The organism is Halosegnis longus (assembly GCF_009663395.1).
GTDB classification, from domain to species: Archaea; Halobacteriota; Halobacteria; order Halobacteriales; family Haloarculaceae; genus Halosegnis; species Halosegnis longus.
On record NZ_QKNW01000001.1, the window covers coordinates 1,545,052 to 1,986,289 of the forward strand.

Annotated in this window: 466 protein-coding genes, 8 tRNA genes and 7 pseudogenes (2 of these 481 running past the window's edge); 260 read left to right on the plus strand and 221 right to left on the minus strand. The window is 65.8% G+C overall.

From position 1 onward, the window contains the following. On the plus strand, positions 1-669 hold the 3' portion of the coding sequence (locus tag DM818_RS08390) for an NAD-dependent epimerase/dehydratase family protein (protein ID WP_153952541.1). It extends 210 nt beyond the left edge of the window; 669 of the gene's 879 nt are visible here — the last part of the coding sequence; its start codon lies off the left edge, out of view; the stop codon is at positions 667-669. Between the two features lie 909 nt (positions 670-1,578). Here the strand turns inward: DM818_RS08390 and DM818_RS08400 are convergent. Both DM818_RS08400 and DM818_RS08405 read right to left on the minus strand, forming a co-directional pair. Further along, positions 1,579-1,650 (minus strand) — tRNA-Thr (locus DM818_RS08400). Between the two features lie 27 nt (positions 1,651-1,677). Next, complete coding sequence (locus DM818_RS08405) at positions 1,678-2,316, minus strand: DUF7114 family protein (RefSeq protein ID WP_075937181.1); 639 nt, start codon at positions 2,314-2,316, stop codon at positions 1,678-1,680. 59 nt (positions 2,317-2,375) lie between these two features. On the opposite strand from DM818_RS08405, the gene DM818_RS08410 reads away from it, so the two are divergent. Genes DM818_RS08410 through DM818_RS08425 form a run of 4 tightly spaced genes read left to right on the plus strand, consistent with a single transcriptional unit; the run spans position 2,376 to position 4,889 of the window. Next, the gene (locus tag DM818_RS08410) at positions 2,376-3,083 is read left to right on the plus strand and encodes an enoyl-CoA hydratase/isomerase family protein (RefSeq protein ID WP_075937180.1); all 708 of its coding nucleotides are present in this window, start codon (positions 2,376-2,378) and stop codon (positions 3,081-3,083) included. Between the two features lie 24 nt (positions 3,084-3,107). Continuing rightward, the gene (locus DM818_RS08415) at positions 3,108-3,740 is read left to right on the plus strand and encodes a hypothetical protein (RefSeq protein WP_075937179.1); all 633 of its coding nucleotides are present in this window, start codon (positions 3,108-3,110) and stop codon (positions 3,738-3,740) included. A gap of 38 nt (positions 3,741-3,778) precedes the next feature. Beyond that, entirely contained in the window at positions 3,779-4,336 is a 558-nt protein-coding gene (locus tag DM818_RS08420; protein ID WP_075937178.1) for a hypothetical protein, read from the plus strand. A gap of 37 nt (positions 4,337-4,373) precedes the next feature. Beyond that, entirely contained in the window at positions 4,374-4,889 is a 516-nt protein-coding gene (locus DM818_RS08425; protein WP_075937177.1) for a DUF5812 family protein, read from the plus strand. Here the strand turns inward: DM818_RS08425 and DM818_RS08430 are convergent. Next, positions 4,867-5,673, minus strand: a complete 807-nt coding sequence (locus DM818_RS08430; protein ID WP_075937176.1) for an MOSC domain-containing protein — start codon at positions 5,671-5,673, stop codon at positions 4,867-4,869. The genes DM818_RS08425 and DM818_RS08430 overlap by 23 nt on opposite strands. Before the next feature lie 79 nt (positions 5,674-5,752). Here DM818_RS08430 and secF point away from each other — a divergent pair, with 79 nt between their 5' ends. Both secF and DM818_RS08440 read left to right on the plus strand, forming a co-directional pair. After that, a complete protein-coding gene (gene secF / locus DM818_RS08435) occupies positions 5,753-6,613 on the plus strand; it encodes a protein translocase subunit SecF (RefSeq protein ID WP_075937175.1) in 861 nt (286 codons plus the stop codon). After that, positions 6,610-8,145: an MMPL family transporter gene (locus tag DM818_RS08440; protein WP_075937174.1), complete on the plus strand. Its 1,536-nt coding sequence runs from the start codon at positions 6,610-6,612 to the stop codon at positions 8,143-8,145. The genes secF and DM818_RS08440 overlap by 4 nt, the downstream gene beginning before the upstream one ends. Here the strand turns inward: DM818_RS08440 and rnhB are convergent. The 3 genes from rnhB to DM818_RS08455 form a co-directional block, all read right to left on the minus strand. Further along, positions 8,142-8,771 carry a ribonuclease HII gene (gene rnhB, locus DM818_RS08445; RefSeq protein ID WP_075937173.1) on the minus strand — a complete coding sequence of 210 codons (630 nt, stop codon included), beginning with the start codon at positions 8,769-8,771 and terminating at the stop codon, positions 8,142-8,144. The genes DM818_RS08440 and rnhB overlap by 4 nt on opposite strands. Before the next feature lie 97 nt (positions 8,772-8,868). Next, positions 8,869-9,054 carry a hypothetical protein gene (locus DM818_RS08450; RefSeq protein ID WP_075937172.1) on the minus strand — a complete coding sequence of 62 codons (186 nt, stop codon included), beginning with the start codon at positions 9,052-9,054 and terminating at the stop codon, positions 8,869-8,871. Between the two features lie 58 nt (positions 9,055-9,112). Further along, the gene (locus DM818_RS08455; RefSeq protein WP_075937171.1) at positions 9,113-10,399 is read right to left on the minus strand and encodes a tRNA pseudouridine(54/55) synthase Pus10; all 1,287 of its coding nucleotides are present in this window, start codon (positions 10,397-10,399) and stop codon (positions 9,113-9,115) included. 88 nt (positions 10,400-10,487) lie between these two features. Here DM818_RS08455 and DM818_RS08460 point away from each other — a divergent pair, with 88 nt between their 5' ends. The 4 genes from DM818_RS08460 to glmS all read left to right on the plus strand — a co-directional run bounded on the left by DM818_RS08460 (position 10,488) and on the right by glmS (position 14,581). Beyond that, the gene (locus DM818_RS08460) at positions 10,488-11,282 is read left to right on the plus strand and encodes an undecaprenyl-diphosphate phosphatase (RefSeq protein ID WP_075937170.1); all 795 of its coding nucleotides are present in this window, start codon (positions 10,488-10,490) and stop codon (positions 11,280-11,282) included. A gap of 63 nt (positions 11,283-11,345) precedes the next feature. Then, on the plus strand, positions 11,346-11,570 hold the full coding sequence (locus tag DM818_RS08465; protein ID WP_075937169.1) for a hypothetical protein: 225 nt from the start codon (positions 11,346-11,348) through the stop codon (positions 11,568-11,570). A 39-nt stretch (positions 11,571-11,609) separates the two neighbouring features. Next, a complete protein-coding gene (locus tag DM818_RS08470) occupies positions 11,610-12,797 on the plus strand; it encodes a sugar phosphate nucleotidyltransferase (RefSeq protein WP_075937168.1) in 1,188 nt (395 codons plus the stop codon). Continuing rightward, positions 12,797-14,581: a glutamine--fructose-6-phosphate transaminase (isomerizing) gene (gene glmS, locus DM818_RS08475; protein ID WP_153952542.1), complete on the plus strand. Its 1,785-nt coding sequence runs from the start codon at positions 12,797-12,799 to the stop codon at positions 14,579-14,581. Before DM818_RS08470 ends, glmS begins: the two co-directional genes overlap by 1 nt. Before the next feature lie 19 nt (positions 14,582-14,600). Here the strand turns inward: glmS and DM818_RS08480 are convergent, their stop codons facing one another. Continuing rightward, positions 14,601-14,852 carry a UPF0058 family protein gene (locus DM818_RS08480; RefSeq protein WP_075937166.1) on the minus strand — a complete coding sequence of 84 codons (252 nt, stop codon included), beginning with the start codon at positions 14,850-14,852 and terminating at the stop codon, positions 14,601-14,603. A 285-nt stretch (positions 14,853-15,137) separates the two neighbouring features. On the opposite strand from DM818_RS08480, the gene DM818_RS08485 reads away from it, so the two are divergent. Beyond that, positions 15,138-15,380 (plus strand): hypothetical protein, encoded by a 243-nt coding sequence (locus tag DM818_RS08485; RefSeq protein WP_075937165.1) that lies wholly within the window; start codon positions 15,138-15,140, stop codon positions 15,378-15,380. Here the strand turns inward: DM818_RS08485 and DM818_RS08490 are convergent. Beyond that, positions 15,377-15,676: a hypothetical protein gene (locus DM818_RS08490; RefSeq protein ID WP_153952543.1), complete on the minus strand. Its 300-nt coding sequence runs from the start codon at positions 15,674-15,676 to the stop codon at positions 15,377-15,379. The genes DM818_RS08485 and DM818_RS08490 overlap by 4 nt on opposite strands. 143 nt (positions 15,677-15,819) lie before the next feature. Then, positions 15,820-16,557 carry a DUF4330 family protein gene (locus DM818_RS08495; RefSeq protein WP_153952544.1) on the minus strand — a complete coding sequence of 246 codons (738 nt, stop codon included), beginning with the start codon at positions 16,555-16,557 and terminating at the stop codon, positions 15,820-15,822. A gap of 88 nt (positions 16,558-16,645) precedes the next feature. Here DM818_RS08495 and DM818_RS08500 point away from each other — a divergent pair, with 88 nt between their 5' ends. The 4 genes from DM818_RS08500 to DM818_RS08515 are packed head-to-tail and all read left to right on the plus strand — an operon-like array spanning position 16,646 to position 20,178. Continuing rightward, positions 16,646-17,803, plus strand: coding sequence for an NAD-dependent epimerase/dehydratase family protein (locus DM818_RS08500; RefSeq protein ID WP_153952545.1), 1,158 nt, complete (start codon positions 16,646-16,648; stop codon positions 17,801-17,803). 45 nt (positions 17,804-17,848) lie between these two features. Beyond that, positions 17,849-18,202, plus strand: coding sequence for a hypothetical protein (locus tag DM818_RS08505; RefSeq protein WP_143823798.1), 354 nt, complete (start codon positions 17,849-17,851; stop codon positions 18,200-18,202). A 36-nt stretch (positions 18,203-18,238) separates the two neighbouring features. Further along, complete coding sequence (locus DM818_RS08510; RefSeq protein WP_153952546.1) at positions 18,239-19,180, plus strand: NAD-dependent epimerase/dehydratase family protein; 942 nt, start codon at positions 18,239-18,241, stop codon at positions 19,178-19,180. Between the two features lie 29 nt (positions 19,181-19,209). After that, positions 19,210-20,178, plus strand: coding sequence for an NAD-dependent epimerase/dehydratase family protein (locus DM818_RS08515; protein ID WP_153952547.1), 969 nt, complete (start codon positions 19,210-19,212; stop codon positions 20,176-20,178). A gap of 21 nt (positions 20,179-20,199) precedes the next feature. Here DM818_RS08515 and DM818_RS08520 read toward each other — a convergent pair whose 3' ends face one another. Together DM818_RS08520 and DM818_RS08525 are read right to left on the minus strand one after the other, a co-directional pair. Continuing rightward, entirely contained in the window at positions 20,200-20,466 is a 267-nt protein-coding gene (locus tag DM818_RS08520) for a hypothetical protein (protein ID WP_075937159.1), read from the minus strand. Positions 20,467-20,506: 40 nt separating this feature from the next. Then, positions 20,507-21,202 carry a CAP domain-containing protein gene (locus tag DM818_RS08525; protein WP_153952548.1) on the minus strand — a complete coding sequence of 232 codons (696 nt, stop codon included), beginning with the start codon at positions 21,200-21,202 and terminating at the stop codon, positions 20,507-20,509. A 142-nt stretch (positions 21,203-21,344) separates the two neighbouring features. Between DM818_RS08525 and DM818_RS08530 the strand changes: the two genes are divergently transcribed. Continuing rightward, on the plus strand, positions 21,345-21,962 hold the full coding sequence (locus DM818_RS08530) for a hypothetical protein (RefSeq protein ID WP_153952549.1): 618 nt from the start codon (positions 21,345-21,347) through the stop codon (positions 21,960-21,962). Between the two features lie 5 nt (positions 21,963-21,967). Here DM818_RS08530 and DM818_RS08535 read toward each other — a convergent pair whose 3' ends face one another. From DM818_RS08535 to DM818_RS14955, 3 genes are all read right to left on the minus strand, one after another. Beyond that, the gene (locus DM818_RS08535; RefSeq protein ID WP_153952550.1) at positions 21,968-22,420 is read right to left on the minus strand and encodes a hypothetical protein; all 453 of its coding nucleotides are present in this window, start codon (positions 22,418-22,420) and stop codon (positions 21,968-21,970) included. Positions 22,421-22,459: 39 nt separating this feature from the next. Then, positions 22,460-23,260, minus strand: a complete 801-nt coding sequence (locus DM818_RS08540) for an aldo/keto reductase (RefSeq protein ID WP_153952551.1) — start codon at positions 23,258-23,260, stop codon at positions 22,460-22,462. Between the two features lie 650 nt (positions 23,261-23,910). Continuing rightward, positions 23,911-24,543 (minus strand): hypothetical protein, encoded by a 633-nt coding sequence (locus tag DM818_RS14955; RefSeq protein WP_172977304.1) that lies wholly within the window; start codon positions 24,541-24,543, stop codon positions 23,911-23,913. Here DM818_RS14955 and DM818_RS14960 point away from each other — a divergent pair. Next, positions 24,512-25,000 (plus strand): hypothetical protein, encoded by a 489-nt coding sequence (locus DM818_RS14960; protein WP_172977305.1) that lies wholly within the window; start codon positions 24,512-24,514, stop codon positions 24,998-25,000. The two genes, DM818_RS14955 and DM818_RS14960, sit on opposite strands and share 32 nt — an antisense overlap. A gap of 278 nt (positions 25,001-25,278) precedes the next feature. Beyond that, entirely contained in the window at positions 25,279-25,950 is a 672-nt protein-coding gene (locus DM818_RS08550) for a hypothetical protein (RefSeq protein ID WP_172977306.1), read from the plus strand. Between the two features lie 270 nt (positions 25,951-26,220). Here the strand turns inward: DM818_RS08550 and DM818_RS08555 are convergent, their stop codons facing one another. After that, entirely contained in the window at positions 26,221-28,848 is a 2,628-nt protein-coding gene (locus DM818_RS08555; protein ID WP_153952553.1) for a BGTF surface domain-containing protein, read from the minus strand. A 434-nt stretch (positions 28,849-29,282) separates the two neighbouring features. Here DM818_RS08555 and DM818_RS08560 point away from each other — a divergent pair, with 434 nt between their 5' ends. The 5 genes from DM818_RS08560 to DM818_RS08580 all read left to right on the plus strand — a co-directional run bounded on the left by DM818_RS08560 (position 29,283) and on the right by DM818_RS08580 (position 34,625). After that, positions 29,283-30,521 carry a hypothetical protein gene (locus tag DM818_RS08560; RefSeq protein ID WP_153952554.1) on the plus strand — a complete coding sequence of 413 codons (1,239 nt, stop codon included), beginning with the start codon at positions 29,283-29,285 and terminating at the stop codon, positions 30,519-30,521. A gap of 571 nt (positions 30,522-31,092) precedes the next feature. Further along, positions 31,093-32,307: a Cdc6/Cdc18 family protein gene (locus DM818_RS08565; RefSeq protein WP_153952698.1), complete on the plus strand. Its 1,215-nt coding sequence runs from the start codon at positions 31,093-31,095 to the stop codon at positions 32,305-32,307. A 146-nt stretch (positions 32,308-32,453) separates the two neighbouring features. Beyond that, positions 32,454-32,711, plus strand: a complete 258-nt coding sequence (locus DM818_RS08570; protein ID WP_152133905.1) for a hypothetical protein — start codon at positions 32,454-32,456, stop codon at positions 32,709-32,711. Then, complete coding sequence (locus tag DM818_RS08575) at positions 32,708-32,977, plus strand: hypothetical protein (protein ID WP_153952555.1); 270 nt, start codon at positions 32,708-32,710, stop codon at positions 32,975-32,977. The genes DM818_RS08570 and DM818_RS08575 overlap by 4 nt, the downstream gene beginning before the upstream one ends. A gap of 187 nt (positions 32,978-33,164) precedes the next feature. Then, positions 33,165-34,625 carry a hypothetical protein gene (locus DM818_RS08580; RefSeq protein ID WP_197738615.1) on the plus strand — a complete coding sequence of 487 codons (1,461 nt, stop codon included), beginning with the start codon at positions 33,165-33,167 and terminating at the stop codon, positions 34,623-34,625. 127 nt (positions 34,626-34,752) lie between these two features. Here DM818_RS08580 and DM818_RS15375 read toward each other — a convergent pair whose 3' ends face one another. Next, a complete protein-coding gene (locus DM818_RS15375) occupies positions 34,753-34,965 on the minus strand; it encodes a MarR family transcriptional regulator (RefSeq protein ID WP_153952556.1) in 213 nt (70 codons plus the stop codon). A gap of 724 nt (positions 34,966-35,689) precedes the next feature. On the opposite strand from DM818_RS15375, the gene DM818_RS08590 reads away from it, so the two are divergent. Next, the gene (locus DM818_RS08590; RefSeq protein ID WP_153952557.1) at positions 35,690-36,298 is read left to right on the plus strand and encodes a hypothetical protein; all 609 of its coding nucleotides are present in this window, start codon (positions 35,690-35,692) and stop codon (positions 36,296-36,298) included. Positions 36,299-37,090: 792 nt separating this feature from the next. Here the strand turns inward: DM818_RS08590 and DM818_RS08595 are convergent. Beyond that, positions 37,091-37,952 (minus strand): annotated as a pseudogene (locus DM818_RS08595) (IS1595 family transposase). A 132-nt stretch (positions 37,953-38,084) separates the two neighbouring features. On the opposite strand from DM818_RS08595, the gene DM818_RS08600 reads away from it, so the two are divergent. The 6 genes from DM818_RS08600 to DM818_RS08630 all read left to right on the plus strand — a co-directional run bounded on the left by DM818_RS08600 (position 38,085) and on the right by DM818_RS08630 (position 48,710). Next, positions 38,085-39,071: an SDR family oxidoreductase gene (locus DM818_RS08600; RefSeq protein ID WP_153952558.1), complete on the plus strand. Its 987-nt coding sequence runs from the start codon at positions 38,085-38,087 to the stop codon at positions 39,069-39,071. Between the two features lie 262 nt (positions 39,072-39,333). After that, complete coding sequence (locus DM818_RS08605) at positions 39,334-41,139, plus strand: ABC transporter ATP-binding protein (RefSeq protein ID WP_153952559.1); 1,806 nt, start codon at positions 39,334-39,336, stop codon at positions 41,137-41,139. Between the two features lie 1,213 nt (positions 41,140-42,352). Then, on the plus strand, positions 42,353-43,195 hold the full coding sequence (locus tag DM818_RS08610) for an FkbM family methyltransferase (RefSeq protein ID WP_153952560.1): 843 nt from the start codon (positions 42,353-42,355) through the stop codon (positions 43,193-43,195). Between the two features lie 27 nt (positions 43,196-43,222). Continuing rightward, a complete protein-coding gene (locus tag DM818_RS08615) occupies positions 43,223-44,077 on the plus strand; it encodes a hypothetical protein (protein WP_153952561.1) in 855 nt (284 codons plus the stop codon). Positions 44,078-44,543: 466 nt separating this feature from the next. Further along, positions 44,544-45,251 (plus strand): O-antigen ligase family protein, encoded by a 708-nt coding sequence (locus DM818_RS15380; protein WP_394351343.1) that lies wholly within the window; start codon positions 44,544-44,546, stop codon positions 45,249-45,251. A 2,379-nt stretch (positions 45,252-47,630) separates the two neighbouring features. Further along, a complete protein-coding gene (locus tag DM818_RS08630; protein ID WP_153952563.1) occupies positions 47,631-48,710 on the plus strand; it encodes a hypothetical protein in 1,080 nt (359 codons plus the stop codon). Positions 48,711-49,407: 697 nt separating this feature from the next. Here DM818_RS08630 and DM818_RS08635 read toward each other — a convergent pair. From DM818_RS08635 to DM818_RS08655, 5 genes are read right to left on the minus strand one after another with little or no spacing between them, the layout of a single operon-like run. Beyond that, a complete protein-coding gene (locus DM818_RS08635) occupies positions 49,408-50,625 on the minus strand; it encodes a glycosyltransferase family 4 protein (protein ID WP_153952564.1) in 1,218 nt (405 codons plus the stop codon). A gap of 3 nt (positions 50,626-50,628) precedes the next feature. Then, entirely contained in the window at positions 50,629-51,552 is a 924-nt protein-coding gene (locus tag DM818_RS08640; protein ID WP_153952565.1) for a hypothetical protein, read from the minus strand. A 31-nt stretch (positions 51,553-51,583) separates the two neighbouring features. Continuing rightward, a complete protein-coding gene (locus tag DM818_RS08645; protein WP_153952566.1) occupies positions 51,584-52,756 on the minus strand; it encodes a glycosyltransferase family 4 protein in 1,173 nt (390 codons plus the stop codon). A 3-nt stretch (positions 52,757-52,759) separates the two neighbouring features. Next, the gene (locus DM818_RS08650) at positions 52,760-53,659 is read right to left on the minus strand and encodes a hypothetical protein (protein ID WP_153952567.1); all 900 of its coding nucleotides are present in this window, start codon (positions 53,657-53,659) and stop codon (positions 52,760-52,762) included. 50 nt (positions 53,660-53,709) lie between these two features. Further along, positions 53,710-54,516 (minus strand): glycosyltransferase, encoded by an 807-nt coding sequence (locus tag DM818_RS08655; RefSeq protein ID WP_153952568.1) that lies wholly within the window; start codon positions 54,514-54,516, stop codon positions 53,710-53,712. 229 nt (positions 54,517-54,745) lie between these two features. Here DM818_RS08655 and DM818_RS15175 point away from each other — a divergent pair. Next, a pseudogene (locus DM818_RS15175) lies at positions 54,746-55,161 on the plus strand (IS5/IS1182 family transposase); the annotation flags it as partial. Between the two features lie 81 nt (positions 55,162-55,242). Here DM818_RS15175 and DM818_RS15385 read toward each other — a convergent pair. The 5 genes and pseudogenes from DM818_RS15385 to DM818_RS08685 all read right to left on the minus strand — a co-directional run bounded on the left by DM818_RS15385 (position 55,243) and on the right by DM818_RS08685 (position 62,073). Further along, positions 55,243-56,097 (minus strand): annotated as a pseudogene (locus DM818_RS15385) (AAA family ATPase). 981 nt (positions 56,098-57,078) lie between these two features. Next, positions 57,079-57,470 (minus strand): annotated as a pseudogene (locus DM818_RS08670) (IS66 family transposase); the annotation flags it as partial. Between the two features lie 4 nt (positions 57,471-57,474). Next, positions 57,475-58,908 carry a sugar transferase gene (locus tag DM818_RS08675; protein ID WP_153952570.1) on the minus strand — a complete coding sequence of 478 codons (1,434 nt, stop codon included), beginning with the start codon at positions 58,906-58,908 and terminating at the stop codon, positions 57,475-57,477. 107 nt (positions 58,909-59,015) lie between these two features. After that, complete coding sequence (gene aglF / locus DM818_RS08680; protein ID WP_153952571.1) at positions 59,016-59,765, minus strand: UTP--glucose-1-phosphate uridylyltransferase AglF; 750 nt, start codon at positions 59,763-59,765, stop codon at positions 59,016-59,018. Between the two features lie 52 nt (positions 59,766-59,817). Then, the gene (locus tag DM818_RS08685; RefSeq protein ID WP_153952572.1) at positions 59,818-62,073 is read right to left on the minus strand and encodes an STT3 domain-containing protein; all 2,256 of its coding nucleotides are present in this window, start codon (positions 62,071-62,073) and stop codon (positions 59,818-59,820) included. Positions 62,074-62,160: 87 nt separating this feature from the next. Between DM818_RS08685 and DM818_RS15090 the strand changes: the two genes are divergently transcribed. Both DM818_RS15090 and DM818_RS08695 read left to right on the plus strand, forming a co-directional pair. Beyond that, positions 62,161-63,057, plus strand: a complete 897-nt coding sequence (locus DM818_RS15090; protein WP_153952573.1) for a hypothetical protein — start codon at positions 62,161-62,163, stop codon at positions 63,055-63,057. A gap of 118 nt (positions 63,058-63,175) precedes the next feature. Continuing rightward, positions 63,176-63,736: a TATA-box-binding protein gene (locus DM818_RS08695; RefSeq protein WP_075937142.1), complete on the plus strand. Its 561-nt coding sequence runs from the start codon at positions 63,176-63,178 to the stop codon at positions 63,734-63,736. On the opposite strand, the gene DM818_RS08700 is transcribed toward DM818_RS08695, so the two are convergent. From DM818_RS08700 to DM818_RS08710, 4 genes are all read right to left on the minus strand, one after another. After that, on the minus strand, positions 63,733-64,122 hold the full coding sequence (locus tag DM818_RS08700) for a VanZ family protein (protein WP_153952574.1): 390 nt from the start codon (positions 64,120-64,122) through the stop codon (positions 63,733-63,735). The genes DM818_RS08695 and DM818_RS08700 overlap by 4 nt on opposite strands. A 98-nt stretch (positions 64,123-64,220) precedes the next feature. Beyond that, on the minus strand, positions 64,221-64,355 hold the full coding sequence (locus tag DM818_RS15300; protein ID WP_268891822.1) for a hypothetical protein: 135 nt from the start codon (positions 64,353-64,355) through the stop codon (positions 64,221-64,223). Positions 64,356-64,393: 38 nt separating this feature from the next. Continuing rightward, the gene (locus DM818_RS08705) at positions 64,394-64,648 is read right to left on the minus strand and encodes an AbrB/MazE/SpoVT family DNA-binding domain-containing protein (RefSeq protein WP_153952575.1); all 255 of its coding nucleotides are present in this window, start codon (positions 64,646-64,648) and stop codon (positions 64,394-64,396) included. Between the two features lie 125 nt (positions 64,649-64,773). Further along, a complete protein-coding gene (locus DM818_RS08710; RefSeq protein ID WP_153952576.1) occupies positions 64,774-65,058 on the minus strand; it encodes an AbrB/MazE/SpoVT family DNA-binding domain-containing protein in 285 nt (94 codons plus the stop codon). Positions 65,059-65,356: 298 nt separating this feature from the next. On the opposite strand from DM818_RS08710, the gene DM818_RS08715 reads away from it, so the two are divergent. From DM818_RS08715 to DM818_RS08735, 5 genes are all read left to right on the plus strand, one after another. Continuing rightward, entirely contained in the window at positions 65,357-66,100 is a 744-nt protein-coding gene (locus DM818_RS08715) for an ABC transporter ATP-binding protein (protein ID WP_172977309.1), read from the plus strand. Continuing rightward, a complete protein-coding gene (locus DM818_RS08720; RefSeq protein ID WP_153952578.1) occupies positions 66,100-67,824 on the plus strand; it encodes a hypothetical protein in 1,725 nt (574 codons plus the stop codon). The genes DM818_RS08715 and DM818_RS08720 overlap by 1 nt, the downstream gene beginning before the upstream one ends. A 49-nt stretch (positions 67,825-67,873) precedes the next feature. Continuing rightward, a tRNA-Pro gene (locus DM818_RS08725) sits at positions 67,874-67,946 on the plus strand. A gap of 102 nt (positions 67,947-68,048) precedes the next feature. Beyond that, entirely contained in the window at positions 68,049-69,188 is a 1,140-nt protein-coding gene (locus DM818_RS08730) for a thiolase family protein (RefSeq protein ID WP_153952579.1), read from the plus strand. A gap of 121 nt (positions 69,189-69,309) precedes the next feature. Further along, complete coding sequence (locus tag DM818_RS08735; RefSeq protein WP_075937136.1) at positions 69,310-69,576, plus strand: AbrB/MazE/SpoVT family DNA-binding domain-containing protein; 267 nt, start codon at positions 69,310-69,312, stop codon at positions 69,574-69,576. A gap of 109 nt (positions 69,577-69,685) precedes the next feature. Here DM818_RS08735 and DM818_RS08740 read toward each other — a convergent pair whose 3' ends face one another. Together DM818_RS08740 and DM818_RS08745 are read right to left on the minus strand one after the other, a co-directional pair. Then, the gene (locus DM818_RS08740; RefSeq protein WP_075937135.1) at positions 69,686-70,210 is read right to left on the minus strand and encodes a carboxymuconolactone decarboxylase family protein; all 525 of its coding nucleotides are present in this window, start codon (positions 70,208-70,210) and stop codon (positions 69,686-69,688) included. A gap of 36 nt (positions 70,211-70,246) precedes the next feature. Next, the gene (locus DM818_RS08745) at positions 70,247-71,599 is read right to left on the minus strand and encodes an NAD(P)/FAD-dependent oxidoreductase (protein ID WP_153952580.1); all 1,353 of its coding nucleotides are present in this window, start codon (positions 71,597-71,599) and stop codon (positions 70,247-70,249) included. A 235-nt stretch (positions 71,600-71,834) separates the two neighbouring features. Between DM818_RS08745 and DM818_RS08750 the strand changes: the two genes are divergently transcribed. Further along, positions 71,835-72,554 carry a hypothetical protein gene (locus tag DM818_RS08750; protein WP_153952581.1) on the plus strand — a complete coding sequence of 240 codons (720 nt, stop codon included), beginning with the start codon at positions 71,835-71,837 and terminating at the stop codon, positions 72,552-72,554. Here the strand turns inward: DM818_RS08750 and DM818_RS08755 are convergent. Beyond that, the gene (locus DM818_RS08755) at positions 72,551-72,742 is read right to left on the minus strand and encodes a hypothetical protein (RefSeq protein WP_075937133.1); all 192 of its coding nucleotides are present in this window, start codon (positions 72,740-72,742) and stop codon (positions 72,551-72,553) included. The two genes, DM818_RS08750 and DM818_RS08755, sit on opposite strands and share 4 nt — an antisense overlap. Positions 72,743-72,785: 43 nt before the next feature. After that, positions 72,786-74,447, minus strand: coding sequence for a DUF3604 domain-containing protein (locus DM818_RS08760; protein WP_153952582.1), 1,662 nt, complete (start codon positions 74,445-74,447; stop codon positions 72,786-72,788). A gap of 74 nt (positions 74,448-74,521) precedes the next feature. Between DM818_RS08760 and DM818_RS08765 the strand changes: the two genes are divergently transcribed. The 8 genes from DM818_RS08765 (at position 74,522) to DM818_RS08800 (ending at position 80,665) form a co-directional block, all read left to right on the plus strand. Further along, positions 74,522-75,064, plus strand: coding sequence for an NUDIX hydrolase (locus tag DM818_RS08765; protein ID WP_153952583.1), 543 nt, complete (start codon positions 74,522-74,524; stop codon positions 75,062-75,064). A gap of 51 nt (positions 75,065-75,115) precedes the next feature. Beyond that, the gene (locus DM818_RS08770; RefSeq protein ID WP_153952584.1) at positions 75,116-75,628 is read left to right on the plus strand and encodes a hypothetical protein; all 513 of its coding nucleotides are present in this window, start codon (positions 75,116-75,118) and stop codon (positions 75,626-75,628) included. Next, positions 75,625-77,526, plus strand: a complete 1,902-nt coding sequence (locus DM818_RS08775) for a hypothetical protein (protein WP_153952585.1) — start codon at positions 75,625-75,627, stop codon at positions 77,524-77,526. The genes DM818_RS08770 and DM818_RS08775 overlap by 4 nt, the downstream gene beginning before the upstream one ends. Positions 77,527-77,592: 66 nt before the next feature. After that, positions 77,593-77,886 carry a DUF433 domain-containing protein gene (locus tag DM818_RS08780; RefSeq protein ID WP_153952586.1) on the plus strand — a complete coding sequence of 98 codons (294 nt, stop codon included), beginning with the start codon at positions 77,593-77,595 and terminating at the stop codon, positions 77,884-77,886. A gap of 1 nt (position 77,887) precedes the next feature. Then, a complete protein-coding gene (locus DM818_RS08785) occupies positions 77,888-78,232 on the plus strand; it encodes a DUF5615 family PIN-like protein (RefSeq protein ID WP_153952587.1) in 345 nt (114 codons plus the stop codon). A 48-nt stretch (positions 78,233-78,280) separates the two neighbouring features. Beyond that, the gene (gene trmY / locus DM818_RS08790) at positions 78,281-78,868 is read left to right on the plus strand and encodes a tRNA (pseudouridine(54)-N(1))-methyltransferase TrmY (RefSeq protein ID WP_152118906.1); all 588 of its coding nucleotides are present in this window, start codon (positions 78,281-78,283) and stop codon (positions 78,866-78,868) included. A gap of 49 nt (positions 78,869-78,917) precedes the next feature. Next, on the plus strand, positions 78,918-79,859 hold the full coding sequence (locus DM818_RS08795) for a glycosyltransferase family 2 protein (RefSeq protein WP_075937128.1): 942 nt from the start codon (positions 78,918-78,920) through the stop codon (positions 79,857-79,859). Between the two features lie 23 nt (positions 79,860-79,882). Then, positions 79,883-80,665, plus strand: a complete 783-nt coding sequence (locus DM818_RS08800; protein WP_075937127.1) for a formyltransferase family protein — start codon at positions 79,883-79,885, stop codon at positions 80,663-80,665. Here DM818_RS08800 and DM818_RS08805 read toward each other — a convergent pair. Beyond that, on the minus strand, positions 80,631-81,632 hold the full coding sequence (locus DM818_RS08805; protein WP_153952589.1) for a Gfo/Idh/MocA family protein: 1,002 nt from the start codon (positions 81,630-81,632) through the stop codon (positions 80,631-80,633). The genes DM818_RS08800 and DM818_RS08805 overlap by 35 nt on opposite strands. Further along, complete coding sequence (locus DM818_RS08810) at positions 81,629-82,741, minus strand: DegT/DnrJ/EryC1/StrS family aminotransferase (RefSeq protein WP_075937125.1); 1,113 nt, start codon at positions 82,739-82,741, stop codon at positions 81,629-81,631. The genes DM818_RS08805 and DM818_RS08810 overlap by 4 nt, the downstream gene beginning before the upstream one ends. A gap of 82 nt (positions 82,742-82,823) precedes the next feature. On the opposite strand from DM818_RS08810, the gene DM818_RS08815 reads away from it, so the two are divergent. Genes DM818_RS08815 through DM818_RS08830 form a run of 4 tightly spaced genes read left to right on the plus strand, consistent with a single transcriptional unit; the run spans position 82,824 to position 87,469 of the window. Next, positions 82,824-83,762: a glycosyltransferase family 2 protein gene (locus tag DM818_RS08815; RefSeq protein ID WP_075937124.1), complete on the plus strand. Its 939-nt coding sequence runs from the start codon at positions 82,824-82,826 to the stop codon at positions 83,760-83,762. Then, entirely contained in the window at positions 83,759-84,988 is a 1,230-nt protein-coding gene (locus DM818_RS08820; RefSeq protein ID WP_153952590.1) for a nucleotide sugar dehydrogenase, read from the plus strand. Before DM818_RS08815 ends, DM818_RS08820 begins: the two co-directional genes overlap by 4 nt. 26 nt (positions 84,989-85,014) lie before the next feature. Next, positions 85,015-86,031, plus strand: coding sequence for a hypothetical protein (locus tag DM818_RS08825; RefSeq protein WP_153952591.1), 1,017 nt, complete (start codon positions 85,015-85,017; stop codon positions 86,029-86,031). Continuing rightward, a complete protein-coding gene (locus DM818_RS08830; protein ID WP_158601447.1) occupies positions 86,024-87,469 on the plus strand; it encodes a lipopolysaccharide biosynthesis protein in 1,446 nt (481 codons plus the stop codon). The genes DM818_RS08825 and DM818_RS08830 overlap by 8 nt, the downstream gene beginning before the upstream one ends. On the opposite strand, the gene DM818_RS08835 is transcribed toward DM818_RS08830, so the two are convergent. Both DM818_RS08835 and DM818_RS08840 read right to left on the minus strand, forming a co-directional pair. Beyond that, entirely contained in the window at positions 87,462-88,625 is a 1,164-nt protein-coding gene (locus tag DM818_RS08835; protein WP_123124353.1) for a glycosyltransferase family 4 protein, read from the minus strand. The two genes, DM818_RS08830 and DM818_RS08835, sit on opposite strands and share 8 nt — an antisense overlap. A 119-nt stretch (positions 88,626-88,744) precedes the next feature. Beyond that, complete coding sequence (locus tag DM818_RS08840) at positions 88,745-89,623, minus strand: glycosyltransferase family 2 protein (RefSeq protein ID WP_153952592.1); 879 nt, start codon at positions 89,621-89,623, stop codon at positions 88,745-88,747. A gap of 81 nt (positions 89,624-89,704) precedes the next feature. Between DM818_RS08840 and DM818_RS08845 the strand changes: the two genes are divergently transcribed. After that, a complete protein-coding gene (locus DM818_RS08845; RefSeq protein ID WP_172977310.1) occupies positions 89,705-91,447 on the plus strand; it encodes a class I SAM-dependent methyltransferase in 1,743 nt (580 codons plus the stop codon). Here the strand turns inward: DM818_RS08845 and DM818_RS08850 are convergent. From DM818_RS08850 to DM818_RS08865, 4 genes are read right to left on the minus strand one after another with little or no spacing between them, the layout of a single operon-like run. Beyond that, positions 91,434-92,636: a glycosyltransferase family 4 protein gene (locus tag DM818_RS08850; protein ID WP_123124352.1), complete on the minus strand. Its 1,203-nt coding sequence runs from the start codon at positions 92,634-92,636 to the stop codon at positions 91,434-91,436. The genes DM818_RS08845 and DM818_RS08850 overlap by 14 nt on opposite strands. Next, positions 92,633-93,727 (minus strand): non-hydrolyzing UDP-N-acetylglucosamine 2-epimerase, encoded by a 1,095-nt coding sequence (wecB, locus tag DM818_RS08855; protein ID WP_233571969.1) that lies wholly within the window; start codon positions 93,725-93,727, stop codon positions 92,633-92,635. Before wecB ends, DM818_RS08850 begins: the two co-directional genes overlap by 4 nt. After that, positions 93,721-96,411 (minus strand): nucleotide sugar dehydrogenase, encoded by a 2,691-nt coding sequence (locus tag DM818_RS08860; RefSeq protein ID WP_153952594.1) that lies wholly within the window; start codon positions 96,409-96,411, stop codon positions 93,721-93,723. Before DM818_RS08860 ends, wecB begins: the two co-directional genes overlap by 7 nt. Positions 96,412-96,447: 36 nt before the next feature. Then, positions 96,448-96,906, minus strand: a complete 459-nt coding sequence (locus DM818_RS08865; RefSeq protein WP_123124350.1) for a CopG family ribbon-helix-helix protein — start codon at positions 96,904-96,906, stop codon at positions 96,448-96,450. A gap of 87 nt (positions 96,907-96,993) precedes the next feature. Here DM818_RS08865 and DM818_RS08870 point away from each other — a divergent pair, with 87 nt between their 5' ends. After that, positions 96,994-98,184, plus strand: a complete 1,191-nt coding sequence (locus tag DM818_RS08870; RefSeq protein ID WP_123124349.1) for a threonine synthase — start codon at positions 96,994-96,996, stop codon at positions 98,182-98,184. Continuing rightward, positions 98,181-98,357: a hypothetical protein gene (locus tag DM818_RS08875; RefSeq protein WP_153952595.1), complete on the plus strand. Its 177-nt coding sequence runs from the start codon at positions 98,181-98,183 to the stop codon at positions 98,355-98,357. Before DM818_RS08870 ends, DM818_RS08875 begins: the two co-directional genes overlap by 4 nt. Here DM818_RS08875 and DM818_RS08880 read toward each other — a convergent pair. Further along, the gene (locus DM818_RS08880; protein ID WP_123124348.1) at positions 98,347-99,423 is read right to left on the minus strand and encodes an archaeosine biosynthesis radical SAM protein RaSEA; all 1,077 of its coding nucleotides are present in this window, start codon (positions 99,421-99,423) and stop codon (positions 98,347-98,349) included. The genes DM818_RS08875 and DM818_RS08880 overlap by 11 nt on opposite strands. An 87-nt stretch (positions 99,424-99,510) precedes the next feature. On the opposite strand from DM818_RS08880, the gene DM818_RS08885 reads away from it, so the two are divergent. Beyond that, positions 99,511-100,014 (plus strand): CoxG family protein, encoded by a 504-nt coding sequence (locus DM818_RS08885; protein WP_075937113.1) that lies wholly within the window; start codon positions 99,511-99,513, stop codon positions 100,012-100,014. Here the strand turns inward: DM818_RS08885 and DM818_RS08890 are convergent. From DM818_RS08890 to DM818_RS08900, 3 genes are read right to left on the minus strand one after another with little or no spacing between them, the layout of a single operon-like run. After that, a complete protein-coding gene (locus DM818_RS08890) occupies positions 99,995-100,354 on the minus strand; it encodes a VanZ family protein (protein ID WP_123124347.1) in 360 nt (119 codons plus the stop codon). The two genes, DM818_RS08885 and DM818_RS08890, sit on opposite strands and share 20 nt — an antisense overlap. After that, complete coding sequence (locus DM818_RS08895; protein WP_075937111.1) at positions 100,351-100,875, minus strand: CinA family protein; 525 nt, start codon at positions 100,873-100,875, stop codon at positions 100,351-100,353. Before DM818_RS08895 ends, DM818_RS08890 begins: the two co-directional genes overlap by 4 nt. A 31-nt stretch (positions 100,876-100,906) precedes the next feature. Continuing rightward, the gene (locus DM818_RS08900; RefSeq protein ID WP_075937110.1) at positions 100,907-101,263 is read right to left on the minus strand and encodes a nuclear transport factor 2 family protein; all 357 of its coding nucleotides are present in this window, start codon (positions 101,261-101,263) and stop codon (positions 100,907-100,909) included. Positions 101,264-101,343: 80 nt separating this feature from the next. Between DM818_RS08900 and DM818_RS08905 the strand changes: the two genes are divergently transcribed. The 5 genes from DM818_RS08905 to DM818_RS08925 are packed head-to-tail and all read left to right on the plus strand — an operon-like array spanning position 101,344 to position 106,527. Next, the gene (locus DM818_RS08905) at positions 101,344-102,444 is read left to right on the plus strand and encodes a pyridoxal phosphate-dependent aminotransferase (protein ID WP_075937109.1); all 1,101 of its coding nucleotides are present in this window, start codon (positions 101,344-101,346) and stop codon (positions 102,442-102,444) included. Positions 102,445-102,482: 38 nt separating this feature from the next. Beyond that, complete coding sequence (locus DM818_RS08910; RefSeq protein WP_075937108.1) at positions 102,483-102,815, plus strand: hypothetical protein; 333 nt, start codon at positions 102,483-102,485, stop codon at positions 102,813-102,815. A gap of 39 nt (positions 102,816-102,854) precedes the next feature. Further along, positions 102,855-104,333 carry a tRNA guanosine(15) transglycosylase TgtA gene (gene tgtA / locus DM818_RS08915; protein WP_123124346.1) on the plus strand — a complete coding sequence of 493 codons (1,479 nt, stop codon included), beginning with the start codon at positions 102,855-102,857 and terminating at the stop codon, positions 104,331-104,333. 33 nt (positions 104,334-104,366) lie between these two features. Continuing rightward, a complete protein-coding gene (gene arcS / locus DM818_RS08920; protein ID WP_153952596.1) occupies positions 104,367-106,121 on the plus strand; it encodes an archaeosine synthase subunit alpha in 1,755 nt (584 codons plus the stop codon). Between the two features lie 40 nt (positions 106,122-106,161). Further along, entirely contained in the window at positions 106,162-106,527 is a 366-nt protein-coding gene (locus DM818_RS08925) for a hypothetical protein (RefSeq protein WP_153952597.1), read from the plus strand. Here DM818_RS08925 and DM818_RS08930 read toward each other — a convergent pair. From DM818_RS08930 to DM818_RS08940, 3 genes are read right to left on the minus strand one after another with little or no spacing between them, the layout of a single operon-like run. After that, a complete protein-coding gene (locus DM818_RS08930; protein ID WP_153952598.1) occupies positions 106,517-107,737 on the minus strand; it encodes an ABC transporter ATP-binding protein in 1,221 nt (406 codons plus the stop codon). The two genes, DM818_RS08925 and DM818_RS08930, sit on opposite strands and share 11 nt — an antisense overlap. Then, the gene (locus DM818_RS08935) at positions 107,730-108,722 is read right to left on the minus strand and encodes an ABC transporter ATP-binding protein (RefSeq protein ID WP_123124344.1); all 993 of its coding nucleotides are present in this window, start codon (positions 108,720-108,722) and stop codon (positions 107,730-107,732) included. The genes DM818_RS08930 and DM818_RS08935 overlap by 8 nt, the downstream gene beginning before the upstream one ends. Then, positions 108,719-109,933, minus strand: a complete 1,215-nt coding sequence (locus DM818_RS08940) for an ABC transporter permease (protein ID WP_075937102.1) — start codon at positions 109,931-109,933, stop codon at positions 108,719-108,721. The genes DM818_RS08935 and DM818_RS08940 overlap by 4 nt, the downstream gene beginning before the upstream one ends. A 91-nt stretch (positions 109,934-110,024) precedes the next feature. On the opposite strand from DM818_RS08940, the gene DM818_RS08945 reads away from it, so the two are divergent. Beyond that, complete coding sequence (locus tag DM818_RS08945) at positions 110,025-110,942, plus strand: ABC transporter permease (RefSeq protein ID WP_075937101.1); 918 nt, start codon at positions 110,025-110,027, stop codon at positions 110,940-110,942. A 28-nt stretch (positions 110,943-110,970) separates the two neighbouring features. Here DM818_RS08945 and DM818_RS08950 read toward each other — a convergent pair whose 3' ends face one another. Further along, positions 110,971-111,771, minus strand: a complete 801-nt coding sequence (locus tag DM818_RS08950) for an N-acyl homoserine lactonase family protein (protein WP_075937100.1) — start codon at positions 111,769-111,771, stop codon at positions 110,971-110,973. A 73-nt stretch (positions 111,772-111,844) separates the two neighbouring features. On the opposite strand from DM818_RS08950, the gene DM818_RS08955 reads away from it, so the two are divergent. Continuing rightward, positions 111,845-112,636: a hypothetical protein gene (locus tag DM818_RS08955; protein WP_075937099.1), complete on the plus strand. Its 792-nt coding sequence runs from the start codon at positions 111,845-111,847 to the stop codon at positions 112,634-112,636. On the opposite strand, the gene DM818_RS08960 is transcribed toward DM818_RS08955, so the two are convergent. Together DM818_RS08960 and DM818_RS08965 are read right to left on the minus strand one after the other, a co-directional pair. Next, positions 112,628-113,515 (minus strand): alpha/beta fold hydrolase, encoded by an 888-nt coding sequence (locus tag DM818_RS08960; RefSeq protein WP_075937098.1) that lies wholly within the window; start codon positions 113,513-113,515, stop codon positions 112,628-112,630. The two genes, DM818_RS08955 and DM818_RS08960, sit on opposite strands and share 9 nt — an antisense overlap. Beyond that, positions 113,512-114,570, minus strand: coding sequence for a CNNM domain-containing protein (locus tag DM818_RS08965; RefSeq protein ID WP_075937097.1), 1,059 nt, complete (start codon positions 114,568-114,570; stop codon positions 113,512-113,514). Before DM818_RS08965 ends, DM818_RS08960 begins: the two co-directional genes overlap by 4 nt. 349 nt (positions 114,571-114,919) lie before the next feature. Here DM818_RS08965 and DM818_RS08970 point away from each other — a divergent pair, with 349 nt between their 5' ends. Continuing rightward, positions 114,920-115,432, plus strand: a complete 513-nt coding sequence (locus tag DM818_RS08970; RefSeq protein ID WP_075937096.1) for a metal-dependent hydrolase — start codon at positions 114,920-114,922, stop codon at positions 115,430-115,432. On the opposite strand, the gene DM818_RS08975 is transcribed toward DM818_RS08970, so the two are convergent. After that, a complete protein-coding gene (locus DM818_RS08975; protein ID WP_075937095.1) occupies positions 115,426-116,175 on the minus strand; it encodes a PHP-associated domain-containing protein in 750 nt (249 codons plus the stop codon). The two genes, DM818_RS08970 and DM818_RS08975, sit on opposite strands and share 7 nt — an antisense overlap. An 87-nt stretch (positions 116,176-116,262) precedes the next feature. On the opposite strand from DM818_RS08975, the gene DM818_RS08980 reads away from it, so the two are divergent. Then, positions 116,263-116,571 (plus strand): DUF7565 family protein, encoded by a 309-nt coding sequence (locus DM818_RS08980; protein ID WP_075937094.1) that lies wholly within the window; start codon positions 116,263-116,265, stop codon positions 116,569-116,571. A gap of 7 nt (positions 116,572-116,578) precedes the next feature. On the opposite strand, the gene DM818_RS08985 is transcribed toward DM818_RS08980, so the two are convergent. The 5 genes from DM818_RS08985 to DM818_RS09005 form a co-directional block, all read right to left on the minus strand. Further along, positions 116,579-117,763, minus strand: coding sequence for an MFS transporter (locus DM818_RS08985; RefSeq protein ID WP_123124343.1), 1,185 nt, complete (start codon positions 117,761-117,763; stop codon positions 116,579-116,581). Positions 117,764-118,068: 305 nt separating this feature from the next. Beyond that, positions 118,069-118,506 carry a transcription elongation factor Spt5 gene (locus tag DM818_RS08990; RefSeq protein WP_075937092.1) on the minus strand — a complete coding sequence of 146 codons (438 nt, stop codon included), beginning with the start codon at positions 118,504-118,506 and terminating at the stop codon, positions 118,069-118,071. Further along, entirely contained in the window at positions 118,506-118,682 is a 177-nt protein-coding gene (locus tag DM818_RS08995) for a protein translocase SEC61 complex subunit gamma (RefSeq protein ID WP_075937091.1), read from the minus strand. Before DM818_RS08995 ends, DM818_RS08990 begins: the two co-directional genes overlap by 1 nt. Positions 118,683-118,750: 68 nt before the next feature. Beyond that, positions 118,751-119,977, minus strand: coding sequence for a cell division protein FtsZ (gene ftsZ, locus DM818_RS09000; protein ID WP_079988886.1), 1,227 nt, complete (start codon positions 119,975-119,977; stop codon positions 118,751-118,753). 198 nt (positions 119,978-120,175) lie between these two features. Then, entirely contained in the window at positions 120,176-120,943 is a 768-nt protein-coding gene (locus tag DM818_RS09005; RefSeq protein WP_075937090.1) for an SDR family NAD(P)-dependent oxidoreductase, read from the minus strand. A gap of 290 nt (positions 120,944-121,233) precedes the next feature. Between DM818_RS09005 and DM818_RS09010 the strand changes: the two genes are divergently transcribed. Then, positions 121,234-122,520 carry an MFS transporter gene (locus tag DM818_RS09010; protein ID WP_075937089.1) on the plus strand — a complete coding sequence of 429 codons (1,287 nt, stop codon included), beginning with the start codon at positions 121,234-121,236 and terminating at the stop codon, positions 122,518-122,520. On the opposite strand, the gene DM818_RS09015 is transcribed toward DM818_RS09010, so the two are convergent. From DM818_RS09015 to DM818_RS09035, 5 genes are all read right to left on the minus strand, one after another. Then, the gene (locus DM818_RS09015; RefSeq protein WP_123124342.1) at positions 122,515-123,843 is read right to left on the minus strand and encodes a D-aminoacyl-tRNA deacylase; all 1,329 of its coding nucleotides are present in this window, start codon (positions 123,841-123,843) and stop codon (positions 122,515-122,517) included. The genes DM818_RS09010 and DM818_RS09015 overlap by 6 nt on opposite strands. Before the next feature lie 101 nt (positions 123,844-123,944). Continuing rightward, a complete protein-coding gene (locus DM818_RS09020; protein WP_123124341.1) occupies positions 123,945-124,313 on the minus strand; it encodes a hypothetical protein in 369 nt (122 codons plus the stop codon). A 93-nt stretch (positions 124,314-124,406) separates the two neighbouring features. After that, the gene (locus DM818_RS09025; RefSeq protein WP_153952599.1) at positions 124,407-125,555 is read right to left on the minus strand and encodes an ABC transporter permease; all 1,149 of its coding nucleotides are present in this window, start codon (positions 125,553-125,555) and stop codon (positions 124,407-124,409) included. Further along, complete coding sequence (locus DM818_RS09030) at positions 125,548-126,228, minus strand: ABC transporter ATP-binding protein (protein WP_123124340.1); 681 nt, start codon at positions 126,226-126,228, stop codon at positions 125,548-125,550. Before DM818_RS09030 ends, DM818_RS09025 begins: the two co-directional genes overlap by 8 nt. Continuing rightward, the gene (locus DM818_RS09035; RefSeq protein WP_153952600.1) at positions 126,225-127,790 is read right to left on the minus strand and encodes a hypothetical protein; all 1,566 of its coding nucleotides are present in this window, start codon (positions 127,788-127,790) and stop codon (positions 126,225-126,227) included. The genes DM818_RS09030 and DM818_RS09035 overlap by 4 nt, the downstream gene beginning before the upstream one ends. Positions 127,791-128,015: 225 nt before the next feature. On the opposite strand from DM818_RS09035, the gene DM818_RS09040 reads away from it, so the two are divergent. The 3 genes from DM818_RS09040 to DM818_RS09050 are packed head-to-tail and all read left to right on the plus strand — an operon-like array spanning position 128,016 to position 130,647. Then, positions 128,016-128,462, plus strand: coding sequence for a DUF5788 family protein (locus DM818_RS09040; RefSeq protein WP_123124339.1), 447 nt, complete (start codon positions 128,016-128,018; stop codon positions 128,460-128,462). Next, entirely contained in the window at positions 128,459-130,195 is a 1,737-nt protein-coding gene (locus DM818_RS09045) for a helix-hairpin-helix domain-containing protein (protein WP_153952601.1), read from the plus strand. Before DM818_RS09040 ends, DM818_RS09045 begins: the two co-directional genes overlap by 4 nt. Continuing rightward, entirely contained in the window at positions 130,192-130,647 is a 456-nt protein-coding gene (locus DM818_RS09050; RefSeq protein ID WP_233571966.1) for a Mut7-C RNAse domain-containing protein, read from the plus strand. The genes DM818_RS09045 and DM818_RS09050 overlap by 4 nt, the downstream gene beginning before the upstream one ends. Here DM818_RS09050 and DM818_RS09055 read toward each other — a convergent pair. After that, entirely contained in the window at positions 130,644-131,543 is a 900-nt protein-coding gene (locus DM818_RS09055) for a DUF7139 domain-containing protein (protein WP_075937081.1), read from the minus strand. The two genes, DM818_RS09050 and DM818_RS09055, sit on opposite strands and share 4 nt — an antisense overlap. Before the next feature lie 107 nt (positions 131,544-131,650). Here DM818_RS09055 and DM818_RS09060 point away from each other — a divergent pair, with 107 nt between their 5' ends. Next, positions 131,651-132,616, plus strand: a complete 966-nt coding sequence (locus tag DM818_RS09060; protein WP_075937080.1) for a sugar phosphate nucleotidyltransferase — start codon at positions 131,651-131,653, stop codon at positions 132,614-132,616. 144 nt (positions 132,617-132,760) lie between these two features. Here the strand turns inward: DM818_RS09060 and DM818_RS09065 are convergent, their stop codons facing one another. The 4 genes from DM818_RS09065 to DM818_RS09080 all read right to left on the minus strand — a co-directional run bounded on the left by DM818_RS09065 (position 132,761) and on the right by DM818_RS09080 (position 136,630). After that, the gene (locus tag DM818_RS09065; protein ID WP_075937079.1) at positions 132,761-133,480 is read right to left on the minus strand and encodes a diphthine--ammonia ligase; all 720 of its coding nucleotides are present in this window, start codon (positions 133,478-133,480) and stop codon (positions 132,761-132,763) included. A 31-nt stretch (positions 133,481-133,511) separates the two neighbouring features. Continuing rightward, positions 133,512-134,627: a DUF373 family protein gene (locus tag DM818_RS09070; protein ID WP_075937078.1), complete on the minus strand. Its 1,116-nt coding sequence runs from the start codon at positions 134,625-134,627 to the stop codon at positions 133,512-133,514. Positions 134,628-134,665: 38 nt separating this feature from the next. Next, on the minus strand, positions 134,666-135,658 hold the full coding sequence (sppA, locus tag DM818_RS09075) for a signal peptide peptidase SppA (RefSeq protein ID WP_075937077.1): 993 nt from the start codon (positions 135,656-135,658) through the stop codon (positions 134,666-134,668). Positions 135,659-135,739: 81 nt separating this feature from the next. Continuing rightward, positions 135,740-136,630 carry a coiled-coil protein gene (locus DM818_RS09080; protein WP_075938413.1) on the minus strand — a complete coding sequence of 297 codons (891 nt, stop codon included), beginning with the start codon at positions 136,628-136,630 and terminating at the stop codon, positions 135,740-135,742. Positions 136,631-136,925: 295 nt separating this feature from the next. On the opposite strand from DM818_RS09080, the gene DM818_RS09085 reads away from it, so the two are divergent. Beyond that, positions 136,926-137,345 (plus strand): DUF371 domain-containing protein, encoded by a 420-nt coding sequence (locus DM818_RS09085; RefSeq protein ID WP_075937076.1) that lies wholly within the window; start codon positions 136,926-136,928, stop codon positions 137,343-137,345. A 188-nt stretch (positions 137,346-137,533) separates the two neighbouring features. On the opposite strand, the gene DM818_RS09090 is transcribed toward DM818_RS09085, so the two are convergent. Next, the gene (locus tag DM818_RS09090) at positions 137,534-139,450 is read right to left on the minus strand and encodes a beta-CASP ribonuclease aCPSF1 (protein WP_153952602.1); all 1,917 of its coding nucleotides are present in this window, start codon (positions 139,448-139,450) and stop codon (positions 137,534-137,536) included. A gap of 233 nt (positions 139,451-139,683) precedes the next feature. On the opposite strand from DM818_RS09090, the gene DM818_RS09095 reads away from it, so the two are divergent. From DM818_RS09095 to DM818_RS09135, 10 genes are all read left to right on the plus strand, one after another. After that, positions 139,684-140,373, plus strand: coding sequence for an AzlC family ABC transporter permease (locus DM818_RS09095; RefSeq protein WP_123124338.1), 690 nt, complete (start codon positions 139,684-139,686; stop codon positions 140,371-140,373). Then, positions 140,370-140,732, plus strand: a complete 363-nt coding sequence (locus tag DM818_RS09100; protein ID WP_123124337.1) for an AzlD domain-containing protein — start codon at positions 140,370-140,372, stop codon at positions 140,730-140,732. The genes DM818_RS09095 and DM818_RS09100 overlap by 4 nt, the downstream gene beginning before the upstream one ends. A gap of 36 nt (positions 140,733-140,768) precedes the next feature. Then, positions 140,769-140,996: a DUF2061 domain-containing protein gene (locus DM818_RS09105; protein WP_123124336.1), complete on the plus strand. Its 228-nt coding sequence runs from the start codon at positions 140,769-140,771 to the stop codon at positions 140,994-140,996. 50 nt (positions 140,997-141,046) lie between these two features. Next, complete coding sequence (gene proS, locus DM818_RS09110) at positions 141,047-142,519, plus strand: proline--tRNA ligase (RefSeq protein ID WP_123124335.1); 1,473 nt, start codon at positions 141,047-141,049, stop codon at positions 142,517-142,519. Between the two features lie 275 nt (positions 142,520-142,794). Continuing rightward, on the plus strand, positions 142,795-143,022 hold the full coding sequence (locus DM818_RS09115; protein ID WP_075937070.1) for a hypothetical protein: 228 nt from the start codon (positions 142,795-142,797) through the stop codon (positions 143,020-143,022). After that, positions 143,015-143,887 (plus strand): hypothetical protein, encoded by an 873-nt coding sequence (locus tag DM818_RS09120; RefSeq protein ID WP_075937069.1) that lies wholly within the window; start codon positions 143,015-143,017, stop codon positions 143,885-143,887. The genes DM818_RS09115 and DM818_RS09120 overlap by 8 nt, the downstream gene beginning before the upstream one ends. Positions 143,888-143,925: 38 nt before the next feature. Beyond that, complete coding sequence (locus DM818_RS09125) at positions 143,926-144,342, plus strand: NUDIX domain-containing protein (RefSeq protein WP_075937068.1); 417 nt, start codon at positions 143,926-143,928, stop codon at positions 144,340-144,342. Positions 144,343-144,441: 99 nt separating this feature from the next. Beyond that, entirely contained in the window at positions 144,442-148,989 is a 4,548-nt protein-coding gene (gltB, locus tag DM818_RS09130) for a glutamate synthase large subunit (RefSeq protein WP_449272346.1), read from the plus strand. Between the two features lie 37 nt (positions 148,990-149,026). Continuing rightward, positions 149,027-149,194, plus strand: coding sequence for a hypothetical protein (locus DM818_RS14975; protein WP_172977311.1), 168 nt, complete (start codon positions 149,027-149,029; stop codon positions 149,192-149,194). Positions 149,195-149,229: 35 nt separating this feature from the next. Beyond that, entirely contained in the window at positions 149,230-150,222 is a 993-nt protein-coding gene (locus tag DM818_RS09135; RefSeq protein WP_075937066.1) for an NAD-dependent epimerase/dehydratase family protein, read from the plus strand. Here the strand turns inward: DM818_RS09135 and DM818_RS09140 are convergent. After that, positions 150,219-151,049, minus strand: coding sequence for an alpha/beta fold hydrolase (locus tag DM818_RS09140; protein WP_172977312.1), 831 nt, complete (start codon positions 151,047-151,049; stop codon positions 150,219-150,221). The two genes, DM818_RS09135 and DM818_RS09140, sit on opposite strands and share 4 nt — an antisense overlap. 79 nt (positions 151,050-151,128) lie before the next feature. On the opposite strand from DM818_RS09140, the gene DM818_RS09145 reads away from it, so the two are divergent. Next, positions 151,129-152,187, plus strand: a complete 1,059-nt coding sequence (locus tag DM818_RS09145) for an NAD(P)-dependent glycerol-1-phosphate dehydrogenase (protein ID WP_075937065.1) — start codon at positions 151,129-151,131, stop codon at positions 152,185-152,187. On the opposite strand, the gene DM818_RS09150 is transcribed toward DM818_RS09145, so the two are convergent. Next, entirely contained in the window at positions 152,184-152,624 is a 441-nt protein-coding gene (locus tag DM818_RS09150) for a hypothetical protein (RefSeq protein WP_075937064.1), read from the minus strand. The two genes, DM818_RS09145 and DM818_RS09150, sit on opposite strands and share 4 nt — an antisense overlap. Before the next feature lie 107 nt (positions 152,625-152,731). Next, on the minus strand, positions 152,732-154,510 hold the full coding sequence (locus DM818_RS09155; RefSeq protein ID WP_153952604.1) for a S9 family peptidase: 1,779 nt from the start codon (positions 154,508-154,510) through the stop codon (positions 152,732-152,734). Between the two features lie 71 nt (positions 154,511-154,581). On the opposite strand from DM818_RS09155, the gene grpE reads away from it, so the two are divergent. The 3 genes from grpE to DM818_RS09170 all read left to right on the plus strand — a co-directional run bounded on the left by grpE (position 154,582) and on the right by DM818_RS09170 (position 157,567). Continuing rightward, positions 154,582-155,142, plus strand: a complete 561-nt coding sequence (grpE, locus tag DM818_RS09160) for a nucleotide exchange factor GrpE (protein WP_075937062.1) — start codon at positions 154,582-154,584, stop codon at positions 155,140-155,142. A gap of 136 nt (positions 155,143-155,278) precedes the next feature. Then, the gene (gene dnaK / locus DM818_RS09165; RefSeq protein ID WP_123124332.1) at positions 155,279-157,192 is read left to right on the plus strand and encodes a molecular chaperone DnaK; all 1,914 of its coding nucleotides are present in this window, start codon (positions 155,279-155,281) and stop codon (positions 157,190-157,192) included. Positions 157,193-157,249: 57 nt separating this feature from the next. After that, the gene (locus DM818_RS09170) at positions 157,250-157,567 is read left to right on the plus strand and encodes a nucleoside triphosphate pyrophosphohydrolase (protein WP_123124331.1); all 318 of its coding nucleotides are present in this window, start codon (positions 157,250-157,252) and stop codon (positions 157,565-157,567) included. Between the two features lie 36 nt (positions 157,568-157,603). On the opposite strand, the gene DM818_RS14980 is transcribed toward DM818_RS09170, so the two are convergent. Beyond that, positions 157,604-157,753, minus strand: coding sequence for a DUF7557 family protein (locus DM818_RS14980; RefSeq protein WP_172967041.1), 150 nt, complete (start codon positions 157,751-157,753; stop codon positions 157,604-157,606). A 91-nt stretch (positions 157,754-157,844) separates the two neighbouring features. On the opposite strand from DM818_RS14980, the gene dnaJ reads away from it, so the two are divergent. From dnaJ to DM818_RS09185, 3 genes are all read left to right on the plus strand, one after another. Then, complete coding sequence (gene dnaJ, locus DM818_RS09175; RefSeq protein ID WP_075937059.1) at positions 157,845-158,999, plus strand: molecular chaperone DnaJ; 1,155 nt, start codon at positions 157,845-157,847, stop codon at positions 158,997-158,999. Positions 159,000-159,200: 201 nt separating this feature from the next. Further along, entirely contained in the window at positions 159,201-159,914 is a 714-nt protein-coding gene (locus DM818_RS09180; protein WP_123124330.1) for an acetyl-CoA synthetase, read from the plus strand. Between the two features lie 39 nt (positions 159,915-159,953). Further along, complete coding sequence (locus tag DM818_RS09185; RefSeq protein ID WP_123124329.1) at positions 159,954-161,180, plus strand: MFS transporter; 1,227 nt, start codon at positions 159,954-159,956, stop codon at positions 161,178-161,180. Here DM818_RS09185 and DM818_RS09190 read toward each other — a convergent pair. Next, a complete protein-coding gene (locus DM818_RS09190) occupies positions 161,177-163,183 on the minus strand; it encodes an AMP-binding protein (RefSeq protein ID WP_075937057.1) in 2,007 nt (668 codons plus the stop codon). The two genes, DM818_RS09185 and DM818_RS09190, sit on opposite strands and share 4 nt — an antisense overlap. A gap of 128 nt (positions 163,184-163,311) precedes the next feature. Between DM818_RS09190 and gatB the strand changes: the two genes are divergently transcribed. After that, entirely contained in the window at positions 163,312-164,796 is a 1,485-nt protein-coding gene (gene gatB / locus DM818_RS09195; protein WP_075937056.1) for an Asp-tRNA(Asn)/Glu-tRNA(Gln) amidotransferase subunit GatB, read from the plus strand. On the opposite strand, the gene DM818_RS09200 is transcribed toward gatB, so the two are convergent. Further along, on the minus strand, positions 164,797-165,387 hold the full coding sequence (locus DM818_RS09200) for a hypothetical protein (protein WP_075937055.1): 591 nt from the start codon (positions 165,385-165,387) through the stop codon (positions 164,797-164,799). A 186-nt stretch (positions 165,388-165,573) separates the two neighbouring features. On the opposite strand from DM818_RS09200, the gene DM818_RS15305 reads away from it, so the two are divergent. Together DM818_RS15305 and DM818_RS09205 are read left to right on the plus strand one after the other, a co-directional pair. Further along, positions 165,574-165,699: a hypothetical protein gene (locus tag DM818_RS15305; RefSeq protein WP_268891826.1), complete on the plus strand. Its 126-nt coding sequence runs from the start codon at positions 165,574-165,576 to the stop codon at positions 165,697-165,699. 114 nt (positions 165,700-165,813) lie between these two features. After that, positions 165,814-167,157, plus strand: a complete 1,344-nt coding sequence (locus DM818_RS09205) for an alkaline phosphatase family protein (RefSeq protein ID WP_075937054.1) — start codon at positions 165,814-165,816, stop codon at positions 167,155-167,157. Between the two features lie 162 nt (positions 167,158-167,319). On the opposite strand, the gene DM818_RS09210 is transcribed toward DM818_RS09205, so the two are convergent. The 3 genes from DM818_RS09210 to DM818_RS09220 form a co-directional block, all read right to left on the minus strand. Then, a complete protein-coding gene (locus DM818_RS09210) occupies positions 167,320-168,393 on the minus strand; it encodes a tubulin/FtsZ family protein (protein ID WP_075937053.1) in 1,074 nt (357 codons plus the stop codon). Positions 168,394-168,455: 62 nt separating this feature from the next. Beyond that, positions 168,456-168,845, minus strand: coding sequence for a hypothetical protein (locus DM818_RS09215; protein WP_075937052.1), 390 nt, complete (start codon positions 168,843-168,845; stop codon positions 168,456-168,458). Between the two features lie 198 nt (positions 168,846-169,043). Further along, on the minus strand, positions 169,044-169,781 hold the full coding sequence (locus DM818_RS09220) for a glycerophosphodiester phosphodiesterase (protein ID WP_079988882.1): 738 nt from the start codon (positions 169,779-169,781) through the stop codon (positions 169,044-169,046). Positions 169,782-169,987: 206 nt separating this feature from the next. Here DM818_RS09220 and DM818_RS09225 point away from each other — a divergent pair, with 206 nt between their 5' ends. From DM818_RS09225 to DM818_RS09295, 15 genes are all read left to right on the plus strand, one after another. Next, on the plus strand, positions 169,988-171,115 hold the full coding sequence (locus DM818_RS09225; protein WP_153952605.1) for an ABC transporter ATP-binding protein: 1,128 nt from the start codon (positions 169,988-169,990) through the stop codon (positions 171,113-171,115). Between the two features lie 117 nt (positions 171,116-171,232). Continuing rightward, positions 171,233-172,642: an extracellular solute-binding protein gene (locus DM818_RS09230; RefSeq protein WP_123124326.1), complete on the plus strand. Its 1,410-nt coding sequence runs from the start codon at positions 171,233-171,235 to the stop codon at positions 172,640-172,642. Continuing rightward, entirely contained in the window at positions 172,643-173,545 is a 903-nt protein-coding gene (locus DM818_RS09235) for a carbohydrate ABC transporter permease (protein WP_075937048.1), read from the plus strand. A gap of 1 nt (position 173,546) precedes the next feature. After that, positions 173,547-174,404, plus strand: a complete 858-nt coding sequence (locus DM818_RS09240; protein ID WP_233571965.1) for a carbohydrate ABC transporter permease — start codon at positions 173,547-173,549, stop codon at positions 174,402-174,404. A gap of 349 nt (positions 174,405-174,753) precedes the next feature. After that, positions 174,754-175,107 carry a DUF7310 family coiled-coil domain-containing protein gene (locus DM818_RS09245; RefSeq protein WP_075937047.1) on the plus strand — a complete coding sequence of 118 codons (354 nt, stop codon included), beginning with the start codon at positions 174,754-174,756 and terminating at the stop codon, positions 175,105-175,107. Next, positions 175,104-175,538 (plus strand): DUF7311 family protein, encoded by a 435-nt coding sequence (locus tag DM818_RS09250; RefSeq protein ID WP_123124325.1) that lies wholly within the window; start codon positions 175,104-175,106, stop codon positions 175,536-175,538. The genes DM818_RS09245 and DM818_RS09250 overlap by 4 nt, the downstream gene beginning before the upstream one ends. A gap of 1 nt (position 175,539) precedes the next feature. Next, positions 175,540-177,297: an ATPase, T2SS/T4P/T4SS family gene (locus tag DM818_RS09255; RefSeq protein ID WP_153952607.1), complete on the plus strand. Its 1,758-nt coding sequence runs from the start codon at positions 175,540-175,542 to the stop codon at positions 177,295-177,297. Beyond that, the gene (locus tag DM818_RS09260; RefSeq protein WP_075937044.1) at positions 177,294-178,991 is read left to right on the plus strand and encodes a hypothetical protein; all 1,698 of its coding nucleotides are present in this window, start codon (positions 177,294-177,296) and stop codon (positions 178,989-178,991) included. Before DM818_RS09255 ends, DM818_RS09260 begins: the two co-directional genes overlap by 4 nt. Before the next feature lie 49 nt (positions 178,992-179,040). Continuing rightward, positions 179,041-179,502 (plus strand): DUF7283 family protein, encoded by a 462-nt coding sequence (locus DM818_RS09265; protein WP_075937043.1) that lies wholly within the window; start codon positions 179,041-179,043, stop codon positions 179,500-179,502. Then, a complete protein-coding gene (locus DM818_RS09270; RefSeq protein WP_079988879.1) occupies positions 179,483-179,854 on the plus strand; it encodes a DUF7285 family protein in 372 nt (123 codons plus the stop codon). The genes DM818_RS09265 and DM818_RS09270 overlap by 20 nt, the downstream gene beginning before the upstream one ends. Further along, complete coding sequence (locus DM818_RS09275) at positions 179,851-180,690, plus strand: DUF7284 family protein (RefSeq protein WP_123124321.1); 840 nt, start codon at positions 179,851-179,853, stop codon at positions 180,688-180,690. The genes DM818_RS09270 and DM818_RS09275 overlap by 4 nt, the downstream gene beginning before the upstream one ends. Further along, the gene (locus DM818_RS09280) at positions 180,678-183,632 is read left to right on the plus strand and encodes a DUF7286 family protein (protein WP_153952608.1); all 2,955 of its coding nucleotides are present in this window, start codon (positions 180,678-180,680) and stop codon (positions 183,630-183,632) included. Before DM818_RS09275 ends, DM818_RS09280 begins: the two co-directional genes overlap by 13 nt. 30 nt (positions 183,633-183,662) lie before the next feature. Beyond that, positions 183,663-183,866, plus strand: coding sequence for a hypothetical protein (locus DM818_RS09285; protein ID WP_075937039.1), 204 nt, complete (start codon positions 183,663-183,665; stop codon positions 183,864-183,866). A gap of 42 nt (positions 183,867-183,908) precedes the next feature. Continuing rightward, positions 183,909-184,334: a DUF5791 family protein gene (locus tag DM818_RS09290; protein ID WP_123124319.1), complete on the plus strand. Its 426-nt coding sequence runs from the start codon at positions 183,909-183,911 to the stop codon at positions 184,332-184,334. Between the two features lie 192 nt (positions 184,335-184,526). Continuing rightward, the gene (locus DM818_RS09295) at positions 184,527-184,721 is read left to right on the plus strand and encodes a hypothetical protein (RefSeq protein WP_075937037.1); all 195 of its coding nucleotides are present in this window, start codon (positions 184,527-184,529) and stop codon (positions 184,719-184,721) included. 122 nt (positions 184,722-184,843) lie between these two features. Here DM818_RS09295 and DM818_RS09300 read toward each other — a convergent pair whose 3' ends face one another. Then, positions 184,844-185,314 (minus strand): hypothetical protein, encoded by a 471-nt coding sequence (locus DM818_RS09300; RefSeq protein WP_075937036.1) that lies wholly within the window; start codon positions 185,312-185,314, stop codon positions 184,844-184,846. 90 nt (positions 185,315-185,404) lie between these two features. After that, positions 185,405-185,629: a hypothetical protein gene (locus tag DM818_RS09305; protein WP_075937035.1), complete on the minus strand. Its 225-nt coding sequence runs from the start codon at positions 185,627-185,629 to the stop codon at positions 185,405-185,407. 96 nt (positions 185,630-185,725) lie between these two features. Here DM818_RS09305 and DM818_RS09310 point away from each other — a divergent pair, with 96 nt between their 5' ends. Together DM818_RS09310 and DM818_RS09315 are read left to right on the plus strand one after the other, a co-directional pair. Further along, positions 185,726-186,607 (plus strand): SDR family oxidoreductase, encoded by an 882-nt coding sequence (locus DM818_RS09310; RefSeq protein WP_075937034.1) that lies wholly within the window; start codon positions 185,726-185,728, stop codon positions 186,605-186,607. 24 nt (positions 186,608-186,631) lie between these two features. Next, positions 186,632-187,702 (plus strand): aldo/keto reductase, encoded by a 1,071-nt coding sequence (locus tag DM818_RS09315; protein WP_075937033.1) that lies wholly within the window; start codon positions 186,632-186,634, stop codon positions 187,700-187,702. On the opposite strand, the gene DM818_RS09320 is transcribed toward DM818_RS09315, so the two are convergent. Further along, positions 187,703-188,605: a DMT family transporter gene (locus tag DM818_RS09320; protein WP_075937032.1), complete on the minus strand. Its 903-nt coding sequence runs from the start codon at positions 188,603-188,605 to the stop codon at positions 187,703-187,705. Positions 188,606-188,689: 84 nt separating this feature from the next. Beyond that, positions 188,690-188,857 carry an HVO_0758 family zinc finger protein gene (locus tag DM818_RS14985; RefSeq protein WP_172967042.1) on the minus strand — a complete coding sequence of 56 codons (168 nt, stop codon included), beginning with the start codon at positions 188,855-188,857 and terminating at the stop codon, positions 188,690-188,692. A gap of 80 nt (positions 188,858-188,937) precedes the next feature. Here DM818_RS14985 and DM818_RS09325 point away from each other — a divergent pair, with 80 nt between their 5' ends. From DM818_RS09325 to DM818_RS09335, 3 genes are read left to right on the plus strand one after another with little or no spacing between them, the layout of a single operon-like run. Beyond that, positions 188,938-190,125: an MFS transporter gene (locus DM818_RS09325; protein ID WP_075937031.1), complete on the plus strand. Its 1,188-nt coding sequence runs from the start codon at positions 188,938-188,940 to the stop codon at positions 190,123-190,125. A 26-nt stretch (positions 190,126-190,151) separates the two neighbouring features. Next, positions 190,152-191,243, plus strand: a complete 1,092-nt coding sequence (locus DM818_RS09330) for a glycosyl transferase family 2 (RefSeq protein ID WP_075937030.1) — start codon at positions 190,152-190,154, stop codon at positions 191,241-191,243. Next, the gene (locus tag DM818_RS09335; RefSeq protein ID WP_075937029.1) at positions 191,240-191,692 is read left to right on the plus strand and encodes a DUF7109 family protein; all 453 of its coding nucleotides are present in this window, start codon (positions 191,240-191,242) and stop codon (positions 191,690-191,692) included. Before DM818_RS09330 ends, DM818_RS09335 begins: the two co-directional genes overlap by 4 nt. On the opposite strand, the gene DM818_RS09340 is transcribed toward DM818_RS09335, so the two are convergent. Further along, positions 191,682-191,942: a winged helix-turn-helix domain-containing protein gene (locus tag DM818_RS09340; RefSeq protein ID WP_075937028.1), complete on the minus strand. Its 261-nt coding sequence runs from the start codon at positions 191,940-191,942 to the stop codon at positions 191,682-191,684. The genes DM818_RS09335 and DM818_RS09340 overlap by 11 nt on opposite strands. Before the next feature lie 165 nt (positions 191,943-192,107). On the opposite strand from DM818_RS09340, the gene pan1 reads away from it, so the two are divergent. Then, positions 192,108-193,322: a proteasome-activating nucleotidase Pan1 gene (gene pan1 / locus DM818_RS09345; RefSeq protein WP_075937027.1), complete on the plus strand. Its 1,215-nt coding sequence runs from the start codon at positions 192,108-192,110 to the stop codon at positions 193,320-193,322. A 412-nt stretch (positions 193,323-193,734) separates the two neighbouring features. Here pan1 and DM818_RS14990 read toward each other — a convergent pair whose 3' ends face one another. Both DM818_RS14990 and DM818_RS09350 read right to left on the minus strand, forming a co-directional pair. After that, positions 193,735-193,872: a hypothetical protein gene (locus DM818_RS14990; RefSeq protein WP_172977313.1), complete on the minus strand. Its 138-nt coding sequence runs from the start codon at positions 193,870-193,872 to the stop codon at positions 193,735-193,737. A 37-nt stretch (positions 193,873-193,909) separates the two neighbouring features. Next, complete coding sequence (locus DM818_RS09350) at positions 193,910-194,107, minus strand: DUF5800 family protein (protein ID WP_075937026.1); 198 nt, start codon at positions 194,105-194,107, stop codon at positions 193,910-193,912. Positions 194,108-194,210: 103 nt separating this feature from the next. Here DM818_RS09350 and DM818_RS09355 point away from each other — a divergent pair, with 103 nt between their 5' ends. Together DM818_RS09355 and DM818_RS09360 are read left to right on the plus strand one after the other, a co-directional pair. After that, positions 194,211-195,332, plus strand: coding sequence for a polymer-forming cytoskeletal protein (locus DM818_RS09355; RefSeq protein ID WP_075937025.1), 1,122 nt, complete (start codon positions 194,211-194,213; stop codon positions 195,330-195,332). 30 nt (positions 195,333-195,362) lie between these two features. Next, positions 195,363-196,547, plus strand: a complete 1,185-nt coding sequence (locus DM818_RS09360; RefSeq protein ID WP_075937024.1) for a redox-regulated ATPase YchF — start codon at positions 195,363-195,365, stop codon at positions 196,545-196,547. On the opposite strand, the gene DM818_RS09365 is transcribed toward DM818_RS09360, so the two are convergent. Genes DM818_RS09365 through DM818_RS09370 form a run of 3 tightly spaced genes read right to left on the minus strand, consistent with a single transcriptional unit; the run spans position 196,544 to position 198,574 of the window. Beyond that, positions 196,544-197,659, minus strand: coding sequence for a pyridoxal phosphate-dependent aminotransferase (locus tag DM818_RS09365; RefSeq protein ID WP_123124318.1), 1,116 nt, complete (start codon positions 197,657-197,659; stop codon positions 196,544-196,546). The genes DM818_RS09360 and DM818_RS09365 overlap by 4 nt on opposite strands. Before the next feature lie 37 nt (positions 197,660-197,696). Next, positions 197,697-197,840: a hypothetical protein gene (locus tag DM818_RS14995; RefSeq protein ID WP_172977314.1), complete on the minus strand. Its 144-nt coding sequence runs from the start codon at positions 197,838-197,840 to the stop codon at positions 197,697-197,699. Continuing rightward, positions 197,840-198,574, minus strand: coding sequence for a proteasome assembly chaperone family protein (locus DM818_RS09370; RefSeq protein ID WP_075937022.1), 735 nt, complete (start codon positions 198,572-198,574; stop codon positions 197,840-197,842). The genes DM818_RS14995 and DM818_RS09370 overlap by 1 nt, the downstream gene beginning before the upstream one ends. A gap of 84 nt (positions 198,575-198,658) precedes the next feature. Between DM818_RS09370 and DM818_RS09375 the strand changes: the two genes are divergently transcribed. The 10 genes from DM818_RS09375 to DM818_RS09420 all read left to right on the plus strand — a co-directional run bounded on the left by DM818_RS09375 (position 198,659) and on the right by DM818_RS09420 (position 210,837). Further along, the gene (locus DM818_RS09375) at positions 198,659-199,369 is read left to right on the plus strand and encodes a class I SAM-dependent methyltransferase (RefSeq protein ID WP_075937021.1); all 711 of its coding nucleotides are present in this window, start codon (positions 198,659-198,661) and stop codon (positions 199,367-199,369) included. A gap of 46 nt (positions 199,370-199,415) precedes the next feature. Further along, positions 199,416-200,333, plus strand: coding sequence for a glycosyltransferase family 2 protein (locus tag DM818_RS09380; RefSeq protein WP_075937020.1), 918 nt, complete (start codon positions 199,416-199,418; stop codon positions 200,331-200,333). Between the two features lie 117 nt (positions 200,334-200,450). Further along, on the plus strand, positions 200,451-202,010 hold the full coding sequence (gene thsA, locus DM818_RS09385) for a thermosome subunit alpha (RefSeq protein ID WP_075938410.1): 1,560 nt from the start codon (positions 200,451-200,453) through the stop codon (positions 202,008-202,010). Positions 202,011-202,091: 81 nt separating this feature from the next. Then, entirely contained in the window at positions 202,092-202,553 is a 462-nt protein-coding gene (locus tag DM818_RS09390) for a nucleoside deaminase (RefSeq protein WP_075937019.1), read from the plus strand. Positions 202,554-202,593: 40 nt separating this feature from the next. After that, positions 202,594-203,496 (plus strand): PhzF family phenazine biosynthesis protein, encoded by a 903-nt coding sequence (locus DM818_RS09395; protein ID WP_075937018.1) that lies wholly within the window; start codon positions 202,594-202,596, stop codon positions 203,494-203,496. A 52-nt stretch (positions 203,497-203,548) separates the two neighbouring features. After that, entirely contained in the window at positions 203,549-205,825 is a 2,277-nt protein-coding gene (gene ppsA / locus DM818_RS09400; protein ID WP_075937017.1) for a phosphoenolpyruvate synthase, read from the plus strand. A 48-nt stretch (positions 205,826-205,873) separates the two neighbouring features. Further along, positions 205,874-206,134: a DUF7518 family protein gene (locus DM818_RS09405; protein WP_075937016.1), complete on the plus strand. Its 261-nt coding sequence runs from the start codon at positions 205,874-205,876 to the stop codon at positions 206,132-206,134. Between the two features lie 18 nt (positions 206,135-206,152). Then, positions 206,153-209,728, plus strand: coding sequence for a chromosome segregation protein SMC (gene smc, locus DM818_RS09410; RefSeq protein WP_123124317.1), 3,576 nt, complete (start codon positions 206,153-206,155; stop codon positions 209,726-209,728). After that, on the plus strand, positions 209,728-210,606 hold the full coding sequence (locus DM818_RS09415) for a segregation/condensation protein A (protein WP_075937014.1): 879 nt from the start codon (positions 209,728-209,730) through the stop codon (positions 210,604-210,606). Before smc ends, DM818_RS09415 begins: the two co-directional genes overlap by 1 nt. A gap of 45 nt (positions 210,607-210,651) precedes the next feature. Next, positions 210,652-210,837 carry a hypothetical protein gene (locus DM818_RS09420; protein ID WP_075937013.1) on the plus strand — a complete coding sequence of 62 codons (186 nt, stop codon included), beginning with the start codon at positions 210,652-210,654 and terminating at the stop codon, positions 210,835-210,837. On the opposite strand, the gene mtnP is transcribed toward DM818_RS09420, so the two are convergent. Further along, positions 210,828-211,679: an S-methyl-5'-thioadenosine phosphorylase gene (mtnP, locus tag DM818_RS09425; RefSeq protein WP_075937012.1), complete on the minus strand. Its 852-nt coding sequence runs from the start codon at positions 211,677-211,679 to the stop codon at positions 210,828-210,830. The two genes, DM818_RS09420 and mtnP, sit on opposite strands and share 10 nt — an antisense overlap. A gap of 79 nt (positions 211,680-211,758) precedes the next feature. Here mtnP and DM818_RS09430 point away from each other — a divergent pair, with 79 nt between their 5' ends. Next, positions 211,759-212,340 carry a hypothetical protein gene (locus DM818_RS09430; RefSeq protein WP_075937011.1) on the plus strand — a complete coding sequence of 194 codons (582 nt, stop codon included), beginning with the start codon at positions 211,759-211,761 and terminating at the stop codon, positions 212,338-212,340. A 1-nt stretch (position 212,341) separates the two neighbouring features. Here DM818_RS09430 and DM818_RS09435 read toward each other — a convergent pair whose 3' ends face one another. Then, a complete protein-coding gene (locus tag DM818_RS09435) occupies positions 212,342-213,034 on the minus strand; it encodes a phosphoribosyltransferase (protein WP_075937010.1) in 693 nt (230 codons plus the stop codon). Positions 213,035-213,117: 83 nt separating this feature from the next. On the opposite strand from DM818_RS09435, the pseudogene surE reads away from it, so the two are divergent. Both surE and DM818_RS09445 read left to right on the plus strand, forming a co-directional pair. Continuing rightward, positions 213,118-213,903: pseudogene (surE, locus tag DM818_RS09440) on the plus strand (5'/3'-nucleotidase SurE). A gap of 26 nt (positions 213,904-213,929) precedes the next feature. Continuing rightward, positions 213,930-215,243 (plus strand): APC family permease, encoded by a 1,314-nt coding sequence (locus tag DM818_RS09445; protein WP_123124314.1) that lies wholly within the window; start codon positions 213,930-213,932, stop codon positions 215,241-215,243. Here DM818_RS09445 and DM818_RS09450 read toward each other — a convergent pair. Further along, positions 215,240-215,998 (minus strand): SAM hydrolase/SAM-dependent halogenase family protein, encoded by a 759-nt coding sequence (locus tag DM818_RS09450; protein ID WP_123124313.1) that lies wholly within the window; start codon positions 215,996-215,998, stop codon positions 215,240-215,242. The two genes, DM818_RS09445 and DM818_RS09450, sit on opposite strands and share 4 nt — an antisense overlap. After that, complete coding sequence (locus tag DM818_RS09455) at positions 215,995-216,504, minus strand: nicotinamide-nucleotide adenylyltransferase (RefSeq protein ID WP_075937007.1); 510 nt, start codon at positions 216,502-216,504, stop codon at positions 215,995-215,997. Before DM818_RS09455 ends, DM818_RS09450 begins: the two co-directional genes overlap by 4 nt. A gap of 166 nt (positions 216,505-216,670) precedes the next feature. Between DM818_RS09455 and lonB the strand changes: the two genes are divergently transcribed. Further along, positions 216,671-218,755 (plus strand): ATP-dependent protease LonB, encoded by a 2,085-nt coding sequence (gene lonB / locus DM818_RS09460; protein ID WP_075937006.1) that lies wholly within the window; start codon positions 216,671-216,673, stop codon positions 218,753-218,755. 1 nt (position 218,756) lies between these two features. After that, positions 218,757-219,551 carry a CPBP family intramembrane glutamic endopeptidase gene (locus DM818_RS09465; RefSeq protein WP_075937005.1) on the plus strand — a complete coding sequence of 265 codons (795 nt, stop codon included), beginning with the start codon at positions 218,757-218,759 and terminating at the stop codon, positions 219,549-219,551. A gap of 62 nt (positions 219,552-219,613) precedes the next feature. On the opposite strand, the gene DM818_RS09470 is transcribed toward DM818_RS09465, so the two are convergent. Further along, the gene (locus tag DM818_RS09470; protein ID WP_075937004.1) at positions 219,614-220,072 is read right to left on the minus strand and encodes an MGMT family protein; all 459 of its coding nucleotides are present in this window, start codon (positions 220,070-220,072) and stop codon (positions 219,614-219,616) included. An 87-nt stretch (positions 220,073-220,159) separates the two neighbouring features. On the opposite strand from DM818_RS09470, the pseudogene DM818_RS09475 reads away from it, so the two are divergent. Both DM818_RS09475 and DM818_RS09480 read left to right on the plus strand, forming a co-directional pair. Then, positions 220,160-220,597 (plus strand): annotated as a pseudogene (locus DM818_RS09475) (bis(5'-nucleosyl)-tetraphosphatase); the annotation flags it as partial. 131 nt (positions 220,598-220,728) lie between these two features. Then, the gene (locus DM818_RS09480; RefSeq protein WP_075937003.1) at positions 220,729-221,745 is read left to right on the plus strand and encodes a DUF5787 family protein; all 1,017 of its coding nucleotides are present in this window, start codon (positions 220,729-220,731) and stop codon (positions 221,743-221,745) included. Here the strand turns inward: DM818_RS09480 and DM818_RS09485 are convergent. After that, positions 221,742-222,257, minus strand: a complete 516-nt coding sequence (locus tag DM818_RS09485; RefSeq protein WP_075937002.1) for a DUF5797 family protein — start codon at positions 222,255-222,257, stop codon at positions 221,742-221,744. The two genes, DM818_RS09480 and DM818_RS09485, sit on opposite strands and share 4 nt — an antisense overlap. Before the next feature lie 104 nt (positions 222,258-222,361). Here DM818_RS09485 and ribH point away from each other — a divergent pair, with 104 nt between their 5' ends. Together ribH and DM818_RS09495 are read left to right on the plus strand one after the other, a co-directional pair. Continuing rightward, entirely contained in the window at positions 222,362-222,778 is a 417-nt protein-coding gene (gene ribH, locus DM818_RS09490) for a 6,7-dimethyl-8-ribityllumazine synthase (RefSeq protein ID WP_075937001.1), read from the plus strand. After that, a complete protein-coding gene (locus DM818_RS09495) occupies positions 222,775-223,923 on the plus strand; it encodes a pyridoxal phosphate-dependent aminotransferase (RefSeq protein ID WP_075937000.1) in 1,149 nt (382 codons plus the stop codon). Before ribH ends, DM818_RS09495 begins: the two co-directional genes overlap by 4 nt. Here DM818_RS09495 and DM818_RS09500 read toward each other — a convergent pair. Both DM818_RS09500 and DM818_RS09505 read right to left on the minus strand, forming a co-directional pair. Next, the gene (locus DM818_RS09500; protein ID WP_158601442.1) at positions 223,920-225,458 is read right to left on the minus strand and encodes a bacterio-opsin activator domain-containing protein; all 1,539 of its coding nucleotides are present in this window, start codon (positions 225,456-225,458) and stop codon (positions 223,920-223,922) included. The genes DM818_RS09495 and DM818_RS09500 overlap by 4 nt on opposite strands. A 52-nt stretch (positions 225,459-225,510) precedes the next feature. Then, on the minus strand, positions 225,511-227,409 hold the full coding sequence (locus tag DM818_RS09505) for a DHH family phosphoesterase (RefSeq protein WP_123124311.1): 1,899 nt from the start codon (positions 227,407-227,409) through the stop codon (positions 225,511-225,513). Between the two features lie 107 nt (positions 227,410-227,516). On the opposite strand from DM818_RS09505, the gene DM818_RS09510 reads away from it, so the two are divergent. Both DM818_RS09510 and DM818_RS09515 read left to right on the plus strand, forming a co-directional pair. Continuing rightward, entirely contained in the window at positions 227,517-228,002 is a 486-nt protein-coding gene (locus DM818_RS09510; protein WP_075936997.1) for a Mov34/MPN/PAD-1 family protein, read from the plus strand. Next, positions 227,999-228,424: an adenylyltransferase/cytidyltransferase family protein gene (locus DM818_RS09515; RefSeq protein ID WP_123124310.1), complete on the plus strand. Its 426-nt coding sequence runs from the start codon at positions 227,999-228,001 to the stop codon at positions 228,422-228,424. Before DM818_RS09510 ends, DM818_RS09515 begins: the two co-directional genes overlap by 4 nt. A gap of 1 nt (position 228,425) precedes the next feature. On the opposite strand, the gene DM818_RS09520 is transcribed toward DM818_RS09515, so the two are convergent. Genes DM818_RS09520 through DM818_RS09530 form a run of 3 tightly spaced genes read right to left on the minus strand, consistent with a single transcriptional unit; the run spans position 228,426 to position 232,094 of the window. Continuing rightward, positions 228,426-230,027: a phospholipase D-like domain-containing protein gene (locus DM818_RS09520; RefSeq protein ID WP_153952609.1), complete on the minus strand. Its 1,602-nt coding sequence runs from the start codon at positions 230,025-230,027 to the stop codon at positions 228,426-228,428. A gap of 30 nt (positions 230,028-230,057) precedes the next feature. Next, positions 230,058-231,347 (minus strand): HEAT repeat domain-containing protein, encoded by a 1,290-nt coding sequence (locus tag DM818_RS09525; protein WP_123124309.1) that lies wholly within the window; start codon positions 231,345-231,347, stop codon positions 230,058-230,060. Between the two features lie 39 nt (positions 231,348-231,386). After that, positions 231,387-232,094, minus strand: a complete 708-nt coding sequence (locus tag DM818_RS09530; protein ID WP_075936993.1) for a protein sorting system archaetidylserine synthase — start codon at positions 232,092-232,094, stop codon at positions 231,387-231,389. A gap of 89 nt (positions 232,095-232,183) precedes the next feature. Between DM818_RS09530 and DM818_RS09535 the strand changes: the two genes are divergently transcribed. Continuing rightward, the gene (locus DM818_RS09535) at positions 232,184-232,594 is read left to right on the plus strand and encodes a plastocyanin/azurin family copper-binding protein (RefSeq protein WP_075936992.1); all 411 of its coding nucleotides are present in this window, start codon (positions 232,184-232,186) and stop codon (positions 232,592-232,594) included. A gap of 17 nt (positions 232,595-232,611) precedes the next feature. Here DM818_RS09535 and DM818_RS09540 read toward each other — a convergent pair whose 3' ends face one another. Genes DM818_RS09540 through DM818_RS09555 form a run of 4 tightly spaced genes read right to left on the minus strand, consistent with a single transcriptional unit; the run spans position 232,612 to position 235,059 of the window. Then, complete coding sequence (locus DM818_RS09540) at positions 232,612-233,250, minus strand: 30S ribosomal protein S3ae (RefSeq protein WP_075936991.1); 639 nt, start codon at positions 233,248-233,250, stop codon at positions 232,612-232,614. Beyond that, a complete protein-coding gene (locus tag DM818_RS09545; RefSeq protein WP_123124308.1) occupies positions 233,243-233,470 on the minus strand; it encodes a KEOPS complex subunit Pcc1 in 228 nt (75 codons plus the stop codon). Before DM818_RS09545 ends, DM818_RS09540 begins: the two co-directional genes overlap by 8 nt. Next, on the minus strand, positions 233,467-234,594 hold the full coding sequence (locus DM818_RS09550) for a hypothetical protein (RefSeq protein ID WP_123124307.1): 1,128 nt from the start codon (positions 234,592-234,594) through the stop codon (positions 233,467-233,469). The genes DM818_RS09545 and DM818_RS09550 overlap by 4 nt, the downstream gene beginning before the upstream one ends. Next, positions 234,595-235,059: a 30S ribosomal protein S15 gene (locus DM818_RS09555; protein WP_075936988.1), complete on the minus strand. Its 465-nt coding sequence runs from the start codon at positions 235,057-235,059 to the stop codon at positions 234,595-234,597. 204 nt (positions 235,060-235,263) lie between these two features. Here DM818_RS09555 and DM818_RS09560 point away from each other — a divergent pair. Beyond that, a tRNA-Ala gene (locus DM818_RS09560) sits at positions 235,264-235,335 on the plus strand. 40 nt (positions 235,336-235,375) lie between these two features. On the opposite strand, the gene DM818_RS09565 is transcribed toward DM818_RS09560, so the two are convergent. From DM818_RS09565 to DM818_RS09585, 5 genes are all read right to left on the minus strand, one after another. Next, on the minus strand, positions 235,376-236,710 hold the full coding sequence (locus tag DM818_RS09565) for an aminotransferase family protein (RefSeq protein ID WP_075936987.1): 1,335 nt from the start codon (positions 236,708-236,710) through the stop codon (positions 235,376-235,378). A gap of 66 nt (positions 236,711-236,776) precedes the next feature. Continuing rightward, positions 236,777-237,580: an alpha/beta fold hydrolase gene (locus tag DM818_RS09570; protein ID WP_123124306.1), complete on the minus strand. Its 804-nt coding sequence runs from the start codon at positions 237,578-237,580 to the stop codon at positions 236,777-236,779. A gap of 2 nt (positions 237,581-237,582) precedes the next feature. Beyond that, positions 237,583-237,825 (minus strand): DUF7120 family protein, encoded by a 243-nt coding sequence (locus DM818_RS09575; protein ID WP_075936985.1) that lies wholly within the window; start codon positions 237,823-237,825, stop codon positions 237,583-237,585. A 233-nt stretch (positions 237,826-238,058) separates the two neighbouring features. Continuing rightward, the gene (locus DM818_RS09580) at positions 238,059-239,210 is read right to left on the minus strand and encodes a pyridoxal phosphate-dependent aminotransferase (protein WP_075936984.1); all 1,152 of its coding nucleotides are present in this window, start codon (positions 239,208-239,210) and stop codon (positions 238,059-238,061) included. After that, a complete protein-coding gene (locus DM818_RS09585) occupies positions 239,207-239,695 on the minus strand; it encodes an Lrp/AsnC family transcriptional regulator (RefSeq protein ID WP_075936983.1) in 489 nt (162 codons plus the stop codon). Before DM818_RS09585 ends, DM818_RS09580 begins: the two co-directional genes overlap by 4 nt. A gap of 160 nt (positions 239,696-239,855) precedes the next feature. On the opposite strand from DM818_RS09585, the gene DM818_RS09590 reads away from it, so the two are divergent. Then, entirely contained in the window at positions 239,856-240,044 is a 189-nt protein-coding gene (locus DM818_RS09590) for a hypothetical protein (protein ID WP_075936982.1), read from the plus strand. An 82-nt stretch (positions 240,045-240,126) separates the two neighbouring features. Here DM818_RS09590 and DM818_RS09595 read toward each other — a convergent pair whose 3' ends face one another. Then, positions 240,127-241,938 carry an LEA type 2 family protein gene (locus DM818_RS09595; protein WP_158601441.1) on the minus strand — a complete coding sequence of 604 codons (1,812 nt, stop codon included), beginning with the start codon at positions 241,936-241,938 and terminating at the stop codon, positions 240,127-240,129. A 104-nt stretch (positions 241,939-242,042) separates the two neighbouring features. Here DM818_RS09595 and DM818_RS09600 point away from each other — a divergent pair, with 104 nt between their 5' ends. Further along, a complete protein-coding gene (locus tag DM818_RS09600) occupies positions 242,043-242,615 on the plus strand; it encodes a thioredoxin family protein (protein ID WP_123124617.1) in 573 nt (190 codons plus the stop codon). Here the strand turns inward: DM818_RS09600 and DM818_RS09605 are convergent, their stop codons facing one another. Next, on the minus strand, positions 242,616-242,798 hold the full coding sequence (locus DM818_RS09605; protein ID WP_075936979.1) for a hypothetical protein: 183 nt from the start codon (positions 242,796-242,798) through the stop codon (positions 242,616-242,618). It lies immediately after the preceding gene. 63 nt (positions 242,799-242,861) lie between these two features. Then, positions 242,862-244,370: a uracil-xanthine permease family protein gene (locus tag DM818_RS09610; protein ID WP_075936978.1), complete on the minus strand. Its 1,509-nt coding sequence runs from the start codon at positions 244,368-244,370 to the stop codon at positions 242,862-242,864. Between the two features lie 96 nt (positions 244,371-244,466). Between DM818_RS09610 and DM818_RS09615 the strand changes: the two genes are divergently transcribed. After that, on the plus strand, positions 244,467-246,710 hold the full coding sequence (locus DM818_RS09615) for a DUF7527 domain-containing protein (RefSeq protein WP_123124304.1): 2,244 nt from the start codon (positions 244,467-244,469) through the stop codon (positions 246,708-246,710). Here DM818_RS09615 and DM818_RS09620 read toward each other — a convergent pair. Beyond that, a complete protein-coding gene (locus DM818_RS09620) occupies positions 246,707-247,012 on the minus strand; it encodes a hypothetical protein (RefSeq protein WP_075936976.1) in 306 nt (101 codons plus the stop codon). The genes DM818_RS09615 and DM818_RS09620 overlap by 4 nt on opposite strands. Positions 247,013-247,183: 171 nt before the next feature. On the opposite strand from DM818_RS09620, the gene DM818_RS09625 reads away from it, so the two are divergent. The 3 genes from DM818_RS09625 to DM818_RS09635 are packed head-to-tail and all read left to right on the plus strand — an operon-like array spanning position 247,184 to position 249,375. After that, on the plus strand, positions 247,184-248,554 hold the full coding sequence (locus DM818_RS09625; protein WP_123124303.1) for an adenylosuccinate synthase: 1,371 nt from the start codon (positions 247,184-247,186) through the stop codon (positions 248,552-248,554). A gap of 39 nt (positions 248,555-248,593) precedes the next feature. Next, positions 248,594-248,779, plus strand: a complete 186-nt coding sequence (locus DM818_RS09630) for a methytransferase partner Trm112 (RefSeq protein WP_075936974.1) — start codon at positions 248,594-248,596, stop codon at positions 248,777-248,779. Between the two features lie 41 nt (positions 248,780-248,820). Beyond that, positions 248,821-249,375 (plus strand): DUF7524 family protein, encoded by a 555-nt coding sequence (locus DM818_RS09635; protein WP_123124302.1) that lies wholly within the window; start codon positions 248,821-248,823, stop codon positions 249,373-249,375. On the opposite strand, the gene DM818_RS09640 is transcribed toward DM818_RS09635, so the two are convergent. Then, positions 249,365-250,444 (minus strand): DR2241 family protein, encoded by a 1,080-nt coding sequence (locus DM818_RS09640; protein WP_075936972.1) that lies wholly within the window; start codon positions 250,442-250,444, stop codon positions 249,365-249,367. The two genes, DM818_RS09635 and DM818_RS09640, sit on opposite strands and share 11 nt — an antisense overlap. 35 nt (positions 250,445-250,479) lie before the next feature. Further along, positions 250,480-251,346: a CbiX/SirB N-terminal domain-containing protein gene (locus tag DM818_RS09645; protein ID WP_075936971.1), complete on the minus strand. Its 867-nt coding sequence runs from the start codon at positions 251,344-251,346 to the stop codon at positions 250,480-250,482. A gap of 84 nt (positions 251,347-251,430) precedes the next feature. On the opposite strand from DM818_RS09645, the gene DM818_RS09650 reads away from it, so the two are divergent. The 3 genes from DM818_RS09650 to DM818_RS09660 are packed head-to-tail and all read left to right on the plus strand — an operon-like array spanning position 251,431 to position 254,131. After that, a complete protein-coding gene (locus DM818_RS09650) occupies positions 251,431-251,910 on the plus strand; it encodes a DUF7523 family protein (RefSeq protein WP_075936970.1) in 480 nt (159 codons plus the stop codon). A gap of 44 nt (positions 251,911-251,954) precedes the next feature. Further along, on the plus strand, positions 251,955-253,436 hold the full coding sequence (gene cysS / locus DM818_RS09655; protein ID WP_123124301.1) for a cysteine--tRNA ligase: 1,482 nt from the start codon (positions 251,955-251,957) through the stop codon (positions 253,434-253,436). Positions 253,437-253,477: 41 nt separating this feature from the next. After that, positions 253,478-254,131: a DUF6517 family protein gene (locus DM818_RS09660; RefSeq protein WP_075936968.1), complete on the plus strand. Its 654-nt coding sequence runs from the start codon at positions 253,478-253,480 to the stop codon at positions 254,129-254,131. 10 nt (positions 254,132-254,141) lie between these two features. On the opposite strand, the gene DM818_RS09665 is transcribed toward DM818_RS09660, so the two are convergent. The 8 genes from DM818_RS09665 to DM818_RS09700 all read right to left on the minus strand — a co-directional run bounded on the left by DM818_RS09665 (position 254,142) and on the right by DM818_RS09700 (position 259,778). After that, a complete protein-coding gene (locus tag DM818_RS09665) occupies positions 254,142-255,377 on the minus strand; it encodes a tripartite tricarboxylate transporter permease (protein WP_075936967.1) in 1,236 nt (411 codons plus the stop codon). 75 nt (positions 255,378-255,452) lie between these two features. Continuing rightward, positions 255,453-255,785 (minus strand): 50S ribosomal protein P1, encoded by a 333-nt coding sequence (rpl12p, locus tag DM818_RS09670; RefSeq protein ID WP_075936966.1) that lies wholly within the window; start codon positions 255,783-255,785, stop codon positions 255,453-255,455. Positions 255,786-255,792: 7 nt separating this feature from the next. Continuing rightward, positions 255,793-256,827 carry a 50S ribosomal protein L10 gene (locus tag DM818_RS09675; RefSeq protein ID WP_075936965.1) on the minus strand — a complete coding sequence of 345 codons (1,035 nt, stop codon included), beginning with the start codon at positions 256,825-256,827 and terminating at the stop codon, positions 255,793-255,795. 1 nt (position 256,828) lies between these two features. Further along, complete coding sequence (locus tag DM818_RS09680; protein ID WP_075936964.1) at positions 256,829-257,467, minus strand: 50S ribosomal protein L1; 639 nt, start codon at positions 257,465-257,467, stop codon at positions 256,829-256,831. A 111-nt stretch (positions 257,468-257,578) separates the two neighbouring features. Beyond that, entirely contained in the window at positions 257,579-258,799 is a 1,221-nt protein-coding gene (locus DM818_RS09685) for a glycosyltransferase family 87 protein (RefSeq protein WP_158601439.1), read from the minus strand. Positions 258,800-258,842: 43 nt separating this feature from the next. Continuing rightward, positions 258,843-259,319, minus strand: coding sequence for a 50S ribosomal protein L11 (locus DM818_RS09690; RefSeq protein ID WP_123124299.1), 477 nt, complete (start codon positions 259,317-259,319; stop codon positions 258,843-258,845). Positions 259,320-259,365: 46 nt separating this feature from the next. Beyond that, complete coding sequence (locus DM818_RS09695) at positions 259,366-259,566, minus strand: VNG_1110C family protein (protein ID WP_075936961.1); 201 nt, start codon at positions 259,564-259,566, stop codon at positions 259,366-259,368. Positions 259,567-259,613: 47 nt separating this feature from the next. Continuing rightward, positions 259,614-259,778, minus strand: a complete 165-nt coding sequence (locus DM818_RS09700) for a hypothetical protein (protein ID WP_153952611.1) — start codon at positions 259,776-259,778, stop codon at positions 259,614-259,616. 111 nt (positions 259,779-259,889) lie between these two features. On the opposite strand from DM818_RS09700, the gene DM818_RS09705 reads away from it, so the two are divergent. The 6 genes and pseudogenes from DM818_RS09705 (at position 259,890) to artA (ending at position 266,717) form a co-directional block, all read left to right on the plus strand. After that, entirely contained in the window at positions 259,890-261,002 is a 1,113-nt protein-coding gene (locus DM818_RS09705; RefSeq protein ID WP_075936960.1) for an OBG GTPase family GTP-binding protein, read from the plus strand. Further along, positions 261,002-261,463 carry a TIGR04206 family protein gene (locus tag DM818_RS09710; RefSeq protein WP_123124298.1) on the plus strand — a complete coding sequence of 154 codons (462 nt, stop codon included), beginning with the start codon at positions 261,002-261,004 and terminating at the stop codon, positions 261,461-261,463. Before DM818_RS09705 ends, DM818_RS09710 begins: the two co-directional genes overlap by 1 nt. A 150-nt stretch (positions 261,464-261,613) precedes the next feature. Then, positions 261,614-262,387: a VOC family protein gene (locus tag DM818_RS09715; RefSeq protein WP_153952612.1), complete on the plus strand. Its 774-nt coding sequence runs from the start codon at positions 261,614-261,616 to the stop codon at positions 262,385-262,387. A 249-nt stretch (positions 262,388-262,636) separates the two neighbouring features. Beyond that, a pseudogene (locus DM818_RS15390) lies at positions 262,637-262,732 on the plus strand (surface glycoprotein); the annotation flags it as partial. Positions 262,733-263,134: 402 nt separating this feature from the next. Beyond that, positions 263,135-265,660 carry a BGTF surface domain-containing protein gene (locus DM818_RS09720; protein ID WP_199710284.1) on the plus strand — a complete coding sequence of 842 codons (2,526 nt, stop codon included), beginning with the start codon at positions 263,135-263,137 and terminating at the stop codon, positions 265,658-265,660. A gap of 133 nt (positions 265,661-265,793) precedes the next feature. Beyond that, a complete protein-coding gene (gene artA, locus DM818_RS09725) occupies positions 265,794-266,717 on the plus strand; it encodes an archaeosortase A (protein ID WP_123124296.1) in 924 nt (307 codons plus the stop codon). On the opposite strand, the gene dph5 is transcribed toward artA, so the two are convergent. Continuing rightward, positions 266,718-267,491 carry a diphthine synthase gene (dph5, locus tag DM818_RS09730; RefSeq protein WP_123124295.1) on the minus strand — a complete coding sequence of 258 codons (774 nt, stop codon included), beginning with the start codon at positions 267,489-267,491 and terminating at the stop codon, positions 266,718-266,720. 88 nt (positions 267,492-267,579) lie between these two features. Here dph5 and DM818_RS09735 point away from each other — a divergent pair, with 88 nt between their 5' ends. From DM818_RS09735 to DM818_RS15000, 5 genes are all read left to right on the plus strand, one after another. Further along, positions 267,580-268,563 carry a class I SAM-dependent methyltransferase gene (locus tag DM818_RS09735; RefSeq protein ID WP_123124294.1) on the plus strand — a complete coding sequence of 328 codons (984 nt, stop codon included), beginning with the start codon at positions 267,580-267,582 and terminating at the stop codon, positions 268,561-268,563. A gap of 49 nt (positions 268,564-268,612) precedes the next feature. Continuing rightward, positions 268,613-268,685, plus strand: a tRNA-Thr gene (locus DM818_RS09740). 108 nt (positions 268,686-268,793) lie between these two features. Then, entirely contained in the window at positions 268,794-270,131 is a 1,338-nt protein-coding gene (locus DM818_RS09745) for an FAD-dependent oxidoreductase (RefSeq protein ID WP_123124293.1), read from the plus strand. A 39-nt stretch (positions 270,132-270,170) separates the two neighbouring features. Then, positions 270,171-270,656: a cupin domain-containing protein gene (locus tag DM818_RS09750; protein ID WP_075936952.1), complete on the plus strand. Its 486-nt coding sequence runs from the start codon at positions 270,171-270,173 to the stop codon at positions 270,654-270,656. A 40-nt stretch (positions 270,657-270,696) separates the two neighbouring features. Further along, on the plus strand, positions 270,697-270,852 hold the full coding sequence (locus DM818_RS15000; protein ID WP_172977315.1) for a DUF7563 family protein: 156 nt from the start codon (positions 270,697-270,699) through the stop codon (positions 270,850-270,852). On the opposite strand, the gene DM818_RS09755 is transcribed toward DM818_RS15000, so the two are convergent. Then, a complete protein-coding gene (locus DM818_RS09755; RefSeq protein ID WP_079988873.1) occupies positions 270,849-271,634 on the minus strand; it encodes a heme ABC transporter ATP-binding protein in 786 nt (261 codons plus the stop codon). The genes DM818_RS15000 and DM818_RS09755 overlap by 4 nt on opposite strands. Next, positions 271,631-272,716 carry a vitamin B12 ABC transporter permease BtuC gene (btuC, locus tag DM818_RS09760; protein WP_075936950.1) on the minus strand — a complete coding sequence of 362 codons (1,086 nt, stop codon included), beginning with the start codon at positions 272,714-272,716 and terminating at the stop codon, positions 271,631-271,633. The genes DM818_RS09755 and btuC overlap by 4 nt, the downstream gene beginning before the upstream one ends. A gap of 59 nt (positions 272,717-272,775) precedes the next feature. Between btuC and DM818_RS09765 the strand changes: the two genes are divergently transcribed. From DM818_RS09765 to DM818_RS09775, 3 genes are read left to right on the plus strand one after another with little or no spacing between them, the layout of a single operon-like run. After that, positions 272,776-273,882: a PGF-CTERM-anchored ABC transporter substrate-binding protein gene (locus tag DM818_RS09765; RefSeq protein WP_123124292.1), complete on the plus strand. Its 1,107-nt coding sequence runs from the start codon at positions 272,776-272,778 to the stop codon at positions 273,880-273,882. 43 nt (positions 273,883-273,925) lie between these two features. Beyond that, a complete protein-coding gene (srp19, locus tag DM818_RS09770) occupies positions 273,926-274,204 on the plus strand; it encodes a signal recognition particle subunit SRP19 (protein ID WP_075936948.1) in 279 nt (92 codons plus the stop codon). Further along, a complete protein-coding gene (locus DM818_RS09775; RefSeq protein WP_123124291.1) occupies positions 274,201-274,425 on the plus strand; it encodes an H/ACA ribonucleoprotein complex subunit GAR1 in 225 nt (74 codons plus the stop codon). The genes srp19 and DM818_RS09775 overlap by 4 nt, the downstream gene beginning before the upstream one ends. Positions 274,426-274,432: 7 nt before the next feature. Here DM818_RS09775 and DM818_RS09780 read toward each other — a convergent pair whose 3' ends face one another. Next, a complete protein-coding gene (locus tag DM818_RS09780; protein WP_123124290.1) occupies positions 274,433-275,215 on the minus strand; it encodes a creatininase family protein in 783 nt (260 codons plus the stop codon). 86 nt (positions 275,216-275,301) lie between these two features. Between DM818_RS09780 and DM818_RS09785 the strand changes: the two genes are divergently transcribed. Further along, entirely contained in the window at positions 275,302-276,327 is a 1,026-nt protein-coding gene (locus DM818_RS09785; protein ID WP_123124289.1) for a Gfo/Idh/MocA family protein, read from the plus strand. 151 nt (positions 276,328-276,478) lie between these two features. Here the strand turns inward: DM818_RS09785 and DM818_RS09790 are convergent, their stop codons facing one another. Genes DM818_RS09790 through DM818_RS09805 form a run of 4 tightly spaced genes read right to left on the minus strand, consistent with a single transcriptional unit; the run spans position 276,479 to position 278,199 of the window. Beyond that, positions 276,479-277,273, minus strand: a complete 795-nt coding sequence (locus DM818_RS09790; RefSeq protein WP_075936944.1) for a carbon-nitrogen family hydrolase — start codon at positions 277,271-277,273, stop codon at positions 276,479-276,481. Beyond that, entirely contained in the window at positions 277,270-277,692 is a 423-nt protein-coding gene (locus DM818_RS09795) for an SRPBCC family protein (RefSeq protein WP_075936943.1), read from the minus strand. The genes DM818_RS09790 and DM818_RS09795 overlap by 4 nt, the downstream gene beginning before the upstream one ends. 34 nt (positions 277,693-277,726) lie before the next feature. Further along, positions 277,727-277,966, minus strand: a complete 240-nt coding sequence (locus DM818_RS09800; RefSeq protein ID WP_075936942.1) for a DUF7123 family protein — start codon at positions 277,964-277,966, stop codon at positions 277,727-277,729. Between the two features lie 44 nt (positions 277,967-278,010). Then, a complete protein-coding gene (locus DM818_RS09805; RefSeq protein WP_075936941.1) occupies positions 278,011-278,199 on the minus strand; it encodes a DUF7525 family protein in 189 nt (62 codons plus the stop codon). A gap of 85 nt (positions 278,200-278,284) precedes the next feature. Between DM818_RS09805 and DM818_RS09810 the strand changes: the two genes are divergently transcribed. Beyond that, positions 278,285-279,400, plus strand: a complete 1,116-nt coding sequence (locus DM818_RS09810; RefSeq protein ID WP_123124288.1) for an LEA type 2 family protein — start codon at positions 278,285-278,287, stop codon at positions 279,398-279,400. On the opposite strand, the gene DM818_RS09815 is transcribed toward DM818_RS09810, so the two are convergent. After that, positions 279,401-280,435, minus strand: a complete 1,035-nt coding sequence (locus DM818_RS09815) for a phosphate signaling complex PhoU family protein (RefSeq protein WP_123124287.1) — start codon at positions 280,433-280,435, stop codon at positions 279,401-279,403. It abuts the gene before it with no gap. Between the two features lie 68 nt (positions 280,436-280,503). Continuing rightward, positions 280,504-281,574: an ATP-NAD kinase family protein gene (locus tag DM818_RS09820; protein ID WP_123124286.1), complete on the minus strand. Its 1,071-nt coding sequence runs from the start codon at positions 281,572-281,574 to the stop codon at positions 280,504-280,506. An 84-nt stretch (positions 281,575-281,658) separates the two neighbouring features. Here DM818_RS09820 and DM818_RS09825 point away from each other — a divergent pair, with 84 nt between their 5' ends. From DM818_RS09825 to DM818_RS09910, 18 genes are all read left to right on the plus strand, one after another. Then, entirely contained in the window at positions 281,659-283,473 is a 1,815-nt protein-coding gene (locus DM818_RS09825; protein WP_123124285.1) for a flippase activity-associated protein Agl23, read from the plus strand. Between the two features lie 25 nt (positions 283,474-283,498). Then, positions 283,499-284,662 (plus strand): 5-(carboxyamino)imidazole ribonucleotide synthase, encoded by a 1,164-nt coding sequence (locus tag DM818_RS09830; protein ID WP_075936936.1) that lies wholly within the window; start codon positions 283,499-283,501, stop codon positions 284,660-284,662. A 39-nt stretch (positions 284,663-284,701) separates the two neighbouring features. After that, positions 284,702-285,319, plus strand: a complete 618-nt coding sequence (purE, locus tag DM818_RS09835) for a 5-(carboxyamino)imidazole ribonucleotide mutase (RefSeq protein WP_075936935.1) — start codon at positions 284,702-284,704, stop codon at positions 285,317-285,319. Between the two features lie 72 nt (positions 285,320-285,391). Beyond that, positions 285,392-285,799, plus strand: coding sequence for an NADH-quinone oxidoreductase subunit A (locus tag DM818_RS09840; protein WP_123124284.1), 408 nt, complete (start codon positions 285,392-285,394; stop codon positions 285,797-285,799). Positions 285,800-285,804: 5 nt separating this feature from the next. Next, positions 285,805-286,494, plus strand: coding sequence for an NADH-quinone oxidoreductase subunit B (locus tag DM818_RS09845; RefSeq protein ID WP_075936933.1), 690 nt, complete (start codon positions 285,805-285,807; stop codon positions 286,492-286,494). Then, positions 286,491-288,170, plus strand: a complete 1,680-nt coding sequence (locus DM818_RS09850) for an NADH-quinone oxidoreductase subunit D (protein ID WP_123124283.1) — start codon at positions 286,491-286,493, stop codon at positions 288,168-288,170. The genes DM818_RS09845 and DM818_RS09850 overlap by 4 nt, the downstream gene beginning before the upstream one ends. Continuing rightward, positions 288,167-289,213, plus strand: coding sequence for a complex I subunit 1/NuoH family protein (locus DM818_RS09855; RefSeq protein ID WP_075936931.1), 1,047 nt, complete (start codon positions 288,167-288,169; stop codon positions 289,211-289,213). The genes DM818_RS09850 and DM818_RS09855 overlap by 4 nt, the downstream gene beginning before the upstream one ends. A gap of 4 nt (positions 289,214-289,217) precedes the next feature. Continuing rightward, a complete protein-coding gene (locus DM818_RS09860) occupies positions 289,218-289,679 on the plus strand; it encodes a NuoI/complex I 23 kDa subunit family protein (protein ID WP_075936930.1) in 462 nt (153 codons plus the stop codon). Between the two features lie 111 nt (positions 289,680-289,790). Next, a complete protein-coding gene (locus DM818_RS09865; protein WP_075936929.1) occupies positions 289,791-290,066 on the plus strand; it encodes an NADH-quinone oxidoreductase subunit J in 276 nt (91 codons plus the stop codon). After that, positions 290,063-290,368, plus strand: a complete 306-nt coding sequence (locus DM818_RS09870; protein ID WP_123124282.1) for a hypothetical protein — start codon at positions 290,063-290,065, stop codon at positions 290,366-290,368. The genes DM818_RS09865 and DM818_RS09870 overlap by 4 nt, the downstream gene beginning before the upstream one ends. Then, complete coding sequence (nuoK, locus tag DM818_RS09875; RefSeq protein WP_075936927.1) at positions 290,368-290,673, plus strand: NADH-quinone oxidoreductase subunit NuoK; 306 nt, start codon at positions 290,368-290,370, stop codon at positions 290,671-290,673. The genes DM818_RS09870 and nuoK overlap by 1 nt, the downstream gene beginning before the upstream one ends. Before the next feature lie 4 nt (positions 290,674-290,677). Further along, positions 290,678-292,735 carry an NADH-quinone oxidoreductase subunit L gene (nuoL, locus tag DM818_RS09880; RefSeq protein WP_075936926.1) on the plus strand — a complete coding sequence of 686 codons (2,058 nt, stop codon included), beginning with the start codon at positions 290,678-290,680 and terminating at the stop codon, positions 292,733-292,735. Continuing rightward, positions 292,732-294,279 (plus strand): complex I subunit 4 family protein, encoded by a 1,548-nt coding sequence (locus tag DM818_RS09885; protein ID WP_075936925.1) that lies wholly within the window; start codon positions 292,732-292,734, stop codon positions 294,277-294,279. Before nuoL ends, DM818_RS09885 begins: the two co-directional genes overlap by 4 nt. Beyond that, positions 294,279-295,766, plus strand: a complete 1,488-nt coding sequence (locus DM818_RS09890) for an NADH-quinone oxidoreductase subunit N (RefSeq protein WP_075936924.1) — start codon at positions 294,279-294,281, stop codon at positions 295,764-295,766. Before DM818_RS09885 ends, DM818_RS09890 begins: the two co-directional genes overlap by 1 nt. A gap of 42 nt (positions 295,767-295,808) precedes the next feature. Then, positions 295,809-297,287, plus strand: a complete 1,479-nt coding sequence (locus DM818_RS09895) for a DHH family phosphoesterase (RefSeq protein ID WP_075936923.1) — start codon at positions 295,809-295,811, stop codon at positions 297,285-297,287. 39 nt (positions 297,288-297,326) lie between these two features. Next, positions 297,327-298,136 (plus strand): CBS pair associated ParBc domain-containing protein, encoded by an 810-nt coding sequence (locus DM818_RS09900; protein ID WP_075936922.1) that lies wholly within the window; start codon positions 297,327-297,329, stop codon positions 298,134-298,136. 70 nt (positions 298,137-298,206) lie between these two features. Then, positions 298,207-298,830 (plus strand): O-antigen ligase family protein, encoded by a 624-nt coding sequence (locus DM818_RS09905; protein ID WP_075936921.1) that lies wholly within the window; start codon positions 298,207-298,209, stop codon positions 298,828-298,830. Positions 298,831-298,891: 61 nt separating this feature from the next. Then, entirely contained in the window at positions 298,892-300,589 is a 1,698-nt protein-coding gene (locus tag DM818_RS09910) for an acyl-CoA mutase large subunit family protein (protein WP_123124281.1), read from the plus strand. On the opposite strand, the gene DM818_RS09915 is transcribed toward DM818_RS09910, so the two are convergent. The 11 genes from DM818_RS09915 to DM818_RS09965 form a co-directional block, all read right to left on the minus strand. Further along, complete coding sequence (locus DM818_RS09915; RefSeq protein WP_075936919.1) at positions 300,586-300,864, minus strand: DUF7520 family protein; 279 nt, start codon at positions 300,862-300,864, stop codon at positions 300,586-300,588. The genes DM818_RS09910 and DM818_RS09915 overlap by 4 nt on opposite strands. Before the next feature lie 165 nt (positions 300,865-301,029). Further along, on the minus strand, positions 301,030-302,805 hold the full coding sequence (locus DM818_RS09920) for a cbb3-type cytochrome c oxidase subunit I (RefSeq protein WP_075936918.1): 1,776 nt from the start codon (positions 302,803-302,805) through the stop codon (positions 301,030-301,032). Positions 302,806-302,866: 61 nt separating this feature from the next. Then, positions 302,867-303,271 (minus strand): DUF6684 family protein, encoded by a 405-nt coding sequence (locus tag DM818_RS09925; RefSeq protein WP_123124280.1) that lies wholly within the window; start codon positions 303,269-303,271, stop codon positions 302,867-302,869. A gap of 39 nt (positions 303,272-303,310) precedes the next feature. Next, positions 303,311-303,724, minus strand: coding sequence for a DUF7541 family protein (locus DM818_RS15185; protein WP_233571962.1), 414 nt, complete (start codon positions 303,722-303,724; stop codon positions 303,311-303,313). A 37-nt stretch (positions 303,725-303,761) separates the two neighbouring features. Continuing rightward, entirely contained in the window at positions 303,762-306,581 is a 2,820-nt protein-coding gene (locus tag DM818_RS09935; RefSeq protein ID WP_123124279.1) for a DEAD/DEAH box helicase, read from the minus strand. A gap of 49 nt (positions 306,582-306,630) precedes the next feature. After that, positions 306,631-307,371 (minus strand): metallophosphoesterase, encoded by a 741-nt coding sequence (locus DM818_RS09940; protein ID WP_123124278.1) that lies wholly within the window; start codon positions 307,369-307,371, stop codon positions 306,631-306,633. Position 307,372: 1 nt separating this feature from the next. Then, the gene (locus DM818_RS09945) at positions 307,373-308,947 is read right to left on the minus strand and encodes a hypothetical protein (protein ID WP_123124277.1); all 1,575 of its coding nucleotides are present in this window, start codon (positions 308,945-308,947) and stop codon (positions 307,373-307,375) included. Further along, positions 308,944-310,218 carry a Single-stranded DNA binding protein gene (locus tag DM818_RS09950; protein ID WP_123124276.1) on the minus strand — a complete coding sequence of 425 codons (1,275 nt, stop codon included), beginning with the start codon at positions 310,216-310,218 and terminating at the stop codon, positions 308,944-308,946. The genes DM818_RS09945 and DM818_RS09950 overlap by 4 nt, the downstream gene beginning before the upstream one ends. A 43-nt stretch (positions 310,219-310,261) precedes the next feature. Then, on the minus strand, positions 310,262-311,062 hold the full coding sequence (locus tag DM818_RS09955; protein ID WP_075936911.1) for a hypothetical protein: 801 nt from the start codon (positions 311,060-311,062) through the stop codon (positions 310,262-310,264). Further along, entirely contained in the window at positions 311,059-311,847 is a 789-nt protein-coding gene (locus tag DM818_RS09960) for an ABC transporter permease subunit (RefSeq protein ID WP_075936910.1), read from the minus strand. Before DM818_RS09960 ends, DM818_RS09955 begins: the two co-directional genes overlap by 4 nt. After that, positions 311,840-312,778 (minus strand): ABC transporter ATP-binding protein, encoded by a 939-nt coding sequence (locus DM818_RS09965; RefSeq protein ID WP_075936909.1) that lies wholly within the window; start codon positions 312,776-312,778, stop codon positions 311,840-311,842. Before DM818_RS09965 ends, DM818_RS09960 begins: the two co-directional genes overlap by 8 nt. A gap of 85 nt (positions 312,779-312,863) precedes the next feature. Here DM818_RS09965 and DM818_RS09970 point away from each other — a divergent pair, with 85 nt between their 5' ends. Next, complete coding sequence (locus DM818_RS09970; RefSeq protein WP_123124275.1) at positions 312,864-313,499, plus strand: 2,5-diamino-6-(ribosylamino)-4(3H)-pyrimidinone 5'-phosphate reductase; 636 nt, start codon at positions 312,864-312,866, stop codon at positions 313,497-313,499. Position 313,500: 1 nt separating this feature from the next. Here the strand turns inward: DM818_RS09970 and DM818_RS09975 are convergent, their stop codons facing one another. Continuing rightward, positions 313,501-313,770 carry a DUF7111 family protein gene (locus DM818_RS09975; RefSeq protein WP_075936907.1) on the minus strand — a complete coding sequence of 90 codons (270 nt, stop codon included), beginning with the start codon at positions 313,768-313,770 and terminating at the stop codon, positions 313,501-313,503. Between the two features lie 261 nt (positions 313,771-314,031). On the opposite strand from DM818_RS09975, the gene DM818_RS09980 reads away from it, so the two are divergent. Continuing rightward, positions 314,032-314,301 carry a multidrug DMT transporter permease gene (locus DM818_RS09980; RefSeq protein ID WP_075936906.1) on the plus strand — a complete coding sequence of 90 codons (270 nt, stop codon included), beginning with the start codon at positions 314,032-314,034 and terminating at the stop codon, positions 314,299-314,301. Positions 314,302-314,307: 6 nt separating this feature from the next. On the opposite strand, the gene DM818_RS09985 is transcribed toward DM818_RS09980, so the two are convergent. The 3 genes from DM818_RS09985 to DM818_RS09995 form a co-directional block, all read right to left on the minus strand. Next, positions 314,308-315,450 (minus strand): acyl-CoA dehydrogenase family protein, encoded by a 1,143-nt coding sequence (locus DM818_RS09985; protein WP_123124274.1) that lies wholly within the window; start codon positions 315,448-315,450, stop codon positions 314,308-314,310. Between the two features lie 138 nt (positions 315,451-315,588). Continuing rightward, a complete protein-coding gene (locus DM818_RS09990) occupies positions 315,589-316,449 on the minus strand; it encodes a 3-hydroxyacyl-CoA dehydrogenase family protein (RefSeq protein WP_075936904.1) in 861 nt (286 codons plus the stop codon). A 39-nt stretch (positions 316,450-316,488) separates the two neighbouring features. Then, positions 316,489-317,388, minus strand: coding sequence for an alpha/beta hydrolase (locus DM818_RS09995; RefSeq protein ID WP_075936903.1), 900 nt, complete (start codon positions 317,386-317,388; stop codon positions 316,489-316,491). 101 nt (positions 317,389-317,489) lie between these two features. Here DM818_RS09995 and DM818_RS10000 point away from each other — a divergent pair, with 101 nt between their 5' ends. From DM818_RS10000 to DM818_RS10020, 5 genes are read left to right on the plus strand one after another with little or no spacing between them, the layout of a single operon-like run. Next, positions 317,490-318,284: a class I fructose-bisphosphate aldolase gene (locus tag DM818_RS10000; protein WP_075936902.1), complete on the plus strand. Its 795-nt coding sequence runs from the start codon at positions 317,490-317,492 to the stop codon at positions 318,282-318,284. After that, on the plus strand, positions 318,284-319,129 hold the full coding sequence (locus tag DM818_RS10005; RefSeq protein ID WP_075936901.1) for a class 1 fructose-bisphosphatase: 846 nt from the start codon (positions 318,284-318,286) through the stop codon (positions 319,127-319,129). Before DM818_RS10000 ends, DM818_RS10005 begins: the two co-directional genes overlap by 1 nt. 41 nt (positions 319,130-319,170) lie before the next feature. Next, positions 319,171-319,479 carry a hypothetical protein gene (locus tag DM818_RS10010; RefSeq protein WP_075936900.1) on the plus strand — a complete coding sequence of 103 codons (309 nt, stop codon included), beginning with the start codon at positions 319,171-319,173 and terminating at the stop codon, positions 319,477-319,479. 50 nt (positions 319,480-319,529) lie between these two features. Continuing rightward, on the plus strand, positions 319,530-321,272 hold the full coding sequence (locus DM818_RS10015; RefSeq protein WP_075936899.1) for an acyl-CoA carboxylase subunit beta: 1,743 nt from the start codon (positions 319,530-319,532) through the stop codon (positions 321,270-321,272). Further along, positions 321,272-321,586, plus strand: a complete 315-nt coding sequence (locus DM818_RS10020) for a DMT family transporter (protein ID WP_075936898.1) — start codon at positions 321,272-321,274, stop codon at positions 321,584-321,586. Before DM818_RS10015 ends, DM818_RS10020 begins: the two co-directional genes overlap by 1 nt. Position 321,587: 1 nt before the next feature. Here the strand turns inward: DM818_RS10020 and DM818_RS10025 are convergent, their stop codons facing one another. Continuing rightward, positions 321,588-322,052 (minus strand): MaoC family dehydratase, encoded by a 465-nt coding sequence (locus DM818_RS10025; RefSeq protein ID WP_075936897.1) that lies wholly within the window; start codon positions 322,050-322,052, stop codon positions 321,588-321,590. Positions 322,053-322,170: 118 nt separating this feature from the next. On the opposite strand from DM818_RS10025, the gene DM818_RS10030 reads away from it, so the two are divergent. Both DM818_RS10030 and DM818_RS10035 read left to right on the plus strand, forming a co-directional pair. Next, complete coding sequence (locus DM818_RS10030; RefSeq protein WP_075936896.1) at positions 322,171-323,019, plus strand: HpcH/HpaI aldolase/citrate lyase family protein; 849 nt, start codon at positions 322,171-322,173, stop codon at positions 323,017-323,019. A 67-nt stretch (positions 323,020-323,086) separates the two neighbouring features. Next, positions 323,087-324,343 (plus strand): Glu/Leu/Phe/Val family dehydrogenase, encoded by a 1,257-nt coding sequence (locus DM818_RS10035; RefSeq protein ID WP_075936895.1) that lies wholly within the window; start codon positions 323,087-323,089, stop codon positions 324,341-324,343. On the opposite strand, the gene DM818_RS10040 is transcribed toward DM818_RS10035, so the two are convergent. Both DM818_RS10040 and DM818_RS10045 read right to left on the minus strand, forming a co-directional pair. Beyond that, on the minus strand, positions 324,340-324,567 hold the full coding sequence (locus tag DM818_RS10040) for a DUF7410 domain-containing protein (RefSeq protein ID WP_075936894.1): 228 nt from the start codon (positions 324,565-324,567) through the stop codon (positions 324,340-324,342). The two genes, DM818_RS10035 and DM818_RS10040, sit on opposite strands and share 4 nt — an antisense overlap. Beyond that, the gene (locus DM818_RS10045; RefSeq protein ID WP_075936893.1) at positions 324,567-325,985 is read right to left on the minus strand and encodes a hypothetical protein; all 1,419 of its coding nucleotides are present in this window, start codon (positions 325,983-325,985) and stop codon (positions 324,567-324,569) included. Before DM818_RS10045 ends, DM818_RS10040 begins: the two co-directional genes overlap by 1 nt. A gap of 90 nt (positions 325,986-326,075) precedes the next feature. Between DM818_RS10045 and DM818_RS10050 the strand changes: the two genes are divergently transcribed. Both DM818_RS10050 and DM818_RS10055 read left to right on the plus strand, forming a co-directional pair. Further along, the gene (locus tag DM818_RS10050; RefSeq protein ID WP_075936892.1) at positions 326,076-326,933 is read left to right on the plus strand and encodes a cytochrome c oxidase subunit 3; all 858 of its coding nucleotides are present in this window, start codon (positions 326,076-326,078) and stop codon (positions 326,931-326,933) included. Positions 326,934-327,003: 70 nt separating this feature from the next. Further along, entirely contained in the window at positions 327,004-327,822 is an 819-nt protein-coding gene (locus tag DM818_RS10055) for a biotin--[acetyl-CoA-carboxylase] ligase (RefSeq protein WP_075936891.1), read from the plus strand. Here the strand turns inward: DM818_RS10055 and coxB are convergent, their stop codons facing one another. Continuing rightward, positions 327,823-328,647 (minus strand): cytochrome c oxidase subunit II, encoded by an 825-nt coding sequence (gene coxB / locus DM818_RS10060; protein WP_075936890.1) that lies wholly within the window; start codon positions 328,645-328,647, stop codon positions 327,823-327,825. It abuts the gene before it with no gap. Positions 328,648-328,741: 94 nt separating this feature from the next. Here coxB and DM818_RS10065 point away from each other — a divergent pair, with 94 nt between their 5' ends. From DM818_RS10065 to DM818_RS10090, 6 genes are read left to right on the plus strand one after another with little or no spacing between them, the layout of a single operon-like run. After that, entirely contained in the window at positions 328,742-330,115 is a 1,374-nt protein-coding gene (locus DM818_RS10065) for a heme o synthase (protein ID WP_075936889.1), read from the plus strand. Beyond that, positions 330,112-330,804, plus strand: coding sequence for a DUF7546 family protein (locus DM818_RS10070; RefSeq protein WP_075936888.1), 693 nt, complete (start codon positions 330,112-330,114; stop codon positions 330,802-330,804). Before DM818_RS10065 ends, DM818_RS10070 begins: the two co-directional genes overlap by 4 nt. 37 nt (positions 330,805-330,841) lie before the next feature. After that, positions 330,842-331,072: a SelT/SelW/SelH family protein gene (locus DM818_RS10075; protein ID WP_075936887.1), complete on the plus strand. Its 231-nt coding sequence runs from the start codon at positions 330,842-330,844 to the stop codon at positions 331,070-331,072. A 48-nt stretch (positions 331,073-331,120) separates the two neighbouring features. Continuing rightward, on the plus strand, positions 331,121-332,044 hold the full coding sequence (locus DM818_RS10080) for an ABC transporter ATP-binding protein (RefSeq protein WP_075936886.1): 924 nt from the start codon (positions 331,121-331,123) through the stop codon (positions 332,042-332,044). Further along, positions 332,037-332,816, plus strand: coding sequence for an ABC transporter permease (locus tag DM818_RS10085; protein ID WP_075936885.1), 780 nt, complete (start codon positions 332,037-332,039; stop codon positions 332,814-332,816). The genes DM818_RS10080 and DM818_RS10085 overlap by 8 nt, the downstream gene beginning before the upstream one ends. Positions 332,817-332,851: 35 nt before the next feature. Further along, positions 332,852-333,253: a hypothetical protein gene (locus tag DM818_RS10090; protein ID WP_075936884.1), complete on the plus strand. Its 402-nt coding sequence runs from the start codon at positions 332,852-332,854 to the stop codon at positions 333,251-333,253. Position 333,254: 1 nt separating this feature from the next. Here the strand turns inward: DM818_RS10090 and DM818_RS10095 are convergent, their stop codons facing one another. Next, a complete protein-coding gene (locus DM818_RS10095) occupies positions 333,255-333,839 on the minus strand; it encodes a DUF420 domain-containing protein (protein ID WP_075936883.1) in 585 nt (194 codons plus the stop codon). 130 nt (positions 333,840-333,969) lie between these two features. On the opposite strand from DM818_RS10095, the gene DM818_RS10100 reads away from it, so the two are divergent. Together DM818_RS10100 and meaB are read left to right on the plus strand one after the other, a co-directional pair. Beyond that, positions 333,970-334,389 carry a cobalamin B12-binding domain-containing protein gene (locus DM818_RS10100; RefSeq protein ID WP_075936882.1) on the plus strand — a complete coding sequence of 140 codons (420 nt, stop codon included), beginning with the start codon at positions 333,970-333,972 and terminating at the stop codon, positions 334,387-334,389. After that, positions 334,386-335,426 carry a methylmalonyl Co-A mutase-associated GTPase MeaB gene (gene meaB / locus DM818_RS10105; protein ID WP_123124273.1) on the plus strand — a complete coding sequence of 347 codons (1,041 nt, stop codon included), beginning with the start codon at positions 334,386-334,388 and terminating at the stop codon, positions 335,424-335,426. Before DM818_RS10100 ends, meaB begins: the two co-directional genes overlap by 4 nt. Position 335,427: 1 nt before the next feature. Here meaB and DM818_RS10110 read toward each other — a convergent pair whose 3' ends face one another. Continuing rightward, a complete protein-coding gene (locus DM818_RS10110; RefSeq protein WP_075936880.1) occupies positions 335,428-335,835 on the minus strand; it encodes a CoA-binding protein in 408 nt (135 codons plus the stop codon). 40 nt (positions 335,836-335,875) lie between these two features. Beyond that, positions 335,876-336,727: a geranylgeranylglycerol-phosphate geranylgeranyltransferase gene (locus DM818_RS10115; protein WP_075936879.1), complete on the minus strand. Its 852-nt coding sequence runs from the start codon at positions 336,725-336,727 to the stop codon at positions 335,876-335,878. A 93-nt stretch (positions 336,728-336,820) separates the two neighbouring features. Between DM818_RS10115 and DM818_RS10120 the strand changes: the two genes are divergently transcribed. Together DM818_RS10120 and DM818_RS10125 are read left to right on the plus strand one after the other, a co-directional pair. Beyond that, positions 336,821-336,895 (plus strand) — tRNA-Arg (locus DM818_RS10120). A 172-nt stretch (positions 336,896-337,067) separates the two neighbouring features. Further along, positions 337,068-337,667 (plus strand): DUF5789 family protein, encoded by a 600-nt coding sequence (locus DM818_RS10125; RefSeq protein ID WP_123124272.1) that lies wholly within the window; start codon positions 337,068-337,070, stop codon positions 337,665-337,667. Positions 337,668-337,704: 37 nt separating this feature from the next. Here the strand turns inward: DM818_RS10125 and DM818_RS10130 are convergent, their stop codons facing one another. Then, entirely contained in the window at positions 337,705-338,301 is a 597-nt protein-coding gene (locus DM818_RS10130) for a GNAT family N-acetyltransferase (RefSeq protein WP_075936850.1), read from the minus strand. Positions 338,302-338,439: 138 nt separating this feature from the next. Between DM818_RS10130 and DM818_RS10135 the strand changes: the two genes are divergently transcribed. Further along, a complete protein-coding gene (locus tag DM818_RS10135; RefSeq protein WP_153952614.1) occupies positions 338,440-339,900 on the plus strand; it encodes a replication factor C large subunit in 1,461 nt (486 codons plus the stop codon). On the opposite strand, the gene DM818_RS10140 is transcribed toward DM818_RS10135, so the two are convergent. The 5 genes from DM818_RS10140 to DM818_RS10160 form a co-directional block, all read right to left on the minus strand. Next, the gene (locus DM818_RS10140) at positions 339,901-340,824 is read right to left on the minus strand and encodes an amino acid ABC transporter permease (protein ID WP_123124271.1); all 924 of its coding nucleotides are present in this window, start codon (positions 340,822-340,824) and stop codon (positions 339,901-339,903) included. Next, positions 340,821-341,567 (minus strand): amino acid ABC transporter ATP-binding protein, encoded by a 747-nt coding sequence (locus DM818_RS10145; RefSeq protein ID WP_075936847.1) that lies wholly within the window; start codon positions 341,565-341,567, stop codon positions 340,821-340,823. Before DM818_RS10145 ends, DM818_RS10140 begins: the two co-directional genes overlap by 4 nt. After that, positions 341,564-342,241 carry an amino acid ABC transporter permease gene (locus tag DM818_RS10150; protein ID WP_075936846.1) on the minus strand — a complete coding sequence of 226 codons (678 nt, stop codon included), beginning with the start codon at positions 342,239-342,241 and terminating at the stop codon, positions 341,564-341,566. The genes DM818_RS10145 and DM818_RS10150 overlap by 4 nt, the downstream gene beginning before the upstream one ends. After that, positions 342,241-343,026, minus strand: coding sequence for a basic amino acid ABC transporter substrate-binding protein (locus DM818_RS10155; protein ID WP_075936845.1), 786 nt, complete (start codon positions 343,024-343,026; stop codon positions 342,241-342,243). Before DM818_RS10155 ends, DM818_RS10150 begins: the two co-directional genes overlap by 1 nt. Positions 343,027-343,201: 175 nt before the next feature. Continuing rightward, on the minus strand, positions 343,202-345,448 hold the full coding sequence (locus DM818_RS10160; protein WP_075936844.1) for an NADP-dependent malic enzyme: 2,247 nt from the start codon (positions 345,446-345,448) through the stop codon (positions 343,202-343,204). A gap of 107 nt (positions 345,449-345,555) precedes the next feature. Between DM818_RS10160 and DM818_RS10165 the strand changes: the two genes are divergently transcribed. The 3 genes from DM818_RS10165 (at position 345,556) to DM818_RS10175 (ending at position 347,655) form a co-directional block, all read left to right on the plus strand. Further along, a complete protein-coding gene (locus DM818_RS10165; RefSeq protein ID WP_123124269.1) occupies positions 345,556-346,353 on the plus strand; it encodes a COX15/CtaA family protein in 798 nt (265 codons plus the stop codon). A 219-nt stretch (positions 346,354-346,572) separates the two neighbouring features. Further along, a complete protein-coding gene (locus DM818_RS10170) occupies positions 346,573-346,851 on the plus strand; it encodes a 4a-hydroxytetrahydrobiopterin dehydratase (RefSeq protein WP_075936842.1) in 279 nt (92 codons plus the stop codon). Positions 346,852-347,004: 153 nt separating this feature from the next. Further along, positions 347,005-347,655, plus strand: a complete 651-nt coding sequence (locus tag DM818_RS10175; protein WP_075936841.1) for an HAD family hydrolase — start codon at positions 347,005-347,007, stop codon at positions 347,653-347,655. On the opposite strand, the gene DM818_RS10180 is transcribed toward DM818_RS10175, so the two are convergent. The 5 genes from DM818_RS10180 to DM818_RS10200 are packed head-to-tail and all read right to left on the minus strand — an operon-like array spanning position 347,604 to position 353,027. Beyond that, complete coding sequence (locus tag DM818_RS10180; RefSeq protein WP_075936840.1) at positions 347,604-349,475, minus strand: molybdopterin biosynthesis protein; 1,872 nt, start codon at positions 349,473-349,475, stop codon at positions 347,604-347,606. The two genes, DM818_RS10175 and DM818_RS10180, sit on opposite strands and share 52 nt — an antisense overlap. Further along, positions 349,472-350,632, minus strand: a complete 1,161-nt coding sequence (locus DM818_RS10185) for a molybdopterin molybdotransferase MoeA (RefSeq protein ID WP_123124268.1) — start codon at positions 350,630-350,632, stop codon at positions 349,472-349,474. Before DM818_RS10185 ends, DM818_RS10180 begins: the two co-directional genes overlap by 4 nt. A gap of 38 nt (positions 350,633-350,670) precedes the next feature. Continuing rightward, complete coding sequence (locus tag DM818_RS10190) at positions 350,671-351,501, minus strand: TatD family hydrolase (protein WP_123124267.1); 831 nt, start codon at positions 351,499-351,501, stop codon at positions 350,671-350,673. Between the two features lie 38 nt (positions 351,502-351,539). Continuing rightward, positions 351,540-352,568 carry a sodium:calcium antiporter gene (locus tag DM818_RS10195; RefSeq protein ID WP_123124266.1) on the minus strand — a complete coding sequence of 343 codons (1,029 nt, stop codon included), beginning with the start codon at positions 352,566-352,568 and terminating at the stop codon, positions 351,540-351,542. 30 nt (positions 352,569-352,598) lie between these two features. Further along, positions 352,599-353,027, minus strand: a complete 429-nt coding sequence (locus DM818_RS10200) for an NYN domain-containing protein (protein WP_075936836.1) — start codon at positions 353,025-353,027, stop codon at positions 352,599-352,601. Between the two features lie 82 nt (positions 353,028-353,109). Here DM818_RS10200 and DM818_RS10205 point away from each other — a divergent pair, with 82 nt between their 5' ends. Further along, positions 353,110-353,310 (plus strand): hypothetical protein, encoded by a 201-nt coding sequence (locus tag DM818_RS10205; protein ID WP_075936835.1) that lies wholly within the window; start codon positions 353,110-353,112, stop codon positions 353,308-353,310. Positions 353,311-353,373: 63 nt separating this feature from the next. Here DM818_RS10205 and DM818_RS10210 read toward each other — a convergent pair whose 3' ends face one another. After that, positions 353,374-353,700 (minus strand): hypothetical protein, encoded by a 327-nt coding sequence (locus DM818_RS10210; protein WP_075936834.1) that lies wholly within the window; start codon positions 353,698-353,700, stop codon positions 353,374-353,376. 130 nt (positions 353,701-353,830) lie between these two features. Between DM818_RS10210 and gcvT the strand changes: the two genes are divergently transcribed. From gcvT to gcvPB, 4 genes are all read left to right on the plus strand, one after another. Further along, a complete protein-coding gene (gene gcvT / locus DM818_RS10215; RefSeq protein ID WP_075936833.1) occupies positions 353,831-354,928 on the plus strand; it encodes a glycine cleavage system aminomethyltransferase GcvT in 1,098 nt (365 codons plus the stop codon). Then, positions 354,925-355,305: a glycine cleavage system protein GcvH gene (gene gcvH, locus DM818_RS10220; protein ID WP_075936832.1), complete on the plus strand. Its 381-nt coding sequence runs from the start codon at positions 354,925-354,927 to the stop codon at positions 355,303-355,305. The genes gcvT and gcvH overlap by 4 nt, the downstream gene beginning before the upstream one ends. A gap of 292 nt (positions 355,306-355,597) precedes the next feature. Further along, the gene (gcvPA, locus tag DM818_RS10225) at positions 355,598-356,926 is read left to right on the plus strand and encodes an aminomethyl-transferring glycine dehydrogenase subunit GcvPA (RefSeq protein WP_075936831.1); all 1,329 of its coding nucleotides are present in this window, start codon (positions 355,598-355,600) and stop codon (positions 356,924-356,926) included. Between the two features lie 92 nt (positions 356,927-357,018). Beyond that, positions 357,019-358,386 (plus strand): aminomethyl-transferring glycine dehydrogenase subunit GcvPB, encoded by a 1,368-nt coding sequence (gcvPB, locus tag DM818_RS10230; protein WP_394329548.1) that lies wholly within the window; start codon positions 357,019-357,021, stop codon positions 358,384-358,386. A 4-nt stretch (positions 358,387-358,390) separates the two neighbouring features. On the opposite strand, the gene DM818_RS15005 is transcribed toward gcvPB, so the two are convergent. After that, positions 358,391-358,567, minus strand: a complete 177-nt coding sequence (locus DM818_RS15005) for a DUF7838 family putative zinc beta-ribbon protein (protein ID WP_172977316.1) — start codon at positions 358,565-358,567, stop codon at positions 358,391-358,393. A gap of 154 nt (positions 358,568-358,721) precedes the next feature. Here DM818_RS15005 and DM818_RS10235 point away from each other — a divergent pair, with 154 nt between their 5' ends. Further along, on the plus strand, positions 358,722-359,156 hold the full coding sequence (locus tag DM818_RS10235; protein WP_079988865.1) for a DoxX family membrane protein: 435 nt from the start codon (positions 358,722-358,724) through the stop codon (positions 359,154-359,156). Here the strand turns inward: DM818_RS10235 and DM818_RS10240 are convergent. Continuing rightward, positions 359,140-359,532, minus strand: a complete 393-nt coding sequence (locus DM818_RS10240; RefSeq protein ID WP_075936829.1) for a VOC family protein — start codon at positions 359,530-359,532, stop codon at positions 359,140-359,142. The two genes, DM818_RS10235 and DM818_RS10240, sit on opposite strands and share 17 nt — an antisense overlap. A gap of 86 nt (positions 359,533-359,618) precedes the next feature. Between DM818_RS10240 and DM818_RS10245 the strand changes: the two genes are divergently transcribed. Both DM818_RS10245 and DM818_RS10250 read left to right on the plus strand, forming a co-directional pair. Then, positions 359,619-360,155 carry a cob(I)yrinic acid a,c-diamide adenosyltransferase gene (locus DM818_RS10245; RefSeq protein ID WP_075936828.1) on the plus strand — a complete coding sequence of 179 codons (537 nt, stop codon included), beginning with the start codon at positions 359,619-359,621 and terminating at the stop codon, positions 360,153-360,155. Positions 360,156-360,204: 49 nt separating this feature from the next. After that, positions 360,205-360,279 (plus strand) — tRNA-Val (locus DM818_RS10250). Between the two features lie 362 nt (positions 360,280-360,641). On the opposite strand, the gene DM818_RS10255 is transcribed toward DM818_RS10250, so the two are convergent. Together DM818_RS10255 and DM818_RS10260 are read right to left on the minus strand one after the other, a co-directional pair. Beyond that, positions 360,642-361,250 (minus strand): hypothetical protein, encoded by a 609-nt coding sequence (locus DM818_RS10255; protein ID WP_123124264.1) that lies wholly within the window; start codon positions 361,248-361,250, stop codon positions 360,642-360,644. A 74-nt stretch (positions 361,251-361,324) separates the two neighbouring features. Then, a complete protein-coding gene (locus DM818_RS10260) occupies positions 361,325-361,978 on the minus strand; it encodes a hypothetical protein (protein WP_123124263.1) in 654 nt (217 codons plus the stop codon). A 132-nt stretch (positions 361,979-362,110) separates the two neighbouring features. Between DM818_RS10260 and DM818_RS10265 the strand changes: the two genes are divergently transcribed. Then, positions 362,111-363,454, plus strand: a complete 1,344-nt coding sequence (locus tag DM818_RS10265; RefSeq protein ID WP_075936826.1) for a cytochrome P450 — start codon at positions 362,111-362,113, stop codon at positions 363,452-363,454. 36 nt (positions 363,455-363,490) lie between these two features. Beyond that, positions 363,491-364,516 (plus strand): hypothetical protein, encoded by a 1,026-nt coding sequence (locus DM818_RS10270; RefSeq protein ID WP_075936825.1) that lies wholly within the window; start codon positions 363,491-363,493, stop codon positions 364,514-364,516. Between the two features lie 12 nt (positions 364,517-364,528). On the opposite strand, the gene sucD is transcribed toward DM818_RS10270, so the two are convergent. The 4 genes from sucD to DM818_RS10290 form a co-directional block, all read right to left on the minus strand. Further along, positions 364,529-365,401 (minus strand): succinate--CoA ligase subunit alpha, encoded by an 873-nt coding sequence (gene sucD, locus DM818_RS10275; RefSeq protein ID WP_075936824.1) that lies wholly within the window; start codon positions 365,399-365,401, stop codon positions 364,529-364,531. Then, positions 365,398-366,540, minus strand: a complete 1,143-nt coding sequence (gene sucC / locus DM818_RS10280; protein WP_075936823.1) for an ADP-forming succinate--CoA ligase subunit beta — start codon at positions 366,538-366,540, stop codon at positions 365,398-365,400. Before sucC ends, sucD begins: the two co-directional genes overlap by 4 nt. A gap of 78 nt (positions 366,541-366,618) precedes the next feature. Further along, positions 366,619-367,587: a ribonucleoside-diphosphate reductase gene (locus DM818_RS10285; RefSeq protein WP_075936822.1), complete on the minus strand. Its 969-nt coding sequence runs from the start codon at positions 367,585-367,587 to the stop codon at positions 366,619-366,621. A 108-nt stretch (positions 367,588-367,695) separates the two neighbouring features. Beyond that, positions 367,696-368,364: a glycerophosphodiester phosphodiesterase gene (locus DM818_RS10290; protein ID WP_075936821.1), complete on the minus strand. Its 669-nt coding sequence runs from the start codon at positions 368,362-368,364 to the stop codon at positions 367,696-367,698. A 169-nt stretch (positions 368,365-368,533) separates the two neighbouring features. On the opposite strand from DM818_RS10290, the gene DM818_RS10295 reads away from it, so the two are divergent. Continuing rightward, positions 368,534-369,487: a quinone oxidoreductase family protein gene (locus DM818_RS10295; protein ID WP_075936820.1), complete on the plus strand. Its 954-nt coding sequence runs from the start codon at positions 368,534-368,536 to the stop codon at positions 369,485-369,487. On the opposite strand, the gene DM818_RS10300 is transcribed toward DM818_RS10295, so the two are convergent. Then, positions 369,484-370,131, minus strand: coding sequence for a hypothetical protein (locus DM818_RS10300; RefSeq protein WP_075936819.1), 648 nt, complete (start codon positions 370,129-370,131; stop codon positions 369,484-369,486). The two genes, DM818_RS10295 and DM818_RS10300, sit on opposite strands and share 4 nt — an antisense overlap. A gap of 94 nt (positions 370,132-370,225) precedes the next feature. Between DM818_RS10300 and DM818_RS10305 the strand changes: the two genes are divergently transcribed. Both DM818_RS10305 and DM818_RS10310 read left to right on the plus strand, forming a co-directional pair. Continuing rightward, entirely contained in the window at positions 370,226-371,773 is a 1,548-nt protein-coding gene (locus DM818_RS10305) for an acyl-CoA carboxylase subunit beta (protein ID WP_075936818.1), read from the plus strand. Then, positions 371,770-372,009: an acc operon protein gene (locus DM818_RS10310; protein WP_075936817.1), complete on the plus strand. Its 240-nt coding sequence runs from the start codon at positions 371,770-371,772 to the stop codon at positions 372,007-372,009. The genes DM818_RS10305 and DM818_RS10310 overlap by 4 nt, the downstream gene beginning before the upstream one ends. On the opposite strand, the gene DM818_RS10315 is transcribed toward DM818_RS10310, so the two are convergent. Continuing rightward, positions 372,006-373,595, minus strand: coding sequence for a GMC family oxidoreductase (locus DM818_RS10315; protein WP_123124262.1), 1,590 nt, complete (start codon positions 373,593-373,595; stop codon positions 372,006-372,008). The genes DM818_RS10310 and DM818_RS10315 overlap by 4 nt on opposite strands. A gap of 89 nt (positions 373,596-373,684) precedes the next feature. Between DM818_RS10315 and DM818_RS10320 the strand changes: the two genes are divergently transcribed. Then, positions 373,685-374,629, plus strand: coding sequence for an alpha/beta hydrolase (locus DM818_RS10320; protein ID WP_123124261.1), 945 nt, complete (start codon positions 373,685-373,687; stop codon positions 374,627-374,629). A gap of 10 nt (positions 374,630-374,639) precedes the next feature. On the opposite strand, the gene DM818_RS10325 is transcribed toward DM818_RS10320, so the two are convergent. After that, positions 374,640-376,214, minus strand: a complete 1,575-nt coding sequence (locus DM818_RS10325) for a class I adenylate-forming enzyme family protein (protein ID WP_075936814.1) — start codon at positions 376,212-376,214, stop codon at positions 374,640-374,642. A 90-nt stretch (positions 376,215-376,304) separates the two neighbouring features. Between DM818_RS10325 and DM818_RS10330 the strand changes: the two genes are divergently transcribed. The 3 genes from DM818_RS10330 to DM818_RS10340 all read left to right on the plus strand — a co-directional run bounded on the left by DM818_RS10330 (position 376,305) and on the right by DM818_RS10340 (position 380,239). Next, positions 376,305-378,146, plus strand: coding sequence for an acetyl-CoA carboxylase biotin carboxylase subunit (locus DM818_RS10330; RefSeq protein ID WP_075936813.1), 1,842 nt, complete (start codon positions 376,305-376,307; stop codon positions 378,144-378,146). A 175-nt stretch (positions 378,147-378,321) separates the two neighbouring features. Continuing rightward, a complete protein-coding gene (gene purF, locus DM818_RS10335) occupies positions 378,322-379,779 on the plus strand; it encodes an amidophosphoribosyltransferase (RefSeq protein WP_075936812.1) in 1,458 nt (485 codons plus the stop codon). A gap of 85 nt (positions 379,780-379,864) precedes the next feature. Then, positions 379,865-380,239 (plus strand): metal-dependent transcriptional regulator, encoded by a 375-nt coding sequence (locus DM818_RS10340; protein WP_075936811.1) that lies wholly within the window; start codon positions 379,865-379,867, stop codon positions 380,237-380,239. Here DM818_RS10340 and DM818_RS10345 read toward each other — a convergent pair. From DM818_RS10345 to DM818_RS10360, 4 genes are all read right to left on the minus strand, one after another. Beyond that, positions 380,221-380,547, minus strand: coding sequence for a NifU family protein (locus DM818_RS10345; RefSeq protein ID WP_075936810.1), 327 nt, complete (start codon positions 380,545-380,547; stop codon positions 380,221-380,223). The genes DM818_RS10340 and DM818_RS10345 overlap by 19 nt on opposite strands. Positions 380,548-380,706: 159 nt before the next feature. Continuing rightward, complete coding sequence (locus DM818_RS10350; protein WP_075936809.1) at positions 380,707-381,057, minus strand: glyoxalase; 351 nt, start codon at positions 381,055-381,057, stop codon at positions 380,707-380,709. A 31-nt stretch (positions 381,058-381,088) separates the two neighbouring features. Next, on the minus strand, positions 381,089-381,859 hold the full coding sequence (locus tag DM818_RS10355) for a pirin family protein (RefSeq protein ID WP_075936808.1): 771 nt from the start codon (positions 381,857-381,859) through the stop codon (positions 381,089-381,091). Between the two features lie 54 nt (positions 381,860-381,913). Next, on the minus strand, positions 381,914-382,474 hold the full coding sequence (locus DM818_RS10360) for a DUF420 domain-containing protein (RefSeq protein ID WP_075936807.1): 561 nt from the start codon (positions 382,472-382,474) through the stop codon (positions 381,914-381,916). Between the two features lie 102 nt (positions 382,475-382,576). On the opposite strand from DM818_RS10360, the gene DM818_RS10365 reads away from it, so the two are divergent. Continuing rightward, complete coding sequence (locus tag DM818_RS10365) at positions 382,577-382,945, plus strand: hypothetical protein (protein ID WP_123124260.1); 369 nt, start codon at positions 382,577-382,579, stop codon at positions 382,943-382,945. A 136-nt stretch (positions 382,946-383,081) separates the two neighbouring features. Here DM818_RS10365 and DM818_RS10370 read toward each other — a convergent pair. Continuing rightward, positions 383,082-383,166 (minus strand) — tRNA-Leu (locus DM818_RS10370). Between the two features lie 105 nt (positions 383,167-383,271). Here DM818_RS10370 and DM818_RS10375 point away from each other — a divergent pair. From DM818_RS10375 to DM818_RS10385, 3 genes are read left to right on the plus strand one after another with little or no spacing between them, the layout of a single operon-like run. After that, on the plus strand, positions 383,272-383,793 hold the full coding sequence (locus DM818_RS10375) for a helix-turn-helix domain-containing protein (protein ID WP_075936805.1): 522 nt from the start codon (positions 383,272-383,274) through the stop codon (positions 383,791-383,793). A gap of 50 nt (positions 383,794-383,843) precedes the next feature. Further along, complete coding sequence (locus DM818_RS10380; protein WP_123124259.1) at positions 383,844-384,971, plus strand: acyl-CoA dehydrogenase family protein; 1,128 nt, start codon at positions 383,844-383,846, stop codon at positions 384,969-384,971. After that, positions 384,971-385,492 (plus strand): HAD family hydrolase, encoded by a 522-nt coding sequence (locus DM818_RS10385; protein ID WP_123124258.1) that lies wholly within the window; start codon positions 384,971-384,973, stop codon positions 385,490-385,492. The genes DM818_RS10380 and DM818_RS10385 overlap by 1 nt, the downstream gene beginning before the upstream one ends. A gap of 1 nt (position 385,493) precedes the next feature. Here the strand turns inward: DM818_RS10385 and DM818_RS10390 are convergent, their stop codons facing one another. Continuing rightward, the gene (locus tag DM818_RS10390) at positions 385,494-385,730 is read right to left on the minus strand and encodes a DUF5822 domain-containing protein (protein ID WP_075936802.1); all 237 of its coding nucleotides are present in this window, start codon (positions 385,728-385,730) and stop codon (positions 385,494-385,496) included. 39 nt (positions 385,731-385,769) lie between these two features. Further along, positions 385,770-386,552, minus strand: a complete 783-nt coding sequence (locus DM818_RS10395; RefSeq protein WP_123124257.1) for an enoyl-CoA hydratase/isomerase family protein — start codon at positions 386,550-386,552, stop codon at positions 385,770-385,772. 85 nt (positions 386,553-386,637) lie between these two features. On the opposite strand from DM818_RS10395, the gene DM818_RS10400 reads away from it, so the two are divergent. From DM818_RS10400 to DM818_RS10410, 3 genes are all read left to right on the plus strand, one after another. After that, entirely contained in the window at positions 386,638-387,990 is a 1,353-nt protein-coding gene (locus DM818_RS10400; RefSeq protein ID WP_075936800.1) for an NAD(P)/FAD-dependent oxidoreductase, read from the plus strand. Between the two features lie 277 nt (positions 387,991-388,267). Beyond that, positions 388,268-389,788 (plus strand): glycosyltransferase, encoded by a 1,521-nt coding sequence (locus DM818_RS10405; protein WP_153952616.1) that lies wholly within the window; start codon positions 388,268-388,270, stop codon positions 389,786-389,788. Between the two features lie 7 nt (positions 389,789-389,795). Beyond that, entirely contained in the window at positions 389,796-391,181 is a 1,386-nt protein-coding gene (locus tag DM818_RS10410) for a sensor histidine kinase (RefSeq protein WP_172977317.1), read from the plus strand. Here DM818_RS10410 and DM818_RS10415 read toward each other — a convergent pair. Further along, positions 391,178-391,846 carry a metal-dependent transcriptional regulator gene (locus tag DM818_RS10415; RefSeq protein WP_075936797.1) on the minus strand — a complete coding sequence of 223 codons (669 nt, stop codon included), beginning with the start codon at positions 391,844-391,846 and terminating at the stop codon, positions 391,178-391,180. The two genes, DM818_RS10410 and DM818_RS10415, sit on opposite strands and share 4 nt — an antisense overlap. 37 nt (positions 391,847-391,883) lie before the next feature. Beyond that, positions 391,884-392,723, minus strand: coding sequence for a ZIP family metal transporter (locus DM818_RS10420; protein WP_075936796.1), 840 nt, complete (start codon positions 392,721-392,723; stop codon positions 391,884-391,886). Between the two features lie 118 nt (positions 392,724-392,841). Between DM818_RS10420 and hisD the strand changes: the two genes are divergently transcribed. Further along, complete coding sequence (hisD, locus tag DM818_RS10425; RefSeq protein WP_123124253.1) at positions 392,842-394,113, plus strand: histidinol dehydrogenase; 1,272 nt, start codon at positions 392,842-392,844, stop codon at positions 394,111-394,113. 49 nt (positions 394,114-394,162) lie between these two features. On the opposite strand, the gene DM818_RS10430 is transcribed toward hisD, so the two are convergent. From DM818_RS10430 to DM818_RS10445, 4 genes are all read right to left on the minus strand, one after another. Continuing rightward, positions 394,163-394,357 (minus strand): cold-shock protein, encoded by a 195-nt coding sequence (locus tag DM818_RS10430; RefSeq protein ID WP_075936794.1) that lies wholly within the window; start codon positions 394,355-394,357, stop codon positions 394,163-394,165. Positions 394,358-394,599: 242 nt separating this feature from the next. Then, the gene (locus DM818_RS10435; RefSeq protein ID WP_123124252.1) at positions 394,600-395,499 is read right to left on the minus strand and encodes a hypothetical protein; all 900 of its coding nucleotides are present in this window, start codon (positions 395,497-395,499) and stop codon (positions 394,600-394,602) included. Continuing rightward, positions 395,496-396,683 (minus strand): DNA primase small subunit PriS, encoded by a 1,188-nt coding sequence (gene priS / locus DM818_RS10440; RefSeq protein ID WP_123124251.1) that lies wholly within the window; start codon positions 396,681-396,683, stop codon positions 395,496-395,498. Before priS ends, DM818_RS10435 begins: the two co-directional genes overlap by 4 nt. 48 nt (positions 396,684-396,731) lie before the next feature. Continuing rightward, entirely contained in the window at positions 396,732-397,217 is a 486-nt protein-coding gene (locus DM818_RS10445; RefSeq protein WP_123124250.1) for a GNAT family N-acetyltransferase, read from the minus strand. A gap of 83 nt (positions 397,218-397,300) precedes the next feature. Between DM818_RS10445 and DM818_RS10450 the strand changes: the two genes are divergently transcribed. The 3 genes from DM818_RS10450 to DM818_RS10460 are packed head-to-tail and all read left to right on the plus strand — an operon-like array spanning position 397,301 to position 400,293. Continuing rightward, complete coding sequence (locus DM818_RS10450) at positions 397,301-398,371, plus strand: DUF502 domain-containing protein (protein ID WP_158601436.1); 1,071 nt, start codon at positions 397,301-397,303, stop codon at positions 398,369-398,371. Then, entirely contained in the window at positions 398,368-398,781 is a 414-nt protein-coding gene (locus DM818_RS10455; RefSeq protein ID WP_123124248.1) for an archease, read from the plus strand. The genes DM818_RS10450 and DM818_RS10455 overlap by 4 nt, the downstream gene beginning before the upstream one ends. A gap of 39 nt (positions 398,782-398,820) precedes the next feature. Next, a complete protein-coding gene (locus tag DM818_RS10460; RefSeq protein WP_123124247.1) occupies positions 398,821-400,293 on the plus strand; it encodes an RtcB family protein in 1,473 nt (490 codons plus the stop codon). Between the two features lie 188 nt (positions 400,294-400,481). Here DM818_RS10460 and DM818_RS15010 read toward each other — a convergent pair whose 3' ends face one another. Both DM818_RS15010 and DM818_RS10465 read right to left on the minus strand, forming a co-directional pair. Continuing rightward, positions 400,482-400,640: a DUF7563 family protein gene (locus DM818_RS15010; RefSeq protein WP_172967054.1), complete on the minus strand. Its 159-nt coding sequence runs from the start codon at positions 400,638-400,640 to the stop codon at positions 400,482-400,484. Positions 400,641-400,723: 83 nt separating this feature from the next. Then, positions 400,724-401,035: a hypothetical protein gene (locus tag DM818_RS10465; RefSeq protein ID WP_075936788.1), complete on the minus strand. Its 312-nt coding sequence runs from the start codon at positions 401,033-401,035 to the stop codon at positions 400,724-400,726. Positions 401,036-401,110: 75 nt separating this feature from the next. Between DM818_RS10465 and DM818_RS10470 the strand changes: the two genes are divergently transcribed. Further along, positions 401,111-401,965 (plus strand): translation initiation factor eIF-2B, encoded by an 855-nt coding sequence (locus DM818_RS10470; RefSeq protein ID WP_123124246.1) that lies wholly within the window; start codon positions 401,111-401,113, stop codon positions 401,963-401,965. On the opposite strand, the gene DM818_RS10475 is transcribed toward DM818_RS10470, so the two are convergent. Next, a complete protein-coding gene (locus tag DM818_RS10475) occupies positions 401,966-402,151 on the minus strand; it encodes a hypothetical protein (protein WP_075936786.1) in 186 nt (61 codons plus the stop codon). Between the two features lie 99 nt (positions 402,152-402,250). Here DM818_RS10475 and DM818_RS10480 point away from each other — a divergent pair, with 99 nt between their 5' ends. Continuing rightward, a complete protein-coding gene (locus tag DM818_RS10480; RefSeq protein WP_123124245.1) occupies positions 402,251-403,264 on the plus strand; it encodes a mechanosensitive ion channel family protein in 1,014 nt (337 codons plus the stop codon). Here the strand turns inward: DM818_RS10480 and DM818_RS10485 are convergent, their stop codons facing one another. Together DM818_RS10485 and DM818_RS10490 are read right to left on the minus strand one after the other, a co-directional pair. After that, positions 403,265-403,663, minus strand: a complete 399-nt coding sequence (locus DM818_RS10485; RefSeq protein WP_123124244.1) for a universal stress protein — start codon at positions 403,661-403,663, stop codon at positions 403,265-403,267. A gap of 38 nt (positions 403,664-403,701) precedes the next feature. Further along, positions 403,702-405,051, minus strand: coding sequence for a bifunctional metallophosphatase/5'-nucleotidase (locus DM818_RS10490; protein ID WP_123124243.1), 1,350 nt, complete (start codon positions 405,049-405,051; stop codon positions 403,702-403,704). 101 nt (positions 405,052-405,152) lie between these two features. On the opposite strand from DM818_RS10490, the gene DM818_RS10495 reads away from it, so the two are divergent. The 6 genes from DM818_RS10495 to DM818_RS10520 are packed head-to-tail and all read left to right on the plus strand — an operon-like array spanning position 405,153 to position 408,344. Continuing rightward, positions 405,153-405,404: a DUF5816 domain-containing protein gene (locus DM818_RS10495; RefSeq protein WP_075936782.1), complete on the plus strand. Its 252-nt coding sequence runs from the start codon at positions 405,153-405,155 to the stop codon at positions 405,402-405,404. 49 nt (positions 405,405-405,453) lie between these two features. Continuing rightward, positions 405,454-405,768: a DUF7116 family protein gene (locus tag DM818_RS10500; RefSeq protein WP_075936781.1), complete on the plus strand. Its 315-nt coding sequence runs from the start codon at positions 405,454-405,456 to the stop codon at positions 405,766-405,768. 39 nt (positions 405,769-405,807) lie between these two features. After that, a complete protein-coding gene (locus DM818_RS10505) occupies positions 405,808-406,755 on the plus strand; it encodes a metal-dependent hydrolase (protein ID WP_158601435.1) in 948 nt (315 codons plus the stop codon). Positions 406,756-406,794: 39 nt separating this feature from the next. After that, complete coding sequence (locus tag DM818_RS10510) at positions 406,795-407,442, plus strand: hypothetical protein (RefSeq protein ID WP_075936779.1); 648 nt, start codon at positions 406,795-406,797, stop codon at positions 407,440-407,442. Further along, positions 407,439-408,104: a hypothetical protein gene (locus DM818_RS10515; protein WP_123124241.1), complete on the plus strand. Its 666-nt coding sequence runs from the start codon at positions 407,439-407,441 to the stop codon at positions 408,102-408,104. Before DM818_RS10510 ends, DM818_RS10515 begins: the two co-directional genes overlap by 4 nt. 42 nt (positions 408,105-408,146) lie before the next feature. Beyond that, on the plus strand, positions 408,147-408,344 hold the full coding sequence (locus tag DM818_RS10520) for a dodecin (RefSeq protein ID WP_075936777.1): 198 nt from the start codon (positions 408,147-408,149) through the stop codon (positions 408,342-408,344). A 24-nt stretch (positions 408,345-408,368) separates the two neighbouring features. On the opposite strand, the gene DM818_RS10525 is transcribed toward DM818_RS10520, so the two are convergent. Genes DM818_RS10525 through DM818_RS10535 form a run of 3 tightly spaced genes read right to left on the minus strand, consistent with a single transcriptional unit; the run spans position 408,369 to position 411,278 of the window. Beyond that, the gene (locus tag DM818_RS10525) at positions 408,369-408,719 is read right to left on the minus strand and encodes a HesB/IscA family protein (protein ID WP_075936776.1); all 351 of its coding nucleotides are present in this window, start codon (positions 408,717-408,719) and stop codon (positions 408,369-408,371) included. 52 nt (positions 408,720-408,771) lie between these two features. After that, positions 408,772-411,042, minus strand: coding sequence for a CDC48 family AAA ATPase (locus tag DM818_RS10530; RefSeq protein ID WP_268891827.1), 2,271 nt, complete (start codon positions 411,040-411,042; stop codon positions 408,772-408,774). Further along, the gene (locus DM818_RS10535; RefSeq protein ID WP_123124240.1) at positions 411,039-411,278 is read right to left on the minus strand and encodes a hypothetical protein; all 240 of its coding nucleotides are present in this window, start codon (positions 411,276-411,278) and stop codon (positions 411,039-411,041) included. The genes DM818_RS10530 and DM818_RS10535 overlap by 4 nt, the downstream gene beginning before the upstream one ends. A gap of 142 nt (positions 411,279-411,420) precedes the next feature. On the opposite strand from DM818_RS10535, the gene DM818_RS10540 reads away from it, so the two are divergent. After that, on the plus strand, positions 411,421-412,206 hold the full coding sequence (locus DM818_RS10540; protein WP_123124239.1) for an alpha/beta fold hydrolase: 786 nt from the start codon (positions 411,421-411,423) through the stop codon (positions 412,204-412,206). On the opposite strand, the gene panB is transcribed toward DM818_RS10540, so the two are convergent. Next, positions 412,203-413,009 carry a 3-methyl-2-oxobutanoate hydroxymethyltransferase gene (gene panB / locus DM818_RS10545; protein WP_075936773.1) on the minus strand — a complete coding sequence of 269 codons (807 nt, stop codon included), beginning with the start codon at positions 413,007-413,009 and terminating at the stop codon, positions 412,203-412,205. The genes DM818_RS10540 and panB overlap by 4 nt on opposite strands. Before the next feature lie 77 nt (positions 413,010-413,086). Here panB and DM818_RS10550 point away from each other — a divergent pair, with 77 nt between their 5' ends. After that, positions 413,087-414,040 (plus strand): D-2-hydroxyacid dehydrogenase, encoded by a 954-nt coding sequence (locus DM818_RS10550; protein WP_075936772.1) that lies wholly within the window; start codon positions 413,087-413,089, stop codon positions 414,038-414,040. A gap of 7 nt (positions 414,041-414,047) precedes the next feature. Here DM818_RS10550 and DM818_RS10555 read toward each other — a convergent pair whose 3' ends face one another. Next, on the minus strand, positions 414,048-414,410 hold the full coding sequence (locus DM818_RS10555) for a VOC family protein (RefSeq protein ID WP_075936771.1): 363 nt from the start codon (positions 414,408-414,410) through the stop codon (positions 414,048-414,050). Positions 414,411-414,488: 78 nt separating this feature from the next. On the opposite strand from DM818_RS10555, the gene DM818_RS10560 reads away from it, so the two are divergent. Further along, positions 414,489-414,929 carry a hypothetical protein gene (locus DM818_RS10560; protein ID WP_075936770.1) on the plus strand — a complete coding sequence of 147 codons (441 nt, stop codon included), beginning with the start codon at positions 414,489-414,491 and terminating at the stop codon, positions 414,927-414,929. A 16-nt stretch (positions 414,930-414,945) separates the two neighbouring features. On the opposite strand, the gene DM818_RS10565 is transcribed toward DM818_RS10560, so the two are convergent. From DM818_RS10565 to cofD, 9 genes are all read right to left on the minus strand, one after another. Then, entirely contained in the window at positions 414,946-415,584 is a 639-nt protein-coding gene (locus DM818_RS10565; RefSeq protein WP_075936769.1) for a hypothetical protein, read from the minus strand. Further along, positions 415,584-416,615 (minus strand): aspartate-semialdehyde dehydrogenase, encoded by a 1,032-nt coding sequence (gene asd, locus DM818_RS10570; protein ID WP_075936768.1) that lies wholly within the window; start codon positions 416,613-416,615, stop codon positions 415,584-415,586. Before asd ends, DM818_RS10565 begins: the two co-directional genes overlap by 1 nt. A gap of 60 nt (positions 416,616-416,675) precedes the next feature. Continuing rightward, the gene (locus DM818_RS10575) at positions 416,676-418,175 is read right to left on the minus strand and encodes an MATE family efflux transporter (protein WP_123124238.1); all 1,500 of its coding nucleotides are present in this window, start codon (positions 418,173-418,175) and stop codon (positions 416,676-416,678) included. Then, positions 418,175-418,765 carry a TetR/AcrR family transcriptional regulator gene (locus tag DM818_RS10580; RefSeq protein WP_075936766.1) on the minus strand — a complete coding sequence of 197 codons (591 nt, stop codon included), beginning with the start codon at positions 418,763-418,765 and terminating at the stop codon, positions 418,175-418,177. Before DM818_RS10580 ends, DM818_RS10575 begins: the two co-directional genes overlap by 1 nt. A 130-nt stretch (positions 418,766-418,895) precedes the next feature. Next, entirely contained in the window at positions 418,896-419,093 is a 198-nt protein-coding gene (locus DM818_RS10585; protein WP_075936765.1) for a 30S ribosomal protein S17e, read from the minus strand. A 49-nt stretch (positions 419,094-419,142) separates the two neighbouring features. Beyond that, positions 419,143-419,703 (minus strand): DUF447 domain-containing protein, encoded by a 561-nt coding sequence (locus tag DM818_RS10590; RefSeq protein WP_075936764.1) that lies wholly within the window; start codon positions 419,701-419,703, stop codon positions 419,143-419,145. After that, on the minus strand, positions 419,700-420,533 hold the full coding sequence (locus DM818_RS10595) for a triphosphoribosyl-dephospho-CoA synthase (RefSeq protein ID WP_123124236.1): 834 nt from the start codon (positions 420,531-420,533) through the stop codon (positions 419,700-419,702). Before DM818_RS10595 ends, DM818_RS10590 begins: the two co-directional genes overlap by 4 nt. Next, positions 420,530-421,261, minus strand: a complete 732-nt coding sequence (locus DM818_RS10600; protein ID WP_123124235.1) for a tRNA-dihydrouridine synthase — start codon at positions 421,259-421,261, stop codon at positions 420,530-420,532. The genes DM818_RS10595 and DM818_RS10600 overlap by 4 nt, the downstream gene beginning before the upstream one ends. Then, positions 421,261-422,253, minus strand: coding sequence for a 2-phospho-L-lactate transferase (cofD, locus tag DM818_RS10605; protein WP_123124234.1), 993 nt, complete (start codon positions 422,251-422,253; stop codon positions 421,261-421,263). The genes DM818_RS10600 and cofD overlap by 1 nt, the downstream gene beginning before the upstream one ends. A gap of 89 nt (positions 422,254-422,342) precedes the next feature. Between cofD and DM818_RS10610 the strand changes: the two genes are divergently transcribed. The 3 genes from DM818_RS10610 to DM818_RS10620 all read left to right on the plus strand — a co-directional run bounded on the left by DM818_RS10610 (position 422,343) and on the right by DM818_RS10620 (position 425,472). Next, the gene (locus DM818_RS10610) at positions 422,343-423,494 is read left to right on the plus strand and encodes an HD domain-containing protein (RefSeq protein ID WP_075936760.1); all 1,152 of its coding nucleotides are present in this window, start codon (positions 422,343-422,345) and stop codon (positions 423,492-423,494) included. Between the two features lie 73 nt (positions 423,495-423,567). Continuing rightward, positions 423,568-424,344 (plus strand): DUF7388 family protein, encoded by a 777-nt coding sequence (locus tag DM818_RS10615; RefSeq protein ID WP_123124233.1) that lies wholly within the window; start codon positions 423,568-423,570, stop codon positions 424,342-424,344. A gap of 30 nt (positions 424,345-424,374) precedes the next feature. Beyond that, positions 424,375-425,472, plus strand: coding sequence for an NAD(P)/FAD-dependent oxidoreductase (locus DM818_RS10620; protein WP_123124615.1), 1,098 nt, complete (start codon positions 424,375-424,377; stop codon positions 425,470-425,472). Here DM818_RS10620 and DM818_RS10625 read toward each other — a convergent pair whose 3' ends face one another. Beyond that, a complete protein-coding gene (locus tag DM818_RS10625) occupies positions 425,473-425,883 on the minus strand; it encodes an Hsp20/alpha crystallin family protein (RefSeq protein ID WP_123124232.1) in 411 nt (136 codons plus the stop codon). It lies immediately after the preceding gene. Next, positions 425,880-426,038, minus strand: a complete 159-nt coding sequence (locus tag DM818_RS15015; RefSeq protein WP_172967056.1) for a DUF7559 family protein — start codon at positions 426,036-426,038, stop codon at positions 425,880-425,882. Before DM818_RS15015 ends, DM818_RS10625 begins: the two co-directional genes overlap by 4 nt. 88 nt (positions 426,039-426,126) lie before the next feature. Here DM818_RS15015 and DM818_RS10630 point away from each other — a divergent pair, with 88 nt between their 5' ends. After that, complete coding sequence (locus DM818_RS10630; RefSeq protein ID WP_123124231.1) at positions 426,127-426,810, plus strand: type 1 glutamine amidotransferase domain-containing protein; 684 nt, start codon at positions 426,127-426,129, stop codon at positions 426,808-426,810. Here the strand turns inward: DM818_RS10630 and DM818_RS10635 are convergent, their stop codons facing one another. The 4 genes from DM818_RS10635 to DM818_RS10650 all read right to left on the minus strand — a co-directional run bounded on the left by DM818_RS10635 (position 426,811) and on the right by DM818_RS10650 (position 428,662). Further along, entirely contained in the window at positions 426,811-427,248 is a 438-nt protein-coding gene (locus tag DM818_RS10635; protein ID WP_123124230.1) for a universal stress protein, read from the minus strand. A gap of 73 nt (positions 427,249-427,321) precedes the next feature. Further along, a tRNA-Met gene (locus DM818_RS10640) sits at positions 427,322-427,396 on the minus strand. Positions 427,397-427,454: 58 nt separating this feature from the next. Further along, positions 427,455-427,904 carry a GtrA family protein gene (locus tag DM818_RS10645; RefSeq protein WP_075936754.1) on the minus strand — a complete coding sequence of 150 codons (450 nt, stop codon included), beginning with the start codon at positions 427,902-427,904 and terminating at the stop codon, positions 427,455-427,457. Continuing rightward, complete coding sequence (locus DM818_RS10650) at positions 427,901-428,662, minus strand: glycosyltransferase (RefSeq protein WP_123124229.1); 762 nt, start codon at positions 428,660-428,662, stop codon at positions 427,901-427,903. The genes DM818_RS10645 and DM818_RS10650 overlap by 4 nt, the downstream gene beginning before the upstream one ends. Positions 428,663-428,746: 84 nt before the next feature. Between DM818_RS10650 and DM818_RS10655 the strand changes: the two genes are divergently transcribed. Next, positions 428,747-431,008, plus strand: a complete 2,262-nt coding sequence (locus DM818_RS10655; RefSeq protein WP_123124228.1) for a DUF2298 domain-containing protein — start codon at positions 428,747-428,749, stop codon at positions 431,006-431,008. Here the strand turns inward: DM818_RS10655 and DM818_RS10660 are convergent. Next, positions 430,997-431,725 (minus strand): SDR family NAD(P)-dependent oxidoreductase, encoded by a 729-nt coding sequence (locus DM818_RS10660; RefSeq protein WP_075936751.1) that lies wholly within the window; start codon positions 431,723-431,725, stop codon positions 430,997-430,999. The two genes, DM818_RS10655 and DM818_RS10660, sit on opposite strands and share 12 nt — an antisense overlap. 3 nt (positions 431,726-431,728) lie before the next feature. Beyond that, complete coding sequence (locus DM818_RS10665) at positions 431,729-431,995, minus strand: HAH_0734 family protein (RefSeq protein WP_075936750.1); 267 nt, start codon at positions 431,993-431,995, stop codon at positions 431,729-431,731. 197 nt (positions 431,996-432,192) lie between these two features. Between DM818_RS10665 and DM818_RS10670 the strand changes: the two genes are divergently transcribed. From DM818_RS10670 to DM818_RS10700, 7 genes are read left to right on the plus strand one after another with little or no spacing between them, the layout of a single operon-like run. Further along, positions 432,193-432,474, plus strand: a complete 282-nt coding sequence (locus DM818_RS10670) for a 50S ribosomal protein L44e (protein ID WP_075936749.1) — start codon at positions 432,193-432,195, stop codon at positions 432,472-432,474. Beyond that, entirely contained in the window at positions 432,474-432,665 is a 192-nt protein-coding gene (locus DM818_RS10675; RefSeq protein WP_123124227.1) for a 30S ribosomal protein S27e, read from the plus strand. Before DM818_RS10670 ends, DM818_RS10675 begins: the two co-directional genes overlap by 1 nt. 58 nt (positions 432,666-432,723) lie before the next feature. Further along, positions 432,724-433,524 carry a translation initiation factor IF-2 subunit alpha gene (locus DM818_RS10680; protein WP_123124226.1) on the plus strand — a complete coding sequence of 267 codons (801 nt, stop codon included), beginning with the start codon at positions 432,724-432,726 and terminating at the stop codon, positions 433,522-433,524. Between the two features lies 1 nt (position 433,525). After that, a complete protein-coding gene (locus DM818_RS10685) occupies positions 433,526-433,711 on the plus strand; it encodes an RNA-protein complex protein Nop10 (RefSeq protein WP_123124225.1) in 186 nt (61 codons plus the stop codon). A gap of 48 nt (positions 433,712-433,759) precedes the next feature. Continuing rightward, a complete protein-coding gene (locus DM818_RS10690; protein ID WP_123124224.1) occupies positions 433,760-434,512 on the plus strand; it encodes a proteasome assembly chaperone family protein in 753 nt (250 codons plus the stop codon). Between the two features lie 39 nt (positions 434,513-434,551). Continuing rightward, a complete protein-coding gene (locus tag DM818_RS10695) occupies positions 434,552-435,187 on the plus strand; it encodes a J domain-containing protein (RefSeq protein ID WP_123124223.1) in 636 nt (211 codons plus the stop codon). Further along, positions 435,184-435,408 carry a hypothetical protein gene (locus DM818_RS10700; protein WP_075936744.1) on the plus strand — a complete coding sequence of 75 codons (225 nt, stop codon included), beginning with the start codon at positions 435,184-435,186 and terminating at the stop codon, positions 435,406-435,408. Before DM818_RS10695 ends, DM818_RS10700 begins: the two co-directional genes overlap by 4 nt. Here DM818_RS10700 and DM818_RS10705 read toward each other — a convergent pair whose 3' ends face one another. Beyond that, the gene (locus tag DM818_RS10705) at positions 435,409-436,179 is read right to left on the minus strand and encodes a DUF7839 domain-containing protein (RefSeq protein ID WP_123124222.1); all 771 of its coding nucleotides are present in this window, start codon (positions 436,177-436,179) and stop codon (positions 435,409-435,411) included. Positions 436,180-436,282: 103 nt separating this feature from the next. On the opposite strand from DM818_RS10705, the gene DM818_RS10710 reads away from it, so the two are divergent. Together DM818_RS10710 and DM818_RS10715 are read left to right on the plus strand one after the other, a co-directional pair. Next, entirely contained in the window at positions 436,283-436,969 is a 687-nt protein-coding gene (locus DM818_RS10710; protein ID WP_123124221.1) for a metallophosphoesterase, read from the plus strand. Between the two features lie 36 nt (positions 436,970-437,005). Beyond that, positions 437,006-437,815, plus strand: coding sequence for a DUF429 domain-containing protein (locus DM818_RS10715; protein ID WP_123124220.1), 810 nt, complete (start codon positions 437,006-437,008; stop codon positions 437,813-437,815). Here the strand turns inward: DM818_RS10715 and DM818_RS10720 are convergent. Next, on the minus strand, positions 437,812-438,303 hold the full coding sequence (locus tag DM818_RS10720; RefSeq protein WP_123124219.1) for a TspO/MBR family protein: 492 nt from the start codon (positions 438,301-438,303) through the stop codon (positions 437,812-437,814). The two genes, DM818_RS10715 and DM818_RS10720, sit on opposite strands and share 4 nt — an antisense overlap. An 86-nt stretch (positions 438,304-438,389) precedes the next feature. Here DM818_RS10720 and DM818_RS10725 point away from each other — a divergent pair, with 86 nt between their 5' ends. Further along, entirely contained in the window at positions 438,390-440,093 is a 1,704-nt protein-coding gene (locus tag DM818_RS10725) for a radical SAM protein (protein WP_123124218.1), read from the plus strand. 37 nt (positions 440,094-440,130) lie between these two features. Continuing rightward, positions 440,131-440,628 carry a LabA-like NYN domain-containing protein gene (locus DM818_RS10730; protein ID WP_075936737.1) on the plus strand — a complete coding sequence of 166 codons (498 nt, stop codon included), beginning with the start codon at positions 440,131-440,133 and terminating at the stop codon, positions 440,626-440,628. Between the two features lie 34 nt (positions 440,629-440,662). On the opposite strand, the gene purB is transcribed toward DM818_RS10730, so the two are convergent. Further along, positions 440,663-441,238 carry the 3' portion of an adenylosuccinate lyase gene (gene purB / locus DM818_RS10735; protein ID WP_075936736.1) on the minus strand. Its footprint extends 804 nt past the window's final position, so the window shows 576 of its 1,380 coding nt (coding positions 805-1,380); its start codon lies off the right edge, out of view; it ends in the stop codon at positions 440,663-440,665.

Sequence of the window (441,238 nt, forward strand, 5' to 3'; positions counted from 1 at the left end):
TGGGCGGCCATTCCCGTCGCCGGGACGCGTCCGGGCGTCGACGTGTACCAGAACAACACCCTCGCCGCGCACAACGTCCTGACCGCGGCGGGTCGCGTCGACGCCCGCGTCGTCCAGGCCTCCTCCGACGGAGCCTACGGCTTCTTCTTCGCCGATGAGACACCTGTTCCCGACCGGCTTCCGATTCCCGAATCCCACCCGCTCCGCCCGGAAGACCCCTACGGGCTCTCGAAGGTCGTCACCGAGGAAATCGGACAGACGGTCGCCCGCCGCGACGGTGTGTCGGTCACCTCGATTCGCCCCTCGTGGATTCAGGAGCCGGGCGATTACCCCTGTCGCGACCCCGAGTACGTCGAGGACCTCGACGCCGGCGCGGGCAACTTCTGGTCGTACGTCGACGCCCGCGACGTTGCCGAGCTGGTCGCCGCCGCGCTCGACTCTCCGCACTCGGGCCACGAGGCCGTCAACTGCGTCGGCCCGGACAACGCCCTCGGTCGCCCGCTCCGCGACCTGATGCGCGAGCAGTACGGTCGCGTCCCCGACGACTGCGCCGTGGAGGGTGACGCGGGTGCCTACTCCGTCGCGAAGGCCGAGCGACTGTTCGGCTGGGAGCCGACTCACTCGTGGCGGGAGGCGAGCGACGAGGACGCGGCACCGCCGGACGCGTAGTTACTCGGCGTGTAGTGAAACGAACGGAGCCTCGGTCGGGGTTTGACTCCGGTGTCTCGTCATATTGACTACGCGTGGGCTAGCTCACAACGTTGTGTGGAGGTAGAACTGGGGATTATCTCGTGGACAAAATCAATCCACCTCCTACAGCGGTGAGTCCAATTGGGATGAGGACTGCCGGAAGCGGGATACGACACTCGTTCGTTCCATCGGGTGTGTACAGCAGGCTTGCATCCTGCACCCCGGTAATGCCGACTCCGTGCCCCTGTCCCGCTGGGACCCCGACATCCGTACAGCCACCGAACAGCATCCCGGGGAATGTCCCAAGCTGCGCGAGGACAATACTCACCCCGAGGATAAGTAGAACGCCGCCCAGAAGCCGTCGCCGTTTGAGTGTAGCAGCCATCACCCACTGATTCTACTGTCGGAATATAACGGCGAGGGAGAGTCAAATAGCTCCATTACCCATCTCAGACACTATACTCCCACAGCAAAACGGAGGAACAGTCCCCTCGATGGCGTGGCGTACGACTGACGACGACCGGAGCCAACTCCCTGACTCTTCCACTTCTCGCTCGTCGCACCGAGGACGTGTCGTGACTTAGTCGTCGTCAGGGGTGTATGTATCCCCTCGATGGTCGATGTGTGCGACGACCAACTGCTCGTCACCACGGGGAAAGCGCACGGAGGGCCGGAACTCCCCGACGCATATCTTCCTGTACGGACTGTTCTGGAGCGGCTCACCGTGGTCCAGTGGGTCGCGCCACGGCGAGGAGATGATTCCATCGAGTTTGTCGAGTATCCGGTCTTGCTCAGCGGGCGATAGCTATCACTCGCATCGCAACTGCAGTAACACCCGGACGGTAGCCTGACGACGGCGACGCTGTGCGTTTGGCAGTCGACAGAAAGAGCCTAGGCCGGAATTTGAATCCGGGGTCTCGTCCTTACCAAGGACGCGCTTTACCGCTAAGCTACCCAGGCGCGTTTTGACGTATCGCGGTTGCGTTGTTAGTCGTTTCGATTCAGGGGCCGTCCGCTACCGCCTGTCACGGCTTCGATTCGCTCGCGGGCGGCGGTGTCGAATAGGACGCCGGGGTCCGGAAAGCCGCTCGCGTCGTCGTAGTGGTCGGCGAACTCGCGGGCGAGCGCGTCCGTCTCAAGCGGCATCCCGCCGCCGGTCGAGGCCCCGGCCACGAGCGCGAGTTCGAGGATGTCGACTTCGAGTTCGTGGTCTCGCTCGCCCGTCTCGTGGCTGACCGTCTGGTCGTGGCCGAACGACTGGACGACGGCGACGGCGTCGGTCGCGGCCTCCGTCTCGGCGAGCAGATAGAAGCCGCGGGCGACGAGCACGTCGGCCGCGAGGATGTCGATGTTGGCCTGCGTGGGGTCGTCGCCGTCGGTCCACGGCGGGTCCGCGGCGAGCCGGCGGGTGAGCCGGAGGCCGTCGTAGATGAGTTCGACGCCGACGGCGCGGTCGAGCACGTCCGGAGTGTCGCGGCCGACGCTGTCGGCGGCGAGCAGGGTCAAGACGCCGGGGACGAAGGAGCCGTCGTCGAGAAACGCCACGATATCGTCGTGGAACGTCTCCGGAACAACATCGCCGACGGTCGATACTGCTCCGTCACGGACCGCGGCGACTTCTTCCATTGCGTGAATATTGGCCTGCGAGTGGCAAAGACCTTTGGAAGCCGGGGTGACGACACCGCATGATACACACACGCGACGACGACGGGGTGCGTGTCGTCACGCTCTCGCGGCCGGACGCGCGCAACGCCCTCACGCTCGATGGGCTCGATTCACTCGCGGCCGCCGTCGAGGCGTCTCCCGAGCCGGTCGTCCTCGTCCGGGGCGCCGGTGAGGCCTTCTGTGCCGGTGCGGACCTCGCGACCGTCGCCGAGGTCGCGACCGACGAAGCCCGCGCCCGTGCATTCATCGACCGGGGACAGGAGACGATGACGCGCATCGAACAGGCCGACCCCGTGGTCGTCGCCGGTATCGACGGGCCGGCCCGCGGCGGCGGGGTCGAACTCGCGCTCGCCTGTGACGTGCGCGTCGCCACCCCCGACGCCACCCTCGCGGAGCCGGGGGTCACCTTCGGCTTGTTCGGGGCGTGGGGCGGGACCGTCCGACTCCCCGAGGCGGTCGGGACGAGCCACGCCAACGACCTCTCGCTGTCCGGGCGAGTCGTCGACGCCGACGAGGCGCAGTCCATGGGGCTAATCTCGCGTGTCGTCGCCGACCCCCGGACGGTCGCTGACGAACTCGCGGCGAACGACCCGGGTGCGCTCCGGGCGCTCGGTCGACTCGGTTCACGGCGTGGTTCGAAATCCGACCGTGAACGCGCTGAGCGCGAGGCGTTCGTCTCGCAACTGCAAGCGCACGCCGACGCGCTCGCCGAGCACCGAAACAGGTAGGGCGTTCGGGTGGCGACAGAGTGTATGCCCGACTGCGACTACTGCGGGGAGTCGTTCGACGCCGAGTCTGCGTATCTCTCGCATCTCGGTGCCGAACACGCGGACGAACTCGGCGCAATCGAACAGCGCCGGGTCGCCAACGTGACCGACGATGACGACTCCGGTCTCGGCGTCGTTCCGCTGGCGCTCGCCGGCGCACTCTTGCTTGCGGCGGTCGTCGGTGGGTATCTGTTTCTCGCCGGCGGCGACGGCGGTGGCTCCGGTGACCTCCCCCAGAGCGTCACGCAGGTCGAACAGGAACCCCAGTACGACGCTGCCGGTGACACCCACGAGCACGGCCAGCTCTCCATGACCGTCATGGGGTCGACGGTGGACTTCACACGAGACCAGTACCAGATTGGCGAGACGCGCAACCGTCACTTCCACTTCGAGGGTGACGGCCGCTGGCACAAACACACCCCCGGCGTCACGCTGGAGTACGCCATGTCCACGCTCGACATCGGCGTCCAGAACGGCGAGGTGTGGTACGACGGCACCCGCTACGTCGACGGCGAGAACGCCAGCGTCTCCATCACGGTCGACGGCGAGTCGGTGGACCCGACCAGCTACGTGATTCGCGACGGCGACGAGATTCGTATCACGGTCACGGAGAACTGAACGCGGCCCTTTTGGGCGTCTCCGCCCAACACCGCACAATGAGTGCAGAGACAGCGGCGGCGACGACTGACGACTACAGCGGGCTGGTCACCGCGTTCCCGTACGCGTTTCGTCACAGCGACTCGCGGCTGTTCCGGCTGTACACCGTCGTCGGGGGCCTGTTCGCGCTGCTTTTGGGTATCGCCTTCGCGCTCGCAGCCATCATCTCCATCTCGCAGTCGGCCGGGCTGGCCGTCGGCGGCACCGACGCGTTCGTCCGCACGTTCGTCGTCATCATCGGCTTCATCGTCGTCGTGCCGGTGGTCGCGCCCGTCCTGCTGGTCGCGCGCCGTCACCGTCGCGAGGGCTCGACGCCGGCGTACGACCGCGCGCTCGCCGTCGCCGGACTCGTCTATCTGGTCTCGCTGTATCTGATGCTCGTCGCCTCCATCCCGGAGACGTTCACCCTCGACGGCGAGACGGTTTCGCGTCCCCCTGCCACAGGGCTGTTCGCGCCCGTCCTTTCGCTCCTGTACGTGATTCCGCCGATTGCCTCGCCCGTGATTCCCGTCGTGGCCGCGGCCGCCGGCTGGCTCGTCCACCGTCGCTACCGGTGACCGACGGGGTGAAACGGCTCGCCGTTGTTCTTCTGCTATGAGCGACGACACCACAGAGATTGAGACGCCAGACGTGGAGACCGACGGCGAATCGACTCGGTACGTCGTCACCCACGCCGACGAAGACGCCGCCGTGCTCCGCGACATCGACTCCGGACAGGTCCACACGCTCGCCGACAATCCCGGCGTCGAGGCCGGCGACGTGCTCGACGCGACGCTCGCCCCCGAACCGCCGCTGGAAATCGCCGACCGCATCGTTGAGGTCGACTCACGCCGTCACGTCCGCCGTCACGAGAGCGAGGAGCCGCCGACCGCCCACGAACAGGACCTCGCCGCCGACCAAGCGGTCGGTGAACTCACCCGCCACGAGCGTGCTGGCATGGGTGAAATCCACGTCATCACCGTCCCGGCCGAGGAGACGACCGAGGCAGTCCAAGACGTGCTCGAGGACGACGGCACGCTCGAACGCGCAGGTCGGATGGAGAACGTCGTCCGCGTCGAGGTGCGCTCCGACGAGGAGACCGGCACTATCAGCGTCCGGTATCTGCCCTGACCGTCGCCCCGATTTCGAGTTCCTCACCGACCGACAGCGTCGCCCCCACGGTTTCGCGCGGGACGCGCGTGTTCACCATCAGCCGGAAGTAGTGGTCGTACCAGTCCTCGTTGGCCCACTCGGGAAGCGTCGCCTCCCGTCGGGTCACGAACCGTTCGCGAAAGCCCGGCGTCTGTGCGCCGGTGTCGGGGTCGCGCGTCGGCACGACACACCGCTGGCAGGGGTTGCGTCCCTCGAAGCGCGTCCCGCCGACGGTAAACGCGACCGCCGACTCGCGGTCGGCGTACAGTCGGTCCTCCCAGAACGGGTCGACGCCGCGGACGACGAGATTCGGCCGGAGCCGCCGCCGGAGGTCGGTCGCGTCGATGTCGTCGTACCAGCCCGCGACGGTCTCCAGCGTCCCACGGGAGATGAGCGTCGGCCCGGCCGCGTGGGTGTCGTCCGGGAACCCCCCGGAGGGGTCGCGGTCGATGGTCACCGCGTAGCCGAAGTAGTCGCTGAGGTAGTCGCTCGCGGCCGCGCGCTCCTCGGGCAGCTGGAACGTCGCAGCCTCTCCCTCGCGGGGGCCGACGGTCCACGCGCCGGTGTCGGGGTCGAAGCTGCTCGCGAGCCGGTGGACGGCCCGTTCGCGCTTCCCGTTGACATACTCGCCGTCGGAATCGCGGAGCGCGTACTCGCGGTCGAACGCCAAGCCGCCGGCCTCACGGACGGTCGTCCGGTCGCGCGCGATGCCGTCGAGCGACTTGACCGGGTAGACGTAGATCGAATCGAGCGTCGCGGTCATTGTCGGTCGTCGGGTAGCCACCGGCTTGTAGCCTCCGCTGTTTGAGAAGGCTTATCGGGCGTCTCACACGAGTGGCCGTATGGTAGAGTTCGAGATACCGGATGTTGATTACACCCGGTACTCAAACCGTCAGCTCGTCGCGGTCCCCCTCGCGATACTCGGGCTGGCGCTCGTCATCCTTCTCGGCACCTTCCTCATCACGGGAACGTCGCCGGTCTCGCTCGGCATGGCCTTCACCGGCGGGACAGAGCTTCGCATCCAGACAGCCGACACCCAGCCACAGATCGAGCGCACCTTCGACGCCGACGTCGAGTCGATTGCGCCGATTCGCTCGGAGGAAAACGAGTACATCGTCACCTTCCCGCCGAGCGACGCGGACCCCCAACAACAGGCGCAAGCCGCCGGCTACGAGGTGATATCCAGCCAAGAACGGGCCGCCTCCTTCGGCGCTGACACCCAACGGCAGGCGTTCATCGGGATCGGCGTCGCCTTCCTCGGGATGGCGCTGCTCGTCTTCGGGCTGTTCCGCACGTTCATCCCCTCGATCGCCGTCGTCGCGTCCGCCTTCTCCGATATCGTCATCCCCGTCGCGCTGATGAGCCTCTTCGACATCCCGCTCACGCTCGGGACCGTCGCCGCCCTCCTGATGCTCATCGGCTACTCGGTGGACTCGGACCTGCTGTTGAACAACCACGTCCTCCGGCGGCGCGGTGACTTCTACGAGTCGACCTACCGGGCGATGCGGACCGGCGTCACGATGACGCTCACCTCCATCGCGGCGATGACCGCGATGACGATCACGGCGAGTCTCCTCGCCATCGACCTGCTCCCCTCGGTCGGGATTATCCTCGTGTTCGGACTCGTCGCCGACCTGATGAACACCTATCTGCTCAACGTGAGTCTCCTTCGCTACTACAAGTACGAGGCGGTGGCACAATGATTCGGGAAAACTGGCGGCTCGTCCTGTTGGTCGTGCTCGTGCTCGGTGGCTCGCTCGCCCTGTTCGGCCCCCTCGGGGCCGCCGGCGGCGAGGGGCCGACGAACCTCCAGTACGGGCTCGAACTCTCCGGCGGAGCCAGCGTCCGCGCCCCGCTCGTCGGCATGACCGCCGACCCCGTCGACCTGGAGGGAACCGCCGAACAGGACCTCGAACGCAACATCGCCGAGGAACTCGGGCTTTCACCGCCGACTATCGAGGTTCGCTATCCGGACCGCGAGGCCGCGACCACCGAGGGGACCGTCGAGGTGTACAACGAGTCGGTCACGCAAGCCGAGTTCGCGGCCGCCCTCCAGGCGGTCGGACTCGACGCCGACGAGTCGGTCATCGACGCCGGCCTCACCCGGGCGACCTACGACACGGCAGAGCGCGTCCTCGACAGCAAGATCAACGCCGGCGGACTGACCGGCGGCGACGCCAGCGTCACCACCGGTGCGAACCAGACGTATCTCACCGTCGAGGTGCCGAACGCCAACCGCTCGCAGGTGCTCGAACTCGTCGGTGACCCCGGCCGCGTCCAGATCGTCGGGCTTCACCCGGCCGACGACGGCGGCTACGAGCGCGTCCCGCTGTTCGACCAGGAGACGCTCAACGTCAACGGCGTCAGCCAGAGTCAACAGACCGGCCAGTGGGGTGTCGACGTGTCTGTCGCGACCCGCGAGTCAGCACAGCGGTTCTCCACTATCATGCAGGAGGAAGGGTACACGGACAATCAGGGCCAGTGTAACTACGAAATCGGCTCCGGACCCGAGGGCGAAAACGCCTACTGTCTGTTGACCGTCCGCAACGGTCAGGTCGTGGACGCGGTCAGCATGGGCGACCTCGCGACCACCATCGAGAGCGGTGACTTCGTCGAGGACCCGCGCTACTTCATCAGCTCCAACTCACAGGAGGACGCCCGCGAACTCGAAATCAATCTCCGCGCCGGCGCGCTCCCGAGCGCCCTCGACGTGGAAAGCGGGACGACCTACTTCCTCCAGCCGTCGCTCGCACAGGACTTCAAATTCCTCTCGTTGGTGACCGGCGTCGTCGCCGTGCTCGCGGTGTCGCTCACCGTCTTCATCCGGTATCGTGAGCCGGGAGTTGCGTTGCCGATGATTCTGACCGCCGGCGCAGAGGTGTATCTCCTGCTTGGCTTCGCGGCGCTCATCGGACTCGCGCTCGACCTGTCCCACATCGCCGGCTTCATCGCCGTCATCGGAACGGGGGTGGACGACCTCATCATCATCGCCGACGAGATTCTCCAGGGTGAGCGCGTCTCCACCGGCCGGGTGTTCGAATCCCGGTTCCGCAAGGCGTTTTGGGTCATCGGCGCGGCCGCCGCGACCACCATCATCGCGATGAGTCCCCTCGCCGTGCTCTCGCTCGGTGACCTCCAAGGGTTCGCCATCGTCACCATCGTCGGCGTCCTGCTCGGCGTGCTCGTCACCCGCCCGGCGTACGGGAACATTCTCCGGAACGTCGTCCTCGACTAGAACTGGTCGAGCGCCGACTGTTCGGCCGCCGCAAGCACATCTTCGCTCGTCTTCCACGACGCTCGCGCACACGCCGGGAGCGTGCCGTGTTCGGTGACGTACTCGCGGAGAAACTCGCGAGTCGTCGCATCCGACGGGTAGCCGCTCCCGACTTCGCCGTACTCCGCGGCCAACTGGGCGACGTGGTCGTCGCGCGCCACCTTCGCGACGATAGAGCCCGCCGCGACGAGCGGGTCGTCGTCGTCGGCGCGGTGACGGGCGGTAACGTCGACAGCCCGCTCACAGGCGTCGGCGACCCGGCGTGCAAACCGCGATTCGGACGTGTCGCCGGCGTCGCACAGTCCCGAATCGCCGTCTCTCGCGCCGGCGTCGATGGCGGCCGCGTGGGCGCGGACGGTCAGCGTGTTCATGTCCTCCTCGCCGTCGATGCGGGCGACCGGAATCTCGGCGACTCCTACGTCGCAGGCGTCGCGAATCGCTGCGTCGAGGGCGTCACGACGCGCGGGCGACAGCCGCTTCGAGTCGGCGACGCCGTCGGGCAGGTCCTCCGGGTCGCCGCGGACGCAGGCCGCGAACATCGACCCGAGTACCGGTCCCTTCCCCGCCTCGTCGACGCCGAAGTGCATAGCTGGTCGTTGCGTGCAGCCGAAAAAAGGCTCGCGGTGGGCTACGACTCGCGGTGACTAGCTTGGCTCGCCGTGCGTTCGCGGTCGGCGAGAACTGTTAGTCCCCGCTTGGAGTCGGTGCGACCGGCTCCGGCTCGGCGTCGGGTTCCGGTTCGCGCTCGGCGTCATCTCCGACCGGCTCGGCCGCAGGGCGTTCCTCGGGTGGCTCCTCGCCCTCTTCTTCGTACTCGCCGGTCAGTTCACGCATCCGCTCCAGTTCGCCGATTGGTTGTCGGTGACACATAGCTTGCGACACCAACGTCTAGTATGTGAGTCAGTACCATAAATTCCGTCCCGAACGGCTACTCGTCGCGGAAGTAGTCGGGGTGTTCGAACGGCTCCTCCTCGCCTTCCACGGAGAGTACGTCGAGCGCCGTCACGGTCGCCGCCGTATCGAGCAGGCCGGCGAGCGACGGCTCCGTCCGCCCCTCGTCACTGGAGATGAGCTCCTTGATGTAGAGCCCGCCAGCGCCGTGTACGTCGATGGTCGCGTGGGTGTCGTCCACGAGTTCGCCGTCGATGTCGTACACCTCGCGCTCGCGCACGAGGTCGGCCCGTCGGTGGTCGACGCGCTGGGGCGTTCGCTGCTCGACGGTCGCGCCCTCCAGCGCGTCGAGGGCGTCCGCCAGCGCGTCCGCTTCGACGGGCGCATCGAACTCGACCTCGGCACGGTAGGTCTTCGAGGCGTCATGCTCCTTCACGCGGGCGGTCATCTCGTGGGTCGCGAACCGGAGGTCGTCCACCTTCACCGCGTCGCTGGATTTGTTGATTTCGTCCTCGATGGTCGCGAGGTCCACGTCGCGACGGTGGGGGTGTTTCACCTCCAACACGAACGGGCGGCCGTCACCGAGCATCAGCGCGTCCACGTCCTCGCGGCCGGCACCGTGGAAGACGCCGTCGTCCCCGCGCAGCGCCGTGACGAGCGGCGGGGCGACCTCCTGTTCGACGCTCGTGCGATACCGGTAGCCGGTGCCGTCACACTCCGGGCAGGTGCGCCCGCCGTGGAGCTGGCCCGACTCCCCGCAGTTCGAGCAGGGCCACTCCGTCTGTGGCACGTCGCGCTCGACCTTGCGGTAGCGCCCGTAGACGGCGACGGAGTTGATTGTCACCTCGATGTCGTCGGTGTCGAGGTCGATGAGCAGCTGCACGTCCGGCCGCTCGAAGCCGACCTCCTTGCCCGTCCGTTGGCCGACGCGCTTCCCCACCTCGCGATTGAACTCCGACTTCAGCAGTTCGCCCGCGTCGGGGTCGAGCCCGGCGTCCTCGCGCAGCAGTTCGCCGTTCTCTTCGACCAGCGGCGGGACCCGCGTCCCCACCTGATACGTGAAGAAGTCGATTCCCTCCAGCGCCTCGACGGCGCGGTCGGCGTACTCCTCGAACCGGCCACACAGGCCTTCACACACCCAACACTCGGCGGCGTCGGGCGACTCGTACGGTTCGTCGGCCTCCAGCGCGAGCGTCGTTCGCAGCGCCCGCCCGCGCTCGTCGTTGCCGAGCCCGAAGCTCCGGTCGGCGAAGGGGCGACCGAGACAGGCATCACACACCGGGCCCGTGGCCGCCAGCTGTTCGGCGTCGTCGAGAATCGTCATTACCGTCGTTCGGATGGCTCGCGGGAAGTGTGTGTCGGCTCGCCCGCCCAATCGCCGGGTTGAAGCCGCCCGCTTTCGGCGTTCGCGTATGTCGGAGTTTCGTATCGCCGTCGTCGTGGGTATCCTCCAAGGTATCTTCGAGTGGCTCCCCATCTCGTCTGAAGGAAACATCGCGCTGTATCTCACCGCCGTCGAGGGGCTCACGCCGGCGGCGGCGACGGACTTCGCCCTCTTTCTCCACGCCGGGACCGCGGTCTCGGCGGCCGTCTACTACCGGGGTGAACTCGCCGCGCTCGCCCGCCGGCTCCCCGAGTGGCGAGCCACCGGCGACCGCGAACTTTCCTTTCTCGCACTGGCGACCGTCGCCTCGGGCGTCGTCGGACTCGCCGCCTACGCGACCATCGAGGAGCTGTTTTCGGCGCTCACCGGCGGGGCGTTCATCATCCTCGTCGGTCTCCTGCTCGTCGCGACGGGGCTGTTCCAGCGGGTGGCGAACGCCCGGCTCGGCTCGCGCACGGAGCCGACACTCATCGACGGGCTGCTCGTCGGCGTCCTCCAGGGACTCGCCATCCTGCCGGGCGTCTCGCGGTCGGGGTCGACGGTGTCGGCGCTGCTGCTCCGCGGCTACGACCCGGAGGCGTCGTTCCGGCTCTCGTTTCTGCTTTCGATTCCGGCCGCGCTCGGTGCCGGCGTGCTCACGCTCACCGACGGCGTGCCGGAACTGTCGCTCGTGGCCGGCGTGGTCGCGACGGCCGTCGCGGCCGTCGTCGGCTATCTCACCATCGACGCGCTCCTGCGCGTGGTCTCGCGGGTCGCCTTCTGGGCGGTGTGTCTCGGCCTCGGCGGCCTGGCTATCGTCGGTGGAGTTGTGACGGTGCTGTAGCTGACCGGTTCCACCTGTTGTCGGACCGTCGGGTGTAAGGCACCCAGTCCCGAACCGCGTGGTATGCAGGACCCGTTCAAGGAGCTGATGTTCCGCTCCTTCAAGGACGCGATGGACCTCGCCGACGACTACAATCGGTGGGCGGCGGAGTCGTTCGACGAACCGCTTGCGGTGCAGGCGAGTGCGATTCCACAGATGGCGATGATGCTCTACCGGTGCCGGCTCCAGGCCCGACTCGGCGAGGGGGCCATCGAGTTCCCCGAGGCCGACGAGCGGATGTTCGACTGACGGACAAAGCGTTTACACCCCGTCCCGGTAACTGTCGGTATGACAGTTTCGACGGGAGTCGTCCTGGCGGCCGGCGAGGGGACCCGGCTCCGCCCGCTCACCCGCACGCGCCCGAAGCCGATGTTGCCGGTCGCGAACCGCCCGATTCTCGAATACGTGCTCGACGCGCTCGTCGACGCCGGTATCACCGATCTCGTTCTCGTCGTCGGCTACAAGCGCGACCGCGTGCAGAACCACGTCGGCTCGACGTATCGCGACGTCCCCGTCACCTACGTCCACCAGGCAAAGCAACTGGGCAGCGGTCACGCCCTCCTGCAGGCACAGGATGCCGTCGACGGCCCGTTCGTCACAGTCAACGGCGACCGCGTCATCGACCCGCAGGCGGTCGCCGACGTGCTGGAGAGCTTCGACGCCACGCCGACGATGGCCGTCCGGGAACACCCGAACGCGAACGAGTATCCGAACGGCGCGGTCAGACTCGACGGCGACCGGGTCGTCGAACTCGCCGAACAGCCCGACGGACCGTATCGGCTCATCAACGCCGGCGTCTACGCCTTCCCGGCCGGCTGGTTCGACCGGCTCGCGGAGACGGAGCGGCGCGACGGCGACCTGTATCTCCCCGACGCCATCGTCGAACTCGCCACGGAACGGGGGGTCGTCGGCGTCCGCACCGAGGGACTGTGGGTCGACATCACCTACCCATGGGACCTGCTCGAAGCGACCCGCCGGCTGCTCGATGCGGGCCTCGTCGAGGAGCAGGCACACGGGGCCGGCGTCTACGTCCACGAGACGGCCCGCGTCCACGAGGACGCGACACTCCAAAGTCCGGTCGTCGTCGGCCCGGACGCCGAAATCGCGGCCGGGGTCGTCGTCGGTCCCGACACCGCACTCGGGCGCAACGTCACCGTCGAGGCGAACGCGACAATCGAACGCTCGCTCGTCGGCGCAGACACCCGTGTCGGCTCCGGCGCGACGCTGTGTGACTGTGTTACCGGGATGGCCGGCGCGGTTGGTCCCGGAGCGGTCGTCCCCGGCGGCGAGACGGACGTGCGGATCGGCACCGACATCCACGAGGGAGAACGGCTCGGCGCGGTCGTCGGTGACCGCGCGACGCTCGGCGGCGGGTCGACACTCGACCCCGGCACGCTCCTCGGCGTCGGCGCGACCGTCGGGGTCGGTGCCGTCGCCCGCGGGCACGTCGCCGCCGGCGCGGAGGTGGTCCGCTGATGTGTGGGATTATCGGCTGCGTCGGCCGCGGCGACGACACGCTCGATACCCTGCTCGACGGACTCGACACGCTCGAATACCGCGGCTACGACTCGGCCGGCGTCGCCCTCGCCAACGGCTCCGTCCAGACGGCAAAGCAGGCCGGCGAACTCGACGCCCTGCGCGAGCACCTCGGGGACCAGTCGCTGTCGGGGACGGTCGGTATCGGCCACACCCGGTGGTCGACCCACGGGCCACCGACGGACGCCAACGCCCACCCGCACTGCGACTGCACCGGCGACGTGGCGGTCGTCCACAACGGCATCATCGAGAACTACCAGGAACTCCGCGACGAACTCGCCGCCGACCACGAGTTCCTGTCGGATACTGACACCGAGGTGATTCCCCACCTCATCGAGGATGCGCTCGCCGACCACGAGCCCGAGGCCGCGGTCCGGGCGACTCTCGACCGCCTCGAAGGTAGCTTCGCCATCGCCGTCGTCATCGCTGGCACGGACGCCATCTTCGCCGCCCGGCAGGATTCGCCCCTCGTGCTCGGTATCGACGACGACGCGACGTATCTCGCCAGCGACGTGCCCGCCTTCCGCGTTCACACCGACCGCGTCGTCTATCTCGACGACGGCCAGTTCGTCCGGCTCGACGCCGACGGCTACACCGTCACCGACTTCGACGGGACGCCGCGTTCCTCCTCGGTCGAGACCGTCGACTGGGACCCCGAGGCGACCGGCAAGGCCGGCTACGACCACTTCATGCTGAAGGAGATTCACGAACAGCCGCGTGCCCTCCGGCAGTGTCTACAGGGCCGCGTCGACGAACTCGCCGGCGAGGTGACGCTCGACATCGACCCCGATATCGACCGCGTCCAGTTCGTCGCCTGCGGGACCTCCTACCACGCCGCGCTCTACGGAGCCGCGCTGTTCCGGGCGGCTGGCGTTCCAGCACAGGCGTTTCTCGCCCACGAGTACGCAATCCAGACCCCGCCGATTGAGGATGACCTCGTGGTCGCCGTCTCACAGTCGGGCGAGACGGCCGATACCCTCGCAGCCATCCGCGAGGCCGACCGCCGCGGAGCCGACACCCTCGCGCTCACCAACGTCGTCGGCTCCACGATGGCCCGCGAGTGTACGGACGCGCTGTTCATCCGCTCGGGACCGGAGATCGGCGTCGCGGCCTCGAAGACCTTCTCGGCACAGCTGACGGCCGTGAATCTCCTCGCGCTCGCGACCGTCGGCGCTGGCGACGAGGACGTGCGGGAACTCATCGGCGCGCTCCGTGACCTCCCGGCGAACATCCAGACCGTCCTCGACGAGTCCGACGCCCGCGAGGTCGCCCGCGAGTACGTCGACAGCGAGAGCTTCTTCTTCATCGGCCGACGGTACCACCACCCCGTCGCCCTGGAGGGGGCGCTCAAGCTGAAAGAGATCTCCTACACCCACGCCGAGGGCTTTGCGGCCGGCGAACTCAAACACGGCACGCTCGCGCTCGTGACGCCCGACACGCCCGTGTTCGCGGTCGTTACCGGCGACGACGAGGCCGCCCGCAAAACCATCGGGAACGTGAAAGAGGTCGAAGCACGCGGTGCGCCCGTGATTGCTGTCACCGACGGCGAGAGCGACGTGGAGCGGTACGCCGACGCCGTCCTCGAGGTTCCGTCGACCCACGCCCGGACCGCGGCCGTGCTCGCGAACGTCCAGCTCCAACTCGTCGCCTACCACGTCGCGAACGAACTCGGCCGCTCCATCGACAAGCCGCGCAACCTCGCGAAATCCGTCACTGTCGAGTAGCAGCCGCCACGCGAGCGGCTCAGTCGGCCGTGAGTTCGGTCGTCGATTCCGCGCTCTCGCTCGCCGACGGCTCCACGACCGACTCGTCGAGCCCTCTCGCCAGCGCGAACACGGCGTCCTCGTGGTCCTCCTTCGACGCGTGGATGGAGTTCGGCTGTACCTGCAACGTCTCGTAGCTCTCGGTGTCGACTTCGGCGTCGAGCGTCTCCGCCCAGAACTGTTCGACCGCGGCCAACAGCGCGTGGACGTGGAGTAGCTCTTGTTTGCGCATCACATACGCCACTGTGTCCCACACGACAACGAATTCCCGACCGAACATCTTCGTCCGGCTATATCGCGATATATTGGCCCCAGCTCGGGTTTCCGTGACCGCCATCCTCGTACTCGAATCGACGCCGTCTCGTGGCTCGATAAAACGTTTAATCGGTTCTAAACTGGTGGTAAAACGTTTCATGCACTCCCTACCGACGTGGCTGTCCGGTAAATCGACGCGAAAACGAACTCAGCGTCGACCCGGTATATGTGGGTAGCCGTCCAAGGCGTGAGCAGAGAGACAATGTCCACCGAGTCCTCCCCTATCGACGCCCTCCCCGACGCGACGCCGTCGCGACTCGCACAGGTCACGCGAGCAGCCGGCACCGTCACCCGCGGACTCGCCTTCTGGACCGGTATCACGCTCGCGTTCGCACAGGTCCCCCTCTTTGCCGTCGGGGTGACGAGCACCGACCCGGCCCTGTTGGTCGCGCTCCTCGTCGCCAACCTCGTCGCGTTCGCACTCGGCAGCGACTACCGCGCCTAAGCGTCGTCGCGAGCGTCCTCGCTCCGGTCCCTATCTTCGGGCGGCTCCGGCGGGACGAACAGTCGGGCGAGCAGTTCGACGGTTCGTGACGATTCGGCAAACCGCTGCCCTCGCTCGCTGAGTGCTGTCGTGACTTCCTTGAGCCGTGACTGCTCCCATCGTGCTGCTATCGGTGTGACCACTCGCTCCAGGAGTCTGAGTATCGGTCCGATGGTGTACGTCTCCCGGAGGTCGATAGTCACGACCGTCGGGTCCGGTTCCGCGCTGAGCCACCGGTAGAGCCGTGAGTCGCGCACGATTGTCGCACCTCGGTGTTCGGCTCTCCGGAGCAGCCCAACAGTCGTCGAGTTCTCGCGTGCTGTTGTCAATGCTTTCTGCACCCGGGCAAGCGGCTCACGAAGCGACTGATTGACCCACTCGGTAAGTTGCTCTCGACGGCTCACTGCTCTACGTCAGTCACCTGTCCGGTGAACTGGTAGCGATTCGTCGCGATGGTGAGCTCTCGCCCGATTCGGATCGGTGCATCTCCGTACACTGGTCCGGACGCCGTCGTTCTCGCAACGAACTCGGCGCGGACGGTGAGTTGCACTCGGTCGTCTTCAGTCCGGTTGCGAGTCACGTCCCGTATCGTCGCGACGGGCTGGCCAGCCAGCCGGTACTCGTCTCCTGGTTCAACGGCATCGGCAATGGCCGGCGAGACCGTCGTCGTGAGCGTTGCCGTCACGGGTGTCGTCGAGATTGAGTCATTCCCGCCGACGCCGATGACATTCCCGTCGTGCTGGTACTCCGGTGTCGCCACCGAGAACACCGACCCGTAGCGGACTGGCGCTCCTCCCACCGTGAACACGTTCGAGTCCATCTGTCCCTGGACCCGTAGGTTCGCAACGACACGCACGCCGTCGCCGTTTGGCGTCCGGTACACGTCCGTTATCGTCGCATTCGCCTCCCCGAACTCGGCGGTCCCGGGTTCGACGAGGGCTGCACCGTCCGGCGGATGGGTCCCCAATCCGACCGTCACCGTTTGCGTCACCTGCGGTTCGCTCGGCTCACTCGGCTCGCCCGGGCCGACGACGAGCGCGACACCGGCGACGGCGACGGCGACGACGAACAGGACGACGAGCAGGTCGATGATGTTGACGACGCCGAATACGCGGCCGTGCTCGTCCAGTAGTTCCATACTCGGCGGTCGGCTGTCGGTCACATAACGGCTTCCGTCTCCCGGCGGGATACGAAGCTACTTGTGGTCGGTGGCGCAACGTCGGATTATGTCGATTCTCGTGACCGGCGGCGACGGCTACATCGGGTGGCCGACCGCCCTCCGTATCGCTACCCGCACCGACGAGCGCGTCGTCGTGGTGGACAATCTCGCCCGCCGTGAGTGGGTTGCCGAAGTCGGCGCGACCAGTGCAACGCCCGTTGCCGACCCAGAAACGCGCATCGAAGCGGCCCGTGAGGTGCACGGTGTGGCGAATCTCTCCTTCGTTGAGGGCGACCTCACGGACCGCGAGTTCGTACTCCGCCTGCTCGACACCCACGAGCCGTCGGTTGTGGTCCACACGGCAGCCCAGCCGTCTGCGCCGTACTCGCAGATCAACGGCGAGCGGGCGAACTTCACCCAGCACAACAACATGCAGGCGACGCGGAATCTGCTGTTCGGCCTGTCCGAACAGGGGCTGACGGAGACGCATTTCATCGAGACGACGACGACGGGCGTGTACGGTGCGCCCGAATTCCCGATACCCGAAGGCGGGGCGACGATGGAGCACGCCGGCGAACGCGACGAGGTGCCGTTCCCGGCGATGGCGGGGTCGTGGTATCACCTTTCCAAATCACACGACGCGGCGAATCTTCGGCTCGCGAACGACCAGTTCGACATTCCCATCTCAGATGTGCGGACGGCGATTACCTACGGAACCGAGACCGAGGAGACGCGGTCGGACGACCGGCTTGCGACGCGGTTCGACTTCGACTACTACTTCGGCGTCGTCGCCCACCGGTTTGCGGCACAGGCCGTCGCTGGCTACCCGCTGACCGTCTATGGGAAAGGCGAGCAGCGCAAGCCGTTCGTCTCGCTTGAAGACGCGGTCGAAGGCCTCGCGCGGCTTGCGCTCGGGGAGACGCCCGACGGGCATACCGTGTACAATCAGGTGACCCGACCCATCGCGATTGTGGAGATGGCCGAAACGATTCAGGACGTGGCTGCCGACCACGACCTCAATGTCGAGGTCACGCACGTCGAGAACCCCCGCGACGAGGACGAGACCCACCAGATGGAGATTGACAACGACCGCTACATGGCGCTCATCGACGAGCAACGAGCCACCTTTGCGGACGGGATTGACGACGTGTTAGAGACGCTGCTTGCGCACCGCGAGACCATCGTGAGCCACGAAGACCGGTTCCTCCCCGACGCCCTGCAGTAGGCCGTTACTGCGGGCTTTTTATCCGAGCGTTGCGTCCCACGCGATATGTCCTCCACGAGCCAGGGACTCGTCGACGAGGCGTCCGCTCGCGAGTTCACGTGGCTGTGGATTATCGCGACGACGCTGTACGGCGTCGGGGACGTGCTCACGACGATGACGCTCGTCCACTCGATTCCCGCTATCACGGAGGCGAACGCGCTCATCAGGTTCGCGTTCGAGCAGTTCGGCACCGCAGGGCTGGTCGGCGTGAAACTCACCGTCTTCTTCACCTGTCTCGCAATCAGCCTCTGGGGTAGCAGCGAGGACGACCGACTCCTATTTTACCTGCCGCCGGTCGTGCTCTCCGTCGTCGGCGCATTCACCACCGTCTACAACCTCCGGCTCTTCTTCGGCATCTAAGCAAGAGCATAATTACCCGGCTGCTCTGGTGGCGACATGAACGTCCTCGTCACCGGCGGCTGTGGCTACATCGGGAGCGTACTCGTCCCCCACCTGCTGGAAGACAGTCGCGTCGATACTGTCGCGGTCCTCGATGATTTCTCGGGGAGTTCGCCGCGGTCGCTGTTCGGCACGCTGGGCGATAACTTGACCTTTCACAGCGGCGACGTGCGTGAGTACGGCGACGTGGAGACGGCCTGCCGTGGTGTCGATACCGTCATCCATCTCGCGGCAATCACCGGGGCCGGCAGTACCCACGAGCGACGCGAGGAGACGTTCGCGACGAACCTAGAGGGGACGCGCAACGTGCTCAACGCCGCAGGGAAGGTCGGCGTCGAGAACGTCGTGCTCGCCTCCTCGTGTAACATCTACGGGCGAGCACCGGCCCGCGATATCGACGAATCGGTCGAGCCGGAGCCGCTGAATCCGTACGCCGATACGAAGTACCAGTCCGAATCGCTACTCGAAGAGGCCACGGACGAATTTGGTTTTGACGCCACAGCACTTCGAATGGCGACGAACTACGGGAACGCGCCGGGCGTGCGATTCAATCTCGTCGTGAACCACTTCGTGTTCCGGGCGCTCACGGACCGCCCGCTCACCGTCTACGGCGACGGGTCGAACTGGCGGCCGTTCATCCACGTGCGAGACGCTGCCCGCGCCTACAAGCACGCAGCGCTCGCACCGGACGACTGGTCGAAGGCGGTGTACAACGTCGGGAGTAACGCGGAGAACTACCGGATTGCGACGATTGCGGATATCGTGAGTGAGGAGGTCGCGCCCGTGGACATTTCGTATCTCGACGACGAGCATCCCGGCCCCTCGTATCACGTGAACTTCGACCGCCTCGGGGCGACGGGCTACGAGCCCGAATGGACGCTTCGTGAGGGCGTGCGTGACCTCCGCGACGCGTTTCGCGGCGACGTAGAATCCACCTGACTTTTGCTCGCGGCCCCTCGGGGTTGTGTATGAGCGAGCCGCCACACGTCGCTGTCACCGGAGCCGCGGGATTCATCGGGAGCCGCGTGCTCGGGCAACTCCGGCGTGACCACCCCGACTGGGAGTTGACCGCGCTGGATAACTTCTACCGCGGTGAGATTCGCGAGGTTGCGGGCGTCTCCATCGAACACGTCGATATCCGGCACCGCGACCAACTCACGGCCGCGCTTGCGGGCGCGGACGTCGTCGTGCATCTGGCGGCGCTGTCGGGCGTCGAGAGCTGTGACGAGAACCCCGACCTCGCGTACGAGACGAACGTGGTCGGCACGACGAACGTGGCGTACGCGTGCAAGCGCGAGGAGATCGCGCTCGTGTTCCCGTTTTCTGCGGCCGTGCTCGGCGACCCGACGGAGTTCCCGATTACGACCGAGATGGACCGCGACCCGCTGAACTGGTACGGCGAGACGAAGGTGCTCGGTGAGCAGGCCATCGAAACGCTGGCCGACGGCTCCTTTCCAGCTCACCAGTTCCTCGTGGCGAATCTCTACGGACAACATACGGTCGGGGACCGCACGGTCTCGAAGGGCGTGGTCATCGACTTCTTCGTCGAGCGAGCGCTCGCCGGTGAGCCGCTCACGGTGTACGAACCGGGAACGCAGGCGCGGAACTTCGTCCACGTGAAGGACGTGGCAAACGCCTTCTGTCTGAGTGCGGAACACCTGCTTGACGCTCATGCCCGCGGCGAGACCGGCAGCACGGCCTTCGAACTCGGGACCGACGAAGCGCCGAGCGTGATGGAGATGGCTAACTTGGTCGCGGAGATTGCCCGCGAGGAACGCGGACTGGACCCGACGGTCGAACTCGTGGAGAATCCGCGGGCGGCAGAGACGCTCGTCGACGAGTTCGGTGTCGAGACGACTGCGGTTCGGGAGACGCTCGGGTGGGAGCCACACCACACGGTCGAGGCGACGATTCGCGAGCGGCTGAGCAGGTCGTAACCTCCCGTAGCGCTGTCCGTGTTAGACTGTCCGAGACTCGCTCCAGTGGAGCAGGTACAACAGATAGAGGCTCGCACCGACGACAACTACGCCACCCCCACCGTACGCGAGCGTCGCGATACCCTCACCGGCGAGGGCAATCTGGCCCAACTGCAGTCCAACGAGGACCGCGAACAGGGCTGTCACCGTCCAGAACACCGTCGAGAGGATGGACCAGCCTGCCCTCGGTAACTCCTCGCGGACGATTCGCCGAACGTCGGCGTCGGTGATGTCGTCGGCTCCGCTCATGACAATTAGTTGTCGTGGTTCACAATGAACGTTGTGCCGGTCAACAGACCGCGACCGTCACGTAGACGAATTCGTCGCTCGTGGCGACCCCGACGCCGATGTGGTCGGCGTTTTCCAACTCCAGCGTGCGCCGCGCCTGGTCGTCAGAGAGCAGGTGGTCAACGAGCCGCTGGCCGACCGTCGCGGGGTCGTCACCGACGCGCGGCACGCGGACAAAGCCCTCCATCGTCTCTTTCGCGACGACGTACTGCTCCTGATTGTTGACGACCCGGCAGTTCGCGATGGTCCCATTCTGCGCGTAACGGTCGGCCGTCGTGGAGCCGTCGATGGTGTGGGCGAGTCGCCCGGCCGTCGCCATCTGTTCGCTGTGGCGTTCGGCCATCGCCGAGAGGGCAGCCGGAATCTGTCCCCCGGTGTTCATCGCCTCGTTGCCCACCGTCGTCGGGTCGTCCTGGAAGGCACGGATATCCTGCTCGACGGCTCGTTCGATGCGAGCCGTCTCGACTGTCGGTGCCGGCGTGGGCGTCGGTGTCGGCGTCACGGTCGGCGTCGGTGTCGCTGTTCCGTCGCCCGTCGGTGTCGGCGTCGCTGTCGGGGTTGCTGTCGGCGTCGGGGTCGGTGACTCCGGTGTCGGGGTCGACGGCGCTGTCGCCTGTCCGCCGAACTGCGTCGCGCCGACGCCGATGACGACGACCGCGAGCACGACCACCGTGACCGGGAGGAGGTTCTTGTTCACCGGCGGCCCTCACGGTGGTGGTCGGGCCGGTCGTGCGACGCTGCCATACAGTCGCAGGTCGCCCGCACACGACTTAAAAGGTCCGTCGCTCCCCGGCTCCCGTAGCCAGTACGTCTATTACCCATGGCGTAGACGTTCGGGTATGCCACTCAGTCGCCGCGCGTTTCTCGCGAGTGCCGGCGTTGCCGCGGGCGGGGGAACACTCGCCGACCGCGTCGCCCCGGCGACCGGGATTCTCGCGGAGGCCCTCCGTCACACGGCGTCACAGGAGGATCAAGAGGACGAGCCGGTCAGAGCGTTCGAGGACGAGTTTCGACTCCGCCGCGACGACCGCCAGACGTACGACTTCGAGTTCGACACGTCGGTAACGATTCGCTACGACGCCATCGTTCGGTGGGGAAACGCCCAGCCCGGTGTCGACTTCCTGTTCTTCCAGTCTGACGAGGAGTTCGAAGCCTATCTCGCGGGTCGGCGTGCCCGCTACACGAACCCCGGCTCGCTGTTCGGGGTCGCCAACGTCAACGACTACGTCTTTCAGGATGTCGACCCCGGACGCTATCACCTCGCCGTCGACAACACCGACTGGACCGACGGCTTCGGCGAACCGCTCAACGGCGACCCCCGCGACATCAACGAGACGCCGAACGTCCCCGGCGGCTCTGCCTCCGACGGCTCCGACGTGCTCGGTATCGATTTCAATTTTCAGGCGACCGAGTTCAATCAGTCCACGTCCGACGACTCGAACGGGTCCGAGACGTAGCCGCGCTACTCCGTTCGCTCCTCGGGAGAGATGCCGGTGTCGGCCGTTTCTGCGTCGAGTGAGTCCAACTGCGTCTCAGGCTGGAGCGTCAGTTCCGGGTCTTCCGCCTCCGTTTGTCCCTCGGCTCGGTGTTGCTCGATTGCCTCAACAAGCGCTTCGGCCGCGTCCGGGTCGTCGAATCCGTAGCTGTCGGTGTCGTACTTGAACTCGAGTTGGAGGACGCCGTCGGCTGCACGGTAGCTGTCGAGCGCTGTCAGCCGCACGCCCGAAATCGTCGATTCGAGGCCGATGACTTTCACGAGGAGGAGTCGCTGGTCGGTCACGACGACGTGTGTCGCCCAGCGGTCGAGCAGTCCGTCGGCGGCTGTCGCTGCCGTGACGAACTGCTCGTCGGCCATCAGCAGCGAGCGGACGCGCTTTCGTATCCGCCCCGGGAGGTCGTCGACAGACTGGTACACACTGTCATCTTCGCTGGCTGGCTGGTAAACCTTCCTCCCTCACTTCTCCCACGGCGACCCCTCGGGATCGAAGCGTCGGTACCGCCGGTCGATGGTGTCCAACTGCTCGATATCATCGCCGGTGAGTTCGAGATCAGCGGCCCGGGCGTTCTCTGCGATGTGGGCACGCCCCGTCGCCTTCGGAATTGCGGCCACGTCGTGGCTCGCCAGCCACGCGAGACACACCTGCGCGGGGGAGGTGTCGTGGCGCTCGGCGACTGCCTGCACCGTCGGGTCATCGAGGGCGTCGCCCCGACAGAACGGTGCGTACCCGACGATATCGATGTCGTGCTCGCGGCAGGTGCTGAAGAGTGGCTCACGCGGGCCGAGCAGCGGGTGGACCTCGATCTGGTTCGCGACGATGGGCGCAGCGAGGATGTCGCGTGCCTCCTTGACGAGCGGGGCCGTGAAGTTGCTGACGCCGACGTGGTCGATAGTTCCTGCCTCGTAGAGTTCGTCGAACGCTCGCAACGTCGCCTCGGGGTCGTACGCCTGCGTCGGCCAGTGGACGTACAGCAGGTCGATGGTGTCGAGTCCGAGGCGGTCGAGACTCGCCGCGACGCTCTCATGCACGTCCTCGTAGCCGAGATTCGACGGATGGACTTTCGTGGCGAGGAAGACCTCCTCGCGTGGTACGTCGCTCTGTGCGATACCGTCGCCGACGGCCGCCTCGTTGTCGTACATCTGGGCGGTGTCGATGTGGCGGTAGCCGATCTTGAGTGCGGTCGCGACGGAGTCAGCACACTGGTCGGGGTCGTCGTTGCCGGAGGTGCCAAGCCCGAGTCCTGGGACAGTCGTCATTGGTGGCGTCTCACGGCGCGGGCTGAAAAATGCGGGCTCACGGCGACGCACGACGACTCGCTGTCAGCGGTGACACCCTCCTATCTTTTTCCGTGATTCTGGCGTCTGTTGGTGTAGACTCCGGTAATTCCCGGTTCATTCCCTACTATGCGCCACACACTCACCGTCGCATTCGCGATTCTCACCGTCACCGCGGTCGCTGCTGGTGGGGTGGGCGTCGGTCCAGCACACGCGGCAACGGCAGCATCGGTCACGCCAGACGACGACACGGCCGGAGCGACGACATCCCACACGACGACCGTCACGGCGGACGGAAACGCCGGCGGGAGTTCGCTGAGCGAGTACGAACTCGCGTATACCGACGCTGATACGTCGCAAATCGGGGCGACCGATATCTCGACGATTGGAATCGACCGCGACGACGACGAGCCAGGAGACACGATTAACGCGGATGCCAGTTCCGACGTGACGTCCGTGGACACACCCGACAGCAATACGCTCTCGATTCAGCTGGACGGGTCGACGAGTATCACCACCGGTGACGAGATTGTGGTTGCCTTCTCCGATATCACGAACCCCGCGTCCTCGGGAAGCGAGCAGGTAACGATTACACTCAACCCATCGAGTGCGAACACGCAGGCGACAACGAGCTACACCGTGGAGAGTGCGTCAACACCGACGCCAACCCCAACTGCTACGCCGACACCGACTCCAACTCCAACACCAACTCCGACGCCAACCCCAACTGCTACGCCGACACCGACTCCAACTCCAACACCAACTCCGACGCCAACCCCAACTGCTACGCCGACACCAACTCCAACTCCGACGCCCACTCCAACAGCTACTCCAACGCCTACGCCAACCCCGACACCAACTGCTACGCCGACATCGACTCCGACGCCAGCACCGACAGCGACCCCTACTCCAACGGCAACACCCACGCCAACACCGACGGCGACTCCAACACCAACCCCGACGCCAACTGCTACGCCGACATCCACGCCGACACCGACAGCCACATCGACCCCAACGCCCACGCCGACACCGATATCCACTCCGACAGCAGCGCCGACACCGAATCCACCAGACGCCCCGACTGAGACGTTGACCGCGACTGCAACCCCGAGTGTGACGCCTACTACAACGCAAACAGCCACGGCGACGCCGCAGCGAAACACGACCGGTGACGTGCGTATCTCACGAACTGGCTCTGCAAACGAGTATACCGTCTCCATCCACCCCGGCGAAGTGAACGCCGGCCCGCTCCAGACCGTCGTCATCAGCTACCAGCAGGCGGCCCCTGTTTCGCTCAACAAAACCTCCGTTTCCGTCGGCGTTGACCGGGGCGCTGATGCTCCCGGGTCCACCGTTGATGAGACGCTGCAAGCACAGCTTACGACGGTCTCGACCGCCGAGGAGAGCTCACAGCTCCGCTTGACCTTTGCCGAGGGCTCATCGCTGGCACCTACCGACGAACTCATCATCCAGTACTCGGGGACCTACGCCGGTGACGCGACACAACAGGTACGGGCACAGCTCAATCCATCCGTCGCCGGGGGTGCAGTCACCGACTCGCTTGCGACGGTGACGGCGACTGAACAGGCACCCTTGACGCCTGATACCCCTGTACCAGAAGACAACCAGTTTGGACTGCCGTTCATTATTGTTATACTGGTCGATCTTAGTATGGCCGCTGTCGTGCTACTGACTGTTGCCCGTCTCTGTCAGTCAAGCTAACAAGGCCGGCGGCGGCGTCCACTCTGTCTCAACCGGCGTTGTCGCCACACGTGGCACTGCTTCGTGCGCTCGCTGCTCGTGGATTCGTCGTCGCGCTCTGTGATTCGGCTTGCATGTGGGTAGTCATCTTCTTGTGTGCGTGAGAAAACGGTGTACGCACGATGGAACTGCATATGGCTCGCTGGGTACTCGGGGTTCTTGCGACCAGCCACACTGACCGTTCTGGGGCCGCAGCGACTCCGCGCCCGGTCACAGGTGAGTTTGCGACCCAGCCCGATGTGGACACAACCGGCGGGTCGACACACAGCGACACAGCACCGTCGGAGGTCGTTGTCTCGCCAGCAGAAGCCCTGGATTACTATGCGCTCAACTTTGGACAGGTCCCAACTCGTGTGTGGAGTCAGCTACGTGATCGGAGCAAGACTGCCGTCCGGAAGAATCGTCGACAGGCGGAAGCAATTCTCGCCGATGACAGTGGCCATGGCTTGGCTGCGTTCCAACATACGGTGTATCCTGCGCCGCCAACAGCACTCACCGCGCTCACGGCCACGCACATGGCTCAGTGGGTTGTCCACGTGCTGAATACATTCCCACCGCGTGAGACACTGAATCCGTTGCGAGCAACCGAGTACACCCGCGACGAGTTTGACGTGCTCTCAGCTGATGCCCAAGACGAGATCATGGACTGTTGGACGCCTCGCCAACGGCAGTTTTTCCATGAACCAGCGACGGACAAACCAACGCCCGTCGAACTGTTTGATTACTACTTCACCGAGTTCCACGACTTTAGCCACACCGAGTGGGGCCACCTTCGAAATCGCAGTCGTGAGGCTGTTCGAAAGAACACCTGGCAGGTCGGGAAGAAATTCCAGTCATTGCGTGACCAGTCGTATCTCGACGTGAGTGTTGAGACGTTTCCGCTGTCTCAGCGACCGCTCACGCTGGCGTAATTGAGTGCAGAGCCTGTGGTTCTCGTCTGGTTCTGCCACTGGGCACCGCGTGGATGGGCTATTCGGCTACTGTCTGTCTTCAGGTTTCGCTTGCTAGCTCGCCGGAGGACGGTCTCGCTTTGGTGAGTATCGGTAGTTACCCATCACCCGCTCTGGACTCAGCACTGGCACTGCAGCCAGAGCACGGCGGAGCGCTGTCGCTGTCGGGTGTAGCGTGCGAAAGAAAAATCCAGTGTGGTAAACCGGGGAGGTCCGGTTAGTTAGCTCTCGTTAGTTGTTGCGGCGGAGCGCGATGAGCGCTGCGCCAGCGAGGGCAACAATCGCGACTGCGCCACCGAAGCCAGGCTGGCTTCCGGAGGTCTCAGTCTCGGTTGCACCGCCCTCGGTCGGCGTGTCCGTCGGCTCTTCCGTCGGCGTGTCCGTCGGCTCCGGCGTCGAGGTCGGCGTCTCGGTCGGCTCCGGCGTCGGAGTCGGCGTTGCCGTCGGCTCCGGCGTCGGGGTCGGCGTCGACGTGTCCGTTGCGCCGCCAACAACTCCCTCTACGCTCTCAGTGATGAGGTTCGGAACTGTCGTGGCGAACGTGGTGTTCTCCGAGACGCCCGAGAAGTCGAACGTACCGGAGAACGTGCTGTCGGACTGAACCGTTGCATCAGCCGTCTTGAGGAACGGCGAGTCGCCGGATGCACGTGCTCGGATCGTCAGTTCGGTACCCGGTGCGACGTTCGTCTCGCCCGAGATTGCCTGACCGGATGCAGCCTCAACCTGAACCTGCTCATCCGAGTTCACGTCGAAGGAAGCTTCGCGCTCCTCAACGGTGAACGTCGTCGTGACAGTTTCGGTTGCGTCTGCGTTAGCGATGTACGGGTTGTCCTCGTTGACCTCGAAGGTCACCTCGTAGTTATCGCCGGCTTCGATGTTGTTGCTAGCCGTGTTGAACACAGCGTAGAACGTGTCGTTGTCAGCGTCGAACACGACTGCAGCGGCGTCACCAGCGTTGAATTCGTTCGCTGCGGTGTTAGCCGTCGTGTCCGTCTGCACCGCTGTCAGGGAGACACCGGTGTTGCCGAAGTCGCTCTGCTCAGTGATGTAGCTGTAGATACCGGATGCTTCGACCTGAACGATAACGTGGTCTTCGAGAGCAACCGTCGAGCGGTCCGAAACCGCTGCGGTCACGTCTTCAAGACCATCGCTGTAGGTCGTGCCCTTCGGGGCAATCCAGGTAGCAGCAGCGTCCGTCGAGCGCTCGTTGAGCGAGAAGACTGCGACATCTTCCTCGTTTCTGTTCTCGGAGAGGGCAACGGAGAGGTCGTAGTCAACTGCTGCGAGGGGCGTGTCGAGTCGGTCAGTCGGTTCGTCGACGTTCTCGACGGTCACCGAGTCGTCGTCACCGCTTTCGACCGGTGCAGCCGAGTATGCGCCCTGCTCGTTGCTGACGGTCACAGGTCCGCTTCCACCGTAGTATGCGGCTTCGGACGTGTCGAGCTGGACAGTAACCTCACCGTCACCGTTTCCGTCGGTGACCGTCAGGTCAACCTGGTAGTTCACGTCGGATCCACCGACGGTAACGAATGCGGAGTTCGTGTTATCGAGGTTGACGGTGAACTCAAGAACGTCACCGCGGTCCTCGGACACAGCGGAGGATGCGAAGCTTGCCGTACCCTCACCAGCCTCAGTTACGTCGAAGCTGATGTCGTCCGTAGCGGTGGTGTCGCGCACATCGTGCGTGATGTTGTACGTACCAGCCTCTAGGTTCGAGACATCGAGGTTCGGTGAGAGATCATCGCTTGCACCGGTGATGACGACCTCCATCTCGCTGTCATCATCAATGTCCATCTCCTTTGCCAGCCCATCGTAAAGCGTGATGAGCTCGCTGTTGTCGAGGTCGTCAGACGAAGCGACGATATCGAAGTTGCCACCGCGGTTCGTGTCGATAGTCAGCTCAGACTGAGTCTCGTCAGTGTCGAATTCGGACGGGTCAACAGTGGTCGTGAGCGTCTGCTCGGCGACCTCCCATCCGGCTTGGTAGCCCGACTGCTGACCGACGACGAAGTAGTCATCAGTGCTGAGGCCGGAAGTGTCAACGACAACGCTTCCATCGGAAGCGGTGAGCTGAGAGACGAACTCACTGGAGTCAGTACCCGTAGAGCGTCGAAGGTTCACCTTTTCGCTTCCCTGCAGACCAGTCACAGCAACAGACTGACCAGCGAACGCGATGGGCGTGAAGTCCTTCTTATCGTCGTCATTCGTGTTAATCGTAATGTCGGCATCGGGCGTCTGAGCAGTCGGAGCATCTCCGCTCGTACTGTCCGTGCTCGACGGACCGATACTCAGAACGTCCGAAACAGACGCTCCACTAGCGCTAGGGTTGAACTGGATCGTACCAGTGTAATCGCCCTGGCTGGTGGGATTATCGAAGTTCGCTCCTGCCACTTCCAGAGTTTCTCCGGAATTGACTTCAACGGAGCTGAACGTCAGCGTGACTGTTTTTCCACTGTTACTGGATCCAAGACTGACGGAATCAACCGTGGTCTTCTCGGTTCCGTCACGGTTGTAGACTTTAACAGTGTAGTCGGAACTCGAACCAGTGCTGAAGGAACCATCGAAGCTTGTGGCTCCGTTAAAGCTGAGTTCCACGCCGCCCACACTCTTTCCATCTTCTTCACTCTGAATCTGTGCCGTTACCGTAGTGGTGGCACTCGTATCCGTATTAGCTACGGTATACGAGCCACCAGTGGCCGCAGCGGCAGCACCCGCGAACGCGATGGAGCCTCCGAAGACGGAGACGACCATCAGCGCCGTCAGGATCAGGCTGCGAACCTTTGTGTTTGTGTCTGTCATTGTTGTTGTATTCCAATCGGCGGAGACTGGATCGGCGAGCCGCGGTTCGTCGCTCGCCACACAGCATCCACCATGGGTAGGGGTATCGAACAATGGGCACGTATTGGTTAAATGCCTTGTGTTGATACGGAAGCACACATCTCACGTCTCTCGGCCGCTATCACGTGAATTATCCACATGCTCCGCTGACTCCAAGTGAGCTAACAGCGCCCTCCCGTTTGTAAACACTCCCCGATACGTACTCGCTTGTAGTGGCTCTCTACTGTCACTTAGCGAAGATGCCGACCCTGTCTACCAAGTGCGCCCGCACGTGCACGCGTGACGGGTTCTTGACTGTCATATGACGACTGTGCTACGGGGCCCACAGTGGTCCCACGTCCCAGCCAGCCGCGTCACGAGCAGGCCGACAGGACTGGGAGTGCCACCGAGCGCGACACATACATCGTGGGCTCAGTGGTGGACGTTCTTACCCCTTGACCCACAACCCGACAGTGATGACAACCCTCCAGTCGCTGCTCGCACGCACCGACGCCAATGCTGCTGTCGCGTGGGTGCTCACCGGTGGCCTGCTTGGGGCAGTCGGCCAGTTCTGGCGAATCGGCGAACTCGACTGGGCGGTGGTGACGATGCTCCTCGTGGGAGTAACTATCACTATCCCTATCGTCGCGCGGACGCCCACCGTGATGTTGCCGGCCGAACTTCTTGCAGCGGCTGCCGTGCCGGTCGCAGTCCGTGCAACCGGCATGCTCCCGCAGGTGACGCCGTTCGTCGCCGTGGCGGCGCTTGGCGTGCTCACGGTAGTTGTTCTTGATGCGACCACATCGCTGTCAATGACCCCGCGGTTTGCTGCTGTCTTTGTCGTCGTCGTGACGATGGCCGGGGCCGGCGTGTGGACCGTCGGGACGTGGGTTGCAGATACGATCGTCGGAACGATGTTCGTTGGTGGCAAGACCGAGTTGATGTGGGATCTGATTATTGCGACCGTCGTGGGTGTCGGTGCCGGCTTGCTGTTCGACGGCTACGTGGTGGTCTCCGATCGGATTGAGCACCTCCGGACGGCTACTGGCCACACTGGCACGGCATCGACTTCGACTGGGGGCTCGCTTCCGGGGTCGACCCAACAGCAGCGGCGGGTCGTCCGTCTGCTCCAACTCCTGCTGGTCGGGATTACGATCGTTGCGCTCGCGCGTCGGAACGTGACGCTCGTCGTCAACAGCGGTGTGCCCCTCGCGATCACGTTCCTGCCGGCGGTGCTTCGCCGCGAGTTCGACTACACGATGGATCCCGGGCTTGTGGTGTGGATTACGCTCGCGACGGTGTTGCACGCCGTGGGTGCTGTTGCGCTCTACGAGCTGTATGGATGGTACGATAGCCTCACGCACACCTTCTCGGCGAGTCTCATCGCCGGCGGTGGCTACGCGATTGCCCGCAGTGTCGAGCACCACACGCAGGCGGTGTCGTTCACGCGCGGCTTCCGGGGCAGCTTCGTGGTGTTGTTCGTCCTTGCAGTCGGCGTGGCGTGGGAGATCTTAGAGTTCGCCAGTGGTGGCGTGGCGACGCTCGTCGGCGGTGAGGCAGTGCTGGCACAGTACGGGACGACCGATATCGTCAACGATCTCGTGTTCAATGCGGCTGGCGCGGTTGTGGTCGCTACGCTTGGCAGTGCCCACTTCGAGGGGATTGCCGCGTGGCTTGCTAGCCGGGTTGATGTTCTGGTTCGGGGTGGGTCGTAATCGGGCGTCCCTGAGTGCGGGGCGTGACATTTCGGGCTGCAGTGCACACTGCGGCGGACTACGCACCATGCCCACACTGCTGCGACGAGCGTCACCGTCGACAACGGTCCAAGCCGAGAGGTCCTCGATGTGAATCACGTCGAGTCGCGTGTCGTCGATCGGTACGGATACGTTTCGAGACTATCTTTGCACTTCTAATCAGCGTGGGTGGTGCGTTCGACTTCTCCGACAGCGCAGTGGCAGTGCCAGCTGGCTCGCGTACGGGTTGCATCGACACGAGGCGGGAATGTACTCGTGTAACGGACGGCCAAACACGCTTGTTGGGCCCGGTTGGAGATAGCCCACGGCGTGGGCTCTCACCGAAACTATGTCGGTGCTGTCACGTAAGATGGTTGTGATTCCAGTGGCGTAGTCCCACAGCTGACACCCCTCTCTTGTGATACGATGTTCACGGCCAGTGACGCTGTGGTCGACCAACGGGTGTGCATCTCAGGTGTGGCCTGCAGTGACCCGCAACTTATGCGTTCATATGACATACACACTCGTAGTTCCGCTGGAACGGACACCCGATATGACCGACTACGATGACCTCTTTGCAGCAACGGCCCCGGACGAGAGTGTTTTCGCCGACAAACAGGCGTTGGACCCGTTGCAACCGCCAGCGACGATTCGTGGTAGAGACGAACACCAGCGCCAACTTGCTAGTATTCTCAACGGGGTGACCGAGGGGTATCTTCCACCGACAGTGACGATTCATGGGCCGCCGGGCACCGGCAAGACGGTGACAACACGCCGGGTGTGTCAGGAGTTTGCGGCTCGCCACGATTCTGTCGCCGTTGAGTATGTGAATCTCAAGGAGTGTCGGTCGATTTTCAGTGCTGCCCGCGAGATTCATCTTGAGTTGACCGGAGAGACTGTGGGGGCGTATGAAGGCGTGGATGGCGCCTTCACCGGGATTTGGGAGGCGCTAGCTGAGTATCCGGAGTGGACCGTTCTGATTCTGGATGAGATCGACCAGATCAAACAGGATGCGAACTACGACCCCTCCGATTTCCTCTATCGGTTGTTGCGTGGTGAAGGGAAGCTAAAACGCGACATTCAGCTGTCGGCATGGCTCATCAGTAATGAGTTGGTGGAGGTGGATTTGCGGCTGGACAGTCGTGTTGAGAGTGCGATGAGTGATGAAGCGGTGTTCTTCGGGCCGTATGGGACCAGCGAGTTGGACGCGATTGTCGGGCCACAGCTGGACACGGCATTCCGGGCGGGCGCGTTGCCTGCAGACGCTCGTGAGTACGGGCTGCAAGAGGCGGCTTGGCGATGGGGTGATGCTCGCAAGACGCTGCGATTATTCCGGCGGGCCGGCGAGACGGCGATCGACCGCGGGCTTGAGACGATCAGCACCGACTGCGTCCGGGAGAGCCTCACCGACACCGAACGGGAGTCGACGATTGCCAAGCTTCAGAGTATCCCGCTTCGACATCTGGCGGTGTTAGCAGCGAGTGTCGGGCAGCGAACTGACGCGGGAGAGATCAGCCAGCCAGTCCGGACGAGCGATATCCACGAGCGGCTCAACCACCCGTCGACCGCCGACCGGTTTCAGCTGGGCCAGCGGACCGTTCGCCAACTGGTGGACGAGTTAGCAACGATGGGCCTCGTCGACACGTGGACGGAGTCGCACGGCCGAGACGGCCGCGCGAAGTACGTGGCGACGACATTCGATCCAGCGTGGGTGCGGGAGGCCCAAGCGGCCGTTGCTGCTGACCTGGCCGGGGACGCGGTGGAGTAGCTGGGCGGCGGGTGTGACGGTGCGATTAGTCGGTCCGGCGGGCGTGTGGGCGTGTTGACCGGCGGCGCGTGCTCGTGACTAGTTTCACCGTGCTTTCCGTGGCTTCTTTTACCGGTATCACAATCATACAAATGTTGATCCCATAGATGCCGACGACAGACGCTGCACCGAGCGAGCAGTCGACGCGAGACGAAATTCTCGGGCTGCTCAAAGACGGCATGGATGCGGTGCAAACGGATATCGACGCCGCCGACCCAGCAACGACCGACGAACAGCGACTCCAGCTCCGGCGGTACCACGAACTCGGCTATCTCGCCAACCAGTACCGCAAGCTCCAGCGGGACACCGATCTCGATGCGATGGACGACCGCCTCGAACTGCTTGAGGAGGGGCTCGACGCATGACGTCGAGACGCGAGATCGAGCGGCGGCTCGACCACCTCGAAGCACGCACGCGCACTCGCAGCTCCCCATCTCAAGCCGAACTGACCGCCGAGCAGCGAGCACAGATTGACGCGGTGTATGCGTCGCTCGATGCTGACCAACAGGCGTCGCTCGCGGCAGCGCAAGCTCGGCTCGCTGCTGAGCCCGACGACGCGCCCACCGGCGAGTTCGGGCTCACGGATGCTGAGGTCGCCATACTAGATATCCTGACTGGAGGTGCCCCATGACTGCACAACGGACCAGCGACGTCGCATCGCGGCGCGTGCGGCCAGGACTGCCCCCCGCTGCCCTGCCAGCCGCCTGGGTGGGAGCGCGGGAGAGTCCGAAAACGCGCTGGCATGAGACACTAGATACGACACGACAGTGTCGGGGGTCCCCAGGGGAGACCAGCCAAGCGACCGTGGAGAGTGGCCAATGACAAAACGCCGAATCAAAAACCAGATCGACGAGTTCAGCGACGAACTCGCCGAGAGACCAGACGGCGCAGCGACCGACCTCACGGTCACGTGGCGCGAGGCAGCGCCGGACGAACGCCCCGAAGGGCTCCTGTACGACTCCGATGCAGGAGAACTCATCTACGACCTGTGGACAGCCCAGCGGGACTGTCTCAACGCGCTCAAGCGCGAGGACACGGACCTTGTCGCGTTTCTGTCGGGTTACGGCAGCGGAAAGAGCATCTTCGGCGCCCGCTGGCTCATCGCGCAGGCGCTTGCCAACCCGGGGAGTCGGTTTCTCGCGATGGGTGTCGACTTCACAAAGGCGCGTGATGCAACCTTTCGGATTCTCTTCGAGCAGTTGCCCGGCACAGCCACCGCACCGCCGAACGATCCGGAGACATCGCCGATCGTCGCCGACTACAATCAGAGTGCGTTTCGGCTCACGTTGACGAACGACGCAGTCATCAGACTTGGCAGCGGCGCCGACTGGCAGCGGTGTGCGGGCGACGAATTCGGCGCGATCTGGCTCGACGAGCCCAGTCATTATGCGGCTGATCTACACGACCTGCGGGAGATGCTCGGCGGCCGGTTGCGGGGCGTCGCCGGGCCGAAGGTGATGTGTTGGACGCTGACCGGGAACGGCTACAACGACGCCTGGGAAATCATCGAACAGCGACAGGACAAGACAGGTGACCCTATTGGCGATGAATTGGCCGTGGTGCGGGCCTCAACGCTGGAGAATCCGTATCTCGACGCAGGGACGATCGAGCAATTCAAACGCCAGTTCGAAGGAACAGCCCGAGAGGCACAAGCGCTGGAGGGTAGGTTCGACGCCCCGAAGGGGCGCGTGTATGCCGACTTCGAACGGGCGACTCACGTCATCGAGCCGTCGGCGGCCGCCGATGTCGTCGACGACGACTGGCGACTCTACGGGTACGATGCTGGCTGGCGGGATCCGCGGGTGCTACTTGAGATCGGCCGGACGGGAGCCGGGCAGTTGGTCGTGCTTGATGTGTTCCACGAAACCGAGTGCCATGTCGAGGACGTTATCGAGTGGTTGGAGACCGACGCCAAACCGCGTGGGAAGCTGTTTGCTGACCACAATCCCTCGGATATCCGTGAACTCAGACGGGCCGGGTATCGTACGCGGGCGGCGGAGAAGGCGATTGATCCGGGGATTGCGGACGTTCGCCGGCGGCTCCGGGCGGATGATGACGGGCGGGTTGGGCTCTTAGTGTCGGCACAGTGTGAACACCTGGTTCGGGAGTTCTTCGGGTATACAGAAGACGAGGTTGGAACGACGAGTGCGATTGACCACTGTTTGGACGCGCTTCGGTATGCTGTGCATGGCGTCGATGAGGGTCGCCCGATCGACTCGTGGGACGAGACGAGTGAGTCGTCATCAAGAATGCCTGACATTTCGGGGGAAGTTGGGTGAGACTCCGTTTGAGATGCAATCTTTAGAGGTAACAATCAACGGGCGGACTCAGGATAATCCAGATCGTTCTGAGTTAACGATGATACACGCTGGGTAGGACTTTGACTGATTATGTGTAGACAAGTTGCTACTTGATATTTTCCCGCGGGTCCTCTATTAGTTCGTACAGCCCGCCGCCCAATTGGTTAACGTAGTTATGCTCTACCAGGCGAAGCAGTCGATTTTGAATATTTCCTCGAGTATAATCGGTTTGCTGCGCGATGTAAGACGGAGTGCACCTTCCTTCGTTGAGTAGATTTAAAATTGCGTGATCGGTTGGGTTGAGAGAGATTTCCGCCATCTATCGATTCTATATACGGGTCGCTTGGTAAACTACTTACCATCTGGGTTAAGTATTGTGTATGGAATATTCTAATCACAAGAATTATTGTGAGCGGACATCACGTTCTGTACGAAGCGTGGTTATGAGAATAGCCGGGTGTTCCTGCACCCGACCACGCTTCTGTAGGTGACAGAAGCAATGGCAACTACGAACGCACTGCCTGAAAAGGCTACTGAGAGAACAGACTGTGAGAACGAGTGGTGCGATGGGCCAACGAGCGACACACTGCCGTGTTTCGCATGCTTCGACCCGGACCAGACGTACAACGTGGGGGCGAGTGAATGACCGACGAGCTGGTACGGGATCGCGAGCGACCCGGCGACAATCAAGCTCAACCACCGACGACGGTTCAGGCGGCACCACGCGAACTCTTGAGAGGAGCGTCAGTGGGCATCTCGCGTACCCGTGTCGTCTGTCTCGGCTGTGGTGCTACTCTGGGTGAGGGACGGGCTGTGACGGTGTACGGCTATCGTGGGGTCGACAGTGAGACGTGGAATCTACGTCGGTGCTACTGTACAGACTGTGCGCCGACGGCAATCGGTGAGCCGACGCTCGGTGTGTCGGAACTGTTGGTGCGGGCATGGCTCGGGAGCATTGCGCTGCCACGGACGCGGACGCACGAGTTGTGTCTCACGGAAGTCGAGGTCGTTGACGCCAGTCCACCGACGGCGGGGAGCGACCCATGACTGATGAGGGCGCGCTTCGTGAGCGCGTCGATGCGTTGGAAGCCACTGTGGACGCGCTTGCACAGCGGCTTGACACGGCAATGAATCGCGATATCCCGCTGTTGAAAGGGACGGTTCGCGCCATTGTGGATGCTGATATCGATGAGATTGGGGAGTTGCCCGACGCGGGGCGTTCGTTCCACCGAACTGTTGTGACACAGACAGAGCGACTGGCGACGGTTGAAGAGCAAGTGGCGGCGTTCGGCGATGTGGATGCAGCGAAGACGACGAAGGCCCAGAAGTTGGCGGCCATTTGTGCCTTTGCACAGAACAAACACAACAGTCAATCCTCGACGGTCGCGGTGACAGCAGCGGAGATTCGTGGCTGTGTCGGGGTCTCTCGACGGTACGCATACGAGCTCATCGATGATGCGGCAGCAGAGCTTGACGGTGCCCGTGTTCGGAACGCGACGAGTGGCGAGTCGAGTGGGGCGTCGAAAAAGAAGGCGCTGCTGGTCGATTGTGAGCAGGTTCACGTGGAGACGGGTGGTGTGAACCAGTTCACCACAGGGGAAGACGGTGGGGAGGGGGAGCGAGCGGAGGTGACGACGACAGGGCGGGAGTAATCAGCGGTCCGGCATTCGAATTACAAGAATGGGTTGTGAATGCAAGGCTTGGTTACTAGCGGGTACGTTTGGAACGACGCTCGGCGACGCTCTAAATTATCGCGTAGCGTTGGGACACGCACAAATCACGTGTGGTGAACCAGTTCACAGTACGACAGCACCTTCGGTCGTAGGCCAATTCTTGCAAATCGTCTCAGTAGGCAAGCGGTCGTGTCGTACCCGGTGTTGAGAGAAGCGGTGTCTATCTATCTTTTCCATATGGTGTCTTGGATTGACGCCGGAGCTACCTGCTCGCGGCTATGGGGGCTTGTCTCACAGAGAGGGTAGTAGAACCCCTTTTTGAAAACGCTCTGTTTCAGTCTGCTGCATCCAGATACCGCTGTATGTACGGATGGAGGTCGGGGTACGGTTTCGTGACGATGTGTAACCCGTCGTATTAGTCGTCGCTTACCGTGGGCTCGGATGTTGGCCTGACGACGAACCCATTCGCCACGTAATGCTTGTTGTCGATGCCCGCCAACCCGGAGGTATCGTAGAAGTGCTCGAAAGCGCGCGGAGTGACTCGACAATTTCAACTGTATACCCCAACCCGTCGGCTGCAACAGGGTGAACCGCGCCGGTCAGTCGTTCGTTCTTGAGGATGGTTTCACTGGGCGTAAACTACTCGCCTAACTGATATAAACTCATTGTCTGTCGCCTCAAGCAAATGGTCGACAAAACTCGACCTAATAAACCCGGCCCTGCCCATCACAAGTATTTGCATTATCGGAACGCACGCTACACCGATTACGCTTATCTGTAGAAGTCAGTACTTGGCATCTGCTCGAACCAGTCGTCGGTGTTGAGCAACCAGCGCAATAAGTTCAGGTAGCCCTGTAAGTGGCGTTTTGAGACGCATCGGAACCTTCGCAACCAGTTGCGCAGGAAGCTGTGTCGGTACTCACAGCTGTTTGTGTGAGTATCACCGACGACGTAGTGTTCATCATGACTGCTGGTCAAATATCAACCAATCTCATCGTCCTCGTCGATTCCGTCGTAGATGATGTACTGACCAGTACAGAGGATTACGGTCTCATCGCTGTACTCGGCGATGTCTTCGAGATTATCGTCGAAAAGCAATCGAACCCGCGTCGGAGCGACGGACGAGTGTCACGCTGGGTGGTTTATGTGATTCAAAGATTTCGCGTCTGTGTTATACTCTGTGCTCGCATGGATTCCAATCCTCATCTTTGGGCCTCTTCTCGCCAGCAACAACGTAGACTTCATCAGCCTCACAGATACCAGAGAAGTCAAACTCGGGATCCTTGGCAAGCGCGCCTTGGACTCAATGAACGAAACTCAAGACTGTCCTGTAGATGCGGTCAAGTTAGTAAAAAATCTCATTGGTCGTGTGCTCTTCCATCCCCGGATGATGTGGAATATCTCTGGAATGGTGAGCTGATATCCCGCAAACACAGGCTCTGTGAGAGCAGTTTCAATGATCTCGCAGTCCTGACAGTAATAGCATTGAGTGTTGTTTTATTCCATTCTTAATCGTGTTCGCACTCGCGCAGTGCGGATACGTCAACCCATCCGACTATCGCTGCTCACGCAGATACTCTAAGCAGTCCTCTTTGTCCGATAGAAATACGTCGTCACCCTCTCTGCTGACCATGTTAGGAAGGACTACAAACTCCAGCCATGAAAAATACTCACCACTACAGAAGAGCGTCCGATTATTTATCCCCGTCAGTATAGTAACGTGAATACGGTACACCTTTTACTGTAGCCCAGTTCGAAGCCGTTAATGCGAATACTCGTCACCGGCGGTGCCGGGTTCATCGGCGGCCATCTCGCGGAACGTTTTGTTGTAGATGGACACGATGTTGTCGTGTTAGACAACTTCGATCCTTTCTACGATACACGAATCAAGGACCACACCGTCGAAATCTGCCGCGAACGCGCCGACGAGGGCAATGGTTCTTACCAACTTATTGAAGGTGATGTTCGAAACGCCGACCTGATTACCGATCTGGTCGAAGAAGCCGATTACGTCTATCACCAAGCTGCGCAGGCGGGCGTACGTCCGAGCGTCGAGAATCCTCGCAAGTATGACGAAATTAACGTTGATGGTACGCTGAACGTCCTCGATGCAGCTCGTGACACCGATATCGAACGAGTTGTGCTCGCATCGTCATCGTCGGTGTATGGCAAGCCAGAATATCTCCCCTACGACGAGTCACATCCGACGACGCCTGTAAGTCCCTACGGGGCTTCGAAGCTGGCAGCCGAACGGTACACTTGTGCCTACAGCGAGGTCTATGACTTACCAGCAGTCGCATTACGGTATTTCACGGTGTACGGCCCGCGGATGCGGCCGAACATGGCTATCTCGAATTTTATCTCTCGGTGTTTGAACGGTGAGCCGCCAGTCGTGTACGGTGACGGCACGCAGACGCGCGACTTCACATTCATCGAAGACGTGATCGAAGCGAACGTCGCGTTACTGTCTGAAAACGCTGCAGACGGTGAGGCAGTCAATATTGGAAGCACCGATAATATAAAGATTCATACACTAGCAGAGGAGATACGAGATCAATTAACTCCAGATTTGGAGATAGTATTCGCCGACCGCCACGACGCTGATGCTGAGCACACTCACGCTGACAGTTCGAAGGCGTCGAAATTGTTCGGCTACGAACCAAGTCGGACGATTCGGGAGGGTGTCCGAGAGTTTGTCGATTGGTATCATGCTAATCGGGAGTGGTATGAACCGTTGGTTCGAGATTCGTAATTAGATGGACGATTGCGTAAATATCCCTACTGCTTTTCTCACAGAAATTGTTGATATCAACCTGACGTTGCTTTGACGGCACCAAACTGTACAGAGAGAAACCCAGTGGTCTATTTTAGATAACTACTCGTCTCTCCGAATCGCCAGAAGGCGAATTACCAACAATCCCCGGTAAAAAAGCGTATATTTATTACGATCAGACACTTCATAGAATGCGCTCGTATCGTGGTGTTTTTTTATTTGGACGGGAATCAATCGGATAGTGACCGATACAGAATCTAAACAAATCAACCGTTACGAGCAGATCCGTGCCCTCGTTCGAGTTGCGAAATTTCGGCCCGTTTTTACTGCTGTGATTATCACTGCTGGCGTCTTCGCAGCGGCTCTCGAAGCGGTTGGACTCAGCTTTATATTACCTATCGTCGAGATTGTGCAGGCACCGGGTGATCCCGCGGCCAATGCAGATGGTATGCTATTGGCCTTCGTAACGACATACCGGACGCTTGGTGTCCCATTTACGCTCGGAACTATAGTCGCTGGCGTGAGCCTTGTACTCACAGTTCGATGGAGCCTGACGTTTATTGTGAGATGGCTGCGCGGAGTACTCGTCGTTGATTATACCCGAGAATTACAGACACAAGCGTTCAGTAACGCACTCGACGCACGAACCGATTACTTCGACAGAGAAGGCTCGGACGACATTCTTAATGCGATTGTGACGCAGGCTGAATATGCTGCCCGCGTCATTCGGTACGTCGTTAATCTTATTGAACAAGGTCTTCTAAGCCTAATTTACCTTGTCATAGCGTTCCTTCTCTCTCCTTCTCTGACAATATTTGCTATCGCGTTTCTCGGTGGATTTTCAATTGTGTTTCGGTACATTCTCGAGTCAGGATATGATATTGGGGATCGCGTAGCCGATGCTAACGAACGCGTCCAACAGGCAGCACAGGCAGGAACTCAAGGAATCAGGGATACGAAATTGTTTGGGCTTAAGAATGAACTCTTCGGTGATTTCTTGAGTGCCGTAGAGGATTTTGCCGATTCAAGTATTAAACAAAAACGTAACCAACAGGCAATCCAAAATTTCTACAACCTTCTAACTGCGATATCAGTGTTTATACTGATCTATATCTCCATTGTATTTGCTGAGATGTCGCTTGGATCGCTTGGCGTCTTCCTCTTTGCTATGTTTAGACTGGGGCCAAAGGTAAGCAACCTCAACACGAAACTATATCAAATAGAAAATAACCTCCCCCACCTTGTTCGAACTCAACAGTTCATTGATGAACTTACTCGGAATCAAGAACCAGACAAAGAAATAGAGTCAGCGATAGACAAGGTTCGAACGATCACATTTGAGGATATCCACTTCTCTTATCAAGGACAGGACGGTAAGGCACTTTCCGGGATTTCTCTAGATTTCGAAAAAGGTGAATTTATCGGGTTTGTCGGTCAGTCTGGTGCTGGAAAATCGACGATTGTGTCGTTACTGGCACGCCTATATGAACCTGACTGTGGTGAGATTCGAGCAAATGGCCGCTCAATTCACGAAATGGATATTGATAAATGGCGAGATCAGATCGCAGTTGTTCAGCAGGACCCGTATATCTTCAACGATACGCTACGATATAATCTCACTATTGGGAACCGTAATGTCTCTGTGGAAGAACTAGACAAGGTCACTAGGATTGCTAAGGTAGACGAGTTTTTCGATGAATTGCCTAACGGGTACGAAACGCACCTGGGAGATCAGGGCGTTCGTCTTTCAGGTGGACAACGTCAGCGCGTTGCACTGGCCCGGGCATTATTGAAAGAAGCTGACGTGCTGGTACTTGATGAGGCCACAAGTGATCTTGACTCAACACTAGAAAAAGAGGTTCAAAGGTCTATTGAGAACCTAGAACGTGACTACGCAATAGTTGGAATTGCCCATCGATTATCAACAGTACAGAATGCTGACCGAATTTATACGATCGATTCAGGAAAAATAATTGAGTTTGGTTGTCACGAAGAGCTAATTGAAAAGAATGGACAGTATGCTGAACTGTATGGTGTCCAATCTTAAGATGATTTTAATACTTTTATAAAACTTTGACGGTAATAAGTTAACTCCTCCCCGGGCCTGTGAGTCGTCTCCCTCGTAGAGTTCAATTACTAAGGCAATCCGTAAGTGTTAGCACTCTGCCACAAGCTCTGATTGGAGAGGCGATGGGATTTCACCAATCATAACTGTAGGAGCGACCAGGAAATGTTCCAATAGTTGGTGCGAATATCGACTTTAGACGCCTATTTTAGAGACGAAAACCTCGCTGTCTTGAAGTTGAGTCCCAACTATCTGCTGTGTTTAATCGATCAGTGTCGGTCAATGACTGCCTCGCTCATCTTTGCATCTTGAACTAATGGCATGACCTAGGCGGTGGCAATAAGCGATGATGTCATTATGAATCTCTTGTCGTGCACACGTGCATTGCGACGTAGTTCGAATTGTTCTAACCAGTGCAATGTCATCACGCTAAAACCTACGCTACAGGTTATGTTACAGCTAGCAACATCATGCCGGGCGTCACGCGCGAAGTCCCTCCAGCCAACAGCAAACCGCCCTCAACGGATTCCTCACCGCATACGATCAGGAAGAAGACCAATTCAATCATGAAAGAGTCAAAAACCTAGAAAAACGCGAAATGTGTTGGCCGAAAGACGGCTACATTATCCTCAATGACACAATCACCGCGAAAGCCGGGGACGAGTCAACGGTGTCGGCGCTCTCGTGGTCACACTGAACATGACATTGTAAGGGGCCAAGATCTCATTTATGCCTCGTTCACTCAACCGCTGACACTAACGTGCAATGCTGAGTGTCTTGGAGATTACATACAGGCACTCGGAAATCTCTGATAGAACACAACTTCAACTTTGTCAAGATCATTAATAATCGGTAGGATACATTAATGTGAGTGATGCTATTGGCGATGAGAAATCTCCTCGATGAACTCTGGATCACAAAGGGACACATTTCGCGTAAATGCGGTTCTCTAACCGTATCGGGCACACTAAACACAGTCAGACTGTGAGTCTCAGAATACCGTCTGAACTATCGGACCTATGGCGGAATTGGGCTTGAATCATGCATCTATCTTGGTCTCTGTCCCCACAGAGCTGTCACACTTGCAGTCACCATCGAGAAAACGACGTTGCTAGTTCCACGACCGCACTATAAAAACGATTCTGTATTACCGCTAAGCCGCAATCTCTATATCTATGGCTTAGTACGATGGAGTATGGCTCAACTCCCTATTCAATTTGCTAGAGAGGTGCTCCCCAGACCAGTGAAGAAGAAACTGTCCCCCGTGTATAACCAATGCCGCAGGAGATATTTCCAGTCTCGTGTCCTAACTGGCTACAATAATGTTAGATATTCCTACAGTGGGGTGAGTTATGAGATGTCCTATACAACAGATAGTGCTGACAAGTTCCGAAATATTATCAAAAATAAAGAAATAAAAGCAGAGCAGGTGAATCTTAAATACATAGCATCAGACAACAACATAGATGCTTTTGTAGATGTTGGAGCCCATTTTGGCACGTATTCTGTAATCGGTAGTCAATTAAATCCAGGAGCTCGGGTCTTTGCATTTGAGCCAGATGAATATAATCGCTCTGTGCTGAGCCATGTTCTCAGCATTAATGACATACAAGTAGACATACGACCTGAGGTTGTCACTGATCACACAGGCAAAACAATATTCTATACCGATGATTCTAAAGGATCAGAAAGTCATTCAACTAACCCTAGTAACAAGGGAAAAAGAACGCGAAAAAATACTATCTCATTATCTGACTTTTGTGCCACCAAAGATATTCAAAGTTTGTTTGTTAAGATTGATGCAGAAGGGAGTGAAGCAAAAATATTAAAAGATATATCCTCTGCGAACTTTTCACACATTGAGGGGATTGTAGAACTCCATCCTGATAAGCTCAAACCGGATACTGGGGACGTTGTGTCAATTATCCAAAAGAGATTTGAACAGTGTGAATTCCTTGGCGATTCGTGCGAAAACCACCCAAGAGAAGAATCAATTGAATATAAATATAACCGTCCAATATACTACTTCAAAAATTAAATGAGTAAAAATCGTGGGATTCTCTACATGGTCAGTGGTGAGCAATTTGTTGATGAAGCCATATATTCTGCACAATCTGCGAACACCCATATGCCGGAGGTTGATACGGCAATTGCAACTACCGAGGTAAATCAAGATCTGACCACTTTTGATTATGTTATTGAATTAGATGAAGCCCAACGGAAGGTCGTAGAAGGAAGAAACTGGTTGATTGACTCAACTATCAAGCCAGATTTGAGTCCTTTCGAACAAACATTATATTTAGATAGTGATACATATATCGCCAATGATGTGAGCGAACTATTTGGATTACTAGATAAATTTGACCTTGCGATAACAAGAGTGCCACAACAACCTCCCGTCCCAGAGCTACCGGAACCATGGCACTTGTACAATTGTGGTGTGATATTGTACCGAGACTCACAAGAGGTGCGACACTTCCTGAATCGATGGTCCGAGATATATAATCAAATCCTAGAAGATCAAGAACAACCAGAGGATCAACCCGCTTTTGCTAAGGCGTTATACGAGTGTGATGATCTTCAATGGTATACGCTTCCTAGGCGCTATAACGTTCGCTTTCCACGCCGGGGAGTGTTGGCCGATGAAGCTAAAATAATACACGGACGTCACCCTGCTGGTCTCGACAAGGTATCTTCCGAGTTGAATCAGTCGAAAGGCCTTCGCGTATTTCGTGAAAGGTCATTCCGTTTCACTCCTGCGACTGTCGTTTATGATAGACCAACTCTCCGCTACTCTTTAGAGAATTACGTTACAGAATATGGACTGTGGTATACATTAAAAAGAGCAAGTGCATACGCAGTAGATGCGGTTTTGGGCACAGATATGCGTAAAGAGATAGGAAAAGAAAATAATGATTAACGCTACCGATAGACCACGAACGCTCGAAGTGTTATCATTACTGCTTCTGTGTAGTGGGGTCATTTTAACCCCACTCAGATACCATTTACCCCCTGATATCTACGGCAATATATTTCTCCTCTCCCTACTGTTTGTTTGGACATTGAAAGAATTGTCCATTGAACGAGAGATAGAATTGACATATTTCCACATATTTGGGATATTATTTATTTGCCTTGCACTTGCCAGCACCTTTTGGAGTGAAAGCATAAGCAGATCTTTTCACTTCGTACTACCATGGATTGCGTCAATATTGTTTATTGTATCAATCCAGAATAGCATCAATCATAAGCATCAGGTAGATCTCCTGTTAATACTATACTTGTCTTTAACACTAGTGTTCGCTGCTGGTATAATATACAATTATATTGTCCAATCGCCATGGCAGGCCTCTAGATATTCATTCCTTGGAGAAAACCCAAATAGAATGGGATTCTTTCTTGCGGTTGGGGTGCCTATATCACTGAGATTCTTGCATAGCAATAACCGCACTTTTTATACTCACTTCATATTTGTTTTCTGTGCTGTTATTATTCTAATTTCCGCAATTTTCTTGACTGGGTCACGCACAGCAATAGTCGCTCTACTCCCTTCTGTCCTTGTTGTAATTTATTTCAGCATATATATGTATAGCATAATCTCAAAGAAGATGGCTTTTTTAATCTCGATAGCGTCAATCCTACCTCTATTCTATTTTCTGCCTGTTGAGGAGATCTGGATTCGTATCAGCAGCATTTATTCAGAGGTAGTGAACCTATCTTTTGGTTCCAGGTATGTGATCTGGACTGAGGGGTTTCAGGTATTTGCCAATTCGCCTACCATCGGTGTTGGATATGGTGGATTTCGCGCGGCTGCTGAACCAATTCTTGGATATGAGGTTCCACCAGAGAGCACATATCTAGGGGCTCTATACCAATTGGGAATTATTGGTGCTATCTTGTTTACACTAGTATTGACTTCATTATTCAAAATGGCGAAGTCTAATCTGTTATGGTTAAGTTTCCTTATCACGAATCTTATTCTAATGATAACAAATGATTGGCTACATTATCCCACAATGTGGATTCTATTTGCTATTATGGTAGTTGATCTCACCTTGGATAATCCTGTCGAACGCACGACAAAAACGCAGTAGGCTGACCAGTTAGCGAATGGATCGCCAAGCCGTTGAGTTGGTGATTTGCTGTATGTATTTAGAGTATCGCTTCGATAGCGTCTTTGACTACCTTTTTCGCTGCTTTCCAGTAGAGCTCTCGGCGTAATTGAAACGCTGTGAGATACTGTGTCAACTTGCCCTTTGATATGACTCGATATGGCGAGGATTAATGTTTGTTGGGTGACATATCGCTCTCGTAGGTATTGACGTGGACTTCGTCCTCAACATGTTTGCTATCACCGTTGACGACGTATTTGTGGTCATGTGTGTCGTCTCCTTTCCCTTCCAGCGGTACGTACGCGCAAAAATAATCAATATCGACGGGGACTGACTCCTTCTGGCGACCGTCCCGAAATAGTCGAATCATTCACTATTCGGCGTCTTTCGCCGGGATTATGTAGCGGTTATCGGTTCCGGCATTAACTAGAATGAACACGGGTGGTTTGTCCTCCTCGTATGAACTTCACCCATTACAGAAGTGTAACCTCCGAGTAAGCGGAGATCGTGGTTCCCCAGTGTCGCTGCAACCGTGAATCGCCAGATACAGCACATATAGGGATGAAGATGAGCTTGTACAGATCTTGCCAATCAGCTGACCATATAAGCCACCAAAGCCACAAGATAGCAATGTCACGGTGAAAATATGCTAAAATGCGGCAGTATCAATTGTCCTATGTTGTGAGGCACCGAATCTAGTAGCTCAGGTTTGAAGGGGAACTAGTCTTCTGTGACTTCCCCGCTACTGCCCTGTGATATCAACGCATGCATTTAGTAGGCAGAGTCAACAGCGGGTACAGTGCGAGTATTTGAAATTATGCTGTTGGCCCGAATAATTCTCCTGTGCTCCTGATAAGGATCGCGTCCTTGCTGGCTCCACGTTGCCTGCAAGGAGAAGAGAGTCTCATGAGCGAACACCCTGTGGTCATTTCAGAGTACCACGATAATCTTTCGCAGGACGACCGGCTCACATAGCGAACTATTTGTGGCGTTGTTCGTTGGCGAGACCACTGGTTTATCGACCAGCGTAAGCCAGTCGTTAAGCCCCATTTCGATCTTTCCGAGTAGTGTTGCCACTGGTCCGTTGGTCACTAAGTGCTCAATCAGCGACTCTGGTTCTCACCGTGCTACACGCTGTATTTCTAATCGCTCATGTAGTGCCACGTCAGTCTCCAACCGAGAGCTTGGAGACCGACGTACAACTGCTTGAGTGCACGAAGATCGGTTCACCTTCTTCCCGCCTGTCGGCCGCATCTGCAGCCTCTCAAATGGTGTGTGACAAACACCGTTAGATATTATTATTATTATTAAAAAATCTGGACATGATTTTCACCGGTCACACATAATCGTTCGTATGAAGTCCTCGCCAAGGTCTTCACAGAAATCCCCCGACTACGACTCTCTCGAATCACAAATAGCGTGTGTTCATCCGTTCGAAACGTCTGGAGCCACGCTTGGGTTCCACTACGTTTCATCCTCGTCTCCTCAATATGTACCACGTCAGCTTGTTGTACCTGTATGCGTACTGTTGATACTAGCAACCAGCGCGCGTAGCACGCTTGGTCGCATAGCACGCGGACGCGCCCGATAGTTCGACTTCATAGAATTGCTGGAATCAGTCGGCAATTTTTTGATAGGGGGTCGATGGTCATACCGGGAAAGAGATGCCTGCGCGATGATATTTACCCCAAACTGTTCCCTATCGTGGCAGTTGGGGTCTGAAGTACTGTCTCGGTACCACACAAGTTGCACTCATGATAATTGCGGTGGACGGAGACGACGAAGGCCCTCGCACTGATGCTGGGATTCCAGCTCGGAAATCGGGTCACGAACCTGAGCGGCGGCCTGCACCTGAGCCGAATCAGGAAACCGAGGTCACAGGTGACTACTGTCCTGACTGGAGTGAGCAGTTCGACGAGTCGGAGAGCGTTAGCCTACGACTCATCAAGGGGATTCCTGACTCACAACCGATTGAGACCACTCAGTGCATCCTTCGACGGGAAAGGTGACTCTCTAGAGTCAGACCGTTTCTGGCTAGACGGTGTGTAGTGGCCTCTCGTGATAACAAAGCTTCGCTCTGAGATGCTTGTTCTCTTTGCAGAGTTGCTGATTTTCCCGTCCAATCTTCCCAACCCACTTTTTATGATAAGAAAATTTCATATGAGGATTCAATTTGGTCGTCTGAGGAGTTCATGTCTACACTCGCTAAACCAGGTGAAACAGGATGGTTTCCGTTAGAGAGACTACCGCTGCACTCGCCATTGTCATCTGCATTGATTTACTACCTGCTCAGAGGCGAGATAACAAAGAGTGTCGAAATCTTTCTGGGCCAAACGGATGCGTGTCAATAATCCTATACTGATGAGCGACGAGACTTTTATATTCCATGGAAGCCATTCGGGATCACATAGTCAGCGGAATATTGATGTATGTAGCTCGAAAAAATATTCTATGCCGAGTTTAAGTCGTGCTAAGGAAGTTCTTGAAGAGGATGGAGTCTTAGGACTTTTGCAAAAATGTCAGATGTTTGTCACACGAGAAGGTATCAATACTTACATCATGACACACTCACGATTAAAAAAGGCCTATTATGAACGGTTTGATCATGGTGTCACGGATATGATGGCGGAAGATTGGGATCTTCTGCTAATTCTAGATGCATGCCGCCACGACCTTTTCGAAGAAGCAAATACGATTCCAGGGGATTTCTCTTATCGAATTTCCCCGGGTTCATCGACATCTGAATTTTTGGATACAACAATTGTCGGGGAAAATTTCCATGATACAGTGTACATCACAGCGAATCCACAGCACGTAAAAAAAGATATTAGAGAAAGTTTCTACGATATCATCCCTGTTTGGAAAACTAACTGGGATAAATCTCTTCGAACGGTTCATCCCCAGTCAGTTGTTGAGGCTGCACTAGATGCAAATAAGCGTTATCCAAATAAGAGGCTTCTCATTCATTTTATGCAGCCACATTATCCATTTATTGGTGGAAAAAATAAACAAATCGATGAACAACGTGGGTCCAGTATTGCTGGTGACTACCATGATCTAAAAACCGAGGGTCTCAAGACAGTATGGGAGAAGTTGGAAGATGGTGATCTTAGCTACGAAGCCGTCTGGAAAGGGTATAAGAATAATCTTGAATTGGTGCTCCCACATGTGCAAGAAATTGCTGACAAATGTGAAGGAAAATCGGTTGTCACCTCTGATCACGGGAATCTTTTAGGAGAGTTTGTTTTCTCAAGAATGCAGAGAATTTACGCACATCCCAACTCTCTCCACGTTCCCAATCTTGTCAAAGTCCCGTGGTTAGAAATTCCCTATGAGCGCCGACGAAAGGTAGTTTCCGAACCACCCAGAAACTCCCCGAACCACGAAAAAGATAATACAGCTGTCCAGGAACGGCTTCAAGATTTGGGATATACAGGATAGCATTCAATTGTTGATGTCTGATACTATTCTTGGAGTATCGTGGAAGGACTTATTACTGCAACAGATGGGGATTTCTATAACGTCCCTGCAGACAACCTGCCAGCCCGGCCTTCGTAGCGTGTTCTCAGTTTGCCGAGAGATGTATATTAAAAATCAAAAAAGAATCTCTGTCAGGTATCGCTATATCCAGTATTTGGACGCTGCTTCTTGAACGCTGGCGGTAGTATGACACATGAAGTAGCTTGAAGATGTAATATAGCACCATACCATGTGCTTTATTTTGAAAGTCTAGGTACTACTGTAGCTGAATACTGCTGCTGTCTTGCGGTACTTGACTGGCAGCCTTCTATTCTGTTACTTGAATACAACCGTACAGCAACTTTACGTTAGCAACTTGAGTAGATCTTTCCAAGCCTCCAAGCGAATATACGACGACTACGGTTTCTGAAAAAACGAGTGAGAGATCGACTCAACTCATGATCCAGCACGAACTGGAGACGATGTTTGGAGCAGTTGAGTACGCTATCGATAACCCCAGCAAATGACGGTCCAAGCGATGCTGATTTAGTTCGACCACTGTACCAACGGTTGTGTTCATTTGATACTCATACGAAATCCTAGGACGCAACAACGATGAAATTACTATGAATATCTCGAAATATCCTGGCGAAAATAGAAGAGATAGGCACACACAACCTCACGTCTTTCTCGAAAGCAGATCTTTATACATCTGCTCAATGCGCGGGAGAATTCTCCTAGCTTTAAACTCTTTAGCTTGGGTTTGAGCACTATTTGAATATCGTTGTAAACCAGAATCGATGAGATTCTCAATCGTTAACGCTATTTCCTCTGTATCACCACTTGCTGTTTCACCCCCGTCACCAATGATATCGCTTATAGACCCATATTCAGTTGAGATAATAGGTGTGCCCGTTGCAAGGGCTTCCAAGTACACTCGTGCAAGTGGTTCGTCCCACCGACCAGGGTACAGAAAGATATCATGACTAGAATATATCTCTGGCAATTCTTTGTTGGAAACGAACCCGGCGAATGTAACGATATCATCAAGCTCTGCTTCACGAACACTCTGTATAAGTTCACCACGCATAGCGCCGTCTCCAACGATAGTTAATTCGAAGGAATAACGCTCAGAGTCCTGAAGGTACTCAAGTATTGGTATGAGACGGTCGACGCCTTTGTGACGTTCCAGTGAACCGACGTACAACAACTGATATGGTGGATTAAACCTACTCTGGTGTTCTATCAAGAAATCTTCGTCAAGAATATGTGGTATCACATTAATACGATTCTCTGGGAACCCAAACTGGACGTAATTTTGTTTAACATGACTAGAAGGAGCTCTAAATGCGTCAATCTGCTCAATATTTCGTTCCCCATTTCTAACGAGGTAATCGTTGACGAATAGACTAGCGGCGCGTTTGAATGAATTACCATTTCGACGGTTGCTACTTGTCGTGATACACTGTACGCACTTTACTGGCGATTTTTCAGTGCATTTTTTCTCGCCTAAATAGAGTAAATCGTTTTTTGGACAAACTCCGCCGTAAGCATTGAGAGTTACAACTGTCTTCGATTCTGTTTTTACAGATATTGACTCTAGAGCAGGAATTGTCGGCATTATATAGCTATGTACTATATCAAATGCAGAAAATTCGTCCATACGCTTCTTAATTAAATGATTCAGTTCCAAATTTCCTTGGGGTAGATAGCTTGTTCCTAGATACCGGGTCTCTACTCCATTCGTAATAGCATCGCTGTCAGGAACCTCGGTAGGGCAAAAAACAACTACGTCGTGCCCGCGCTCTACTAATCCACGGACGGTTTGGGTGGCGCTATGAGTTGCTCCTGTCCCTTCATCTCCTGGCCAGCTTGGATGAATAAATGCAATTTTCATCTGTTACTTATACCCTAGTTGTTTTAGACGCTCACCGATGGTACTATTATCAACACCAGAGCATACACTGTCTGGCGGTTCTGCTTTTATCTCAGGACGTGATCCATTTTTGATAGTAAGCCAAGGAATCTTAACCAGTTCGTCTGCATAGATACCGCGGGGATGTCCCCAGATCTTCACAGGTATTGGGAACCCTCTTTCACCAAGCATGTTTCCGTGGTCAGAGGTAATTACAATTTTCCCCGAAATATCATCTATAAGTTGCTCAATATATGGTAGCACTTCTCTCAGATTCTGGTTATAATAGTATTCTATTTTATATTCCTCAGGATCCACTCTTCCACTCATGATCCGCTTCCAAATATTATCTCCAGAGGCAGCAGGATTGGCTAAATGGCTTTCCGCACTCCTGGTTGTATTGCTGATGAATGGGTAATGTGGCTGTATATAATGAATTATATGTCGCTTATTCGGATACTGCTCTACCGATTCTATCGCAAATTCGGTCATTGTCTCTGGTAAGACAGTACCGGTCTCTTTATCCCATCCAGATTCTTTCCAAACATCAATTATAGCATGGAGGTCTGGATTGATTCGACTCCAATTTCGATGGAGTTGGGGATTTGCTGTGGTGTAAACCGTATCATGTAGACATTTACCGCCAATATTCGCCTCTAAATATTCTGGCGTATTTGAACCCTGAGAAATCCTGTATTCTAAATTTCCGGAGATTGTATTATTATTGCGAAACATATCATATCTACATGCATCAAGAATTATCAATACGTCCCAGTCTTCGTTGAATATATCTGACCCATTTTTATTATGGTTAGATTTGTTAAAATCTCTAAAATACAGACTGTTTAATTCGATGGCGGCCATGCGGGGATTCGTTAAACCCTGTTTAATCATTTCAAAATTGTACATATTTTATTCTTGCTCAAGATCAGTATCGATATTAACTAGCATCACAGTTCTCAAGATCATGGGTGTGTTCCCTGATATTATCATTGGAGTATGTATTATTAATGACATCGCAAAATGCATCAACTAGTGCCTCGTTAGAGTACTTATTACGGACTCTCTCATGAGCTGATCGACCCATTTGTCCTCGTAAATCAGCACTATCTATGAGCTGTTGAAGATGGTGTTCAAATCCATCGATATCATCTGGGGTGGTCACAAATCCTTGTTCCCCATGTTCGACATTGATAGTTATTTCACCAACATTACTAGCAACAATAGGCTTGCCAGCCGCCATAGCTTCTATAACAGTAATGCATAATCCTTCATAATGTGATGGTTGAAAATATATGTCGACAGTAGAAAGAAAATCTGGAACTGAGTTAACATGGCCGAGGAGAGAAACGTTGGTCAGGCTGCGGTCACTTATGATCTCGGTTAATTCCTGTCGTCGAGGGCCATCCCCAGCAATTGCCAAATGAACATTTTTATCAGAGAATCGTTCAGCAACCTCAATAATTGCGTCATGGTTCTTTGGACGTATAAGATTCCCGACCGTCCCTATAATAATGGCATTCTCAGAAACCTCGTTAAGTTTACTACCACCGACAACCGATTCATTGAGCCTTTTCAATGGCATCGAGGGGCACGTATATTTCTCAATCGAAAGACCAGCTATAGGGACTGTCCAAATCCTATCACGATCCAGTCCTTGTTTTTCGATCAACATTGAATAAACTGCTTTCGAGTCAGCGAGAATCCCATCACATTGACCGATAGTAACTTTGTCAACTAGGCGACGAAGCTCTGTCTTGAATTCGGTGTTATGAGACCAGTTCAAAACTGTGTCTACCCCAAAAATAGCTCCGAATAACCGCGAAATGATTTCTGCATGATAGATAGATCCTACCAAGATATCGGTGTCTCGAAGAATCGATGTAATCGGTAATAGTTTATCAATCCGGTGTTTATTTTCAATATCAAGATCTATTACCTTAACATGATTAGGGATACTGGGGAGTATAGTTTTATCACCCCCGTACAATGCGACGATGGTGATATCAAATGCTTCTGGAGAAAGTCCACTTAGTAATCGAGCCATTCCGACTTCTGCCCCGCCTGTTTCGAGGCCGCTAATGAAATATGTTAGATTAGGTGTCTCTTCCATATTCTATACTTTATATCCTAATTGACGCAGTCGGTCGTCAACTGATTCTCCTCCTTGTTTTACTTCCTCTATGTCTGGCTCTTCGCGCTTGATACTCTTTCTTTCCGTAAAATCGCATGTGAACCACGGCACATCAATCAGCTCATCTACATAAATACCATCGAAATGACCATATGTTTTTAGTGGTATTGGCAATATTCGTTCTCCAAGGAGCTCCCCATGATCAGAAGTGATGACTGTTTTACCATTTAACACGTCAACTAATTGTTCAACGTGTTCAAGAACCAATTCTAAGTTTTCACGATAAGCCCGCCAAAGTAATTCGTCTGTGGCCTCTTCACTCCTTCTTAATGTCTCAATTAATCCTGGACTGACCGCAAAATGTTCTTTACCAGTTGGGCCAATATAGGGTTGATGTGGTTGCATATAATGGACGATAAGCCGCTTGTTTGGGAAGTTCTCAGCGACCTGCAATGCTTGCTGGGTTACTGTTTCTGGGCGAACAGACATGTCAGCTAAATCAAGGTGGTCTGCTTGAAGGTTGATAAACCGGTGTACTTCCGAATTAATTTCATCACGAAGTTTAGCGAACCACTCATTAGCTGAAATATATACTGTGTCGTATAAAACCTTATTTGAGAAGTTGGCACGAACAAACTCTGACGACATGCCTCCTCTTGACTGCCTTTTCTCCAGCGTACCCGACAGAGAGATTTGCTTCTCAAATACATCATACCGGCAGGCATCAAGAATAATCAAATTATCCCAGTCTTCATAAGAGAAAATATCTGTTCCCTCAGGGTAATACGAACGGTGTCGACCTCTCGTATAGTACAACTTATTTACTTCCCGGAGCAAAGCCGTAGGATCCGTCAGTCCTTTTTTAATATCTTTCAGGTTCATATTCTATGATTGCTTTATTCATTAGCGCTCTTCGCTTATACGGTTCCTGATCATCGTGCAAATATATCGTAAATTCTTTTTCCTATATATGATGGCAGAAGCCTCGGAGGCACGCGAAGACAGAGATGCTGCAACGTATCACGGGGCGAAGCAACACCAAGTTTTCGTAGTTTCCACGCCATTTGAATCTCGGCCATTGCATAATTTAGCCCCTCTCGGCGATCAACAAGGTTGTTTACATTTGCTCGGACGAGTGTTTGATTAAGATTGCGGAACTGAAGTCCAGCGGCAAGACCTCGCGCCCATAAATCCCAGTCCTCCATCAACGGGAAATCACGATACCCGCCCGCGTCGAGAACCGCTTCACGATCAAACATCACAGTCGGATGATTCACAGGACATCGCCACGGCATCCACTCGGCGATTTCATTATGAGATGTAGGAACCTTGCGTGTTCGTTCTGGAGGTTCGGGATCATCGCGGAATTCAGCGAGATGCGAGCCAACGATATGTGCATTAGTTTCTTTCAGAACATTTAACTGGTGTGTAAATCGCTCCGGTTCGGAAATGTCATCAGCATCCATTCGTGCAACAAAAGGCATTAAACATCCCTTGAGACCAGCTTGAAGTACTCCTCCTAATCCTTTGGCGTCAGGAAAGTGTTCGTGCCGGCTAATAGAGTGTGTATTGACCAAATCATTAATCGCCGTTTCAGTATCTTCTGTCAGCGACTGATTGGTTACCAAAACGATTTCCGCCGGTGGTGACGTTTGCTCAGTGATGCTTCGATGTGCTCGATTCAAATCACTTGGATCGCTCGTAGCGGCTACAGGGAATAAAACAGAGATTTCGCCCATTAATCTCGTCCTCCGTTCTGACTCCAACGGCCCATTATCGCAATTGACTCAGCACCGATTTATAAATGAATCGATGGTCGAGAGCTGATTTGACTGTTGTCTATCTGGATTCTGGTTATCATAACGTCAGATGTCCTAGATTTAAACGAAACCGTTCAGCCAACAACAGCGATTAGTTGCTCTGTTGAAATCCTTGTGAAATCATATATTCTGATTGTGGTTCGACGAAATGAATGCCTTCCCGAAGTCGCAGATTCTCCAGTTTACTGAGAAGGCAATCCATCTGGTGCGTCCACCGGTCACTCGATACCACTCAAAATTTTCCAAACACCGCTATACAGTTCCCCAGCACGTTGTTCTGTTATGTCTCAAACTTCAGAAGAACACGACTTACCGTGGCCGGGCTAATGAATTAACCGAAGTATCACGTTTCCGTCGTGTTCCCAAGTTAACCGAGATTCCTACGTCATCAACGTTTTGTAAGCCGTTCAACCGTCTTGATATGGCTGTGTATCGTATCATATTGACTCTCTTAGTGACGCTGCCTCCGGCGAGCGGCGTAGTTGGAGTTGCTACATTAGGTTTGACCGCTGTTATGCTTCGAAACGCTACATGAAACGAGCCGGAACAAGTATACGCCCTATACCGCAACCACTCGGAACACAGCACTGCAAGGAGGAGTGAGTACGTCACTACTATCCTACGCATAAATATGAACGGCTACATTCAAAAGCGTAACGTAGGAAACTTGCGATGGAACGTCCGCGCTGTGAGGTCCGGGCAGTACAGGATGAAGTGAGAGGACCGATGGCTAAGAAGCGCTTCTACTGGTACCGATGGCCGAGGCGTCGGACCCGCCGTCATCATCTGCCCCGAACGGACGGCGACATCCGGATCCCGAGGTTTGTCCCCGCCGTTCCCCCTCATCGACCGTTGGGAATCGTTAGTCTCGAGTTCCCGCTCTGTCGCTATTACTTGGAAGTCCTCAGTCGATGGGAAGTCGTCACGAATCAACGCGAGCATCGCGGTCAGCCCCGTTCTATCTGGCCTCGTCAACGAAGTCGGCGAGATCCGCTCCCGCATCCCAGCCGTATGCGTCGCGAGATTCGGGTACTCAGCATCCGAGAGTGACAACAGCATATCGGTCAAATGCGCCCGGAAGGTGGCGGTACGAGCTTCCCTGTCCAGAAAGCCAATCTCAAAGTGTGCAGCCAACTGTCCCGGTCGAAGGACCGCCCGGTCGATATCATCCGGTCGGTTCGTCGCCGCAACCACGATAGCCTCACAGTCCTCGTGAGTGAGCTGCGCGAGAAATTCGCTGGTAATCTTCCGGTCCTTAGCATGCGAACCCTTCCCTGACTATTCGCGCGCTCCGAACAGGTGTTCGGTTTCGTCAAAAAAGATGGCACACGGCCCAATCTGTTTTGCCTTGTCAAACAGCGTATTCACCCGGTCACTGCTCTCGTTGATCCACCTCGACGTCATGCATGCCGGGGAGAGATCGACGAACCGGACAGTGAGTCCGCCAGCAAGCGCTCTCGCGAACATCCTCTTTCCCGCTCCCAGTGGGCCATACAGCATGGTGCCGCTCTCAGACTTGACACTGAACCGCGAGAAGCGGTCGTCCCCATCGCAATGCGCTAGGTTCGAGGACACGGCTCTCGAGATCGGCCTTCACGTCATCGTGGCTGCCGGTGTCGGTGAACTGCTGCGGCGAGTGCTGCCAGTCATACGTCTAGTTCTACAACTTGACTTTAGACGGGCTACTCCCGGTCAATGAATGATTTCCAGGGGGCCGTCAGTGGACACATCCTCGGTAGCGACAGCATCGTTGTGGCGTTGTGACTGTTCGCGCTCCGATCCCCGCTCGCGTTCGTGTTCCGGGCCGGGGAGTAGGTAGTTGGGCCGGAGGGATCCGTTCTCACTCACGCTGTTTCTATTGGTTGCTCCGCCCTTTGTCTGTTACCGTAATCACAATGTACGTCTTGGCGAAGATAGCGATTGTGTTCCCCACAGCAAACGGAATATTGAGTGCGTGTAAAAAGTCAGAAACCGGCATGTTCTGGAGAAAACGTTCACACCACGAGCAAGAATACCGTGATGATGAACTACAGTCCACTCACCGCGATCGAGGGGAGAAGCGGTCGCCCGAGGAACCAGAACGCTGCGAATATACGGATGGACAGCCGGTCGTACACCGCGAGCCCCCCGAGGCCCGTCTAGAGAGGGTTGAGGACGGCTAGTGTGACCAGCCACCCCCTGCCATCACGACGGCTGCGACGAGCGAGGTTTCGATGAGGCGGCCACGCCGATCGTACGTAGGCAACGGCTCGTCCATTTGGACAAGTCCGTACATAAGATCGGCAACGAGGTAGGCGATTGTCGCAGCGAGTAGAGACACGTGTCGATTCCGGTGTTGTATCGATTTGTTGGAGTGATGTAATCGATTGTCAATTCAGTGTTTTTCGTGAGAGGATACCTGTGAACTGCGCGAAATTCGCAGTCGTTTAGAATGAGCTCGGTAGTACACTTGGTGTTGCTATCTAAGCCTGCGGTACGTGTTTACGCCAAGATCCCGACAGCCTGGACAGCGTGAGTCCGTGAAATCATCTCATTATTATTGACGACTCGACGAAGCTCTTCGTATGGATTACGTCCCTGCTGGCGCCACGTCGCCAGCAGGGACAAGACCGTCTCGTGAACAAACATTCCTCAGTCATTACGGAGCGTTCCGATGATTTTTCGGAGAACCACTGGCTCACAAGCCGCGTTCTCTGCGGCATTGTTCGTCGGAGAGACCGATGGCTTACCGACGAAGGTGACCCAGTGGTCGAGGATCTCCTTCGATCCTTCCAAGCAGTGTGCCCTAGTCTATCGGACCCTGACCGCTCAATCCGAGATCCAAGCTCTCTTCACACCACATGCTGGAGCTCTGCTCGTTCACGGACTGTCATGTTCCTACCCGTGGTCGTTCGTTTTCGGAGTCACATCGTTCGCAACAATCCACAACTGCCGAATGACGATCTTCAGATCGAACCAGAACGATTGAGAACGGATATACGCCACATCGTAGCGAAGCTTCTCTTCCGGGTCAAACCCCGTTGCATCGTTAATCTGGGCTAATCCCGTCAGCCCTGGCTTCACGAACCAGCGTCGCCGCCAGAGATCCGTCCCCGCCTCCATCTCGCTGTCGAGTTCTGGTCGCTCCGGACGCGGGCCAACAACACTCATCTGGCCACGTAAGATGGCGAGCAACTGTGGAATCTCGTCGAGATGCGTTCGCCGCAAGAACCCACCAACTCGCGTCACACGCGGGTCACGACCACCGTCATCCTCCTCACTGAGTGTCGCGCCACTCCCCGCTTCAGCATCGGTGACCATGCTCCGAAATTTCGCGACAGTGAACGTATCACCGAAGGTCGCGGTCCGTGTCTGCCGGTACAACACCGGGCCGGGACTGTCGAGCTTTATCGCGACAGCAATCACCAACAGAAGCGGACTCAACACGAGCAGTGCCGTCCCCGCAAACGCCACATCGAACAGTCGCTTCGTCACCCGGTCGAACCAGTCCCATGGCTCAAGATCAATCTCTACCAGTAGGCCGTCGCCCGGCTCATTAGTCAACACTACGTCAGCGTGAGTGCGATGGACCTTGGCCATAACTCCGTACTCGTAGCAGGTGTCTAATGTGCCGAAGAACTCTGCGCGGTCTGGTTGTGTGAACGCGAGTATGGCTGTATCGATGTCATAGTCAACGAGAATATCGTCAAGCCGTGAGAGTCCCCCAAGATTCGATACGTCCATCAACGCGTCTGCCGTTCCGCCGTCAGTCAGTTCGGGTGCGCGTGGCGTGAACGCCGCTTCCGAATCGGGTACTGGGGGCGATACGTAGCCAAGCACTGCCCCGTCAATCGTCGGCAGTATCTCTGCCATCACCTCGGGGTCGTCCCCGACGATGATTGTCCGCTCGCCATCTGCCCGTGGTCGCTGCCGAATCACGACAAACCACACCGGCACCGTACTCACAAGTACCACGCCCGTCACGATGAGCGTCGCTCGTGGCAGCGCGTACGTCGCATCCGCGTAGCCAATCGTCGCCATCGCGAGCAGCGCAACCGTGACACGCTTGAGCGCGTAAAACCACGTATCGAGGATCCGGCGTGGCCGTGGCTTGTACAGCGGAAACAGTGCGCCAACAACAACGGCGGTCGCGATTGCAGCCTCATACACGAACTCTGCTCCGGCTGCCCCATCAAACGGCAGCGACCCCACGACGGGTAACAGGGAAAAGAGCCGCTGGACCATGGCGCTGTTGGCGACTGCGACAGCCCCAATTGTCAGGAGGGCCGCGCCACCAACGCTGACGATTCGGTAGCCCCACCGCCCACTCATTAGTTCGTCTCAGCCGGAGCAGCGGCTTAACTGTGGCGTCCCGGCGCTGGAATGAATATGCTCTCTCAATACAACGTTATACACAATTCACAGGTTCAACTGCTGAGTCAGTTCTCGCCGTCGGACGCACTGGCCACCTGCTGTTCGCCGTCCTGTAACCGCTCCTCGGCCCGATCGCGGTCCTCCGGATAGCCGATATCCATCCGCCAGCCGTCCATTCGAACCGCATCAATTGTCCGCCCGGAGTGAATTAGCAAATCAATCGCATCGGAAATCTCGTACTCGCCGCGATCCGACGGCTGCACCAAATGACACGCATGGAAAATCGCCGGTGAGAAGGTGTAGAACCCGGTCATCACGAGGTTCGACGGCGGGTCGTCAGGCTTCTCGACAACAGCGGTAATCTCACCGTAGTCGTTCGTGTCACACACGCCGTACCGCGAGGCCTCGTCCCACGGCACCTCCTCGACCAGAAACGCCGCGTCGGCGCGGTCCTCTCGCTGGCGGTCAACCACGTCCTCCAGATTCGCTCGGAAGATGTTGTCCCCGAGCATGAGCATGAAGTCGTCGTCGATGTGCTCTTCGACGGTCAGGAGTGCGTGGGCAATCCCGAGTGGCTCGCGCTGGTGACAGTACGTGATCGGGACGCCCTCGTACGCGTCCCCGTAGCGCGTAATAATCTGTTCTTTTTTGTAACCAACAACGATATACAGCTCCGTCGCCCCCAACTCGACCAACTCGTCGAGACAGTACTCCAGGATTGGCTGGCCGTCAACCTCGACGAGTGGCTTCGGTTTGTCGTCGGTGAGAGGGCGCAGTCGCGTCCCCTTCCCGGCCGCAATAACGACTGCTTGCATACATTCACACACTGAGTCATGTGTAAAGGGTTTGCCGACTCACCGCCGGAGCCTATACCGACACCGCTTCGCCATCCTCAACCGCACTCTCCGACACTTGCACCGTCGTCTCACCGACCGTGTACGTTCCTGCGTACGGCACGGTCACGCTGTACTCCCCTACCCCATTCGTCTGGACCGTTCGCTCGTATGTCGTCTCGAAGCCTTCCCCGGTAACCGAAACGGACGCCGTCACGGTTTCGTTTGCCTCGGCCGTCCCAGTCAGCGTCGCCCCTGGAACCAGCGTGTAGACACGATACTGGTCCGTCGATGACTCGTACACGGCCTGATAGTGGGCGAGCCCGTCGCCGCCGTCAGTCTGGCTCCCATAGGCGGCGAGCCGTGCACCGATACTCTCCGGTGACGGCTCCTCGGTGTAGCTGGTCGGGAAGACAACGAAGCCCGCCCGCCCGGAGAGCCGGTCGTACCAGGCCTGGCTCTCGTTGCTCGTGAGGAACGGCTCGAAGTTCGACCGTGCGTAGCCGTACGAGCGTGAATCCCCATTCACGAAGTAGTTATAGGCCCGGTTGTAGCTCCACTGACTGAACACGTACTCCGGTTGTTCCTCCCACTCGGCTTGGGCCGTCTGGTCGGCCATCCAGTCAGCAGTTGCATAGCGTTCTGGCGGCGTCGTCAGCTGATTCGTCTTTATCGGGACCTGCAAGACGCCAAGCCCGCCGACGAGCAGGAAGACCGCAACAATCGCCCCGGCTTGCTGGCGGGTCGGCAGCGCGATGGAGTCACGCACGTCCGGGACAGGTGGCCGGACAGCGTCGACTCGCTCAACGAGCGCCACGAATGCCACCCCGGCGAAGATCGCCACGAAGGTCGCTAGTTCACCGACAAACCGTACCTGCACCATCGCGAGCAGCAGGAACGCCCAGCCGTAGCCCACTGGAACGAGCCAGCGGTCCTCGGTCGTCGCCTGCACCGTTGCCCACACCAGCGCCGGCAGCGCGAGAAACAGGGCGAAGCCAAGCAGGAGGAGCCAGCCCTGGGCGTCCGAGAACAGCCCCGCCGTCTCGGCAATCCGATCACTTCGGAATAGCAGTCTACTCGCCCGGGTGCGAAGTGTCTCCCACCCGTCCGGAAACAGCATGATAGCCCCGACGAGACTCGCGACCCCACTCGCAACGACGGCCCCACCAGCGAGCCGTGGGTCTGGGCGCACCCGCGCCACGACCTCGGTCACGACAAACACGACCGCCGTCCCCGCAAACAGGAGTGCCGGAGCCGTCGCCACGACCGTCGTGTGCCAGTCGAATGTCGTGTGGCCGAGCCACACCAACCCCGCCCCACCGAGTAGGCCCGCAAGGATTGGGGCCCCACTGACAAGCGGCGATTTGCCTGCCCGGACCCAGACGACGGCCAACCCCGCGGCAATGATCCCGATAGGGACAATCAGGAGTGGACCGGCGCTCCATGCGAGCACCTGCCCGCCAACGCCGAGGGCCAATCCCACGACGCCCAGCGTGGTCGCCCGCGAGCGCACGTCGTTCACGACGAGCGTGACCAACGAGAGGGCCGTCACGCCGAGCCACGGGTAGTCGAAGGCGTGGTGGTCGGCGAAGCCGAGACTCGTCCGCATCGCGTGCCCCGGCAGGACGGCGAGGAACACGACGGCCGCGAGCGCAACTCGCGTGTCGTCGGTCACGCGCTTCGTGAGCAGATACACGAGCAGGCCCGACAGTACTGCCGACACGACAGGATACCACGCGAGGATCTGACCGGTCGCCCCCGCCCCGCCACCCACCAGCGAGGCGAGCAGCCACATCGTCGCGACGTAGAGTGGCTCACCCTGCGTCACGCCTCCGGGCAGTGTCGACAGCGTCAGATCCGGCGTCGCGAGCAACTGCTCGACCCAGTAGCGGTAGTAGTAGGGGTCGTTTGCAGACAAGACGACGGTACCATCCTGAAACACTGGGCCAAACGCGAAGGCAATCCGAAAGACCGCCACAAGCGCGAGCGCCCCGGCGAGTGCACCCGCAACACGGCGGTCAGGTCGCGGGAGCGACCATCCTTGACTATCTTCGGTCTCCTGCTCGACGTTGCCGGCTAACCCCCTCTCCACCGCCTCACGGTCGGCGACGCGGTAGCCGTCGTTGACCTCCTCGACAATGCCCGCCCCGACGATTTCACCGAAGGCTCCCGAATCAATGGCGAGGTCGTCGAACGTGAACGGTTCCTCCGCGTCGAGCGTCGTCCGAATCGCCGATTCGAGCGCCGGGCGGTCGGCGACGAGGTCGGCGACGCGGCGAGCCGTTACCATACCGTCTCCAACACAGACGGGCGAATAAATCCAACCACTCTCTGCCGGCCCCAACGCTATTTTGTTTCTTCGACTGTCACGACCACTGTGTCCGCCACTACCCCGCGCCGTCTCGTCGCGACCCTCGCCGTCGCCGCCCTCCTCGTGCTCGCCGGCTGTAGCGGGCTCACAGGCTCGTCCGCGACGGCCACACCAAGCCCGTCACCGACCGCGACGACGACCCCGACAGCGACAGGCACACCAACAGTCACGTCGACACCGACGCCAACTGCAACACCAACAGCCACGCCTGACCCGGCTGATGCCGAGCAACTCGCCCCGGGGATTACGACCGCCGGCGTGGTGAACGCCTCCGCGACCGCGGCCGCCCACGAGGCCCGCGTCGCCGCGACGCCCGGTGTGAGCGTCCTCACCACCAACATGTCGCTCGACGGCGAGCAGGTCACGGCTCGCGAGCGGGCTGTCGCCACCGCGAACTTCTCCCGGGTTAATTTCGTGGCCAGCTACACCACCATCGAGGGGACCGATACGACGGAGTTCGTGAGCGCGAACGCGACCACCGTCCGCAACTACGTCGTCGCGAATGAGACGGTCCAACTCGACAGCTACCAGAACCGGACCGAGACCTTCGACAGGGTGATTCGGTCACTTGCCACGGACTCCCGTGTCCTCGAACAACTGCTCGCCACCGGAGACTTCACCGCTGCGTCGGTCACCGTCGACGGCGAGTCGATGGTTCGCCTGACGACCGAGACGTACGCCGGGAGTCAGTACGATCCCGACGCTGTCGAATCCTACGAGGCCCGCCTCCTGGTCGGGCCGGACGGACTCGTCCACTCGGCACGCGAAGACATCGTGTTGACCGACGCGGTCTCGCTGGAATCGCGCCAGCGTGCCTACCAGTTCACCGCCGAATCTGTCGACCTCCCGCCGACACTTCAGGTGCCTCCCGAAGTCAAGAGTGACGATGAGACGACCAACTGACGGTCTCAGCACCTAAGCGGGGTAAAAAGCACTCCACCGGGCTATGATAAACGGCTTTTAGCCACCTCATCGACGTTCGACGGTTCTTTTATATACCCGGGCGGTCCTTTTACTTATAGTGACTAATCCAGCCGACACCATCGAGATACAGAACGTGGTCGCCTCGACAGGCATCGGACAGGAGCTCGATCTGGACACGCTCGCTGCCGACCTGACGGGGTCGAGCTACGACCCGGAGAACTTCCCCGGCGTCGTCTACCGACTCCAGGAGCCGAAGGCAGCGATGCTCATCTTCCGCTCGGGGAAGATGGTCTGTACCGGCGCAAACAGCATCGACGCCGTGCATGAAGCGCTGTCCATCGCCTTCGACCGCCTGCGCGAGCTGAACATCCCCGTGGATGACGACCCGGAGATTACGGTCCAGAACATCGTCTCCACGGCCGACCTTGGCGCAACCCTCAACCTCAACGCCATCGCCATCGGCTTCGGGCTCGAGAACATCGAGTACGAACCCGAGCAGTTCCCGGGGCTCGTCTACCGCATGGACGACCCGGACGTGGTCGTGCTGCTGTTCGGCTCCGGCAAGCTCGTCATCACGGGCGGAAAAACGACGGACGACGCCTCCGAGGCCGCCGCGGCCGTCACCGAAGAGCTCGAATCGCTCGGGCTCCTCGGCTAAACGGAGACGTACCGAATTCTCCGTTCGATGAGCAGCCACGTCAGCGACAGCGCCGCGCCCAACACGTTTGCGGTCATATCGCCGATGCTGAAGTACCGCGATGGAAGCACGCCCTGTGCCAGCTCAATGGCGACGCCGTACAGCCCCGCCGTTGCGAGCACGAGTATCACGCGCTCCACGAGCGGGCGGTCAAACGTCGCGTACGCGATGGTCGCTCCCAAGCCGGCGTAGGCGACGAAGTGGAGATACTTGTCCCACAGCGGGCCACCAGACCGCGCTCCCGGCGGCGTCCCGGTCAGCGAGTAGTAGGCGATGAACACAGCCACGGCGAGGACGCCGGCATACCGGACGCGGCGTGACAGCGCCGGCACTGGGAGTCGATACATCTCAGTAGCCGGTAGCACGGTTCGTGTCTTTAGATTGGGGGAGATGAGTAACGATGACTGGGGCCGGTGGAGTGTTGTCTTGGCGGGTGTGTTCGGATTCAGGCGGTCAGGACGCCCTCTGTGTCGCCGGTGAGCATCTTTTTTCTGAGCAACTCAGCAACGACCTCGTGGCCGGGGTCGTTGTACAGGAAGGCGATGATCGCTTCCGTGTCGAAGATGGAGCCGGCACTCATGCGTCTTCAGACGGGCGGAGTCGTTCTGCTCGCTCTGCTTACTTGCGCTTTTCGGCATCTTTCATCTCCCGAACCCGCTCTAGCACGTCTCCGGGTTTGTGTTCGCCAGCGTGGATTCCGTGTAGTTCATCCAGTGACGGAACCGGCTCGATGATGATACGACCGTGCTCTTCGTAGACGAACACTTCTCCCGGCGTCTCAATCCCGAACGTCTCTCGTAACTCTTGCGGGAGTGTGACCTGCCCCTTCTGTGACACCCGTACTATCGTTGTCTCAGGTGTATTACTCGCCATCGTTCGTCGTGCATATCTCACTCCGAATTACTGAACCTACCGTGGTCAACTGTACAGCCGCACGATCAAGAGCAGCTACGTGGGCGAACGTGATGAACCGGCATCAAACAGATACGGGTTCTCTGTTACCCGCTGTCGGACTCTTCGGTCCCTCGTCGAATCGCGTCCCGATGTTTCTGGGCAACGGGGGCTGGCCCTTCCGCAAGTGATGTTGTGTCTCCCTGTTCGGAGGCCGTTTCTGCAACGAGCCGCTCCATGCGTTCGATACGCTGCTCGGGGCTGTCCGCCGGCTCAATCACTATCTTCCCGTTCTCTTCGTAGATCTCGACCTCAGTTCCAGGGGTGATACTGAGCCGATCCCGCACCTCGTTGGGAAGGACGATTCGTCCGTGTGAATCCACGCTAACCATCGTCTTAGTTTGTGCCGAGAATTACTAATCGTTCCGTCTACGAGCCCCGGTATGAGGCTCCGTGATCATGTATCTGTCTTCTCAATTACTGTAGAGAGCCATCATGCTACCCAGCATGGAGCCACTCGGTCACAAACGGCCCGTCTGCTTCACAACAACACGTACCCGTTCCACACCGTCACGACAGTCCCGACCGTCGCCAGCGCGAAGTGAGCAGCCGGAGGTGCGCGGCCTCGCTACCCGCCGTGCACCAAATTCTTGTCACCAGCAATCCATGAATCACGACGACGCCCTGAACATGGATTCAATCACCGCACAGCAGCTCACGAAACGCTACGACGAGACGCTCGCGCTTGATGCGCTCGACCTCTCGATTCCAGACGGGAGCGTCTACGGGTTCTTAGGTCCCAACGGCGCGGGCAAATCTACGACGATGCGACTGCTCACCGGGCTCACGATGCCGACCTCCGGCGAGGCGACTGTCGCCGGCGTCCCGACCACCGACCGGGCACAGCTCATCGACCACATCGGCCTGCTCCCCGAGGAGCCGCCGATTCACGACGAGCTCACCGCCCGCGAACAGCTCACCTACGCCGCCGGCCTGCGTGACCTCACGGACCCACAGTCGCGGATCCAACACCTGCTCAACCGCGTTGCCCTCGCCGAGGACGCTGACACCCGCATCGACACCTACTCGACGGGGATGCGCCAGAAGACCGCCTTCCTCCAGGCCGTCCTCCACGAGCCGGACGTACTCTTCTTAGATGAACCGACCGCCGGGCTCGACCCCCGGGCGGCCCGCACCATCCGTGCGTTCATCGACGAACTCTCCGATGGCGGCACGACCATCTTCCTCTCGACACACATCCTCCCGGTTGTGGACGAACACGCCGACACGGTGGGCGTGCTCTCGGACGGGCAACTGGTCGCCGAGGGGAGTCCCACCGAATTAAAACGCCGCGTCGACGCCGAGGACGGCGACAAGACGCTCGAAGACGTATTCCTCGACGTGACCGAGACCGCCCCCGACGAGGAGCTCTGATGGTCATCGGCCATCTCGCGGGCGGGCTCACGATCGCCCGCACGGAGTTTCGCCGGAGCCTCCGCCAGGTCACCGGCCGACTCTCACAGATTCTCGGGCTCGGATTCGGGCTGTTCGTGTTCAGCGCTGGTGCCGTCGCCGTCTCGTATTTGCTCGTCACGCAGTCGCCCGACCTTTCCGGATTCACCATCGGTGCAGGCGTCCGGAGCGCCATCACCTTCCAGTGGCTGTTCGTCGTCGCCATCATCACCCAGCGGGTCGTCACCGTGAACCCACGCCCCGACGCCGGCGACCACCTTCTCACGACGGTCCGACCGACGACGGCCGTTGCCGGGCTTATCCTCGCCGAGCTCGCCCGCATCGCCGCGTACATCGGGGTCCCGGTGCTCGTCGTGACGCTCGCGCTCGCGTACACGACCGGCTCCGTCGCGACCGTCCCGCTCGTCGCGGTCGCGGTCGCGCTCCTGTTCGCCAGCGGGGTCGTGCTCGCACACGTGCTCGGGCTGGCTATCAAACTCGCCGTCGCCAGAATACCCACTCTCGCCCGCCACCGCACGGTGCTCGGCACGCTCGCGGCCGTTCTCCTCTTCGGCGGCTACACCGTTATCCAGTCGTCCGGCGGCGGGACGAGCGGGTTCGGGCTCGTCCCCGTCGGCTGGGCTGCCGACCTCGCGGCGCTCGCGCTCCCTGTCGGTACCTCGCCCGTACACGCGGCCGGCGGCGTGGCCGCGACCGGCCTCGTCGTCGTCGCCGGCGTCTCGCTCGCGAGTCGCGTCGCCACGGCCTTCTGGTTCGGCGACTCCGTTACGCCCGAAATCGAGACGGAGGAAGCGACCGTCGACGGCGTCGGCACCGACCCGCTCGCGAGCGGGCTCGGGCTGCTCGGTCGGCTCCCCCTCGGCTCGGGCCAGTCGGGTCATATCGCCCAGCGGACGGTCCTACTCGCCCGACGTGCGCCCGCGAAGCTCTCGTATCTCATCCTCCCGTTCGTCATCGCCGGCTCCTTTCTGCTGCAGGCGGTGTTCGGTGAGCTCACGGTCCCGACGGCCGCGTTCGCCCCCGGGTTCGCGGTCGCGCTCCCGTGGGTCGCCGGCGCGGCCTTCACGCTCAATCCCCTCGGCGACGAGGGGCGGGTGTTGCCGCTGACGCTCACCTCCCCCGTCGACGGGCGGACGTATCTCCGTGGACTCGTCCGTCCCGGCGTCGTCATCGGTGGGCTTGTCCTGCCGGCTGTGCTGGTACTCGCGCTCGCGACCGACTACGCGCTCGGCGAGGCGGCGCTCATGCTCGCGGTCGCGGGGCTCGGGATTCCCGCCGTCACGGCCGTCGCCACCGGCATCGGGATGCTGTTCCCCCGAACCGATGCGGTGCGCGTCGCCCGCGGTCGGGAGGCGACGCCACCGACGCTCACCGCGATGGTGCTCTACTCGGTGTGTGTCGGGCTGACTGTCGGCGTCCCGGTCGCTGCCGGCCTTGCACCCGACGCCGTGCGTGCGGTCACGGCTGCGCTCGTCGGCGGTCTGCTCGCGTTCCCGTTCGCCTACGTCGGCGGCCCCCTGACGGGTGTCGCGGAGGGGTTCACCTCGCTCGGCCAGTCTATCGCCGGGCTCGATACTGCCGTCGTCCAGTGGGGTGGGCTCCTCGCGCCGGTCGTCCTCGGTGTCGTGCTCGCGCTCGCCTCCGCCCGGTTTGCGGCCCGCTACGTCGAGCGCTACACCCTGTAATCGTATCGAGTCGCAACCGTTAAGCGCGACTGTCCAAACCTATGGGTGCGGGCCGGTGGGGTAGCTTGGTATCCTTCGAGGATCGGGTCCTCGGTACCTCGGTTCAAATCCGGGCCGGCCCATCTTCTCTCGTCGCTCTCGTATCGCCCAGCACTGCTGACTGCTTTCGTCCATTCTCGCCGCGAACAGGAGGATTCATGATAGATGCTCGCACAGTGTGGGCCATGACGGACAACACACCGGTCGTGGTGAGTGCGAAACGAACCGCCCAAGGGAAAGAAGACGGCGCGCTCGCTGACATCCGGAGCGAGGACCTCTCGATTCCGCTCGTGAACACCATGCTCTCGGAGTCGGGCGTCAACCCCGACGACGTGGACGACGTGATGTGGGGCTGTGCCCAACAGCGCGACGAGCAGTCGAGCAACATCGCCCGCCAGATTGCCATCTTCTCGGAGCTCGGCGAGTCGGTCCCCGGCACGACCATCGACCGCCAGTGTGCCTCCTCGGCACAGGCCATCATCAGCGCCTCCGACGCCATCGCGGCTGGCCGCCGTGACGTAATGTTCGCCGGCGGCGTCGAGTCGATGTCGCGCGTCAAGATGGGCGGCGGCAGCGGCACGATGTATCCCGAACTCGACGAGCGCTACGGGATGGAGAATCTCTCGATGGGGATGACCGCCGAGAAGGTCGCTGAGGAGTACGGCGTCTCCCGCCAAGAGCAGGACGAGTACGGCCTCCGCAGTCAGGAACGCGCCCGCAAGGCCACCGAGGAGGGCCGCTTCGACGACGAAATCGTCCCGCTCGAAACCGAGGATGGGACCTTCGACACGGACGAGAGCATCCGTAACACCGACATGGAGACGCTCGGCAAACTGCCGACCGTGTTCAAAGAGGACGGCACCGTCACGCCGGGCAACGCCTCCGGCATCGCCGACGGCGCGGCCGGCGTCCTGCTCACGAGTCGCGACTACGCCGACGAACACGACCTCGACGTGCTGGCCGAGGTCGGCACGAACTTCGTCGCCGGCGTCGACCCCACCGAGATGGGCGTCGGCCCGATTCCGGCGACTGAGGGGCTGCTCGAACGCTCCGGCCGCGACATCGACGAGTACGGCCTCGTCGAAATTAACGAGGCGTTCGCCTCCCAGTGTCTCTACTCGGCCGAGCAGTTGGGCATCGAGATGGACCGGCTCAACGTGAACGGCGGCGCAATCTCGCTGGGGCACCCGCTGGGTGCCTCGGGCGCACGGCTCCCGGTCACGCTCGTCCACGAGATGAACAAGCAGGGCGTTGAGCGCGGTATCGCGACCGAGTGTGTTGGCTTCGGTCAGGGCGCAGCGATCGAGTTCTCGCTCCCGAACTGAGCCACCTCGTAGACACGTCGCCTCACCGACTTCGATTTTATTTGGCGTCATCGCTGAGAGACGTTGGAGCAGCCAACGTCTGCCCGAAACGTTCACCGATGTGAATGTGGTAGGAATTCGTATGAGCGAGCGTGAACGTCAAACAGTCGGGCAGCACGGCCAAGTGACGATTCCCAAGCCGCTCCGAGAGCGGTTCGGACTCCAGATCGGAGATGAGGTGTTCATCCGTGAAGAGGCAGGCAAACCCGTCATCGAGCGATCCATGAGTCGCGAGAAGGTTGCCGAGGGGTACCGCCAGCGTGGCGAACAGACTCGCGACCTCACGTCCGAACTGGAGGGTGTTTCGACCGAAGCGAATGAACGTCTCGGCGACTCTCCAGAGAGCTAGGCGGTATCTGTCCGTTGTGTAGGTATCGGTACTGTCGCTCATCCCATATGGAAACATGAACAGCAAGACCTGCGTCCCCGTCGTGTCGTCTATGATGACAAGGAGTGTGTCAAACCTTCCACCCGACGAACTCTTCTTCCGGTTCGATACCCATCGCATCGAGCACCCGCGCTGTCGCGACGTAGTGGGCCGCTAACATCGCCACCCCGACGACCGTCTCGTCGGCGTACTGCTCGCGCAGTCGGTCGTGGTCGCCGTCACGCACGTCACCGAGCGCGACTGCCCGTGCGTACGCAAGGAGTGCAGCATCCTGCGCGTCGAACGGCTCCCCTCGTCCCTCGCTGATGGCCGTGATTTCCTCGTCGGAGACTCCCGCTTCCCGCCCGAGTCGGACGTGTTGGTGCCACTCGTACGGGTGTTCGAGAGCGCGCGCCGCGGCCAGAATCACGAGTTCGCGTTCGCGAGCCGGCAGAATTTCCCACAGCCGACTGGAGTAGCGCATATACCACTGGAACTGCGTCGGCGCGTTCGCCATCCCGCGGAAGATGTCCGCGGTCCCCACGTCGTTCTGGTCGAACAGATACCGGTACTCCTCGGGCAGGTCCTCGGCATCGAGTAAGGGTACGCGTGCCATACCCACACATTGAGCGGCGTCGGGTTAGTGTTCCCCCTACGCGGTGAGCCAGTTGGGCGCGAGCACCCGCGCGAGCACCCCCGGCGCGAGCAGCTTCGTCGGGTCCTGCTGGAGCCGGATGACGCGTTTCAGCTCCTCGGCGACGTAGTCGTTGTCGTGGGCCGTCGGAATCAGCCGGTCCATGTACCGATTGAACAGGTCCGTTCCCGGCGGCTTCGGGCCGGTCGTCGCGTCGTGGGCGAAGTCCGACCCGACGGTGAGTTGCCACACCGGCTCGATAACATCGGCCGTCCGGTCGAAGAAGCGAGCCGCGAGGTCGTCGGTCCCCGCGGCGAGCGCGGCGTGGAGCTGGAGCGCATCCAGCGCCGAAACGGACATCCCCTGTCCGTAGACGGGATTGAAGCTCGCGAGCGCGTCGCCGGTCACGAGCAGCCCGTCGGGGAACGCATCGAGGTGGTCGTAGCGCCGGCGCGTGCTCGACGGGAACCGGAAGGGGCGAATCTCCGCGACGCGGTCGTTTGCAGCGAGCATATCCGCGACGTGAGAGACGGGAAGCGATTCCGCACACGCCATGAACCCCTCGGGGTCGGTCGGCGGATACTCGCCGTGGAGCCCCGACAGCGTCACCATCCACTGGTCGTCCTCGATTGGGATGACGGCTCCGCCCTGGGTCGTCGGCGGTGACGTGCCCACGAGCATCGTCGTCGTCTCCTCGGGCGGGCGCTCGATGCGCGTCGTCGCGTAGCCCACGTCGACGGACACCGTCTCCGTCTCCGGCGGCTCGTAGCCGTGACGGTCCAGCCACTCCGGCACGGGCGAGGTACGGCCCCGCGCGTCCACCACGAGGTCGGCAGATATCGTCGATTCGGAGCCATCCTCGCGGTAGCTGACGCCCGTGACGCGGCGCTCGTCGTCGCTGCTCACCAGTCCCGTCACGTGTGTCTCGGGTCGCAGCGTCACGTTCGCCGTCTCGCTCGCGTGTCGCCGCGTCAACTGCTCGAACAGCGGCCGACTCGCACAGTACATCGGAACGGAATCCAAGCCGTCGGCCACGAAGCCGCCGTCGTGGTGGTACGCCAGTTCGTGGGCGGTGTCGATGGTGATGCCGCCGGCGTCCGTCAGGTCGTCGAGGTAGCCGGGAAACAGCGTCTCCAGCATCGCCCGCGCCGGTTCGAGCATCACGTGCGCGTGGGTCGCCTGCGGGACGCCGCGCCGCGCCACCGGTTCGTCCGGCAGCGGGTCGCGGTCGAGAACCGTCACGCGGTCGTAGCCGTCCGCAAGCACCCGTCCTGCAAGGAGTCCAGCCATGCTCGCTCCGACGACGACGGCGTGGTCGCCAACGGTGTCGACCGCCGTCGCATCGTACGACGGAAGCGACCCTAATGTCATGTCTCCACCCTCGGACTCCACGAATTTACGTTTCTCGCTGGGTTGTCAAATTTTTCTTACCTTGGGTCGTCGGCCGGTGATTGGCAGAGCAGCGTATTATCGACCCGCAGTGATTGGCGGGTCGGACTCCTACCGACCTGCAGTGGTTGGCAGGTCGGATTTCTACCGACTTGCAGTGGTTGGCAGGTCGGACTCCTACCGACGCCGATATACGACCACACACCCGAGGACGGCTATGTCAGACCGACTCGATATCGCCGCCGACCCCGACGCCGTCGCCGCGGAACGCGACGCGGTCGTTTCCCGCATCCGCGACCACGCCGGCGATATCGCCTACGCCATCGCCCGCATCGAGGGGGGTGACTACGGCCGCCGCAGCTTCGAGACGGACGACGGCGAGTGGACCGTCAAACACGAACAGGGGGACATCGAGTTCCTGTTGTTCGAACCCCGAAGCGGACAAGAGACCTACGTCGTCTCCACGCAACAGCCTCCGGAACCCGCGGCCCTCGTCGACGCGCTCGCCGACTACGACGCCTTCGTCGAGCGGTTCGACGCCTACGTTCGGTCGCTCGACGGCCTGCTCGATGACGTGCCGACGGAGTTTCCGACGCCCACCTCCGCCGCGGATGTCGTCGCGGAGCGCGACCGTATCGTCTCCCGCCTGCGCGAGGTGTGCAACCAGATGGCCGGCGAACTGTATCGGTACGAGATGGACGACTACGGCACCTTCACCGCCCGCGTGAACGGGACGCGGTGGGAGCTCAAGCGCGAGGAGTCGAGCACGTCGTATCTCCGCGTCGGCGGCTCCGGCGGGACGTATCTCCTCTCGCAGTACGGTCCACCCTCTGCGGAGGCAGTCCGCGAGTTCGCGCCCGATGCACCCGACTTCGTCGCGGCGTACAACGACCACGTCGCCGAGTTGGAACTCGACTTGGCGCAAATCGACCTCTAAGCCTCGGTGCCCCCAGCCCGGTGTGCGGTCGCTTCGTACCCCACCTGTAACACGGCGGCGACGAGTACCCCGACGGCGATGCGCACTACGAACGTCGAGTCGGGCATCCCGTCGCCCAACAGCAGGACGACGGCGACGACGTTCAGCAGGCCGCTCGCTAACCGGAAGGGCGTTCGCACGGTGACCATATCGGGTCCGTCACTCGTTGTCGTGACAAGCCTTGTGCCGGCGCTACGGTTCGACCCAGACCGGCCCGAGCCACGCGGCTCCGCCGGGTACGTACCCCGAATCTGCCCGCGTCGCCTGCTGTGCCCGCAGATAGTAGTAGTCGGCGTCACCGCCGCGGCCGTCCTCGTAGGTCGGGCCGGTCACCGGAGCGTCGTCCGTCAGCGTTCCCGACTGTGCAAACGTCGACAGCGGCGCGTCGAAGTCGGTCGTCCCCGTCGCGACGTGGAACGGTTCCCCGTTCTTCACGATGGTAACCGACTCCACGGGTGCAGTCCCGTGGACTTCGAACCGAATCGTCCGTTCACCGTCGGCGGTGACGGTGCTGTCTGCTTCGCCGACGCGGGTTCCGTCGACGGACAGCTCCGCGAGGATGCGGTCCGGCTGGGTCGTCGCGTACACCGACCGCGACCGGAGCGCGTCGAAGACGGCCTCGCGCGACCGCTCCGGGGCGCGGAAGGCAGTCAATCCGCCGGGGTAGGATTGCTCGTTCCACACCCGCCAGATGTGGCCCCAGCCGACGCCGTCGCGCCGCCACTCCGCCAGCGACGGGAGATGCGGTTTCGCGTGCATCAGCGAGTGGCCCGGATACGGGCCGTGATAATCCGAACTGCCGAGCAGTCCGACCCGGTGGCCGAGCGCGAGCGCGTCCTGCACGTACGTGCCGGGGCTGTCCGTCTCGCCGTGGCCCATCCGGATTGGTCGCCGATTCCCCTCGCGGCCGGGCCGCTCACTCGACCCCCACTGGGAGTACACCTCCACCAGCGGCGCGAGGTCGTCATCGTACGCCGTCGCGGCGAAGTCGAACGGGTACATCGCCTCCGCCGGGTGGTGCGGGATGGTGAGTACGTCGCCCTCGCCTGAGTCACGCCACTCTCTCAACTGCTCCCACAGCCCCTCGTAGCTGCCTGTCGCCTCGGCGTGCGAGTCGAACAGCTCTGCGCCCTCCACGCCGTCGAAGTAGACGTTGATGTGGCCACCCTTCGTCGGCTGTTTCGTCCACTCGTAGCCGAACAGCGTCACGAACTCGCCGGGCTCGTTGTTGGCCGCTGTGGTGCGTTTCAGCCGGTCGAAGTAGCGGTCGTGCATCCGCTCGCGCTGCCACCGCGGCGGGATGAAGAAGCCCATCGTATCGTGGTCGGTGTAGGCGCACACGTCGAGTCCCATCACCTCCCGAGCGAACGCGAAGCCGTCGGCCGCCGACCCCGCCCCGTCCGACAGCGACGAGTGGAGGTGAATATCCCCCCACAGCGTCCGCTCGTCCGGTTCGGTGTCGTGGACGCGAACCGGGTTCGAGACGAACCGTTCGCCGCGGTACTCGGCGGTGAGATACTGGACGCCCGTCGTGGAAAACGTCACCTCGACGGTCGTGAACCCTGCCTCGGGGTTGCCGGGGCCGACGCTCGGTCCGTTCCCATCGAAGGAAACGTCGGCCGGCACGGTGGCGTCGTCGTCGGTCGAATCGAGCGACGGCATCCCGTCGATGGCGTGGAGGCGTTCGTACTCGTCCCACGCCTGCACCCGGACGGTCACCGACTCCCCGGCGACGGCGTCGGAGGGCGAAATCAGATGGAGACGGTCGAACCGTCCCGACCGAGACGCCCACAGTGCTCGCAGTGATGGGCGAGAGGCGGCGAAGACGCGAATCGATTCGTGTGGCCCAGCCATACGACCGCTCGCGCGGGCAGGAGCATAAACGTCGGTCCCGGGGGAGTCTTTGTCCCGCCGTCCCACTCCGACGTATGGACGACGACCTCGCGTGGGAGACGACCGACTCCCGCATCGACTACGACTGTCCCGGCTTCGAAGTCCGAGAGGACTCCGTCACGTTCCCCGACGACTCCACGGGTCAGTACCACAGCGTCACCGAACCCGACGCCGTCGTAATCCTCCCCTTCACGCCCGACGGCGACGTGGTCGCTATCGAGGAGTGGCGGCAGGCCGTCGGCCGGGTGAACCTCGGCCTGCCAGCGGGGGGGCTCGAACCAGACGACGATGACCTCGTCGCCGCCGCCCGTCGCGAACTCCGCGAGGAGACTGGCTACGAGGCCGACCGACTCGACCCCGTCGCGACCGTCGAGCCGGCGAACGGCCTGCTCGACGCGACCCACCACCACTTCGTCGCGTACGACTGTGAGCCGACGACGGACCAGTCGCTCGACGAGAACGAATCTATCCGCGTCACGGAACGCGACTTCGAGACGCTGCACCAGCGCGCCGTCGCCGGCGAGTTGCGCGACGGCCGTGCGGCCGTGAGCGTGTTGCGATACGCGGCCGCGGAGTGAGGTGCCTGGAGTGACCGTCAGCTACTTTTCGTTCGCCGGCGACGGTTCAGCGTGGATACCGCACGCGTTGCCCCCGTCGCCGTCGTCGCCGTCGTCGCCCTGACGGCCCTCGTCTCCGGGCCGGCGACGCCGCTGGATTTGACCCCCGACACGAACCCGTGTGAGGGTGACGTGCGCACACAAGTCGGGAACGCGACCGTCGAGGTCCGGTCGCTGCCCGACCGCGCGACGCTCACGCAGGCCGGCTACGGCGCCCGCGTCTGGTCGCTGTCCGTCCCGCCGGCCGTCGTCAACGTCTCCGACGTGGACGGTCGGCCCACGCTCTCCTACCGCATCTTCCTCCCCGAACTCGGCCGCCAGGTCGGCAGCCGCACCGTCGTGAATCGGTGTACCACCGGCCGGCTCTCGCTCGCCGTCGGGGACTCCACCTTCGACCCCGACGAGGTAACGCCCGGTGAGTACAACGCCACCGTCTCCGTCGTCTATCGCGGCACCGACGGCGGTCAGCAGGTCGAACGCACGCTCGCCGAGCGAACCATCACCGTCGTCGCCGAGGAGCCGTGAGCCGTACGCGCTGGCGGGTCGTCTTCGGCGACCGTCGCGGGCTGTTCGTCTGCCTGCTCGCCGCCCTCGCCGCGACCGTCGGCTGGCGCACCACGGTCACTATCACGGACAACTACACCGTCCTCAACGGACTCGTCGCGCTCTCGGAGGGCCACGTCGTCGTCCGCGAGGCGGTGTTCGGCTCCTCGCTCCAGACGCCGGGGATGGTCACCGGGCAGGGTGGTCCGGTCGCCCGCAACTACGCCCACATCGTGCTCTCGCTGCCGGCGCTGTGGCTGTTACAGGCAATCGCCGCCGTCGCGGACCTCACCGTCGCCCTCGTCGGGGGATGGTCGCTCCTCCTGCTCGCGACGGTCGTCGTCGCCGGCGACCTCCTCGACCGCGGCCGCCTCGCCCGCCTCGTCGGCTCCGGACTCGCCGTCGTCGCCTTCGTCGCCGGCGTCGCCCTCGCCACCCCACTCGACCAACCGCATCTCGCGCTGCTCGCGATGCAAACTACGACCGTCGCCGTCGCTGGGCTTGCCGCGACCCTCCTCTATCGACTGGTCGCACTGTTGCACGACGAGCGCACGGGACTGGCTGCTGGTGTCGCCCTCGCTGTCGCCTCGCCGGGCGTCCTGTGGGCGACGATACCGAAACGCCACGTCCTGACCGCGGCGTTCGCGCTCGCGGCTTGCTACTGGCTCGTTCGGAGTCGCGCGACCGGCCGGTCTGCTCGTCGGTTTCACGCCCTCGCGTACGTCCCCGTCGGCCTGACCGCGTGGCTCAACGCCGCCGAAGGACTCGTCCTGCTCGCTGCTCTCGTCGCCGTCGACCTCGCCACGCTCCCGCGACTCGACGCTCGCCGGCTCGCCGTCGTCGCCGGCGCGTTCGGCTGTTCGCTCCTCCCGCTCATCGTGACGAATCTGCTCGTCGCCGGCGACCCGCTCACCACGCCGCGGATGCTCCCGCCGTACGGGTCGGGTGGCGATATCCGGTTCGGCGGCGGTGGCGGCGGTGGCGGCGGTGGTGGCGGTAGTGTTGGTGGCAGCGGTGGTGGCGGTAGTGCGGGTGGTGGCGGTGGTGGCGGTAGTGCTGGTGGAGGCAGTGGCGGTAGTGCGGGTGGTGGCGGTGGCGGCGGCGGTTTCTCTCTCGCTCCGCTCCTCAGTCCGTTCGCCGAATCGCTCTCGCGGCTCAGCGTCTTCACCGGCTTCCTCACCGACGGTGTGCGCGCGAGCATCACGACACCCTCGAAGCTGTATCACGCCTTCGTCCGGAGTGGCTACGTCGCCACGCAGAACACCGGCTCGACCGGACTCGCCATCAATCTCGCCTTCCTCGAAGCACTCCCTATCGCCGGGGTACTCGCCGCACTTCCGGTGCTCGCGGCTCGCCGCGCCCGGACACTTGATATCGCCGACTTCCGAGCGTCGCTCGCAACACCGGCCCGGACGGCCGACGCCTTCGCGCTCGGCTACGCGGTCCTCCTCACGCTCGTCTACATCCCGCGGCTCCCGGTTCACGCGACGTTGACAGTCCGGTATATCTACCCGCTGTTCCCGCTCGCGCTGTACGCCGTCGCCCGACTGCCCGCGGCGCGTGCGGTCGTCCGCGAACAGGCGACCTTGCTCGCGTTCACCTACGCCGGCGGCGTCGCTATCGGTGGCCAACTCACCGTCCTCGTCGTCGCCCTCGCCGACTGCGGCGCGAGCGAGACGCTGCAGGCGTACGCGCTGCTCGCCCTTGGACTCGCGGCGCTGCTCGCCGGCTGGTCGGTCGCCGCCGCGCTCGGTCGCCGCACCACCCGCACCGGGGCCGTCCTGTTCGGACTGGCCGGCGCGTGCGCGAGTAACGTCATCGGCGTCTTCCTATTCCAGTTCTTCGGCGAGGCGTTCCTCCTCCCGTTCGTGCCGCTGTGAGCTGTTTTCCACCGTTTACGCCCTCACCGACAGCACACTTTTGCCGGCTCGGCTGAAACTACGGGTATGTCGAAGGGTGCCAGCCGACGAATCACGGATGACCAGATGAGCGAACCGCACGTTCGCGGTCACCGCGTCAGCGTCCGCCAGATTCACGCCCTCGTTGAGGAGGCCGACACCGACCCCGAGACGGTTGCCGACCGATACGACCTCGATGTCGCCGACGTGTACCACGCGCTCGCGTACTATCACGACCACCCCCGCGAGATGCGCGACGTGGAGCGCACCCGCGAGACGGCGATAGACGCCATCCGCGAGTCAATTGACCGCCCCGACGACGTCAGCCCAGATACGGCCTGAGATGGCCAACTGGCGATTTCTGCTCGACGAGAACATCGACCCGAAGACTGCGACGTATCTCGCGAAAGAGGGTGTTGATGTCGAACACGTCCGCGACGCGCTCTGGCAGGGGGCACGCGACGAACGAGACGTGCTGCCGTACGCACGAGCCGAACAGCGAATCGTCGTGACGAGCGACGTCACCGATTTCGGTGGGCTGGAGAATGCCGACCACGCCGGACTCGTCCTGCTCTACGATGATACGATGCCAGCGTACCAAGTGGCGTCTGGGCTGCTCTCGATGGTCGATGCCTACGGTACCCGCGAGCGGTTCGCCGGGCGCGAGGAGCTTGAGCCGTGGGTGTAAGCCGTCATCGTTCGACGCCGCTTTGCTCGCTCGGTGCGAGCGACGGCTATGCGCCAGTTCGTCGTCGTCGGCCACGACGCACCCACGACACCTGATTTCCCGCTCGATGACCTCCCGTCGGCCGCCGGCAGACTCGACGTGCTCTGTCGGTGTGTCAACAGCGCCCTCTTTCTTTCACACGGAATTCGTGATTCCCGCGTCCATCTCGTCCTCGCCGACGAGTACACCGTCACCTTCGACGGGGCGACCGCCCGCCACCTCCATCCGGACGAGCGCACCACGGCCGCCCGCATCCGCACCGCGCTCGACTCACGCGAGGACGCCATCGGTCACATGCCCGCAGAGCCGTCGCCGGGCGTCGAACTCCGGCGGCTGGGGTTCGAAGAGACCCTCGACCGCGTCGGCGGCACACTCGTCTCCCTCCACGAGGACGGCGACCCACTTCCCGAGTCGGAACCGCCCGCGGACCCGACGTTCGTACTCTCTGACCACAACGACTTCACCGCCGCCGAGCGCGACCTGCTCGCGGCGCGTGCCGACAGCAGGGTCCGGGTCGGTCCCGAACGGCTCCACGCCGACCACACCATCACCGTCGCGCACAACTGGCTCGACACCGACGGGTACACGGAGTATTGAATCGCCGCCCGACCGAACCGCCTTTTTCGGTCGCTGTGCGACTTCCGACGTGAGCGACCCCGCCGTCAGCGTCGTGATTCCCGTCTACGACCGCGCCGACAGGGTCGGCGACGCAATCGAGAGCGTCCGCGACCAGACGCTCGACGACTGGGAACTCGTCCTCGTGAACGACGGCTCGACCGACGGCTCGGGCGAGGTCATCGACGAGTACGCCGCCACAGACCCGCGGATTCACGCCCACCATCACGACGAGAACCGCGGAATCAGCGCGGCCCGCAACACCGGCATCGACGCCGCGACGGGCGAGTTCGTCTGCCCGCTCGACAGCGACGACCGCTTCCGGCCGGAGAAGCTCGCCCGCCAGCTCTCGTACATGCGCTCGCTTCCCGAGGACTACTGTGGCTGTTACACCGCGGGCGTCAGCTACGACGCCGCCGGGAGACGTATCGAAACGATTCGGACAGGTGCATCGGGTGATCTCTGGCCCGAGGTGCTCGTCCGCCACGACTTCCGGCCACACTCCTCGCACATGGTTCGGCGGTCGTGTCTCGATGCCGTCGGCGGCTACGACACCGACCTCGCGCGCGGCGTCGACTGGGACATCGCCATCCGACTCGCGCGCCGCTTCCGGGTCGGCTTTCTCGACGAAATTCTCGTCGAGCGCCGCTTCGCCGACGACAACGTCTCCGGCGACCCGACCGCCGGCAATCCGACGTATCAGGTCACTATCCGCGAATACCTCCGGGAGAAGTACGCCGACGCACTCGCCGCCAATCCCCGAACCGGTCGGCAGTTCGACGCCCGCCTCGCCCGTCACCGCGGGCTGGCGGCGCTCGAAGCGGGCGACCGCTGGCGTGCGCTCCGGGAGTTCACCCGTGCGACCCGACTCGAACCGACGCTCGGACACGCGCTGCTCGTCCCGCTGTCGGTCGGCGGCTGGTCGACGTATCGTCGCGCGTCACGGCTGGTCGACCGGAACACACCAGTTTAGAGGCCGGCTTCCGATGGAGGGGTATGCCGACGCTCGCACTCCTCGCCAGCCACCCGCTGGGCGTTCGCTGTCTCGACCGCCTCCACGACCACCCCGACATCGAGGTGACGACCGTCGTCACCTACGCCCCCGACGCCGAAACGTGGTGGGAGGGGTCGGTGCGCGGCCGCGCACACGAACTCGGGTACGACGTGCTCGCGCGCGAAGATGTCGACCGACTCACCGACACGCCCGTCGACTACCTGCTTTCCGTCTACTTCCCAGATATCCTCGGGGAGACGCTACTGGACCACCCGAACGAACTCCCGCTGAATCTCCATCAGGCCGAACTCCCCCGCTACCGTGGCAGTAACGTCTTCTCCCACTCCATCCTCAACGCCCGCGACGACGACTACTGGCAACACGGTACCACGCTGCACGTCATGGAGCCGTCGGTCGATTCGGGCGCCGTCATCGATCGTCGTTTCGCCGAGATTCGCGAGTCGGACACGGCGCGGTCGCTGTACGAACGCGTCAAGGAGCAGTCGGTCGAGTTATTCGAGGCGTGGCTGCCGGCCATCGCCGACCGCACCGTCGGCGACCACCAGACGCCACAGTCCGAGTTCGACGGCCCGCGCTACTTCTACGCGAAGGACAGCCTCGACGACCTGAAATCCATCCCGCCCGAGCGACTCGCCGATCCCGACACGGAACTCTACGACCGCATCCGTGCGCTGGATTTCCCGCCCCACGAGCCGGCGTGGACCACCGTCGCCGGCGAGCGTATCTACCTCACTCGCGACGGCTACCGACGCTACCAACGGTAACCGTCTCGCCCCGCTCGTCGGCCTGCTCGGCGTACGAAAGCAGTTCGACCGCGCGCGCACCGACTCGCCCCGAGGCGTCGAACGACCCGTCCCCGCGTGCGGCCGCGATGAACGACTCCACCTCCATCCGGAGCGGCTCGTAGCCGTCCACCTCGTAGGTGGTCTTCCCCTCGTCGCGTGCCCGGAGCTGGCCACCCTCCTCGACAACCGTCGCGTCGAACAGCGCCAGCTCCGTATCGGCCAGATAATCGATGGACGCCGCACGCTCCGTCCCGACGGCCACGAGTTCCCGGCGCTTCCCGAACGTCGGCACCTGCCACGAACTGTTGATGACGCCCGTCGCGTCCGCGTACTCGAGCACGACCGTCGCGGTCTCGTCGGTGTCCGGGCGGAGATGCCGGTCGAGTCGACAGTACACCGTCTCGGGGCGCTCGCCCACGAGCCACCCGTAGATATCAACGTCGTGGACGGCAAGCGAGTGGAGGGTGCCGGCCGTCGCTCGCGGCGCGCGGAAGGCGTACCGGTCCGTCGAGAGATACTTCAGCCGGCCGAGTTCCCCGCGGTCGACGCGGCGCTTGAGTTCGCGCAACGCCGGATGATATCGGAAGATGTGCCCGACGCCGAGCGTCGCGTCGGCAGCCTCGGCAGCGTCGACGATAGCCCACGCGTCGGCCGCCGTCAGCGCGAGCGGCTTCTCGACCAGACAGTCCGTCCCCGACGCGAGCAGGTCCGTCGCGATTTCGCGGTGGGTCGGTGAGGGTGTCGCCACGACCGCAGTGTCGACATCAAGGTCGGCGTGGTCGGTAACGTACTCGACCCCGTAGTCGTTGGCTGCCGAGGCCGCCCGGTCGCGGTCGGCGTCACAGACGACGAGTTCGTCGATGACGCCCGCTTCCGCCAGCTCCGCGCCGACGCGGACGTGGTTGCTCCCCCAGTAGCCGGTGCCGACGACGGCGTGGGTACTCATCGCTCCCCCTCGGCGAACGCCTCGACGGCGTCACACACCGTCGCGATGTCGTCGTCACTCAGTCGTGGATGCATCGGGAGCGACACGGTTCGAGCGCAGTACTCCGCCGCGACCGGGGTCTCGCTCGCGTCGACGCGCTCGCGCACCGCCGGCTGTGCCTGCACGGTGCGGTCGTAGTGGACGCCCGTCGAGACGCCCCGCTCGTCGAGGAACGCTCTGAACGCCTCGCGCTCGCCCGCTGGCACCTGCACCGGATAGTGGTGATAGACGTGCGTCGCCCCCTCGACGGTCGCCGGCGTCACGACCGCCGAACAGGCGTCGAGCCGGTCGTCGTACGCCGCGGCGGCCTCGCGGCGGCCATCAATCCACGAGGGAAGCCGGGCCAGCTGCTCGTCGCCGACCGCCGCGTTCGTCTCGTCGAGCCGGTAGTTCAGCCCGAGCGCGACGTGCTCGCCCGATTCGTCGCGCCCGTGATTCCGGAGCGCGCGGATGTGGTCTGCGAGCGTCTCGTCGTCGGTCGTCACCATCCCGCCGTCGCCGCCGACGGTCATGTTCTTGGTCGGGTAAAAAGAGAAACAGCCGATGTCGCCGAGGCTCCCGACCGGTCGGTCGTCGACCGTCGCGAGGTGCGCCTGTGCGGCGTCCTCGATGACGCGCAAGTCGTGATTGTCGGCGATAGCGAGGAGTTCGTCCATCGCCGCCGGCTGGCCGTGCATGTGGGTCACGGCGACCGCAGCGGGGGACTCGCTGGCTGCGACCGCGTCCTGCAGCGCGTCCGTGTCCATCGTGTACCGCTCGGGGTCGATGTCGACGAACCTCGGTGTCGCGCCGAGTTCGAGCACCGGCGACACGGTCGCGAAGTAGGTGTGTGCGGGGACGAACACCTCGTCGCCCGGGCCGATGTCGAGCGCCTTCATCCCGAGCAAGAGGGCGGCAGTCCCGTTCGAGACGGCGACCGCGTGGTCGGTCTCACACGCCGCAGCGAAGTTCGCTTCGAACGTCTCACACTCCGGTCCCTTGACGTGGCGACCGGACCGCAACACCGCCTCGACTCGTTCCACCATCGCGTCGTCCATCGCGATATCCGTGAACGGCACCGACTCTGACATATTTTCGCTCACACAGCCACGACCGTAGCTCTACCGACCCCGCTCCGGAAGGCTTTCGCCCCGGGCCACCCCACTGCGTGGCATGCCGCTCGTCTCCGCCCTGATACCGACGTACAACCGCGCGGACCGCGTCGGCGGCGCGATAGACAGCGCCCTCGCACAGACCCACGACGAGCTGGAGGTCGTCGTCGTGAACGACGGCTCCACCGACGACACCCGCGCGGTGCTCGCGGAGTACGCCGACGACGACCGCGTCCGCGTCCGCCACAACGAGGAAAACCGCGGCATCGCGGCCACTTTCGACCGCGCCGCCGAGGTTGCAAACGGCGAGTATCTGGGTATCTTGGGCGACGACGACCGCTGGCGTCCCGAGAAGACGACCCGCCAGCTCGACCGCTTCGCCCAACTCGGCGACGACTACGGCATCGTCTACGCCGGCGGCGTCAGGGTCGACGACGACGGGCAAACGCTCACCGAAGTGCACCCGACGGTCCACGGGGACTGCTACCCCGAGATTCTCACCGAATTCCCCCTCGCACCCCACTCCAGTCACCTCCTCCGGGCGTCCTGTCTCGATGCCGTCGGCGGCTTCGACACCGACTTCCCCGAGGCCGTCGACTGGGAGGTGAACATCCGGCTCGCCCGGGAGTTCCGCGTCGCATACGTGGACGAGGTTCTTGTCGAGCGCCAGTTCCACGGCGGCAACGTCTCCGGCGGTGCTCTCACTGGCGACCCCGCCTATCAGGTCGCCGCCCGCGACCGCATCTGGCGGAAGTTCCGCGAGGAACTGCGCGCACACCCCGAGACGGAGCGCCGGTTCGCCGCGACCCACGAGAAACACCGCGGGCGGGTCGCCGTCGGAGACCGCGACCGGCGGCGCGCGACGGCTCACTTCCTCGCCGCCTCGTGGCTCGACCCCTCCGTCGAACATCTCGGCTCGCTCGCGGCCGCGACGATTCACCCCCGGCTATACGACGCCCTCGCCGGCCGCGAAACCTCGCCCGCGGAGGTGCTCGGATGAAGGTCGCCGTCGTCGGACTCGGTCACATCGGGCTGCCGACCGCGCTCCTGCTGGCCCGGCGACACGAGGTGGTCGGCGTCGACGTGGACGAGTCGCTGGTCGCCACCCTCAACGACGGGGAGCTACCTCTCGACGAACCCGGGCTCGATTCGCTCCACGACGAGGTAGCGGAGCGGTTCACCGCGGCGACGGAGCCGGAGCCGGCAGACGCCTACGTCATCACCGTGCCGACGCCGCTCGACCAGCGCGAGAACGTCGCCGACCTCGGCTTCGTCCGCGCGGCCGTCGAATCCGTCGCCGAGGTGGTCTCCGCGGGCGAACTCGTGGTGCTCGAATCGACCGTGCCGCCGGGGACCTCCGAGCGACTCGTTCAGCCGATTCTCGCCGACGCCGCCGATGACGTGCGGTACGCCCACTGTCCCGAACGGGCTATCCCTGAGCGCACGCTCGAAGAGATGACAGCAAACGACCGCGTCGTCGGCACCGACGAGCGCGCGACCGAGACGATTCGGGACCTCTACGCGTTCACCGACGGCGAACTCCATCTGACGGACCCGACTACGGCTGAGTTCGTCAAGCTGGCCGAGAACACCTCTCGCGACGTGGGTATCGCGCTCGCAAACGAGTTCGCGATGCTCGCCGAGGGTATCGGCGTCGACGCCCACGAGGCAATCGACATCGCGAACGAACACCCCCGCGTCGACATCCTGAACCCCGGCCCGGGCGTCGGCGGCCACTGTATCACGACGGACCCGTGGTTCCTCACCGGGGCCGATGCGCAGGCCCGACTCGTCCCCCTCGCTCGCGATATCAACGACGGGATGCCGGACCACGTGCTCGGACTCGTGCGCGAACAGGTGGCACACGTCCGCCGGCCGCGAGTCGCCGTGCTCGGCGTCGCCTACAAGGGGAACGTCAGCGACACGCGCGAGACGCCGGCCGGCCGGTTCATCCGCCGGGCCGAGAACGACGGCTACGACGTGCGCGTCCACGATCCCCACGTCGAGGCCTACGACGAACCGCTGGTCGACCGCGAAACCGCCCTTGAGGGCGCAGATTGTGCGGTCGTCATCACCGACCACGACGCCTTCCGTGAGCTTTCGCCCGCCGACTTCGACGGGATGCGAACCCGGACCGTCGTCGACTCGCGGAACATCCTCGCCCACGAGACGCTTCGAGAGGCGGGTATCTCGGTGTCCGTGCTCGGCGACGGGACGCAAGGCTAGTTAGGGTCGGGGTCGCAGACGGGGGTATGAGCGACGACGCCGACCCACTCTACCGGATTATCGCCCGCAAGGTGCGTGCAAACGGGCTGAATCCGCGCTGGTGGGTGACGAACGCGTACCCGTGGCTCCGCCGTCGACTCCGCGATGCTGCGTTTCGCGGGCTGATGGAGTTCCGGCGTCGCGACGCCTTCGACCACTACGAGGCCGAGTGGGACAATCTCGTCATCCTCGACGCCTGCCGGTATGACCTCTTTGCGTCCACGCACGACCTCCCGGGCGAACTCGAACAGCGCCACTCCAAGGGATCTGCGACCGCCGAGTGGCTCCGCCGTCACTTCGCCAACCGCGACGCCCACGACACCGTCTACGTGACGGCGAATCCGATGTATCGCGCGACCGAGTGGGTCGGCGCGGACCTCTCGGAGACGTTCCACGACGTTATCGACCTGACCGAGGGTGCGTTCGTCGAGGACGGCACCACGATGCCGTACACCGTCGCCGCCGCAGCCGCGTGGGCCGCAGATGAATACCCCGACAAGCGGCTGCTCGTCCACTTCATGCAGCCACATCACCCGTTCGTTAGCCGATTCGCCCGCGAACGCGGGCTGCTTGACCCCGAGATGCGCCTCCGACAGTTCGTCACCGACGGCGAGACCAAGACGGAGGTCCGGGCGTGGCGCGCGTGGGGCCGGCAGGTCGAGGAGGGGGAACTTCCCGTCGAGACGCTGTGGCGGGCCTACCGCGAGAACCTCAAACTCGCGCTCCCTGCTGTCCATGACCTACTGGATGCGCTTGACGGCCGAACCGTCGTGACCAGTGACCACGGCAACATGCTCGGTGAGCGCGCGACCCCGTTCGCCGAAACCGTCTGGGGCCACCCGCAGGAGTACCAGACGCCCGAACTGGTCGGCGTGCCGTGGCTGGTCACCAATCCCGACGCGCCGAGACGGGCGACGACGGCCGACCCACCAATCGACCGCACCGCCCGCGACGCCGCCGACGATGAACTCTCCGACCGACTCTCCGCGCTCGGGTATGCCTGACCTCGAAGGGCAGGCCGCCCGCGGCGGGCTGTGGGCGGCCGGCGAGACCGCGCTCGTCCGCGGGCTCGAACTCCTCCGATACGTCGCCATCGCCCGCCTGCTCGTTCCGAGCCAAATCGGGCTGTTCACGTTCGGTATCATCACCCTCTCGGTCGTCAAGCAGTTCTCGAATCTGGGTATCGACGCCGCCATCATCGCACAGGACGGCGATATCGACCGCCAACTCGATGCCGCCTTCAGCCTCCAAATCGTTCGCTCGCTCGTCCTTGCCGGCCTCCTCTACGTCGCCGCGCCGATTCCGGCCGCCGTCTTCGGCGATGAGTCCGTCGTCCGGCTCGTCCGGCTCATTGCTATCATCCCGCTCATCGATACGGTGGAGAACCCCGCGACCGTCGTCTTCGAGAAGGAGCTGAACTTCCGGCGGCGCTCGCTGTTCCGGATTTCGGGCGTGCTCGCGAACGCGGCCGTCTCGATTGGACTTGCCTACCGATTCCGGTCCGTCGACGCACTCGTGGCCGGAGTCATCGCCGGCGCGGCGGTTCATACCGTCGTCTCGCATCTCCTCACCGACCACAGCCCGTTTCCCTCGTTCGATATCGAACAGATGCGAACGCTGTTCGACTACGGCAAGTGGCTCACCGGCAGTTCCATCGTCTCGTGGATTTACCGGGAGGGAGACGACGCGCTCGTCGGGGCCGTCGTCGGGAGCGCCGGCCTCGCCTACTACCGGAGCGCGTTCCAGTTCGGGCAGGCCCCTCAGTCCGAACTCACGGGCGTCGTCAGCGAGGTGGCGTTCCCGACGTACGCGCAAGTGAAGGACGACGCCCACGCCCTGCTGGTCGGCTACCGGCGGACGCTCTCTGTCGCCGTGACAGCCGTCTTCCCTGCCGCCGCCGGCACCGCACTCGTCGCGCCCGCCTTCGTCCCGGTCGTGCTCGGACCGGGGTGGGAGCCGACGATTCGCCCGCTCCGGATTATCGCGCTTGCAGCCGTCGGTCACGCCGTCGCGGCCACCGCTGGCTCGCTCTGGCAGGCGCTCGACCGCCCGGACCTCTCGACGAAGACACAGACGCTCTCGATGGTCGTCCTCGCCGTGACCGCCGTACCCGCCACCCTCGAATACGGCGTTGTCGGCACCGCGACCGCCGTTACCGTCACCGCGTTCGTCGTCGCGCCGGTCCGCATCCTGCTCGTCGCGCGGCTGCTCGATACCTCGATTGTTTCGCTCCTGACGCCGGTCGCCGGACCGGCACTCGCGACGCTGTCGATGGCTGCCGCTGTCGCGCCGACGGTCACAGCCCTCCCGACGACGTTGCTCGGACTGCTCGGGAGTATCGGGGTCGGCGTCGTCGCCTACGGCGTGGCCATCCTGGTGCTCGACGTGACCCGGCTCGATACCCTCGCGCCAGTTCGGGAACTGCTCGACGCGCTCACCTGAGCAGCCCCTGTCCCGTGAGCCGTCGCTCCTTCTCGCGACAGAAGTCGGTCCACGTCGGGACGGCGTCCCGGTTCGGCGTCTCGTCGCTGTCGAGTCGCGCAGCGACGGCGTCGGCCCACGATTCGGGGTCGGGGTCGGCGACCGAGACGGCCGGCTCCGCAGCGAGTAGTTCCTTCGCGTAGGTGTCCATCGAGAGCACCACGGGCGTCCCGACGCCGTACGCCTCCAGCGGCGACAGCCCGTAGGACATCCACGCCGAGCAGCCGAACACGTCCGCGCCGGCGTAGTAACCCGGCAGGTCGGCGTCGTCGACGTAGCCGGCGAACGTCACCCGACCCTCGACGCCGGCGTCGGCGACCGCCTCGCGCAGTCGTCCCTCGTCCGGGCCGGTGCCACAGACGGTGAGTCCCACGTCGTAGCCACGCTCCGCGAGCCGAGCGACGGCGCGAATCTGGGTCTCGATGCGCTTGCGCGGGTCGAGTCTGCTCACCGACAGCAGGTCGTACTCGTGCTCGGAGAGCGCCCGGGGGTCGTGGCTGTCCAGCCACGCCGCGTCGATACCCGGCCGGACGACGGTGCTGTCGGCGTCGTACAGCCCGTCGAGTTCGCGGGCGACACGCTGTGAACCGGTGAAGACGGCCGCCGCCTTCCGGAGCCCGCGCCCGCGAACGCGCTCGCCAATCGTCGCCCACAGTCGTTGTCGCGCAGAGAGGTTCGGCGGGTCGTGGAACGTCCGGTGGCCCGGCACCTCCGAAACGAGTCGCTCGTAGGCCGGGGTGTTGACGTGCGGGACGAGCCGCGGGTCGTCGGGAAACCACAGCACGGAGCCGTGGACGTGGGGCGCATACGGCGTCCCGTCGAGACCACAACAGACGCTCACTTCCTCGGTGGCGTAGTGGGAGAGAACGAGGTCGGGGTCGCGCTCGGAAAGCAGGGGACGAAGCCGGCGAACCCCGCGCCACCCCTTGTGCGGGCGACCGTATTCGACCGCCTCCACGCTGTCTGGCAGCGTCTCTGCCACGTAGTCGGCGTCGTACTCCGGAGCGAACACCGTCACCTCGTGGTCGTCGGCGAAGTGGCTCGCCTCCTCGATGCAGAGCCGTTCCGCGCCGCCGGGGGGTGCGAGCGTGAGACCGAAGACGACGCAGATGTGCATACCCGGCGAACGCCGCGACGGAAAAAGTCAGTTGTGCTCGGTGTCGTTCGGCTACGGCAGTCGAACGGACAGGAGTGCTGTCCGGTTACGGCAACCGGACAGACAGGAGTGACGTTCGTCTACGGCAGTCGAACGGACAGATGCTTACTCGCGCGATAGGCTCGCCACCCGCCGAGCGCCGACGCGAGCGGGACGGCCCGCGCGGGCGTCGGCCGGGTTCGAAAGGCGCGCCAGAACTCACTGAGTGCGGCGCGACGCTCCCCCGACCGGAGCAGTTGTTCTCCGGCCTTGCGTGCCGTGTCCGCGACCGCCCGTTTGCGCGCCGCCGGATACTCCTCGTAGAGGGCAGCGTACTCGTCGATGATGTCGCGCCGGCCCTCGATGAGTCCCATCGACTTCCCGCGGGAGTCGGGTTCGACGGCGCGGGTGACGAGCAGGTCGTCGACGGCATTGAACGGGGTCCGCCGGGCGAGTTCGATGATGAGTCCGAGGTCGTCACCGCCGGGCCGGTCGGCGAGCGGGAGGAGCGACCGGAGCAGTTCTCCCTCCACCAGCAGCGTGGAGGTGAGACACGGCGAGGCGTCAAAGGCGAGTGCCGCGTCGAGCATCTCGCCCGTCGCTCGCGGGTAGCGCTCGTCGCCGTTCTCGAACCGGAAGCCGCAGAAGCCGACGCGGGCGTCGCTCTCGCGCAGCGACTCCATTCCGCGTTCGATACGCTCGGGGTGGAGTTGGTCGTCGTCGTCGAGCAGGTGGACGTACTCCCCCTCAGCGCGTTCGATACCGGCGGTGCGGGCGGGGTTCCCCCCGCGATTCTCGTCGAGCGCGAGATACGTCACCTCGGGGTGGTCCGCGACCGGGGCGGCGTGTCCTTCGCCGGAGTCGTCGACGACGACACACTCCACGTCGGGATGGGTCTGTGCCCGGACGCTCTCGATGGCGTCGGCGAGTCGCCCGTTGCGGTAGTGTGTGGGGATGACGACGGAGACGAGCGGGGCCATACCGTGCGTTCTGGCCCGGCAGGCGAATGCGTTTCGACCGCCAGCCGGAAGGCTGATTGTGCGACTCCCGGTGAAACCGGTATGGACGACCGGACGCGCCTGCTCTCCGAGTGGGTGGACCAACCCCCCGCCGGCCCGCTCGTGCAGTATCTCCGCGACGCCGAGCGACGCGCCGTTCTCGAGACGCTCGATTCGCCGACCCACGTGCTCGATATCGCCTCCGAGACGGGCGTCACGCGTGCCCTTCCCGATGACGCGGCCGTCACCCGCGTCGATTTCTCACCCGAGGCCAGTGCCCGGGAACGAGAGACGCTCGACGGCGTCGAGACGTTCGCGTCGACGACCCCCGAATCACCGACGCTTCCGTTCGGGCGGTCGCGGTTCGACGCCGCGGTGTGTGTCGGTCCCCTCGACTGGCGGTTTCTCGACGCCGACCACCTCTCGCGTGAGGTGAGCCGCGTCCTCACGCGCGGGGGGACCTTCGCCGTCACCGCCCCGACGCCCGAATCCCCCTACCACGTCGGCGGTCGCTACGAACTCACCTACCGGACCCCCGACGAGTTCGAGAGCGTGTTGGCCCCGCATTTCCACCCCAACGACCAGACGTACATCTACCAGCCGCCCGAGAAGGTGCAGTGGCTCGCGGGCACCCTCCCGACTGGCCTCGAACGGCGGGTCGCCGACTACGCGCAACGCCGGACGGAGACCTGCTCCCGTGACCGCGCCAGCTACGTCGTCACCGGGGCGACCGCGCCGGGCTACCGCGCCCGACTGGACGACGCGCTCGACTGTCTCCTTCGTCCGGTCGCCGAGCAGGGGTTCTTCGACCCCGAGACCGACCGCTTTCACGGCCGACTCGACTACTCGCTGACGGACACGGGCGCGATGCGCTGGCGCGCCGGCGAGGGGTCACGCCAACGGTACGGCCCGCTCGCCCTGCTCGGGGTGGCGCGCTGGCGACAGTCGCCGCTCGGCGACGACCGCTATGACGACCGAATTTCCCGGCTCGCCGACGGCTACGAGACGCTCGTCGAGACCGAGGGGGACGAGCTTCCGAGCTACGCGCTCGGCCCCCTGACCGGGGCGTTCGCGCTCCTCTCGATGGCCGGCTTCGACACGCTCTCGGTCGCAGAGGACGCCTTCGCCCGATCGCGCGACCGCTTCGCGTTCGACCACAGCGAGGACGGACTCCTGCTTCACGGCTGGAGCTATCTCCACGACGCGACCGGGGACCCGGTCGAGGTGACCACCGCCCTCCGCGAGGGAGCACAGGCCGTCGCCGCCCGACAGGACCCCGAGACGGGACTGTTCGCGTTCGACAACCCGACGACCGATCGCCACCAGAACCAGATGTACGTGCTCTGGGGGCTGTGTCGCGCTATCGAGGTAGCCGCCGGCGACGGCTATCTGGAGAACGCCACGGCCGTTCTCGACTACACGCTCGACGCGCGACTCCGCGAGGACGGCGCGCTCCTGTGGCTCGAACCCGGGCGCATCGAAGAGCTAAGTGTTGCACTCGGGCGCGGTGAGTACCCCCAGTGGAAGCTGCTGTTCGCCTGTCATCAGTCCTTCTTCGCCATCGCGGCGGCTCACTACCGACGCGCGGGCGGTGACCGTAACCTCGACAAACCAGTAGAGCGTGCGATGGCGTGGCTCCACGGGACCAACGACCTCGGGCGGGACCTGACCGACCTGACGGGACTCGGCGTGCCGGCCCGCCATCTCACCACCGACGGCCGGCTCGATGCGCCCCGCGAGCAGTTCAAGGGGGCCTACGAAATCGGCGCGTATCTGTTCGCGCTGACCGAACTCACCGCGTGGTGAGGTCGTCGTACACCCGGCGCAGTCGCTCGGCGTCGCGCGCCCAACCGTACTCCCCCTCGACGGCGCGGCGACCCGACTCGCCGTAGTGTGTGAGGTCTCTTCCGACCAGCTCCGAGATTCGCGCGGCGGTCGCGGTCGGATTCTCCGGCGGAACCACGACCCCCGATTCCGTCTCGCGGACGATACGACCCAGCGGGCCGACGTCCGTGACGAGCACCGGTGTTTCGAGCGCCATGTACTGAAACAGCTTGTGCGGCACCGTCGTCGCGGTGTGGCCGGTCTCGCGGTGTGGCACCGTCGCGAGGTCACTCGCCGCGATGTAGCGGGGCACGTCCGCGAAGTCGACCCACCCGGTGAACGTGACCCGGTCGGCTACGCCCTCCGATTCGGCTAGCTGCCGGAGCCGGCGGTCCGACTCCGGGCTTCCGGCACCGACGAGCAGGAGCGACACCTCTGGCGGCGTCTCTGGAAGCGCCCGAATCAGCGTCTCCAGCCCGCGGTGTGGCCCGAACGCGCCGACGTAGGAGACGACGAAGCCGTCGGGCACGTCATCGGGAACCGGCGTGTGGTCCATCGTCTCGATGCGGTCGAGGTCGACCGTGTTCGAGACGACGTGGACGCGGTCGGGGTCGCCGTCGCAGTCTGTGATGTAGTGATCGCGCGCCTCCTCGACGACCGTCACGAGCGCGTCCGCCTGCCCGACGGCCTCGCGCTCGGCGCGCTCGATGCGCGAAATCGGCCGGAGGAGTCGACCCTGCAGTCGCTCGAACAGCGACCGCTCGGAGCGGTACTGTGCCATCGCCGCCGGATAGTTCTCGTGGAGGTCGGCGACGACGGACACGTCACCGAGCGAACGGGCGACCCGCAGCCCCGTCCGGACCAGCGGGAGGTCGTGGACGTGGAGCACGTCGATATCGTGGACCGACGCAAACCGCCGCGCGCGCCGGAACCAGATGGCGTCGAACGAGCCGAACAGGTAGCTCGCGCGGTTCACCGCGCGGGTCGCCACGCTGTAGCCGTCCCAGTCGATGCGCTCGATTGCGACGCCGTCGACGGCCGCCGGCTCGGTCCCCTCGCCTGCGAGACAGAGCAGATACACCTCGTGGCCGGCTTCCCGGAGTGCCGCCGCCTCCTTCCGAACACGGATATCCTCCGGGTAGGTTCCCCGCAGGAGCATCCCGACCTTCATCCGTCCACCTCCAGACTCTCGACCAGCGCGTCGACGATACGCTCGCCCGCCCGTCCGTCGCCGTAGAGGTCCGGATGGCCGGTCATCGCGGCCCGCGCGTCGGCGTCGGTCGCCAGCGTCCGGAGCCGCGTTGCGAGATTCGACGGCTCGACCAGTTCGTTCACGCCGGCCTCGACCGTCTCCGGGCGCTCGGTGTTCGGCCGCACCGTGAGACACGGCGTTTCGAGGACGGACGCCTCCTCCTGTACCCCGCCGGAGTCGGTGACGACGACATGTGCCCCGTCGAGTAAGGCGAGGAAGTCGAGATACCCCTGCGGCTCCGCGAGCCGGAGCGAGCCGTCCGGCTCGACTCCGAGCGCCTCGATTGCGGTCTCCGTGCGCGGGTGGGCGGGGAGGACGACCGGTATCGGCGCGCCGTCGAGTGCGCCGAGAATCGCCCGCAGCCGGTCGGGAGCCTCGGTGTTGTGCGGCCGATGTATCGTCGCGAGCGCGTACCCGTCCGACTCGACGCCGAACCGCGAGCGCGCGTCGGACTGCTCGCGCGCGACGGGCGCGTGGTCGAGACACGCGTCCACGACCGTGTTTCCGGTCTGCGTGACGCCCACCTCGATGCCCTCGCCGGCGAGGTTGGCAACGGCGCTCTCCGTGGGGGCAAACAGCAGCTCCGAGAGGTGGTCGGCGACGACGCGGTTCACCTCTTCGGGCATGGTTCGGTCGTAGCTTCGCAGGCCGGCCTCAACGTGGCCGACGAGCGTGTCGCGTTTCGCCCCGGCCAGCGTCGCCGCGAGGACGGCGTTCGTGTCTCCGAGCGTGAGCACGGCTGCCGGTTCCCGTTGGGCGATATCGGCGTCGATACCGACGAGCCCGTCGGCGGTCTGTTGTGCGCCGCCGGTGCTGCCAACGTCGAGATTCACCGCCGGTTCGGGCAGCCCGAGCACGTCGAAGAACTCGCCGCTGAGCTCCGCGTCGTAGTGTTGGCCGGTGTGAAGCAGCCGCGGCTCCGTCGCCGGGTGAGCATCGAGCGCGCGAATCACCGGAGCCATCTTCACGAGTTCGGGTCGCGTCCCGACGACGGCGAGCACCGTCACCACGTCAACCCCTCGTAGGTCATCCCCTTGCGGGCCTCGATGATGCGCCGACCGTCAACGACGACCTGTCGCGCCATCGCGTCGAACTCGCCATCGAGGGCACCGAACGCGGGCCAGTCGGTGACGACGAGCGCGCCGACGGCTCCGTCGAGGGCACCGCTCGCGCTGTCGGTGTACTCAACGTCCGGGTACGCACGCGCCATCGTCTCGCTCGCGTCCGAGGGGTCGTACGCCGCCACCTCGGCTCCTCGTTCCTGTAGCCCGGCGATGACCGGCTTCGCGCGCGACCCGCGGATGTCGTCGGTGTCGGGCTTGAACGCGAGTCCGAGCACGGCGACGCGTTCGCCGGCCACGTCGACGTGCCGGTCGAGGAGTTCGAGCAGGCGGCGCGGCTGCGTCTCGTTCACCCCGACGACCGCGTCGAGCAGTTCGGGTTCGTAGTCGCGGTCGCGGGCGGCGGCCCGGAGCGCGTCGGTGTCCTTGGGGAAGCAGTTGTGTACGACTAACCCGTCCGTCGTCACGAATGTACTGTTATCTGCCACCTCAATTGAATACACCTCTGTCTCCGTCTGCTGTGTCGAGATTTCATTGACATTGACACTGAGCGTCCCGCCATCCGTGTATCCAATTGGTGCAATCTCCCGCTCGTACTGTTCGAGTCGATTCTCAATCTTCGCTTGCTCTTCTGGCTGGAACAACTCCGTAAGCGCAGCTATCTGTGCTTTCGAGCTGACGCGAAGGAAATGAGCGGGCTGGGTAGATTTCTCGGATTCGGACTGCTTGTAGCTTGGCACGATACCGAGACTGTGGAGGAGAAACTGCATCCCCTGGATGAGTTCCTCACTGACCGACCCGTAATCATAGACAACTGCATTCGAGTGGTTCGTATAGTTGATGTGGCCGTCTCCACGGAATAAGCCAGCCAGCAGTGCTCGCTTGTGTGTGGCCGTCTCGTCGTGTGCGATATCTGGTACAGCTGCCGAATATGACCCTGTTCCACAGCCAAGAGATTCGATGAAAGCTGCGAACACACGACTCGACACCTCAATTTGTGTCGAAGTCTCCTGTGTGTCTGTCCGGTAACGAATACCGATATCCTCAAAATACGTCTCTACGTCAGCTACAAGCTCTGGCTCATCGCTCGGATGGAAACTGATGAATAACCGACGGCGCGGGGTAGAGCCGTGCCCGGAACTGTCGTCGTGGATATGTCCTTCGCTGAGATAGTAGCCAATAAACCGCCAGAACGACTCGTCCGCATCGATAATTCCTGGGACGTAGGTCTGTCCGCCGCCACGGGTCGTGTAGAGACTGACTGCTGCCCGTGTAAGTGGAAGTGAAGACTCAAACTCAAGAAACACGTCAAGCGGAATGTAGTTGTTCCGGATGAACTCGTGGACGCGGTCGTAGCTATGATTGCGGTTGTACGCTTCCAATACGTCCCGAAGCTCATCTTTGACGGTCTCTAACTCGAAGTTTGGCTTGAGATACACTCGTTCGTTGTCGAACCGCGCCGCGTCTGCGACGAACTCGATGAGGTCAAACTGACCGACAGGGTTTGCTGGCATCGAATCGAGCGTCGGCAGTCGGTCTCCTTCCGTGAGGTTCTGTGCTTCTACCACCGCTGTCCCTCCATCGCTCGCGACCAGCATCGGGTGGTCGTGCGTGACGGTTACCGACTTACTCATGCTCGTCTCGATAGTGTGGAGCGGTCCTGTGTACTGTCGCTTCGTCGCGCCGGTGACTGGCTTGAACTCGAATCCGTCGCCATCGTGGCTGAGTACTGTGACATCTCGAACTGTCTCACCGTCGACGAACCGCTCGTGGAACTGCTCGAACGTAATAAGCTCAGTTTTGTCAGCCGTACGAATCAGAAGCCGCTGGTCCCCGGTGAGACAGCTACCCCCCCATCCCACCCCCGACCGGAGGAACTGCGCGCCGATGCGGTCGTCCAGTCCCATCGCCTCGGCCACCTCGTAGGAGTCGACGCCGTACTCCTTGCAGATGTTGCCGAGTTCGTTGATGAGCGAGACTTTCGCGGCGAGGAAGACGTTGTTGGCGTACTTCATCATCGCGGCCTCTCGGCGACCCGTCTCCACGACCGGCGGCTCGTCGGGAAGAGGTGCATACACCGCCCGGAGGGCGTCGAGCGCGCGGTCGTCGTCGGTGCCGAGTACGACCTTGTCGGGGTGCATGAAGTCGTCCACGGCGCTGCCCTGTGCCTGAAACTCGGGGTTGACCGCCGTCGCGAAGGTCTCGCCTTCCGGACCCGCGGCCTGCTCGATGCGCGGGACGACCTCCTCTTCGACCATCCCAGGGATGACGGTGGATTTGACGGCGACGGTGTGGAACGTCTCCTTCTGTGCGAGTGCCTCTCCGAGCGATTCGGCGGCGGCGAGGACGACCGACGGGTCGATGCTGCCGTCCTCGCGAGCGGGCGTCTGGACGGTGATGAACGAGCAGTCGGTGTCGCGGACGGCGGCGTAGTCGGTGGTCGCGGAGATTCGGTCGGCGTTCTCCGCGTACAGGGAATCGAGTCCGGGTTCGGCCATCGGTGGCTCGCCGGCCTCGATGCTCGCGACGACCGACTCGTCGATGTCGATTGCCGTCACTTCGTGGCCGAGCGCGGCCAGACAGCCGGTGAGGGTCGCGCCGACGTAGCCGGAGCCGATGACGCTGACGTGCATACGCCCGCTTCGCTACCCCCGGACTTCAGCGGTTCGCTACTCGTCCTCGCCGTGACTGTGCCCGTGACTGTGTCCGTCCAAGGCTCCGTCGAAGTCATCGACCGGGATGACGGAGTAATCGACCGAGAGGGTGTCCTTCGTCGCGCGAATCTTCCCGACGAACGTGGAGATTTCGTCCAGTTGTCCCTCGACGATGAACAGCTCCATGCAGTAGTGGTCGCCGACGTGGTTGTGGACGTTCGAGGTGACGAGTCCCTCGTGTTCGTGGCGCAACTGCATCATGCGCTGTTCGGCCGCCGACGTTTCGTAGTTGAACAGCACGGTGATGACGCCGATGAGCCGGCGGTCCTCCAGCCGCTTGTCCTCGAACTCGCCGAGCAGATTCCGGGAGGCTTCCCGGACGACCTCGCTCCGGCCCGTGTAGCCGTGCTCGTCGGCGAACTCGTCCAAGCGATTCAACAGCGACTCCGGCATCGACACGCTGACGACTGTCATATTGTGAACCCACGGCCGCTCAGCTGTTAATGATTGCTACTCTCAACAGGGGGACAAGAATTTCCTCCCGGCTCGCGTTCCACCGGTATGTCCGCCGAACGCGTGCGCGCCGCGACGCGGGTCTGTTACGCCTGTGGCGCGGCAACGACCGCCCCCGCCGTCCGCTGTGACTGTGGCGAACCGCTGTGGCTCCCTGAGGTCACCGACACGACCGAAACCGACGCGCCGGGCATGTGGCGACATGCCGGCCTACTGCCGGTCGATTCACCCGGCGGCGTGGCCGACGCCGTCGGTGACACACCGCTCGTCGCCCCCGACGCCGTGGCCGACTTCGCCGGCGTCGACGTGTCGCTCAAGCTGGAAGGCCACGCGCCGACCGGGTCGTTCAAAGACCGGGGGAGCGCGCTCGCCGTCGCTGCCGTCGAGGCCGGCTACGCGGGCGACGTGCGCGCGGTCGGCACCGTCTCGCACGGCAACATGGCGATGAGCACCGCCGCCTTCGCCGCGAGCGCGGACCTCCCGTGTGTCGTGCTCGTTCCCGACGACATCCCCGAATCGCGACTCGGCGTCATCGCGCAGTACGACCCGACAATCGTCCGCGTGGACGGCGACTACGGGCGGCTGTACGAGCGCTCGCTCGAACTCGGCCGCGAACACGACATCGCCTTCCTCAACTCCGACGTACCGCTGCGCGTCGAGGGGCAAAAGACCACGACCGTCGAGGTGTGTCTCGACGCGGCCCCCGACGTCATCGTCATGCCGGTCTCAAGCGGGGGTCACGCCAGCGGCGCGTGGAAGGCCGTCCGCGAACTCCACGCCGCCGGCCGCATCGACCGGATTCCCGACCTCCACTTCGTGCAGGCGAGCGCCTGTGCACCCATCGCCGAGGCGTTCGCCCGCGGGGACGATACCGTCGCGCCCGTCGAAGGTGGGGAGACAATCGCCTACTCGATTGCCAACGCCGACCCGCCGAGTGGCAATCGCGTGCTCGCCGCGGCTCGCGACACCGGCGGAACAGTCACCAGCGTCGACGACGACGCGACCCGCGCGGCCCTCGACACTCTCGCACGGGCCGGCATCAGCGTCGAAGCCTCGTGTGCCGTCGCGCTCGCCGGCACGCGTGAGTTGGTCCAATCGGGCCGACTTGACCCCGACGCCGAGGTAGCCACTGTCATGACCGGCACGGGGCTGAAGGAGGCGAGCGGTTCGGCCGACACCGCCCGCGCCACCGTCGACAGCCTCGATACTGTGCTCGGCGGGGTCGGAGTCGAGCGGTGAGCAGCCGTCGGACAGTCGCGACCGTGGGCGCGTTCGTCGTCGGATTTCTCGTCGTCGGTATCGCGACGACGGCACTGCTCGACCCGTACGTGTGGCCGTCGCTCGTGGTCGGAATCCCGGCAGGAATCGTCGCTGGGGTCGTCGCTGCCCTCGCCGTCCGGCTCAGTTCGTGAGCGGCGCGCCGAAGCTCTTCTCGCGGTCGAGCACCGTTTCGTGGGTGAGCTCACACTCACAGGACACCTGCTCGAACACCGAGGGGTCCTGTCGCAAATCGAAATCCTTGATGGCCTTCTGGACGCGGTCGTCACACTCCCCGCAGTTGTGGGGACCGCGGTCGGAGCCGTGGCCGACGGGGTCGGAGACGACGATTGCGTCGGCGTCGGCCGTCGCTTCGAGCACCTCGCAAATCGACCACAGCCACGGCGGCCGGTAGCCGCCGTCGTGGTAGAGTTCCTCGACCATCGTGTACCGCTGGACGTTGGTCGGGTTCATCGAGACGGTGTGACACCCCTCCACGTCGGCACACCGGCGCACGGAGGCTTTCATGTCCGCGACCGCCTCGCGCTCCGTGAGGAACGGCGGCTTCAGGAGGAGATACGCCTTGATGCCGGCGTCGACGGCCCGCGCCTCGTCGCAGGCGGTCTCGAAGTCGGCGAAGTCGAAGTACTTGTTCACGCAGTCGTGGCGCACCCGGTCGGTCGCGGTTTCGAGCCCGACGGCCACGTCCGTCTCCAGTCCCTGCTCGGTGAAGTCGGTCAGCTTCTCGCGCTCCACGAAGTCGGGCAGCGACTCCACGACGATGCGCTCGCGGTCGCTGAACGTCTCACCGATGGCAGCACGCGTCTCCGCCGGCACCTCGCGCTCGTCGAGGAAGGAGCCGGAGGTGTAGATTTTGATGAGTTCCGCGGGCTCGTCTGCGTTCTCCGTCTCGTGGTCGAGACAGTGCTGGATTTGGGTCAGCAGGTTCTCGTGGCCGACGCTGCCGCCGTCGACGGACTCGGCGACGTAGCCGCACATCGTACAGCCGCCGGCGCGTGCCCACCGACAGCCGCCGGTGTTGAGGATGATGGTGAGCGACTGTTTCACGCCGTCCGGGGTGTTGTCCTCGTCGAGCCAGACGCGGGTCGGCTCGGTCGGGTCGTAGGTGTTGTCGTTTCGCGCCCGAATCTCCCGCATCGCCGCGTTGTGGGCGTCCATCCCCCGGTTCGACTCGTAGACCTCGGGGCTCGGCTTACTCATTGTGTCGGTTAGCGGGTGGCCGCTGAAAGCCGTGTCGGGTGCCGGTCGCCCCGTCACTCTACATGCGATGGCTCCGTTCGTTGCGACATGGCAGGCGAGCGTACGAACCGGGACGCCACGAACGTCTCCGTGACCGTCGAGCGACGGCTGGACGCTCCCCCCGAGGTCGTGTGGGACGCCATCGGCGATATCGACGTGACCAGAGCGATGCTCCCGGGGTGTGAGGAACTCGACTTCGGCGTCGACCGCGACCACGTCGAGGCCGGTGACGAGGGCACCGCCACCATCGCCATCGGTATCGGCCCCCTTTCACCGTCGTTCGAGACGGACGTGAAAGTGCTCCGGCGCGACTACCCGAAGATGGCGATCACCGCCAGCGGGAGCGCCGCCGGCTCCACCTTCGACACGACGGCCGACCTCAGCCTCGCCGAGGTCGAGGGCGGCGAGCAGACCGACGTGACGTGGGACGCGACCGCCGCCGTTTCCGGCCGCGTCGAGGCCTTCTCCGGCGCGCTCAAGCCCGTCGTCGGCGAGGTGGCACAGCGCTTCTTCGAGCAGCTCGACGACCACGTCACCGACCGAACCGACTGACGACGGCGGTACCGACTGCCGCGCCGACCGCGTCGGCGAGTACGTCTCCGACCGAGAACGCACGACTCGCGAGCGGCAACTGGAGACACTCGATGAGGACGCCGTAGCCGACCGTCGCCGCGAACGCCACGACCAGCCCCTGCACGCGTGGTCGGTCGCCGACTTGGAGCGCGTAGCCGAGTGCGCCGGCGAGCACGGCGTACCCGCCCAGGTGTTGCCACTTGTCGAGGCCGACACCCAGCAGCGTCGGCGTCGCGCCGCCGCTCGTCGGGACGAGACTCGCGACCAGAATCACCCCGGCGACGACCGCGACGAGGAGCCACCGACGCCGCGGGGTCACTGTCCGCGCTTTCCTTCTACGGCCGTCAACAGGTCCTCCAACGCCTGCCGAGCAATCTGTTCTTTCACCTCGAGTCGCGTGCCGTCGAACTCGTGGCGGCGCACCCGCGCGAAGGAGTCCTGTGTCCCCCACTCGCCGCGGTAGGCGACGCCGATGAACACCGTGCCGACGGGCTTCTCGTCGCTGCCGCCGTCGGGACCGGCGATACCGGTCGTGGAGACGCCCCACGTCGTCCCCGCAGTATCGCGCACGCCACGGGCCATCTGGCGGGCGACCGGCTCCGAGACCGCACCGTGTTCATCGAGCGTCTCGCGGGGAACCCCGACGAGGTCCATTTTCGAGTCGTAGCTGTAGGTTGCGAGCGTCCGGTCGAAGTAGTCGGAGGAGCCGGGCACGTCGGTCAGATACGAGCCGATGAGTCCCCCCGTACAGGACTCGGCGGTGGCGACGGTGGCGTCCGTCGCGCGCAGCGGCTCGGCGATGCGTTCCTCGATCGGTGGCTCGGCGGCGAACTCGCGCATACCCGGGGGTTCGTGTGCCGGACGCTTCAAACTACACCGCGCCGGTGTCCGTGTAGGTCCACCGCTCCGTAATCAGTCCGTCGTCGTCGAACCGATGGTGGTCGGCGAAGCCGAACGCGACCGTCTCGCCGTCCTGTTTCCCCTCGAACGTTCCGCGTACGGCGACCGTGTCGTCGCCGACGGTGAGCGACTCGACGGTGTGTTCCCCCTCCGAGAGCGGGCGGTCCTCGCGGTAGAACCGCTCGAACTCGGCCATCCCGTCGAGCGAGGGCTGGCCGGGCCGGTGGTAGGTCACGTCGTCGGCGAACAGCGCGAACACCGACTCGAGGTCGTCGGCGTCGATGTGCTCGTAGTAGTCGCGGATGCGTTGTGCGTCAACGTCGGCCATACGCGAGAGTGTGCGGTCGCGAGCAAAAGCGTTCGGCTCGCAGACAAAAGCGCCAAAGCCGACGGGGGCCAACGCCGGCTATGGACGACGACAGGCCACTGTTCTTCCACGTCATGGCCTACGCCGACGACGCCGACCACGACGTCATCGACATGGTGAGCGGCGACCCCGACTGGGAGCCGCCGACCGCACTCCGCGAAGGGCTTCGCGAGTTCGCCGACGCGCCCGTGGCCGACTACCAGTATCCGCCCAGCGAGGGTCGCGGTGACCTCCGCGACCTGCTGGCCGACCGCCACGACGTGCCAGTCGAGCGGCTCGTCGTCACGAACGGCGGCGGCGAGGCGAATCACCTCGCGATGGCCTGCGGCCTGGAGGCCCACGCCGGCAACGAGGTCATCCTCACGGACCCGGTGTATCCGTACTACGCCGACCGCGCCGAACTGCTCGGGGCCGACGTGACCTACGCCCCCGTCGCCGACGACGGTGCGCTCGACCCCGAGACAGTGCGCGCGGTCGCGAGCGAGGAGACCGCGCTCATCGTCGCCTGCTCGCCGAACAATCCGACCGGCGCAGTGTACGGCGAGTCGGTCAAGCGCGAGTTGACCGACATCGCCGAGGCGAACGACGCGCTGTACGTCAGCGACGAGGTGTACGAGGCGTTCGACTTCTCGGGGCGGTTCCACTCCGCGCTCGCGTTCGACTCCGAGAACGTCGCCGTCACCAACTCATTCTCGAAGGCGATGGCGACGACCGGACTGCGGGTCGGCTACGCCATCCTCCCCGACCACCTCGTCGACCCGGTGCGCACTCGGCACATGCTCACCAACGTCGCCGTCACCGCCCCCGGTCAACACGCCGCGCTGAAGGCGCTCCGGGAGACGCCCGACGACTACTACGCCGAGACGCGCGCCATGCTCGAATCCCGCATCGAGCACTTCTGTGAGGCGCTCGATGCGGCCGGCGCGGAGTACATCCAGCCACAGGGAGCTTTCTACGTGCTCGCGCGGTTCGACGGCTTCCCCGGCACGCTCGACAACACCAAACGGCTCATCGACGAGGCGGGCGTCGCGGGGATGCCCGGCGACGCCTTCGGCAGCGCCCGCGAGGAGTGGCTCCGGTTCGCGCTCGTCTCGCCCCGGGCCGACGAGGCCGCCGACCGGCTCGCGGCGTATTTCTCCTGAGCGGCGGATTCTTCCGTCCCGCCTCCCTTCCATCGAATATGAGTGAAGACCAAGACGCGACCATCGTGTACGAACGCGGCGAGGAAGTCGTCGAGGAGACCGTCCCGAACAAGCACCTCGTCTACTTCCAGGACCACTGGGTGCTCCACGCTGGCGAGGACGACGACGGCGTCCGCGTCCGGCGGATTCCCCGCGAGCGCGTCCAGTACGTCGAGCGGTCGGTCGGCGAGTTCGGCGACGAGGTGTCGACGCTGAAGAACCGCGCCCAGACGCTGGCCGACGACCTCCGCGACCGCCTGCTCGGCGAGGGTGAGACCCACGAGTCCCACGACGAGGAGGAGCCGACCCACATCAACGTCGCGGACAAGTAGAAACGACACGCTTACCGGCGGCTCCGGCACAAGGGCGGTATGCGCGACTGCTTCGAGGTTCGGGACTACGACGCCGCCGGCCGCATCGGCGAACTCACCGTCCCGCGGGCGGGAGTCACCGTCGAGACGCCCGCACTCCTCCCCGTCATCAATCCGCATCTCCAGACCATCGCGCCGAGTGAACTCGAACGCGAGTTCGGCGCGGAGATGCTCATCACGAACGGCTACATCTTCTACGGCTCCGACGACTACCGCGAGCGCGCCCTCGATGAGGGACTCCACGACCTGTTCGATTTCTCGGGAGCCATCATGACCGACTCCGGCTCCTTCCAGCTCGCCGAGTACGGCGACATCGACGTGGACACCCCCGAGATTCTCCAGTTCCAACGCGACATCGGGAGCGACATCGGCACGCCCGTCGACATCCCGACGCCGCCGGACGCGAGCCGCGAACAGGCGACCGAGGAACTCGCCGAGACCGAGACCGCCCTCGAAATCGCCGAGGGTGTCGACGTGGGCGAGATGCTCGTCAACGCCCCGATTCAGGGGTCGACGCATCTCGATCTCCGGGAGGCGGCGGCGGCCCACGCCTACACGACCGACCTCGACGTGTTCCCCATCGGCGCGGTCGTCCCCCTGCTGAACGACTACCGCTACGACGACATGGTGGACGTCGTCGCCGCGGCCAAGCGCGGGCTGGGTGCCGACGCGCCCGTCCACCTGTTCGGGGCCGGCCACCCGATGATGTTCGCGCTCGCCGTCGCGATGGGGTGTGACCTGTTCGACTCGGCCGCCTACGCGCTGTACGCGCGCGACGACCGCTACCTGACCGTTCGGGGGACGAAGCAGCTGGCCGATATGGATTACTTCCCCTGCTCGTGTCCCGTCTGTACGAGCCACGAGCCGAGCGAGATTCGCGCGTGTGCCGACGACGAGCGTGAGACCTTACTCGCCCGCCACAATCTCCACGTCACCTACGCGGAGCTCCGCCGCGTCAAGCAGGCGATTCGGGAGGGGACGCTGCTGGATCTGGTCGACGAGCGCGCCCGCTCGCACCCGACGATGCTCGACGGCTACCGCGCCATGCTGGAGTACGTCGACCAACTGGAGGAGACGGACCCCGTCCGCAAGGACAGCTTCTTCCACACCTCAGCCGAGAGTGCGCGCCGCCCCGAGGTGTTGCGCCACCACGAGCGGCTCGACCGTATCCCCGTCGAGGGCGACGACGTGTTGCTCTCCGAGGGGGCGAAGAATCGCGGCTTCGACGCGACGTGGCGGCTCAAACCGCCCTTCGGCCCGTTCCCGCGGCAGCTCTCGAAGACGTACCCGCTCACCGCGCAGGTTCCGGACCGGCTCTCGCGGGAGGCGTACGAGGCCGCCGCCGACGGTATCGCCCGGCTGGTCGACGCGAACCCCGGGACAACGTTCACGGTCGCACACTTCGACTGGCCCGAGAGCGCGCTCGCACGACTGCCGGACCTCCCGCTCGTCGACCTGAGCGAGGAGGACGCGAACTGAAAGCGAATTAAAGACGCGTCTCGTTTCGAGTTTATGACCGACTACTTCGAGGTTCACGACCGGGACGGCCCGGCCCGGCTCGGTGAACTCAGACTCACCGACCCGGTTCGGACGCCCGCGCTCGTGGACGACGTGCTCCACGACGCCGGCAGCCTCTGGCGCGAGGAGCAGCCGACGCCCGAGGGCGACGAGAGCAAACTGACCGTCCTCCCGCACCGCGCGTTCCCGGCGGGGACCGACGAGGGCGTGAAAGACGCGTTCCAGGTCGCCTACGACGACGTAGCGTTCCCGAGCGCAGCCGTCGTCTCCCCGGAGACGGCCCGCGACTTCGGGGCCGACGCCTACGTGCTCTCAGGCGGTCCGGGGCTGTCGGGGTACGCCGAGGGGTTCGTCGACGCGCTGCTCGAAACGAAGACACAGATTCCTGCCGACACCGGACTCTACGTCTCGGGCATCGCAACCCCTGCAAACGTCGCCACGCTCGCGTACGCGGGCGTCGACCTCTTCGACGGCGACTACGCCTACACCCGCGGCACGGAGGGCTTCTATCTCCACACCGACGGCGAATCCTTCCTCGAAGACCTCGATGAACTCCCGTGTGCCTGCCCGGCCTGCCAGCAGCCGCGCAGGGAGTTCGACCACCGCGACTGCGCAGAGCACAACGTCAACGCCCTGCGCGCTGAACTCTCTCGCGTCCGCCAGCGCATCCGCCGCGGCCGGCTCCGCGATTACATCGAAGGACAGGCGCGCCACGAGGCGTGGACGACGGCCCTGTTCCGGCGACTCGACGGCGAGTACGCCTACCTGGAAGAGCGGACGCCGCTCTTGCGCCGACAGGACATCCTCGCCGCGAGCGAGGACACCCTGAACCGGGTCGAAATCCAGCGGTACGCCGACCGCGTCACCTCCCGGTACGTCCCCCGACTCGACGACCGGCCGCTCGTCATCGTCCCGTGTTCGGCCCGGAAACCCTACAGCGACTCACAGAGCCACGAGCAGTTTTCTCGCGCCATCTCCTACCGGGGTCACGTCGTCTCGATGACCTCGCCCATCGGCGTCGTGCCGAACGAGCTCGAACTCACCTACCCCGCCCAACACTACGACTCGGTCGTCACCGGCGACTGGACCGAAGGCGAGTACGCCTTCGTCGCGGCCGTCCTCGAACGGTATCTCGACCGGAACCGCGACGCCTACACCGACCTCATCGCGCACGTCCCCGAGGAGTATCGCCCAATCTGTGAGCGCGTCGAGGAGTCGCTGGGTGTCTCCTTCCAGTACACCGTCACCGACCACCCGACGACTGGGGAGTCGCTCGCCGCGCTCTCGGACGCGCTCGACGGCTACGACAGCTTCCGGATGCAGGAGCGCGAGCACGCGACCGTCCGCGCCATCGCCGACTACCTCATCGGCCACGGGGCCGGCGACGAGCTGTTCGACGACATCGAGACGGGCGGACGCTACCCGAAACTCCGGGTCCACAAGGACGGTGAGCAGTTGGCAACGCTCGTCGCGCAGTACGGCACCCTCTCGTTTACCATCGCCGGCGCGCGCGAGTGGGTCGCGTCGGACGTGCCGACGAAGACGGTCGAAATCGACGCGTTCGTCCCGCAGGGGAGCGTGCTCGCGCCGGGTATCGTGGACGCGAGCGACGAGATTCGCGTCGGCGACGAGGTCGTCATCGAGGGGCCGAAGGCCTTCGCCGTCGGCCGCGCCGAGATGTCCGGTCCCGAGATGACGGATTCGACGCGTGGGCTGGCCGTCGAGGTGCGCCACTGCGAGGAGCGGTGACCCCACATTCCCAAGCCGCTCGATTGCGTACGACCAGTCGATGACCGACGAGCTACTCACCGACCTCCGGGCGTTTCTCGGCGACGACCTCCACGCCTTCACCGCCTACGACGGGGACGAAATCGGGAACTACTATATCCACGAGGACCTCGAAGGCCTCCTCTCCGAGGAGGATATCGCCGACATCCAACAGAACACCATCCTCGAATCCATCGGCTCGCCGGGACTCGAATCCGTCTACCCCGAGGCCGGGACGCTGCGCGCCACCATCCACGAGTTCGGGGAGATGATCGTCATCAACGTGCTCGTCGCCGACACCGAGGGGGTCCTGTTGAGCGTCGACGCCGACACCGACGTTCGGGTTCGCGATATCGTCGACCGCTGTCGCACGCACTTCACCGAGTAGCGTGCAGATGACAGGCCGCGACTCGCCCCTCCTCGTCGGCCGTCGGCTCCGGATTCTCCCGTTCACACACCGTCGTGAACGTCTCGGCCAGTCGGTCGGCCGCCGACGCCTCGTGTCCGTCGAGTAGTTCATCGAGCGCCGCGTCGAGTTCCGCCTCTGCCTCGTCGTCGGTCAGCGTCGCGGGCACGTCGTAGGCAGCCCGCACCGCGGGCTTCCCGTCGAACGCCTCGGGGTCGACCTCCCCGCTCTCGACGGCGAGTCGGAGGTCGAGCACCGACCGGAACACGCCCTCCGCGAACTCGTACCCCTCGGTCGGAATCACCGCCGGACATCGCGGGTGGAACGAACAGCCGGACGGCGGGTCCGCGGGGTCGGGCACGTCGCCGGTGAGGTCGGCACGCTCGCTCTCCGTCGTCGGGTCGGGGTCGGGAATCGACCCGAGCAGCGCCCTCGTGTACGGGTGTTGTGGGCTCTCGAACAGCTCCTCGACGGGGGCGTTCTCCACCACCTCGCCCAGATACATGACGACGACCCGGTCACACACCTCGCGCACGACGCCGAGGTCGTGGCTGATGAACAGCACGGAGAGTCCCAACTCCCCCGAGAGCTCCTCCAGCAACTGGAGGATGTCGGCCTGGATACTCACGTCGAGGGCCGACACCGGCTCGTCGGCCACCAGCAGGTCCGGGTTCAGGACGAGCGCCCGCGCCAACGCGATGCGCTGTTTCTGCCCGCCGGAAAAGGAGTCGGGGTAGCGGTCGAGCGCGCCCGCGCCGAGCCCGACGCCCTCCAGCAGTTCCGCGACGATATCGCGCCGACGGTCGGCGTCGTCGATGCCGTGAATTTCCAGCGGCTCGGCAACCGACTCGGCGACCGTCATCCGGGGGTCGAAGGCGGTGTTGGGGTCTTGGAAGACGACGCCCGTCCGCCGGCGGAACCGCTCGCGCGCTTCGCTGTCGTGGTCGGCCACCGGCTCGCCGTCGAACCGGACGGTCCCGCCGGTCGGCTCCTGGAGCCGGAGAATCGCCTCGGCGGCCGTCGATTTCCCACAGCCCGATTCGCCGACCAGTCCGACCGTCTCGCCCGCTTTGACCTCGAAGCTGATGCCGTCGACCGCCTTCACGTGGCCGGTCGTTCGGCGGAGCAACCCCTCCCGAATCGGGTAGTGCTTTTCGAGGTCCTCGACCGCGAGCAGCGGGTCCTCACTCATCGGTCTCACCCAGCTCCGCCGGTAGCTCGTAGGGGTCCTCGTGGAGGATGCAGGCGGCCTCGTGGTCGCCGTCGACGGTGGCGAACGGCGGGCGGTCGCCCTGCTCGCAGGCCGGCACGGCGTGTGGACACCGGGGGTGGAACCGACAGCCGGTCGGCGGGGCCTTCGGGTCGGGGAGCGAGCCGTCGATGGTCGCCGACGCGCCGCGGCCGGGGAGACAGTCGAGCAGCGCCTTCGTGTACGGGTGTGAGGGCCGCGTGAACACCTGCTCGACGGTGCCACGCTCCATCACCTGCCCGGCGTACAGCACGACGACGCGGTCTGCGATCTCGGCCACGACGCCGAGGTCGTGGGTGACAAACAGGATACCCATCCCGCGTTCGGCCTGCAGGTCGGCGAGCAGGTCGAGCACCTGCGCCTGGATGGTCACGTCGAGGGCCGTCGTCGGCTCGTCGGCGATGAGCAAGTCGGGATCACACGCCAGCGCGATTGCGATGACGACCCGCTGGGTCATCCCGCCGGAAAACTGGTGTGGGTAGTCGTGGAAGCGCTCGTCGGCGTTGCCGATGCCGACGCGGTCAAGCAGGTCGATGGCCCGCGATTTCGCCTCGGCCTTCGAGTCGTCGCGGTGGAGGCGAATCGCCTCCACTACCTGACTGCCGACCGTGTAGACGGGGTCGAGCGCGTCCTGCGGATTCTGGAAGATGTGCCCGACGCGCCCGCCACGGTACTCGCGGAGCGCGCGCTCTGACTTGTCCGTTAGCTCCTCGCCGTCGAAGCTGACGCTCCCCTCGATGCTCCCCGGCGGGGTCGGGAGCAGTTGGGTGACCGACTCGCAGGCGACGGTCTTGCCGGAGCCGGATTCGCCGACCAAACAGACCGTCTCTCCCTGCTCGACGGCGAAGTCGATGCCGCTGACTGCGTGGACGGTACCGGTCTCGGCGTCGAAGGTGACCGACAGGTCCTCGACGGAGAGGAGCGTCACCGGCTCACCCCCTTGGGGTCGAGCACGTCACGCAGTTCGTCGCCGAGCAGACTGTACGCGAGAACGAACACGACGGTGAACAGGATCGGAATCGCGGTCAGCCACCAGAGGTCCGTCCACGCGAGCGCGCCCGACGGGTCGGTGAACGACGAGCGGAGCGTCTCGCCGAGCGAGCCGCCGCCGGTCGCGGAGTTCAACGCGAGATACGCCAGCGCAATCTGGATGAGCACGAGCAGGGGAATCCGGCGAGTGAGCGCCGTCACCAGCGTCGGCATCGCGTTCGGGACGACGTGGCGACGGAGCACGTGGCGGTCGGTCGCCCCGACGGCCTTCGCCGCGCGGATGTAGCCGGCCGACCGGCGCGTGAGCACGTCACTCCGGACGACGCGCGCGATTCCGCCCCAATCGAGCAGCCCGAAGACGAGCGCGAGCGAGAACAGCTTCCCGTCCTCGACGCCGCCGATGTTGCCCAAAAACAGCGTCGCGACCACGAGGTAGATGACGAGCGCCGGAATCGTCTGCTGGATGTCGACGTAGCTCATCAGGACGCTGTCGGTGAGCCCGCCGACGTAGCCCGCGACCGTCCCGACCACCATCGCGACGACCCCCATCACGAGTGTCGTCGAGACCGCGAGCTTCACGGCGACGACGTTCCCCTCGAACAGCCGCTGGACGACGCTCGCGCCGTAGCGGTTGGTGCCGAGCGGATACTGCCACGTCCCCCGACAGTAGCCGTTCGCGAGTTCGCCGACGCAGTTGTAGGCGTACACGTCCTCGACGTGGAGTCGCGTGAACACCGGCGGCTGGTGGGCGTGGGCGAGTCTGGCGTAGTCCCAGCTGATGAACTCCGGCCCGACGAGCGCGAACAGCAGCGACACGAGGACGAAGCCGGCAGACAGCGCACCGACGGGCCGAGAGAACAGTCGCTTGAGCGCGGGCAGCGTCCGGTCGCGGTCACGGACCATCGGGTACAGTCCGTACCGGAGACCGAGCAGCCCGGCCAACAGTAACAGCCATGCGATGCGGGGCGGCTCCCAGCCGATGAGTCCGAAGGGGGTACCGCCGACGCGGAGTTTGTGGACGGCCGCCGCGGCGAGTACGACGAGGCCGGCGAGCAGGCCGACGCTCGGCCAGTGGAGACTGTGCCCGCCGGCTTCCTCCTCCCAGTCGATGTTCGCGAACGCGGCGTCGTCCAGCCGTTTGGAGGGCATCTGAACGAACGTTCTGTGCCGGCACGCCCGGATAAAGACACCGAATCCCCGACAGTTATACTCGCTGGTAGCTACCAGTGGCGTGTCCCCCATGAGTTATCTCCGCTATCTCGCTCGCCGGTTCGGGTTCGCGGTGTTCTCCTTCTACGCCGTGGTGTCGCTGGCCTTCCTACTCGGCTCGGCGATGATACAGAAGAACCTCTCTGGCATCCTCGCGTCGGCCAGATACAACGGCGCGAGCCCCGAGCGAATCGCCGAAATCCGCGCGGCGTTCCGGGCCGAACGCGGGCTGGACGTCCCGCTCCACGAGCGCTACGTCTCGTGGCTCGTCGACGTGACGACGCTCCAGTGGGGCCAGTCGGTCTCCTACGACGCGAGCGTCATCGCCGTCCTCGACGGGCGGGTCCAGACCACCCTCGCGTACGTCCTGCCCGGCGTGGCACTCGGCGTCCTCGCGGGCGTTCTGCTCGGCGTTCTCGCCGCACTCACGCACAATCGGCTTCCCGACTGGCTCTCGCGATTCGGCGCGTACGTCGCCTTCGGCGTGCCGTCGTTTGCCGTCGCCGTCGTCGCGATTCGCATCTACGCCGACCTGCTCACGCCGCAGTACATCGCGGTCGGAGCCGTCGCGCTGTCTGTCGTCGCCGGCCAACTCCGGTTTGCTCGCACCGCCGCGCTCGAACGCAGCGGCGAGCCGTTCGTCACCTTCCTCCGGGCGAAGGGGACCGGCGGGCTGCGACTCGCCCGCCACGTGTTGCGCAACGCCGCGCTCCCCATCATCTCGCTGTCGGTGACGGAACTCGTCGGCGTGCTCGTGTTGCAGATTTACGTCGTCGAGCTGGTGCTCGGCATCGACGGTATCGCGCGGGTGAGCCTGACGGCGATTCGCGAATCCGACGTGGCGCTCGTCATCTGGACGACGATGGTCGTCGTCGTCGTCGGCATCACCGGCAACTTCCTGAAGGACGCACTCTACGGCGTCCTCGACCCGCGCGTCACCACACAGTAGCCGGACGCCGCGACTGATTTGGCCGTGATTACAGCAGATTCGGCAGCGCGGCCACCTGCTCGGGGTCGTGACCGTAGACGACGAGCGCGTCGCGTCGCGCCTCGATATCGCGGACCCGCCGACAGCTCGCCTCCCAGTCGGGTCGCGAGTGGAGTAAATCACGACCCATCGGGTGACCGTCCTCGTAGTTGGCCGCCGAGTAGGCCAAATCGCCCGCGACGACGAGGTCGCGCCCGTCGGCCGCACCAGCCTCCACGACCAGCCCGACGAGCCCGGGCGTGTGACCGGGCAGGTGTACCCAGTCGATACCCTCGGTGAGGTAGCCGCCGTCGCCGTACAGCGGCTCCCACGCGAGGTCGTGGTCGAAGTCGCCGCGCACGTAGGCGGAGCTGTCGCCGGTCGCGGCCTCGAAGTAGGCGTGTTTCAGCTCCGCCGCGTGGACGTAGACGGGCACGTCCGTCCCGGCGAAGTTGTGGAGTCCCCCCGCGTGGTCGAGGTGGAGATGCGACTGGACGACGGCGTCGATATCTGCGAGGTCGAAGCCGGCCTCGGCGAGCGCCTCGGGCAGTGGGTGGTCGGCCGCATCGTGGTGTGTGAACTCGTCGTAGAGGGCAGGCGGCCAGTGGCCGTCGCCCGCCTCTGGGTGTGAGCCAGTGTCCCACAGTAGGGTCTGTTCGTCGGTTTCGATGACGAGATTGAACACGGGACCGTCGGCGCGGATGGCGTCGGGATTCGGGTTCGAAGCCGTCGCCGTCACCGCGCCTTCGAGCGGGTAGTTCACGTCGATTTCCATCGTGCCGCGGTCGACGAGGTGGACTGTCGGAGCCATACCGTCCCGGCGGCTGGCGCGAGCAAAAGTGTCGGGGCGAAAGCGGTTTCTCTCCGCGCGCTTCCCTCGGTGTATGGACACCGGCGACGGACCGACCTATCGACTCGTGTGGGCGGTGTATCTGACGGCGCTCGTCGGGGCGGTCGCACTCGCCGCGTTCCTCACGCGGACGCCGACCGGCGACGCGGTCGCGATGGCCGTCATCTTCGGCGGCTCCGGGCTGCTCGCGCTCGTCGGCACCGTGCTCGGACTCCGGGGGGTTCCACGCCCGCTGGCCCCGCGTCCGCTGTACGCGAGCCGGCTTCGACTGCTGCCGATGGCGGTCGGTGTCGTGGCCGCGCTCGCGAGCCTCGGGCTGTTGCTCACTGATACCGGTCCCGTCCCGTCGGCGTCGCTGCTCGCGCTCCTCTTCGGTGGAGTCCTGCTCGCAGCCGCGGGTGGCGTCGTCGCGCTGTTGGCGACGAACGCCGAGGCGCGCGCCCGACTCGACGGCGTCGACCCAATCGAGTGGCGTGCCCGCCCCGACCGTCGACGACGGCGGACGTGGCACGGCGTGGCCGTCGCGATGTTCGCCGCGTTGGTCGCGCTCGCCGCCGTAACGAGGGATTTCTTCCACGTCTCGCTGCTCGGGTACCCCGTCGTCGCGTGGGTGCAAGCCGAGAACGAACACACCTACTGGCTCACCGACGGCGAACTCGTCTTCGGGAACACGACCGCCTATCGCATCCTCGACCGGCGCGACATCACGAACGTACGACACACCGACGACAGCATCCGCATCGAGCGGCGGGGGTGGCGACCCGCGCTCACCTGCGATACGGCGGGCATCGCCGACCCCGAGCGCGTGAGGGAGGCGCTACGGTAGAAACGCACGCACGTCCTCGCAGAACCGGTCCGGTTCGTCGGCGTGGAGCCAGTGGCTCGCGCCCTCGTAGCGCTCGACGGTCGGGTCGTCGATGCCGCTCGCGAGGCGGTCGAGCACCGACGGCCGGAGCGCGAAGTCGTCGGTCCCCCACAGCAGTTTCGTCGGGACGACCACGCGGGCCGGGGAGCCGAGGGGATGTTTGAGCGTCTGCCGGCCGAGTGCGCGGTAGTAGTTGATACTCGCCGTGAGCGCACCGTCGCGCTCCCACGCGCCGCGATACCGCTCGATGTCAGTCTCGTCGTAGCCGTGGCGGTCACGGAACAGGTCACACATCGCGCGGTAGTCGCGCGCGCCGAGCGCACGCTCCGGAAGCCACGGGAGCTGGAAAAAGCCCGAGTACCACGACCGGAGGAGCTGGCGACCCCGGAGCTGGGCGGCGAGTCGCTCGGGGTCGAGCGTGTTCGCGACGACCAAGCGGTCGACGTGGGCGGGGTGGTGGCGGGCGAAGGAAAGCGCGAGCGAGCCGCCCCAGTCGTGGCCGACGACACTCGCCGTCCCGTAGCCGAGCTGCTGGATGAGTTCGTACACGTCGGTACGGAGGCGGTCGAGGCGGTACGAGGCAACGCCGCGCGGGCGCACCGACCGATTGTACCCCCGGAGGTCGGGGGCGACGACGCGGTACTCCGCGGCGAGGGGGGCGATGTGGTCGCGCCAGGTGTACCAGAAATCGGGGAAGCCGTGGAGCAAGAGGACGAGCGGCGCGGTCTCTGGGCCCGCGGCGACGTAGTGGATGGGACCGACCGAACAGTCCGCGAAGTCCACCTCGAACCCTTCGTCGGTGGCCCACTGCTCTGCGGGGCCGGGGTCCGGGTGAGTCATCGGTCGCTCGCCTCGATATCGTACGGGTCTTCGATTTCCCCCATCACGGTTTCGAGTGCGTCCGTCGCCGTAAGTAGCCCCACCACTTCGCCGTCGCCCATCACGAGCGCGAGCTCCTGATGTTGGGTCTGGAACTGGTCGTAGGCGTCGGTGACGGCGGTCTCGGGCGAGAAGACGAGCGGTTCGGTCGCGATGGACGCGAAGTCTGTCTCGCCCGACTCGATGGCGTCGAGGTGGTCCACGACGGAAGGCACGTAGACGACGCCCTCGAAGGATTCGAGGTCGCCGTCGACGAGCGGGTAGCGGGTGAACCGGCCCGTCGAGAGCGTGTCGAGGTTCCGGTCGCGTTCGCCGACGTAGAGCGCGACGATATCCTCTCGCGGCACCATCACCGAGGAGACGGGAGTCTCGCCGGCGGTGAGCGCGCTCAACACCTCGGCTCTGCGCTCCTGTGAGAGGTCCCCCTCGTCGAGGGTGCTGGAGAGCCGATTCCGGAGGTCGGCGCGCGATTCGATGGCGTCTTCTTCCGTCTCGCGCCACGCGCCCGTCATCTCGATGCCGAAGAGGCCGAGGGTCCACTTCGCTACCGTGTCGCCGACGGCGATGAACGGGCTAACCAGCTTCGTGAAGTAGTACAGCGGGGTCGCGCCGTAGCGACAGACGAACTTCGTGCGCTCGACGCCCAGATACGTCGGCGTCTGTTCGCCGTGCGTGAGATGGACGAGATTGATGACGAGGAAGGCGAAAGCGGTGCCCAGCCCGTAGGTCGCGAGCGTCGTCCCCTGAATCGCGGGTTCGACGAGCGCGGCGACGGCCGGCTCGGCGACGATACCGAGCGCGATACTCGTGGCCGTGATGCCGACCTGACAGCTCGTCAGGTAGATTTCGAGGTCGTCGGTCATCTCCCACGCGCGCCGGAGGCCCGGCTTGTCGAACTCCGCCTTCGAGTACTGGCGGGTCCGGGTCAGCCCGAACTCGATGGCGACGAAGAAGCCGTTCCCGAGAATCAGGGCGACACCGCCCAGTAGTCGCAACCCCGTTTCGAGCGAGACCATTTGTACCATCTACGCTCGGGGGCGGCCTAAAGCCGGACGGTGGCTCACCCCGAAGACAAACCGATGGGGTGGCGTGGTCCGAGTGCGCCCCGTGCGCGCGAGTCAGCGCGAGCTCCGACAGTGGATGAACGGCGAAGGAACGTGAGCGACCGATATGTCACGGCGAAACCGGGACACGGCCGGGGATTTCAACTCGTGTTGACCGGCGTAGTCAAATCCGACAAGCGACGCTCCGGAGACTCGCGACGCATCCAGGACAAAACACTCCACGCAAGAAGCTCCCCGAGCAGAACAATCCAACCCAGCCCCAGACAAGTAGGCTTGTTACCCCTCCCGCCGACGACCGGGTATGAACAAGAAAGGCCACGTCCTGAACGGCATCCTCCTCGCCATCGGACTCGGCTACATCCTCGAACCCGCCGGTGACGTGGCGACGTTCCAGACCATCGCCGCAACGCTCGTCCCGGTGACGCTCGGCGCACTCCTCCCCGACGTGGACACCGCCTTCGGCAAACACCGGAAAACGCTGCACAACATCCCGCTGCTCGTCGTGGTCGCGGCTTACCCGATTTACTTCGGAAACCTCCAGTACGTCTGGATTGGCGTCGCGACCCACTACGTCCTCGATATCGTCGGCTCGCGCCGGGGCATCGCCCTCTTTTACCCGCTGTCGAGCACGGAGTACGGCTTCCCGACCGGCGTGACGACCTCCTCGAAGTACGCCGACGTGGTGACGGTCGTCGTGACGATCATCGAACTCGGGATTATCGCCGTCTTCGTCCACGTCGTGCCGGGGGTGCTCGACACGGCCGTCGAGTCGCTACCGTACACCGTCGAGAACGCGACGAACGTGCTTCAGTAGACGCTCACGTCGTCGAACCGGCCGCCGTAGGCGACGTTCTTCGGGTGGGTCGGCTCCGTGCCGGACAAAAACAGGCGGTCGATTTTCTTCCACGTGTTCTCGTAGCCGAGGTGGGCGTACTCGAGGTGGCGACGGAGCGCGTGGCCGTAGCCGTCGCGGTGGAAGATACGACGCGGCTCCCCCTCGCGGAACGCCTCGACGACGGACTCGGGACCGTCGAGGCTCCCCTCGAACTCCGTCCACACCTCCCCGACGGTCCCGTGGAGGTGGGCGTACGAGGAGCCGAAGCCGGGAAGGCCGGTCTCGCGGGCGATGCGCTGGGCGCGCTCGTTCTGGTACTCCCGGTGTTTGGGGTTGTACACCTCGGCCGCGTAGAGGTGGTCGCGGTACTGGCGAATCTCCTCGGTGCCGAGACTGACGGTCGCAAACTCCGGGTGGGGGACGAGACCGACGCCGTCCTGTCGGTCGAGCTCGGCCATCGCACCCTCGAGAGTGATGAAGTCGGGAACCGGCTCCGAGAGGCCGAGCATGAGGACGTGTTTGCGCGTGCGCCAGTTGCCGGTGAACACCTCGCGACCGGGAACGATGACGAGGTCCTCGTCGGCGAAGCGACGGGCGCGGGCGCGAATCTCGTCGAGGCGGACGAAGTGGGGGGCGTAGACGATGGCGTCCAGTCCGCGCTGTTTCGCCCGGCGAACGACGTGTTCGTCGAGAATCTTCACGTGGGGGTCGACCCGGAACACATCCGATACTGTGGCGAGGACGGCTTAGCGGTTTCCGTCGGCGACGCATCCCGAACGTATATACCCGATGCGTGGACACGTCGTGGTATGTGGTCGTGTGCAATCGCCGGCTGTGACACGGAAACCGAGCGCGTCGAGGACCTCATCGTCCACCAGGCGAGAGACCACGAGCGCGTCCAGTGTCCGGTGTGTGCCACGGTGCTCCCGGACGGCTACTTCGCGATCAAACACACCTTCGAGGAACACACCCGGACGGACTTCATGCGGGCGTACGACGCCGAGTCGAAGGATATCCGCCAGCGCGAGGCCGTCATCGAGGCCGTCGAGTCCCGCGCCGACATGGACGAGGTGCTCTCGCGGCTCGACACCGACAGCCCGCCCGCGGAACGCGCCTGATTTTCGCCTACACGTCCAGTCGACTCCCTGCCGCGACAGCCGCGAGCCCGCCGAGACACAGCAGTCCCAACCCCGTCGCGTAGGTTCCGGTCGCGTCGTAGAGCGCACCGATGACGACCGGGCCGCCGAAGCCACCGACCTCGCCGCCCGCGAAGACGAAGCCGACGGCCACGCCCGTCAGCCGCGGCCCGATGCCGTCGAGTTCGGGTGGAATCGCCCGTACCAACGGCGAGAGTCCGCCGACGCCGAGTCCGGTGCAGACGATACCGGCGAGCAGCGCCACGCCGACGCCGGTTCGGGCGATGGTCGCGACGCCGACCGCCACGGCCGCGCCACAGCAGACGACGGCCACCCGCCGCGCGTCGTAGCGGTCTGCGAGCACCGGTATCGTCAGGATGCCGGCCGCGTTCGCAACGACGAGCAGCGTGGCGGTCTGGCCGGCCGTCCCGCTCGCCATTCCGCGGGACTCGAGTATCGTCGGCAGCCACCCCTGGAGCCCGTGGAGCACGGAGAGGTAGACGACGCCGAGCACGACGACCAGCCGGAGGGCCGGGTTCGAGAGAATCGCCCGGAGGTCGGCAGTGAGCGACTCCAACTGAAAGTCGCTGTCCGTCTCAGCGGCGGGCACGGCCGCCCGCGCCACGAGCGCCCACACGAGTGCGTATCCGAGCGCGACGGCTCCACTCGCGAGGAAGAGTGGTCGCCACCCGCCGAGTGCGGGACCGAGTATCGGTCGCCCGACGGAGAACGCGCCTGCCGTTCCAGCGGAGGCGCACAGCAGATACAGCGACGAGGCCGCGCCGGTCTCGCCGGCCGGGAACAGCGTCGAGACGAGCTTCGGGAGGCCGAACGTGATGGCCGTCGCCCCGACACCGAGCAGAAGCGTCGCGGCCAACAGCGACGGGAAGCCGCCCGCCACGCTCCGGGCCATCTGTGCGACGGCGACGATAGCCAGCCCGACGGAGAGGCTCCGCCCCGCGCCGACCCTGTCCACGACTAGCCCGGAGACGAGCGCGAGGGGGATGTAGACGAGCGGGACCGCGCCGGCGACCAGCCCGGCCTGCGTGCCCGTCAGCGTGAGTTCCGTCTGAATCGTCGAGAGATACGCCGGCAGCGTGAACCAACAGAACATCAAGGACGTGTAGGTGAGGGCGGCCAACAGCGTGAGGCCGTACGCGCGGCGTGTGGTCACAGTCGACGGTCGCCCGCCGGCGATATGAACGTCGTGGTCGGACTGATTCTCAGCGTGCGATGTCGTGGCCCGAGCGCGCCCTGTGCGCGCGAGTCAGCGCGAGGTCGTCGCGAGGGCGACAGCTTGTCAGCGCGTGCGCTGACAGTGGACGAACGGCGAATGAAGTGAGCGAGTCGGCTGGGGAGGCTCGTGGGCGGTGCGGTCGGGCGGGGCTTTCGGGCTGAGAATGGCAAATAACCAGTAAGCGACACTCGATGATATCGAGCACAGAAACAGCGAGAGAAACGCCCAGTCAGGAAGACAGCTTACCGTTCCTCGGAGTCGAGAACGCGAATCTGGTCGCCACGCACGGTGACCGGAATCGGAACGGTCGCCTCGTACAGCTCGACGGTGACCTGGTCTTTCCCCTCGTCGATGCGCTGGACCTGCGCCTTCTCGCCCTTGAACGGACCGGCGACGAGTTCGACGATGTCGCTTTCTGCGATTCCCTCCACGTCCGGCTTCGGAGAGAGGAAGTGCTCGACCTCCGCGATGCCGGACTCGCCGGGGACGACGCCGCGGGAGTGGGGGATCTCGTCGAGGATGCGCTCGAAGACGGAGCTGTCGTCGGCCTCGACCATGACGTAGGAGGTGAGCGAGTCGGGCGCGAGCGCGGCGTGAATCGACTCCTCCTCCTTGCTCATGATCATGTCGGCGACGGTGCGCTCCTGTGAGGCCGTGGTCTTGACGGCGAAAATCCCCATCAGAGACCAGCCCCCGGCACGAACGACATCAGCAGGAAGATGACGAATCCGAGCAGGCCGACCAGCGCGACACCGGCACCGGCGATGAGTGCGACGCGGGAGAACTCCTCCCACGACGGGGTGCTCGCCAGCTTCAGCACCCGCACGTAGCTGTTCAGGTCGAAAGGTACGTCCATAGGTGTCGTTCCGCGGCTGGCTTTCTATACCTGTTGGTCTCCGTCGTCACCCGAATCGAGACGAACGCTCAGTTGATGAACTCCGTTTCGTCGTTGTCCGTCGTCCGCTCCGCCGACTCGCTCGGCGAGCGGTCGCCCGCGCGCCGACCGCCCGCGCCGACGTCACGCTGGCTTGCCTGCTCGCGTTCGGCCTCGCTCTTGCCGTAGATCTGGGGCGACTCGACGCCGGTGACGACGATCATCGTCTCCATCTTCCCGTCGAACTCGTTGTTGACCGACGCGCCCCAGATGATGCGGGCGTCGGGATCGATGCGGTCGTAGATCTCCTCGACGACCCCCTCCGCCTCGTCGATGGACATGTCCGGACCGCCGACGACGTTGACGAGCGCGGAGTTCGCGCCGTCGAACTCCACGTCGAGCAGGGGCGACCGGAGCGCCGACCGAATCGAGTCCTGTGCTTTGTTCTCGGAGTCGGACTCACCGAGCCCGATCATCGCGACGCCGCCGTTTTCCATGATGGTCTTCACGTCGGCGAAGTCCACGTTGACCAGCCCGGGCTTCGTGATGAGTTCGGTCATCCCCTTGACCGAGCGCATCAACACGCGGTCACAGATTTTGAACGCGTCCTGCAGCGGGAGATTCGGCGCGTAATCCAGCAGTCGGTCGTTCGGGATGACGATGACCGTATCCGAGACAGCGCGAAGTCGCTCCAGCCCGGCGTCGGCGTTCGCGCGCCGTCGTTCGCCCTCCGCCGTGAACGGAACCGTCACGATGGAGATGGTGAGCGCGTCCTGCTCCTGTGCGGCCTGTGCGACGACCGGGGCGCTCCCGGTGCCGGTTCCGCCGCCGAGCCCGGCGGTGATGAACACCATGTCCGAGTCCTCGATCGATGCCTGAATGTCTTCGATGTTCTCCTGTGCGGCTTCCTCGCCGATGCGGGGCACCGAGCCGGCACCGCGCCCGCCCGTGCGCTGGCGACCCATGAGAATCTTCGTGTCGGCCTCGACTTCGGTGGCGAGATGCTGTGCGTCCGTGTTGGCGGCGACCAGCTTCGCGCCGTGGATTCCCTCCTGTGCCATCCGGGTGACGGTGTTGCCGCCCGCGCCGCCACAGCCGACGACGGTAATCTTCGTCTCTAAGTCCTTGACGACGCTCGCGAGCTCGTCGTCCGTCATAGTCCCCGACGCGCTCGGGGATTCGTCTGTCTCGACCGGTGTCGACTCCGTAGGCGGGGCCGACTCCTCGTCGGCCGTCTCCTCGGCTTCGTCGATGGCGTCGTCGATGATGGAATCCATTATGCCTCCGTTTGCGCCATGCAGGTATTGTATCTTTCCCTGTTTCGGCAACAGACACCGGGATTTTGCCGTTCGGACGCAGGTCGACCGAACAGCAGTCATAAATCAAATGCCACGATATAGAATAGATAGCCCAGCCTCATACTGGCCACTTGCTGACTATCTTGTACGAAAAGAACGCCGATTCGACGACCAGACCTACAACGCCGAGTAGCCGCCGTCAACCACCAGCTCGTGGCCCGTCACGAAGGAGGCGTCGTCGCTCGCGAGGAAGGTGATTGCGCCGGCAATCTCCTCCGGTTCACCGATGCGTTTGAGCGCGTACTGCGATTCGAGGGATTCGCGGGCCGCCTCAGGGTCTTCGTGATCTTCGAGTCCACCCTGCACCATCGGCGTGTCGGTGAATCCGGGACAGACGGCGTTGGCTCTGACGCCATAGCGTCCGAGTTCGCCGGCGATGGAGCGCGTGAATTTCGCGACGCCACCCTTCGTGAAGGCGTACGCGCTCGACCACGGTTGGCCGATGACGCCCGCAAGCGACGCCGTGTTGACGATGTTTCCGGAGCCCTGCTCTTTCAGGTGCGGAATCGCGGCCCGACAGCCGTTCCAGACGCCCATCGCGTTCACCCCGAAGACGCGGTCGCGGTCCGTCAGCGACACCTCCTCCATCGGCCCGCTCGTGTGCGAGATGCCGGCGTTGTTCACCATCACGTCGAGCCCGTGCGCCTCGACGGTCGCGTCGACTGCGTCTCGGACCGCGTCGGCGTCGGTCACGTCGAGTTCGACCGACTCGGCCGTGCCGGCCACGTCCGACTCGGCAATCTGTTCGGCCGTCTCGGCCGCCCCGTCGGCGTCGATGTCGGCCGCCACGACCGTCGCGCCCTCGCGGGCGAACCGTCGCGCGCTCTCCCGTCCGATTCCGCTCGCGCCGCCGGTGACGAACACCGTCGTGTCATCGAATCGCATACCCTCTCGTGTGTGGGCTGGCATATAACTGATTGCTGTTTTGCGTGCTACTGTATACCACGAACGCGTTAGGGCTAAGTAGCCGGCTCAGAATGTTCGACTATGAGCCGGCGCGCTGTCGTGTTCGACCCGCTCGCGCCGCCAGCCAGTCGACCGGCCGGATAGCTGCAGCACCCGTCTCGTTTTCGATTACCAGCTATCCGCACGCGAATGACGCCATATCACCGGCCGCAGCCGCGGCCACTCGACCACTCGCATCGCTCGACAACCACGCGGTCACGGGGGGACCAATGAGCGACGGCTCCGTCTGGCGGAATCGGAGCTTCGTCGCCTTCCTCGCCGGCCAGTTCGCGACGAACGCCGGCGACAGCCTCTACACCGTCGCCCTGCTGTGGCTCACCCTCCAGCTCACGGGGTCGTCTGCCGTCGTCGGGGCGGTCAACGCGATTCTCCTGTTGCCGTGGCTGTTGCAGGCACTCGCCGGCCCGTTCGTCGACCGACTCCCACTCCGACCGCTGCTCGTCGGCTCCCAACTCACGCAGGGGGCAGTCGTGCTCGTGCTTCCGCTCGCGCACGCGACCGGGGGGCTGACCGTCGATGTCATCCTCGCCGTCGCGGTGACGCTGATGGTCGCCTCGCTCGTGATGGCCCCGATGGAGTCGGCGCTGCTTCCTCGCATCGTCGCCGACAGCCAGCTCTCGCGGGCGAACTCCGCGCTCGCGACCGTCACGCTCGGCCTCGACATGGTGTTCGACGCGGTCGGCGGCGCGTTCATCGCCGTGTTCGGCGCGACGACGCTGTTTCTCGTCGACGCCGGCACGTTCGCGCTCGCCGCCGTCCTGTTCGCCACGGTGACGGTCGCGCCGCTCCCCGAGCCCGCCGACGAGGACGACACGACCGACGCGGACACCACCCGCCTGCGCGAGTATCTGGCCGACCTCCGGGTCGGCGTCGACGTGCTCCGTGGCACGGCGTTCGTCGAACTCACCGCCCTGACCGCTCTCGCCAACTTCACGACCGGCGTGACGCTGGCAATCCTCCCCGCCTTCGGGGCGAGTCTCGACGGGGCGAGACTGCTCGACGTTCCGCTCGACGGGGCGGTCGTCTACGGCGCGATGCTGGGCGCGCTCGGTATCGGCCGGCTCGTCGGCTCCGTGCTCGGCCCGCGCTTCGAGACGGTCCCCTACGGGCGCTTCTCCATCGCCGGCAACGCGGTCAGCGGACTCGCGTGGCTCGCGTCCGTTCTCGTGTCCGGTCCCGCGCTCACGGTCGGGCTGTTCGGGCTCGCGTGGGTTCCGGTCGGTATCAGCGGCGTGCTCTCCTCGACACTCCGCCAGCAGCTGTTTCCGACCGAGGTGCTCGGGCGCGTCTCCGCGGTCAAAGGAACCGCCTCGGGCGCGACACTCCCGCTCGGCTCGCTCGTCGGCGGGGTCGTCGGCACTGCACTCGGTATCGAGGTGACGCTCGCGCTGGCGGCGCTCGGATTCGGACTCGCCGCGCCGTATCTCGCCGTCCGGACGCCGCTCCGACGGCTGCCGTCCGTCTCGGAGGCAGCGCCGGCCGACTTCGGCTTATGACTTCACCGGGAACCGCTCTTCGCGCGTCTCGTGGACGACCTCGGGGTCGATGGTGCGGCCGTCCACTTCGACCGACTCGCCGGCGGCCAGCGCACCGAAGGCCGGTCCCTCCCCCACGCCGAGGGTCGCGGCCTTCTCCGGCTTGAACTGCTGGTCGCGCGCGAGGACGGCCTCGTCGGTCACCTCGACCGACTCGTAGCTGTCGCGCAACACGTCGGCCAACGCCTCAACGATAGCGTCGAACGCCGACTCCTCGGCGAGTGCTACCCGCCCGATCGGCCGGGTTCCGCCCTCCTCGGTCTCGAACGCCACCGCCGCGCTCGCGACGGCCGCCCGCGCCGCATCGGTGTCGATGTTCGCCGCCTCGCTCGCCAGCGACTCTGGCAGCGTTCGGACGACGACCTCGCCCTCGTAGCCGGTCGCCGGCGTACCGAATCGGAGCCCGTCATCGACCGTCGTGACGGCCGCCTCGACGGTCTCGACGGTCGAGAGCGGGACGCCGTCCGTCGTCTGCGTGAACGTCTCGCTCACGACGCGGTAACCGAGCGACTCGATGACCTCACACAGGACGGGATGGTCACCCTCCACGACGGCGTGGCGCGCGCCGGACCGCTCGAAGGCGGCCCGAATCGTCGCCTCGGCCTCCCGGGGATGCGCCATCTCGTCGAGCGACCAGTCCGCGAGCATGTGGCCCGGCGACCAGTCCGTCTCGCGGGTGATGCGCTCGAATCGCGGGACGTAGTGGCCGCCGCCGACGCCGACGAACGGCCGCCGTGTCGCCGGAGCGTCTCTCGCGTCGAAAATTGCCCGTGCGACGGCGCGCGCGCCGGCGGGGTCGTCCCACTGCTCGTCGTCGCTTCCGAGTTCCACGAACAGCGAGGGACAGTCGATGTCGGTCGGTCCGTGGTGGGTACACTCGATTGCCGTCCCGTAGCCGTCGGGCGCGTACTCGTCGAACGCATCGAGCAGCGCCGCGAGCGAATCCGGGTCCGCGCGGGCGAAACTGGCGTTGTCGCCGCCGTGTTCGGCCGGTCCGGGATTCCCGGTCGGGTGGGTCGTCAACAGCGGTCCGGTGTCGCCGGCGTGCCGGCTGGCGACGAACAGGCGGTCGGGGGCCTCGAACGCCGACACGAGTCCCTCGGCGTGGATGTGGAGTTCCTCGAACGTCCGGAGTTCGATGCCGTCGGTTCGGTACACCGTCCCGCCACCCTCGGCGTCCGGCCGGCTCGCGTCCTCGTGTTCCGTCCACGAGCCGAGCGCGAGCAGCTGCTCGCCGATGTGTTCTGAAGCTTTGTCCGCACGCGAGACGACGACAGCAAGCATACCGACTCTCCGTCACCGCCGAGTAACTGTGTTCCGCTCTCGGAAGCAGATACGCCCGAGCCTCCCACATCTGTGTTCCGACTCCGTCCGCGTTCGGTCGCTCAGACCTGTTCGACACGGCGGGCGCGGTTTCGCCGCCGACCGATTCCGAGTCCGGCGACCGCCAGCCGGCCGATGAGGACCCACCCCATCGTCGCCACCAGCCACGGCGTCGTCCCGACGACCCACCAGCCGAACGCGACCACGAAGAGCGCCGCAGCGACCTCGAGCGGACGCGTCGAGGTCGCCTTCGTCCGCGACCGGCCCGTACCGACACCGAGCGCCAACCCGATGCCGATTGCCGTGGGCAACACGAGCGTGCTTGCCGTCCCCGCACGAACCTCGATTGCGACTAGCCCGGCCAGCGCTGCGACGGTCACCAGTAGCTCGAAGCGTATCGTCGCCGTCCCTACGAACGTCTCTCGATTCACGCCTCACGTACGCTCGCTGCACTGTTAAACCCCTCAGTCAGCAAACAATACGGCCGAATCCCGGAGCTTCGGCCCGAACCGGCGTGTCGACCGCTAGCCGCGCAGTGATTCGACCGGCGGCTCCCACGCCGCTCGGTACGCCGGATAGAGACCCCCGCCGAGCGCGATCAACATCCCGAACCCGAACGCGCCGAGCACGACAAGCCCGTTCGTCGGCACGAGCACGGCAGACAGCGGGAGTCGGGTGCCGAGCGCCACTCCCACGACAACGACTGCCCCGAGCACTGCCCCGAGTGCCCCGCCCACGACCCCGAGCAGCGTCGACTCCACGAGCAGCGTCCGGAGCACCTCGTCGCGGTGGATGCCGACGGCCCGGAGCACGCCGATTTCCCCCCTGCGCTCGGAGACCGTCATCAACATCACGTTGAAGATAGAGACGCCGGCGACGACGAGCGAGATGCCGGCCACGGCGAGCAAGAACCCGTTCAACAGCGCGAAGAACTCGGTGATCCGCGAGAGCACGCTCGTCAGCGAGAGCACCGACACCCGTTCCTGGCGGCTGTTCAGCCGCTCGCGGACGCCGTCGGCAATCGCCCGCGCGTCGTCCGCGGAGTCGGCCTGCACCACGACCTGTGCGTAGTCGTCGGCGACGAACTCGTCGGGCGGGAGCACGACAGCGGACCCCGGCCGAATCGGCGAGAAGGTCCCCTCGGAGTCGATAATCGCGAGCACGCGGTAGCGGTTCCCCTCGATTTCGATTGCCGACCCGACGCGCGCGCCGACTCCGGCAGCGAGTTCATCACCGACCGCGACCCCCTGTCTGAGGGTGTCGGGCACGTCGTCGACGCCGAACAGCGCCGCCGGCTGTGTGGTCCCGTACAGTTGGGCGAAGGACTGCCCGTTCGGCCCGGAGACGCTCGCCCCGCCCGACTTCAGGGGGATGACGGTTCCGCCGCCGGCCGCAGCCTGCCGGATGGCCTGTATCTCACGCGGGCCGAGATTCTCCTCGCCGTCGCTGGGACTGATGATGACCTGATTGCCGAGTCCGCCGAGTTCGGCCAGCGCGGCGGTCTGGAGTGCCGTGCCGAGCATCCCGAGCGTGACGACCGCGAAGACGCCGATGACGATACCGAGCATCGCGAGCCCCGCCCGGAGCCGCTGGCGCGAGAGGTTCCGGACGGCGAGCGAGCCTGCGGGAAACCGCCGGGTCAGCCGCGTCGCCAGCGACTCCTCGTTAGCCATCGAGCACCCCGTCGATTAGCTCGACCGTCCGGTCGGCGTACTCGCCGACGAGGCTGTCGTGGGTGACGGCGACGACGCCGACGCCGCCGTCGGCGATGGTCTGTATCTCTCCGAGCACGGCTTCGCCGGTGTCGCGGTCGAGGTTGCCCGTCGGTTCGTCGGCGAGCAGCACGTCCGGTTCGTTGATGAGCGAGCGCGCAATGGCGACCCGCTGTTTCTGGCCGCCCGACAGCTCGTCTGGCGTGTGTTCCAGCCGGTCGGCGAGACCGACCCGGCCGAGCAAGTCGACCGCGCGGTCGGTGTAGTCAGCGTCGAGAAACCGGGTCGGCAGCCGGACGTTCTCGACGGCAGACAGCGTCGGAATCAGATGGAAATCCTGGAACACGAAGCCGACGCGCTTGCGGCGTACGTCGGTCCGTTCCCGAGCCGACAGCGCGGCGACCGGCTCGCCAAGCAGCTCGACGCTGCCAGTCGTCGGGTCGTCGAGCAGGCCGAGCATGTTCAACATCGTCGACTTGCCCGAGCCGGACGGTCCCATGATGGCGGTCACCTCGCCGCGCTCGACGGTGAACTTCACGTCGCTGAGGGCGGTGACGGTACCTCCGCCACCCTCGTACTGCTTCGTGACGCCGTCGAGTCGCAGCGGCGGCGGGGTCTCGTCCGCGCCGCTCATCGGTAGCGACGCGCGCCGAAGACGACCAGCGGCAGGGTGACCAACAGCCCGACGCCGAGTCCGACGACGGTGCCCTCGACGCCGCTCAGGAACCGCCCGCCGTCGCCGTCGTCGTCGGTCGCGACGGGCACGTCGACGGTCGTCGTCTGTCGCTCACCGGCGGTCGTGTAGGTGACGGTTATCGGGACGGTGGTCACGTTCTCCGAGTCGATTCGTGCGGTCAACTCGAACGGGGCGAACTCGCTCGGGCCGACGGTGCCGAGGAACTGATTCCTGTTCGGATACGTCGGGCCCGCGTACTCGTTCTCGCCGACGCCGACCACGACGCCACGCACCTCGCCGTCGCCGACGTTGCCGAGATTGCCCGACAGTTCGAGGCGGTCGTCGTCGGCGCTGAGACTCAGCCCCGTCACCGACACCGCGCCCGTCGCGCGGTCGAGGTCGTACGGACGGGTGACGGTGCTCGCGTCGCCACCGACGGTGTACTCGACTGCGAGCCGGAGCGTCGCGGCATCGGTTCCAGAGAGGTCGACGGTCACGCTCTCGGTCGCGCCGGGTGCGATACCGCCGGCGACGGCAGTCCGGCCCACCCCGGGCGCTACCGTTCCGTTCGGGAGTCGCGGGACGAGCACCGGACTCTCGATGGCCGCGTTCCCGAAGTTCGTCACCGTCACCCTGACGCCACTCGACTGTCCGCCGGTCGCGTCCTCGTCGTCTGATTGGAGGGTGTTTCCGCCGCCGAGCGCGCCTACGATGCCGCCCAGTCCGCCGGCGTCTGCGGCCGCCGACTGCTGGTCTGTCGTCACTCGCTCGACGCGGACCCCCACGTCATCCCGCAGCGGCGCGACCGATACGGTCCGGGCTTGAGTCGCGGTCGCGCGCGTGCCTGCGGCCGTCGTGTATCTGGCCTCGACCGTGAGGTCGCGCTCGCCGGCGGTCGCCGGAGCGAGACTGAAGTTCAGCGACTGGCTCACGCCGGCCGGAAGCGTCGCCACCGTTCGCCGGGTCCGGTCACCCGCAACGTCGGTGAACGCGACCGTGATGTCGCGCAGGGCTGCTCCCGTGGGATTCGAGACGGTCACCGTCGCGTCCGACTCCGCTCCCGCCGTGAGTCCCGCCGCGTTGGTCGTTAGCTGCGGCGCGCCTGCCTCGACGGCGACGGACAGGGGCCGGCGGACCGTCGCCTGGTCGTCGTCCGCGTCGGAGACAGTCGCGACGACGGTGAGGTCGCGCGCGCCGGGGTCGGGGAACCGGACCGTCACGGGCACCGTGAGCGTCTCACCCGGCGAGAGCGTGCCGAGTCCGGTCGCGCTCGCGAGCGTCGCGCCCGTCTCGTTGACGACGGCGACGCGTTCGAGCGTCCCCGCCGAGTCGCTGCCGGCGGAGAGTCGGACGGTCGCCGAGACGGTCGTCGGCGCACCGGCGGTCGGGTTCTCCGGCGCGACGGTCGCGTCGGTAATCGTCACGCGGCTGTCCGGAATTGCGCCGACGGCGAAGCCGGGAACGGTCGCGGTCACGAGGAGAGCGGCGATGACGAGGGCTGCGCCGCGGATACGGGCCATTGCGTGGTCTCGACTGGGGGCTGGACGACCATGAGTCCTTCCCGTACACCTCCGCCGTGGTGCTCGACGGTCGACGTTCCGGCGCAGCGTCGCTGTGCCCGACGCGCTCACAATCGCCCGCTAATCGCGGCTATACACGGAAAACCCGAATTTGCTATCGTAGCATACCGTTTATCGCTGCTCGCGCCGGGCGTATTTTGGTCGCGGAGGCCGTTTCGTCGGACAATGCAGGAGTACGAGCGCGAGATACTGCTCGAACGAATCGGGCGCGAGAGCGCCACCGTCGGCGCGTCCATCCCCGACCGTATCGAGGTGCAGGGCGAGGAGGTCGATCTGCAGGAGTTCGTCTTCGAAATCAAGCGCCGGGATACGATTCCGGACGGCGAGCGTGAGCGCGTCGAGCGCGCGAAGAAGAACCTCCGACGGGAGCGACTCCAGCGCAAACAGCGCATCGAGGGCGAGACGGACGAGGACCTCACGTTCACGGACGGCGAGCAGTTGGCCGAAGATATCATCGGTATCGACCGGGCGCTCGCGGCGCTCGAATCGCTCCGGCCGACGGATATCGAGGGAGAGCGCGAGCGCCAGGAGACGGCCGACACCAAACGCTGGCTGAACTTCCTGAAACAGGCGCTCGGCCACGAGAATAACTCGCAGTTGGGTGGACGATGAGCCGAAACGCCGCCGTCGCCGACCGACTCGACGAGATGGCAGACCGGCTTGAGGCCACCGGCGTCGAGTACAAACCCCGCGCCTACCGGCAGGCGGCCGACAACATCCGCGGCCACACCGTCGCCATCGAAACGCTCGCCGAGGAGGGCGTCGCGGGCGTCAAACAGATCGACCGCGTCGGCGACGCCATCGCACAGAAGGTCGTCGAGTATCTCGACACCGGGGAAATCGAGGAACTGGAAGCGTTGCGCGAGGAGCTACCGGTCGACATCGAGGCCATCACGCGCGTCGAGGGAGTCGGACCGAAGACCGCGGCCGACCTCTACGAGACGCTCGGTATCGAGGACTTGGACGACCTCGAAGCCGCGGCCGAGGCCGGCGAGATTCAGGAAGTGAAGGGATTCGGCGCGACGACCGAACAGAACATCCTCGACGGGATTCCCTTCGCCCGCGAGAGCCACCAGCGCGAGCTACTGGGCGATGCCCAGCCGCTCGCCGACCGCCTGCTCGCGTATCTGCGCGACCTCGATGCGGTCGAGGCCGCCGACACCGCCGGGTCGCTCCGGCGCTGGCGACCGACCGTCGGTGACGTGGACGTGCTGGCGGCAAGCGACGCTGGCGAGGCGGTAATCGAGCAGTTCACCGACTTCGACGGTGAGATCATCGAGGCCGGCACCTCGAAGGCGAGTCTGCGCGTCGACGGCCTGCGCGTCGACCTCCGGGTCGTCGTCACCGAGGAGTGGGGAAGCGCGCTCCAGTATTTCACCGGCAGCCGCGACCACAACATCGTCGTCCGCAACCGCGCGCTCGATATGGACCTGAAGGTGAACGAGTACGGCGTCTTCGACGTGTCGGAGGTGGACGACCCCGACGCCGGCCAGCGGGTCGGCGAGCGCGTCGCCGGCGAGACCGAGGCCTCGATGTACGAGGCGCTCGATCTGCCACACATCCCCCCAGAACTCCGCGAGGACAGGGGCGAAATCGACGCCGCGGCCGCCGGCGACCTCCCGACGCTCATCGAGGAGGGTGACCTCCGTGGCGACCTCCACCTCCACACCGACGCCTCCGACGGGCAGGACTCCGTTGCCGGGATGATTCAGGGAGCCGCCGACCGCGGCTACGACTATCTCGCCGTCACCGACCACGCGACCGGTCCGGGGATGGTCGGCGGCGTCGGGGTCGGCGACGATGGCCTGCTCGAACTCGCCGAGACGGTTCGCGAGGCGGCCAGCGACACCGACCTCCGCGTGTTCACGGGCGTCGAGGCGAACATCGGCGAGGACGGCTCCGTCAGCGTGGCCGACGACGTGCTCGCGGACCTCGACTGCGTAGTCGCCTCGCCACACGCCGCGCTCGACGGTGACGGAACCGATCGACTCGTCGCCGCCGTCGAACACCCCGAGGTGAACATCCTCGGTCACCCGACCGGTCGACTGCTGAACCGCCGTGAAGGACTCGACCTCGATATGGAGCGAATCGCAGAGACCGCCGCGGCGAACGATACCGCGCTTGAAATCAATGCGAATCCGAGCCGGCTCGACCTCCGGGGTGGCTACGTCAAGCAGGCAATCGAGGCCGGCACGACCATCGTCGTCAACACCGACGCCCACCAGCCGTCGAGTCTCGATTTCGCCCGGTTCGGCGTCCACACCGCTCGCCGCGGCTGGGCCGAGGCCGACGACGTGCTCAACACGCGAAACGCCGACGGAATCGCCGACTTCCTCGGACTGTGAGCGACGGCCCGTTCCTGCTCGACGTGATGTGCGGGAAGCTGGCGACGATGCTCCGGGTGTGTGGCTACGACGCCGCCTACGCGCTCGACCGCGGGGTACAGGACGACGACCGCCTGCTCGACATCGCGCGGCGCGAGGACCGAACCCTGCTCACCCGCGATGTCGAACTGGCAACGCGGGCCGGCGACCGGGGTGTCTGTCTCACCGAGCGCGACACCGACGGCCAGCTGCGCGAACTCGCGGCCCGCGGACTCGACATCTCGCTCGACCCCGACCCGGACTACTGTGGTGACTGCAACGGACCGGTCGAGGCTGTTCCCGACGGGGACCCGACGCCCGACTACGCGCCGTCGACGGACGAGTGTGCCGTCTGGCGGTGTCGCGACTGCGGGCAGTGCTTCTGGAAAGGGTCACACTGGGACTCGATGAAGGAGCGACTCGCGGCGATTTAGTCGGCCGTCCACTCTGAGCAGGCGTCCATGTCGTCCATGACCTCCTCGTGAAGCCCGCAGTACGGCTGCAGACCGTCGTCGGTGCGGACGTACTTGAACTCGCTACAGTTGCCACAGTAGCGGTCGCCGACGGCGGACTCACGGTCCGATGTCGTGGAAAGCTGGTCGACGCCCGGCTCCGGCGAGGACCCGTCGACCTCTTGAATTGACTCCGTCGTCGCGCCGCCGTCGGAGCCGAGCACCTGCGCGCCGCCCGTCCCCGGCGTGGACTGCTGGCGCGAGCGGGTCGTCTCCGGAGCGTTCGTCTGTGTCTCGGCGTCGCCGTCGGGCGTCTCGCCGAGCAGCCCGATACCGCCCAGCCCCTGCCGGAGCCGGTCGTTCGACACCTCGACGACGCGGGTCTTCCCCTCGCGGGTGACCTCCAGCTTGACGGTGCCGCCGGGGTCGTTGCGCGCCTTGAAGTTCGCGACCGCGACGAAGAGACTCCAGAACGTCGTGATGACGCCGACGAAGTAGACGGCCGTCACGGGGAGGGTGTAGTCGGGCGTCATCCCGAACCAGTTGCTCGGGTAGACGCTGACGAAGGCGACGACGCCGGCGACGGCCACGACCGCGCCGGCCCAACTCGCGAGCCGAATTCCGCGTGAGGCCTTCGGGAGGACGGTCATCGCGCCGAGGAAAATCGCCGGCAGGCCAAGCCCGGCGAACACGCCCGCGAGCGTCCGCGTCGTCGTCACGTCGAAGCCCGCGACGCCGCCGCCGCCGGAGGAGGTTCCGAACACGATGCCGACCACCGTGGCAACCGCGCCGGCGGCGAACAGCCCGAGGCCGGCGTAGAGCCGCTGTCGACCCGGCCCGCTCGCCCCACCGTCGTACACGTCAGCGAGGCTTGTCATACCGTCCGTTCCGCAGCAACTACTAAAAAACTGTGTCAGACACGCGGCACACGTGCGCACCTGTGTATGAAAAAGCCCTTGATAATCCCCCTCGGAGCCTACTGAATATGAAAGCAGTCGTCCTCGCCGGCGGATACGCGACCCGGCTTTGGCCCATCACCAGACACCGCCCGAAGATGCTCCTCCCCATCGGCGACACGACGGTCATCGACCGCGTGTTCGCCGAACTGGAACGCGACGACCGCATCGAGGAGGTGTTCGTCTCCACCAACGAGGCCTTCGCCGACGAGTTCGAGGCGTACCTCGCCGAGGGCGACTTCGAGAAGCCCGTCCTCTCGGTGGAAGACACCACGGGCGAGTCGGAGAAGTTCGGCGTCGTCGGCGCGCTCGGCCAGCTCGTCGAGCGCGAGGGCGTCGCGGACGACCTCGTCGTCATCGCCGGCGACAACCTCATCGGCTTCGACGTGTCCGAGTTCATCGACGCGTTCGAGTCACACGACGCCCCGACGCTCGCTGCCTACGACGTCGGCTCGCGCGACAAGGCCACCTCCTACGGCGTCATCGACGTGGAGGACGACCGCGTCGTCGACTTCGAGGAGAAGCCGGACGACCCGCCGAGTTCCCTCGTCTCCATCGCGTGTTACGCCTTCCCCGAAGAGAGCCTCCGGTTCGAGGAGTATCTCGCCGACGGCAACAACCCCGACGAGCCGGGGTGGTTCATCCAGTGGCTCGTCGAGCACGACGAGGTGTACGCGTTCCCGTTCGACGAGGCGTGGTTCGACATCGGCACGCCCGAGTCGTATCTCGCTGCCGTCGCGTGGGCGCTCGACGGTGAGTCTCTCGTCAGCGACGACGCCGTCGTCATCGACTCCGACATCGGCGAGAACGTCCACGTCATGGCGGGTGCCCGCATCGTCGACTCCACGCTCTCGAACACCGTCGTCTTCGAGAACGCTACCGTCCTCGACTGTGAGATTCACGACTCCATCATCGACGAGGAGACGAAAGTCGAGGATATCGACCTCGCGGGCGCGCTCATCGGCGCACACTCACAGCTCGGCAACACCGAGTAGCACCTCCTTGCTGTTCGGGCTTCCGCGCGCGCCTTCGGCGCACTGCGGGAGCCACTCACAGCAAAAGTCTGTATCAAAACTGCAGCCGAGCCTCCCGTCGGTCGGCTCGAAGAACCGTTTGCTCCGCTCACGGACACGCTCAGCTTACTGTTCGGCAAGCCACGCGTCGGTAATCTCGATGTGGCCACGATCACCTTCCCACACCGTCTCGTACGCCAGATTGATGCGCCGGTCCATGTGCGGGCCGTCGACGACGAACGTCTCGAACTCGCCGCCCTCTCCGAGGACGTGGACGCCGTACTCCTCGTTGAGCGATTCGAGTTCGGCGATGGCCTCGCGGTCGAGGGTGCGCCCGAGCCACGACTCGTCTAACCCGTAGGCAGCGACCTGAATGATGAGAATCTCGAAGCCAGCATCGAGCATCGCGTCCGCCAACTCGCGGGGGTCCTCCTGCCACAGCGGGGCGAACAGCTCGGCGTCGAGCCGGTCGCACATCGCCTGAATGCGCGAGGTCTGGTACTCGCTTTCGACCGCACCGGCAGTGATACCACCGATACCACCCCACTCTTCGTGCAGCGTTTCGAGTGCGCGCTCCAGCGGTTCGAGTTCGGCGTCGCCCTGCTCGCCGGAGTCGACGGCGCTGTCGGCCTCGAAATCCGACGGCTCGACCTCCAGTAGCTCGATGCCGACCGACTCGGCGGCCAGCCGGGCGAGGTGCGTCGCCGGCGTGTGATACATGTAGGAATCCCCCTCCGGGTGGACGGTGACGAGTCGCTCGACCGGGTGGCCGGCCTCGAGTGCGCGGTACAGCGCCCACGAGGAGTCCTTGCCGCCGGAGAACAGACTCACCCACGGTGTGTTCATACCCGGACACGGCGCGCTCGGGGTTTAGCAGTCACGGACTGGACAGCTCGCCGACCTCCTCGCGGTCGGTGATGTAGCTGACGACGAGGATGCCACAGACGGAGACGGCGAGGCTGGCGGCGACGAACAGCGCCAGTCGCTCTAACGTCGCGAGTTCGAAGGGGGCGACGGAGATCGGCCCGAAGGAGAGTGCCGGCACCCGTGCCGGCCCGAGCACGTCACCGCGTTCGAGGAAGTAGCCAGCGAAGCCGCGGACGACGAGTCCGACCGCGACCACGCCGAAGGGGAGGTTCAACAGGGCGGACCGAACCGACTCGTCTTCGAGCAGTTCGTCGGCCAGTCGGCCGGCAGAGGCAGCGAGCGCGGCCGTCGCCAGCCACGGCACCGCGGTGTAGACGAACTCCATCACCGCGAGGAACGGGTCGTCCATCCCGGTCGCGGGAATCGCGCCGACGAACGCCCCGATGAGGGTCAGCCCCGCCGCCACCACGTAGGTGACGAGCGACACCTGCCCGGAGTAGAACGCCTCGCGAATCTGGCCGGGGAGATCGTTCGCCAGCTCGTCCACGCCCAGACCCTTGTACAGCAGGAACACGCCCAGCGCGGCGACGACGATAGCGACCGCGAGCGTCACCGACTCCGCGAGCAACAGGAGTATCGGAAACGCCAGCAGCGTCGCGCCCAGCGGGACGAGCACCGTCGACCGCAGCTCCTCGTCGGCGAGGAACTGTTTGAGCACGTAGTACGTCGACTCGATGTCGTGGCTCTGGCGCACGACGACGCGGTCGACGGCGTCGACTCGGAGCCGCGACTCCACGATGTGGACCAACCGCTCGGCCTCGGCGCTCGCGACGACCACGACCGCCGAATCCGGATTCACGCGCTCGATGATGGTGTCGAGTCCGGCCGCGACGGCGCGGTCGGCACTCACCGCGTCACCGCCGCCCGACACCACCGCCACCTCTGCGTCTTCGTTCTCGTCGCGCAGGTCGCGCGTCACCTTCAGCGCCTCCAGCGTCGAGTTCACCCGGGAGTCACCGGGGTCCTCGATGCCGATGTCGGTGACGAGCGCCCGCACGGCCTCCCAGCCGATGACCGGCTCGTCGGTCAGGCCAGCGCGGTCGACACACACGACGAGAGTCGTCACGTTCCGTTGGAGGCCACGTCGGGTGAAAAGTCTTCAGCCTACCGCCGGAGCCGGAACTCGGCGTCGCCGTCCACGCTGTCGGTTACCCCGCGCCCGAACGCGTACGCCATCGACGCCGCCCCACCCCGGACCGCCGACAGCGGGCCACGCGACGGCTCGAACTCGCGGACCGTCACCTCACCGAGGTCCGCTTCGAGTTGCTCCTCCACGTCGCGGCGCGTCCCCAACTCGTCGACCAGTCCCAGCTCGGCGGCCTCGGGGCCGAGATACACCTTCGCCTCCGTCGACCGGACGAACTCGGGGTCGAGGTCGCGGCCCGCTGCGACCACGTCGACGAACTCGTCGTAGTAGCCGTCGACAATCCCCTGGAGGTACTCGCGCTCGTCCTCCTCCAGTTCGGTGAACGGGACGCCGGCCTCCTTGTACTCGCCGGCGGTGAACTGCTCGTACTCGACGCCCGCGGTATCGAGCAGCTCCGTCGCCGTGAACCGCGAGCCCCGAACGCCGATGGAGCCGACGACGCTGCCGGTGCGTGCCCACAGCTCGTCACAGGCGCTCGCAATCCAGTAGCCGCCCGACGCGCAGGTGTCGGTCGTGTACGCAATCGCCGGCCCGTCGAACCGCTCGATTGCGAGCCGGATGTCGTCGCTCGGAACGACCGCCCCGCCCGGCGTGTTCAGCTTCACGAGCAGCGCCTCCACGCCGGGGTCCTCGTCGGCGCGGTCGATCTGTTCGGTAATCTCGTCTGCGCCCGGCGTCGTCGGCGAACTCGGGAGCGTGCCGCCCCCGCCGTCGCGCATGATTGGTCCCTCGACTGCCACCTCTGCGACGTTGTACGCCGGATACTTCCCGTCGAGCAGTCGGCTCGCAAGCTGGAGTGCGGTGAGCACGCTCGCGAGCACGAGGAGAATCCCCAGCAGGTCCGCGAGGTCCGCCACTTGCTCTACGAACAGATACCAGCTTACGACGGCCGCCACGACGACGCTCACGGCGAGCGCGGCGACGCGACCGAGTGTTCGTCCCAGACTCATACCGACAGTGGTAGAGCCACGGCGATAAATCCCGACGCCGCCGCTGTCGGGTCGGTAAAAACAGAGAGAGAAATACCGCGATTACAGCAGGCCGGTCTTCTGCAGCTTCATGAGGTCCTCGGTGTCGAGGGTCTCGCCGTTCTGGAAGGCCTCGTAGATTTCCTCGGCCTCCTCGCGGGCCTCCTCTTCCTTGGCCTCGCGGGCCTCCTGCTTTTCGTCTTCTTCCTCCTTGTCGAGCTCGCGGAGCCGCTTTTGAACGCGGACGAAGTCGTCGTGGTGCTGGTCGGCAGCCTCCTGTGCCTCGACGAACTTCTCGTGCCACTCGTCGGCGTCGTCGCGAATCTCGTCGGCCTCTCGGTAGGCCTCGATCATCTGGTTGTGGTGCTCTTGGGCCTTGTCGGCGAGCTCCGTCACCTTCTGGTGGTGTTCGGACGCCTCGGCGCGGACCTCCTGGGCCTTCTCCTTGACCGCTTCGAGGTCGCCGGACTGGTCGAGCTTCTCCTTTCGCTCGGCCAGCTGCTCGCGTTTTTCTTCGATCTCCTCGATGAGCTCGCGCTCGTCCTCGGTGGAGAGCACCTCGGTCTGCTGTTTGAACTCCAGATCCTCGATTTCGCTTTCGAGGTCGTCGACGGACTTCCCCTCCGAGAGTTCGAGGTCGTCCTTGCGGTCGTCGACCTTGTCGAACAGCTCGTTGGCCTTGGCGTTGAGCTCGTTGCGCTTTTCCTTGTGCTCTTGGACCTGCTCGTTGAGCTCGTCGCGCTTCTCGCGGTGCTCTTGTGCCTCGTCGACCTTCTCGCGGGTCTTGGCGTTGAGCTCGTCGCGCTTGGACGCGCGCTCGGAGGCGAGCTGGTTCAGCTCGTTGCGCCGGTCTCGCAGTTGACCAGCCTTCTTGATGAGCTGTCCCTTGTTGTTCGTCTCTAGTTCGTCGTCTGTGAGTTCTACGTTGTCGCTGCTTTCGATACTGTCACTCATAGTTGTATTCGATTCCATTACCGCTCCGGGTACAGCGCCAGCTACTGAAAAACGAGCAACCACGGACAAGTGCATTCCCTGTCATTCTGGTTGGCTGGCGGTGCTTGAACGCCGGATGCGTTCTGGTAGTTCCACGTTACTTGCACTGGTACATAAAGATTTCCCACCCTGCGACGGCTGAAACGGCCTCACACACCCCACAGCGACCGCGTGAAGCGTTACCACACGCTCCGGAGCGATACATAAACGAACGGCGAGTCAGCGGGCTGAAGTCGCCGCGTCGCCACCTCCGCGTATGCCCGAAACCGAGACCGTTCGCGCACGCGGCCACGAGCACGTCGCCGCCGAGCACGCGAGCACGTGGGAGCTAACGAGCGACGACTGGCTCACCCCCGCCGGCGACTGCATCCTGGGTATCGAAGCCGACACCACGCCCGCCGACTTCGACTCCGCGTTCGTCGCGGCGTGTCAGTCCCACGACGCCACCATCGAGGCGACGCTCCGTGTCGGCGACCGCGAGCAGACGATCGTCGGCTCCGGCCATCCCGACCTCTCCTTCGCGGACGACCGCAGCCTCGTCGCCCGCACCAGCGACTACGTCGACGACCGGACGGTGATGGTGAACGCCGACACCGCCGCCGAGGGAGTCGACCGAGAACTGGTCAACGGGCTCGCCGACGGCGGCTCCGTCGAGTGTGTCTTTCGTGTCGAGTAGTCTGGTGACAGTCTGACTGGGGGCTCTTGTTTCGACTTCTCTGATTGCTCTGTCGTGACCAGCCGGAAAGCACCGGGCGTGTCGCGGTGCTGGTCCCGAGGCCAAGCAACGAGAGCGGTGCTGTCGCTGTCAAATTCACACCAAACAGGGTAACGCCGTCAGAACCGAATCCCCGACCGAGCGGAGGGCTACTTAAATCGGAACGTCTCCAGATTCTTCGGGGCGAAGGTGCGCATGTTGTACTCGTGGTACAGCGCGCTGGAGAAGTCCTGCACGGACGACTCGTCGCCGTGGACACACAACACCTTCTCCGGGCGCGGATTCATCGTCTTCACGAAGTTCTCCAGCCCCTGTCGGTCGGCGTGACCGGAGAAGCCGTCGACGGTCTCCACGTCCATCTTCAGGGTGAGGTTGCCGGAGCGGCGGCCGTCGTTCATCGGAATCTCGTCCCAGCCGTTCTGGATGCGCCGACCGAGCGTCCCCTGTGCCTGATAGCCGACGAAGACGAGGCGGTTGTCCGGGTCGGGACCGAAGTGGTGGAGCCACGACATGATGGGACCGCCGGTGACCATCCCCGACGTGGAGAGCACGATACACGGGCCGCCGTCGGCTACCTCCTGTCGCTCCTCCTCGCCGCCGTCGATGTGGTTGAACTGGTCGGCGAGGAACGGGTTCTCGTCGTCGTGGAAGATGCGGTCGCGGAGGTCATCGCGCAGGTATTCGGGGTAGGTTGTGTGAATCGCCGTCGCCTCCCAAATCATCCCGTCGAGGTGGACCGGCATCTCCGGGATGTCGCCGCTCCGCATTGCTTCCTCCAGAACGAGCATGATTTCCTGTGACCGGCCGACCGCGAAGGCCGGAATCACGACCTTGCCGTCGCGCTCGTACGCCTCGTTGATGACCTTCTTGAGCCTGCGCTCGGAGTCGGCCTGGTCGGTCTGGTAGTCGTTGCGCCCGCCGTAGGTCGACTCCATGACGAGCGTCTCGACGCGCGGGAACTCGTTGACGGCACCGTTGAACAGGCGGGTGTCGTCGTAGTGGATGTCGCCGGAGAAGGCGACGTTGTAGAGCCCGTCGCCGATGTGGAAGTGGCTCACGGCGGAACCGAGAATGTGCCCGGCGTTGTGCATCGTGAGCTTTACGTCCGGCGCGATGTCCGTCACGTCGCCGTACTCGATGGGGACGGTGTGTTTGATGGCCTCACGGACCTGCGAGGACTCGTACGGAGGCGTGCGCCCCTCCTTGGCCGCCACGTCGAGGTAGTCGAGCGTGAGCAGTCCCATCAGGTCGCGCGTCGGTTCCGTGCAGTAAATCGGGCCGTCGTAGCCGTACTTGAACAGGAGCGGAATCAGCGCCGAGTGGTCGAGGTGGGCGTGGGTGAGCACGACCGCGTCGATGGTGTTCGCGCCGGCACCGAGCGCCTCCGGCACCTGCAGGTAGGGCACCTCGCCCTCCGCGCCGGGTTTGTCGCCGCAGTCGACGAGGATGCGCGTCTCCGGCGTCGAGATGATGAAGCTCGCGCGGCCGACCTCGCGACAGCAGCCGAGCGTCGTAATCCGGACCCACTCGTCGTCGGACATCTCCTCACGGTGAATCTGGCGGCCGACGCGTTCGAGGATGTCACGTCGCTCTTCGCGCTCCTGTTTGAGGAAGTTCCGGACGTTCGAGACCGTCGAGGACTCGATTGGTGGCGTCCGGACGACCTCGGGCGTCCAGCCGACCTCCTGGGTAATCTCGCGGAGGGTGGAGCCGTGGCGGCCGATGACCATCCCCGGCTTCTCGGCTTCGATGAAGATCTCCCCGGTGTCGGTGTGGAAATCGAGGTCGGTGACGCCGGCTTCCTCGGGGATGATATCACGGACCGTATCCTCGGCCTCACGCGGATGTGAGAGCACGTCCGGGTCCGGCCGAACGGTGATGCGCTTTCGAAGCTTGGAGGCGAGCCGGCGAACGAGGTCGCCGTCGCTGGCGAACTCCTTCGGGTCGCGCGTATACACGACCAGCTCCGGTCCCTCGTAGGTCACGTCCGAGATAGTGATATCCGAAGGAACCTCGTCTTCGATCTCTGCTTGTAGGTCGTCGAGTTGCCGCTCTACTGAGCTCATAGGTAGTAGGTGGGGCCCGGAACGCGCTGCGGCGCTGTCTCAACTGCAGACTGCGACGCGGCGCTTGTGTACGTAATCGTCATACGGTTTCTCAGTCACGCGCAGTGACTGCGGGACACTGTACCGGAAAACCCGCTTACATCGGTGTAGGATTCCATTCGCATAAAAGGCTTCCCAAAGCGGGAACCGACGGCGACGGGAACACTTCTAACCGACCGCTTACACACTCCGGTATGTCGTTTCTCGCAGACTTCCGTACGGGCGCACGCGATACCGCCCCTGTCGTCCTCGGTATCATCCCGTTCGGGCTGGTCGCCGGCGCGGCCGCCGTCGAGGCCGGACTCACCGGCGGACAGGCCCTCGGCCTCTCGGTTATCGTCTTCGCGGGCGCATCCCAACTCGCGGCTATCGGCCTGCTCGGTGACGGTGCGCCCTTGGCCGTCGTCGTCGGCACCGTGCTCGTCATCAATCTCCGGATGGTGATGTACTCCGCGTCGATTGCCCCGCACATCGCTCGGGCGCGTCGTCGGTGGAAGGCGCTCGGTGCGTATCTCCTCACCGACCAGGCGTACGCCCTCTCGCTCGCGAAGTTCCGCAACTCCGAGACCGCAGGTATCGGCTACTATCTCGGCACCGCCGCCCCGCTGTGGGTGTGTTGGCAACTCTGTACCGTCCTCGGCGTCGTCGTCGGGGCACGCGTCCCGCCGTGGCTTCCCCTCGATTTTGCGCTCCCGTTGGTCTTTCTCGCCCTGCTCGTCCCCGCAGTCGAGGACGGCGCGACCGGGATGGCGGCGCTCGTCGGTGGGACGCTCACCACAGTCGCCGTCGGCCTACCGTACGAACTCGCGCTCCCGGTCGGGGCCGTCGCGGGTGTGGTCGCCGGTGTCGCCACCGACGCCGTCCTCGGGGGTGAGCCGCCGTGACCGCCTCGAACACGACCATCTGGCTCGCCATCCTCATCGGCGGGGTCGGCACGTACGCGATTCGCGGCTCGTTCATCGCGCTGTACGGTCGGCTCGAACTTCCGGCGGGCGTCGAGAACGCGCTCCGATTCGTGCCGGCGGCCGTCCTCGCCGCGCTCGTCGTCCCCGAACTCGCACAGGTGGACGGAACGCCGGTCGCACAGACCGGACTGCCACCGGGGGAGGCCGTCGTCGAGCTCATCACGGGTGACCGCGTGCTCGCGGGACTGCTCGCGGCCGTCGCCGCCTACGTGACCGAGGACGTACTCGCCACCATCGTCGTCGGGATGGGCGCGCTGCTCGCGCTCGGGGCACTGTAGCAGAACAGCCTTTGCTCCGGGTGTCTCGTTCCCGATATGGGACTTCGGTCACGGCTCCGCGCCCCGCTGCAGGCGCGCCGGCGCGTCGTCGTCAAGACGGCCTGCTACCGACTCGTGATGGTGTGCGTCTCGATTCTCGTCGCGTATCTCGTTGTGGGGGATGTGAGCGACGCGCTCTCGATTGGCCTGATTACGAACGTCGTGAAGACGCTCACCTACTACGGCTACGAACGGCTCTGGGACCGTATCGCGTGGGGAACCTAACGGCGGGCGGAAACGACCGTGTTTAAGCGACCGCCCGGACACGATAGCGTATGAGCGACGACGGCGACGAGTCCGATGCGCAGTCTCTCGGCATCACGAAACGCAAGGAGTACGAGACCGGCGAGTGGTACGCGGAGGTCGTCCAGAAGGCCGACCTCGCGGACTACGCTCCGATGGGCGGGTTCATCGTCGTGAAACCACGCGGCTACGCGCTGTGGGAACAGGTCCAGGAGAACCTCGACTCGTGGTTCAAGGCCACCGGCGTCGAGAACGCCTACTTCCCGATGATGATTCCCGAGTCGTATCTCGAACGGGAATCCGACATCGTGGAAGGGTTCGACCCCGAGGTGGCGTGGGTCACCCACGGCGGTCACGAGGAGCTGGAGGAGCGACTCGCCGTTCGACCGACGTCGGAGTCCATCATCACGCCGTACATGGCCGAGTGGACGCGGTCTCACCGCGACCTCCCGCTGCGATTGAATCAGTGGTGTTCGGTCGTGCGCTGGGAGGCGACGGACACCAAGCCGTTCTTCCGGACCAAGGAGTTCCTCTGGCAGGAGGGCCACACCGCCCACGAGAGCGAAGCGGACGCGTGGGAGGAGACGATGACCCGCCTCGAACAGTACAACCGCCTCTACGAGGACGTGCTGGCGATGCCGACCACGCTCGGCCGCAAGCCCGACCACGACAAGTTCCCCGGCGGCGAGACGACGACGACCGTCGAGGCGCTGATGCCCGACGGCAAGTCGCTGCAGGCGGGGACGAGCCACTATCTCGGCACCGGCTTCGCCGAGGCCTACGACCTCACCTACCGCGACGAAGACGAGGAAGAGCAGGTGTGTCACACCACTTCGTGGGGGCTGTCGTGGCGCGCACTCGGCGGACTCATCATGACTCACTCCGACGATCAGGGCCTCGTGCTCCCGCCGACGGTCGCGCCCGAGCAGGTCGTCATCGTCCCCATCTGGCAGGAGGACACCCGCGAGGAGGTGCTCGAGTACTGCGAGCAGCTCCACGCCGAGCTCGACGCCGACGGCGTCCGGGTCGTCCTCGACGACCGCGACGAGCGCAACCCCGGCTTCAAGTTCAACGAGTGGGAGCTGAAGGGCACCCCCGTCCGCATTGAGGTCGGTCCGAACGAGGTCGACGACGAGGAGATTACCCTGGTCCACCGGCCGGACGGCGAGACCGAGACGGCCGCCCGCGAGGACCTCACCGACGCGACCGAGGACGCCCTCGATACGGTGTACGCGAAGCTGTACGCCGACGCCGAGGCGAATCTGGAGGAGAACGTGCGCGAGGCCCACGGCCGCGGCGAGATTCTCGGCACGCTCGGCCAACACGGCGGCTACGTCAAGACCGGCTGGTGTGGCGAGGAGGCGTGTGAGACGGAAATCAAAGACCAGATCGCGGCCGAAATCGTGATGCTCCCGCTGGAAGAAGACACCGACCCCGTCCACGAGACCTGTGGCGTCTGTGGCGAGGACGCGACGGAGACGGCGTTCTTCGCGAAGAACTACTAACGCACTTTTTTGCCGACTCGGGCTTCCTCGCGCGCCTTCGGCGCGCTGTGGGAGCCACTCGCGGCAAAAACCTGCACTAAAAACCGCAGCCGCGCCTCCCGTCGGTCGGCTCGGGGAAACGACTCGCTCGGCGTATGCTTGTGGGGTGGAGCGATTCGTGGTACTGTCATCGGTGTGGTGTTTTCCCCTTGATCCCTCGAAACACGCCAATTCTGCCCTCGCCTGGAGGTCACGCCGATGCAATGCTTATATCGCTGACCCGTCTTATCACGAGTATGTTGAATCGACTCAAGGCGATGAATCAGGTCACCAAAATCGAGTACGGGTTGATGGTCATGACAGCCCTGCTCGCGATTGGGGCCGGATTCGCACCGGTGGGGCGCGAGGAGAGCGTCCTCTTTGCGGCGGTGTTTCTCGGGATTACGATTGGTCTGTGGGTGTCACACCTGCTGACGATGTTACACACTGCGGTCGTGCAAAACGACGCTCGAACCAATGGCTGAGGACACACCACCGGGACAGGCAATCGGTGAGGAGTTCGGCAACTTCGCCAGCTTTGCGCTCGTCTCGGGGATGGTGTCTGCCATCTTCGTCGCGGCGTTCCTCACGGCGTTCCCGGGCCGTATCGGCCGGTACTTCGGTGGTATCGCCATCGCGGTGTTGCTCATCACCTTCGTCGTCGGGCTGACGCTCGACCTACTGGGCTTTTTCGGCAACGAGTCGTCGCTCACCCGCGAGCAGGAATCGACGCCCTTCGAGGAGACCGACCGCTACCAGCGCGTCCGCTCACAGTCGAACGAGCCGCTGCCCCGTCAAATCAACTTCAACGAGGAAGTGACGGCGCTGAAAGAGTACTTCGACGGCGACGTACCACGGGCGGCACAGTCGTTCTTCATCGAGTACGAGAAGCTCAAATCCAGTAGTTCACGCCGGAAGACACAGGCAAGCAGCGTCCGGTCGGCGCTCAACCCTGTCCTCGCGTTGGTCGACGACGAGCAACTGGAAGCCGACCTCGAACAGATGGGTGAAGACCTGTTCGCGTACATCAAATCCAACCCCGCGGAGAACATCATCGTCTCCGAGATGACGCTCACCCACGACGGCACCGAACAGTCCGTCATGGAGACGCAAGGGGAGACGGCCCACCTCACGGCCACCCTCCACAACGAGGGCGAGGCGGTCGAGGCCGAGCTCTCGATTCGGTTCACCAACCCGAACGGGGCGAAGATCATGGAGACGACGCTCCCGACCGGCCGGCTCTCGACGGAGGAGCAAATCGAGGTCAGCACGGACCTCCTCGTCCCGCCCACGGCCACCGACATCCACTTTTCGATCATAAACGCACGGCAGGTGGACACGGCGGCCTGACCCGAACCGTTTCCTCACTACCCGTCGTACCGTCTCCGATGACCGAGCCCGCATTCGACGAGATTCTCCCTGCTGTCGCCGGCATCGTCCCGACGACGGACGACCGACTGCTCTTCGTCCACAACGAGGTGTTCGACGCGTGGACGCTCCCGATGACAGCCGTCGAGCCGGGCGTCTCGCTGGAGACCGCCCTCCGAAACGAGGTCGAAACCGAGTCCGGACTCACCGCCGACCCGGTCGAACTCACCGGCGTCTACTCGAATCCGAACGTGCAGGCCGTCCAGTACGAGTCGGGCGAACTCGTCCACTACGTGACGACGTGTTACCGGTGTCGCCCGGTCGACGCGCCGGCCTCGCTCGACGGCTATCCCGACGCCGAACTGTTTTCGGTCGCCAACCACCCGTATCTCGGCTACATGCAGCAGTGGCTCGACGACGGTCTCGCCGTCGAATAACGCCTATATAGGCGGTCAGAATTCTCGAAGGTACATAATATGGGTCTAATGACCCCTTACATTTGGAGCGGAACAAAGATAAGGTCCAGACGGCTAGCAATGGTAATGCCTGACAACGCACACGGGGGGGCCACTGAGCTACTTGCCGACCCCGACGAGACGCGCGCGAACTGCGGGGTCGGCGTCGTATTTGACCTCGACGGCGGCGCGAGCCACCAGCCCATCGCCGAAGGACTGGAACTGCTCGGTAACCTCGAACACCGCGGCACCACCGGCGCGGACCCGAACACCGGTGACGGCGCGGGGATTCTTCTCCAGATACCGGACCAGTTCTACCGCGAGGAACTCGACGTGTCGCTCCCGCCGGCCCGCGAGTACGCCGTCGGCACCGTCTTTCTCCCGCCGAACGAGAACGCCGCCGGCGACCTGCGTGACATGGTCGCCGACGAGTTCACCACACACGGACTTGAGGTGTTGACGTGGCGAGCCGTCGAGACGAACAACGACGACCTCGGGCCGACCGCGCTGGAGTCGGAGCCGCGCATCGAACAGGTGTTCGTCGCGCCCGAGACCGACCTCGACGGCGAGTCGTTCGACCGCCGACTCTACGAGGCCCGCCGCGCCGTCGAGACCCGCATCGAGGACACCCGCCCGCCCGGCGGTGGCCGCTTCTACGTCTGCTCGCTCGACCGCAAGACCGTCGTCTACAAGGGACTGCTCACCGCCGAGCAGCTGGTCGAGTATTTCCCGGAACTCTCCGACGAGCGGGTCGCCTCCACGTTCGCGATGGTCCACGCCCGGTTCTCGACGAACACGCTCGGCGCGTGGCACCTCGCGCACCCGTACCGGAACATCATCCACAACGGCGAGTTCAACACCATCAAGGGGAACGTCAACTGGATGCGGGCCCGCGAGACCGATATCGACCACGACGGCCTCGACGTGGACACGGTCAAGCCAATCATCGACGACCCCGACCAATCCGACACCGCGAGCGTCGACAACGCGCTCGAACTGCTGATGCAGGGCGGCCGGAACCTCCCGCACGCGCTCCGCATGCTCATCCCCGAAGCGTGGCGCGGCGAGGCGAATCAGGTGTCCGAGGAGCGCCGCGAGTTCTACGACTACCACGCCTCGCTCGTCGAGCCGTGGGACGGGCCGGCGCTCGTCTGTGCCACCGACGGCGACCGCATCGGTGCCGTGCTCGACCGCAACGGCCTGCGGCCGTGTCGCTACGACGTGCGCGAGGACAACACCCTCGTGATGGCCAGCGAGGCCGGTGCGCTCGACACCGACCCCGCAGAGATTCGCGAGCGCGGGCGGCTCTCGCCCGGCCAGCTGTTCCTCGTTGACCCCGAGGAGGGCCGCGTCGTCCCCGACGACGAGGTCTTCGATTCGCTCACCGACGAGAAGTACGGCGAGTGGGTCCGCGACCAGCAGCTCCCGCTCGATTCGCTCGCCGACCACGACAGCCACGAGCCGAACGCCGGCGACGACCTCCGGGCGCGACAGGCGCTGTTCGGCTACACCCGCGACCAGCTCGACGAGATGCTCGAACCCATGGCCCGCGACGGGAAAGACCCCGTCGGCTCGATGGGCGACGACACGCCGCTGTCGGTGCTCTCGGAGTTCAATCGGCCACTGTTCACCTACTTCAAACAGCTGTTCGCGCAGGTGTCGAACCCGCCACTCGATTACATCCGCGAGGAGATGGTCACGTCGATGGAGACGCGACTCGGCAACCAACGGAACCTCCTCGACGAGACGCGGGAACACGCAAAACAGGTCGTCGCCGAGTCGCCCGTCCTGACGAACGGGGAACTCGACGCGCTCCAGTCGCTCGACGGGAGCGACGACGTGAACGGGCTCTCGACCGTGACGCTTGACGCGACCTACGACACCGACGGCGACCTCGAAGCCGCCGTCCGCGAACTCCGGATGGAGGCGACCGCCGCCGCGAAGGAACACGACGTGCTCGTGCTCTCTGATCGCGACGCCGGGAGCGACCGGCTTCCGATTCCCGCGCTCCTCGCGGTCGGTGGCGTCCACCACCACCTCGTCCGCAACGGGCTTCGCAACCGCGTCGAACTCGTGGCCGAATCGGGGGACCCGCGCGAGGTCCACCACGTCGCCGCCTGCATCGGCTACGGTGCCGGAGCCGTCAATCCGTATCTCGCCTACGAGTCCGTCACCGACCTCGTGGCCGGCCCGGACGGGGCCGACGAGCAGACCGCACTCGGGGCGTACGTCCACGCGCTCGAAGACGGCGTGCTCAAGACGATGGCGAAGATGGGGATTTCGACGGTCGAGAGCTACCAGGGTGCCCAGATTTTCGAAGCCGTCGGACTGGATTCCGACTTCGTCGCCGAGTACTTCGAGGGGACGCCCGCCCGCACCGAGGGCATCGACATCGACGACATCGAAAGCGACCTCCGGAAGCGCCACGCCGTCGCCTTCGGCGAAGGGGAACCGGAACTCGAACACCAGGGAGAGTACGACCATCGCTCGTCGGGGATGTTCCACGAGTGGAACCCCTCCACCGTGGGGACGCTCCAGCAGGCCGTTCGCTCGGGCGACTACGAGCAGTATCTCAAGTTCGCCGAGCAGATGAACGACCAGCAGGACCAGCTCCAGACGCTGCGTGGGCTCCTCGAACTCGACTCCGACCGCGCGCCCGTCGCCGTCGAGGACGTGGAGCCGGTCGAATCCATCGTCGAGCGGTTCGCCACCGCGCCGATGTCGCTCGGCTCGCTCTCGCCGGAGGCCCACGAGAACAACGCGATGGCGATGAACCGGCTCGGCGCGAAATCCGGCACCGGCGAAGGCGGTGAGCCGCCGGAACGGTTCGACACCGAAAAGGAGTGTGCGGTCAAGCAGGTCGCGTCCGGCCGCTTCGGCGTCACGTCGGAGTATCTCGCCAACGCCGAGGAGATTCAGATTAAGATGGCACAGGGGTCCAAGCCCGGCGAGGGTGGCCACCTGCCCGGCGAGAAGGTCAACGAGATGATCGCTCATGTCCGGTTCTCGACGCCGGGCGTCGGGCTCATCTCGCCGCCGCCGCTGCACGACATCTACTCCATCGAGGACCTCAAACAGCTGATTCACGACCTGAAGGCCGCGAACCCGGACGCCGACATCAACGTGAAGCTCGTCGCCGAGGCCGGCATCGGCACCATCGCGGCCGGCGTCGCGAAGGCCAACGCCGACGCGGTCCACATCTCCGGTCACTCGGGCGGCACGGGCGCGTCCCCGCGCACGTCAATCAAGAACGCCGGCCTGCCGTGGGAACTCGGACTGTCGGAGGCGAACCAGATGCTCCGGGCGACGGACCTCCGCTCGCGCATCCGCGTCAGCACCGACGGCGGTCTCAAGACCGGCCGCGACGTGGCCGTCGCGGCGCTGCTCGGGGCAGAAGAGTACGTCTTCGGCACCGCGCCGCTCGTCACCTCCGGCTGCGTGATGGCCCGGCAGTGTCACGAGAACACCTGTCCGGTCGGGGTCGCCACCCAGCGTGGCGTGCTCCGCGAGCGGTTCCCCGGCCAGCCGGACCACGTCATCAACTACATGACGTTCATCGCCCAGGAGCTGCGCGAGCTGATGGCCGAGTTGGGCTTCGAGACGGTCGAGGAGATGGTCGGACACGTCGAGCATCTGAGCCAGCGCGACGACGTGACACAGGAGAAGGCGCGCAAGCTCGACCTCTCGGCGATGATCGCCGACCAGCCGGGCGAGGCGCGCACCAAGACCGAGCCACAGACCCACGAGATTGCAGAGGCGCTCGACTGGGAGCTAATCGACGAGGCCGAGGCCGCCATCGAACAGGGTGAGCCGGTCCACATCGACCGCGACATCTCGAATCACCACCGCGCGGTCGGCGCGACGCTCTCGAACCGCATCTCGACGAAACACGGCGGCGACGGCCTGCCAAACGACACGATTCGGCTCGACTTCACCGGCACCGCGGGCCAGAGCTTCGGCGCGTTCCTCGCGCCCGGCGTGACGATGCAGCTCACCGGCTCCGGCAACGACTACGTCGGCAAGGGGCTCTCGGGCGGCCGCATCATCGTCAACACGCCCGACGTAGCGACGTACGAGCCGGAGAAGAACATCCTCGTCGGCAACGTCGCCCTCTACGGTGGCACCCGCGGCGAGGCGTACATCAACGGGATGGCCGGCGAGCGATTCGCCGTCCGCAACTCCGGCGTGAAGGCGGTCGTCGAGTCGGTCGGCGACCACGGCTGTGAGTACATGACCGGCGGCGTCGTCGCCGTGCTCGGCGAGACGGGCAAGAACTTCGCGGCCGGGATGTCCGGCGGCGTCGCCTACGTGCTCGACCGGGAGGGCGACTTCGAGCAGTCGGTCAACAAGGGGATGGTGTCGGTAACCGAGGAGCTCAACGAGTCCGACCGCGCGATGCTCCGGCGGCTGGTCGAGAACCACGTCACCTACACCGACTCCGACCGCGGCCAGTACGTCCTCGACAACTGGGAGTCGGAGCTGGAACACGTCGTGAAGGTGATGCCCGACGCCTACGCCGGCGTGCTCGAAGAGGGTGCCGACGACGTGCGCGAGGACCTCCCCGTCCGCCCGGACGCCTCCGCGCGGGCGAACGACGAGGAGTCCGGCTTCGTCACCGGCGACGACTGAGCAGAACGGTTATCCCGCCTTCGCTACTCCTTCGGCCGTGGTCTCAAAGAACACCCAGCGGTCGATTCTGTTCGCCTTCGTCGCGACGGGGCTGTGGGTCGTCACCGGTCGTCTGACCGACAGCACCCTGCTCCGGTGGGGGCTGCTCGTCGGCGTCGGCGTCATCCTCCCGACGATACTCGCCCAGCGGGACGGCGACGACTGAGAACCGTTTTCCCATCTCCCTCCGGAGACGTGACCATGACAGCGACGGCACTCGTCATCGGCGGGACGCGGTTTATCGGTCGCCACACGGTGAGTGAACTGCTCGACAACGGCTACGACGTGACCGTGTTCAACCGCGGCAACCACGAGAACCCCTTCGCGGACCATCCGGACGTGGCCCACGTCGAGGGGGACCGGACCGAGGAGGGCGAACTCCGACTCGCCGGCGAGCGGGTCGCCCCCGACATCGTCATCGACTGCGTGGCCTACTATCCGCGAGACGTGCGGGTCGCGACGGACATCTTCGCCGACGTGGACGCGTACGTCTACATCTCCTCGGGCGCGAGCTACGGGGCAAAGCGCATCCCCAAACGCGAGGACGAGACGCGGCTCCGCGACTGCACGACCGAGCAGGCGACCGACGACAGCGACGCGACGTACGGCCCGCGCAAGGCCGAGGGCGACCGCGCCATCTTCGCCGCCGCCGAGGATGGCGTCAACGCGATGGCCGTCCGCCCGCCGGTCGTCTACGGGCCCCACGACTACACGGAGCGGTTCGACTACTGGATCGACCGCGTCGACACCCACGACGAGGTCGTCGTCCCCGGCGACGGGACGAACCTCTGGCATCTCGTCTACGTCGAGGACGTGGCCAGCGCGCTCCGCATCGTCGCCGAGGAGGGCGAGGCCGGCGAGGCGTACAACGTCGGTGACGGCCACGCGCCCGTCCTCGGGGAGTGGGTCGACCGCATCGCCGACGCCTGCGACACCGAGGTCGAGACCGTCTTCGCCGGCCCGCGTGAACTCGCCGCGGCCGACCTCGAGCTGACGGACTTCCCCCTCTACATCGAGTATCCACACCTGCTCGAAACGGCGAAGATTCGCGAGTTAGGCTGGGAGCCGACGCCGTTGGCGGAGACGGTCGCCGCGACGGTCGAGGCCCACCGCGACTCCGACCGCACCGGCCGCGACAACGGGCCCGACCGCGAGGCGGAAGAACGCGTGCTCTCCGTGCTGGAGACGTTTTAACCGCGCACGCCGGCACAGAACTCGCGGAGCGTCTGGCGGACGAACGCCGGTCGGTCGACGTAGGAGACGTGGCCGGCCTTCGGTATCTCCCGAAACTCGCCGTCGGGCAGGCGCTCGCTCATGTAGCGGCCGTGTCGCTGCACCTGTGGTATCTCGTACTCGCCGACGAGATGGAGCGACGGCACCGTAATCTCGTCGTACGCGATGAATTCCTCGTGGTAGCGCTCCAGCGCCGCGTCCACCTTCGCACGCTCGGCGTCGTCCATCGCCGGCACGTCGTCGCCGTGGCGGTCGTGGACGCGCTCGATAGCCGCCATATCCCCCTTGCCGCGCTCGTCGAACCGGAGCGAGTCGAGCCGAACGAGGAGGTCCTTCACGCGCTCGCGCCCGAGCAGCGGCGCAAGCGCGTTGACGAGTGCGGGTCGGTAGGGCTCGATACGTTCGCCCAGGGAGAGTGGTTCGGGCACCTCTGCCCCGAGCGTGACGAACCCGGCACAGGCGTCGGTGTATCGGGCCGCATAGCAGAGCGCGACGAAGCCACCCAGCGAGTGGCCCACGACGACCGGCGCGCCGAGGTCGAGTTCGGTCACGAGCGCGTGTACGTCGTCGGCGAACAGCCCGACCGAGTAGCTGTCGCGCTCGGAGCCGCCCGTCCGCCCGTGGCCGCGCAGGTCCGGCACGACGAGTCGGGACGCGTCTGCGAGCGGGCGGGCGAGTTCGGCCCACGGCCGACCGTCCATCATCGTCCCGTGAAGCAAGACGAGCGGGGGTCCCTCGCCGGCCGTCTCGTAGCACAACTCGGTGCCGTTCGCCGTGACGGTGGCCATCGGCCTGCGTACGGCCGCCGGCGACTTCGGCGTTCCCCATCCGGACAACCGTTTTGTCCGGGGGCCGCGAGTCGGGAGTATGTTCGAGAAATCGACGTGGATCAAGCTCCCGCGGAGCGTCATCGTCGGCCACGGCACCATCGACCGCGTGCCCGAGGCCGTCGCCGACCTCCACCTCGCGGGGCGACCGCTCGTCGTCACCTCGCCGACGCCCGACGACATCGCGGGCGACCGGCTCCGCGACGGACTCGCCGGCGTCGGTCCCGCCGCCGAGACCGTCGTCGCGAAAGAAGCCAGATTCGAGACGGTCGAGCGCGTCATCGAGACGGCCCGCGCCGAGGAAGCCGGCTATCTCGTTGGACTCGGCGGCGGGAAACCCATCGACATCGCGAAGATGGCCGCCGACGAACTCGACGTGGGCTTCGTCTCCGTGCCGACGACCGCCAGCCACGACGGTATCGTCTCCGGGCGCGGCTCCGTCCCGGAGGGGGACACCCGCCACTCCGTCGCCGCCGACCCGCCGCTCGCCGTCATCGCCGACACGGAACTCATCGCGAACGCGCCCTGGCGGCTGACCACCGCCGGCTGTGCGGACATCATCTCGAACTACACGGCAGTGAAAGACTGGCAGCTCGCGAACCGACTGAAGAACGTCGAGTACAGTGAGTACGCGGGCGAGCTCTCACAGCTGACCGCCGAGATGCTCGTCTCGCGGGCCGACTCGGTGAAACGAGAGCTGGAGGAGTCGGCGTGGCTCGTCACGAAGGCGCTCGTCTCCTCGGGCGTGGCGATGTCGATTGCCGACTCCTCGCGGCCCGCCTCGGGCGCGGAGCATCTCATCAGCCACCAGCTCGACCGGCTCGCGCCCGACGCCGCGCTCCACGGTCACCAGGTGGGCGTCGCGAGCATCGTCACGGAGTATCTCCACTCGGGCAACGACGGCGAGTGGACGCAGGTGCGGGACGCGCTCGCCAGCATCGACGCCCCCGTGACGACGGACGAACTCGATATCGACGGCGAGACGTTCATCGAGGCGGTCACCTCTGCCCACGAGATTCGCGACCGCTACACGATTTTGGGTGACGGAATGAGTGAAGGCGCAGCAATCGAGGCCGCGACGGTGACGGGCGTGCTCTAAGGCGCTCGCCACGCGGCCGGCGACCGCGGCTCGCCGCGTTCTGGAATCGCCGAGAACTGGAGTTGGAGTTGGTAGGCTTCGTCGTCGCTCGACTCACAGCCGAGTGCGACGATGGCGGCCTGTTCTAACGCCTGAATGTCGGGGACGACGCCGGTCTGTCTGGCGACGGTGTCGCGAACCGTCTCGCCGAGCGACTGGCCCGTCGAGACGGTCGTGCTCGGCGCGTGCCAGCCGGTCGTTCCGTTGATGAGCAGCCGGTCGCCGTCGCTGTTCTCGACGTGTACCTCGGCGAGGACGGTCTCCTCGTCGCCGGTGATGTCGGCGAACGTCTCGGGCGAGACGCTGACCGTGGTCTGCTGGATGTCGAAGTTGTCGTAGCTCCCACGGAGTTGCGCGAGCCGAGCCGTCACTCGCTCTCGCGCAGTCGCCCCTGCCATACCGTCGCCAGTCGCGCAAGCCGGATAAATCCCGCTGACTCTTCACGACCGACTCCGGTGTGTAGCGCCCGGTTACCCGCGCTCTCGCATGCTGAGAAACAACCGACTCAGACGTGCTCGCCGAGGAAATCGGCGATGCCGGCGTACGCCTCGATGCGGTTTTCCCGCTTGGCGAAGCCGTGCCCCTCGTCCTCGAAGATGAGCTTCTCGACGGGAACGTGTTCGCTGGCCTTCTCGGCAATCTGTTCGGCCTCGCCCACCGGGACGCGCGGATCGTTCGCGCCGTGGAGCACCATCAGCGGGGCGCGAATCTCGTCGGCGTGGTTCAGCGGCGAGATGGATTCGAGGAACTCCCTGTCCTCGGCCAGCGAGCCGTACTCGGCCTCGCGGAGCTTGCGCCGCCACTCGCCCGTGTTTTCGAGGAAGGTGACGAAGGAGGCGATGCCGACGATGTCGACGCCGGCGGCCCAGAGGTCGGGGTACTCGGTGAGACAGGCGAGACACATGAAGCCGCCGTAGGAGCCGCCCATCGCGACGAGCCGGTCCTCGTCGACTGCGTCGTGGGCATCGAGCCAGTCGACGCCGGCCCGGATATCGCGCACCGAGTCCATCCGGTTTTCCACGTCGTCGAGGTGGGTGTACGCCTTCCCGTAGCCGGTCGACCCGCGCACGTTCGGCTCGAAGTAGCCGTACCCCTGTGCGAGGAAGTACTGTTTCACGGCCGAGAAGGAGGGTCGCCGCTGGCTCTCCGGCCCGCCGTGGATGTCCACGATGACGGGCGCGGGCGAGTCCTCGCTGGCTCCCTCGGGGAGGGTGACGTAGGCCGGAATCTCGCGGTCGTCGAAGGTCTCGTAGCGCACCAGCTCGGACGACTGAAAGCCCTCGCGGGGAAGCCCCGCGGTGGAGGCGTTCGTCCATCGGACGGTGTCGCCGCCGACGGTCGCGACCCGGACGTTCGCGTTGTCGGTGTCGCTGGTGGCCGTGACGGCGAACCGATTCCCGTCCTCGAAGAAGCAGACGCCGCTAGCGACCCCGTCGAAGCGAATCGTGTCGAGGGTCGTGAGGTCGCCGTGCTCGATATCGCCGACCGTGAACTCCGTGTAGCCGTCGACGTTGCGGGAGTAGACGGCCCGGCCGCTGTCCTCGTCGACCGCGACACCGTCGATGTTCCAGTCGTCGTCCGTCTGGACGTACGTCAGGTCGCCGTCCGTCGAGAGCCGCGCGAGCGCGAGCAGGTCGCGCCCCTCGTCGGTGACGAGATAGATCTCGCCGTCGGGACCCCACTCCAGTCCGCTGTAGCGCACCGACCCCTCGTGTGGGGTGAGGTGGGTTCGTTCGCCCGTTTCCACGTCGAGGGCGTACACGTCGTGGTCGAACGAGGAGTGGGCCTCGTGCAACAGGAGGGTCTCGTCGTCGGGCGACCAGCCGGCGAGCGAGAGCCAGCCGTCGCCCTCGAAGATGCGGTCGGCGGCGTCGCCGGTCGCGTCGCGGTCCTGCACGTACACGTCGAAGACGGCCTCGTCGCGGCGGTTCGAGGCGAAGGCGAACTGCGAGCCGTCGCTGTTCCAGCCGCCCCACCGGTGTTTCGCCTCGGACATCGCGGTCCACTCGGTGATGGTGCCGTCGGGGTCGAGCCGGTAGAGCTGGGCGCGTTCGTTGCCCCCTTCGTCCATGCCGAAGGCGATGGTCTCGCCGTCGGGTTCGAAGTCGGCGAAGGTGATGCGGTCCTCGAAGAAGGTGCGCTGGACCGGCCACTCGCCGGGAGCGTCCATCGTCCAGAGCTGGCTGGTGCCCGTCGTGTCGAGCAGGAAGGCGAGCGTGCCGTCGGCCGAGACGTCGGCCGCGGTCGCGCTCCTGACGTTGAGATACCGTTCGATGTCGCGCATACGTCCGGGTGTGGGCCGTCGGGTATCACTGTTTCTACACGCTTATACGCGCGCCACCCCTCTCTGGTGGTATGAGCGACGAGCAGGCGGCACACGAGATTCCAGAGCCCGACGCCGACCTCGTGGCACGCATCGAGGAGGCGTCGCCCGAACAGACCGCCCGGGAGATCGCGACCTTGCGCGAGCGCGTCGAGGAGTTGGAAGCTGACCTCGAAGCCAGCGAGGAGCAACGCGAGGAGCTAGAATCGAAGCTCACGCGCAAGCAGGCGGATTTCCAGAACTTCAAGAAGCGCCAGCAGAAGAAGACAGAGCAGGCTCGCGAGCGCGCCACCGAGGACCTCGTCGAGCGGCTGGTCGACGTGCGCGACAACCTCGTCCGCGCGCTCGACCAGGAGGGAGAGATTCGCGACGGCGTCGAGACGACGCTCCGGCAGTTCGACGAGGTGCTCGACGCCGAGAACGTCGACCCGATCGAACCCGACGCGGGGACGGACCTCGACCCGCAGCGCCACGAGGTGTTGATGCGCGTCGAGAGCGATGCGCCCGAGGGGACGGTCGCCGACCTCCACCGCCCCGGCTACGAGATGGCCGGCAAGGTGCTCCGGCCGGCGCAGGTCACGGTCGCCGAGTGAGTTAGCGGTTCTGTTTATACGTGTCGGTCGTTCGCAGACGAGAGCGTGAAAACCGCACGGAGACGCCCCGTCGTGCCTATCCGTGTGTCTCCCCATCACGCAACTTTTAATCAGTTTAGCCCGGTAACGAGTGGTAATGACGAGCAACAAGATTCTCGGTATCGACCTCGGGACCACGAACTCTGCGTTCGCGGTGATGGAGGGTAACGACCCCGAGATTATCGTCAACGCGGAAGGCGACCGGACGACCCCGTCGGTCGTGGCGTTCACCGACGACGAGGAGCGACTCGTCGGGAAGCCGGCAAAGAACCAGGGCGTCCAGAACCCAGAGCGCACGATCTCCTCGATCAAGCGCCACATGGGCGAGGAAGACTACACCGTCGACATCGACGGCGAGGAGTACACGCCCGAGCAGATTTCGGCGATGATTCTCCAGAAGATCAAGCGCGACGCCGAGGAGTATCTCGGCGACGACGTTGAGAAGGCCGTCATCACGGTGCCGGCGTACTTCAACGACCGCCAGCGACAGGCGACGAAAGACGCCGGCGAGATTGCCGGCTTCGAGGTCGAACGCATCGTCAACGAGCCGACCGCCGCCGCGATGGCGTACGGGCTCGACGACGAGACCGACCAGTCCGTCCTCGTGTACGACCTGGGCGGCGGGACGTTCGACGTGTCCGTCCTCGATTTGGGTGGTGGGGTCTACGAGGTCGTCGCCACGAACGGTGACAACGACCTCGGCGGCGACGACTGGGACGAGGCAATCATCGAGTACCTGGCCGACGAGTTCGAGGCCGAACACGGCATCGACCTCCGCGAGGACCGCCAGGCGCTCCAGCGGCTCACCGAGGCGGCCGAGGAGGCGAAGGTGGAACTCTCCAGCCGGAAGGAGACCACCGTCACGCTCCCGTTCATCGCGGCCGACGACTCCGGGCCGAAGGACCTCGAACAGAAGATTTCGCGGGCGAAGTTCGAGTCGCTCACCTCCGACCTCACCGACCGCACCGTCGAGCCGACCAAGCAGGCGCTGTCGGACGCCGGCTACGACGCCTCCGACATCGACGAGGTCATCCTCGTGGGCGGCTCCACGCGGATGCCGCAGGTCCAGGACAAGGTCGAAGAAATCACCGGCCAGGAGCCGAAGAAGAACGTCAACCCCGACGAGGCCGTCGCGCTCGGCGCGGCCATCCAGGGTGGCGTGCTCTCGGGCGACGTGGACGACATCGTCCTGCTGGACGTGACGCCGCTCTCGCTCGGTATCGAGGTGAAGGGTGGGCTGTTCGAGCGACTCATCGAGAAGAACACTACCATCCCGACCGAGGAGTCGAAGATCTTCACCACCGCGGCGGACAACCAGACGCAGGTGCAGATTCGCGTCTTCCAGGGCGAGCGTGAAATCGCCGAGGAGAACGAACTGCTCGGCGCGTTCCAGCTGACGGGCATCCCGCCGGCACCCGCCGGCACCCCGCAGATCGAGGTGACGTTCAACATCGACGAGAACGGTCTCGTCAACGTCGAAGCCGAGGACAAAGGCTCGGGCAACAAGGAGGACATCACCATCGAGGGTGGCGTCGGTCTCTCCGACGAGGAAATCGAGGAGATGCAGGAGGAAGCCGAGGCGCACGCCGAGGAGGACAAGGAGCGTCGCGAGCGCATCGAAGCGCGCAACGACGCCGAGAGCGCGGTCCAGCGCGCCGAGAGCCTGCTCGAAGAGAACGAGGAGGAACTCGACGGCGACGTCATCGACAACATCCACGACGCCATCGAGGACGTGGAGGCCGTGCTCGACGACGAGGACGCCACCACCGACGAACTGGAGGAAGTGACCGAGGAACTCAGCAGCGAACTCCAGGAGATCGGCAAGCAGATGTACCAGCAGGAGGCCGGCCAGCAGGCCGCCGGCGGTGCCGGTGGCATGGGCGGCATGGGCGGCGCTGGTCCCGGCGGCATGGGCGGTGCCGGTCCCGAGGGCGACGGCGAGGACGGCGAGTACGTCGACGCCGACTTCGAGGACGTCGACGACGAGGAACGCGACGAAGACGAAGAGTAAGCCCGCTCGCTGACGTTCTTCCCCAACCGTGAACTACCCCGACTCGTACCCTCGGGTATGAGTCGAGAGTACGACAAGCTCGTTCGCGACGATGTCCCCGACCTGCTGCGTCGCGACGGGAAACGCGTCGCGACCCACACGGCAGACGACGCCGAGTACGTCGAGCGACTGAACGCGAAGCTGGACGAGGAGATCGCCGAGTACCGCGAGGACGGCACGCTCGAGGAGCTGGCGGACGTGCTCGAAGTCGTCTACGCGCTCGCGGCCGCGGAAGGGGCGACCCGGAGCGAACTGGAGGAACTCCGGGCGGAGAAAGCCGACCGCAACGGTCGATTCATCGACCGCGTCGTGGTGGAGTCGGTCGCCGACCAGTAGCGACTGTCGCTACTGCCGGCGAGAAACGTTCGCGATTCAGAGCGCGTCGCCGCCGTGCTGGAGCGTCAGCTCCTCGGCGTGGTAGATGTCGATGAGTTCCGACACCACGTCGTCGTAGCTCTGTCCCTCGACGCGGATGGCGTCGAGCCGTTCGAGCGTCTCCTCGGAGAGTTCTGTCTCGGACATACACGAGGCTACTCGATAATCGGATAAAAGAGTCGGGGACTGACCGTCGGGACCCGTTCCTTTCAAACGTCTCGGCGAGTTACGGCAGGTAATGAGTCAGGACTTCTACGACGTGCTCGGGGTGTCACGCGACGCCGACGAGGACGAAATCAAGGAGGCGTACCGCGAGAAGGCTCGCGAGTACCACCCCGACGTGTCCGACGACCCCAACGCCGAAGAGAAGTTCAAGAAAGCGAAGAAGGCCAAGGAGGTGCTCACGGACGAGGAACAGCGCCGGATGTACGACCAGATGGGCCACGAGCAGTTCGAGCAGGCAGAGAAACGCGGCGGCACCGACGCCGGCGGCGGCATGGGCGGCATGGGTGGCATGGGCGGTCAGGGGAACCCGTTCGGCGGTGGCGGCGGCGGGATGGGCGACATCTTCGACCAGTTCTTCGGCGGCGGTGGTAGCCAACAGGGCGGCCCCCAACAGGGCCGTGACCTCCGCACCCGGATGAACATCTCGATGGAGGCGGCCTACGAGGGCATCACTCGGGAGTTCACCGTCACCCGCCCCGAGGCGTGTCCCGACTGCGACGGCGACGGTCACCCGCCCGACGCCGACGCACAGACCTGCCCCGAGTGTAACGGACAGGGCCAGACGACCCGCGTCCAGCAGACGCCGCTCGGCCGCGTCCAGCAGCGCCAGACCTGCCCTCGCTGTGAGGGTGACGGCACGCTCTACTCGGAGACCTGTTCCACCTGCGGCGGCGACGGCCGCGTCCAGCGCGAGGTCACGCTCCAGGTCGACGTGCCGGCCGGTATCCGCGACGGCCAGACCCTCCGCATGAGCGGCGAAGGTGCCCCCGGCGAGAACGGCGGCCGGAAGGGCGACCTCCTCATCGAGGTGGCCATCGACCCGCACCCGGACTTCGAACGCGACGGCGACGACCTGCATTACGACGCCGCGGTCTCGTTCCCGAAGGCCGTCTTCGGCGCGAGCATCGAGGTACCGACGCTCGACGGCCCCGTCGAGATGGACATCGACCCCGGCACGCAGTCTGGCGAGCGGTTCCGGCTCAAGGGGAAGGGGATGCCCCGCCTTCGCGGGCGCGGCCACGGCGACATGTACGTGACCGTGCAGGTCGTCACGCCGACGGACCTCAACAGCGAACAGCAGGCGGCGCTCGAACAGTTCGCGGAGGCCGGCGGCGAGGAGGTCGACGTGGACGAGGGGTTCTTCGAGAAAATCAAGAACTCCTTCTAGCGCACCTTTTTGCTGCGTCGGGTGCGCTTCGCGCACCACTCCTTGCAAAAATCTGCATCAAAAACCGCAGCCGAGCCTCCCTGCGGTCGGCTCGGGGAAACGCCTCGCTTCGCTCGACGTATGCTCGTTGGTGCGTTGCTGGCCTGCCGCAGTTAGCCACTCAACACACCCCTTTTCGCGCTCCCGGTCCAACCCTCGCGCATGTCCGAGCAGTTCCAGACGCTCGCGGACGTGCTCGCCCGCGACCGCCGGAGCGACCATCTGGCACACCTGCACGCGCCGTCCGAGCGTAGCTACGACTACCGGCGCTTTCTCACGACCGCGTGGAAATCCGGCCTGTTCTTCCGCAACGAGGGCGTCCGCGGCGGGATGGCCGTCGCCATCGCCGGCGACCCCATCCCCGAGACCGTGCTCTCCTTCCTCGGTGCTGGCCTGCTCGGTGCGACCGTCGAGTTCGAACCCGACACGCTCTCCGAAGGGACGAAGGCGCTCGTCGCGCCCACCGGCCGCATCAGGGAGTTCGACACCGCCCCCGGCACGCGACTCGTCGGCTACGGCGAGGAACCGGACGACCCCGCCGTCTCCTACTGGGAGCGCGACGTGTGGAGCGAGAACCCCACGCTCCCCCCGGACCCGGTCGCGCCTGACGACCCACTGCTCCGCACCGCCGACACGACATACAGCCACGCCGACCTGCTCGATGCGGCCGTCGCGACCGCGACCGAGCACGGACTCGACGCGGGCGACGAGGTCGTGATTCGGACGCCGCTCACCGACCCCGGCACCGTCGTCGGCCTGCTCGTCCCGCTGGTCGCCGGCGCGACGCTCGTCGTGCCCAACGACGAGACGGTCGGCACGCTCGGGATCGGGTCGGGACCGGACGACGCGACGATCCGCCCCGCCGACATCTGGTAGCGAGCCAATCTTTTTATCCGCGCTGTGTGACTCGCCCTCGTGCGGTCACGACTCGCGGCGATGGAGTTCTACTACGGGTGGGTCATCACCGGCGCGTGTTTCCTCGCCGCGGGCACGCTGTTCGGGCTGACGTACTCGTTTAGCGTCTTCTTCGACGCGCTCGCGGCGACGTTTCCGGTCACGCCCGCCCGTATCTCCCTCGTCTTCGGCGTCCAGACCGCGACCCTGTATCTCGGCGGCGCGGTGCTCGGCCGACTGCTCGACCGGTTCGGCCCGCGTGCCATGCTCGGTGTCGGTACGCTCCTGTTGCCCGGCGGACTGCTGCTCGCGGCTCGCGCCGACAGCATCCTCGTGTTCACCCTCGCGTACGGCGTCGTGACGGGAGCCGGAATGAGCTGTTGTTACGTCGTCGCGTACGCGAGCATCCCCTCGTGGTTCGGGCGACGCCGCGGCTTCGCCAACGGCATCGCGGCCGCCGGGCTCGGAGCCGGACTGATTGCCGTCGTCCCTGCTGCCTCGCGGCTCACGCAGACGGTCGGCTGGCGGCGGGCCTTCACGCTCCTCGCGGTCGGGCTCGGCGGGGCGCTGCTGCTCGCGACCCTCGTCCTCGCCCGGCCGAGCGACGTAGACGCCGACCGCTCGGGTGAGTTTCCCGACGGCGTGCCGAGCAGTGACGCCGACAGCGGGCCGCCGGCCCGCGACACCATCCTCTCGCTCCCGTTCGCGCTCGTCGTGCTCGGGTGGGCGGGGGTGTACGCCACGCTGTTCGTGCTCATCAACCATCTCGTCCCCTACGCCGACGGGCTCGGGATTCGGTGGGCCGGCGTGACGGGAATCAGCGCGCTCGGGTTCGCAACGGCGGGAGCCCGACTCGCCATCGGCTACGGCTCCGACAGCCTCGGCCGCGTCAAGGTCTTCGTCGCCTGTTCGACCCTGATGGGCGCGTGTCTGCTCGCGCTCCCGCTCGCCCGCGGGCCGGTCGGTATCGTCGCTATCGCCGTCGTCTTCGGCGTCGGCTACGGCGGCAACGGTGCGCTTTTGTCCCCGCTCGTCGCCGACCTGTTCGGCGTCGCCAACATCGGCACGCTCCACGGTGTCGCCTCGACCGCGTTCGCGCTGGCCGGCCTCACCGCGCCACCGCTCGCGACGACCGTCGCCGCCTCCGACGGCTACCCGCTCGTCTTCCTCGTGACCGGCGTCGCCGGTCTGCTCGGTGCGGGCTGTCTCGTGCTCGCCGGGCGCACCGCGCCGCGGCCGGCCGCCTAACGCGCGTTCTCCAAGCCGTCGAGCGCCCCCGGATTCTCGATGGAGGACATATCGCCGAGGTCCTCGTCGGTGTAGGTCGCCTGCACGGCTCGGCGGATAATCTTCCCCGACTGCGTCTTGGGGAACTCGTCGACGAACAACACCTCGCGCGGGCGGAACGGCTTGCCCAACTCCTCGCCGATGAGCGACCGAATCTCCCCGCGCAGCGCGTCGGTCTCGTCCACGCCGTCCTCGACGATGACGTAGAGCACGACCGCCGTGCCGGTGGTGTCGTCGGGGACGCCGACCGCGGCGGCCTGATTCACGGATTCGTGGTCGATGGCCGCACCCTCCACCTCCGCCGGCCCGACCTTCCGGCCCGAGACGTTGAGCACGTCGTCGGCTCGGCCGTGGAGGAACCAGAAGCCGTCCGTATCCTGTTGTGCCCAGTCGCCGTGGTCCCACATATCCCCGAATCGGGACCAGTACTCGTCGAGATACCGCTCGTCACCCGACCACAGCGATTTCGTCATCGAGGGACACGAGTCGGTCGCGACGAGATACCCCCGCTCGTTGTCGTCGGCCACCGACTGCCCGGTCGCGTCTACGATGTCGATAGCCATCCCCAGTCCGGGCTTGCCGAGCGTACACGGCTTGAGATCCGAAATCGGGAGCGGCATCAGGAAGGAGCCACAGATTTCGGTCCCGCCGGAGATGTTGACGATCGGCGCTTGCTCGTTGCCGACGTGCTCGTAGAACCACTGCCACGACTCGGGGTCCCACGGCTCGCCCGTCGAGCCGAGGATGCGCAGCGACGAGAGGTCGTGGCCGTCGAGCCACTCGTCGCCCTGCTTGCGGAGCGCTCGGATGGCGGTCGGGGAAATCCCGAACTGCGTGAGGTCGTGGCGGTCGATCATCTCCCAGAAGCGGTCCGGCTGTGGGTGGTCCGGCGCACCCTCGTACATGAACATCGTCCCGCCGAAGGTGTGGGTGCCGATGAGCGTCCACGGTCCCATCATCCAGCCGATGTCGCTCACCCAGAAGAAGCGGTCGCTGGGTTTGAGGTCGAACCCGAAGTACACCTCCTTGGCACACTGAAGCTGTGCGCCCGCCTGCGTGTGGACGATGCCTTTCGGCTGGCCGGTCGTCCCCGAGGAGTACAGCAGCATGGACTCGGCGCTCGCGTCCAGCGTCCGGGTGTCGAACTCGTCGTCCTGCGTTTCGATTGCTTCCGTCCAGAACAGGTCCCGCTCGCCGGTCATCGACGGCTCGCTGTCAGCGAACCGGCGGTAGACGACGACGCTGGACACGTCGGTGTCGGCCTGTGCGAGCGCCTCGTCGGCGCTGTCCTTCAGCCCGATGCGCGAACCGCGCCGCGAGAAACCGTCGGCGGTGAACAACACGTCCACCTCGGGGTCTTCGAGGCGGGTCGCCGTCGCGTCGACGCCGAACCCCGAGAAGATGGGGACGGCAATCGCGCCGATCTTGAAACAGCCGTAGAGGATGGCGATGATTTCCGGCGTCATCGGCATGTAGAGGGCGACCGTGTCCCCCTCCTCGATGCCGACGCTGTCGAGGTAGTTCGCCACCTGATTCGACCGGCGATACAGTTCGTGGTAGGTCAACTCTCGCGTCTCGCCGTCCTCGCCCTCCCAGATGCAGGCGACCTTGTTCCGGGTGTCGCTGCCGCGGGCGGCGTGGCGGTCGACGGTGTTGTGGGCGATGTTGAGCTGTCCGCCCGGATACCAGTCGGTGAACTGCGGACCGTCGCTGTTGTCGCGGGTGGCGTCGGGTTCACGCTGCCAGTCGATGCCGAGATACTCCGGTAGTTCCCCCCAGAACCACTCGACGCCGCTGTCGGGTTCTCCCGGCATCTCGGTCGTCGTGCGCTCGACGAGTTCGTCGTAGTCGTCGATACCGTACGTCTGCATGAAGTCGTAGACGTTGGTGGACTCGACGAACGCGTCGTCGGGTTCGTGGACGACGGTATCGAGGTCTGCAAGTGTTGCCTCTTCGTTGCTCATACCCGGGTATCTGCCCGCCCCGGAATAATGGTTACCCGCGTTCGGGCGGACTGAGACGACAGTCGTCGGCGACTCGTCGCGAACGGTGCTCCGTTATGCTTTACTCGCCGGCCCCGAACCCTAATCTAATGACCGCACAGACCGCCCAACAGGAGCTTTCGGCCGTCATCGGGCTGGAGGTCCACGTCCAGTTGGAGACGGCGACGAAGATCTTCTGTAGCTGTTCGACCGACGCCGCCGAGGGCGAGGAGCCGAACACGCGGACCTGCCCGACCTGTCTCGGTCTCCCCGGTGCGCTGCCCGTGCTCAACGAGGGAGCCGTCGAGGCCGCCGTCAAGGTCGGGAAGGCTATCGACGCCGACATCCCCGAGGAGACCCGGTTCCACCGGAAGAACTACTACTACCCCGACCTGCCGAAGAACTTCCAGATTACGCAGTACGACGCCCCCATCTGTGCGGACGGCACGCTGCCGTTCCGCGTCGACGGCGACGAGCGGGCCGTCACCATCGACCGCGCCCACCTCGAAGAAGACCCCGGCAGCCTCCAGCACGCCGGCGGCTCCATCGACACCGCCGACTACACGCTCGTCAACTACAACCGCGCGGGGACGCCGCTGATGGAAATCGTCACCGCCCCGGAGTTCCGCGGTGCCGAGGAGGTGCGCTCCTTCCTCGCGAAACTGGAGGAGGTACTCGAGTATCTCGGCATCTTCGACTCCACGCGCGACGGGTCGCTCCGCATCGACGCGAACCTCTCGATTGTCGAGCGCGAGGACATCGGCGAGGACGGCTCGATTCCACAGGAGACGCTCGACGCCGCCAACCGCACCGAGGTGAAGAACATCTCCTCGCACAAGGGTGCCCAGAAGGCACTCGCCTACGAGGAGACTCGCCAGAAGAACGCGATTCGCCGCGGCCGCGAGGTCGAACAGGAGACGCGACACTGGGACGAGTCGCGCGGCATCACCGTCTCGATGCGCTCGAAGGAAGAGGAGAAGGATTACCGCTACTTCCGGGAGGCCGACCTGCCGCCGCTGCGCGTCTCCGGCTGGAAGGACGAGATCTCGATTCCCGAACTCCCGGACGCGAGACGCGACCGCTTCCAGCGCGAGTACGACCTCTCGGCGGAGGCCGCCTCGAAGCTCACCTCCCGGAAGGCCGTCGCGGACCTGTTTGAGGACGTGGCCGACCGGTTCGACGCCGGCCTCGCGGCGACGTGGGTGGCCGACAACCTCCTCGGCGAACTCAACTACCGCGACATGACGATTGCCGACGTAAGCGACCGCATCGACGAGTTCGAACACCTCATCGCGCTGGTCGCGGACGAGGAGATCACGACGAAAAACGCCGAGGAGACCGTCCTCCGGCGGATGCTCGATGACGGGCTCGACCCCGACACCATCGTCGAGGAGGAAGACCTCGGCAAGACCGACGACGACGCCGTCGTCGCCGCCGTCCGCGAGGCAATCGAGGAGAATCCCGACGCCGTGGCCGACTACGAGGCCGGCGACGACGGCGCGATCAACTTCCTCGTCGGGCAGGTGATGGGGAAGACGGGCGGCTCTGCGGACCCCGGTACCGTCAACGAGCTTCTGCGAGAGGAGTTGCCGTAGCTACCGTTCGGGCGGGCTGAGCGTCAGTCCGAAGTTGATGCCGGCATCTTGTGCGTCGGGGTCGTATCGGAGGAGCACCGCGAGCAGTCCGACGACGAGCAGTTCGAGGCCGACGGCGACGACGCCGAACAGCGTCCGCACCGACCCCTGTTCGCCGGCCGCACTCCGGAGCGTCTCGGCAATCGGGTCGATGATGTGAGCGAGGACGACGGCGACGACGCCGCCGGCGTCGTGGTTGCTCGTCGGCGGAACCTCGCCGGTGAGCGCGAAGCCGTGATTCAGGACGGTGTGCCAGCCGACCCAGCCGAGCAGGTACGCTCCCATCGCGAGGATGCCGAGCTGGTAGGCGGTGCGGCGGTTGATGGTGCCGCGGCCGGCGAGCCCGAGCCCGACGAGAATCGCCAGCCCCGAGGGAACGAACAGCAGCGGCCGGGGTCGCTGGGCGGCGTACTCGCCGAGATACTGCCCGACGAGCCCGTTCGCGACGAGCGAGACGAGCACCTCCAACCCCACGACGATGTGGATGACCGCGACGATGCCCACGAGTTGGACCGTCGCGAACTGGAGGGCGCGGAGGGTTCGCGCGTTCATACCGGCTAGTGGAGGCAAACGACTATGAACGGCGCGATTGTCGACGTCGTTAGGGCTCGCGGCAGATGTTTCTGGCTTCTCGCGGCGACGCCGCGTTCATGTGTGGGAGTAATCGCCGTCTTCGGCGGGATTTATCATGATTATGGATGGGTTTAACCCGGCTGATACGCCTAGTACGACGTGACTATGGCAGCGAAAAAGGGCGCGACGTTCGGTATCCGTCATCCGACGGTCGTTCCACACGACACGAGAGATCCGGACGACCACCCGGACGCGTCCGTCGCACAGGGGCCGACCTGTTACGACGACTGACGCGTCGGGGCGGGCGGCCGCTGTCGGTACGTGCAGCGTCTGCCACGACCGCGGAGACCCGGCCGGGCTTCGCGTGAAACGAAACTTCTTGTGAGTAGAGCGTTCACCGAGGTTATGGGCTTGTTCGACCGACTACGCGGTGACGGTGGTCCGCGTGTTGCTTTCTTCGGTATCGACGGTGTGCCGTACAGTCTCATCGCCGATAACCCCGACCGGTTTCCGAATCTGACCGACCTCGCGAACGACGGTGCCGGCGGCGCAATCGACTCCATCGTCCCGCCGGAGTCGTCGGCCTGTTGGCCGTCGCTCACGACCGGCGTGAATCCGGGGACGACCGGCGTCTACGGCTTCCAGGACCGCGAAGTGGGCAGCTACGACACCTACGTGCCGATGGGACGCGACGTGCAGGCGACCCGCGTCTGGGACCGCGTCACCGACGCCGGCCGCGACGCGACCGTGATGAACGTCCCCGTGACGTTCCCGCCACAGCGCGACGTCCAGCGGATGGTCTCTGGGTTCCTCTCGCCGGGCGTCGAGAAGGCCGCCTACCCCGACGAGCTGCGCGACGACCTGCAAAACTCCAACTACCGCATCGACACGAACGCGAAGCTCGGCCACCAGGCCGACAAGACGGAGTTCATCGAGAACGCCTACGCGACGCTCGATGCCCGCTACGAGACGTTCTCGAAGTACGTCGACAAGGACGACTGGGACCTCTTTTTCGGCGTCTTCATGACGACCGACCGGGTCAACCACTTCCTGTTCGGCGACTACGAGCAGGACGGCGAGTACAAAGAGGAGTTCCTGGAGTTCTACGAACAGGTCGACGAGTATCTCGGCAAACTGCGCGCCCAACTTCCGGACGACGTGACGATGGTCGTCGCCAGCGACCACGGCTTCACGACCGAGCAGTACGAGGTGAACCTCAACACGTGGCTCGAAGACGAGGGGTGGCTCTCCTACCAGACGGACGACCACGACTCGCTCGCCGACATCAGCGAGGAGGCCCGCGCGTACTCGTTCATCCCCGGCCGGCTGTATCTGAATCTCGAAGGGCGCGAGCCGCGCGGCTCCGTCCCCGAGTCGGAGTACGAAGACGTTCGCGCAGAGCTAAAGGCGGCCATCGAGGAGTTGGAAGGGCCGACCGGCGAGCCGGTCGCCCAGCGCGTCGTCACGAAGGAAGATGCCTACCGTGGTCCCCACGACGACATCGCGCCCGACCTGACGGTGATTCCGACCCACGGCTACGACCTGAAGGCCGGCTTTGCGGGCAACGACGAGGTGTTCACCACCGGGCCGCGCAACGGGATGCACTCCTTCGAGAACGCGTGTCTGTTCGTCGACGACGACCGCGCTCGCATCGACGACGTGGACTTATTCGACATCACGCCGACGATCTTGGACCTGCTGGAGATGGAGACCGACCGCACGGAACTGGACGGCGCGTCGCTCGTCTAGCGCGGTCGAAAAGTATTACTCACCCTACTCTAACTCCGACGTGTCGGGGTTTTCCCGACGTGGTGCCCTCGACGTGAGTCGAGCGGGGATGGGTTTCATCCCCGTCGGCTCCGGTGTCCCGTGGGCGTCGGATTCACCGGTCGAGCACCCGACAGCGCCTGCTCAAAACAGGTCGTCGAGGTCGTCGTTCACCAGCGACTCCGTGGCGTCGGGCGTCTCCTCCGCGACGCTCGCCTCGCTCGCCCGGTCGAGGAACGCCTGCACGCGCTCGGACCGTTCGACACCGCCCAAGAGGACGAGCGCGGCCAGCCGCTCGGAGTCGAGCGGGTAATCGCCGCCGCGTACCTGCATCGAGCCGAGTTCGTCCTCCAGCCAGGTTCGGGCCGCCTCGACCCCCTTGCGGCTGATGCGGTCGGCCTGGCCGGCGACGATGAGCAGGCCACTCTCGGCCGTCGTGGCGTCCGGGAGACTCGTTCCCGTCAGGAGCGCGTTCCGTGCGACGGAAGTGATGGTGTTGAGATTCGCGTCGGCGTCGGGGCTGCTTTCCGCGGACGCGTATCCGATTGCTGCGAGCGACCCCTCGCGGAGCGTGTTAATAACCTCGGAGCTGTCGACGACGGACTCGGCGGCGACGCTGCCCGCGTCGAACTCGCCGGCCGCGAGCAGCAGGCCAACGCGCTGTGCAATCTTCTCGTTGACGGCCGCGTACCCCTCGTCCATCGACTCGCCGGCCTGTCGCCACGCGTCGTTGTCCACGAGGATGGTCGCGTCGGCTTCCCGCGCCAGCGTCTTCAGCGACCGGCCGGCGTTGCGCTGGTACAGCGCCCCCTCGTCGCGGCCGGGGAGCACGCCGAGCACGTAGACGGGCACGTCGTAGACGCGTTTGAGTTCGTGTGCGAGCACTGGCGCACCCCCCGACCCGGTGCCGCCGCCGAGCCCAGCGGTGATGATGATGGCCTCACAGTCGGAGCCGACGCGGCCCGACACGGCGTCGACGACCTCGTTGGCGTCTTCCTGCATCACCGTCGCACCGAGTTCGTTGTCGCCGCCGACGCCGTGGCCGTTGACACGCTCCGCGCCGATGAGGAGGGTATCGAGACCGATGGAGGAGAGATCCGCTCGCGCACTGTTGATGGCGAGCGAACTGACGACCGAATCGGCCGCCAGCGGGTCGCGCGAGAGGGCTTCGGCCAGCTTGCCGCCGGCTTGACCCACGCCGATAAGGGCGACTTTCATGTGATATACTCAATGTGTCGCACAATTAGTGTTGTCCCGGTCACCCGGTACGCTACCCTCATCTACCCGATTCGATATCGGAGTATTTGGGTCGTGACCGCTGCCCACGTGAACGCGATTGCGAACTGGACGACAGCGCTCAGATAGCTCGACGGAACGACCACCCAAACGACGACCGTCCCCACGGTAATGGCGGCGAGCGTGCCGACGACAGCGATCGTGTCGTCGAGTTCACCGTCGTCAACGTCTGCCAAGCCGAGAATCGCCCCGATGCCACACAACCCACCGAGTACGACGGCTGCAGCCGTCACGGCTGGGTGCGTGACCTCGCGGGCCGGGTCGAGCAACAGCAGCCACGGCGACCCGATAATAGCCACGAACAGCAGTCGGAGCGTCCGGGAGCGCTCGTCGTCTCTGTGGAGCCACCCCGGCTCTGTAGAGGGCTTAGACATAGCGTATTGAACACATTAGTTGATATTGAATTTTAATTCGCCGGACGTGTGCCGAGACGAACAGCGTCAGCGGCCATCTCTCGCAGTGTCATACCTCTCGTGTGCTGTCTCTGCGCTGGAGTGGACGCACTTCTCTGGCTCAACGACAGTACATAATTAACGGAGTGACTGACGCATACAGAGTCGATGAGCCGTTTCCTACTCGAATGGCCGGTCAGCACTGATTCGGTCGACGCCGATATCGCGATACTCTTCAAGCACCTCTGGCGTCGGTCCTTCCTCCGGTGTTGCTGTCTGGACAACGAGCCCGCGGTCGTGCGCTGTCTCGACTACGTCTGCATCGGCTCCCATCGAGTGGAACAGGTGAACAGTATTACAACCGAGATGTGCTGCGGTGTCTAATCCAAGCACTGGCGCATCTTCGTACAGTCCATGATAGAGGACATGACCAAGCGGTATCTCCGTTGTCGCCTCCGCGACGGCGTGGAGTGCAAGTGGGCTAAAGGAGATAATTGTTACTGGGTTGTCAATCGCATCGACAGCATCGAGTACGTCCTCGACGAGTCCCCACTCTTTCAGTTCGATTTCGACGCCAGTGTCCGCTGGAATCGTCTGGAGTGCCTCGTCTAACCGCGGAATCCGCTCACCAGAGTCTAAAATCTCCAGTGTCTGCAACTCATCCCAGCTCGCGTTCACCACGCGACCGGTGGCATTGGTCAGTCGACCTAACCACTCGTCGTGGAACACGACGAGCTCACCGGTACGACACGGTCGAACGTCCAGCTCAATCCAGTCGGCTGTCTCTGCGGCCTGTTCAAACGCCGCCAACGTGTTCTCTGGATACACATCCCCGTAGCCTCGGTGGGCAACAATCTCCATAGCAGCCGATATTGCGGCAGATATATGAATTGGTCGGTTAGTTGATATATACTGCATATAGCCGCGCTCTCTGTCGAATCGTTCCGTGGTGGTTCGTTAACCGAGGGAAGTAAGCGTCAGTATACAGCTCTCAGAGTGGTATTGTGAGTAACCGAGAACTATTACAAGCAGATTAGAAGTCGCGGTGAAATAATTCGCTGAATGCCACGTCGGATCTATGATTCGAACATGACCGTGAGTCAATTAGCGCGGGTGGGTGAGTGATGGCACGCATAGAACTGGAGTCGCTCCAGAAAGAGTTCGGTGAGACCGTTGCGGTAAACGACATCTCACTGTCGGTGCCGGACGGAGAGTTCCTCGTCCTTGTCGGACCGAGCGGCTGTGGAAAGAGTACGCTCTTGCGAACGATCTCCGGACTTGAATCACAGACGTCAGGGGATATCAGTATCGGAGACGAGCGCGTCACGAACGTTGAACCGAAAGACCGCGGCGTCGCGATGGTGTTCCAAGACTACGCGCTGTATCCCCATATGACGGCACGGCGAAACATGACGTTCGGACTGGACTCACACGTCTCGATGAGCGACGACGAAATTGAGCAGGCCGTGCAGGATGTCGGTGAGACGCTGGGCATTGGCGATCTGTTGAATCGGACACCAGATGCACTGTCCGGAGGTGAGAAACAGCGCGTTGCAATGGGGCGAGCGTTACTCCGTGAACCAGACGTGTTCCTGCTTGACGAGCCGTTGTCGAATCTTGACGCGAAGCTCCGTGACCAGATGCGTGCGGAGCTGACGCAGTTACACGAGCGGATCGGTACGACAACCATCTACGTCACCCACGATCAGACGGAGGCGATGACGCTTGGTGACCGTGTCGCAGTGATGAACGACGGTGAGATTGAGCAGGTGGAGTCACCACAAGTACTGTACGACGAGCCAGCAAGCCGGTTCGTTGCTGAGTTCATCGGCTCACCGCAGATGAACTTCTTACCGGTGGATGTTGAGGGTCGGAGCCGCCCAACAGTGGCTACGCTTCAAGGACACCTCACCAGTCCGTTCCCGACCACGAACGATATGCCGTTCACAGCCCCTGAAAACGCAGTACTCGGGGTTCGCCCAGAGGACCTCTATCTTGCACAAGCGGCTGAGAATGACTCCTTCGCTGGTCCGGTCGAGATGACCGTGACGCTTCACGAGACGCTTGGTGATTCAGTAGTACTGCATGGTACAGTAGCGAACGAACGGATTCGCATTCGTACTAGCGAGCGACCGAACGTCACTGCGGGCGACAGTATCCGCGTCGTGGTTGACCCGACCCGACTGCACCTGTTTGATACCGACGGCGAGATAGTTGCCCACGCGGCCGACAAGGTGGCACAGACCGCCTGATAGATGCGGCAATCAGTATATACCCGTCCTGAGGCGTCATAGTGGTAATACACCTATCATCGAAGAAGTATATAAAATATAAACGGTCTAACTGATAGGCTACTCTTCACCGGTGTGATGGACGCACAGCAGTCACGGCGCTCCGTACTGAAAACCACTGGACTGGCGGCAACAGTCGGTCTCGCTGGGATGGCGGGCTGTTCCAGCCTCGGTGGTGGAACCGGCGGTGGCAACGCTGCCCAGCAAATCAACTTCGAGAACCTCGGCAACCGAGAGGCGGGCGAAGACGTTGAACTGGAGTTTTGGATTTCGATCGGCGCTGAAGATCTCGTCCAAGGTATCGTCGACCGATTCAACGAACAGAGCGATTCGATTACCGTCTCGGTCTCGAATCAGGGGAACTACAACGAGGTTTGGAACCAGACGCAACAAGCACAGACCGCCGGGAGTCCACCAGAACTGGTTCACCTCAACGCCGTGAGTACGCTCCCAGCGTGGGCAGAAGATGTCGTGATTCCAGCTGAGGATCTCATCGGTCCAGAGATTGACCGCAGTAACTTCGTCAGCGCAGTCAGCAACTACTACGTTATTGATGATACGCTGCTGGGGCTTCCGTTCGGCGTTTCAACGGTCGCGTGTAGCTACAATCGTTCTGCGTTCGAAGCAGCCGGACTGGCCTCACATCCCGACGATGTCGAACTAACGACGTTCGACGAGTGGCAGGCCGCCGCCGATGCTGTGATGGCCGAGACAGAGATGAGCAGTGGCGTCACGTGGCCACAGCTCGGCTGGTTTTACGAGACGTTCTTCGCGATGCAAGGGCAAAACGTCATCAACAACGAGAACGGCCGGGCGAGTCCTGCGACGGCGTCGTACTTCGATTCCGACGCGGCCCAGCGGATGTACGAGTGGAACAGCAGCATGTACGAGTCGGATCGCTACCAGCTGTCCGCTGACTGGAGCGAGGCCCGACAGGCATTCCTCAATGGACAGGTGGCAGTGCAGATGGACTCATCAGCCGCGCTGGCCGCCCTCTCGGATGGGGCCCAAGAAGCCGGCTTTGAGCACGGTGTCGGAACCGTACCGTCAGCGACGACCGATGGACGAGAGGGACCTATCATCGGTGGCGGCGCACTGTTCGTGCCAACAGGCATCGACGGCGCAGAACTGAAAGCAGCCGCCGAACTCATGCTTTGGCTGTCACAACCCGAACAGCAAGCAGAGTGGCACATGTCGACTGGCTACTACCCGCTGAGCCGAGAGGCGATCTCGATTGCAGAAGAGCAAGGATTCTACGAGGACTCACCCCAGTTCCGTCGTGCGTTCGAGCAGTTCGCAAGCCGGCCGGAGACGCCCGCAACAGCCGGCGCATTCACCTACGACCACGGTGAGATGCGGACCGAAATCGTCAACGGGTTGGACCGACTCTACGGCGGGAGCAGCGTCGAAGATGTCGTGTCATCGACGCAATCGAATGTTGACGACGTGTTGGCGCGGGCAAGTGACGCCGATCCACGTTCTGAGTAGATGGCCGAGCAACACTCTCGACTACAGGTCTTCACGAGCAACTGGCAGGCAGCGGCACTACTCCTGCCCACCCTCGCGCTCATCTCGGTCTTTCTCTACTATCCGTTTCTCGAAACGGTGCAACTGAGCTTCTATCAGCTGCGAGTGCTCGGTAGTGGTGAGTGGGTCGGGCTACAAAACTACGTACAGTTGTTCGAGTCCGGAGCGTACCGAAACAGCTTGATTGTCACTATACTGTTCACTGCAGCCACGGTGACAGCCTCGCTGTTTCTCTCCCTCATCATCTCGTTCCTCATCCATGAGGCCAACCGATTCACGGATCTCTACTTGGTGGCCGCGATTTGGCCATACGCGATGCCGCTGGCTGTTGCCGGTATTGTCCTTGATTTTCTTATCAATCCCCGGATTGGCGTTGTTACGTGGGCGATTGAAGCGTTGACGGGCTTTCAATTTGCGTGGCAGACAAACGGGGCCCTCGCCCTAGTGGCTGTCATTATTGCTGCCGTCTGGCAGGGGCTGGGCTACAGTATCATCTTCATGACAGCCGCATTCAACCAAGTCCCCGACTCAATTACCGATGCAGCCAAGCTGGATGGGATCGGACGGTTCCAGCGGCTGTTTCGCATCTACGTCCCCCTCATTTCGCCTGTGCTCGTGTTTCTGATCGTCATCCAGACGATCGGAGCGTTCTTCGGTGGCTTCGCCCTCATCGATCTGATGACAAGCGGTGGTCCGAGCAACGCCACGAACGTGTTGATGTTCAATCTGTACCAGGACGCCTTCGTGAACCAACGATTCGGCTACGCCTCCGCACAGTCTGTCGTCCTGTTTGGATTCGTTGCCGTGTTGATGTACGTTCAGTTACGTGTCACTGACCGCTACGCGTACTACGGGGGTGCCTGACGTGTCGATCGTCCCAGACACCGTCAACGAGCGGCTGTCGACGACGACCGGTGACAGCCAACTGGCGACGCACGGAGCACTCTGGCTCATCATCTCGGTACTGATTTTGCCAATTGCACTGGCTGCAGTGTACAGTACACAAACGACGAACGCTGTGTACCAAATTACGAACGTCTTCCCGGGGTCTGCACTCGTCGAGAACTACACTACGGTACTGTTTGAGTACAACTTCGGACAGTATATGTGGAACTCGTTCGTGATGGCGACCGTCGTTATCGTCGGGAAACTCGTCTTCTCGCTGCTCGCTGCGACAGCACTGGTGTACTACGACTTCCGGTTTCAGTCGCTCATCTTCTATGCAATTCTGTTTACGCTCCTGATGCCACTCCCTGTCCGAATCGTCCCGCTGTATCAACTAATGGCCGATATCGGCTGGCTCAACTCGTTTGCGGGGCTTACTTCCCCGTTTATCGCCAGTGCGACAGCCGTCTTCTTATTCCGACAGCAGTTCCGCTCAATCCCTGCATCGGTCGTTGAGACAGCCAAGCTGGACGGAATTGGCCCGATCCAATTTCTGGCAAACGTTCTCATCCCGATGTCGAAGGGGATGATCGCTGGCGTCACGGCAATCATGTTTATCTCGACGTGGAACGCGTACCTGTGGCCACTTGTCGCGATTATCGACCGCACGAATCAAGTCGCTCAGGTCGGCCTTCGGTACATCCAGGGGACCGGTGCAGAGGGCTTCGTCCAGTGGAACCTCGTCATGGCCGCTGGCATTCTCGTGTTAATTCCGCCCCTCATCGTGCTCCTCGTCGCTCGCCGATATCTCCTCTCTACGCTGGGTGGTGGTGAGTAACGACGAGGAGCCGATTTAGTTCGTCCTCCCGGACTCGGTTCAGTTGGGCTGGCTGGTCACGTACTTAGATAGCGCTTCCCTCGTCGAAGAGTGGCAAACCGGTGCACTCCCCGTCATCGGAAGTGTCTGCATCGGTGTTATTCTGATCATCATTGATCGATCCGTGAGTGGGTGGTGGGGGAGTAAGCGGTTTCGTCCTCGGCTTCCTTGCGTTCGCGTATCTCCTCTACGGTCGCTAACCGGTCCGCTGTGATGTATCCGGGGAGACTCCTCTGCTGAGAACGGTCCACCCTGACGAGATGGTCTGTGTCTCCTCAGACTCAAATACCAACGCGCGGCCACCGACGGCGTGAACGCTGACACGTTCGATGAACGACTCGCCGCCGTCGAACGCACGCTCACCGACTCCGAGACGGCTCCCGGTTCACTCGCCGAGGAAGCCGACCTCCAACAGCGGCTCGCGACCGTCGAGGCGCGAATCGACGCGCTCGAAACGCGGCTGGCTGACGTTGAGGGCGAGGTGACCGCCGTCCGCGCACACGTCGACGATGCCCGGCGGGTGGACCGAGAGACCGAACGGGTCGCCGAGCGTGCACTCGCACTCGCTCGCGAGCAGCCGACCGAGCCTGCGCCGCCGACATCCACCCGGACCACCTCTCCGGTATCACGACTGGTCGCTCGGCTCCGAGCGCTCGTGTCGTGATTGTTCGACTCGCGGTAGCCGTTCTGCTCGCTGGCGCGCTCCTCGGTGTCGGGCTTCCAGCCGCCGAGACCGCCCGCACCGAGCGAGCCGCTACCCTCACACAGAACGAACTCATCGAGTTTCGCGAGACGACGGCGAGATTCCGGACGCACAACGACGCCACCCGACCGGAACGACCGGGCGCGGTGCGAATCCACAGGCTCCGGGTGCCGGCGGGAACGACCATCCGGCTCGGGGTCGGTCCACACAACGAGTCGCTCCGGTGGAAACACGACGCGCGCCGGGGGCGCGTCGAGACCGACCTGCCCTTCGCTCGCTCGGTCCGACTCACCGCGGGGAGCCATCGCCTCCGACTCGGGCTGGTCCGCGTGGACGGGAAGGTGCGGATTCGGCTCCGGACGTTCAAGTCGGATGCCGGGACCACCGGCTGATATGTTCGATTTCGGCGACGATTCGGACTGCGACTGCGTGGCGCAGTTCGTGGACGACACGCTCCGGCTCGACGCGAGCGACTGCCCCGACGACGGCGACCTCGCCACCGAGTCCAACTGTCGGGCGACGGCTATCGGTGCGCTCCGCGACCGCGACGCCGACCTCGTGGTCGTTCGCTCGGCCGGGCTCGACCGCCGGTACGAGGCCGCGACGCCGTTGCTCGTCGCCGCCGGCCGGTTCGCTGCCCGCGCCGACTTCCACGACGAGCCACTCGCGGACCGCGCGCTCGCGGACCCCCTCGACGCTGCACGGCTCGCCGCCGGTCGGGCCGGCCCGGTCGCTACTATCGCCGCCGAGACCGGCCTCGTCGAGTGTGCGACCGCGACCGAGGGGTACGAGACGCTGTTCCGGCCGCAGGTCGCACCGATACTCGCGACCGAGCGCGTCGTCGAACGCCCGCCGCCGGAAGCCACGCTTCGTGACCGGTACGAACTCGACACCGGCGCGACGGTCAGACTGTACGACGCCCCGGACGCGGACCTGCCGATGTATCATCTCACGCCGGTCGAACTCACGCTCGACGGAGCCGCGACGGCGACGCTCGAAACCGCCAGCCAGCGACTCGTGACCGACGCACTCGAAGGCCAGCGGGCCGCCGGCCGCGCCGTCAGAGCCGTGGCGAGCGACGACCAACCCGTCGAGACGCTCGCCGCTGTCCTGGACAAACACACCCGCGGGTTTGGCGTGCTCGCTGACGTCTTCGCCGACCCGGCCGTCACCGACGTGTTCGCGTCCGCACCGGTCGGCGAAACCCCGGTCAGACTCGAACACGAGGGCCGAGCCGTCCGGTCGAACGTCGTGTTCACTCCACAGACCGCCGACGCGCTCGCCTCGCAGTTTCGTCGCGAGAGCGGGCGGGCGTTCTCGCGCGCGAGTCCGACGCTCGACGCCGCCGTCACCGTCGCCGGGCGCTCCGTCCGCGTCGCGGGCGTCACCGACCCCGTGAGCGACGGGACCGGCTTCACCTTTCGTGCCGACAGTCGCGACCGGTTCCGACTCGCGGACCTCGTCGCGAACGACACCCTCACACCGGCGGTGGCTGGCCTGCTCTCCGTCGCCGTCGAGCGGAGTGCGTCCATCCTCGTCGCCGGCGGGCGCGGCGTCGGGAAGACGACCTTGCTCGGCGCACTGCTCGGTGAACTCGACGCCGGCACCCGAACCGTCGTCGTCGAGGACACCCCCGAACTCCCGGTGGATTCGCTGCGCGAGGCCGGCCACGACTGTCAGCGGCTGCACGTCGAGCGCGACGGTTCGGGGATGGGACCGACCGAGGCGCTCCGAACCGCGCTCCGACTCGGCGAGGGCGCAATCGCCGTCGGCGAGGTTCGCGGCGACGAAGCGGTCGCGCTCTACGAGGCGATGCGCGTCGGCGCGGACGGCACGACGCTCGGGACGATTCACGGGGAGGACCCGGAGACGGTGCGCGAGCGCGTCACCACGGACCTCGGGGTGGCTCCGACCGCCTTCGCCGACACCGACCTCGTGGTGACCCTCGAACGAACTGACGGCCGTCGCGTCGCGGACGTGTCGGAGGTGGTCGGTCGCGACGACCCCGCCTTCGCCCCGCTGTTTTCTCCCGGGGAAACGGGTCGCATCGACCGCGGTAACAGTGCCGTCGTCGCGTCCCTCGCCCGGCCGGCCGAGACCTACAGCGACGTGCGCGAGGCAATCGACGGCCGCGCGGCGACGTTCCGATGAGTCGCCCGATGATCCTGTGGTTGGCGAGACGCTCTCCCCGAGTGCTCGACCGCAACCCGGACGCCGACCTGTCGGCCGCGCTCGACCTGCTCGGCATCGGAGTCGATGCCAAGACGTGGCGTCGAGCCGGCGACGGAGCGGCGCTCGTTCTGGTCGCCCTCGGTGTCGCGGTAACGCTGCTCATGCCACCGGGTGTGCGCCCGCTCGCGCTCGCCGCGACGCTCGCGCTCGCCGCGGCAGTTGTCGAGGCGACCACCCGCCTCCCCCCGATGGCTGCGACTGTCGTCAGACGGCGAGCGTTCGGCGGCGCGCCGTGGCTGGTGTGTCGTGCCGCGATGCGACTCCGCGTGACGCCGACGCTGGAGGTCGCTGTTGCGGTCGCCGCGACGAATCCGACGACGACGCTCGACCGCGCGCTCGCGGCCTCGGTCCGTCGCGGCCGGGCGACCGGAACCGCCGGCGTCGACGACTTTCTCGGACGGTGGGGTTCGTTCCCGCCGCTCCGGCGGGGGATTCGCCTCCTCGCCGACGCGACCCGGACGGACACCGACGACCGACCAGCGGCTATCGACCGGGCGCTCGACGCCGTCCTCGATGGGGTGCGCGAGCAGGCGGCCGAAGACGCCGCCGCCCTCCGGGGGCCGGTCACCGCCGTCTACGCCTTCGGCGTCCTCCTGCCGCTGGCGTTCGTCGCTGGACTCCCGGCCGCCGGGGTCGCGGGCCTCCCCGTCTCGCTTCCTGCCGTGGTCGTCGTCTACGATGTCGTGCTCCCGGCCGGACTGCTCGCAGCCGGCGGGTGGCTCACGACGAAGCGACCGGTCACCTTCCCGTCGACGCGGATTCCGACTACCCATCCCGCTGTTCCCGACCGACCGTGGCGCGCACTCGGGGCCGGAGTCGCTGCCGCCGCCGGTGCCGCCGTCGTTACCTCCCTCCTGCTTCCGAGTTGGACTCCACCACTGGCTGTCGTCGGCGTCGGACTCGGGACGGCTCTCGCCGTCTACTACCGACCGTACCGACAGCTCCGGGCGGAGACAGCCACGCTCGATGCCGGGCTTCCGGACGTGCTGTACGGCGTCGGCCGTCGGGTGCGCGACGGTGCGCCGGTCGAGCGGGCCATCGACGCGGCGGCGGAGACGCTCGACTCGCCGGCAAGTGAGGCTTTCGCGCGGGCGAACCGGCAGGGAGCGGCCCTCGGTGTCGGCATCGAGACGGCGCTGTGTGGGGAGCGAACGCCCCTCGCGACGATACCGAGCCGTCGGGTCGCGGATGTCGCTCGGCTGTTCGTCGCTGCGGCCCGAACCGGCCAGCCGGCCGGCCCGTCGCTCGTCGCGGCCGGTGAACACCTCGCCGCGCTCGCCCGTGTCGAAGCGGAGACTCGGCGGTCGATTCGCCACGCTACGGGGACGATGGGGAACACGGCGGCGCTGTTCGGTCCACTCGTCGGTGGCGTGACGGTCGCGCTCGCCGGCCGGGTCGGTGGTTCACAGCTCGGTGAGACGATTCCGCAGGCCGGACTCGCAGTCGCGGTCGGCGTCTACGTGCTTCTACTCGCGGTCGTCCTGACCGGTCTCGCGACCGGGCTGGAACGCGGCTTCGACCGCTCCGTCGTCGGCTATCGCGTCGGGCTCGCACTCGTGGCCGCGACGGCGACGTACCTGACTGCGGCCGTCGCCGGCGGGCTGCTCGTTTGACCTCCTCCCGGTGTCGAGGTTTATATCAGAAGCCGGGGCCACGCGCCGTATGTTCGACACGGCTGAGGGATGGTACAGTTGGGTCGGCGTCTCGTTCGCTGCGGCGGGACTGTTGGCCGTCGCGCTCGCGCTCCCGACCGCGCCGCCGCCGGATGCGCGGGCGGCCGCGACCGTCGTCGACGGTGTCGCGGACAGCGACTACGCCGGCCGGACGACCGTCGATATCGACGCGGCGCGGCTCCGGCTCACGACCCGCGGGCTGTCGCTCGCGGCCGACCGTGGGCGCTCGCACGCGCGGTTCGACGCCGGGCCAATCGTTCCCGTGCACGGCGGACCACTGCGGGCCGTACTCGATGGTGCCGACCCGCGGCGCGCGTTCGATGGTCCCGGTCGCTTCGCCGCAGCGGTCGAGCAGGCGCGTGCTCGCACTCCGGCGTGGCGACCCGCTCCCGAGTCGCTTTCGGCACGACAGCTAACGTGGGGTGAGACGCGTGTCACGCTCGTCGGATAGGGGGCAGACCGACCCGCTCGCAGCGCTCGTCGCCGTCGCGGCCGTCGGACTCGCGCTCTCGGCGTACGGGGGGCTGCTCGGTGACGTGCTCGCTCCGGCGACCCCCTCGCCAGCGCCGCCGCTCGATTCGGTGACCGACGACCTCGCCCCGGCCGGTGTCGCCGACCCGCAACGGCTCGCTGGTCTCTCGGTGGGCGAGACGACCCACGTCTCGCTCGCGGTTCGCGGCCGCTCGTGGAGCGTCGGGCCGACGCCACCGGAAGAGGGTGTGCGCCACGCCCGCCGGCGACTTCCGATTCGGCGGGCGAACGGCACCGTCGACGCGGGCCGAATCCGGGTGACCGTCTGGTGAGCCGCGGACTCTCCACGACGGCCGACGTGCTCGTCTGTCTCGTGCTCGTCTCCGCGGCCGCGACGACGCTCGCGCTCCCGACCACACCGGCGCAGCCGCCGGATGCCGACGCCGCCGCGACGGTCGTGGAGCGCACGACGACCGATATCGAGTACCGACTCGTCGCCCCCGCCGGCGAGCACGCTCCGAAGTCGATGCGTGACCGGCGAGCGAGCGGTCGGCTCTCGTCGCTTCTCGCCCGCAGCGCCGTCCGGAACGCGACCGTCGACGGTCGCCAACTGACGCACACGAGCGACGAGTTCGAGCGGCGGGTCGCTGCCGCGGTCGTGAACGCCACCGCCCCGCGGACGCAGGTGGTGGCTCGCTGGCGGCCGTTCCCCGGGGCAGCTATCGGTGGAACGGCCGCCGCTGGCCCGGTCCCGCCCGCCGACGCGACCGTCGCCAGCCAGACCCGGAGGGTCGCGACTGCCGGGGAGCCGCGGCGGCAGGCGAGCCGTGCGGCCGAGGACTTCGGCTACGCCGGTGTCGCGGCCGTCGCAGCGTCACGGACGACCGAACGGCTGTGGCCCCCTACGGGGATGCAGAACGCACTCGCGGCGGACTATCCGACCGACCGGCTCGCAGTCGCGCGGTACGAAGCCGCCGGTCGCCACCTCGGCGTGTCAGTCGAGGATGCGGTCGCGGCGCAGAACGCGACGGCGGCGAATAGCCGACTGCGCGAGACACTCCAACGGCGCTACGAAACGCAGCTCAGAGAGCGGTTCGACTCCCCGCAGGCGGCCGCTCGGGCACTCCAGCCCGGCGTGACGCTGGTCGTTCGGCGGTGGTCGGCGTGAACGAGCGCGCCCGCGTACCGTTCGCACTGCTCGGGGTCGTCCTCCTCGTCGGGAGTGCGAGCATCACGGCCGGACTCGGTGCGGTGACACCGACGCGCGAGCCGGCAACCGAGGCAGCCGTCGAGCAGAGCCGCACCTCGCTCGGTGGGGTCGTCCACGACGCGACTCGGGCGGCAGCGAGGGATGCAGCGGCGTCGCCAGTCGTCGCGCCGGCGAACACGACACTCGGTCGGACGCTCGCGTCGACGGGCACCCCGTTCCGGGCCGCGCTCGAACTCCGGACGTATCTCGCGGTCCGCGACCGACTCTCGGCGACGACAGAACGCGGGCTCACCGTCGAGCCGTCGCTGCCGCCGCTGCAGGACTCGACGGATATCGCCGCCGCGCTCGCACGGACGACGGTCGAGCCGGTGGGAGCGAACGCGACGGCCGTTCGAACGACCGTCGCGAACGTCACGCTCACGGCGACGCGCGACGGTCGCGTCGTCGATACGTACCGGGTCTCGCCGACCGTGACCGTCCAGACACCGGTGTTCGCCCTCCACGAACGGACGGCGAGCTACCAGCAGCGACTCGACAGCGGTGCGACCGAGCCGGGACTGGCGCGCCGTGCGACCGCGCGCCTGTACGGGGTGGCGTGGGCGCGCGGACTCACCCAGTACGGCGGCGGGCCAATCGCCAACGTCGTCTCGAATCAACACGTCGCCGTAGCGACGAACCACGCGCTTCTCGCCCAGCAGCGGGCGACGTTCGGCGCGGCCGACGACACCGGTCGCCGTGCGGTCCGGGTCGCCGCCGCTCGCGCCGCAGGAACCGACCTGCTGGCCGCGACCGGACAGTCCGGCCAGCAGATACAACAGCTCCTCGCGGGCGTCGACGCCGCGACACCGGGGTCGACGCTCGACCCGGTGACAGCGGCGAATCCATCGACGACGCCGGAGTCCACGCTGAACGTCGCCGTCGGCGAACAGGCGACGACGGCGTTCGACCGGTTCGCCGCGGCCGACCTCGAGACCGCGCTCGCTGCACCGTACCGTGCGACGGTCGAACGCCGACGTGTCGTCACCGACAGAGCGACGACGACCACCGGGCACGCACGCCCTACCGGGGCAAACTGGACGCTGGTCGGGACCGAACAGACGCACGAAACAACGGTAACGAGTGTGGAACCGACCGCCGGCTCCCCCACGCAGCCGTGGCACAGCCTCGCCACGACTGCCCGCCGTGTCACCGAGACGACGCGGACGGAGCGCCGGTGGCGACGCAATCACACGGCGCGCACTACGGTGGAGACGACGACGGAGACGCGCCGCGTCTCGATACGGCTCGTCGCTCGCCACGACGGCGGGAACGCGCCGTCTGCTCCGATACGTTCCGTCCACGAGCGCGGTGGCGCACTCGACGGCCCGAACCTCGCAGCTATCGAAGGCCGGGCGAGGACACAGCTACTCGGTGACGAAGGAACAGTCGACGCGCTCGCGCGCCGGACCAGAAGCGACGACACCACCCAGACGACGGTTCGGGGCGAACGACCTTCCGAACTGCGCGACTGGGTGTACCGCGACATCGTCCGGCTGCGCGAACAGGTGGCGAACGTCTCGGTCGCGGTCGAGCGGGGCGCACTCGGCACGTATCAGGTGAACCCGAGTGGCGAACTCGCGGCGGAGCTCCGAGCGCGGCGCGCGCAGCTGGTGGACGCTCCCGACGCGTACGACGGCGTCGCGGACCGCGCACGCGTCGCTGCACGCGGTGCGTATCTCGATGCGGTCATCGCACAACTGGAACGCCGGGCCGACGACCGCAACGGCGTGAAAGAGCGGTTTGCCGACCTGCTCGCGGCACGCGGACTGCGTCTCGACCGCCTGCGCTCGATGATGACGGCGCGCTCGCAGGTCACGACGCCGACGAGCCGTTCGATTTCGGGCGTCGGTGGTCCCTACTCGCTTGACGTGGACGGAGCCCCGGCGTACCTCACGCTCGCGTCGGTGAACCGGACGCAGACCGACTCGCTGCGCGAGGGGAGCGTCCGCCCGCTCGCCGCGCGCAACACGAACATCTTCACCGTGCCGTACGGCGATGCCGCTGACGGACTCGTCGGGAAGCTATTCGACGGCGACCGGGTCAGGCTCCGGTCTGCAGCGCGTGCGCTCGCGGCCGGCGAGGAACTCGCGACTCACGACACGCTCGAAGCCGACGTTGAGGCCGCAGTGACCAGACGCCGGCGCGGGATGCGCCGCGTGCTCCGGCGGGCCGGCGTGGGTGACTCCCGTAGCGAGCGTCGCCGAATCGTCGCAACCGGACTCGGAGCGTGGCAGACGGTCGCCGAGCGCGCGCTCGCCGTCACCGAAAACCGTGGTCCCGACGCCGTCGCTGCCGTAGCAGTTCGGCGCTCCCCCGGCTCCTTCGACGGGCCCGCCGACCGCGACGACCTGCGACGGTCGCTCCGGGCCGCAGCCACTGATGGTCGTGGCGTCCCCGAGTCGTCCGTGACGCCACACGTCGAGCGCGCGAGGCAAGTGGTCGGGAAACTGGCGAAACAGAGTGTCGGGCGCGCGGCGAATCAGACGACGACTGCCGTCCGCGAGCGACTGGAGTCGAAAACGGGCAAGCTAGCGGCTGTGCCGAGTGGACTCCCCGTGACGCCGCTTCCCTCGCAGTGGTACGCGACGATGAACGTCTGGGACATCTCGGTTCGAGGCGGCTACGACCGATTCAGCGTCAGCGTCCCCGACGGCGGGCCGGGACGCCGGCTCACCTACGTCCGTGACGGTCGCGCCGTCGGTATCGACTGGAACGGCGACGGAGAGCCAGCGCGTGCGGGTACGGCCACGGCGGTCACGTTCGCCTACCGGACGGCCGTCGTGGTCGTCGTCCCGCCCGGTGGACAGGGCGTCGGCGACGTGGACGGCAACGCGGACGAGCGCTCTGCGGGATGGCGATAGCGTCATAGCCTCGGGCTGGCTAGTCGACATGTGCTCGACGAGACTGCCGACTGGTATCTGCTCGCCGGCGTGGTGTGCGCGCTGCTCTCGCTGCTCGCCGTCCCGATAGCCGGGCTGGGAGCCGTCTACTGTGGCTACCGGATTCACGGCGACCGCCACCCGGTGTACAGCTACGCGCTGGCCGGCGTCGGCGCGTTCTCGCTGGCCGGCTGGGCCGCGTACCTGCTGTCGTGACCGAACTCGAAGGCATTTAGCCGTCGGTCGCGAAGCCGGGGTATGCTCCACGACCTCGTTGCTGACCCGGGCGACCACTCGGGGACGGAACTGTACGACGCGATGGTAGCCGAACTCGCCGCCGGCGTCGAGTCGGTCGGCGTCGACGCCATCGCCGCCGAGACCGACGTGCCCGAAGCCACGCTCCGTGACCTCGTCGCCGGCGACCAGCCCGAACTCACCGTCGAGGAAGCAGCCGCGATTCTCGCCGTCATCGAGGACGACCACGCCGGCGATATCGTCGCGCTCTCGCGGGACGCCATCATGATGGGGATGTCACAGGCCGTGCTCGACGTGGAGGCGCTGGCGGCCGACGCCGGCGACGAACTCGAACCCCGCGAGGTCCAGTCGAAAATCGAGGGGCGGTTCCCGATGACGCTGCGGGAGTTCGCACTGTTTCACGCGACGATTCAGGCACAGACGGTCTGAAACGCTGTTCCACTCGCGGTCTCGGGCGCTGATACCTGCCTGGCGTACACAGCGGCTCACCTCGATAATCGGGGACGTGCCGGTCGTATCCCCACTGTCCAAACTGTGACGCAAATCGCTAAGGACAGATGATGACTCGAACCCTCCGAGAAAGCACAAGGATTACAATTCGACATATCAGTCACGCTACACATGAGTGAAGGTTCAATACCGAAGCTCGTTGTAGACGAAAAAGTAGAAATCGCCGTGTCTCTGGCGGGTATCCTATTGGTCTGTGCAGCCACCTACCACGTTGCGAACACAGGGAATTGGGAACCGCTGTCGGCGACAGCTGCTGGACTGGCACTCATCGTTCTGTTCGTCACGTCTGAGGAATACGCAACCTAGCTACTGACCGTTCTATAGTTCAAACGGCGGAACGAACAGTAGTCGCTCGTCCACTGCATTCTCTGTCTCTCTCGCGTCTCCCTCTCAAATCCCGAGGATCTCAACCGAGCCCCAACGATCGATCACGGTTGCGTTCTGGCGACGTACCACTCGTACCCGTATCCCAGCAAAGCGCCCAGTGGCACGACGACCGGGAGGGTGAACAGTCCGCCGTATACGGCGAAAGACCCAGCGAAGGAGATGGCCTCGGACACCGACCCGGCGAGCGTGCTCGCGGACCCGTCTGTTATCGAGGCCAAGACGCCGATGAATGCCCTAAAGAGAGAGATGGAGACGGCTGCCGTGGCGGCCCCTGCGATGGCACCGTAGACCGGCGTCGGTTCATCCGGCATCCCTACACGCCAGACGAGCGTCGCAACGGAGAGCGTGATGACGGGCGTGACAAGCACCGCGAGGAACGCCAGCGGAGTCCCACGGAGGCCGACCTGACCGACGTTCCAGAGCAGGTAGCCGACGACAGCGAGGAACGCGGACCCGCCGGCGGCAAACCCCGCCCTGACCGCTCTGTGAGAGAATACTGGAGAATCGGCCATACTTCGATTGGCCCACACTTGCGGCCACGCGGCAATAAGCGTGTGACGACTGTTCACCCCGATCGTCACCACTCACTCGTGCCCGACGACTCAGCCGGCGACCTCGGCCACCTGCACGAGGATGCCCGGCACAATCACGAGTAACAGCCCCACCACGACGAGCGCGGCGGGCACAAGCACCGTCACGTCGGTGACGACGAACAGCGCGATGCCCGCGAGGATTGCGAGCAGACCGACGAGCCGGAACAGCCACGTGAGTGCACCTTCCAACCCGGCGTCGGCGGCGATATCCATCACGTCCAGTAGCTCGTCCATACGGCAGGCCCCACGCGCCGGCGGCAAAAGAACCACGACAGGAGGTCCGCGCCGGCGACGAATCGGCTAAGGGCCGCCCGCCCGAACACGCGGCAAATGAGAGTCGCAATCTTGGGCTGCGGTTACGTCGGCTTGGAACTGGCTCGCCAACTCACGCCCGACCACGAGGTCATCGGGGTCCGGCGGTCGAAGCTCGACGTTGTCCGCGAAACCGGCGCACAGGCCGTCGAAGCCGACGTGACCGACGCCGACGCACTCGCTGAAATACCCGACGTGGACGCGCTCGTCTTCGCCGCCTCCTCCGGGGGCCGAGGAGCCGAGGCCGCCCGCGAGGTGTACGTCGAGGGGTTGGAGACGGCTATCGACGCCTTCGCCGACCGCGAATCCTCGCCCGACCAGCTCGTCTACACCTCCTCGACGGGCGTGTATGGCGACCACGATGGGAACTGGGTGGATGAATCCACGCCAATCGAGCCGACGACCGAGAAGACCGCCGTGCTCGCGGAAGCCGAACGCATCGCCACCGAATACGCCGCCGAGCGCGGCATCGACGGCACCGTCGCCCGCTTCGCCGGGCTGTACGGCCCGGACCGCTACCGCCTCGACCGCTACCTGGAAGGACCGGTGACGGCCGGCTATCTGAACATGATTCACCGCGACGACGCGGCGGGCGCGGTCGCGCACCTGCTCGACGGCGTCGAGCCGTCGGTCGTCAACGTCGCCGACGACGAACCGGCTTCGAAACACGACTTCGCCGACTGGTTGGCCGACCAGTGTGACGTGCCACGTCCGGACAAGCGGACGAAACAGGAGCGACTCGACGAGGGTGACCTCTCGGAGCCGGCCCAACGCCGGATTCTCACGAGCAAGCGCGTCAGTAACGACCTGCTCCACGAGGTCGGGTACGAACTCGATTATCCGACGTATCGAGAGGGGTACGCCGCGGCGGTGGCGGCGTATCGCGAACGCAACCGTTAGTCTCCGTCGCCCCGAACGCGGGGTATGAACCGCGACGCGTCGTGGGAATATCGCAACGAGTTCCACGAGTCGTTCGCCCGCACCTACTTCCGTCGGTTCGGCGACGGCCTCGTCTCCTCGGTCGGTATCGGCACCTACCTCGGCGACGCGACCGACGAGCGCGACGACGCCTACTACACCGCCGTCCGCGAGGCGCTGGCGACGGGTGTCAACGTCATCGACACGGCAATCAACTACCGCCACCAGCGCTCCGAGCGCGTTGTCGGCCGCGCCATCGCCGACAGCGACGTAGACCGCGACGCCGTACTGCTGGCGACGAAGGGCGGCTTCGTCCCGTTCGACGGCGAGCGTCCCGACGACCCCGGACGGTACGTGCGCGAGGAGTTTTCCGACTACGAGTTCGTCCGGGGGAACTGTCTCGACCCCGACTTCGTGGGGGAGTCGCTCGACCGGTCGCTCGACAATCTCGGCGTCGAGTCGGTGGACCTCTACTATCTCCACAACCCCGAGATGCAACTGGAAGAACACGACTCCGAGACCGTCTACGACATGATCGAGGCGGCGTTCACGCGGCTGGAAGAGCGGGCCGCGGCGGGCGACATCAACCACTACGGCGTAGCGACGTGGGAGGGGCTGCGCGTGCCCGCGACCCACGAGTCGTATCTCTCCTTGCCCGAACTCGTGCGCAGGGCGCGGGCGGCCTCCGACGCCGCCGGAACGACATCGACGCATCTCCGGGCGCTCCAGCTCCCCTTCAACGTCCGGATGGCCGACGCGTTCACCGTCGAGAGCCACGCCGGACCGGAGGGCCAACAGAGCGCATTGTGGTTCGCCCACGAGGCCGGCCTCGACGTGTTCGCGAGCGCCCCACTGCTGCAGGGTGAACTTGCGGTGGAGGGTGGACTGCCGGACGGGGTCGCGGAGCGACTCGACGGCGAGACGACCGCACAGAAGGCCATCAACTTCGCCCGGTCCGCGCCGGGCGTGACGAGCGCCCTCGTCGGGATGGGGACCGTAGCGCACGTCGCGGAGAACGTCGCCGCCGGGGAGTACTCCCCGCTCGGCGCGGACGGCTTCGACGCCGTCTTCGAGTAGTTACCGGAGCCGAGCCAGCTCCTCGGCGACGATTTCTCGCTCCAGCAGAGAAACGCCCGCGAGCACGACGAAGAAGCCGACGACGGTGGCGAGGTTGATCGGTTGCTGGAGCACGACTAGCCCGACCAGCGCGGCGACGATGGGGACGACGTAGCCGACGAGGTTCGTCCGCACCGGGCCGATCGCGCCGAGCAGGTGGTAGTAGATGGGGTAGGCGAACGCGGTGGAGGGAATCGCGACCAGCAGGACGGCGAAGACGACACCGCGGGTGCCGCTGGTCACGACCGCCTCGCCGGCCGCGAGACTGCTCGCGTGGAGGATGACGGCTCCGAGCGCCATCGACCACGCGGCCATCGGGAGACTCGGGAGCGGCGGCTCGATGCGCCGGAGCAGGACGCTGCCGACGGCGATACCGGCAGCGGCACCGAGGACGTACAGCTTCGCGACGGTCGAGCCGGCGGTGAGCGTCTCCGGCGTCGGCTGGACGATGACGACCACACCCACGAGGCCGATGAGGACGCCGACCGCGTCGCGGGCGTCGAGTCGGTCACCGAGGATGCCGATGGCGAAGACGGGGGCGAGAATCGGGTTCAGCGCGTACATCACCGACGCCGTCGCGGGGGTAATCGACTGCTGGCCCAAGAACAACAGCCCGTTGTTGGCGGCGATGAGCGCAATCCCGCCGACCGCGATGGCGAGAAAGTCACGCGGGTCGGTCGGATACCACGCATCGTAGCGAAGGGCAGCAAACACGAGCAGCAGCGGCGCGGCGATGTCGAACCGGAGGCCGGCGAAGAACAGCGGCGGCAGCGCGTCGAGGCCGGTCTTGATACCGATGAAGGAGAGGCCAAACAGCACCGCGAGCGTGAGAAACAAGCCGGCGTTCCGGTAGCGACCGGTCACGCGCGGTCACCGACTGGAGCACGAACTGTCAGCAGTTCCATACCGACACAACGCCCACAGATGCGAAAGGCCGTTCGGTCCCGGCTACAGCTCCTTGTACTCGCGGTCGCAGTCCGGACACGAGCGAATCTTGCCGACGCCGTCGTCGGTGTCGCGCGTCGCGAGCGACTCCCCGCAGTGGGCGCAGGTCAGCCGCTCGTAGGTGTCTTTCTCGATGTCGCCGGCGCGTAGCCCTTGTCGAACGGTGTCCATACCCCGGCGTTCGGGACGAGGGGTCAAAACCGCTGGGTCGGCTTCGACAGCCTCTAACGGCGGCCCGACCGAGCCGGTGTGTGTCCCGTCGTCGGCTCTTCGCATCGCTGTGTTCGATGGTGTTCCTCGTCAATCTGGCGCGTGTCGTCTTCGCGCCGCTTATCGAGCCGGTAGCGGCGGATTTCAACGTCACCCCCGGAACGCTGGGCGTCGTCACGAGCGCCGCGTGGCTCGGAAGCGCGCTCCCGCGGATTCCGACCGGCTGGCTGCTCACCCGGGTCGCCCGCCACCGGGTCGTCGTCGGTGCCGGCGTCGTGTTGACGCTGGCCGCGGCGGTCGCCGGTTCCGCCCCCAGTATTCCGCTGCTCGCCGGTGCGGCCTTCCTGATGGGGTTAGCCTCGGGCGTCTACTTCATCGCCGCCAATCCGCTCGTCGCCGAACTGTTCCCCGAGGGCGTCGGAAACGCGCTCGGCATCCACGGGATGGCCTCACAGATGGCCGCCGCGCTCGCGTCCGTCATCGTGCTCGCGGTCATCGCCGTGACGGACGACTGGCGGGCGACCTTCGCCGCCATCGCCGTCGTCGCCGCGCTCGTGACGACGGTACTGTTCATCATCGCCCGCCGCACCGACCTGCCCGACGCGGGGAGCGAGGACCGGGACCTGCTGGCTGCCACCCGCGCGCAACTCCCCATCGTGTTGACCGGCATCCTCATCACCGGCTCGCTCGGCTTCGTCTGGAACGGACTGTTCAACTTCTATCCGACGTACATGCAGACCAAGCAGCTGGACCCCGCGACGGCGAGTCTGCTGTTGTCGGTGTTGTTCGGGGCGGGCGTGCCGTCGTTCTTCGTCGGCGGCCGACTCGCCGACCGGGTCTCGAACGTGCCGCTGTTGTTGAGTATCGCGACCGGCTTCATCGCCTGTCTGTTCGTGCTCCCGCACGTCGCGGGGCTGTGGCCGCTGGTCGCAATCACCGTCGCCACCGGTTTCATCATCCACCTGCTGTTCCCGACGGTCGACACGTATCTGCTCGGGTCGCTGCCCGACCAACACCGGGCGTCGGCGTACACGGCCTACTCGGCGACGATGATGATCCCACAGGCGCTCGGTGGCGGCGTCGTCGGGCGACTCACGGACGCCGGCTACGCGTTCGATACGCTGTTCACCGGGCTGGCAGGTGGCTTGGCGCTTATCTTTGTGGGCGTCTTCGTGCTCTACCGGGCAGACCGGCTCCCGGCGCGGCGGTTCACAGAGACGAACCAATAAACGTCTCCCGGCCGTCGTGTCCGGTAATGGAGTACGTGCAGGAGCAGGTGACGACGCTCCACGACTTCGGCGACGCACGCCCGACCGCACCCACGAACCGCGCGGCCGTCGTCGTCCCGATGACCGAACGCGAACACGGCTCGCTGGCAGCCGAACAGGTGTTCACGGCCTTAGAGTCGGTCGCGCCCGACCGGGTGGTGGTCCCGCTGCGCGCGGACGCGACGGCGGCACCCGCCGTCATCGACTGGCTCGACGAGTTCGCGCTCGACATCGAGCCGCTGTGGTGTGACGGGCCGCGACTCGGTGATTTGCTCGCCGACGAGGACCTCAACGGCACTCGCGGCAAGGGACGCGACGTGTGGCTCGCGCTCGGCGTGGCAGCCGAGTCGCCGTACGTCGCGGTCCACGACGCCGACGCGACGAGCTATTCGGCCGAGCACGTCCCTCGACTGTTGTTCCCGCTCGACCACGGCTACTCCTTCTCGAAGGGGTACTACGCTCGCGTGGAAAACGGACAACTGTACGGGCGACTGTTCCGCCTGCTGTACCGACCGCTCGTCCGGGCGCTCGCGGCCGACAACGACGCCGACGTGCTCGGCTATCTGGAGTCGTTCCGGTACGCGCTGGCCGGAGAGTTCGCCGCCACGAGCGAGACGGTGCGGTCGCTGCGCGTCCAGCGGGGCTGGGGGCTCGAAGTCGGGACGCTTGGTGACGCCTACGCGGCCGCCGGCTTCGGCGGGAGCGCACAGGTGGATTTGGGTCGACACGAACACGACCACCGCGCCGTCTCCGGGCCCGCCGGCCTGACGACGATGGCGGACCAGGTGGCGGCCGCGCTGTTGCGTGTCGTCGAGCAACACGGGGTCGCGCCCGACTACGAGACGCTCCCCGACCGGTACGAGACGGCGGCGACCCGGCTCACCCGCGCGTACGCGACGGACGCGGCGTTCAACGGGCTCTCCTATGACCGCGAGGACGAGCGCCGACAGGTGGCCGAGTACGCCGACTCGGTTCACCCGCCCGGCGAGGATACGCGACTACCGGCGTGGACGGACGCACCAGTCTCGCCCGACGAGGTGCGGGAGGCCGCCCGGCGAGACGTGGAGGCGCTCCGGTGACCCTCTCGCCCGACGAGGTGGCCGGCGTGGTCGACCTGTTCGGCGAACTCTCGCCGACGGAGTTGGCCCGCGCCCGCGAGGAACTCGGCTACCGGCTGGGCGAGGCGATTCCCGAGACGGACGTGCGGGCGGCCGTCCGGGCGTACACGCTCGTCCCGTACGAGCGCGACGGAGAGCGCCGCATCGCGGTCGGGCCGACGGCGTTTCCGGTGATTCCCGACGGCGGCGAGGACCTCCCACACATCCTCGATATCGAGCCGCGCACGCCCGAGCGGGACGCGCTCGTCGCCGCCGCACTCGACCGCTTTCGCGAGGCGAGCCTGTTGGCGCTCCGGATCGAGCGAGCGGGGGCGTGCGAGCGGCTGGTGGACGTGAGCTACGACATCGAGGCGTGGGCGGACGTGTCGCTCGGCGCGATTCGCGAGCGACTCGACGCGGCTACTCGATAGCGAGCGTGTAGACGCGTTTTCGCGCGTCGGTGAAGGAGAATCGCGACGCGACGACGCCACACTCCTCCAGTCGGGAGAGGGCGTATCTGACCGTCCGGGTCGGCAACAGCGTCTCGTCGGCCAACTGCGACTGCGTGAGCCTGTCTTCGTGTTCTAACGTCTTGGCGACGAGCTTCGCGCTCGGCGGGAGCTCGCGGACGGCTTCCCAGCCGTCGGCGTCGTCTGTCTGCTCGGATTCGGTGGCGCTCATTACCCACACGAGTGGATGCGAACAAATAATACTTTCTCAATAAAGATTACTATGGAACATACAGTAACCACGGCGTAACCGGGTGATATCCGGAGAGGGCGGCGCGAAACGGTCGGATTTCGTGCCACCCGAAGCCTCTTATAAGTACACGCGCTACATAGAGTAATGACTGACACTGTCGAGAACATTGATCTCCCGTACGACGAGGGAGACTCGAAGCAGGAGAAACTCGACTCGCTGCGCGAGCAGCTGGAGACCATCGAGGCGCAAAACGAGGAGATGCGCGACAAGCTGTTGGACGCGAACGCGGAGAACAACAAGTACCAACAGAAGCTCGAACGGCTCACCCACGAGAACAAGAAGCTCAAGCAGTCGCCGCTGTTCGTCGCGACGGTCCAGGAGCTGACCGACGAGGGCGTCGTCATCAAACAGCACGGCAACAACCAGGAGGCGCTGACGGACGTGACCGACGAACTCCGGGAAGACCTCTCGCCAGACGACCGCGTCGCCGTCAACAACTCCCTGTCCATCGTCAAGCAACTCGACGACGAGACGGACGTTCGCGCCCGCGTGATGGAGGTCGAACAGAAGCCGGACGTGGGGTACGAGGACATCGGCGGCATCGACGCCCAGATGGAGGAGGTCCGCGAGACGGTCGAACTCCCGCTCAAGAGTCCGGAAATGTTCGACGACGTCGGTATCGACGCCCCGAGCGGCGTCCTGCTCCACGGTCCGCCGGGGACGGGGAAGACGATGCTCGCGAAGGCCGTCGCGAACCAGACGGACGCCACGTTCATCCGGATGGCCGGCTCCGAGCTGGTCCACAAGTTCATCGGCGAGGGTGCAAAGCTCGTGCGTGACCTGTTCGAACTCGCCCGCCAGCACCAGCCGGCGGTCATCTTCATCGACGAAATCGACGCCATCGCCTCCAAGCGCACCGACTCGAAAACGTCGGGCGACGCCGAGGTCCAGCGCACGATGATGCAGCTGCTCGCCGAGATGGACGGCTTCGAGGAGCGCGGCGACATCTCGATTATCGCCGCGACAAATCGGTTCGACATGCTCGACCGCGCCATCCTCCGGCCGGGTCGCTTCGACCGGCTCATCGAGGTGCCGAAGCCCGACGCCGAGGGGCGTGAGCTCATCTTCGAGATTCACACCCGCGACATGAACGTCGCCGACGAGGTCGACTTCGCGGAACTCGCCGACATCGCCGCCACCGCGTCGGGTGCGGAGATCAAGGCCGTCTGTACGGAAGCCGGGATGTTCGCGATTCGCGACGACCGGACGGAGGTCCGCACGGAGGACTTCGAGCAGGCGTGGGCGAAAATCGACCACGAGGACGAGGAGTCCAGCGAGGTCTCGAAGACCTTCGCATGAGAACCTTTTCCAGCCTCGGGTGCGCGTAGCGCACCGCTCGGCTGCAAAACGTTCATGAAAAGACCGCAGCCGGCGCTCACGTCGTTCGCGCCGGTGAACCGCTCGCTCGCGCTTGCTCGCGAGCAGATGCTTTCTGCGTCCACGAGCCTCCCCAGCCGACTCCGTCGCTCACTGCGTTCGCTTCGTCGTCCCTCGCGCGAGCGACGGCGCGCACGAGGCGCGCCAAGCCGCACGCCGCTGCACGTCGACACTGTCCCAGGGCAGACCGCCACCGCAACGCTCTGCGTACAGTTCAAATAGGAAGCCGCGGCCAAACCGCCCATCACCCGAGACTGGCGGTAGTGGGCCACGGCGGGAGCACAGCCCACCTGCTACCGAGCGGTGCGTGGGCTGTCTGTTCGCCAAGCCGGCGCTACAGGAACATGAACAGCGCGTACGGGATACCGAACAGCAGGACGGTCATCACGGCGAGCACGACGCCGTAGCTCGCGGCCGTGCTCAGGATGGCTCGCCACGACGGGTGGTCGTACGCGCTGATATCGGGTGCCATACCATCGTGTTCGGAGCGACTCGCTTAGTGGTTCCGGTCAGGCGAGGATATCGCTGACGCGGCGCGGCTCCCCCGACAGCGACGGCTCTTCTTCCACCAGCTTCAGCACCTCGTGGTCGGTGACATCCGGGTAGTCCTTCTGGGTGGCGTCCTCGATGAGCGGCTTCTCCAATCGGAACTCCGTCCCCTCGTACACCACGTCGACACCCTGCTCGTCGAAGGAGAGAATCGTCATAGCTCCCGTACTCCGTGCGCGAGCAAAAGCCGCACGCTCCGGCGCGTCGTACGCCCGTCTGACGCCCCGGAGGGATTATGTGTCGGCATATCCAGACACAGATATGTCACTCCGGTCCGACCCGCTGGACCGACTCGCAATCCCCGACGGCACCCACGTCGAGGAACACGACCTCGTCGCCGACGGCGACATCATCGTCGGCGGGCAGTCGACCGTCGAGTTCGGCGTCCGCGGCCAGAACGTCGTCGCCGGCGAGCGCGTCAAGTTCGGCGGCGACATCGAGGCCGACGGCGACTGCCGACTCGACATGTGGTGTGACGTGGACGGGAACGTCCTCGTCGGCGAAGACGCCTACCTCGGCGAGCGCGTCCACATCGCCGGCCAACTCATGGTTTCTGGCGATATTGACATCGGCGACGACGTGGATATCGAGGAGGGGTTCGAGGCCAACGGCTGGATCGTCATCCGCAACCCAGTACCGACGGTGGTCTTCCTGTTCATCTATCTCGCCCAGCTGCTCCGACTCGGCGAGGAGGAAGCAGCGGAGGAAGTGTTCGAGACGCTCGACGCCGACCGGGAAGCCGACCCCGTGCTCATCCCGCGCTCGTCGCACGTCTCCGACGACGCGTGGCGCGTCTCCACCCCCGCGAGCGTCGGGTCGAACTGTCGGCTCCACGGCAACATCCGCGCGACCGAACTCGACATCGGCACCGACACCGAACTGTTCGGGAGCCTCCGCGCGAAATCCGACATCACCATCGGTGCGAACACCGCGGTCCACGGCGACGTGACGACTCGCGGCGGGACGGTCACCATCGGTCCCGGCGTCCACATCCGCGGCGACGTGGCCTGTGAACATCTCGAACTCGACGACCGCGCGACCATCGACGGGACGCTCCGCGCCCGCGGCGAGATTCAGGTCGTCAGCAGCGAGATTCCGGTCACCGACACCGGCGAAGACGACGTAGAGCCGGCCATCGTCCGCGTCGACGGCGAAACCGACGACGAGCGTCCCGGTGTCGAAGCCGCCGTCGTCGAGGTCGAACAGGCCGTCCGACGGGTCGAAGACGACGAGGCGGCCGATACCAGCGATGCGGACGACACGGGAAACCAGGAGCCGTCCGAGACCGTCGCGATTCCCGACGCCGAGGAGACGGCAGACGCCGAGGAGGGCCACAGCGACGACGGTCTCGCCGGGGCGCTCGCCGAGGCGGAAAAGCGGTAGGCCCTTCTATCGCCCCCCGATACCGGGTGTATGCTCTCGGTCGCGCTCGCCGGCAAGCCGAACGCCGGTAAATCGACGTTTTACAAGGCCGCGACGATGGCCGACGTGGACATCGGGAACTACCCGTTTACGACCATCGACCCGAACCGCGGCGTCACGCACGTCCGCACGGAGTGTCCGTGTCTCGACCGCGACGAGCGGTGTGGCAACGAGAACTGCCACGACGGGAAGCGGTACGTCCCGGTCGAACTGCTCGACGTGGCCGGGCTCGTCCCCGGTGCCCACGAGGGGAAGGGACTGGGCAATCAGTTCCTCGACGCGCTCTCGAACGCCGACGTGATACTGAACGTCGTGGACGCCGCCGGCGGCACGAACGCCGAGGGCGAACCGGTCGAGACGGGCAGCTACGACCCCACGAACGACGTCGAGTTCATCGAACGCGAGATGGACCTCTGGATTGCGGGTATCCTCACGGACAACTGGGAGACGGTCACCCGGCAGTCCCGCTCGCCCGACTTCGATATCGACGACGCGCTGACGGAGGTGCTCACCGGCGTCGGCGGGACGACCGCGAGCGTCGCCCGCGTCCTCCGGAGCGTTGAGTATCCTGACGCGCCACAGGCATGGGAGGACGAGGACCGCGAACGACTCGCCGAGGCGTTCCGCCGTGAGACAAAGCCAATCGTCGTCGTCGCCAACAAGGCCGACATCGCCCCCGAGGAGAACATCGAAGCACTCCGTGAGACCGCCACCGGTCCGGTTGTCCCCTGCACGGCGGAGGGTGAACTCGCGCTCCGAACCGCGAGCGAGGCCGGCGTCATCGACTACGACACCGGCGACGCCGACTTCGAGATTCGGGGTGACGTGTCCGACGCACAGGCGGACGGGCTTGACCAGATTCGCGACGTGATGGCTCAGTTCGGCGGAACGGGCGTCCAGACCGCTCTCGACACCGCCGTCTACGACCATCTCGACCAGATTACGGCCTACCCAGTCCAGAACGAGACACGCTGGACGGACGGACAGGGGAACGTGCTCCCGGACGCGTTCTTACTCGATACCGGCGCGACCCCGAAGGACCTCGCGTACGCCGTCCACTCGGATATCGGCGACGGCTACCTCCACGCGGTCGACGCTCGCGCCGACCGCCGGGTCGGCGAGGACCACGAACTCACGGAAGGGGATGTCGTCAAAATCGTCTCGACCGCGAGTTAGCTGACGCGGTCGGTCGCCGCCCGCATCGCGTCGAGCGCCTCCTTCAGCGTTTCTACGTCGACTGCATAGGAGATACGCGCGTGGCCAGCGCCGTGCTCGCCGAACGCCTCACCGGGGACAACGACGACGCCCTCGTCGATGACCGCGTCGATCCACCCGTCGGGGACGCGCGGCATCGCGTAGAACGCTCCCTGCGGCGTCGGCGTCTCCAACCCCATGTCGGCAAGCCCGTCGAGTAGCACGTCGCGGCGCTCGTGGAAGGAGTCGCGCATCTCCGCCACGACGTCCTGCGGGCCGGAGAGGGCGGCCTCGGCGGCGTACTGTGCCGGTGCCGACGCACAGGCCTGCACGTACTGGTGGACCCGGAGCATGCGCTCGATGCGGTCGGTCGTCGAGGTGACCCACCCGAGCCGCCAGCCGGTCATCGAGTAGGTCTTCGAGCAGGCGTTCACGACGGCGACGTTTTCGCCGAACTCCATCGGCGAGCGGTGGTCCCCCTCGAAGATGATTCGTTCGTACACCTCATCCGAGAGACAGAGCACGTCGTGCTCGTCGGCGATGCGGGCGAACTCGCGCATATCCTCGGGCGACTGCACCGTCCCCGTCGGATTCGCCGGTGAGTTGACGACGAACACGGCGGTGTCGTCGGTAATCGCCTCCTCGACGGCCGCGGGGTCGAGCGTGAGGTCGTCGCGCAGCGCGACGGGTTTCGGGGTGCCGCCCGCGAGCTTCGTCAGGGCGTCGTAGGCGACGAAGCCGGGGTCCGGAAAGATGACCTCCTCGCCCTCGTTCACGTGGGCCTCCATCGCGAGGTGGAGGGCTTCGCTCCCGCCGGCGGTCGCGATGACGTCGTTCGGGTCCATGTCGAGGTCGTTGTCGCGGGCGTGTTTCTCGGCAATGGCCTCGCGCAGTCCGATTGTCCCCTTGTTCGAGGTGTACGCGTCTACCTCGCCGGCTTCGATGGCCTCGATTGCGCCGCGGCGCGCGTGCGCCGGCGTCGGGAAATCCGGCTGCCCCAAGCCGAGATTGATGGCGTCGTCGCTCGCGGCCTCGAACACCTCGCGAATCCCCGAGATGGAGATGGCCTCCACCCGGTCCGAAAAGCGTGACATACCGGAGCAAGCGACCGGACCGGATTAACGGTTCCCGTTAGCTCTCGCGTTCGCGCTTGAGTTCGTCGACGTAGCTGCGGAGCTTGCGGAGCGTGGCGTCGGGGTCGGCGTACCCTTCGTCGTACTCCTCGAACGCGCGGTCGGCCTTCCGGATGAACTGGTCGAGGGCGTCGTCGCTCATTACTGGAACCCCCGGATTGCCGTCGCCTTGGTCGACTCGTCGTCGCCCTCGTGGACCTGCTGGGCGAGTCGCTCACGGGCGGCGCGAATCTCCTCTGCCCGCTCGACGAGCGTGTCGGTCTCGATGTCGACACCGATGAGCGGTTCGATGGCGCGTCTGATGACCGCGCGTGCCGCCTCGGGGTCGGGGAACTGCACCTCGCTCTGGGCGATGAGCGCGACGCCGTCGAGGTCGCGCTTGTTCGCGGCGTGGACGAGCGCACCCGTCGGGCCGGAGATGAGACCACCCTGCTCCGGGGGCGTCACGTCGGTGTCGGCCAGCCGGTCGGCTCCGTCGCCGGTCGCGATGCCGTAGACGCCCGGCACCTCACCTTTCTCCTCGGGGAGCCCCGAGAGAAACACCGGAAAGACGGATTCGGATTCGAGCCAGCCGACGAGACAGTCGGTGAACGCCGACGCCTGCGAGGGGGAGACGGGCACGTCCGACTGGAGCACGAGCAACTCGCGGTCGTCGTCGCCGTAGATGCGCACCGGCGGCATCGTCTCCATCGACTCGCCCCGGTAGACGGACACCTGCGGAAGCCCGTCACAGTAACACGAGCCGACCCACTCCAAGTCGAGTTCCTCGACGAGGTGGTCGGCGGCGATTTTCCCGACCAGCCCCGCGCCGGGTAACCCTTCGATGAGCGTCGGCTCGTCGAACGTCGCGTCGGCGTGTATCTCGACTTCTGCCATGGCCGGCGTTCGGCGCGGCGGGGGATAAATACTCCACACCGCGGTTCAATACGTTCATAAGTCAGGCGCGAGCAGTCGCGCATAGTGAAGGGAGCCGAGTGGTACCAGGCCGACGACGTTGCCGAGGAGTACGACGACAAGCGATTCTCCCGGGGCGGACAGCTCATCGACGAGCGGGAGCGTGAGGCCGTGCTCCGCGCGCTCGCCCCGCTCGAGGGAAAGAAGGTGCTCGAAGTCGCCTGCGGGACGGGCCGATTCACGGCGATGCTCGCGGAGGCGGGAGCCGACATCGTCGGCGTCGATATCTCCGCCCCGATGCTCCAGCAGGGCCGCCAGCGCGCCCGCGAACTCGGCGTGGAAGACCACCTCCAGTTCATGCGCGGCGACGCCGCCCGCCTCCCGTTCCCGGACGACCACTTCGACGCCGTCTTCGGGATGCGGTTTTTCCACCTCGCGGACACGCCGGCGTCGTTCCTCGGCGAGATGGCCCGCGTCTCGAACTCGCAGGTGTTCTTCGACACGTTCAAGCGCAACTCCACGCGCTCCATCTACAACTGGCTGCTCCCGATGGGGTCGCGACTCTACAGCGACGAGGAAGTGTCCCGACTGCTCTCGGGGGCGGGACTCACCCTCGCCGGCTCGGAACACGACTTCGTCGCGCCGTACGGCTTCTACCGGCAGGTGCCGAACGCCCTCGCCAAGCCCGTCCGCCGGCTGGACAAGGCGGTCGGCGAGACGCCGCTCGGTCGGCCGCTCGCGTCCGTCTCCTACTGGAACGCCACCGTCTCGGAGTGAGCGACGACACCGGCGCGTTTTTGCCGGTTCGCCTCGCAAGCCGGGTATGAAGCTCTCGGTCGTCGTGCCGACGCTCAACAGCCGCGACCAGCTCGCGGCCTGTCTCGACGCGCTTTCTGCCGCCGACCCGACCGAGTGTATCGTCGTGAACGGTCCCTCCGCCGACGGCACCTCCGGGATGTGTCGCGAGCGCGACGACGTGGACGTGCTCGTCGAAATCGACGCCCGGAACGTGAACGTCGCCCGCAACGCCGGCATTCAGCGCGCCCGCGGTGACGCCGTCGCCTTCGTCTCGCACGACCTCGCCGTCGACGCCGGCTGGACCGACGCCGTCGAGCGCGGTCTCGCCGACGCCACGGCCACGACCGGACCCGTCCACGCCCCCGACGAGCCGGCTCCCGACGGCCCCGAATCACGGACCATCGGCGGGCGCGAAGTCACCTATCTCGACGGCGGCAACGCCGCCTTCTCGCGGGACGTACTCACGGAACTGGACGGCTTCGACGAGTCGCTCGACGTGGGTGGGGCACGCGACATCGCGCACCGGCTCGCCGCAATCGGGGAGTCCGTCCGCTGGGAGCCGTCGATGACCGCGACCAGACGCAGCGACACCGCGGTACAGCCGTCCGTCCTCGCCGACGGCGGCGACGGACCCAACTGGCAGTGGCGCTACCGGTCGCTCACCTACCGGCTCGTGAAGAACTACGGGCTCCGCCCGACGGTCGCCTATCGAGTCACTCGCCACGCCGTCGCCGACGGTGCCGATACCGCACGCGACGTGCTCGGCGGCGAGGGGACGCCCTCGCGGTGGGCGGGGAACGGCCGCGACGTGTTCACCGGCACGCTCGGCGGGCTGGCGAGCGGCATCCGCGCGCGACTGGGCGACCGGACCCCCCGCCGAAATCCGAACGGTCTCTCGGCGCGCGCCGACCGCGCGGTCGCCGTCCACGACCGCCGCGACTGACGTGGGGCGTGTTCACACGCCTCCCGTCTGGTGGTTCGCTCCACACCGGAGCGCAGCATTTATATAGAACTGCAGACCACATATCAGATGATTATGGCTCAACAGCAACAGCGCGCGATGGGCGGACAGCCCATGTTCATTCTCTCCGAGGACGCAGAGCGAACCCGCGGCGAGGACGCGCAGTCGTCGAACATTCAGGCCGGCAAGGCCGTCGCCGAGACGGTCCGCACGACGCTGGGTCCACGCGGGATGGACAAGATGCTTGTCTCCGACTCCGGAGACGTCGTCATCACGAACGACGGGGCGACCATCCTCGAGAAGATGGACATCGAACACCCGGCGGCACAGATGATTGTCGAAGTCGCCTCCACACAAGAGGAGGAGGTCGGCGACGGCACGACGACCGCATCCGTGCTCGCCGGCCAACTGCTCGCGCAGGCCGAGGACCTGCTCGACGACGACGTACACCCGACGACCATCGTCGAAGGGTACCACGCCGCGAGCCAGCTCGCGCTCGAAGCCGTCGACGACATCGTGCTCGACGAGGAGCTCGACGACGACCTGCTCCAGTCGGTCGCCGCCTCCTCCATGACGGGGAAGGGGACCGGCGACATCGACGCGGAGTCGCTCGCCGAGACCGTCGTCGCCGCCGTCCGCCACGCCGAGACCGGCGACGGCATCGCGCGCAACGACATCGCGCTCCGCACCCAGACGGGTGCCGGCGCGTCCGCCACCGAACTCGTCGAGGGCGTCATCTCCGAGGAGGAGCCGGCCCACGCCGCGATGCCCCGGTCCGTCGAGGACGCCAACGTCGCCGTCCTCGACTTCGACCTCGACTTGCAGGAGGCCAACATCGACGCCGAGTACAACGTCACCGACGTGAGCCAGCTCGAGCAGGCCCTCGACGCCGAAGAGGAGGAGCTTGCGGGCTACGCCGACGCGCTCGTCGACGCCGGCGTCGACGTGGCGTTCGTCACGGGTGACATCGCCGACCGCGTCGCCTCCATCCTCGGCAAGGAGGGCGTGCTCGCCGTCGAGAGCGTCTCCGACGACGACGCCTCCGCCATCGCTCGCGCGACGGGCGCGACAACCGTCGGCTCGCTGCAGGACCTCGAATCGTCCGACCTCGGCCACGCCGACTCCATCCACGTCGAGAGCTACGGCGGCGACGACCTCACCTTCGTCGAGGGCGGCGACAACGCCGAAACCGTCACGCTGTTTGTGCGCGGCGGCACGGAACACGTCGCCGACGAACTCGAACGCGCGCTCAACGACGCGCTCGATGTCGTCATCGCAGCACTCACCGAGGGCGGTGTCGTCCCGGGTGCCGGCGCGACCGAAATCGCCATCGCCGACGCCGTCCGCTCCGGCGCGACCTCCGTCGAGGGGCGCAAGCAGCTGGCCGTTGAGGCCTTCGCCGATGCGGTCGACGTGCTCCCGCGCACGCTCGCGGAGAACACCGGTGTCGACCCGATTGACGCGCTCGTGGACCTGCGCAACCGCCACGACAGCGAGGGTGTTGCGGGGCTCATCTCCGAGGGCCAGTCCGGTAACGTCGGTAACCCCGTCGACGCCGGTATCCTCGACCCCGCGGCCGTCAAGCGCGAGGCCGTGGAATCCGCGACCGAGGCCGCCACGATGATTGCCCGTATCGACGACGTCATCTCGTCGAGCTAATCCCGGTCGTCTTCTTCATTTTTCAACTCGGTAGCCGCGGCACTCGCCCACACTCAAGTCCGTCGCCCGCGAGGGTCGCGTATGGACATCGACGCACTCGACCACGAACAGCACATGGAGCGTGCCCTCGAACTAGCGCGAGAAGCCGGCGACCGCGGCGACGAGCCGTTCGGCTCCGTGCTCGTCCGCGACGGCGAGGTCGTCATGGAGGAGGGAAACGCCGTCAACTCCGCCGACGATATCCGCCGGCACCCGGAGTTAACGCTCGCACAGCGGGCCGCGAGTGCGTTCACCCGCGAGGAGTGCAGGGAGGCGGTCATGTACACGAGCACGGAGCCGTGTGCGATGTGTTCGGGCGGTATCTACATCGCGAAGCTCGGGGGCGTCGTGTACTCCGTCTCCGCGGAGCGGGCCGGCGAGGTGGCGAACAACGACCTCGTGGTACCGTCGGCCGACATCTTCGAGCGCGGCAGCGTCGAGATTCCGGTCGTCGGGCCGGTGTTGCCAGACGAGGGCGAACGGATTCACACCGAGTGGTGGTAGAGACGCAAGCTTTCTGGCACGCCGGAGCGACGACCCGAGCATGACCCGCCGCGCCCTGCTCGTCGACGCCTTCACGGAGGAACCGTTCGCCGGCAACGCCGCCGGGGTCGTCCCGGACGCCGACGACCTCTCCGCCGCGCAGATGCAGGCCATCGCGAGTGAACTCGGCGCATCGGAGACGGCGTTCGTACGCGAGAGCGACGCGGCCGACCGCCGGCTCCGCTACTTCACGCCGACCGAGGAGGTCGACCTCTGTGGCCACGCGACCATCGCGAGCCACGCCTTCCTCGCCGACGAACTCGGCGACGGCACCCACACCCTCGAAACGAACGTCGGCGTCCTCGACATCGAACTCGACGGCGACACCGTCTGGATGCGACAAGACGAGCCTGAGGTCGCGGAGGTGGACGTGACGTACGCCGAGGTGGCCGAGACGCTCGGCATTCGCGAGACCGGGCTGTCGGGGCTCGGCGCTGACCTGCCGCTCGCGCGCGCTTCGACCGGCCTTCCGTTCCTGATGGTTCCCGTCGAGTATCTCTCGGACCTGAGCAAGATGGCTCCAGACATGGCGGCGATCGAGACACTCGCCGCGGACCACGACTGCCGGGGAATCTACGCGTTCACCTTCGACACGCTCGAAGCCGAGTCGACGCTTCACGGTCGGTGTTTCGTCCCGAGTGCCGGCATCCCGGAAGACCCCGTGACCGGGACGGCGTCCGGGGCCTGCGGGGCGTATCTCGACCGCTTCGGCGCGTTCGACCCCACGCCCGAGGAGATGCTGTTCGAGCAGGGGCATTTCCTCGACCGCGACGGACTCGTCCGCGTGGACGCGAGCGCGGCGACGACCGAGGGTCGAGTCCGGGTGGGCGGGACCGCCGTCACAGCCCTCGACGGCGAGATACAACTGCCTGCGGACGACGACGACGAGATTCTGGAGGCGTAGCGATTGTCGCTATCCGAACGACCTAAGGTAGCGGGATAGGAACGCTCAGGTAATGACACAGGGCGCGGAGGACGTGGTCCGCTGGCTCGACGCACTCGGCTCGGATGACCTCGCCGCCGTCGGCGGGAAGGGGGCGTCGCTCGGTGAGATGACGAGCGCCGGACTGCCGGTGCCGCCGGGCTTCGTCGTCACCGCCGGGAGCTACCGCTCGTTCATCGAGGAGACAGGCATCGCCGAGGAGCTGTTCGCGGCCGTCGACGTCGACCCCGACGACTCCGGCGCGCTCGCGGAGGCCGAAGCGCGCGCCGAACAGCTCATCCTCGAGACCGAGATGCCCGAGTCGATGCGCGAGGCGATTCTCGACGCCTACGCCGACCTCGACGACGGCGACGCCTTCGTCGCCGTCCGGTCGTCGGCGACCGCGGAGGACCTGCCGGACGCCTCCTTCGCCGGCCAACAGGAGACGTTCCTCAACGTGCAGGGCGAGACGCTCATCGAGCGCGTCAAGGAGTGTTGGGCCTCGCTGTTCACCCAGCGGGCCATCTACTACCGCAACGAGCAGGGGTTCGACGACAAGGCCGTCGATATCGCCGTCGTCGTCCAGCGGATGGTCGACGCCGAGAAGTCGGGCGTGCTCTTTACCTCTCACCCGTCGACGGGCGAACCGAAGCTCATCATCGAGGCCGCGTGGGGGCTCGGCGAGGCCGTCGTCTCCGGCTCCGTCTCGCCGGACAACTACGTCATCGACCGCGAGACGGGCGAGGTGCTCGAACACACCGTCGCGGACAAGAAGCTCCTGATGGAGAAGGACCCCGAGACGGGCGAGACGGTCGAACGCGAGGTGAGCGAGGAGAAGCGCACCGCGCCGGTGCTCGAACCCGAGGAAATCGAGCGATTGGCCGAGCTCGGCGACCGCGCCGAGGCCCACTACGACAGCCCGCAGGACGTGGAGTGGGCGCTCGTCGACGGCGAGGTGTACATGCTCCAGTCGCGACCGATTACGACGATTCCCGACGACGCAGACGAGTCGGCGGAGTCGGCCGCCGACGAGAACGACGGGGACGTGCTCGTGCGCGGGCTCGGTGCCTCGCCGGGTATCGTCGCCGGGCCGGTGCGTATCGTCCGCAAGCTCGACCAGCTCGACAAGGTCGGGGAGGGTGACATCATCGTCACCGAGATGACGACACCCGACATGGTGCCGGCGATGAAACGCGCCTCCGGTATCGTCACCGACGAGGGCGGGATGACCTCACACGCGGCCATCGTCTCGCGCGAACTCGGCGTCCCGGCCGTCGTCGGGGCGGGCAACGCGACCGAGACGCTCTCAGACGACCAGCCCGTCACGATGGACGGCGACAAGGGGACGGTGACGGCCGGCGAGGCCGAACCCGAGGAGGAGACCGAAGAACACGCCGACGTGCGGCCCCAAAACCCCGTGAAGCCGATGACGGCCACGGAGGTGAAGGTGAACGTCTCCATCCCGGAGGCGGCCCACCGCGCCGCACAGACCGGGGCCGACGGCGTCGGCCTGCTCCGCATGGAGCACATGATTTTATCGACGAACAAGACGCCCGAACGGTACATCGACGACCACGGCGAGGAGGCGTACATCGAGGAAATCGTCGAGGGGGTCCGCGGCGTCGCGGACGAGTTCTACCCCCGACCGGTTCGGGTCCGCACGCTCGATGCGCCGACCGACGAGTTCCGGCAGCTAGAGGGGGGCGACGACGAGCCACACGAGCACAATCCGATGCTCGGCTACCGCGGGATTCGCCGCTCGCTCGACCGGCCCGACACCTTCGCCCACGAACTGGAGGCGTTCCGTCGGCTGTTCGAGATGGGCTACGACAACGTCGAAATCATGCTCCCGCTCGTCAACGACGCCGAGGACGTACTCAAGGCGCGCAAACTGCTCGAAGCGCAGGGTATCGACCTCGACAAGCGGAAGTGGGGCGTGATGGTCGAGACGCCGGCGGCGGCACTCACCGTCGAGTCGATGTGTGAGGCCGGCATCGACTTCGCCTCCTTCGGGACGAACGACCTCACCCAGTACACGCTCGCCGTGGACCGCAACAACGAGAACGTCGCCGACCGGTTCGACGAACTCCACCCCGCCGTCTTGTCGCTCATCGGTGACGTCATCGAGACGTGTCGCGAGCACGACGTGGCGACGAGCATCTGCGGACAGGCCGGCTCCAAGCCGGAGATGGTTCGCTTCCTCGTCAACGAGGGCGTCTCGTCGATTTCGGCGAACATCGACGCCGTGCGCGACGTGCAACACGAGGTCAAGCGGGTCGAGCAGAAGCTGCTGCTCGACTCCGTTCGCTGACCCGTTGTCTGACGCGGATTTATACGTCTGTAGTGTGCGAATAGAGCTATGAGTGGAAATCGCGTGGAGGAACTCGAAGAGACCGTCACCGAACTGCAGGCGACCGTCGCGGGCCTGACCGACGAACTCGTGGAGACGAAGGAACGACTCCACGCCGTCGAGGACCACCTCGGCTCGGACCTCGACGACGTGGTCGGCAGCTCCGACATCGTCGACGGCGACGCCGGCGCGTCGACGGACGCGGAAGCTAAGGAGTCGGAGTCGAATGATGAGGAAAGCGCCGGCAGCGACGAAATCATCGTCGCGTAAGCCGGCCACCCTCCCCGCATGTACATCAAAGAGCTGGTCTTAGACGATTTCAAGAGCTTCGGGCGCAAGACCCGAATCCCCTTCTACGAGGACTTCACTACCATCAGCGGGCCGAACGGCTCCGGAAAGTCGAACATCATCGACTCCATCCTGTTCGCGCTCGGTCTCGCCCGCACCTCCGGCATCCGTGCGGGGAAGCTGACGGACCTCATCTTCGACCCCGGCGACAGCGACGACGACAGCTTCGCCGGCGAGCGCGAGGCGACCGTCGAGGTCATCCTCGACAACGAGGACGACACCCTCACCCGCGAGCAGGTGGTCTCTGCGGCCGGCAGCGAGGATATCGGCGACACAGACGAGATTCGGGTCCGCCGCCGGGTCAAACAGACCGAGCCGGACAACTACTACTCCTACTACTACCTGAACGACCGCTCGGTCAACCTCTCTGACATCCAGGACCTGCTCGCCCAAGCCGGCGTCACCCCCGAGGGGTACAACGTCGTGATGCAAGGCGACGTGACCGAGATCATCACCATGTCGCCGTACGCGCGCCGCGGCATCATCGACGAAATCGCCGGCGTCGCCGAGTTCGACGCGAAGAAAGAGGACGCCTTCGAGGAACTCGAGACCGTCCAAGAGCGCGTCGACGAGGCCGACCTCCGCATCGAGGAGAAGCGCGACCGGCTCGACCAGCTGTCCGAGGAGCGCGAAACCGCTCTCCAGTACAAGGAGCTTCGCGAGCAGAAACAGGAGTACGAGGGGTATCTCAAGGCCGCGGAACTCGAGGAGAAACGCGAGGCGCTCGCCGAGACCGAAGCCGACCTCGACGCCCGCGAGGACGAACTCGACACGGAAAAGCGGGAACTCGACGAGCGGCAAGGAAAGGTCACCCGCCTCGAAGAAGACCTCGCCGACCTCAACCGCGACATCGAACAGAAGGGCGAGGACGAACAGCTCGAAATCAAACGCGACATCGAGGAGCTGAAAGGCGACATCAGCCGGTTCGAGGACAAAATCGAGACGCAACGCGAGCGCATCGAGGAGGCGGAAAACAGCCGCTCGCAGGCGTTCGTCCAAATCGACCGCAAACAGGAGACGGTCGATGACCTCGAAAGCGACATCCGGGACAAGAAGGTGCAGAAGGCGTCGCTGAAGGCCGACCGCGAGGAGAAGCAGGCCGCCCTCGACGAGGTGGAAGCCGAGATTGCGGAACTCGACACCGAGTACGAGGAGCTCCGTGCGGCTATCGACGAGCGTCGCGAGCGACTCGACGCCCTACGGGATGAGAAGAACGAACTCCAGCGCGAGCAGGACCGCCTGCTCGACGACGCGCGCCGACGCTCCAGCGAGAAACGCGAGACCGAATCGGACATCGAGACGGCCCGCGAACAGATACCCGACATCGAAGCCGAGCGCTCGGATTTGGAGTCCGAACTGGAAAAGGCCGAGGCGAATCTCGAGACCATCTCCGAGGTCGTCGACGACCTGAAAGCCGAGAAGGCGAGCCTGCAGGACGACCTCGACGACATCGAGGACAAGATCGCGAGCAAACAGCAGGAGTACGCCGAAATCGAGGCACGGGCCGGCGAGTCGGGCGACTCCTCGTTCGGCCGTGCGGTCTCGACGGTTCTCAACGGCGACCTCGACGGCGTTCACGGTGCCGTGGCGCAACTCGGCTCCGTCTCGCCGGAGTACGCCGAGGCGTGTGAGACGGCCGCCGGCGGGCGGATGGCGAACGTCGTCGTCGACGACGACTCCGTCGGCCAGCGGTGCATCGAGTACCTCAAATCGCGCAACGCCGGCCGCGCGACCTTCCTCCCGATGACGGAGATGCACTCCCGCGGTCTGGGGTCGACGCCCGCCATGCCCGGCGTCGTCGACTTCGCCTACAACCTCGTCGACTTCGACCCGCAGTACGCCGAGGTGTTCTCCTACGTGCTCGGAGACACCCTCGTCGTCGAGGACATGGAGACGGCCCGCGACCTGATGGGCGACTACCGGCTCGTCACGCTGTCGGGCGACCTCGTGGAGAAGTCCGGCGCGATGACCGGCGGCTCCACCTCGGGGTCGCGCTACTCCTTCGAGAAGGGCGGCGAGGGACAGCTCCAGCGCGTCGCCGAGCAGATTCAGTCGCTCGAAGACGAGCGCAGTTCCATCCGCGAGGACATCCGCGACGTGGACGACAGGCTCGACGACGCCCGCGACCGCAAGAGCGACGCCGCCGACAAGGTGCGCGACATCGAGTCGTCCATTGAGCGCAAAGACGAGGAGCTCGCCGCCGTCGAGGCGGAAATCGAGTCGCTGGAAGCCGACCTCGACGATATCGAGTCGGCCCGCGAGGAGACGCAGGCCGAGATGGAAGACATCGAGTCGCAGCTAGAGGCGAAGGCCGACGAAATCGAGACGCTCGAAGCCGAAATCGAGGAGCGCCAGACCGAACTCGAGAACTCGGAGGTGCGTGAACTCAACGAGCGCGCCGAGGCGATTCGCGAGGACATCGACGACCTCACCGACCGGATGGACGCCATCGACGGCGACCTGAACGAACTCTCGCTGGAAAAGCAGTACGCCGAGGACGCCATCGAGGACCTCCACGACACCATCGAGTCGGCACAGAACAAGAAGGCCGACGCCGAGGGGAAGGTCGAGGAGTTCGAGGCCGAAATTGAGACGCGCGAGGAGACCCTGGCGGAGAAACGCGAGGCAGTCGCCGAACTGGAGGAGGAACTCGCCGACCTGAAGGAGGAACGCGAGCGGCTGCGCGAGACGGTTCGCGAGGCGAAGGAGGCCCGCGACGAACAGCAGACGACGGTCGCGAACATCGAGAGCGACATCGCCGACCTGCGCGAGGAGCGCGAACGGCTCGAGTGGGAACTCGAGGAGCTGGAAGGCGAGGTCGGCGACTACGACGCCGAGGAGATTCCCGACCTCTCCAGCGTGAAGGGCCAGATTACCAAGCTGGAAAACCTGATGGAAGAGCTGGAGCCGGTGAACATGCTCGCCATCGACGAGTACGACGAGGTGGAGGCCGACCTCGACACGCTCGAAGAGCAGCGCGCCACCTTACAGGAAGAGGCCGACGGCATCCGCGAGCGCATCGAGGAGTTCGAGACGCGCAAGCAGGCGACGTTCATGGACGCCTTCGAGGGTATCAACGAGGAGTTTCAGGATATCTTCGCGCGCCTCTCCGACGGCTCGGGAGAGCTCACGCTGGAGAATCCCGAGGACCCCTTCGACGGCGGGATGACGATGAAGGCGCAGCCGCGCGACAAGCCCGTCCAGCGGCTCGACGCCATGTCGGGCGGCGAGAAGTCACTGACCGCGCTGGCGTTCATCTTCGCCATCCAGCGGTACAACCCCGCGCCCTTCTACGCGCTCGACGAGGTGGACGCGTTCCTTGATGCGGCCAACGCCGAGATGGTCGGCGAGATGGTGGACGACCTCGCGGGCGACGCCCAGTTCATCGTCGTCTCCCACCGGTCGGCGCTGCTCGAACGCTCCGAGCGCGCCATCGGCGTGACGATGCTCGATGAGAACGTCTCGGCCGTCACCGGTATCGACCTGAGCGAACAGGGGGTGCCGGCAGACGACTGATGCGCGACGACGACATCCCGCTCAACATCGCCGGGCACGAGGACGAAAAGCGAGACCGCGAGGAGGAGGGAGTCCTCTCGGAGTTCGACGTGACGGAGTCGGACGACGACGAGGTGGAGCCGGTCGAACTGCTCGTCCAGCTCGCGAAAGACGGCGAAATCGAGCCGTGGGACATCGACATCGTCCGCGTCACCGAGGAGTTCCTCGACCGGCTGGACGAGGCCGACCTCCGGGCCGGCGGTCGCGCGCTGTTTTACGCCTCGGTCCTCCTGCGGATGAAGTCCGACGCGATGGTGGCCGACGACGAGCCGGAGCCGGACCCCGAACAGGAGCCGTGGGACGCGCCGATGGACGACGACCACGACCCGTTCGCCGCGTTGGAAAGCGAAATCGACCGCCGGCTCGACCGGAAACACGCCCGCGGCACGCCACAGACGCTCGACGAGTTGGTGCGTGAACTCCGCGACCGGGAGCGCGAGACGGCACTGAAGGAGTCGCGCAGCTACGACACCTCCGACTCCGCGAGCGGGTACGCACGGGGGACACAGACGCTCTCGTACCACGGTGGGGACGACTTCCGGATGGACGACGAGCCCCGAGAGGCGGACGCGCTCGGAACGGCTCACGACGAGCACATGGAGGATATCGTCTCCGACGTGTATCTCGCCTGCCAGCAACAGTACGACAAGGGGCGCGACGAACTGCTGTTTGCAGAAATCGAGGGGGCCGGTGGAAGCCGCGTCGACACGTTCCTCGGACTGCTCTTCTTAGCACACCGCGGCCAGGTCTCGCTCCAACAGGACGACCTGTTCGGCGACCTGTGGATTCAGGACCCGGCGGCCGTCTCCGAGAAAGCAGAGGCCGTCGCCGACGACTGACGGGCGGCGATAAATTTAGACGCGGAGCGCCCGGAGCCGTGCGCAATGAACGTGCGTGACGTGGCCATCGCGGCCGTCCTCGCGACGCTTCTCGCCAACCTCCTCATCGCCGTCACGCCCGCCGGCGGGATCTTCTACGTCGGGTCGATTCTCGTCGGTAGCGTCGCCGGACTGCTCGTCGCGCGCCACCTCGTGGTGCCGTATCTGGACGGCGACTGGAATCAGAGGTAGTCGCCGACGAGCAACTCGACCCGCTCGCGCGTCTCGGCGTCGATGGCCTCGGTCGGCGTGTTGACGGCTCCCTCGACGGCGTGACCGCAGTCGCACTCGCGTTCCTCGGGCATCGACTCGACGGCCTTCCGGATGGTCGATTTGATGAACTCCTCGTTGGCGGCGGCGTTGTCGAGCACCTCTTCGAGGGTGACCTCGGCGTCGTCTTTCCACACGTCGTAGTCGGTGATGCCGGCGACGGTCGCATAACAGAGTTCGGCCTCGCGGGCGAGTTTGGCCTCCGGGATGGCGGTCATGCCGATAATCTCGAAGCCGGACGCGCGGAAGTGCTCGGACTCGGCCTTCGTGGAGTACTGTGGCCCCTCGATGCAGACGTAGGTGCCGTCCTCGACGACCTCAGCCTCGGAGGCGTCGCGGGCACTGTCCGCGAGATGCGATTTCATGTGCGGACAGTACGGCTGTGCGAACTCCATGTGGACGACACACCCCTCCTCGAAGAAGGAGTAGTGGCGGTTTCGCGTCCGGTCGAAAATCTGGTCCGGGACGACGAGCGTCTGTGGCTCCAGTTCCTCGCGCAGCGAGCCGACGGCGTTGGAGGCGAGCACGCGCTCGACGCCCAGCGACTTCAGCGCGTAGATGTTCGCGCGGTATGGCGCGCTCGTGGGTGAGTACTCGTGGTCGCGACCGTGACGGGGGAGGAAGGCGACTTCGGTGCCGTCGGGCATCGAGCCGACCGTAATCGGTGCGGCGGGGTCGCCGTACGGCGTCGTCACGTCCTCCTCGTGGGTGTCTTCGAGCGGGAGCGAGTCGTAGATACCGGAGCCTCCGATGAAGCCAATCATATCCGCGATTCGACGGTCACCGACAAAAACGGCCCTGTCTCGACCGAAGACACTTATCAACTTAGCCGGGTGTTCTGGTATGAATCGTCGCTGCTTCCTCGCTGCTGTCGTGGCCAGTGTACCGCTTGCCGGCTGTCTCGGCTCACGGTCGACGCCGGAGTTGGTCGAAGGTGGGACGACACGGGGTAGTGCTGCCGTCGCTGCCGCCGAGCGTACGGTCACGGACGCCCCCGGCTACGAGGACGGTATCGAGTACTTTCCGGACAACGACACCGTTCGCTACGCGACGAGCACCAGCGGCGGTGAGCCGACCGACTACGAGACGCGTTCCGTCGCGGAGTGGAGTGACATTCAGAGCACGGAACTGGCGGCAGAACGCGTCGGAAAATCGGTTACGTCGGAACTCGATATCGACTCGCAAACCGGGTTCGGGACCCCTCCGGACAGCTACGACGGTGACGCCCGCGCGGTCGCGTTCGTGACGCTGACACAGACCCTCGACCGCGACGGACGACTCGTCGGTGACCCCGTCGAGGTGTCACTCGAAACTCTCGCCGAGGCCACGCCACGAGCTGTCGATACGACAATCAGGCTCGACGGAGCGACGTTCACGAGGACGGTCCCAGTGTTTGCACGCATCCTGACTCGGCGATACTCCTAACTCAGGCGAGTCGCCACTCGTCGCTCGCGGTGCGTTCGACTTCCCCGCGGCGCTCCATCTCGGCGAGCACCTCGCCCATCCGGTTCGGCTGGGCGATCTCCATCTCGATGCGCTTGATGTCGTGGGCCTCTGCGAGCGCGTCGCGAATCTCGTCTTTGGTGAACGTCGCCCCCTCGGTCACCTCCATCGCGCCCGAAACGAGGTCGATCATATCCTCGATGAAGTTCCACGGGTAGACGACCCACGTCCATTCGGCGAGCTTCTCACCGACGAAATCAGGCTGGAACTCGCTGGTGTCGAGCAGTTGGAGCGTCGCGGTTCGGACCTCGCCGGCGTCGCGGTCGGTAACGTACTCGTAGGCGCGCTCGATGCTGCCGCCGGTATCGGCGATGTCGTCGATGATGAGCACGTCCTTCCCCTCGACACTCCCCTCGGGCATCGGGTACCGGACGCTCGCGCCGTCGGACTTCTGTGCCGTGCCGACGTAGTGTTCCATCTTCAGACTCGTCAGGTCGTCCAGCCCGAGGAAGTCACACAGACAGCGACCGGCGAACCAGCCGCCCCGCGCGAGCGCGACCACCACGTCCGGTTCGAACTCCGCGCGTTTCACCTCGTTCGAAACCGTCCGACAGAGGTCGTAGATGTACTCCCAGTTGGTGACCGTGCAGTCGAAGTCCTCGGGAAGGTCGCTCATGCCCGCAGGTGGGACGCGCCCGTGGTTAAATGTGGACGTTCGGGGGTCGAAACCCACATCTCCGTCCGTGGCGTCGACTCGGTATGACAGACCCCTCGATTCTCGTGACGAACGACGACGGTATCGACGCCCACGGCATCCGCGCGCTGGCCGACGCGCTCGAAGCCGTGGGAGACGTAACCGTCGTCGCCCCCGCCGACAACCAATCCTGGGCCGGCCGCGATATGACGTAGCACGCCGGTCCCACGGGTATCGAGGAGACCGACCGCGGCTACGCCGTCGAGGGAACGCCCTCCGACGCCGTCGCGGTCGCGATTTCCGTCCTCGATATCGACCCCGACATCGTCGTCTCCGGCATCAACGACGGGATGAACCTCTCCGCACACATCCTCGAACGCTCGGGCACCGTCGGCGCGGCAATCGAGGCCGTCCACTTCGGACTGCCCGCCATCGCCGTCTCGACGGCAGACCACACCAGCCCCGAGCCACCCCATCCCGACCCCGACGCCTTCGAGACGCCGGCCGAGGTCGCTGCGTTCGTCACCGAGCGCGTCCTCGCCGACGGACTCGGCGAGGCGGAGTATCTGAACGTGAACGTTCCCGCCTTCCCCGACGACCCCGAGATTCACCGAACGCGACCCACCCGGGAGTACGCCATCGAGCACGCACCCACCGAAGAACAGGAGGAGGACGGCGTGGCGCTTCGCGACCCCGGCTGGCAGCAGTTTCTCACCGGCGAGTCCATCGACGCGCCCGAGACCGACCGTCACGCCGTCCTCGACGGCAACGTGAGCGTGACGCCGATGCGGCTCCCGCGGGCCGTCGAGACCGACGCGGACTTTTCTGGGTTCGACCACCACCCAGCATAATGTAGGTTGCTTTCGACGCCGGAGATATGAGCGACGACGGACGACTCGGCTTGGTCGGTGCTGCCTCGATTGCGCTCGGTGGGATGATCGGCGGCGGCGTCTTCGCCGTCCTCGGTGTTGTTGCACAGATCGCCGGCGCGGCCGCGTGGCTCTCCTTTTCGGGTGCCTGTCTCGTCTCCGCCGCGGCGGCCTACTCGTATCTCCGGCTCAACGACCTGAGCGACCGCCGCGGCGGCTCGGTCACGCAGATCCAGGCGTTCACCGGCAACGGAGCCGTCGCGGGCGTCGTCGGCTGGACGCTCCTGTTCGGCTACCTGGGCGCGATTGCGATGTACGCGTTCGCGTTCGGGAGCTTCGCCGTCGAACTGCTGGGCACGACACACCCGCTCGCACGCCCCGTGGCCTCCGTCGTCGGTATCGGGCTGTTCGTCGGACTGAACGTCCTCGGGACGCGCGCGTCCGGCATCTCGGAGACGGCGCTCGTCGCCGTGAAGCTGCTCGTGTTGCTCGTGTTCGGGCTCTGGGGATTCTACTACGGGAACCGGACGGGGAGTCTCGACTTCGGTCTCGGCCGGCTCACCTCCGTCGGGCCGTACTACGCCCTCGCCGTCTCGTTCGTCTCGTTTCAGGGGTGGCAACTGCTCATGTACGACCAGGAGGCGATCGCGAACCCGCGCGAGATACTGCCGAAGGCAATCTATCTCTCTATCGCGGTCACCGTCGTCGTGGACGGGCTCATCGCTATCGTCGTCACGTCGCTCGCCCCGACGGAGGTGATTCTCCAGAATCCGGAGACCGCCCTCGCCGTCGCCGCCGAGCCGTTCATGGGACAGGTCGGCTTCACGCTCGTCTCCGCGGCGGCCATCTTCTCGACCGGCTCTGCCGTCAACGGGACGCTGTTCTCGGCGGCGTACTTCACCAAGGGAATGATCGGTGACGGGCTGTTTCCCGACGCGGTCGGCCGGGCCGGCACTGACGGCGTCCCGACGCGGACCGTCGTCGTGCTCGGAACCGTCGCCGCCGGCTTCGCCGCCGTCGGCTCGCTGCAAGGGATTACCTCCTTCGGCTCGCTGGCGTTCATGGCCGTCTTCGGCGCGATGAGTTATCTTGCCTTCCGCGAGCGCGACGGGTACGTCTCGACGCTCGTCCCCGCCGTCGGCGTCGTCGGGACGAGCATCCTCTTTCCCGTCTTGCTCTACCACCTCGCGACGAACGAGCCGGGAACGTTCACGACGGTCGTCTTGGCGGCCGTCGCGGTCGTTTCTCTCGAACTACTCTACTTCGAGCGCGAGACCATCCGCGACGGATTCCACGCGGTCGAGGAGCGCATCGAGTCTTAATCCCACGCGAGCGTGACCTGCTCGCCCGTGGTGACGCCGAACTGCTCGTCGCCGCGCCCCTGATTCACGGCCAACTCCACTCGCTCGTGGCTGCCCACCGTGACGAGGGCCGTCCCGGCATCGGCGCGGGCGTAGGCGGGGACCACGGGGTACTCCCGACCGCCGACGCGGATTTGCTCGCGGCCGTCGAGCAGGTCGCCGGGCAGATTCGTCACGACGTTTCCGAAACCGTCGACCGCGAGCACCTCGCCGGTCGCGCCGTCGTCGCGAATCGTCGGCTCCGGCAGTCGAAACGCCTCGTACTCGCGGGTGCGGACGAGCGCGGGGAGTCGGTCGAGGTCCGCGACGCCGACCTCGTGGCAGTCGGCGGCGACGGGCGCGAACACGTCGCGCCCGTGGAAGGTGTTGCTCGCCGGGTCCTCGACGCGGACGGCGAACACCTCGATGTCGTCGCCGTCGGCGAGCGCCCGCGCCGGGGGCAAGAGGAGGCCGTTGTCCGGCCCGACGAGTGCGTGGTCGCCGGCGCGGACGACGAGCGCCTGTCTGTCGGTGCCGACGCCGGGGTCGATGACCGCACAGTGAACCGCGGGTGGAAACTCCGGCAGGACGAAGCGGAGCCAGAAGGCCGCCTCGCGTGGTGCCTGTCGGGAGAAGTCGTGGCCGATGTCGACCGTGTCGGCGTCCGTGCGACGCGCGATGACGCCCTTCATCGCGGCGGGGTACGGCTCGCCGAAGTCGGTTGCGAGGGTAATCACGTGTCCGAGTCCAGAATCTCGTGGAGTCGGTTGACGCCGTCGATTTCGTGGATGGTCTCGACGACCGACTCGGGGACGAGTTCCTCCCACTCCCCGCCGTTGGCGATGCGGTCGCGGACCTCGGTCCCTTCGAACTCCTCGCGGCGGAACATCGGCGAGGAGCGCACCTCGACGCCGGCCTCCTCGAACAGGCGGACGACGAGCGGATTGTTCGAGTAGGCGACGTCGAACTTCGGCGACATCGACTGGACGTGGCTCACCCAGACGGCGTTTCGGTTGAGGTCCTCGATGGGGACGGCGTAGGTGAAGATGTCGAGGTCGGCCGTCGCCTTCGTGAGCATCATGATGCGCTCGCCGGCGGTGAAGGGGTTTCGGGCGGTGTGTGACTGGTCCGCGCTCCCGATACCCAACACGAGTTCGTCCACTTCGCCGGCGATACGCTCGACCATGGCGTGGTGGCCCTCGTGGTAGGGCTGGAATCGGCCGATGTAGAACCCGCGGTTCATATCCGGGAGTTGACCGGCACCAGTATAAGTACGGCGTGTCGCGGGTCGGTGTCCCGCGGCTGGGTAAATCGCCGCTCTGTCCCGTGGTTTTCTCCGATTGGCGACTCGACACCGGGAGAAAGTATATCAGTCGACGGGCCGTGTCATATAGTAACGAAACAATTGTATGAGCGACGATACCGACACGGACGACCCGTTCGACGACCTCGACATCGACGAGGACTCGTTCGGGGAGGACGACAGCACGCCGACGGGCCGAGACAACACGAACGACCCGAACGGGAACGTTGCCCCGGTCGAGGACCGAGACGAACTCGGGAGCGACGTCGGTGCCGACGCCGGCGTCGAAATCGCCGACGACGAGGAGGACAACCTCCTCGGCGGGCTCCAACTCGACACGTCGGCCGACATCAGCGTCCCCGACCGGCTCGTCGATCAGGTAATCGGACAGGACCACGCCCGCGACATCATCCTGAAGGCGGCCAAGCAGCGCCGCCACGTCATGATGATCGGCTCCCCCGGGACGGGGAAGTCGATGCTCGCGAAGGCGATGAGCCAACTGCTCCCCCGCGAGGAGCTGCAGGACATCCTCGTCTACCACAACCCCGACGACGGCAACGAGCCGAAGGTCCGGACGGTGCCGGCCGGGAAAGGCGAGCAGATTGTCGACGCCCACAAGGAGGAAGCACAAAAGCGCAACCAGATGCGCTCGTTCCTCATGTGGATCATCATCGCGGTCATCTTCGGCTACACGCTGTTGATTCTCCAGAACCCGGTGATGGGTATCATCGCGGCCGCGCTGGTGTACATCGCGTTCAAGTACACCTCACGCGGCAGCGACGCGATGATTCCGAACCTCCTCATCAACAACGCCGACCAGCAGACCGCGCCCTTCGAGGACGCGACCGGTGCCCACGCCGGTGCGCTGCTCGGTGACGTTCGCCACGACCCGTTCCAGTCGGGCGGGATGGAGACGCCCAGCCACGACCGCGTCGAAGCCGGCGCGATTCACAAGGCCAACAAGGGCGTCCTGTTCGTGGACGAGATCAACACCCTCGACATCCGCTCACAGCAGAAGCTGATGACGGCTATCCAGGAGGGGAAGTTCTCCATCACGGGCCAGTCCGAGCGCTCCTCGGGCGCGATGGTCCAGACGGAACCCGTCCCGTGTGACTTCGTGATGGTCGCGGCCGGGAACCTCGACGCGATGGAGAACATGCACCCGGCGCTCCGCTCGCGCATCAAGGGGTACGGGTACGAGGTGTACATGGACGACACCATCGAGGACACGCCGGAGATGCGCCGCAAGCTCGCGCGCTTCATCGCGCAAGAGGTCGAGAAGGACGGCCGACTGCCGGCCTTCACCCGCGAGGCGATGCAGGAGGTCATCCTCGAGGCACAGCGCCGTGCCGGCCGGAAGGACCACCTCACGCTCGAACTGCGTAACCTCGGTGGCCTGGTCCGCGTCGCGGGCGACATCGCCCGCGCCGAGGACAAGGAGTTCACCGACCGCGCGGAAGTGCTGGAGGCGAAGGACCGCTCGCGGTCCATCGAACAGCAGCTCGCGGACAACTACATCGAGCGCCGCAACGACTACGACATGACGGTGAACCAGGGCGACGTGGTCGGCCGCGTCAACGGGCTCGCCGTCATGGGCGACGACTCCGGTATCGTCATGCCCGTCATGGCGGAGGTCGCGCCGTCGCAGGGACCGGGCGAGGTCATCGCCACCGGGAAGCTACAGGAGATCGCCCAGGAATCGGTCCAGAACGTCTCGGCCATCATCAAGAAGTTCTCCGACGAGGACATCTCGAACAAGGACATCCACATCCAGTTCGTGCAGGCCCACGAGGGAGTCGAGGGCGACTCCGCGTCGGTGACGGTCGCGACGGCCGTCATCTCCGCGCTGGAGAACATCCCCATCGAGCAGAACGTCGCCATGACCGGCTCGCTGTCGGTCCGCGGCGACGTGCTGCCGGTCGGCGGTGTCACGCACAAAATCGAGGCCGCCGCGAAGACCGGCGTCGACACGGTCATCATCCCGAAGGCGAACGAGCAGGACGTGATGATCGAAGACGAGTTCAAAGACCAGGTGGAGATCGTGCCCGTCTCGCACATCTCCGAGGTGCTCGAGGTCGCACTCGCCGGCGAACCCGAGAAGGACTCGCTCGTCGACCGGCTTCGCTCCATCACCGGAAAGGCCCTGGAGTCCGGCGAGACGCAGCCGAGCGGCTCGCCCAGCCCGCAGTAGCGTGTCGAACTGGGCCGCGTTCGCGGGCGTCGCGACCGCGGTCACGCTTCTCCTGTTGGCGCTCACTCACGCGACGAGCGTGAGCGCCAGCTTTCCGACCCGCGCCGAGGTGGAGTGGCTGGAGTCGCTTCCGGACGGGAGCGACCACCTCGCGCCGGACCGCGACGCGCCGCCGGACCCGGAGCCGTCGCTGTCGGCCACGGCGCTGTTCGTGAACGTGCTCGTCACGCACGGACTGCTCCTGTGTCTGCTCGTGGTCGCGGCGTTCTTCGCGGCGATTCCGGCCTCGGCGTTCGGACTCGCCGTCTCAGCCGAGACGGTCGCCGTCGGCGTCGGCTTCGGACTGGCGCTTTCTGTGGTGAACACGGCCGCCGGGCTGGTGGCCGAGCGATACGGCTACGCGCCAAGCGAACAGCTTCGGGGAATCCTCACGCCGGAGACTCCTGGCGGGTGGCTGCTGTTGCTCGGTGGCACGCTTCCGCTCGTCGCCGGCTTCGAGGAGTTCCTCTTTCGGGGCATCCTCGTCGGCGTGTTCGCGGCGGGGTTCGACGCGTCGCCGTGGGCACTCGCCGCGGTCTCCTCCGTCGCGTTCGCCCTCGCTCACGAGTCACAGGGCCGGGTCGGCATCCTCGTTACGGGACTGCTGGGGCTGTTGCTCGCCATCGGCTACGTTCTCACCGGAAGTCTCGTTGTCGTGGTCGTGGCCCACTACCTTGTCAACACCGTCGAACTCGTCGTGTTTGAGGGGCTTGGTGTCAGGGGCAAACAGGGAGGTCAAGCGACGCCACACCGGTGACCCCCGCAACCGCGAAGCCGGTGTGGGCAACTCACCACACGGGGTCGGTGGTACGTCTTCTGTTATAATCCTTCGAGCGCTCGGAGCTGTTGGACGACCTCGGGCGGGGCTGCACTCGGGCCGTCACGGACCCGGTGGTCGCCGACGACGAGGGGTGCGGGGTTCGCGGCGAGCGCCTCCCGCACGGCCCGCAGGTCGTCGTCCTCGTCGTCGTTCAGGTCCGGCGTCATCCGGGCGAGCGCGGCGACGCTCGTGTTCTCGCCGTAGCCGACGGCGCGGAGCGATTCGAGCACCGCTCGCTGGTCGGTCGGAAGCGTGAGCGCGACGGCTACGTCGTCGAAGTCGTCCGGTTCGCCTTCCAGATACCGCTCGATGCGGTCGAGCAGCGGGTGTGCGTCGCTCGCGTCGTCGTCGGGCGTCTCGGGAAACGAGACGGAAAGCAGTCGCTCGGATGCGTAGCCGAACTGCACACAGCGGCCGAGTCGGTCGCTCTCGCGGGCGTAGATTCCGGCAGTGTCCATACCCACTCGTCGGCGCGACCGGGCATAAGGCTCGGCCCCACTGTTCGGGCGTCCGACACCCCTTTAAGCCACGGTGGAGTATCGTTGATAATGATAGAGGCCACGAGTGCGGGAGCCATCCTCTTTCGGGATACCCGTGGCCGGCGCGAGTATCTGCTGTTGAAGTCGCGACCCGGCGATTGGGAGTTCCCCAAAGGCGGCATCGAGGGGGACGAAGAGCTACAGCAGACCGCCATCCGCGAGGTGACGGAAGAGGCCGGTATCGAGGATTTCCGGCTCTTAGACGGCTTCCGCCAGGACTACGACTACGTGTTCGAGGCGAACGGCAACACCATCCACAAGACGGTCCACCTGTTCGTCGCGAAATCCTTCGAGGCCTCCGCCGAACTCTCGAAGGAACACCGCGACATGCAGTGGCGCGACTACGAACAGGCCATCAACACCATCACGCAGGACGGTCCCCGCGAGATTCTCCACGACGCCCACGAGTTTCTCGACGAGTACTTCGAGGAGGGTGACGAGGAGCCTCCGGAGACGGACGACGACGGAGACGCCGAGGCCGCGAGTGAGGCGTCGGTGGCGACCGACGACGAGCCACAGACCAGCGACGACATCGAGTCGGTCGGACAGCGCGTCGGCGAGTCCGACGACGAGTAGTGGACGACCCGGAGTTCATCTTCGAACTTCGCGTCTGTCGGTGGGCCGAACAGCAGTGGCCACCGACCCGCGAGCGCGGCGACACCGCCGTCCTCGTCGCCCGCCAGCTCGGGATTCGGTCGCGTCGCTACGACACTCTCATCTTCGAGTGTGACCCGGCGGCACTGGAGGCGCGCGGCGTCTTCGGCGACGAACGGCTCGAATCCGATATGCTCCACGTGCTCACGAACGCGCCGACAAGCTACGGCTACTACCGCGACGTGCTCCCGGACCCCGGCTACAGTTGGAACCACGTCCGCGAGACGATTCACGCCGCGGACGACCGAGGTCTCGTCGACACGCGCCGCAACGGCAACCGTATCGAGATTCGCCGCCGCTACCGCTACCCCGACTGGGTGGACCGCGTCGTCGCTATCGAGAACAAGCCGGACCTCTCGGCGAGTGCCGCCACGGCGCTCGCCGACCAAATCGAGCGCGACGTGGCACTCGGCTTGGCGGACGAAGTGTGGGTCGCGACGGAGGCGACCGACGACGAGGTCGCGCCGGCGCTGTACGAACGGCTTCCCGTCGAGGCCGGCATCCTCGCGGTCGGTGAGACGGTCGACGTAGCGTGGAACGCGACCGCGCTCGCGACCGGCGAGCCGGGGACGCGCATCCTCGACCGACCCGACGGGGACGAACACGACCTGAGCGCGGCGCGGTTCGAGTACGCGAGCGTCGAGTGGAAACGGGAGAAACGCCGGCAGATCGCGGAACGCGCCTACGAGCGCGGCTGGCGGTCGTACGTCGACACGATGCGACCCGACTGCCGCGAGTTCGAACTTCGGGACCCGGACATCCCGCTTCCCTACTGTCGGGCGAAGGGTCGCCACGTGACGAGCGCGGAGTGTCGCCACGCCTGCGGGTCGTTCGCGCCGGAACCGCCGGCGTGGCGGTCGAAGGGGTGGCCGATCGAGGGCGGCCCGGGAAAGGGGTACAAACGACTGCTGGCCCGCCAGCGGGACCGCCGCCGCTAGTCGTCGCGCTCCTCGACTTCGAGTTCGTCGCGGTCGACGGCGAGCCGGAACGTCGGGACGGTCTTTTTGATCGAGGTGACGACGCCCTTGCTCTCCAGCGAGCGGAGCCCCGAGCGAACCTCGCCGACTTCGGGGTCGTAGCCGGCATCGCGCAGGTCGTGCAGCACGCTGACGACGCTCTGTGGCTCCTCGTCACGTCCGGCGAGCACCTCGATGATGCCGACCTGTAGGGCGGGCACGCGGACGACGCGAGGACCGCCCGCGTCGCCGTCACCCTCGATGCCCGGTTCCACGTCGACGAGTTCGGCCGCCTCGTCGGTCGCGCGGATGAGGCTGTTGTCGTCGCGGTAGTAGAATCGCTTCAGTTCGCCTTCGAGATACTGGTGGACCTCGCTGCCCGACTCCATCCCCCACCGGTCCTGTAGCTCACCGTTTTTCGTCGGCTGGAGCGCGACGATGTCGGCGAGCCGCCCGCTGGCCGTCTCGTCCAGCTCCTGCTCGCGTTCGCTCATACGCGGCGGCTACGAGTGGGGTGTATTTCGCACTAGCGGTTCGGGGCCGCCGAGCGGACTGCGTCGAGCGGCAGGCCTTTCATCTCCCCGGCGGAAGCGAACGCATGGTCACGCTCGGACTCGTGGTGGCGCAGTTCAACAAGGAACGGCCCATCACCCACGAGATGGAAGCCGCCGCGCGCGACGCCGCCGCCGAGCGCGACGCCACCATCGCCGAGACGGTTCCGGTGCCCGGTGCCTACGACGCGCCGCTTGCCGCGGACCGACTCGCTCGCCGCGACGACATCGACGCCGTCGCCGTCATCGGTGCCATCATCACCGGCGACACCGACCACGACCGCGTCATCGCCGACGCCACCGCACAGGGGCTGACGGACGTATCCCTCGACCGCGATACGCCGGTCACCTACGGCGTCACCGGCCCGGGGATGAGTGTTGCCGACGCCGAGGCACGTATTCCGAAGGGCGGCGATGTCGTCGACAGCGCAATCGACCTCGCAGTAGAACTCGAAGACCTATGACCCAGACATTCGCAGACCGCGTCACCCGTGTCGAACCGAGCGCCACTATCGCCATCTCCAACCTCGCCAGCGAACTCGAGGCCGACGGCGTCGACGTCGTCGACTTATCCGTCGGCGAACCCGACTTCCCGACGCCCCAGAACATCGTCGAGGCGGGCAAACAGGCAATCGACGACGGCCACACCGGCTACGCTCCCTCCAACGGGATTCCACAGCTCCGGGAGGCCATCGTCGAGAAGTTCGAGGCCGACGGCCTCTCCTACGGCACCGACGAGCTCATCGTCACGCCCGGCGGGAAACAGGCCCTCTTCGAGGTGTTCATGGCCCTGCTCGATGAGGACGACGAGGTCGTCCTCTTCGACCCGGCGTGGGTGAGCTACGAGGCGATGGCGAAGATGGCCGGCGCGTCCATCGAGCGCGTCGACCTCTCGCCGTACGAGTTCCAACTCGAACCCGCCCTCGACGAGCTGGCCGAGGTCGTCACCGACGACACCTCGCTCATCGTCGTCAACAGCCCGTCGAACCCGACGGGCGCGGTCTTCTCCGACGCCGCCCTCGAAGGCGTCCGCGACCTCGCCGTCGAACACGACGTGATGGCACTCTCCGATGAAATCTACCAGGAGATTACCTACGGGACGGATATGACCTCCCTCGGCAGCCTCGACGGGATGGAAGACCGGACGATTACGCTCAACGGCTTCTCGAAGGCCTATTCGATGACGGGCTGGCGGCTCGGCTACGTCGGGCTTCCCGCCGACCTCCACGAGCAGGCCGCGAAGATTCAGAGCCACTCGGTCACCTGTGCGACTCACTTCGTCCAGTACGCCGGGCTCGAAGCCCTGACCAACACCGACGAGGCCGTCGCGGAGATGCGCGATGCGTTCCACGAGCGGCGCGACATGCTGCTGGAGCTGTTCGCAGAACACGACAAGGACGTTGCCACGCCCGAGGGTGCTTTCTACATGATGCTCCCGGTCGACGACGACGACCAGGCGTGGTGTGAGGGTGCAATCGAGGACGCCCACGTCGCGACCGTCCCGGGCAGCGCGTTCGGGACCCCCGGCTACGCGCGATTATCCTACGCCGCGAGCGAACAGCGACTCCGCGAGGCGGTCAAGCGACTCGCCGAACACGACTACATCTAGTCGAGATACGCCTCGACCAGTTGTCGCTGTGCCCGCCGGAGATGGTAGTGGAGCGTCGCCGCGGAGATGCCGAGACGCTCGGCGAGGTCCTCTGCGGTCACGTCACGCGGCCACTCGAAGTAGCCCGCCTCGAACGCGGCTTCGACCATCTCGGTCTGTTTGTCCGTCAGCTCCGTCGAATCCAGCCACGCCGGCTGGTCGCGTCGCCCCTGCTCGGAGAGCGTCCGTTTGGCGCGCAGCTCCGTCTCGGGGTAGATTTCGCGTATCCGGTCGAGTATCTCCCGCACGTCCGTCCCCTCGGGTGCGGTCGCGACGATGGTCGCGCCGTCGGGGTCGAGTTCGATGCGGCGCGTCTCGGCACCCGCCGCGAGCAACATGCCGGCGGCCGACTCGTCGAAGCGCACCTCGTACAGGTTCGCGTCGGCGTCGACGACGCGTGACGACTGCACGTTGTCCGTGTTCTCCATCTCCGCCACGACCCGGTCGGGGGCGGCCCCTTCGATGGTGTAGTACTGCACGATGGTGCCGTCTCCCTCCTGTGTCATCCACTCGCGCTCGCCGGTCGCGCCCGTCTCTTTCGCGAACCGGACAATCGGGATGGCGTCGCTCTTGAGCCGAAGCTCGAGTTCGATGCGAGGCTGTGACAGCATCAGCCGCTCCGTCTGGACTGAGCCGATTGCCAACCCGGCGACGCGGCCGAGCTGTGTCAACAGCGTCTCCTCGAGTTCCCCGTACCGGTCGGGCGTGTCGGTGTAGCTGGTGAGCACGCCGTATATCGTCCCGTCGGCGACCAGCGGGACGGAACAGCCGGCGTGGAACCCGTGGTCGGCGGTGAACGCACGGGGACCGTCGGGAAGCTCCGAGTTGGGGATATCTCTGATGGTCGATATCCGCCCGGTCTGTGCGGTCACCAGCGCCGGACGCGCCTCGTCGGCTTCCGTCCACTCACCGGCGAACGCGTCGACGGACACCGTCTCCGGGCCCGCTGCTGCTACCGGTTCGAGTCGCCCGTCGCGTTCCTCGCCGACCCAGACGGCCCGGTAGAGACCGGCGTTGCCGAGCGTCTCGCACAGCGCGTGCTCGATTTCCTCGCGCGTCTTGGCTGCGATGACGCGGTCGGTCGCGAGCTGTACTGCCTCGAGCAGTTCTGCGCGCGGCAGATCGCCGTCGGCAACCGAGACGATTCCGGTGAGAACGCTTTCTCCGCCATTCTGCGTCAGGTTCGTCGTGTGGTGGTGTGTACACTGCTCGCCGTCCTTGCGGACCATGTCGATTTTGTCGGTCCAGTAGGTCGTCTCGTCTGCTCCGGCGAGCCGCGCCTCGAACCGGTCCCACGTCTCGGCGGGAAACAGGTCCGGTGCGTCCAACTGCGAGAGCTCCTCGTCGGTGTAGCCGACGACCGAGGCGAACTGCTCGTTCCACCACGCGATGTTGCCACCGGCAGCAAGCTGATACGCGGGCTGTGTGGTCTCGCCGAGCACGGCAGCGACCGAATCGGCCCCCGACCCGGCCGATACGACGTGCTCAGGGTTCATTCTATACAAACACAACGTGGTCGAGGCGTAAAAGCCCACCCGACCGCGGCACTTACTCGACGAGCGTCGAACGGAGGTCGTCGTCGAGTTCGGCATCGCTCATTTTCTCGACCAGCGCGTCGAGCACTTCCTCGCGCGCGCCGGGCACGAACTTGATGGAGCCGACGACGAGGTGGCCGCCGCCGCTGACGCCCGCCCCCGGTAGTTCCTCGGTCAGTTCGGACACCATCTCCGGGATGTCGAGGCGGACGCCGTCGGACCGAAGGACGGCGAAGTCCGGCCCGAACCCGATGGTGATGACCGGGTCGCCCGTCTCCTGCACCTTGCGGTCGTGAATCTCGCCCGTCGTCTTCCCCGGCGCGGGGTAGATGAACCGGTGTGCGAACTCGTCCACGTCGACCCGATAGAGGTGCGCGTCGTTCGACAGCATCTCGTGGTCGATGTGCGGGAGCGCGTCCTCGACCTGCTTCGTTACGTCGCGCTCGGCGCGCTCGGCGAGGAACTCCACGAGGTCGTGGTGGCGTTCGGCGTCGCCGCCGAGGTTCAACACGTCCTCGATGACGGCGTCACCGGAGTTGTAGCGGAGCCAGTGGGCGGCGTAGTCGAGCGCCTCGCTGATGTCGTGGAGGTCGTCCTTCTCGTAGCCGGCTTCGCTCGCGAGCGCGAGGTAATCGTCCATCGCGTCGGCCTGCGAGCGGTCGGCGAGTCCCGCGACCGCGGGAACGTGTTCGAGGTCGGCAGAGAGCGACGGGTCGATCATCCGCGCGAGTTCGACGCTCATCATCCCCGTCGTGATGCGGTAATCCTCGTCGTGGAGGTACGGATTGACGTGGGCGTCGAGCAGCGGCTCGACGGCCTCCGGGTCGGGGTGGTGGTGGTCGACGACGACAATCGGGATGTCGTACTGGGCGAGCGCGCGGTAGGCGGGCGTGTCCTCCTCCGTCGAGCCGTTGTCCAACATCAACAGGAGCGGGAGCTTCTGGCCGTGTCGCTCCTGGTCTTCGAGCGCGTAGTTCAGGTCCCGCGTCATGTCCTCCATCTCGTAGTACGGGGCCTTCGAGGGGAGCCGGCGGAACAGGTGCTGTGGTGCCTGGCTGTCCTCGTGCACCTCGCTGATGAAGCTCTGGAGCGCGAGCTGGACCGGGACGGACGCACACATGCCGTCGCCGTCGGCGTGGTGGCGCATCCGGATCGGGCGGCCGTCGAGCACTGCTCGCCGGAGCCGTTTCGCGACGCCGCGAAGCTCCTCGCGAATCGGCTCGAAGGCCTCCCACTCGATGAGCGGCTCGACTTCCGCCGGCGCGGCCGTCTCGTCTAACTGCGTTTCGAGCCGCTCGCGGACCTCGTCGCTCTCCTCGCCGTCGAGTCGCGCGAGTTCGTCGACCTCGACCTGAATCGCGCCCTCGCGGGTCTCCACGTCGCCGGTCACGCGGACGATGTCGCCGATCTCGATGTCGGGATACGCGCGGACGCCTGCCTCCTCGAAGGCCGCAGCCGGAACGACACCGGAGCCGTCACGCAGTTGGAACAGCGTCGGCCCGCCGGTCTGTTTGATACCGACGACTTCGCCCTCGACGTGGACCGCCTGGCCGACGGAGTCGGCGAGGTCGGAGACGCCGACGTTCTCGCCGTGGCGCACCTCGACGGTGACCGGGTCGGCGGGGTCGGCCTCGTGGAAGGACAAGTCGCCGTCCTCGCGAATTTCGGCGAGTTCGACGACGAACTCGTCGCCGACCTCGTACTCGCCGTCGAGGACGGAGTCGTGGACGAGCCCGGAGACGTGCGCTGAGATGTCGACGAAGACGCCGTACTCGACGACGCCGTTGACGGTCGCGTGATACAGCGCGCCCTCCTCCACGTCGGCGAAGGTACAGCCGTCGGCGAGCGCGTAGACGGTGGGGCCGGCAGCCCCCGTGCTGGGACTTTCTCCAGCATCAACAGATGGAACCATTAGTGAGTATTGCGGCCTTTCTCCCGTTAAGCGTTTCACTTCCCGGCAGGGGCCGCCGAGACGCCGCCTATCGGAACCCTTAGTTTTGCGCCGACCCGAATCTGCGTATGCGTCTGTTCCGGTCGAGTACGGTGATCGGTATCGCAGAGGGCGCCCTCTCGTTTGCCCGTTCCGCCGCGGAGGACACCCACCCCGACGAGTACATGGGGCTCCTCCGCGGCGAGGACGCCCGCGACCTCGGGCTCGACCGCGACGGCACCGTCGTCACCGACGTGCTCATCATCCCCGGAACGACCTCCTCGCCCGTCAGCGCCACCGTCCGTTCTGACATGATTCCGACCGGCGCACGCTCCGTCGGCTCGCTCCACTCTCACCCGAACGGCGTGCTTCGCCCCTCCGACCAGGACCTCCAGACGTTCGGCAACGGCAGCGTCCACGTCATCCTCGGTGCGCCCTACGGTCCCGACGACTGGCGCGCGTTCGACCGGAGCGGCGACCACCGCGAGCTGGAGGTGCTCGACGTCGAGCTTCCCGACGACGACTTCTTCGATTTCACGCAGGCTGATATCGACGCCGAGCTGGAGGGACGATGACGACGGTCGTCGCACAGGGGACCTTCGACATCCTCCACCCCGGCCACCTTCATTACCTGCGTGAGGCCGGCTCGATGGGTGATGAACTCCACGTCATCCTCGCGCGCCGGTCCAACGTCACCCACAAGGAGCCGCCGATTTTACCCGACACCCAGCGCCGGGAGATGGTCGATGCGCTCGACCCCGTCACCGAGGCCCACCTCGGCCACGAGTCGGATATCTTCGTCCCCATCGAGCGCATCGACCCGGACGTCATCGTGCTCGGCCACGACCAACACCACGACGACGACGCCATCCGCCGCGCGCTCGCCGACCGCGGCATCGACTGCGAGGTCGTTCGCGCCACGCCACACGAGACCGACGAGGAAGTGCTCTCGACGGGTCGCATCATCGACCGCATCTGCGAACAGCGGTGCGGGTAGCTCACTCGAACTGGAGTCGCCGCGCCGCGAGCAGACAGCCGACTCCGAGCACACCGAGCACCGCGATTAGCCCAGCCGGGCGCTCGCCACCGCTCCCGCTGGCCCGCCAGTCGCGGTCGAAGACGTTCCGGTAGTAGTCCGACACAGCAGCCCCCGACACTGCGAGCAGCACCTCTCTGTTTTCCCGCGCCGAGTTGTCGTTCCAGTTCATGCTCCCGAGGACGACGGTCTCGTCGATGACGACACCCTTGGCGTGTACCTTCTCGTACCCCTGCGGGCGGGCGAGCCGCGCCGTGAGCGAGAGTCCCTCGCGTTCCGCAATGTGATTCAGCCGATCTACGATGCGGCGATTCTCCTCCTCGACGTACCACGCACCCGACAGCAGTATCCGGACCTCGACGCCGCGGCGGGCCGCCTCAACGGTTGCCGCGACGAGCGACTGGTCGACGCTTCCGACGCTCATCTGAAGTACGCGGACCGACGACTCCGCCCGCTCGATACGGCGAACCACCTCCCGCTCGGCGTTGTCCGGCGCGGTGAGCAGCGACACGGACTCGTAGTCGAGCGTCGCGGGCTCCGTCCGGGCCCGGAACGACCCCGAGACGGGCGACTCGCTGGTGAACGTCTCCCCCTCGCGGAACTCTCTCCAGGGGATCGCCGCCCGATACCCGAAGTCGCCGGCGAACGTCTCCGCGAGTCGACTGACGACCGCCTCGTCAGCGACGGTCGCGCCCCAGCCGCGCGACGACGTGCCGCCGACCCCGGACGGCTTCCAGTTTTCCGTCAGGACGGTCGCCCGGCCGTCAGCGACGGCGTACTTCGCGTGGTGGTAGCGGTAGCGCGCCGTCGGCCCGTCGACGACCCGGACCCCGACTCCCGCGTTCACAAGTCGGTCCAGTCGCGCGGCCTGTTCACTCGTGATGCCGCCGACTGGCCCGCCTTCCAGCAGGACCCGCACCCGTGCACCGCGGTCGTGTGCCCGGACGAGTGCGTCGGTCACGCGCCGGGAGGTGAGCGTGTAGCCGGCCAGCAGGACGCGCTCGTCGGCCTGCTCGATTGGCGCGAGCGCGGCCGCTGGCGCGTCGGGTAAGACGAAGCCGCGCGCCTCGCCGCTCGTGCCGTCGACGACCGGATACTCGGTCACGCCGACCGGTCGCCACCGTCCGTCACTGTACACCTCGGCTTCGGGTGCGTCCTCGTACGCGAGCGCGGCGACGGTTTCGCCGTCGCGCTGCAGCCGGAGCCGTTCGCCGCTGTTCGAGAGCCGCGGGAGCGGGACCTCGACGACGCTTCGATTCCCGGGTCGCCGGACCGCCTCTGGATGGGCGGTCAAAATCACGGTTCCGGTCGCGTTCACCGCCGGCAGCCCCAGTCGTTCCTCCCCGTCGTCGAGCGTGTACGCAGAGAGGTTTGTCCCCTCACCCACAGTCACCGCGACGTACTCACCGCGGTCGTTCTCCGCGAGCGGGTTCGCGGCGACCGACGCGAACGCGGGATGCGGACCGTCCTCGGCGGTCGGTTCGTCGGCCGCGACCGCGACAGCCCCGGCTCCCGACGCGACGGTGAGCAGACACGCGAGGAGGACGAGTCGGAGGTGAGCCACGCGACGGGTGGCGCGGCTCCGGTGATAAAGTTACGCGGCCGCGGTCGCGCCGAGGTGGTCTTCGGCCTTCTCGGCTTCCGACTGCACGAGGAACGAGCGGTCGTCGACGTACTGGGCGGCCTCTTCGAGGGCGCGTTCCGTGCCGATTTGGACGAGTGCCCACGCCGCCGCGGCGCGGACGCCGTCGCGCTCCTCCTCGGCGAGCACGTCGCCGAGCGGCTCGACCGCGCGGGTGTCGCCGATGCGACCGAGCGCGCGGGCGGCCTGCGACCGGACCTCGTAATCCTCGGCGACGAGCCGGTTCGCGACCGGCTGTGTCGACTCCGGCGAGCCGATTTCGCCGAGCGCCTTCAGGACGGTCTTCTGGAGCGGCGGGTTCGACTCGTCGCTGATGTAGTCGTGGAGCATCTCGCAGGCCGCGTCGTCGCCGATCTTGCCGAGCACTTCGATGGCGGGTCGGTCACGCCGCTGTGCGAGCCCCTCCATCGCGTCGTACGCCTCCGGCGCGCCGAGCCGGCGGAACGCCTCCACGCAGTTGTCCTGCATGAACTCCGAGTCGAACGTCTCGAAGGCGGTCAGGATGCGCTCGGGGTCGTTCTCCTGTTCGGCGATGCGGACGACGCCCAACTCCGGCGGGAAGTCCTTGCGGTTGTCCGAGTCGAGCCGGTCGTAGAACCCCTCGACGGTGAGCTGTTCGACGACGGTGAGGTCGTCCCACTCCTCTGTGGCCTCCAGCGCGTCGGCGAACGCGTCCGTGGCCTCCAACAGCGCGGCAATGGTCTCGGCGTCGTCGTCGGCGTCGAGGTCGGCGTCGGCGACGGCCTCGGCCACGCTATCGAGGGCGGCGGTGTAATCCTCGGGGAAGTCGGAGCCGTACTCGACGCTGGTGTCGAGGGTGCTGGTGACGCTCTCGGTGAGCGTCTCGGTCGCCGCGATTACGTCCGGCTCGCCGTCTTCGGTCCAGCGGGTGTCGGTGATGGTCTCGCTGCCCGCCTCGATGGCGTCGACCACGTCGCTCCCGTAGGGGCCGCGCTGTGCCTCGAGCTGGCCGCGAAGCTCCTCCAGTCGCCCGGTGAGCCGCTCTGCCGGCGGCTCTTCGTCCTCGTCGTCCGGTTCGGGAAACGACGCGTTCTCGATTTGCGTCTCGGCGGCGTCGAGCGTCGCCTCGACCTCGTCGAGGTCGGCCTCGGTCTCGGCGGCCTCGAGTGCCGTCTCGGCCTCGTCGAGTCGTTCGTCCACTGTCTCGGGCGTGACGTCGACGGCCGTCTCCTCGTCGGCCGGCGCGTCGGTCTCGTCGGTCTCGTCGCTCCCGTCGCTCATACCGTTCTCTCCGTGAGTTGCAGAAAAGAGCGTTTCCCTTCACTCACGCCAGTAGAACCGCGGCGACAGCGTGACGTACGCCAGCGCACAGATGAGCAACGCGATGGGGAAGGCCCGCCGGAGCGCCGACGGGAACAACACGGTACACGCCTGCACCGCGCCGAGAATCAGCGCGTCACCGGCAAGGAGGTCCGGATAGGTGATCGGTGCGAGCATCGCGACCGCGAGCACGACCGTCGCGCCCACAGCAATCGTCGGGCCGACGACGCCGTAGATGACGCTGCCGGTCGCGGTGACGCCAGCTACCTGGAGTGCAGCGAGCAGCGTCGCGGCCAGCGTCGTCTGGACGCCTTCTGTCGTGGTGTCGTCCTCGTCGTAGGCGGCGTACATCCCGAGTCTGAGGACGCCGGCCGCGACGAACAGGCCACCGGCGACGAGCGGGGCGACTGTTGCGGCTCCGAGCGTGAATCCGGAGCCGACGCCGGCGAGACTGAATACGAGCACAGCGGGCGCGACGACGAACGTCGACACGTCGGCGAGCGCATCGAGGAACGCGCCGGCCTCAGAGGAGCCGTATCTGCGGGCGACCACGCCGTCCAGCCCGTCGGCAATCGCGCCCAGCAGGATGAGCCGTGCCGCGAGCGTCGGCTCCACGGTGGCGACGGCGGCGGCGACGAAGCCGATAGCCGCGTTGGTGACGGTCACGATGTCGGCTGCTGACACCCTGCCGACGAACCGTGGCTTCATATCTCTGGGTCGCCGGTCGCTCCCTTATGCGGTTCGCTTCGACGGTCGAACCACGGAACGTTTAGCCCCGTATCCCCAATCAAACGGTAATGAAGCGCCGGACTCTTCTCGCGACGGTGGGGACGGTCGCAACCGCGAGCCTCGCGGGCTGTTCCAGCGGCCTGTCCGAAGAGGACTACGACATCGGGATGACAGCAAACCAGTTTCGCCCGACCAGCTACACCGTGAGCGTCGGCGACACGGTCGTGTGGGGGAATCCGAGCTCGCGGGGCCACTCCGTCACCGCCTACGAGGACGCGCTCCCCGAGGGGGCCGACTTCTTCGCCTCGGGCGGAGCCGACACCGAGTCGGCAGCCAGAGACGGCTTCTGGGGGAGCAGTCGGGGACGACTCGCCTCCGGTGACCTGTACGAGCACACCTTCGAGGTCGCCGGCGAGTTCCCGTACTTCTGTATCCCCCACGAGGACGGCGGGATGGTTGGCACTATCGTCGTCGAATAAACGGAAAAGACGCTGCGTTACTCGACCTCGACGTCGTCTTCGTCCACGTCGACCGCGGTGTCTTCCTCCTCTGCGACCTCTTCCGGGCGTGCTTCGAGCGTGAGCTTCTGAATCTCGACGCGGCGAAGCGGGTAGATGGTCTTGGCCTCCGCGTAGATGGCCGAGGAGAGCCGCCCTTCGACGATGCTGTCGATGACTTCGTTGAACGTGTGTTCCTGTGCCGTCTCGCGCACGATGTCCGTCATCGTGCGGCGGATGGCGCGCTCCTGGCTGTGGTCCGCCTTCTTAGTCGTGAAGGCGACGGGCTGAATCTGGATGCGGTAGTCGTCGCTCGTGAGAATCGTCTCGAACGACTCGATCTTCGAGGAGCCGTGTCGGACGAGCGAGCGCAGGTAATCACGCGTGAGCGTGTACTCGACGAACTCCGTGTAGACGGCGTCCGAGCCGACGTCGGTGATGCGGAACGTCAGCTTCGTGTTGTTCTCGCTGGCGTTGTCCTGTAGCTCGCCGAGGGTCGTCTCGATGGTTCGGTTGTAGAGCTGTTCTGGTTCGTCTGCGGTGGTCTCACCGAGCTCCGCCCGGTCGAACTGCTCGGGGGCGATGACGGTGTACCACTTCTTTTCTTGACTCTGCTTGGATACGCTTCGGTCACTCATTGTTGGATGTTGTGTCTGTAATCGTCTGGTCTGCTACTATCAGATTCCGTACGTAGTCGTCCGCCGACGTGCGGAGGCCGCCGGTCGTCTCGCGAGCGATGGTCGTCTCGACCACCTCGCCGTCGACCGTCGTCTCCATCTCCGTGGTGTTGTCCGGTTCCAGCGCCGCGGCCACCGCGGCCGCGCGCTCGTGTGTCGTCCGGACGGTCGCGCGCTTCATACCGCGCGACGCACCTCCGTCTCGGCGGTGTCGGCGTCGATCCCCTCGATGTAGCCGGTCGTCGTCCGCCCCGTCGCGGTCGCCTCCGCCTGCTCGCCCACGCGCCGGGCGTGCTCGCCGGCGTGTTCCCCCGACAGCGCCGCCCGCTCACCGTCGACGGCGAGCGCGAGCGACTCCGGCGAGCGAAACGCCTGTGCGAGCCTGGCGACGGTCCCCAGCGGGGCCGTCTCCGCGACCCGAACCACGAACAAGCCGTTGTGGCGGGCGGTCTCTCCGGCTCGCAGGCCGGTGTGAGCCGCCGTCGCGTGGTCGCGCCAGACGTCGAGCGCCTCGTCGGCGCGTCTCGGCTCCTCGTCGGCGCGCGCGGCGTCGATAGCCAGCGCCACGCCGAGTCCGGGCCGGCGTCGGGCGCAGGCGTCGAGCACGTCGGCGTAGCCGCCGACCGTCGCGAACGGGCCGCCGACGTGTGGACGCAGGACGCGCTCGACGCGCTCTGCGGCGTGGGCGGGTGCGTCCTCGATTGCGCGGAGCGCGACCGCCGACGCGATTCGCCGGTGGGTCTCCGAATCGAGCGACTCGGCGTCGAGCCCGCCGACGAGTGCCGCCGCGGTGTCGCGTGCGGCCGAGAAGCCGGCGTGGACGAGCGTCGAGTGGGCGAGCCCATCGACGAGCGTCTCCGTGTCGCCGCCGACCGGCACCGCGACGCCGGGTCTGCGGTCGAGCTTCGCCGTCGCCGGCTCGTACAGCGGCGTGTTCTCGCCGGGCGTGTAGCCGGCCGCGACGGCTCCTGCGAGCGCGAGGACGGCGTCGGCGTCGGTCCCGATGTCGTCCGCCGCGGTGTAGGCCGTCGCCGACAGCGGCTCGTCGGTGAGCGCGATGTCGGCGTCGGCGTCGGCTCCGAGACACACGGTGAGGTCACCGTCGGTGACGGTGATATCCGGGACCGCCCTGACTGAGGCGTGAAACGGGGTGTCGGTCGCGTGGAGCGCAGCCGCCAGTTGGCCGAGCGCCGCGAGGGCGTCGCCGTCGGCGGTCGCCTGGAGCCGAACGAAGTCGGCGTCGCGACAGGCGGCCGCGAGGCTCTCGGCCGGGGCGGACTGTGCTGGACGACCGGATTGTGTCATCTATTGGGTAATCTCGACGGCAACTTCGTACGAGTACGTGAACTCCTCGTCGATCTCGTCGCCGCGGTAGTAGTCGATGAGGCGTCGAATCTTCGACTCCGTGTTCTGGAGCGCGCGCTTGTTCTGGTAGTCGGTCTGATTCTCGTCCATGTGGTCGCGCAGCCGGACCGCACGCGCCAGCAGATTCCGGAGGTCCTCGGGGACCTCGGGGGCGGCGTCGTGCTCGTCGAGAATCTCGCCGACCTTCTTGCCGGTGACGAGCTTCACGTCCGGGACGGGAACGCCCTGGACGCCCTCGTCGCGCAGCTTCATGCCGATCTGGGACGGGTCGTCGCCCTGCTCGGCGAGTTCGACGACGCGCTCCTCGACGGCGTCTGCGTCTACGTCACTCCACTCCGGGTTCTCGTCTGCCGCGGGCTTGTCCGAGCCGGACGAGCCACGACGGCGGGTATGCATTCGTGCCATAGATTGATTGAACGAACACGAGCCGCGACAGCGAGGTCTACTCGCACGTCCGCAATCCCAAGCCACACAACCGGTGGCAGGTCGGATTTGCGGCTGTGCCGTTCCTACAACGTATTCTCCCGCTCGCGTACTTATGGGTTGTTACTCCCGCCTCTCTGGTTCGATGGGTTTATACTCGAAAGCGGGATACGATGGAGTGCACGCGGGCTTGTAGATCAGTGGTAGATCGTTCCCTTGGCAGGGGAAAGGCCCAGGGTTCAAATCCCTGCAAGTCCACTCCTTCGCTCCGTTTCACTCCGACCAGTCCCGGACTTTCTCACTCGAACGTCGCCCCGATAGCGTTATCGAGGACCGACACCGCACGGTCGATATCCGACTCGTCGACACACAGCGGCGGCGAGATGATGTTCTGGATGTCCGGACGACCACCGCCGAACAAGACCCCGTGCTCGCGGGCGTACTCGCGGGTCTCGGCCACGGGATTATCTTCGTCTCCGTTCTCGACCATCGGGTCGACGAACGGCTCGCCGGTAGCGGGGTCGCGAAACTCGACACCCCAGTGGAAGCCGCGCCCGTGCACGTCGGCGACGGCGTCGTGTTCGGCTTCGAGTTCCCGGAGCCGGTCTTCGAGCAGGGGAGCCAACTCCCGGACGTTGTCGATGAGCCCGTCCTCGTACTCGTCCATCGCAGCCAGTCCCGCCGCACAGCCGAGGGGGTGGCCAGCGAACGTCTGGCCGACGGCGATACCCTCCTCGCGGAAGTGGTCGCTCAACGCGCCGTTCGCGACGACGCCGGCCAGCGGAACGTACGCGCTGGTGACGCCCTTCGCGAAGGTGATCATGTCCGGGCGGACGCCCTCGGTGCCGATGCCGAACCAGTCGCCACACCGCCCGAACCCCGTAATGACCTCGTCGGCCACGAGCAGGATGTCGTACTCGTCACAGAGCTCGCGGACGCGCTCGAAGTAGCCCGGCGGGGCCGGATACGCGCCGCTGGTCCCGCCGATGGGTTCGGTCAGGAGCGCGGCGATGCTGTCGGGACCCTCGTTCCGGATGACCCACTCCAGATGGTCGGCCGCCTGGTCGGCCAACGCCTCGGGTGCGTCGGCGTCGAAACACTCCGGCAGGGGTGGCATGAACCGCGCGGTCCCGGAGGTGGCGGCGTACCGTTCGACGGTCGCGCGCGTCGACGGGTCGCCCGTGAGACTCGCCGCGCCGTAGGTGCCGCCGTGGTACGAGCGCCATCGGGTGAGCACCTTCGGAGCGTCCTGATACGAGCGCGCGAGCTGCATCGCGGCCTCGTTCGCCTCGCTGCCGGAGACCGAAAAGAAGACGCTGGCGTCGTCGACGGGCGCGACCGCGGCGAGCCGCCCGGCCAACGCCGAGCGCGCGTCGTTGTGTTTCGAGGAGGAAACGTACGCGATGCGGTCGAGTTGGTCGCGGATGGCGGCGTTGATGCGTTCGTTGCCGTGGCCGGCGTTCACACAGTAGAGCTGGGCGATGAAGTCGAGATACTCCTCGCCGTCTGCCGTCTGGATGTACGCGCCGTCGCCGTCGGTCACGTCCAGCGTCTCGGCGTCGGGCGAGTGCCAGTGTGGTATCGCTCGGTCCTCGGACCCGGGTGAGACGGGCGTTCGATTCGGTCGTGACATGTGCACGAGCTATGCAGTCTCGTGTGATAAGTGCTGGCACGACACGCACCCGTCGGTCGAGGCCGGCTACGCCAGCCCTCGCCGCTCGACGAACGCGCGAACCTCGCTGACGGCGGCGTCGAACTCGTCACGAACGACGGTGTGGCCCGCACCGTCGATATGGACGAGGGGGCCGTCGAGCGGCCCGGCAAGCCGGCGTTCCTCCTGGCGGATACGGTCGTCGGCATCGGCCTTCAGGACGAGCGTCGGCGCGTCGATGTCGCCGAACGCGTCCGACGTGACGGGGTAGCCGGCGTGTGCCAGCGCCGCCGTGCGCGGGTCGCACTCGCCCTGTGCGACCGCGCGGCGTCGGGCCTGTTCGCCTTCGGCTTCGAGCGCGTCGACGCGCTCGGCGAGCGATTGGCTCCGCCACTCGTGGACGCGGTCGCGGACGAACCGCCGTCGCTCGTCGGCGCTCATCGGCGGCTCCGAGTCGGCAAAGCGCGCAGGGTCCTCCAGCACGAGGGCGTCGAGGTCGGCTTCGGTCGCGAGCCACGCGGCGGTCGCGGCTCCCATCGAGTGGCCGTAGACGACTGGCGCGTCGAGTCCGAGCGCGGCGATACCCTCGCGCATGTCGGCGACGCGGTCGGCCATCTGGTAGCCGGTCGCCGGGGCGTCGGTGTGGCCGTGGCCGCGGGCGTCGTACGCGTGGACGGTGAACTGCTCGGCGAGCGCGTCGACGATGGGCCGGCGACAGCGGGCGCTCTCGTAGAAGCCGTGTGCGAGAAGCAGCGGGGGACCGGCACCCGTCCGGTAGGTGCGGACGGTGATGTCGTTCGCCCGGACGGTGTCCGTGGTCCAGCCGTCGGGGAGTCGGAGCGGACGGCGCACCCTCAGAGGGTGTACTCGTCCTCGGGGTCGGTGTCGGCGGCGGGGTCGTGTTGGTCGTCGGTCGCCTGCGTGAACAGGTCCTCGCCCGGTTCGCGGCCGGTGTCCTCGTCCACGTCGAAGGCCGTCAGTCCGAGGGTGAGCAGCTCCTCGATCGCCTCGTCGCGGTTGATGAACTCGCCCTGGTTGACGAATCGGTCGATCTCCGAGTCGATGCGGTCGGGGAGGTCGATACGGATTTCGGACATATCTCTACTCGGTGTGTCGTCCTTTTGAATCTACCGCGAGGAGCTTACTCGTCGCGCTCGTTGCCGCGTTCCCAGACGCTGTCGGCGCCGTCTCCGTTCGGTGCTGTGTGGCTGATCTCCTTCAGGCTCTCCCGTTCCCGGTCGTTCATCGTGTTACGCCACGAGGCCGCGTATCTACTTGAACGTTCGTACAATCCTGGTATTACTATCTATACCATACTAAGAATATAAGGTTATTCGAGGAACCGCTCGATGCGGTCCATCGCGGTGCGGAGGTCGTCCATCGAGGAGGCGTACGACATTCGGAGGTGTCCCTCGCCGCCGGTGCCGAATGCGTCACCTGGGACGACGGCCACCTGCTCTGCCTGCAGGAGGGCCTCGGCGAACTCGCCGGCGTCGGGCCACGGCGACTCGGGGAAGACGTAGAACGCGCCCGTCGCCTCGAAGCAGTCGATGCCCATCTCGTCGAGGCGAGCGAGCACGAAGTTCCGCCGGCGGTCGTACTGGGTACACATCTCTTCCACGTCGGGCTCGCAGTTGTCGAGCGCCTCGATGGCCGCGTGTTGGGCCGTCGTCGGGGCCGACAACATCGTGTACTGGTGGATGCGGTTGATGGACTCGACGACGTGTGCCGGCGCGAGCGCGTAGCCGAGCCGCATCCCCGTCATCGCGTACGCCTTCGAGAAGCCGTTGAAGACGACGGTCCGTTCGCGCATCCCCGGCAGCGTCGCGATGGAGGTGTGGTCGCCCTCGTAGGTGAGCGCGGCGTATATCTCGTCGGCCATCACCGCGATGTCGTGCTCGCGACAGAACGCGGCCACCTCCCGCAGTTCGTCCTCGGTCATGGTCGCCCCGGTCGGATTGTTCGGGTAACAGTAGACGAGCAGCTCGGCCTCCTGTGCGCCTGCGGCCTCCAGTCGCTCGCGCGTGAGGACGAACTCGTCTTCGGCGCGGGTCTCGACCGGGAGCGGTTCGCCGCCGGCGAATCGGACGCCCGGCTCGTAGGAGACGTACGCCGGCTGTGCGATGGCGACGCTGTCGCCCGGATTCACGAGCGCACGGAACGTGGCGTCGATCGCTTCACTCGCACCCGCCGTGACGATGATCTCCTCGTCGGGATCGTAGTTCAGGTCGTAGCGGGTGACGTGGTCGGCGATGCGCTCGCGCAGTTCGACCATCCCCTTGTTTGCGGTGTAGGAGGTCCGCCCGCGCTGGAGCGAGTCGATGGCGGCTTCCCGCGCCCGGTAGGGGGTCGCGAAGTCCGGTTCGCCGACGCCCAGCGAGACGACGTTGTCCATCTCGGCGGCCACCTCGAAGAAGCGGCGAATCCCCGACTCGGGCACCGACGCCACGCGGTCCGAGGGCTGGAGGGGTGTCTCGCTCATGGGGAGTAGCTGATGCGTTCGTCCCCCTCCTCGGTGTCGAACCGGTGGTTCGACTCCTTGTACGTCTCCATCACGTAGTGGGTGACCGTCTGTGTGATTTCGGGCAGCGGGGCGACCTTCTCGGAGACGAACCGCGACACCTCACCCATGGAGTCGGCCTCCACGTCGAGCGCGAAGTCGTAGTCGCCGGACATGAGCCGGAGCGAGGCGACCTCGGGAAAGCCCGCGAGTCGCTGCGCGATGTCGCGGTAGGAGGTCTCGCGGTCAAGCGTGACGTTACACTCCACGTGTGCACGCACGGGTTCGTCGTCGAGCTTCGACGGGTCGACGACGGCCGTGTAGCCGGCGACGACACCGTCGGTCTCCAGTGCGGCGATGGTCTCCTCGACGGCGGACTCGTCGAGCCCGGTCATCCGCGCGAGGTCGGCGGTCGTGTAGCGGGCGTTCTCCCGCAAAAGGTCGAGTACTGCGGCACGCTCGTCCATACGCCGACGCGGTCCAGCGTCCGGTTAACCCTTGCGTCGCCGACAGGCGTTACCCCCGCGTCTTTCCACATTTTCGCCGATGGGGCTATGTCAATAATTACCATACAGTGATATATTATCTCACGATATTCTTATTATGTTCCCCCGTATTCGAGCAGGTATGCACACGCATGCGCTGGAGACCGCGGTGACGCTCTACGAGAGTGACACGTACACGCTGTCGATGGCCGCACAGCAGGCCGGTGTCGAGGAGTCCCGGCTCGTGGACTGCCTCGCCCGCCGCGGCGTCGACACCACCGGTGCCGTCCCGGAGGACATCAAGGCCGCCGGCCGCGCCACCGCAGACTGACACCGCTGACGCTCGGCCCCTCCGTCGCCCGCTCCCGCTCGTCGGTCCAGCCCGCTCTCCCGTCAGAAAACCGCCTTCCGACTCAGTTCTCGCCGAAGAAGTCCGTCTCGACCGTCTGGTCCTGACTGAACGAGTCGAGCCGGACGCGCTTCGACCCGAAGGCCGTCTCCACGGTGACGTACATCTCCGTCGTCAGCGTGGAGCTCTCGCCGTTCCGGACGTGGGTCGGCCACCACTCGGCCATCTTCGAGTTGTCCAACTCCATCGTCGGGTCGATGGTCGTCGTGCCGACCGTTCCGATGAGATACTCCTCGGGGTCGCCGTTCTCGTCGCGCACTACCTTCTCGTCCGCCAACACCACGTCGTTCAGCCGGACCGTGTAGGTCACGTCCGTGATGGTAATCGGCTGTGACCGCTCGTTGCGAATCTCGGCTTCAGCCTGCAGGGGTGCGACTGCCTCCGTCGCCGTTCCCCACTGCGCGCTCGTCCGCTCTATCGTCGCGACCGTCCGGCCCTGCTGTTCGATGGTTCGCGGTTCGCTGCTCTCGAAACTCGACAGCAGGTCCGTCCCGACCGTGCGTTCCTCCTCGGGTTCGGGGGCGTCGAGTCGGGTCACACCGATATCGGCCGTCGTGTTCGCCTGTGTGATAACTGTCGACTGTTCCCCACGGTTGAGATGGCGCGCCCACCACGCCGGCACGCTGTCGTGGCGGAACTCGCTCGTCAGCGTGTACGTGTTGTTACCCGGTTCGAGTCCGTCGAACGTGGCCTGTCCGCTGGCCGCCTCGACACCGTTGATCGTCGTCCGCTCGGTCACGTCCAGCGTGACGATGTCCCCTACTTCGCCGTCGTTCGGGTTCGAGACGACGAGTTCGGTCTCGATGTCCGTCGTCGCGTCCGTCACCGCACCCCACTCGCTCGACCGGTCGACGAGCTCCGGCCGGTCGAAGCTCGTGTCCTCACCCGCGCCGGGAATCGTCGACACCTCGGTCGTCCCGGCACCGAGCAGGTCGGTCTGGAGGCGAGCGTTGCGCTCGAAGATGGTCAGCGGGACGCGCTCCAGTTCACCGTCGCGCTCGACGAGCCCGTACACCCGGACGGAGAGGTCGGTGGTCTGGTTCGCGCGGATGTGGCTCCGCCACCACTCGGCCATCCGCGGCGTGTCGATGGCCGGGTTCGCGGTGAACGTCCCCGACTCGCCGGGGACGAGACTGAACGAATCCTCCGTGGTCCCCTCCCCGACGGTGACGCCGTTCATCTCAATCGCGTACGCCGTTCCGTCGAGCTGGATGGGGTAGTCGTGGATGTTCTCGATGTCCGTCCGGACCTGTAGCGGGGTCGACTCGGCGGTCGCCTCACCCCAGCTCGCGCGCTGGTTCGAGACGCGAAGGATGGTGTCGTTGCCGACGCCGACCTCACGCGACTCGTCGCTCGTCACCGACGAGAGCAGGTCGGTCGTGAGCCGTTGTTCGGTCGCCGACAGCTCCACGCTCTGTGGAATGCCCGGCAGCGAGACGCGCGGCTCCGTCACCAGCGTCGTCGTCTCGCCGTTGTTGATGTGGGTGACCCACCACTCGGGAATCTTGTCGTTTCGGAGCGGAACGTCGACGGAGAGGGTGCTCTCTCCGGCCGGGAGCCCCACGCCGCCCTGTGACCCCTCGGCGACGGTCACGTCGTTCATCCGGACGGTGAACCCCAGCGTCGCGGCTCCGGGTATCGACCGGTCGTTCGGGTTCTGTATCGTGATGTCGTTGCGAATCGTCGTGGTCTCGTTCGTCACGTCACCGAACGAGGAGTCGACCGACTCGACGGTCGGGCTCTCGAAGTTCTGGGCGAACTGGAAGACGTACACTCCCAGCCCGGCCGCCGCCACGAGTAGGACGACGCCTCCCACGAGAAGCGCTTTGCGGCGATTTACCATGGGCGTTCTACACCAGCATCGGTGGTAAAGCCGCCGGCCACACAGCAGTTTTGCCCGCGCCGCCACAACGGACCGGTATGGTTCAGACCGACTCCGACTCACAGCTCCAGCGCGGCGACCTCGCCCCCGACTTCCGACTCGTCGGTACCGAGGGCGCACACTACACGCCCGACTCATTCGCTGACAACGACGCCCTGCTCGTCGTCTTCACGTGCAACCACTGTCCGTACGCGAAGGCGAAGTTCGCCCCGCTCAACGCGATTGCCGAGGAGTACGACGACTGTGCCGTCGTCGGCATCAATCCCAACGACGCCGACGAGTATCCGGACGACTCCTACGAGCGCATGTGTGAGCTCGTCGACGACGGCACCATCGGCTACGACGCCTACCTCCGGGACGACGACGGCAGCGTCGCCGAGGCCTACGGAGCCGTCTGCACGCCGGACCCGTTCCTGTTTGCACGCGAGGACGGGGAGTGGCGACTCGCCTACCACGGCCGGCTGGACGACGCGCTCAACCCCGACGACGAGCCGTCGGGCGAGCCGGGCTTCGAGGTACGGCAGGCGATTGACGCGGTGCTCTCGGGTGAGGACGTGAGCCTCGAGGATAATCCGTCGCGGGGCTGTTCGATTAAGTGGCCGTCTGCGTAGCTACTGCAGCGACGCGTCGACCGGCAGTTCGTTCGTCCGTGCGGCAAGCACTATCGCACCGGCGAGCAGCGCGACCGAGAGCACGCCGATGCCGGTGATGAGCGGGCTGTCCATGGTCCCACCGACCGCAGCGAGTGCCGCACCGGCCGCAGAACCACCGAACAGGGGGGTGAGCGTCGTCATTACCACTACTGTCGCGGTCTCGTGAATAAATGATACGCCTCGCAGACGCCGTGTGAGCAGGTGTCACGAGCGCAGGCGTTCGAGGAACGTCTGGAACTCGTCGTCGCCCTCGGCGATGCGCTCCCAGTCGAGCAGCCCGCGCTCCTCGCGAGTCCCCGCGACGGTGTTGTCGAGGACGAACGCGATGACGCCGCCGACGGCCATCTGGACGCCGCCGACGATGTAGACCGTCCGGGCGACGACCTCCGTCCCGAGCACGGACCCGAGGACGGGCACGGACGCGAAGCCCGATTGGAGCGCCGTGTACCCCGACAGCCCGCCCATGTACTGTGGTACGGCCATTCCGGCGAAGATGGCCATCCCGATGATGAAGATGTTGCGCGAGGAGTCCAAGTCGACGTACTTCAGATTCGAGAGCCCGACCGCGACGATCTGCCCGAACATCGCGATGTAGAGTCCCCCGACGATGGGGTCTGGAATCGTCGCGACCAGTTGGCCGAAGTAGCCCACGAAGCCGGCCACGAGCATGAGGACTGCGCCGATCTGGACGACGTAGCGGGAGGCGACGCCCGTCAGCCCGATTGCGCCGACGTTCTCGGAGTAGGAGGTCGACCCGCCGGTCCCCATCAGCCCGGAGAAGATGTTGGCGAGACCCTCCATCCCGATGCCGTGGTTGATGCGCTTTGCCGAGGGCGCGCCGACGCCGGACATCCGGGCGACGGCGTGGTAATCGGCGAACGATTCGATGATGGACGCGAGCACGCCCGCGAACATCCCGATGGCGAACGAGACGCCGAACTCCGGGACGCCCCACTGGAGCGGGTAGACGACTTGGATGGGATCGGCGCTCGCGATGAGACTGAGGTCGATGTAGGCGGGATCACCCGACGGAATGACGCCGGTCGTAGAGCCGACCGCGGCCACGACCCACGCGCCGACGATACCGAGCAAGATGGGGAACAGCCCGAAGACGCGCGACTGTTTGTCGAGATACTGTGAGAACAACACGATGAGTCCGAGCGTCAGGAGGAGCAGATACCAGTTGTTCGTTGCGGCCGTCACCTGCGGGGCGTCGAACAGCGATAGCCCGATGAGGGTGACGACCGGCGTGACGACCACGGGGGAAAGATACTCGCGGAGCCGGCCGACGAGGCCGAGATAGCCGATGAACACCTCGGCGACGCCCGCGGCGATGATCGCTCCCTGCAAGAACAGGAGCTTCGTCTCCCAGCCGACGCCGGAGACGAAGGCGTTCGAGGAGACGATGGCGAGTCCCGGTCCGAGCATCGAGAACGGTGCACCTTGGACGATCGGATACCGGTTCCCGATGGTCGTCTGAGCCAGCGTCGCGACGCCCGAGACGACGAAGAAGGTCCCGATGAACTGCGCGCGAAACTGCTGTGGCATCCCCATCGCGTTCGCGAGCAGCAGCGGGACCGCGATGTTCGCCCCGATCATCGTCAGGTAGTGTTGTGCGCCCAACAGGAGCGCCCTGTCCAGCGGCGGTTTGTCGTCGATGCCGTACTCGACGAGCGCGTCGCGGTCGTCCGTCTCGTCCCCGGTTGTGCCCATTTCGTCCGAGGTGTGCCAGACACCGGTGTTAAAATTCCCGGTCGCTCCCGGGGAGGTAGCCGGAACGTATTTGCGCGTGGTGGCGCTGGTTCGGGTATGAACTGGGTCGATACGATCGCTGACTGGCAGACCCGCCGCGTCGACGACGGCTACCCCGGTCTCCACGACCTCGCCGACGCCGGCTTCTCCGGCGGTGTCTCGACGGGCGACTCGTGGCTCCTCTTCGTCAACGGCACCGCCGTCTCCGTCACCGATCACTCCGAGGGTGGCCCGACGCCGGGCGACATCGAGCGCTTCGAGGATGCACCGCTCACGGCCTACGAATCTCCCCACCCCTCGCTCCCGCTGTTGGCCGCGATGCAGTTCGGCGACACCGAGGAGCGCGGAACATACTACACGGAGGAGACGCCCCTCTCGGAGGTGGAGGAGACGCTCGAGGACGGCGGCTTCACCGGCTACGTCGAACTCTCCGAGAACGTCCTCTCCGGTGACTACTACACCGTCTACCAGGCCGGCCGGTCGATGCACGCCGCCTTCGTCGGCAGCAGCGAGACGCTGCGCACCGACGAGGAGGCCCGCGAGGCTGCCCACGACGAGGTCGGTCTCTACGAGGTCGTCGCCGCGTCCATCGACGTGGTCGAGATTCCCGACGCGGCGGAGCCGGAGCCGGAATCGACGCCGGCCGCGACGGCATCTCTCGACGAGTCGAACGACGCTGGGGCGGCCGGAGACGCCCCCGACGTGGAGTCGGAGCCGGACTCTGAGGCCCCCAACGAGGCTCCGACGGCGGAGCCTGTCGCAGACGACACCGGGACCGAGGTGTACACCGACCCGGACGCCGGCTCCGTCACCGCGGATGCAGACGACGACGAGGAGTCACCCCCTGCCGATAGTGAGGCGCACACGGAGGGCGACACCGAGCCGGACGAGGAGTCGGACGGCCCGACCGACACCGACCCAGCGCCCGCCACTCCAGCCGACGAGCCGGCGACGGAGGAAACCCGCATAAAAGAGACGCCGGCCGAGGAAACCCCGCCGACGGATGCCGTCTCTCGCGTCACCGAGCCGGACGAGGAGCCGGACAGCGAGGAACTGGTCGGTGACGACGCCGCGGCGTCGAGCGACGACGCGGGCGTTCCGAACGCGCCGTCGTCGTCGCCGACGCGTTCAGCGTCGACGACACAGCGCACGTCCGCGACCGAACAGCTCGCCGCCCGGTCGATTCCGTCCGTCGACCCCGAGCGAACCGGAGGAAGCACCTCGGCGCAGTCGACCCGCAACTCCCGTACGCCCCGACAACGGAAACAGCGGGACCAGTCGCGCACACAGCAGGCGACGACCCGACAGTCCACGCGCCAACAGGAGTCGACCCAGCCCGACGCCGAGGAACTCGACGCGGTTCGTTCGGAACTGGAGACCGTCCGGGAGTCGCTGGAGACGGCGGAGACCGAGCGCGACGAGGCGCGCGCACAACTGGAGACGGCCCGCGAGGAGCTGGCGGCGGCCGAGACCGCCCGCGAGGAACTCGAAGCCGAGCGGGACGACCTCAAGCGGGAGGTCGAATCCCTCCAGTCGCGAGTGGACGAGCTCGAATCGCAACTCGGTGACGTGGCGACCGACGGGCCGTCGCTGCCGGCCCCGGAGGCGTTCGGCGGGACGAACCTCTTCGTCCGGTACGACTCGAAGGGGAAGACGACGGTCGAGACCGCTCACGACGGCGACGGGTCGCCCGCGGAACTCGCGGAGAATCTCCGACTCGTCCACCACACGCAGTTCGAGACCGAGGGGGCGACCGTCCACGGCGAGCCGTTCGAGCAGTGGCTCTACTCCACCCAGCAGTACCGGTTTGCCGAGTGGCTCGTCGGCCGGCTCGTCTTCGAGATTCGCGAGACCGACACGACGAGCAAGCTCTCGGAGCTGTACGACGCGCTGCCGGACATCGACCGCATCGAACTCGCGGGGTCGGTCGCCGTCCCCGACGGCAACGAGGAGGTGGACATCGGCTTCGATATCGTCTGTCGCGACCGGATGGGCGACCCGCTGTTCGTCGCCGACCTCGACGCCTCCCGCCAGCCGGTCTCGGACGGACAGATGGCGTCGCTCGTCCAGGATTCGGGGCTGGTGTGTGAAGCAGAGTCGACGTTCGCGGGGGCCTTCTTCGTCTCGGCGGCCTTCTTCGAGCCGGGCGCACTGGAGACCGCACGCGACGCGACGAGCGGGAGTCTGTTGAGTCGCGACTCGCGGCTCAGCTACGTGAAGCAGTCGCGAAAACGCGGCTACCACCTCGCGCTCGTCGAATCACGCGACGACGGGTTCCATCTCTCGGTGCCGGACCTCTAGGACTCGATCTCCGGCGTGTCGTCGATCTTCATCCCTTCGAGCTTGTCGACGATCTCGTCGACCTTGCCGTCGAGGTCGTCGACGAACTCGTAGGTGGTCTCGGTCGTAATCGCCCCCTGGCTCGACGGCTCGATGAGGTTCTCCTCTTCGAGCACGCGCAGGGAGTAGCGGACCTTGTGGTGGGGGTACCCGGTCTCGTTGGACATTTTCACGATACCGATAGGCTCGTTCTCGATGACCATCTTGAGCACCTGCAAATGGCGCTCCAGCATATCGACTTCCTTCTCAAGTCGGTCTATCATGGCATTTGTTAACTTGTGTTAACGGGTTTTAAACATTACCCTACCGGCCGGCACCGACTCGACACGACGTCTTCGCCCGAGGTGGTTATATCCCTTGTGAATCCGTGGCGTGGCAGCCGTCCAGTGGCGTACCGAAACCGGTTTAGTCGGCGATTCAGAGTTGTGACCGTAATGACTGTCACAATCGTCGGCGCTCAGCTCGGCGACGAAGGGAAAGGCGGCATCGTGGACGTGTACGGCGATGCGGCCGATATCGTCGTCCGATACCAGGGCGGCGACAACGCTGGTCACACGGTCGTCCACGAGGGCAACGAGTACAAGCTCTCGCTCGTTCCCTCCGGCGCGGTCCGCGGCAAGGTCGGTATTCTGGGGAACGGCTGCGTCGTCAACCCCGAGACGCTGTTCGATGAACTGTCCGAGCTCCGCGAGCGGGGACTCGACCCCGACGTGCGGGTCGCTCGCCGCGCACACGTCATCATGCCGTACCACCGCGTCCTCGACGGCATCGAGGAGAAGGCCAAAAGCGAGAGCGACGACGAAATCGGCACGACGGGCCGCGGTATCGGCCCGACCTACGAGGACAAGGCCGGCCGCCGCGGCATCCGCGTCGGTGACCTGCTCGCGCCCGACGTGCTCCGCGACCGACTCGAACGCGTCGTTCCGGAGAAGCGCGCCATCGTGGCGGACGTGTTCGGCGTCCCGGTCGAGGACCTCGACAACCCCGACGCGCTCGACGTGGACGCGATGTACGAACACGCCCGCGCGTACGGCGAGCGACTGGCCGGCCAGACGGTCAACGCCGGCCAGTTCATCGCCGACGCCCGCAGCGAGGGCAAGCAGGTGATGTTCGAAGGTGCACAGGGCACCATCATCGACATCGACCACGGGAACTACCCGTTCGTCACCTCCTCGAACCCGACCGCCGGGGGCGCGGCTGTCGGCTCCGGCACCAGCCCCGGCGTCGTCGGACAGGGTGAGGTACTCGGCATCGTGAAGGGGTATCTGACCCGCGTCGGCTCCGGGCCGATGCCGACCGAACTCGGCGGCGTCGAGGGTGACACCCCCGGCTACGGCGAGCAGGGCAGCGGCGAAAACGAGGAGATAGCGACCTACATCCGCGAGGAGGGCGGCGAGTACGGTACCGTCACCGGTCGCCCGCGCCGCGTCGCGTGGCTCGACATGCCAATGCTCCGCCACTCCGCCCGCGTCAACGGGTTCACCGGCCTCGCAATCAACCACATCGACGTGCTCGCCGGACTGGACGAGGTGAAAGTCGGACACAGCTACACGCTCGACGGCGAGGAGACGATGACGATGCCCGCCACCACCGAGGAGTGGAGCCGGTGTGAGGCGAACCTCCGCACGTTCGACGGCTGGGCGGCGTTCGACTCCGCGGCCGTCGCCGAGGAGGGGTACGAGGCGATTCCAGCGAACGCCCGCGCGTACCTCGAGTACGTGAGCGAGGAGCTGGACACGCCGGTCTACTGCGTCGGCGTCGGTCCCGGCCGCGAGGAGACGGTCGTCGCCGAAGACGTCTGGTAACCCGGCACGCTTTTTGTGTCGACACCACTCGGTTCACGTATGCAAGAGTCTCTGCTGGACATCGTCTGCTGTCCGCTGGACAAGTCCGACCTCGAACTGGAGGCGATTCGCCGCGACGACGACGAGGTGCTCGAAGGCCGGCTCGTCTGCACCGAGTGCAGCGAGGAGTACCCCATCGAGGACGGGATCCCGAACCTCCTGCCGCCGGATATGCGCGAGGCCTGAGCGGCGAGACACTTTTGTAACGAGCGCGTCATTCCGCGACCGTGACCGACCGACTCGTCGTCCAAATCAACCGGACGGGCGTCCACTCGCTCGACGTGCCCGAAACGTTCGAGACGGACGACTCCTTCCTCGTCGTGCTCCGCAACCACGGCGAGTCGACCCACGCCCATCTCCACCTCGGCGACCAGCTCTCCACCGTCGGTCGAATCGACGCCACCAACCACTATCTCGACGGCGGCACCACCAGACACGTGAGCGTCGATATCGACGCCGAGCCGGGTACCAGACACCGCGGCCGGCTCAAGATCGTCGTCGGCCACGGCGCGGAAACCCGATTCGTCTCCGTCGTCATCGACGCCGCGGATAACACAGTTCGCGTCGACCCGGACCTCTCGACGCCGTCGCGGTCTCAACCGGACACCGTCTTCGGCGGCCTCGACCCCCTCGCCGTCGGCGCGGTCGCGTCGGCGACGCTGTGTCTGCTCCTCCTCGCGGCTGCGCTCGTCGCCTCCGCCGCGAACGTCGTCTTCGTCGTCTTCGCCGTCTTCGCCGTTCTCGCGGGGCTGCTCGCGGCCGGGCTGTTCGCTATTCGGTAGCGTCGGTCGACGTTCCGCTCAGATTCCCGTCGTCGTCGAACCGCTTCGCCCGGAGATACCGCGCCCGGTAGCGGTTGGCCGGGTCCGAGGTGTCCGCCTCCCGAATCTCGTCGGCGCGCCCGTCGGCGACGGCGTCGATGATCTCCTCGACCTGCTCCTTCTCGCTGGGCGTCAGGGTGAACTCGTACGTCTGTTCCTGTTCGCCCTCCAGTCGCGTCCACTTGCGCGCGGCCGCGATGACGAGCGAACACGGCTCGCGACACGGGAACTCGCCGTCGCCGCCCGGCACGTCGAGGTCGGTCTCATCGTCGTACTGCCACTCCCGGCGTTTCACACACTGCGAGTCGTCACAACACGCCTCCGCGACCCAGTTGACGTGCTCGTAGCTGTCGCCCCGGTTCCACGTCTTGACGACGCCGTAAATCCCGCTCTGGCGACCGATAGTCGACTCCCAGTGGTCGATGTCGAGTTCGCCCTGCCGTTCGAGATACCAGTTCGCGACCGTCGCGGGGTAGATGTACTCGACCGTCTCGACGCACTCGCGGCCGGTCTGCTCGGGAAACACCCAGCCGTGCGGGAGCGACGGCGCGGTCTTCAGCGGCCGGTAGCGACCGTCGTCGTCGTAGGTGACGAGCGAGCGCGCGTCCAGCGGCTCGTCGTGTGCTTCGAGGCCATCCGCCCCGACGTCGTCGGCGTGGCGAATCTCGTAGCGACGCTCTCCGTCGTCGAGTCGCGCCTCGATGCGGAGTTCGCCCCACGAGCGGGTCATCCCTGCACGGAGCGACTCGTAGCGCTCGGGGACGGACAGTTCGTCGGCGGCTTCGAGCCAGCGGAGGAAGGCGTCGTCGGCGTCGGCGCGGTCCTCGCTCCAGTAGGCCCAGTTCGTGACGTACGCCTCGTGGTCGGCGGCGAGCGTCTCGAACGCCTCCTCGCTCAGCCCCGTCTCCTCGACCCCGGCGTCGGGAATCGAGAGCCGGTAGTCGCCGTCGTACTCGGCGTGAAGCCCGTCACACGCGACCGGTTGCTCGCGGACGGCGCTGGAAAGTCGTGCGACTGCTGGCGCGGTCATAGGTGTCGTTGGACCGGGGCGGTGAAGAATCCTCTCTAATCGGCACCCGCGCGGGTCTGTTCTCTGACCTCCTCGACGGCCGTGCCGACATCCGCGCCGGCGTCGCGAGCGCGCTCGAGGAGTACGTCCGCCATCAGCGGCTCCGTCCCGACCGCGCCGGCGTACCAGATGTTCACGCCGTCGACCTCTGTCGGCGTGTCCCAGCCCGTCCGGTAGTCGTCGGTCAGTCCCATATCCTCGGGAATGTCCTCCTGGGTGTGGTAGCCGTCTGCGATGAAGAGGGGGACGACGACCACGTCGTCGGTGTCGAAGTGGTCGCTCACGTCGTCCACCTCCGGCTCCTCGTCCATGTAGAGGTCGTGCACCTCGTCGAACCGACCCGACTCGCGGATGCGGTCGGCGTGATACCGGATTGCCTTCGCGGAGTTCTCGTTGCGCTCGGTGCCGTGGCCGACGACGGCGAGTCCGAACCCCTCGCCCACCTCGTCGTCGCCGGTGACGGACTCGGCGCGGCGGACGATGACATCCGTCATGGCGTCGTGCGTGCCGGCGGGTCCACAGTAGTGGACGGTCTTGTCCACGTCGCTGGCACGCAGCGTCGTCGAGGAGGCGCTCGTCCCGTCGGAGTCCCACTGTTCGACATCGAACTCCTCTAAGCGGAGTTCGCGGGGAATCACCTGCTCGGTGAAGTACCCCTCCGAGATGAACAGCGGCACCACGTACACCTCCTCGGAGTCGAGGGTGCGAAGCACCTCGCGGAAGGACGGCTCCTCCTTCCAGAAGGCGGTCGCGACCTCGTCGAAGACGCCCGTCTCTCTGACGGTGTCCGCGTGGCGATACGTCGGTGTCGATGAGTCGGGATTCAGATGCGACCCGTGTGCAACGACGACGAGAGCCTGCATACCCGAACCACGGGCGGCGCGCGCTTCAGCGTGTCGCCGCGGCGTGCCGATACGTTTTATTCCCCCTTGTGAGAAAACAACGGTATGACGCTCGCCAGCGAGACGCGCGCCGCCGTCCGGCGCGAACCGTTCCTCCATGCTGCACTGGCCGCCGGGGTCGTCAACTACACCGCCGCGGCCCGGTATCTGGACATCGGTGACGAAGACGAGGAGGCCGTCGCAGCCGCGCTCCGCCGGTACGCCGAAGACCTCTCACCCCCCGAACCCCCCGATCGCTCGCCGCCACGCGTCGATATGCAGAGTGGACTCGGACCGGTCGACGTGGCCGACGCGCTCCTTACTGTCGGTGACGCCGCGTTCGGTCCCGTCGACGGGTCGCTCACCGCCATCACGATTTCGGGCGATGTGGCGGCGACCGACCTCGGGCCGGTGCTCGCGCGACTCGCCGTCGAGGGAATCGACGTTGAGGCGACCGGCGGGAGCGACGGCCACCTCGTCTGTCTCGTCGATCAGTCCGACGGGGTCGACGCGCTGCGAGCCGTCGAGGAGACGCTCGACATCTGACCCGAAGCGACGCACTCAAACCGCTACCCCCGGTAGCCGCCGGTATGACGCTGCGCGTGCTGAACACGCTCTCCGGTGAGCTAGAACCGTTCGAGCCAGCCGACCCCGACGACGTGCTTCTCTACTACTGTGGGCTGACCGTCTCGGACTTCGCTCACCTCGGCCACGCGCGGACGTGGGTCCACGTCGACGTGGTCCACCGGTGGCTCGACCACCTGGGCTACGACGTGCGCCACGTCGAGAACATCACTGACGTGAACGAGAAAATCGTCGCTCGCATCGGCGAGGACGACCTCGGCGACAGCGAGCGCGCCGTCGCGACGACGTTCACCGACCAGCTGCTCGCGGACATGCGCGCGCTCAACCTCAAGCGCGCCGAGGTGTACCCCCGCGTCACCGAGCACATCCCCGATATTATCGACCTCGTGGAGACGCTCATCGAGGCGGGCTACGCCTACGAGACCGACGGCTCCGTCTACTTCGACGTGCACAGCTTCGAGGGGTACGGGAAACTCTCGAACCAGACCCTCGACGCCGTCGAGCCACAGGAAGACGGCGACCGGAGCGAGAAGCGCAACCCCGCCGACTTCGCGCTCTGGAAGGCCGGCGGCGTCGATTCGGAGGCCGTCGCCGACCACCGCCACGCCGACCGACAGTACGACGTTGACACGCCCGACGGCGAGACGTGGGAGTCCCCGTGGGGCGTGGGGCGTCCCGGCTGGCACATCGAGTGCTCGGCGATGAGCATGACGCACCTCGACAGTTCCATCGACATCCACATGGGCGGTCGCGACCTCGTCTTCCCACACCACGAAAACGAGATTGCCCAGTCTGAGGCCGCGACGGGCGAGCAGTTCGCTCGCTACTGGCTCCACGCCGACCTGTTCCAGATGGACGACGAGAAGATGTCCTCCTCGCTGGGGAACTTCGTCCCGGTCACGGACGCGGTCCCGCGGTTCGGGGTCAACCCCCTCCGCGTGTTCTTCCTTTCGGCCTCGTACAACTCCACGCAGACCTACTCGGAGGCGGCCATCCACGAGGCCGAGGAACGCTGGGAGCGGCTCCAGAGCGCCTACCGACGGGCGAACGACGCCGCCGACTCGTCGGCGGCCCACACTACCGTCACCGACGACACCCTCCATGCGGGTGTCGAGGACGCCCGCGACTCGTTCACCGCCGCGATGAACGAGGACTTCAACACGCGGGAGGCGCTGACCGCGCTCTCCGCGCTCGCGTCGACCGTCAACACCCACCTCGACGACCACGACGCGTACGACTACCGCGGGCTGCGTCGGGCCATCGAGACGTTCGAGACGTTCGGCGAGGACGTGTTCGGTCTCGACTTCACCGGGACGAGCGAAGGAACGGCGACGCTCGCCGACGAACTCGTCTCGCTGGTGCTCGACGTGCGGGAGGACGAGCGCACCGCCGGCAACTACGAGCGCGCCGACCAGCTCCGCGATGAACTCGAAGCGCTCGGCATCGAGATCCAGGACACCGACGACGGGACGACCTACCGGCTGTAAGCCCCCTTATTTATATTCGTCTCGCGAGTACGACTCTCCCGATGGATACACGACGCATTATGGCAGTCGTCGCGGTGGCCGCGCTCGTCACGATGAGCGGCTGTGGCTTTCTCCTCGGCAACGAGGCCTTGGAGTTCAACGCCAGCCCCGTCGCCGTGAGCGACAGCGCACAGAGTGACACCGGATACGAGGAGACCCGCCGCACGTCACAGGGGGTCGAACGCTCCTTCCAGGTCGCGGGCCAGACCCGGAACGTCTCGGTGACGAACTACCTCGCGGAGTACGGTCGCACGGCCGAGACCCTGTTTTCCGACCAGCAGGTCGCCCGCGTGACGGTGCTCTCCTCGCCGAAGGTGCAGGTGCTCGGCGAGTCGTTCAACCCGCTCGGTGAGCTGAGCGACCGACAGCTCGCCCAGCGGTTCCAAGAGCAGTACGGCTCGCTCAACGACCTCCAGTTCCAGTCGAACCGCACGACGAGCATCCTCGGAAGCGAGCGCACCGTCTCGAAGTTCACCGCACAGGCCCAGATGAACGGCGGCACGTCGGTCGACGTGAACGTCCACATCTCGAAGTTCGAGGACGGTGACGACTTCATCGTCGCCGTCGCGGTCCACCCACAACAGATCGACGAGGAGTCGAACGTCGACACAATGTTCGGCGGTATCGTCCACCCGGCAGCGGAACCGTCCGAGTAGCGTCTCTCTTCTATATTCCGAGCGCCAGCGGTCCGGTGAGCACACCCATCAGGTGGACGCGGCGTGCGCCGTACCGCGGTGGTACGAGTCCCAGCAGCGTCGCAACGAGAAAGACCCCGACACCGACCAGCCCCGTCAGCAGTGCCGTCAGCACGACCAAGCCCGCGAGCGTCGCGACCGACAGTCGGGCGTAGTCGAGTCGGCCGACGACGGTGAGATAGCGGTCGCCGAGCACCGGAACGGCGAGCGCGCCGACGCCGGCCGCGACCGCGACTGCCGGCAGCCACAGGCCGAGTGACACCGGCGCGTTCAGCGAGTCGGCGGCGACGAGCACGCCCGTCCGTGGTGACCCGAGCGCGACGAGCGCAAACAGCGCGAAGACGGTGTTCGCTGTGTTGACTGCCGAGACGGCGATGACGAAGCCTCGCGCACCGAGTCGCGCTGGGACGCCGAGCAGGGCGACCGTCGCCGCGACGGCCGAGGACACGCCCGGAATGTAGCCGACGGCCGCGCCGGCGAGTGTCCCGACACCGGCGACGGTTCCTGTCACCCGGGGCGTGACTGCGAGCGTGGCGTCTCCCTGTTCGGGGACGCCGTCGCCGGCGAGCGCGTCGACGAGCACCGGCGCGCCGAACAGTCCAGTGAACAGCGGCATCAGGATACTCCCACTCGCGAGTGGTGCCTGTGGCTGGATATCGAGCGTCACCGCGCCGAGTGCAGTGGCTGTACAGAAACAGCCGACGCCGGCGACCGCGGCCTGATGGCTCGACTCGGTGACGACGAGCAGTGCCGCCGTTGCGAGCAGGAGCACGCCGAGGTGTCGCTCGATGATCGGGTACGCAGCGACCATCGCGCGCGTCACCGGCACCGCGAGCGGGACGGCGAACACGACAGCCAGTCCGGAGCCGAGTGCCGACAGGCGGAGCGTCTCGTGGCCGCGACCCTGTATCACGAGCCGATGGCCGGGGAGCGCACCGACGGCCATCGCGGGGTCCGGTACCCCGAGCGCGAGCGTCGGGACCACGTCCAGAAAGGTGTGGACGACGCCGGCCGCGAGCATCGCACAGACGACGTACCGTGGCGGTCCCGGAAGCGACGGCGCGACCCCGGCGAGGACGAGCGCCATCGTGTTCGCGTGGAGTCCGGGGACGAGTCCAGACAGCGTACCGAGCGCAATCCCGGCGAGCGTGAAGCCGAGTGCTGTGGCCGTGACCGTCGGACTCCACGCGAACGCGTCGGCGAGCACGGCGGGAATGGCCGCGGCTTCCTACTTGAGCGTCGCCACTGGGCGGACGAAAACAAAGAGAAGTGAATCGGAATCTTAACCGAAGAGTTCGCCGAGACCCTCACCGCCGTCGTCGCCGTCGTCCTCGTCTTCCTCTTCTTCCTCGGCCTCGGTCTCCTCGGTCTCTTCCTCGGAGTCGTCCTCGGTCTCGTCGCCGCCGGCGCTACCGCCGGATGCGCCGCCAGCCGGGACGGCGGCCGCCTCTGCGACGGCCTCCTCGATGTCGACGTCCTCGAGGGCCGCGACGAGTGCCTTCACTCGCGACTCCTCGACGTCTGCGCCGGCCGATTCGAGCACGGCCGTCAGGTTGTCTTCGTTGAGCTCTTCGCCAGTCTCGTGCAGGATGAGTGCTGCGTAAACGTATTCCATGGATTAATCACCCGAACATCGCGCCGAGGCCCTCGCCGCCGTCGGAATCGTCGTCGTCATCCTCGGCGTCGTCGGCGTCGGCATCCGCGTCCGCATCTTGGTCACCGCTCTGTTCGTCTGCGTCGTCCTCCTCCGTCTCGTCCGGCTCCTCGGGAACCTCGATGTCACGAAGCTCCTCGGGTAAGGCCTCCTCGTCGTCGATAGCGACGGCCAGCGCACGAAGCTGTGCGTCGGCCTTCGCGACGAGGTCGTCGGCGAGGTCCGGCGACTCGATAGCCGCGTGGATACCGAGCGCCTTCGCTTCGCCGCTCGCCTTGCCCAGCAGGATGCCGGCGGTCTGGGCCGTCGGGTAGACGGCGTTGACCGAGAGATTGCGTGCACCAGCGACGGCGGACTCGATGTCCGCGCGGTACTCGTCCACGTCGATCTCCAGCTCCTCGGGCGAGAACACGACGCCGTCGGAGTAGACGCCGCGCAGGTCGAGCCCGACCTCCTTCGGCTCGATGCCGAGTTCGGTCAACACGTTCGCCAGCACCTGACTGACCTCCTCTCCGGCTTCGAGGACGGTTGAGTCCTCGGTCACCTGGATGGAGCCGTCCATGATGCGGGCGGCCGCGCCGGCCTGCTGGAGGTCACCGACGAACGGACCGGGGTCGACCCCGGTGTCACCCTCGGGGATGACGATGTCGTTCGGTGCGATTTCGCCGGCGCCGATCGGCGCGGGCGTCTTCGACGCTTCGAGCGTCTTGAACAGACCGAACGGGTTGTCGTTCGTCCCGATGATGCCGACCTGTCCGTGGACGTGCTCGGAGAGCACGTCGAGGTCAGCCTCCGCCAGCGCACGCTTCAGGAGCGTGTTCCGCGAGACACGCAGCTCCGCGGAGCCGTGAAGCTCGCGGCGCATGTCCTGCAGCTGGCGGGACGGAATTCCGGCGATGTTGACGATGCCGACGGACTCGTAGGAGTCGAGCATCCCGACGATGTCGTCGACCTCCTCTCGCTTCCAGTCCGGAATCGTCTTCGTCTTTCGTTCGGCGCTCATATCAGGTTGGCACCTCCGATGCCGGTCCCATCGTCGTCTTCACGTAGACGCCGTCGATGTTCTGGGGCCCCTTCTCGAGGTCTGCCTCCAGCCGACGGATGATGACGTCGATGTTGTCGACGATATCGTCGATGTCCATGTCCTCTGCGCCCACGCGCGTGTGGAAGGTCCGCCGGTCGCCACTCCGCACCTGAACGGTGTTTTTCATCCGTTCGATGGTCTCGACGACGTCGTCGTCGGGCTGGAGCGGGGTCGGCATCTTCCCGCGCGGACCGAGAACGGTCCCGAGATATCGGCCGATGTCTTGCATCATGTTCGCCTCGGCGATGAAGAAGTCCGTCTCATCGGCGAGGTCTTTCGCGGCGTCGTCGTCGCCACCGAGCTCTTCGAGGGCGTCCCCGTCGAGCACGTCGTCAGCGACGTCTTCCGCGCGGAGGGCTGTTTCACCCTCTGCGAACACAACGATACGAGTCTCCTGTCCCGTGCCCCGTGGGAGAACGATCGATTCGTCCACACGGTTGTTAGGGTCGTTTAGGTCTAGGTCGCGCAGATTGATAGCGAGGTCGACCGTTTCGCGGAAATTCCGCTCAGGTGCCTCCTCAAGTGCGCGAGAGACTGCGTCTTGTATTGATTCTGCCATCTTTCACCTCCGTAGTCGTAGCCGTTCGGCTACTACGGTGTGAAACAGGCGATGCCTGTCTCACGTCGTTCGAGGCCCATGAGACTGATAAGTCCGTCGAAGCGCCGTAGCTCACCACGACAGCGGCCGCTCGATGCCGTCGACGACCCGTACGAACGCCGTACCCGCGAGCAGGAGACACCCCCACGTTCCCGGCTGCGCGAGGAAGTAGACGAGCGCGCGGTCGAGCGCTGGAACCGCGACCGGGACGATTTCCGTAATCGCGAGCAGTCCGTACGCGTGGACGGCCGCGAGCCCGAGCCCGAGGGTCGGAACCACCGGCCGTCCGCCGCGTTCGAGTTCGCCGTGAATCAGTATCGCCGCCGCCGGGAGCAGAGCGACCAGATAGTACGTGTACGCGAGCGTCGTGAGCAGCGGGAACGCCGCGAGTCCGAGCGCGAACGTCTCGCGGTCGCGGTCGCGCGCGAGCAGCGCGGCCGCGGCGACGACGAGCACGGCGGGCAGTCGGAGCCACAGCGAACTCGCCAGCCAGCCGAACGGCTTGAAGTAGGGGGAAAGCCACAGCGCCGGCGACCGGGAGAGGCCGCTCCGATTGACTCCCCAGGCAAGCACCTCGATATACGTCCGGTGCACCTCGACACCGAAGAGGAGCAGCGAGAGACCGACTAGTCCCAGTCCGGCCACCACCGCCCCGACGAAGCGGTCACGGTTCGCGAGCAGATGTGTCCCGACCGGTGCGTACGCGAACTTCACGACGCCGACGACGCCGGTCAACGCGCCGCTGGCGAAGCGGGCCGGCCGCGACTCCATTCCACGGTCGAGGCCGACGAACGCGAAACAGAGTAACCCAGCGGTGAACGCCGCGGTTTGACCCATCTTCATCGCGAGCAGGAGCGGCTGGTAGCCGACGAGCAGCCACAACAGAAGCAACCGCTCCGGCCACGACCGTCGCCCGGCGAGTCGCTCGACGAGGAGCACCATCCCGCTCCACAACAGGAGGAGACTACAGGCGATCCACAGGGGGTCGCCGGTCCCGCGGCCGAGGGCCGCGAACGGTCGGAAGAGGACCAGGACGATGGGCGGATACAGGTAGCTCCCGTGGTAGCCGCCGTCCTCGTTGCGGGTGTAGATGTGGTCGTTCGTCCGCCACGCCTCGACGGCCTGGTCGTAGACGCCGAAGTCCCAGAAGCTGAACGGGGGTGCGATGTCGGCGGCACGGAGCCACCAGTCGACGAACGGGTACGCGAGATGGAGCCCGACGAGCAGCGCGGAGAGGGCGACGAACAGCGGATGCTGGTCGTAGCAGGTTCGGAGACGGTCGCGGAGGGCCATCATGCTGTGGTGGCCGCTTCGCGACAAATATCTTCTGTGAGAGTTACGCGTCGAAGGTGTCGTCGTACTCGCCGCTGTCGACTCGCTCGTCGTAGGTGCGGGCGTTCTCGCCCTCGATGGTGACGCCGAGCGAGACACAGGTGCCGGCGACCTCCTTCGAGGCGTTCTTCGCATCGTACGCGAGCAGGTCCGGAAGCTTCTGCTCGGCGATGGTCTTCAGCTGCTCGACGGACATGTCGGCGACGAAGTCCTCCTGTGGCTCACCGGAGCCGGTCTCGAAGCCGAGTTCGTCCTTGATGAGGGCGGCCGTCGGCGGGACGCCCACCTCGATATCAAAGGAGCCGTCGTCCTCGTAGGAGACGGTGACGGGCACTTCGGTGCCGTCGAAGGCAGCAGTCTGGTCGTTGATCTCCTCCACGACAGCCTGCACGTCGACGGGCGTCGGACCAAGTTCGGGACCGAGCGGCGGGCCTGGGTTGGCCTGGCCACCGGGAACGAGTACTTCGATGTTTCCAGCCATATCGAACAGAATCAGGCCCGCGCGTTTAAGGATTGTTTTTCAGCGGCTACGCGACGCTGATACCGTGTCGCGTGAGGAACGCGTTCACGTCTTTAATCTCGACCGGGCTGCCGATAATCCGGGCGTCGTCACCGGCGTCGACGACGGTGACGGTGAAGTTCGACTCCACGTCCTCGTGTACCGGGTCGAACTGCTCCCACGGGAGGCGAATCTGCGTGCTGTCCCGAAGGGTCTGCGGGTCGGCCATTATGTTTTATTTGTCGGTTCCGGTGTATTAAGCCACCGAAAGCGTCGCTACAGATTCACGACGACGAGCAGGAGTGCGAGGATACCGATGGCGAACAGCCCCACGTCACGCAGTCCCGTCTCGAAGGCGAACGTCGCGAGCAGCGTGTGTGCTACCGCGACGAACAACAACGCACCGACGAGGAGATTCCCGACCAGCCGACGCTGTTCCATATCCCGACCGACGCGCGCGAGTGGCGTAAACCGTTCGCCCACGCGCGAGCAAACCGTTCGCCACGACCACAACGAACAGGCTTTTGCCCGCCACCAGCCGACTACGGATAGATGGGGCTCGAAGACGAAATCGAGGCGATTGAAGACGAAATCGCGGAGACGCCCTACAACAAATCGACCGAGGCACACATCGGTCGGCTGAAGGCCAAACTCGCGGAGAAGAAGGAGAAGCTCGAACAGCAGTCCGGCTCCGGCGGCGGCGGTGGCTACGCCGTCGAGAAGACCGGCGACGCCACGGTCGCCCTCGTCGGATTCCCTTCCGTCGGGAAGTCGACCCTGCTGAACGCGCTCACCAACGCCGAGAGCGAAGTCGGCTCCTACGAGTTCACGACCCTCGACGTGAACCCCGGCATGTTGCAGTACCGCGGCGCGAACATCCAGCTGATGGACGTGCCCGGCCTCATCGAAGGCGCAGCACACGGGCGCGGTGGCGGCCAGGAGGTCCTGTCGGTCGTCCGGACCGCGGACCTCGTATTGTTCGTCCTCTCGGTGTTCGAAATCGACCAGTACGACCGGCTCGCCGAGGAGCTGTACAACAACAAGATTCGACTCGACACGGACCCGCCGAGCATCTCGGTGACGAAACGCCACACGGGCGGGCTGAAGGTGACGACCGCCAAGGGCGTGGACCTCGACGAGGCGACCATCAAGGAAGTGTGTCGCGAGTACGGCTACGTCAACGCCGATATCACTATCCAGCAGAATCTCGACATCGACGAGCTGGTCGACGCGCTGATGGACAACCGCGTCTATCTGCCGTCCGCGGTCGCCGTCAACAAGGCCGACCTCATCGAGCCCGATTACCTCGACACCGTCAACGCCGACCTCCGCGAGCGCGGTATCGACCCCGACGACGCCGTCTTCATCTCCGCCGAGGAAGAGAAGGGACTCGACGCGCTCAAGGAGAAGATATTCGACTCGCTGGGCCTGATTCGCATCTACATGGACAAGCCGGGCCGCGGCGTCGACTACGACGAGCCGCTCGTCATCACCGAAGAGGAAAACACCGTTGAGGACGTGCTCGACAAGCTCGGTGGCGACTTCGACGAGCGGTTCCGGTTCGGCCGCGTCAGCGGCGAGAGCGCCAAACACGACGAACAACAGGTGGGCCGAACCCACGAACTCGCCGACGAGGACGTGCTCCGAATCGTCGCTCGCAAGTGATGTTGCCCGGCACGCCACGCCGCCGATTCCTCGCGATTCTCGCGCTCGCGTTCGTCCCGTGGACCGTCCTCGTCATCGACCGCGGGGCGACGGTGCTCAACGGACTGTTTCCCCTCTTCGTCCTCGATTACAACCCCGGCTTAGCCCAGACGCTCCGGGCGATTCCGACGTGGCGATTCTTCCTCTCCGGCGGTGGAATCCCGCGCAATCCAGAGTTGTGGCCCGCGAGCATCCTCCTGTATCTTCTTGCGCTCGCGAGCGCGGGCGTCCGCGCGGCCTTCGACCGCGGCGACCCGCGATTCACCGGCGGTACGCTCTTGTTGGCCGGTCTCACCGGTGTCGGCGTCGCCTTCAGCTTCTCGCACCGACTCCGGTACACGCCGCTCCCTGTCGGGTCGCTCCTCGCGTGCGCGCTCGCGTGGTGGTACTACTGGCCCGCCTTCCGAGCACAACAGGAGTAGTTCGGTTCTACCGACCCACAGTGGTTGGCGGGTCAGATTCCCACTGACTCGCAGTGGTTGGCGAGTCAGCGTTCCCACTGACTCGCAGTGATTGGCGAGTCACCGTTCCGCCACACGTAGCTTTTCAATCACACCGGCCAAACGCCGGATATGGACGCACCACTCGACCACGTGATGATGCGCGTCGCCGACCTGGAAACCTCCCTCGACTGGTACCAGACCCACCTCAACTACGAGGAGAAGGGTCGCTGGGAGGCCGACACCTTCACCAACGTCTATCTCGGTCCCGAGGACGCCCACGACGCCGGTGCCGTGCTCGAACTCACCTCGAACCACGACTCCGAACCCGACGAGCTGGGCGACGGCTGGGGCCACATCGCCGTCCGCGTCCCCGAGGACGAACTCCAGCAGCGCTACGACGAACTCATGGACGAGGGCGTCGAGGACTACCGCGACCCCGAGTCCTGCGGGAATCGCTACGCGTTCGTGAAGGACCCCGACGGTCACGAGATCGAAATCGTCAAGCGCGACTTCGGCCCGCTGTACTCGCTCGACCACACGATGATTCGCGTCGAGGACGCGACCCGCGCTATCGGCTACTGGAGCCGCGTCTTCGAGTACGAACTGTCGGGCCGCTGGGAGGCCGACACCTTCGCGAACTACTTCATGCGGCCGTCGGACGCACCGCAGGAGGCGATGAGCGTCGAGCTAACCTACAACTACGACGGGCGCACGTACACGCTCGGCGACGCGTGGGGCCACCTCGCCGTGCAGGTCGACGACCTCGCGGGCGCATGGGACGAACTCACGACCCGCGAATCGGCTCCCGACCGCTCGCCCGAGGAGTGTGACAACCTCTACGCATTCACCGCCGACGACGAAGGTCACCAGATCGAACTGCTCGAAGAGCACGTCACGAACTGAATCCCCCTGCGAACAGCCTGTTTTTCCGTCGCACGTCCGTCAGACGCCCACATCCACGAGACGGCCTGTACCGCCCGCAGACGGCCTTGTTACGCTATAACATACGGCTGTTTTGGACACAAAGTATTTATATCAATGAGTGTTCTGTTCGTGTGTACCCCTACCTATGGTAACAGCACGAAGTATCGGTCACGGGCCTTCCGCCCGCGGTCGTGAAACGTCTCGTTGCCGATCGGTACTAGACTAAACATGACAGACACAAACACAAAGGTTCGCAGCCTGATCCTGACGGCGCTGATGGTCGTCTCCGTCTTTGGAGGCACCATCGCGTTCGCGGGAGCAGCGTCTGCGGCTACCGGTGGTTCGTATACCGTGGCTAACACAGCCCCGGGTGCGACCACGACGGTTACAGCACAGATTCAGAGTGAACAAGACGCAAAGAGCGTAGGCGGTGTCGAACTTGACTTCAGTGGTGCTTCGAGCCCGGACTTCGATGGCTCGTTCAGCACTGGGTCGAGTTCCGACTACACAGTCACGGTCTACAACACGGACGGGACTGTCAAGACCACCGTCAGCAGTGTGAGCCTGAGCTCGAGTAACGGTGGAGAAACGGTTACTCTCACGTTCAGCTCAGTGACGGTCAACGCTGGCGAAACGCTCCAGGTTGAGGGAGAAAGCTTCACCAACCCGAGCAGTGGGACGTACTCTGGTGACATCCAGTTCAACCCCAGCTCCAGCGGTGAATCCGTGAGCGACGATCTCGTCGTTGATGGAACGACCACCGACGAGACTGGAACAACTGGCCCAACGGCTGGGAGTAGCGACTACTCCGGCCCGCTTGGCGTCTCACAGGCACCGGTTGAGTTCTCCACCACGTCGAGTTCCTACACGTACTCGAGCACTGCATCCACGGATACGTACGTGGAAGTCGTGTTCGATCGAGAGTTCGACCTGAGCCAGTACTCGTTCACCGTGACCGACGCCGACGGGAACGACGTAACGATTGACAGCACGAACAAGGACGGAAACGCAGTCGTCCTCGGCATCGCATCGGACCTCACTGACGGTGCGACGATGTCCGCCACCGACGGTAACGGTGATACCTTCGTGGATGCAGCCGCAATCACCACAACGTCCACCTCGATCGCAGAGGACACAACAGCATACTCGTCTGATTCGGTAACGGCCGCGTACGACGGCGAGCGCATCGCTCTTATCTCTGACGAGACCAGTGAGAGCATCGACGCGTTCCGCTACAACTCTGCAGGCGATGTTGACAACGACTTCCTGTTCACCCGCGGTACGGGAACGGACAGCTACGTGACGGTCATCGATACCGGTGCCCGTGACGACCTCACCGCTGGTGAGGACTACAGCTTCCAGTTCCTCGGTAGCAGCTCGGACGAGGAGCGCATGACGCTTCGTAGTCTTGGCCTGACGGCTGAGGCGACGAACACGGAGATCTCCTTCACGGGCGACTCCACAACCGTCAGCGCAGACATCTCGTCCGATGCAGTCAACCGTGACGTGACGGCTACCCTCCTCGACTCCTCTGACGAGGAAGTTGACTCGGGTACCTTCACGATTGACGGCGACGGTCAGATTACCGCTGACCTGACTGCGACCGAAGCAGGCAACTACACGATCGAAGTTGAAGACGTTGGCACCGGCATCACGACCGAGACCGACGAGATTTCGGTCTCCGCCGTCACCGGTGACGTCTCCTTCAGCGAGACCGTGTTCCGCGAGGACCGCGGTGACGTTGCAGAAATCACGATCGACCTCGACAACGCTGACAGCGCCACGGTTCTCATCGGTGGGAACTCCGTGAGCTACGCTGCAGCCGCCGAGGTTACCGACGCAGAAAGCGGTGACGACGCAGACGGCGAAGTCACCCTCCAGTTCAACACCTACCTCACCAACAAGGGCACGCCTACCGGTGAGGGCGTGTTCTCGGCTGCCGGTGACGACACCGCAACGTTCGTCGCCGCAGATGAGGTTGACTCGGACATCACAACCGACGCAGCAACCAGCGCCGTGCTGGCTGACACGGACTACGACCTGGCCGCCTACATCGGTGGCGAGGAATCCGCCGTCGGTACGCTCATCGTTGAGCCACGCTCGACGGACTCGATGAACCTCTGGACGGCACCGAGCAGCACGTTCGGTGACGCCGAGGCTCCGGCTGACGTGTACAGCGCCATCGAGGACGGCGCTGTCACGCAGTCCGATGAGATCGCCGCACAGGATGTGCTCGTCCACCAGATCGGTGCCTCTGGTGTCTACGGTGCACTCCAGAACGAACTCGACAAGAGCAGTGTCTCCAGCCAAGAAGCTGCACTCGTCAACCTCCTGACGACCGACCAGGTCAGTCAGCCGGCTGGCGAGACGGAGACACTCGATACGGCACTCAGTCTGAGTGTTGTCCAGACTGGTTCCTCGCCGAACCAGGATCCGAAGCGTCTCGCACTCACTGACAGCGTTGCCGCCGGCGCGTTCAACGTCGTCGCTGACGCTGACAACGAGACAGTCTTCGTGAACGTCAAGACCGACCAGCTCCAGTTCGTTCGTACGGACGACGTTGACCCGACGAACGATTACACTGACTCTGAGACGGTCACGGCAGCAGCCGACGAGGAATTCGACGTGACCTTCACGGTCGAGCAGGCAAGCGGCCTGACGACCGCCGAGGACGGCGAATCCGTCTCCTCGACGTTCACCGTCGTTGAGCGTGCAGGTATGCTCAACGGTGGCGAAGACATCACTGTCGAAGCCGCAAGCGGCCAGGAGATCAGCGGCACGACCGACATCGCACCAGGCACGGATGTGAACATCCGCGCTCGTGCGACCGGCACGTCCGCGTTCCTGAAGACCGCGACGGCAACGGTCACGGAGAACGGTACGTTCGCGACCGAGTTCGACTTCTCGGGCTCGTCGGAGAACACGACGTTCGACGTGACGGCCTCGGCCTCGCCGCAGTTCGCTGACGGTGCCCTCTCGGCAGAAGGCACGATCGGCGCTGCAGAGGCAACCCCGACGCCGACTCCGACGCCGGAGCCCGCGACGGACACGCCGACGCCGGAGCCGGCAACGGACACGCCGACGCCGGAGCCCGCGACGGACACGCCGACGCCGGAGCCCGCGACGGAGACGCCGACCGACGGCGGTGACACGGCGACTGAGACCTCCGGAAGCCAGCCTGGCTTCGGTGGCGCAGTCGCGATTGTTGCCCTCGCCGGTGCAGCGCTCATCGCGCTCCGCCGCGGCAACTAACGATAGCTAACTAACCGGACCTCCCCGGTTTACCAAACTGGATTTTTCTTTCGCGCGCTACACCCCACAGCGATAGCTACGGCCGCGGTAGCCGACCAGCAAGGATTTACCGCTGAAAGCCGACAAGCAGACAATGGCGAGTTCACTGCTGACCGCGACGCTCGCGTGGCTCTCCGTCGGCGGCTTCGTCGCCGGCGCGCTCGCGATGTACTACCACGAGCGAGCGGGCCGACTGCTGACGGCGACGACGTGGGGCGTCTTCGGTATCTTCTGGGGCACGCTCGTCCCGCAGTTCTGGTTCGTCGGGTCGAGCTTCATCGAGGCGGCGCTCGCACTCGTCGCCGTGCCGCTGTGTTTCTACACCGGCTATCTACTGCTCGACGGCCGCGACTCGCTGTTCGTCATCTCGCGGGCCGTCGCCGTGATGGGCGTCATCTACCTGCCGGCGACGACCGTCGACGCCATCTACGAGCCGATGATTCGGACAGTGACGCTCCAGACCCAGTGGGCGATGAACGCGCTCGGCTACCACCCCGAGCTGGTCGCCAACGACAACGGCCTCCAGAGCGTCTTCCTGTTCGTCCGCCCCAACGGCCACCGCATCCTCACGGAGATCGAACTCGCCTGTACCGGACTCGGGAGCATGGCGATCTTCGCCGGGCTCATCAGCGCGGTCGACGCGCCACTCGACCGGAAGGCGAAGGCGTTCCTCGTCTCGATTCCCGTCATCTGGGGGCTGAACCTCGTCCGGAACGTGTTCATCGCCGTCGCGTTCGGCGAACAGTGGTTCCAGGTGTTCGTCCCGCAGGTGCTCGCGCTGTTCGGCCAGAGCGACCCCTACTACGTCTCGTTCCTCGTAGCCGACAAGATTCTGAGCCAGTCGGCCTCAGTCGTCGCGCTCGTCGCTATCATGCTTGCGACGCTGCGCTACCTCCCGGAACTCAAGACGGTCGTCGCCGACCTGCTGTATCTCGTCACCGGCGACGAACACGAGTTCGACTTCGGTGACCCGCCGGGACGCGGCGGCGTCCGCGCCGACGGCGGCCGCGAGGAGTAATCAGACCGGCTCGGTCAGTTCTTCGGGTGCGCCCGCCAACTCGCGGAGCGCGTCCGACTCGATGTAGTGTAACTCTCCCGGGATGATGAGCAGGTGGAGCGGGCCGCCGAAATCACGGTCTGCGAGGTCGCTCAGCCGTCCGGCTTCGACGCGCGGCTCGGGCGAGCCGGCCCGACAGACCACGACCCCGAGCACGTCCTCGTACCCGTCGGCGAGCAGGTCGGCTGCCACGTCGCCGGTCATGTACTCCTGGCGTTCCTGCTTGATATCGAGATAGACGAGGGTGTGGAGCCCGCGCTCGCGGTTCGCGTCCAGTGTGTCACACACCGACTTCGGAACGCCGTCGCCGCCGTGGGCGTACGGGAACGGGAGCGTCGTCGCCTTCCCGAAGCGGTAGTTCTGCAGGCCGGTCAGCGACGCGGCCGCTGCCGAGGCGGTCGTGCCGTGAATCACGCGCGTCTCGATGCCGCGGTCGTGGGCGCGGAGCCGGAGGTCGACGTGCGTCGTCGAAATCATCGTGTCGCCGGCGGTGAGAAACACGGCCTCGCCCGACTCGGCGGCGTCGAGAATCGGCTCCGGCTCCTGTTCGGTGCCGGCGCGGTCGCGGACGTCGATATCGACGCCGTGGTGTGCGGCGAGCGATTCGGGGTCCGTTCCCATCAGCCGGGAGGTGTAGAACTCGGCGAACACGTCGTCGGCCGCCCGGAGCGCGCGCTGGCCGTCGACGGTAATCGAGGTTTCGTCCCACAAGCCGAGTCCGACGAACGTGAGCATACACGGTACACCGGTGGCGGGAGAATAAGCGCCTCGTTCACGGCCGGCGTCCGTCACGCTTACCGCTGCCGGTCCACTCCCTCCGGCAATGAGTGTCCCGTGCGTCCGCGTCCCGCCCGAGGAAGGGGAGACGACGCGGGCGAGCCTCGCCGACCGGAATCTCGTCCACGACGAGTACGATATCACCGTCACGGACGGCTGGCTCTACATCCCTGTCACCGACGCCGACGCCGCTGCAGACGACCACGAGGTCGTCTCGTTCGACGCCCCGCGCCGCGAGACACAGACGCTCCCCGAGGATATCCTCGGCTTCGAGCCGTCGCTGGAGCGGCTCGGCCGCATCGTCATCCTCGATGAGGACGACGACGAGCGCGCACAGACGATCGCCGACGCGGTGATGGCGTCCTCGCTGCCCGTCGACACGATCGTCAATCGCGCCTCCAAGATTCAGGGCGAACTCCGCGTGCGCGAGTGGGACGTGCTCGCCGGCAACGACACCGAGACCGTCCACACGGAGTATGGCACCGAACTGCTGCTCGATATCGCGGAGGTGTACTTCTCGCCCCGGCTCGCGACGGAACGCCACCGCGTCGTCGAGCAGGTCACGCCCGACGAGCGGGTGTTCGACATGTTCGCCGGCGTCGGTCCCTTCGCCGTCCCGATGGCCGGTCGCGGTGCATCCGTGGTCGCCTGTGACCTGAACCCCCGAGCAATCGAGTATCTGCGCGAGAACGCCGCTCGGAACGGCGTCGCCGACACGCTCACCGCCGTTGAGGGAGACGTGCGCGAGGTCGCGGCCGACTGGGAGGGGTGGGCCGACCGCGTCGTGATGAATCTCCCCCACACGGCGAGTGAGTTCCTCGACACCGCGGTCGCGCTGGCCGGCGACGAGTGTGTGCTCCACCTGTACGACATCCAGCACGACTCCGACCCCTTCGGGCCGGGCGAGCGTGCGATTCGCGAGGCGGCGGGCGAGGCGTACGCCGTCGATGTCGAGACGCGACGCGTCGTCCGGTCGTATGCGCCCCACGAGGAGAACGTCTGTCTCGACGCCCGCCTCCGCCGTCGGTGAGTTTGGTTCGCAACCCTTTTACTCGCCGTCGTACCATACTCGGGTGCGCGCCGGAGTAGCTCAGCTGGCAGAGCGATTCCTTCGTAAGGAATAGGCCGAGGGTTCAAATCCCTCCTCCGGCTCTTCTCTCGACCGCATTGAGCCGTGAGCGGCGGTACTCTTCGGAGCCAGTGTAACGCGAACCGAAACGGGTTTTCCCTGGTCGCTGCAACTCACCGATAACGCTCACCATGTCCGGACAGTACGACCTCGTCATCGTCGGCGGCGGTATCAGTGGCGCATCGCTCCTGTACACGAGTGCGAAGTTCACCAACATCGACTCCATCGCGCTCGTCGAGAAGGAGCCGTCCATCGCGGCCATCAACTCCGACCACACGAACAACTCACAGACGCTCCACTTCGGCGACATCGAGACGAACTACACGCTGGAGAAGGCGTCGACGGTCAAGACGGCCGCCGAGACGCTCGCCGGCTACCTCGAGAACCACGACGAGGACCGCGAGATGCACGACAAGCGGAGCAAGATGGTGCTCGCGGTCGGCGACGAGGAGGTCGAGGAACTCGAAGCCCGCTACGACGACGAGGGCTTCGGTGACCTGTTCCCCAAACTGGAAGCTATCGGTCGCGAGGAGATTGCAGAACACGAGCCGAAGGTCGTGGAGGGACGCGACCCCGACACCGAGCTGATGGCGCTCCAGACGCCCGACGGCTACGTCGTCGACTACGGTGCCGTCGCCCAGTCGTTCGTCGAGGCGGCAAACGAGGAGACGAGCGTCGACGTGTTCACCGACACGCGCGTCGAGGACGTGACGCCCACGACGACCGGTTACACCATCGGCACGGACAACGGTCGCTTCGACGCCGACGCGGCGGTCGTCGCCGCCGGCTCACACAGCCTCCAGATGGCGAAGGACCTCGGCTACGGTGAGGACATGGTCCTGCTTCCGATTGCGGGGAGCTTCTTCCTCGCCGACGACCTGCTGAACGGGAAGGTGTACACCCTCCAGATGAAGAAGCTCCCCTTCGCGGCCGTCCACGGGGACGCCGACGTACACGACGACTCCATCACGCGCTTCGGGCCGACGGCGAAGCTCGTGCCCGCGCTCGAACGCGGTCGGCTCTCGACGGTGAGCGATTTCCTCGACGTGTTCGGCTTCTCGCCGTCGGCGTTTCTCAGCTACGCGAACGTGCTCTCAGACCGCATCCTCCTCCCGTACGTCATCCGGAACCTCATCTACGACGTGCCGAAGGTCGGCACCGACCAGTTCCTCCCGCACGTCCAGAAGGTCGTCCCGAGCGTCGAACAGGGCGATATCGAGCGCGCGAAAGGGTACGGCGGCGTCCGCCCGCAGATCGTCGACACCTCGAAGAAGTCCCTCGATATGGGTGAGGCCAAGATCGTCGGTGAGGACATCATCTTCAACATCACGCCCTCGCCGGGTGCCTCGACCTGTCTGCAGAACGCCCAGCGCGACGTGAAGGAGGTGCTCTCGTTCCTCGACGGCGAGTACGAGTTCGACGAGGAGAGCTTCGAGGCCGACACCATCGATCAGTTCCCGCGCGCGTAAGCCGGCAAGATTCAAGCGACCGGCCCCACACGCTCGCGTATGGACCACACTTCCATCGACGACGTCGAGATACAGAACAACCCCCTCGGCGTCCACAGCGAGCGCCGTCCCGTCTCCGACGCGCTCGGCACCAGCGACTTCGCGATGAACTTCTTCCGGCTCCAGCCGGGCGAGTCCTTCTCCGGCGGGCTTCACACTCACCACGACCAGGAGGAGGTGTTCTACGTCGAGGAAGGCGAGGCGACGTTCACGGTCGGCCGCGACGGCGACACCGAAGCCGTCGTCTCTGGCGGTGAACTCATCCGGTTCGAGCCGGGCGAGTTCCAGCAGGGCACCAACACGGGCGACACCGAACTCGTCGGCTGGGCGCTCGGCGCGCCGAAGTCGAAACACGACTGGGACGAAATCGAGTCCATCGTCTACTGTCAGGAGTGCGAGACGGAGACGGGCCACGGTCTCTCGTTGACCGAGGCGGGCCGGTTCGAACTCACCTGTCTGGAGTGTGACAACAGCTTCACCTCGTAAGCGGGGAAACCTACAAGTCGGTGCCGCCGTCCCCGTCCGTATGCCAAACTGTGCCAACTGCGACTCCTTCGTCACCGAGGCGTATGTCCGAGTGTTCGCGCCCAACGAGCTGGAATCCGTCCGAGTGTGTCCGAACTGCGAGGACAAGCTCCGCGACGGAGCCGAGATACGCGAGGCGCGCTCGACACGCGGCTAAACCGACTCGTCGCCGAGCGAGACACCCGCAGTAGGCGTCACCGTCACGGTTCCCGTGGCCGGGTTTTCCCCGACGGTTACGTCGACGCCGAAGACGCGCTCCAGCCGGTCGGCCGTGAACACCTCCCGGGGGGTGCCGACCGCCTGCCTTTCACCGTCGGCGAGGAGGACGACGCGGTCACAGTAGCGCGCTGCCAAATCGAGGTCGTGGATGGCCGCGACGACCGTCTCTTCTAACCCCGCCACGAGGTCGAGCGTCCGGACCTGGTGGTTGATGTCGAGACTCGCGGTCGGCTCGTCCAACAAGAGCGTGGGGGCGGCCTGCGTGAGCGCACGGGCCAGCAGGACGCGCTGTTTCTCCCCGCCCGACAGCGACGCCACCGACCGGTCGGCGAACTGTGCGGTCTGTGTCCGGTCGAGTGCGCGTTCCACGGCGGCAGCGCCGTCCGGGTCGTCGCCGCCGAAGCGCGACCGGTACGGGTGGCGACCCATCGCCACCACGTCACGCACCGAGAAGTCGAAGCCGAAGTTCGTCTCCTGTGGCACGGTCGCGACCCGGCGGGCGAGCGCCCGCGCCGACAGCGACCCGACTTCGTCTCCGTCGACGGCTACCGACCCCGCCGCCGGTGAGAGGTGACCACCGACGGCACCGAGCAGCGTCGACTTCCCGGCACCGTTCGGGCCGACGAGCGCGACGAACTCGCCGTCGGCGACCGACAGCGACACGTCCTCGAGGACGCGCACGCCGCCGCGGTCGACACACAGCCCGTCGATTTCTATCACAGTTCGCTCACCTCACGCTTGCGGAGCAGATACAGGAAGAAGGGCGCGCCGACGGCGGCGGTCACGATACCCACCGGAAGCTCTGCGGGCCCCGACCGCGCGAGCGTGTCGGCCGCGACGAGAAACGAGGCCCCGGCGAGTGCACTCGTCGGCAGCAGTATTCGGTGGTCGGGACCGACGATGAGCCTGAGCGCGTGGGGAACGATGAGACCGACGAAGCCGATGACCCCCGAGATGGCGACCGCCGCGCCGGTGATGATGCTCGAGGCGGCAAGCAGGATGCGTTTCGTCCACTCGACCTCGACGCCGACGGAGCGGGCGTCGGTCTCGCCCAACAGGAGCGCGTTCAGGTCCTCGGCGTACAGATACAGGACCGCGACGAGCACGAAGGTAATCCCGCCGGTGATGAGCGCCTCCTCGATGCGCGAGGCGTCGAGGTGGCCCATCAGCCAGTAGGTGACCTCCTCGATGGAGTCGCCGCTCCGGAGAATCAGATACGAGGTGACCGAGCCGAGAAACGTCTGGACGGCCACGCCGGCCAACAGGAGGGTGGCCACCGGCGTCCGCCCCCCTTCGGTCGCGATGGCGTACACGACGACCGCCGCGACCAGCGCGCCGACGAACGCGGACGCCCGGAGACCGAGTCCGAACGGGAGCGCGAACGGGGCGACGATGGCCGCGACGGCACCGACGGACGCTCCGGAGGAGACGCCGATAATCGAAGGGTCCGCCATCGGATTCCGGAACAGTCCCTGCATCACGGTGCCGGCGGCTGCGAGCGCGAACCCGACGCTCGCGCCGGCCGCGATGCGCGGCAGTCGAACCTGCAAGACGATTGTCGAGTATAACGGGTCCACGTCGTAGCCGAACGGGGCGTACCACTCGACCGCGTGCCACGGCGCGACCAAGGCGGTCGCCTCCATTCTGACACCGGCCGGCACCGCCAGCGCGTTCGCGAACACCTTCGCGACGGTCACCGGCCCGATGTGGACCGGCCCGATGCCCGCGGACACGACGACGACGCCCACGAGCAGTCCCACCAGCACGGAGACCGCACTCGCTGTCCGGCCACGGTATCGCACGTAGACAAGTCCAGTTTGGTTAGACAAATACTTATTGGGTTAGCCCGGTCGTAGAGATGATGCGACAACGACTCACGCTGCTGGTCGCGATGCTCGTGCTCGCGGCCACGATTCCGGCTGGCGTCGCCGGCGCGACAGCACAGACGCAACAGGATGACTGTTCGTTCCCGTACACGGTGACCGACGCGAGCGGGACCGAGATTACCCTCGATGAACGGCCCGACCGAATCACGACGCTGAATCCGTCGGCCGCCCAGACCGTCTGGGAACTCGGCGGTCGCGAGCAGGTCGTCGGCGTGACGGCCAACGCCGACTACCTCGACGGCTTCGAGACGAAGACGAGCGTCTCCGCGACCGACGGGTTCGGCGTCTCCGTCGAGCGGGTCGTCGGCACCGAACCCGACCTCGTGCTCGCGCCGAACGCCTCCCAGACCGAGACGGTGCGCGCACTGCGTGATGCCGGCGTCACGGTGTATCAGTTCGCCGCCGCCGAGACGCTGGAGGACGTGACCGAGAAGACGACACAGATCGCCCGGCTCACCGGCCACTGTGAGGCGGCCGTCGAAGTGAACGCCTGGATGGAAGCCAACGTCGAGGCCGCCCGCACCGCGACCGCGGATGTCGAGCGCCCGAGGGTGCTCTACCCGCTCGGCAGCGGCTACGTCGCCAACACGAACACCTTCATCTCGGCGATGATCGAGGCCAGCGGCGGGACCAACGTCCTCGCCGAGTTCGACTACGAGACCGACTACCCGCAGGTGAGCGACGAAATCATCCTGCAGGCGAACCCCGAGATGCTCGTCGTGAACTCCCGGCTCGCAAACATCTACACCGAGGAGCCGTACGCCTCGACGACTGCGGGACAGAACAACGCGACCGTCGTGGTCAACACCGACTACCTGAACCAGCCGGCGCCGCGTTCGGTCGTCTTCGCGGTGCGGAATCTGACCGAGGGGTTCCACCCCGACGTTGACGCGTCGTTCGTCGCCCGCAGCGACGTGACCGTCGCGACGGCGACGCCGACGACCACGGCGACCGCGACCGACACGCCGGCGGCGACGGCCTCGACCGACTCCACGGAGACGACCGCGGGTGAACAGCCAGGCTTCGGCGTCGTCGCCGCACTGCTCGCCGTCGGTGCGCTCGTGCTCGCGCGCCGGGAGTGAGTGATTCGACAAGACGTATAAGGGAGACACGACTCGAACCGGTATGGTTGAGAACGTGTTGTGGCCAGCGCAGTTCGACGCCGACCTGACCCGCTCCGAGGGTCGGCGCGTGCCACAGGACCTCGCGGTCGCTGCCCCCACCGTCGACGAAATCGCGGAGGCGGTCCAGCAGGTGGGGTACGACGCCGTCATCGAGCGCGACGTACAGTACCCTCGCGAGTACGAACCACGCGGTCGCGTGCTCGTGAAGGACGCAGACGACGCCAGCAAGGGAGACCTGCTCGGTGCTGTCGCGGCGTATCTCGGAGCTATCCGCGCGTGAACCGACTCGGCGAGGTCGTCTCCACGGCACAGGGGCTGCTCGTCCTCCGGCCGCCGGCCGACACCGAGGTGGATATCGGCACGACGGCACTGGACGAGTCGCTCGACGCGGTCGGGCGCGTCGTCGACGTGTTCGGTCCCGTCGACCACCCCTACGTCGCCGTCACGCCCGACGGTGGTACCCCGGATGTACTGCTCGGCACGAAGCTCTACGCCAGATAATCGCCGGTCACTCCTCGGACGCGACGCGGTCGGCCGGCGTCAACGACGATTCCTCACGCGCCGCCAGCCACTCCGACAGCTCGGTGAGCTGCTCGGTCGCCGCCTCGAACAGCCGTTCGCCCTTCTCGGCCGTCGCGTCGGTCTGGTCGCCGAAGACGCCGTTTTCGCTGTTGTCCCGCGCGTCGAAGTAGGTCGCTGCCCCGTTTTGTGACGTGCCCGACGCGTTCCACACGTCGCGGGTCCCGCCGTCGCGCGCCTCGGCCAGCCGGTCCTCGTGGACGCGGTCGGTGAGATGTTGGAGCATCGCCGTCTCCTTCGGACCGCCGTGGGGACCGTTGTGCTCGAACAGCTCGTCCACGAGGCCGGGAATCGACTCGTCCCACATCCACTCCAGCGCGTAGCAGGTCCCGTCGGCGTGGAGGTCCTTCGCCACCTCTCGGAGCGCGTCGACGTTCCCGCCGTGGGCGTTCACGTAGACGACGCGGTCGATGCCGTGGTAGGTGAGGTTCTCGGTCAGCTCCCGCACGTACGTTCGGAAGGCGTCGGGACTCACCCACATCGTCCCGGGGAACTGCCGGTGGTGTCTGGAGATGCCGACGTTGACGGTCGGGGTACACAGATAGCCGGTGCGGGCGGCCGCCTCGCGCGCAAGCGACTCTGCGATGACGTGGTCGGTCGACTCGGGGAGATGTGGGCCGTGCTGTTCTGTCGACCCGAGCGGTATCAGCGCCAACGACTCCTGTTCGAAGTAGGTCCGGAGGTCCGGCCACGCCTCGTCTGCGAGATACATACCAGACCTCAGCGGGGCGGGCGTCAAATAGCTACCCACGCCCCCGACGGCCCACCCTTTTGTGACCGCCCGCCGAGCATCCGGATATGCACGAGAGCTTCACCAACGTCCGTGAGCGCGACTGGGACACCGACGCCGACGGCGAGATTCGACTCGCCGTCGTCGGCTGTGGCGGCTTCGCCCGCGGGGTCGTCCTCCCGAGCATCGAGGACTGCGACTACCTGACGCCGACCGTCGGCGTGAGCGGTAGCGAATCAAACCGCGAGGCCGCCGCGGAGCACGGCCTGGAGACGACCGACTACGACGGCTACGCCGACGGCGACCTGGCCGACAGCTACGACGCCGTCTACGTCGCCACGCCGAACCGACTCCATCTCCCGCACATCGAGACGGCCGCAGCACAGGGGAAGGCGGTCATCTCGGAGAAGCCACTCGACGCGACGAGCGAGCGCGCCGAACAGGCGGTCGAGACCTGCGAGCAGGCCGGCGTTCCCCTCATGACTGCCTACCGGATGCAGACCGACCCGCTCGTCCGCCGGCTCCGCGAGTTTCTCGACGACGGTGGCATCGGTGACGTGACGCGGTTCGCGGGCGATTTCACCTTCCCCGTGCTCGCCGGCTCGCGCGGGCCGGACCAGTGGCGACTCGACCAGGAGCTCGCGGGCGGTGGGGCACTCGTCGACGTGGGTGTCTACCTCCTCAACACGACCCGGTTCCTGCTCGGCGAGGACCCCGAGTCGGTGTCCGGTCACACCCGGACGAGCGGCCCGTTCAGCGACGTGGACGAACACGTCGACTTCCAGGTCGTCTTCCCCGACGCGGTCGGGAACTTCAGCGCCTCCTTCTCGGGCCACCCGACCGCCGACTACACCATCTACGGTACCGAGGGAACCGTCCGCGTGTACGACGCCTTCCAGCCGAACCGGGGCCGGCGGCTGGTCGTCGAGACCGGCGACGAGCGGTTCGAAATCGAGGGCGCAGGCGGCGGGGAACTCCGCGAGGAGTTCGACTACTTCGCACACGCCGTGCTCACGGGGCAGGATATCGAGCCGGACGGGAGAGACGGACTGACGGACGTGCGACTACTGGAGCAAGTGTACGCGTCGGCGTGAACGGAAGGGGGAGGCGGGATACGACGGGTGCCGAGCAGACCCGTCGTGTGGGCGCGGATGCGGCGATTTGGTTGCCGTTGGCGACGAGAAAAGCGTCGCGTCTGGCAATTCGATGTACTGCGTTCTCACTGATAAAGCCTCGTATTCACGCTCACCGACGGCGGTCGCGCCACGCGGGGAACTCCTCGCGGGTCGCGGCCACGGTGTCGGGGTCGACGGTCGCGTGGACGAGCGTGGGGTCGTCGTTAGAGCCGGCCAGCGTCGTCCCCCACGGGTCGTAGACGGCAGACCGACCCAGTAGCTCCGCCTCCCCGAACTGGCCGCTCCCGTTCGCGGTTGCGACGTACAGTTGGTTCTCGACCGCCCGAGCACGCGGCAGGAGCTGCCAGTGCTCCACTCGCGGATACGGCCACGCGCTCGGCACGCAGACGAGCGTCGCGCCAAGCTCCGCGAGTTCGCGGTACAGCTCCGGAAACCGGAGGTCATAGCAGGTGCTCATCCCGACCGTGTGGCCCTCGAAGGACGCGACCGAAAGCTCCTCGCCGGGCGTGAGCAGCTCCGTCTCCGCCGACTCGTAGCCGAACAGGTGGTGTTTCCGGTAGACGGCGAGCCGCTCGCCGTCGCGGCCGAACAGGACGGAGGTGTTCGCGAGGTCACCCTCGGGGGCGTCGTCGCTCGCGGCCAGGTCCTCGACGATGGAGCCGGCGAGCACCCCGACCCCGCAGTCGCGTGCGGTCTCTCGAATCGTGGTGAGCGTCTCGCCGTCGAGGGGTTCGGCGGCTCGCGCGTAGGAGTCGAACGCGAAGTAGCCGACGTTGAATATCTCGGGCAGGACGACCAGGTCGCTCCCCTCGCTCGCGGCGCGTTCGATGGCGCTCACCGCGCGGTCGGTGTTGCCAGCCACGTCGGCGCTCTCGATGTGAATCTGGGCGCAGGTGACTCTCATTCGTCGATGCTGTCGCGAATCGCCCGTTCGATGTTGTCGAGTTCGTCGGTGAAGTTCTTCTTGAAGAAGCGCTCGACGCCGGGCATCTTCCCGTCGACGACGAACCGGTTGTGGAGCCGACAGCCCGTCTCGGTCTCCTCGATTTCGTGTTCCCCCTGGACGTGCATCACCCGCGATTCGCCGATGAACTTGACGTACTCGTTCTCGCGGCGCTCCACGTCTTCGGTCTCGACGGCGATGGTGCGCCGGATGAGGGGAATCGGGAGCTTCAGGTGCCAGGTCGCGGTCCGCTCGCCGGTGGACTCGTACTCGTCCACGACGCTGATCGGCTCGGCGCGCCACTCCGGGTCGGCGATGAACCCCCAGATGGTGGCCGGCGGTGCGTCGAACTCGAAGCTCTCCTCGACACGAACGGTCATGCCACCACTCAACGCGGTAGGCTGAAAAACGTCGCTACTCCGGTGTCACTCGCCACGTGGTCGAGCGGGCGCGTCCCCACTTCTCGATGTCCACGTCTTCGGAGCGTTCAGCGAGTCGGGGGAGCCGGGCACCGACCTGCTTTGCGGTCAGTCCGATGGCGTCCGCGACGTGTTTCGCGCGGAAGTAGCGCTCACCGTCTGCGGCGCGCTCGCGGAGATACGAGAGGATGCGCTCGTTCTCGTCCACCGATTCGTCTTCGCTCGTCCCTGACATACCAGTCCATACGGTGTGCAGCCTTAACATATCGTCGCTCTCGGCTACTCGTACAGCTGGAGCGCGGCAATCGCGAGCGCGCCACCGAGCATCGCGGCGGCAAAGCCCCACCCCGAGAGGGCGAGTTGGTCGGTCATCGAGGCGACGAGCATCACGGCCGCGCCGACGAACGCGACGATGACGAACAGGAGGCTGAAGCCGAGCCGACGGTCGGAGGCGTCTGCAGTGTCCATACCACACAATACGAGGAGGGTGACTTAATCCCGACGTTCGCGGCGGGACGAAGCGTTTTGTATCTCACCGGTGTCCCTCACGCATGTGAGCCTGAAGACGCTGCTTTTCGGGAGCAAGCTGAAGGTCGCGGTGACGGCCCTCGTAGTCGTCGCCGGGAGCGTCGGAGGCGCGTTCGCCCTCGGCGTCATCGGCGTGCCCAGCGTCGGCACCGTCGACAACAGCTTCGGTCCCGTCGACGACGAAACGACCGTCATCAACACGGACCTCGTCGTGGTGAACCCGAACCCCATCGGGGTCAGACTCGGCGACAGCCGCATCGACTACACCGTCCGGATGAACGACGTGCCGATGGCGAGCGGCAACAAATCCGGCCTCCAAATCGGGTCGGGCAACACGACCCTCGCCTTCTCCACCCGGATGGACAACAGCCAGATTCCGCCGTGGTGGGCGAGCCACGTCCGGAACAACGAGACGACCGTCGTCACCATCGACGCGAACGTCTCCGCCTCGCTGTTGGGCCAGCGCTCGACGCAGCTTACACAGGAGCGCGAGATTCAGACCGATCTCATCGGGCAGTTCAACTCCGACGAGACCCGGCCCGTCTCCGGCCCGGACAACCCCCTCATCGAGAACCCGTTCCTCTACGTGAACGCCACGCGCGCACAGTGGGGAACGGTGACCGACGCCGAGACGCCGATTGCGATGGAGTTCGACGCGTACAACCCACAGACACAGCCGTACACGATTACCAGCGTCGGCTACAACGTCACGATGAACGGGATTCCGGTCGGGGACGGCGTCACCGAGCGTCCGTACGTCATCGAGGGGGAAACGACAGAGACAATCGAGACGACTCCGACGATCGACAACAGCCGCCTCGACGACTGGTGGGTCTCGCATCTCGAAAACGAACAGGTGACGGACCTCCGTATCGACTTCTACGCTCGCGTCGAACTCCCGACCGGGAACACGATTCGCGTCCCGCTCGACGAGCTGACCTACGAGCGCACCATCGAGACGGACATCTTCGGTACGAACGGAGCGACGAACGAGACGACGGGAGACGGGGGAACGCCGACTCCGACCCCCACCGACGACGAGCAGACGCCGGCGGACGACGGTACCGCCACGCCGACCGCCTCGCCGACGGGCACGGACACGCCGACGGCGACGCCGACCGACGACGGCGGCCTGCTCTGATTACGTAATCGTGACGTACTCGGAGTTGGTGTCGAGTGCGAGATTCGTCGCGATTTCGGCGTTTCTGACCGCGTACTGTGCGGTCTGCTGGAGCGCGACGAGCACCTCACGCACCTGCAGGAGCTTGTCGTTGTCCATCTCCGGGAGGGAGGTCAGAATCTCCGTCTGGCTGTCCTCCACGTTGCGGAACAGCTTCTTCGTCTGCAACGCGAGGTCGTAGTCGCGCTCGACGACCGACCGGACGCCGAGTTCGGTCATCTCGTTGACCGTGTCCGTGAACTCGCGAATCTCCCGCAGCGTCGCGTCGTCCACGTCGAGGGTGTTCTCGCCGGCGTCGATGACGATCTCGGCGATGTCCTCGGCGTTGTCGGCGGTGAGTTCGAGGTTCTTCGCGACGGTCCGGTAGCCGATGAGCGGGAAGCCGGAGTCGAGACCGACCGCGCGTGCGAGGTTCGGATTCTGGTAGGCCGTGAAGATGAGCCGGAGCAGCAGGACGAAAATCTTGTTCGCCTGCCGCTCGCGGTTGAGCGCGCGCTGTGCGAGGTCCGGGTTCCCGTGGGCGAGCGCCTTCACCGCCTCGTTGCGCATCGTCGAGCCGGTCGACTCCAGCCGCTCGAGCAGATTGTCGAGGGTGAAGTCCTCGGGGTCGACGCTGCAGCGGATGGCGATGCGTTCCGGCGTCTCCTCGATGACGCCGAGCCCCATCAGCTGTGTCTCGGCGTTGTACACCGCGTTGATGACGCCCGAATCGAGGGTGCCGCCGTCCGCCACCTCGACTTGGATGACGCGGCGACCGAGCACGTACTGTGCGAGAATCGCCCGCTCGATGGCGTCGGCCTCTAGTTCGTCGGCGTGGATGATTGCCTCCGACTCCTCCTGTTGGACCGACTCCGGAAGAACCGTCAGCGTCCCCTTCCCGCCTGTCCGGAGCGAGACCTCGTCACCCTTCTCGACGTTCTGTGCCTTCGCCCACTCCGCCGGCAGCGTCATCGCCAGCGTCGACGGGCCGAGCCGTTGCACCTTGCGTGTCTCCATACATTCTCTCCGGGTTCCAGTCGCCTTAATGTTGACTAATGGAGGTTATATACTGCCCCCGTGTCGTCTCAGACTACCTTCACGAGCCGGTGTTCGTAGCGGCCGACGCGGACCCGCGTCCAGCCGCGTAGCTCCTCGTCGAGGGCTGTATCGCCGGTATCGACCCGGAGCACGCCCGTCTCCTCCAGCTTCCGTTTCGACGCGACGACGGTCGTCTCCGACTGCCGAATCACCGCGGGCGATATCTGGAGATTGCCGCGCCCGAAGACGAACCCCTGTCCGCCGATGGGCGAGACGACGATCTCGTTCTCCTCGCCCAGCGCGGCCAGTATCTCCGATTCGGTGCCGTCTCGAACGAGCACCTCGCCGTCGCGCCACACGTCAACGCCAAGCGGCGAACCGTCGAAGCCGAGTTCGCGCTTGATGGCCGCGAGCGTCGACCCCGGGCCGAGGACGTAGGTCACCCTCGGTTCGGCCTGGGCGTCCTGTGCAATCCCCTCGGCCAACCCTTCGACCGTGCCGCCGCCGATCTGCTTCGAGGACTGGAGGTCGTCGCCGACGGGGACGGTCGCGAGCGCCCGGAGTTCCGTCTCCACCTCGCCGCCGCGGTAGGCGTCCTCGTCGATGTCGTTCACTTCGCGCGTCTCCGTGCGGTCGAAGGTGGCAGCCAGCCGGGCGGCCGCGCTCGGGGAGACGCCGAAGACGGACGAGTACACCTTCACGCCGGCGGGAACACCGAGCATCGGCACGTCGACACCGAGGTCGGCGAGCGTCTCGGCTACGTCCACTGCGGTGCCGTCGCCGCCGACGAAGAAGACGAGGTCGACGCCCTCGGCGACGAACGCCTCCACTGCCGCGCGGGTGTCGGCACTCGTCGTCTCGTCGCCCTCTGGCGTACCGACGACCGACGGGGCGAAGTCGGCCTCGCGGGCCTCGGTCTCGCCCATCTGTCCGCCGTAGGTCACCAGTTCGATGTCGTCGTACTCCGCGAGCGTGGCGAGTGCCTCCCGCGCGCGGTCCGGTGCACGCGGCTCCGCGCCGCGCTCGCGGGCCTCGGCGAGTTTGCCGTCCGTCCCCTTCAGGCCGACGCGCCCGCCCATGCCGGCGATTGGATTCACCACGAAGCCGATACGTCGCATACCGGATACTCTCGTGTCGGCGGGTAAAGCCCGCTGGTCACGGGCGACCAGAAAGTTTCTTATCGCCTCGCTTGAGGCACAGATATGCCCGACCGCTCGCTCTCCGACGACCGCGTTCCCGTGGCCGTCCTCGCGCTCACGGCGCTCGCGCTCGTCGCCCGCTTTGCCCTCTTGGGCCACCGCATCATGCACTTCGACGAGGCGCGGGTCGCCTACTGGGTGTACAACTACGCCGAGACCGGTCAGTTCCACTACCGCTCGATTATCCACGGTCCCTTCATCCAACACGCCGACGCGGCGCTGTTCGGCCTGTTCGGTTACTCCGATTTCATCGCCCGCCTCCCCGTCGCCGTCGTCGGGGGACTCCTCCCGCTGTGTGCGCTGTGGCTCCGCCACCGACTCACCGGCGGCGAGACCGTCGCGCTCGCCTTCTTCCTCGCGGCCAACCCCGTCCTCCTCTACTTCGGACGGTTCATGCGTTCGACGCTGCTCGTGGCCGGCTTCTGTCTGCTCGCGTTCGTCGCGTTCGTCCGGTGGTACGACGGCTTCGGCGTCGAGTATCTGTACGTCGGGTCCGGCGCGCTCGCGCTCGGCTTCGCCTCGAAGGAGAACGCCCTCGTCTACGTGCTCTGTTGGCTCGGTGCCGGCGCGCTCGTCGTCCACCACAAGGTCGCCGCCCACCGCGGGTACGACTCCGGAACCGCGTGGGTCGCAGACCGGCTGTTCGGTCTCCGCTCGTGGCTCCAGCAGACGTGGGGGCCACGTCTCGCCGGTCACGTCGGACACCTCGTCGGCGCGGCGCTCGTGTTCGTGGCCGTGATGGTGTTCTTCTTCGCTCCGCGCGGCGGAGTGACCGCGGCCGGCGACCTCGCGATTACCCCCGCGAACCCGAACTACGACGCCGTCGTCGAGCAGTGTCGCACGGCAGGGCTCTACAGCAGCAGCCCCGGGACGACGCTCCGGTGTACGTGGCTCACCGTGCAGGAGGGGTTCGGCTCGTGGCTCTCGAAGAGCGGCGGCTCGGACCCGCGGACGCTGGTCGCCGTCGCCGGCCAGCTGGAGCTGTCGATGCAGGTCATCGTCGGCTACGCCGGGTCGCTGTTCCTGCTGGCGCTCGTCGGCTTCGTCCGCGAGCGCTACGGCGGCGGACGGCCGCGACTGCTCGTGCTCGCGTGTCTCTACTGGGGGCTGGTCTCGATTCCCGGCTACGCGATTGGCACGGACATCAACAACGCGTGGATCGTCGTGAACGCGCTCGTCCCGCTGGCGATTCCGGCCGCGGTCGGTGCAGGGCTGTTCATCGACGCCGGTCGCGACGCCCTCGAACGCGACGACGACACCAGCCTCGCCATCGTCGGCGTGGTCGCCCTCGTCTTGCTCGCGTCCGTCGGAACCGGCGTCGCGACCGGCGTCTACACCGACGCGACCGAACCGGACAACAGCCTCGTCCAGTTCGCACAGCCGAGCCAGGACATGCGACCCGCGGTGAGCGCCGCGCTCGAATCGGCCGCCCGGACCGAGGGGACGGACTTGCTCGCGTACAGCGGCGGGAACAGCAACTTCGTCGACGGAGCAGAGAGCGCACCGCGCGAGCCGGCGTGTCTCGGCTGGTTCAGCACGCTCCCGCTGGGGTGGTATCTCTCCGCTCACGACGTGGCGACCGACTGTGCTAGCCAGCCGGGAGAGCTTCCCGACGAACTGCCGTCCGTTGTCGTCGTGCCGGGCGACTGCACGCTCGAACGGACGGTCGATTGTCGCGAGAACGACTCGGCGATGGTGCCACCCGAAGACATCGAACCGCGGCTCGACGGCTACGAGCGCTACCCCTTCCTCCACCGGTCGACGGGTGGGAACGACTTCGACGGCATGATCGTCTACGTCGACAACCGTAACGCTTGAGCGAGCGCCGTCGGTTGACTCGCGTATGCACCTCTCCGCGGATTCACCGACTGTCGGCGTCGTCGGCGGCGGCCAACTCGGACGGATGCTCGCCGAGGCAGCCAGCCCGCTCGGCGTCCAACTCGTCGTCTCGGACCCCACGCCGAACTGTCCCGCGAACCACGTCGCCCGCGAGCAGCTCGTCGGCGAGTTCGACGACTACGACACGCTCCGCTCGCTCGCCGAGCGGGTCGACGTGCTCACCTACGAAATCGAGCTTGCAGACCCCGACACGCTCGACGCCGTGAGCGAGGAGACCGGCACGCCCGTCCACCCGGCTCCCGAGACGCTCCGCACGATACAGGACAAACTCGTCCAGAACGAGAGCTTCGCCGAGGCCGGCGTTCCGCTTCCGGCGTTCCGGCGCGTGGACGACGCCGACGACCTCCGCGCCGCCGGCGACGAACTCGGCTGGCCGGTGATGGTGAAAGCCCGAACCGGCGGCTACGACGGCCGAGGGAACGTCCCCGTCGAATCGCCCGAGGACGCGGCGGACGCGCTCGCGGAGGTCGGCGCTGGCGAGGGCGGCGCGGTCGCCGAGGAACTCGTCGACTTCGAGCGCGAACTCGCCGTCATCGGCGCGCGCGGCGCGGACGAGACCGCGACGTTTCCCGTCACCGAGACGGTCCAGCGCGAGGAGATTCTCCGCGAGTCGCTGTCGCCGGCCCGAACCGACGAGGCGACCCGCGAACGCGCCCACGAGGTCGCCCGGTCGGTGCTCGCGGAACTCGACGGGCGCGGCGTCTTCGGCATCGAACTGTTCGAGCGGGAGCGCGCCGACGGACCGAACGAGATACTGCTGAACGAGGTCGCGCCCCGACCGCACAACTCCGGGCACTGGACCATCGAAGGATGTGTCACCTCACAGTTCGAACAGCACGTCCGCGGGGTCGTGGGGCTGCCGCTCGGCTCAACGCGACGCCGTGGACCGACCGCGAGTGCCAACATCCTCGGGACCGTCTCGGAGCCGGCACGCGCCCGACTCACCGGTGTCGAGGACGCGCTCGCGCTCGCGGACACCCACCTCCACTGGTACGGGAAACAGGAGGTGCGGCCGCTCCGGAAGATGGGCCACGTCACTATCGTTGGGGAGACCGAGCCGCCGCTGTCGACGGTGCGTGACGTGGTGGAGACGCTCCAGTTCGGGTAGACCACAACGGCGAAGGTGGTCGCCGATGGGGGTACGCGTATGGTAGACGCAGTCGACTCCCTGATTCGTGACCTTCGTGCGGAAGCCGACACCGACCGCTCGCCTGAGACGACTCCGGACGTGGGTATCGTGATGGGGTCGGACTCAGACTTCGACGTGATGTCGGGGGCGTTCGACGCGCTCACCGAACTCGGCTTCGAAGAGCAGACCGACCCGGCCGACCCGCCCGAGTCGCGGTTTTCCTTCGAGACGTACGTCGTCTCCGCCCACCGGACGCCGGACCTGATGTACGCCTACGCCGAGACCGCGGCCGCCCGCGGGCTGGACGTGCTCATCGCCGGCGCGGGCGGGAAGTCGGCCGACCTCCCGAACATGACCGCGAGCATCGCCTACCCGCTCCCGGTCATCGGCGTCCCGGTCCAGGAGAAGTCGGTCGACTCGGTCATCGGGATGCCGACCGGCGCGCCGCTGGTGGCTGTCGACGCCGGGAAGTCGTTCAACGCGGCGCTGTCTGCGGCTCAGATACTCGCACGCGAGCACGACGAGTTGGGCGACCGCCTGCGCGAGTACCACGAACGGCTCCAGCAGTCGGTCGGCGACGTGTCGCGTGACCTCCACGAGAGCGGGCACGAACTGTTCGGTCGGAGACGGGAGTAACACGAATCCGGTGAACACGTGAGAATGAATCCTTATGTACGCCCTTGCCCAAAGAGAGTATGATACAGACAGATGAGTAATCCGTGGATCGCTATTGGCGCGCTCGCCGTGGTGGCTATCGTCATCCCCGTCTCGATGATAGCCGTCTCGTCGCTTATCCGACCGAGTGTGCCAGAGCAAGGAAAAACCGCCGTCTACGAGTCCGGTGAGATACCGACTGGCGACACGCGCATCAGGTTCAACATCCAGTACTACATGATTGCGCTGTTGTTCGTCATCTTCGACATCGAGACCGTCCTCATCTTCCCGTGGACGGTCATCTACAGCGATGCGGTCAGCCAGTTCGGCATGGGGAGCGCTCTCCTGCCGATGTTGATCTTCATCGGTGTGCTCGGCATCGGACTCGTGTGGGCATGGCGCAACGGCGCGGTTCGGTGGATCGGCTCCGACCGTGCGCGCGAGACGACTGGAGGCGCATAACAATCATGAGCAGCGACAACACCAACACACCACAGACGACACAGGAAGCGCGGATGGGCGAGGGCGTCGACTCCCGGTTCAACTCTACGCTTCGCGAGGCGTTCGGCTCGTCGCCGTTCATCCTCACGAAGTTCGATAAGTTCATGAACTGGGTCCGCGGCTCCTCGATGTTCATGCTGCAGTTCGGTATCGCCTGCTGCAGCATCGAGATGATGCACACCTACGGGGTCAAACACGACCTCGACCGCTTCGGTGCCGGTGTGCCACGCGCATCGCCGCGACAGGCGGACGTGATTATCGTTCCCGGAACGATCGTCTCGAAGTTCGCCCCGCGGATGAAGCGCGTCTACGACCAGATGCCGGAGCCGAAGTTCGTCGTCGGCATGGGGTCGTGTACCATCTCCGGCGGCCCGTTCCAGGAGGGGTACAACGTCATCAAGGGCGCAGAGGAGGTCATCCCGGTCGACATCCACGTCCCCGGCTGCCCGCCGCGCCCGGAGGCGCTCGTCTACGGCGTCGCCAAGCTGCAAGAGCGAATCGCGAACGGTGAGTCCGCGCCCGTGACGGTCTCGCCGTACGAGCTCGAACAGTTCGGCGACCTCGACGACGACGAGCTGGTCCAGCACCTCGCGGACCAGATCGACGAGGACGAACTCGTGATGCGGTACGACTGGGCGGAGTCTCCATCACAATGAGTCTCGAAGAACCATCCACCCCGGAACTCGACACCGGCGAAACGGCCGAGGGCGTCGACTACGACGCGCTCGAATCGCTCTTGGGCGAGTACGCCATCGGCCGCGAGTCACACGTCAACGCCGAGGCGTTCGTCGTCCGGCCCGACGAGGTGCAGGCGGCGCTCGAACTGCTCCGCGACGAGGCCGGCTTCGACCACTGTTCGTGCGTCACGGCCCAGGAGTACGAGGACCGCTACGAGTCCATCTACCACCTCCGCAAGTACGACGACCCGACACAGGAGGTCGGCGTCGTCGTCCCGACGACGAAGGACGACCCCGTCTCCGAGTCGGCAAACGAGGTGTACCGAACCGCGGACTGGCACGAGCGTGAGGCGTACGACCTCGTCGGCATCGAGTACGACGACCACCCGGACCTGCGCCGCATCCTCCTTCCGGAGACGTGGCAGGGACACCCGCTCTCGCTCGACTACGACCAGGAACAGCCGCAGGTCGTGGAGTTCGCGGAGCACGCGAACCCGCTGCAGGAGGACCACGCCGCCGACGCCCAGTCGGACACGATGTTCCTCAACATCGGGCCACACCACCCGGCGACCCACGGTGTGCTCCACCTGAAGACGACGCTTGACGGCGAGACGGTCGCCGACGTGGAAAGCGACATCGGCTACCTCCACCGCTGTGAGGAGCAGATCTGTCAGAACGGCACCTACCGCCACCAGATTATGCCGTACCCCGACCGCTGGGACTACATCTCGGCGGGCATCCTCAACGAGTGGGCCTACGCGCGTGCGGCCGAGGACATGGCCGACATCGACGTGCCGGAGTACGCACAGGTCATCCGGACGATGTCCGCGGAGATGTGTCGCATCGCGAGCCACATGCTCGCGGTCGCCACCTTCGCGCTCGACATCTACGGTGACTTCACGGCCATCTTCATGTACGCGATGCGTGACCGCGAGGTCATGCAGAACCTGCTCGAAGACCTCACCGGCCAGCGGCTGATGTTCAACTACCTCCGTCTGGGCGGCGTCGCGTGGGACCTACCGGAGCCGCGCGAGGAGTTCTTCGAGCAGACGCGTGACTTCCTCGACGAGCTGCCGGGGAAGCTGGAGGAGTTCCACGACATGATCACCTCCAACGAGATCTTCCAGCTCCGGTGTGTCAACACCGGCGTGCTCGACCCCGAGACGGCAAAGAGCTACGGCGCGACCGGTCCGGTCGCCCGCGGCTCCGGCGTCGACTACGACATCCGCCGCGACGACCCGTACGGCTACTACGACGAACTCGACTGGGACGTCGTCACGGAGGACGGCTGTGACAACTACTCGCGCGTGCTCGTCCGCATGCGCGAGGTCGAGGAGTCGGCCAAAATCATCGAGCAGTGTGTCGACCTCCTCGAGGAGTGGCCGGAAGACGAGCGGAACATCCAGTCGAACGTGCCCCGCACCCTGAAGCCGGACGCGGACACCGAAATCTACCGCTCGGTTGAGGGTGCGAAGGGCGAACTCGGCATCTACATGCGCGCCGACGGGACGGACAAGCCGGCGCGGTTCAAGATCCGCTCGCCCTGCTTCTCGAATCTCCAGACGCTGCCGGAGATGTCCCAGGGTGAGTACATTCCCGACCTGATTGCATCGCTGGGTAGTCTCGACATCGTGCTCGGAGAGGTCGACCGATGACGTTCACGGAGACAATCAGCAGTCTGCTCCCGATTTCGGGCCCGATCGCCGACTTCATCGGCGGCGCAGTCGCGTCGCTGCTCATCATTTCATTCCTCATGTCGCTCGTCGCCGTCTCGGGCATCTGGGGGAAACGAAAGATCACGGCCGCGTTCACCGACCGCATCGCGGTGAACCGACACGGGCCGTTCGGGCTGCTTATCATCGTGGCCGACGCCGTCCGACTGCTCTCGAAGGAGCTCATCGTTCCGGACGGCGTCGACCGCCCGGCGTGGGACCTCGGCCCTATCGTGATGGCCTCGTCTGCGCTGCTCGGGTTCGCCGTCATCCCGATGGGTGACCTGTTCGGGCTGAATCTCCAGATTGCCGACCCGCAGGCCGGACTCGCGTACGTGTTCGCGACGGCCTCCATCGCGTCGGTCGGACTCGTGATGGCCGGCTACTCGTCGAACAACAAGTACTCGATGCTCGGTGGACTGCGTGCGGTCGCACAGAATCTCGCCTACGAGATTCCGCTGGTCGTGACCGGCGTCTCCGTCGTGCTGTTTGCCGGGTCGCTCCAGTTGAGCGAAATCGTCGCCGCACAGGGCGAGACGCTCGTCTCGCTGGGCGGCGTCGCGATTCCGTCGTGGTACGCCTTCGTGAACCCGTTCGCGTTCATCCTGTTCATGGTCGCGAACCTCGCGGAGGTCGGTCGGAATCCGTTCGACGTGCCCGAGGCACCGACGGAGATTGTCGCCGGATGGCAGACGGAGTACTCGTCGGTGTACTTCGTGTTGTGTTACCTCTCGGAGTTCATCCACATCTTCCTCGGCGGCGCCATCATCGCGACCATCTTCCTCGGCGGCCCCGCGGGACCGTTCCTGCCGGGCTTCGTCTGGATGGTGATCAAGATTCTGGGCGTCTACCTGTTCACCCAGTGGTGCCGGTCGGCGATTCCCCGCGTTCGAATCGACCAGCTCATCGAAATCGGCTGGAAGGGACTACTGGAGCTATCGTTCGCCAACCTCGTGCTCACGGCCGTAATCGTGGGGCTGCTCTAACACCATGATCGGACTACTCAAATCGATGGGAACGACGATGAAACACGCCCTCGGCGGCGAGACGTTCACCGTCGAGTACCCCGAAGAGACGCCGGAAGTGTCACCGCGGTTCCGCGGTGTCCACAAGTTCTCACAGGAGCGGTGCATCTGGTGTCGCCAGTGTGAGAACGTCTGTCCGAACGACACGATTCAGATTGTCACGGACGACCAACGCAACGGCGAACAGTACAACCTCCACATCGGACAGTGCATTTACTGTCGGCTGTGCGAGGAGGTCTGTCCCGTCGACGCGATTCTGCTCACGCAGAACTTCGAGTTCACCGGCGACACGAAAGACGACCTCGCGTACAACATGGAACAGCTGAAGAACGTGCCGTGGTACAAGGATATCGACCCGCTCGCGTCTCGCGAACCCGACCGCAGCGGTTGGGTCGGCGAAGGCGAAGGCGAAGTCGACTACCAGTAACGCCCCGGCGACTTCTTCTCGCGGTTTTGCCAGCCGAGAGCCGCGCGACTGCGCCCGCGCGCGTAGGCACACAAAGAAAGGTTCAAACCCAAAGCGATTGAGATTCACCTAATGGCTGTAACACTCGAACTAGTGGCGTTTCTGTTGTTCGCGCTGTTGACAGCAGCGAGCAGCCTCGGCGTCGTGCTGGTTCGTGATGTCTGGCACAGTGCGCTCCTGTTGGGGGTGGCACTCACGTCGGTCGCGATCCACTACGTGATGTTGCGCGCCGAGTTCCTCGCAACGATGCAGATACTCGTCTACATCGGCGGGGTTCTCGTCCTGATCGTGTTCGCCGTGATGCTCGTCCGCAGAACCGAAGACGGCACAATCGAGGTGACGACATGACGCGCCCGCGGCTCCACACGAGCTCGAAGCAGGCGGTCGGACTCGTCGCCTTCGTGCTGTTCGGCGTGCTCGCGGCAGTGTTTCTGACTGCTGACTTCGCCGACGCGGCGACCTTCGCCGGCAACGCCGACAGCGTCATCGAAGGGATCGGCTACGCGATGCTCAATCTCGAAGCCGGGCCGTTCGCGGAGGCCACGGACGGGTTCCTCATCACCTTCGAGCTGCTCGGCATGGCGCTCCTCGCTGCGCTCGTCGGGGCAGTGATGCTCGGTACCCGCGACGACGACGGAGGTGACAGCTGATGGCCGTTCCGGTCGAGTATTATCTCGTGTTCTCGACGCTCATCTTCTGTATCGGCCTGTTCGGCATCCTGACCCGACGGAACGCGCTGTTCTTCCTGATGTCCGTCGAGCTGATGTTGAACGCGGCGAACATCAACCTCGTCGCGTTCTCCTTCTATCACGGAAATCTCACCGGACAGGTGTTCAGTCTGTTCACGATGGCGCTGGCCGCGGCGGAGGTCGCCATCGGTATCGGCATCATCCTCGTCCTCTACCGCAACTTCGCGGACGTGGACGTGACCCGCGCGACAACTCTGAGGTGGTAACAGTATGGCAGAATCACTCGCATTCGAGTTTGCACCCGCTATCGCGGTGCTCCCGTTCGTATCGTTCCTCGTCGCACTGTTCGCCGGCAAGTACCTCCCGAAGAAGGGAGCGGTCGCCGGGATGGTCGCGACGGGTGGCTCGCTGCTGTTCTCGCTGTGGGCACTCTTCGCCGTCCACACGGGCGGGGCCTACCAGCACACGCTGTACACGTGGGTCGGCGGCGAGATGGTCGGGTTCGAGCTAACCTTCGGTATTCTGCTCGACCAGCTCTCGACGCTGATGTTGGTCATCGTCTCGACCATCGCCTTCCTCGTCCACATGTTCTCGCTCGGCTACATGAACGACGACGGCCAGACGGGACTCCCGCGGTACTACGCCGAACTCGGCTTGTTCACGGCGAGCATGCTCGGATTCGTCTTCGCGGACAATCTCCTGATGGCGTTCATGTTCTTCGAGCTGGTCGGGCTCTGCTCGTATCTCCTCATCGGCTTCTGGTTCCGCGAGGCCGGCCCGCCGTCGGCGGCGAAGAAGGCGTTCCTCGTCACCCGCTTCGGTGACTACTTCTTCCTCATCGGCGTCGTCGCCATCTTCGCGACGTTCGGCACGAGCATGTTCGGCGGTCCCGGCGTGGAAGACTCCTTCGCACACATCGCAGAGCAGGTGCTCAACGGCGAGGCGAGCGTCAACACGTTCGGCTTCGAGCCGCAGACCTGGTTCACGATTCTCGGCTTGCTCGTCCTCGGCGGCGTGATGGGGAAGTCGGCGCAGTTCCCCTTCCACACCTGGCTGCCGGACGCGATGGAAGGTCCGACGCCCGTCTCCGCGCTGATTCACGCCGCGACGATGGTCGCCGCGGGCGTGTACCTCGTCGCCCGGATGTACGGCTTCTACGCGCTGTCCCCGACTGCCCTCGCGATTATCGCGCTGGTCGGCGGCTTCACTGCGCTGTTCGCCGCGACGATGGGCGTCGTCAAGAAGGAAATCAAGCAGGTGCTCGCGTACTCGACCATCTCCCAGTACGGCTACATCATGCTCGCGCTGGGCGGCGGCGGCTACGTGGCCGGGGTCTTCCATCTCACCACCCACGCCTTCTTCAAGGCGCTCCTGTTCCTCGGTGCGGGGTCGGTCATCATCGCGATGCACCACAACGAGAACATGTGGGACATGGGTGGGCTGAAAGAGAAGATGCCCGTCACCTACTACGCGTTCCTCTCCGGGTCGCTCGCGCTCGCGGGCATCGTCCCGTTCTCCGGCTTCTGGTCGAAAGACGAAGTGCTGTACGAGACGCTGGTCCACGGGCTCGGCGGCTCGCCGATTCTGCTGGCCGCGTACGCGATGGGTATCATTGCGGTGTTCTTCACCGGCTTCTACACCTTCCGGATGGTGCTTCTCACCTTCCACGGTGAGCCGCGGTCCGAGACCGCAGAAGACCCCGAACCGGTCCGCTGGAACGTCAAGGTGCCACTCGGCATCCTCGGCGTGCTCGCGGCCGTCGTCGGCGTCATCAACCTCGTGCCGGTCCACGCCGTCGTGAGCGCGGTGCCGGAGATTCTCCACGACTGGCTCTACTACGGGCCGGAGGGGCTCAACGGCGAGCACTACCACGAGCTCATCACGAACGCAGAGTTCGCCGGCTACAGCGCTGGTGAGCTGTTCGGGCTCGGCGAGGTCGGAACGCTGTTCGCCTCCGCCGGCATCTCGCTGACCGTCGCACTCGCCGGCTCCGCGGTGGCGCTCGCGCTGTACCGCGGTCCCGACCCGGTCGAACACACGGACAAACTCGGCTCTCTCAAGACAGTGCTATTCAACAACTACTACCAAGACGAGTATCAGGTCTGGCTCGCGGAGGGGTTGACGGTGCGCGTCGCACGCGTCGCCGACCGGTTCGACCGGGGCGTCATCGACGGCGTCGTCAACTTCGTCTCCAATCTGAGCCTCTTCAGCGGTGACCGGCTCCGCCGGCTCCAGACGGGTATCGTAACGAACTACGCGGCGCTGTTGACGCTGGGGCTGACGCTGCTGCTTGTCGCCTTCGGCGTCATGCAGGGGTGGTTCGCATGATGATCGAACTGCTCATCGCGCTGTGTCTGCTCGGCGCGTTCGCGGTGTTCGTCCTCCCCGACGAGTACGCACCGAAGGCCGCCTTCGGCATCTCGCTGGTGCCGCTTGCCCTCTCGCTGTACATGTACCTCACGTTCGACGGGACGGGCAACGCCTTGCTGGGTGGGGACATCGCCTTCGAGAGCCAGTATCAGTGGCTCACCCTCGGGAGCTACGAGGTGTCGTGGTTCATGGGGCTCGACGGTATCTCGATGCCGCTGGTCGTGCTCGCCACGCTGCTCACGACGCTTGCGATTCTCGCGTCGTGGACGCCAATCAACATGCGCCAGAGTCAGTTTTACGGGCTCATGCTGTTCATGGAGGCGTCGCTCGTCGGCGTCTTCGGCGCGCTCGATTTCCTCATCTGGTTCGTCTTCTGGGAGGCCGTGCTCGTCCCGATGTACTTCCTCATCGGTATCTGGGGCGGTGCACGCCGGAAGTACGCCGCAATCAAGTTCTTCGTCTACACGAACATCGCCTCGATTGTGATGTTCGTCGGCTTCTTCGGGCTGGTGTTCGGGCTGGGTGACTCCATCTCCTCGCTCGCGCTGCCCGAAATTGCGCAGGCGCTGCGCACGGACGGCGCGCTCGGTTCCCTCGGCGCGTTCGGTGCCGACCGACTCGCGCTGCTCGCCTTCGTGGCGATGTTCATCGGATTCGCGGTGAAGGTGCCAATCGTGCCGTTCCACACGTGGCTGCCGGACGCCCACGTCGAGGCACCGACACCGGCGTCGGTGATGCTGGCGGGCGTCCTCCTGAAGATGGGGACGTACGCACTGTTGCGATTCAACTTCACGATGCTCCCGAGCATCGCGCGCGACCTCGCGGTTCCGATTGCGGTGCTCGGCGTCGTGTCGATTCTGTACGGTGCGATGTTGGCGCTGGCCCAGTCGGACCTGAAGCGCATCGTCGCGTACTCGTCCGTGTCGTCGATGGGGTACGTCACGCTGGGTCTCGTCGCCTACACGATGTACGGGACCGGCGGCGCGACGTTCCAGATGGTGAGCCACGGACTCATCTCCGGGCTGCTGTTCGCCTGTGTCGGCGTCATCTACAACACCACGCATACGCGCATGGTCGGTGACATGTCCGGGCTCGCGGACAAGATGCCCGTGACGGCCGGCGCGTTCGTCGCCGGCGCGTTCGCGTACATGGGGCTGCCGCTGATGGCCGGCTTCGCGGCGGAGTTCTTCGTCTTCGTCGGGAGCTTCGACGCCCACTTCGCCTACTCCGCCCTGCTGACCGCGCTCGCGATGTTCGGTATCGTCATCGTGGCCGGCTACCTGCTGTGGTCGATGCAGCGGACGCTGTTCGGTCCGTTCCGCTCGGAGACCGACTACGAAGTCACGACCGCATCGCTCCACGACGTGGTTCCACTCCTCGTGCTCATCGTGTTCATCATCGCCCTCGGGACGTTCCCGTACGACCTCGCGTTCGAGCGCGTGCTCGACGCAACTGAACCGATTCTCGAAACCACTGCCGCGAGCTTCGGAGGTGGGCTCTGATGGTCGAGCCGGCATGGGCGGCGACCGCGCCCGTCCTCGTTCTCGTGGCGACGGCGCTCGCCCTGTTCCTCGTGGACAGTATCGACCCCGAGTCGAACCGCCCGCGACTGCTCTCTGGCGTGGCCTTCGTCGGCGCGCTCGCCGCCATGGGCGTCTCGCTCGTCTATCTGCTCACTGGCGTCGGCGTGGAGCCGATTTCGCTGTACGGTGGCCAGCTCGTCGTCGACCAGATGGCGCTGTTCTTCCAGGTCATCGTCACCAGCGTGACGGCCGTCGTCGTGCTCGGCAGCCACGACTACCTCGACAGCCACGCGTATCAGGCGGAGTACTACACGCTCATCATGCTCGCCGTGACCGGGATGGCTGTGATGGCCGCCGCCGGCTCGCTCGCGGTCGCGTTCATCGCGCTTGAGCTCGCCTCGCTGCCCTCGTACGCGCTCGTCGCGTTCATGAAACAGAACAAGGGCAGCGTCGAGGCCGGACTCAAGTACTTCCTCATCGGTGCGCTCTCGTCTGCCGTGTTCGCGTTCGGTATCTCGCTGGTCTATGCGGCGACCGGGACGCTGATGCTCGATGGTATCGCCGAAGAACTCACGCAGGGAACCGAGCTGCCGGGCGTGCTCGGAGTCGGTCTCCTGATGATTATCGGCGGCTTCGCGTACAAGACCGCGAGCGTGCCGTTCCACTTCTGGGCTCCGGAGGCGTACGAGGGTGCACCCGCACCGGTCTCGGCGTTCATCTCCTCGGCGTCGAAGGCGGCCGGCTTCGCGCTCGCCTTCCGCGTGCTCGTCGTCGCGTTCCCGATTGCCAGCTCCGGCGTGCAGAACGCGCTCGACTGGACGGTCGTCGTGACGATACTCGCCGTCGCCACCATGACGCTCGGTAACTTCGCGGCCGCGACACAGGAGAACGTCAAGCGGATGTTGGCGTACTCCTCCATCGGCCACGCCGGCTACGTGCTCATTGCGCTCGCAGCACTCACCGGCACGGGCGACCAGAGTCTCATCCTCGGCGCGGGGATGATTCACCTGCTCGTCTACGGCTTCATGAACACCGGCGCGTTCCTGTTCGTCGCGCTCGCGGAGCACTGGGACGTGGGGCGCACCTTCCAGGATTACCGTGGCCTGGCGGAGCAGGCACCGTTCGTCAGCGTCGCCATGACCGTGTTCATGTTCTCGCTGGCCGGGCTGCCGGTCGGGGCGGGCTTCCTCTCGAAGTACTACCTCTTTGCCGGCGCGGTCAGCGGCGGGCTGTGGTGGCTCGCGCTCGTCGGTGCCGTCAACAGCGCACTGTCGCTGTTCTACTACAGCCGCGTCGTGAAGGCGCTGTGGATCGACGAGCCGGACGAGCCACACGTCATCGAGTCGTACCCGTCGGCGCTGTACGGTGCCGTCATCGTCGCCGCGGTCGTGACCGTGGGACTGCTCCCCGGGCTCGTTCTGTTCGACAACGTGGCCTTCGACGCCGCCGCTGTGCTGTTCGGCTAACCCGAACAGTGGATTTTACCCCCTCGCTCTCCACCTCGTAGTATGGCATCCCGACTCGTCTTGGGCTGCGGGTCGGTCGGCAGACAGCTCGCCGTCGCCGAGAGTAGCCGCACACACGTCGTAACAGAGGACGAACACCGGGTCGAGACGCTCCGGGCGGACGGTATCGCTGCGACGCTCGGCGACCCGGCGGACCCGGCGACTGTCGCGGCGGTCTCCTTCGAGCCGGATACGGTCGTCGTCGGGAGCGACGACCCGGCACAAAACTGCACGATTGCGGCCTTCGCTGCCGACGCGTTCCCGGAAGCCCGACTGTTCGCGTTCACCGGCCAGGAGCCGACCGACGCACAACGCGAGCGGCTCCACCGGCTCGCCGACGACGTACACGACCCCGCAGACGCGCTCTCGTCGTTCATGCTCGACCGGGTCGGCGACGACGGGCTACAGACCCGGCGGCTCATGCGCGTGTTGCGCACCGCCGAGCCGCCGCTTGCGGTGTTCGCACACGACAATCCCGACCCGGACGCCATCGCGAGTGCGCTCGCGCTCGTGCGCATCGCAGAGCGTGCCGGTCTCGAGGCCGAGGCGTGTTACTTCGGGGATATCAGCCACCAGGAGAACCGCGCGCTCGTGAACCTCCTCGATTTGGAGCTGCAGACGTTCTCCAGCGACGAGGCGCTTCCCGAGTTCGGCTCGGTCGCGCTCGTCGACCACTCGCGGCCGGGCATCAACGACCAGCTTCCGCCGGAGACCGACATCGACATAGTCGTCGACCACCACCCGCCGCGCGCGCCCGTCGAGGCGTCGTTCGTCGACCTCCGGTCGAACGTCGGCTCCACCTCCACGCTGTTTGCGGATTATCTCCGCAGGCTCGGTATCGACCCGACGCCGGAGCTCGCGACCGCACTCCTGTTTGGCATCCAGGTCGACACGGACGATTTCTCGCGTGAGGTGGCCGAAGAAGACTTCGACGCGGCCGCGTATCTCGTCTCCTTCGTCGACGCGGCGAAGCTCGAACGCATCGAGTCGCCGAGCGTGAGCGTCGAGACGGTCGAGATTCTCGCCAGCGCCATCTCGAACCGGGACGTGCGCGACGGCGTCTTGGCCTCGTACGTCGGTGCAATCTCCGACCGCGACGCCCTCGCGCAGGCGGCAGACCAGCTCCTCACGATGGACGGCGTGTCGACTACCCTCGTCTTCGGCACTATCGACGACACCGTCTTCGCGTCCGCCCGCGCTCGCGGCTCCGAACTCGATTTAGGGGAGGCGCTCCGCGAGGCGTTCGACCAGATCGGCTCTGCGGGCGGCCACGCCGACATGGCCGGCGCACAGATACCGGTCGGTGGGCTCGGTGCCGAAGACGAGACGGATACGGCGATTCGAGACGTCATCTCCGAGCGGTTCTTCGAGACGGTCGGCGTCGGCACGAACACAGCGCCAGCGGCCGTCTACGCCAAGGACACCCACCTCGGGTTGGCGGAGGCGCTCCCCGACCACGACGACAACGACGACGCGGCGTGACAGCCACGCTTTTGCCCGCTGCTGGCGACGTACGGTACAATGGAAGAGGGTGCGCTCGACGAGAAGCCGAGAGTCAGAGACTACATGACACGCGACGTCGCTACGGTGAGTCCCGACGACACCGTTTCGAACGTCGCAAAGCGCATCGCCGAGAGCGACGAGACACACTCCGGCTTCCCGGTGACGAACGGGAGACAGGTGGAGGGGTTCATCACGGCGCGTGACCTGCTGCTCGCAGACGAGGTCGCGCCGATATTCACCGTGATGACCGATGACCTCGTCGTCGCGCACCCGGAGATGAAGATACACGACGCCGGCCGCGTCATCCTCCGGTCCGGCATCCAGCGGCTCCCGGTGGTTGACGATGCCGGCAACCTCGTCGGCATCATCTCGAACTCGGACGTCGTCCGGTCACAGATCGAGCGAGCGACCCCGAGCAAGGTTCGGAAGCTAATGGCGACGCTGACCAACATCCACGGCGTCGAGACGACGGAGGAACGCCGGACGGTCAGCCTCGCCGAGTTGACGCCCACACAGAGCAAGGTGTACACCGACGAGCTACAGGGACGCAGCTACGAGCTGGAGAACGGGCTCGCCGAACCGCTCGTCGTCATCGACAACCGCGGGCAACTGCTGCTCGCCGACGGGCACCACCGAGTGAAGGCCGCCCACCGGCTCGGCATCGAGGAGATGGACGCGTACGTCATCGTCCTCGACCAGCGCGTCGAGTTGGGGATGGCAGAGACCGCGCGCAAGGAGGGGTTGGAGTCGGTCGAGGACATCACCGAGGTCGACTACGGCCACCACCCGCTGGTCGAGACCACCCACCGGCTCATGGACGAGAACTGAGTGTCGTGCGAGTTATTCGCCTTCGGAGTGTACCCCTCTGTATGTCTCACACGCTTACAGTAGGTGACAGATGAATTCGAACCAGATAGATTTCCTCACCGACCTCGCGTACGGGCTGCTTTTGTTCGCCGCTATCGTGCTCATTGCGACCGGAAGCAGAGCCGCAGGTATCGCCTTCGGACTCGGCGCGCTCGTCTCGTACGTCGTCCACGTCGGCTGGAAGATGGCCCGGTTCGACCCCGACTGGATGACCAAGGAGGTGACCGAGAACCTCGAAGAGAGCGTCGCAGAGGAAGTGTCGGAAAGCGTGACGGAGGAGGTCTCGAAGAACGTCGAGGAGACCGTTACGGAGGAAGTATCCGAGAGCGTGACGGAGGAGGTTTCGAAGAACGTCGAGAAGACGGTTGCCGAAGAGGTGTCGAAAAACGTCGAAGAGACCGTCAGCGAGAGCGTCGAGGAGACCGTCACGGAGGAGGTGACCGAAAACATGGCAGAGGAGGTTTCGAAGAACGTCGAGGAGACGGTCACGGAGGAAGTGACCGAAAACGTCGAGGAGACGGTGACCCAGAAGGTGACCGAGAACGTCCAGGCGACGCTGACCTCGGAACTGGACTCCATCATCGCCCAACTGGAGGAGGTCAACGAGCGAATCGACGAGCGCGACGACGAGGACGAGGAGGAAAAAGAGAACTAGCCCGGACGATTCCGGCAAAGATTGCTAAAGATTCTTTACTGCAGTTCGCGTAGCCGGTGGTATGTTCGACGATGACGACCTCGCGGAGATTCGTGACGGCCGCGAGTCGTGGGAAGACGAGACGCTCGCCGACTATCTGGAGTACGGCGAGCGGCAAGACCGGTTCGCGACGGTGTCGAACCACGAAATCGACCGGCTGTACACGCCCGAGGACGTCGCCGATATCGACTACGACGAGGACCTCGGTTTCCCCGGCGAGGAGCCGTACACGCGGGGCGCGTATCCGACGATGTACCGCGGCCGGACGTGGACGATGCGGCAGTTCGCCGGCTTCGGCACCGCCGAGGAGACCAACGAGCGGTTCCACTATCTCATCGACGAGGGCCAGACCGGCCTGTCGGTCGCCTTCGACATGCCGTCGCTGATGGGGCTGGATTCCGACCACCCGATGGCGGACGGCGAGGTCGGCAAGGAGGGTGTCGCCGTCGACACGCTCGCCGACATGGAGATACTGTTCGACGGCATCGACATCGGCGAGGTCTCCACCTCCTTCACTATCAACCCGAGTGCGGCGGTCGTCTACGCGATGTACATCGCGCTCGCAGACCAGCAGGGCGTCGCCCGCAACCAGATTCGTGGCACCCTCCAGAACGACATGCTCAAAGAGTTCATGGCCCAGAAAGAGTGGGTAATTCCGCCCGAACCCTCACTCGACGTGGTGACCGACACCGTCGAGTACGCGGTCACGGAGACGCCGAAGTTCCACCCCGTCTCGGTGTCGGGCTACCACATCCGCGAGGCCGGCTCGACGGCCGCACAGGAGGCCGCGTTCACGCTGGCGGACGGCTTCGCCTACGTCGAGGACGCACTCGACCGCGGGCTTGACGTGGACGAGGTCGGCCCGCTGCTCTCCTTCTTTTTCAACTCCCACAACTCCATGTTCGAGGAGGTCGCGAAGTTCCGCGCGTCGCGCCGCATCTACGCGCGCATCATGGACGAGTGGTACGACGCCGACGCGCCGGAGTCGAAGCGGCTGAAGTTCCACACCCAGACCGCCGGGCAGTCGCTCACCGCCCAACAGCCGCTCAACAACATCGTCCGCACGACGGTGCAGGCGATGGCGGCCGTCCTCGGCGGCACCCAGTCGCTTCACACCAACAGCTACGACGAGGCGCTCGCGCTCCCGAGCGAGCGGGCCGTCCGCGTCGCGCTCCGGACCCAACAGATTCTGGCAGAGGAGTCCGGCGTCGGCGACACGGTCGACCCCCTCGGTGGGAGCTTCGCCGTCGAATCGCTCACCGACGAGCTGGAAGCCGAAATCATGGAGTATCTCGAAGAAATCCGCGAGCTGGGTGACGGCTCCGTCCGCGACGGCGTGCTCGAGGGCATCGACAACGGCTACTTCCACCGCGAGATCCAGGAAGCCAGCTACGAGTATCAAAAGCGCGTCGACGCGGGCGAAGAGACCGTCGTCGGCGTCAACGACTACGTCACCGACGACGACCCCGACATCGACATCCTCCACGTCGACGAGGGGGTCCAGGAGACGCAAATCGAGCGACTGGAGCGTGTCAAGCGCGAGCGCAACGACGACGCCGTCCGGCAGTGTCTCGACGACCTCGCCGAGGCTATCAACGGCGACGCGAACGTGATGCCGTACATCGTCGACGCGGTGAAGGTGTACGCGACGATGGGGGAGATAATGGAGACGTTCGAACAGCAGTACGGCACGTACTCGGAGAAAATCGGGCTGGCCTAAGGCTGCTGGCCCGGCTCGGCGTCGTCGTATCGGTCGGAGACGTAGATAATCGCGACCAGCAGGACCCCGAGGATGCTGGCGATAGTCGCCGCGCCGTAGAAGGCAGTGCCGAACGGCGTCGGCGGCAGGTCGATGACGCCGTACAGCTCTGGGTCGAGTCCCTGCGGACCGATTGCGCCGATGACGAACCCGACCACGGCCGTCAGCAGGACGATGGAGACGTAGATGATGAGGACGAGCCGCCGCCCGTTCGTCGGTGATTCGCGCGTGGACACACGGTGTACTCGGGGGCTGGTGAAGATTAGCCTTTTGTCCACGACCCACCTACGGAGCGTATGTCTGAGAAGGAAGCGTTATTCGGTGTGCTCGCAGGAGTCGCCGGGATGATGTTCATCACCGGAATCGTGCTCGTGTTTACGAGCTTGAATTAAAAACGAACGTCAGTCGTCGCTCGGCTCGCCGGAGCCGTCGGCGGCCAGTGCGGGCGTGTCCTCGTCGGTCGTGTCGAGCTGCTCGCCGAACCACTCGAACTCGCGGGAGTACTGTCCCGTCTCCTTGAGGTTCCACGGGTCCTCGTCCTCAACGACCGGCCCTTCGAGGTACGACTGGGTGAGGTTCCACACCCAGATGAGCTGTCCGAGCATGATGATGAACGCACCGATTGTCGCGACCTGGTGGAGCGTCGTCACCTGCGCGAGCGGCGCGATGAGGCCGTTGAACTCGTAGGTCGCGTAGCGGCGCGGCATGCCGAGGTAGCCGAGCAGCAGCATGGCGAAGAACGTCACCGCGACGCCGATCTCGGAGATCCAGAAGTGCATCTTCGCGAGCCGCTTCTGGTACATCTTCCCGGTGACGATGGGGAACCAGTAGTAGATGGCCCCGAAGCCGGCGAAGGCGATCATCCCCATGACGATCCAGTGGAAGTGACCCACGACGTAGTAGGTGTCGTGGAGCACCAGGTCAATCGGAATCGCGGCGAGGAAGACGCCGGTGATTCCGCCGATGACGAAGTTCGCGACGAAGCCGATACAGAACAGCATCGGCGCTGTGAGCCGGATGTTGCCGTTCCACATCGTCGCAATCCAGTTGAACGTCTTCACCGCGGATGGTATCGCAATCGCGAGTGACACCGCCATGAAGCTCGCCCGGATGCGCGGATCGATACCGGAAGAGAACATGTGGTGGGCCCACACGCCGAAGGAGAGCACACCGATGGCGAGCGTGGAGTAGATGACGAACTTGTAGCCGAACAGCTTCCGACCCGAGAACTTCGGGAGAATCCACGACACCAGCCCCATCGGCGGTAGCACGAGGATGTACACCTCGGGGTGACCGAAGAACCAGAACAGGTGTTGCCACAGGATTGGCGACCCCCCGTCGACCGCGAAGAAGGCGGTCTGGAAGTTCCGGTCGAGCAGGAGCATGATGAGTGCGCTGCCCAGCAGCGGGAACGCGAAGAGGATGAGCGCCGACTGGGTGAGGATGGTCCACGAGAAGATGTCGAGGTTCGCCCAGTTCACGTCCGGCGAGCGCTCGGTGAAGATTGTGACGATGAAGTTAATCGCGCCCATTGTCGCCGAAATCCCCGAGAGGTGAAGCCCGAGCAGCATCAGGTCGACGCCGGGGTTCGCCTGCTCTGCCGACAGCGGCGTGTACATCGTCCACGAGGTCTCGGCGGCTCCGACCGCCCCGCCCGTCAGCGGGTCGAGGAAGAAGCCAGCCCAGATGAGCAGCGCGGCCGGCGGCAGCAGCCAGAACGCGATGCCGTTGATGCGCGGGAACGCCATGTCGTCCGCGCCAATCAACAGCGGGATGAAGTAGTTCGAGAACGCGGCGATGATGGGCGTCCCGAAGAGGAACAGCATCGTGATGCCGTGGCTCGTGAGGAGACCGTTGTAGGTGCCTGTGCCGCCGAGCACGTTGAGCGCCGGCGTCGTCAGCTCGACGCGCATCAGCATGACGGCGAGACCGCCCCACACGAACGCGATGGTGGCGTAGATGCCGTACAGAATCCCGATATCCTTGTGGTCGACTGTCGTCAGCCAGCGAATCAGCCCGGACGGCTTGTGACTCGTGGCCGTACTGTCGCCGTAGCCAGCGTCGCCGCTGACAAGCGGTGTGTACGCGCGGAGGTTCTCCATGCGGGAGACGAGGGTGACGACCCCCACCAGGAAGACTCCCATGAGAACGGTTAACGCGAGTTGCTCTCCTGCCATGCTATACCCTGAGGACCGGGCGATAAGAAAGGTTGTGTTCCCAGGTGTCTACGCGGGCGGCTTACTCGTCATCTGCCGACTCGTCGTCGGCGTCCTTGGCCGCGATGGCGGCCGCATCTTCAGGTGGCTCGTCGGACGTGACCTCGCCGAACTCCTCCTCGTCGTAGTCCGGCGTGGTCGCCTCGCTCGGGTCCGCGGCCGCAGCCTGCGGCTCCGCGAACTCCTCGGGGGATTCTTCCAGCTCTGATTCGGCCTTCGAGATGGCACGCCCCGAGAAGTACGTTAACACGAGCAGTGCACCGAAGGTGATGATGACGATGCTGAGCTGAATCGCCTGGTTGGCGAGGTCGGTTCCGAACGGGTTGTACAGCACGAAGACACCGACGAAGAAGGCCATCATCACCAGCGGGATGGCGTTGACGATAAGATCGAGGAGCGTCTCGCGGTCGAACGTCCGTGATGACATACCCGTTGCTTGCTCCTGTGCGTCTAAGAGGTTACGGGTTCACGCCGCAGGACCGGCGTCAGTCACGGAACCGCCGGCGATACTGGCCGCCAGCGCGACGATACCGGCTCCGACGATGGAGAAGCCACGCAGGACGATGGTGTCGGTCGAGGCGAGCGCGCTCTCGATTGCTCCGAAGCTCGTCCCCGTCCGGGTAACGACGACGACCAAGCCGAGGGCGACGAACACGCCGGACAGCGCGGTCAGCGTCCGCCACGGGCGCTCCGTGTAGCCGGCCTCCGTGAGGATGCCGGCGATGCTGCCGGCAAAGAGCACGAGTCCACCGATTGCCAGCGGATACAGTGCCATCACGACGCCGACCTCCCCCACCGCAAGGCCGAGCGCGACGAACAGCGGCCACGCACTCACCTTCGCGGGTCCCGACGCTCCCGCCTCGGGTTCCTCTTGTGCCATACCGTCTATGAGTGACACTGGCTCAAATGTTCGTCGGTCAGTCCCAGAACGCGTTCGTCCGGGCGTACTCGCGCTCTCTCGCGAGGATGTCCCGGTAGAAGTCGTCCTCGTCGTCGCGGAGCTTGTTGATGACCCGCGCCGCGTTGCGCGGTCCGACCCCACGCGCGGCGAGCGCGATGACAGCCTCCTTCCCGTGACCCTGCACGAGCGAGCCGGCTTTGAACGCCCGCTCCGTCATCCGCTCTTCCTCCTCGTCTTTCTCACCGCGCTTGACGGCAGTCACTACCTCGTCGGCCCACGGATTCAGCGCCGCGATGCGCGTCGAGCCACACTTCGGACACGTCGGCGGGTCGTCGATGCGTTTGACCTGCCGTTTCGTCTCCCACTCCTGACAGTGGAGACAAAACAGCAACATTCGGTCGCTCTGGATGCGCTCCTTGACCGTCTCGATGATGGACGCGTCGGCGTTCTCCGGCGAGAGGAGTTCCTGTCCGGAGGCGTGGCCACCCAACCCGATTGGCGTCCGCTCGCCGACCGTCTCGACGGTCACCTCCCGCCGGCGCACCGATTCGAGGACCGCACTCGCCCGGTCGGCGTCGAGTTCGACGTGGAGCGTCTCGCGCAACGCCTCGTCGTACACCGGCGTATCCCGGAGCGCGTCGAGCAGCCGGTCGCGACCGAAGCCGCGGCCGCCTTTCCACCCCTTGAGCGCGCCGAACTTCGCGGCCACCTGTGCGAGCGTGTACTTCAGCGAGTCGGAGTTCTTCAGCGACAGTTCGATGAGCGGTTCGACGTGACCGGGGTCGGTGTCGAACAGCAGGTCCACCACGTCGCCGAGATAGACGCCCGAAGGAACCTCCAGTTCGATGCGGTAGGGGTCCGTCTCCAGCCCGACCGACGAGCCGGTCTGTTGACCGATGAGCGCCGAGAGCAACCGGCCGAGCGTCTCGTTCGCCTTGTGGCCGAGACACGCGTTCAACACGACCTCGCGCCCGTACGCCTCCACTAACACGGTCTCGTCGGTCGCCATCGGAGCCTCGTGGCGCTCGATCGGGTCCAGCGCCTCGCTCGCGGTGTGTTCGTCGGTCGGATACTCCTCGGCTATCCCGCGGGCGACCGCCTCGGGCGACTGGCCCGCATCGAGGGCGGATTTCGCCTCGCCGCGCATCTGGCCGACCCGCTGGGCCACGTCGTACGGGACGGGAATCTCCTGGCCAGTCCACGAGGGGACCTCGCCGCCGGGGTCCTCGACGGGGGTCACCTGCACCTTCTCGTCGTCCTCGTCGACGTTGGTGATGCGCCACATCTCCCCGCCCTGGATGAACACCTCACCGGGCGCGGCGAAGTTGACGACGAACCGCTCCGCGAGCGTCCCGACCGTCCGGCCCGACGCCATGTCCACGACCCGGAAGTTCTGCTCGTCGGGAATCATCGAGAGGTTCTGATAGAAGTACTCCCACGTCCCCCGGGACTTCTCCAGTCGGTCGTGTTCCTCTTCCAGCCACAGGACGTGGTTGTCGGCGAGTTCGCGCACGACCTCTTTGAACGTCTCCCGGTCGAGGTCGCGGTAGGGGTACGCGCGACGGATAATCTCGTAACAGCCGCGTGCGGAAATCTCACCGAAGCCCATCAGGACGCCGGCAATCTGGTTTGCCACCGTGTCGAGACTCCCGTGGTGGATTACGGCGTCCTCGACGACGCCCTCTGCTGCCATCTTCGCGATGGCCAGCGCCTCGAAGGTGTCGTCCGGTCGGGTCGTGATGACGGTTCCGCGCGACACCTGCTCCGAGGTGTGGCCCGCCCGCCCGACGCGCTGGAGCAGTCGAGCCACCTCGCGGGGACTCTGATACTGGACGACGTGGTCGATACTCCCCACGTCGATACCCAACTCCATCGAGGAGGTACACATCAGCGCGTCAATCTCGCCGGCCTTGAGCCGATTTTCCACGTCGATGCGCGCCTCCTTCGACAGCGAACCGTGGTGGACCGCGATATCGGTGCCGTACTCCTTCAGCCGGGAGCCGAGTCCCTCGGCCGTCGTCCGGGTGTTCACGAACACGAGCGTCGAGTCGTTCTCGCTCACGAGCTCGTCGATGGTGCGCACATGACTGGCGACCGCGGCGTCGGTGACGAGCTCCGAGGCGAGTACCTCGTCGTCGGGCGTCACTTCGGGATTCGTCACCTGCACGTCGAACTCGCTGCCGGCGTCCACCTCCACGACCGCACAGTCGCGGTCGCCGGTCAGGAACCGACCGACCTCCTCGGGGTCGCCGACGGTCGCCGACAGCCCGATGCGCTGGAACGCGCCGGCGTACTCGCGGAGGTGTTCCAGCCCGATTGCTAACTGCGCGCCCCGCTTCGAGGCCGCGAGTTCGTGCACCTCGTCGACCACGACGTGTGCCACGGCTTCGAGTGCTGCCCGGAGCTTCTTGCCCGTGAACATCGCCTGTAGCGTCTCCGGGGTCGTGACGAGCACGTCCGGCGGGTCGTCGGCCTGCTTGCTCCGCTGGTAATCCGTCGTGTCGCCGTGGCGCACGTCCACCTCGATGTCGAGCGTCTCGCCCCACCAGTCGAGCCGCTCGCGCATGTCGCGGTTCAGCGCCCGCAGCGGCGTGATGTACAGGGCCTGTAACCCGTCCACGTCGTCGCGTTCGGCAATCGCAGACAGCACCGGCAACATCGCCGTCTCCGTCTTGCCGGTTCCGGTCGGGGCGACGACGAGTCCGTTTCGCCCCTCGGCGAGCGGCGGAATCGCCTTTCGCTGTGGCTCCGTCGGCTGGTCGAAGCCGCGCTCGGACAGCGCCTGTCGCACCGGCGCGGCGAGGTGGGTGAACGCGTCCAGCCCCTGCTGGCTCATTACGCGAGTATCGGGGTGACAGCCGAATAAGGCGCACGGTCGCCCCCACTCAGAGCCGGTCGTACCGCCCGAGCCGCGTCCCGTCGAGCAGATACGCCTCGCCGTCAGCGAGCGCTTCGGGGAGGAAGGGGGCGAGAAACGCGTCGTTCTCGTTCACCCACGTCCCGCCGACGCGGTCGTTGAACGCCGGAAAGACGACCAGCCGCGTCGCCTCGGCCGCAAGCGACTGCGCGGTGAACGCGTCGGGATTCACCCCGCCGCGGAGCCACGCTCGCTCCGTCCGCGCCCCGCCGACCTCGTCTTCGAGTCGCACCTGCGGGTGTTCGTGGGCGACACACAGCGTCTCGGCCGACAGCACCGACGCCGACGGCCACGTGTGGCCGTGCGCGAAGCCGATGTCACCGATGCGTGTTCCGTCCCCGCCCGTGACGGTCACGCCCTCGCTGTCGGCTGCGACCGTCTCGATGTCGCCGTCGTGGTTCCCCTTCACCACCACGAGCGGGCAGACGTCGGTCACGGCGTCGAACAGCGCGCGAAGCTCTCGTTTCTCCTCGTCGCTCGGCGTCCCGAGTGCGTTTCCGATGTCGCCAAGCGCGACGACGCGGTCCGGTCGCGTCTCGGTGACGATACCGAGCAGCCGCTCGCGGCGCTCTTGCGCGGCGGATTGGAGTTCGACGCCATCTCGACGGAGTGCGACCTCAAGACCGGCGTGGTAATCCGCGACCACGAGCAGGCGTTCGCCGGCGGTCGTCGCCGTCGCCGCCGGCACGTCCGGAATCGGCTCCACCACGTCAGATGGGCTTGAGCTTCCCGTCGGCCGGCTCGTAACACTGCCCGCTCATCAGCGCGTCGTCGATGGCGTCCTCGACTTCGGCCTCGCTCGCGCCGGTCCGGTCTGTGACCGTCGCGACCAGCTCGTCGTGGTCGGCCCCGTCGCCGTCGTCGAGCGACTCCATCGTCTCCAGCACGGCATCGTCGACAGAGACGGTCGTCTCCGCGTCTGCGGGTTCCGGCTCCGGCTCGTCGTTCGATTCCCTCTCCGAGTCCTCGGTCGCCGACTCGGGTTCGGCGTCGTCCGAGCCCTCGTCGCTCGGCGGCTCCGGTTCCTGTTCCGGTTCCAGTTCTGGTTCGGGCTCGACCTCGTCGCCCGTCGAGAACTCCGTGCCGAACTCGGATTCGACCTGCTCGCGCTCCTCGTCGGTGAGCACGTCGTCCTCCTCGGGGTCGAAGTCGTCGAGTTCGTCCTCGATTTCCGCTTCCACATCGTCGTCCCCGACGTCACCCAGCGCATCGTCCTCGTCTGTTTCGAAGTCGCCGAGTGCGTCCCCCGTCGACTCTTTTTCGGGTTCCTCACCGACAGGCTCGTCGGCCGGCGCTGTCTCGTCTGTCGACGTTGACGCGGTCATCTCCGGCTCCTCCGTTGCTGGCTCGTCGGGAGTGACAGATTCCGTTGTCTCCGATTCCCCGGTGTCCGACGACGCTGTCGTCGGCTCCGACTCTACGGGCTCCGACTCGACGGCTTCCGTCTCCGTCGTCGACTCCTCGTCCAAGGGTTCGAACTCCGCGCTCGGGCCGTCGTCCGCGGTGTTGTCTGCTGGCTCGGCTGCCTCCTCGCTCCCGGAGTCCCCCGTCGAGAGGTCGCGGCCTGCGAGTGCGCTGGCGTTTCCGGCTCCTTCGTCGGGAGCAACGTCGAGCGAGCCAACCTCGTCGCGTTCGCCGGCGATCGTTTCGAGCGCCTCCACGGCGAGCGTCCGGAGCGCGTCAAGATACTCCGGTGTCGTTCCGTAGTGGTCGAGCGCGAGCGCGATACCCGACGCGAGCGACGGCTCCACGCCGTCGGCTTCGAGTGCGGCCGTCAACTCCTCGCCCGCGAGTCCGGTTTCGATGGCGGCGGCCATCGTCTCCGTGCGCTCGATGGTGCGCTTTGCGGCCTCTACGACCCAGCGGTCGCGGGTGTCGCCGTCCACCTCGCTGATGGACTCCGGACGCACGCTCGTGAACACGCGGTCGCCGTCATCTGGTTCGAACGTCCGAGCTTTGCCGGTGACGGCGAGGAACGCGGGCGGCTCCGTCCGTTCGAGGAAGGCCAACGCGTCGGGCTGGTACTGGCCCGCGTAGGTGACGAACGCGCCCGTCGGGTCCACGATGCGCGCCCGGAGCATCTCGTCGTTGACCCACTCCTCTTCGGTCAGGACGCCGACGAGGAACAGCCGATTGACGCGTGCGCCAGACGGCGTGACGACGTAGTTCGGCGCGCGCTCCTCGTCGCTCTCGGAGTACGAGAAGTCAGCGTCGTCGAACTCGGCGGCGAACAGCCGATTGGCGATTTCGCGTCTGCCCGGCCCGCCGTCCTCGCTCTGGCTCATGCGTCCACCTCCGCGAGCGCGGCCTTCGCACGCTCGCTCGGGTCCTCGTCGCTCTCCTCGAAGCTGGTGGCGTCGAGGTTCGCGCCGTACTCATCGACCGAGAGTTGGCCGCGCACGCGGTACTCTCTGCCGACGATTTTCTCGCGAATCTCGTCGGCGACGACCTCCTTGTCCATGGCGTCGCGGGCGTGTTCCTTCGCGGCCTCGATACCGCCGCCGTACACCTCCTCCGTGAGGTCGTGGCCCAGGATGGCCGTCACCGTCCCGGTGCCGTCGTCGAGAATCGCCTTCACGCGCAGGTCGTCTTCGCCCTCGACGGCACCGTGGGAGCGACACTGGCCGTTCTGGACGACGCGGCCACACTCGGGACACCGCTCGATGAGGCCGGAGCCGTCGCGCACCTCGATGACGTTGCCGACGAGCGTCACGTCGTACGCGCCGCCCGAGGAGACGGCCTCGCCGATTGGCATCTCCGGGGCGGACTCGCTCACCGCCACGTCCTCCTGGAGCGCGATGACGCTGGAGAACTCCGAGACGTTCACCGAGGGGACGCCGCGGAACTCCCGGATGGAGACGTTCTCGATGCGGACGCTCGCGCCTTCCTCGATTTCGGGGTGCGGGTCCCAGTCGGTGAACGGGAGCTTGCCGGTCTCGTCGCCGAGCACGCCGCTCAGAATCTCGGTTTCGCCGTCCCGCCCGTCGATGGTCTTCTGTTCGCACTCTTGGACGCGCACGACGACGTTCCGGCCGCGGTCGCCCGGTTCGAGCGAGTCGAGCGTGCGGTCGCCGCCCACTTCGTACTCCACGTCGAGCGTCTCATCCTCGAAGACGAGCGTCGTGGACTGCCCGAGGTTCAGTTCGGGATGCCCCTCCCACTCGCGGACGCCGGCGTTGCCGACGGTGACGGTGTCGCCGACGGAGAGGCCGAAGTCCTCCCACGCGGTGTAGGAGATGCGGCCGCTCCCGTCGGCGAGTTCGCCCTCGTAGATGGTCTGGTCGTCGCCCTGATACCGGATGGAGCGTTTTCCGACCGTCAACACGCGGGCCGTGACGGTGACGTTGCCGTCGTCGGTGTCGACCTCGCCGATGTCCTTCGTCGTCGGCTCGTTGCCGGACGAGGCGGAGCCGTCGCCGTATTTCCGGCGCAGCGACCCCTTGGCTTCCTCCAGCGGGACGGAGTAGCTGGTGAGCTTCTCTAGGTCCTCTAAGACCTCCTGTTTGTCAACACCGAGGTCGGAGGCGAGCGCCTCGGCTTCGTCTTCGAGACTCATCGTCCGTGGCTTCTTGCCCCCACCTCAAGGATGTATCGCCCGCTCACAGGTCCGTCCGGACGAATCGGTAGCGTGCGACCGCAAGCGCGCCCGCAGCAATCGCGAGCAGGACTGCGATATCGACCGGAGCCACGACCCGCTCGACCAACACCGCCGTGGGGTCGAAGTAACGGGCCGGCGAGAGATAGCCGAGTTCGGAGACCGCCGTCACGGAGATGGCGGCCTCGCCGAACCACGCGGCGAACGCGCCGGCGATGGCAATCCGGCCGCCCAGCCGCCCGCGCTTGACGGTGACGCCGACGAGCGTGCCGAGACCGACCCACGCGAGCAGGTAGACGACGGCGACCGCGTGGAGGGTGTACAGTCCGGCCAGCGACAGCGACTGCCCGAGCGCGACCCCACCCAGATACAGCGCGAGGGGGACAGTGGCGTTGACGAGCAGAACCGGAACGAGCAGCCCGGCTGTGGTTCCGGCGAGCACGTCGGTCCGTGCGGTTGGACCCGAGAGCAGCGTGGCGGCCCGCCCCGACTCGATACCGTCGCCGACGCTGCCGGCTGCCGCGTACGCCACGTAGGCCGCCAGTCCGACCGTCCACCCGAAGGTGTAGAACTCGCTGGCAAGCAGCCCGGCGACCGAGTCCAGCGACTCGAAGCCGACGAGCGCCGTTAACAGCGGGGGGAGCGACTCCAACAGCGCGGTGAGGTCCGTCCCGACGAGCAAGTCCGGCGCGAGCGCGATGAAGATGAGTCCGTACACGGAGAGCGCTCCCGATAACAGCAGCGAGGTTCGGAGTCGTCCCCGCGCCTCGTACCGGAACACCGTCGCGAAATCGCGCCGGCTCATGCGATATCAGCCCGTTCGAAGCCCGCAGCGGCGACGGCTAACAGTCCGACGGTCGCCGCGAGCAGTATCCCCGCTCCGAGAAGGTCGTACTCGCCGGTCGTCAGAATCGTCAGCGGGTCGTAGTAGCTCGCGGGCGCGAGTCGCGTCAGCCCCTCGAACGAGGTTCCGCCGAGCAGCGTCGAGAGGACGAACGTGGCGACGACGGTCCCGACGGCGACGCCTTCCGCCTGACCCCGCCGGTCGGCGAACACGGAGGCCGTCACCCCGACCGCACAGCAGACGAGCAGATACGGCACCGACAGCAGGTGGACCGCGACGAGCCATGTCGGCTCGACGCCCGCCCCGACGGCGGCGTTCGCCCCGATGACGACACCCCCGACGATGGCGTTCACGATGAGTATCGGGACAAGATACGCGAGGAACTTTCCGGCGAGTAGACCGCGCCGCGAGACCGGTGCCGCGAGCACCATATCGAGTCGGCCCTCTTGTGCCTCACCGGCGATGCTCCCCGCGGCCGCGTAGGCGAGATAGCTGCCCAACCCGACGAGCCAGACGTACTGGTACACTTCGAGCGCGATGAAGCCGCCCGGACTGCCGATTGCTTCCAGTCCGAACCCCTCGGCGACCGCCGGCGGCAGATTCGCCACCACCGCCTCGATGTCGAAATCGTCGAGGATACCGGGCGTGAGGGCAGTCATCAGCCCGCCGAACGCGGCGAGACACCCGCCGATGGTGACCGACGCGAGCAGTTTGCCACGGCCCTCGTACACCGCCGTCTCACGCATCCGACGTTCCCTCCTCGCCCGTTTCGCCTGTATCGAGGGTCGCGTTCGTGTCGTAAAACCGCATGAATACGTCCTCGAGCGGTGCCTCACCGATATTCACGTCCAGTGGGTCGTGCGCGAGGATGTGCTCCAAGAGAGGTTCGTACTCCCCGGTGTAGGTGAACGTGACCGTCGTCGCCTCCCCCGACGAGGCGATATCGAGACCGTGGGCGCCGTCGAACTGGAATGCTTCTGGCGTAATCTCGTCCGACAGTCGGAGTTCCACCCGCTTGCCGTTGCGGTCGAGGAGCGTGGCCACGTCGGCCTGCTCGACGAGGTGGCCGTCGCGGATGATTCCCACCCGGTCACAGACCTTCCGCACCTCGCCGAGGACGTGCGACGAGAAGAGAAAGGAGGTGCCCGACTCGCGTTCCGCCCGAATGAAATCCAGTAGCTTCGCCTGCTTCAAGGGGTCCAGTCCCGAGGTTGGTTCGTCCATAATCACGAGGTCGGGGTCGTGCATGAACGCGACGACGATGGCGAGCATCTGTCTGTTCCCCCGCGAGTACTCCTCGACGGCGCGGTCCAACGGTGGGTCGAACACGTCGAGCAGGTCGTCGCTGCGCTCGTCTCCCCGGAGCGCGCCGTGGTACTCCAGCAGTCGCCGTCCGGTCGCCCGCTCGTCGAAGGCTGGTTCGCTCGGGAGATAGCCGACGTTCGCGCGTGCCTCGCGCAGGGCGGTCCGGTCGGTCACCGACTCCCCGAGCACGGTCGCCGACCCCGAGGTCGGCGACTGGAAACCGAGTAAGGTTCGGATGGTCGTCGTCTTGCCTGCTCCGTTCGGACCGAGAAAGCCGAACACCTCGCCCTCCTCGACGGCGAAAGACACCCCCTCGATACCCCGCACGTCGCCGTAGAACTTCGTTAGTTCGTCCGTCCGGATGACTGACATCGTTGCCGTGGGGGACGCTGCCCGGTCGCTTGAGCGTTGTGCCCCCGGGCGAAACCACTAATCGCCTCCCCCGGCCACCTCCGGTATGCACGTCCACGTGAACGCGGCCGTCTCCGTCGACGGGAAGCTCTCGTCCACCCGGCGCGAACAGATTTCTATCTCCGGCGACGAGGATTTCGCCCGCATGGAGACGATTCGTGCCGAATCAGACGCCGTCATGGTGGGCGTCGGCACCGTCCTCGCGGACGATCCCTCCCTCGAACGCCACGACGAGTCGCTCGGCCGCGAGCCGCCCGCACGGGTGGTGGCCGACTCGCGGGCGCGTACCCCGACCGACGCCGACATCCTCGCCGGCGACCGACCGACGTACGTGCTCGCGAGCGCGGCCGCGCCCGAGGACCGTCGGCGCGCGCTCGAACGGGCCGGCGCGACGGTCATCGTCGCCGGCGACGAGCGTGTCGCACTCCCCGAGGCGTTCGACGAACTCGCCTCTCACGGCATCTCGCGGCTGATGGTCGAAGGCGGCGGCGAACTCATCTTCTCACTGTTCGCGGCCGAACTGGTGGACGAACTCACGGTGTACGTCGGGTCGATGATTATCGGCGGGCGTGGTGCGCCCACCCTCGCTGACGGCGACGGCTTCGTCGACGAGTTTCCGACGCTCGAACTGCGCGACGTGGCGCGACTCGACGACGGCGTCGTCCTCACCTACGACGTGTAGCTCACATCCCCATGTCGGCGGCGTCGTCGGGAATCGGGAGGTGGTGCGGTTCGACGCCGAGCAGTTCGCCCGCGTGGTCGAGCGCGATGTCGAACCCGTAGTAGCGTTCGAGCTCGTCGCCCTCGGGCGTCGGTCGCACCTTCAGCATGGCGTACCCCTCGATGTTCTGGGCGATGGCGGCGGTTCTTCCGTCGCGGTCGAACGTGAGGACGCGCTCCTCGTCGGTCTCGTAGTACTCGGCGGTGATGTCGTCTGCCTCGGCGGTGCTCATACCCCACCGTTCGTGTCCCGACTACGGGAAGCTGACGGTTTTCACCGGCTGAACACACTCCTGTACGTCTTTATCATACGCAGATATACCACGTTGTGCGAGTGCACCGGACACCGGTGACCTCGCGCCCGCCGAGTCAGGCGGTCACACGTTGGCACGTGGTCGCCGTTGGCGGCCACAGTCGGGGCGTCGGCGTCCCCTACCGACGGCCCCTCGACACAGAATCACAGCAGTAACGACGCTTCCCTCGTTTCTGCCCGTATGGAGTGGTTCGCCAGCGGCATGCGCCGCGACATCTGCATCCTGCTGTACGAGGACGAGCAGCGCGCCCAGTCGGTGAAGACGGCGCTCCAGCGCCGCTACGACCGGCGAATCCGGCCGAAACAGTTCGAAGGCTGCGTGAACGCGCTCGTTGACGCCGGCCACATCGAGCGCCGGGTCGACGGAATCGCTGACGTGCTCGCGCTCACCGAGACGGGCGAGCGCGGCGTGGAAACACAGTACGAGTGGCTGGAAGAACGAGTCGCCTAATCGAGCTTACTCGAGGAGCTGCTGGCCGATTGTGTTGCGCAGCACCTCGCTGGTCCCCTCGTAGATCTCGTTCAGCTTGGCGTCGCGGTACATCCGCTCGACCGGGAAGTCCTTCGTGTAGCCGTAGCCGCCGTGAATCTGAATCCCCTCGTTGGCCACCTCGCGTGAGACCTCACTCGCGTAGAGCTTCGCCTGTGCGGCCTCCTTGATGAACTCCTCGCCGCGCATCTTCTTGTCCGCGGCCGAGTGCATCAGCAGGCGGGCCGCGCGGGTCTTGGTGTCCATGTCCGCGAGTTTGTGCTGGATGGCTTGGAAGTCGCCGATGCGCTGGTCGAACTGCTCGCGGTTGCTGGCGTACTCGCTGGCCTCGTCGAGGGCGGCCTGTGCGATGCCGACCGAGCGGGCGGCGATGGTGATTCGGCCGCCGTTGAGCGTCTTGAGCGCCTGCACGAAGCCCTCACCCTCCTCGCCGAGGCGTCGCTCCTCGGGAATCCACATGTCGTCGAAGCGGAGTTCGGCCGTCGGACACCCCTTGTCGCCGAGCTTGTCCTCCGTCCCCTCGACGATGAAGCCGTCGTCCTCCTCGGGCCGGACGATGAACGAGGAAATCCCCTTGTTGCCGCCGTCGGGGTCGGTCTTCGCGAACAGCGTGACGGTGTCGGCGACCGAGCCGTTGGAAATCCACACCTTGTCGCCGTTGACGGTGTAGCCGTCGCCGTCGGCCTCGGCGTGCGTCTCCATCGCCGGCACGTCGGAGCCGGCACCGGCCTCGGAGAGCGCGAACGCGCCGATTTCTTCGCCTTCTGCGAGCGGGGTTAGGTACTCCTCCTTCTGGGTCTCGTCTCCGAACTCGTACACCATGTTGCCGGCAAGCGAGATGTGGGCCGCGACGATGGTGCCGAGCCCACCGGAGCCGCGGGAAATCTCTTCGAGCGCAATCGGATAGGCGTGATAATCCAGTCCGGCGCCGCCGTACTCCTCCGGGAACGGCATCCCCATCAGCCCGAGCTTCGCGAGTTCGTCCACGAGGTCGGCGGGGAACTCGTCTTCTTTGTCGATGTCTGCGGCTCGCGGGACGACCTCCTCGTCCACGAACTCCGTGACCATCTCCTTGATCTGTTTCTGCTCCGACGAGAGTTGGAAGTCCATACCCTCACTACGAGCCTGCACACTTGGCCGTTTCGAGCACCGAACGGCACAAAGTACATCCTCCACCGAGCCACAGAACGGCCAACGGCGGACGCGGGTAGGGGCACCGCGTCATCCACCCGGACAGCATTCTTCGGACTACTCGTAGCTGTAGAACCCCTCGCCCGTCTTCTTTCCCAAGTCGCCGGCGTCGACCTTCCGGCGGAGGAGATACGCCGGCGTGTACCGGTCGCCGAGCTCCTCGTGGAGCGTCTCGGTCGCGTCAAGACAGATGTCCAGCCCGATGTGGTCGGCGAGTTCGAGCGGTCCCATCGGAACGTTCGTGCCGAGCTTCATTCCGCGGTCGATATCCTCCTTGGTTGCGACGCCCTCGTCGAAGGCGCGAATCCCCTCGTTGATCCACGGCATCAGGATGCGGTTCGAGACGAACCCCGGCTTGTCGTCGGACTCCCACGTCTCCTTGCCGAGCGCCTCGGCGAACTCGTGGGCGAGGTCGGTCACCGCGTCCGCCGTCTTCTCCCCGGTGACGACCTCAACGCCCTTCATCACCGGCACGGGGTTCATGAAGTGGAGACCGACGACCTGTTCTGGGCGTGCGGTCGCGGCCGCGATGGTCGTAATCGAGAGCGTCGAGGTGTTCGTCGCGAGCACCACGTCCTCGTCGACCACGTCGTCGAGGTCGGTGAAGATGTCGCGTTTGATGTCCATCTTCTCGACGGCGGCCTCGACGACGATGTCCGCCTCGGCCAGTCGATCGAGGTCGGTCGTGCCGGTGAGCCGCGCCTGCGCGTCGGCCTTCTCCGTCTCGGTAATAGTGTCGTTGGCGACGAGCCGCGAGAGGGAATCGTCGATGGCCGCCAGCCCGTCCTCGACGTACTCCTGTTCGATGTCGCGCATCAGTACGTCGTAGCCGGCGGTCGCGGCCACCTGCGCGATGCCGTTGCCCATCGTTCCCGCGCCGACGACGCCAACCGTCTCGATTTCGTCGAAGCCTCGCATACTCGCGGGTCGGCTCGCCGGTGGTAAAATATGCCGAAGCTACTGTCTGTCGTGGAACGCCGCCACGCGGTCGAACAGCGCCTCGCGGCGACGCTCTATCGCGAGGAAGTGAGAGCCGTTCGCGATTTCCGCGTACTCGGCGTCGTCGGCCGCGAGGTCGTCGTAGAGCCGAAGCCCGTCCGCACGCGTCGCCGTCCGGTCGAGCGACCCGCGCACGACGAGCGTCGGCACGGTGATACCGCCCGCGTCGTATATCGGCCCCTCGGTCGCGGCCGCCGTGAGGTCGAGCAGCGTCCCGTTCGGGGCCTCGACCGTCGGCGGGTCGTCGCGCACGCCCTGTCCGTCGAACAGCGTCGTCCAGAAACGGTCGAATGCGTCCGGGTCGCGGTAGTCGCTCGGCGTCGGGAGATGTGCGTCCCACCGATCGCGCGTGTTGGCGCGCGTCGTCTCACGTTTCGGTGCCGGGTCAGGTCCGGGGTCGAAGGCGCTGACCCGCGCCGGGTCGGGGTCGTAGACGGGCGCGAACTGGACGAGCGAGGAGAGCTCCGTGCCCCGCGTACACGCGAGGCCGGCCACCATCGTCCCCCACGAGTAGCCGACGAGGTGGAGGCGGTCGTGGTCGCGAGCCAACGAATCGAGGACGCGACGCAGGTCATCGGCGACCCTGTCGGCTCGACTCGGCGGGTCACCGGCCGGGTCGTCCATCGCGGCGGGGCGGTCGCTGTCGCCGTAGCCGACGGCGTCGACGGCGTAGGCTGCCCGCCCGCGGGACGCGGTGTCGGCGAGCCACGAGTAGCCGGGCGTGTCGAAGGCCGGCCGCGCGCCGAACGTCGCGCCGTGGACGAAGACGACCGCGTCCTCGGCCGGCCGGTCGGGTCGGCGCGCGTGGATTGCGATACGAGTCCCATCGTCCGTCTCGACGTCGCGCCGGTGTGACATACCGACCGCTCTCGGCCCCGTGAGTTAACTGTTAACACGCCGTTCGGCGGCTGAGCCGGCGCATCAATACCTTCTTTGGGCAGGTGTGCAGACGGACTCGTATGCAGCCATTCGACGACAGCCCGCTCGCTCGCGACGGGAAGGTGCTCATCCTCGCGTACGACCACGGTCTCGAACACGGCCCGGTCGACTTCGAGGGACTCGACGGCAGCGAGGACCCCGCCCGGACGTTCGAGGCGGCGACCCACCCGGCCGTCACCTCGCTGGCCGTCCAGAAGGGGCCGGCCGAGGCGTACTACCCCTCCTACGAGGACGACGTCGACCTCCTGCTCAAGCTGAACGGCACGTCGAACCTCTGGATGGGCGAGCCGGATTCGGCGGTCAACTGCACCGTCGACTACGCCCATGAGATCGGCGCGTCGTCGGTCGGCTTCACCGTCTACGGCGGCTCCAACAACGAAATCGAGATGGTCGAGGAGTTCCGCGACGCGCAGGAGGCCGCCCGCCACCGCGACCTCCCGGTCGTGATGTGGTCGTACCCGCGCGGACAGGGGCTGAAAAACGACACCTCGCCCGACACCATCGCCTACGCCGCCCGACAGGCCCACGAACTCGGGGCCGACGTGGCGAAGGTGAAGTATCCCGGCTCGCAGGCGGCGATGGAACACGCCGTCTCGATGGCCGGCAAGACGAAGGTCGTCATGTCCGGCGGCTCGAAGACGACCGACCGGGAGTTCCTCTCGTCGGTCAAATCGGTCATCGACGCCGGCGGCGTCGGGCTCGCCGTCGGCCGGAACGTCTGGCAGCGCGAGGACCCGACCCACATCCTCGACGCGCTCGAAGCCGTCATCTTCGACGAGACGAGCGTCGACGAGGCGCTCGACCGCGCAGCCTGATGGACGACGGTATCGCCGCCGTCCTCGACACCGTCGCGACCACGGCCCCGGAGATTCGCGACGGACTCTCCGGTCGCCGCAGCTACGGCGACACCGAGAACCCATCGGGAGAACGGCAGCTCGCGGCCGACGAGTACGCCGACGGGATGCTGGAGACCCGCCTGCTCGCCCTCGATTCGGTGGCGAGCTACGCCAGCGAGGAGCGCGAGTCCGTCATCGCGAGCGACGCCGGCGGCGACTACCATATCGCCTGCGACCCGCTCGACGGCTCCTCGAATCTCAAGTCGAACAACACGATGGGCACCATCGTCGGCGTCTACGACGAGCCGCTCCCGGCCGGTGGCCGGAGTCTCGTCGCGAGCGCGTTCGTCCTCTTCGGCCCGATTACGACGATGGTGACCGCCCACGAGGACACCGTCACCGAGTACGTTATCGAGGACGGCGACCGGCGCGTCGTCACCGAGGACCTGACCATTCCAGACGACCCCGTCGTGTACGGCTTCGGCGGGCGCGTCCCCGACTGGCCCGACGAGTTCGCCGACTACGCCGCCGACATCGAACAGGAACTCAAGCTCCGGTACGGCGGCGCGATGATCGGCGACGTGAACCAGGTGCTCACCTACGGCGGCGTCTTCGCGTATCCGGCACTCGAATCCGCGCCCGACGGAAAACTCCGGCTCCTGTTCGAAGGGAATCCGATTGCCTACATCGTCGAGACGGCCGGCGGTCGGTCCTCCGACGGAAGCCGGTCGCTGCTCGACGTGCCGGCCGAGGAAATCCACCAGCGCGTCCCCGTCCACCTCGGGAACGCGGCGCTCGTCGACCGGCTGGAAGCCGCGCTCTGACGCCCCGACTTTTCTGTTTTTGTCGTGTCCCTCCGGTCGCAATGACACGAAACGAGGACCTCGTCGACCGCATCAACGACGAACTCGACCAGCTTCGCGACCGCATCAACGAGCAGTTCGGCGACGACGACGACGACCGGCCCGACGGGATGCCAGCGATTCCGACGCTGGAGACGAGCGACGACGACACCGCCTTCGAATCGTGGTACGACGACAGCGTCCAGCCGCTCGTGGAGGCGTTGCGCGAGTACGAAGAGGAACTGCGCAGCCGGGACAGTAGCTACGCGAAGCTCTCCGCGAAACTCGAGGTGGTCACCGACCTGCTGCCGGACCGGGAGAACAAGCAGTAACAATATTTGCGAACGGAAACGGATTAGTCGCCGGCCTCGCCACGCAGAGTATGGACGTACACATCGGCGAGTCGGCGACACAGGAGGAGGCGTCGGCCATCGCCAGCGCGCTCTCCGAGCACACGGACGACGACGAGATACGCGTCTTCGTCGGTGACGACGACGAACCGCTGCTCGTGCGCGACGTGAACCTCACCGCGCCGATTGACGACGACCTCGGTCCCACCGACCGCGAGCAGCGGCTCCGCGAGGAAATCGCCGACATCGAGGCGGGCGGTCCACAGAAGTACAAGGACCGACTCGGCGACCAGAACAAACTCTTCGTGCGCGACCGTCTCGACCTGTGGTTCGGGGGGGACGGTATCGCCTTCGAGGACGGGAAGTTCGCCGCCTTCGACGACTGGCACGAGAACGCCCCCGACGCCGACGAGGACGCGAGCCGCACGCCCGGCGACGGGCTCCTCACCGGCGCGGCGGACTTCGAGGGCCGCGACGTGCACTGGATGGCCAACGACTTCACCGTGAAGGCGGGGTCGATGGCCGGCCGCGGCGTCGAGAAGTTCCTCCGGATGCAACAGCGCGCGCTCAAGACCGGCCAGCCGGTCCTGTACCTGATGGACTCCTCCGGCGGGCGCATCGACCAACAGACCGGCTTCTTCGCCAACCGCGAGGGCATCGGGAAATACTACTACAACCACTCGATGCTGTCGGGCCGGGTCCCCCAGATTTGTGTGCTGTACGGTCCTTGTATCGCCGGCGCGGCCTACACCCCGGTCTTCGCCGACTTCACCATCATGGTCGAGGGGATGTCCGCGATGGCGATTGCCTCCCCGCGCATGGTGCAGATGGTCACCGGCGAGGACATCGACATGCAGGACCTCGGCGGCCCGCAGGTCCACGCCGAACACTCCGGCTCCGCCGACTTGGTCGCGAAAGACGAGGAGCACGCCCGCGAACTCGTCGCGCAACTCATCACCTATCTGCCGGACAACAGCGACGAGTCGCCGCCGATGGCGGAGTCCAAGCCGCCGCGCAAGCCGCCGAAGGGTATCGACGCCGTCGTCCCCGAAGCGCCCAACGAGCCGTACGACATGGAGCGCGTCATCGAGCGCGTCGTCGACCACGGCTCGTACTTCGAGCTGAAACCCGACTACGGGAAGGAGATCATCACGGCCTTCGGTCGGGTCGACGGCCGGCCGGTCGGTATCGTCGCGAACCAGCCCGACGAACGGGCGGGGGCCATCTTCCCCGACGCGGCCGACAAGGCCGCCGACTTCGTGTGGACCTGTGACGCCTACGACATCCCGCTCCTGTATCTGTGTGACACGCCCGGCTTCATGGCCGGCTCCGGCGTCGAGAAGGAGGGCATCCTGGAGAAGGGCAAAAAGATGATCTATGCGACATCTGAGGCCACGGTGCCGAAACAGTCCGTGATCGTGCGGAAGGCGTACGGGGCCGGCATCTACGCGATGTCCGGCCCGGCGTACGACCCTGAGTCGGTCATCGGACTCCCGGCCGGCGAAATCGGTATCATGGGGCCGGAGGCGGCCATCAACGCGGTCTACGCCAACCGACTCGCCGACATCGACGACCCCGAGGAGCGCGCCGAGACGGAACAACAGCTCCGCGAGGAGTACCGCGAGGATATCGACATCCACCGGATGGCGAGCGAGGTCGTCATCGACGAAATCATCCCGCCGTCCGAACTGCGCGGTGAACTCGCGGCCCGCTTCGAGTTCTACGAGGGCGTCGAGAAGGACCGTCCGTCGAAGAAACACGGCACCGTGTTCTGATGTCGTGGCCCACCCTCATTGCGGCCGGCCTGTTCGAGGTAGCGTGGGCGGTCGGATTGGAGTACTCCGACGGTCTCTCGGAGCCGCTGCCGACCGCGGCGACGGTGCTCGCGCTCGTCGTGAGCATGCTACTGCTTGCCCGCGCCGTCGAGACGCTCCCCATCGGGACGGCCTACGCTGTCTGGACCGGCATCGGTGCGGTCGGGACCGCGACGCTCGGTATCGTGCTGTTCGACGAGCCGGCGACCCTCGCGCGGGGCGGCTTCATCGCCGTCATCGTCGTCGGCATCGTCGGGCTCCACAGCGTCTCGTGAGCTACTGAGTTGCCTGTTTGAGCGAGAGCGCGGTCCGGTCGAACTCACAGACGAGCGTGTCTTCTGTCTCGTCTTCGACCTTGTACGTCTCGACGTGCATCTCGACGATGCCCCGCTCCCCGTCGCTGGTCTCGCGTTTGCTCGTGACCGTCGTCTCGGCGTAGATGGTGTCGCCGTGGAAGACCGGGTTGGGGTGTTGGACCGAGTCGTACGAGAGGTTCGCGACGATGGTGCCGTCGGTCGTCTCGGGGATGGACATGCCGACCGCGAGGGACATCGTGTAGAGGCCGTTGACGAGTCGCGCGCCGAAGTCGGTGTCGGCCGCGAAGTCGGCGTCCAGGTGGAGCGGCTGCTGGTTCATGGTCATGTCGCAGAACGTCTGGTTGTCGCTTTCCGAGACGGTGCGCCGGCGCGGATGCTCGATCGTCTCGCCGACGGTGAACTCCTCGTAGTACAGACCTGCCATACCGGCTCTCGCGGCGGTAGTGGCAAATATGGTAGTGGTCTCAGCCGACGCTCGCGGGCGCGGTACTCGTTACTCGCGGAGCAACGTAATTTAACAGCGAGCCGTCGGAGTCGAGGGTATGGCACGACGCTCGCTCCTCTTTTCGCCCGCCGACAAGCCCGACCTGCTGCGGAAATCCCCCGATACGGACGCCGATACGGTGTGTTTCGACCTCGAAGACGCGGTCGCCCCCTCCCGGAAGGCAGCCGGCCGCGAGGCCGTCGCTGCGGTGTTGTCCGACCCGGAGTTCGACCCCGACTGCGAGGTGTGCCTTCGGGTCAACCCCGACACCGACACCGCCGCGGCCGACCTCGATGCGCTCGACGCCGACGCGCGACTCGATGCCGTGATGGTGCCGAAGGTGGAGGCTCCGGCCGACGTGCTCGCCGTGACGGACCTGCTCGCGGAACGGGGCTTCGATGTGCCCGTCATCGCGCTGTGTGAGTCGGCCGCCGGTATCCTCCACGCGGAGGCCATCGCCGCGACCGACGGGGTAGACGCGCTCGCGTTCGGGGCGGAAGACCTCGCGGCCGACATCGGCGCGACCCGAACCCCGGAGGGGACAGAGGTGTCACACGCCCGCCAGCAGGTCGTCCTCGCGGGCGCGGCCGCCGGCGTCGACGTCATCGACACCATCCACACGGACATCGAGGACGGCGACGGCCTGGCCGACGAGACGCGGTTCGCGCTCGAACTCGGCTACGACGGGAAGATGTGCATCCACCCCTCGCAGGTGCGTATCGTCAACGACGCGTTCACGCCGAACGGCGAGCGCATCGCGTGGGCGCGTCGCATCCTCGATGCTGCGACCGAGGCCGCCGCCGACGAGGCGGGCGTCTTCCGCGTCGACGGTGAGATGGTCGACGCGCCGCTCATCGCACAGGCCGAGCGCGTCCGCGAGCGGGCACGCGCCGCCGGCGTCTGGTAATTGTATAAGGTGTTGAGTATGATATTATTCCGGCACGCTTTTTGATGCTGCGGGCGACCTGTGAGTAATGTCCGCAGAGACGAACCCCTTTGAGAGCCTTCAAGAGCAGTTGGACGACGCGGCGGCGTATGTCGATCTCGACGACGGCCTGCTTCGGCGGCTGAAGAACCCCGAACGAATCCTGGAGACGAATCTGACGATTCGGATGGACGACGGGCGACTGGAGACCTTTCGGGCGTATCGCTCCCAGTTTAACGGCGACCGCGGCCCGTACAAGGGCGGCATTCGCTACCACCCGGAGGTGAACCGCGCCGAGGTGAAGGCGCTGTCCGGGTGGATGGTGTACAAGACCGCGACCGTCGATATTCCCTACGGCGGCGGCAAGGGCGGTATCGTCGTCGACCCCTCGGAGCTTTCCGCAACCGAACTGGAACGGCTCACCCGCGCGTTCACGAAGGAACTGCGCCCGTTCATCGGCGCGGACAAGGACATCCCCGCTCCGGACGTGAACACCGGCCAGCGGGAGATGAACTGGGTGAAAAACACCTACGAGACGCTGGAGAACACGACCGAGCCGGGGGTCGTGACGGGGAAGGCGCTCGATTCAGGGGGGTCCGAGGGCCGCGTCGAGGCAACCGGCCGGTCGACGATGCTCACCGCGCGCGAGGCGTTCGCGTATCTCGACCGCGACCTCGAAGGCGCGACCGTCGCGGTGCAGGGGTACGGGAACGCCGGGGCGATTGCGGCCCGACTGCTCGCCGAGGAGACGGGTGCGACCGTCGTCGCCGTCTCCGATTCCTCGGGGGCGATTCACGACCCGGACGGACTCGACCCCGCCGCGGTGCGCGAGTACAAGCGCGACACCGGCTCCGTCGTCGGCTACGAGGGAACGGAGGAGCTGACGAACGAGGAACTGCTCACGCTCGACGTGGACCTGCTCGTTCCCGCTGCGCTCCAGAACGCCATCGACGCCGACCTCGCCGAGTCGGTGCAGGCCGACATGATTGTCGAGGCCGCGAACGGCCCGCTGACGCCGGATGCAGACGACGTGCTCACCGACCGCGACGTGGCCGTCCTACCGGACATTCTCGCGAACGCCGGCGGCGTCACGGTGTCGTACTTCGAGTGGGTGCAGAACCGCCAGCGGTTCGGCTGGACAGAAGCCCGCGTCGACGACGAACTCGAACGGGTCATCACGGACGCCTTCGACGGGTTAACCGAGGCCTACGAGACGTACGACGTGCCGAACTTCCGGACCGCAGCATACATCGTCGCGCTCAAGCGCGTCATCGCCGCGCACGCCGAGGCGGGCACCTGGCCCTAAAGCGAGACGGCGTACGCGAGTAGGAAGCCGAAGTAGACGAGCACCAACAGCCCGAGCGCCTTGTACCGGAACAGGGTGAGGTCAGACTCCTCCCGCTCGTACGCGCGCTCGAAGGCGGCGCGTTCCCGCGTCGTCAGCCGCGCCTCGTGGCGGTGGCCGAGATGGAGGTCGCGGTACGATTCCTGCGTGAACGTCCGGTCGCAGTAGGGGCAGTCGTGTGTCATCAGAGGAATGGTGGCGCTTCGTACGGTCGCGAGACGATCCACAGCGAGGTCATCGTGTAGAACATCATCACGAGCGTGAGGAGATACTGGCTCCGGACGGCCTGAATCCGGGAGGGGAACAGCTCGTAGCCGACGCCGTGGGCGACCCACACCGCGAGCACGTGGCCGGCGATGACGAAGGTGAGCGACGCCAGCCCGAACCAGCCCGGAATCGTGAGCACAAACGCCTGGCCCGGCGAGAGCGGGTTCGCGAGCGCGTTCGCGAGCGCGGGCACCAGATTCAGGAAGTAGCCCAGATAGTGGGCGACGTGGTAGCCGGCGGCAATAGCCAGCAGCGACGGGGCAAACCGCGCGGCGAGGGCAGCCGAATCGAGCGTCGTGTCCGCAATCCGGCGACCGTAGCGTATCGAGAGCAGATACACGCCGAGGAAGCCGGCGAACCCGACCGCGAGCACGAGCGGGTACAGGAGCACCGGCGGAACGCCGAACCCGACGACTGCGCGGGCGAAGCCGGCCCACGGCGCCGTGGCCACCAGTCCGTCGTACGTCGTCCCCCACAGCAGCGCGACGATGAACGCGATATCGCCGGTCGAGTCGACCCACGGCGTCTGCAGCCCCGCGCCCGGCGACCGGAGCTTCAGACTGCCGTCCTCGACGGTGAGCGGTGCGACCCGACCGTAGGCGTCGAAGACGCGCGCGACGGGGTCGTACTCGGTGAAGTAGTCGTCGCCGACGACCACGCCACCGAGCACCGTCACGACCCCGTACAGCGCCACGGCGGTCGCGAGTAGCTGGGCCGCGTCGGCGAGTGGACTCACCACCTCGACCCAGATGAGGGTGAGCAGGCCGACGGTCGCGAGCCAGCCGCCGTCGACCGGAAGCTCGCGGTCGAGCGATGGGAGCCAGCCGGCGATAGTTCGGAACGGATTGAGCACGGGCCAGCTGTTCCCGACGAGATACGACGACATCGCGAGTCCGGCCCACCAGCCACCCCACACGAGCAGGATGGCCGCGTTCCGGAGCGGGTCGGCCGGCACGTCGGCAAGCAGCGCGACCGGGAACTCGGAGCGCCCAGCCAAAAATCCCGTCGCGAGGACGACGACGAGTCCGAGCAGCCCGACGGCTCGACCCAACCCGACGAGCAGGTCGTGACGCGTCGTGCCGACGGTGCGTCGGTACTCGTGGACGTACCGGAGGAACTCCCGGTCCGTCGCGAGCGACGAGAGGACGAAGGAGACGCCGACGACGCCGCCGCCGGTGGCGAGAAACAGCCACGTGGGGACGGCGACGCCGCGGCCGGCGTTCGCGCCGAGGCTCCCGCTGTGGGCGAGCGCTCGGCCCACGAACGCGACCGTCGTCGATACCGCGGCGAGCGAGAGACAGAACACCCGCCACCACCGTGCTCGCGTATCGGTCATCGCACACCGTTGTGCCGCCCGCCACCTATAGCCGTCGGAACCGAGCGGCTCATAGGAGGGCTTTTGTCGATAGGGTCGCAAGCCGCGGGTATGAGCCACGCGGACGAATCAGACGACCACGGCCACCATCTCCCCGCCGTCGAGGACTGGCCTCGCGGCTTCGGCGAGGCATCCTGGTGGCCATTCGTGACGGCAGTTGGCGCGGCAATCATCTACGCCGGCGCGGCGATGTACATCCTCTCGCAGGGGAGCGACCCGCTCGTCTCGCTGGAACTCAGCCTCGGCGTCTTCGCACTCGGCGTCGTCGGCTTCATCGTCGGGCTCTACGGCTGGACCTACCACGCCTTCATCGCCGCCTACTGGGAGGAAAGCTCGGGCGGGGTCGGCCTCAGGCTCGGCATGTTGGCGTTCCTCGGCTCCGAAATCGCGACTTTCGGTGCCGGCTTCGTCTACTACTTCTTCATCCGCTCTGACGCGTGGACGGCAGAGACCCTGCCGGAACTCGTCACCAGCGGTGACATCTTCGGGAGCCTCGTCATCGCGAACACCGTCTTACTGATTATCTCCTCGATTACGCTCCACTACGCGCACGTCGCGCTCCGCAACAGCGACCGCCGTCGCTTCATCGGGCTGCTCGGACTGACGCTCGCGCTCGGTGTCGTCTTCCTCGGCGGTCAGGTGTACGAGTACTACGAGTTCATCGTCCACGAGGGGCTCACCCTCGGCGGCGGCGTGTTCAACTCCGCCTTCTACGGACTGACCGGACTCCACGGGCTGCACGTGAGCCTCGGTGCGGTGCTTCTCGGCATCGTCTTCGTGCGGTCGCTGTTCGGACAGTACACCGCCGAGAACCACACCTCAGTCACCACGGTCTCGATGTACTGGCACTTCGTCGACGTGGTGTGGGTGTTCCTCGTGCTCGTGCTCTACGTCGGCGCGGTCGTCTGAACGGTCACACGAGCTTTCCGCTTCTCCTCGCTCGCGATACCACTTTCCGCGACGCGTGTCGTCACCTGATATGGACGCATCCGAACTCGAATCGCGGCTCGGGGTTCCCGTGGCGACGTTCGACTCGACGCCCGACACGAGCGGCTATCTCCGCCGGCGGATACCGGACGCGCCCCACGGTAGCTTCGCCGTCGCGAACGAGCTCACCGCCGCACGTGGACGCACGGGGAACGCGTGGGCTGCCCCGCCCGGCGGGGTCTGGTCGTCGACGCTGCTGTACCCCGACCTCGACCCCGCGCAGGTGGGACGGCTCACGGTCGCTGGCGGCGTGGCCGCCTGTGAGATGGCACGCTCCGTCGGCGTCGACGCGCGGCTGAAGTGGCCCAACGACGTGGTGGTCGACCGCGACGGGACTCGCTACAAACTGGCCGGCGTGCTCACCGAGGCGATCGTCGATGCCGTGCCGGTCGTCGGCAAACCGGTCGGTGACGTGTTCGACGACCCCGACGAACTGGAGGCGGTCGTCATGGGAATCGGGGTGAACGCCGACCTCGACCCGGCCGACCTCGACACCGACCGCCCGGTCACGACGCTCCGGAGCGAACGGGAGGAGCCGGTCGACCGCCAGACGGTCGCCGCCCGACTCCACGAGCGCCTGCTCGCGTGTGCCGACAGCGTCGAGACGGACGACGGATTCGCCGCCGTGCTCGACCGGTGGCGCGAGCACGCGAGTACGCTCGGCGAGCGCGTGCGCGTCGAGACGGACGAGGAGACAATTCGCGGGACGGCGACCGGAGTGAGCGAGACGGGCGCGCTGCTGGTCGAAACAGAGCGCGGACGGCGAGAAGTGACGGACGGCGAGTGTGCGTCGCTGCGGCGCGACGACTGATTACTGGTTCGCGAGGAACTCGTCGGGGTTCTCGGTGAACTCCTCGTAGTCTTCCTGTGAGACGACGAGCACCTCACCGAGCATGGCGGAGTGGCCGACGCCACAGTACTCCGCACAGTAGAGCTGGTAGGAGTTGCCGATGGCTTCGTCGTTCAGCTCCGTGGTGATAGTGTTGTACTTGCCCGGCATGGCGTCCTGTTTCAGCCCGAGCTTCGGGACGTGGACGGCGTGGAGCCAGTCGACGGAGTTGACGTGGAGATACACCTGCGTGTTGGCCGGGAGGACGAGCGGCTCGCCGCTGCTGCTGCTCGTCGAGACCATCGTGGAGACGTTGCCGTTCTCCATCGTCTCGGTGTAGTTGAACGTCCAGTAGTACTTCTGGGCGGTCACCTCGATTTCGACGATTTCGTCCTGTCGCTCCGGCGGCGGGCCGACGGCACCGGGGTAGTCGTGGGTGACGGCCGGCTCGACCGCGTTCGGGTTCTGTGCGGCCGTGACACCACCGACGAGCGGGCTCCCGAGGGCGGCGTAGGCGGCGACGCCGACGAACAGCAGGACGATGGCGGTCGTGATGGTCCACGTGATTTCGAGACGACGGTTCTCCTGTGTCGGTTTCGGGTCGTCGTTGTTGCGGTAGCGGACGACCGTGTAGATGAGAATCGCCTCGACGACCACCGCGATGATGGCGGCGACGTAGAGGAGTTCGAGGTTGAGCGGATTGATGATGCCGATGTTCTCGGACGGCTGTGCCGCAGCCGGGCCCACGGCGACGGCGAGTAGCGCGAGCACCGTCGCGACGGCCCCCGCAACGCGCGTACGTTTCATAGCCGCAGTTAGGAGTGGCCCCACATTAACCCCGCGATGCGTGCTATCCGCAAGAAGCGCGGGGCATAAGTAGAGCCGAGACCTTGCTCTGGTAATGAAGCGGCCGCAGTTCACGACGCTGCTCGCGACGACCGTCGTCGGGGTGTATCTCCTCGTCGTCGCCGGCGCGACGGCCACCGTCGCCGACGCCACGGCCGCCTGTACGTCGTGGCCCCTGTGTGCACCCTCCTCCGTGAGCGCCGTCGTCGCGCTCGGCCACCGCACCGCCGCGCTCGTCGTCGGACTCCTCCTCGTCGGCTCCATCGCCGTCGGCTGGTCGGACAGCTCCCGCCGCGTCAAGGGTGCCCTGCTCGCCGCGCTCGCGCTCTACCCGGTACAGGTCGGCATGGGCGCAATCGTCGTCTTCGCGGGCGCGAGCGGTCTCACTCCCGGTCTCCACCTCGGCGTCGCCGTCGCCATCTTCACCGCGCTCACCGCCGCGCTCGCGTGGCAACTCGAAGCCGACACGGGACGCGACGACGTGCCCGAGGAGCCGTTCGAGGAGTCCGTCGCCGACGCCGACCCGTCCGAGTCGACCGTCACGTTCGACTCCGCGTTCGAGCGCGTCCGCGAGACGCTCTTTGCGTACTTCCGGCTGATGAAGCCGCGGTTGATGTGGCTGCTCGCGCTCGTGGCCGCCGCCGGGATGTCGCTCGCCGGCGGTCCGGAGGGGTTGACCGTCCGCACTATCGTCTTCACGCTCGGGGGCGGCGTCCTCGCCATCGGTGCCTCGGGGACGTTCAACCACGTCCTCGAACGCGACATCGACCGCCGGATGAAACGCACCAGCGACCGCCCGCTGGCGACGGAGCTCGTCCCGGTTCGCAACGCGCTCGCGTTCGGGTTCGCGCTCGCGGCCGCCTCGCTCGTCGCCTTCCTCCAGGTGAACGTCTTCGCCGCCACGCTCGGCTTCATCGCCATCGTGTTCTACTCGGTCATCTACACGCTCGTGTTGAAGCCGAACACCGTCCAGAACACCGTCATCGGCGGCGTCGCCGGCGCGCTTCCGGCGCTCATCGGCTGGGTCGGCGTCACCGGCGACATCGGTCTGCCGGGCGTCGTGCTCGCCGTGACCATCTTCCTGTGGACGCCGGCCCACTTCTACAACCTCGCGCTCGCCTACAAGGACGACTACGCCCGCGGCGGCTTCCCGATGATGCCCGTCGTCAGCGGTGAGACCAAGACGCGCAAACACATCGTCTGGTATCTCGCGGCCACGCTCGCGAGCGCCGGCGTGCTCACCGCGGTCAGCAACCTCGGCGTCCTCTACGCCGTCACGACGGTCGGCTTCGGCGCGCTCTTCTTGGGAATGGTCGTCCGACTCCACCGCGAGCGCACCGAGGGGGCGGCGTTTCGCGCGTTCCACGCCTCGAACGCCTACCTCGGTGCCTTGCTCGTGGCCATCGTCGTCGATTCCCTCGTCGTATGAGCACCATCGCCGCGGTTCGTGAGCGCCGCCCCGCCACCCGGACGCTCGTCTACTGGGCCGCCATCCTGAACGCACAGCTACTCGTCGTCATCCTCTACTCCCTGCTCGTGAGCGGGCCGCCGGGGTCGCTGCGTGGCATCTTCATCCTCGCGATGCCGTGGCTGTGGCTCGACCTCTCGTGGTGGGCGTACCGCAACACCGACCTGCCGCGCGTGACCGGTCGAAAGCGGCTCGTCGCCGCCGCGCTCGCCGGGGGGTACTTCCTCGTCCTCGCGTTCGCGGGCGGCGTCCTCCTGCCGGGTATCGGCGACCGCGCCACCGGGTTCCGGCTCGTCACCTACCAGATACCCCCCGGTTTCGCGCCCGCGCTGCTGTACAGCGGTGAGCGGTTCGTCGTGAATCTCATCCCGTACAAGGTCGTCGGCTATCTCGCGCTCGCGTGGCTGGTCTACGGGACGATTGCCGACGTGTCCGGCTCCGTCGGTGCGGGGCTGCTCGGTCTCTTCTCGTGTGTCTCGTGTGTGCTCCCGGTCATCGCGGGCGTGCTCACGACCGTCACGGGGAGTGCCGGCTTCGCCGCCACCATCGGCCAGCAGTCGTATCTGCTCTCCACGAGCGTGTTCGTCGCGACCGTGCTCCTGCTCCGGTGGCGGCCGACGGTGGCAGACCTCTCGCGGCTCCGTCCGTGACCGTTAGGGGCTTGCCGTCCGCGCTCGTTTTTCATCTGTGACCCACGTCGAAATCACCTACTGCGTCCCGTGTGGCTATCTCGACCGCGCCCTCAAGCTCCAGCGCGCCGTGCTCCAGAACTTCGGCCAGTCCGTCGACCGTGCGACCCTCGTCACCGGCGACCACGGCGTCTTCCGCGTGGCCGTGGACGGCGAACCAATCTGGGACCTGAGCGAGGACGAGTACGACGTGGACGACATCGTCCGCCGGGTGCGCGCCGAACTGTAGCGGGCGACGGAACACAACCGCTTAGACGCCCGCGCCACGAGTCGCGGTATGGTTATCAGTGCGTCGGACGTGCGCCGGACGTACGGCGAGACGGTCGCGCTCGACGGCGTCTCGCTCGACATCGACGCCGGCGAGATCTACGGCCTCATCGGCCCGAACGGCGCGGGCAAAACCACGCTCGTCCGCGCGCTCACCGGGACGACCGACCCGGAGGGCGAGGTGCGACTGCTCGGCGAAGACCCGAAGCGCGCCGACCCGCAGCGGCTCGGCCTGCTGCCACAGGAGTTTTCCCCGCCGGCGCGGCTGACGGCCCGCGAGGTGGTCAGCTACTACGGCGGTCTCTACGACGAGTCGCGCGACGTGGACGAGACGCTGGCCGACGTTGGACTCACGGACAGCGGAAACACCTACTACGAGGACCTTTCTGGCGGGCAGAAGCGACGGGTGTGCGTCGCCACGACGCTCGTGAACGACCCCGACGTGTTGTTCTTGGACGAGCCGACGACGGGTATCGACCCGCAGGGTCGCCGGGACGTGTGGGGGCTCATCGACGCGCTCGCCGACGCCGGCGCGACGGTGCTCGTCACGACCCACTACATGGAGGAGGCCGAGCGGCTCTGTGACCGCGTCGGCCTGCTCGCCGGCGGCCGACTCGTCGCGGAGGGACCGCCCGCCGACCTCGTCGCAGAACACGGTGGCCGCCCGCGCGTCGAGATTCGCGCCGACGACCCCGACCACGCCCGCGAGGTGTTGGCCGCCGCGGAGTACGCCTTCGTCCCCGACGAGCGCCGGCTCGTCGTCGACGACGTTGCTCCCGACGAGGTGGGCGACGTGGCGACGACGCTCACCGACGCCGGGGTCGCCTACGACGGCCTCCTGTGGCGACAGCCCGACCTCGAAGAGGTGTATCTCCAGCTCACCGGCCAAACCGTCGGAGCCAGCGGGACGCCCCGCGAGGTGGGCGATGAGTAGAGCCGGTCGCATCCGGTCGGAGACCGTCGCCGCGGGGAAGGCGTTCCTCCGCCGGCGTACCGCCGTCTTCTTCACGTTCTTCTTCCCGGCCATCATCATCCTCATCTTCGGGGCTCTGGTCAACACGGCCGGCGGGACTGGCGGGCTGTTCACGGAGCCGCCGGGCTACTACGTTCCGGGCTACCTCGCCGTCGTCGTGTTGTTCACGCCGCTCTCACGGGTGGGAAGCGAGGTCGCCCGCCACCGCGAGGACAACCGCTTCGAGAAGCTGGCGACGACGCCGCTCCGCCGGTGGGAGTGGCTGGCGGCACAGACGCTCGTCAACGTCGGCATCATCGGCGTCGCCGCAGCGGGTATCCTCCTGCTCGTGTTGGCCGTTACCGGCGCGTCTATCGTCTTCTCGCCGCTGCTCGTCCCGTTCGTCGTGCTCGGCGTCGCGTTGTTCTGTGGCCTGGGCGCGATTCTCGGCAGCTTGTCGGACTCCTCGGACGGCGTCATCGCGGCCTCGAACGGGGTCGCGCTCCCACTGCTCTTCTTATCCGAGACGTTCGTTCCCCAGTCGCTCCTCCCGGAGTGGCTCCCGCTGTGGGTGTCGCCGCTGACGTACTTCTCGCGCGGCGTGCGGGCCGTCGCCTACGAGCCACCGGGGACGCTCGCCACCTCGCAGGTGCCGGGCGGGTTTGGCGTCGCGGAGTCGAATCTGCTCGTGCTGGCCGGCCTGACGCTCGCCTTCTTCCTCGTCGGGGCTGCGACGCTCCCGCGGACCGACTGAGAAACCGTTTTCCGAACCCGACGGCGAGTGGTGGTATGCAACTCTCCACGCTCCCCGACCGACCGTTCGAACTCGCGGAACTGCGCGAACTCAACGAGAGCGGCCGCTTTCGAGCGGTCTTCCCCGCCGGCGTCTTCGACTTCGAGGGCACCGACGCGAAACTCGTCCCGGCTGTCGTGCTCGTCACGCCCGGCGACGGCGAGGAGAGAGATGAGAATGACGGCGACACAGCGGGTGGCCGCGTCGTCGCCGTCGGCTACGACTTCGAGGAGCGGTGGCAACGGATTTCGAGCGAGCCGGCCGGCGAGCGCGTTCAGGAGCAGGTCGAACAGGCCGCGGCGGAGCTCAGAGAGTGGGCGGCCGAGACGGACCAGCGGTGGGCGATGTCGGACGGCGCGACCGCGCTGGCCGAACACATGGGCGCACTGGAGGAGTAGCTCAGGCCGGGACGAACTCGAAGGTGTAGACGTGATTCAGGAGGACGTACGCCAACACGCCGAGCGTGAGCGAGACGCTCCAGACGGCGACGGTAATCCGTCCGACACGGGCGTGGGCCGTCTGGCGAATCTCGTCGACGCTGTGGCTCAGTCCGATAGTGATGTTGTACAAGACCAGCGGCACCGACAGCGCCGAGAGCACGATGTGGATGCCCAGCATCGCAAGGTACAGATAGTACGGCAGGTCGGGGCCGACGAAGTCCTTGCGACCGCCGCCACCGGTCTTGAGCAGGTACATCACGAGGAACACCATGATGAGGGTGAACGAGGCGATCATCAGCCGGCGGTGCGTCTCGACGTTCCCCTGCCGGATGTGGTACCAGCCGGCGACCAGACAACAGACAGCGACGGTGTTGACCAGCGCGATGGCGTGTGAGAGCAGATTCACCGTCCCCAGTCCGATGTCAGGGTAGAAGTCGAGGCCGAAGTAGAGCGTCCCGATGACGAGCACGTAGCCGACGACGCTGAGCACGGCGACGACGGCCCGAGGGCGGCGTTTCACGACCGAACTGTCCGCGAGACTCATACTCGTGATTGGGAGTCGGCACAAGTAGCCGTTCCGCTTCCCGAACAAGCGAGGTTGTACTCGCACAACCCTGCTGGGGACCGTCAGCCGCTCCGTAACTGTGAAAGCGTCCGGGTGTGCAAGTGTTGCCATGAGTACACAGGACTCCGAGGACCGGACCATCCGCTGTCTGGTCGCGAAGGTCGGTCTCGACGGCCACGACCGCGGCGCGCACGTCATCGCCCGGGCGTTCCGCGACGCCGGCTTCGAGGTCATCTACTCCGGACTCCACAAGTCGCCCGACGAAATCGTGCAGGCCGCCGTCCAGGAGGACGTGGACGTGCTCGGCATCTCCATCCTCTCTGGTGCCCACAACACGCTCGTGCCGAAAATCGTGGAAGGACTCGAGTCGTACGACGCCTTCGAGGACACGCTCGTGCTCGTGGGCGGTATCATTCCGGACGAGGACCGCGACGAGCTGTACGAGATGGGCGTCGACGGCATCTTCGGTCCGGGGTCGTCGATGGCAGAGACCATCGAGTTCGTCCGCGAGAACGCGCCCGAGCGATGAGCGACCTCATCGAGGAACTGCTCGCCGGCAAACACCGGGCGCTCGCCCGCGTCATCTCGAAGATCGAGGACCGGTCGCCCGGCTACCGCGAGCTAGTGAGCCAGCTTCACGAACACACGGGCAACGCGACGGTCGTCGGCATCACCGGCTCGCCCGGTGCCGGCAAGTCGACGCTCGTCGACAAGATGGCGGAGACGTACCGCGAGCGTGGCGAGACGGTCGGCGTCATCGCTATCGACCCCTCGTCGCCCTTCTCCGGCGGCGCGGTGTTGGGCGACCGCATCCGGATGGCATCGAACGTCGGCGACATGGACGTGTTCTTCCGGTCGATGTCGGCCCGCGGCACGCTCGGCGGGCTCTCGACGGCGACGACGGATGCCGTGAAGGCACTCGACGCCTTCGGAAAGGACCGCATCATCATCGAGACGGTCGGCGCGGGCCAAAACGAGGTGGACATCGTCGGCACCGCAGATACGGTCGCCGTGCTCGTTCCGCCCTCTTCGGGAGACGACGTACAGATGCTGAAGGCCGGCATCCTCGAAATCGGCGACGTGTTCGTCGTCAACAAGGCCGACCTCGACGGGGCCGACCGCACCGTCCAGGAGCTCAAGGAGATGGTCCATATGCGCGACGCCTCGCCGCTTGCCGGCACCGCCGGCCACCACGGCGTCGAGACCGACGCGGTCGGCGAGGAAGACGAGGACGAGACCGACGACGGTGACGACGACACGTGGACCCCGCCAATCGTCGAGACGGTCGCCAAGACCGGCGAGGGGGTCGAGCCGTTCCTCGACACGCTCGCCGACCACCGGGCGTGGCTCGAAACCTCGGGGGAACTCACCGAACAGCGGCGCGACCGCTACGAGGAGGAGATTCGTCGCCTACTCCGTGAGGGTGCGGGCGAGTTGATTCGCGAAGAAATCGAGCGACAGGGCGGACTCGACCGCTACGTCGACACCATCGTCGCGAAGGAGACCGACCCGTACGCCGTCACCGAGGAGCTGCTCGCCCCGCTGCGCGAGTCGGTCCGCGAGTAGCTCACGCCAGCCGCTGGTGTTCGACCTTCAGACACTTGTCCTGAACGAACCGACGCCCGGAGTCGGCGACGCGCTCGCCCGACTCGCTGTCGCGAATTCCGAGTTGGAGCCACACGGTGTCGACGTCCTCGCGGGCGAGCACCTCGTCGACGATGCCTGACACCTCCGCGCTCGGCCGGAACACGTCCACGAGGTCGATGTCCTCCGTAACGTCCGAAAGCGAATCGTACGCCGGTTCGCCGAGCACCTCGTCGGTCGTCGGATTCACGGGGATGATACGGTAGCCGTGGTCTTGGAGATACTTCGGGACGCCGTGGGCCGCCTTTCCCGGCGTGGCCGAACAGCCGACGACCGCGATGGTCTCTGCTTCGAGCGCCGCCGTCAACTCCGCGTCGTCTGTCGTCGCCATACTGGGTGGTCGCGTCCGGTGAGCAAAAGCCTCGGGGCGACTACGCGAACCGACCGACGATGAACGCGCCCGCGGCGAGCAGTTGGCCGTACTTCAGCCACGCCTGACTCCGCGTCGGGTCGGAAAATCCCCAGTAGCCGGCGGTCACCATCACCGCGTCGGGGACGGCGACGGCAACGAGATACGCGACGCCGAAGTCGGCGAGCAGATACGGGAGCGGACTCCCGGCGACGCCGACGAGCAGTGCAGCCATCGCAATCTGGAGCGCACGTCGCTCCCCGACCGCGATTGGAAGCGTGTTCAGCCCCTCCTCTCTGTCGCCGGCGACATCCTCCACGTCCTTGATGACCTCCCGCGAGAACGTCGCCAGCGCGGCGAGCACGGCGAGGACGGCCACCGGCCGGAGCGCACCGCCGACGGCGGCCCCGCCGAACAGGAACGTCGACCCGCCGAGACAGCCCACGACCGCGTTGCCGACGCCCGGAAGCCCCTTGAATAGTTTCGTGTACGCGACGAGCGCGACGAGATTCACGACGGCAATCGCCACGGCGAGCGGCGGGAGCACGAGCGCCAACCCGACCGCGACGACAAACTGTGTCGCGGCGAACGCGAGGGTCTCGCGCGGCGTCACTGCACCCCGTGGAATCGGCCGTCTCGGTTGGTTGATGGCGTCGATTTCGCGGTCGAAGTAGTCGTTGATGGCGTTGCCGGCCCCGACGGCGAGCATCGTCGCGAGCACGGCCGCGGCCGCGCGGACCGGCGGGCCCGTGTCGACGAGCAGCCCCGGCGTCGGTGCGGTCCCGGCGACGACCGCACCGATGGCTGTGAGCAGTCCCGACGTGAGTGCGTTGCCGGGACGCGTCAGCTCGATGAGTCCGCGAAGCCGCTGCATGGTTGGTTGTTACGAGACGCGAGTATGAACGCGTCGGTCCGGAACGTTTCCGATGGAAGGGCTTTTGAATACCACCCTGCTACGCAGTGGTGAGGGCCCTTAGCTCAGCCTGGACAGAGTGCGTGGCTTCGGACCACGTTGCCGGGGGTTCAAATCCCTCAGGGCTCGTTCCTTCCTTCGCTCGTCAGTTCACGACACCTGCCAGTCTGTGAACCGATCCACACAGGCAGAACTCTCGGATGCGTGGTCGTCGGGTGTGTCGTGTCGGTGTTCGGTACGTGCTGTTGTGACAGTGGTGTCCACCCACAGGACTATCGGGCCAGGAACCCTCCTGTTCGGGATGGCAGACGACAAAAGTGGGCGAGAGAAGCAAGCGCGGGACGCCGACAACCGCCAGCGACGCCGGGACATCGAGGCCGAACTCGAACGGGGTGACGAACCAGAGCCGCCGATCGAGACGGACGTTCTCGCGGCGCTCGAGTCGGAGCTGGAGCCGCTCAGCTTCCCCGTGACGGGCGCGAAGCTCGTCGCGGCGGTCGGTGACACCGACGTTCCGGCCCCGACGGAAACGTACACCGTCGCCGAGCTAGTGCCGGACGCGGAGGTCGAGACGTTCGACTCACCGCGGGCGGTCCGGCTGCAGATACAGCGGCCGACGGTCGCGATGGCGATGAAACGAGTCGTTGAGGCGAGCACCGGCCTCCCACACAGGGACCGATTCGGCTCACAGCGGGAGGCGTATCTCAAGACCTTCCACGCGCTCCAACGACTCGACGGTGACGACGACGATGCTCTCGTCTCGGCCGTCGCCGAGTGGATTGTCGAGCAAATCCACGAGAAAAAAGAGGTGCCGGGGTCGCGGGCCGTGCGGCGACAGGCGGCGAAGCTGTGTCGCGCGAACGGGTATCAGATTCGCAACGACGACTGGCTCGGCGTCTGAACACGCGGCCGACCCCTCGCGACTCTGGTTCGATTCGTCACCGGTTGGCTTCGAACTCCTCGCGTGAAATCGTGTACCGGACCATGTCGTACACGTCGCCGTCGGGGTCCACGGCACTGCGGCGCAGCCGTCCCTCGCGGCGACCGCCGAACCGGTCGACGTACTTCCGGATAGCGCGTTCCGACGGTTCGTTTTCGGGGATGTGTTCGACCGCGACCATCGCCAAATCGAGGCGGTCGAAGGCAACTTCGAGCAGGCGGGCCGCGCGCTCACCGGAGTAGCCGTTCCCCCACGCCGGCTTGCGGAGCCACGCGCCGAGCGTGGCGAGGTCGCGGTCCCAGTCGACGCCGAGTCCGCCCATGCCGACGAACTCGCCTGCCAGGTCGCCCTCGGTCGCGTACAGCGCGTACTGGCTCGCCTCGTCGTTCGCGAACTGCTCGCCGGACTGTTCGATGAACTCGGCCGACTCCTTGGGCGTCTCGTGTGGCTCCCACGTCACGTAGCGCGTAATCTCGTCGATGTGTGGCGCGTCCTCGTTGACGTACTGATAGAACTCCAAGGGGTCGAACGTCTCCGGGCGGAGCGCCTCGTAGCGGAGGCGGTCGGATTCGAGTGTCTCGGGAAACAGCGACATACTCGTCGGGCGAGCCGTGGCGGCTAAAACGGTTTCCCACCCTGTCAAGCCCTGACAACCGAGGGGGGACGGGACCGTCCGAAACGACTACCCACCGGCCCCCGCTACCGTAGACAAGAGCAGTATGCAGGGGCCACTATGACCGACTGGACGGAGAAGTATCGTCCGACGACGCTGTCGGAGGTGCGGGGGAACAACTCCGCGCGCGACGACCTGAAGGAGTGGGCGGAGACGTGGGACGACCACAGGGAGGCGGTCATCATCTACGGCTCGCCCGGCGTCGGGAAGACCAGCGCGGCCCACGCGCTCGCCAACGACATGGGGTGGCCGGTCATCGAACTCAACGCCTCCGACCAGCGCACCGGCGACATCATCGACCGGGTCGCGGGCGAGGCGGCCAAATCGAGCACGCTCACGCAGGCGAAAGAGGGAGAGCCGGGTCGCCGCCTCGTCATCATGGACGAGGCGGACAACATCCACGGGACCTACGACCGCGGGGGGGCCCGCGCCGTCACGAGCATCGTGAAGGAGGCGAGCCAGCCGATGGTGCTCATCGCGAACGACTTCTACGACATGTCGCGGGGACTCCGCAACGCCTGTCAGAGCATCGAGTTCCGCGACGTGTCGGCCCGCTCCATCGTCCCGGTGCTCCGTGACCTCTGCCGGAAGGAAGGTATCGAGTTCGATGAGGACGCCCTCGAACGCATCGCCGAACAGAACAGCGGCGACCTCCGGGGTGCGGTGAAGGACCTCCAGGCCATCGCGGACGGCCGCGACGCCATCGCCATCGAGGACGTGACCAGCGGGGAGCGCGACACGACGAAGGGCATCTTCGAGTTCCTCGATTCCGTCCTCAAGGAAGACGACCCCGAAGACGCCCTGTATCTGACCTACGACGTGGACGAGACGCCCGACGACCTGCTGTTGTGGGCCGAGGACAAGGTGCCGAAGGTGTACGACGCCGGCGAACTCGCTCGCGCGTACGACTACCTGGCGCGTGCCGACCGCTGGCTCGGGCGCGTCCGCGCGACGCAGAACTACGCCTACTGGCGGTACGCGACGGACAACATCGCGGCCGGCGTCGCCGCTGCGCGCGACGAGACCCGCGGCGGGTGGACGCGCTACGGCGGTGCACCCTACCGCTCATCGAAGGACAAGACCCGCGACGAGGTCGCGACCCAAATCGCGCAGGTCGCCGGCGTCTCCACCGCGACCGCCCGCCGCGACATCGTCCCGTTTCTCGCCGTGATGACCCACCACTGCAAGAACCGCGACCTCACGGTCCGGATGGCCGCCCGCTACGAGTTCGGGACGAGCGAGGTGGCCTTCGTCACCGGGTCGGGCGAGCCGACGAACAAGGTGCAGTCGGTCGTCGAGGACGCGGAGGAACTGCGCGGCGAGGCCGCCGAGGAGCACGGCGGCGACGTGTTCATGGAGCGCGTCGAGGAGGCCGCCGCAGAAAGCGAGTCGGCACAGGACGAGAGTGGAAGCGTCGACGCCGTCGACGACGACGTGCTCGCCGAGGACGAGGCGGAGTCGGACGAGGAGCCGACGGAGCCGGACGACGACTCCCAGTCCGGGCTGTCGGACTTCATGTGATTACTCGCCGAGCCCCGGAATCGCGACCCGTCGTTCGACGCGACCCATCAGGGCCGACGCCGAGAGCACGAGCCCGAGATAGATGATACCCGCGAGCACGAGCAGTTCGAAGTAGCGGAAGTTGCCCGAGGCGATGTCCTGCGTTCGCTTGTACAGTTCGGGAACGGTGATGAACGCCGCCAGCGAGGAGTACTTGATGAGGTAGACGAGCTCGTTGCTCCAGCCGGGAATCGCGTATCTGAGTCCCTGCGGCAGGACGATTCGCCGCATGGTCTGGAGCTTCGATAACCCGACCGCGCGCCCGGCGGTGAGCTGGCCGGCCTCGACCGACTGCAGCGCAGACCGGATATACTCCGCCTGGTAGGCGGAGCTGTTGATGGTGAAGCCGATCATGGCGACCAGCGCCGCCTGCGCGGGGACGAACCCCTCGCCGACGAACGGGAGTTCACGCAGGGTCGCCGACAGCGACAGCCCGTAGTAGAGGACGAACAGCTGCGCGAGCAGCGGCGTCCCGCGGATGAGCTCCGTGTAGCCGAGCGCAATCCATCGGGTCACGGAGCCGCCGTAGACGCGGGCGACGGCGAGCGGCACCGCGATGACCAGCCCCGCAGCCATCGCGACAATCGTGAGGATGATGGTGAGCCACGTCCCGGTGACAGCGGCCGGAAGCGCCTCGCCCGCGACCCGGAGAAACGAGAACAGCCCGCCGAGAGGCGTGCCGTCCCACGTCGCCGCGAGCGACCGGAACGTCTCGACGGGCAGCAGCGGCGCGCGCGGGTCCATCCCGAGCAGGTCGGCCCCGACCCACTGGTAGAGCCACCGCAGGGTGAGATACCCCCAGAAGACACCGAACGCGAGCCACCGGACCAGCCCGCCGCCGGTGGCCTCGACGACGCGACCCCGCACCGTCGATGCCGTGCTCATCGGTCGATGCCACCGTGGAGTTCGGTGAGTCGGCGGAGGAACGCGCCCGTCCGCTCGTGGTCCGGCCGCTCGAACAGCCGTTCGGGCGGCCCCTGCTCGACGAGCCGCCCGTCATCGAGGAAGGTGAGCCGCGAGGCGGTCGAGCGGGCGAAGCCCATCTCGTGGGTGACGACGAGCATCGTCATTCCCTCGTCAGCGAGGTCGCGCATCACGGAGACGACCTCGCCGACCAGTTCGGGGTCGAGCGCGCTCGTCGGCTCGTCGAACAGCATAATCTCGGGGTCCATCGCCAGCGCGCGGGCGATGCCGACGCGCTGTTTCTGACCGCCCGACAGCTCCGCGGGGTACGACTCCGCCTGTTCGAGCAGACCGACCCGTTCGAGTTGGTCGCATGCGTCCGCGACGGCCTCATCCTTCGAGAAGCCGCGCACTCGTCGCAAGCCGAGCGTGACGTTCTCCAGGGCCGTGAGGTGGGTGAAGAGATTGAAATCCTGAAACACCATCCCGACCTGCTGGCGGAGCTCGTTCTCGTCGCGGGCGTAGATTGAGGTGCCGTCGAGTCGGATGTCGCCGGTGTCGATATCTGTGAGCCGGTTCACACACCGCAACAGCGTCGACTTTCCGGACCCCGAGGGTCCGATGATGACCTCGACGGCTCCCCGGTCAACGTCGAAGGAGATGCCGTCGAGCACCTCCTCCTCGCCGTACGACTGGTGTACGTCGTCGAACTCCAACAGCGTCACCGGCCCTCACCTCCCGGAATCGCGAACCGTCGCCCGAGCGCGTCGAGCGAGAGGTTCGTCGCCATCGTGAGCACGAAGTACACGGCCGAGATGGCGAGGAAAATCTCGAGAACCGCGGTGTTCCCCTGCTCGGTGAGATAGAGGTTCGTCCCGCGGGTGAGCAGTTCTCCAAGCCCGATGGCGTACGCCACGGAGGTGTCCTTCAGGACGATGGTGAACTCGTTTTGGAAGCCCGGAATCGACCGCCGCAGCGCCTGCGGGACGGTCACCTGCCGGATGGCGTCGAGCTTCGACATCCCGACCGACCGGGCCGCCTCCATCTGGCCGTCGCCGACCGACTGGAGCGCCCCGCGGAAGATCTGTGACTGGTAGGCTGCGCTCCGAATCCCCAGTCCCAGCGCTGCCGCCCAGAAGGCCGCTATCGTGAGCGGGAACAGGAAGTAAAACGCAACGAGGATGATGACGATTGGCGTGCCTCGCACGAGGACGCCGACGCGCTCGACGAGCCTACGGCTGTAACCGGAGCCGTACGTCTCGATGATGCCGGCGGGCAGTCCGAGCAGGAAGCCCAGCACGACGCTCACGGCCGTCAGACAGACCGTGAACACCAGTCCCCAGCCGAGGTACACCCAGTTCGCGGCGATGTACTCCCACGCGCCAGACTGCAGCAGCATTAGCTACCGAACCACTCTGCGGTCAGGTCCTCGTAGGTGCCGTCGTCGCGGACGGTCTGGAGTCCGTCGTTGACGGCCGAGGTGAGGTCGTCGTCGTCCGTCCGCATCCCAAAGCCGTACTGCTCGCCCGTCTCGTAGATGAACGCCACCTCGACGGGCCGCTGGTTGGCGAAGGTGTCGCCCACCGGCTCGTCGATGACGATGGCGTCGATGTTCCCGTTTTCGAGGTCCTCGACCGCGAGCACGTAGTTGTCGTAGCTCGTGTAGTTGGACTCCTCGAGTTCGCCGTTGGCGATGAGCTCATCTTGGATGATGCCCTCACCGGTCGTCCCGGACTGTGCGCCGACCGGGCGACCCGAGAGGTCGCCGAGTTCCGACGGCGAGAAGGAGCCGTCAGAGCGCACGATAACCGACTGGTTCGCCGAGTAGTACGGGTCAGAGAAGTCGATGGTCTCGTCGCGGTCGCCGGTAATCGTCATCGCCGCGGCGATGAAGTCGATGCGGTCGGAGGTGAGCGCCTGGATGAGCGAGCCGAACTCGAACGTCTCCCACTCGGCCAGCTCGTAGCCGTCCATCTCCTCGAAGACAGCCGTCGTGAGGTCGATGTCGAAGCCGACCAGCTCGGAGCCGTCCTGGAACTCGAACGGCTGGAAGCCGGGGGCCGTCCCGGGCGTGACTGTCTCCGTGCTGCCGCCGCCGCTGCTACAGCCGGCGAGTGCAACTGTCGCTGTCGTGCCGACGGTCGCGAGGTACGCGCGCCGGTCCATGCTGAATTCTCGTGACATACCCTATCAGGGTACGGAACAGGCATTTAACGTTTCGCCCGCGGCCAGGCTCCCATCGCCACGAACGTCCGGTCTTTCGGCGCTGGGTCGGTCTCCTGTGTGTCGACGGCCGCCAGGTCGAAGATATCTGCCCACCTCGGGCCGCTTCCCGCTCGGGTTCCTCCCTCGCGGACGCTCACTCCTCCTCTTGGGCATCCACGACCGCCACGCCGGCGAGGTTGACGATGTCTTTCACTTCGTCGCCGCGCTGGAGGACGTGAACCGGCTTGTCCATCCCGACGAGCATCGGGCCGATGGCCTCCGCGCCGCCGAGCCGCTGGAGCAGCTTGTACGCGATGTTGCCGGCCTCCAGGTTCGGGAACACGAGCACGTTCGCCGGCTCGTCGAGGTCGGTGAACTCGTAGGTGTCTTCGAGCATCTCGCTGACGACGGCGGTGTCGGCCTGCATCTCCCCGTCGACCGGGAAGTCGACGCCCGCGTCGGCCCGGAGCGCGTCGGCGGCGTCGCGAATCTTCGCGGTCGCCTCGTTGCGGACGGAGCCGAAGTCGGAGTACGACAGCAGGGCCGCACGCGGCTCGACGTTGAACCGGCGGGCGAGTTCGGCGGTGCGTTTCGTCACTTCCTCGAGCACGGCGGTGTCGGGGTCCTGGTTCACCGTCGTGTCCGCACAGAAGATGACCCGGTCTTTGAACGTGAGCATGTAGACGCCGGCGGCGTACTCGGCGCTGTCCGCCGTGCCGACGACCTGTAACGGTGCGCGAAGCGCCTCGGGGTAGTGGTGCATCAGCCCCGTCAACATCGCGTCTGCGTCGCCCATCTCGACCATCGTGCTGCCGAGGTAGTTGCCGTCCTTGATGAGTTCGCCCGCCTCGCGTCGGGTGATCCCCTTCCGCTGGCGGAGTTCGTGGAGGCGGTCGGCGTACGGCGCGAGGTCGTGGGCGTCGGGGTCGACGATTTCCGGGTCGAACTCCAGGCCGAGGTCGGCCGCGGTGCGGCGAATCTCGTCGGCGTCGCCGATGAGCACCGGCTCGGCGATGCCCTGTTCGAGCAGCTGGTAGGCCGCGCGGATGATTTTCTCGTCGCCGCCCTCGGCGAGCACGACGCGTTTTGGGTCGGCTTTCGCCTTGTTGAGGACGACGCGCATCATCTCGCGACCCTTCCCGAGGCGGGCCTCCAACTGCTCGCTGTAGCTGTCCAAATCGAGGTCCTGTCTGGCCGCGCCCGACTCGATGGCCGCCTCCGCGACGGCGGGGGCGACCTCGAACAGCACGCGCGGGTCGAGCGGTTTCGGAATCACGTAGTTCGGGCCGTAGCGCAGCGGCTCGTCGCCGTACGCCTTCACGACGGCGTCGGGCACGTCCTGTCGGGCCAGCTCCGCAAGCGCTTCCGCGGCGGCGCGTTTCATCGGCTCGTTGATGTCCGTCGCGCGCACGTCGAGCGCGCCGCGGAACAGGAACGGGAAGCCGAGCACGTTGTTCACCTGATTCGGGTAATCCGACCGCCCCGTCGCCATGATGACGGTGTCGTCGCGGGCGTTCTTGGCCTCCTCGTAGCCGATTTCGGGGTCGGGGTTCGCCATCGCGAAGACGGCTGGGTCGGCGGCCATCGACTGCACCATCTCCTCAGAGACGATGCCGCCGACGGAGAGGCCGACGAACACGTCGGCTCCCGCCATCGCGCCGGCGAGGTCCTCGGCGTCGGTCTCGTTGGCGAACTCCTGTTTGTACTCGTTCACGTCGTCGCGGTCGGGCGTAATCGGGCCGGAGGAGTCACACATCACGATGTTCTCCTTGCGTGCGCCCAGCGAGACGTAGAAGCGAGCGGTCGCGATGGCGGACGCGCCGGCACCCGAGAAGACGATGTCCAGCTCGGAGATGTCCTTTCCGGTCACGTCACAGACGTTCAACAGGGCCGCCCCGGAGATGATGGCGGTGCCGTGTTGGTCGTCGTGGAAGACGGGAATGTCCATCCGCTCGCGGAGTTCCTCCTCGATCTCGAAGCAGTCGGGCGCGGAGATGTCTTCGAGGTTGATTCCCCCGAAGGTCGGCTCCATCGCGGCGACGCTCGTGATGATGTCCTGCGGATCCGTCTGGTCGAGTTCGATGTCGAACACGTCGATGTCGGCGAATCGCTTGAACAGGACGCCCTTCCCTTCCATGACGGGCTTGGACGCCTGTGCGCCGATGTCGCCGAGTCCGAGCACGGCACTCCCGTTCGAGACGACGCCGACCATGTTCCCCTTCGCGGTGTAGCGGAAGGCGTCGTCGTTGTTTGCGGCGATGCGGTTACACGGCGCGGCGACGCCCGGCGAGTAGGCGAGCGAGAGGTCCCGCTGCGTGTTCGTCGGCTTCGTCGTCGAAATCTCCACCTTGCCGGGCGGCTCCGACTCGTGGTACTCTAACGCGTCCTCGTCTAATCCCATGGCACTCACCCGCGTTGGGGCCTCAAAAATCCACCCGAAGCGGCATTCGTCAGGCGTCGAATATCGCCGAGCGCGCCGGTTAAGTCTCCGCGGGCCTGACCACTGGTATGCGATTCCGGAGACTCGCCGCGGGGACGGCGGTGCTCGTCGGGGTGACGATGGTGTTGGGAATCTTCACGGCGGCGGCAGGTGCCGGACTCACCTGCCAGATGCGGTGGCCGCTGTGTGACGGTCCGCTGGGCGGGCTGTTCCCGGCCAACTGGCCGAGCTTCATCGAGTGGTTCCACCGACTCGTCGCGGGCGCGACCGGCCTGCCCGTGCTCGCGACGGCCATCCAGTCGTGGCGGACCGACCAGTCCTCGCGCGTCCGCTGCGCCAGCACCGCCGTGCTCGCTATCCTCCCGATACAGGTCGTGCTCGGTGCGCTGACGGTGACACAGTACGGCATCGCCGTGCTATTTGCCCACTTCGCGACGCCGGTGCTCCTGTTTACGCTCTCGACGCTGACGGCCGCGTGGGCCTACGAGCCGCGCGTCTCGGCCGTCACCGGTCGCCGCGCCGCGCTGCTCGCGCTCCCGTTCCTCGCGCTCGCCACCCTGCTCTCGCCGCGGTTCCTCGTCACGTTCACCGCGCCGATTCAGGTGGTGTACAATGGACTACTGCTTGCGGCCCTCGCCGGCCTGCTCGCCGCGGCGGTCTGGATGGACGACGAGCGCGCGACCCAGTTCGCCACGGCCGGCTCGCTGCTCTCGGCTGCGATTCTCATCGTCGGCCGCCGCGCGTACGGCGACGCGGTCGTGTATCTCATCGTCGTCGGACTCGTCGTCGTGTTCGGGTGTACGCTCCTCGCGGCCCGCGTCGGCGACACGAGCAGCGTGAGCCGACGGCTCACGGAAACGAGTTAAGAGAGAACCTCGGCGGAAACTCCGCCGAGATTCGTGGGTGCGTCCCCAGAGCCACGGTGATACCCGTCACCCCCCAGCAACGGGCATCGAAACGGCACCGGCAGGACAGCCATGCGCCGTTTTGTGGCAGTTGAAACAAGCGTCGGGACGGTATTGAGCAGCGTGCCTACGTGCTTAGAGACGCCCAGTATTTATGTGCACACTGGCCGTTCTGTGCGTATGGCAGAGCCGCTCTCTTCCGACGAAATCGACGCACAGCTCCCCGACGAGTGGTCTCGCGAGGGCGACGAAATCGTCCGCCGCTTCGAGTTCGACAGCTATCTCGCCGGCGTCGGCTTCGCCGGCGGTGCCGGCGGGCTCGCGGAGGAGGCGTTCCACCACCCCACCATCACCATCGAGTGGCGCGAGGTGGAGGTGCGGCTGACCACCCACGACGCCGGCGGCATCACCGAGAAGGATATCGACCTCGCGGAGCGACTAACCGAGCTGTACGACTGAGCCTCGAAACCGGCTTATCTCTCGACGCGGTACGTCCGACCGTGCGGCGATGACGATACCGATACCCCCGCTCCGAGCCCCTTGTGACGACGGTGACACCCGAGCCGCACACGCCTGACGCAAGACACTTACTCGCGAGCGCGTAGCTCCTGTATGCTCCGTGCCGACGCCTACGACTACTGGCTCCTCGATTTGGACGGCACGCTCGTCGACGTGGAGGAAGGGTACGTCCACGACGTGTTCGACGCCATCGGCGACCGCCTCGGCCACGACTTCTCACAGGAGCAGGCACAGATTCTCTGGCACGGCCTTGGCGGCTTTCGCAACGACCAGTTGGAGCGGTGGAACGTCGACCCCGACGCCTTCTGGGAGGCGTTCCACGCCGTCGAGGACGGCCAACGCCGCGCGGAACACACCTTTCTTTACTCCGACGCCGAGCACTTCGCCGACCACGACGGCCCGCTCGGACTCATCACCCACTCCCAGCCGAGCCTCGCGAACCCGACGCTCGACCACCTCGACATCCGCGACTGGTTCGACACGGTGCTCTGTTGCTCGGACGATATCGGCTGGAAACCCGACCCTGCGCCCGTCGAGCGCGTGCGCTCCGACCTCAATGTCCAGGCATCGGACGCTGGTGTGCTCGCCGGCGACGGCGCGACCGACATCGGCGCGGCGTGGAACACCGGGCTCGACGGCGTCCACGTCGAACGCCACGGCCACGAGCGCAGAGGGATGTGCGTGCGCGGCGACTACCGCGTCTCCGACTTCGACGAACTGTTCGGCGCGTCGACGCGCTCGTAGCCCGCCAGCCCCTCGAACGAGAGGCTATCGAGCGCGGCTTCGAGCCGCGCTACCGCCGACTTCTCGGTCCGCGTCGGATTCACGACGACGCGCAGCCGCTGCGTTCCCAGCGAGACGACGTCGAGGCCGAGTCGGTCCGCCGTCGCACGCAGTCCGACCCCCACGTCTGCCCGCCCGCCGGCCACCTGCCTGGCCGGCGATTCGATTCCCGGCCCAGTGGTGCCCGCGGGCACGTCGTCGGCCAGCGTCCCGAAGGCTGCGTCCAGACCCGTTCCCGATGCCTGCCGCACGAGTCGCAAGTCGTCGTCGAGACTCTCGATGCCGGTCACGTCCGCGGGATTTCCACTCGGGACGATGAGCCCCCACTCGCGAGTCCACGCGCCGAGGGTCTCCCCCCCGGTGGCGTCGTCGCTCGTGACGAGGAAATCGGGCACGTCGTCAGCCAGCCACGACCGGGCCACCTGCTCGCCGCGGGAGAGATACCGCGGCGGCCGGCCGCGGTCGGGAGACGCCGCATCGAGCAGTCGCGACACACCCGGCCCGCTCGCGCCCATCCCCAACAGCGCCGGCGGGCGCACGTCCGGGGAGAATAGCTCGACGGTGACGGATTCGCCGGCCGCGAGATACTGCGTCTCCGGAGCCATCGCCACGACGCCGTCGGCGTCGGTCAGCGAGGTGGTCGCCCCCGACCCCTTGTCGACGGGGTAGACGAGTTCGTCGCCGTCACCGTCGGTCGTGACGCCGACCGGAACGTACCGGAGCCGTCCCGGCTCGAACCGCTCCTCGACGGCCAGCTCCCCGGTGAGGGTTGCACGCTCCGGCTCCGGGAGGCCGGCGGCCTCGCGTATCGCCGGCGCGACGAACACCCGGAACGTCGTCAGCGCGCTCACCGGATACCCCGGCAGACCGACGTACGCGCCGTCGCCGAGTTCGCCGACGAGCAGCGGCTTGCCAGGCTTGACGGCGACCCCGTGGACGAGCAGTTCCCCCGTCTCCTCGATGACGCGGTACACCACGTCGACCGCGCTCGCGGAGGTCGACCCAGAAGAGAGCACGAGGTCACACTCCGCGCTCGCGCGTTCGAGCAGGTCGGCCATCGCGTCGAAGTCGTCGCCGACGTGCGGGTAGCGTTTCGGCTCGCCGCCGGCCGACGCGACCGCGGCGGCTATCGTCGGCGTGTTCACGTCGTGTATCTGGCCCGCGCCGCTGTCGAGCGACTCACCGACCGGCACCAGTTCGTCACCTGTCGAGATGATGCCGACGGTCGGGCGCGCCCGAACCGGGACCGAATCGACGCCAAGCGCGGCGAGCAGTCCCGTCTCGCGCGCGGTGAGTCGCGTCCCTGCCGGAAGCGCGCGCTCGCCGGCCGCGATGTCCGCCCCGGCGGGCATGATACCCGACCCCGGCGTCAGGGCGGTCTGCACCAGTCGTCCGTCGTCACCCTCGCTCGTCTGCTCGACCATCACGACGGCGTCGGCTCCCGACGGGACGACCGCGCCGGTCGAAATCTGGACGCACTCACCCGCCCCGACGCTCACGTCCGGCTCCTCGCCGGCGTGGACCGTTCCGACGACGGAGAGCGAGACCGGAGTCGTCTCGCTCGCGCCCGCCGTCTCGCTCGCTCGGAGCGCGTAGCCGTCGACGCTCGCGCGGTCGAATCCGGGCACGTCGAGGGGCGCGTCGAGTCGCTCCCCGAGGACGCGCCCGCGGGCCTCGGCAAGCGGGACCGTCTCGGTGCCGGGGTCGATATCCAGCCCGGCGACGGTGTCGTGAAGCTCGTCCGGCGGGGTGAGCGTCCGGAACTGCTTGCGGTCGCTCACAGCTCCCACCGTTCGACGGTCACCGACTCGCCGGCGTCGTACCCCTCGCTCGCCTCGGGGACGGCGACCCAGCCGTCCGCGCTCGCGACGGTCGACCACCTTGTCGCCGCGCCCGTCGCAACCGGGGTCGCCGTCTCGTCGTCGAGCGTCACTCGGGCGAAGGTCCGCTCTCCCGGCACGGACGCCAGCTTTCCGGTCAGTTGTGCCTCAGTCGTCGGTATCGGCGAGAGCGTCCCTCCGCCCGCTTGTTCGAGTGCCGGCCGTACGAGCTGTGTCGCAGCGACGAGACTCCCGACGACCGTTCCGGGAATCGAGACGACGGGCGTCTCCTCGACGACGCCCAGCGTCGTCGCCCGACCGGGAGCCATCGCGACCCCGTGGACGAGCCGTTCGCCGAGGGTATCGACGACGCCGGGGACGACCGACTCGTCGCCCGCCTCCGTACCGCCGACGGTGACGATGACATCGCGCGTCAGGTCGCGCTGGAGCGCCGGCCGAACCGCGTGTGACTCGGGTTCGACGGGGTCGCGCGCCTCCGGGTGGCCGCCCCATCTGGCGACGAGTCCGGCGAGCGTCCGGCCCGTGGCGGTGACGCGCTCGGGTCGCCCGACCGGGACGACGCCGACCGTCGGCTCGACGTAGCAGGCCACGTTCCCGTGGCCGGCGGTCGCGAGCGTCCCGAGAAGCGCCGGAGTCAGCCGCGTCCCCGCGGGAACGAGCGGGTCGCCGGGCTCGATGTCGCTCCCCACGTCGGCGACGTTTTGCCCCTCGGCGACGGGTGTGGTAACCGAAATCTCGCCGCCAGCAGTCTCGACCGCCCCGTTCGGAACGACCGCCGTCGCACCGTCGGGTAGCGGCTCGCCAGCGGAGACCGGCGTCGCCTCGTCCTCGTCCGGCGGACCGGCGCTCTCGCGCAGCCGGACCGGCGTGCGCTCGCCCGCATCGAGAGTCGCGCTCGCGTGGACGGCGACGCCCGCGGCCGTGGTCCGTGGCTCCGGTGGCGCGGGGTCGCTGGCGTGGGCGTCGCGCGCGAGGACGCGCCCGTCGGCCCGAGCGAGCGGGAGCGTCGCCGTCTCCGTCGGCGCGGGGACGATGTCCGTGAGCGCTCGTCGGGCGTCGACGAGCGAGGTGACGCGCTTGATAGCCGAATCGTGCATACGCACACACGGAGTGGCCGGCAGAAAAGTCGCTCGCGCTAGTCGAGCGTCGCCGCGGTGTCGATACCGTAGATCTCCTTCGGCGTCTCGACGTGCGCTTGGTCCATCGCCGCGTCGTAGCCGGCCTCGCGGAGCCACGTGACGCGCCGCGGGACGGTCTTCGGACCGAGCACCGCACCCGGGCGGTCGGGGTCGTCGATGAAGTCGGTCTCCATGAGGAACGGCTCGCCCGATTCGGCCGCGGCTTCGAGTTCGTCCTTCCGGGCGATGACGCTCGCCGTCGCCCCCTCGATTGGTCCCTCGGAGTAGTGCTTGACGACCCGCTCGGCCGGCAATCCGGCATCTGCGGCCCACTCCGCGATGTCGGGGAACGCGTCGCCACCCTCCGTGTGGAGTTGGACCGCACAGTCCTGTTCGGCCCCGACCGCGAACGCGTGGCGCAGTACCTCGTTCGAGGCTTCCCACACCGCGTCGTCCACGTCGTAGTGTGGCCGCCCGGATTTGATAGCGAGCGCTGTGCCGTCGGCGACGTACTCGCCTGCCACGTCCAGCCCGGTCTGCATCAGGTCACGGGCCGCCTCGGGGTCGTAGCCGCGGTCGAGCAACTGCGAGATGAGTCCGGGATGGACGCCGAGCACGGGCCACGCGCAGCCGGGGAGCTTCTCGCTCGCGCGTTCGGTCACCTCGACCGTGAGGTCGAACGTCTCCCGAAAGCCCGCCTCGCCGTCGACCTCGCCGACGAGGTGCCACGACGGCTTGTTGAGCACGAGCAGGTGGGTGCCGCCGGCGTTGACGAAATCGTCCACCGCGGCGGCCCCCTGTCCGTTCACCGGGTCGAGATGGAGGTGGTTGTCGAGAATCGGCTGCATACTGACGCTTCGGGAGCCGTCGCCGAAAGCACTCCGGGTCAGACGCCGACGATGACGCTCGACACGCCGAGCGTCTCGGCGAGTACCCAGCCGACGAAGGCGAGGTAGGCGACGGCGAGCAGAGACGCCTCCCGACCCGTGAGGGTGAGGTCCGTCCGCAAAAGCGTAAAGAGGAGAATCGTCGCGAGCGTCAACACGCCGAACATCGGCGCGGCGACGGCAAACGAAATCGGGGCGCTCCCGGCGATGAGGACGCCCACCGGAATCGCGACGAGCAAGTCGAAGGTGTTCGACCCGAGGACGTTGCCGAGGCTGGTGATGCCGTCGCCGCCCCGGGCGGCCCGCACGCTGACGAGCGCGTCCGGCAGACTCGTCGCGGCGGCCAGAATCGTCACGCCCGCGAGGAACTCCGGAATCCCGAAGCTGGCGTTCAACACCTCGATTGCGCCCACGAGCGACTCCACGCCGAGCAGAATGAATGCCAACCCGAGCGTCAACAGTCCCCAGCTTCGCCACACGTCGACATCGTCGACGCGGTCGGCCTCGTGGTCGCTCACGTCCTGCCACTGGATGAACAGATACAGTCCGTACAGCGCGAGCGGAATCGCGGCCAGCGGGCGGGTGACCTGACCCCCGAGTCGGCTCACCTCGGTCGGATAGTAGATGACGCCGAGCGCGAAGGTGATGACGAGCGCGGAGACGGCAATCATGTAGAACTGGGCCTCCTTGTAGACGATAGTGCGGTCGGCCGAGACCGGGCCGTCGGCGGCGATGCCTGCGAGCGCCGGAATCACGAGGATGTTGAAGATGGCGGAGCCGACGATAGCGCCGACGCCCATCGAGAAGGAGTCGCCGAGCGCGGTGATGACGACGCTCGCCAGCTCCGGAAAGCTGGAGCCGACGGCGACGACGACCGACCCCTGGACGACCGCCGGCAGTCCGTAGTAGGCGGCGAGTTCGTCCGCGGAGTGCTCGAGCCAGCCGCTTCCCAGCCAGATGACGGCCGTCGTGGCGGCGATGACGAGCACGGCGGCCGGTGGCGTCGCCGGCACGAGTCCGAAGAACATACCGGTCGGTCGTCGCTCGCGGAGAAAAGTCTACTCTGTTCTACCGAGTGTCACGTGCGCGTGTGCCGCGTTCGCGAGCGCGTCCGACCGGCCGTGTTCACCCGGCGCGAGCGCGACCGTCCGGAGTCCGTGGCGGTTTGCCACCTCTACGGCCGGCTTGAAATCCGTGTCGCGCGACACCACGACGACGGTGTCGAGTTGGCCGGTCGCGACGAACTCGGTCATGTCGACGGCGAGCTTCACGTCCACGTCGCCGCTGGTGACCGTCACCTCGAAGCCGCGGGCCTCGGCGGCCCGAATCAGCTCCGGGGGTGCGCCCTCGTCCACGTACAGTCGTTTCACCGCGAGCCGACCCTCTGTGTCCGCCGTGTCGCGAATCTCGTCGAGGTCCACGTCGAACTCCTCGCGGAAGACGTTCGGCCCGTCGACGAAGACGCCGACCCGCGCTTGCTCGTCCATACCGTCGGTTCACGCCGAGCGGGAAACCGCTATCGGTGGCCCCCCAGTCTTTTGAAAGTAGACTTCGAACACCATCGACGCGATGACCGACTCCGACACCGAACACGGTAGTGACGTGGTTGAGACGGAGGACGAACAGGACACCGCTGCGGCGGAAGCCGTCCGCGAGGAGGAACGCGCGGACGACCGCCAAGAGCCGGACTCCGACGTCGAACGCCGCGAGGCGGCAGCAGACCAGGAGAATCCGGACGACCACCGCGACGAGTCGCCACACGAGAGCTGACTCGTCGGGTCTGGCGCGCGGTCGACTGCGCGCCCCTTCTCCGCCGGCGAGCCGCGGGTACGACTACTCGCGGGGAGCAGTCGGACGCTGTGACGGCGCTGTGACGGTTCGCTCGTAGGCCGCCTCCGTCCGGTTTGCACGCCACCGTAGCATGCGCTCGACGTTCCGTAGCCGCGGGTCTTCGACCCGACACTCCTCCGCCGGCGGGCAGACGAGCTGGACGAGCGCCGGGTCGTGTTCCGCGAGCGACCCACAGGCGACGCCGACGGCCTCGCCGACCGAACAGCGCGGCCAGAGCCGTCGTTCGTGGGCAAGAGAGAGCCGAACCGCGCAGGGCGGTCCGGACCGCGACGCGCGTATCTGGACGATGACGCGAGAGCTGTTGTCCATTGAGAGGTACGACTGTGTTGTCGAAACGACTACCTGTTGATAAACGTACCGGCATGCTCTCACACCGGTCGCCGGTCGTATCGCGACCGGGAACCGAACGTATTAACGCTCGCGGCGAAACGGTCGATGTATGCCCCTTCGAACGCCGCCGTTGCGTGCGGTACACGCCGACCGAGGCGCGAAATTCACCGAGTTCGGCGGCTGGGACATGCCCGTCGAGTTCGACGGTATCCAGACGGAACACGCGGCCGTCCGGAGTGCGGCCGGACTGTTCGACGTCTCCCACATGGGTCAAATCGAGGTGTCCGGTCCCGACGCGACGGAACTGATGAATCGGCTCGTGAGCAACGACGTGACCGCCCTCGATGCCGGCGACGCGCAGTACGCCGCTATCACGGCCGAGGACGGGACGATGCTCGACGACACCGTCGTCTATCTGCTCCCCGACGGCGAGACGTATCTGTTCGTCCCGAACGCGGGCGGCGACGACGACATCTTCGACCGCTGGGTCGGCCACCGCGACCGGTGGAACTTCGACGCGACCGTCGAGAACGCGACCGAGGAGTACGCCATGTTCGCGCTCCAGGGTCCCGACGCGGTCGCGGTCGCCGACGACCTCGCGGACGCGGCTCTCGACGGTCTCTCGCGGTTTACGGTGACGGACGCGACGCTCGCCGGAGCCGAGTGTCTCGTCGCCCGGACCGGCTACACCGGCGAGGACGGCGTCGAACTCCTGGCTTCACAGACGGACGCCGAGACCGTCTGGAACGCCATCGCCGACACCGGTGAGGGGACGGTCCAGCCGTGTGGACTCGGGGCGCGTGACACACTCCGCATCGAGGCGGGGTTCCTGCTCGCGGGTCAGGATTTCCACCCCGAGACGAATCCGCGCACGCCGTTCGAGGCGGGCATCGACTTCGCGGTCGACTTGGACACCGAGTTCGTCGGCCGGGATGCACTCGCCGAGGCGACCGACCCCGACGAGCGATTCACCGGCTTCACGCTCACCGAGCGAGGCGTACCGCGGCACGGCTACGACATCGTCAACACCGACAACCACGTCGTCGGCACGGTCACCTCGGGCACGATGAGCCCGACGCTCGGCGAGCCGCTCGGGATGGGGTACCTCCCGACCGAGTACGCCGGCCCGGGGACGAACCTGCGGGTGGTCGTCCGCGGTAGCCAGAAGGACGCCCGCGTCCAGCAGCTTCCATTCTACAAACCATGAGCTTCGACATCGACACCGACTGTCGCTATCTGGAATCACACGAGTGGGTCCGCCCGGACGGAGACACCGCTCGAATCGGCATCACCGACTTCGCACAGGACGAACTCGGCGACGTGGTGTTCGTCGAGCTACCGAGCGAGGGCGACGACGTGACGAAGGCCGAGGAGTTCGGCGTCGTGGAGTCGATCAAGGCGGTTTCCGACCTCTATGCACCTGTCTCCGGTGCGGTCGTCGCGGTGAACGAGCGGCTGTTCGACGAGCCGGAACTCGTCAACGACGACCCGTTCGGCGACGGCTGGATGCTGGAGGTCGCCTACGAGGAATCGGACCTCGACGGCCTGCTCACGGCCGAGGAGTACCGCGACCAGACCGAGTAGCGACCACGTCCCCCGTCGCTGGATGGTGGCGAACAGACGGCTGGGTACGCGCGACGGGACGCCGTGCTACCGTCTCGGCCGTCGCGGGCGACTCGTTAGCCCATCGCCGGGAGTGGCGCGGCTTCCTACGTAAACGCTCACCCGAGAGTGCGAGTATCGCCCGAACCGGCCACGTTCGTGGATAGAGGACTCATTCTGACGCTCAGTGTAGCCGCAAACGTGTCTACAGAATCGGGGGTATCAAGAGTCGGGAGCCGTTACACTCGACAATGACAGACGCGGAGGGTTCTCGATGAGCGGTAGCCCGTATGCACCCCACACGACGAGCGAGACGACCGCGATGCTGGACGCCGTCGGCGTCGACAGCGAGGAGGCGCTGTTCGACATTCCGGAGTCGGTCCGCTTCGACGGCGAGTTCGGTATCGACGCGAAGAGCGAACAGGCCGCTCGCCGCGCCGTGGCGTCGAAGCTGGCCGACAACGACGACCTGACCGAGTTCCTCGGGCGGGGCCACTACGACCACTACGTCCCGTCAGTGGTCGACCACCTCGCCGACCGCTCGGAGTTCATCACCTCATACACGCAGTACCAGCCCGAGGTCGCACAGGGGTTCCTGCAGGCGCTGTTCGAGTACCAGTCGATGCTCGTCGAGCTGACCGGGCTCGACGTGGCGAACTGTTCGATGTACGACGCCGCTACGGCCCTCGGCGAGGCCGCGACGCTCGCCGACCGACTGCGCTCGGTGTCGGGCACGCGCGTGCTCGTCCCCGACCTGTTACACGAGGGTCGCCGCGGCGTCCTCGACAACTACGTCGCCGGCGGCGACCTCACCGTCGAGACGTACCCGACGACGGACGGAAACGTCGACCGCGAGGCGCTCGCCGAACGGGTCGACGAGACGACCGCGATGGTGTACGCCGAGAACCCGACCGTCCGGGGCACCATCGAGGAGGGTCTCGACACCGTCGGTGACCTCGCCGACGAACACGACGCGCTGTTCACCCTCGGAACCGATATCGTCGCGCTCGCGCTGCTCGAAGAGCCGGCGAGCGTCGGGGCCGACGTGGTCGTCGGCGACGGGAGCGCGCTCGGTCTCGGCTCCGCCTACGGCTTCGGACTCGGACTGTTCGCCTGCCGCGGGGACAGAGAGTTCCTCCGGCAAGTACCGGGACGACTCGTCGGCGCGAGCGAGGACAGCGACGACCGGCGCGCCTACACGCTGACGCTCCAGACGCGCGAACAGCACATCCGTCGTGAACGGGCCACCTCGAACATCTGCTCGAATCAGGCGTGGGTCGCACTCCGGACGGCGATGCACGTCGCCTCCCTCGGGCCGGACGGACTCGTGGAACTGGCAAACGACAGCGTCCGCCGCGCCCGCGAGACAGCCGCCCGACTCGATGCGCTCACAGGCGTACAGGCCCCGGTTCACGACCGCCACCACTTCCGCGAGTTCGTCGCGCGCGTCGACCAGCCGGCGGAGGCAATCGCCGCCGACCTCGAAGCCGAGGGGTACGCCGTCCACGCCGTCGGCGACCACGAGATTCAGGTCTGCGTGACGGAGACGAACGAGCAGGCACTCGACGGCTTCGTCGCGGCCGTCTCGGAGGTGGTTCGGTGAGCCAACAAGAAGAGCGGCCGGACGCGCAGTCGTCGACGCTCACCTTCGAGCAGGCGTCGTGGGTCGACCCCGACGGCGACCGCTACGAGCCGCTGCTCTCGGAGAAGGGCTCCGAGACCGTCGAGGTGGACTCCGAGCTTCCGGACGACCTGACGCGCGACTCGCTGGCACTCCCGAATCCGTCCGAGCCGGAACTCGCGCGCCACTACACCCGGCTCTCGGAGATGAACTACGGCGTCGAGTCCGGTCCGTTCCCGCTCGGCTCCTGTACGATGAAGTACAACCCGAAGTTCACCGAGGACCTCGCGGCGCGGTCGGACGCCTCGATTCACCCGGACCGCTCCGAGCGGAGCACGCAGGGGACGCTCGGACTCCTGCACGAGCTTCAGACGTATCTCGCCGACATCGGTGGCATGGACGCCGTCACCCTCCAGCCACCTGCCGGTGCGGCGGGTGAGTTCACGGGCATCCTCGTCGCGAAGGCGTACCACGAAGCCAACGGCGACGAGCGCAGCGAGGTCATCATCCCGGAGTCGGCCCACGGGACGAACTTCGCGACCGCCGCGATGGCCGGCTACGACGTGGTCTCGCTCCCCTCGAACGATGCGGGACGCGTCGACACCGAGGCGCTGGAGGCAGCACTCTCCGAGGAGACGGCTGCGCTCATGTTGACGAATCCGAACACGCTCGGCCTGTTCGAGCGGGACATCGAGGAGATCGCCGAGATGGTCCACGACGCCGGCGGTATCCTCTACTACGACGGCGCGAACCTGAACGCCTTACTCGGGCGTGCACGCCCCGGCGACATGGGGTTCGACGTGATGCACTACAACGTCCACAAGACGTTCGCGACGCCCCACGGCGGCGGTGGCCCCGGAGCCGGCCCGGTCGGCGTGACCGAGGAACTCACGGAGTTCCTGCCGGACCCACACGTCCGCGCAACGGAGACGGGCTACGAGACCTACACGCCCGACAGCTCGATTGGGAAGGTCCACGGCTACGACGGCAACTGGCTCGTCCTGCTGAAGGCCCACGCATACATCACCCGGCTCGGCGACGCGGGCCTCGCTGACGCGAGTGCGAAGGCCGTGCTCAACGCCAACTATCTGGCAGAGCAGATCGACTACGAGATCCCGTTCGGCCCCTTCCACCACGAGTTCGTCGCGTCGGCGGGCGAGCAGGACGCCGCCGACGCCGCAAAGCGGATGCTCGATTTCGGCGTCCATCCCCCGACGACGAAGTGGCCCGAAATCGTTCCCGAGGCGCTGATGACGGAACCGACCGAAATCGAGTCGAAGCGCACGCTCGACCAGCTCGCGGCGGCGTTCAACGCGGCGAGCGCCAGCGACACCGACACCATCGAGCACGCGCCGAGCCGCACCGCTGCCGGGCGTATCGACCAGACGAGCGCGGCGCGGAACCCACGGCTCTCGTGGCAGGCGCTCGAAGAAGAGGAGTAGTCGCTTACGCGGCGTTCGTGTCGACCGCCGTCCCGCCGTTCGCGATACGGACGAACCCGTACTCACAATCCGGGCAGTGCCACTTCACCTTCGTGCCGAGATGGACCTTCATCGCGGCCGCACGGTAGAACGTCTTCTCCTCGCCACACTCCGGGCAGTCGCGGTCGAGTTCGAGGCTCATACGCGTACTCTCGTCGCCGGCTACCTGAACGTACCGGATTCTGGCGTCGAGCGCCGATAAACGACATGTCGGGATACGAAAACTGCAGTCGGCTGTTTCTTGACGCCCGCCGTCGAATCCGTGGTATGCACGCCGCAATCAGACCGCTTTCGACATGAGCCGAGCCCATCGCCTCGCCGACAGCGTCGCGACCCTCGACCGACTTCCACTCGCGCGGCTCGCGCTCGCCGTGACGATTACCCTCGCCGGCGTCCACAAGCTCGTTGCGCCGGCTCCGTGGGACGCGATGGTCGTTCCGTCGTGGGCCGACCTGCTGTTGCCCGTCTCGGTTCGGACGTGGACGCTCGCGAACGCAGCCGGAGAGCTACTCGTCGGGCTCCTGTTGTTCACCGACCGCTACACCGCGCCGCTCGCGGCGTTCGTCCTCCTCTCGCTGTCGGGGACGCTCTGTTACATCGCGCTCGTCGCGGCGACGGGCGCGAGCGTCGGCGTTGCGACAGAACTGCTCGTCATTATCGCGATTCACGATATCGGACTCGCGGGGCTCGCTGCACGCGTTACGCTCGACGCGCTCACACGCGACTCTTGAGTTCGACCCGGTAGCCGAACGGGTCGCGCACGTACACCGCGCCCGCGACGCCCGTCGCACCGAGCGGCGAATCGAGTTCCGTCTCGATATCGACGCCGGCCTCCGTGAGCTGTGACTTCACCGCCTCGATGTCCTCCTCGACGACGATACAGAGGTGGTCGTAGTTCACCGCCTCCTGCGGCTCGAAGTCGTCGGTCGGCCAGAGGTGGACGACGCCCGTCGCGGAGAGGCGCACGTCGAAGAACGGCTTCTCGCCCGCCTCGTAGAGGTCGTCTTCGATTCGAAAGCCGAGCTTCTGCTCGTAGAACTCCCGTGCCGACTGTTTCCCGTCGGCCGGCACGTTCAGATTCACGTGGTCGATGTGGCTCGCCTGCATACCCGCCGTTGGAACGCGCCGGCAGAAAAGCTGTTCCGCCGCCGCCGTGGGTGCGAATTAAACCGCCGGCGGCCGTACCCCGACGTATGAAGGTGTACACCGGCCGCGGTGACGAGGGAATGACCGACCTCCGAGACATGTCCCGCGTCTCGAAGACCAGCTTCCGCATCGAGGCGTACGGCACCGTCGACGAGGCGAACTCCGCCATCGGCGTGCTCCGGCCCTCGGGGTACGACGACGTGGACGAACAGCTGCGCGAGATACAGAACCACCTCCACATCGTGCAGGCGGACCTCGCGACGCCCGACCCGGAAGACGAGGAGACGCCCCACCTCCAGCCGGAACACACCGAGTGGCTGGAGGAGCTTATCGACGGCTACGACGACGAACTGGAGCCGCTGGAGTCGTTCATCCTCCCGAGCGGGAGCGACGTGGGCGCACGGCTCCACCAGGCCCGCGCCATCTGTCGGCGCGCCGAACGCCGGTGTGTCGACCTCGCCGGCGACGAACCAATCAACGCCGAGGTGGTCGCGTATCTGAACCGGCTCTCCGACGCACTGTTCGTCCTCGCGCGTGTCGTGAACGCACGCGACGGCATCGAAGAGGAGTCGCCGCAGTACTGAGTCACCGAAGCGTAGTTCTTAAGCATAGCCACGGGGTACGAACGAGCACGGGTTGGTGGTCTAGTCCGGTTATGACACCTCCTTCACACGGAGGAAGCCGGCGGTTCAAATCCGCCCCGACCCATCCGTTTACTTCCTATCCCCTCAGTAGTGAATCGCAAGAGGGCAGTACATCGACGTTGCACCCCTCTTGCAACCCGTGAAGCTCCGAACGTCTCGCCGAGTGATGTCTGAGACGCGTCGACGAACAGACCCGTGGGTTCGACAGCGGGGGTTCCTCCCAGAACGGGCGAGGAGATAACGTGCCAGCGAGCACTGCGAGTGTGACGAACAGCGTCTGCTGAGAGCGGGCGACGAGGTGGCGGTAATCTGTCCGTTGTGTCGAGAGGACACGCTGGGCGGCTGTGTCCGGTTTTTCGGCCAGGTCGTCGCGCCTGTCATCTCTCAATCGAGCGGTTCTGAAAAAGGGCGTTCGGCCTGTGTGCGTTAGCTGCTCGTCGTGTTTGCCGTCCCGCTGCCGCTGGTGCTGCTCGCGACGTTGCTCACGGTCACGACGAACGTCGTCTGGAACATACCGGGCTTGGTCGCGAGCTGGTTCGACTGGCCGTCGAACAGGGTCACGTCGACGGTGAGTTCGACGGTCCGACTGTTGTCCCCGCCGTCGGTGTTGGCGTCGAAGTTCCCACCGTTGAGCATCCCACCGTTGTTACTCAACAGGCCAGCCGTGTCGAGCGTGTGGGTGACACTCCCCGTCTTTCCCGGCGTCGAGACGGCCTTCGTCGTCTGAATCGCCTGGCCGGTAGCCGTTGACGACTGGCTGTTCACGTCTGTCGAGGCCGTGACGACGTACTCGATTTCTGCCACGTCGGACTCCTGTCCGTCCCAGTCGATGGTGAACTCCGGTGCAATCTCCAGTGTCGTCAACGTCCCGTCGTTGCTCGAGGTCGACGTATCGGCTGCGGTGAACTCACCTGCGACCGCAGACTGGGAGCTGGCGGCGATAGCGCCGACGCCGGTCCCGGCAGCAACAAAAACGCCGGCGGCACTCTTCAGCACGGTTCGACGGTCGAGGACGGAGCGTTGGGGGGTGTCCATGCCACAGCCGACGCATGAGCGACGGATAAAACACGGGTGTCAGATGCGGTACCTGCCGGTCTCCTCTGCAGCCGCTACGTGAACGGCCCGTCGGCGAGCAGTTCGTCGAGACTCGCCTCGTCCTCGGTCGGCGGCGGCGAGTCAACCGGGTCGTCCGGCGATGGCGACTCGCTGGTGTCGGGCATCACCTCGACGACGGTGTCCTCGTGGTCCGCCGCCGCGAGGATATCGCCGACGACGGCTCCCGGAAGTTCGACGGACAGCACGGTGACGATACTCGCTGCCGCCCCGAGGTCGCGACAGTCGACTGCTGCGCGGTGGGCGCGCACCATCGCGGCCAACTGCTCGTCGGTGACGTTGAGCGTCGGCTTCAGCTCTCGCCACCGCTCGGCCGGGAAGACGACGGTGACGACGTCGTCGTCGACGGACACCGGCGTCACGAGGGTTCCGTCGGCGGCCGTCGCGGCGGTGAGCCAGCGGCCCAGCGCGGCGCGATTTCGCTGTGTCCACCGGTGAAGTCCATCCAGCAGTCGGACGAGCGAGGGTTCGCCGTCGGCGGTCTCGTCGTAGACGGCTGTTTCACGGGCTCGCTCGACTGCTTCCGGCGGGACGGGGGCGGCAAACGGCTCGACCGCGGCTCCCGGCTCCGGTGTTGGCTCTGGCGTCGAACGGTCGGAAAACTGGTCGCGAACTCGGTCCCTGAGGTGGGTGAACAGTGAGTCGGGCATCTGTAGGGGGTAACGTCGACGCGGGATAGATTCACCACAGCGACAGCCCAATAAATGTGTTGTGGTCACTGTGTCCTATCGCGGACAACAGCCGACGCAAGCCCCAAGCGTGTCTGCTCCTATACTACGGATATGCGGTCCATTCCGACACCACCCGACGCTGGTGTCATCGACGCGGTACGGTTCGGCACCGACACGTTCCGGTATCTCGACGGTATCCAGACCCGGTACGACGACGCGCTCCAGATTCCGATTCCGACGCGACCGCCGCTGGTCATCGTGACGAATCCGACGCTGGCGCGCGACCTGCTCTCGCGACCCGACGACTTCGGACGGGTCCCCGCCCGCGAGACGGACTCACTCATCGCCTCACAGGGGCTCGTTCAAAGCGAGGGCGAACTGTGGGAACAGCAACGCTCCGTCGTCGCGCCGGCCTTCTCCGGACGGCAGGTCGCGGCGTACGCCGACACCGTCGGCAGACGCGTCGAGGCGCTCGCCGAGGAGTGGGCCGACCGCGACGACGACGATATCGACCTCCACCGCGAGATGACGACGCTCACGGTCCGGGTCGCGACCGAGGTGTTACTCGGCAAGGACATCGGCCGCGAACGCGCCGTCGAGTTCCACGAGTGGATGGCGGTCGCCGGCGAGGAGCTGGAGTTCGGCATCGACATCGCCACGCCGGAGTGGCTCCCGACGCGCGTCTCTCCGGCCTTCCGTGAGGCCGCGGCCAACATCCGCGGGCTGGCGGAGGACATGATCGAAGACCGTCGCGAGTCGCTCGCGAACGGCGAGCACACCGGCCCGCCGGATATGCTCACCATCCTCATCCAGCGCGAGGACGACCCCGACGTGGAGTACCCGGAAAACCAGATTCGCGACGAGGTGGCGACGTTCCTCATCGCCGGCCACGAAACCACGGCGTTGAGTCTCACCTACACGCTCGCGCTGCTGTCTGACAACCCCGAGGTTCGCGAGTCGGTTCGCACCGAAGCACGCGGGGTCATCGGCGACGGCCCGCTCGACCACGACGACGTGGACCGACTGCCGGCGACACAGCGTGCCTACAACGAGTCGCTCCGGCTGTACCCGCCCGCGTGGGGGGTGTTCCGGCAGGCCAACCACGCGACCGACCTCGGCGACTACGACGTGCCCGACGGCGCGGCGACCATCGTCCCGCTGTGGTCGATTCACCGCGACGCGCGCCACTTCGAATCGCCCGACAGCTTCGACCCGAGCCGGTGGGAGCGGCGTTCGCCGACCAGCGTCGACGCCTACTTCCCCTTCTCGACCGGCCCACACGCCTGTATCGGGCGAAGCTTCGCGCTCTCGGGCGCGACGCTCGCGCTCGCGCGACTCGTCGCCGACTTCGACGTGGATGTGCCCCCCGGCGCGCTCGATGACCTCCGGCTCACGCCGACGCTGCGCCCGCGCGACGGCGTCCCGGCGACGCTCTCGACGCCCGACGACAGGTAGTGCGATTTAACAGCACGCGACGAGTTTCCCCGACCGATGGGGAGCGACATCGGAGGCGATGGACTGCGACGGTGGCTGCTCGTCACCGGGAACCGCCGAGCGGTAACCGTGTTTCTCGTCGTCTCGCTGTACGTCGCGATGTTCCCACTCAGCGTCTTCGACCAGGCCGGCGTCAACCCGATTTTCGGCGAGCGAAGCTCGGTCGCCGCCCTGTTGAACACACTGCTGTCGGGTGTCATCCTGCTCGTCTCCGTCGTCGTCTCGATTGCCTCGCTGTTCACCTCACAGGAGCTGTCGCCCGTCGGTCGCCAGCGCGAGCGCGTCGACTCCTCCCACGAGTTCCGCCACGAGACGGAGTCGATACTCGACCGCGAGGTGAGTCCCGTCCGACCGAGCGCGTTTCTCCGGGCGATTACGCAGGCGGTCCTCCAGCGGGCACAGGAGATTCGCGACAGCATCGACGGCGACGACCACGTCAAACCGGCCGACGATGAGCCAGACGGGCTACAGTCGGCTATCGACAGCTACGTCGACCGCGTGGCAGACGACACCGAACGCGTGAACCAGACGCTCGGCAGCGACGACACCGACACATTCGGGATGTTGCTCGCTGCCTTGGAGTACAACTACGCCGAGCATCTGTACGAGATTCGGCGGCTCCAGTCCGACTACGAGGACCAGCTCACCGACGAGACGAGCGAACTCATCGACGAACTCGAGGACGCGCTCAGGTTCTTCCTCACCGCTCGCGAGTACTTCAAGTCGCTGTACCTCGAACGGGAGTTCTCGAACCTGACGAAAGACCACATCTACGTCTCCTTGCCGACCATCGTCGTCGTCTCCTACGCCATTCTGGCGGTCGACCTCGAGGCCGTCACCGGAACGGCGTTCGGTCTCTCCTACATCCTGCTGTTTGCGGGTGCGGCCTACTCGCTCGCGCTCACGCCGTTCGTCGTCCTGACGGCGTACGTGCTCCGGGTGGCGACCGTCGCACGCAACACCGTCTCCTCCGGCCCGTTCATCTTGGCCCACGAGGAGGCGGACGTGGAAACGAAAGAGTAGCCGCGAGACCGCTTACAGGAAGTCTTCGATGTGGTCTGCGACCTGGTCCGGCGTGTCGCCGACCGGGACGCCCGCGTCGTTGAGCGCCTGGATCTTCGATTCTGCCGTGCCAGCGCCGCCACCGCCGGAGACGATCGCGCCGGCGTGGCCCATGCGCTTGCCCGGCGGTGCCGTGCGCCCGGCGATGAAGCCGGCCACCGGCGTGTCCATGTGTTCGCCGATGAAGCGAGCGGCTTCTTCCTCGTCTTCGCCGCCGATTTCGCCGCACATCGCGACCGCCTTCGTGTCGGGGTCGTTCTCGAACTGTTCGAGCGCGTCGACGAAGTCCGTCCCGATGATGGGGTCGCCGCCGATGCCGATGGCGGTGGTCTGGCCGATGCCGCGCTGCGTGAGGTTGTCCACGACCTGATACGTCAGGGTGCCAGAGCGGGAGACGAGTCCCACGTCACCCTCCGAGAAGATGTTCCCCGGCAGGATGCCGAGTTTCGCCTCGCCCGGCGTGATGATGCCCGGACAGTTCGGGCCGATGAGCCGCGTGTCGACCTCGCTGAGTCGCTTGTTCACCTTGGCCATGTCCTGCTGTGGGATGCCCTCGGTGATGGCGACCACGAGGTCGACCGGCGAGTCGAGCGCCTCCATCACGGCGTCGGCCGCGAAGGCCGGCGGGACGAAGACGACCGCTGCGTTCGCGTTCTCCTCGCGGGCCGCGCCGCGCACGGTGTCGTACACCGGGATGCCGTCGACTTCCTGTCCGCCCTTGCCGGGGACCGCACCCGCGACGACGTTCGTGCCGTACGCCGTCATCTGGCCGGTGTGGAACTTCCCTTCACCGCCGGTGATGCCCTGTACCACTACGCGCGTATCGTCGTCGACTAGAATGCTCATTGTTCTTCCTCCGCGTACTCGACCGCTCGCTGGACGGCCGAATCCAGCGTCGACTCAACAGTGACGAGGTCGGTGTTGAGAATCTCCATCCCCTCCTCGGCGTTCGTGCCGGCGAGTCGGACGACCACCTTCTTCGGAATCTCGTCGAAGGATTCCAGCGCCTCGTTGATACCCTTCGCCACCTCGTCACCGCGGGTGATGCCGCCGAAGATGTTGAACACGACCGAATCGACGTTCTCGTCGGAGAAGACCATGTCCAGTGCGTTCGCGACGCGTTCCGCCTTCGCCCCGCCGCCGATATCGAGGAAGTTCGCCGGCGACCCGCCGTAGTAATCCACGAGGTCGAGCGTCGTCATCACGAGTCCGGCACCGTTGCCGATGATGCCGACGTTGCCCGACAGGCGGACGTAGTCGAAGCCGTAGTCGTTCGCCTTGGCTTCGAGCTCGTCGCCCGCGGCCTCGTCTTCCATCTCAGCGAGGTCTGGGTGTCGGAACAGCGCGTCCTCGTCGATGTTCATCACGGCGTCCGCACAGACGACCTCGTCGTCTGCCGTAATCATGACGGGGTTGACCTCGATTTCGGTCGCGTCCTTCTCGTCCCAGAGGTTGTACAGCGTGGTGAGGACGTTCGCCACGTCCATGGCCACGTCCTTGTCGACGCCGGCCTCGAAGACGGCCTCCCGCGCCTGATACGGCTGGATGCCGAAGGCGGGGTCGATGTGGACCCGCTCGATGGCCTCGGGGGTCTCCTCGGCGACCTCCTCGATGTTGACCCCACCCTGCGTGGAGACCATCGCCACCGGCTTGCCGACGGTGCGGTCCATCGTCACACCGACGTACAGTTCGTTGACGAAGTCGACGGCGCTCTCGACGAGCACCTTGTCGACGTGGAGTCCCTTGAGGTCCATGCCGAGAATCGCGTCGGCGGCCTCGCGCGCCTCCTCGTCGTTGTCGACCAGCTTGATGCCGCCGGCCTTTCCGCGCCCGCCGACCTGTACCTGTGCCTTAACCGCGACCGGATAGCCGATGTCGTTGGCTGCAGCGACGACCTCGTCGGTCGTCTCTGCGAGCGTCGACTCCGGAACCGGGAGCCCAGCGTCGGCGAAGACGCCCTTCGCCTGATACTCGTGAAGTTTCATCTACCGAGCGAGGATTCTACCGACGCGGAGTTAGTAGTATCGAAACGCGAGTGAGAGAGCGTCGCGTGGGGCGGCGTCTCAGTCGTCGCCCGTCGCGCCCGCGTCCGCGCCGCCCTCGATATGGACTAACTCCTCGACGGGCGGAATCTCCGCAGTCGAGTCGGTGATAATCTCGATGCGGCGGGCCACCTTCTCGCTGGCGTACTCGACGAGCGCGTTCGGGTCCAGTCCGCCCTGTCCGCCGCCGGAGGCGTTCGGGTCCGGTCCGACGGCCTCGGCGACGAGCGGCAGCAGGTCAGACAGCGTCTCGTTCACGATGTCGGGGTCGACGCCCGCCTCGACGAGGTCCTGCACCTCGTGCATCCCGAAGCCGACGTGGCGACCCTCGTCGCTGCGGATGTAGCTGATTCCCTCGACCAACCCTTCGAGGTGGAGGTTCCCCTCCGCGCCGAGGTCCGGGCCCGACGGTGAGTAGGCCGCCTGAATCCCGTAGTAGCCCGTCTGTGCCAGCACCGACTCCACGGCGAGGTGGTAGTGGCAGTACGCCTCCACGAGCGCCTCGTCGGAGTCGTCCTCGAGCAGAGTGTGCATCGCGGCCTCGGTGCGGTCGAACAGCTCCTCGTAGCCGTCGCGGAAGTACCGCTCGTCGGTCGGCGCGGTCACCTCGAACCCCTTCGCCTCGGCGACGGGGTCGATGACCTCCCGCCAGTAGCGGTCGAAGAAGGCGGTGTGTTTCGCCTCCTCGTAAATCTGGGTCGTCACGAACATCTGCTTCTCGATGTCGTCGAGCCGCATACACAGCGGCGCGAGGTCCTCGGTGACGGCCTCCTCGCCGGCTCCGAAGGCGGCCAGCGTCCCGCGAAGCCCGTCGAACAGCGGCTCGGTAATGCCGCTCTCGATCAGCCGTTCGCGGTCCTGTTCGAGCAGTTCGTCGGCGATGTCCTCGTAGGGGTCCCAGTGGCGGTAGACGGCGTTGCGGAAGTAGCCCGACGCGAACGAGTCGGGGTCGAGACGGTGCGCTCGCGTGTCGTCGCTGTAGCGACTCATACCCCTGGGTTCGGGTACATCATGATAATCATTGTGAAACTTGGTACCGATTCACAAGAGTTTCCGGACGCGACGCCCCCGTCGGCCCTCCGGCCGCGTGGACCCCACTTACAGGCGGGCCTGCGGCATAATCCGTGGATGGTCGGCGACGACGCCGTCGACGCCCCACGATTCGAGCGCGGCGGCGTCGTCCTGACAGCCGACGCCCCACGCGTTGACACAGAAGCCCTCGTTGTGGGCGGTGGCGACGAGCCACCCGTCACACGTCTCGACGGTGGGATTCAGATACGCGCAGTCGGTTTCGCGGGCGAACTCCAGGCCGACCTCGGCGTCGCCGTCGAACCGGTAGGCGCGGGGCACCTCGGGCGCGATGCCACGACACCCTTCGAGTTCGTGGGCGATACCGGAGGAGACGGTGACGTGTACGTCGGCGCGGTCGGCGAGCCGGAGCGCGTCGTGGGCCAGCCCGATTTCGTGGAGGTCGAGCGTGACGCCGACCGACGGCGGGACGGCCTGCAGCGCGGCGTCGAGCGTCGGAATCTGCTCCTCGCCGAGGACGGTCAACGACTGTAGCTCCGAGAGGGTGTGGCGACACACCGCTCCCGTGCCGTCGGTGACGCGGTCGACGGTGGGGTCGTGGATGGCGACGAGTTCGCCGGAATCACACCGGCGAACGTCGATAGTGACCTCGTCTGCCCGGCGGCTCGCACGTTCGATGGCCGAAATCGTGTTTTCAGGGGCGGTCGCAGCGAATCCGCGATGTGCGATGAGCCGCATCTTACCAGTGACCACGTCCAGAGACGTAAATGGGTGTCGGAGAAATCGAGGGCTTCGGGACCGCTCGCAGCGGAATACACCGGAAACTGGTTTCGAGTTGCAGAAACATCTATACGTACTCGCTGACACGCCGACGAACGCTTTTGCCCCGGTCGGTCGAAGGGGGGCCATGCGCGCCGCACGCTATCACGAGCACGGAGGTCCCGAACGGCTCACCGTTGAGGACGTCGAGCGACCAGAACCCGCCGCGGACGAACTCCTCGTCCGGGTCACGGCCGCCGGCATCAATCCCGTCGACACCTACTTCCGGGAAGGGAGCTACCCGGTTCCGGAACTGCCGTGGATTCCCGGCTCCGACGCCGCCGGCGAGGTGGTCGCGGTCGGGAGCGACGTGACCGACTTCGAGACCGGCCAGCGGGTCTACGCGACCGGACTCGGACGCACCACGCCGGGCGCGTGTGCGGAGTACGCCGCCGTGCCGACCGACCTCGCCGCGCCGCTTCCGGACGGCGTCGGCGACGCAGAGGCCGCGGCGCTCGCGCTCGTCGGCACGACCGCGTGGCAGGCGTTCGTCCACCACGGCGACATCACCCCTGGCGACGAGGTGCTCGTCCACGGGGCAAACGGCGGAGTCGGCCACGTCGCCGTGCAGTTGGCCCGCGCGATGGGCGCAGACGTGACGGCGACGGCGAAGCCACGGTACCACGACGAGGTGGAGCGACTCGGCGCGGCGACGGCGCTGGACTACGCCCGCAGCGACCTCGCGAGTGCCCTCGCCGAGGTGTGTGAGCCGTCGCTCGTCCTCGGAACCGTGGTCGACCGCACCATCGAGACCGACGCCGAGGTGCTCGCCGACGGTGGCCGCATCGTCGCTATCGGCAACACGGAGCCGACGGTCGCGTTCCCGATGGGACCGGGCAAAGGGAAGGATATCCGACTCCAGGCGATGTCGATGTTCAACACGCCGGACACGAGCGCCGTCCTGTCGCGACTCGCCGGCATGGTGGCGCGGAATGATCTCGAGCCGGTCGTCGCACGCGAGTACGCGCTCGACGACATCGACGATGCACACCGCGACGTGCTCACCGACTCGGTGCTCGGAAAGTTCGTCGTGACGCCCTAAGAGAAGTCGACGTAGGAGGTGTCTTCACCGACGTTGTCCTTTCCCGGGGTTGGTGCCTCGTCGGCGACGGTCGCGGGGTCGGCCGGTTCGAGCGCCGCGATGGCGTAGTAGCTCGCCCCTTCGGGAATGTAGACGTTCAACTCGAGGTCGCGCTTCTCGCCGGGACCGACCTCGAACTCGCGGGACTCCACCTTCCAGATGGCGCGGTCGTACTCGTCGTAGAAGGCGAGCGATATCATCGCGTCCGAGCGCTCGCCGTTGTTGATGAGTTGGCCGTGGAGCGTGGCCTCGCCGGTGGTTTCAACGTCCGCCGTCTCGCCGTCTCGTTCGAGTCGCCCGTTCGCGACGTGGAGGGTGCGCGACGACTCCCTCCGTGCGTGTCTGTAGTTCGCGAACCGGTTTTGAATCGTCTTGGCCCACATCTCGGCGTCGTCGTCGACGTACATCAACAGCGAGTCGATGAGATGCTCTAACTCCTGAATCTGCGTCTCGCGGCTGTCCGGGTCGCGTGCGGCCAGTTCGTCGAGTCCCTCGCGGATCTCGTCGATGTAGCCGTGAGCGTCGGCGTCGTCCGTCCGGTTCTCGACGCGGTCGAGCACCGAACCGAAGTCGATAATCGGCGGGAGTTGCCGCTGTGCACTCATACCCCAACGTAGGGGCGCGCGCGCCAAATAGCTTACAGGAGCCTCGCCTCTCGGTGCCGGAAACCCTTTTTCGCCTCCCCTCACACCACGGACAATGACAATGGAGGACAAGCGGGACGAGCTCCGAGAGCGCAAGGAGGAAGCCCGCAAAGGCGGCGGTCAAGAGCGTATCGACCGCCAACACGAGAAAGGGAAGCTCACCGCGCGCGAGCGCGTCGAGTACTTCCTCGACGACGGCACCTTCCAGGAGTTCGATATGCTCAGAGAGCACCGCTCGACCAACTTCGACATGGACGAGACGAAGATTCCGGGCGACGGTGTCGTCACCGGCTACGGCGACGTGGACGGCCGGAAGGTGTTCGTCTTCGCGCACGACTTCACGGTGTTTGGCGGCTCGCTCGGCGAGGTGTTCGCCCAGAAGGTGTGTAAGGTGATGGACCGCGCCATCGAGACGGGCGCACCCATCGTCGGCCTGAACGACTCCGCCGGCGCGCGGATTCAGGAGGGAATCGACTCGCTCGCCGGCTACGCCGACATCTTCCACCGCAACCAGAAGGCCTCGGGCGTCGTCCCCCAACTGTCTGCCATCATGGGACCGTGTGCCGGCGGTGCTGTCTACTCGCCCGCAATCACCGACTTCATCCTGATGGTCGAGGAGACGAGCCACATGATGATTACCGGCCCGGACGTCATCGAGACGGTCACGGGCGAGGAGGTCACCTTCGAGGAGCTCGGCGGCGCGGGGGTCCACACCTCGGAGTCGGGGGTCGCGGACTTCGCCGCCGTCGACGAGGAGGCCGGACTGGACACACTCCAGCGGCTTCTCTCGTATCTCCCGCAGAACAACATGGAGAATCCGCCGCGCGTCGAGCCGTGGGACGACCCGGACCGCGACGCCGACGTGACGGGTATCGTCCCCGACGAGCCACAGAAGCCGTACGACATCGTGGACGTCATCGAGGGGACGATGGACGAGGGGAGCTTCTTCGAGGTGGCGGAGGCGTACGCCCGGAACCTCGTCACCGGCTTCGCCCGCCTCGACGGTCGCTCGGTCGGCATCGTCGCGAACCAGCCGCGATTCAACGCCGGCACGCTCGACATCCAGTCGTCCCAGAAGGGCGCGCGGTTCGTTCGCTTCTGTGACGCGTTCAACATCCCCATCGTGACGCTCGTGGACGTGCCCGGCTTCATGCCCGGCAAGGACCAGGAGCACGGCGGCATCATCAAACACGGCGCGAAGCTGCTGTACGCGTTCTCGGAGGCGACCGTCCCACTGATGACCGTCATCACGCGGAAGGCGTACGGCGGGGCCTACGACGTGATGGCCTCGAAGCATCTGGAGGCCGACGTGAACTACGCGTGGCCGACGGCCGAAATCGCCGTGATGGGACCACAGGGCGCGGTCAACATCCTCTATCGCGAGGAACTGGAGGACGCGACCGACGTGGAGGCGCGCCGCCAACAGCTCATCGACGAGTACCGCGACGCGTTCGCGAACCCGTACACGGCCGCCGAACGCGGCTTCGTGGACGACGTGCTCGAACCCGAGGAGACGCGCCGCCGGCTCATCGCCGACCTGGAGATGCTGTCCGGCAAGCGCAAATCGAACCCCGACCGCAAACACGGCAACATCCCGCTGTGAACCCAGAGTTCGTCCCCGAGTCGGCAGACGAGGAGGAGGCCGCCGCCATCGTCGCGGCCGTCTCCGCGCACCTCGCCGCCGAGGAGAGCGAGGAAGCCGAATCGGTCGAGACGTGGGACGGCAAGCGGTGGGCGTTCGCCGCCCGAACCGAGTCCGTCTCCGGGCGCGCGCTCCGACCGACCGACGGTACGCCCACGGACGCGTGGACTGCAGCCGGACGCGACGACCGGCTCTAAGTGCCAATCAGGTCGGCCGCCTTCTCCGCAATCGCGTACGTCGGCGCGTTCGTGTTCCCGCTCGTCAGCGTCGGCATCACGCTCGCGTCGACGACGCGCAGCCCTTCGACCCCGTGGACGGTGAGTTCATCGTCTACGACGGCCATGCTGTCGTCGCCCATCTTGCAGGTGCCGACCGGGTGGTAGACCGTGTGGGCGTGTTCGCGAATCGACTCCAGAATCTCCTCGTCGGTCTGGGCGTCGGGACCGGGGGTGAGTTCGCGCTCGCTCAACTCGGCGAGCGGTCCGTCCGAGACGATGTCGCGAACCGCGCGAATCCCGGCGACCAGCGTCTCGCGGTCGCGTTCCGTGGCCAGATAATTGGGGTCAATCTCGGGGGCTGTGAACGCGCTCGGGGAGGCGAGCCGGATTTCCCCGCGGCTCTCGGGGTTCACCTGCGTCGCGGCGAGCGCGAAGGCGTTGTCGACCGGCGGCTCTGCGAAGCCGTGGTCGAAGAAGTAGCCCGGCCCGAAGTGGAACTGCACGTCCGGCTTCCCGTCGGCGAGGTCGGTGTGGATGAACCCGCCCGCCTCCGCGACGTTCGAGGTGAGCGGCCCGCGCTTGAGGAGGAACCACTTCGCGACGTTACGGAGCCGTTCGGCGTTTTCGAGCGTATCCGTCGTCGATGTCTCGAAGGTGGTCGGCGCGAAGAGGTGGTCCTGCAGATTCTGCCCGACGCCCGGCGAGTCGTGGACGACCTCGATACCGTGGTCGGTGAGGTGGTCGGCCGGCCCGACACCCGACAACATCAGCAGCTTCGGGCTGTCGATGGCCCCGGCCGAGAGCACGACCTCCTCGCTGGCGTCGGCGACGAGCCGGCGGCCGTCGTGGTGGTACTCCACGCCAGTCGCCTGCGTGCCGTCGAACCGGACGCGGCTCACCTGCGCCTCGGTCGTGGCCGTCAGGTTCGGCCGGTCGAGCACTGGCTTCAGATAGGCGTCGGCGGAGCTGTGGCGTTCACCGTCCTTCTGCGTGACGTGGTACTGGCCGACGCCGACCTGCTGGCTCCCGTTGAAATCGGGGTTGTGCTCGTAGCCCGCCTCGATAGCAGACTGGACGAACGCCTCCGAGAGTGGCCGGGGCGAGCGCACGTCCGTGACGTTGAGTTCGCCCTCGGTGCCGTGGTACGCCACGTCGAGCCGGTCGCTGTCGGCGTGTTCTCCGTGCTTGAAGTACGGGAGGAACTCCTCGTAGCTCCAGCCGTCGTTCCCCTCGGCGGCCCACCCGTCGTAGTCGTCGGGGTGGCCGCGGATGTATATCATCGCGTTGATGGAACTCGACCCGCCGAGCGTCCGGCCGCGGGGCCAGTAGAGTTCGCGGTCGTGCAGCTCCGACTGTGGCGTCGTCGTGTAATCCCAGTCGTACTCGCTCTTGAACAGGTCCGAGAAGCCGGCGGGAATCCGGATGTTCCGGTCGTCGTCTGGCCCACCGGCTTCGAGCAGCAGGACGGTCGTCTCCGGGTCGGCCGAGAGGCGGTTCGCGAGCAGACAGCCCGCGGAGCCGGCGCCGACGATGATGTAGTCGTAGGTCGCAGTTCGTGTTGGCATAGCTACGTCTGTGTAGCCGCGGGCATAGGTATTGTCCCGACGCGGTGGGGTGACGACAGATTGATGTGACGTGTCACACCACAGCCCGTATGCGCGCAGACGAGCCACACCCCGACGTACAGCAGATTCTCGCGGCCGTCGAGGCGGCCGACACACAGCCGCTCGCGAAGTACGGCGACGCCGACGTGGCCCGGGAGGTGTCGGCGCGGATGCGGGCCGACGCCGACGGGCCCGACCTCGCGAGCGTCGAAAATCGTACCGTCCCGGGACCCGACGGCGACATCGAGATTCGCATCTACAGTCCCGAGACCGAGGGTCCGGTCCCGACGGTCGCGTACTTCCACGGCGGCGGCTGGGTCATCGGCGACTTGGAGAGCCACGACCTCGTCTGCCGGCATCTCGCCCGCGAGTCGGGGTGTGTCGTCGTCGCGACCCACTACCGGCGCGCGCCCGAACACCCGTATCCGGCGGCCTTCGAGGACAGCTACGCCGTGCTCGAATGGGTCGCCGCCAACGCGGACGCGGTCGGCGGCGACGGCCGACTCGCCGTGGCCGGCGACAGCGCGGGCGGGAATCTCGCGGCCGCCGCCACGCTCCGCGCCCGCGACGAGGACGGCCCCGACATCGACTACCAACTGCTCGTCTACCCCTCGGTCACGCAGACAACCGACTGGGAGTCTCGCGAGCAGAACAAGGAGGGGTATTACCTGACCGAACCGGACATGGAGTGGTTCGGCGAGAGCTACTTCCACACCGCCGACGACGACGACCCGTACGCCCACCCGCTGCACGCCGATTCCCACGCCGACCTCCCGCCGGCGACCGTCATCACGGCCGGCTTCGACCCGATTCGCGACGAGGGCATCGCCTACGCCGAGACGCTCGAAGACGCCGGCGTCGCCGTCGAACACCACCACTATCCGGAGATGATTCACGGCTTCTACACGATGCTCGCCGGACAGGCGAATCTGGCGGCGGGCCACGACGCCATCGAGAAGAGCGCCGCGGACTTGCGGGCCGCCTTCGAGCTGTAACGACTCGTCGCTACTCGTCGGTCAGCTTGTACTTCTGGATCTTTCCCGACGCGGTTCGGGGGAGTTCGGCGACGAACTCCACCTCGCGGGGATGTTTGTACGGCGCGATGTTGTCGAGCGAGAACTGCTGTATCTCGTCGGCCGTCACGCCCGGATTCCCCGGGTCGCCGTTCGCCGGGACGACGAACGCCTTCACCGTCTCGTTGCGGCGTTCGTGCGGAATTCCGACGACGGCCGCCTCCCGGACGGATTCGTGTTCCGCGAGCAGATTCTCCACCTCGCTCGGGTAGACGTTGTAGCCGGCCGTCACGATGACGTGTTTCTTCCTGTCGACGATTTCGTAGTACCCCTCCTCGTCGCGGCGGCCGATGTCGCCGGTGCGGAAGAAGCCGGCGTCGGTGAACGCCTGCTCGTTCGCCTTCGGGCGGTTGTGGTAGCCGTCCATCACCTGCGGCCCGCGGACGAGAATCTCGCCCGTCTCGCCCAGCGGCACCTCGTCGCCGTTGGAGTCGACGATGCGACAGTCGGTGTGGCGCGCCGGTTGGCCGACGGTGCCGTGACGCGGCCCGTAGAGCGAGCCGACCTGCGTGTGGGTCGACCCGGTGGTCTCAGTCAGCCCGTACCCCTCCTTGATGGCGACGCCGGCGGTTTCCTCGAAGGCGTCCTGCACTGCACCCGTCAGCTTCGCGCCCCCTTCCGAGGCGGTGACGAGCGAGGAGAGGTCGTAGTCGCCGAAGCTGTCGTCGTCGACCATGTCGGCGTACATGGCGGTGACGCCGATGAACGAGGAAATCTTCTCTCGCTCGATGGTGGCCATCGCCTCCTTGGCGTCCCAGTTGGCTGCACTTCGGATGTACAGCGTTCCCCCGCGAGCGAGCGGCTGGAGCGCCGTGTGGACGAAGCCGGTGATGTGGTACAGCGGCAGCCAGACGAGGCTGTTCTCCTCATCTGGAGTGAGGTCGTCGGACCGGACGGCAATGTTGGTGAGCAGTTGTGCGCGGATGTTGTCGTGGGTGAGCCGGACCCCCTTCGGCTGGCCGGTCGTGCCGGAGGTGTACGGCATCGAGGCGATGGCGTCACCGTCCAGGTCGACGGTGGTCGGCTCCCCGCGCACGTCGTCGAAGTGGGTGTCGCCCTCGGGCATCGCCTCCCGGTCGCCCACGGTGATAACGGCGGGGTCGCCGTCGATATCGTCGATGGCCTCGCCGAGATGCTCGCGGAGGGCGACGTGGGTGATGACCGCCGCGGCGTCAGTGTCGGTGAGCTGGTGGACGAGCTCTCGCGAGCGGTACTGCGGATTGACGGGCGAGACCGGCGAGCCGGCCCGGAAACAGCCCAGCGACGCGATGACGTACTGCGGGCAGTTGGGGAGATACAGCATGACGGGCTCGGTCTCCTCGACGCCCAACTCGCGAAGCCCACCGGCGAAGGCGCTGCTGACGGCCTGTAGCTCCTCGTGTGTCACTTCCTCGCCGTGGGATTCGAGCGCGGGGGCGTCACCGCGGACGGCCGCCGTCTTGTCGTACATCCGGGCGACGTTCCCGCCGTGGACCGTGTCGCCGAAGGTGTCCAAATCGAGATGCATACCAGAGTAGCCTCCTCGGTCTATGGTAAATGTTGTCCATCGACACGAGGGACCGACAGAGTAAGGTGGACTCCGGGGGCATCCCCGTGCATGTTCGAGAAGGTACTCGTCGCGAACCGGGGCGAGATCGCGGTGCGCGTGATGCGCGCCTGCGAAGACCTCGGTATCGAGACGGTCGCAGTGTACAGCGATGCCGACAAACACAGCGGCCACGTCCGGTTTGCCGACGAAGCGTACAACGTTGGACCCGCCCGCGCGGCCGACTCGTATCTCGACCACGAGGCGGTCATCGAGGCCGCGAAGAAGGCGGGAGCCGACGCCATCCACCCCGGCTACGGCTTCCTCGCCGAGAACGCCGAGTTCGCCGGCACGGTGCAGGACACCGAGGGCGTCACCTGGGTCGGTCCCGACGCCGACTCGATGGAGCAGTTGGGCGAGAAGACGAAGGCTCGCCAGCTGATGGACGCCGCCGACGTGCCGATCGTCCCCGGGACGACCGACCCGGTCACCGAGCCGGCGGAGGTCACCGACTTCGGCGACGAGTACGGCTACCCCGTCGCTATCAAGGCCGAAGGTGGCGGTGGCGGCCGCGGGATGAAAGTCGTCCACAGCGCCGACGAGGCAGCCGACCAACTCGAATCCGCCAAGCGCGAGGGCGAGGCGTACTTCGACAACGACTCCGTCTACCTCGAACGCTACCTCGAGAATCCGCGCCACATCGAGGTGCAGGTGCTCGCCGACGAGCACGGCAACGTCCGGCATCTCGGCGAGCGCGACTGCTCCCTGCAGCGAAGACACCAGAAGGTCATCGAGGAAGGCCCGTCCGCCGCCCTCTCGGACGAGCTTCGCGAGCAGATCGGCGAGGCCGCGCGCCGGGGCGTCGCCGACTCCGACTACGTCAACGCCGGCACCGTCGAGTTCCTCGTCGAGGAGGACCCCGACCGCGAGGCCGGCGAGGTGCTCGGTCCCGACACCGGCTTCTACTTCCTCGAAGTGAACACCCGGATTCAGGTCGAACACACCGTCACGGAGGAGCTGACGGGCATCGACATCGTGAAGTGGCAACTGCGGGTCGCCGACGGCGAGGAGATTAGCTTCTCACAGGAGTCCGTCGAACTGGAGGGCCACGCGATGGAGTTCCGCATCAACGCCGAGGACGCGACCGACGACTTCGCGCCCGCACAGGGCGGCTCGCTCGACGTGTACGACCCGCCGGGTGGCATCGGCGTCCGGATGGACGACGCACTCCGGCAGGGTGACGACCTCGTCACCGACTACGACTCGATGGTCGCGAAGCTCATCGTCCACGGCGAGGACAGAACAGAGTGTATCGCCCGCTCGAAGCGCGCGCTCCGCGAGTACGACCTCGAAGGCATCGTCACCATCGTCCCGTTCCACCTCGCGATGCTCGACGACGCGAAGTTCGTCGCCAGCACGCACACCACGAAGTACCTCGACGACGAAATCGACCGCTCCGTCTTCGACGAGTACCAGACGAAGTACGGCACCGAGACGAGCGCGGGCGACGACGAGGAGAGCGAAACCGTCACCCGCGAGTTCACCATCGAGGTGAACGGCAAGCGCTTCGACGTCGACCTCGAAGAGGAGGGAGTTCCGACACAGACTGCCTCGCGACCGGCTCCGGCGGGCGGTGACTCGGGCGGGTCCGGTGGCTCCGACGACGGCTCCGCCCGCGAGGAGCCGAGCGTCTCCGCCGACGGCGAGGTCGTCACCGCGGAGATGCAGGGGACCGTCATCGACATCGAGGTCGAGGAGGGCGACGACGTGGCTGCCGGCGACGTGCTGCTCGTGCTCGAAGCGATGAAGATGGAAAACGACGTGGTCGCGGAGTTCGGCGGCACCGTCACCGAGGTCGCCGTCGAGGACGGCCAGTCCGTGAATCAGGGCGACGCGCTCGTCGTGCTGGACTGATAGCGACCCCGTTTTCGCCGGACGCTCTTGAACCGGTAGCCCCGACTGTGGTGGGCACAAATCAAGCCACCCGGTCACACGATACAATTCATATTCGTGCATACTCACTCGGAATGTAGCGGCGAGGCTACGCACAACCACGGTACTTTTGTCCTGTCGCCGGAACACTCGGGTAATGACGCGGGAGCTCTCAGGGCCGCGCGAGAAGTGTGGCGTCGTCGGCGTATCGCTCGCCGACCGCGCCGCAGCACGCCCTCTCTACTATGCACTGTACGCGCTCCAGCATCGCGGACAGGAGTCGGCCGGCATCGTCACCCACGACGGGTTCCAGCAACACGACCACGTCGAGATGGGGCTCGTCGGGGACGCCTTCGAGGAGTCGGACATCGAGGGGCTGGCGGGCAGCGTCGGCATCGGTCACGTCCGGTATCCCACGGCTGGGAGCGTCGACACCTCCTGTGCGCAACCGTTCTCCGTCTCGTTCAAATCCGGCTCGCTCGGCTTATCACACAACGGCAATCTCGTCAACGCCGGGGAGATTCGCGACGAACTCGCGGGCGAGGGCCACGCCTTCACCTCCGACGGCGACACCGAGGTCATCGCCCACGACCTCGCGCGGAACCTCCTCGAAGCCGATCTCGTGCGCGCCGTCAAGCGAACGATGGAGCGGATTCACGGCTCCTACGCGCTGACGATCACCCACGACGACACCGTGCTCGGGGTGCGCGACCCCGAAGGGAATCGCCCGCTGTGTATCGGGAAACTCGACGACGGCTACATCCTCGCGAGCGAGTCGGCGGCCATCGACGTGCTCGACGGCGAACTCGTGCGCGACGTGCGCCCGGGCGAACTCGTCGTCCTCGACGACGACGGGGCCGGCTTCGAGTCGTATCAGCTCGTCCAGCAGGACCAGACCGCCCACTGTTTCTTCGAACACGTCTACTTCGCGCGCCCGGATTCGCGCATCGACGGCCAGCTCGTGTACGACGTGCGCCGCGAACTCGGCCGGAAGCTCTGGGAGGAGTCGGGCGTCGACTCGGACGTGGTGATGCCGGTCCCCGACTCGGGGCGGGCGTTCGCGTCGGGCTACGCCGAGGCCGCACAGGACGACGGCGCGGGCGTCGAGTTCGCCGAGGGGCTGATGAAGAACCGCTACGTCGGGCGCACGTTCATCATGCCGACACAGGACGCCCGCGAGCGGGCGGTTCGGCTGAAGCTGAACCCGATTCGCGACGTGGTCGAGGGGAAGACGGTCACCGTCATCGACGACTCCATCGTCCGCGGAACCACCTCCCGGCAGTTGGTCGAACTGCTGCGGGACGTTGGAGCCGAGGCGGTGAACTTCCGTGTCGGCGCGCCGGCCATCATCGCTCCCTGCTACATGGGTATCGACATGGCGACCCGCGAGGAACTCATCGCGGCGGACCGCTCCACCGAGGAGATTCGCGACGAAATCGGCGCGGACTCGCTCTCGTATCTCTCGATTGACGCCGTCGCCGCCGCGCTCGATGCCAGCGACGTGGACCTCTGTCTCGGCTGCGTCACCGGCGAGTACCCGTACGACATCGACGGCGAGCCGACGGACCGCGACGTGGAGCGGCCGAACATCGGAGCCGCGCTCGCCGACGACTGACCGCCGCGCAGAACGTTTTAGGCATGCCGAAAAGAAGGGCGTGTATGTGCGCCCTTCGAGCACTCACCTTCCCACGGACCCGGCCATGAGCCGGTCGCTGTATCTGGTGGCGCTCTACATCGCGGAACACGAGCAGTCGGCTCCCGTCTCGTCGGGAACCGTCGCGGAGCGAACCGACCGGACCGCCGGCACCGTGAGCGAGGCGTTTCACGACCTCGCGGAGACGGGACTCATCGAGTATGAACCCTACGAGGGTGCGGCGTTGACCGACGCCGGACACGACCGAGCACGACAGCTCCACGAGACGTACGTCACGCTCTCGTGGTTCTTTCGGGACGTGCTCGAACTACCCGACTACGAACAGGAAGCGATGGAGATGGCGGGTGCCGTCAGCCCCACCGTCGCACGACGACTCGCGGCGACGCTACTCGAGGAGCCGGCTCAAAACGGCGGCGAGTAGTCGGTGTACTCCTCCATCTCCTCCATCTCCTCGGTCTTGTCCGGCATGACCGCCGCGCGCGGCCCGCTGGTCCGGCGCACGTTCACGGTCTCGATGTCGCTGATGTGGTCCGGGAGCCGCTCGCGGATGGCCTTCATCGTCATCGGTGCGATGCCACAGCCGGAACAGGCACCGCCGATGGCGACGGTGACCTCGCCGGCCTCCTCGTCCACGTCTTCGACTTCGAAGTGACCGCCGTGGTCCTGAATCTGTGGCACGTTGCTCTGCAGGTAGTTCCGCGTCCGTCGTTCGAGGCTTTCAGCACTCATACAGCCACAAGTACGCCCTCAAGTGTAATAAATATGTCTTGTTTGGCAAGCCTAAAACTCGTGTCTACGTGCGTTTAGGGCGCTCTAAAGCCGCTTTTCTTTGGACGGCCAAACTTTCTCTCAGAACGCAGACTGTTTTGGTCGGCCAAACCCTCCGATTCAGCTATCGGGCGTTTCGTGTTCGAACGTCTGAATTTCGACCGTGCGCCCGTCGGGGTCGGCGGCGAAGAACTGGTAGATGTCGTACTGGTCGTTGTAGTGTGGCTCCTCGCGGACCGTCTCGCCCAGCCGGTCGTGCATCGTCTCGACCGCCGCGCGCGTCTCGTAGACGAAGGTGAGGATACCTTCCGTCTCGGTCTCGTCGGCGTCACAGAAGCCGAACCGGAAGCCGTCGTGGCTGAGAATCGTACAGCCGGGCTGTTCGAGCCACACCGACGCGTCGACGCGATTGCGATACCACTCGACGAGCCGCTCGCGTCCGGTCGTCCGGAAGAAGACGATGCCTGCCATACGCCGCCTTCGCCGGCGCGGCTGAAGAATCCTACCGACCGATGGTGCCCTGACGCGTCACTTCGGCGTCGGGGTCGATGGTGAACGCGACGACGATACTCTCCTCGCGTGCGGTCGCCGAGAGTGGTTCACCAGCGGTGTAGAGTCCGGTCTCGGCCTCGGTGAACGTCTCGCCGCCCGCGTCGAGTTCACCCTCGAACACGTAGAAGTAGGTGTCACGGCCCTCGGCGGTCGGAATCTCGACCGTCGCGCCCTCGCCGACGCGCACGTCGTAGAGGTCGATTTCGTTGCGGACGAACAGCGGCGCGTCGGTCCCCTCCGGTCCGAACAGGTGTCGCCACTCGTTTTCCACGGGGTCGGGAATCGGCTCGTGTTGGATGTTCGGCTCCATGTTCAGGGTGTGCGGGCGGACGAAAATCTGGAGCATCCGCAGCGGCGGGTCCTCGGGGTTGGTGCGCTCCTCGTGCCAGAACTCGCGGCCGGCGTTCATCACCATCAGGTGGTCGCTGTCGGTGACGAGCACGTTGTCGTCACCGTCGTCGTGGCGCATCACGCCCGCCGGCACCCACGAGATGATGTCCTCGTTCCGGTGTGGATGCATTCCGATGAGCGTGTCCGGGTCCATGAACGACTCCACGACCGTCGAGAGCGGCCCGTAGCCGTGGTCCTCGTGGTCGGGGGGGTTCCGGCCGGGGAAGTTGAAGTGGGTCCGGAACTTCCCCTGATTTTGCGTCACGTTCGTCCGCGGGGCTTTGTGGAGACCGGCGACTGTTTCTTGCTCTGCTTCGGCGTCGAGACTCATGTCACGTGGCTACGCCACAGACGGGTATACGTCCACCGTCGTCACCTGCCAACGTCAGTAGACGATGTACAGGAGCACGTAGACGACGTTCCCGAGGACGAAGGAGACGACCCACAGCGCGGCGGCGACGCGCGCGACCTGCTTGTGTCTGGTGTCGAACACCGCCGAAATCGGGCGCGTCGCGGCAAGCAGAAACACGTAGTACAACAGCGGCACGCAGACCACGGCGAGCAGGATATGGACCGCGAGCAGCGGGAGATACAGGTACTGTTCGACGGCGGCCGGTCCGGGGAACGAAGCCGGCCCCTGTACCGTCACCTTGTACAGATACAGGACGAGAAAGCCCGCAAACAGGAGCAACGACGCCACCATGAGCCGACGGTGGCGCTCGTAGTCGCCGCGACGGGAGGCCGCCACGCCGGCGACGATGGTCACGATAGCGAGCGTCGAGAGCACCGCGTTCACGTGTGGAATCGCGTCGAAGACGGCGTCGGGCGCGACCGGCAGCAGCGCTCGGGGAATCACGCCCAGCGCGGCCCCGAAGACGAGCGCGAGCGAGACGACGCTGAGCAGTGCAGTCCACTCTCGGACTCGACCGCGGACGACGCTCTGCATACCCGACGGTCGGAGCCGAGTGACAAAAGCCGTGGCGCTCTCGTCGGGTGGTGTCAGCCCGCCAGCACGGAAGATTATACCGGCTGGTCTCGTCGTTCCGGTATGCCAAACCGGGGGGAGCTACTGGAGAAGCTGGCGACGGAATCGGGAGCCGAACTGCGCACGTGTCTGGAGTACCGCGAGGGAGCGATGAAGTTCCTCTACCGGCGCGATGGCATCAACGAGGACGGTGCCCGCGACCGCGCGCGCCGGCTCCAGGAGCTGTACCGCGCCGAGAGCAACCTCGCGAACAAGGGCGGACTCACCGGCCACGGGAAGCTGCGCGGCTCCGTCCACTACTTCGAGGACCTGCTCGTGTTGACGCTGCCGGCCGACGACGACCCGACGTTCGGCTTCTCGGTCGGGCTCGACGTGGGGAGCGACCTCACTGAGTTCCTCGACGGCTGTCGGGAGACGCTGTTCGGGGAGTGAGCCGCCGCTGCGAGCTTCGAGCCGTCACGACCGCAGGACAGCACCGTCGCTCGCGGACGTTGCGTCGGTAGGATGATGCGTGGGTGCTGTCTCTGCGACGAGCACCCGCACTGTGGTGGCGAGGGCCACCGGGCAGTGCGTGGGACCGGATTTGAACCGGCGGACCTCTACAGGACAGCGCCCTCAACGCTGCGCCGTTGGCCTGGCTTGGCTACCCACGCACGCTGTGTGCATTCCAGCGTACTGCGGTGGCATACAAAAGGAAAGCGATTCTCCCCGGCTGGGGGACGAGCGATTGAAGTAGTCGCTGTGAGTTATTGGACGGTATGGCGAAGTACTCGACGGGTGGTGTCGGCTCCGACGACGCCGACAGCTGTGAACTCTGCGGGAAAGAGGGCGTCTCGCTCACGGACGAGACCGTCGCTGGCGCGCGCCTGCAGGTCTGTAGCGACTGTTCACAACACGGAGAACAGGGCGGGAAGACAGAACGCGACACGGAGGGCCGCGACGAGGCCAGCCCCGGCGACGACACGACGGACCGCCGGCGCAAGGCCGCCCAAAACGCCGCTCGCATCGCGGACGCCAACGCCGTCGACTCCTCCCGCTGGGAGCAGGGCACCGACTACGAGGACGACCCGCTCCCGTATCTGGTGAGCGACTACGGCGACGTGATGGCCGACGCCCGACAGGAGGCCGGTCTCCAGACGGGCGAGCTCGCGGGCGAACTCGGCGTCACCGAAGCCGACGTGCTCGCGGTCGAACAGGGCCGAGCGAATCGCGCGAACATCCCCGGGTCGCTCATCGAGGCCATCGAGGAGCGGCTCAACGTCCAACTCTCCGACGAGTAGGCCGGTCGCGTCGAACGGGCAACTTTTGCGAGCACGCGACAAGCACGGGTATGGACCTCACCACGGAACAGCGCGCCGTCCGCGACACCGTCCGGGAGTTCGCCCGCGAGGAGGTGCGCCCCACCGCAGCGGAGGCCGACGAGACCGAGACCTTCCCCGAGGACGTGTGGGACGGGCTCGCCGACATCGACCTGACCGCGCTCACCGTCCCCGAGGAGTACGGCGGACTCGACGTTGACGGTCTCACCTACGCCGTCGTGAACGAGGAACTGGCCCACGGACAGTTGGCGGTCGCGACCGCCCTCTCCGTCCACTGTCTCGCCACCTCCTGTCTCGCGACGTTCGGCGACGAGACGCAGAAGGAGCGGTTTCTCCCCGAGATGGCCGACGGCCGTCCCGTCGGCTGTTTCGCCCTCTCGGAGCCACACGCCGGCTCGAACCCCGCCGACATGAGCACGCAGGCCCGCCGTGAGGGTGACGAGTACGTCATCGACGGCGAGAAGCAGTGGATTACGAACGGGGAGCGCGGCGAGGTGGTGATTCTCTTCGCGAAGACCGACCGCGACGACCCCCAGACCGTGACGCAGTTCGTCGTCCCCAAGTCGACCGACGGGGTCTCCGTCGGGAAGAAGGAGGAGAAGCTCGGGCTTCGCGCGTCGGACACGACGACCCTCTCCTTCGACGGTGCGCGCATCCCCGCGGAGTACCGACTCACCGAGGAGGGCCGCGGGCTGTCGGCCGCGCTCTCGATTCTGACCGGCGGGCGCGTCGGCATCGCCGCACAGGCGGTCGGCGTTGCACAGGCGGCCCTCGACGCCGCGCAGTCGTACGCACAGGACCGCGAGCAGTTCGACGGGCCCATCGCCGACATCCAGTCGATTCGCCACAAGCTCGCGCAGATGCGCACCGACACGCAGGCCGCCCGGCTGCTCACCCGCGACGCCGCCCGGGGACTGGACGACGGCGACCCACCGGCCGAGGCCGCCTCGATGGCGAAGCTGCGCGCCAGCGAGACGGCCGTCGACGTGGCCAACGAGGCCGTCCAGATTCACGGCGGCTACGGCTACACGACCGACTTCCCGGTCGAGCGGTTCTACCGGGACGCCAAAATCACCACCATCTACGAGGGCACCTCACAGATTCAGCGCACGGTCATCGCCCGCGAGATGCTGGAGTGATGGCGGTCGTCTACGACCTCGACGGCACGGTCGTCGACCTCGCCGTCGACTGGGCTGCCGTCACGGACGACTGCGTCGCGCTGCTGGACGAGCGCGGCGTCTCGTTCGCGTACGAGACGCTGTGGGACGTGTACGAACACGCTCGCGAGACGGGCCACCTCGACGCCATCGAGGAGATTATCGCCGGCCACGAGCGCGAGGGAGCCCGCGCGAGCGAGCGACTCGCCTGCGCGGACCTGCTCGCGCGGGACGCCCCGGTAGCGGTCTGTTCGCTCAACAGCCAACGCGCCTGCGAAATCGCGCTCGACGCGCACGGACTCACCGAGTACGCCCCCGTCGTCGTCGGGCGCGATTCCGTCACGACGGAAAAGCCCGACCCCGAACCGCTCCGCGTGGCCATCGAGCGACTCGGCGTCGACCCGGAGACGGTCACCTTCGTCGGTGACGGGGAGCGCGACGAGGTGACCGCCGACCGGGCGGGCGTCGAGTTCGCGTACGTCGAGGAGTGGCTGGACGCGTAGCCTACTCGTCCACGTGGCGGCGCGCGTACACGTAGACGCACGTCGCCGTCACGAACCAGACGAGCGCGCCGACGCGAATCGCGAACTCCGCCCACGCGCCCCACGACGAGAGCGTAAAGAACAGCGAGGCGAGCGCGACGACCGGTGCGCCGACGACAATCGTTGTAACGAAGGTGACCTGCATCACCCACCCGAAGTCGACACCGTCGGTCTCGTACGTCTCGACGCGCTCTGGCACACCGCAAAAAAGAGCGACGACCCGGTAAGCGGTTTCGGTCTACTCCCCGCTGAACGACGCGCTCTCCGAGCCGAAGAACGCCTCGTACCCCCTCTCGTAGTCGTCGGTCGCGGTCAGGCCGGCGATGCGGTCGGCCTCGCGACCCAACTGCTCGCCAAGCCCGTGGTCGAAACTCGTCCGGAGCAGCTCCTTCGTCTCGGCGTACGCCTGTGTCGGCCCGGCGGCGAGCGTCTCCGCCTCTGTTTCGAGCCGCTCGTCGAACTCGCTGTCGGGCACCGTCTCCGTGACGAGCCCGAGCTCCTCGGCTTCCTTGGCCCCGACCGGCTCGTTCCGGAGCGCGATGCGCTGGGCGTCGCGAAGCCCGACGAGCCGCGGGAGGAAGTACGACGAGCCGCCGTCGGCCGACAGCCCGATAGCCGGATACGCGAACTGGAACCGCGCGCTCGTGGACATGATGACGATATCGCCCACGAGCGCCGTACCGATACCGCCGCCGGCGACGACGCCGTTGACGCCACAGACGACCGGCTTCGGCGCACGCGCGAGCGCATCTACGAAGTCGTGGAGCGTCGCGGCCAGCGACTTGATGGCCGGCTCGTCGCGCTCGTCACCCGCCAGCGTCGTCAGGTCCGCGCCGGTGTTGAAGACGCCGCCGACGCCCGTCACGACGAGACAGCGCACGTCGTCGTCGGTCGCAAGCTCGACTGCGCCCTCGTGAAGCGCGTCGGCGCTCGCGGCGTCCATCGCGTTGTTCGCGTCCGGCCGGTCGAAGACGAGTCGGCCGACGGCTCCGTCGCGTTCGACACGCACTGGGTCTGCCATACTCGCCCCTCTCGGGCCGGCGGGATAACTGTGGTGCGAGGTGCGGATGCAGGCGATTTAAGCCGCCCTGCGACTGTCTGCGTGTATGGACTACGACGTCGTCATCGTCGGCGGTGGCCCGGCCGGCTCCGCTGCCGGCCACGCCGCCGCCAGCGAGGGCGCGAGCGCGCTCGTCGTCGAGAAAGGGGTGCCCCGCGCCGACCGCGAGCAGCTCGGTCCCGACTCGACGGACGCCGCCGGCATCCTCGACTACTGGGTCGAACTCATGGGACTGGACGAGCCGATTCCCGACCACGTCAAACACCGCGAGCTGTCGGGGGCGGACTTCATCTCGCCCAACGAATCGGTCGCGCTCAACTCGACCGGCATCGACAGCGACTACCCCAACTTCGGGTTCACGATGCACCGCGCCCGGTTCGACGACTGGCTCCGCGAGCGCGCCGAAACCGCCGGCGCGGAGTACCGGGTCGGCAACGGCGTCCGCGAGGTGGACACCCACCTGACGGGCACGCCCTCCCACACCGTCACCCTCCGTGACGGCTCGGAGTACACGACGCGGTATCTCGTCCTCGCGGACGGGCCACAGCGCACCATCACCGGGCAGGTGCTCGACCCCCTGCTGCCGGGCGGCGAGTTCGACAAGATGGCGACCCAGCGCGCCAACCACATCGCCTACCAGGAGTACCGGGAGATTCCCGAGGAACTGCTCGAAACGGACCGCATCAAGTTCTGGTGGGGGCACATGCCGGGCCACACCGCCTACCCGTGGGTGTTCCCGAACGACGGCCAGGTCGCCCGCGTCGGGCTGACGATGCCCATCGGGATGGATATCGAGGACGTGCGCGAGCGCGACAGCTATCCCTTGCTTTCCTCCGAGGACGACCGCGTCCCGCAGGGCGGCACGTACATCGAGCGGCTGCTTGAGCACGTGTATCCCGACTACGAGCTCGACGACTTCCCCATCGTCGAGGACCGGGGCAAGACCAACGGCACCGAGACGTATCCGATCTCCTCGACGCGGCCGATCGAGTCGCCGACGGCCGCCAACATCGCCGTCGCCGGCGGTGCGATGGGGACGACGAGCGCCTTCCACGAGGGCGGCGACCACGTCGCCGTCCGGACGGGGGCAATCGCCGGTCGCCTCGCGGCCCGCGGCACGCTGCGCGCGTACAACAACGAGTGGCACCACGCCGTCGGCGACGAGCTCCGGCGCAACGTCGCGATGGGCGACATCGTGGCCGACAACACGCCCGCCGACTGGGACCGCATCTTCCGGCTCGTCGACGCCGTGCTCCCCGAGGACGGCTTCTACAACAACCGGGACGTGCTCACCAACGGTCTGACGGGCGCGAAGCTGTTGGGCAGCTACAAGTGGGCGAAGTTCGGCCTGCGCGACCGCCGGTACGCCCAGATTCGGGAAGCGGAGTACGCGGTCTAACTCTCGAAACTGGTAACTGTTTCTCGCCCCGAGGGTGAGTGCACGCCTTTAGTCCCCACCCAGAGGCCGCACCAGCGCGCGATGACGCGGTGGAGAACCCGGGCGTGCGACAGGGACTGGCCCCACCTACAGGGGCGCGCCCCACACGAGGGTTAGCCAATCGACGCGGCACGCCGCCACGGGATGAGATTGGTCGTTAGTGTTTGGGGCGACATCACCGTCTGAGCCTCCGGTTCAGCGCTATTTTATATTCTCTCGTCGCCTCTGGAGCGTCGAGATGCGCGTTCGCGACCAGATACCCGGGGAGATACTCGCCGTCATCTGCGTGATCGCGGCCCTGTTCGTCGTCTTCGGCGTCGTGTTGCCCCGCGGGCTGGTCGTCCTGCTCGTCGGCGTCGGTGCGATGGCGCTGATTTACTTCAGCGGCGTGGCGTATCTGCTCTCGCGGCCGGGGTGGATTCCCCCGTCGATGGAGAAACTGCCCATCGTGCTCGGTCTGCTGTTTCCGGCGCTCGTCGTCGGCGTCCTCGTTTACTCCTACCGGTCGCTGTTGACGCCGGCAGCCGCCGTCTTCGCGCTCGGTCTGCTGTTCGTCTTCCTCTACTACTGGCTGGTCGTGCCGCTGGCGCTGTTTCAGACCTTCCGGCGGCGGAACTTTCGGGACGACCCCGAGGAGTGGCCAGCCATCGCCGTCGTCGTGCCCGCCTACAACGAGGAGGGGTACGTCGGCGACTGCATCGACTCGATTCGCGCGACGACGTATCCGGGACCGACGTCGATTACCGTCGTCGACGACGGGAGCACCGACGACACCTACGCCGAGGCCCGCGCGCACGCTCCCGAGGACGCGACCGTCATCCGCACCGAAAACCGCGGCAAACACGCCGCGCTCAACACCGCGCTGGAACACACCACGGCCCCGTACATCGTCTCCGTCGACGCCGACTCACACGTCGACGCCGACGCCTTCAGCCAGCTCATCCGTCGGTTCTTCAGCTACGACGACGCCGGCGCGGTCGCGGGCAATATCAAGGTCGCGAACCGCGACTCGCTGGTCACGAGCGTGCAGGCGCTGGAGTATATCATGGGTATCAACACCTTCCGGCGGGCGTTCGACCTCGTTGGCACCGTGACGGTCGTCCCCGGCTCGCTTGGGGCGTTCCGCCGCGACGTGCTCGACGACGTCGGCGGCTACAGCGGGGACACCGTCACCGAGGATTTCGACCTCACCATCGACATCCTCCGCCACGGCTACAGCATCCGCGCCAGCACGGGTATCGTCTACACCGAAGCGCCCGACACGTGGCGCGACCTCGCGCTCCAGCGCCGGCGGTGGTTCCACGGCAACCTCCAGACGCTCCTCAAACACCGGGCCGTCTTCACCGACAGCCGGTACGGACTGCTCCACCGGGTCGCGCTCCCGTACGTCTTCCTCTCGATGTCCGTGCTCCCGCTGCTCGGCGTGGCGATTCTCGGCTTAATTCTGCTCTCGCTGTTCACAGGCGGGGTCGGTCTCCTGCTCCAGCTCGCGATATTCTTCGTCGTGTTGCAGGTCCTGCTCGCCGTGCTCGCCATCCAAATCGAGGGCGAGGACCTCCGGCTGGCGCTTTTTACCCCGTTGACGCTGTTCGGCTACAAGCAGTTCCTCGACGGCGTGTTGTTGTGGAGTCTCTGGGCGCTGGTCCGGGGAGAACGGACGTGGCTCCGGCCGGCACGCATCAGACAGCGGGACAAATCGGACGGGTCCGACGGCAACGGTCGCACCGAGCATGGGGAGTCAAGTCGGCGGGAACCGTAGAAACCCTGTGAGAGAGTCCACCGGCGGACGGGGGGAGGAGCCGACCGCACAGCAGTTGCTTCGGGCAATCACCGGTGGACCCAACGTGACGCTCGTCGCCGACGAGACGGAGACGATTCACTTCGCCGGCGGCGGCGTCGAAGCGCTGTTCGGCTACACGCCCGAGGAACTCGTCGGCGAGTCGGTCGACCTGCTCGTGCCGGCGGAGTTCACCGACCAACACCACGCGGCGATGGCCCGGTATCTCGACACGGGGACGCGCCACCTCGACTGGGACGGGGTCGGACTGGTCGCACAACACCGCGACGGCCACACCGTCCCGGTCGACGTGTCGCTGAGCGACACGGAAACGGAGTCGGGCCGGCTGCTCGCCGCGACGTTCCGCCGGCAGTCGAGCCGCGAGAGCAGCGAGCGGTTCGACACCCACCGCGCCTTCTCGGCGTCCGTCTTCGAGAACGTCAACGACGCCGTCGTCGTCGCCACTCCCGACGGCGAAGTGCTCGACGCGAACCCGGCGACGAGTGACTTGCTCGGGCGCGACTACGCCGACCTCCTCGACGCGTCCGTCTTCGAACTGCTCGGCGACGAGGACGCGGAGTTCGGGCTGGCGGTCCCGTTCGAGGACGGCGACTCGGCCGAGGTGACCGTCGAGCGCGAGGACGGCGACCGCGTCGTGCTCGACCTCTCTGTCGCGGATATCATGCACGAGGGCGAAACGGCGTATCTCCTCACGGGGCGCAACGTCACCGACCGCGTCGACCGCGAGGAGGAGTTGGCGAGACAAAACGAGCGGCTCGACCGCTTCACCAGCATCGTGAGCCACGACCTCCGGAACCCACTCTCGGTCGCGCACGCCAACGCCCACCTCGTCGCCGACGGGCGAACCGAGTACATCGACGACGTGCTCGACGGACTCGGCGACATGAACCAACTCATCGACGACCTGCTCACGCTCGCGCGCAACGGCGAGATACTCCGCGAGCGCGAGCCGGTCTCGCTGGCGACGGTCGCCCGGGACGCCTGGGACTCGGTCGACCGCGAGGGAGACGTGACGCTCGAACTCGACGGCGATACGGTGCTCGAGGGCGACCCCGACCGCATCGAGCAGGCACTCGTGAATCTGTTCGTCAACGCCATCACCCACGGCCGCGGGGACGAGACCGACGCCCTCACCGTCACCGTCGGCACGACCGAGGACGGCTTCTACGTCGCCGACGACGGCGTCGGCATCCCTCCCGAGAGCGCCGACAAGGTGTTCGAACACGGCCACACGACGGCAGAACAGGGGACGGGCTACGGACTCTCCATCGTCAGCGAAATCGTCGGTGCCCACGGCTGGGCGATTTCGCTCGCCGACACGGAGACGGGGACGCGCTTCGAGATACGGACTTAGACGGTCGCCTCGCTCGCCGGCACCGTCTCGATGAGCCGGGCGATCTCCTGCGGGAGCGACTGCTCGCCCGCGTCGGTCGCGACGGTCACCATCCCGAACGGCGCCACGCCGACTACCTCGAGCCGCTCGCCCGGCTCGACGCCGGCGTCGGCGAGATATCGGAGCTCCTCGTCGCCCTGGTGTCGGATGCGACGGACGATGAGCGTCTCGCCTTCGGTCGCACCGTCGAGCCGGCGTGTCGAGTCGCTCTCTGGCAGTTCGAGCTCCTGGTTGGGAATCGGGTCGCCGTGGGGGTCCGCCTCCGGATTACCGAGTGCGGCCTCGATGCGGTCCGTTAGCTCCGCGGAGACGTGGTGTTCGAGCCGGTCCGCCTCGTCGTGCACGTCGGCCCAGTCGTAATCCAGCGTCTCCGTCAGAAACGACTCCAGCAGGCGGTGGTGGCGGAGGATTTCGAGGGCGACGATTTCGCCCTCGTCGGTGAGCCGGACGCCCTTGTACTTCTCGTGGTCGGCGAGCCCGCGCTCCTCGAGCTTCTGGAGCATGCTCGACACCGTCGGCGGCGTCACGTCGAGATACTCCGCGAGCGCGGAGGTGGCGACACGCTCGTCCGGCTCTTCGAGCGTGTAAATCGCCTTGATGTAATCCTCCATGACCGCACTGAGCATACGCGACATAGCGTGCTCCGTGTGTTAAGTCCTCCTCTCAGGCCAGCGCGATGTCGAGTGAAAGCATGAGCAGCAGTCCGACCATGGTGCCGAGCGTCACCGTCCGGTCGTGGCCGTGTCCGTGCGTCTGTGGCACGATGTCGTTCACGATGACGTACAACATCCCGCCCGCGGCAAAGCCCATCGCGTACGGGAGCAGCGGCTCGGCGATGGTGACGGCAGCCGCCCCGAAGACGGCGATGGGTATCTCGACGAGTCCGGCCCGCAGCCCGGTGACGCCGGCGTACCACAGCGAGCCGAGCCCGGCGTTGCGGGCCGCGACCGCGACGGCGAATCCCTCCGGGATGTTCTGGGTGCCGATGGCGATCATCAGCGGGATGGCGTCGCTGAGATTCCCGCTGCCGAAGCCCACACCGACCGCCAGCCCCTCCGGCATGTTGTGGAGCGTGATGGCGATGATGAAGACGACGACCCCGGCGAGCCGGCCGGCCGAGTAGTCGATTTCGTGTGGCGAGGTGACGCCAGATTCGGCCATCAGTGCCTCTTCGCCCGTCTTTCCGGTGATGAGCCGCTGAACGTACGGGACCCAGTAGCCGCTCACGGCGAGGAAGCCGACTCCGAGCACGAAGCCGATGCTCGTTGTCAACAGGTTGCCGTACTGTTCGATGGCCGGAATCAGGAGGCTGGTGAACGCGGCCGCGACCATGACGCCGCCGGCGAAGCCGAGCGAGGTGTCCAACCCTCGCTGTGAGGGGTTTCGCCAGACGAGAATCAGGAGTGCGCCGACGAGATTCATCCCCGCGATGACCAGCCCGCCGACCAGCCCCCAGACGACGCGGTTCTCGCCGAACAGCTGGACGAACTGCGACTCTAGCATCGCTTTCCCGCCGTGGTCGAACTGGTGTCCATCTACCGTCGAATCCCCGCTCCGGGCAATCAAGCTACCGGTGGCGCGCGTGCGGTCGGCTTTTTATCGCGCGCGCCGAGACTCGGGTATGAACGTCCAAGCGGTCGCCGACTTATCGCCCGACGAGCGGGCCGCGCTGTTCGACAGAGACGCCGGGGTCGCCGCCGCCCGCGACACCGCCCGCGACATCGTCGAACGCGTCCGCACCGAGGGCGACGTGGCCCTGCGCGAGTACGCCGAGGAGTTCGACGGCGTCTCCGTCGGCAACGTCGACATCACCGACGAAGTCGAACGCGCCGCCGACCGACTCGACGACGACCTGCTCGCCCACATCGAGACCGCAGCCGCCAACATCCGCGAGTTCCACGAGGCACAGCGCCCCGAAAACTGGACGAAGGAGTTCGAGGGACGGGAACTCGGCCGGCGCTATCGCCCCCTCGAACGCGTCGGTGCGTACGTCCCCGGCGGGACCGCCGCCTACCCGTCGTCGGCGCTGATGGGCGTCATCCCGGCGAAGGTGGCCGGCGTCGACCACGTCGCCGTCGCCACCCCGCCAGCGGAGGACCTGAACGACGCGACGCTCGCAGCGATTCACGTCGCGGGCGCTGACGCCGTGTATCAGGCCGGCGGCGCACAGGCGATTGCCGCGCTCGCGTACGGGACGGAGTCGGTGTCGAGCGTGCAGAAAATCGTCGGGCCGGGCAACCGGTTCGTCACCGCCGCGAAAGCCGAGGTGCGCGAGGACTGTGAAATCGACTTCCTCGCCGGTCCCTCCGAGGTGTTGGTCATCGCCGACGGGACGGCCGACCCTGGTGTCGTCGCGTCGGACCTCGTCGCGCAGGCGGAACACGACCCGAACGCGTCGGTCGTCGCCGTCACGCCCGACGAGTCGCTCGCGGCCGACATCGCCCAGCAGTGTGACCGACAGGCGGGAGAGCGCGACCGCAGCGACGTGATTCAGGAGGCGCTCGACAACGACGCCTCCGGGGTGTTCACCGCGCGGTCGATGTCCGAGGCCGTGCTGTTTGCCGGTGAGTACGCCGCCGAACACCTCTCGATTCAAGCGGAGAACGACGAGGAGCTGCTCGACCGCATCGAGGCCGGCGGGAGCGTGTTCCTCGGGCCGTTCTCCCCGGTCGCGGCGGGGGATTACGCCGCCGGCCCGAACCACGTCCTCCCGACGGGCGGGTTAGCGAAGACGACCGGCGGACTCTCCGTCGACCACTTCCTCGTCTCACAGACGGTCCAGCGGCTCGACCGCGACGCCCTCGCCGACATCTCCGAGACGGTCACGACGTTAGCCGAAACCGAGGGGTTGGAGGCACACGCCGAGAGCGTTCGCAAGCGGTTCGAGGAGTAGCCGTCGCTCGCCGGTCGATAAATGAAAGAAGTCGTCTAAAGACTGTAGCTTAGTTGCGGACGAGGTTCGTCGCGCGCGGGCCCTTGTCTGCCTGTTCGATTTCGAACTCCACGTCCGTTCCCTCTTCGAGGTCCGGGCCGCCGACATCCTCCATGTGGAAGAACACGTCGTCGTCAGAGTCGTCAGTTGCGATGAAACCGTAGCCGCCAGTGTCGTTGAAGAAGTCAACCGTACCGTTTACCATTACATCAATACACAGTCCCGAGTTACGGTTAAGGGTTGGCATTCGTCCGGTCGTATGCGAGCTAAGCACACGAATGACACGCAGCGCGCGGCCTAACATGGACGAATATTTCGCCACATCGGTTCTCGCCGACTTTCTCGACCGTACGGTCGAGACTACAGGGGTTCGTGGTGGATGCACGGATTCGTGCATGCTGTGAACGCGCCGCTGTCTCATATACTGATTCGCACGACAGAACGCCACTACTCCAGCGGCTCGGCGGCGTCCTGCTTCAACAGGGGTTCGACGTTCTCGGCCGGGAGGTCCACGACGTCCTCCGAGGAGAGGTCATACGAGCGCTCGTCCACGCCGAACACCTCGCCCACGTCGCGCGTGATGCGGACGGTGGTGCGGTCGACGTTCGGCGACTCGTCGGACTCGTCCGAGCCGGCGGCGGGGTCGTCCGGGCCGGCGGTGTCGGCCGTCGTGCGCGTGGCGGGCGTGCGGTCGCCCGCGACCGCCTCGGGACCATCGTCGCCGTCGCCCATCATATCGGCGGCGCTGACCTCGTCGCTCGCGTCGGCTTCGGCCGGCGTGTCCGGGGGTGCGGCCGGCGCGTCGTCGCCCTCGGCCGTCGGGTCCAGCCCGAGTTCGGCCGCGGCGCTCGGTTCGGGCGCGGGGTCGGCGGTCTCCGACGTGTCGGTCGCCTCCGGCGTCGGTTCTGACTCGCTCGTCTCCGTCGCCGGCTCGCGCGAACAGGAGATGCCTGACCCGTCGCCCTCGAGCACCCCGTCGAGGACGTGGTCTCGATTCTGTTCGATTCGTTCGACCAGCGTCGAGAACAGGTCGCGCTCCTCGTCGGTCAGCCCGTCCTCGTCGGTGGGCATGCCGGCGGCGGCGATGGAGGCCATCTTGACCACTTTGCCGACGCGCCGCTCGTAAATCGCCTCGACGGTGGATTTGGCGGTCTCGATGTCGTCCGACAGTCGCCGCACTTCGGGCGAGGAGAACGGGTCGTCCGCGCGTTCCGCGGCGCGGTCGCGCTCGCGGGTCAACTCCTGGATGAACTCCCCCACGTCCTGATAGAAGCTGGGGCGGAGATTCTGCAGGCTACTCGCCTGTCGTTCCCGGCTCTGGATGGATTGGAGTTCGTCGAGATTCATTCTGCTACCTTCTCGGCGCGGCCCCGGGCCATCAGGAACACGCCGAGTGCTTCGTCCACCGCCTGTTTTCCGCCCTCTATCATAAATCCTTGCTCCCCGCCGAAGGTCGCCGGGCCGGGGTCGACTACGTCGACCCGAATCTCGTTCCCGCGGAACTGGGCCGGAATCGCGTCCCGGAGCGGCCGGAAGTCGTCGAGGTCGCCGCGGTCGATTTCCGTCACCACCAGCCCGGAGCCGCCGTGGAGACTCCCCGGCAGCCGGATGAGCCGGTTGATGTCCGTCGTCACCGGTTCGTCGATCGGTGCGCCGTCCTCCGCGAGCGTCTGCTCGAACAGTCGCTTCGCGATGGAGACCACTGCGGCGTGCACGTCGATGTTCCCCTCGCGCAGCTGGTCGTAGTTGTCCGTCGCCGCACGCAGGGTCGCCGTCGCCTTCCCCTCGCCGACGCCGTCGAACTCCTGGAGTCGGGCGAGCGCCTCCTCTTCGGGAAGCTCGCGGAGTTCGTCTACGAGGTCGAGCAGATGGCGGTGGACGCGGGCACCCCACCCGCCCTCGGTCGGGAGCATCCGCTTTTGCGTCGGATTCTTCAGGCCGAGTCCCTCGACCGTCTCCGTCCGGAGCAGGTCCTCGAAGGCCACGTCCGGACCGCGGACGTACTCGACGATTTCGTCGCGCTGGTCGCGCCCGAGTTCCTGCACGCGGTCGGCGCGCACGTGAACGTGGTAGCCGCGCCCTCCGGAGAACACGACCGTCGGGTCGGTGAACCCGAAGTCGCCCTCGAGGAAGTCCAGCAGGGCAAAGAGTGCCTCCTTACAGGCGGCGAGCATCTCGGGGTAGCTCGTCGCCTCGGGGTCCACGCCGGGGAGGTGGTCGGCGTCGAGGTCGAAGACGAGGTCGGCCCCGCGCCATCCCTTCGCGCCCATCCGGGAGGCGTCGGGGTCGTCGTAGCGCCCGACGGAGTGGTAGACGTGGCGTGGTTGCTCGCGGGCGAGGAAGTCCGTAATCGAGCCGCTGCCGGCAACATCAAACCAGGACTGGTGGCGAATCATTGTCGTCCCGTCTCCCGGCGTGAACGGGATGTGTCCCCACTCGCGTTCGTTGGACGCCGGCGGCCCCTCGATGTCGCTCCGGCGGTAGTATTCGCCGAACCGGCCCGAGAGATACGTCCGCGTCCGCTCGTTCATCGGTTTCGAACTGCGTGACTCGGGAGTAAAAACATGTCCTTCGCCGCGTCACCGCCGGAAGAAGCGCGACAGCTTCTCGGTGAAGGAGTCCTCGCCAAGCCGGAGATAGTAGGCGTCGCCGTAATCCTCGTAGTAGTTGTCGATTTTTCGGACGATTTCGAAGCCGATGCCCTGGTAGAACTCGAGTGCGTTCTCGTTGCTGGTGCGGGCGTGACAGGTGACCTTGCCGTACTCCTCGGCGACGGCGGCGACGAGCCGCTTGCCGTGGCCCTCGCCGCGTTCGTCGGGGTCGACGGCCAGAAAGAGGATGTAGCCGTCTCGGCGGACGGAGGCGAAACCGATTAACCGCTCGTCGTCCAGCGTGCGCTCGACCAGCACGAACGTCCGCGACCGGGCGTACGCGTCGGTGAAGAACCCCCGACGCTGGCGGAGCACACCCTCCTCGCGTCGGATTTCTTCCTTCAGTGCCCACGCGTCCTCGACGAAGGTGTCGTCACCCTGTTCGACGACGCGAAGTTCGACTGTGGCACTCACTGATACAATCTACGAGCGGGAGACTTTAACTCCAACGCCCCACCCCCCGGAACGTTATAATGGGTGGCCACATCGGTGTCTGTATGTCGTTCAGCGTTGACGACGAGTCACAGGACGAGACCGACGGAGCGGACTCGATGAGCGAGGTCGTCCGCCGCTCGTTCCTGACCGGTATCGCGACCGTCGTCCCGCTCATCGTCACTGTGCTCATCGTCAATTTCGGAGTGGGGTACATCGACAGCGCGCTCCAGCCGCTCGTCGACGGACTCCGAGGCAGCCCGTTCGGGCCAAACGAGTTCACCGACCGCCAGATAAAGCTGCTCGCCGTCGTCGTCTTCCTCCTGTTCATCTTCCTGTTGGGCCTCGTCGCCGAGTTCTCGAAGCGCGGCACGAAGTTCGGCGCGTACTTCGACGACTTCATGTCCCGAATTCCGGGGCTCGGCTCCGTGTACACCTCGTTCAACGAGATGTCCGAGATTATGCTCGATTCGGACACCGACAGCTTCCAGGAGGTCGTCTTCGTCGAGTACCCCGGTGAGGGGTCGTACACGGTGGCGTTCAAGACCGCCGAGACGCCGTCGGTCATCGAGCGTGACACCGGCCACGAGGACATGGTGACCCTGTTCATGCCGATGGCACCGAACCCCGTGATGGGCGGGTTCGTCATCCACGTCTCGCGCGACCGCGTCGTCGACGTCGACATCACGGTCGAACAGGGGCTTCGCTCCATCGTCACCTCCGGCGTCGCGCTCACCGACAGCGACGACGGCCCCGACATGCGCGGGCTCAGCCCCGACGAGATGGAGACGCTCGGCAGCATCGAGCGCATCGAGCAACACACCGACCCCGGCCAGTCGCGGGCAGTCAGAGACGAAAACGAGGACACCGCCGAACGCGTCGAGGAGTACGACACCGAGGTCGCGCCGGAACACTCCGACACGCCGGACAAGATTGCCGACCGCGAGCGCACGGACGAGCGCGAGGAGACCGACACGGTCCCCGCCGAGGCAGCCAAACGAGACAGCCACACTGAAGAGACCGAACAGACACCCGCAGAGATGGCAGACCGCGACGACACCACCCGGGAGCCGACGACCGATACGCCGGCAGAACGCGCCGGCCGCAGCGACGACGAGGACGACCGCGAGACGTGACCGGTCGATTCGAGCTTCGCGACCACACCGCCGACGTTGCGGTCGCGGCCCGCGGCCCGACTCTCGATGCCGCCTTCGCTGCGACCGCGGACGGCCTGACAGCGGCGATGTGTGACGACGCTCTCCCAGACGGCGACCGGTTCGAACTCACCGCGCGGGAGTCCTCGCTCGAGACGCTGCTGTTCTCGTATCTGGACGAACTCATCTACCAGCGTGACGTGCGTGGCGTCCTCCCGTGTGACCACGAGGCCGTCGTGACCGAGACGGCCGACGGGTGGGCGGTCACGGCGACCGCGCGGGGAGTCCCGCTCGACGCCGTCGCCGCACGCGACCTGAAGGCCGTCACCTACTCACAGCTCTCCGTCACCCGGACCGACGACTGGGAGACGTACGTGGTTTTCGACGTCTGAGAGCGAAAGCTATTCCGCCGCGCCGCAAAGAGTCTCGCCATGAGCGACGACGACGAGACGTTCGAGGCGGGCGGGTACACCCTCCATCGCCGCCGCGAGTTCGTCTGGGAACTCCCCAAGCAGGGAGACATGCGCGTCCCGGCCCGCGTGCTCGCGAGCCGCGACCTCCTGGAAGCGATTTCCGATGACCGAACCATCGAACAGCTCCGGAACACGACCCACCTGCCGGGCGTCACCGACTACGCCATCTGCATGCCCGACGGCCACCAAGGGTACGGCTTTCCCGTCGGTGGCGTCGCAGCTATCGACGCCGAAAGTGGCTGTATCTCGCCGGGAGCGGTCGGCTATGACGTGAATTGCGGCGTCAGAATGTTGACAACAAATCTCACCTACGACGACATCGAGGGTCGCGAGGAGGAGCTGACGAACGCGCTGTTCGACGCGGTGCCGACCGGGCTCGGCGGCGGCGGTGTAATCAACGGGTCCCGCGAATCTATCGACGCCGCGCTCGAATACGGCGTCGAGTGGGCGCTCGAAGAGGGGTGGGCAGTCGAGTCTGACCTGACCCACTGTGAGGACGGCGGCCGGCGGCTCGACGCCGACCCGAGTGCCGTCTCGAAGCGCGCGAAAGACCGCGCGATGAACCAGATGGGGAGTCTCGGCTCCGGCAACCACTTCCTCGAAGTCCAGCGCGTGACGGATATCTTCGACGCCGACACCGCAGCCGCTTACGGACTCAGCGAGGAGCAGGTGGTCGTGCTCATCCACTGTGGCTCGCGCGGGCTGGGCCACCAGACCTGCAACGACTACCTCCGGCGAATCGAGGAGGAACACGACGACCTGCTCGCCCAACTTCCGGACCGGGAACTCGCCGCCGCGCCCGCCGGCTCCGACCTCGCGGCGGAGTACTACGGCGCGATGTGCGCCTGTATCAACTTCGCGTGGGTGAATCGCCAGCTCATCATGCACCGGACGCGCGAGGTCTTCGCGGACGTGTTCGACCGGAGCTGGCGCGAGATGGAGATGGAACTGCTGTACGATGTGGCCCACAACATCGCGAAACGCGAGGTCCACGAGACGAGCGCCGGCGAGACGGAGCTGTTCGTCCACCGGAAGGGGGCGACCCGGGCGTTCCCCGCCGGCCACCCGGAGGTGCCGGCAGCCTACCGCGACACGGGCCAGCCGGTCATCATCCCGGGGTCGATGGGGGCCGGCTCGTACGTGCTGTCGGGCGGCGAGCAGTCCCTGTCGGAGACGTTCGGCTCGACGGCCCACGGTGCCGGTCGGTTGATGTCGCGCACCCAAGCGAAAGACGAGTTCTGGGGCGGCGACGTGCAGGACGACCTCCGCGACCAGCAGAAGGTGTACGTCAAAGCCTCCTCGGGCGCGACAATCGCGGAGGAGGCCCCCGGCGTCTACAAGGACATCGACGAGGTGGTCCGGATTTCGGACGCGCTCGGTATCGGCGACAAGGTCGCCCGGACGTTCCCGGTCTGCAACATCAAGGGCTGAGTGCGGTCGCGGTACTGGTCACTTGTACGCCGAACGAAGGAACGTTTCACCGAGCCGACCAACGGGAGGCTCGGGACCGAGGCCCGACCACCGCGAGCGAAGCGAGCGACGGGAGGGCCGACGTGTCTTTTTAATGCAGATTTTTGCCTGAGCGAGCGGCTTCGCCGCGAGCGAAGTGCAAAAAGGTGCTATTGCTGACGTGGTGCCCGCGCCTCGCGCACGCCGTTGCCGTCGCGCATCTTGTCCTCACAGTGGGGGCAAACACGGACGCTCGACAGTTCGTCGGGGGCGAACACCTTCACGTACTGTTCGGAGACGTAAGAGTCGCAGTTGAGACAGTTAGCCATGTCCACGTTGTTCGGTCTGACACGTAAGTAGCTTCTGAGTTATCACCACCACGTGAGGCGGTTTCACGGGAAACCGTGATACTCTACCGCAGAAAGTCGAAGTTCGCGTCGACCGTCCCGACGCGGGGGTCGAGTTCCTCGCCGTGCTCGTATCTGATGAAGGAGAGGTAGTACGGCTCCCCGCACCCCTCGTCGGTCGATTCGCTCGCGCCACAGACGAGCTCGACGCCGTCGGCCCGCTCCTGTGGGTCGGTCTCGCCGTCGAGCTCGTACGCGGGGAGATACTCCCAGCCGTCGAGCGGCTCGGGCGTGACACACTTATCGCGCAGGGCGGCGTCGCGTTCGAGTTCGGCAAGCGTCTCACACCGCGGACAGTAGTAGCTCACCGTGACCATAGGTCGGGTAGGGGGGCCAACGGCTTGAGTCTCGTGTCCGAAGCTCTTTGTCCGCGCCCGCCGTCGCACTCGGGTATGATAGACGAGACCGTCGCCGAAATCGAGGCGATGCAGACCCACTCCTCGTCGGTCGTCGCGGTCAAGGCGGCGAATGCCCTCCGAGAGCTGGCCGACCGCGAGTACCCGACCGTGAGCGAGTATCTGCGCGACCTCGAGCGCAACTCCAACGCACTCCGGCGGGCGAACCCCTCACACGCCTCTCTCCACACGACCCAGCGGGATATCGTCACGACGGTCGACGAGGCGAATCCCGATACGGTCGCCGACGCGGTGGCGGCGACGGAAGACGCCATCGACCGCGTCGTCGACGAGGTGATGACGGCAAAAGAGGGGGCCGCCGCGGCCGCGGCCGAGCGGTTCGAGGACGGCGACACCATCCTCACCCACGACTACTCCTCGACGCTGCTGGAGGCAATCGAACTCGCAGCCGGCGACGGCGTCCACCTCGACGTGTATGTGACCGAGGCGCGCCCGCGGTACATCGGGCGCAAGACCGTCCGGACGCTCGCGGGAATCGATCGCGTGACGCCACACCTGCTGACCGACGCGGCGGCCGGCCACATCCTCGATTCCTGCGACCGGGTCGTCGTCGGAATGACCTGTATCGTCGACGGGCAACTGTACAATCGGGTCGGAACGCTGCCGATCGCGGCGACGGCAGCCGAACTCGACGTGCCGATGACGGTCGTCGGCGCGTCGACGAAGATTATCGACGAAGGCGGGTTCGCGTTCCAAAACGAGCACCGCTCGGCGACGGAGGTGATCCGCGAGCCGACGGAGGGGTTCGAGGTGGTGAATCCGGCCTACGACACGACGCCGCTGCATCTGGTCGACACCGTCGTCACCGACGAGGGCGTCGAACGGCCCTGACTACTCGAAGACGGGCTGTGAGACGACCGTCGTCTCGCAGTCGGGACAGACGATCCAGTAGCCGCCGTCGTCTTCTCTGAGCAGCCAGTCGCCGCCGAGCTTGCTCGTGTGGCCACACTCCTGGCAGAACAGCGCCAGCTTCGGCGCGTCTCCGGTGGAGGTGGTGGAGGGCTTTCTGTCGTGCACACTTCCCGTACGGGCTGGAGAAGTATAGGGCTGCTCGCAGCCGTGTGAACATACCCCACTGAGGGCAACGCTTTTTCGCGCCGCGGGCCAGCGGCGAGTATGCAACCGGGGACGCCGACGGCCACGCCGGAGGGACTGCGACCGCCGACGTGGCTACCGACTGAAATCCCCGGGTGGCTGTTCCAGCTTGCGACCGCCGTCACCATCGTCGTCGTCGGCTACTACGCCTCGAAGCTGGCGCGGCGGCTGCTCGGCCGCCGCATCGCTCGCCGGTTCAAGCGGCAAAGCATCAGCCAGACCGTCCTCCGCGCGACGCAGATGAGTATCTTCGTCGTCGCCATCTTCACCGCGCTCGCCGTCTTCGGAATCCGAATCAGCGACCTCGCAATCTCGCTGTCCGTGTTCTCTGCGGTTATCGGTATCGTGCTCGCGCCGCTCATCGGGAGCATCATCAGCGGCTTCTTCATCCTCTCCGAACAGCCCTACGAGATCGGCGACATGATACAGCTCGCGGACCGCGACACCTACGGCTTCGTCGAGGAGATTACGCTCCGGTACACCAAGCTGTTCACGCTCGACAACACGTTCCTCGTTTTGCCCAACGGGGCGATGCGCGACCGCGACGTGGTGAACTTCTCGGCGGAGGATTCCCGGACGCGGCTCGCGCTCGACGTGCTCGTCACCTACGAGTCCGACATCCCGGCGGCGCGCGACCGCATCGAGCGGGCCGCCAGACAGGTGGACACCGTCATCAACGGCGGGCCGGACATCCGCATCGGCGGGGCGCGCTACCCGGCCTCGCCGACCTGTTACATCGAGACCTACGGCGACCACGGCGTGAACCTCCGGCTCCGCTACTGGGTGACGGAGCCGTACAAGCTGCTCGCCACGCGCTCGAAGGTGCAGACGAACATCCGCGAGCTATTCGCCGACGCCGACGTGGAGATGGCCTACCCGCACTCGCATCTCGTCTTCGACGACACGAGCGGCGAAGTCGCGGTCGGGATGCGCGAGCGCGCCCCCGAGGAGTACGAGCGACCCGGCGGCGACTCGTCTCCTGACCGCACCGACGAGTCGGGACCGACGGACGACGGCGGCCCGAGCGACCCCTGACTACCCGGCGGTGACGACCTGTGCGTCCAGCTTCTCGCGGAGGAACGACTCCACGTCGGGGTCGTCCACGAGCGAGCGGACCATCCGTCGCCACCGGCTCGCCTGCTTGCGCCCGATGACGACGTAGTCGGCGTCCTCGCCCACGATTTCATCCAGAATCGTCTCCTCGACGAGGAAACCAGACCGGACGACGTAGCGGGCGTTGTCGAGGCTGCCGAACGACTGCTCGACAGCACGCCGAAGCTCTCTGCGGGTGACGCGGCCGTCGTTCTGGTAGAGATTCACGTGCAGAACCGTCAGCTCGGCGTCGTGGTCGCGGGCGAGGTCGATTGCTGTTTCGAGCGTCCGTCTGGAGTGGGCAGACAGCGGATACCGGACCGGAACGACGACACGAGTCATACGACAGCCACGAATTCGACCGCCCTGTGTCTTTCTGTTCAGACGTGACGGACGCGTCCCTCGACCGTCGGGTCGAGCCCCTCGCTGCGGGCGTAGTCGGCGAGCACTTCGTACTGTGTGCGGGTGGTTTCGACCCGGTGGTCCATCCCGACGGCGGGGAACTCGTCGTCCGAGTGGAGCAGGTAGTCGGCCAGCGCGACCCGATAGGTGCGGTCGGGGTCGAGCGGCTCGCCGTTGACGGTCGCACTCGTGAGCGTGTCGCTCGCGCGGTCGTACTCGATGGTGGCCCCCGAGAGGTGGGCGTGCCACCAGTCCGGCTCGCCGAAGCCGAGCCGCGACCCCTCGCCCTGTCTGAACACCTCGCGAAGCTCCGCGCCCGTCAGCTCGGCGACGGCGAGCGGCTCGTCGAACGGGATGAGCGAGATGAGGTCGCCGACCGTCACCTCACCCGAGAGCGCCGGTCCCGACCGGATGCCGCCGGAGTTTTGCAGGCCAACGTCGGCGTCCGTCTCCCACCGGTAGGCGTCCGCGACGAAGTTCCCGACGCGGGACTCCCCGTGGAAACAGGCGACCTCGGTGCGCTCGATTGGCTCCTCGACGGTCGCGACCACCTCGTCGACGCCGGCCTCGTCGAGTCGCGTCTCGACCGCCTCGGCGATGGTCTCGTCGCGCGGACCGTCGGCGACGACGTGACGGGTCACCGCCTTCTCCGGGAGCGTCACCTCGAACAGCACCTGTCCGTTGACCCCCGGGCGCGTCAGGAGCGTGTCGTCCAGTCGTTCGACCAGTTCGGCGTGGTTGTGGCCGCCGAGCACGACGTCTACGTCGACTTCGGCAGCGAGCGTCTCGTCGCCGCGACCGAGATGGGAGAGACAGACCACGTAGTCGACCCCTTTCGCTCGGAGGTCGGCGACGGCTTCCTCGGCGGCGGCAATCGGGTCGGTGAAGACCACGTCCTCGGTGGCGGGATTGATGCTCGCGGTCTTGGGCGTGACGAGGCCGAAGACGCCGACGCGCTTCCCGTCCCGCTCGAAGATCTGCCACGGGCGCACGCCCGACTCGTGGCCGAACTGCTCGCCGTCGCGCTTGACGTTGGCACAGAGCCACGGCTGGGGGGCGCGCTCGATGATGTCGAGCGCGCGGTCGGGGCCGTAGTCGAAGTCGTGGTTGCCGAAGGTGTCGGCGTCCGGGTCGACGGCGTGGAAGAAATCGAGCGCCTGCTCGCCTTTCGTCACGAGCGGGAGAACTCCGGGAGACGTGTTGTCGCCGGTGCCGAACACGAGCGTGTCGGCGTCGCGGCGGGCGTCGATGGTGCCCGCGAGCCGCGCGAGTCGGGCGGGGTCGTCGTAGGCGTTCTCGATGTCGGAGTAGTGGAGAAGCCGAAGCATACCACGTCTCCGCTACTCGCGTGAAAAACGGTGTCGTTTGAAGCGCTCTCTGGGTCCTGCCAGACCGTACTGTTTTCGCCCCGGAAGCCGTTCGGGTCGGTATGAGCAACACCACGCTAGAGGAACGCGACCACGAGGGCGAGACGCTGTACGTCTCTCGTCGCGAGGCAGAGAAGGGGGCCGACGCGCCGTTCTTCGTCGTCTACGTCGACGAGGCGCGCGAGCGGCCGTGGGGGTATCTGTGTGGCAACTGCGACAGCCTCTCGACGGCGATGGACTCGATGGGTCGCGTGAAATGCAACGACTGTGGCAACTTCAAGCGCCCCGACGAGTGGGACGCGGCCCACGAGTAGTGTCAAACCGTGCAAAACGTTAACACACATGACGACGAAGTAGGAATGAATGTCCGCAGAGCACGCGGGACTCACAGAGAAGGCCGAATCGATATTCCGAGGGCTGGGCTACGAGATCGAGCGTGGCGTCGACGGACTCCACGCGACACGCAAGTGGCGGACCGTCCACGTCACGACCGGTGAGCCGACGAACGACGAGCCAGCGGCGGGGCTCCGCTGCTTTGTCGCCCGGGCCGACCGTGCAGACGACCTCTGTGCTGAACTCTGTGAGGGAGAGTATCCGTACGACTGGGCGGTCATCGGCGTCCACGACGACGGCTACGACGTGCTCCACCCGTCCGCGCCGACGCTCGAAGCGCCGTAACGACAGATAACTTATCTCTCTGCGCGCGCTACGAGGGTCGTGTTCATCGGCCACGGCTTCCTGGCGTTCGCGCTCGTCGCAGCCGTGGCCACGCGGGCCGGACTGTCGCGCGAGCGGACGCTGGCGGTCGGGCTTCTCGGCGGGCTGTTCGGGCTTGCTCCCGACGTAGACATGGCGTACGCCTTTCTCGGCGTGCTCGAACCGACCGGCGAGAGCGCCGTCGGTAGCTTCTGGGCCGCGAGCACCGAAATCCACCGGGTCGTCACCCACTCGCTCGTCGTCGGCTCGGTCTTCGGTCCCGCCGCGGGCGCACTCGCGAGCGACCGCCGCCCGCTCCAGCTCCTCGGCGCGGGCGCGCTCGCGGGGAGCGTCGCCGTCGCCCTCACCGTGTCCGGGGGACTCCCGGCCGTCGTCGTCGGGTTGCTCGCCGTCACGGTCGCCGTGCTCGCTCGCGGTGCACGCCGGTACGACATCGGTCCGGCCGCGGTCACCGTCGCCGGCGTCGTCGGACTCTGCTCACACCCGTTCGGCGACCTGCTCACCGGGACCCCCCCGGCCTTCCTCTACCCCTTCGACGTGACGCTCATCGCGACGCGGCCGAATCTGCTCGGCGACCCGACGCTGAATCTGCTCGCGCCCCTCGCCGCGGAGCTCGCGACCTTCTGGCTCGCGCTCGGCGTCTATCTGTGGCTCGTGCGCGGCGACCACCCCTTGCGCCACGTGCGCCGGCGGCTCCGGACGCGTGCCGGATTGGCGACGCTGTTTGCCGCGTTCGTCGTCGTCGCGCCCGACCCGACGCTCCACACCGCCTACCTGTTCGTGTTCTCGCTGCTCGCGCTGTCGCTTGCGGTTGCGACTCCGCTGCCGGCACTCGACGTGCGGTCGCTGTCGGACCTGCGCGGTGAGCCGTTCACGACCGGCGTCACCGGACTCGCAGCCATCACCCTCGCGACGGCGACGTACACGGTCGCGTATCTCGCGGTGTAGTCCCCGACAACTAAGAGTACCCGACGGGAACAGCGGGCCATGGAAGACTCAGGCGTCGGGCGACTACTGGGGGATGCACGCACCAACGCGTACCTCGCGTGGGCCGTTATCGTGTTCACTTTTCTCGTCGCCGTCGCAAACGCCGTGGCCGTCGCGCCGCTGTGGGCGGGCTTTGCGCTCGTCGTCGGGCTGCTCGGACTGGTGGTACCGGTGGTCTACCGCGACCCGACGGCGATGTTGCCGTGGGAGCTGCTGTTGCTCGCGGCGCTCCCACTGCTCGCCCGAGTCATCGCCTCGCTCGCGGCGTTCCGGTCTGATATCGTCACCTACGTGGCCGTGGCGGCGGTCGCACTGCTCATCGCCGTCGAGCTTCACCTGCTCACGCCCGTCGAGATGAGCTACCGGTTCGCGGTCGGCTTCGTGGTCGTCACGACGATGGCGGCGGCGGGCATCTGGGCGCTCGTCCGTTACGGCTCCGACGCGTATCTCGGCACCCAACTCCTGCTCCCGCCCGGCGGCCCGAACGCCCCCCGGGAGGCGCTCTCCGAGGTCGAACACAAGCTGATGGTCGAGTTCGTCGCGAGCTTCATCGCGGGCATCGGGGCCGGCGTGCTCTTCGAGGGGTACTTCCGCCGGCAACACCGCGGCGAGGACATCCTCGAGGAAGTGGAGGTGACGCTACGGTGAACATCCGTGGTCGGCTCGGCATCTCCGCGCGCCAGCAGCGACGGCTCGTCCGGGTGATGGAGCTGAGTCTGGTGGTGATGCTCGCCATCGGGGTCCGGTACGGCCAGACCGGCATCATCGTCAACTGCGGTATCGGGCTGGTCGTCGCCCGGATTCCGGGGCTGCTCAAACGGGATTACGACCTGCCCATGGACGCCGGACTCACCCTCTGGATTACCTCGGCGGTGTTTCTCCACGCGGTCGGGACCATCGTCGTCCCGGGCGTCGTCGAGCAGAACCTCTACCGGACGACGTGGTGGTGGGACCACGTGACCCACGCGCTGTCGGCCAGTGTCGTCGCCGGAGCCGGCTACTCGGTCGCGCGCGCCGTCGACGTACACGACGACGAGGTCCGGCTGCCGAGCCAGTTCATGTTCGTGTTCATCCTCCTGTTGACCTTCGCTTTCGGGGTCTTCTGGGAGGTCATCGAGTTCACGCTGGGCGTCGCGGCCGAGCGGTTCGGCGCGGCGGCGGTGCTCACGCAGTACGGGCTCGGCGACACGATTGCGGACCTCGCGTTCGACGCCGTCGGCGCGACCATCGTCGCTATCTGGGGAACCGCGCGACTCAGTGGCGTCGTCGCGGCGATTGCTGACCGACTCGAAAGCGAGTCCGGCTCCTGACGGGGGTACTTTCTTTTATATTGCCGGTGAAACGTCACCCGCATGGTGTTCAAGAAGGTCACCCTCATCGGCCGGAGCTCCGAGAGCTTCGACCACGCCACGGACGACGCGATCGACCGTGCAGAGGAGACGCTCGAAAACGTCCAGTGGGTGGAGGTCGAGGAGCTCGGCGTCGAAGTCGGCTCCGTCGAGGGACGGGAGTACCAGGCAGAAGTAACGGTTGCGTTCGAGGTAGAGTAACGGGCGACTCTTGGGAAGGAGCGACTACGTCCGAAAGCTCTCCCCGCAGCCACACTCGCTTTCCGCGTTCGGATTCTCGACCGAGAAGCCCTTGCCCTGCAGACCGCCCTCGAAGTCGAGCGTCGAGCCGCCGATGTACTCCATGCTCGCCGGGTCGATGAACACGCGCAGGCCGTGGCCTTCGACGATGGTGTCGTCTTCCTCCGGCTCGGTGTCGAAGCGCATTCCGTACGACAGGCCCGCACAGCCGCCCTGTTGGACGAACAGGCGGAGGCCGGCCACGTCCGTGTCCAGTCCCTCGTCCTCGATGAGGCCGACCGCCTGGCCGGCCGCCGGTTCGGTGATTTCGACGGGTGTGGTCTCGGTGCTGCTCATACTGGCTAACGGATACGCGCGGACAAAACAGTGACGCCGGCGGAGGGGCGTCTTACTGGAACGTGCGAGACACGTCGCGGCCGGTGTCGTCGCCGCTCTCGAAGTCCGCCTCGATATCGTCGTACTGTTCGCGGGTCTCCGCGTCGACCGATGCCTTCACCTCGTCGAGCGCCTGCTCGAAGTGGTCCATCGTCACGCGGACGTTTCCGGCGGAGCCGGCGGCGTCCTCGGGGTCGACGGAGTTGATGTACTCGCGGGTCGCGGCCATCGACGCCTCGCGGGCGACGGCCTCGATGTCGGCACCGACGTAGTTGTCGGTCTTGCGCGCCAGCCGGTCGAGGTCAACGTCGTCGGCGAGCGGCTTGTTCCGCGTGTGCACCTCGAAGATCTTGCGGCGGCCGTCCTCGTCGGGCACCGGCACGTGGATGTGGCGGTCCAGTCGGCCCGGGCGCAACAGCGCCGAGTCGATGAGGTCCGGCCGGTTCGTCGTCGCGACGACGACCACGTCTTCGAGCTCTTCCAGCCCGTCCAGCTCGGTCAGCAGCTGGGAGACGACGCGCTCGCCGACGCCGGAATCGCCCATGTTCTTGCCGCGCTGGCCGGCGATGGCGTCGATTTCATCGAAGAAGATGACCGTTGGCGCGTTCGAGCGTGCCTTCTCGAACACCTCACGGACACCCTTCTCCGACTCGCCGACGTACTTGTTGAGCAGCTCCGGTCCCTTCACCGAGATGAAGTTGGACTCGGCCTCGTTGGCGACGGCCTTGGCGATGAGCGTCTTCCCTGTACCGGGGGGACCGTACATCAGCACGCCCTTCGCGGCCTGTAGGTCCATCTGCTCGAACACCTCGGGGTAGTCGAGCGGCCACTGGATGGTCTCCTGCAGCCGGGTCTTGGTGTCGTCCAGGCCACCGACGTCGTTCCACTGCACGTCGGGTACCTCGACGAAGACCTCCCGCATCGCGCTCGGGGTGATACCCTTGAGCGCGTCCTTGAGGTCCGTCTCGGTCACCTCGATGGAGTCGAGCACCTCGGCGTCGATTTCGTCGCTTTCGAGGTCCAACTGCGGGCGGACGCGACGGAGCGCGTTCATCGCCGACTCCTTCGCCAGCGATTCGAGGTCGGCCCCGACGAAGCCGTGGGTCGACTCGGCGTACTCTTCGAGGTCGATGCCCTCTGCAAGTGGCATCCCGCGGGTGTGGACCTGCAGGACCTCCTCGCGGCCCTCCTGGTCGGGCACGCCGACCTCGATTTCGCGGTCGAAGCGGCCGCCGCGGCGGAGCGCGGGGTCGATGGAGTCGACGCGGTTGGTGGCGGCGATGACCGTCACCTGGCCGCGCTCGTCGAGCCCGTCCATCATCGAGAGCAGCTGGGCGACGACGCGGCGTTCCACGTCGCCGGACGTCTCGCCGCGCTTTGGCGCGATGGAGTCCAGCTCGTCGATGAAGATGATGGCCGGCTGGTTCTCTTCGGCCTCCTCGAACACCTCCCGTAGCTGTTCCTCGGACTCGCCGTAGTACTTCGACATGATCTCCGGCCCGGAGATGTCGGTGAAGTAGGCGTCGACCTCGTTGGCGACGGCCTTGGCGATGAGGGTCTTCCCCGTCCCCGGCGGGCCGTGCAGGAGCACGCCCTTCGGCGGGTCGATGCCGAGCTGTGAGAACAGCTCCGGGTGACGCATCGGCAGCTCGATCATCTCGCGCACCTGTTCGAGCTCGTCGTCCAGCCCGCCGATGTCTTCGTAGGTGACGTTCGGCGTGCTGCCCTCCTCGCTACCGGCGCTCGACTGCTCGCCGACGATCTGTTCGGCCGGCTGTTCGGAGATGTTGACCTCCGTCGAGTCCGTGATGACGACCGTCCCCGAGGGGTCGGTCTCGGCGATCTTCATCGGAATCTGCTGGCCGCTCATCGAGGAGAAGGCCCCGAAGCCGAAGCTGAACGGGACCTGCTGGCCGGGCGTGACCGCCTGCCCGGAGAGCTTGTCGCGAATCGGGCCGGCGATGTTGCCGCGAATCCGGAGATTCGCCGGGAGCGCGACGGTAATCGACTTGGCCGGGTTCACGTCGGCCTTCTCGATCTCGACGCGGTCGTCGATGCCGACGCCCGCCTCGGAGCGGAGCCGTCCGTCGATGCGGACGACGCCGGTGCCGGCGTCCTCGTAGCCGGGGAAGGTGCGGGCGATGGTCCGGTTGTCGCCGCGGCTGATGACGATGTAATCGCCGTTGTCCAAGCCGAGTTCCTCCATCGCCTCGGGGTCGACCATCGCGAGCCCGCGACCGGCCTTGCTCTGTGGCATCGGCTTCACGACGAGCGTCTGGCTCACCGAACCACCTCCACGGTGACGACGCCGTTGTTCACGCGAGCGGTCGCGTCGCCCGCGGGCACGTCAAACTCGTACTGGTCGTCGCCGACGACGACCATCGCGGTCCCGGCGACGACGTCTGCCGTCGCCTCGGTGCCTGCGCCAACGTCGGCCACGAAACCGACGGTGTCGCCCTGCTCGTACTGCGTCACGGCGACGCCGTCCTCGCGGGCGAACTGCGTTGTAAAGTCACTCATCCTAACTCCATGTTAGTCGCAATACTATATAAACGCATCGCCAGTAGCGGCATACTGTAATAAAGAGTCGGCCAAACTCTGTTTGCGGTTCAGCGCGCACCTCGGCCGTCGCGTTCAAGCCGCTCGGCCGCGAGCGTCGCCCATGGAGACAGTTACGCACGCGGGCAGAGAAATCGCGTACAGACGCACCGGCGACGGGGAGTTGCCCGTGCTCTACGTCCACGGGGCCGGCGGCGACCACCGGCTGTGGGTCGAACAGTACGCGCCCAACGGGGTCGGTCCGGCGGTCGCGCTCGACTTGACCGGCCACGGCGAGAGCGACGACGCCGACCTTGTTGTCGGGCCGGAGACGCTCGACGCCTACGCCGAAGACGTGCTCGCAGTCGCCCGCGAGACGGGCGCGGAGACGCTGGTCGGCAACTCGATGGGCGGGGCCGTCGCGCTGTGGGCCGTCCTCGAACACGGTTTCGACCCCGAGGCGCTCGTTCTCTGCGGCACGGGCGCGAAACTGGGCGTCGGCGACGAGCTACTGGCGATGTTCGACGGGGAGTTCGACGCCGCTCTCGAAACGCTTGCCGCGCCGAATCTTCTCTTTCACGACGCCGACGCCGACACCGTCGCCCGAACGACGGCCGCGTTCCACGAGACGGGCCAGGCCGTCACGGTCCGCGACTTCCGCACCTGCGACACGTTCGACGTGCGCGACCGGCTCGAGGAAATCGAGACTCCTGCGCTCGCCATCACCGGCGAGCACGACGGCATGACGCCGCCGTCGTTCACGGAGTACCTGGGCGAAGAGCTACCGGACTGTGAGACGACACTGCTGGCGGACTGCGCGCATCTGTCGATGCTCGAACGCCCGGCCGTCTGGAACGAGCGCGTCCGTGCGTTCCTCGGGACGGAGCGCCGTCACGTCCCCGACAGCTAGTACACGTCCTCTAACTCGTCCTCGTAGTGTGAGTGGTCCTCGCCCGGGAACTCGCCCGACTCCACGTCCTCGCGGTAGCCTTCGACCGCTCGCTGCATCTCGCCGCGCACGTCGCCCCACGCCTTCGAGAACGGGGCCGTCCCCTCACTCAGCCCGAGCACCTCGTCGACGACGAGCACCTGTCCGTCACACTCCGGCCCCGCACCGATGCCGATGGTCGGAATCGCCAGTTCGTCGGTCACCTCGCTCGCGAGGTTCGCGGGGACGTGCTCTAGGACGAGCGAGAACGCGCCGGCGTCCTCGTGGGCGCGCGCGAGGTCGAGAATCTCCCGTGCGCCCTCGGCGTCGGTTCCCTGTCGGAACAGCCCGGTCTCGTTTTCGCGCTGCGGGGTGAGCCCCAGATGGGCCATCGTCGGGATGCCGAGGTCGGTCAGCTGTTCGGTCAACTCGACGGTGTGTGGACCACACTCCAGCTTGACGGCGTCGGCGTCGGCCTCCTTCAGCATGCGGCCGGCGTTCTCGATGCTCGCCTCGGTGCTCACGCCGAAGGAGAGAAACGGCATGTCCGCGACGACGAGCGCGTCGTCGGCTCCGCGTGCGACCGCGGCGGTGTGGCTCGCCATCTCGTCGACCGTGACGGGCAGCGTCGAGTCGTGACCCAACTGCGTGTTCCCGACGGAGTCACCGACGAGAATCACGTCGATGCCGGCCTCGTCGACGACGGCGGCGGTCGGGGCGTCGTAGGCCGTGAGCATGGTAATCGGCTCCGCGCCTGCCTTCGCTCGGATGTCCTTCGCGCGCATACCGGGCGTCCGACCGCGCCGGCGATAAAGCTCCCGTCGCCGGACGGATTTTTGACCCCTGACCGCGAGGCTCGCGTATGAAGATTCTCGTCTTGCGCGAGGGCGTCCACGGAACGAACGCGAGCGACTACGCCGTCGAGTTGCGCGACCGCCTCCCCGACCACGAGGTCGTCCACGCGCGCACTCCCGACGAGGAACGCGCCGAAATCACCGACGCGGTCGTCGCGACCGGGACGGACATCACCGCTGACCTGCTCGACCGCGCCGAGGCCCTGCGACTCTTCGCCGGCGCGTACGCCGGCCACGGCCACCTCCCCCTCGACGCGCTCGAGTCACACGGCGTCGGGCTGACGAACGCCACCGGCGTCCACGCGCCCAACATCGGCGAGTACGTCGTCGGCGCGCTGCTTTCTCACGTCCGCAACTTCCAGCAGGCGTACCGCCACCAGGAACGCCGAGAGTGGCAGCCGATGCCCGTGACCGAACTCGCCGGGTCGACCGTCACCGTCGTCGGCCTCGGCAACATCGGACGAGCCGTCGTCGAGCGACTCGACCCGTTCGACGTGGAGACAATCGGCATCCGGGCCTCGCCCGACCTCGGCGGGCCCGCAGATACGGTCCTCGGTCCCGACAGCCTCCACGACGCGCTCGCGGACTCGGACGCGGTCGTGCTCGCGTGCCCGCTCACGGACGCGACCCGCGGACTTATCGGGGACGCGGAGTTCGCGACGATGCCCACGGAGTCGATTCTCGTCAACGTCGCGCGCGGCCCGGTCGTGGACACCGACGCGCTGCTGGAGGCGATTCGCAACGGCCGCATCGGCGGGGCCACCCTCGACGTGACCGACCCCGAGCCGCTTCCCCCGGAGCATCCGCTCTGGACGCTCTCATCGGTACAGATCACGCCGCACAACGCGGGGTCGACGCCCCGTTATTATGAACGGTTGGCCGAGATTGTCGCCACGAACGTCGACCGCGTGGAGCAGGGCGACTGGAGCGTCGACCTCGACAACGTCGTCATCGAACCCTAGTCGAGTCTCACTCGAGCGGCTCGATGAGTTCGAGCACGTGGCCGTCCGGGTCCTCGATGAAGGCGGTGCGCGCGCCGGCGGCCGGCTGGTCGCCCGGCTCCTGCACGACGCCGTGGTTCTCGACGCGCTCGAAGGTGGCGTCCACGTCGTCGACGCGGATGGCGAGGTGGTCCCACGCGGTCCCCTGGTCGAACTCGGTGTCTCCCTCGGTGTCCGAGAGCTGAAGCTCGACGCCGTCGTCGTCGGCGATGTAGCGGTTTTCGGTGTCGCCCGCCTCGAACGACCAGCTCTCCTCGAACCCGAACTGCTCGTAGAAGGCGATGGTCTCGTCGGCGTCCGCGACGTTCAGACAGGTGTGGAGTATCTCCATACTCCCTTCGCGCGCGCGCCGCCGACATGAATCCGACGGCACCGCTACGTACAACTGCCTCTCGCTCCATGACTCGGTATGACCAACCGTGGGGCCGTCCTCGCCGGCTGGGGTGCCGGCGTCGGCTACCTCGCCGTGCTCGCGTTCACGCCGACGCTCCACGAACTACCCGCCGCCTCGCTGCCGCTGCTGTTCGGGACGGGCGTCGTCGCGGGCGTCGTCGCGGGCACGCTCGCGGAGGACCGCACCGACCACCACGGCCTGCTCGCCGGGTCGCTCGCCGGCGGCGTTGCGGGCGCGGCTATCGTGCTCGTCTTCTTCGCGAACGAGCCGTACGGCGTCTTCAACGGGCTCAATCGGCTCGCGGCGACGGAGCTTTCTCGGTTCGATGTCGTCTTCGAGTACCCCGACGCGACGACCGGGCTTATCGCCGGGAGCTGTTGGACCATCATCGCCGGTATCGGTGCCTACGCGGGCGGCGTCGCCCCGCGGCTCCGGGGGGAACTCATCCGCGAATAGGTCCGGCGAGCGTCAGCTACTCGCGGGTCGACTCGATTTCCGCCCGCAGGTCATCGAGGTCGTCCTGGAGCGACTCGATTTTCCGCTCTGCCTGCGTCGGGTCGCGCGCGCCCAGCGAGAGCAGCCGATTCCGCACCGCCTGGAAGGAGGCGTCGACTTCCTCGCGGGCCGTCAGCGCGCGGTGGTTCGAGACGAAGTGGAGCAGCGTCCACCACCCCGCCGGCACGGGGCCATCGTCGGGGTAGGTGTCGACGGGCGCGAGGTCGGTGAGGTCGGCGTACTCCTCGTAGAGGGGCCGGGCCATCGCCGTCGCGAGAAACTGGAGGTCATCGACGAGTGCGTCGCCGCGGGGACCGAACGTCTCGGTGTCGTCGTCGGGACCGACCTCTCGCCACGAGTGAGCCAACCCCTCCTCGACGAGCTCGTCCCAGCGGTCGCGCTCGGCGGCGACGAGCAGGTCGACCTCGCCCCGGAGGTGGAGCCGGACCTGTCCGCCCGGCCGGCCGGGGTCGTGGCCGTACCGCAGGAAGCCGCAGCGCTCGCAGGCGTCAGTCGAGAGCAGGCGGTCGCGCGCCGAGAGCAGGTACTCGCGGACGAGCCGCTCGTCGGCGGCCGCGCCCGCGGTGTCGAACTCGACGACGGTGGCGTCGGCCACTACAGGTAGCCTTCCTCCAACAGCAGTTCGCCGTTGAGCACCGACGCGCCGGCCGCGCCCCGAATCGTGTTGTGGGCGAGACAGTTGTACTGGACGCCGCCCTCGGTCCGGCGGAACCCGCCCGCGGAGACGGCCATCCCGTCGCCGCGGTTCCGGTCGAGTCGCGGCTGTGGCCGGTCCAGTTCCTCGAACGTGTGGATGAGCCGCTCGGGCGAGGAGGGGAGCGTCGCGGACGGGTACGCCGACATCGCCGCGGAGACCTCTTCCGGGGTCACGTCGTCGCTCGTGTCGGCCCAGACGTTCTCTAGGTGGCCGTCGATGGTCGGAATCCGGTTACAGGAGGCGGCCACGTCCATCGAGTGGAGGACGACCTCCGCGCCGTTGAACTCACCGAGCAGCTTGCGCGACTCCGACTCCATCTTCTGTTCCTCGCCGCCGATGTGCGGGATGGCGTTGTCGATGATCTCCATCGAGGTGACGCCGGAGTAGCCGGCCCCCGAGACCGCCTGCAGGGTGGAGACGCGCACGGAGTCGAGCCCGTACTGGTCGAGCGCGGCCAAGGTGGGCACCATCGTAATCGTCGAGCAGTTCGGATTCTTCAGGAGTGCGCCGTCCCAGCCGCGCTCGTCGCGCTGGACGTCGATGAGTCCGAGGTGGTCGGCGTTCACCTCGGGGATGATGAGAGGCACGTCGTCGGCCATCCGGGCGTTCGAGGAATTCGAAGAGATCACGTAGCCGGCTTCCGCGAGGTCGGGTTCGACCTCGGCACCGACGCCGGAGGGGAGCGAGGAGAACAGCAGCGTCACGTCGTCGTCGATTGCGTCCGGCTCGGTGGCTGCGACCTCGATATCGGTCACGGAATCGGGCATGGGGGTGTCCGCCCGCCACTTGGCGGCCTCCTTGTACGTCTTGCCCGCCGATGCCGGGGAGGCGGTGAGCGTCGCGATGTCGAACTCCGGGTGGGGTTCGAGCAGCTGAATGAGTCGCTGTCCGACCGCACCGGTTGCGCCGAGAATGCCAACGTCTACCATTGGCGAACCTCGGACGGGCCGACTCAAAACCGTGTCGTCACGGGAAGGCGTTGCCGACCGTCAGTCGTCGCTTGCGGCGGCGTCCATGTCGTCGGCGTCCGTCGGTGCCGACTCGGAGCCGCGAAGCTCCGCGTCCCGCCAGCGGCCGCGCTTGAACCACGCTAACGCGAGCAGCGCGCCCACGACGTTGGAGACAACGAAGCCCCACCAGATGCCGGCCGGTCCAATCGCCGTGACCACCTGCGGAACGGTGAGCGTCACGCCGACGAGCGGGAGCGTGTAGACCCCGCCGATACCGAGTGCCAGCCCCGCCGCGACCGGGAGCCGGATGAGACCGAGGAAGGTGATGGTGATGACCGCCGACACGAGCGTCTGGCCCGCACCGCGGAATGCCCCCGTGTACGCGCGGACGACGCCGATGAAGCCGAAGGTCAGGGCGACGTACCGGAGGAACTGTGCGCCCGTCGCGACGACCTGTTCGGTCCCCGGATTCGACGGGTCGGTGAACACGCGGATAATCGGCTCGGGAAAGAGGAAGACGAGCACCCCGACGGCACCGAGGATGAGGAACGTGGCGACGGCGGCCACGTCGGCGGCCGTCTCCGCGCGGTCCGGCTTCCCGGCCCCGATGTTCTGGCCCGCCATCGTCTCGACGCCGCGCGCGACGGCAATCGCCGGCAGGAAGATGACCGAGAAGACGCGCACGCCGATGCCGTAGCCGGAGACGACCTCCGTGGCGAAGGTGCCGACGATGATGAGCAGGAGATTCACCGACAGCGACCGGCTCACGCCCTCGACGGAGGCGGGCACGCCGATGTTGAGAATCTCGCGCAGATAGCCGAAGTCCGGCTTCATATCCGAGACGCGTATCCTGACGCCCCGTTTGCCGGAGAACATGATGCCGAAGCCGGCGACGGTGGCGACGACCCGCGAGAAGACGGTGGCGTAGGCGGCCCCCTCGATGCCGAGTTCGGGGAAGAAGACCCAGCCGTTGATGAGGAACGGGTCGAGGACGACGTTGAGGATGACCGTCACCAGCATGACGAGCATCGGCGTCACGGTGTCGCCGTAGCCGCGCATCAGCGAGATGAAGATGAAGAAGCCGAACATCGCCGGCAGGCCGAGCGTGATGACCTTCATGTACTTCGTCGCCTCGACCAGCGTCGCCGGCGCGGCCCCGAAGATGGTCAACAGGTCGTCGACGATGAAGAAGCCGATGAACCCAAGTATGGCAGAGGCGGTAAGCGCGAAGACGACCGTCTGTGCGGCGGCGTACTCGGCCTGTCGCTCGTCGCCGCGGCCGGTGTTTTGTGCGACGAGGACGCTCCCCGCCACCGAGATACCGAGCCCGAGCGAGATGAATAGAAACACCATCGGGAACGCGAACGAAATCGCGGCCAGCGCGGTGTTGGAGTACTGGCCCAGCCAGAACGTGTCGGCCAGATTGTACGCCGTCTGGAGCAGATTCGTGATGACGATGGGGAGCGCGAGGAAGAAGAGCGGCTTCGCGACGCCGCCCTCTGTGAGTTCGAGGTCTTCCTTCCCGGGGAACAGCCCCATCAGACGGGCACCTCCGGGGCCTGTTCGCGGCCGAGCGTCGCGTCGAGATACTGCTCGAACAGCCGGCGAGCCTCGGCCGGTCGCTCGTCGAGCGCGACCCGGCGGACGTGCGAGCCGTTGATGGCCGTGGCGGCGAACCGCGCGGTGTCCTCGGGATCGACCTCGCGGAACTGGCCCGCCTCGATGCCGTCACGGATGGTCTCGGCGAGCGTCTCCCGCATCCGGGCGTCCATCTCGGCGAGGCGGTCGCGGTAGGTCTCGGAGTGTGGCGCTTGGGCCTTCATCGCGAGCAGCGCGATGGCGAAGCTGCCGTCGCTTTCCTCTGCGGGCCCGAACAGCGCCTCGACGAAGGTGTCGAGCCGCTCGCGAGGGTCGGCGGCCTCACACGCGAGCCGGGAGTCGAACCGCGCGATGGTCCAGTCGAGAAACGACTCCAGCAGCTCCTCCTTCGTGTCGTAGTGGTAGTGGAGGGCCGCCTTCGATTTGTCCCACTCGTCGGCGATACGCTGCATCGTGAGGTCGGCGTAGCCGTGCTCGCACAGCGCACGCGAGGTCGCGGCCATCACCGCCGCCTCCGTCTCGTCGTCCATCTACCCTAACTGACTAACTAGTCAGTCAAGTAGTTTGCGGAGCCGGAACGCTCGGCGTGAGCGACGGGAGCGGTGAGAAGAGTACGCGGCAGTGAGGCGGCGCGCGTGCGCCAGCAGAGATGTCGTGCGATTACGCGGCAGCGTAGGCGGCGCTTCGCTGCTTGCGGGTGATGTAGCCGGCGATGCGGTTGCGGACGCCCTTCGACTCGACGTTCGTGACGGCGGTGACGACCTCCTTGTTGTGCTCGAAGTCGGTGCTGAACGCCTCGTCGTATCGTTCGATGAGCGCGCGGGCGAGCTTCTTGATGTAGGCCGGTTTGATAGGCATCTTATCAAGAAGGACTCCTTGCCCGGATAAAAAGCGTTCGACTCTCGAACTACTCGGTCAGCGCCTCGAACCGTCGCCACGCCTCGCGCTCGCGGTTGCCCCCGGCGCGCTCGACCACCGACTCGCAGAAGGCGATTCGCTCGCGTAGCGTCTCGTCGTCGTAGCCAGCCACGCCGAGCCGGGAGGCCGCGACCGTCGCCTCCACCACCGCGGCGTGAGCGCGCGACACCGTCGGAACGACTCGCTCGCGCACCTCGCTCGCCTCCACCCGGAGTTCCCAATCGACCCACTTGGTGCCGTCCTCCTCGCCCGCGTCCGTCTGTGCGACGCGCACCTCGGCCCACGCGCTCGCGGACGCGAGTATCGGCTCCTCTTCCTCGCGTATCGAGCAGGCCGCCTCCACGAAGTCGACGGGGTCGCGCGTGAACTGGACGTAGCCGCGCCCGCGCTCACGGAAGTTGCGCCACGTCCGGGTCCGACCCCACGTCCGTGCCGTCGCCGGGTCGCCCGCGTGGACGCCGAGCGCGGCCACGTTCCAGCGGTCGTTCGGCCCGCGGGTCGTCACCACGGTCTCCGTCACGCCGTCCCAGTCGGCCGGCCAGTCGCTCACACGGACAACCCCCGTTCGAGGGCGACGTACAGCGACGCACACGTAATGTCGGCCGTCGTCCCCGGATTGATTCCCCGCTCAACGAACTCCTCGGCCACCCGTTCGGGGTCCTCCTCCCCGTCGAGACAGGCCTGTGCCCGGCGGGTCGCCTCCCGCGCCGCCTTCGGCCCGGACTGCTGGCGCACGAACCCGTCTTCTTCCGCGGCGAGCAGTCGCAGGAATGCGCGGCTCGCGCGGTCCAGCACGGGACCGTCGCCGTCGAGGATGCGGTCGGCCTCGCGGAACGCCCGCGGGAAGCCGTTCGTCCACTCGGCGGCGTTGCCGTCACTCTCCGAGTGGACCATCACGTCGTACAGGGTCACGCCGTTGCGTTCGAGGGCCGGAACGGCGTCGCTCCCGCGTCTGGCGTCTAACTCGTCCAGCTCGGCCGGCGGGTCGGCGAGCGCCACGTCGACGTGTTCGAAGGCGCGATAGAAGCCGGCGGCGTCGGCCACCGTGGTCGCCTCGCACACCTCGCGCACGCCGTCGCGCGTCAGCTCGCCCGCGCCCGCAGCCCGGACGAGTGGCACGAGCAGGAGCAGACAGCCGAACTGCGTGTTGCCGCCCTCCTGTTCGGCCATGCCCGCGACGGCGGTCTCGAAGGCCTCGCCGACCGGCTCACCCGCGGCGGCCGCGCGAAGCCCTTCGCCCGCCCCGACCGAACCCGCGAGGAAGTGTTCGAACCGGAGGTCCTCGTGGTCGCGGTGGCGGTCGACGTTTCCCGGCTTCGGTGTGCCGGCGACTTCGAGCAGGAGCGCGAGCTCTGCCTGCTCGGCGTGGGTTCGACTCACGCGCGAGTCACCTCCGGCAGCGCGTCGTGGACCCGTTCGAGCACGCGCGGGCTGTCCGACGGTCGCCCGACGCTCACGGCGTCGGCCCCGTAGTCGAGATACTCGCGGACGGTCGCTCGGTCGCGCACCCCGTTGTTCGCGATGAGAAAGCAGTCGCAGGCGTCGGCGATGTCACCGACGACCGACTCGGTGTCCATGCAGTCGACGTGGAGACAGTCGGCACCCGCGGCTTCGAGGTCGCTGGCGAGGGTCGGCAGGTCGACACCGGTCTCGGCGCGCAGTTTCACCCCGACTGCCGCACCGGTCTCGCTGGCGACGCGGACGTACTCACGGAGTCGGTCCGTGTCTCGCAGGAGCGTCTCGCCGGCCCCGACCGCACAGAGTTCCTCCTGTCGGCAGTGGGCGTTCACCTCCAGTATCGCATCGCGGTCGGCGGCGACGCGGGCCGCCTCGCGGAGCGGGTCGGTGCTCGTCGCCCGGACGTTTACACCGGGTCGGAGAGCCACGTCCGCGAGCGCCGCGAGCTGGTCGTCGATGAACGCAATCGGGTCCGCGGGGAGAAACTCCGAGCGGTCGCGGGCCACCAGTTCGCGGGCGGCCTCGCGGGTCGACGCGTCGAGCGAGACGCCACCCACGAACGCACAGCCGGCCCACTCGCTCCCGGCTTCGGCCCACGCGGCGTCGGCCTCACCGGAGAGCGACGCGAGCGCGAGCGGCGGCGTGAACATCAGGTCACCTCCCCGAGTGCGCGCTCGACGGCACGCGCGACCCGGGCGCTGTCCTCCGGCGTATCGAGTGTCGTGTCGGTGCGGACGGTCGGACGCGCGAGGTCGGTGTCGTCTTCGGCGTCGAGGACGAACGCGTCGGCGAACTCGTACACCGAGGCGACGCCGGCGGTCGACGGCTCGCGACCCGTCGCGGCCATCAGCTTCCCGGCGGGGCCGGAAAACACCTCGTCGCCGACGAACGGGGAGACGGCGACGACGGGCGTCGAACCGAGCGCCTCGCGGAACGATTCCATCGCGAGCATCGGGCCGAGTGAGGTAACCGGATTCGACGGGCCGATGACCACCGGCTCGGCGAGCGCGTCCACCACCTCGGGCGTCGGCTCGGCCTCGTCTGCCCCCCGGAACTCCACCTCCTCGACGGCCGGTTCTCCGCCGTTCGCGACCCACCACTCCTGGAAGTGCTGTTCGCCGTCGGGCGTGTGGATGATGGTCGCGACGGGGTCGTCGCTCATCGGGAGAATCGTGCGCTCGACGCCGAGCGCCTCGCGCAACACGGCCGTCGCCTCGGTCAGGGTGTCGCCCTCGTCCAGCCGGCCCGTCCGGGTGAGGTGGACGGCGCGGTCGCGGTCGCCGATGAGCATGAACTCACCGACGCCCGAGAACCGTCGCCAGCGGGCGAGTCGCCGACCGCTCGTCTGTGCCTCGGCGTCGAGATACCGGGGGTCGGTTCCGAGTCCGGCGCGCTCGGCGAACTCGTGGAGCGCGTCGTGGGTTTCGGTCGTCTCGTCGGCGAGTCCCCACCACGTCTCGGTGTCGAGTTCGCCGGCGTCGGCAAACAGTTGCGTATCGAGGTCCGGACAGACGAGGTGGCCCGCGAGTTCGACGTCGTCGCCGGTGTTGGCGACCACGGGCGTGTCGGCGGGCGGAAACGTCGCTGCGGCTCCGTGGAGGAGTTTCGGCGTCCCCGTGCCGCCGGCGAGGAACGTTACCATACCCGTGTTCGTTCACCCGTCGGCTTGGGGGTTTCGTCGTCTCACTCGCGAATCCGAACGGCCAAACCGTCCCCGCCCGACACGCCGGTATGAACGCCATCAAGGACTCCGTCCACGACTGGATACCCCTCGATTCGGTCGCGACGGACCTACTCGACACGGCGGCCTTCCAGCGGCTCCGTCACATCAAGCAGCTCTCGACCGTCCGGCTCGTCTACCCGTCTGCCTCGCACACCCGCTTCGAACACTCGCTCGGCGTCTACCACCTCGCTCGCACCGCCCTCGACTCGCTGGGGATCGACGACGACCGCGCGAAGGCCGTCCGGGCGGCCGCGCTGCTTCACGACGTCGGCCACGGCCCGTACGGCCACCAGACGGAGACGGTCATCAAACGCCACACCGGCCGCGACCACGACGAACTCGGCGACCTGCTGTACGAGACGGAACTCGCGGGCGTGCTCGACGCCCACGACATCGACCCCGACCGCGTGGCCGCGCTCGTCCGCGGAGAGCGACCGCTCGGTCAGCTCGTCGCCGGCGAACTCGACGTGGACCGGATGGACTACCTGGTGCGGGACGCCCACCACACGGGCGTGCCGTACGGCACAATCGACCACGGCCGGCTGGTGCGTGACCTCCGACTGCGCGACGACCAACTCGTGCTCGCGGAGGGGAACGTCCAGACGGCCGAGTCGCTGCTGCTCGCCCGGACGCTGATGGACGGGACGGTGTATCGCCACCACGTCTCGCGCATCGCTGGCGCGATGCTCGAGCGCGCCTGTGAACGCCTGCTCGACGGCGACACCGACATCGAGACGTTCGCGCGGATGGCCGACCACGACCTGCTCGTCGCCCTCCGGAAGAACGTGCCCGACCTCGGCGGGCGCATCGAACGCCGCGACCTCTACAAGCGCGCCGTGTGGGCCGGCCTCGACACCGTCCCCGACGCCCTGACCGACCTCTCGCGGGCCGACGAGCGACAGGCCGCCCGCGAAATCGCCGACCGCGCCGGCGTCGACCGCGAACACGTCATCGTGGACGTGCCATCGCGGCCGAAGCTGAAGGAGTCCCGGACCCGGGTCGTCGTCGGGGGCGTCGTCCAGCGACTCGAACAGGCCTCCGACCTCGTCTCCGCGCTGCGGGCGACCCGGCGCTCGCAGTGGCGACTCGGCGTCTACGCGCCGGCGGCCGACCAGTCGGCCGTCCACACCGCCGCCCGGGAGGTGTTCGGCCTGCCGTGACAACGTTCGCGGGAAGCGACGACACTTAGCCGTCACAGACGGACCGTCGGGTAACGACCGCTCTCGCTCTCGCATGCTCACCGACCAACCCCTCGCCGCCGCCCGTCTCGACGGAATCGCTCTCAAGCCCCACGAGCACGACCTCTCGCGTGCCACAGACCTCGACGCGGACCTGCTCAACGTCGACTACGAGGGCCGCGAGGCGTTTCCCGACGCCGACGCGCTCGCTCGCCTCGCCGACGGCCACGACCTCCGGGTGACGACGCCCGTGCGCGCCGACGGCTTCGACCCGCTGGGCGACGACTCGCGCCTCCCGCTTGCGGCCGGCGAACGCGTCCTCGTCGCCGGCAATCCGACGTATCTCACCGACGCCGAACAGGAGCGCGCTGTCGCGCCACGACTCGGCGCTGCCCGCGAACAGGCTCCCGAGGCGTGGGTCGGAACCGAGGGGGTCGAGCGCATCGCGATGGCCGCCGGCGGGCCGCAGTACGAACTCCTCTCGCGGGGGACGCGCCGCGAGGTGCGCGCGCTCCGCGCGGCCGGCTTCGAGGCCGAAATCGCCCTCTACGCGCCGGTCGTCCTCACCGACGACGAGGACGCGCTCCTCGATGCGGTGGGAAGCTACGCCTCCCGGCGCGGCCCGGTTCGCCGCGCGCTCCCCGAGGACGGGGCCACCGACGCGACCGCAACCGGTCGCGCCCGCGAGGTGCTCACCAGCGCAGTGCCGGACTTCGCGCTCGTCGGTACGCCCGAGACGGTCGGCGACCGCGTCTCGGAACTGAAGGACGCCGGTGTCGACACCGTCGTCGGCTATCCGGCCCGCGGTTTCGACGCGGTGCTGGACCGATAGCGCGAAGTGACGGGCGACGGACTCGGGGGTATGCACGTCGCCGTCGTCGGCGGCGGGGCGGTCGGGGTCACGCTCGCCCACGACCTCGCGCCCGACGCCACCGTCACGCTCTACGAGGCCGACAGCGTCGCCAGCGGAGCGACGGGTCGCGCCGCCGGGCTCTGTTACGACGCCTTCTCCGACCGCCGCGATGCCCGCATCGCCCGGCGCGCACTCGTCCGCTTTCGCGAAGCCGACGCTCTCACCGACTGCCCGTACGTCTGGCTCGCCCGCGACACCGGCGAGGACCGGGACGCCCGCCGCGCGAGCGAGATTCGCGAGCAAGCCGCACTCATGCGCGACCGCGGTGTCGACGCGACGACTCTCGATGGGGCCGAACTCGGCGAGCGATTCCCCGCTCTCGTCACGGACGACGTTGCCGTCGCGGCCGTCGCGGAGTCGGCCGGTCACGTCGACCCCGGACGGTACACGACGGAGACGGCCGACCGCGCCCGCGAGCGCGGCGTCGAGATTCGCGAGAACACGCCGGCGGAGGTCACCGCCGAGGGTGACATTGCGACCGACGACGGTATCGCGGGGTACGACGCGGTCGTCGTCGCTGCGGGCGCACACACCCGTGCCGTGGTGTCGGATGTCGCACCGATTCCGGTCAAGCCGTACCGGGTGCAGGCGCTCGTGACCGACCCAGTCGAGCGCGAACTGCCGATGTTGTTCGACGCGTCGGGCGGCTACTATCTCCGCTCGCGCGAGGGTGGCATCCTCGTCGGGGACGGCACCCTCCCCGAGGAGCAGGACCCCGACGACTGGACGCGCGAGGCCGACGACTGGTTTCGGGCCGACGCGACCGGGTATCAGGAACGGGCACTCGGCGAGTCGTGGCCGGAGGCGCGGTCGTGGGCCGGCCTCTGCACCGCGACCCCGGACGGCGACCCGCTGGTGGGCGAACTCCAGTCGGGCGTGTACGTCGCGACCGGCTGGCAGGGCCACGGCTTCATGCGCGCCCCGGCCATCGCGGAGCGACTGGCGGCTCAGGTGCTCGGCGAGGAGTGGTCGGCGTTCGACCCGACGCGCTTCGGTGGCGACGAGTCGTTCGAAATCGTCGAAGGAATGGACGTGGAGCGGCGGTAGCTACTCGTCGTCGGCCGCCGTCTCCAGCTTCGGCACCTCGACGTGGAGCGTGCCGGCGGCGGTCAGCGTCGCCTCGGCGGCCTCGGGGTCGACGCTCCCGTCCGGGAGCTCCGCACGGCCTTCGAGCGTCAGCCCGCGGCCGGGAAACACCATCTCGAACTCCTCGCTCGCGTCCCGAAAGCGGTCGAGCCGCACCTCGACGCCGCCGTCCTCGAACCGCACCTGTACGTCCTCCATCTCGACGCCGGGCGCGTCGAAGACGACGAGATACGCGTCGTCGCTCTCCAGCACGTCGGCGACGAGCGGCCGCTCCTCCTGCACGCGCGAGGAAACCTGCCCGGCCCGCGAGAGCAGTTGCTTGCCGAGCGACTCGCCCATCTCCTGGATGTCGATGTCCGGGCGGTCGCTCATGCGTCGAGTTCCTCCAGCCCGTCGGCGTGGCCACAGTACGGACAGGTGAACGCCTCGACACCCGTGCCGTCCGGCATGTCGTACGTGTAGTGGAGATTGAACATATCCAAATCGCAGTCGTCGCGGGTACAGACGACTTCTAGGGTTGCTGGCATACGCCGGCCTACGCTCGCTTGGCTCTTGAACGTCCCGGCCACTTCCGTTGCCAGTACGGTTTTGCCCGTGCCACGAGAACGACGAGTGATGACAACCGCACTGTTCGTCGTGAGCGAAGAGGGGTACTGGGGCGAAGAATGTGCAGAGCCGCTGACGACGCTCGAAGAGGCGGGCGTCGACGTGACCGTCGCGACGCCGTCGGGCGGCAAACCGGTCGTCGACGAGCGGTCCGTCGATCCCGACAACGTCGGCGAGGACACGGCCGCGTTCGCGATGGGCGTCCACGAGGACAACGAGGCGATGAACGACCCCGTCCCGATTGCGACGGTCGAGGCCGACGACTACGACACCGTCGTCTTCCCCGGCGGCCACGGCACCGAGTGGGACGTGAACCAGGACCGCGACGCCCGGCGACTGCTCCGCGACACGGCAAACGGCGCAGACGGCACGGCACTCGTCGTCTGTCACGCCGTCGGCATCCTCGCGTTTACTCGGACCCACGACGGGGGATTCCTCGTCGACGGGCGCAACGTCACCGGCTTCCCCAACGAGTGGGAGGAAGGCATCGTCGACGAGCACGACCGCATGCCCGACGGGCGCAAGCTCCCCTACTGGGTCGAAGACGAGGTGAAAGCCGCCGGCGGCAACTGGGACGCCGAACTCGACGCCGACACGTCAGTCACCGTCGACGGCGACCTGATTACGGCCCGCGGTCCCGGCTCCTCGGAGGCCGCCGGCGAGACGCTGCTGGCCGAGCTGGGGCTCGACTGATTACTCGCGGACGTGGCGCACGACTAACACGTCGTAGCTGTCGCCGCCGATGACGGACGAGGCGACGGAACCGACGGCGTCCATCTGATGGCCGGCGTTTTCGCTGCCGACCACGACCACCTCCGGGTCGATATCCCGGACGAGTCGGCGGAGCCGCGAGCCGATGGCTCCTGATGGGGCGTGGTGACCGACACGGAGGGCGTCGAACTCGGCGGCCGACGCGAGCGACAGTGCTTCCTCGCGGGCGCTGCGTACGACCGCCTCCATCTCGAACGGGTCGTCCTCGGCGAGCCATCCGCGCTCGCGGGCGAACTCCTCGTCACCGTCCGGAATGGCCGTCGCGACGGTGATGTCGTCAGTGGCGTGTGCCATCGACCGCACCCGTCGGACCGCTTCCTCGCTGAGTCGCGTCCCGTCGAACGCAACGAAGTAGTGCATACCCGAAGCTACGACCGGTTGGAAAATAAATCGTCGTCCAGACGACAGCTGAACGGTGCGAACCGAGAGGAAGTAGCGGGAAGTAGATTTGAACTACCGATCTCCGGGTTATGAGCCCGGCGGAATCTCCTGGCTATCCTATCCCGCTACCTCCTCGTATTCGAGGCGTTCGGATAAGGGTTGCCTTTCGTCACGCCGGATGGGGATTAGTGTCGTGTCACACGCCACGTGAACAGGCTCTCGGTGACGTAGTTGACGACCATCCCTGCGCCGATGCCAGACACCTTCGCGGCGACGAACCACGCGTCCACCCCGGCGACCGTGAGCGTGATGTCGGGCACGCGATACAGCAGCCGGAACACGCCGAGCTGGACCGCGATACCGCCGACGCGGACGACGTTCGAGGTGGCGAGCCGACGGAGGGTCGCCGGCAGCCCGGCCGCACCCTCCTCCGCGAACGTGAACCGGTCGTTGAGGAGGAACATCACGACGATGGCCACCTCGATGCCGGCAAAGACCGCGAGCTCGGGGTAGACGCCCAGCTCGCGGAGCACGGTCGCGGTCGTGATATCGAAGCCGGCCCCGACGACGCCCACCGAGAGGAACTTGCCGATGCGGTCGCGCGCGACCAGCGCCCGGAGCTGTTGGCGATTCACTGTTCCTCGCGCTCGATCAGCGCGACCGGCTCCTCGCGCCCGGCGGCGAGGGCGTCGTGGAGTCGGCTGTTCGTCACCCGTTTCGCTCGGTGGCGCGCCGCCACCAGCGCCCGCCCCATGTCCACGGCGGTTCGGAGCGGGTCGACCGTCGAGCCGGGGGCGTCTTCCCACTCGATTGGAACCTCCCGCACCTCGTAGCCGAGCGCGGCCGTCATCGCGACGAGTTCGATATCCCACGCGAACCCCGGCTCGTAGAGGTGGTCGCGCACGTCGGCCCACGCGGTGGCGGTGATGGCTTTCGCGCCACACTGGTAATCGTAGAGGTCGGCCGCGAGGAGCCGGCGGGCAACCCACGCGAACCCGTCGCCGAGGAAGCGCCGGGCGACGGTCTGGTGGCCAACGACGTTCGCGTCGGGGTGGCGGCGCGAGCCGACGGCGAGTCCGTCCCCGACGCGTGCGATGATCTCCTCGGCGGCGTGGGCCGGCGTGGAGCCGTCGGCGTCTAAAAAGCAGCGCACGTCGGTGTCGAGCGACTCGAAGCCGGCCGTGATGGCCGCCCCCTTCCCGCGGCGGTAGGGGACGCTGTGTACCTCGACGGGGAGGTCCGCGACGGCAGAGCGCGTCCGCTCGTCGGGAGCGTCGAGTTCGACTCTGATGGTCTCGAGCGCGAGCGTCTCGTGGAGGGCGTCGACGTAGCGCGCGAGCCGGTCAGTGTCGGGGTCGTACGCGGGGAGTACGAGTCCCAGCGACCGGTGCATGCCGGCCACTCGCACAGGCGAGAGCAAAAGCGGTTCGATGGTGACTCCACAAGACGTATTCCGGGCGAGTCTGAGGTGCGGGTAATGGAGTACGGTCTCGTCCTCGCGTGGGGGGTCGCGTATCTCGTCCTCGGGGCAATCGCGCTCCCGCTCGCGGCCCGGCTGTTCGGTTCGACCGCCCGCGGTGCCGGCTTCGCCCTCCCGCTCGTGTTCGCCGCGCTCGGACTCGGCGGCTTCCTCCTCGGGACGGTGCCGGGGCTGTTCGGCGTCCCCGTCGCCGTCGTCGTCGTCGCCGGTCTCGCGGCCGCGAGCTACTACTTCGGAGCCGAAGTCGACATCCGAGACGCGGCCGCCCCGGGCGTCGTCTTCCTGCTCGGCTTCGCGTTCGTCGTCCTGCTTCGCGCCTTCGACCCCGGCGTCGCGCCGCTGGGCGGCGAGAAGTTCCTCGATTTCGGGCTGCTCCGCTCGCTGCTCCGCACCGACACGCTCCCGCCCGAGGATATGTGGTTCGCGAACGAGCCGATACAGTACTACTACGGCGGCCACGTCATCGCCGCCCTGCTGACGGAACTGCTCTCGACTGCACCCCGCTACGCCTACAACCTCGCGCTCGCGGGGTTTTATGCGACAGCGGTCTCGACCGTCTACGGACTCGCCGCGATGGTCGCAGACGACGCCGGCTACTCGCCCGTCGCCGCCAGCGCGCTCTCCGCGTTCTTCCTCGGTATCGCGTCGAATCTCTACACGGCCACGCAGTTCGTCGGCTGGCTGCTCCCAGACGGGTTGGCCCGCACCCTCGCGGGTGCCCTCGGACTCGGGTCACAGGCGGTATCGGAGTTCGTCGCGTGGTCGCCCGGCGACTTCTACTACTGGTCTGCCTCGCGGCTCATCGACGGCGCAATCACGGAGTTTCCGCTGTTCGCGTACCTGAACGGCGACCTCCACGCGCACATGATGGACGTGCCGCTCCTCCTGCTCGTCGCGGGGCTGTTGTACGCCTACTGGCGGACGCCGGCCGAGGAGCTACGTCGTCGCCGGCTGCTCGGTCTCGGTCTCGTTCCGCCGATAGCCGGCTACATCGGCGTCGTGAACACGTGGTCGCTCCCGACGGCGGCGCTCGGGCTGCCGTTCCTCGTGTACGCGCTCGCGCCAGCAGCCCCGCGCTCGCTCCTGACCGGCGCTGTCCCGGAACAGCCCGCAGAGACGGACGCCCGACTCCGTGCCGAGGGAGTGCGGTTCGGAGCCGCACTGCTGCTCGCGGGCGCGACGACGCTCCTGGCGCTCGCGTGGACCGCGCCCTTCTGGCTGGGGAGCGCCTCCAGCCGACCGATCGGCTTCCTGCCGGACCGCACCGGAGTCGGCGAACTCCTGCTCGTTCACGGCGGCTTCCTCGCCGCGTTCGTCGCGTACTACCTCGCGCGCGGCCGGGACCTCGACGGTCGACTCGGCCAGGTCGCCGTCGCCGGCGCGCTCGTGCTCGCCGGCGTCGGTCTCGTCGTCGGCGCGCCGGCGCTCGCGCTCGTCGCCCCGCTCGTCCTCGGCGGCTGGCTCCTCCTGCGCACGGAGTCGGCCGGCTACGAGACGCTGCTCGTCGTCGCCGGCGCGGGGATTGTCGTCCTCATCGAGTTCGTCTACATCGCCGAACCGCAGTCGCCCGACTCGCGGCTCAACACGGTGTTCAAGCTCTACGCGCAGGTGTGGGCGCTGTGGGCTCCCGCCGCCGGTCTCGTTCTCGTCCGGCTTGCCGGTCTCGTTCGCGAACGCGCGAGCGTCCCGACGCCCGGCCGCCGGACGGCCGTCGCCGGACGCGTCCTGCTCGTCGTGCTGGTCGCCACGACGGGTCTGTACGGCGCTCTCGCGGTGCCGTCTCACATCGACGCGGCGAGTCCGACGGCCAACGAACGGGGGCCGACGCTGGACGCGACGGCGTTCGTCGAGATTCGCCACGCCGGAGAGGCTCCCGCCATCGAGTACATCAGCCAACTGGAGGGGCAACCGACCATCGTGACGGCCGCGCCCGCCGGCTACCGGTGGAACCCGTCGGACGGTAACGGCGCGAGCGCACCGGCGAGTCTCACCGGGGTCCCGACGGTCGCGGGCTGGTACCACGAGCGCCAGTACCGGTCGCCCGAGGCGTACGAACAGCGCGTCACCGACGTGCTGGAACTCTACACCGGCGAGCCGGCGACACAGCGGCGACTCATCGAGCAGTACGACGTGCGCTACATCTACGTCGGGCCGACGGAGCGGACAAAGTACGGCGACATCACGGTCGGTGCGCTCGATTCGGTCGAGCCAATCGAACGCGGCGACGTGACGATTTACCGAGTTACGTCAGGAGAATAGCCGGCGCTTGACGAGGTCCGGCAGGACGGCGACGAGCCACGCGACGACGCGCCAGCGCTTCGTCACGTAGGCGTGGCGTTTCCCCCTGCGTGCGGCCGCGACAATCTGGTCGGCGGCCGTCTCGGGCGAACAGAGCCACAGGTCACCGCCGGCGAGGTCGGTGTCCACGAAGCCGGGTTCGATGGTCGTGACGCCGACGTCGGCGTCGAGATGCTGGACGCGGTAGCGAAGCCCGTCACAGTAGCGCGAGACGTACGCCTTCGACGCGTGATACGAGGCGGCGTTGCCGTCTGGCATGTGCGCCGCGAGCGAGGAGATACCCACGAGCCGGCCGTCACCCTGTCGCTCGAACTGGCGAATCGCGGCGACGGCGAGCGCGGTGAACCCGACCACGTTCGTCTCGACGGTCTGTCGTTCACGCTCCCAGTCGAGCGAGCGGTTCTCGTAGCCGACGCCGGCGTTCAAGAAGACGAGGTCGACGCGACCCATCGCCTCCACGAGGTCGAAAAAGCCCTCGCGGGCGTCCTCTGTGTCGGTCACGTCGAGCTTGGCGACGTACGCCTTCGTCGGCAGGTCGTCGCCGATGTCGACGAGCCGGTCACGCCGGCGCGCACAGAGCCCGACCTCGTAGCCGTCGGCGGCGAGTCGGCGAGCGAGCGCCTCGCCGATACCACTCGACGCGCCGACGACGACGGCGCGGCGCGGCTCGTCGGCCACGGCTCAGACCGCGAGCGCGCCCTTCGCTTTGATGACCTCGACGGCCTCCGCGTCGGCGGTCTCCACGTCGAGGTGCATCGGGACGAAGTCGCGACGGTCGAAGTCCTCCTGCTCGGCTTCGGTGCCGACCGTACACCACAGCTGGACCTCGTCGGGACCGTGCCAGTCGCCGTTGCGCGTCACGGAAAAGCAGTACAGCTCCTCACCGTCCAACTGGATAATCGCACCCTTCCGGATACCCGGGTCGCCGTGAATGATGAGACGTTTCATAGCTACGTATTGGCCAATGCCGTACTAAACACTTCGGAGCTACCCGAACGGGTCGCGTTTCGGGCGGGGCACCGACGCGACGCCACTCGGCCCGCCCGCGAGACAGCCGTCGGCCACTCACCGCGCGCCGCTCACGACCGCGCCCCCACCGAATCACACGGCTTTTAACGCGGGCTGTGTTAGGTCGGGCAACAACAATGCAGATGCCACGCCGATTCAACACGTACTGTCCGCACTGTAACGCCCACCACGAGCACGAGGTGGAGAAGGTCCGCTCCGGGCGCTCCTCGGGGATGACCCACGACCAGCGGAAGACCCGACGCGGCCGCTCCGTCATCGGCAACGCCGGTCGGTTCTCGAAGGTTCCCGGCGGGGACAAACCCACCAAGAAGACGAACCTCAAGTACCGCTGTGCTGACTGCGGCAAGGCCCACCTGCGCGAGGGATGGCGCGCCGGACGACTGGAGTTTCAGGAATAATGGCCGGGAGCTTCCTCACCGTCGCCTGTCCGGACTGCGAGAACGAACAGATCGTCTTCGAGAAGCCCTCGAACAAAGTGTCGTGTGCCGTCTGCGGCCACACGCTCGTGACGCCGACCGGCGGCATCGGTGCCGTCGAAGGCGAGGTCGTCGACGTGGTCGAGGACCGCACGACCGACCCGCTCGCGTAACAGTAGGCGTCTGCTTCATCACGAACCGTTTATCCACTCGACCCCGCTACCCGTAGGTATGCAATACTCAGGCTGGCCCGAAACCGGCGAACTCGTCGTGGGCGAGGTGGACGAAATCGAGGACTTCGGTGTCTTCGTCGACCTCCTCGAGTACGAGGACAAGCGTGGGCTCGTCCACGTCAGCGAGGTAGCGAGCGGCTGGATCAAGAACGTCCGCGACCACGTCAACGTCGACGACGTGGTCGTCTGCAAGGTGCTCGACGTGAACACGTCGAGCCAGCAGGTCGACCTCTCCATCAAGGACGTCAACGACCACCAGCGGTCGGACAAGATTCAGGAGTGGAAAAACGAGCAGAAGGCCGACAAGTGGATGGAGCTGGCCTTCGGCGAGGACGTCTCCGACGAGCAGTTCGCCTCCGTCGCTGGCGAACTCGTCGAGGAGTTCGGCAGCATGTACGCCGGCTTCGAACAGGCGGCAATCCACGGACCGGAGGCGCTCGATTCGACCGACCTCTCCGAGGAAGAGGTCGACGCGCTGGTCGAGACTGCCAGAAAGAACGTCTCCGTTCCGTACGTGACCGTGACCGGCTACGTCGACCTCACGTCGCCGAACCCGGACGGTGTCGAGGACGTGCGCGCCGCGATGGAAGCCGCCGCGGGCAACGGTGAGGTGCCCGACGAGGTGGACCTCGACGTGACCTACGTCGGCGCACCGGAGTACCGCATCCGCGTGCAGGCACCGAACTACGACGACGCCGAGACGCAACTCGAAGCGAGTGCGGCCCGTGCGAGCGAGTCGATTTCGGCCGCGGGCGGCACGGCGGCGTTCCACCGCGACCGCCGCACCGACGACGAGTGAGATGAAAGCCGACATCCGCGTCTGTAGCGCCTGGGAGACAGCTCACGAGCGCCCGCGCTACACGCTACAGGATCGCTGTCCCGACTGCGGGGCCGACACGGAAAACAGCGCACCGGCCCCGTACAACCCCGAGGACCGCTACGGGGAGTACCGCCGGCGCGTCAAGCGACGCGAGCGCGACGCGTAACTCGGCAACGACCGAACACGACTTACGTGCGGACCTCCCGGTGTGGGTATGGACGAATTCGATGTAATATGGCACACGGAGCCGTCGCTCGACGACCCCGTACTCGTGGAGGGGTTGCCGGGTGTGGGTCACGTCGGCAAGCTGGCGGCCGACCACCTCGTCGACGAGTTCGAGACGGACCACGTCGCGACCGTGTACTCCGAGCACTTCCCGCCGCAGGTCACCGTCGAGGACGGGGTCTCGAAGCTCGCGAGCGCGGAGTTTCATGCCGTCGACGCCGACGGCACCGACCTGCTCGTGTTGACGGGCGACCAGCAGGCCGGCGACGGCCCGGGCCACTACCGGCTCACGACGACGTTTCTCGACGTCGCCGAGGAGTGTGGCTGTGAGACGGCGTACGCGCTCGGTGGCGTCCCGACGGGCGAACTCATCGAGGAGTACGGCGTCGTCGGCGCGGTCAGCGAGGCGTCGCTGGTCGGACCGCTCGAAGACGCGGGCGTGGAGTTCCGCGACGACGAACCCGCGGGCGGCGTCGTCGGCGTCTCGGGGCTCATCCTCGGGCTCGGCGGCCGGCGCGGCTTCGAGGCCGCCTGTCTGATGGGTGAAACCTCCGGCTATCTGGTCGACCCGAAGAGCGCACGCGCCGTCCTCGACGTGTTGTGTGCGAAACTCGGCTTCGAGGTGGACTACGAGTCGTTAGACGAGCGGGCCGACGAGATGGAGGAAGTGATGGAGAAGATGCAGGAGATGCAACAACAGAGCACGCAGACGCCGGACGACGACCTGCGGTACATCGGCTGACGGCGAGAGATTCTTACGTCCTGTTCACATACGGCGGGTGTGCTCGCAGACATCGTCGCCGCCACCCCCGAGTGGGTCCGTCTCGGTCTCGCCGCCGGCGGCGTCGCGACGGTCGCTATCGCCGGCATCTTCATCGCCGGCGTGCGACTCTTCCCGACCGAACCCCGACAGTCGGACCGGCAGTTCGACGGTGACGGCCGCCGTCGCAGCGAGATTCGCGCGTACCTCGACTCCATCGGCGAACGCTACGTCGAGGACCACGCAGTTGCGGAGGAATCTGTGGCCTTCTATCTGCCCGCTCGGGACGTGGCAATCACCTTCGACCCGCGCACGTTCTACCGACTCGGCGAGACACAGACGCACCCGGTGCTCGTCGAGTACGAGATGCCGAGCGTGAACCTGGGGTATCGGCTCCCGTTCGTGACGCCCGAACCGGAACGCGACCGCGACCGCCGCGAGCAGTACCAGCGCGAGATGGCCGAGTCCGCCGGCGACCACCGGCCGACGCGCGACGCCTACGAGACGCTGGGCGTTCCGGCGACGGCCTCGGAGACGGAGATTCGGACCGCCTACCGGAACCGGGTGAAGGAGGTCCACCCCGACCACGGCGGTGACGAGGAGTCGTTCCGCCGGGTGCAGGAGGCGTACGCGACGGCGACACAACAGACAGCATGACACGAGTCGACATCACGGAGACAGTCGTAGCGCAGTTGGCCGAACTTCTCGACAGCGGCGAACTCGACCAACCGACCAACTGGATGGGAACGCAGTTTCTCGCACAGGACTTCGGCTTCGAGGAGCTGGCGACGTTCGTCTTCGAGGCGGACGCCGCCACCTACTACGAGGCGGTCCAGCGCGCCGAGAAACAGGCCGAGACCAACATCGAGCTTCCCTGATCAGGCGTCGGTGACTTCGTACGCGAGCCCGCTGTCCCGGAGCGCGTCGGTCACACGCCCGGTTCGGTCGGCGCTCACGACGACGATGACATCCATCCCGCGGCCAGCGGCGTCCGCGGCGACCTCGCCAGCGGCGACGGTCACGTCCGGCTCGATGCCGGCCTCTCGGAGCGCGACGACCGCCTCCACCCCGTCGGCGGCGACGACCTCGGCGGAGCGAGCGGCCGTGAGCGTCTCGATGTCCGGCGCTGTTCCCGCCCGCACGGGCGGAACCTGATACACCGTCACCTCCCCCGGCTCCAGGTCGATGACGCCCGCGAAGTTGGTGACGCCGACGACCGTCCCCTCGCTCGCGTCGGTGGTCGCGACCCCCGTCGCGGGTCCGGTCTCGCCCGGCGTCGCGTGGAGCAGTCCCGCCTCGATGGACAAGGAGACGGTCTCGCCCTCCTCGATTTCCGCCGTCGCGACGGCGGCGTCCTCTTGGACGGAGCCGAGCACGTCGTCGGTGACGTGGTCGGCAAACCGGCGCACGTCGTTGGCCTGCTGGAACAGCCAGTCGACCCCCTCGTTCGTCACCCGATACCGCGAGCGGGCCTCCTTCTCGACGAACCCGCGGTCGGCGAGGTCGCTGATGTACTCGGAGACGGCCTGTGAGGTGACGCCGACGGCCTCGGCGATTTCCTCCTGATTCACGGCCGGCCCCCGCTCCGCGACAGCGGTCAACACGCGGAACGTCGTCGCCGCCCGCTTGGTTTCGAGAACCTCGACCATACCGCCCTGTTCCGCTCCGGCGCGTATAAACCCCGGCGTGGCGGCCGCGTCGGGTCCGTCGGCGGCCGCGACCCTCTTTGTCGCGCGCCACTCTACTGCGGGTATGGAGCGGACGTACCGCGACCGCGCCGTCTACCTCCCCGCCGCCGGGACGCTCGTCCTCTCGGATCTGCATATCGGTCGCGACGAGTCCTCGAATCTGGAGCTTCGGGTCGGCGAGCACGGCGACCTCACGGCGCGATTCGAGCGGCTGCTCGCGCGGTTCTCGCCCGAGGAGGTCGTCGTCGCCGGCGACTTTCTCCACTCCTTCTCGACGCTTCCCCGCGGGGTGGCGGAGACGGTTCGTGAACTCAAAACCGCGTGTCGGGAGACCGGCGCACGACTCGTCGTCACCCCCGGCAACCACGACGCGATGCTGGATGCGGTGTGGGACGGCCCGACCCACTCGGAATACCGAGTCGGCGACTGGGTCGTATGTCACGGCCACGAGGAGCCGACGGCCGACGCGGAGGGGTACATCGTCGGCCACGACCACCCGGCAATCGACATCGAGGGGCAGCGCCGCCCCTGCTATCTCGCCGGCGCAGGCGTCTACGGCGACAGCGACCTCCTGATGTTGCCCGCATTCACGCGACTCGCGGGCGGCGTCGAGGTGAACGCGATGTACGCCCGCCACTTCGACTCGCCGCTCGTGGAGACGACCGCGCCGCTTCAGCCGGTCGTGCGCGACCCCGACGCCGACGAGACGCTGACGTTTCCGCCCCTGAACGAGTTTCGCCGGCTGCTGTGAGGAAACTGCTTACCGCGAGCGTCCCGACCGTCGGGTGTGTACCACGGTATCGACTTCAGCGGCGCGGCCCGCCCCGGCGACGACATCTGGCTCGCGAGCGCCCGCCCGACGGGCGACGGACTCCGACTCGACGCCTGCCAGTCGGCGAGCGAGCGATTCGATACGACCGGGCGCGAGGCCGTCCTCGATGCGTTGCGTGCGTGGCTCGCCGACGTGGAGGGTGTCGCCGGGCTGGACGTGTCCTTCGGTCTCCCGCGCGTGCTCGTCCCCGCCGACGCCAGCGAGTCGTGGCGAGCGTTCCTCCGGTGGTTCGCGGCTACCTTCGCTGATGCCGACGGGAAGTCGATGCAGGCTGCCCTGAAGCAGCGTGCGCGGGCCAGCGACGCCGACGGCATCGAACTCAAGCGACTGACCGACGGCCCGACCGGCGCTTCCTCACCCTACTCGTTCATCACGCGCTACCAGACGCTTCACGGGATTCGCGACGTGCTCGCGCCGCTGGTCCTCGACGGGCAGGTGAGCGTCGAGCCGATGGCTCCGAGCGAGGGACCGACGCTGTGTGAAATCTATCCCGCGGCGACCCTCGGAGGGCTTGGGCTCCCTGACGAACAGTACAAGGGGAACAAACACGACGGCGAACGCGCTCGCCGCGAGCAAATCGTCGCCGGCCTGCGCGAGTGGGGCGTGGCGATGGACGACGCGCTGGCCGCCCGACTCGTCGACGAGTCGGGCGGTGACGCGCTCGATGCCGTCGTCGGGACGGTGGCCGTCGCGCGGGCCGTCGAAGACGACTTTGCCGTCGAAGAGGAACGATACGATCCGCTTGAGGGTTACATCTACGCTTAGAACGCGATGGCGGCGTTCAACACCGTCGCGAAGGAGACCCACGCGAGATACGGGAGCAAGAGCGCGGCCGCCGGCCGGTCAACGCGCTCGATGGCGCGTATCGTGGCGAGAATCGCGACCCACAACACGGCGATGATAGCGAGCCCGGCGACCGGCGTGCGGAGACCGAAGAACACCGGCGTCCACACGAGATTAACCGCGAACTGTCCGGCGAACAGCGCCAGCGCGCGCGACCGAGCAGTACTCTCGGGGGTCCGCCACACCCGGTAGAGGGCGACGCCGAGCAGCGTGAACAGCAGCGTCCAGACGACCGGAAACGCCAGCTCGGGCGGGAAGAAGGCCGGCTTGTCAATCCATGCAGTGTCGGAGCCGACGAAGACCGCGGGCAGCGCGCCGACCGCGTTCACGCCGACGACGAAGGCGGCCGCCGTCAGGAGGTCGCGTCCGTTCGGCACCGACAGGCCGCCGCTGTCTGTCTGCTGTTGCATACTTTCGCTACACCCTCCGAGACGGTAGCTGTTTGCGTCGGCTCGCGACCGGCGTCGTTTTGCGTCTCGACCCGCTTGCTCTGATAATGACCGACCCGGCGACGCTCTCCGTGACGCTTGTCGACGGCTACGTGGACGAGCCGGCCCACTTCGGCGTCCCGCCGTACATCTCGACGTACCCCCGATACACGGCCGGCGCGCTCGTCGACGCCGGCGTCCCCGAATCGCAGATCACCTACCACACCATCGACGAACTCCGCGACGAGAAGTCGAAGTGGCGGGACGTGGAGGACGCCGACCTGTTCATCTACGTCGGCGGGATGACCGTCCCCGGCAGCTACGTCGGCGGCACCCCCGCCGAGCCCGACGAGGTGCGCGAACTCGCGTGGACCGCCGACGGGACGACGCTGATGGGTGGTCCCGTCCGGTTCGGCGTCGGCGAGGAGAACGCCGGCGCACAGGACATGGAGCGTGACGACCTCGACTTCGATTATCTCGCGATGGCCGACGTGGAGGCGGCGGCCTACGACCTCGTCCACGGCGGGCTGGCGGGGTTCGAGGACCGTTACCGCTCGAACGAGGAGTTGGCGCGGTGGGCCGCGGACGGCGCGTTCGTCATCGAGCAACACCCGAACCACCCCGACTACCTCATCTGCGAGATGGAGACCTCCCGGGGCTGTGCCTACCGGTGTTCCTTCTGCACGGAGCCGATGTACGGCGACCCGGCCTTCCGGTCGGTGGACGCCGTGACCGGCGAGGTGGCGGCGCTGTACGACCGCGGTGCGCGCCACTTCCGCCTCGGACGACAGGCCGACATCCTCGCGTACGGCGGCGACGGCGAGGCCCCGAACCCCGACGCCTTACACGACCTCTATGCCGGGATTCGCGAGGTGGCTCCCGACCTGGAGACGCTCCACCTCGACAACATGAACCCCGTCACCATCGTCGATTACCCCGAGCAGTCGCGGGAGGCGATTCGCACCATCGCGAAGTACAACACGGCGGGGGACACCGCGGCGTTTGGACTGGAGTCGGCCGACCCGCTCGTCCAGGAGCAGAACAATCTGCTCGTCACGGCCGACGAGTGTCTCGAAGCCGTTCGCATCGTCAACGAGGAGGGCGGCTGGCGACCCGGCGAGTCCCCCGAAGACGCTCCGTCCTTCGGCGAGGGGTCGGCGAACCGACTGCCGAAGCTGTTGCCGGGCATCAATCTCGTCCACGGGCTGATGGGCGAACGCCCGGAGACGTACGAGCACAACAAGCGGTTCCTCCACCGCGTCCTCGACGAGGGGCTGATGATTCGGCGCATCAACATCCGGCAGGTGATGGCCTTCGAGGGGACGGAGATGGCCGAGACGGGCGCGGACATCGCGAAAGCACACAAGCAGAACTTCAACGCCTACAAACAGGAGGTGCGAGAGCAAATCGACAATCCGATGTTGAAACGGGTCGCGCCCGTCGGCACCGTCCTCCCGGACGTCCACCTCGAATACCACCAGGACGGCCGCACCTTCGGTCGCCAGCTCGGCACGTACTCGCTGCTCATCGCCGTGCCGGGCGAACGGGAACTGGGCCAGTCGATGGACGTGGCGATTACGGGCCACGGCTACCGGTCGGTGACGGGCGTCCCCCATCCGCTCGACGTGAACGAGGCGTCGATGGACGAACTGACGGCGATTCCGGGTATCGGGGACGGCACCGCGGGCAATATCATCGTGGACCGGCCACACTCGGAACTCGACGCCGTCGCGCCGGAGGCTCCGACCGAGGACTTCTTCAGCGCCGACTGAGCGACACGCTTTCGGCACCACCGAAAGGAGAGATGGTATGCCGCCACTACATGAAGCGCAGCGCGTCGCCGTGTTGGCCGACTCACAGAACCTCTATCACTCCTCGCACAGCCTCTATTCGCGCAATATCGACTACGAGACGCTGCTGGACACCGTAGTCGCCGACCGCGAACTCGTGCGCGCCATCGCGTACGTCATCCGCGCGGACTCCCCCAACGAAGAGGAGTTCTTCGAGGCGATCGAGGAGATCGGCTTCGAGCCGAAAATCAAGGACATCAAGACGTTCGCCGACGGCTCCAAGAAGGCCGACTGGGACGTGGGTATCTCGCTCGACGCCGTCACGCTGGGCGACCACGTCGACGTGGTCGCGCTCTGTTCCGGCGACGGGGACTTCTCGCGGCTCTGCTCGCATCTCCGCCATCAGGGCGTCCGCGTCGAGGTGTTCTCGTTCGGGAACTCCGCGGCCGACGAACTGCTCGATGCCGCGGACTCGTTTGTCGACATGAGCGAGGAGAAAGAGCGGTTTCTGCTGTAGTCTCACTCGCCGAATTTCGGCTTACAGCGCCGCGTCACCGGTCGATGTCGTCCACGAGGTCGGCCGCGACGCCGACGTAGTTCGTCGGCGCTATCGCGTGAAGCTCCGCGCGGACCGACTCGCTCACGTCGAGGTCGTCGAACAGCGCCCGGAAGTCATCGAGCGTGACGCGCTGTCCGCGGGTCAGCTCCTTCACCCGCTCGTAGGCGTCGTCGTGGCCCTCGCGCCGCAGAATCGTCTGGACGGCCTCGCCGATGATTTCCGGCGTCGATTCGAGTTCTTCGGACATCACCTGCTCGTTGGGCGTCACCTTCGCCAGCCCCCGGCTCGCCTTCTCGTAGCCGATGAGACAGTGGGCGAAGGCCGCGCCGATGTTTCGCTTCACCGTCGAATCGGAGAGGTCACGCTGGAGTCGCGACGTCGTCACGTAGTCGCCGAGGAAGACGAGGTCGGAGTTCGCCTTCGAGAGGTTCCCTTCGCTGTTCTCGAAGTCGATGGGGTTCACCTTGTGTGGCATCGTGGAGGAGCCGGTCTCGCCGGCGACGGTGTCCTGGCCGAGATAGCGCTTCGAGACGTACAGCCAGATGTCGCGGTCCATGTCGAGCAGGAC

What these genes read in the sequence shown, in the direction of transcription:
- DM818_RS09340 (WP_075937028.1), bottom strand. Translation starts at nt 191,942, where the DNA reads ATGAGCGCCACCGAATCCGAGCAGACAGACGACGCCGACGGCTGGGAA.
- priS (WP_123124251.1), bottom strand. Translation starts at nt 396,683, where the DNA reads ATGAACGAGCGGACGCGGACGTATCTCTCGGGCCGGTTCGGCGAATAC.
- DM818_RS09685 (WP_158601439.1), bottom strand. Translation starts at nt 258,799, where the DNA reads ATGGCCCTCCGCGACCGTCTCCGAACCTGCTACGACCAGCATCCGCTG.
- DM818_RS09415 (WP_075937014.1), top strand. Translation starts at nt 209,728, where the DNA reads ATGCGCGACGACGACATCCCGCTCAACATCGCCGGGCACGAGGACGAA.
- ftsZ (WP_079988886.1), bottom strand. Translation starts at nt 119,977, where the DNA reads ATGGATTCCATCATCGACGACGCCATCGACGAAGCCGAGGAGACGGCC.
- DM818_RS09315 (WP_075937033.1), top strand. Translation starts at nt 186,632, where the DNA reads ATGAACCGCGACGCGTCGTGGGAATATCGCAACGAGTTCCACGAGTCG.
- DM818_RS14955 (WP_172977304.1), bottom strand. Translation starts at nt 24,543, where the DNA reads ATGACGACGGTCTGGAGCGGGCCGGCGTTCACTTCGCCGGGGTGGATG.
- DM818_RS09660 (WP_075936968.1), top strand. Translation starts at nt 253,478, where the DNA reads ATGGATACACGACGCATTATGGCAGTCGTCGCGGTGGCCGCGCTCGTC.
- DM818_RS09445 (WP_123124314.1), top strand. Translation starts at nt 213,930, where the DNA reads ATGAGCGACGACGGACGACTCGGCTTGGTCGGTGCTGCCTCGATTGCG.
- hisD (WP_123124253.1), top strand. Translation starts at nt 392,842, where the DNA reads ATGAACGTCCAAGCGGTCGCCGACTTATCGCCCGACGAGCGGGCCGCG.
- DM818_RS09870 (WP_123124282.1), top strand. Translation starts at nt 290,063, where the DNA reads ATGACGCGCCCGCGGCTCCACACGAGCTCGAAGCAGGCGGTCGGACTC.
- DM818_RS10375 (WP_075936805.1), top strand. Translation starts at nt 383,272, where the DNA reads ATGGCGAAGTACTCGACGGGTGGTGTCGGCTCCGACGACGCCGACAGC.
- DM818_RS08785 (WP_153952587.1), top strand. Translation starts at nt 77,888, where the DNA reads ATGGCCAACTGGCGATTTCTGCTCGACGAGAACATCGACCCGAAGACT.
- DM818_RS10295 (WP_075936820.1), top strand. Translation starts at nt 368,534, where the DNA reads ATGCGCGCCGCACGCTATCACGAGCACGGAGGTCCCGAACGGCTCACC.
- DM818_RS10630 (WP_123124231.1), top strand. Translation starts at nt 426,127, where the DNA reads ATGACAACCGCACTGTTCGTCGTGAGCGAAGAGGGGTACTGGGGCGAA.
- DM818_RS09115 (WP_075937070.1), top strand. Translation starts at nt 142,795, where the DNA reads ATGTTGAATCGACTCAAGGCGATGAATCAGGTCACCAAAATCGAGTAC.
- DM818_RS09955 (WP_075936911.1), bottom strand. Translation starts at nt 311,062, where the DNA reads ATGAGCCGGCGCGATTTCGCGACGGTGTTCCGGTACGAGGCGCGGGGA.
- sucC (WP_075936823.1), bottom strand. Translation starts at nt 366,540, where the DNA reads ATGAAACTTCACGAGTATCAGGCGAAGGGCGTCTTCGCCGACGCTGGG.
- DM818_RS09120 (WP_075937069.1), top strand. Translation starts at nt 143,015, where the DNA reads ATGGCTGAGGACACACCACCGGGACAGGCAATCGGTGAGGAGTTCGGC.
- DM818_RS08465 (WP_075937169.1), top strand. Translation starts at nt 11,346, where the DNA reads ATGCAGGACCCGTTCAAGGAGCTGATGTTCCGCTCCTTCAAGGACGCG.
- DM818_RS09305 (WP_075937035.1), bottom strand. Translation starts at nt 185,629, where the DNA reads ATGGACGAGCTACTGGACGTGATGGATATCGCCGCCGACGCCGGGTTG.
- DM818_RS09485 (WP_075937002.1), bottom strand. Translation starts at nt 222,257, where the DNA reads ATGAGCGAACGCGAGCAGGAGCTGGACGAGACGGCCAGCGGGCGGCTC.
- DM818_RS10155 (WP_075936845.1), bottom strand. Translation starts at nt 343,026, where the DNA reads ATGTCACGAGAATTCAGCATGGACCGGCGCGCGTACCTCGCGACCGTC.
- dnaK (WP_123124332.1), top strand. Translation starts at nt 155,279, where the DNA reads ATGACGAGCAACAAGATTCTCGGTATCGACCTCGGGACCACGAACTCT.
- sucD (WP_075936824.1), bottom strand. Translation starts at nt 365,401, where the DNA reads ATGAGCATTCTAGTCGACGACGATACGCGCGTAGTGGTACAGGGCATC.
- DM818_RS09885 (WP_075936925.1), top strand. Translation starts at nt 292,732, where the DNA reads ATGATGATCGAACTGCTCATCGCGCTGTGTCTGCTCGGCGCGTTCGCG.
- DM818_RS09575 (WP_075936985.1), bottom strand. Translation starts at nt 237,825, where the DNA reads ATGTCCGAAATCCGTATCGACCTCCCCGACCGCATCGACTCGGAGATC.
- DM818_RS10485 (WP_123124244.1), bottom strand. Translation starts at nt 403,663, where the DNA reads ATGACTCGTGTCGTCGTTCCGGTCCGGTATCCGCTGTCTGCCCACTCC.
- DM818_RS09230 (WP_123124326.1), top strand. Translation starts at nt 171,233, where the DNA reads ATGGACGCACAGCAGTCACGGCGCTCCGTACTGAAAACCACTGGACTG.
- DM818_RS10025 (WP_075936897.1), bottom strand. Translation starts at nt 322,052, where the DNA reads ATGGCAGGTCTGTACTACGAGGAGTTCACCGTCGGCGAGACGATCGAG.
- DM818_RS10430 (WP_075936794.1), bottom strand. Translation starts at nt 394,357, where the DNA reads ATGGTAAACGGTACGGTTGACTTCTTCAACGACACTGGCGGCTACGGT.
- DM818_RS10005 (WP_075936901.1), top strand. Translation starts at nt 318,284, where the DNA reads ATGGACGACGGTATCGCCGCCGTCCTCGACACCGTCGCGACCACGGCC.
- DM818_RS09260 (WP_075937044.1), top strand. Translation starts at nt 177,294, where the DNA reads ATGAGTCGCCCGATGATCCTGTGGTTGGCGAGACGCTCTCCCCGAGTG.
- DM818_RS14980 (WP_172967041.1), bottom strand. Translation starts at nt 157,753, where the DNA reads ATGTCCGAGACAGAACTCTCCGAGGAGACGCTCGAACGGCTCGACGCC.
- DM818_RS10580 (WP_075936766.1), bottom strand. Translation starts at nt 418,765, where the DNA reads ATGGACGACGAGACGGAGGCGGCGGTGATGGCCGCGACCTCGCGTGCG.
- trmY (WP_152118906.1), top strand. Translation starts at nt 78,281, where the DNA reads ATGCGCCAGTTCGTCGTCGTCGGCCACGACGCACCCACGACACCTGAT.
- DM818_RS09610 (WP_075936978.1), bottom strand. Translation starts at nt 244,370, where the DNA reads ATGGGCACAACCGGGGACGAGACGGACGACCGCGACGCGCTCGTCGAG.
- DM818_RS09970 (WP_123124275.1), top strand. Translation starts at nt 312,864, where the DNA reads ATGCACGTCCACGTGAACGCGGCCGTCTCCGTCGACGGGAAGCTCTCG.
- DM818_RS09700 (WP_153952611.1), bottom strand. Translation starts at nt 259,778, where the DNA reads ATGGAACAGCGTCGGCTGGTCGGGAATCTCCTCGTCGGTGCGTTGTTG.
- DM818_RS09615 (WP_123124304.1), top strand. Translation starts at nt 244,467, where the DNA reads ATGAACTGGGTCGATACGATCGCTGACTGGCAGACCCGCCGCGTCGAC.
- DM818_RS08495 (WP_153952544.1), bottom strand. Translation starts at nt 16,557, where the DNA reads ATGGAACTACTGGACGAGCACGGCCGCGTATTCGGCGTCGTCAACATC.
- DM818_RS08800 (WP_075937127.1), top strand. Translation starts at nt 79,883, where the DNA reads ATGCCGACGCTCGCACTCCTCGCCAGCCACCCGCTGGGCGTTCGCTGT.
- DM818_RS09500 (WP_158601442.1), bottom strand. Translation starts at nt 225,458, where the DNA reads ATGAACCCTGAGCACGTCGTATCGGCCGGGTCGGGGGCCGATTCGGTC.
- DM818_RS09600 (WP_123124617.1), top strand. Translation starts at nt 242,043, where the DNA reads ATGGTTCAGACCGACTCCGACTCACAGCTCCAGCGCGGCGACCTCGCC.
- DM818_RS10680 (WP_123124226.1), top strand. Translation starts at nt 432,724, where the DNA reads ATGCAATACTCAGGCTGGCCCGAAACCGGCGAACTCGTCGTGGGCGAG.
- DM818_RS15375 (WP_153952556.1), bottom strand. Translation starts at nt 34,965, where the DNA reads ATGGCGGAAATCTCTCTCAACCCAACCGATCACGCAATTTTAAATCTA.
- DM818_RS09065 (WP_075937079.1), bottom strand. Translation starts at nt 133,480, where the DNA reads ATGAACACACCGTGGGTGAGTCTGTTCTCCGGCGGCAAGGACTCCTCG.
- DM818_RS08470 (WP_075937168.1), top strand. Translation starts at nt 11,610, where the DNA reads ATGACAGTTTCGACGGGAGTCGTCCTGGCGGCCGGCGAGGGGACCCGG.
- DM818_RS09535 (WP_075936992.1), top strand. Translation starts at nt 232,184, where the DNA reads ATGAAGCGCCGGACTCTTCTCGCGACGGTGGGGACGGTCGCAACCGCG.
- DM818_RS10730 (WP_075936737.1), top strand. Translation starts at nt 440,131, where the DNA reads ATGCCGCCACTACATGAAGCGCAGCGCGTCGCCGTGTTGGCCGACTCA.
- DM818_RS08720 (WP_153952578.1), top strand. Translation starts at nt 66,100, where the DNA reads ATGGTCATCGGCCATCTCGCGGGCGGGCTCACGATCGCCCGCACGGAG.
- DM818_RS08815 (WP_075937124.1), top strand. Translation starts at nt 82,824, where the DNA reads ATGCCGCTCGTCTCCGCCCTGATACCGACGTACAACCGCGCGGACCGC.
- mtnP (WP_075937012.1), bottom strand. Translation starts at nt 211,679, where the DNA reads ATGATTGGCTTCATCGGAGGCTCCGGTATCTACGACTCGCTCCCGCTC.
- DM818_RS10260 (WP_123124263.1), bottom strand. Translation starts at nt 361,978, where the DNA reads ATGCCCGACTCACTGTTCACCCACCTCAGGGACCGAGTTCGCGACCAG.
- DM818_RS15005 (WP_172977316.1), bottom strand. Translation starts at nt 358,567, where the DNA reads ATGAGCCTCGAACTCGACCGCGACTGCCCGGAGTGTGGCGAGGAGAAG.
- ribH (WP_075937001.1), top strand. Translation starts at nt 222,362, where the DNA reads ATGGTCACGCTCGGACTCGTGGTGGCGCAGTTCAACAAGGAACGGCCC.
- DM818_RS10690 (WP_123124224.1), top strand. Translation starts at nt 433,760, where the DNA reads ATGGACGAATTCGATGTAATATGGCACACGGAGCCGTCGCTCGACGAC.
- nuoL (WP_075936926.1), top strand. Translation starts at nt 290,678, where the DNA reads ATGGCAGAATCACTCGCATTCGAGTTTGCACCCGCTATCGCGGTGCTC.
- DM818_RS09650 (WP_075936970.1), top strand. Translation starts at nt 251,431, where the DNA reads ATGACGCTCGCCAGCGAGACGCGCGCCGCCGTCCGGCGCGAACCGTTC.
- DM818_RS08520 (WP_075937159.1), bottom strand. Translation starts at nt 20,466, where the DNA reads ATGAGCGGAGCCGACGACATCACCGACGCCGACGTTCGGCGAATCGTC.
- DM818_RS10315 (WP_123124262.1), bottom strand. Translation starts at nt 373,595, where the DNA reads ATGCCAACACGAACTGCGACCTACGACTACATCATCGTCGGCGCCGGC.
- DM818_RS10125 (WP_123124272.1), top strand. Translation starts at nt 337,068, where the DNA reads ATGGCAGACGACAAAAGTGGGCGAGAGAAGCAAGCGCGGGACGCCGAC.
- DM818_RS08455 (WP_075937171.1), bottom strand. Translation starts at nt 10,399, where the DNA reads ATGACGATTCTCGACGACGCCGAACAGCTGGCGGCCACGGGCCCGGTG.
- DM818_RS10040 (WP_075936894.1), bottom strand. Translation starts at nt 324,567, where the DNA reads ATGACACACGACTGCCCCTACTGCGACCGGACGTTCACGCAGGAATCG.
- DM818_RS08925 (WP_153952597.1), top strand. Translation starts at nt 106,162, where the DNA reads ATGACCGACGAGCTACTCACCGACCTCCGGGCGTTTCTCGGCGACGAC.
- asd (WP_075936768.1), bottom strand. Translation starts at nt 416,615, where the DNA reads ATGGTAGACGTTGGCATTCTCGGCGCAACCGGTGCGGTCGGACAGCGA.
- DM818_RS08675 (WP_153952570.1), bottom strand. Translation starts at nt 58,908, where the DNA reads ATGAGTGGGCGGTGGGGCTACCGAATCGTCAGCGTTGGTGGCGCGGCC.
- DM818_RS08860 (WP_153952594.1), bottom strand. Translation starts at nt 96,411, where the DNA reads ATGCACGTCAGCGTCATCGGCTCCGGCTACGTCGGCGCGACCCTCACC.
- DM818_RS09295 (WP_075937037.1), top strand. Translation starts at nt 184,527, where the DNA reads ATGAGTGAAGGTTCAATACCGAAGCTCGTTGTAGACGAAAAAGTAGAA.
- DM818_RS10450 (WP_158601436.1), top strand. Translation starts at nt 397,301, where the DNA reads ATGTCGTTCAGCGTTGACGACGAGTCACAGGACGAGACCGACGGAGCG.
- DM818_RS09860 (WP_075936930.1), top strand. Translation starts at nt 289,218, where the DNA reads ATGATCGGACTACTCAAATCGATGGGAACGACGATGAAACACGCCCTC.
- DM818_RS10380 (WP_123124259.1), top strand. Translation starts at nt 383,844, where the DNA reads ATGGACCTCACCACGGAACAGCGCGCCGTCCGCGACACCGTCCGGGAG.
- DM818_RS09820 (WP_123124286.1), bottom strand. Translation starts at nt 281,574, where the DNA reads ATGCGACGTATCGGCTTCGTGGTGAATCCAATCGCCGGCATGGGCGGG.
- DM818_RS09060 (WP_075937080.1), top strand. Translation starts at nt 131,651, where the DNA reads ATGAAAGCAGTCGTCCTCGCCGGCGGATACGCGACCCGGCTTTGGCCC.
- DM818_RS08995 (WP_075937091.1), bottom strand. Translation starts at nt 118,682, where the DNA reads ATGGACGTACCTTTCGACCTGAACAGCTACGTGCGGGTGCTGAAGCTG.
- DM818_RS09805 (WP_075936941.1), bottom strand. Translation starts at nt 278,199, where the DNA reads ATGGACACTGCAGACGCCTCCGACCGTCGGCTCGGCTTCAGCCTCCTG.
- DM818_RS09005 (WP_075937090.1), bottom strand. Translation starts at nt 120,943, where the DNA reads ATGCGATTCGATGACACGACGGTGTTCGTCACCGGCGGCGCGAGCGGA.
- DM818_RS10305 (WP_075936818.1), top strand. Translation starts at nt 370,226, where the DNA reads ATGACAATGGAGGACAAGCGGGACGAGCTCCGAGAGCGCAAGGAGGAA.
- DM818_RS09925 (WP_123124280.1), bottom strand. Translation starts at nt 303,271, where the DNA reads ATGTCATCACGGACGTTCGACCGCGAGACGCTCCTCGATCTTATCGTC.
- DM818_RS09170 (WP_123124331.1), top strand. Translation starts at nt 157,250, where the DNA reads ATGAGTCGAGAGTACGACAAGCTCGTTCGCGACGATGTCCCCGACCTG.
- DM818_RS15010 (WP_172967054.1), bottom strand. Translation starts at nt 400,640, where the DNA reads ATGGCTAACTGTCTCAACTGCGACTCTTACGTCTCCGAACAGTACGTG.
- DM818_RS08820 (WP_153952590.1), top strand. Translation starts at nt 83,759, where the DNA reads ATGAAGGTCGCCGTCGTCGGACTCGGTCACATCGGGCTGCCGACCGCG.
- DM818_RS09995 (WP_075936903.1), bottom strand. Translation starts at nt 317,388, where the DNA reads ATGTCACACCGGCGCGACGTCGAGACGGACGATGGGACTCGTATCGCA.
- DM818_RS08645 (WP_153952566.1), bottom strand. Translation starts at nt 52,756, where the DNA reads ATGGAAGAGACACCTAATCTAACATATTTCATTAGCGGCCTCGAAACA.
- DM818_RS09310 (WP_075937034.1), top strand. Translation starts at nt 185,726, where the DNA reads ATGAGAGTCGCAATCTTGGGCTGCGGTTACGTCGGCTTGGAACTGGCT.
- DM818_RS10385 (WP_123124258.1), top strand. Translation starts at nt 384,971, where the DNA reads ATGGCGGTCGTCTACGACCTCGACGGCACGGTCGTCGACCTCGCCGTC.
- DM818_RS10620 (WP_123124615.1), top strand. Translation starts at nt 424,375, where the DNA reads ATGCACGTCGCCGTCGTCGGCGGCGGGGCGGTCGGGGTCACGCTCGCC.
- DM818_RS10480 (WP_123124245.1), top strand. Translation starts at nt 402,251, where the DNA reads ATGCAACCGGGGACGCCGACGGCCACGCCGGAGGGACTGCGACCGCCG.
- DM818_RS15300 (WP_268891822.1), bottom strand. Translation starts at nt 64,355, where the DNA reads ATGAGTGCCGGCTCCATCTTCGACACGGAAGCGATCATCGCCTTCCTG.
- DM818_RS09350 (WP_075937026.1), bottom strand. Translation starts at nt 194,107, where the DNA reads ATGACGATTCTCTCCTTCGACGAGCAGGGTGTCGACGTGGTGTACGAG.
- DM818_RS08765 (WP_153952583.1), top strand. Translation starts at nt 74,522, where the DNA reads ATGGACGACGACCTCGCGTGGGAGACGACCGACTCCCGCATCGACTAC.
- DM818_RS08415 (WP_075937179.1), top strand. Translation starts at nt 3,108, where the DNA reads ATGCCCGACTGCGACTACTGCGGGGAGTCGTTCGACGCCGAGTCTGCG.
- panB (WP_075936773.1), bottom strand. Translation starts at nt 413,009, where the DNA reads ATGCGCGCGAAGGACATCCGAGCGAAGGCAGGCGCGGAGCCGATTACC.
- DM818_RS10655 (WP_123124228.1), top strand. Translation starts at nt 428,747, where the DNA reads ATGGAGTACGGTCTCGTCCTCGCGTGGGGGGTCGCGTATCTCGTCCTC.
- tgtA (WP_123124346.1), top strand. Translation starts at nt 102,855, where the DNA reads ATGCGCGACTGCTTCGAGGTTCGGGACTACGACGCCGCCGGCCGCATC.
- DM818_RS09830 (WP_075936936.1), top strand. Translation starts at nt 283,499, where the DNA reads ATGCACCTCTCCGCGGATTCACCGACTGTCGGCGTCGTCGGCGGCGGC.
- DM818_RS10000 (WP_075936902.1), top strand. Translation starts at nt 317,490, where the DNA reads ATGCAGCCATTCGACGACAGCCCGCTCGCTCGCGACGGGAAGGTGCTC.
- DM818_RS08430 (WP_075937176.1), bottom strand. Translation starts at nt 5,673, where the DNA reads ATGACCGCGACGCTCGATTCGATCTACGTCTACCCGGTCAAGTCGCTC.
- DM818_RS08900 (WP_075937110.1), bottom strand. Translation starts at nt 101,263, where the DNA reads ATGGCCGACGTTGACGCACAACGCATCCGCGACTACTACGAGCACATC.
- DM818_RS09180 (WP_123124330.1), top strand. Translation starts at nt 159,201, where the DNA reads ATGTCCGAGCAGTTCCAGACGCTCGCGGACGTGCTCGCCCGCGACCGC.
- DM818_RS10470 (WP_123124246.1), top strand. Translation starts at nt 401,111, where the DNA reads ATGATAGACGAGACCGTCGCCGAAATCGAGGCGATGCAGACCCACTCC.
- grpE (WP_075937062.1), top strand. Translation starts at nt 154,582, where the DNA reads ATGAGCGACGAGCAGGCGGCACACGAGATTCCAGAGCCCGACGCCGAC.
- DM818_RS10460 (WP_123124247.1), top strand. Translation starts at nt 398,821, where the DNA reads ATGAGCGACGACGACGAGACGTTCGAGGCGGGCGGGTACACCCTCCAT.
- DM818_RS10265 (WP_075936826.1), top strand. Translation starts at nt 362,111, where the DNA reads ATGCGGTCCATTCCGACACCACCCGACGCTGGTGTCATCGACGCGGTA.
- DM818_RS09235 (WP_075937048.1), top strand. Translation starts at nt 172,643, where the DNA reads ATGGCCGAGCAACACTCTCGACTACAGGTCTTCACGAGCAACTGGCAG.
- DM818_RS09890 (WP_075936924.1), top strand. Translation starts at nt 294,279, where the DNA reads ATGGTCGAGCCGGCATGGGCGGCGACCGCGCCCGTCCTCGTTCTCGTG.
- DM818_RS09090 (WP_153952602.1), bottom strand. Translation starts at nt 139,450, where the DNA reads ATGAGCTCAGTAGAGCGGCAACTCGACGACCTACAAGCAGAGATCGAA.
- DM818_RS10245 (WP_075936828.1), top strand. Translation starts at nt 359,619, where the DNA reads ATGAAGGTGTACACCGGCCGCGGTGACGAGGGAATGACCGACCTCCGA.
- DM818_RS10700 (WP_075936744.1), top strand. Translation starts at nt 435,184, where the DNA reads ATGACACGAGTCGACATCACGGAGACAGTCGTAGCGCAGTTGGCCGAA.
- purF (WP_075936812.1), top strand. Translation starts at nt 378,322, where the DNA reads ATGACGCGGGAGCTCTCAGGGCCGCGCGAGAAGTGTGGCGTCGTCGGC.
- DM818_RS09155 (WP_153952604.1), bottom strand. Translation starts at nt 154,510, where the DNA reads ATGCGCGACATCGAACGGTATCTCAACGTCAGGAGCGCGACCGCGGCC.
- DM818_RS09580 (WP_075936984.1), bottom strand. Translation starts at nt 239,210, where the DNA reads ATGAGCGAGACACCCCTCCAGCCCTCGGACCGCGTGGCGTCGGTGCCC.
- DM818_RS10130 (WP_075936850.1), bottom strand. Translation starts at nt 338,301, where the DNA reads ATGTCGCTGTTTCCCGAGACACTCGAATCCGACCGCCTCCGCTACGAG.
- DM818_RS08970 (WP_075937096.1), top strand. Translation starts at nt 114,920, where the DNA reads ATGAACAAGAAAGGCCACGTCCTGAACGGCATCCTCCTCGCCATCGGA.
- DM818_RS10395 (WP_123124257.1), bottom strand. Translation starts at nt 386,552, where the DNA reads ATGGCAGACCCAGTGCGTGTCGAACGCGACGGAGCCGTCGGCCGACTC.
- lonB (WP_075937006.1), top strand. Translation starts at nt 216,671, where the DNA reads ATGAGCGACGATACCGACACGGACGACCCGTTCGACGACCTCGACATC.
- DM818_RS08950 (WP_075937100.1), bottom strand. Translation starts at nt 111,771, where the DNA reads ATGGCTCCGACAGTCCACCTCGTCGACCGCGGCACGATGGAAATCGAC.
- DM818_RS08835 (WP_123124353.1), bottom strand. Translation starts at nt 88,625, where the DNA reads ATGCACATCTGCGTCGTCTTCGGTCTCACGCTCGCACCCCCCGGCGGC.
- DM818_RS10650 (WP_123124229.1), bottom strand. Translation starts at nt 428,662, where the DNA reads ATGCACCGGTCGCTGGGACTCGTACTCCCCGCGTACGACCCCGACACT.
- DM818_RS09510 (WP_075936997.1), top strand. Translation starts at nt 227,517, where the DNA reads ATGCGTCTGTTCCGGTCGAGTACGGTGATCGGTATCGCAGAGGGCGCC.
- DM818_RS09300 (WP_075937036.1), bottom strand. Translation starts at nt 185,314, where the DNA reads ATGGCCGATTCTCCAGTATTCTCTCACAGAGCGGTCAGGGCGGGGTTT.
- DM818_RS08460 (WP_075937170.1), top strand. Translation starts at nt 10,488, where the DNA reads ATGTCGGAGTTTCGTATCGCCGTCGTCGTGGGTATCCTCCAAGGTATC.
- DM818_RS10405 (WP_153952616.1), top strand. Translation starts at nt 388,268, where the DNA reads ATGCGCGTTCGCGACCAGATACCCGGGGAGATACTCGCCGTCATCTGC.
- DM818_RS09795 (WP_075936943.1), bottom strand. Translation starts at nt 277,692, where the DNA reads ATGACCGTTCGTGTCGAGGAGAGCTTCGAGTTCGACGCACCGCCGGCC.
- DM818_RS09255 (WP_153952607.1), top strand. Translation starts at nt 175,540, where the DNA reads ATGTTCGATTTCGGCGACGATTCGGACTGCGACTGCGTGGCGCAGTTC.
- DM818_RS08575 (WP_153952555.1), top strand. Translation starts at nt 32,708, where the DNA reads ATGACGTCGAGACGCGAGATCGAGCGGCGGCTCGACCACCTCGAAGCA.
- DM818_RS10705 (WP_123124222.1), bottom strand. Translation starts at nt 436,179, where the DNA reads ATGGTCGAGGTTCTCGAAACCAAGCGGGCGGCGACGACGTTCCGCGTG.
- rpl12p (WP_075936966.1), bottom strand. Translation starts at nt 255,785, where the DNA reads ATGGAATACGTTTACGCAGCACTCATCCTGCACGAGACTGGCGAAGAG.
- DM818_RS09815 (WP_123124287.1), bottom strand. Translation starts at nt 280,435, where the DNA reads ATGGAGACACGCAAGGTGCAACGGCTCGGCCCGTCGACGCTGGCGATG.
- DM818_RS10435 (WP_123124252.1), bottom strand. Translation starts at nt 395,499, where the DNA reads ATGAATCTCGACGAACTCCAATCCATCCAGAGCCGGGAACGACAGGCG.
- DM818_RS08685 (WP_153952572.1), bottom strand. Translation starts at nt 62,073, where the DNA reads ATGGTAACGGCTCGCCGCGTCGCCGACCTCGTCGCCGACCGCCCGGCG.
- DM818_RS09145 (WP_075937065.1), top strand. Translation starts at nt 151,129, where the DNA reads ATGTTCGAGAAATCGACGTGGATCAAGCTCCCGCGGAGCGTCATCGTC.
- DM818_RS08810 (WP_075937125.1), bottom strand. Translation starts at nt 82,741, where the DNA reads ATGTCAGAGTCGGTGCCGTTCACGGATATCGCGATGGACGACGCGATG.
- DM818_RS09095 (WP_123124338.1), top strand. Translation starts at nt 139,684, where the DNA reads ATGTCGTTTCTCGCAGACTTCCGTACGGGCGCACGCGATACCGCCCCT.
- DM818_RS09010 (WP_075937089.1), top strand. Translation starts at nt 121,234, where the DNA reads ATGAGCGACGGCTCCGTCTGGCGGAATCGGAGCTTCGTCGCCTTCCTC.
- glmS (WP_153952542.1), top strand. Translation starts at nt 12,797, where the DNA reads ATGTGTGGGATTATCGGCTGCGTCGGCCGCGGCGACGACACGCTCGAT.
- DM818_RS08895 (WP_075937111.1), bottom strand. Translation starts at nt 100,875, where the DNA reads ATGCGCGAGTTCGCCGCCGAGCCACCGATCGAGGAACGCATCGCCGAG.
- DM818_RS10420 (WP_075936796.1), bottom strand. Translation starts at nt 392,723, where the DNA reads ATGCTAGAGTCGCAGTTCGTCCAGCTGTTCGGCGAGAACCGCGTCGTC.
- DM818_RS08655 (WP_153952568.1), bottom strand. Translation starts at nt 54,516, where the DNA reads ATGGGCGAAATCTCTGTTTTATTCCCTGTAGCCGCTACGAGCGATCCA.
- DM818_RS09040 (WP_123124339.1), top strand. Translation starts at nt 128,016, where the DNA reads ATGCAGGAGTACGAGCGCGAGATACTGCTCGAACGAATCGGGCGCGAG.
- DM818_RS10585 (WP_075936765.1), bottom strand. Translation starts at nt 419,093, where the DNA reads ATGCCTATCAAACCGGCCTACATCAAGAAGCTCGCCCGCGCGCTCATC.
- DM818_RS08755 (WP_075937133.1), bottom strand. Translation starts at nt 72,742, where the DNA reads ATGGTCACCGTGCGAACGCCCTTCCGGTTAGCGAGCGGCCTGCTGAAC.
- DM818_RS09735 (WP_123124294.1), top strand. Translation starts at nt 267,580, where the DNA reads ATGAGTGTCCCGTGCGTCCGCGTCCCGCCCGAGGAAGGGGAGACGACG.
- DM818_RS10190 (WP_123124267.1), bottom strand. Translation starts at nt 351,501, where the DNA reads ATGCAGCCGATTCTCGACAACCACCTCCATCTCGACCCGGTGAACGGA.
- DM818_RS08880 (WP_123124348.1), bottom strand. Translation starts at nt 99,423, where the DNA reads ATGAGTAAGCCGAGCCCCGAGGTCTACGAGTCGAACCGGGGGATGGAC.
- DM818_RS10535 (WP_123124240.1), bottom strand. Translation starts at nt 411,278, where the DNA reads ATGAGTGACTTTACAACGCAGTTCGCCCGCGAGGACGGCGTCGCCGTG.
- DM818_RS08480 (WP_075937166.1), bottom strand. Translation starts at nt 14,852, where the DNA reads ATGCGCAAACAAGAGCTACTCCACGTCCACGCGCTGTTGGCCGCGGTC.
- DM818_RS10020 (WP_075936898.1), top strand. Translation starts at nt 321,272, where the DNA reads ATGTCGTGGCCCACCCTCATTGCGGCCGGCCTGTTCGAGGTAGCGTGG.
- DM818_RS09705 (WP_075936960.1), top strand. Translation starts at nt 259,890, where the DNA reads ATGGGGCTCGAAGACGAAATCGAGGCGATTGAAGACGAAATCGCGGAG.
- DM818_RS10035 (WP_075936895.1), top strand. Translation starts at nt 323,087, where the DNA reads ATGTCCGCAGAGACGAACCCCTTTGAGAGCCTTCAAGAGCAGTTGGAC.
- DM818_RS09265 (WP_075937043.1), top strand. Translation starts at nt 179,041, where the DNA reads ATGTTCGACACGGCTGAGGGATGGTACAGTTGGGTCGGCGTCTCGTTC.
- DM818_RS09550 (WP_123124307.1), bottom strand. Translation starts at nt 234,594, where the DNA reads ATGACACAATCCGGTCGTCCAGCACAGTCCGCCCCGGCCGAGAGCCTC.
- DM818_RS09105 (WP_123124336.1), top strand. Translation starts at nt 140,769, where the DNA reads ATGGGACTTCGGTCACGGCTCCGCGCCCCGCTGCAGGCGCGCCGGCGC.
- gcvT (WP_075936833.1), top strand. Translation starts at nt 353,831, where the DNA reads ATGCCCCTTCGAACGCCGCCGTTGCGTGCGGTACACGCCGACCGAGGC.
- DM818_RS08530 (WP_153952549.1), top strand. Translation starts at nt 21,345, where the DNA reads ATGCCACTCAGTCGCCGCGCGTTTCTCGCGAGTGCCGGCGTTGCCGCG.
- DM818_RS08640 (WP_153952565.1), bottom strand. Translation starts at nt 51,552, where the DNA reads ATGTACAATTTTGAAATGATTAAACAGGGTTTAACGAATCCCCGCATG.
- DM818_RS09055 (WP_075937081.1), bottom strand. Translation starts at nt 131,543, where the DNA reads ATGACAAGCCTCGCTGACGTGTACGACGGTGGGGCGAGCGGGCCGGGT.
- DM818_RS08700 (WP_153952574.1), bottom strand. Translation starts at nt 64,122, where the DNA reads ATGTATCGACTCCCAGTGCCGGCGCTGTCACGCCGCGTCCGGTATGCC.
- ppsA (WP_075937017.1), top strand. Translation starts at nt 203,549, where the DNA reads ATGACACAGGGCGCGGAGGACGTGGTCCGCTGGCTCGACGCACTCGGC.
- DM818_RS08840 (WP_153952592.1), bottom strand. Translation starts at nt 89,623, where the DNA reads ATGGCCCCGCTCGTCTCCGTCGTCATCCCCACACACTACCGCAACGGG.
- DM818_RS08910 (WP_075937108.1), top strand. Translation starts at nt 102,483, where the DNA reads ATGAGTGAAGACCAAGACGCGACCATCGTGTACGAACGCGGCGAGGAA.
- DM818_RS15380 (WP_394351343.1), top strand. Translation starts at nt 44,544, where the DNA reads ATGGGATTCTTTCTTGCGGTTGGGGTGCCTATATCACTGAGATTCTTG.
- DM818_RS09210 (WP_075937053.1), bottom strand. Translation starts at nt 168,393, where the DNA reads ATGAAAGTCGCCCTTATCGGCGTGGGTCAAGCCGGCGGCAAGCTGGCC.
- secF (WP_075937175.1), top strand. Translation starts at nt 5,753, where the DNA reads ATGGTAGAGTTCGAGATACCGGATGTTGATTACACCCGGTACTCAAAC.
- DM818_RS09675 (WP_075936965.1), bottom strand. Translation starts at nt 256,827, where the DNA reads ATGAGCGCCGAACGAAAGACGAAGACGATTCCGGACTGGAAGCGAGAG.
- coxB (WP_075936890.1), bottom strand. Translation starts at nt 328,647, where the DNA reads ATGAAACGTACGCGCGTTGCGGGGGCCGTCGCGACGGTGCTCGCGCTA.
- DM818_RS10550 (WP_075936772.1), top strand. Translation starts at nt 413,087, where the DNA reads ATGAAGATTCTCGTCTTGCGCGAGGGCGTCCACGGAACGAACGCGAGC.
- DM818_RS10050 (WP_075936892.1), top strand. Translation starts at nt 326,076, where the DNA reads ATGAGCCACGCGGACGAATCAGACGACCACGGCCACCATCTCCCCGCC.
- DM818_RS09800 (WP_075936942.1), bottom strand. Translation starts at nt 277,966, where the DNA reads ATGTCAGGGACGAGCGAAGACGAATCGGTGGACGAGAACGAGCGCATC.
- DM818_RS09620 (WP_075936976.1), bottom strand. Translation starts at nt 247,012, where the DNA reads ATGATAGACCGACTTGAGAAGGAAGTCGATATGCTGGAGCGCCATTTG.
- DM818_RS08630 (WP_153952563.1), top strand. Translation starts at nt 47,631, where the DNA reads ATGAGCGACGAGACTTTTATATTCCATGGAAGCCATTCGGGATCACAT.
- gcvPA (WP_075936831.1), top strand. Translation starts at nt 355,598, where the DNA reads ATGAGCGGTAGCCCGTATGCACCCCACACGACGAGCGAGACGACCGCG.
- DM818_RS10625 (WP_123124232.1), bottom strand. Translation starts at nt 425,883, where the DNA reads ATGAGCGACCGCCCGGACATCGACATCCAGGAGATGGGCGAGTCGCTC.
- DM818_RS14995 (WP_172977314.1), bottom strand. Translation starts at nt 197,840, where the DNA reads ATGAGCGACGACGCCCTCGACCAGTTCATCCGGAAGGCCGACCGCGCG.
- DM818_RS09990 (WP_075936904.1), bottom strand. Translation starts at nt 316,449, where the DNA reads ATGCGAGGCTTCGACGAAATCGAGACGGTTGGCGTCGTCGGCGCGGGA.
- purE (WP_075936935.1), top strand. Translation starts at nt 284,702, where the DNA reads ATGGTAGACGCAGTCGACTCCCTGATTCGTGACCTTCGTGCGGAAGCC.
- DM818_RS10300 (WP_075936819.1), bottom strand. Translation starts at nt 370,131, where the DNA reads ATGAGTGCACAGCGGCAACTCCCGCCGATTATCGACTTCGGTTCGGTG.
- DM818_RS09525 (WP_123124309.1), bottom strand. Translation starts at nt 231,347, where the DNA reads ATGAGCGACGGGAGCGACGAGACCGACGAGACCGACGCGCCGGCCGAC.
- DM818_RS10345 (WP_075936810.1), bottom strand. Translation starts at nt 380,547, where the DNA reads ATGAGTGCTGAAAGCCTCGAACGACGGACGCGGAACTACCTGCAGAGC.
- DM818_RS10140 (WP_123124271.1), bottom strand. Translation starts at nt 340,824, where the DNA reads ATGAGCACGGCATCGACGGTGCGGGGTCGCGTCGTCGAGGCCACCGGC.
- DM818_RS08930 (WP_153952598.1), bottom strand. Translation starts at nt 107,737, where the DNA reads ATGAGTGAGGACCCGCTGCTCGCGGTCGAGGACCTCGAAAAGCACTAC.
- gcvH (WP_075936832.1), top strand. Translation starts at nt 354,925, where the DNA reads ATGAGCTTCGACATCGACACCGACTGTCGCTATCTGGAATCACACGAG.
- DM818_RS10465 (WP_075936788.1), bottom strand. Translation starts at nt 401,035, where the DNA reads ATGGTCACGGTGAGCTACTACTGTCCGCGGTGTGAGACGCTTGCCGAA.
- DM818_RS10415 (WP_075936797.1), bottom strand. Translation starts at nt 391,846, where the DNA reads ATGCTCAGTGCGGTCATGGAGGATTACATCAAGGCGATTTACACGCTC.
- DM818_RS10185 (WP_123124268.1), bottom strand. Translation starts at nt 350,632, where the DNA reads ATGCACGATTCGGCTATCAAGCGCGTCACCTCGCTCGTCGACGCCCGA.
- dph5 (WP_123124295.1), bottom strand. Translation starts at nt 267,491, where the DNA reads ATGCTCACGTTCGTCGGACTCGGCTTGTGGGACGAAACCTCGATTACC.
- DM818_RS08440 (WP_075937174.1), top strand. Translation starts at nt 6,610, where the DNA reads ATGATTCGGGAAAACTGGCGGCTCGTCCTGTTGGTCGTGCTCGTGCTC.
- DM818_RS09380 (WP_075937020.1), top strand. Translation starts at nt 199,416, where the DNA reads ATGAAGCTCTCGGTCGTCGTGCCGACGCTCAACAGCCGCGACCAGCTC.
- DM818_RS08945 (WP_075937101.1), top strand. Translation starts at nt 110,025, where the DNA reads ATGAGTTATCTCCGCTATCTCGCTCGCCGGTTCGGGTTCGCGGTGTTC.
- DM818_RS08485 (WP_075937165.1), top strand. Translation starts at nt 15,138, where the DNA reads ATGTCCACCGAGTCCTCCCCTATCGACGCCCTCCCCGACGCGACGCCG.
- DM818_RS14990 (WP_172977313.1), bottom strand. Translation starts at nt 193,872, where the DNA reads ATGGCACCCGATATCAGCGCGTACGACCACCCGTCGTGGCGAGCCATC.
- DM818_RS10165 (WP_123124269.1), top strand. Translation starts at nt 345,556, where the DNA reads ATGCGATTCCGGAGACTCGCCGCGGGGACGGCGGTGCTCGTCGGGGTG.
- DM818_RS09750 (WP_075936952.1), top strand. Translation starts at nt 270,171, where the DNA reads ATGGACCACACTTCCATCGACGACGTCGAGATACAGAACAACCCCCTC.
- DM818_RS09045 (WP_153952601.1), top strand. Translation starts at nt 128,459, where the DNA reads ATGAGCCGAAACGCCGCCGTCGCCGACCGACTCGACGAGATGGCAGAC.
- DM818_RS09590 (WP_075936982.1), top strand. Translation starts at nt 239,856, where the DNA reads ATGCACACGCATGCGCTGGAGACCGCGGTGACGCTCTACGAGAGTGAC.
- aglF (WP_153952571.1), bottom strand. Translation starts at nt 59,765, where the DNA reads ATGCAAGCAGTCGTTATTGCGGCCGGGAAGGGGACGCGACTGCGCCCT.
- DM818_RS09545 (WP_123124308.1), bottom strand. Translation starts at nt 233,470, where the DNA reads ATGAAGCGCGCGACCGTCCGGACGACACACGAGCGCGCGGCCGCGGTG.
- DM818_RS15305 (WP_268891826.1), top strand. Translation starts at nt 165,574, where the DNA reads ATGGCAGCGAAAAAGGGCGCGACGTTCGGTATCCGTCATCCGACGGTC.
- DM818_RS10135 (WP_153952614.1), top strand. Translation starts at nt 338,440, where the DNA reads ATGACCGACTGGACGGAGAAGTATCGTCCGACGACGCTGTCGGAGGTG.
- DM818_RS09200 (WP_075937055.1), bottom strand. Translation starts at nt 165,387, where the DNA reads ATGAACGCGCGAACCCTCCGCGCCCTCCAGTTCGCGACGGTCCAACTC.
- DM818_RS09745 (WP_123124293.1), top strand. Translation starts at nt 268,794, where the DNA reads ATGTCCGGACAGTACGACCTCGTCATCGTCGGCGGCGGTATCAGTGGC.
- DM818_RS09585 (WP_075936983.1), bottom strand. Translation starts at nt 239,695, where the DNA reads ATGGACGAGCGTGCCGCAGTACTCGACCTTTTGCGGGAGAACGCCCGC.
- DM818_RS10290 (WP_075936821.1), bottom strand. Translation starts at nt 368,364, where the DNA reads ATGCGGCTCATCGCACATCGCGGATTCGCTGCGACCGCCCCTGAAAAC.
- DM818_RS10160 (WP_075936844.1), bottom strand. Translation starts at nt 345,448, where the DNA reads ATGGGATTAGACGAGGACGCGTTAGAGTACCACGAGTCGGAGCCGCCC.
- DM818_RS09975 (WP_075936907.1), bottom strand. Translation starts at nt 313,770, where the DNA reads ATGAGCACCGCCGAGGCAGACGACATCACCGCCGAGTACTACGAGACC.
- DM818_RS09080 (WP_075938413.1), bottom strand. Translation starts at nt 136,630, where the DNA reads ATGAGTGACAGTATCGAAAGCAGCGACAACGTAGAACTCACAGACGAC.
- DM818_RS10555 (WP_075936771.1), bottom strand. Translation starts at nt 414,410, where the DNA reads ATGGAGATACTCCACACCTGTCTGAACGTCGCGGACGCCGACGAGACC.
- DM818_RS10540 (WP_123124239.1), top strand. Translation starts at nt 411,421, where the DNA reads ATGGAGACAGTTACGCACGCGGGCAGAGAAATCGCGTACAGACGCACC.
- DM818_RS09505 (WP_123124311.1), bottom strand. Translation starts at nt 227,409, where the DNA reads ATGGTTCCATCTGTTGATGCTGGAGAAAGTCCCAGCACGGGGGCTGCC.
- DM818_RS10015 (WP_075936899.1), top strand. Translation starts at nt 319,530, where the DNA reads ATGGACGTACACATCGGCGAGTCGGCGACACAGGAGGAGGCGTCGGCC.
- DM818_RS10255 (WP_123124264.1), bottom strand. Translation starts at nt 361,250, where the DNA reads ATGGACACCCCCCAACGCTCCGTCCTCGACCGTCGAACCGTGCTGAAG.
- arcS (WP_153952596.1), top strand. Translation starts at nt 104,367, where the DNA reads ATGACCGACTACTTCGAGGTTCACGACCGGGACGGCCCGGCCCGGCTC.
- DM818_RS09565 (WP_075936987.1), bottom strand. Translation starts at nt 236,710, where the DNA reads ATGTCACGACCGAATCGAACGCCCGTCTCACCCGGGTCCGAGGACCGA.
- DM818_RS10285 (WP_075936822.1), bottom strand. Translation starts at nt 367,587, where the DNA reads ATGAGTCGCTACAGCGACGACACGCGAGCGCACCGTCTCGACCCCGAC.
- DM818_RS09715 (WP_153952612.1), top strand. Translation starts at nt 261,614, where the DNA reads ATGGACGCACCACTCGACCACGTGATGATGCGCGTCGCCGACCTGGAA.
- DM818_RS09895 (WP_075936923.1), top strand. Translation starts at nt 295,809, where the DNA reads ATGGCATCCCGACTCGTCTTGGGCTGCGGGTCGGTCGGCAGACAGCTC.
- DM818_RS10090 (WP_075936884.1), top strand. Translation starts at nt 332,852, where the DNA reads ATGCAACTCTCCACGCTCCCCGACCGACCGTTCGAACTCGCGGAACTG.
- DM818_RS08740 (WP_075937135.1), bottom strand. Translation starts at nt 70,210, where the DNA reads ATGGCACGCGTACCCTTACTCGATGCCGAGGACCTGCCCGAGGAGTAC.
- srp19 (WP_075936948.1), top strand. Translation starts at nt 273,926, where the DNA reads ATGGTTGAGAACGTGTTGTGGCCAGCGCAGTTCGACGCCGACCTGACC.
- DM818_RS09365 (WP_123124318.1), bottom strand. Translation starts at nt 197,659, where the DNA reads ATGTCACGCTTTTCGGACCGGGTGGAGGCCATCTCCATCTCGGGGATT.
- DM818_RS09625 (WP_123124303.1), top strand. Translation starts at nt 247,184, where the DNA reads ATGACTGTCACAATCGTCGGCGCTCAGCTCGGCGACGAAGGGAAAGGC.
- DM818_RS10635 (WP_123124230.1), bottom strand. Translation starts at nt 427,248, where the DNA reads ATGCACTACTTCGTTGCGTTCGACGGGACGCGACTCAGCGAGGAAGCG.
- DM818_RS09390 (WP_075937019.1), top strand. Translation starts at nt 202,092, where the DNA reads ATGGACATCGACGCACTCGACCACGAACAGCACATGGAGCGTGCCCTC.
- DM818_RS09790 (WP_075936944.1), bottom strand. Translation starts at nt 277,273, where the DNA reads ATGAGAGTCACCTGCGCCCAGATTCACATCGAGAGCGCCGACGTGGCT.
- DM818_RS10400 (WP_075936800.1), top strand. Translation starts at nt 386,638, where the DNA reads ATGGACTACGACGTCGTCATCGTCGGCGGTGGCCCGGCCGGCTCCGCT.
- DM818_RS10055 (WP_075936891.1), top strand. Translation starts at nt 327,004, where the DNA reads ATGGACGCATCCGAACTCGAATCGCGGCTCGGGGTTCCCGTGGCGACG.
- DM818_RS10175 (WP_075936841.1), top strand. Translation starts at nt 347,005, where the DNA reads ATGCTCCGTGCCGACGCCTACGACTACTGGCTCCTCGATTTGGACGGC.
- DM818_RS09150 (WP_075937064.1), bottom strand. Translation starts at nt 152,624, where the DNA reads ATGGCAGGGGCGACTGCGCGAGAGCGAGTGACGGCTCGGCTCGCGCAA.
- DM818_RS08590 (WP_153952557.1), top strand. Translation starts at nt 35,690, where the DNA reads ATGACTGATGAGGGCGCGCTTCGTGAGCGCGTCGATGCGTTGGAAGCC.
- DM818_RS08870 (WP_123124349.1), top strand. Translation starts at nt 96,994, where the DNA reads ATGTCCGCCGAACGCGTGCGCGCCGCGACGCGGGTCTGTTACGCCTGT.
- DM818_RS15000 (WP_172977315.1), top strand. Translation starts at nt 270,697, where the DNA reads ATGCCAAACTGTGCCAACTGCGACTCCTTCGTCACCGAGGCGTATGTC.
- DM818_RS08885 (WP_075937113.1), top strand. Translation starts at nt 99,511, where the DNA reads ATGGCAGGCGAGCGTACGAACCGGGACGCCACGAACGTCTCCGTGACC.
- DM818_RS10575 (WP_123124238.1), bottom strand. Translation starts at nt 418,175, where the DNA reads ATGGGGCTGTTCCCCGGGAAGGAAGACCTCGAACTCACAGAGGGCGGC.
- DM818_RS08425 (WP_075937177.1), top strand. Translation starts at nt 4,374, where the DNA reads ATGAGCGACGACACCACAGAGATTGAGACGCCAGACGTGGAGACCGAC.
- DM818_RS10150 (WP_075936846.1), bottom strand. Translation starts at nt 342,241, where the DNA reads ATGCTGCTGCAGTCTGGCGCGTGGGAGTACATCGCCGCGAACTGGGTG.
- DM818_RS09540 (WP_075936991.1), bottom strand. Translation starts at nt 233,250, where the DNA reads ATGAGTGACCGAAGCGTATCCAAGCAGAGTCAAGAAAAGAAGTGGTAC.
- DM818_RS10095 (WP_075936883.1), bottom strand. Translation starts at nt 333,839, where the DNA reads ATGAGTCTCGCGGACAGTTCGGTCGTGAAACGCCGCCCTCGGGCCGTC.
- DM818_RS15015 (WP_172967056.1), bottom strand. Translation starts at nt 426,038, where the DNA reads ATGCCAGCAACCCTAGAAGTCGTCTGTACCCGCGACGACTGCGATTTG.
- DM818_RS09960 (WP_075936910.1), bottom strand. Translation starts at nt 311,847, where the DNA reads ATGCGTGAGACGGCGGTGTACGAGGGCCGTGGCAAACTGCTCGCGTCG.
- DM818_RS10685 (WP_123124225.1), top strand. Translation starts at nt 433,526, where the DNA reads ATGAAAGCCGACATCCGCGTCTGTAGCGCCTGGGAGACAGCTCACGAG.
- DM818_RS08955 (WP_075937099.1), top strand. Translation starts at nt 111,845, where the DNA reads ATGGACACCGGCGACGGACCGACCTATCGACTCGTGTGGGCGGTGTAT.
- DM818_RS10205 (WP_075936835.1), top strand. Translation starts at nt 353,110, where the DNA reads ATGACCGACTCCGACACCGAACACGGTAGTGACGTGGTTGAGACGGAG.
- DM818_RS10340 (WP_075936811.1), top strand. Translation starts at nt 379,865, where the DNA reads ATGAGCCGGTCGCTGTATCTGGTGGCGCTCTACATCGCGGAACACGAG.
- DM818_RS09405 (WP_075937016.1), top strand. Translation starts at nt 205,874, where the DNA reads ATGAGTGGAAATCGCGTGGAGGAACTCGAAGAGACCGTCACCGAACTG.
- DM818_RS09360 (WP_075937024.1), top strand. Translation starts at nt 195,363, where the DNA reads ATGCTCTCGGTCGCGCTCGCCGGCAAGCCGAACGCCGGTAAATCGACG.
- DM818_RS09220 (WP_079988882.1), bottom strand. Translation starts at nt 169,781, where the DNA reads ATGCAGTATATATCAACTAACCGACCAATTCATATATCTGCCGCAATA.
- DM818_RS08830 (WP_158601447.1), top strand. Translation starts at nt 86,024, where the DNA reads ATGCCTGACCTCGAAGGGCAGGCCGCCCGCGGCGGGCTGTGGGCGGCC.
- DM818_RS09935 (WP_123124279.1), bottom strand. Translation starts at nt 306,581, where the DNA reads ATGAGCCAGCAGGGGCTGGACGCGTTCACCCACCTCGCCGCGCCGGTG.
- DM818_RS08580 (WP_197738615.1), top strand. Translation starts at nt 33,165, where the DNA reads ATGACAAAACGCCGAATCAAAAACCAGATCGACGAGTTCAGCGACGAA.
- DM818_RS09865 (WP_075936929.1), top strand. Translation starts at nt 289,791, where the DNA reads ATGGCTGTAACACTCGAACTAGTGGCGTTTCTGTTGTTCGCGCTGTTG.
- DM818_RS09515 (WP_123124310.1), top strand. Translation starts at nt 227,999, where the DNA reads ATGACGACGGTCGTCGCACAGGGGACCTTCGACATCCTCCACCCCGGC.
- DM818_RS09190 (WP_075937057.1), bottom strand. Translation starts at nt 163,183, where the DNA reads ATGAGCAACGAAGAGGCAACACTTGCAGACCTCGATACCGTCGTCCAC.
- DM818_RS09785 (WP_123124289.1), top strand. Translation starts at nt 275,302, where the DNA reads ATGCACGAGAGCTTCACCAACGTCCGTGAGCGCGACTGGGACACCGAC.
- DM818_RS09690 (WP_123124299.1), bottom strand. Translation starts at nt 259,319, where the DNA reads ATGGCTGGAAACATCGAAGTACTCGTTCCCGGTGGCCAGGCCAACCCA.
- DM818_RS10710 (WP_123124221.1), top strand. Translation starts at nt 436,283, where the DNA reads ATGGAGCGGACGTACCGCGACCGCGCCGTCTACCTCCCCGCCGCCGGG.
- DM818_RS09420 (WP_075937013.1), top strand. Translation starts at nt 210,652, where the DNA reads ATGAACGTGCGTGACGTGGCCATCGCGGCCGTCCTCGCGACGCTTCTC.
- DM818_RS08540 (WP_153952551.1), bottom strand. Translation starts at nt 23,260, where the DNA reads ATGACGACTGTCCCAGGACTCGGGCTTGGCACCTCCGGCAACGACGAC.
- DM818_RS09125 (WP_075937068.1), top strand. Translation starts at nt 143,926, where the DNA reads ATGACCGAGCCCGCATTCGACGAGATTCTCCCTGCTGTCGCCGGCATC.
- DM818_RS10665 (WP_075936750.1), bottom strand. Translation starts at nt 431,995, where the DNA reads ATGAAACGTCTCATCATTCACGGCGACCCGGGTATCCGGAAGGGTGCG.
- DM818_RS09905 (WP_075936921.1), top strand. Translation starts at nt 298,207, where the DNA reads ATGAATTCGAACCAGATAGATTTCCTCACCGACCTCGCGTACGGGCTG.
- rnhB (WP_075937173.1), bottom strand. Translation starts at nt 8,771, where the DNA reads ATGCACTTCGGCGTCGACGAGGCGGGGAAGGGACCGGTACTCGGGTCG.
- DM818_RS10670 (WP_075936749.1), top strand. Translation starts at nt 432,193, where the DNA reads ATGCAGATGCCACGCCGATTCAACACGTACTGTCCGCACTGTAACGCC.
- nuoK (WP_075936927.1), top strand. Translation starts at nt 290,368, where the DNA reads ATGGCCGTTCCGGTCGAGTATTATCTCGTGTTCTCGACGCTCATCTTC.
- DM818_RS10350 (WP_075936809.1), bottom strand. Translation starts at nt 381,057, where the DNA reads ATGGCAGGCATCGTCTTCTTCCGGACGACCGGACGCGAGCGGCTCGTC.
- DM818_RS08500 (WP_153952545.1), top strand. Translation starts at nt 16,646, where the DNA reads ATGTCGATTCTCGTGACCGGCGGCGACGGCTACATCGGGTGGCCGACC.
- DM818_RS09900 (WP_075936922.1), top strand. Translation starts at nt 297,327, where the DNA reads ATGGAAGAGGGTGCGCTCGACGAGAAGCCGAGAGTCAGAGACTACATG.
- DM818_RS08420 (WP_075937178.1), top strand. Translation starts at nt 3,779, where the DNA reads ATGAGTGCAGAGACAGCGGCGGCGACGACTGACGACTACAGCGGGCTG.
- DM818_RS09825 (WP_123124285.1), top strand. Translation starts at nt 281,659, where the DNA reads ATGCCCGACCGCTCGCTCTCCGACGACCGCGTTCCCGTGGCCGTCCTC.
- DM818_RS10210 (WP_075936834.1), bottom strand. Translation starts at nt 353,700, where the DNA reads ATGGACAACAGCTCTCGCGTCATCGTCCAGATACGCGCGTCGCGGTCC.
- DM818_RS09765 (WP_123124292.1), top strand. Translation starts at nt 272,776, where the DNA reads ATGCGACAACGACTCACGCTGCTGGTCGCGATGCTCGTGCTCGCGGCC.
- DM818_RS10045 (WP_075936893.1), bottom strand. Translation starts at nt 325,985, where the DNA reads ATGACCGATACGCGAGCACGGTGGTGGCGGGTGTTCTGTCTCTCGCTC.
- DM818_RS09030 (WP_123124340.1), bottom strand. Translation starts at nt 126,228, where the DNA reads ATGAGCGGCGCGGACGAGACCCCGCCGCCGCTGCGACTCGACGGCGTC.
- DM818_RS09215 (WP_075937052.1), bottom strand. Translation starts at nt 168,845, where the DNA reads ATGTCTAAGCCCTCTACAGAGCCGGGGTGGCTCCACAGAGACGACGAG.
- DM818_RS10080 (WP_075936886.1), top strand. Translation starts at nt 331,121, where the DNA reads ATGGTTATCAGTGCGTCGGACGTGCGCCGGACGTACGGCGAGACGGTC.
- DM818_RS09850 (WP_123124283.1), top strand. Translation starts at nt 286,491, where the DNA reads ATGAGTCTCGAAGAACCATCCACCCCGGAACTCGACACCGGCGAAACG.
- DM818_RS08635 (WP_153952564.1), bottom strand. Translation starts at nt 50,625, where the DNA reads ATGAAAATTGCATTTATTCATCCAAGCTGGCCAGGAGATGAAGGGACA.
- DM818_RS10270 (WP_075936825.1), top strand. Translation starts at nt 363,491, where the DNA reads ATGGGGAGCGACATCGGAGGCGATGGACTGCGACGGTGGCTGCTCGTC.
- DM818_RS09605 (WP_075936979.1), bottom strand. Translation starts at nt 242,798, where the DNA reads ATGACGACGCTCACCCCCCTGTTCGGTGGTTCTGCGGCCGGTGCGGCA.
- DM818_RS10360 (WP_075936807.1), bottom strand. Translation starts at nt 382,474, where the DNA reads ATGCAGAGCGTCGTCCGCGGTCGAGTCCGAGAGTGGACTGCACTGCTC.
- DM818_RS10365 (WP_123124260.1), top strand. Translation starts at nt 382,577, where the DNA reads ATGCCAAACCGGGGGGAGCTACTGGAGAAGCTGGCGACGGAATCGGGA.
- DM818_RS09780 (WP_123124290.1), bottom strand. Translation starts at nt 275,215, where the DNA reads ATGTATCTCGCAGACGAGGCGTGGCCGGACCTCCGGACCTACTTCGAA.
- DM818_RS10240 (WP_075936829.1), bottom strand. Translation starts at nt 359,532, where the DNA reads ATGCAGGCGAGCCACATCGACCACGTGAATCTGAACGTGCCGGCCGAC.
- DM818_RS10330 (WP_075936813.1), top strand. Translation starts at nt 376,305, where the DNA reads ATGTTCGAGAAGGTACTCGTCGCGAACCGGGGCGAGATCGCGGTGCGC.
- DM818_RS10115 (WP_075936879.1), bottom strand. Translation starts at nt 336,727, where the DNA reads ATGCAGCGGCTTCGCGGACTCATCGAGCTGACGCGTCCCGGCAACGCA.
- DM818_RS10495 (WP_075936782.1), top strand. Translation starts at nt 405,153, where the DNA reads ATGAGCAACACCACGCTAGAGGAACGCGACCACGAGGGCGAGACGCTG.
- DM818_RS08850 (WP_123124352.1), bottom strand. Translation starts at nt 92,636, where the DNA reads ATGAAGGTCGGGATGCTCCTGCGGGGAACCTACCCGGAGGATATCCGT.
- DM818_RS09015 (WP_123124342.1), bottom strand. Translation starts at nt 123,843, where the DNA reads ATGCTTGCTGTCGTCGTCTCGCGTGCGGACAAAGCTTCAGAACACATC.
- DM818_RS10675 (WP_123124227.1), top strand. Translation starts at nt 432,474, where the DNA reads ATGGCCGGGAGCTTCCTCACCGTCGCCTGTCCGGACTGCGAGAACGAA.
- DM818_RS09920 (WP_075936918.1), bottom strand. Translation starts at nt 302,805, where the DNA reads ATGGCAGGAGAGCAACTCGCGTTAACCGTTCTCATGGGAGTCTTCCTG.
- DM818_RS10560 (WP_075936770.1), top strand. Translation starts at nt 414,489, where the DNA reads ATGACCAACCGTGGGGCCGTCCTCGCCGGCTGGGGTGCCGGCGTCGGC.
- gltB (WP_449272346.1), top strand. Translation starts at nt 144,442, where the DNA reads ATGGTAATGCCTGACAACGCACACGGGGGGGCCACTGAGCTACTTGCC.
- DM818_RS09840 (WP_123124284.1), top strand. Translation starts at nt 285,392, where the DNA reads ATGAGTAATCCGTGGATCGCTATTGGCGCGCTCGCCGTGGTGGCTATC.
- DM818_RS08760 (WP_153952582.1), bottom strand. Translation starts at nt 74,447, where the DNA reads ATGGCTGGGCCACACGAATCGATTCGCGTCTTCGCCGCCTCTCGCCCA.
- DM818_RS09430 (WP_075937011.1), top strand. Translation starts at nt 211,759, where the DNA reads ATGAATCGTCGCTGCTTCCTCGCTGCTGTCGTGGCCAGTGTACCGCTT.
- DM818_RS08730 (WP_153952579.1), top strand. Translation starts at nt 68,049, where the DNA reads ATGACGGACAACACACCGGTCGTGGTGAGTGCGAAACGAACCGCCCAA.
- artA (WP_123124296.1), top strand. Translation starts at nt 265,794, where the DNA reads ATGGCGAGTTCACTGCTGACCGCGACGCTCGCGTGGCTCTCCGTCGGC.
- DM818_RS09680 (WP_075936964.1), bottom strand. Translation starts at nt 257,467, where the DNA reads ATGGCAGAATCAATACAAGACGCAGTCTCTCGCGCACTTGAGGAGGCA.
- DM818_RS09455 (WP_075937007.1), bottom strand. Translation starts at nt 216,504, where the DNA reads ATGAACCGCGGGTTCTACATCGGCCGATTCCAGCCCTACCACGAGGGC.
- DM818_RS09135 (WP_075937066.1), top strand. Translation starts at nt 149,230, where the DNA reads ATGACAGCGACGGCACTCGTCATCGGCGGGACGCGGTTTATCGGTCGC.
- DM818_RS09470 (WP_075937004.1), bottom strand. Translation starts at nt 220,072, where the DNA reads ATGGACACTGCCGGAATCTACGCCCGCGAGAGCGACCGACTCGGCCGC.
- DM818_RS08705 (WP_153952575.1), bottom strand. Translation starts at nt 64,648, where the DNA reads ATGGCGAGTAATACACCTGAGACAACGATAGTACGGGTGTCACAGAAG.
- DM818_RS08710 (WP_153952576.1), bottom strand. Translation starts at nt 65,058, where the DNA reads ATGGTTAGCGTGGATTCACACGGACGAATCGTCCTTCCCAACGAGGTG.
- DM818_RS08750 (WP_153952581.1), top strand. Translation starts at nt 71,835, where the DNA reads ATGTCAGACCGACTCGATATCGCCGCCGACCCCGACGCCGTCGCCGCG.
- DM818_RS09630 (WP_075936974.1), top strand. Translation starts at nt 248,594, where the DNA reads ATGCAAGAGTCTCTGCTGGACATCGTCTGCTGTCCGCTGGACAAGTCC.
- DM818_RS09435 (WP_075937010.1), bottom strand. Translation starts at nt 213,034, where the DNA reads ATGAGCGACCTTCCCGAGGACTTCGACTGCACGGTCACCAACTGGGAG.
- DM818_RS10610 (WP_075936760.1), top strand. Translation starts at nt 422,343, where the DNA reads ATGAACGCCATCAAGGACTCCGTCCACGACTGGATACCCCTCGATTCG.
- DM818_RS10100 (WP_075936882.1), top strand. Translation starts at nt 333,970, where the DNA reads ATGAGTACACAGGACTCCGAGGACCGGACCATCCGCTGTCTGGTCGCG.
- DM818_RS08450 (WP_075937172.1), bottom strand. Translation starts at nt 9,054, where the DNA reads ATGTGTCACCGACAACCAATCGGCGAACTGGAGCGGATGCGTGAACTG.
- DM818_RS15185 (WP_233571962.1), bottom strand. Translation starts at nt 303,724, where the DNA reads ATGGCACAAGAGGAACCCGAGGCGGGAGCGTCGGGACCCGCGAAGGTG.
- DM818_RS09035 (WP_153952600.1), bottom strand. Translation starts at nt 127,790, where the DNA reads ATGGCCCGTATCCGCGGCGCAGCCCTCGTCATCGCCGCTCTCCTCGTG.
- DM818_RS08845 (WP_172977310.1), top strand. Translation starts at nt 89,705, where the DNA reads ATGGACGACCGGACGCGCCTGCTCTCCGAGTGGGTGGACCAACCCCCC.
- DM818_RS09985 (WP_123124274.1), bottom strand. Translation starts at nt 315,450, where the DNA reads ATGGACTTCCAACTCTCGTCGGAGCAGAAACAGATCAAGGAGATGGTC.
- DM818_RS09965 (WP_075936909.1), bottom strand. Translation starts at nt 312,778, where the DNA reads ATGTCAGTCATCCGGACGGACGAACTAACGAAGTTCTACGGCGACGTG.
- DM818_RS09495 (WP_075937000.1), top strand. Translation starts at nt 222,775, where the DNA reads ATGACCCAGACATTCGCAGACCGCGTCACCCGTGTCGAACCGAGCGCC.
- DM818_RS14985 (WP_172967042.1), bottom strand. Translation starts at nt 188,857, where the DNA reads ATGGACACCGTTCGACAAGGGCTACGCGCCGGCGACATCGAGAAAGAC.
- DM818_RS09530 (WP_075936993.1), bottom strand. Translation starts at nt 232,094, where the DNA reads ATGAAGCCACGGTTCGTCGGCAGGGTGTCAGCAGCCGACATCGTGACC.
- DM818_RS08570 (WP_152133905.1), top strand. Translation starts at nt 32,454, where the DNA reads ATGCCGACGACAGACGCTGCACCGAGCGAGCAGTCGACGCGAGACGAA.
- DM818_RS10525 (WP_075936776.1), bottom strand. Translation starts at nt 408,719, where the DNA reads ATGAGCAGCACCGAGACCACACCCGTCGAAATCACCGAACCGGCGGCC.
- DM818_RS08805 (WP_153952589.1), bottom strand. Translation starts at nt 81,632, where the DNA reads ATGAGTACCCACGCCGTCGTCGGCACCGGCTACTGGGGGAGCAACCAC.
- DM818_RS09910 (WP_123124281.1), top strand. Translation starts at nt 298,892, where the DNA reads ATGTTCGACGATGACGACCTCGCGGAGATTCGTGACGGCCGCGAGTCG.
- gatB (WP_075937056.1), top strand. Translation starts at nt 163,312, where the DNA reads ATGACCGCACAGACCGCCCAACAGGAGCTTTCGGCCGTCATCGGGCTG.
- DM818_RS09980 (WP_075936906.1), top strand. Translation starts at nt 314,032, where the DNA reads ATGGAGTGGTTCGCCAGCGGCATGCGCCGCGACATCTGCATCCTGCTG.
- DM818_RS08505 (WP_143823798.1), top strand. Translation starts at nt 17,849, where the DNA reads ATGTCCTCCACGAGCCAGGGACTCGTCGACGAGGCGTCCGCTCGCGAG.
- DM818_RS09855 (WP_075936931.1), top strand. Translation starts at nt 288,167, where the DNA reads ATGACGTTCACGGAGACAATCAGCAGTCTGCTCCCGATTTCGGGCCCG.
- DM818_RS08745 (WP_153952580.1), bottom strand. Translation starts at nt 71,599, where the DNA reads ATGACATTAGGGTCGCTTCCGTCGTACGATGCGACGGCGGTCGACACC.
- DM818_RS10085 (WP_075936885.1), top strand. Translation starts at nt 332,037, where the DNA reads ATGAGTAGAGCCGGTCGCATCCGGTCGGAGACCGTCGCCGCGGGGAAG.
- DM818_RS10110 (WP_075936880.1), bottom strand. Translation starts at nt 335,835, where the DNA reads ATGGCGACGACAGACGACGCGGAGTTGACGGCGGCGCTCGAAGCAGAG.
- cysS (WP_123124301.1), top strand. Translation starts at nt 251,955, where the DNA reads ATGACGCTGCGCGTGCTGAACACGCTCTCCGGTGAGCTAGAACCGTTC.
- DM818_RS10510 (WP_075936779.1), top strand. Translation starts at nt 406,795, where the DNA reads ATGGAAGACTCAGGCGTCGGGCGACTACTGGGGGATGCACGCACCAAC.
- smc (WP_123124317.1), top strand. Translation starts at nt 206,153, where the DNA reads ATGTACATCAAAGAGCTGGTCTTAGACGATTTCAAGAGCTTCGGGCGC.
- DM818_RS09355 (WP_075937025.1), top strand. Translation starts at nt 194,211, where the DNA reads ATGTCACTCCGGTCCGACCCGCTGGACCGACTCGCAATCCCCGACGGC.
- DM818_RS09695 (WP_075936961.1), bottom strand. Translation starts at nt 259,566, where the DNA reads ATGGCCGACCCGCAGACCCTTCGGGACAGCACGCAGATTCGCCTCCCG.
- DM818_RS09555 (WP_075936988.1), bottom strand. Translation starts at nt 235,059, where the DNA reads ATGGCACGAATGCATACCCGCCGTCGTGGCTCGTCCGGCTCGGACAAG.
- DM818_RS08940 (WP_075937102.1), bottom strand. Translation starts at nt 109,933, where the DNA reads ATGCCCTCCAAACGGCTGGACGACGCCGCGTTCGCGAACATCGACTGG.
- DM818_RS08980 (WP_075937094.1), top strand. Translation starts at nt 116,263, where the DNA reads ATGTGGTCGTGTGCAATCGCCGGCTGTGACACGGAAACCGAGCGCGTC.
- meaB (WP_123124273.1), top strand. Translation starts at nt 334,386, where the DNA reads ATGAGCGACCTCATCGAGGAACTGCTCGCCGGCAAACACCGGGCGCTC.
- DM818_RS09645 (WP_075936971.1), bottom strand. Translation starts at nt 251,346, where the DNA reads ATGCAGGCTCTCGTCGTCGTTGCACACGGGTCGCATCTGAATCCCGAC.
- DM818_RS10490 (WP_123124243.1), bottom strand. Translation starts at nt 405,051, where the DNA reads ATGCTTCGGCTTCTCCACTACTCCGACATCGAGAACGCCTACGACGAC.
- DM818_RS10355 (WP_075936808.1), bottom strand. Translation starts at nt 381,859, where the DNA reads ATGAGTCTCGACGCCGAAGCAGAGCAAGAAACAGTCGCCGGTCTCCAC.
- proS (WP_123124335.1), top strand. Translation starts at nt 141,047, where the DNA reads ATGAGCGACGACGGCGACGAGTCCGATGCGCAGTCTCTCGGCATCACG.
- DM818_RS08510 (WP_153952546.1), top strand. Translation starts at nt 18,239, where the DNA reads ATGAACGTCCTCGTCACCGGCGGCTGTGGCTACATCGGGAGCGTACTC.
- DM818_RS08825 (WP_153952591.1), top strand. Translation starts at nt 85,015, where the DNA reads ATGAGCGACGACGCCGACCCACTCTACCGGATTATCGCCCGCAAGGTG.
- DM818_RS10325 (WP_075936814.1), bottom strand. Translation starts at nt 376,214, where the DNA reads ATGCATCTCGATTTGGACACCTTCGGCGACACGGTCCACGGCGGGAAC.
- DM818_RS09845 (WP_075936933.1), top strand. Translation starts at nt 285,805, where the DNA reads ATGAGCAGCGACAACACCAACACACCACAGACGACACAGGAAGCGCGG.
- DM818_RS10725 (WP_123124218.1), top strand. Translation starts at nt 438,390, where the DNA reads ATGACCGACCCGGCGACGCTCTCCGTGACGCTTGTCGACGGCTACGTG.
- DM818_RS10065 (WP_075936889.1), top strand. Translation starts at nt 328,742, where the DNA reads ATGAAGCGGCCGCAGTTCACGACGCTGCTCGCGACGACCGTCGTCGGG.
- DM818_RS08780 (WP_153952586.1), top strand. Translation starts at nt 77,593, where the DNA reads ATGTCGAAGGGTGCCAGCCGACGAATCACGGATGACCAGATGAGCGAA.
- DM818_RS10200 (WP_075936836.1), bottom strand. Translation starts at nt 353,027, where the DNA reads ATGGACGAGCAAGCGCGGGTCGGCGTCTTCGTCGACGGGCCGAACGTC.
- DM818_RS09395 (WP_075937018.1), top strand. Translation starts at nt 202,594, where the DNA reads ATGACCCGCCGCGCCCTGCTCGTCGACGCCTTCACGGAGGAACCGTTC.
- DM818_RS10720 (WP_123124219.1), bottom strand. Translation starts at nt 438,303, where the DNA reads ATGCAACAGCAGACAGACAGCGGCGGCCTGTCGGTGCCGAACGGACGC.
- DM818_RS08565 (WP_153952698.1), top strand. Translation starts at nt 31,093, where the DNA reads ATGACCGACTACGATGACCTCTTTGCAGCAACGGCCCCGGACGAGAGT.
- DM818_RS10600 (WP_123124235.1), bottom strand. Translation starts at nt 421,261, where the DNA reads ATGTTCACGCCGCCGCTCGCGCTCGCGTCGCTCTCCGGTGAGGCCGAC.
- DM818_RS10235 (WP_079988865.1), top strand. Translation starts at nt 358,722, where the DNA reads ATGAGCCGAGCCCATCGCCTCGCCGACAGCGTCGCGACCCTCGACCGA.
- DM818_RS08515 (WP_153952547.1), top strand. Translation starts at nt 19,210, where the DNA reads ATGAGCGAGCCGCCACACGTCGCTGTCACCGGAGCCGCGGGATTCATC.
- DM818_RS08905 (WP_075937109.1), top strand. Translation starts at nt 101,344, where the DNA reads ATGGACGACGACAGGCCACTGTTCTTCCACGTCATGGCCTACGCCGAC.
- DM818_RS08650 (WP_153952567.1), bottom strand. Translation starts at nt 53,659, where the DNA reads ATGAACCTGAAAGATATTAAAAAAGGACTGACGGATCCTACGGCTTTG.
- DM818_RS09205 (WP_075937054.1), top strand. Translation starts at nt 165,814, where the DNA reads ATGGGCTTGTTCGACCGACTACGCGGTGACGGTGGTCCGCGTGTTGCT.
- DM818_RS09225 (WP_153952605.1), top strand. Translation starts at nt 169,988, where the DNA reads ATGGCACGCATAGAACTGGAGTCGCTCCAGAAAGAGTTCGGTGAGACC.
- DM818_RS08560 (WP_153952554.1), top strand. Translation starts at nt 29,283, where the DNA reads ATGACAACCCTCCAGTCGCTGCTCGCACGCACCGACGCCAATGCTGCT.
- DM818_RS08990 (WP_075937092.1), bottom strand. Translation starts at nt 118,506, where the DNA reads ATGGGGATTTTCGCCGTCAAGACCACGGCCTCACAGGAGCGCACCGTC.
- DM818_RS08960 (WP_075937098.1), bottom strand. Translation starts at nt 113,515, where the DNA reads ATGACTCACCCGGACCCCGGCCCCGCAGAGCAGTGGGCCACCGACGAA.
- DM818_RS08410 (WP_075937180.1), top strand. Translation starts at nt 2,376, where the DNA reads ATGATACACACACGCGACGACGACGGGGTGCGTGTCGTCACGCTCTCG.
- DM818_RS10170 (WP_075936842.1), top strand. Translation starts at nt 346,573, where the DNA reads ATGGCAGAGCCGCTCTCTTCCGACGAAATCGACGCACAGCTCCCCGAC.
- DM818_RS08610 (WP_153952560.1), top strand. Translation starts at nt 42,353, where the DNA reads ATGGCTCAACTCCCTATTCAATTTGCTAGAGAGGTGCTCCCCAGACCA.
- DM818_RS10615 (WP_123124233.1), top strand. Translation starts at nt 423,568, where the DNA reads ATGCTCACCGACCAACCCCTCGCCGCCGCCCGTCTCGACGGAATCGCT.
- DM818_RS10010 (WP_075936900.1), top strand. Translation starts at nt 319,171, where the DNA reads ATGACACGAAACGAGGACCTCGTCGACCGCATCAACGACGAACTCGAC.
- DM818_RS09290 (WP_123124319.1), top strand. Translation starts at nt 183,909, where the DNA reads ATGCTCCACGACCTCGTTGCTGACCCGGGCGACCACTCGGGGACGGAA.
- DM818_RS09370 (WP_075937022.1), bottom strand. Translation starts at nt 198,574, where the DNA reads ATGGCAGAAGTCGAGATACACGCCGACGCGACGTTCGACGAGCCGACG.
- DM818_RS09140 (WP_172977312.1), bottom strand. Translation starts at nt 151,049, where the DNA reads ATGGCCACCGTCACGGCGAACGGCACCGAGTTGTGCTACGAGACGGCC.
- DM818_RS08405 (WP_075937181.1), bottom strand. Translation starts at nt 2,316, where the DNA reads ATGGAAGAAGTCGCCGCGGTCCGTGACGGAGCAGTATCGACCGTCGGC.
- DM818_RS08615 (WP_153952561.1), top strand. Translation starts at nt 43,223, where the DNA reads ATGGTCAGTGGTGAGCAATTTGTTGATGAAGCCATATATTCTGCACAA.
- dnaJ (WP_075937059.1), top strand. Translation starts at nt 157,845, where the DNA reads ATGAGTCAGGACTTCTACGACGTGCTCGGGGTGTCACGCGACGCCGAC.
- DM818_RS09710 (WP_123124298.1), top strand. Translation starts at nt 261,002, where the DNA reads ATGTTGCCCGGCACGCCACGCCGCCGATTCCTCGCGATTCTCGCGCTC.
- cofD (WP_123124234.1), bottom strand. Translation starts at nt 422,253, where the DNA reads ATGGTAACGTTCCTCGCCGGCGGCACGGGGACGCCGAAACTCCTCCAC.
- DM818_RS09085 (WP_075937076.1), top strand. Translation starts at nt 136,926, where the DNA reads ATGCCCGAAACCGAGACCGTTCGCGCACGCGGCCACGAGCACGTCGCC.
- DM818_RS10030 (WP_075936896.1), top strand. Translation starts at nt 322,171, where the DNA reads ATGGCACGACGCTCGCTCCTCTTTTCGCCCGCCGACAAGCCCGACCTG.
- DM818_RS08735 (WP_075937136.1), top strand. Translation starts at nt 69,310, where the DNA reads ATGAGCGAGCGTGAACGTCAAACAGTCGGGCAGCACGGCCAAGTGACG.
- DM818_RS08865 (WP_123124350.1), bottom strand. Translation starts at nt 96,906, where the DNA reads ATGACAGTCGTCAGCGTGTCGATGCCGGAGTCGCTGTTGAATCGCTTG.
- pan1 (WP_075937027.1), top strand. Translation starts at nt 192,108, where the DNA reads ATGACTGACACTGTCGAGAACATTGATCTCCCGTACGACGAGGGAGAC.
- DM818_RS08965 (WP_075937097.1), bottom strand. Translation starts at nt 114,570, where the DNA reads ATGGTCTCGCTCGAAACGGGGTTGCGACTACTGGGCGGTGTCGCCCTG.
- DM818_RS10320 (WP_123124261.1), top strand. Translation starts at nt 373,685, where the DNA reads ATGCGCGCAGACGAGCCACACCCCGACGTACAGCAGATTCTCGCGGCC.
- DM818_RS09945 (WP_123124277.1), bottom strand. Translation starts at nt 308,947, where the DNA reads ATGAGCCAGAGCGAGGACGGCGGGCCGGGCAGACGCGAAATCGCCAAT.
- DM818_RS08600 (WP_153952558.1), top strand. Translation starts at nt 38,085, where the DNA reads ATGCGAATACTCGTCACCGGCGGTGCCGGGTTCATCGGCGGCCATCTC.
- DM818_RS10070 (WP_075936888.1), top strand. Translation starts at nt 330,112, where the DNA reads ATGAGCACCATCGCCGCGGTTCGTGAGCGCCGCCCCGCCACCCGGACG.
- DM818_RS10520 (WP_075936777.1), top strand. Translation starts at nt 408,147, where the DNA reads ATGGTGTTCAAGAAGGTCACCCTCATCGGCCGGAGCTCCGAGAGCTTC.
- DM818_RS10500 (WP_075936781.1), top strand. Translation starts at nt 405,454, where the DNA reads ATGTCCGCAGAGCACGCGGGACTCACAGAGAAGGCCGAATCGATATTC.
- DM818_RS08715 (WP_172977309.1), top strand. Translation starts at nt 65,357, where the DNA reads ATGGATTCAATCACCGCACAGCAGCTCACGAAACGCTACGACGAGACG.
- DM818_RS10195 (WP_123124266.1), bottom strand. Translation starts at nt 352,568, where the DNA reads ATGTTCTTCGGACTCGTGCCGGCGACGCCACCGGCCGCCGTGCTCGTC.
- thsA (WP_075938410.1), top strand. Translation starts at nt 200,451, where the DNA reads ATGGGCGGACAGCCCATGTTCATTCTCTCCGAGGACGCAGAGCGAACC.
- DM818_RS09950 (WP_123124276.1), bottom strand. Translation starts at nt 310,218, where the DNA reads ATGAGTCTCGAAGACGAAGCCGAGGCGCTCGCCTCCGACCTCGGTGTT.
- DM818_RS09330 (WP_075937030.1), top strand. Translation starts at nt 190,152, where the DNA reads ATGGAGTACGTGCAGGAGCAGGTGACGACGCTCCACGACTTCGGCGAC.
- sppA (WP_075937077.1), bottom strand. Translation starts at nt 135,658, where the DNA reads ATGAGTCTGGGACGAACACTCGGTCGCGTCGCCGCGCTCGCCGTGAGC.
- DM818_RS09640 (WP_075936972.1), bottom strand. Translation starts at nt 250,444, where the DNA reads ATGACCGCGCCAGCAGTCGCACGACTTTCCAGCGCCGTCCGCGAGCAA.
- DM818_RS09025 (WP_153952599.1), bottom strand. Translation starts at nt 125,555, where the DNA reads ATGGCTAACGAGGAGTCGCTGGCGACGCGGCTGACCCGGCGGTTTCCC.